Here is a 461,373-nt window from a genome sequence, read left to right as displayed (position 1 = left end):
ATGTCGATATTGGCGGCAATAGGCTGAAGCTCGTGACGGGTACCCGCACCGAGCCGGCGAAACAGACTCTTGCGCTCCAGCACCTGTTCTAGCAGAGACAGCGAAGCATCCAGCACTACCCAGTCGCCTACCGTAGGGCGCTCCTCGCCCGGTCCGTCTCGAAGTGCCGCTGACATTTCAACAAGGTGCTCGCCGGTGGCCGTGAACACCGTCAGTTTCGAGCGCTGCACAGCGGTAACCCGCCCCAGCCTGCTTTCGAGAAGGTCGATATCGGTCAGTTGCTGTGTGAAGAAGGGCACCAGACCGAGTTGGAGGAGGAGATCAGTCACGTTTCTACTGGTGTGAATAAAGGAAATGTCAGTAAAGCAAAGCCCACCGATTTAGGCTAGGAATGGATCGGAAGCGCCTATTGGTAGAGCCTTTCAAAGCCCGATACCGTGAATCCATTCATGCGACGATTGCCCACCAGAATGATAGGTACCCCCTTTCCGTTGAGTTGCCTGAAGCCTTGCTTGCCTTGTTGGCTGGTTTCAACATCGTATTCTGTATAAGGAATACCCTTACGCTCGAAATAGCGCTTGGCTTTGTCACACACACCACACCAGCTGGCCGAATACATGATTACCTGTTTTTTAGAAGGGCGCTCAATCGTGTACTTGCCCAGGCTCTCATAGGTGACGCTTTCAAATGTGTTGATCTGCAGATCCAGAGATTCGGCAGCCTGATCCTGAGGGGCCTGGTCGGAAAAGTGAACCTTGCCCTGGTCGTCTACCCAACGGTAAATGCCGGACGACCAGGCCCCTGCACAAAGGCAGACCAATAACAGTGAAAGCAATACCTTCATTGTGATTCCTTCGTGTGTTGCCTGAGGTGATGGCAGGTCATGTTATCTGCCCCGGTTCCGATATTTTCTGACATATCCGGCAATGACAGCAGAGTACCATATCAGGTTGATTGCCCCGATAACGATGGGCAGGAACCACATCTCGATAAAAGTGTTGATCTTTGCGTTACTCGGGTTCTGTATGTCGTAGATGACCTCAACCGTAGTGCCAATCTGGTCATCGCATTCCCAAAAATAACGTATTTCATCCACGGTGCCCGAGATCGTACGATCAGAACCGAGTTGGACAACGGGAACGCGGCTATATCTGGAATTCTGTCCTCCCGTACGAAAGGAGCGGCAATCCACAATTTCACCCTGTTCTGTTCCTGTATAACTCAGTGCGGCGAACGTGTCTTTTGATACCAGATACAGACCGACAGCAGGGCCGAGCAGTATCATGCTCAGGAATGCTGCGCCTATCAGATAGCCAATGATCTTCACGATGGCCCCCGGGATTTGTTACGTTAATTTTCTTATTGTGTAGATTATTTTTGAGCAGAGTTGCTTGTTAGTTGATCCTCTTGCGAAGCAATCACTCGCCAGCTTTATACCTTTGAATTTTCCACCTTGATAAAGCGATAAAAGCCACGCCGAGGGAGAGAGCCACTACCCCATGAAACTCTGACGGCTCTGCTGAAACAATTTTATAATACATGCCTGGCTCACGGCCAATAACAAGGTCAATTGCGGACTGCCAAAAACCGACGGGAAGAAGTCCGAAAAAATAGAGAACTGCATAAATAATGCATAGAAATCCCAGCCCCAAAGAAAGCCACCTCATAGTGCCGCACTTAGCCTGAGCAAACATGACGCCGCAATCACCGGACCAGTGTAGAGGAGCAATTTTTGTGGTAAAAGAGCGAAGCGATACCATAAAAATTGAGGAGCGTAACTGGGGCCGAGTGAATTGCCTTGTTAGGTGATTTACCAAAAAGACTGTAACGCCTTCCGAATTTCATGCTGATCATAAGTATATTCATCTTCTGTAAGGCACCAGATGAGGTATTCGCTCACTGCCTTCTTATGCCCCGGACTCATGCTTTCGAACTTAGAAGAGCCATACTCATCCAGGCTCGTGAGATGAAACAAAGGATCATCAACCTCTCCTTTGATACTCTCAATAATGAAAGCAGGAAGATGGAACCTCATTCCATCAGCATCAAAGAATGACAAACTGCTATGACACCTCTGAAGCTCTGCCCCCGATAACTTACTCCACTGTTCCTTTTCATCCTTTGCCCTAGCTCTCTTTTGCTCAGACACAGTTTCATAGTCATCAATCGCTTGCGCTTGCCAGAGCCCGACTCCGTTACCCAACACTACCCCAGAAAAAGCCTTTTCGATCCTTTCGATAATCTGCTCCTTGGCAAAACCATGATAGTTTTCTACTTCGTAGCAGTATCCGCAATTTAGACACACAAAATACGCTGTGGAGCCCTTAATATCGGGGCCGTAATAATCGGTATTACACTGGTGGCATTTCACTGCAATTTCCTTGATGCACCATTTTTTCACCTAACAGCGAATTAATTAGAACGTTCCGTATAACTCGGTTCTATATAACTCTGGGCGGACAATCCTGGATACGATCACAGCAATCTGCTTGATTATAAAGAGAATTGCAAAGGGTGAGGGTGTTTGGAAGAGGGTGTTCTGTTGAAAACAGAAAAGCCCGCGCAAGGCGGGCTTCTGTTGGTGAGCGTTTGCTAATCAGGCGGTTTGTGGTTTTTCGTGCATGCGGTTGGCGCGACGGAAGGTGCCCAGGTCGTTGAAGCGTACGCCGTTTTCCTTCATTACCACATGGGCGCGCTTGGCGGTCATCTGGCGGATGTAGAAGGGGTCGCGGACCACAAAGTGGTGGATGGCGTGGGTGCTGCCGAAGTTGAAGCAGAACGCCTGTACCGGCCACAGCCACCATACATTCAGTACCTGACACTGTTCGGTGATCTTGCCCGGCTCATTGTCGCCGTAGTAATGCATGTTCGATGAGATGAAGTGCAGGCAGAAGGTGCGCAGCATGTTCGGGGCGATCAGGACCACGATCAGCGGAGTGATCCAGCTCAGCTGTGCAGTGACCACTTCCGGCCAGGCGATGCTGGTGCCTGCCAGCCAGGCGGCGCCATTGATCAGGTGATAGAGCACAAAGAAGTGCCACACGGCGTGGGTCGCGATGCCCAGCGGGCTGTAGCTGACCAGGCTGATCAGGCGGAAGTTTTTCAGGTCCTGTTTGGTGATCAGGCCGCGACGGTACAGACGGGTGGGTTCGGTGAGGTACTTGCCGGCACGCAGGTACACGGACAGCATGCCATCGCCCACCATCAGCAGGCGCTTGAGGCCCCACTTTTCACCGTTGGTGATGCCGCGCTCTTCCAGATCAGTTTCCATGCCGGAATGCTTGTGATGATGGAAGTGCAGGTGGCGGCGCACCCAGGGGTTGATGACGTTGGGGCGCAGCAGGTAGATGCCGGTCATCATCAGGTTGTGCATGAACTTGTTCTTCTTGAAATACATCAAGTGAATCAGGTCATGTTCCAGTTCGTGCAACAGTGAGGTCCAGAAGGCGGTGAGGACGATCACGGCCCAGGCGGGCATGATACCTTGCAGGTAGAGCACGGCGTTGACCAGGGTGCCGGTGACAGCAAGGCTGAAAATACCAAAGCCAATGGCATTCTGGTGCTTGAGCCAGCCGTGGCGTTGCCGTATATCATCACTGATGGCGATGATTTCACGCTGAATTTTTTTATCTGTGGCGGACTTGCCGCGAGCGGGTGCTGTAGCCATGGGAAATCTCCATTTCTCGATGGAGACCACTTTAGGTGGGGCCGGGAAGGAAAACTCGGCTTTGCCCGCCAACCGTTTGACCGGGGACGCCAATGTCAGAAAAAAAACAGGCGACAGCGCTTCTCATGGGGCCGCTACTCCATTTGTTGCATGAGCGCGGCCTGGATGGGGAGGCGATCCTGCGTCGCAATGGCCTGGATCCTGCGGTTATCCGCGATCCTGAGGCCAAGCTGGATGCGGCGGTCACCACCGCCTTACTGGACGACTGCCTGCAGGAGCTGGGCGACCCGGGCATGGCCATCGAGGTGGCCCGCCACGCGGAATACAGCACGTTCGGGGCCCTCGGCCTGGCAGTGGCAGCAGGGGGCGACCTGTACAGTGTGCTTAACCGCATCACCCGCTTTCATCGCTTGATCAGCGATCTGGTGGTGACGGATCTGGTGGCCGACGATGACAGTGTGGCGTTGTGCTTCCGTTCCAATACCGACCATCAACCGCACCCTCAGGCCATTGCCTTCGTGATGGCCACCATTGTGCGGCTGCTGCGGATTCGTATTCATCGTGACCACAACCCGGTGGCGGTGTCGGTGCCGGAATGGGTGGAGGACGGCCTTCGTCAGGCCATGGCCCGCTATTTACGCTGCGAGGTGACGGTGGCGGACCACTACAGCCTGGCGTTTGACAAGGCCAATGCCCAGCAGATGCTGGCCGCCAGCGATACCCAGCTGGCCGCCATGCTGGACGCCACCCTGGCGCAACGGCTGGCAGAGGCGGAGCAGGCCTCACTGGCCAGCCGGCTGACCCTGTGGATCGAGCAACGGCTGCCGGATGGCGAGCCCGCCCAGGCCGATGCGGCGGAAGAGTGCTGCATGAGCATTCGCAGCCTGCAGCGTCGCCTCAGTGATGAGGGGCTCAGCTGGAAGCAGTTGCTGGAAGATACCCGCAAGACCCTGGTCGAACGGCACCTGCGCACCCCGGGGATGACGGTGACGCAGATGGCGTTTCTGTTGGGCTTTTCCGAGGTGAGTGCGTTCTCCCGGGCGTTCAAAAAGTGGTACGGGGTATCGCCTAGTCAGTTTCGATAAAGGCAGAAGCGGTTTTTACCACAGAGGTCACGGAGATCACTGAGGAAAAATCGGCGATGTGCCAGCATTTACGTATCCGGTGTTAATTGACGGTGATCGCGAGTGACGAGTTTCGAGTTGCGAAAGTCAAAAACAAAACCCGGCCAGAAGGAAGGTTTTGCTTTTCGAAACTCGCTTCTCGTAACTCGTCACCCGGTTATTCCTTGCCGTCATGGTTTATCTCAGTGGTCTCTGTGACCTCTGTGGTAAAAAAAGCCTTTCAAGTCCTCGCCCGCGCCACCCGCTTGTGTTGCGCCAGCAGGTGGCGCGCCAGGTCGGTGAGTTCGGCGATGCTGCCGACCACCGCATCCGGGCGGTGGGGGTGCTTGATGGTGTCCGGGAAGATCTTGTCCAGCCAGGCCTGATCCCAGCCGGCGCCATTGTAGAAAATGGAGGTGATCCCTGCTTCCTTGGCGGCGATCACGTCCGTGGTGCTGTCGCCGATGTACCAACAGTCCGGCCCCGGCTCCAGTTGCAGTGCCTCCATGGCCTTTAGCAGCATGTCCGGTGCCGGTTTGCGTTTGGCCACATCGCTGCCGCAGACCACTACGTCGAACAGATCTTCCCAGCCGATCCCGTCCACCAGTGCCAGTTCGTGTTCAAGAAAATCCCGCTTGCGGTTGGAGATCAAGCCAGTGCGAATACCAATGGAGCGGATGTGTTCCAGCTGCTCACGGATGTCGTGTTCCAGTGGGAATACCTCTTCCACATATTTCTTGTAGGCCTGATCAAAAGCCTGGTGGGCGCGTGCCTTGGCGTCCTGGTCGCTGCCAAACAGCACTTCGAAGATATCAGTACGGGAAATTTTGCGCTGCGCCACGATCTTGGGGTGCAGGCGGTGATGGTCTTTCACGTACATGAGCAGCTTGGCATCTTCAATGGTCTTGGAATCATCCGGTTCCAGCAGCTGGTCCCAGAGGTCCAGCTCCCGCAGATGCGGCAGCACGTCATCGACAGCGTGGTACATGGCATCGTGGGTATCCACCAGGGTGGCATGCCAGTCCAGCAGGATGGCTTCGGGATGGGCGCTGGGCAGTTGCAGGATGCTCATGGACACTTTTCCCCTGACGTTTTCTGTGACGAAAGTCGGATGGTCTCCCCATAGTGAATACCGCGCATGAGGGTGACGTCAAAGTCTGCTGTGAACCCGTAGTCATTATTGTGCCGTGATTTCATGTGGGCATCGTGACTATGGTTCAAAACTGTGTTCATATCAGCCATGGAACAGATGCAACACGGTAGTGCCATTGCTGCTGATTCCATGCCAGGGAGCGGCAGCCTTTAAAAGGACAACCAGGGACGAACATCATGGCTAAGACTTTTCCTTTGAAGGGCCTCGGTGCGCTTGCGCTGATGGCACCTCTTGCTTGCGTGGCCGCAGAAACCGATTCCTCCTTTTCACTTTATGGCTATGCCATGGTGGATTACGTGCAGGCGTTTGATCGCCCCAATCCTGACTGGGAAGCCACACTGCGCCCCAGTCGTATCCCCACCCATGCCAGTGACGTGGGCAGTGACGGCCAGGCGATACTGAGTGCCCGGCAGAGCCGCTTTGGTGTGGATGCCGCCACCATGGCGGGCGACAGCATGCTGACCACCAAGTTCGAATTTGATCTCTATGGTGTCGGGGCCGATGAAGGCCAGACCACCATTCGCCTGCGCCATGCCTATGGGGAGTGGAAGTCCATTCTTGCCGGGCAGACCAACAGTGTGTTCATGGATGGCGATGTGTTCCCCAACGTGATCGATTACTGGGGTCCGTCCGGCATGGCCTACCTGCGTAATCCGCAGATCCGCTGGACACCTGTGAAGGGGGATTCCACCGTTGCCGTGGCTATCGAAACCCCGGGGAGCGGGGTGGACACCACGGGCACGGCCCAGTCTGGCCATAACCCTTACCCGGATCTCACAGCGCATTTTCGCCAGGTGGGCGACTGGGGGCATTTCCAGGTAGCGGGAATTCTTCGTCAGGTGGCCTACGACACACCCGGTACCGGTGATGCCAAGCCGGAAGACAGCGAGTTTGGCTGGGGCGTCAACCTGACCACTACGGTCAATGTCATGGAGCGTGACCGTCTGATCCTGGGCGTGCTGCATGGGGAAGGGGTGTCCAACTACATGAATGATGGAGGCACGGACATGGCGCTGGATGGCGGCACCGTGGCGGACCCGGATTACCAGGTAGTACCGGTGACCGGTCTGGTGGCCTACTACGAGCATGGCTGGAGTGATGCCTACAGCACAGCCTTTGGTTACAGCTCCACAGAAATCGACAACATGGATCTGCAAGGCCCGGATGCCTTCAACAAGGGTGAGTATGCCTCCATCAACCTGCTGCATACCCCCAATGACAAGGTGATGATGGGGGTCGAGTACCTGTTCGGAAAGCGCACCGCCAATGATGGTGACAAGGGCTATGATCGCCGTGTGCAATTCAGTGTGAAGTACAACTTTTCCAGCGGAAACCTGCTGTAATCAGCGGGCTGGCTCATAGAAGAGAGGGAGCAATGACAATGCAATATTCTCGCAAGTTTTTCAGCCTGCTGTTTGCCGGCATGCTGGCCATGGCCAGCGCCAGTTGTTCAGCGGAATCCGGTGCGCCTGCAGCAGCGGGTATGGTCGATAGCAAGCTGACAGAGAAAAACATCAACGCCGAATTGAAAAAAGCCTATGACAAGTACAAGGGCCTCAAGGAGGGTGCGAACGCGGATTATATCCCGGCGCTGGACAAGGTGGATTCCAATATCTTCGGCATCGTGCTGGTGACGGTGGACGGCAAAGTGTACAGCGTGGGCGATATCACTTCCGAAGTCTCCATCCAGTCCATTTCCAAAGTGTTCACCATGGCGCTGGTGACAGAAGAAAAAGGCACTGCGCTGCTGCCTGAAAATGTAGGGGTGGATGCCACCGGCCAGGTGTTCAATTCCATCCATGCCATCGAGCAGTATCAGGGGCATGAGATGAATCCTCTGGTTAACGCCGGTGCGATCACTACCACCAGTCTGGTGGAAGGCAAGAGCTACAATGAAATCTGGAACAAGATCCTGAATTACTACGGTGAATTCGCCGGTCGTGAGTTGACAGTCCTGGAAGATATCTACAAGTCGGAAGCGGCAACTAACCAGCGCAATCAGGCCATCGCTCATCTGATGTATGCCTATGGCCATATCGAAGGTGATCCTCTGCAGGCCACGGACATTTATACCCGTCAGTGTTCCGTGGGAGTCAATGCCAAAGACCTGGCGGTGATGGCTTCCACTCTGGCGAATGCTGGCACCAACCCTGTGACAGGAAAAGATCTGGTCAAGCCTGCTGATATACCGGAAATTCTGGCAGTAATGGCAACGGCTGGTCTTTATGATGATGCCGGTAAATGGCTGTACAAGACCGGCCTGCCCGCCAAGAGTGGGGTCGGTGGTGGTATCATCGCCATTTCTCCGGGCAAGTTCGGTATCGCGGCCATCTCGCCGCCGCTGGATGCGGCGGGTAACAGTGTGCGTGCCCAAAAGGCGATTGCTGACATCTCGGCAGCGCTGGGGGGGAATCCCTATGAGGTTCAACCGTACGGTAAGTAATGACTGATCGCATCTCAGCCGGCCCGATGTTTTCCCGCAAAGGAGCAGGCACCACAATCAAGGCAGCCTTACGGGCTGCCTCTTTCGTTATCGCTGCGTTGCCGTTTTGTGCATACGGCGAGCAGACCTTTGACAGTGCCGCCAAGCCACCGGAAACCTGGACGCCACCTCAATTCGATGTGCAGCAGTGGGACTGGATCCAGTTGGACACCGGTGAGTGGGTAAAGGGGCGGTTGAAGGTACTGCATGACGAATCGGTGGAAATCGACAGTGACCACTTCGACCTGATTTCTATCGACTGGGAAGATATTGCCTATATCCGCACAGGCCGTGTCATGTCGGTGCTGCTGGAAGGGGGAGAGATTATCCTTGGCCGGTTGACTACCGAAAGCGGTAAGTTGCTGATAGGTGGCGAGCCTGTGACGTTTGAAGAAGTGGTGGGTATTGCCAGCGCGTCTCCACGGGAATTTGATCTGTGGTCTGCGGACGTGTCTGTGGGGCTGAATTATCGCAGCGGCAATGTGGAACAGAAAGATCTCAATACCAAGGTGGTTCTCAAGCGGCGTACAGTGAAAAACAGCACCCGCATGAGTTATACCGGAAACTATTCTGAATCATCATCCGAGCAGCTTGCCAATAATCATAGTGCAGAAGTGATTCACGACTACCGGGTGAGTAACCGCTGGTTTTTTCGTCCAGTTCAGGCGCAGTACTATCGGGACCCATTCCAGAACCGGGCCGCGGAATGGACCCTGGGCTTTGGTGGTGGTTACCAGATTTTTGATCGTCCAAAACTGGACTGGATCGTTGCTGCTGGCCCGGGTTACCAGCGCACCGAGTATGTGGATGTGGCGCCTGGCGAAGACCGTACGGTTGCTACCCCGGCATTTTTAATCAGCACTTTCTACGATCAGGAAATCACCGACAACATCGACTTTCTGCTTGAATACCAGGTGACGCTGACCGAATCAAAAGGCGGACGTGCCAAGCATGATTTCTACACTGCTCTGGATGTGGATCTCACCAGTCGGCTGGACCTGCGATTGGCAGGCACCTGGAAACGCATTGAAAGCCCGCAACCTGACAGCGACGGGGTGACACCGGAAAAAGATGACTTTACGGCAACACTGGGTCTTTCGCTGGAAATATAAGGCCACATCATCTCCACCATCACTGCCACCCTTGGACACCGATGTGCATACTGGCCTGCTCCCAATAGGTTGAGTAATTCTTTTATGTGATTAGCCCTTTGGCTAGCCATATGGCGTTGCTGTCCTACCCTGCAAGATAAAATTTTGAGAAAAAGCGTGATCGTTGTCTCTTTTGATAGAAGAGCCGTCAGGTGAGATTTATTCTCGAGGAAAACACCGGACGCCATATCGGGAGGCGTTGTCATGATTTCACGTTCGAAACAGGGAATGTTTCATCTTGCTGGAGTGCTGCTGCTGTCGATCAGCGGCACGGCGCTGGCTGCCATGGATTTTCAGGTGCGTATTTTACCCGTGGGAGAAGGTAATGTGGTTCCGCCCAATGCCCCCTTTCCCATCCGTTATGAAGTCACCGGCGAAAGCAGCTCCGACCATTACTACTATGTGGACGGCTCGCTGAAGAAAACCCGCAGTAACAGCAGTACCGGTTCTCAAGCCGGGGAATTCTCGGTGACTTATCCGGGTGGCTTTTCCGATGGCGATAGAAAGACCATCGGGATTTGCCTGGACCATGCCGGGGATCAGGTCTGCGATGAAATAAGCATCCGCGCTGGCCAGGTGTTGCAACTGGATCAGGCAGTGGAAATGCACACGGTGGGCGTCAACAACTATGTGCCGGCGGGGCAAACCTTCCCGATTTATTACGATGTGCTCAAGCCCACCAGTTCCAGTCATTACTATTATGTGGACGGCAGTCTGGCGGCCACCCAGAGCAAGGGCAGTAATGTTGGGAAGGAATTTTCCATTACCTACCCCTGGCCTCTGAATGTTGGCGAAACCACCCATGTGGAAATCTGTGTGGATACGGATGCGGGTCAGGCCTGTGGCGCCAAGTTGATCACTGGTGGCCCGGCACCGGCCGGTGCGGACGCGCCGGCCCCTTTCGACAGTGACGTGATGGACGATCACTTCGTGACCTATGGCAGCTGTGACCCGGTGTGCGGCTACTACGAAAATATTTTTTATGGTGACAGTTCAGTGAGCTGGCTGCCGATTGTGGGGCCGGACAGCGAACCCAATGGCCTGCGCATTGATGTCTATTACCCGACCCCGGATGGCAAGGTGCACAGCGGCAGTGAAACCAACACCCTGGTGATCTACGCCCATTCAGCAAACCACAACAAGGAAACCATGCTGGGGCCGAAAAAGGGAACGCTTGAGGCCTATCTGGGAATTGGCGGCGGCGGGGCGGGTGGTGTCACCGTGGCAGCGCTGGACTTTCGCCACCCCGCCAAGGATCTGGATGAAAATGGCTATCCGATATCAAAGGATGACATGAGTCATGCCATCCAGTTCTTCCGTTACTACGCGGATGTCTTCAAGATCAACCCGGACGACATTTTTGTCACCGGTTCGTCTCTGGGTGCCGGTGCCGGGATTCATGCCGCGGTGAAGGAAATTGCCAATCCGGATGATCCTTCGCCGGTGCGTCGCGTTTCCTCCGGTATTCGAGGTGCCTTTCTGGCCACCGGGCAAAGTTCCTTCGCGCCCCAATGGTTCCGGAGCAATTTCCTGGAAGAAGAAATCTGGCCGTATTACCAGCCCGATTTCCTTGATGATGAAGAGCGATCAATCTATGGCCATGCAGTGGCCAACGTGAACGAGAATGCCCCGATCCTGGAGCTGGGTTATGAGCAGGACTTCATCGATCACAAGGTCACTGCGGCCGAAAAGACCAACAAGGAAGTGGATACCACCCACCTGCCCAACTTCGGCCTGACCATGCAGAACCAGTACAAGCTCCATGGCATTGGGGATCGCATCATGGTACGGGAGAGCTATGGCGGATCCTTCGGCGGTGATTCCACCCGGTTTATCGAACGCAACCGGATCTCGGGGGATTGAGCTAGCTGCGAGTGACGAGAAGCGAGTTACGAGTTTCGAAATTCAAGAGAGGTGAACATTTCTCTCCAGCCGGGTTTGGCATTTCGAAACTCGAAACTCGTTACTGTGTCATTGCCTGCAGGCTGGCTCCTACAGCTAGCCTTGCGAGCTTTGTGGGAGCTTGCCTGCAAGCGATTCAGCCCAGCTGCGCGAGCACCGTCTCGGCACTGCTCTTGTCTACGCCCTTGTCATCCACGCCCAAATATTCCACCACACCATCGTTGACGATCATGGCGAAGCGTTTGCTGCGCGGGCCCATGCCGAAGCCAGTGGCATCCAGATTCAGTCCAAGTGCGGCGGTGAGCTCGGCATTGCCGTCTGCCAGCATGGTGATCTGATCCGCATTCTGGTCTTTCTGCCAGGCGTCCATCACAAAGGCATCGTTGACGGCCATGCAGGCGATGGCATCCACCTTTTCCAGCAAGGCATCGGCATTGACGACAAAGCCGGGCATGTGGGTATTGGAGCAGCCGGGAGTAAAGGCACCGGGAACGGCGAACAGTGCCACCTTTTTGCCCTTGAAAAATTCACCGGTGTTAAGGTCTTCCGGGCCGTTGGCGCCATTGGTCTTGATGGTAACGGCGGGAAAGGTATCGCCTTGGGAAATGCTCATGATGGCTCCTTGAGAATGGCATTGAAAATCCGCTTGTCGCGGGCTTCACTGTGGGTCTGATAGAAAGGAATTTCAAGTGAATCAAAGAAGGAGCGAGTAATGAGTCAGACGGTTGTGATTACCGGTGCCAACCGGGGTATCGGATTGGCCATGGCCGGCATCTGGAAGGCAAGGGGTGACCGGGTGATCGCCACCTGTCGTGAGCCATCGGCGGCGCTGGAAAGCCTCGGTGTGGAGATGATCGACGGTATTGATGTCAGTCGCGAGGACGGGGTCATCAACCTGCGCAGCGGGCTGGGTGATACGTCGGTGGATGTGCTGTTCAACAATGCCGGTATCATGCGCAACGAAACCATCGAGCACATGCACTATGACCAGATTCGCGAGCAGTTTGAGGTGAACACCCTCGGGCCGCTGCGCGTCACCCTGGGGCTGCTGGATAACCTGCATCCGGGCAGCAAGGTGGGTTTAATGACCTCTCGTATGGGGTCCATCGCTGACAACACCTCTGGCGGACGCTATGGCTACCGGATGAGCAAGGCCGCGCTGAATGCCGCCGGCAAGTCCCTGGCCCACGATCTCAAGCCGTTGGGTATTGCAGTGGCTATTCTCCATCCCGGCTGGGTTCAGACAGACATGACCGGGCATAGTGGTCACCTGACGGCGAAACAGGCGGCAACTGCATTGATTGCCAGGATGGATGGACTGTCACTGCAGAGCAGCGGCACCTTCTGGCATAGCGACGGTACCGAACTGCCCTGGTAGCCTGTTAGCGCGGGGTCAGCTGCCAGCAGTGCTGTGCCAGCGCAGTGAGGCCCCGCTCACGGAAGCCCGGTTCGTGATCCAGGATATCTGCGCCGGCCAGTTCGGTGATCACATAGTCATCGCCATAAAGGGCCTGAACATTGCCGGCATCCACCGAGAAGGGTGGGCCTGGCATCTGTGACTGGTCATAACTCAGAGTGATCAGCAGTTGTGGAGCCCGCGCGGTGAGGGTCAACAGGTGTCGAACGTATTGCTGGCGAAGGGAGTCTGGCAAGGCGATAACGGCAGCACGATCGTAAATCGCATCCACCGGCCCCAGCTGATCCTGTGTCAGGGAAAAGATATCGCCTTGAAACAGGGTGATACCGTCGTGCCGGTAGCATTTCCCGCCAGACCACTCTGAAACCTCCGGTTCAACCCCTGCCTCGGCAAAAAAAGCTGTTACTGCTTTCCCGGATAATTCTGCACCAATCACTTCGGCACCCTGTTCGCGCAGGAAATGCATGTCGAGTGTCTTGCCACACAGAGGCACAAATATTCTGCGTGCTGATAGAAATGGCGGGGTAGTCCAGTAGCGAACCAGCAGGGGGTGAACCTGATCGAGGTGAAATCCGATTTCGTTGTTGTTCCATTTATCCTGCCAGAAACCTGGTTCCATAATAATCCCTCTGCTATTGGCCGACATTATGAGCAGGGCACACTGGTACAGAGCAGTTTTGTGCCTACGTCGATTCAAGACCTTAGCAATCAATTGCTGCGCTGTTTAGCGTTTTGTTGCGTTTGTGAAAATTGCTGGTGCGTGTCCTTGAAAACAGGCGTTAACTATTTTGTCCGGGCCAACCGTAGTGTGCCATGCGCCGATCGGCAGCCCGATTCAACGTGCGCGTTTGTGTGCCGCCTTGGGAAAGAAAAATCCAGTGCATAACGGATTTATGCAGTGGTTTGCCCAGCATAAGGAGGTGCAAGATGCGTCATTTTTCAATGGTGTTGAAAACACTGTGGCTGCTACCCCTGATCACGGCGGTGGTGTTGGCCATTCCCTCAATCACACAGGCAAAAGGCCCTCCCGCAGGAAAAGGTGGCGGAGGAGGTGGCGGTAGTGTGACAACCACCTATAGCGGTGAAGCAACGGCAGTGGATATCACCCTGAATACGTTTCTTCTGGGTGAAACAAAGGTGGTGCTCAGTGATACCGGGCAACTGGATGCGTCCGGCGGCATGCTGGAAAAGGGGCTGAGTGAGTCCGTGCAAACCGGACTGGTGGATCTTGGTGTCAGTGTGCTCTCTTCATCCGTGACGGGCAGTGGTGATCTGACCCATGCCAACGCCACGGTGGTGGGGCTGGAGTTGTCAGTGATGGATGCGCTGACCATCTCTGCGTCGGTGCTGCAGGCCAATGCCAATAGCCAGTGTTTTTCCAGTGATGTGGAGACCAGCGGGGATTCGCATATCGCCCAGCTGGTGATCAATGGTCAGGACATCACCGTCACCGGTGAGCCGAACCAGACCGTTAGCATTCCCGGTGTAGCCAGCATCATCATCAACGAACAGATTGTGTCTGGCAGCAGCATCGAGGTGAATGCGCTGCATGTGTCATTGCTGGGCGATGATGAACCGCTGCTGGGTTTGATTGATCTGGGTCTGGACCAGCTGGTGTCGGCGGATGTGATCATCAGTCACACCAAGGCAGGAATCAGCTGCGGTGATACCTATGTGTGTCCGGTGAAGGATTTTGTCACCGGCGGTGGGCAGCTCGAGGTGTCCGGCGGGAGGCTTTCCTTTGGCATGGTTGGCGGTCTCAAGCCCAATGGCTTGAGCGGACATTTCAATGCAGTAGACCATCGCAGTGGCGGGCCTCACATCAAGGCTGGCAGTGTTTCGGATTATACGCTGGTGGATGAGGTCACCCGGAGTCTGGTCTATCACTGCACTGGTGCCGCAGAAAGTACCTGCACAGTGACAGTGGCGGACCGCGGCGAGCCGGGTATCAACGACAGTCTGGAGATCCATTCCGGCACCTACTTCGAAAGCGGCGTGATTGCCCGCGGTAATATTCAGCTGCACAAGCCGGGGCAGTGTGATGCCGGTAGCACGGATGGATCAGATGATGGTGGCGGAGGTAAAGGTAACGGTAAAGGGAAGAAAAAATAGTTTTTTTGAAAGGAAAAAGTGGGCGCACGGTTATTCCTGGAGGCAGGGATAACCGTGCTGCTTTATGGATCTGGTACCCAAAGCGGATTCGTATTCCCAGGCAATGCCTCTGGAATCCGCTGCGGTTGTTCTGTGCTGGTAGTGATCGCCATGCGAGCATGGGCTCCTACGGCCTGTGCGGATCTGATGAGTGACCTTGAGTCATACTGTGGGAGCGTGCTTACACGCGAAGGAACCTTATCCCGCATGCCGCAGCTGTTTGGCCGTGTCGGTTATCAGTGCGGCGAAGTCCGGTTTCACAATGATGGCAAGAATCAGCGAATAGACGCCGTTGAGCAGCGCCAGTTCGGCATCCGCCTGCATCAGGCTGAGTGCCAGAATGATCATGGCGACAAAATCCATTACCCCCAGCAGCAGGAACATGCTGGCCTGGGTGCGGGTAGCAGCCTGCTGTTGTGGGTCCTGTTGCCCGGACATTCCCTGAACAGGACGTCGCGCGATCGCCTCTGGTGACATCAGCAGGTTTCGCACCGGTCGGCCCAGTGCCAGCATCAAGCCCATCGCGCCCATGGCTCCCATCCGCAGCATGTCGACCGGGATCAGCTCGGCAGGAGCTGAATAGTTCCCCAGCCAGACCATCATGCTGATGGCAATACCCACAAGCAGTGGCGCCGACAGTACGGCAAACCATAACAGCGTCATGCGTTGGGCGGCGGTGCGAATGTGCTGGTTCATGAAGATTCCTTTTTCTTTTTTTGCGAGCAACGACAGAGCAACTTAGCAAGCGACGGGTGGATAAAAAAGTGATTTCTGTTTCTGTCATCCGGGGACATTCAGACCGGGGTTTCTTGTCTTTCCCGTGTGCAGGATACATGTTGTTTCCCTGTGAAGCCGATTGGTTCTGCCGGGTGACTTTCTGCGCCTGGCGAAAATGACAGACAGGAGACCACCATGACCGCCATGCTGCAGGAACTGCCTCTGGATCCGGCCCGACTCAATCGGGTGGGCGACCCCAACCGTCCCGGGGTAAAAAAGGCGCGGACCCTGTTCAAGTGGATGCTGGGCTCTGATCCCCAGCCCACGACCGGGCAGATGGCGGTGATTCGGGAATCCATGCTCAGTGGTGATCCGCTGGCCGATGCGGTGGTGGCCATGTATGCCTCGCTGCCGGCAGGGCAGGGCCGCAAGCTGGTGGATCAGGCGCTGGAACAGGGTATTGATGCGGTTGAGAATCCGCCGGAAGCACTGCAGGCGTTGTTTCGGCAAGTGGATCACGAACCCATCTGGCTGGACCGTGAATTGCTGAAGCTGGGTTGTGAGGTGTCTTATCGGGTGGGTATCTCCGGTGAACTGGTGCTGCGAAACATGTCTCTCATGGGCGGCTATCTGGCCGGCGCGGCGGCCAAGCCGCTGGTCTTCACCGGCCAGCTGGATCGCATGGCCAACCGGCGTCTGGTGGAGACAGGGAAGTTCTGGATGGACGTGACCACGCCGGGTGGTCTGGAGCGGAATCAGGAAGGCTTCAAGAGCGCTGTACGGGTGCGCCTGATGCATGCCCAGGTGCGCAACATGCTGCTCAAGTCAGACAACTGGGATATGCGCTGGGGCTATCCGCTCAATCAGTGGGATTCCATGGGCACAATCCTGGAATTCTCGGTGATCTTCCTCACCGGCCTGCGCTCCCTGGGCTACCTGTTCAGCCGTCGCGAGCGAGAAGCGGTGGTGCATCTGTGGCGCTATGTGGGGTATCTGATGGGCGTGGATGAACGCATCCTGCCTACCAATGAGCAAGACAGCATGCGCGCCCTTTACCAGGTGATTGCCACCATTGGTGACAGCGACGATGACACCCGTCGTCTTGGCGAGGCACTGGCCAATGCCTCGCTGCAGGATCGCGAAGGCTGGTTACAGCAAAATCTGGGCAAGCTGGAATACACCCTGCGCGCAGGCTACAGCCGCTATATCCTCGGCGATGAAGCGGCCGACAAGCTGGGGCTGCCGAAGACGATGACGAAATATTTCTGGCCGGCCCAGGCGCCTTTACGCATGGGCGCAGAGCTGATCCGCAAGGCCACCCCCGGTTCCAACCGGGTGCTGATGTGGCTGGGCGAAAAGGCGCGCAAGAGCCAGTTCTCCGAGCAGGTGAAAAAGATGAAGGCGGACACGACCTTTACGCCGGTGAAGAGGCTGTTTCGGTAATAATAGCTACGAGGTTCGCGGTGGAACCACCGCTCCTACAAAAACGGTCTGTCTAAACGCAAGAGGCCGCGCCCGGGTCACGGGCGCGGCCTCTTTCATTTCCGCGGACGCACACTTCTCTCGTGTTGTTGCGTGAGGCGTGTTGCGTGATGCTAGTCTCTAAAATTATTGAACTGCAGCGGAATTTCCAGCTTGGAGGCTTTCAGCAGAGCTATGGCTTCCTGCAGATCGTCACGCTTCTTGCCGTTCACCCGCACCGAATCGCCCTGAATGGAGGCCTGCACTTTCAGCTTGGCATCCTTGATCATCTTGACGATCTGTTTGGCGGTGGGCTGCTCGATACCCTGCTTGAAAGTCAGAGTGATAGAGAAGGTCTTGCCGCTGTGTTCGGGTTTGTCCGGGCGATCGGCTCCGCCGGCACTGATTCCTTGTTTGACTGCGGCCTTGGCAAAGATGTCTTCCAGCTGCTGTACCTGGAAGTCGGACTCGGTCTTCAGGGTAACGGTCAGCCCTTTTTGCTCGATGCTGGCCTCTACACCGCGAAAATCAAAGCGGTTGGTCAGATCGCGGTTGGCGTTTTCCACGGCGTGACGCAGGGCCACTTCATCAATTTCGGAAACAATATCAAAGGACGGCATGGCGTTGGCTTCCCTCGTCGGTTCAAAGGTGGCCAAGTATACCTGCTGTGGAGGATGGTGGGCAGGTTGCCACCGGCGTCACATTCCTGAAAATTGGTACATTTGACGCATATTAGTGAACCGGCTCCGGGTTTATGTTGCCTGTCTGCGCAGGACTGCGCAGTGAATCGACAAGCCAGGAGGCAAATATCATGTCACTCAAGGAACGACTGTCTGCAGACAGTCTGATGGAGTCCCTGCCGGTTTCCAGGGATCTACTCACCCGTTTGGGCCTGCTCGGTGCCCAGGTGTCCCGCAAGATCGCCATCGACCAGGTCAGCGTTGATAACGGCACCCTCAATAATCTCAAGGTAGAGAAGGTCAATCTGGGTAGTGCAAGCATTGGCAGCCTGACGGTGCAGAACGGTTCGGCCAGCGTCAACAATGCCAATGCGGTGCTGAATCAGGTACGCAGTATTGTGGAGCTGGAATTCCATCTTGACTGGGAAATCGACCTGGGCTGGATCGGCAGCTGGGATGGCAGCGAGAACATGGGCAGTCTCGATATCCCGGTGGACCTGGGCACCATCACGGTCCCGGATCTGGGCGATATCGACCTGCAGATTCCCAGTATTGATATCCCCGGCCTGGTGGCCGAGATGAAGCCCATTGACCAGCTGGATCTGGGCAATCTGGATATCAGCGGCGTGCGACTGGACAAGCTCAGCCTGCCCAGTGCCGGGCTGTCCATCACTGGTATGGGCGTGGGTGATCTGACGCTCAGTTCTGTCACCGTGCCCTCAGCAGACGGAGAAGCCATGCGCGTCAATCGTGCGGCGCCGACACGTCACCTCAATCTGCCCGGCGCCAGCCTGGAGAATGTGGCCATCCCGGCGATCAATATGCCGTCTGCCACCAGTGGTTCCTTTACCGCTGACGCCACCGCTTCGGACAAGTCTGTGGGCGTTGATATCGGCATCCTCAAGGTCAGCGTCCGGGTGACTCCCACCGTGCATCTGAATGTGGGCAGCATGACACTCAGCGATGCACAGCTGGCGGCGGATCTGGGCAAGGTGTCCATCAATGACATCAGCCTGCCGGTGTCCCTGGAAGGCATTACCGGTGGGGAACTGGGACTAAACAACATCAGCGTTAACAAGCTGACATTCTGAACAAGGAGAGAGAGATGTCACTGAATCACAAGGAATTTGAAAAGCGCTGGGAACAGGCGCACCGCAAGCAGCGCCCGCAGATGAAAAAGGCCTCCATTGCGCCGGTGGTTCATCTGTCGGTGATTTCTGTGCTGGATAACTACATGACCCAGCTGCACAAGGCAGTGGAAGGGCATGCCATGAGCAAGGAAGAATGCGATGAGGTCTGCAAGAAAATCAACGAGCTGAAACCGCTGGCCAAGAAGGCGGACAGCAAGGCGGCCAAGTACCTGCGGGTGTAATCCGGGAGTTTCTGAGCGCTCTTCCTGCAGGAGCGGTCGTTCGACCGCGATCCGAGCGTAAGCGAGGAAGAAAACAGTTTCGAGTTGCGAGAAGCGAGTTTCGAAAGGCAAAAACCACTGCGTGGAATGGGTTTGGTTTTTGATCTTCGAAACTCGGGACTCAAAACTCGCTTCTGGAATCCTTGCCTCGCTTGGGCTCGGATCGCGAGCAGGCTCGCTCCCACAGCAGCCACTAGTTAGTGTTTGCCGACGCAAAAAGGCCCGCCCGGTAACCCGGGCGGGCCTTTTTGCGTCAGGCGTCAGGCGTGATTCGCATGAAGCGTGCAGCGTCTCTTATCAAAACGCCAACACCATGTCAGTGGTAAATGCCCAGCCGTTTCCGCCCAGCTGGAAGGGCACGCTGCTGTAGCCCACCGGTGAATCCTTCAGATACAGCCCTTGCACATTGAAGCGGAATTCCTTGCGTTTGAACGGGAACCAGTTGAAGCCCACGCTGAGGTCATGAGGCGTACCGTACTCGCCCTGGATTTCTGAATAGGCGACGTAGGGCTGTAGCACTTTCGGGATCGCCATCATGGAAGCCTGTATCTGGTAGCCCTTGTCATCGAGTTCGTCGACGGGCAACGGGCCCGTGGCATCAAATTTATCCACCCAGCGATGGTAGTACTCGGCTTCCAGGAACCAACCACGGTATTTCAGGCCGGCGTTGGCGGCGGCCATCTGGTAAGTGGCCTGGTTGATGGCGCTGCCGTTGCCAAACGGGTCTGCCTGAAAGATCAGGGTGCCGTCGGAAAGACGGATCTGTGAATTTTCGAATGAATTGGTGCCCGGCTGGGACTGGGCATCCTCGCGGCTGTGGGTAAAGTGCACACCAATGCGGGTGGCCAGCTGTTCATGAAACTCGTAATCCCCCAGCCCTTCACCAGGGCCATATTCACCGGTGGTCGGCATCCACCACAGGGACCCGGATGCGGTGTTAAGCCCGTCATCCAGCTGATTGCCACTCACGCCCAGCTGGCTCAGGTTGTTGCCCAGCATGGCGCGGTACATCAATCCTTCGGCAATCCGCCCTTCTGCCCAGATACCGGTGGTGTAAGAGCCACGGAAGAATTCATCGGCAATGGTGCGATGGTCGTTCTTCAGCCAGTTGGGGAAAGTGTAGTTGGTGGAGCGGGTGGACGGCATGGAGCCGATGCCGGCGTAAAGCTTGAAAGCCGGATTGAAGTGATAGCTCAGATTACCCGCCACTACCACCTGGGCCGGGTCGCCCTGGCTGGTGTTGGACGTCCAGGTGTAGAACAGGTAGTTCAGCTTGGGGTCGAAGATCCAGCCCTTGAAGCTGATGTTGACCTTCTGGAACTGGAAATCGTTGCGCGGATCAATCTCGCGGGTATTGCCAAAGCTGTCGGTATAGCTGCGATCAAAATCTTTCTGATTCAGGTAGCGGGTGTAACTGAATACACCAAAGTTCACTTCACCCATATCCGAGTTGAACAGGTTGAAACCCTTGCCGGGACGATAGCCCAGGCTGGTGCCGGGGTTGTCTGCAGGCGTTTGCGGTGGGGCGGAACTTTCACCATAGAGCTGCGTCTCCAGTTGCTGAATACGCTGGTCGAATTGCTGGCTTTGTTGTTCCAGATTCTGTCGCAGGGTTTTCAGTTCCTGCAGTTGTTGTTCCACTGTCTTTGAGTCAGTTTCCGCCGCAGCGGTGGATGCAAGCGTGGCGACGCAAAGCGCGGCCGAAAGAGCGGCAAGTTTTCGCATTCCCGAATCCTTTCTGTTTTGTTTCAGCTATCGGTTTCTGCAGGGCAGACATTGGGGGCGTGATAATCCAGGTTCATCAGCTGGAAGTAGTTGGCGCCCAGTGCAATGTTATGAAAAGCCTCATCATCCAATGCCTTGAGAACCCGGCTGGTGACATCCAGCTCGGTAGCATATTGATCATCCGGTTTGTAGGCGGCAGCCACGAAGTCGGTGCCGGGAAGAATGCGAGTGGAATACTCGTTGAGGAACGGCACATAGATATCGCCCCATTGATGGTACTCGTTGTAGAGGACGTCCCAGGAGATATCCAGCATCAGATGCGGGTAGCTATCCAGCAACTCTTTCATGATTGCTGTGTGCTGTTTCGGGTTCATGTGGCTGAGTTCCTTCGACAGCCCCATGTGAGCCCAGACGATCTTGTTGTCCGGGTACGTTTCCAGCACATGCTTCATCAATGGCAGGAACTCGACAGGGTTGGCATCGTTACCGAGATCGGAATGCAGGGTAACCGGAATGCCGCGTTCCTTGAGCACGGCCATGAAGGGTGCCCATTGATCGATACTTTCCAGGGTGGCGGGTTCATGATTGTTCTTCAGCAGCGCCTGCTTCATCACATTGAGTTCGCCGCTCCAGCTGAACATCCCGGGGTATTCACGATCATAGAGCTCGATCAGCTCGACGATATTGTCCGGATGGGCCAGGTCCATGAAGGTCATGGAGAGAGTGATGTGCAGGTTGTCGCTGGGATAGGCAACGGTTTCCATGCCGTTGACGAAGTCGTTCTTGATGCTGGGCATGGCGGTGACGCCGGGGCAGTCCAGGTAATAGCTGCAGCCGGAATCCATCTCCAGAATCTGGCCAATGCCGAAGTAGTTCACGAAGCGAACACCCTGGGATTCCAGCATGGCATGCAGTTTTTCGGGTGGAATGGCGGCGCCGCCAAAGGGGCGTGGATGGAAGTGGGCATCCACCAGCGGCGTAAAGGGCTCGGCATCGCGGTCATAGCACGCCTGCTGGTCACTGGGTTGGGACAGTGAAGCCAGGGAACGAGAGTTGTCGTTGCTGCGGGCATTGCTGTCACCGCCGAGGCTGGCGCAACCGGCGATCAGGGCGCTCAGGGAGAGGGCCAGCAGAGGCGTGCGCAGCTCATGGATAACGCGGCGGAGAGAGAGAATATCCATATTCATCATGTCCTTGGAGCGTGTCACGGTGAACCGGGAGGCTGTGCCGGTCGTTGTCAGTTCGATACTAAGTGAATTGGAGTCAGTGGGCCACGAGGAGGCAGCCGAGTCCGGGGAAAAGGTCAGGGCTGAAGGCCGAAGAATCCGTTTGCGCCAGAAATATACAGTAATCGGTTAGCTGTTTCTTTTGCTCTGGCTACCGCCCGTCAGCTTGGTGTTTTTGGTCAGTTGGAAGAAACAAATCTCATGGTGCCGTTTCGACACCCATGAAACACTCTGTTTCCAATCGCAGTGGTTGCAGGCACATCAAGGAGGCAAATCATGGGTGCGGTACTCGACGACAACAAAATCAATCAGTCTCAGGACTGGGCTGCCGAGGCGGTAGCCAAGCAGCGCCGTTATTTCGAATCCGGTGCCACCCGGAGCTTTGAATTCCGTATCCAGCAGCTAAACAAGCTCAAGGACGCCCTGGTGAAGTACCAGACCGAAATTCAGGAAGCCCTGAAAGCCGATATCGGTCGTCCGGAATTCGAGGCTTACATCGAGATCAGCACTGCCTACGAAGATCTGAAGCACACCATCAAGCACCTGAAGAGCTGGATGAAGCCCAAGCGTGTGGGCACCACCCTGTGGGCGCAGCCGGGACGCAGCCGTATCGAGTCTGTTCCCCAGGGCGTGACCTTCCTGATGGGTCCGTACAACTATCCTTTCCTGCTGCTGGTTCAGCCCCTGATCGGTGCCATTGCTGCCGGTAATACGGCAGTACTCAAGCCTTCTTCTCTCAACCCCACCGTGGCCGACGTGGTGGAGAAGATGATGAAGGAATGCTTCAGCGACGAATACGTGACCACCTTCAAGGGCAGCACCGAGGTGACTAATGTGCTGCTGGAGCAGCGCTTCGATCACATCTTCTTTACCGGTAGCCCGCGCGTTGGTCGTATCGTGATGGCGGCTGCCGCCAAGCATCTGACCAAGGTGACCCTGGAGCTGGGCGGCAAGAGCCCGACCATCATCCACAAGGATGCCAACCTGAAGATCGCTGCCCGTCGTACCCTGGCTGGCAAGATGATGAACGTGGGCCAGACCTGTGTGGCGCCGGATCACTTGCATGTCCATGCAGACATCAAGGACGCCTTCGAGAAGGAGCTGGTGGCTACCCTGAAGGAGTGGTACGGCGAGAACCCGGTACAGAGCCCGGATCTGGGGCGCATGATCAATGATCGCCATTTTGATCGTGTCGCCGGTCTGATCGACAAGACCAAGGTGCTGGTGGGTGGCGAGACCGATGCCAGCCAGCGCTTCATTGCACCGACCCTGCTGAAAGACGTGAGCATGGACGATGCGGTCATGCAGGAAGAGATCTTTGGCCCGGTGCTGCCCATCGTGACCTACTCCACCATGGAAGAGCTAATCGGCAACATCAAGAAACTGCCGGAACATCCTCTGGCGCTGTACCTGTTCACCGAGAGCAAGGATGTGGAGCAGTTTGTACTGGCCAATACCCAGTTCGGTGGCGGCTGCATCAACAACACCGTGATGCACGTGGCCAACCCGAACCTGCCGTTTGGTGGTGTGGGTGAGAGTGGCATGGGTGCCTACCACGGCAAGAACTCTTTCGATGCCTTCTCGCACCAGCGCGGCATCCTCAAGGCCACCACCCTGTTCGATATCAAGATGCGCTATGCGCCGTATCTGGACAAGGTGAACATGATCAAGAAGATGATCAAGTAAGGCGCCGTCCAGGCATAAAAAAAACCCGGCAAACCGCCGGGTTTTTTTATGCCTGAACGGCAGCAGCACGCTTCACGCAACAGGTTGAAAAAACAACAAGCGGAAAGGGCGGAGCGGGTGGGACTGCCGTGATCCGCGAAGCCGCTGTAGGAGCGCCGCTTGAGGCGCGAACCGTGCGAAGCACGGAATCGGCAGCAGGGCGATCAGATGCTTCAGGTTATGGGGGGCTTCAAAAAGGTGTGTACGGGCTGACAGAATCTCCCCTCGCCAGGGCTCGGGTTCGCGCCTCAAGCGGCGCTCCTACAGCGACTTCGTAGTGGGGGAGTCAGCTTGCTGGTCCTCGCTGGGTAAAGCACCATCCTGAAAACTCATAGCTCATAGCTGGTTCATCTTTCCCACTGCGCCAGCAGCTGTTCAATTTCAGGCGTAGGTCGTGCCTGCTTCAACCACACCACCGCCTTGTCCCGCTGCCCCACACTGTCCAGTGCCACCGCATACACATACTGGTAACGGCCATTTTGCGGCAGGGTTTCAGCCGCCTTGTGCAGGTAGGGGAGGGCGCGCTGATATTGCTGCTGGCGGACTTTCAACAAGCCCATGGCAAACAACAGGTCCGGTTGCGCTGGTTGCAACGTGAGGCCCTGCTTAAGCAATTGTTCGCCCGCCTCATCGTTGCCGCGGCTGCGGTATAGGTCTGCCATGTTGACGTAGGCCGCCGTCCAGTGGGGATCCAGTTGCAGGGCTTGTTGATACGCCTGCTCCGCCCTGTCCGGGTAGCCCTGTGCCAGCATGAAGTTGCCCAGTTTCACCTGTGCACCGGGGGTGTCGGCATTGTGGGTCTGGGCCTGCTCGAATTCGTTGAAGGCCTTCATCAGCGGGCGTTGCTGCGCCGCTGGCACTTCATTCACAGGCACATCAGCCAGTGCCTCGGCAGCCGTGATGCGAACCACCCGCTGCGGATCGCTCAGCAAGGGGCTGAGCAGGGGCCAGCGTTGGTTGAGTGGCAAAGGCTGCAGTGAGGTGATGGCGGCCTGACGAATCTGTGCACTGTCATTGTTCAGTGCTCGCGCCAGTGCCTGCACGGCTTCGCCAGAGAGTTGTGGTGCCAGCAGGCGTGCGGCGGTGGCGCGGGCAATATCCGGTTGGCCGGGGTTGCCGAGCACCCCGGTGAGATCACCTACAGGCACTTCACCCTGACGGGCGGCGTGCAGAATTTCCGCAAACTGTTGGTGCCCTTGTGGCAGGTGACCGAACCATTGCTGCAGTTTTTCTGTGGCCCAACTGGCTGACTGATCTGTATGGCACTGGTTGCAGGAATTGGGGGTGCCCAGTGTCTCGCTCAGATCCGGGCGGGGAATGCGGAAGCTGTGATCGCGGCGGGCATCAACCTGCATGAAGGTCTTTGCCGGCATATGGCAGTCCACACACTGGCTGCCGCCACCGTTCTGCTCATGGAAATGATGCTCGGGCGTGTCATACACGGGCTCATGACATTGCAGGCAAAGGTTATTGCCCTCTGCTTTCAGTTCCAGGCTGTGCGGGTTGTGGCAGTCGCTGCAGGTGACGCCCTTGTCGTACATCAGGCTCTGCATAAAGGAACCATAGACAAACACCTCGTCGTCTACCTGGCCATCCGCATGATAGAGGCCTTCATCCAGGGTGGCGGGCAGGAAACTGTCCATCAGCGGTTGCCCGGTGCGGTCATCCTCGAAGGGTTGCGAGCGCCGCGAGTGGCAGGCGGCGCAGGTCTGGATTTCGGTTTCGGTGGTGAGCGGGTGGCTGCGTACCGGTTTGTTGTCGGCATCGCGCTGCCATGTCACGCCGTCTCGTTCATGGAAACGATGGGTGAGTCCAAGGTTGTCGCCGAAATGGTATTGCGCCTGTTGTTGCGGATCACTCCACAACAGATGATTGGAGCCGGGGCCATGGCAGGCTTCACAGGTGACGTCGATATCCGACCAGGTGGTGGCGTAGCTGTCGTCCACCGGGTTGTAGTTTTTTTCCAGTTGGGTGGAGTGACACTCGGCACACATGAAGTTCCAGTTCTGCGAGCGTTGGGTCCAGTGCAGGCGATGCTCATGATCTACACCCTGATCAGGGTACATCTGAAACCAGCGCTGGCCTCCTTCACTGGCGGGGCGGCTGTCCCAGGCAATGCCCAGTACCTGCAGCCGGCCGCCAGGAAATTCCACCAGATATTGTTGCAGGGGAATGGCACCAAAGGTGTAACGCAGGGTATAGGTTTGCAACGAGCCGTCAGGACCATCGGTGCGTACTTTGAAATCATCGCCATCACGGAAAAACTGACTGCGCACGCCGTCAGCAGTGAAAGAGATATCGGAAAAATCGCCCAGCACGGTGTCGCTGTTTACCGGTTGCATGGCCAGATCATGATGCGAACCCTGCCAGTCTGCCACTTCGTTCTGGTGACACTGGCCGCAATGGGCGGCGCCGGTAAAGCTGGCTTGCGGAGGATGGGGTTTGTCCGACTGAATCGTTGCAAGCGTATTCGGCGCGGTGGTGTTATCGAAAACGAAAAAATCCCGAGGCAGTACCGACACCAGGATGGCGCCTGCCAGCGCCAGCAGTGCCACCAGCAGCAGGCCCTTCTGTAGGGGCGACACCTTCATGCCGTTATCTGTTGGCTCTGGATTGGGTGAGCTGTTGGTTTGCTTCTTGTGGCGCTGCGCCTTGCGCTTGGACATGAATGAACCTGGTAATGAACGACGAATCAGAGAAGCAGTATTACAGACCCATGCGGTAAAGGGGAATCACATGCAGAGCATGCTGGCGCGTTCTGTGGGAGCGGTGGTTCCACCGCGAAAGGCGCCTCGACTTCGCGCCAGTAGTGCCTGGCGCGAAGGTTTGCGTGTTGCCTGTTGCGGCCGCAGAGCGGCTAGCGGCTATGCGACTGCTCGCTGATCATTTTGGAAATGTCCGTGACCTGCACCGACATGCTTTCCTGGGTCGGCGGGAACTCCTTGAAAGACTGCACGAACTGACCAATCTGGGCGGCGGCTGGACCAAGAATCCAGCTGCGGTTCTCGGCCCATTCATCGTAGCCACGGGAATGGATAAAGCGCTCGAAGGGGTCCTGCTTTAGATTGATAATGAAGGGTGAAGTCAGCGGAACCTGCTGGCCCCGGAACCATTCTTCCTGATCGATGAACAGCAGCTTCCAGTCGCCATAGCGCAAACCATGGAAGGTGGTCTCGGTGAAGTAGTAGAACTCCTTGCGCTTGGTCTTGCCCTGGTTCAGCAGCATGTCGCTCTGGTCGTAGCCATCCAGATGGACCTTGTACTTCTTGCCGGCGACCTTCTTGCCCTTGAGTAGTTCATCTTTCAGATCCGGTTCACCGACCCAGGACATGAACGTCGGCAGCCAGTCTTCCATGGTCATGAATTCCCCGGTGGAAACGCCGGCAGGAATATGGTCTTTCCATTTCACCAGCATCGGCACGCGGAAGCCGCCTTCCCAGCCGCCCACGCCTTTTTCGCCGTGGAACGGCTGGTTGCCGCCATCCGGCCAGGAGTTGGTCGCGGCACCGTTGTCGGTGGAGAACATGATGATGGTGTTGTCGGCCACGCCCAGCTCCTCCAGCTGATCCAGCAGGGCGCCCACATCATCGTCCATTTCCATCATGCCGTCGGCGTAAATGCCATAACCGCTTTTGCCGTCATAGTCCTTGTTGAGGTTGGTGCGGTAGTGCATGCGGGTGGTGTTGTGCCACACGAAGAACGGCTTGTCCGCTTCCACGGCGTCCTTGATGAAGCGCTGGCTCTGTTCCAGTACTTCCTGGTCCAGGTTGCGCTGACGTTCACGACCAAAGGGGCCGAGATCTTCAATCTTCTGGCTGCCATCTTCCTGAGCCCAGGAGTGGGTTACGCCGCGCAGCTGCATGTTGTATTTTTCGGGGTTCTTGGGGTAATCAACCTGTTCTGCGTATTCGCCGGCATTGAGGTGATAGAGAATGCCGAAGAATTCATCGAAGCCGTGGGCCGTTGGCAGGTGCTCGTCACGATCGCCGAGATGGTTCTTGCCGAACTGGCCAGTGGCATAGCCCTTTTCCTTGAGCAGTTCTGCCAGCGTCACGTCCTTGGCCTGCAGCCCTTGCTTGGCGCCGGGCAGGCCAACCGTGCTCAGGCCTGTGCGCATGGGATACTGGCCAGTGAGGAAGGCGGCACGTCCAGCGGTACAGGAGGCCTGGGCGTAGTGATCCATGAAGATCATGCCGTCGTTGGCGATACGATCGATGTTGGGGGTGGTGCCGCCCATCATGCCTCGATGGTAAGCGCTGATATTCCACATGCCCACGTCATCGCCCCAGATCACCAGGATGTTGGGACGTTTTTCTTCGCTGGCGCTGGTTTCTGCACAGGCCGTATTGGCAAGTGACAGCAGAAAGATGAAGGGAATAAGAAGTGTGCGGTAGTGCATGTCAGGGCTCCTTGCCCGCGCGCAGGCGGCTCCGTTTCAGGAAACGAAAAACGGGCAGAACCGCGTTCTGCCCGTTGTGGCGTAAAGATTACTGCTTGGACTTGTTGATGAACTCTTCAACCACGTTGGACATGTCGAAGCTCTTGCCGCCTTGCACCGGTGGGTACTTGGCCAGGGTCTGCAGGTGCTGTCCCATCAATTCACCCATGGGTTGCATCAACCAGGATACTTTCTGCATCAGGTGGCCATAGGAATCCGAGTTGTCATAACTCTCGAAGGGGTCCATGCGCAGGTTGAACACCAGCGGTGCGGTCCTGCCTACCAGGTTGGCGTAATAGTCTTCCTTGGTGGAGAAGTGGAATTTCCACGGGCCCATGCGCACCGCGGTGAGCTTGGACTCGTAGTAATAGAACAAATGGTTGCGCGCAGACTGTTCGGCTTCTCCTTCCCAGTAGGGCAGGTTGTTCACACCATCGATGTACTGCTTCTTCTCTTTCATCACCTTGTCGGCCACATTGTCCACGCCGGCGGCGGCGGCCAGGCTGGTGAACATGTCCATGTGGCTCTGGATGCCGTTAAGGGTTTGCCCTGCCTGGATCTGCTCAGGCCACTTGAGCATGGAAATGACGCGGACACCGCCTTCATAGGTGGTCATCTTCTCACCGCGGAACGGGGTGGTGGCACCATGGGGCCAGGAGGAGTGTTCCGGACCGTTATCGGTGGAGTACCAGATGATGGTGTTTTCATCCAGACCGTTCTCTTTCAGCCATTCCAGCACCAGGCCGATGTCATGGTCGTGTTGCATCATGCCGGAGCCGTGATAGTCCGCTTCGGATGAATATTTTTCGGCGGCGTAGCGCCACTTGTCATCAAGACGGGTGTAAAGATGCATGCGGGTGGTGTTCAGCCAGACGAAGAACGGTTTGTCGTTGTCCTTGGCCTGCTTCATGAAGTCTTCCGCCTTGGGAATCACTTCAGCAGCATCAAAGTCCTTCATCCGTTCCTGGGTGAGGGGGCCGGTGTCTTCACACTTCTGTTTGCCCATCATGCCAAAGCGCGGATCCTTGCTGCCATCTTTCTTGTCGGTGGCGTAGCAATGCAATACGCCACGGGTGCCGAACTTCTTCTCGTAACTTTCCAGGTCGCCGGAGTAGGCCTTGGCGAAGTTCTGGTAGTCGCGTTGCTCGGCTTCCTCCTGGGTATTGAGGTGGTACAGATTGCCGAAGAATTCGTCGAAGCCATGCACGGTGGGCAGATGCTCGTTGCGATCACCCAGATGGTTCTTGCCGAACTGGCCAGTGGCGTAGCCTGCGTCTTTCAGTACGGCTGCCAGGGAAGGAGATTTGGCCTGCAGGCCCAGGGCATCGCCGGGCTGGCCCACGGTGGTCATGCCGGAGCGGATCGGATATTGGCCGGTAATGAAGGCCGCACGCCCTGCAGTGCAGGAAGGCTGCGCGTAGTGATCGGTGAAGCGAATGCCTTCATTGCCGATGCTGTCGATGTTGGGCGTGGTGTAACCCATGGTGCCCATGCCGTAGGCGCTGACATTCTGCCAACCGATGTCGTCGCCCCAGATCACCAGGATGTTGGGTTGTTTGGTCTGGGTTTCAGCGCCGGATTCTTCGGCGCAGGCGGTGCTGGCTAGTGCCATCAGCATCAATGCCGGTAGCAGCAAGATCCTTTTAGCCATGGGGACTCTCCTTGTTAAGTGGGCAGCCAATTTAGTTGAGGTCCGCCAGTGTGTCAGGTTATTGAATAGTGTTCACTTCATAAGTTTCTGTTTCAGGCTTTCCCGGGTGCCCTGCACGATGGCATAGAAGGCGGGGATCATCGGGGTGCCTATCAGCAGTGCTGCCAGCATGCCCCACATCACCGTATGACCGAGTGAAAGCTGGCTGAACATGCCGGCACCGCTGGCAAAGGCCAGCGGCAGGATGCCCAGCACAAAGGACAGGGCTGTCATGCACACGGCGCGGAAGCGTAGCCGGCCGGCTTCGGCGGCGGCTTCGAGGATGCTCAGCCCTTCCTGCTCGCGCCGTTCCCGGGCAAATTCCACGATCAGGATGGCGTTCTTGGCGGCCAGGCCAATCAATAGCACAAGCCCCACCTGGGCAAACAGATCCAGTGCTCCCAGCTGGGGTATGCCTATCTGCCCCACCATCAGCAGGCCACCGATGGCGCCGGCCACGGCAATGGGCACCACCAGGATGATTGCCGCCGGAATCGACCAGCTTTCATACTGGGCCACCAGGAACAGATAGATGAACACCATGGCCAGGGCAAAGGCGATACCAATCTGGCTGCCCGCCTTGCGTTCCTGATAGCTCTGCCCGGTCCATTCCACCTGATAGCCAGCCGGCAATACTTCGGCCGCGATCCGTTCCAGCTCGTTCATGGCATCGCCACTGGAGACGCCGCCAGCGGGTTGGGCGCGCAGGATGGCCGAGCGGTAGAGGTTATAGCGGTTACTGATGTCCGCACCCAGCACCGGCTCACTGGTGAGCAGGGTGGAAAGCGGTACCATGTCGCCGTTGTTGCTGCGTGCGTAGAGCCGTTCCAGATCCTTCAGGTCCGAGCGATATTCCGGGTCAGCCTGCATCATCACCCGGAAGGTGCGCCCGAACAGGGAGAAGTCATTGATATAGCTGGAACCCAGGTGACTTTGCAGTGCCGAGAAGATATTGGTCAGCGGCACTTGCAGGGTCTTGGCCTTGTTGCGGTCGATATCGATCCGGTACATGGGCACGTTGGCGCGGAAGCTGGTGTAGGCGCTACCGATCAGCGCGGACTGGTTAGCGGCGGCGGTGAGGATTTGCATGGCGCCGGCCAGATCCGCATGGCTGCGGCCCAGGGTGTCTTCCAGTACCAGTTCCAGGCCACCCACTGCGCCCATGCCAGGTACTGAGGGCGGCGGGAAAGACTGGATCTGGGCTTCCGGTATGGCCTGGTAGGCCTGCTGGGTGACGCGGGCCGACACGGCCAGGGAAATGTCCTGGAAGTCCGGGCGTTCATCCCAGTGCTTGAGTACCACAAAGCCGGTACCGCCGTTACTCTGCACGCCACCGGTAAGCATGGAGAAGCCGGCGATCATGGTGGCGGACTCCACGGCGGGGTCGTTGCTGAGCAGGTTCTGAACCTGCTCGACCACCGCCTCGGTGCGGTTGATGGAGGCGGCATCCGGGAGCTGCACATTCACCAGCAGCAGGCCCTTGTCCTCGGCCGGCACAAAGCCGGTGGGTACGGCCCGGGCAGCGAAGAACAACCCGGCCATGATCAGCCCGTAGAGCACCAGGGTCAGGCCCCGCCGGCCCAGCAGGGCGCCGACCACACGGGAGTAACCCAGGGTGACCTTGGCAAAGCCATTATTAAAGGCGCGGTACCAGGCGGCTTCCCCCTTGTCTCGCCGTAACACCAGGCTGGCCACCGCCGGGCTCAGGCTCAGGGCACAGATGGAGGAAATCACCACCGCCACACAGATGGTCACCGAGAACTGGTTGTACATGATGCCGGTGATCCCCGGCATCAGTGCCACCGGCACGAATACCGCCAGCAAGACCAGGGTGGTGGCGATGATCGGGCCGGTGACTTCTTCCATGGTGCGGGTCACCGCATCGCGGGTGCTGATGTTCGGGTCTTCATGCAAATGCCGGTCGGTGTTTTCCACCACCAGGATGGCATCGTCCACCACGATACCGATGGCCAGAATCAGGCCGAACAGGGTGATGGTGTTGATGGACATGTCAGCCACCAGCATCACCGCCAGGGTGCCGATCAGGGAGACCGGAATCACCACCGTGGGTACCAGGGTCGGACGCCAGTCGCCGAGGAAAATAAAGGTAATCAGGATCACCAGCCCCACTGCCATCAGCAGCGAGGTGGTCACCTGGCGAATGGCCACTTCCACATAGCGGGTGGTGTCATAGCCGATGGCGTAGTCGAGGCCATCGGGGAAGGTCTTGCTCTGTTCCTTCAGTGCCAGCTTGAGGGCATCGCCGGTGGCCAGGGCATTGGCGCCGGGGGCCAGGTAGGCGGCCATCACCGTGGTGGGATGATTCTGGTAGTTGGCGGCAATGCTGTAGGAAAGCTGTCCCAGTTCGATTCGGCTCACATCGCCAAGTCGCACCATGGCACCGTTCTCGTCGGCACGCAGGATGATGTTCTCGAACTCTTTCGCGTCCTTGAGGCGGCCTTCCACCTGCAGGGCGTATTCCGTGCTCAGGGTGCCGTCAAACGGGGGCGCGCCAATCTTGCCCGCCGGTGCCTGCACGTTCTGTTCGCGCAGGGCGTTGGAAATATCTTCAGGAGTGATGCCAAGGGCGGTCATCTTGGGCGGATCCATCCACAGCCGCATGGAGTAATCCGCGGCACTGAACACGCTCACATCCGAGACCCCTTCCACCCGTTTCAGGGGGTTCTGCACGTTCAGCAGGCTGTAGTTGGCGATGAACAGCTCATCCAGTGAGCCATCCGGGGAATACAGGTTGATGGTGAAGAGAATGTCCGGGGAGCGCTTGTCGATGGTCAGGCCCTGGGCGCGCACTTCCGCGGGCAGCGAAGGTTCCGCCAGTTTTACCCGGTTCTGCACCCGTACCAGGGCCATGTCCGGGTCTTCGCCTACTTCGAAAGTGATCGACAGCGAATAGCTGCCATTATTGGAGGAGCTGGAGGACATGTATTCCATGCCTTCCACCCCGTTGACCACATCTTCGATGACCTGACCCACGGATTCTTCCATGATCGCCGCCGAGGCGCCGGGCCAGCTGGCGCTTACGGAAATCTGCGGTGGCGCCACTTCCGGGTATTCCGAGATGGGCAACAGCTTCATGGCCAGCAGGCCGGTGAAGGTAATCACCAGCCCCACTACCATGGCCAGCTTGGGTCGCTGAATAAAAACGCCACTGATCACTGTTCGGCGCTCCCGCTGTCTTCAGGGGTGGCGCTGTCCTGAGGTGCGGGCTGGCTGCCGGCATGGGGCGTGGTGGCGGGTTTGTAGTCCAGCGCCTTCACTTCACTGCCCGCGCGGACTTTCTGGATGCCGCGCAGAATCACCCGGTCGCCGACCTGAAGGCCCTCGCTGACCAGCACGTTTTCGCCGAACCGGTCGCCGGTCATCAGGTTGTTGCGCAGTACCCGGTTTTCCTTGTTCACGGTGAACACATAGGTGCCCTGCTGATCCACCTGCAGGGCGGCCTGGGGAATCATCAGACCTTGCAGGCTCTCCTTCAGGCGCACGTGGGCCTGAACAAACATCCCGGGGCGGAGCAGATCGCGGGGGTTGGGCATGGCAGCGCGTACTTCCAAGGTGCCGGTGTGACTGTCCACCCGGTTGGAGACATAAACGATATTGCCGGTATAGGGGTAATCGCTGCCGTTGGGCATCTCCAGCCCTACCTCGATTTCTGACGGCTTGGGCTGGTTCTCGCTCATGGCGGCGTCAGTGAGCAGCCTCTCGGGAATCTGGAAGACCGCCTGCATGTCATTGCCACCCACCAGGGTGGTCAGGGTGCCAAAGCCCGGGCTGACCACATCGCCCACCGAGGCGATGGAGCGGCCCACCCGGCCTGCCTGGGGGGCACTGATACGGGTGTAGGACAGATCTACCCGGGCACTTTCCAGCGCGGCACGGGCGGATTGCTCTGCCGCTTCCGCTTCCAGCTTGCGGGTCTTCAGGGTGTCGTATTCGGAATCCGAGATGTAGCCCTTGTCGATCAGCTTGCCGGCGCGGTCCAGATTGTTCCGGGCATCGGCCAGGGTGGCGCGGGCCCTTTCATGCTCAGCCTGGGCACGGGCCAGGGCAGCCTCATAGGGGGCCGGGTCGATATCAAACAGGGGTGCACCGGCTTCCACATTGTCGCCCTCGCGGAAATGTACCGCGGTGAGCTTGCCGGACACCTGGGCGGTGATGTTCACGTCGCTGCGCGAATCGATGCGCGCGGTAAAGGTGCGCTCGGGCTGGTAAGGCTGCTCGCTGGCGGTGACCACGAAGACTTCCGGAAGAGGAGCGGCAGGGGGCGGTGCATCATCGCAGGCCCCCAGAAACAGGATGGTCAGTGGCAGGCCCAGTTTGATCCAGCGCATGGCAGATTCTCTCCGTATCTTCATCGGTGTGGTTCACCGATTCCTTGTTATAGCGGGATGATTCGACACTCTAGCATGAAGCCTGTGACAGGGAACGGTGGTGAGGATGATGGCAAAGAAATTTGTAGTGGGGGATTGGTGTGAGTGGTGAAGCCGGGGAACGCGCGCTTACCGTGTTGGGTCAAGTGTGTGTACGGGATTGCGAGCTCCGCATGCACACACACTCCCTCAATGAGGCTATTGCGCAGGCGCCAATTCGGGTACCGACATGGCGTTATGGAGTTCAGTGGCCCAGGCATCTATCTCGGCGGACAGGGTGCGCGTCATGCCTTCATGAATGGCGTGATAAAAACGTTGGGCGGGTTCGCTGGCCAGGAACTGCTGGTAGCGCTGCAGGCTGTCGTTGTCCAGATTGCGGTAGGCATAAAGAAAGGCGAGTTCAACCCGCTGTTCGATTTGTTCGCGCAGCGCGGATGGATCGCTGGCCGGAGAGTGTGCCTCGGCATCATTGCCGGGAATCGCTTTGGCGACTGCCTGTGCAGAGTAAGAGTGCAGTGCCAGGGCGGTGTCTGTGGTACCGCTGAGTGCGTCGAGTTGCCGGATCGTGGCGACCCTGTCGCTGTCTGCCAGCAAGTTGCTGGCCTGTTGCTGCATCTGAAGCAGGCCTTCCTCGCTGGCGGCCTGTACTTCTTCCGCTGTGATGCGCTTGCCCAGAGCGGATTGATACCACTGGGAGATGGCGGACAGATCGGCTGCCGATAATGTCTCGGCGGTGTGCTGCTGGACACTGGCCTGGAGTCGCTTCACCAGGCTGTCGCTGTCTGCGCGAGTCAGGATTAAATCCAGATTGTCATCGGTGATTTCTCCGTGCTGGCGTATTTCTGCACGAATCATGTCTGGCCAGTGCGTTATTTGCTCGTTGAAACCGGACTGATCGAGAAGCGCTGCTGTCTCGCTTCCGGTGTCGGCCAACAGCAGGGATGGCGTGAGTAGCAGTATCAGGAAGGTGCGTACTGTCAGAGACAGCCGGGCAGACAGGGAATAAGGCATCGGTGCTCCGCGTGATCGCTTTTATTGTTTTGAGGGTTTGCACGGAACGCATTCTAGCAAGAAACCATCGGGTGTTGCTGATGGGCTGATTCGGGGCATCAGTTGAGAAAGGTCTTAAGCGAAACAGAAGCGAGACAACTGTCTCATTCCTAACTATTCGTCACATGTCAGTGATGGTACGGGTGTTCAGTGTTTCTTTTGTGTCTTCTTCTGGCGATGTCGACAAGATTGCAGACGTTGTGGGTGATTTCGCTGCATTTGGTTTGGAAGGAGAGGTCTAAAAAACAAGGGCGAATACTCTACGCAACATGGATAAGTAAGTATTTCGACTGGTTCACACTGCAGTGACCGCTCGGTCATGAAGGTTCTGCCAAAGAGGTCATTTTCGATCAATCGCTGTCTGGAGTTGGCCGCAAAGGCATCGCTAAATGCCTGTGATAGTAAGAAAAAAGTGTTGGTTTCAGAACGTGCTATCACCCTGCCCATGGTTGACCGGTTTGATCTGTCGAGGAGTCCGGATCCGGTCAATGCTTCAGCCGCTCAGGGAGGCGCAGCGTGCGGCAGATCAAGGTGGCAGTGTCGTTTTTTGCGAACAAGACCGGAAAGCGAGGACACAATGAAAATAAAACCTACAAACGCCAGTCTGGCGCCCCTCTATGGGTTGCCACTGGTCATCACCAGTGCGTTGCTGAGTCAGCCTGTCTCGGCAGTGGAGATCGGTTATAACCCGGACTGGATGATCCGCTGGGACAACACCCTCCGGCATATCGTCGGGGTGCGTACCCAGGGCGTGGATGATGATATTGCCTATGATCCGCGTTTTGATGAATCGGAGTACAAGTTCGGTGACAGTGGCGACATCGTTACCAACCGTTCCTCGTTGCTGTCCGAGTTTGATCTTTCCTACAAGGGCCACTTCGGCGCCCGGGTCAGTGGTTCGGTATGGAAGGACTTTGCCTACGATGACAAGGTGGAGGCTTCTCCGGAGCTGGCGGCACTGGGTTTCGGGACCAGCTATGACAACGACCGCTATTCCCATTACACCGAGCGTTTCTACGTGGAAGGGGCGGAACTGCTGGATGCCTTCGCCTTTGCCAACATCCCGCTGGGTGACCGCACCCTGTCCCTCAAGGTGGGGCAGCAGACCCAGTACTGGGGCATTTCCCTGTTCCAGGGCTTCCACAGTATTTCCTATTCGCAAAGCCCGTTGAATCTGGGCAAGTCCCTTGCCACGCCGGGATCGGATCTCAGTGAGCTGTTCCTGCCCCGCGAACAGGTCTACATGCAGATTCCGCTTACCCAGGATCTGACCCTGGCGGCCCAGTACTTCTATGGCTGGGACAGCAACCGCTTCCCGGAAGGCGGTACCTACCTGGGCTTTATCGATTTCATGTTCAATGGTCCGGACCAGTTTGAGCTGGCCCCCGGTTTTGCTGTGCGGCGCGGCAGAAACTTCGAGCCGGAGAACAACAACAATAACCACGGCGTCTCCCTGCGCTGGACGCCGGATTTCCTCGCCGGCACCGTGGGCGCCTACTATCGGCGCATGGATGAAACCCAGCCCTGGGCACCCATTATTACCCTCAACCCCCTCGCGCTACCTGCCCTGGTGCCGGTGTCCTACCACCAGGCCTACAACGAAGGGGTGGATCTGGCTGGCCTGAGTATCGACAAGCAGATCGGTGATCTGAGTGTGGGTGCGGAAGTGTCCTATCGTCACAACACCGCATTGAACTCAGCGGGTTTTGCGATTCCCGGCACCGACGGAAGCGAAGGCGCCATGGGTGACAGCTTCCATATGGTGATCAACGCCCTGGCCGGTCTTGAGCCGACCTTCCTGTACGACACCGGTAGTGCCGCGCTGGAAGTGGCCTGGGGCCGCCTGATGGATGTCACCGAGAACGAAGAGTTGTACCGCGGTGAAGGTTACGGCGGTTGCCCCGAGGGTGACGACAAGTGGGATGGCTGTTCCACCCGTGACGTGATCAATGTGTCCGGCAAGTTCGAACCGCAATGGCTGCAGGCGGCGCCGGGTCTGGATCTGTCCATGCCGATCAGTGCCACCTGGGGTGCCTATGGTACCGGTGCCACGCTCAGCGGCGGCTTCCAGGGCTCGGTGGTGTATTCCGCTGGTGTCTCCGCAACCTTGTACCGTAATTACTCTTTCACCCTTTCCTATGCCGGTTACGAGTATCGCCAGAAAGAGGCGGACGCCACTCCGGGTTACACCAGCAAGGGTAACGGTTACTACTTCCTGAATGACCGGGACTGGGTCTCCCTGGCCTTCGAAGCCTCGTTCTGAGCAGACACTTATCAGGAGAATAATGATGACAATGATGCAGAATTTTACCCGAAACAGTATTGCCGCCCTGGTATGTGGATCTCTGTCACTGGGTGCCGTATCCAGCCTGCAAGCGCAGGAACTGACCCCGTGGGGCGCCGTGAAAGGCGCCAACGCCGACGGCTCGATTCCCGCCTACCCGGACAAGGGGGTACCGATCCCGGAAGGCCACAAGGATGGCCGCGGTCAGTATCTTGATCCCTTTGCGGACGAGAAGCCCCTGTACTCGGTCACCGCCGAAAACATGGGCCAATACGCCGAGCATATCAGCGAAGGGGTGAAGGGGCTGCTCAAGCGCTTCCCCACCTATCGCATGGATATCTATCCGACCCACCGTACCCAGCGCTACAGCGACTGGGAGCTGGAGCAGGTGAAACTGAATACTACCCGGTCCAAGCTGGTAAATGATGGTGAAGGGGTAGAAAACAGCTATGGGCCGGTGCCGTTTCCGGAACCGAAAGATGGCTATGAGCTGATGTGGAATCACTTCAACCGTCCGGAAGCCACCACCATCCAGTTCCGTATGCCGTCCTATCTGGTGGATGCTTCTGGCCGTCGCACCCTGCTGGCGGATCTGGAACTGCAATCCAACAAGCTGACCCAGGACCAGACCCGCGACAGCCTGGATGGCGATTACAAGCAGAAAGTGCGCGCCAAGTATCTGGGCCCGCCAGCGCAATCCGGTCGTCAGGTGCTGTGGTACTACTCGCAGGATTATCAGAAAGCCGACCAGGTGTTCTACATCTACACCCCGGGTCAGCGTCGCGTGCGCATCGCCCCTGACTTCGGGTATGACACGCCGGCGTCCAGCTATGGTGGCGCCATCTTCTATGATGAAGTGTCGTTGTTCGAAGGTCGTCCTGACCGCTTCGATTTCAAGATCGCTGGCAAGAAGGAAGTGTTTGTTCCCTACAACAACAACCGCATGAACCAGGTTGGCCTGGATCCGGATGAACTGTTCGGCAAGGACCACGTCAATCCGGATTACTGGCGCTGGGAAAAGCATCGCGTCTGGGTACTGGAAGCCACCCTCAAGGAAGGGGCGCGCCATGTGTACAGCAAGCGTCGCTTCTACATCGATGAAGACACCTGGGCCATGCTGATGGTGGAAACCTATGATCACGCCGGTGAGCTGTATCGCGTGGGCATGATCAATCCGGTGTTCATGTATGACAAGCAGGCCAGCTGGACCAACTCTTTCGTCATGTATGACCTGGTGAAAAACAACTACGTGATGGCCAACTGGCTGGGCGGCAGCAAACGTAACTATCTGCGCCCCAGCGACAAACTGCTGAACCCGAACCAGTTTGTTCCGGACGCCCTGCGCGCCTCCGGCATTCGCTAGGGAGCCTCTGAACAGCTCCTTGCATGCTCAGTCTTTCAGGCTGGTTCGCCCCCTCGGCCAAGGTAAAGAGGGGCGCGCTTTTGAAGGTGTATGTCCATCCATCGAAAAAGCGCAACAACGAGTGCGGGCCAGCATGAAAGACCCGGCAGCACTCTAACGAGCATAAAGGCGCGGCCTGGAGCGCACATCTGCTGCGCCTTGCCTCTTGAAAAGGGAACCACCCTTCCCTTCGAGACAAGACACAACAGCTGCACGCTCCAGGTCACGCTGAGCCCGCAAGGAGTTACTCAGATGCTCCCTGGTAAAACAGGGCTGGCCGCAAGGCCGGCCCTTCATGTTCGACACAGGCACGGGCGGAAGGGAGCCTGCCCGTTGCCCTCCATTCCTTTCAGCCGGCATCAGCCGGCTGGTTTACCCGGGACAATAATAATGAAGCGATTACGCACCCTGGTTCATGGCGGTGCTGTACTGTTTGCCCTGACGGCAGGCACTGCTCCCGCAGCGGAATTCCAGGATCCGCTGGATACTCCGCCAATCACCTACAAGGAACCCTGGAAGAAACCCCTGTTGTCCGTGGATGCCAACGAATCCGTATTGGTAGCCGCAGGCCTGCGGGGCTTGGTCCTGCGTTCCGCAGACGCCGGCAAAAGCTGGCAACAGATCTCTATGCCGGTCAGCTCCGATCTGACCAGTGTCTTTATCCTCGATGAAAGTAATGCCTGGATTGTCGGCCACGATGGCCTGGTGTTGCACAGTGGCGATGGTGGCAACAGCTGGGATCGTCAACTGGACGGACGGTTGTCCGAGCAGCCCTTCAAGGATTTCTACCAGGAAGAAAACGGTTTTGAGCCTGAAGCCTCGGCGCGTTACCTGGATGAGATGGCGATGAATTTCCGCCAGGGCCCAAGCCTGCCATGGCTGGATGTGCATTTTGAGAATGCCGAGGAAGGTTTTGTGGTGGGTTCCTTCGGCATGATTGCGCATACCAGCGACGGTGGGAAAAGCTGGCAGCCCTGGTTGCATCGTATCGACAATCCCATGGCCATGAATCTCAATGCGCTGGCAAAGGTCGGCGATGATCTGCTCATTGCTGGCGAGCGGGGAACGCTGTTCCGCCTGGATCGTGAGCAACAACAATTCGAAAAAATTGAAACCGGTTACCGTGGCAGCTTTTTTGGTGTCACCGGGAATGCAGAACAGATTGTCGCCTATGGACTGCGCGGCAGTATCTGGAAAAGTCTCGACCAGGGCGAAAGCTGGGAAAAGGTGGAGGGAGGATTTCATGTGGGCATCACTGATGCCGTGATGACACCGGATATGCAGGTGTTCGCCAGTGCCAGCGGAAGACTGCGTGGCACCGCCGATGGCGGCGCTTCCTTTATGGACCTGCCGGCACCTCCGGTGCCTTACACCAGCCTGGTGCTGACCGGGAATGCCTTGGTCGCTGCCAGCCTTGCTGGTGTCTTGCCGATCCCGCTGCAGGTGCCTGCGCAGACTGCCCCCACCCAGATCGAGGAGTAACCGGATATGGCGACACCATCCCAGACTGATGGCATGCCGGTAGTCCGGCAGCTGGAAGATTTCGACAAGCAATCCGGCAATTTGCTGGAGCGGGTGATATTCAATAATCGCCTGCCGATTATCATTTTCTGCATTCTGCTCACTGCCTTTCTCGGCTTCAATGCCTTGAAGCTGCCGATCAATGCCAGCTTCGAAAGAATGATTCCCCACGGTCATCCCTACATCCAGAACTACCTGGAGATGAGTGATGAATTGCGCGGGTTGGGTGACTCGGTGCGGATTGCCGTGCACAGCAAGAACGGTGATATCTATGATCCCGAGTACCTGGAGCGGCTGCGTGAGATCAACGACCGCATCTTCCTGCTGGATGGCGTAGATCGTTCCTTCATGCGTTCGCTGTGGACGCCACTGGTGCGCTGGACGGAAATCAGTGAATACGGTTTCGTCGGCGGCCCGGTAATGCCGGATGACTATGACGGCTCAGCGGAGAGTCTCAAACAGTTGCGTTACAACGTGATGCGCTCCGGCATCGTCGGCTCGCTGGTGTCCGCGGATGAACGCTCGTCGCTGATTGTGGTGCCGCTGCTCAGCACCGATCCGCATACCGGCGAACCGATGGACTATGCCGCCTTTTCCCATGCCCTGGAAAAGGAAATCCGCAGTCTTGAAGACGACAGCGTCAGCATTCACATCATCGGCTTTGCCAAGCTGGTGGGTGACCTGATCGATGGGCTTGCCGAGGTGGCGCTGTTCTTCCTGATGGCAGCACTGATCACCGTGGCGATCATCTTTCTCTATACCCGTTGTGCCAAGAGCACACTGCTGGTGTTGCTGTGTTCCATGGTGGCGGTGAGCTGGCAGCTCGGCAGTATGCAGCTGTTGGGTTTTGTGGCCGATCCCTATTCCATTCTGGTGCCGTTCCTGGTGTTTGCCATCGGGGTGTCCCATGGCGTGCAGAAGATGAATGGCATCATGGAAGACATCGGCCGCGGCACCCATCGCTATGTGGCCGCCCGCTATACTTTCCGGCGTTTGTTTGCGGCAGGACTGACCGCGTTGCTGGCGGATGCAGTGGGCTTTGCGGTGTTGGCCATGATTGATATCCCGGTGATCCGCGACATGGTGATCACCCTGAGTATCGGCATCGTCATTCTGGTGTTCACCAACCTGGTGCTGTTGCCGGTGATGCTGTCTTACTCCGGGGTCAGCAAGCATGGTGCGGAGCGGGCGCTGGCCGGCAGTGCCAGCCGCCACCCGGTATTCCAGATGCTGGAGAAATTCACCGAGCGTAAGCCTGCGGCGCTGGCCATCGTATTCTTTGCCGGCCTGTTTGTGGTGGCGCTGTTAATTCGCAGCGACATCAAGATTGGCGATCTGGATGCCGGCGCGCCGGAGCTGAGAACGGAGTCCCGCTACAACAAGGACAACGCTTTCATTACCGAAAACTTCGGCCTCTCCAGTGATCTGTTTGTGATCATGATGCGCAGCAAGGATGGCGGCATGGGCAGCTACCAGACCCTGATGGAGCAGGATCGTCTGGAAGAAGCGCTGCGTGCCACGCCCGGCGTACAAACCACGGTGGCGGCGGCCAGCCTGATCCGGCGCATTACCCCGGGGTACTTCGAAGGCAATCTGAAGTGGGCCTCCATCAATCGTGATCCGGCAGTGATCAGCGATACCCTCAACCAGATCGGCGTGTCCAACCCGGAACTGGTCACCGAGGACCGCAGCAGCGGTGCGCTGATCGCCTTCCTCACCGATCACAAGGCGGACACCCTGTCCCGGGTGGTTGAGGTGACCGAGGAATTTGCGCAAACCCATAACCGCGACGAAGTGGAATTTTTGCTGGCGGCGGGCTCATCCGGTATCGATGCGGCGACTAATATCGTGGTGGAGAAAGCCAACTACTGGATGCTTTTCATGGTGTACATCGCCGTGGGGCTGCTCTGTCTGATCAACTTCCGAAGCTGGCGAGCGGTAGTCGTGGCGCTGGTGCCGTTGATCATCACTTCCATGCTCTGTGAGGCGTTGATGGTAGTGCTGGGGATCGGTATCAAGGTCGCCACCCTGCCGGTGATTGCCCTGGGTGTCGGCATTGGCGTGGACTACGCTTTGTACCTGCTCAGTATTCAGCTGGCCAATCAGCGCAATGGGGATTCCCTTGCCGTTGCCTACGGCAAGGCGTTGCGTTTCACCGGCAAGATTGTCGGGCTGATCGGTCTGACGCTGGCGGCGGGTGTCTGCACCTGGGTTTTCTCACCGATCAAGTTCCAGGCTGACATGGGCATCCTGCTCACCTTCATGTTCCTGTGGAACATGATTGGCGCCCTGATCCTGATTCCGGCGCTGTCGCGCTTCCTGCTGCACAAACCCGGGCAGCTCTAGCCCGTCCTCCTGTGTATGGGCGCCTGGCAGGCGCCCCATACTTTCAATCTCGCTCAGCGTGCCTTGCCGTTGCGATCGGTTTTTTCCGCAACAGCCACAGCAGAGCATTGCGCAAGGATTTCAGAACCGGATAGAGCACTGCCGACACTCGGGCGGAACGAAACAGCCATCCGTTGATGCGATTGAAGAGTCCCTTGCTGCTGCCCAGCAATGCCATGTGATGAATGGCATCGGCGCCGTGGTAATAGCGTCCATGAAATACCAGCACCATACCCTCATCCAGAGGCATGGCGTTGTCCTGTAAATGCGTGACCCATTGCGGCGCCTCGCGGGCGTTGATCAGATGCAACTGGTTCACCGCATCGCGAAAGCGCACAAAGCGTACATAGTTGCGGCAGGCCGGGCAGTCGCCGTCATAGATGAGATAGGTGTCAGCGGGATCAACATTCATGGCGTATCACGCGGTGTAGACGAACAGACTGAGCCACGGGAATTCATAAATGCACAGTAGCAGGAACAGGCCTAGATACCCGAGGCGTAACCAGGGAGCACTATCCGGCACCAGACAATATCCCCACACAATGATCAACCAGCCAAACCCGATAACGGGAGCAACGGCATACACCGGCACGATAAACGCCATCAGCAACAGATGTTTGGCTATTTCACCTCGCCGGGATAACGGCAGCAGAAGCACCAGGGCGATCACAATCTGGTCCAGATAGTTGATCCAGGTAATGGCCATGGCAAGGCTGTGCAGTTGGGCTGAGCTGTGCAGCGTTCCGGTGGCCTGATCGGCCAGCATCGGATCCATGGCGCGCAGATAGATTTCCCGATTCTCGGCGAACAACGCAGGGTCCATGCCGGTGAGTAATGCGGCAAGAGCGCTGAACCGACTGTCCGTCATCAGGATGAATTCAAAAAAGGAGCCGTCCAGATAATCCGCAGCCAGGGTTTTCTGGACCACGGCCATGATCATGGTGAAGAACAGCAGGTATCGTGCACTGCGACGCAGGAATTCGGTCTTGTCCAGATCCTTGCTGTCAAAAGCCAGGAACAGGGCGAACACCCAGTAGCAAAGCAGGTACTTGTGATTGTCGGCGTTGGTCCAGGTCAGCCACAGTGAAGCGGCGCTGAACAGGAAGACGATAAACCAGTAGGGGCCGGCCTGGCGCAGTGAAGGCACTACCAGCCATGCCATCACCAGCAGCTGAAAGGGGATGGCAAAATAGACATGCTGGAAGCCATGGAAAATCAGGATCCCCAGCGACAGGGCGCTGACCACGGCAAGAAACTGATGGCTGTCACGGCCGGACAGTTGATCTAGCACGGGATGGGTAGAGATGCATTGCCACAGGCTGCGAGATTCAGAAGACATCACAGCCCTCCGCCCGGGACCATCGCGCTTCACCCAGAGAGCGGCGCTCAATCTGTCGCTGGGCCACGTCGATGCGGGTTTTCCAGCTGGTCAGGCTGAGGGCGCTAACCTGCAGGGGGCGTGGATTCGCCAGGCTGTCTGAGGCAGTGCCAGCCATGGGCAGGCTGCGCAGGGACTGATCGTTGAGCGTCACCGTCCGCACGCTGCCCAGGGCGTACCAGGTCTTGGTGGCCATTTGCACACACAGGGAATGCAGATTGTCTGCGGTGGGCATGGCGGTGAAACGGGTGCCGGCGCGGCCCAGAGAATCCTGACTTGCCAGGAAGCTGCCCTGATCCGAATGGATCATCAAGGCGAGGGTGCGGGTGCCTGGCGCGTCCTGGGTGGAAAACATGCCCATGCCTCCCCCTTTCCAGCGGGACAGGTCGCTGTGCTGCACGCGATAGAAATGGTGGGCAAGAATGATCACGGTACTGATTACCAGTAGTGCCAGTGGCATCAGGCCTGGGCGCTGGCAGCAGGAAATGAGTTTCTGCATGGAGTATGTGCCGGGGGAAACAGGCTGCCCGGGTGGGCAGCCGGATCAATCAGCCTGCGTTATCCAGTTCACGCTGCAGTTCTGACACTTCTGACTCTGAGCAGCCGGCCCAGGTGCTGGTGCACTCTGCGCGGGCTTCGTCGATCAGGGCGACGTCAGACACAACGGCGGCACCGGCAAAAACAGCCAGCGCCATGGTGGCGTAAGCGAATTTCTTCATCGTGAGTTCCCTTCCAAAGGTGGTGTTAGGTGGGCATGGCTCGATGCCATTTTCTGCAAAATGAACCGGCCGCACATCACTTATATGGGGTATTTACGAATTTTATACGTCGTTTTTACTAGTTGGTTACAGTAAGAAATTCTGGTCTTGTTTGCACTTGTGCACATTGCTGGCGCATCCGCCTTGCAGATTTCCGTTTTTGTCAGACAAGAGGCCTCAGCTTGTTACGGGCTACAAAGCCGGGTTTTGGCCGCAGAACGTAGCAAAGTGCATACAAGATGTAACTTTATGTCACCCCTCTGTGAAAGTTGGTACTTTAGGCGGATTTTGTCTCGACTGTGATTGACGTCAAATTGCAGCGCATTTGATTGCACTCAATTTTTGTTAAGGGGGAAGTATGAACGGACGCGCGCTAGTCCCTTTCCTGTCGTGTTGTGCCATTGCCTACAGCATTCCGGCCGCAGCCGACGTGACCATTGAAGAAGCTGAGCCACGGCAGTATCTCAGCCCGATGTTTCACTACCTTCAGCTGGACGATAACCGTGAGATCGGCAGCAAGGGTCTGGGCGGAGGCCTGGCCTATGGTCGCGAAGTCGCAGATCAGTGGTGGTGGGAAACCGAGTTTGCCGCCTATGGACTGGATTCCGGCACTGAATTCACCACCGATTTTTATCAGGCTGCCCTGACCACCGGCCTGATGTACGCCTTTGGTGACAGAAGAGCTTTCACTCCTTTCGTGGTGGGTGCGGTGGGTGTTATCCGCAACGACGTAGTGCCGGATGACGATGATGATTACGGCCTGCATGCCAATGTGGGTCTGGGTGTTGTCACCGGTCCGATCTTTGAAAACGGCCTCAAGCTTCGCGCTGAAGGGCGTTACATGTACGACGATTACGATGGCACCAGCTTCAACAACACCGTTGGTGAGGGTGGCTTCAACGATCTGCGTTTTTCTCTCGGTCTGGAAATTCCGCTTGGCTACACCAAGGTGCGCGAAGTGGAGAAGGTGGTCGAGAAGATCGTCTACAAGACCAAGGAAGTCGAAGTCATGGTGCATGAGCCTGACAGCGATGGCGATGGCATCCCGGATAGCCGGGATGAGTGTCCGGATACGCTGAAGGGCGGTGAAGTTGATGGCAAGGGCTGTCTGTTGACCAACCAGACCATCACTTTCCACAACATTGGTTTCGAAGTGAATTCTGACAAGGTGACCGCGTCCACGCGTCCGGTGCTGGAACGTGTTGCCAAGGCACTTAATGCCCAGACCAACTTCCACATTGAAGTGGGTGGCCACACCGACAGCGACGGCTCTGCCGAGTACAACGAGCAGCTGTCCAAAGCGCGTGCCGAGGCGGTGCGTCAGTATCTGATTGATCAGGGGGTCGATGCCGATCGGCTTACCGCGCAGGGTTATGGCGAACTGGATCCCGTCGCCAGCAACGAAACTGCGTCCGGTAAGGCAATGAATCGTCGCGTCGAATTTAAGGTAATGGAGGTAAGAAAATGAAGGACCAATTCAAAATTCTGGTAGCAGCCATGTTTGCAGCAACGCTGCTGGCAGGCTGTGAAGCTGATGGGGGCAGCAGCGGCGTCGATGTGGTGGCCAATCCTAACCCGCAGAGCCGTAACGTAGACCAGGATGGCGACGGCGTAGCCGACCTGCTGGACAACTGCCCTGACATGGCCAATGCCATGCAGGAAGATGCGGATGGTGATGGCGTGGGCGACGTTTGCGACGAAGATCGTGACGGTGATGGCGTGGACAACGTCAGCGACAACTGCCCGCTGGTTGCCAATGCGGATCAGGCCGATACCGATACCGATGGCCTTGGCGATCTCTGTGACGATGACCTCGATACCGATAAGGATGGCGTGGATGACGGTATCGACAACTGCCCGTTCGAGTTCAACCCGGAGCAGGGTGATGTGGACAACGACGGCCAGGGTGATGCCTGTGATGCCGACGGTGATGGCGATGGCGTGGACAACGGCAGTGACAACTGCCCCTTCACTGCCAATGCGGACCAGGCGGATGAAGACCTGAATGGCGTGGGCGATGCCTGTGAAGGCGATGTGGACGGTGACGGCGTGGCTGATGGCGAAGACAACTGCCTGAACATGCCCAACGCGGATCAAGCCGATGCGGACCTGGATGGTCTGGGTGATGTCTGTGACGACGACCGTGATGGCGATGCCCATGACAACGACGGTGATAACTGCCCGCTGATTGCCAACGGAGACCAGGCTGACAGCAATGGTAATGGTGTGGGTGATCTGTGTGACGAGAATGGTGGCAGCACCCCGGTGGGTGATACCGATAATGACGGTCACGACGATAACGTAGACAACTGTCCGAATGTGCCCAACGGCAACCAGAAAGACAGCGATGGTGATGGCAAAGGTGACGTTTGTGACAGCGATGGTTTCACCTGTGGCGCAGGCACTGCGTTTACTCCGCTGACCAACGCCACCCACGACGCTGATGGCGATGGCCTGGGTGGCTTTGGTGAATTCGGTATCTGTCTGGCCTGTAGCGTGGACAACCCGGAGTACATCATCGACAACAACGTGGCGACCTTTGCCGAGTTGAAGATTGGTGCGGCCCTGGTGAAAGGCGGAGCTTATGTATCCGCTGATGCCAAGGACGAAAATCAGAACGTGAACGCCAGCCGTTTGGGTTTTGTGGTGTCCGATCCTGCCTCACCGCTGTTCAACATCGAAGTGCTGGGCGATTTCATCACCATCCGTTTCTATGACAATGGCAGCATGGTCAAGAAACAGGTGGTGGACGGCAGCCTGATTGATGTCGACCTGCTCGGTATCGGCGCCAACACCAGCCAGCGTTTCCTGGTGACCTCTGCACCGGAAAACTTTGACTCGGTGAGCCTGACCTATGCCGGCGCGTTCAACGTGAACAAGAGCTTCCGTGTGCACGATGTGTGCTACGAACCCAAGCCTTGATCATGCAGTAGAACGGCAATAAAAACGGGCCTCATCGAGGCCCGTTTTTTTTGGCCGCTCCGCGGCTGCAACACTCCTCACGCAAAGCCGGGAGAGACCCACTGTAGGAGCCTGCCTGCAGGCGATCCGAGCCTGAGCGAGGTAAGGATTCCAGAAACGCTGTTCGAAGAGAAGGACAGCCTAAGCAGGGAATGAGTCTCGAGTTTCGAGACGCGAGTTTCGAAGATCAACACCTAAAACCCGCCTCTGGTTGCAGGGTTTGCCTTTCGAAACTCGCGTCTCGAAACTCGAAGCTTTCCTCCCCGCTTTCAGACTATTCAAAATCCGGCATGTCCGGAGTGACCACCGGCTTGCCGGCGTCCTGCCAGGCATCGAAGCCACCCTCGATAGACTGCACATGCAGGTAGCCCATGCTCTTCATGCTGGCGGCTGCCAGGGCAGCCCGGCCACTGGTCTTGCAGTAGATCACGATGGGCTGGTCACGAATATCCAGCGCGGGGTCATTGCTGAGCTTGAATTCCAGCAGGCCGCGGGGAATGGAAACCGCGCCGGGAATATGGCCGGCGTGATACTCGTCGCCTTCGCGAACATCCAGCAGCAGAGCCGCATCGCTGATGGCGGCTTCCGCATTGTCCAGTGACACTTCCTGAATCTGTGCCTTGGCTTCCTGTACCAGATCGTGGGCAGTTTTCATGGTGTCTGCTTTCCTTGTCGGTGAAAACAAAACCAAAGCGCCACCGTTGGGTGGCGCCGGGTGTGTTGCTTCAGATTACAGGGACTTGGTGCAGAAGTAGAAATCCTTGCACTCGTAGTCACCGGATTCCACACGGTCGTTGGCGGCAGAGGCAGTCTTGGCCGGAGGGACAATGACCTTGTCGCCGGGCTGCCAGCCTTCCGGGGTGGCAATGCCGTTTTCATCGCTGGTCTGCATGGCTTTCACCAGACGCAGGAACTCGGGAATGGAGCGGCCATTGCTCATCGGGTAGTAGACCATGGCGCGCAGGATGCCGTTGGGATCGATGATAAAGGTGGCGCGCACCGCGGACGTGTCGGCAGCTCCCGGATGGATCATGCCATAGGCGTTGGCGACCTCCATCTTCAGGTCTTCGATGATGGGGAACGGGATCTCCACGCCGAAGTTCTGCTTGATATTGCGCATCCAGGCAATGTGCGAGTGGATGCTGTCGATGGACAGGCCAAGCAGGTCACAGTTGAGCTTGGCAAATTCCGGCGCGGCCTTGGCAAAGGCCATGAATTCGGTGGTGCAGACCGGGGTAAAGTCGGCGGGGTGGGAAAACAGCACCAGCCACTTGCCGCGGTAATCGGTCAGAGATTTCTCGCCGTCAGTAGTCAGTACCTGAAAATCCGGTGCGGGTTCGTTGATGCGCGGCAGGCCGCCAATTTGCTGTACGGGGGTTTCCATGGGGCTTTCTCCTTGCTGGAAGCGATCGGTGTCAGTGGGCTTGCAGGAAAAGAATAGAACGCGCACCATATGCCCACAAGTCATAAGTATATATCAATACGATATATAAATTCTATCGCTCACAGCTGCACAGAATTTACGCCGGCAGACATCGAGTGACGACCCGGCAAGATGAAAACAGGAAGAAAGGAGTAAGTGATGAAACGGACTCTGTTGACTGGACTGGCACTGGTGCTCATGGCGGGGCTGGCGGTTGCTGATGCGCAAACAGACAAGGCCGGGGCGCGCCAGGCCAGCATGGCGCTGGGAGGCGCGCTCAAGCAGGCCCTGATGTCTGCCATGAAAGAAGGTGGGCCGCTGGCCGCCATCGAGGTGTGCAACCTGTCTGCCATGCCGATTACCGATCAGGTGAGCGAGCAGAGCCAGTGGACCGTGGCCCGTACCAGCCTGAAGGTTCGTAATCCGGCCAATACGCCGGATAGCTGGGAGCGAGAACAGTTGCTGTCGTTCCAGAAGCAACTGGATGCCGGGGCCGAGCCGGGTTCGCTGGAAGTACTGCACACGGAAAGCCGTGATGGCCAGCCGGTGCAGCGCTACATGAAGGCGATCATGGTGGAAGGGCCCTGCCTGGTCTGCCATGGCAGTTCGCTTTCAGCCCCGGTGGCACAGGCGCTGGATGCCCGCTACCCGCAAGATCAGGCGCGTGGCTATCAGCCCGGTGAGCTGCGCGGTGTCTTCACTCTGGAGAGGCTCATGCCCAAGGCGCCGTAGCCCAGCCCCGAGAGGCTTGCAGCAGGCACAAAAAAAGGCGCCCTGAGGCGCCTTTCTTTGCTGGAACAGTCGCTTACAGAGCAACGATGTTCTCAGCCTGCGGACCTTTCGGGCCCTGAGTCACGGTGAACTCAACGGCTTGGCCTTCGGCCAGGGTCTTGAAGCCAGAGCCTTGGATGGCGCTGAAGTGAGCGAAAACGTCAGGGCCGTTTTCCTGCTCCAGGAAACCAAAACCTTTTGCTTCGTTGAACCACTTAACGGTGCCTTTAACAGTAGACATATCACTATCCTGAAAAATGAAGTTGTGCCCAGAGGGCGGGTGTAGCTGAAAAACGGGAACTTGGACTTCAGAACTGCAGGACGAGTGATACAACACCGAAATGTAGTACGTGATTCAAGCGCGATCTTTTAGCTAACGCGCAAGGTATAGGGATTCAGCCAGTCTGTCCATCGAAATCGTATTTATCGGATGGTCGGTTGTAGCCCGGAGACGGTATCGACCGGGTGCCGGCGAGCTGGCGCCCGGGTTAAGCTGGTGAGTATCAGTAACAAGGGACAGACTATGTCGGAAGAAAAAGACCCGCGGGTATTGTTTGCCGCCGAGCGCACCCTGCTGGCGTGGAATCGCACCAGTATTGCCATGATTGCCTTCGGTTTTCTGGTGGAGCGCTCCGGCATGTTGATGCGGCTGCTGCATTCCGGCCCACCGGACGAGGTGGCGCAGCACATTACCGTGCTGGTGGGGCTGCTGTTCATCGTGGTGGGGGCGGGGGTAGCGATCTTTGCCTCCCGCCAATATGCCCGCCTGCTGGCTACCCTGAAGCCCTCGGACTTTCCCGACGGCTATGCCGCCCACTGGGGTATCGCGGTGAATGTGGTAGTGGCGCTGCTGGGGCTGGTGCTGGCGGTGGCCTTGTTTCTGGCCCGCTAGGGCCTGTTCAGGCCGGGGCAAGCCCCTGCAGGATAATCTGAACAGGACCTCTCGACCCAAGGTGTCGTCGTGACCAATCCGAGCTGGCTCAACAGGCTTCGTCCCCACAAGCTGCCGTTCCGCCGCCGCGTTACCCGCGCGGCAGTGGCGCTGATCCAGCGCCCGGGGCTTGCCGGCGGGGAGTTGTTTTTCATCCAGCGGGCCCGGCGAGAGGGCGATCCCTGGTCCGGTGACATGGCCTTTCCCGGTGGCCGTCTGCAGCCGGGCGATCAATCGAGCCGAGATACCGCCATGCGCGAGACGCTGGAGGAAACCGGGCTGGATCTCTATCAGCAGGGCAGCTATCAAGAGCGGTTGTCCGATCTGCTCACCCGTCATCACAGCCGCTGGCGGCCCATGGTGGTGACACCCCATGTGTTCCGCTGGGAGGGGAATGATGCGCTTTCTCTCAACCATGAAGCGCGACGGGGCGTATGGATACCGCTGGATTATCTCGCTAACCCTGCCAACCAGTCCCGCTTGCCGGTCAATACCCCATTGGGCACCCTGACCTTTCCCTGTTGTCGTTATCAGGAGTACTGCATCTGGGGGCTGAGCTACAGCATGATGCGTGAATATCTCGGTGCCGCCGACAGGGCTCTGCCGTGATATGAGGGCGCTATGTCGCGTCCATGCCGGTGAGAGGCGGTGGGGAACTGCTGGTGAGGAGGTTGGCGCAGGCAGGGCCTGCGCCAGGATGCATCAGAACTTGTAAGCAGCACCAAGCTGCAGTGACTGGCTGGTGACGTCGATGTCTGCATCAACGCCAACCGCTTCATCGTCACGCACCTGGGTGGGTGACAGGGAAGCCGTGCCGAGGTCGGCGTAACGATATTCCGCACGCACCGACAGATTGCTGCCCAGTGATTTCTCGACGCCCAGTGCCAGGGCGTAGCCACTGATGTCATCATCATCGCTGAAGGTCTGTGCCGGAGATCCCGGGTTACAGATGAAGCCATCGGACGGGCAGGTGGTGGAGGTTTCGACTTCGGTCTGGGTCAAGCTCAGGGTGCTGTAGAGCATGGTGGATTCATTCAGCAGGTAGCCGCCTTTAACACCCAGCAGGTAGGACATGTTGACGTCAACATCGGTGGTGGTGCCGGTGGCGCCTGGGCCGCCCGGAATGTAGTCAAGGGTGTCGCTGGCACCGGCATCCTGAATGGCCAGTTCCGCGCCGACGATCCAGTTGCTGCTCACGGACCAGTTGTAGCTGCCGAAAACACCATAGGAAAAAGTGCTGTCGCTCAGGGACTCTTTCGGGTCGGAAAAGATTGGGAACGGAGCGGTAGGGATTTGCGGGGCGTACAGCGCCGTGGTTTCCCAATCCATGTCGACGTCGTCGTAACCCAGCGCGACACCTGCCTGGAAGCCGGTGAAAGCATCGTTGGCGAATGAGCAAACGGGAAGCGCAGCAACAAGCAAAGTAGAGCACAAAGCTACTGATTTAATTTTCATATTTAACTCGATATCCGTAAGTGAATTAAACTTTTTTGAAGGCAACACATCCTTCCTGGCCCGATGGTATAGGTGTATAGACCGGGTTACTTCACCCATTTGGGTGAACTCCGGTGTTTGTTCCTTTTTGGGATTCAGTGAGATTAATGTCGCTCGATGCCTCCATGGGGCTGCCTTGTGCTTAATAGCTGGTAACGTAATCGCGGTGCACGGTGGTTGTCAGGCCGGTACACTGCAACCTTTTTGCATAAGGTGGAGTCATGCCGTCATCACATCACACTCAAGGGCGCAGGCCACTGGCCCAGATCATTGCCCAGGCCATGCTGCGCATGACCGGCTGGAAAGCCGGCCCCTTTCCGGATATTGATCGTGCCGTGATTGCCGGTGGCCCGCACACCTCCAACTGGGATGGCGTGATTGCGCTGGTCAGTCGTTCTGCCCTGCAGAAAGACGTGAACATCATGATCAAGCACAGCCTGTTCAAGGGGCCGCTGGGTTGGTTGCTGCGCAAGCTGGGCGCCATTCCCATCGAGCGGGGCCGCGCCGGCGGTGTGGTGACCCAGACCGTAGCCCAGTTCAAGAAGCGTGAGCGGCTGCTGATTGCTGTCACCCCGGAAGGTACCCGCAGTAATGCGGAAGAATGGAAGCTGGGTTTCTACCACATTGCCAAACGTGCCAATGTGCCGATCATCCTGGCTTTGGCGGACTATGAGAAGAAGACCTTCTCCTTTCCGGTGGTGATCCACCCCTCTGACGACATGGAAGCAGACCTGCGGGAAATCTACCGCCACTTTGCCACCGTGACCCCGCGCCATCCCGACAAGCTGTCCGTGCCAGTGCAGGAATTCTACGGTCAGTAATCCTGCCAGAATAATGACTGCCGGTGCGGGCTCGCGATAAGCTGGGTGCAGTGATTCCAGGAGTGACAGATGTCTGGCTGTGACTGTAGTTTCGAAGCGAAGAACCGCGAAGAGCGCCGCATTCTCAAGATCCTGTTGCTCATCAACGGGGCCATGTTCGTGATCGAGCTGGTGGCTGGCCTGCTGGCCCAGTCCACCGGGTTGCTGGCGGATTCCCTGGACATGTTTGCCGATGCGGCCGTCTATGCCATCAGTCTCTCTGCGGTGGGGGCGGTGATGAGCCGAAAGGTGCTGGCGGCCCGGGTCAGTGGTGTGCTGCAGGTTACCCTCGGACTGGGGGTGATCATCGAAGTGGCCCGCCGCTTCTGGTTCGGCAGCGACCCGGAAGGCGTCTTGATGATTGCCATTGGCGCCCTGGCGCTGGCGGCCAATGTGACTTGCCTGGCGCTGCTGGCTCGCCATCGTGATGGCGAAGTCCATATGCGTGCCTCGTGGATCTTTTCTGCCAATGATGTGTTGGCCAATCTGGGCGTACTGGCCGCCGCCGGTCTGGTGATGGTCAGCGGCTCCCGCCTTCCGGACCTGATCATCGGGGCGCTGATTGCCACGCTGGTGATGCGCGGGGGGATCATCATCCTGCGTGAAGCACGGGAATCTGAGCGGGAAGAGGCTGGCTCAGGTGAGGCGGCAAGCTGCGACAGGGATTGATGTCGCCAACGTGAAAATTCCCTTCCGGACGGTCTCTCTCTCGAGCAGGAAATAGGGTATAAGTGGCCCCATGAAAACCCCAAAACGCCTCCAGCCCCTGGTCGATGATGGTCTTGTCGACGAAGTCCTCAGCCGCCTGATGAGCGGCAAGGAGGCGGACGTCTTTGTGGTGCGCTGTGGGGATGAGGTCCGTTGTGCCAAGGTCTACAAAGAGGCCATGCAGCGCAGCTTCAAGAAAGCCGCCCAGTATCAGGAAGGTCGCAAGGTACGCAATTCCCGCCGCGCCCGCGCCATGGAAAAGGGCTCAAAATTCGGCCGCGAACAGCAGGAAAAAGTCTGGCAAAGCGCCGAAGTGGATGCCCTGCGTCGCCTGGCCGATGCCGGCGTAAGGGTGCCGCGCACCTACGGCATGCTGGAAGGCGTGCTGCTGATGGAGCTGGTCACCGACGAAAATGGCGACGTGGCACCTCGTCTAGGTGAAGTGGTCATGGATGCGGAGCAGGCCCGCGAGGATCACCGCCTGATGATCCGCTATATCGTGCGCATGCTCTGCGCCGGCCTGATCCATGGCGACCTGTCCGAGTTCAATGTGCTGGTGGATGAAGATGGTCCCGTCATCATCGACCTGCCCCAGGCGGTGGATGCCGCCGCCAACAACAATGCCCGCGCCATGCTGGAGCGCGACGTCAACAACATGCGTCGCTACTACTCCCTGTTCGCCCCGGAACTGGCTGAGACTAATTACGCCAAGGAAATCTGGGACCTCTACGAAGGCGGCGAACTGCATCCCCATGTGGAGCTCAGTGGCGATGCCGAAGAAGATAGTCACGAAGCCGACGTGGATGATGTGCTGGCGGAGATCAAGGCGGCATTCGAGGAAGAAGAGGCGCGCAAGCGTCGCATGAGCGCCTCCGAACACACCGACTGATCCCGGCATAACATTCTCTCGTGGGAGCTTGCTTGCAAGCGAAGCTCTCTGTTTCTTCCCTTCTTTCCGCTCTGCCCATTCCTTGACAGTTTACCTGCGCAATTTCAAAAACCTGACCAGCGGTACAAACGTGCAAATAAACAGCTCAACCCTTTGTGTTTCCTGTGAATGTGGGTTGCCGACGAATGGTTAGCCGGGGGGCTCATCAGTCGAAATCCTACGCCATGTAAGAAATGGCGTACAACGGATGGTGAGGGGATTGACTAGGATTATCAGGCGAGCAAGTTCGGGTGCCAGGGAAGGGATCATGGCAGGGAAGGGGTTGTTCGCGGGGGATCGTCCGGAGAGGGACTCTCGGCACGGTTCAGAACAATCAGGATGAGTGAAAGCACAGGGAGTGCCTATGCGCCGGTTAATGTTTGTTGCAGTGGTGGGGGTGTTGTCCATGGGCGGTGCCGCCCAGGGCGAGAGTGTTGCGTTGACTAAAATCGTTGACAGCTGTGTCGCGGAAACCCTTCAGTATCAGCAAGACGGGCTGAGCGAAAAAGATGCTCGGACACTGCAGGCTCGCGTACAGCAGGAATGCAGGATTATTGTTCAGCGTGAGTGTAGCAGCGATGTGCGACCGCTCTGCCAGCATTACTCCAGTACCACGTTGGCAGGTATTGAAGTAGGGGTTGTCGAAGTCAGTGCGCGTTCAGAATTCATGGATTGATGCTGTGAATTGCCGCTGTGTCGTGAATCAAGGGGAATAAATGCTGTTGAGAATGTCTGCGGTGCTGATGGCGTGTTATGTGCTGTCAGGCTGCGCATCGTTTGTGAAGGCGTTCGGCCATGATGTGACGGACCCGGAGAAAAACCTGGTGATGATGCAGCTTTATGCCGCCAATGGCGCCAGCTTTGACTCGGCAGGATTCAGGGCGTTGGCAGGGGGAGAGGATCACTCCATGCTGAAATCCTATCCCCAGGATAATGGCTGCATGACCATGATGTCGGTGTTCGATGCGGGCCAGTATGAATTGGTCAGCCTCTACTACAACCGTATGAACCGGGGCGGAAATTTCTACAAGTTTACTCCCGGCGACCCCGAGAATGTCACCTTCCAGGTGGATTCGGGCAAAGTGGTTTACATTGGGGCGTATGAAGTAGGAGCAGGGGATAAATCCGGCACTTTCAGTTTTACGCCTACGGATCATTGTGGCGACGAAGAAAAGGCAATCACGGAATATGATGCCTATGCCATGGAGCATCCTCTATTTCGTAATACGGTATGGCCTGAGCGTTTTGAAGAAAAAGTGAAAAGTCTGCAGTCAGGGCGTTGATAGCAGGCTTCATGGTGAGTCTATTTGCTTTGGAGAGCGGAGAACGCCTGCGGCGTTCTCCGCTCTGCTGTTTGATCAGCCCTCTCGCTTCGGAGACGCAATCGTTTGGCTTCCGTTGGACTGATTGCTGTGCGCTTCCGGCCGTTGCCATTCCGGCGTCGCCCACAGATGTTTCAGTCGCAGCCACAGCGGCCCCGGCTTGCCCATATCCCGGAACAGTGCAATGAACTCATGCAGCGTCAGTGTGATTGGGTTGTAGCTGTGAATCTGGCGGGTGATGCCGTATTCCGGCGGCAGGTCCTCGCGCTCCTCCACAAAGGTGCCGAACAGGCGATCCCAGATGATCAGGGTGCCACCGAAGTTCCTGTCGATGTATTCCGGATTGCGACCGTGATGTACACGGTGATGCGAAGGCGTATTGAAAATGAACTCAATCGGCCGCGGCAGTTTCTTCACCCACTGGGTGTGAATGAACCACTGGTAGGACAGATTGATCGCCAGGGTGAAAAGACCCCAGGCAGGGTCAAAGCCCAACAGCACCGGCGGCAGGAAAAACAGGAACAGACCGCTGAACGCATACAGCGTGCTCTGGCGTCCGGCCGTGGTGAAATTCATGTGCTCGGAGGCATGGTGGACCACATGGGTGGCCCAGAACCAGCGCACCTTGTGGGCGGTCACGTGGTAGACGTAGAACAGGAAGTCCACCATCAGGAATAGCAGCAGGAAGGTCCACGGGGTGATGGCAATATCCATCAGCCGGTAGCTGTACACCCAGTCCAGAATGGCAAACACGAACAGGGCATTCACCACCACTTCCAGCAGTACATAGCTGGCCCCCAGCGTCATGCTGGCAGCGGAATCCTTCAGGTTGTAGATGCCGGTGCCACGAAACCGCCAGGCCTCCAGCACAATGGTCAGGCCGAACACCGGCATCATGGCTACCAGCAGCAGCTCCTTGATGTCGGCGTTCTGGTAGGCGTTCACCGCAAAGTCGATCAGGTTCATGGTTAGGCTCCCTCCAGTCATGGGGCGGGCGCAGAAAGCGCGTCTTCGATGACTCCATGCTAGAAAATGCCGGATAAACCGGATTGACGAATCATGCCAAGCTGTTATCCAATCATGCCATGACGATGAATTACCCCGATCCCACCGCCATTCGTGTCAACGGTTCCTATGCCCGGGTGCTGCTGGACTGGCTGGACCAGCATCAGCTCAATGCGCCGACCCTGCGTGCCGCCGTGTCACGGCTGGGGCCTGGCGAACAGGTGCCCCTGATCCAGTGGCTGGAGTTGCTGCGGCGAGCCTGGGCGGTGCACCCCGGTGATGGCCGCGGGCTGGAAATCGGCGCCTGTATCACCCCGGATCATGTGGGGGTGCTCGGCTATCTGGTGCAGGCCAGCGACAATCTGGGCCAGGCCCTGTATGCCTACCAGCGCTTCGAGTCCCTGTTCTACGGGGTGCAGATGGCGGAGGTGAAGATAAAGGCGGACCAGGCCGAGATCGGCTGGCCCCGGTTTGGTGGCCTGAGCCTGGGATTGCTGGTGGATGAAACCGCCATCTCGGCGCTGATCAGCTTCCTGCGCAAGATCGTCCCGGACGCCCCCAATCCAGCAGAAGTGACTTTCTCCTCGCCGGCACCGGACAACCCGGAAGTGTACGAGGCCTTCTTCGGCTGCCCGGTACGCTTCAATGCCCCCTATGTGTCGGTGCGCTTCCCGGCGGATTACCTCAGCATCCCCCTGCCCACCGCTAACCCGGCCCTGCGCCAGATTCTCGATCGCCAGTCTGATGCTCTTTCCAATGCCCTGCCGGGCAACGATCCCTTCGCCTTTCAGGTACAGCAGGTGTTCCTGCGATTGTTGCCGGATGCGCGGGTATCCCTGAAAGACGTGGCCAGCGAAATGGCCATCTCCGTGCGCACCCTGCAGCGCCGTCTCACACAAAGCGGCCAGACCTTCCAGGGCCTGCTGGATCGTACCCGCCAGGAACTGGCACAAAGCTACCTGCGCGACCCGTCACTATCGCTTTTCGAAATCACCATGCTGCTGGGCTTCGCCGAGCAGAGCTCGTTTAACCGGGCGTTTAAACAGTGGGTGGGGGTGTCGCCGGGGGCGTGGCGGGAAGGGCAATAACGCAGCCTGCCACCCTATAGGTTTATCTCCACTCCCGGATTCGTAGGGCGGAAATTTCCGAAAGGGAATCTCCGCCATAGCTGGTCTGTGTTTTTGTAGGAGTGGTCGTTCGACCACGAAGAGACGTTCGCCTCAGAATCGCGGTGGAACCACCGCTCCTACAGAGGGGCTTGTGCTGCGTGGGCCTGTCCGCAATCTGTTTCTGGTAAGGTAAGAGCATCGCCCCGGCACGGATTTATGCCGCGGGCTGCGGCGACTAAAGGGCAAAGGATAAAGGGAGTCCGGTGATCAGGAGAATGTATGGCTAGTGGCATCAAGGCAATGTTTGGCATGGCCCCCAAAGACGATGGCGAGGGTGGCTTCACGCCTTCCCCTGTGGCGCTGAAGCTGGCCACCAAAAGCAAGACCGATTACGACCACACCGAGTATCCGGATGCCCTTCAGGGCGGCACGGCCAAGGTGCTGATGGTCTGCACCGAAGAGCGCTACATGACCATGGCGAACGGCGTGAAGTTTTCCACCGGCAATCACCCGGTAGAAATGATGGTGCCGCTACTGCACCTGGAAAAAGCCGGCTTCCAGATTGAGGTCTGCACGCCTACCGGCGCACCGGTAAAAATAGAAAGGTGGGCGGTGCCAGAGAAAGACGACGTGGTCACGGATGCCCTGCAACGCTACCAGCCGCAATTCGAACAGCCTCAATCCCTAAAGGCCCTGGTCGCCGCAGGCCTGGAAGATCACGCCGACTACCTGGCGGTGTTCATCCCCGGTGGTCACGGCGCCATGTTGGGCCTGCCGGAGAGTGAAGACCTGCAAACCCTGATCCGCTGGGTCAACGCCAACGACAAACACATGCTCACCATCTGCCACGGCCCTGCGGCCTTGCTGGCAGAAAACCGTGGCGGCGATCCCAGGGACTTCGCCTATCACGGTTACAAGATGGCGGTGTTCCCGGACAGCCTCGACAAGCTCACCCCCAAGTTTGGCTACCTGCCCGGCCCCATGCCCTGGTACTTCGGCGACCGGCTCCGTGAGCAGGGCGTGGAAATCATCAACAAGAAAGCCAATGGCAGCTGCTGCGAAGACCGTAAGCTGATCACCGGGGACAGCCCGGATGCGGCCAATGAATTTGGCAAGCTGGCAGCAAGGGCGTTGCTGGCGGAGGTGAATGGGGCGGGGTAAGCGTTAAGGCGGGAATCGACTCCGATTCCCGCCCGGTTTTATGCTCTTGCTTCGGGAATCAGATCAGCGCAAACGCCAAATACAGCATCAGTGCCACCTGCGTCAGGAATAAGCTGGCGCGGATGAAGACCAGCGGGAAGCTGGTGCCGATTAGATGCACCAGGCTTTGGCCGATGCGCGCGGCCACAATAATCCCGGCGACGGCATTCACGGTAACGATCTGGTCGGTGGCTGCACCGATCAGCACCAGGGCGGCGAACAGCGGCAGGTTTTCCAGGCAGTTCAGGTGGGCCGCCTTGGCGCGAACCAGAAACTCGGGATCATCAACGGGCTTGCCCCGCTCCCAGTGATTGGCGGCCTTCTTGCCGGTGAGTACCAGCGGCAGCCGGTAAGTGGCGTAGCTGAGCGCCAGAATCAGCGTCCAGACGATATAAATCAGTAGTGCAGTCATGCCGGTCATGGGGTGGCCCTTTTTCGCGTAAACTGTCAGCGTGGTCAGGGGCATGTCAAGATCACGTGAAGTGGGTGAGAGTCCCCTGTTTACTTTTGATGGATAGATAATGATTAACACCAAGATATACAAGGCCGTTTACAGCCTGGCTGAGAAGCTGATGGAAGCGGATAGAAAAGGTAACAAGGCGGAATTTGATTCGCTGTATGGCCAGCTCAAGGACATCTGTACCGCTAACGAAAACACCGATAAAGATCATCCCGAACAATGGGAAACGCTTGGCGACTTTACGGAAGATTTCGATGCTGCGCTGGCGCTGTACGAAAAGGCCATGGGAAAGGCGAAGGCGATCAATGCCAAAGATCATCTTTCCTCCATCGGCTTGTCCATGGCCAGGCTGCAGACAGAGCTGGGTCAAACCCAGGCGGCGATTAGTAGTCTTGAAGCGGCAAAAGTAAGCGCGAACAAGCTTGAAGATAAAGAGCTGAAAGCCGAAATCGATACGTTGTTTGAGCGGTTGGTAGAGCGACCGTAAAGAGATCATCGTTTGGGTAAGGTGTCGTCGATGTCCACCGTCCGCCGATCATAGAAAAAGTGCGCATTAGGTTGGCAGCTTTCCGGCAGGGTGTCGTGGTGGTTTTTCCGGTACAGCCATTGCGAAACGATCTTCCAGCCCATGGCATTGGTGTTGTAGAGCACCTCACCACAGTGCTGGCAGAAGGCACGGGTCATATTGCTGGTGGGGGACTGGAATACGGTGAGTGCGTCACTGCCCTTGCTGACACTGACCTGGTCGCCGTCCCAGGCCAGCACGGAATGGTAGGGCACCTGTAGCAGGTTGCGGCAATCTTCGCAGTGGCAGTGGGCGTGCACTCTGGGGCTGCCGTTGAGGGTGATGACCACCTCACCACAGTCACAATGCACCTGATGCTGTTCTGTCATGGTGTGCTCCGTTTCTTTGTGACGATGGCGGGCCCAATGGCCCGCCTACCGGTATTCGTGTTCAGGGTTTCGCTTCCACAATAATCGCCGTCACCGGCTCGCTGCCGGTGTTGGTCACCTGGTGCGTCCAGGCCTCGTGCCACATCACATGGCCATCGGGTACGGTCACGTCCATGGCCTCGCCGCCGGGCAGGCTGATGCGCAGGGAGCCGCCTTGCTGGAAATACACGGTTTCATCGCGGTGGTCATGGAGGCGGTCGGATTCACCCGGCTCCAACACCATCTCCAGTACCAGCACCTGATCGTTCTCCAGCAGTACCCGGTACTGGTCGGGGGAGGTCACATGGGCAGGGCGGTGATCCTGCTGGCTGGCGGTGGCACAGGCGCTCAGGTTCAGGGCCATGCCCAGTAGCACAATGGCAATCGCAGAGGTCTTCATCAGGGGCACTCCTTCAGGCGGCCGGGAACTGGGTGGCGAGATGCTGCTGGAAACGCACAAAGTCGTTCTCCACCTGGGCATTCTTCATCACGTCGAAGCAGGCGAAGGTGTCCAGTGGTGTCATGCCGAAGAAGCGGAAGTTCATGTGCATGGGGAACAGCAGGTCGTCCACGCTCTTGCCCTGGAACAGATATTCCTGCGGGTCATCAAAGGCTTCTTCGGGGGCGTTGAAGGTCAGCGAGAGCATGTAGCGCTTGCCGTTCAACGTGCCGCCGGCACCGTAGTTGGCCTTGGGCGCGGCTTCAGTGCGGCCATCGCCATTACACAGCGCCCCGCCCATGCCGGCGGTGTACACCTCGTCCATGTATTTCTTGAACACCCACGGCACACCCATCCAGTTCACCGGAGTCTGCAGCAGGATCACATCGGCCCACTGGTGGTGGGCCAGTTCCTGCTCCACGTCCCAGCCCTTGTCCACCTCCACAATGCGGATCTGGTGGCCATTGGCCTGGAGCTGTTCGCTGGCCCGTTGCACCAGCGAGGCGTTGAGCCTGCCCTTGGCAAAGGGGTAGGGATGGTGGGCGTTGATAATCAGGATCTTGCTCATCAGGGTCTCCATGAAACAGTAAAGGGGCAGCGGCTGCTGGTTACCAATCTATTACAGGTATACTATTTATACCTAAAGGCGCGGATCAATTAGTATCCTTTTGGAAACCTGGTGAAAACGGCGGTGAAAAAATGAAAAGTCGCATCGAAACAGACGGTTATGGCCGAAAAAAAGTCATCGATGCCTGCATGGAGCCCTGCGCCATCGAGCGGGGGATGCGCATTATCGGCGGTAAGTGGACCGGTTCGCTGATCTACCACCTCAAGGATGGCCCGGTACGCTTCAATGATCTGAACCGCATGCTGGGTGGGGCTACCAAGAAGATGATCGACCAGCGCCTCAAGGAGCTGGAGGCCCGCGGCATGGTGCTCCGCACCGTTATCAACGACCGCCCCATTGCGGTGACCTATGAACTCACCGAGCTGGGGCGCAGTGCGCTGGATATCCTGGAGGATCTGCGGCTGTGGTCGGAGAAGTATGATATTCGGTAGGGGGGTGCGTGTCCTCTATTTCTTGTTTGAAAGAGATAGGGGATTACTTTGGGTTGCGCTACTCGCGGGTAAGCAGAATAGTGCGAGGGGCACGGGGCAAGACCTGACCCCGGTTCCGACGCCATGGCCGTTGCGGGCATGTCTTTCAGGGTCGATACAGCGCGGTACTGGTTGAGAAGCAGGCTTATCTGCTGGAGTTAGCCAGGTATATCGTCCTCAATCCAGTTCGAGCACGCATGGTCCATACGGCGGAAGAATGGCCATGGAGCAGTTATCGAGGAACCATCGGTCTTCAGACTTTGCCGGAAGGGGTGAGCACAGACTGGATTCTCGCCAGTTTCGGTGAGAGCAGAGGTGAAGCAATTCAAGCTTACAAGCAGTTTGTCCGGGAGGGTAAGGATCAGCCAAGTCCGTGGGAGGATCTGAAGAACCAAGTCTACCTTGGCAGTGATGCCTTTGTTGAGCAGATGGTTTCAAAACTGGACGGACAGGAAAGGCTATCGGAGATACCAGCGATACAAAGGCGTAGAGTGGCGAAGCCCCTGGCGGATTTCGCGGCAGTGGCTCCGGACCGCAATAGTGCGATCATAGCGGCCCATGTCAGTGGCGCGTACAACCTGAAAGAGATAGCCGATCACTTCGGACTGCACCGATCAAGCGTGAGCCGTATAGTGAGGGATGCACGATGCAAGACCTGACCCCGGTTCCTGACCCCGGTTCCGTGACCTCGGTTCCCTGACCCCTTATTCTTTAATGAAATAACCGAAGGCTTATGTATTTCTTTTTCTTTGATTGCGATTGCGATTGCCATCATGCATAGTCAATTGAACTTGGTGTATAAAAATAATACAATCCGCAACCGATTGTGCAGGTGTGCTGGCCCTAGGAGACAAAAATATGGAAGGAAAGTTGTTTGCAAAGGTAATTGCACAAGTTGTAGAAACGCAGTCTCCCCGTGAATTAAATGAAAGCGAACAAGCCAAGTTTCACCAAGAGCTTGAAGAAACGCTCGGACAACAGGTTGAAAACCTTAGATCTGAAAAACGTCGTGCGTATGAAGAATTTAAGAGCATGGCGATTTCGTAAATAATTTTTTGGCCAGCACAGTTGCTGGCCATTTTTGTTGGGGGACAAGGATTGTCTCGTCTTGAAGTCTTCTCTCTAGATTCCCATAACCTGAGGCAAAGCCTCATTGAAGTTATTGGTCCGCAGCTCGAAGATGGGCAAGGTGCTCTTTCGAGTGCTAGCTATATGCCTCTTACTAATACTATTGAGCACATTGTTGGTTTGGGTGCAAAAGTTGCGATTGTGCAACACCAAGTGCAGGATCCTGATTTCATCGCTGAGCATGAAGCTTATTACTATAAGTGGACGACTCCTGTTAAAAGGTTTTGTAAGAGAATCCATTTCTTTCGAAAAGAAATTACGGGTAATGAATCTCCGCTAAAGATCATTGACCAATTTGCAGAGGAGTCCGGGGTTTATTTAGGTTTTATTACTCTGCGTCCTATTAGGCTCTGTCCTCTCGGTGCAACTATTCTCCTTCCCAATAGTTACCCGGACCAAGACCGATTTATTATTGCGAGAGAGTCTTTCCAAGTTAATCTGACTGGAGCAAGCTTCAGTGTTTTGGGTACGCCATTCATGCAGCAAGACAATGCTGTTGGAGCATGTGCTCAAGCTTCAATTTGGATGGGACTTAGAACCTTACGAAAAAGACTTGGTCAATCAGCTTTTAGTCCGGCTCAAATTACCAACGCGGCAACGCGGTTTTTGGTCAAAGGGCGGACTCTTCCTAACCGACAAGGGTTGGTTGTAGATCAGATTACTGAAGCGCTTCGCTCGTCAGGGTATGCGCCCCACGTGATTCCCCTTCGTTCAGGAAAAGAGGTTTCCGATGGCGATGTTTTAGCAATGAAGGCACGATTATATCCTTATGTTGAATCTGGGATACCAGTGCTTTTAGGGCTGTTCCCTCCAAGCGGGGATGGGCATGCGGTTCTATTGATTGGACATGATTGGGATGCTGATCCTTCGTCGCATTACTGCTTGAACTACTTGGGCGGGATAGTCGGAAAGCCTGTTAAGCTTGTTTGTGCTTCTAGCTGGGTGAATCATTTCTACATTCACAATGATAATACGGGCCCATATGTCCCCCTTCCTGACAGAGGCAGGGAGTACGGATATTGTTTAGAAGATGCCGCGTTTGCCATCCCGTTTTTGAGAAAAGATGTTTTGATGGATGCCGATGAGGCTATTACGGCATGCTATGGGATTTTCGCCAATTGTATTGATGATTCTCTAGTTAAAAGTCTTCCTCCGTTTGTTTTCAGGGTTTATTTGCAGGAGAGATCAGAGTTTAGACGCTGTGTCCGTGAGGGTGATCTGCCTGAAGAGATTCAAGGGTACTACCGTGAGAAATGGTTGCCCAAACGTGTTTGGGTGGCTGAAATAAATGTTCTAAATGGTTACGGGTCTTTATCTCATAAGAAATCCAGGGTCGGGGAAGTGGTATTGGATCCTTATTCAGATCCGTATGATGGCCATTTCCTGTCAATAAGGCTTTCCAGTGCTGTATTTACAGGTCCAACAGGTAAAGGCGTAGGTGTTATCGTCGACAGGGATCCATTTGATGGCAAGATCAAATTTTTGCCTTTTTCAGATGCAAAGTGCACGGCGCTAATTAGGTAATGAGGCGCTCAATGCGCCTCGTCCCAATTCTCCCCAATCCCCGCATCTACAATCAACGGCACCTTCAACTCTGCCGCTGATTCCATGCGTTCCTTCACTTCTTTCACCAGATCTTCCACCTGATCTTCCGCCACTTCAAACACCAGTTCATCGTGCACCTGCATGATCATCTTGGCGTCGAAGTGGGTAGTGTCGAGCCAGTCGTGGACCTTGATCATGGCCATCTTGATGATGTCCGCGGCGGTGCCCTGCATGGGGGCGTTGATGGCGGTGCGTTCGGCGGCCTGGCGGCGTTGGCCGTTGCTGCTGCGGATTTCCGGCAGGTAGAGGCGGCGGCCGAACAGGGTTTCCACGTAGCCCTGCTCTGAAGCCTGGGCGCGGGTTTCTTCCATGTAGCGTTTTACGCCCGGGTAGCGTTCGAAGTAGAGGTCGATGTAGTCCTGGGCTTCCTTGCGCGGCAGGCCCAGTTGCTTGGCCAGGCCGAAGGCGCTCATGCCGTAGATCAGGCCGAAGTTGATGGCCTTGGCGTTGCGACGGTCGTTGTCGCTGACGTCGTCCAGGGTTTTTCCCCACACTTCGGCGGCGGTGGCGCGGTGAATATCCAGGCCTTTCTCAAACGCATCGGTAAGGCCCTTGTCATCACTCAGGTGGGCCATGATGCGCAGTTCGATCTGGGAGTAATCGCAGGCGACAATCTTCTTCCCTTTGGGGGCGAGGAAGGCCTGACGGATCTTGCGGCCTTCTTCACTGCGCACCGGAATGTTTTGCAGGTTGGGATCACTGGAGGACAGACGCCCGGTGGCGGCCACCGCCTGGTGGTAGGAGGTGTGCACCCGGCCTGTGCGCTGGTTGATCAGCTCCGGCAGTTTGTCGGTGTAGGTGTTCTTCAGCTTGGCCACGCCACGGTAATCCATGATCACCTGGGGCAGGGGGTATTCCAGGGCCAGTTCCTGCAGCACCGGTTCGGCGGTGGAGGGTGCGCCTTTCGGCGTCTTTTTGATGACCGGGATTTCCAGCTTTTCGTAGAGGATTTCGCCCAGCTGTTTGGGGCTGGCCAGGTTGAATTCCTGCCCGGCGATCTCGAAGGCTTTTTCTTGCAGTTCCGCCATGCGCTTGGCCAGGAACTGGCTCTGGTGCTTGAGCAGGGTGGCGTCCACATAGGTGCCGTTGCGCTCGATTCGGCTGAGCACCGTCACCAGCGGCAGTTCGATGTCGCGGAATACGTCTGGCAGGCGGCCTTCTTTTTCCAGTTTGGGCCACAGGGTCTGGTGCAGGCGCAGGGTCACGTCCGCGTCTTCGGCGGCGTAGCGGCTGGCTTCGTGCAGGCCCACCTGGTTGAAGGTGAGCTGCTTGGCGCCCTTGCCGGCGATCTCTTCAAAGCTGATGGTCTTGCGGCCCAGGTATTTCAGGGACAGGGAGTCCATGTCGTGGCGGGTGGCCACGGAATCCAGCACGTAGGATTCCAGCATGGTGTCGTAGGCGACGCCGCGCAGGGTGATGCCCACATCTTCGGCCAGCACGCTCATGTCGTACTTCAGGTTCTGGCCGATCTTCTTGATGTTGTCGTCTTCCAGCAGCGGCTTGAAGGCGTCCATGACCAGCTGCTTGTCGAGCTGGTCCGGGGCGCCGGGGTAGTTGTGACCGAAGGGGATGTAGGCGGCCTTGTCATCCACTGCCACGCAGAAGCCCACCAGCTCGGCGTTCATGTAGTTGAGGCTGGTGGTTTCGGTGTCGAAGGAAAATTCCCCGGCGCTTTTCAGCTTGTCGATCCACTTGTCCAGTTGTGCCTGGGTGTAGACGATGTCGTAGGCGTCGCGGCCGAAGGCGGGGGCTTCGGGTGCATCGTCATCGGCGTCCATGTCCACGTCTTTGCCGGCGTCTTCGGCCACCGGGTCCTTGCCGCCCAGCAGTTCCTTGAGCCAGCCCTTGAATTCCAGGGTGCGGTAGTACTCGGCCAGCTTTTCCGCGTCCGGGGTCTGCAGTTTCAGGTCGTCCTGGTCTTCGCTGAGTTCGCAGTCCAGCTTGATGGTGGCCAGTTTGTAGGAGAGGAAGGCCTGCTCCTTGTGGGCTTCCAGTTTCTTGCCCAGGGTCTTGGCGCCGCGGAAGCTGAGCTCGGCCACCTTGTCCAGGTTCTCGTAGATGGTTTCCAGCGAGCCCAGGCCCTGGATCAGGCCCAGGGCGGTCTTTTCGCCCACGCCGGGCACGCCGGGGATGTTGTCCACCTTGTCGCCCATGAGGGCGAGGAAGTCGATGATCAGTTCCGGACCCACACCGAACTTCTTGATCACGCCGTCGATGTCATAGAGGGCGTCGTTCATGGTGTTGATCAGGGTGACTTTGTCGTTGACCAGCTGGGCCATGTCCTTGTCGCCGGTGGAGATCAGCACCGGTTTGCCCTGCTCGCCGAAGATGCGCGCGAAGGTGCCGATCACGTCGTCCGCTTCCACGCCTTCCTCGATGATCAGCGGCAGGCCCATGGCGCGGATCAGGTCGTGCAGGGGCTGCACCTGGGCGCGCAGGTCATCGGGCATGGGCGGGCGGTTGGATTTGTATTCCTCGAACAGTTCATCGCGGAAGGTCTTGCCCTTGGCGTCGAAAATCACCGCCATGTATTCCGGCTCGTAGTCCTTCATCAGCTTGCGCAGCATGGCCGCTACCCCGCGCACCGCCCCGGTGGGTTGGCCGCTGGAGGTGGTGAGCGGCGGCAGGGCGTGAAAGGCGCGGTACAGGTAGGAGGAGCCATCGACGAGGATGATGGGTTTTTCGGCTGCGGACATGGTGTTCGGCTTCTGCTGATGAGTGAGTGGGGAGAGTGTAGCGGAAATGGCGGGATTCGGCAGGGTAGGGGTAGGGGTGGGGAGAGGAGGAGCGAGTGACGAGTTTCGAGTTGCGAAAAACAGAGAGGATATACCCTCATGAGTTGATGCTTGGTGCCGTTGTTCTTCGGTCGCCAGAGTCGCCATGCAAGCATGAGCTCCTGCAAAGGCTAGGCCTGCGCGGGATATCCCGGGTTTTCGCAACTCGAAACTCGTATCTCGCTTCTGGCCCGGCACGGTGCCCCCGTGGCATACTCGGTGCTCCTTTCTATCAATACGGATGCCATGACCGCTTCTCTGGTCCAGCCTTGTTGCATCACCCTGTCCCAGTGCCCGCGCCGGGGGCGGCGTCCGTATTTTCCTGATCCGCCGTTGTCATTGTTTTTCTAGCCTTCTCTCGTCAAGCTATCGGGCGGGTTGCCGCCTGTAATAACGAAGAATCCGCTTCCGGGAAGCGGGATTCATGACAACGGATTGATCTATGAACCTTGCCTTTGTGGTGATGCTCCCGTTTCTGGGGGCGTGCCTGCCACCGTTGGTGGAGAGGGTGTCGGCCAACCGCACCCTGATGGCGTTTGCGGCGGCGTTGATGCCGGCCACGGCGCTGGCGTTGCTGTTCAGCCCTGCCATGCGGGTGTTTGCCGGGGAGACCTTGCACAGCACCCTGCGCTGGATTCCCTCGCTGGATCTGTCGCTGGCCTTCCGCCTGGATGGCCTGGCGCTGCTGTTTACCCTGCTGGTGCTGGGCATCGGCCTGCTGGTGATTCTCTACGCCCGCTATTACCTCTCCGCCAAGGAGAAGGCCGGGCGTTTCTATGCCTATCTGCTGCTCTTCATGGGCGCCATGCTCGGGGTGGTCACCAGTGACAACCTGCTGCTGCTGGTGGTGTTCTGGGAGCTGACCAGTCTCAGTTCCTTCCTGCTGATCGGTTTCTGGGGTCACCAGACCGGGGCGCGCAAGGGCGCCCGCATGGCCATGACGGTCACCGGCATGGGTGGCCTGGCGCTGCTGGCCGGGGTGCTGCTGATCGGCCAGGTGGTCGGGACTTTTGATTTGCAGACGGTGCTGGAAAACGGCGATGTGATCCGTGCCAGCGGCTGGTATCCGGTGATCCTGTGTCTGGTGCTGCTGGGTGTGTTCACCAAGAGTGCCCAGTTCCCGTTCCATTTCTGGCTGCCCCATGCCATGGCCGCGCCCACCCCCGTGAGTGCCTACCTGCACTCGGCCACCATGGTGAAGGCGGGCGTGTTCCTGCTGGCGCGGTTGTATCCGGCCCTGGCCGGCACCGATCTGTGGTTCATGCTGGTGTCCCTGGCCGGCATGATGACGCTGCTGTGGGCGGCGTTTGTGGCCCTGTTCCAGCATGACCTGAAGGGCCTGCTGGCCTATTCCACCATCAGCCATCTGGGCCTGATTACCCTGTTGTTCGGCCTCAACAGTGAGATGGCCGCGGTGGCAGCGGTGTTCCACATCATCAACCACGCCACCTTCAAGGCGAGCCTGTTCATGGCCGCCGGCATCATCGATCATGAGACCGGCACCCGCGACATGCGCCGCATCAACGGCCTGTGGAAATACATGCCTTATACCGCAGTGCTGGCCATGGTGGCCTCGGCGGCCATGGCCGGGGTGCCGTTGTTGAATGGCTTCCTGTCCAAGGAAATGTTCTTCGCCGAGACCCTGGGCTCCCATCAGCTGGGGGCGCTGAGCTGGATCCTGCCGGTGGGCGCCACCCTGGGCGGGGTGTTCTCGGTGGCCTATTCGGCGCGCTTTATTCATGACGTGTTCTTCAATGGCGAGCCGGTGAACCTGCCCAAGTACCCGCCCCATGAGCCGCCGCGCTACATGAAGGTGCCGGTGGAAATTCTGGTGGCCCTTTGTGTGGCGGTGGGTGTGTTCCCGGCCATTACCGTGGCAGGGCTGCTGGCGGTGGCCGCGAAGGCCACCCTGGGCGGCACTCTGCCCGAGTACCACCTGGCCGTATGGCACGGCTTCAACCTGCCGCTGCTGATGAGCTTTATTGCCACCGCCGGTGGCGTGCTGATCTACACCCAGCGCCGTCGGCTGTTCGAGCTGTGGGCGCGGGTACCGCAGCTGGATGCCAAGCTGGTGTTTGAAGGGCGGGTGCAGCAGCTCAATCGCTGGGCCGCGGCGCTCACCGAGCGTTTCCAGAACGGTTCGCTGCAGAGCTATGTGGCCTGGCTGATTACCCTGGTGGCGGTGATCATGCTCACCCAGCTGGGGCGCCTGTCCGGGATTGATCTGAGTGCCTACAAGTTGCCTATGGACGGGGTGGCGATCCTGTGTACCGCCATGCTGGTGGTGGGGGCCCTGCTGACCACGCTGCTGCATCGCCATCGGATGACCTCGATCATGTCATTGAGCGTGGTGGGCCTGATGGTGTCACTGCTGTTCGTGCGCTTCTCGGCCCCGGATCTGGCATTGACCCAGCTGTCCGTGGAGGTGGTGACCATCCTGCTGCTGATGCTGGCCATGTACTTCCTGCCGGTGCGCACCCGGGTGGAGTCCTCATCGATCCGGGTGGCCCGCGATGTGCTGCTGGCGGTGATCTGTGGTGTCGGGGTGGCCTCACTGGCATTTCTGGTGATGACTGGCGAAACCAGCACCATCAGCCAGTTCTTCATGGATAACAGCAAGCCGGGCGGCGGTGGCACCAACGTGGTGAACGTGATCCTGGTGGACTTCCGTGGCTTCGATACCTTCGGCGAGATCACCGTACTGGGCGTGGCTGCCATGGGCATCTATGCCCTGCTCAAGGATCTGGAGCTGCGCTCCGCCCGTTACGATTCGCTGGGCCGGCCCTGGGCACGGGATGCCCATCCGCTGGTACTGGTGACCATCTCGCGGCCGCTGTTGCCGCTGGCGTTGTTGATTGCGGTGTATATCTTCCTGCGTGGCCACAACCTGCCCGGTGGTGGTTTCGTGGCCGGGCTGATCACCTCGGTGGCGCTGGTGCTGCAGTACGTGGCGTCCGGGGTGGCCTGGGTGCATAGCCGTATGCCGGGGGATTACCACCCGGTGGTGGCGTTAGGCATCCTGCTGGCCGGTCTCACCGGCATTGGCAGCTGGGCGTTTGATTACCCCTTCCTGACCAGCAGCTTTACTTACGTGTATTGGCCGGTGGTGGGCAAGTTCGAGCTGGCCACCGCCATGCTGTTCGATATCGGGGTGTTCCTCACGGTAGTGGGCGCGACGCTGTTGATGCTGGCCAATCTGGGCAAGCTGTCGCTGCTGGATGACAAGAGGGAGGAAGCCTGATGGAACTGCTGGTCGCAATCATTATTGGTGTGCTGGTGTCCACCGGGGTGTACCTGTGCCTGCGCGCACGGACCTTCCCGGTGGTCATGGGCCTGACCCTGCTCAGCTACGGGGTGAACGTGTTCCTGTTCGCCATGGGCGGGCTGAAAATCAACGAAGTGGCCGTGGTGGGCATGAGTGACAACCCCACCGACCCACTGCCCCAGGCGCTGGTGTTGACCGCCATCGTGATTGGTTTTGCCATGACCGCGTTCCTGGTGGTGCTGGCCCTGCGCAGTCAGGGGGAGCACTACACGGATCATGTGGATGGCAGTGATGGTGCGGATCCGGGAGGCAAGCAATGAGCCACTGGATTATCGCTCCGATCCTGATTCCGGCGCTGGCCGGGCTGTTCCAGATTCTGGAGGTGCGTGAGCGTCATCGCCTGCGCCGCTGGACCGGCATGATGGCCTGCGTCACCTTGCTGGTGGTGTCCGTGTTGCTGGTGGGCTTCGCCTGGGACGGCACCCAGATCGTCTACAAGCTGGGCAACTGGGAAGCGCCGTTTGGCATCGTGCTGGTGCTGGATCGTCTCAGCGCCACCATGGTGTTACTGACCTCGATCCTGGCCTTCCCGGCGCTGATCTATGCCAGCTGCGGAGATGACCGCAAGGGCGCCAACTTCCATGGCCTGTTCCAGTTCCAGCTGATGGGCATCAACGGTGCCTTTCTCACCGGTGACCTGTTCAACCTGTTCGTGTTCTTCGAGGTGCTGCTGATTGCCTCCTACGGGCTGGCCCTGCACGGACGTGGACCAGAGCGGGTAAAAGCCGGCCTGCACTATGTGGTGCTCAACCTGGTGGGCTCGGGGCTGTTCCTGATTGCGCTTGGCCTGATCTACGGCACCACCGGCACCCTCAACATGGCGGACTTTGCGGTGAAGGCCCAGGCGCTGACCGGTAACGACGCCACGCTGCTACGGGTAGCAGTGTTGCTGCTGTGGGTGGTGTTTGGTCTCAAGGCTGCGTTGTTCCCGCTCTACTTCTGGTTGCCGGCGGCCTACGCCGGGGCGACGGCGGGAGTGGCGGCGCTGTTCGCGATCATGACCAAGGTAGGCATCTACGCCATTCTGCGGGTGGTAACGCTGGCCTTTGCGGTTGGGCCTTTCGCCGGGCTGGGTCAGCAGGCCCTGTGGTGGCTGGCCCTGATTACCCTGGCGATGGCCTGTGCCGGGGTGCTGGGTGCCAAGCGTCTGGCCACCGCGGTGGCCTACCTGGTGGTGATGTCCGTGGGCACCCTGGTGGCAACCCTGGCCGCCGGTCAGGCGGCCGCATTGGGCCCGGCCCTGTATTACCTGATCCATTCCACCCTGATCTGTGCGGCATTGTTCCTGCTGGCGGATCTGGTCGCCCGCGGCCGCGGCGAGGTGGGCGACCGCCTGGTTGCCGGCCCGGCCATTCTGGGTGGCGGGCGTCTGTCGCTGCTGTTCTTTATTGCGGCCATTGCCGTGGTCGGCCTGCCGCCTCTGTCCGGCTTTGTCGGCAAGGTGGGTTTGCTGCGCACTGTACCGGATCCGCTCTACTGGGCATTGCTGCTGATTGCCGGTTTGTGTGGGCTGATTACCATGAGCCGTGCGGGGTCCACCCTGTTCTGGCGCACCACCGGTGAAAGTGCCGGCCTGCGCCCATCCCGTCGCCGCTTGCTGGCGGTGATCCTGTTGTTGGGCATCAGCCCGGCCATGACCATCTGGGCTGAGCCGGTGTTGCAATGGACCCAGGCAGTGGCGGATCAGTTGCTCGATCCGCAGCTTTATATTCAGGCAGTGCTGGGAGGTGCGGCATGAAAAGCGTGATGGATCGTGTCCTGCCTTTCCCCAGCCTCAGTCTGATCCTGTGGCTGGCCTGGCTGTTGCTGAACGGCTTCTCCGCCGGCCATGCCCTGTTGGGGGCGGTGCTGGCGGTGGTCTTGCCACTGACCACCAAACCGTTCTGGCCCAACGTGCCGCGTATTCGCAACCTGCCGCGCATGTTCGGCTTTGTGGTGGTGGTGCTCTACGACATCGTGGTGGCCAATATTTCCGTGGCCATCAAGGTGTTGGGGCCGCTGAAATCCCTGCGCCCGGGCTTTGTGGAGTTCCCGCTGGAACTGGATGACGACTTCGCCATTGCGCTGCTGGCCAGCACCATTTCGCTGACGCCCGGCACGGTGTCGGCGGATGTGAGCCAGGACCGCACAACCCTGCTGATCCATGCCCTGGATGTGGATGATCCTGCGGCCCTGGTGGCCGAGATCAAGCAGCGTTATGAGCGCCCGTTGAAGGAGATCTTCGAATGCTGAGCACTGCCTTGTCGATCGCCATTGGCCTGTTCGTGCTGGCCTGGTTGCTGAACCTGGGCCGGCTGATCTTCGGCCCCAGCCTGCCGGACCGGGTGTTGGCGCTGGATACCATGTACATCAACAGCATCGCGCTGATCGTGCTGTACGGTATTCAGCAGAGCAGCAAACTGTATTTCGAAGCCGCCATGCTGATCGCACTGATCGGCTTCGTCAGCACCGTGGCCGTGGCGAAGTACGTCACCCGCGGGGATATTATTGAGTAGACGCATCATGCAACACGCATCACGCAACAACGCGAGAGAGGTTATGTGTGCTGATGTGTTGGGTGTTTCGCGCTGGGCCGCTGTGCGGTGTCGGCGCGAGTGATGGGTCGGATGGATTGGCAGGCGGTGGCCGCGTTGTTGCGTGATGCGTGTTGCCTGCAAGCGAGGTGTTTATGGATTCTCTGATTGAATGGGCGGTGTCCATTTTTGTGATTATTGGCGGGGTGTTTGCGCTGGTGGGCTCCATCGGGCTGGCGCGGCTGCCGGATTTCTATACCCGCCTGCATGGTCCCACCAAGGCCACCACCCTGGGCGTGGGCGGGGCGATTCTTGGCTCGCTGATCTACTTCTCCTGGCAGGAACATGCGCTGCAGCTGCATGAGGTGCTGATCACCCTGTTCCTGTTCATCACTGCCCCGGTATCGGCGCACATGCTGGCCAAGGCCGCCATGCATCGCGACCTGAAACGCATGAAGGAAACCCGCGGCGAGCCTTGGAAGCAGTGACGCGGCACGCATCACGCTTCATGCAACACGCGGTGGGTGTTGCGGTGTGGGAGTGGTCGTTCGACCGCGATGGCGACCGTAAAGGCCAGGCTTTCGCGGTGGAACCACCGCTCCCACGGCCTTTCTGCAGGGCCGCTGTAGGAGCCTGCCTGCAGGCGATCCGAGCCTAGGCGAGGTAAGGATTCCAGAAGCGGGTTTCGAGTACCGAGTTTCGAAGATCAAAAAACCTGGGGCGGGCACCAGATTTGGGGTTTCGCCTTTCGAAACTCGCTTCTCGTGACTCGCCCCCCTGGGGTTCGGCCTGCAAGTTGGCTTATTCGCTGCACTCACCCTTCGCTCTGCGCTTCGCGCGTTACTCCGCTGCGCTACGTTCCTGCAAAGACTGCACCTGGAATCAAGCCGCTGTGGGAGCTTGCCTGCAAGCGATGGATCATCGGTCGAGGCTCAATCGCCAGCAGGCTGGCTCCTACGACAGTGTGCAACAGGGGGGGGTACTCAGTGAGCTCGGTGATCTGTGTGGTAAAGCTATCTTTTGATCACCAGAATCGCGGCGTTGAGGTGACAGTCCGGCAGGGCGGTTGGCGCGTTGTTGCGTGCAGCGTGAGGCGTGTTGCGAAGAGAATTGTAAAATGTACGAATGGCTGGAACTTCTGGAAAAACGCTGCGGTCATAAGAAGTAGCTACGGATTGGCATCCCCCGATCCCCCAGTACCCTCAGCCGGTTCGTAGCTTATTTGGACTCCCTGATCTCTTCCCCCGAGATTAGGGCGGCAAGCCTCCCTGGCAGCACAGTCGTTCCCTTCCCCCAAGATTGCTGCCAGGGATTTTTTTTGCCTGCTGACAGGGTCAGCAAGCAAAAGGCTAGTGGCGAGAGCGTCCGGTTTTTCACCAGATCATCACTCTGGCGATTATTTAAGCAAGCCTTGTGCCATTTTTCCCTGTCTGAACTAACTGCTTTCTAATCAATAAGCTAGGCCGTCTGGTTAGTGAATACGCACTGTTACCCTGCTCGAACAGGGAGCATGAGTGCCATTTCGCGCCAGTTTTGTGACGTAGATCGGCACGTTAGCAAAAAAACGTAAAAAAATACTTTGGGGGGGATGGAACTTTCCCGGAAAGAGGGCATCTTATCTACAGCGACGGGCCGGACCCCCCGATCCCCCAGTACCCTCACCGGTTCGTCGTGATATAGCCCCGGGCCTCTTCCCCCAAAGAGCCGGGGCGGCAAGCCTCCCTGGCAGCACAGTCGTTCCCTTCCCCCAAGGTTGCTGCCAGGGATTTTTTTTGCCTGGATGAAACGCCGGACGCTTGATGCCGGATGTCTGACGCGAAAACCCCAACCCTCCCCCGACTTGGCTAGAACCTGCTGTGGGAGCTTGCCTGCAAGCGATCCGAGCGACAGCGAGGTAATTAGTTTCGAGTTACGAGAGGCGAGTTTCGAAAGGCAAAACCCCCAAATCTCGTGCCTGGTTGTTGTTTTTTGATTTTCGAAACTCGGTACTCGTCACTCGCTTCTGGAATCCTTACCTCGCCCAGGCTCGGATCGCCTGCAGGCAAGCTCCCACAGAGAGAAGCAGCACGCTTCACGCAACAAGCAACACGCCAAGGCCTTGCAGGCCGGTAGTGTCTACCGACGCAAAAAGGCCCGCCCGGGTAACTGGGCGGGCCTTTTTGCATCAGGCATCAGGCATCAGGCATCAGGCATCAGGCATCAGGCATCAGGCCCTTCGGGCATCTCTGCCCCGAACCCGTCCACCTGGAACCATTCGCCCAGTTTGTTCCAGGCCTCTTCGCAGCCGGTGCCGTTGGTGGCGGAGAACAGTTGCAGGCTGAGGGGGGCGGGGTGGTTCTTGAGCTGGCCCTTGACCTTGAGCAGGGTGCTTTTGGCAGCGCCGAATTTCAGCTTGTCGGCCTTGGTCATGAGGATGTGCAGGGGCATGTTGGCCTGGGCCGACCATTCCAGCATCAGCAGGTCGAATTCCTTGAGCGGGTGGCGGATGTCCATCATCAGCACCAGCCCGATCAGGGCCTGGCGTTCGGCCAGATAGTGATCCAGGTGCTGCTGCCACTCGTTACGCTTGGTCTTGGCAACCTTGGCGTAGCCATAGCCGGGCAGGTCCACCAGGCGGCGTTGTTCATCCAGCTCGAAGAAGTTGATCAGCTGGGTGCGGCCCGGGGTCTTGGAGGTGCGCGCCAGAGTACGCTGGCTGGTGAGCCGGTTGATAGCGCTGGATTTGCCAGCATTGGAGCGGCCGGCAAAGGCCACTTCGAGGCCCTCATCCGGGGGGCACTGGTCCAGCCGCTGGGCGCTTTGCAGGAAGCTGGCCTGATGCAGCAGGGTTTCCACGGGGTGCTGAGCCATGTCGGAGAGCCTCTGTAACCTTACTATTCACATGGAATATGACGGCGCGGGTTAGTCTGGTATATAATCGCGGCCGCCGGTCCCACTGGGGGACCGCGGACGTTCTACAAGGGTTTGCCACGAAAGGCAAACGACTTCGCCAGCGGTGACGCCAGCTTAGCAGAGGTAGCGCTTATGAAGGGTATGGTTGCAGGTATTGCATTGGCTTTGGTGATGGGCTCTGCCGCCCACGCAGCAACAGTTGAGGAACGTTACAACGCGAGTTGTACTTTCTGTCATTCCAACGGTGCTGCCGGTGCGCCAAAATCCCACGATGAAGCGGCCTGGAAGCCTCGTATGGCCAAAGGCATGGACACCATGGTGAAGCATGTCCGGGAAGGATTTAATGCCATGCCGCCGAAAGGCATGTGCAACGACTGTAGCGACGACGAATACCGTGCTCTGATCGAGTACATGGCAAATAGCAAATAAGACGCTGTACAAAGGATAGGTCATGAAGTTTGTAAAACTGTTCGTGCTGATGGCGGCTGCCGCCGTCGCCACCCCTGCGCTGGCTGCCGGTGATGCAGAAGCTGGTGAAGCCAAGGCTGCTCCCTGTGCGGCTTGTCACGGTCAGGGCGGCAATGCCTCCATTCCCACCTACCCGAAACTGGCGGGCCAGGGTGAAGAGTATCTGGTCAAGCAGCTGCAGGACTTCAAGTCCGGCGCCCGTGCCAACGCCATCATGGCGGGCCAGGTGGCCAACATGAGCGAGCAGGACATGCAGGACATCGCTGCCTACTACGCCAAGCAGACAGTTGAAGCCGGTCAGGCCAACCCGGATCTGGTAGCCCAGGGCGAGCGTCTCTACCGCGGTGGCGACATGGCCAACAACGTACCGTCCTGTTCCGGTTGTCACGGTCCTGCCGGTCAGGGCATCGATGCTGCCGTGTATCCGCATCTGGCGGGCCAGAACGCCCAATATGTGGAAGATCAGCTGAAGGCGTTCCGCGCTGCCGGTCGTAACGACCTGGGCGACAACATCATCAAGCGTACCAATGATGGTTCCCCTGATGAGCCGGGCATGATGCAGACCATTGCTGCCGAAATGAGCGATACCCAGATCAAGGCGGTGGCCAGCTTCATTTCCGGGCTGTCCAAATAAGTCTGATCGGTTACGGTTTGTAGAAAAGGCAGCCTTCAGGCTGCCTTTTTTATTGGTATCATGAAAAGATACGGGCCCCAGGGAGAAAAACGCCTGACTGGCTGTCTCACCTGGTGGACACCAACAAAAAGGAGAGGATTCCATGCTTCGCATCTTTACGGCCTTGCTGCTGACCCTGGGACTGGCCACCACGGCCTGCGCTGAAGAACAACACGCCCGTTTTGCGCTGGACACCCATTACAAGATTCTGGATGTGCAAGGCACCGTAGACGACCCCAGCAAGGTGGAAGTCCGGGAATTCTTTTCCTACGGCTGTCCGCACTGTTATTCCCTTGAGCCGGCAGTGGACAACTGGCTGAAAGACAAGCCGGAACACATTGATTATGTGCGCACTCCGGTACTGTTCCTGCGTAATGCCGAGCCGCTGGCCCGTGCCTATTATGTAGAGGAAGCCCTGGGCAAGGTGGACGAAATCCACGCGCCGCTGTTTGATGCCATCCACAAGCACCGCGAGCCGCTGTTCAGTGAGCCGGCGTTGACCAACTTCTTCCGCAAGTACGGTGTGGAGCCGGAGCAGTTCACCAAGCTGTACAGCTCCTTCGGTGTGTCCACCAAGATCCGTCAGGCGGATGCCCTGAGTCGCGACTACAAGATTCCGGGTGTGCCCAACTTCGTGGTGAACGGCAAGTACCTGATCCTGCGTTCCAACCTGAAGAGCAACCAGGAATTGTTCGAGGTGATCGAATATCTCGCCAACAAGGAAAAGAACGGCGGCTGACGCATGCTGCTCGATAAAGCCCGTACCGCTTATCGTGACTGGAAGGCCCGCCCTGCGGGCTTTTCCTTTGCCCGGGAAGGGGTGAGAAAAACCCGCCAGACCCGTGAAGTGGTGTTGCCGGAAAATACCCTGAAGCTGCTCAGCTTCAATATTCAGGCCGGCATCGGGTCGCAGAAATTCGGGGATTACATTACCGGCAGCTGGAAGCATCTGGTTGCCCACCCCCGCAGCGTCGAAAATATCGAACAGATTGCCGAAGTGATCAGTCATTTCGATGTGGTCGGTCTGCAGGAGGTGGACGGCGGCAGTTTGCGCTCGCGCAACATGAACCAGCTGGTGCGACTGGCCTCACTGGGCGATTTCGCCTTCTGGCACCAGCAACTCAATCGCAACCTGGGCCGCCTTGGCCAGTTCAGCAACGGCTTTCTCAGCCGGCTGCATCCCTATGAAGTCACCGATCACCGCTTGCCTGGCCTGCCCGGCCGCGGCGCCATCGTGATCAAGTACGGTCACCCGATCCAGCCGCTGGTGGTGGTGGTGGCGCATCTCGCCCTGGGTGAAAAGATCCGCAATACCCAGCTGGCCTATCTTTACCGGTTACTGCGTGAGTACAAGTACGTGGTGATGATGGGGGATTTCAACTGCCGGCTGGAACATCTGGATGCCTCTCCGCTCTCAGAGCTGGGCCTGGGCACGGTGATGGCCGATAACCTCAACACCTACCCCAGCTGGGCACCGGATCGTCACATCGACCACATCCTGCTGTCTCCCGGGCTGACCAGCCAGCACACCCGCGTACTGGAAGACTGCAAGCTCTCCGATCACCTGCCTCTGGCCACAGAAATCATCGTCCCGGACGACGTGATCTCGGCGACCATGGAACACAGGCTGCCACTAATCAGTTAACAGTGAATAGTTAACAGTGAACAGTTGCGCGGTCGCGCATGGGTTTTTCTCGAAGATCGTGGGCCGCGCACCATGTGTATGTGCGAGTGCCGGCGCCGGAAAATACGGTGTGTTCTCCGCTATTCACTATTCACCGTTAACTGTTCACTGATCTACATGCTTGTCTTCGTCTACGGCACCCTGAAACAGGGTTACAGCAATCACATTACCTGCGCCGGGCACGGTTTGTAGGGAAGACGTTGTTGCCGCCAGACTTTCAGTTGTTTGACCTGGGGGCTTACCCTGGCGCCTGGATGCCGGGAGTTGGAGGGGCAGTTAACAGTGAATAGTTAACAGTGAACAGTTGCGTGTTCGCGCATGGGTTTTTCTCGAAGATCTTGGGCCGCGCACCAGAAGTATGTGCGAGTGCCGGCGTTTGAAAACCGGGTGTGGGTTTCGCTGTTCACTATTCACTGTTAACTGTTCACTCTCCCAGAGCGCTGGATCAAACCCCAAAACCGCCAGGAAAATGCCATGACAGTTTCATCTCGAAGCGTCAGGCTACCAACATGACCAGCAAACGCCTCCTCGTCGCAACGCTACTCCTGCTGTCCACCCACGCTCTGGCGGACTGCCCGCGCGTGCCCGGCGAGGAAGACGACCGTCGCGCCAATGCCGGGTGCCTGATCATTCAGGATGACAAGGTGCTGCTGTTGACCCATCGCTGGGGCGGCAAGCTGGGGGTGCCGGGCGGGACGCTGGAGGAGGGCGAGCTGGCGCAGTGTACGGCCTGGCGGGAGACGGCGGAGGAAACCGGGGTGGCGGTCATTGTCGGGGAGCGGCTGGCGGTCATGACCAATGGCTTCCACCTTTACCGCTGTCATCCTTCACAGATGCTGGATACGTCTCGGGCGGTGCCGCTGCCACGTTCCGCCGTGGCAGAGGTGTCCGCTATTGGCTGGTATCCGCTTGAGGCGCTGACCCGTGAACGCTGGCGCTTCTATTACCAGTTCGACAAGTTTATGGAGGTCGCCCGGCAGGCTATGCGGAGCGGGACAGCTTCAGATCCGGGCTCCGCCAGTGGCGAACGGCCGGTGAAGTGAGGATTTCCTTGGCCAGTTCGCTCTGCCGGGTGGTGCGGGTCTTGTAGAAAATGCTTTTCAGTTGGGTGCGCACGGTATGCACGGACAGCTGATAGGTATCTGCCACCTGCTGCGGGCCCAGCCCCCGGCTGATGCCGGCCGCCACCCGTGACTCGGCTTCGGACAGGCCGTAGAGCTGCATCAGGCACTCCAGATCAATGTAGACCTCGGCGCGGGGATCCTGGAAATAGATGATGGCCAGCGGTTGGCGGTTATCCGTGAATTGCTGCGCCAGCGGGTTGCCATGCAGCGGACTGACCAGACAGCGGATACCTTCGCGGGCAGAGATCGGTAGCAGGATGACGCCGCCGGAACCGAAGCCGGGATCGCTGGAAGGACGTGTCACTTCCTTCAGCAACTTCAACAGGCCGGATTGCAGGCGGGGATCCAGGAAACTGAGCTGCTGGTTGGCGAGGCTGACCTGCGACAGTTCACTCAGCAGAGCTTTAGCCTCTTGGGAAACATGGGCAATTCTGCCGTGACGATCCAGTAGCGCAAACGGCTGGGCCTGGATTTCCAGGGTCTGCTCCAGCGCCATGCGGGTATGGTCCAGAGCGCTGACCTGGGTTTGCAGTCGCAGGGCACGGCGCACATGCATCACCAGTTCATTGATGCGGTCGGTTTCTTCACGCTGGTAATGGCCCTGGCCACGGGTACGCTGAATCAGCAGTTGAACAGTCTGATGATCATCCTGCCAGACGGTGCCGCAGACACCGTGGTGAATATCCTGCAGTGAGGCCCAGTCGTTATAGAACTCGGTCTGATAGAACCGCTCCTGGGGGCAGGAAAAATCCAGGTAGGTGGAATACAGCTGGCCCGGTGCCTTATCTTTCAGCTCCGGCCGCCAGGGGCAGGTATTCACAAAGTGGGATACATAGGCCTGATGATCGGCGTCATCAATATTCTGCTTGATGCTGGATTTGACCGTCTGTGCGGCGCGATCCATGACCAGCATGCGGGCCGAGCGGGAGCCGGTCGCCTCGATCAGCTGATCGAGAAACCTGGGCCAGGCGTCAGGATTACACGGCGCATCGTATAGTGTATCGAGCAGAGACTCGTGCGCCTTCCCCCGCAATCCCTCAAGTGCAGAAGATGCCATGATGATCTTGTCGTTCCCCTAAGTGACTCTTAAGGTACCGGGTTACGGATGAAATTTGAAGCAATTCACATTTTGCCGATGGCAGTGTGAAGATGATGTTGTTGGTGTACTTGGACAAAAGGGTGGGATGACATGGCGGAAATTCAGTGGGCTCTGGCAGATGGACAGCACCTGCCTGTGACGCAGCAAGGCGATGGTGAGCAGCCTGTCGTGCTTATACACGGCTGGACCTGCCAGCGCAGACATTGGCAGGCACTGCTTGCTAACCCGCCTGAAGGTGTCACCCTGCTGGCGGTGGACCTGCCCGGACATGGCGAGGCCCGCGCGGTCAGCCCTGCTGCCTGGACGGTGGCTGCAATGGCAGACTGTCTGGCAGAGGCGCTCAAGGAGCTGGAGAACCCTGTTGTGGTGGGGCACTCCATGGGCGGTGCCGTGGCGCTGGAGCTGGCCCGGCGCAAGGTGGTGAAGGGCGTGGTGCTGGTAGATACCTTTGTCATTCCCTACGGGGATCTGGACGAAGAGTCCGCCAAAGGCATCGAGAGCGGTTTCTACGAGGACTTCCCCTCTGCCATCGACAATCTGGTGGCCAACAACGCGGGCCCGGATCTGCCCGCCGACCAGAAGGCCGCATTGGGCAAGGATATGGCGTCGGCACCCAGCGAGTGCATGTTGCCGCTGTGGTCGGATCTGCTGCGCTGGTCGCCGGATGCGGCCTTCGAGGAAATTACCTGCCCCATCCATGCCATCAATGGTGACCTGGTGGGAGATCTGGCGAAGGCGCGCTGTGCTGACCATGTGACCGAGTGGCATCAGCCGGGCACCTGGCATTTCCCGCAAATGGAACAGCCGGAGCAGTTTGCGACGTTGTTCAGCAAGGTGCTCGACTCTCTTTAACCGGTTTCAATGCCGGGCCTGTGCCCGGCTTCCTCTCTTTCCTTTGCTTTCCTTTCCTTCCTGCTGGTTGCGGTTTCACCCGGCGCCGGTCAGTCATTTCGTGACGTTCGTCTTGCCATCTTCAAGGCTGTGATTTTGATCTTGTTCTCTGCAGGCTTCATACAAAGCCTGAATCTGATCCAGTTACATTGCACCAACACGTGATACCCCAAATGGGTGATGCGACATGCATGGAGTCTTTATAGCTTAACTAGCAGTAGCCCAAAACGGGGTGATCGGAGACTTCACAAATGAAAGCAACGTTCAGAATCGCCAGTCTGGCGGTGGCGGTAGCCATTGCGGGCTGTGGCGGTGGTGGCGGCAGTAGTGGGGCGGTGGCGCCCAAGCCCGCTCCCAAAAGCACCGTGGATGGCGCGGTAACCAAGGGTCCCGTGGCGGGCGCCCAACTTTTTCTTTATCAAATGGATGCCGCCGGGAACAAAACCGGTGATGCCGTGGCGGGGCCCATTCTGACGGCAGCAGATGGTTCCTGGTCCGTGCAGATCCCGGATTCCATTCCTCGCCCATTGTTGATCGAGTCCACCGGCGGTACCTATACCGACGAAGCCACCGGCAGTACGGTCAATGCGGGCAGTCTCAATTCCTTCCTGCCCTCGGGGGCGACGACGTCAGCGGTTACGCCTCTCAGCGAATTGCTGGTGCGTACTACTCGCGATCATCTGGCGACCAATCCTGGTGCGTCCATCGAAGAAGGCATCGATGCCGGTGAAGGGGTGCTGGATGATGTGCTGGGTGTGACATTTGATCCACTGACCACGGTGCCGAGCACCACCGGTGATGATCCGGCGGCCAAGCAGTACGCCGCGGTGCTGGGGGGGCTGTCCACCCAGGCGAATACGCTGCTTGAGACTGCGGACCCCTTCGACACCGTGATCGCGTTGATTGAAGACGCCAGTGACGGCGTGGTCGATGGCCAGAAAGATGGCAACCCGATCCCCATCGGTGTGGAGGATACCCTGCCGGCGACCAGTGGCGATGATCTGGTGACTGCCATCAACGACTTCGCGTCGAGCGAACCGGAACTCAATGAGTTTACCGGTTTCACGGTCACCGCTATTGCCGGCAATAACGGCAGCGTATCGCCAACTACCGTGTCGCTGTTGTCCGGAGCCAGTGCCAATTTCGACATCACTCCGGATACCGGATACAGCATCGGTAATGTGACCGGGTGTGCCGGTACCCTGAACGGCTCGACCTTCACCACGGATGCGCTGACTGCCACCTGTGAGCTGTCGGTGTCTTTCGACATCAACACCTACACCGTCACCGCGGCCAACGTGACAGGTGGCCAGATCACCCCGGAATCTGCACAGGTCGATCACGGTGCCACTGCGCCCTTCGAGGTGGTAGTAGATACGGGCTGGGAGCTGGTCACGATTGATGGCTGTGGCGGAGCCTTGCAAGGCACAACCTACACAACAGGACCGATTACCGAAGCCTGTACCATCACCCCGAGCTATGCCATCAAGCAGTATCTGGTTGAGACCAGTGTGGTGGCCGGGCAGGGCAGCTTTGCGCCGGTGGCCGATTCGGTCAATCACGGCCAGAACTTCACCTTCACGGTAACGCCTGACTTTGGCTATCAGCTGGATTCCGTCGCCGGTGATACCTGTGAAGTGGCGGCAACGGGCAACCCGAACGAGTACACCGCCGGGCCCGTCACCAGCGCCTGTACGGTGGAAGCCAGCTTCAGTCTGCTGAGCTATACCGTGGATACCTCTGTCACCGGTGCGGGCATGGTTTCCCCGACCAGTGTGGTGGCGGAGCACGGCAGCATCCAGGCCTTCACTCTGACTGCGAATGAGGGCAACCAGATCGCCTCTGCCGCCGGGTGTGGCGGAAGCCTGGATGGCACCACTTTCACTACGGCGGCCATTACAGGTGCCTGTACCGTGTCGGTGGAGTTCGAACCGATCCAGTATCAGGTCACTACCATTGCCGATAACGGCAGCTTTGACCCCGCCAATCCCCTGGTGGATCACGGCCAGACCCAGGTATTCACTGTGACTGCGGATGAGGGCTATCTGCTGACAGGGGTGACCGGCTGCAGCGGAAGCCTGGATGGCAGCACCTACACGACGGGTATCATCACCGCGGAATGCTCAGTAACGGCGACCTTTGAGATCAAGTCCTACACCGTGACGGCCACCGTCGATGGCGCCAACGGCATGATCGGGCCGAATGAGGCAACCGTTGCCCATGGCGGCATCACCGATTTCCTGGTCACGCCGGATACGGGCTTCGTGGTCAACACCATCACTGGCTGTGGCGGAACCTTGGATGGTGATACCTACACCACCGGGCCGGTAACCGCGGACTGCGATATCAGCGTCAGCTTCGTGGAAGAAGCGGTCGGTCCGGCAGCAGCAGTCTGGAACAATTTCAACTGGGATCAAGCCAACTGGCAGTGAGGCCATTGGTTAAGCACAAAACCTATAGAGGGTAAGAGACATGAAAAAAGTAATTCTGACTGGCCTCACCGCAGTGATGATGAGCTCTGCTGCCATGGCTTCCGAAGTGGTTGAAGGTACCGATACCACCGTTTTTACGGCGGATTCTCCTGCTGTGGCCAGTGAGGTGAACGGTAATTTTGCTGCTCTGATCGCGGCAATCAATGACAACTCCCAGCGACTGGATGCGCTGGAAGCGGTCGTGGGTGATGGAACTGTTGCCGGTACCTACACTTTCATCGAGATGGCCGTGGAGTTGGCTGCCAACAGCGGTACGACGCAGCCCGAAGGCTATTCCGAGATCTCCACCTACAAGTCTACCGGCTCGTTCACTCTGGATGCACAAGGTGGCTTCTCCGGGACTATCAATGAAAACCGCTCCTCACTGGTGGACAATCTTCAAGGTGTTTGTGATGACGGAGCATTTGGCTGCCGTTTTGCTTTCGATCCGCAATTCAACATTTCGGCCCCGGCTGATGGATTGAGCGGCACCTGGAGTGATGATGGTTCCACGGTCACCCTGACCCTGGGTCCCGATGATACGGTGGTGCTGCACAAGGCCGGACCGAAACTGCTGGTGTTCAATGGTCGGGATACCGTGACAACGGAAGGTGAGCCGATTTATGACTTCACCAACCTCGTTTTCCTGATCAAACAGTAAGAATGAAAAGGCCGGCTTAGCCGGCCTTTTTTTTGCCGCTCTGCGGCTGCATCACGCAACACGCGGCACGCAAAACCGGTAAGGCTACCTGAGTACGCAAGGCGTTATTCAGAGGCTCCTTAATACCGTGTCTCGGCCATTCCAGAAAACTGTTTGGCCAGATAGGTGGCGTAGTTGTCAGTCATGCCGGCGAGAAAATCCAGCGCGCGCATGATGCATTGATAGATTCGTTCCTGTTCCGGTAACTGTTCCAGGTTTTCCGGGAAGCTGTGTCGGCCAATCAAGTCGATGATGCGTTCGTGGCGATAGTTTTTGGCGTTGTTGCGAGCGTGGGACACGGCCGCTTCGATGAGCCCGTCCAGCAGCGCGCCCATCACTTCAAAGGCACCGATTTCCAGCTCGATCTTGCGCGGATGCTCGAACACTTTCGAGCGCGCCAGTTGCTTGGCGTTTTCTACCACATCGCGTACTGCCGGTTCGCAGTGACTGATCAGATCCCCTTCCATGCGGCCTTGCAGCAGCCGCTCATGATTGGCCACAAAGGCTTCCACCCCGGCCTCGATAAAACGTTCGATAATCTTGCCGCGCAGCAGTGCGGCCTTGCGGCCATCGCGCAGGTCGGAATGAATCAGCTCGCTCACTTCTTTGGTGTCGGGCAGTGCCGGTTGTAACAGCGCATAGACTTCATCCCAGTGCAGCAGGTCCATTTCCAGGCCGTCTTCCAGATCGATGATGGCATAGCAGAAGTCATCGGCCGCCTCCATCAGGTAAGCCAGTGGATGGCGACAGAAACGCCCGGGGGAATGCTCTATCAGGCCGCTGGCGGTGGCGACTTCGCGGAAGGCGGTCGCTTCGGAGACAAAGGCACTGTACTTTCCCGGCTTGCTGCTGGCGGCGCCTGCGTCGGCGGACAGCCACGGATATTTCAGGAAAGTGGCCAGGGTGGCGTAGGTGAGGCGCATGCCATCGTCGTACTGGTGGTATTCGCTCTTGGTGAGAATACGAAAGCCCTGGGCATTGCCTTCGAAAAACGTCAGGTCACTCTGTTGCTCCGCTGACAGCATGTCGAGAAAGTGCTGGCCGCGTTCCTGAAACCAGGCACGGATGGCCCGTTCGCCAGTATGGCCGAAGGGCGGGTTGCCGATGTCATGGGCGAGGCAGGCAGACTGAACGATGTCGCCGAAGTCGGTGGGATTGACGCTGTCAGGCAGCAGGTGTTTTGACTGCAGCCGCTCGCCGGCACGGATGCCCAGGGTGCGTCCCACACAGGACACTTCCAGGGAGTGAGTAAGGCGGTTGTGGACATGATCGTTGGTGGCCAGTGGATGCACCTGGGTCTTGCGGGCCAGCCGCCGGAAGGCACCGGAAAAGATGATCTTGTCATGATCGCGCAGGAAGGCGGTGCGGCCGCTTTCGTCCTTGGCATCACGGCCGCCAAGGCGAGTCTTGTTCAATAGCTGTTGCCAGTCCATGGAGTTCCCCGCTGCACGCATCACGCACCATGCAGACAAAACTTGCATGTGGTGAGTTTGTGCCACAACCTTTCTTTGTCGCCTGTTGCGACTCTTGACTGCATGTTGCCATGCCTTTTGTTCTGATGCACAGGCGATATCCCGCTTAATCATCTGTTGTACGGGAGGAAATGATGAATCTGGACAATCCCTTGTTGATGCTGGTGACCAGTGCTTCGCAAATGGGGCAGGGTCAGCAGACCGGTCTGTGGCTGGAAGAGTTTGCCGTGCCGTATCTGGCGTTTCGTGAGCAGGGCATTCCGCTGGTGGTGGCGAGTCCCCGAGGCGGCAAGATCCCGGTGGATCCCAATTCCATCCCGGATGATGCCCAGAAAGACGCCTGGGCCGATGCCATTGCGGCGTTACAGGATACCAAAGCGCTGGAATCGGTCTGGGAGGACGCTTTTACCGGTGTGTTTGTCCCGGGTGGCCATGGTGCCATGTTCGACATGCCGGATAATCCTCTGGTGGCGGCGGTCATGGAACGGACCTGGAACCGGGGTGGGCTGCTGGCGGCGGTCTGTCATGGTCCTGCAGCGCTGGTAGGGCTGCGCAATGAAGACGGTACCCCGCTGGTGCAGAACCGCACGGTGAGCTGCTTTACCAATGAAGAAGAGCGTGAAGTCGGGCTGGATGACGTGATGCCGTTCCTGCTGGCCAGCCGTCTGGAAGAGCTGGGCGCCACTCTGAATCTGGCCGACAAGTTTGTCTCTCACGCGGTTAGCGATGGAAAGCTGGTGACGGGGCAGAATCCGCAGTCCAGCGAGGCAGTGGCGCAGGCGGTGATTACCGCGCTGTCCGAACAATCTCAGTAACCTGGCCAGTGGCCAGTAACGACATGGAGTGACAATGGGGATCTACGATTTTTCCGCCACCACCCTGAGCGGCGATGAAAAGAGCCTGGCTGAATTCAAGGGCAAGGTCATGTTGATCGTGAACACCGCCAGCAAGTGTGGTTTCACGCCGCAGTACAAGGGCCTTGAAGGGTTGTATGACGACCTCAAGGACAAGGGGCTGGAAATCCTCGGCTTCCCCTGCAACCAGTTCGGCAAGCAGGAGCCCGGTGCCGCCGATGAGATCGGCGCCTTCTGCGAGAAGAACTACGGTGTCAGCTTCACCATGTTCGACAAGATCGACGTGAATGGCGACAACGCCCACCCGCTTTACGACTTCCTGAAGAAGGAAGCGCCGGGCGTGCTGGGCAGCAAGGGCATCAAGTGGAACTTCACCAAGTTTCTGGTCAACAAGGACGGCAAGGTAGTAAAACGCTACGCCCCCACCGACAAGCCGGAAGCGATCCGCAAGGATATTGAGAAGCTCCTGAACGCTTGATGCCGGATGCCTGACGACAGGGCGGCGGCGGTTTGTCGCATGCCTCCCCCCTGTGACCCTGCTGTAGGAGCTTGCCTGCAAGCGATCCGAGCCCAAGCGAGGTGATCAGCTTCGAGTTGCGAGTAACGAGTTTCGAAAGGTAAAACAGCAAGTCTTAAGCTGAGCCAGGGCTTTGGATTTTCGAAACTCGGTACTCGTCACTCGCTTCTGGAATCCCTGCCACAAGCTACAACGCGACATGTGTGAGCGAATGCGGAAAGCTTAACGGCCGCGATTCGAGGGGTGGGCGCGGGCATGGCCTTTCAAAACCTTCATGCCTTGTCCGCGCCTTGTAGCTTGCGGCTTGAAGCTTGTAGCTGTTACGCGCTCTTGCGCTTTTCCATCATTTCAAAGATCACCATCCCGCTGAGCATGGCGGCGACGAAGACGATGGCCTTGAGGCTGCCGGTGCCGAGTGCCACCAGTGCCGGGCCAGGACAGAAGCCGGCCAGACCCCAACCCACCCCGAAGCCCAGGGCGCCGAGTATCAGACGCTTGTCCAGCTGGGTGTTGGTTGGCAGCTGGAAGCTGGCACCGAATACCGGGCCACTGCGGTGGCGGGTCAGATAGAAGCCGATGGCGGATACCGGGATGGCCCCCCCCATCACCAGCGCCAGGGACGGATCCCAGTTGCCAGCGATATCCAGGAAGGCGAGTACCTTGGCCGGGTTGGCCATGCCGGCCAGCAGCAGACCGAGACCGAAAATCAGCCCGGCAACGAAAGCAGTAATATGGCTGCGATGCATCAGGCACCTCCCAGCAGATGACGGATTACGAAAACGGTAATAAAGCCGCTGGCCATGAAGGCACCGGTGGCCACCAGTGAACGGGGGGACAGGCGCGACATGCCACACACACCATGGCCGCTGGTGCAGCCGGAGCCATAGCGGGTGCTGATACCCACTACCAGGCCTGCCACGATCAGCAGCGGGAAGTCGGCATCAATGATCATCGGCGGCAGGGTGCCTACCAGTGCCCAGGCGGTGGGGGCGATGAGCATGCCGAGGATAAAGGCAATGCGCCAGCCACGGTCCAGTGGTGCCGGACGCAGCAGGCCGCCGACGATGCCGCTGATGCCGGCAATGCGGCCATTGGCATGCAACAACCACAGGGCGGCGAGGCCGATCAGTGCGCCGCCGGCAAGGGACGCCCAAGGCGTAAAGGCATTCCAGTCGATGGTCATTCGGATGCTCCACAAAATTGTTCGTACAGGGTTTGCAGAATGGCCAGCGCACGGGGGTCGGCCACACGATAGAACATGTGCTTGCCATCCCGGCGGCCCTCAATCAGACCTTCCCGGCGCAACACGCCAATCTGCTGGGACAGGGAGGGCTGATGCAGCTCGGCCAGTTCTTCAAGCTCACTGACGCTGCGCTCCTCGCCATCGGCCAGCTGACACAGCAGCATCAGGCGGTCTGGGTGTGACAGGGCCTTGAGCATCTGGCTGGCTTCACTGGCGTTGTCGCGCAGGCTGTCAGCGTCCGGGAATACGGTTTGGGGTGTGGCTACATTATTCATAATTCAATAATGTATATTGTTGGGAGGGATCTGGCAAGGGGGGTATGCGACAGGGCGGGTGTTCCAGAGCTGCTGTAGGAGCTTGCCTGCAAGCGATCCGAGCCTGAGCGAGGTAAGGATTCCAGAAGCGAGTTTCAAAAACCAAAAGACAACAATCAAGCACGAGGTTTGGGGTTTTGCCTTTCGAAACTCGCTACTCGTCACTCGAAACTATTATCACCTCGCCAAGGCTCGGATCGCTTGCAGGCAAGCTCCTACAGCGGGGTATAGCGAGTTTTTCCGATGCAAAAAAGCATCGGGCGCTAAATTCACACCACCGGTGCCGTGAACGGCAGTACCCCGTAGTACATGGCGTAGAAGTGGCAGACGCTGCCGCCCACCACGAACAGGTGCCAGATAGCATGGTTGAAGGGGATGATGCGGTCGGCGAGATAGAACACCACCCCCACGGTGTAGGTGATACCGCCGGCCAGCACCAGCCAGAAACCGGTGTCATTGAGCTTGCTGGTCAGTTCCCCGGAGGCAAACAGGATCAGCCAGCCCATGGCCAGATAAATCCCTACCCGCAGCAGTTTGAAACGGTGCCCGTAAAGGGCCTTCAGGGCGATGCCGGTCACCGCCAGGGCCCAGATCACCGCAAACATGATCCACCCGGTCTGACCGCGCAGGTTCACCAGCAGGAAGGGGGTATAGGTACCGGCGATCAGCCCGTAGATGGCGCAGTGATCGAGCATCTTGAAGGCGGCGCGCAGTTTCGGGCTGCGGCTGCTGTGGTAAAGCGTGCTGGCGCTGTAAAGCAGGATCAGGCTGGCGCCAAAAATGCTGAAGCCGACAATTTTCCAGGGGTCACCCTGCAGGCTGGCCGCCACGATAAGCACGATGGTGCCGACGATGCTGAGCGCTGCACCAATACCGTGGGTCAGGCCGTTAAGCCATTCCTCATGGTGGGAGTAGGGCGCATCGTGGGTATCGCTGGACATGGGGATCCTCTGGTGGATTGTCAGGTCACAAAACCGGGTTGAGTGTTTCTGAATCATGCCGAGGGGAAGAAGAGACTGTAAAGCGCCAAATCGGACAACTTTACGGTTTCCTGACCTGTGTCTGCTGGTCTTGCAGGTGGATAGGAAAAGCTAATTGATCGAATAGGGCAATTCGAATTCATTGGTGAATAGGTCGGGGCTATCATTGTTTTGTCGTCGGGAGCCCACCTCCCGGCACAGAGCCCGCCACTCCCCCGGTGCCGGGTTCGTAACTTCCCCTTGGCCGACACCCATGTCGGCCTTTTTTTTGGGCCGCTCTGCGGCTGCTTCATACTTCGCAGCAACAAACCCCTTTGAGCTTGTCTGACGGGGAGATTCGGTCTGTTGAAGACAGGCCTGCCGCCGGTCATCTGCTCAGGAGCCGGTGGGCGCTTGCCATGTGCTTGCCGGAGGCGGTCCAGGGTAACGGCGGTGTTATGTCGGTAACGGCATGTCACCGGTTGGTGCCATTTGCGACCTTTCCGGTGTATGTTTGGACGAGTGTCCCGAGTAAACAAAGACATCCGCGTTATTGCGGGCGACAATGAGGCCTTTGTGGAACGTTTTCACTCGTGGTTTGCGAGTGGCGTTTCAGTATCCGGTTGCGTATTCAGTTTGGGAGAGCGAGATGCAACGTATCTGGGCAGTGCTTGGCCTGTCGTTGGCATTATGGGGCTGTGGTGATTCGCCGCAGAAAGAGGCGCCGCTGGCGCAGCCGGTGAAACTCTTCACCGTGGACAGTATGGCGGAAGGGCGCCTGCGCCATTACCCGGGCAAGGTGGTGGCTACCGAGGGGTCGGAGCTGGCGTTCCGGGTGTCCGGACAACTGGAACAATTGCCGGTGCGTGCCGGTGAAGAAGTGAAGAAGGGGCAGTTGCTGGCGGCACTGGATCCGGCCGATTTTCGCAACCAGCTGGCCGATCGCCAGGCCCAGTATGATCTGGCCAACAGCCAGTACCTGCGCAGTATCAGCCTGCATGAACGCGGGGTGATTTCCGAATCCCAGTTTGACGAGCTGAAGGCCAAGCGGAGGCAGGCCCAGGCGGCGCTCAGTCTGGCCCGGGACAACGTCAACTACACCCGCCTAAAGGCGCCTTATACCGGCACCGTGGCGCGCACCTATGTGGAAAACTACCAGTTTGTGCAGGCCAAGGAGCCGATTCTTTATCTGCAGGGCAACAAGGATATTGATATCGAGTTCGCGGTCTCGGAACGCTTCTTTACCAACCTGCGTGAAGACGGCGACGACTATCAACCGGAGCTGCGTTTCGAAGGGGCGCCGGACAGGGTGTTCAAGGCCCGCTACAAGGAGCATGAGGCCAGTGCGGATGATCGCACCCAGACCTACATCATTACCCTGACCATGCCCAACCCGGAGGGCATTTTTGTGCTGCCGGGGATGAGCGTGGATGTGGCGATCGACCTGAGCCAGATCATGCGCAAGGCCAGCTCTTTTCCGCAGGTACCCGTGGAGGCCGTGTTCAACAAGGACGATGACGAGGGGGCCTGGGTATGGCGTTTTCAGCCGGAGGACAGCACCGTCACGGCGGTGCAGGTCAGCATCGGCCAGGTGATCGGTGACGGGGTGGAAATCACCGCGGGCCTGGATGCCGGTGATCGCATTGTCAGTGCCGGGGTGCACCACCTGAAGGAAGGCCAACAGGTCCGCGAGATGGTCAAAGAGCGAGGCCTGTAAGCCATGAATATTGCGGAATACAGCATTCGCCACAAGGTGGTGAGCTGGCTGCTGACGCTGGTATTGCTGGTGGGCGGGGCGGTGAGCTTTACCCGTCTGGGGCAGCTGGAAGATCCCGAGTTCACCCTCAAGATTGCCATGGTCATCAGCCAGTACCCGGGGGCCTCGCCGCGGCAGGTGGAAGAGGAAGTGACCCTGCCGGTGGAAGAGGCGATCCAGAGCCTGCCCTATGTGAAAACTGTGACCTCCATTTCCAGCAGTGGCCTGTCCCAGGTGCAGGTGGAAATGAAGCCGGAGTACCGGGCCAGCCAGCTCAAACAGATCTGGGATGAGCTGCGCCACAAGATGACGGACTTGCAGGAGCAGTTGCCGCCGGGGGCTGGCACCATCCAGGTGATTGATGACTTCGGTGATGTCTACGGCATCCTTCTGGCCATCACCGGCGATGGTTACAGCTACGAAGACATGCAGGATTACGCGGATTTCCTGCGTCGTGAACTGGTGCTGGTTAAAGGCGTCGGCAAGGTGGTGGTGAGTGGCCAGCGTCAGGAACAGGTGCTGGTGGAAATTTCCCGCACCCGGCTGGCGTCCCTGGGCATCAGTCCGGAACGGATCTTTTCCCTGCTGCAGACCCAGAACACGGTGAACCCGGCAGGCAAGGTGCGCGTGGGTGATGAATACATCCGCATCTATCCCACCGGTGAATTTCCCACCGTGCAGGCCATGGGCAACCTGTTGATTTCCGATCCCGGTGCTGACGAGCTGGTCTACCTGCGTGACGTGGCCAGCATCGAACGCGGCTATGCGGAAATCCCGGCGCACCTTTACCGCTTCAATGGTGGGCCGGCGCTCACCCTGGGGGTGTCGTTTGCTTCCGGGGTGAATGTGGTGGATGTGGGGGCGCTGGTGGATCGGCGTCTGGATGAACTGGAATACCAGCGCCCGGTGGGCATGCAGCTGGCTACGGTCTACAACCAGCCCAACGAGGTGGACAACTCGGTCAGTGCCTTCATGCTCAACCTGGGTGAAGCCATTGCCATCGTGATTGCCGTGCTGCTGGTGTTCATGGGGGTGCGCTCCGGGGTGCTGATGGGGGGCGTGTTGCTGCTCACCATTCTCGGCACCTTCATCCTGATGAAGGTGATGGCCATCGACCTGCAGCGTATTTCCCTGGGGGCGTTGATCATCGCCCTGGGGATGCTGGTCGACAATGCCATCGTGGTGACCGAGGGCATCCTTGTCGGCATGAAGCGCGGCCTTTCCAAACTGGAAGCCGCGGCGGAGATTGTCCGTCAGACCGTGTGGCCGCTATTGGGAGCCACCGTGATTGCCATCATGGCCTTTGCGCCGATTGGCCTCTCCGATGATGCCACCGGGGAATACACCAACAGCCTGTTCTGGGTATTGCTCATCTCATTGCTGCTGAGCTGGATCACCGCCATTACTCTGGTGCCGTTCTTTGCCGACCTGTTCTTCAGCGACAAGGATGTCGGAGGCAGTGATGGTGAGGGGGATGACCCCTACAAGGGGCGTATTTTTGTGCTCTATCGAAAGATGCTGGATCGGGCCATTCATCACCGGGTGCTGACATTGTCGGCGATGGCGGTGTTGATGGTGTTGGCACTGCTGGGCTTCGGTTTCGTCAAGCAGGCCTTCTTTCCCCCGTCCAATACGCCCATGTACCTGGTGGACTACTGGCTGCCCCAGGGCAGTGATATTCGCGCTACCCGGGAATCGGTGGCTCGACTGGAAGCATCCCTGCTGGAGATGGATAGCGTGACGCAGGTGACCACCACGATTGGCCGGGGAGCGGACCGCTTCATGCTGCCCTACGCGCCGGAAAAGAGTTATCCCAGCTACGCTCAGCTGATTGTGGAAGTGGCGGATCGAGAGCAGATCAATGGGGCCCTGGCCGAGACGCGTACCCTGATTGGTGAGCAGCACCTGCAGGCGTTTGCGAAGGTGAAACGGCTGATGATCGGGCCCAGCCCGGCGGCGTCCATCGAGGCCCGCTTCAGTGGTCCTGATCCCGCAGTGTTGCGCGAATTGGGGCTCCAGGCGCAGGCGATCATGGAGGCCGACGGCGCGCTGGAAAGTATCCGTCATGACTGGCGCCAACAGGAAAAGGTGATCCGCCCCCAGTTTCAGGAAGCCCAGGCACGCCGTGCCGGCATTAGTCGTGAGGATCTCGATAACACACTGGCGCTGAATTTCAGTGGGCTGACCGTTGGCCTGTACCGGGACGGCAGCAAGCTGTTGCCGATCGTGGCTCGCCCGCCGGCGGAAGAACGTCTCAGCGCCAATAACCTTAACGATGTGCAGGTGTGGTCGCCGGTGTATGCCACCTTCATTCCCATTAGCCAGGTGGTGTCGGACTTTTCCACGGAATGGGAAAACGCGCTGATCATGCGCCGGGACCGCAAGCGGACCCTCACCGTGCAGGCGGAACCGGATGTGCTGGGTGATGAAACCGCCGACCATGTCCTGCGTCGCATCCGCCCGCAGATTGAGGCGCTGGATCTGCCGCCCGGCTATGCCCTCACTTGGGGCGGTGAATACGAGGCATCGCGGGATGCCCAGGCGGCTGTGTTCGGCAGTCTGCCATTGGGGTACCTGTTCATGTTCATCATCACCATGCTGCTGTTCGATTCCCTGCGCCAGCCGCTGGTGATCTGGGCCACGGTGCCGCTGGCCATCATCGGTGTCACCCTGGGGCTGTTGCTGTTGAATGCTCCCTTTGGCTTCATGGCGCTACTGGGCTTCCTGAGTTTGTCGGGGATGCTGGTGAAGAATGGCATCGTGCTGGTGGAACAGATCAAGCTGGAAATGGCCGAGCGGGAGCCACTGGATGCCGTTGTGCATGCGTCGGTGTCGCGGGTGCGGCCGGTCTGTATGGCGGCGATCACCACGGTACTGGGGATGGTGCCCTTGCTGTTCGATGCCTTCTTTGAATCCATGGCGGTGGTGATCATGTTTGGCCTTGGCTTCGCCACGATTCTGACGCTGGTGGTGGTGCCGGTGCTGTACACCCTGGCGTACGGGATCAAGGCGCGTCAGGGAGTGGCGGTTTAGGGGCTTTTAAAGTAGCGAGTTGCGAAGATCAAGATCATGCCAGGGATTTGCCCGCCGCCTGCACAGGCTTATCGTTCTGATTTTGTTTTTCGAAACTCGCAACTCGTACCTCGTGAAACCTCCTTCATCCGCCCCTCCCCGGTTCCTGCTCGCCTTGTAGCTTGCAGCTCGAGGCTTGTAGCTGATGCTTATGCCTCCCCTCTCTGCCACAATGTGCCCGCCTGACCCTGATTAGCCTGAAAGTCTTGAGGAGTACCGATGTTGCTGGCCATTGCCGCCGTGATTGGCGGGTTGATTCTGCTGGTGTGGAGTGCGGACAAGTTTGTGGATGGAGCCGCCGGCACCGCCGCCCATGCCGGCATGCCGCCACTGTTGATCGGTATGCTGATTGTCGGCTTCGGTACCTCCGCCCCGGAAATGGTGGTGTCGGCGCTGGCGGCGCTGGAGGGCAATCCGTCCCTGGCGCTGGGTAATGCCTATGGCTCCAACATCTCCAACATTGCCCTGATCCTGGGCGTGGTGGCGGTGATCAGCCCCATCGCGATCAATTCAGCGGTACTGCGCAAAGAGCTGCCGGTACTCACGCTGATTACACTGCTGTCCGGTTACCAGTTGCTGGATGGCCACATCTCCCGGCTGGATGCCTGGATCCTGATCGGGCTGCTGGCAGGCTTGATGGGCTGGTCAGTGTTTGCCGGCATGACAGGCAAGGGCGACGTGCTGGGCGGTGAAGTGGAAACCGAAATCGCCGAGCATCCATTGCCTCTCAAGATGGCGCTGTTCTGGCTGGTGGTGGGTCTGATCCTGTTGGTGGTCAGCTCCCGGGCGCTGGTCTGGGGGGCGGTTTTCATTGCCCAGTCCCTCGGTGTTAGTGACCTGATCATTGGCCTGACCATCGTCGCTATTGGCACCTCCCTTCCCGAGCTGGCCTCCAGCATCGCTGCGGTGCGCAAGAACGAGCACGATATCGCTTTTGGCAACGTGCTAGGCTCGAACCTGTTCAATACCCTGGGCGTGGTCGGTATTGCCGGTGCCATCAGTCCCATGGCGGTGGAGCAGGATGTGCTCTGGCGTGATTGGTCATTGATGACTGGCCTGACCCTGGTGCTGTTCGTGATGGGCTACGGCCTGTGGGGTCGCAAGGGGCAGGTAACCCGGGGCAATGGTATTGGCCTGCTGATTGTTTACGTGGCCTACATGGCTTATCTGGGCAGTACCGTGATCAAGGCAGCGGTGTGAGGGGAAGGAAAACCGTATGAATACAGGGAAGTCGGAAGTGCTGGAGCAGCGCGCCTTTTTGCTCGCCTTGATCGGTGTGAGCCTGGTCTTTGCGCTGCTGTTGCAGCCGTTCTGGGCGCCGGTGTTCTGGGCCTGCGCCATTAGTGTGATTTTCTATCCGTTTCAGAAGCGCCTGCTGGCGCGCTGGCCGGAGCGGCGCAATCTGGTTGCCCTGCTCACCCTGACCCTGTGTGTGGTGCTGGTGATCATCCCGGTGCTGTTTGTGGCTACCTCCTTCGTGACCGAAGGGGTGGGGCTGTTCCAGAAGGTGCAGAGCGGCGAGATCAACCTGGCCGACTACGTGGACAGGATCAAACATGCCTTCCCGGGCATCCAGTCCCTGGCGGAACGTTTTGATATTGATCTCGACCGGGTCAAGTCCCAGGCGGTACAGGCCTTTACCGGAGCTGGTCAGTTCCTGGCCAAGCGGGCGCTGGCGGTGGGGCAGAACACCTTCCAGTTTTTCCTCAATCTGGGCCTGATGTTGTACCTGGCATTCTTCCTGATCCGCGATGGTGACAGCATGATCGCCATGCTGATCCGCGCCCTGCCGCTGGGTGATGAGCGCGAAAAGCTGCTGTTTGCCAAGTTTGCCGAAGTCACCCGTGCCACCATCAAGGGCAACCTGCTGGTGGCGATCACCCAGGGTGCCCTGGGTGGTCTGATCTTCTGGATCCTGGATATCCCCGGCGCCATGCTGTGGGGCGTGGTGATGGCGGTGCTGTCGCTGATTCCGGCGGTAGGAGCTGGCCTGATCTGGTTGCCGGTGGCGGTTTATCTGTATGCCGTGGGTGATATGGTAGAAGCGACGGTACTGTTGCTTTACGGCATATTCATTATTGGTCTGGTAGATAATATTCTGCGGCCCATTCTGGTTGGCCGCGATACCAAGCTGCCGGATTACGTGGTGCTGTTTTCTACCCTGGGCGGCCTGGCCATGTTCGGCATCACCGGCTTTGCGCTGGGACCGTTGCTGGCGGCCCTGTTTGTGGCCTTCTGGGGCATCTTTATCCGTGAATTCAACGAGAGTGAACCCGCCGCGCTGCCTGAGCAGCCCGGCGAGGCCAGCTCCGGGAGTGACTAACCATGGTATTTCTGCGCATGGTCATGGCGGCGTCCATCGCCGGCCTGTCGGCCTTCGGTTGTGACGAAGACGAAGATCTGTTTTCTGCTGACAGCGCCCGGCTGTATTTCCATAACCAGATGACCCAGACCACTGGCGGCAGCAGCAGCGATGTCAGCGTGGACCTGTTTGTGGACAACCTGAGTTCGCCGCTGGCCAGCGATGTGGACTACACCGTGACTGGCAGTGTTGGCAGTGACAGTGTGGAGCTGGATGACGACAGCGAAAGTATTGCCTTTGATGTGCGCGGCGCCAGCTCCGGCAGCACCCTGATCAACGGGCCGGTGAACCGCACTCTGGTGGCCGGCAGCCGCTACACTGTGGTGCTGATGGGCGACACCACCCTGGGTAACCAGCGCCTTGGCACCTTCCGTTATCAGGACGTGGATGTGGCCAGTGGCCAGATCCGGGTGCGTTTTATCAATACCCTGTCCCGGCTGGCCGGTGATGAGCTTTCGGTCTCCCTGCCCGGCGGTGGCCAGCAGCTGGCTTCCAGTCTCGAGTATGGTGATGGCAGCAGCTACACCTCCCTTTCTACGGGCACTACCTTGCAGGTGGATGTGAACAACAGCACCCAGGGCGTGCTGATCGATACGGTCAGCTGCAGTGTCAGCAGCGGTCGCAGTTATGATGTGATCATTGCCTACACCCGCTTCGATAGCGCTGACGACCAGATTTCTATCTACTGCCAGCCTTATTCATAGTGACCAGCTACGAGCTACGAGTTTCAAGCTACAAGCTGCAAGGAAGGTCAAAATCTGAAACAGGGGCCTTGGTTCTGGCTCCTGTGGGAGCCTGCCTGCAGGCGAAAAGCGTCTGGCGTCCGGCGCCCATCACCCTTTCAATCGCACCTTCGGGTCCAGAGCGGGCGCCTTGAGCGGCTTGCCCTGATAGGCCGCCACATCCCCGAAACGGTCGTTGGGCCAGCGGTCCCAGTCGGCTACGGCCTGCTCCAGGCGGGACTGGTCGCGGCCGACAAAATTCCACCACAGCAGTACCGGTTGCTGCAGCGGTTCGCCGCCCAGCAGCATCACCCGGCTGCCCGGTTCCAGTGTCAGGGTCAGCTGTTCGCGGCCCTGTCCCAGATAGTAGAGCTCGCCTACATCCAGCATGCGCCCTTCCAGATTGGCGCTGCCTTCGTTGATGCACAGTCCCAGTTCAAAGCCGGCGGGAACCGGAAGAGTGAGTGTGCCACCATCAGGAGCCTCAATGTCAGCGCCTAACAGGGGAGAGAACACCTTTGCCGGTGACTGTTTGCCAGCCAGTTCGCCCACCACCAGGGTGAGGTGGATGCCGTCCTGCTTCCAACGAGGCAAGTCAGTGTGGTGGGCAAAGGCGGGGGGAATGTCTTCGTACTCGCCGGGCAGGGCAATCCAGAATTGCAGGCCATGCATGGGGCCACTGAACCCCGGCGGACTTTCCTCGGAATGACAGATGCCATGGCCGGCGGTCATCAGGTTGAGCTGGCCGGGTTTGATGACCTGCTCGTAACCCAGGCTGTCCTTGTGCAGCAGGGCGCCCTCGAATAACCAGGTCACTGTCTGCAGGCCGGTATGGGGGTGGGTGCCCACATCCACGGCATTCTCTTCGCTGAGCGAGGTGGGGCCGATGTGATCGAGGAAGCACCAGGGGCCGATCAAACGTTGATCGCGGCTGGGCAGGTGGCGAATGATCGGCAGACCACTGCCAAGAATGCTCTTGCGCGAGGCGACCGCCTTCAGACAAGACGCGCCGGCCTGGTTGGGGCATTCCACCAGTTCGCCGTTATCGTTGAGGTTGCTCATGACCTGCTCCGTGGCATGGGGGTTTACCGAGTATGCGATGGCGGGGACTGGGTGAGAAGGGGGACGCAACGTTGCGAGAAGCGAGTTTCGAGTTGCGAAGATCAAAAAACTTTCGCGTGTCCCGGTTTTGCCTTTCGAAACTCGCTTCTCGTCACTCGCAACTACTCCCGTTCGCCAGGCAGTATGGGGCCTGCTGGAAAGCGACTCGGCCTGACGGTGCGGAAAACAGAAAACGGGCCTGTGGGCCCGTTTCTTTTTTCCGGTGATTACTGCACTGAGTAGGTAAAGCTGGTGATGCTGCCTTTCTTGAGCAAGGTCTTGGCATCGTCCTCTTCGAAGCACTGGGTCTTCTGCTTGCCACTGAAGCCGCAGATGAACTCGTTCCAGTTGGGGCTGCCGGCGGTGCCGGAGTAGCTTTCCTGGCCCGCCTTGGGCACCACCGGATCCACTTTCACGTAGCCATGGGCGCCGCCGTTCTGGATCTTCAGCCAGATGGCGAAGGACGAATCCAGGCAGTCTTCCGGGGTGCCATTGGCCGCCTGCCACTTGTAGTCGCCACGCACGATCGGCTCGCCAAAAAACGCGCCTACGTCATAGGCCACGGTAATGGAGGCCAGGGTGCATTCGCCGATGGTGACGTTGCGCTGCTTGAGCGTGCCTTTACAGCTGGGGCAGTTGAGCTTGTCGCTGGCTTGCATGTTGCCACGCTGGATGCTGGCCTGGCGGGCGCTGGGCTCGCGGCGGGGCGCGCTGGCCGCGGCCGCAGGTTCATTGCGGTAGGCCACCTGTACCGGCGCGGCGGCCTGGCTGGCGCGGGCGGCTTGCAGGCGCGCACGCTCGGCCTGTTGCTGTTCACGCAGTTGCTGCTGGCGGGCCTGCTGCGCCGCCATGGCCTGTTGCTGGCGCACCAGCTCCTGCTGACGACGGCGTTGTTCCTCGTTGGCAGCCTTTTGCTGGGCTTCCAGCTGACGGCGTTGTTCCTGCTGAAGCTTGCGCTGTTGGGCTTGCTCCCGGGCCAGTTGCTGCTTGAGGCGGGCAGTTTCCTTTTCCGCTTCAATGGAGGCGCTGAACACTTCCTTGACCAGCGGATCGCGGATTTCGAAGTTGCCGCGGGCATATTGTTGCTGCATCTGCGCCAGGTTGTTGCCTTGTCCGTTCTCTACCCAGATGTCTTTTACGGTGGCGCTCATGATGTCGGCTGTGGCATAGGAGGGAATGTCCGCGGAGCTGGCCAGGCCAGCGATGGCGGCGGTGGCGAACACCTTGCCGAAGGTGTCTCCACTACTCTGTTTGGGGGCCGTGTAGTTGTTGATCCTGCCGCCATAGCTGCCCAGCACCTGAGGGGTTTTCTCGTAACCCTTGCGCATGGCGAGATCCATGGGGGTGTCGCCATCGGTATCGCGGGCGTTGGCGTTGGCGCCGTACTTGAGCAGGTTTTCCAGGACTTCGTAATTGCCTTCCTGGGCGGCCTTGTGCACCGGAGTCCATTGATAGCGGCCAGCACCCAGTTCCGGGTTGGCACCGGCGGCCATCAGCATGGTGACCACATCCGGGTGATTGCTGCCGGCGGCATAGTACAGCGCGCTGTAGCCGTCGGAAGTGGTGGCATTAATTTCCGCTTGCGCACCGATCAAGGCCAGAATCGCATCCTTCTGACCATTATCGGCAGCCGTCATCAATGAGGTGAAGCCGCCTTTTCCGCTCCTGCTGTTGAGGTCGGCGCCAGCGGCGGCAAGACGCTTGATGATCTCTGGCTGATTCTTGTAGGCCGCCTGATAAATAATGGCGAAGCCATTGGCACTGTACTGGTTGGGGTCAGCGCCGGCGGCAAGCAGTGCGTCCAGCATGGCTACATTGCCGCTCTCGGCGGGATACATCAATGCCGGGTCGAACTGGGCTGTCGCCAGCGGTGAGGGGCTGGCACCTGCTGCCAACAACAGGTTCAGGACGTCCAGGTTGTTGGCCTTGGCGGCAGCGGCCACGTTGGGAAATTCCAGTGCCCCATCGGGAGCAATGCCGCTGGCGAGCAGGGCGGCGACAAGGGCGGTATCAACCTGTGAGCTGGTGATTGCGGAATGCAGTGCGCTATCGGTGACGGTGGCACCCTGTTCCAGCAGCAGCATGACGGCATCCCGGTTGCTTTCGGATACGGCCCATTCGAGCAGCGTCTTGCTGGAATGCATATGTTGGGTAGCGTCGGCATCGGCGCCCGCGTCCAGCAGGCGGGCCGCCAGCGCACGCTGGTTGAGTTTGAGTGCGTAGAAGAGCGCAGGCGTGCCGATGTTGGTCGTCGTGGATGGGTTGGCGCCGCGCTTCAGGAGTTCATCGGCCAGTGAGGTGTTGCCTTGCGTGACCGCGTTCATCAGTACGGTGCTGCCCGCAAAGGTTCGCTCCAGATCCGCCCCATGGTCGAGCAGTAATTCCATCATGGCCTGATTCTGTTTGTTGAAGGCCACATGAATCGGGGCGACACCGGATTCATCGACCACCAGATCCGGGTTGGCGCCGGCATCCAGCAGCAGGGTGGCCAGGGCCAGGTTGTCGCTGTTGAGACTGGTGATCAGCGGCGTGAGGGTGCTCTCGCCGGCATGATCGGGGTCGGCTCCCTTGTTGAGCAGCAGGGCGGCCAGCTCACCGTTGCCGGCATCCACGGCCAGGGTCAGCGGGGTATTGTCCTTGCGGTCGGCCAGGTTCACATCGGCACCGCGCTCCAGCAACAGTGTCAGCATAGCGGCGTTTTCCGTCTCCACCGCAGTCATCAGTGCGGTGCGCTTGCTGAAGCCATTGCTGGCATTGATGTCAGCACCGTTATCCAGCAGGAAGGTAACGATATTGGTCTGATCGCCCTCCACGGCCCGGTACAGGGCGGTGGTCATCTTCAGATCCTTGCCGTGGATATTCTTGCCTTCGTTATGAAGCTGCTGAAGGGTCGCCAGATCCCCCTGGCTGGCGGCACTGACGGCTTTCATGTTGCTGCAGCCGGTGGAACCCAGCGCAAGGGCGAGGGTGCCCGCCAGCATCAGAGGCCGGAGGCGGTGGTATTGTGTTGTCATGATGTCGATCCCGAATAATCCCAGTACCGGGTGATTTTGCTTGTGTGGGGAGTTTTTGGCCTCCCCCAAATGGGGTATGCCGTTACATTAATGTTGCGGTTCCGGTGGTTTTTTGACGGAGCGAGGGGGTTGCGTGCCGCGTGTTGCATGAGGCGTGGTGCGGCCGCAGAGCGGCCAAAAAAAAGAGCGTCCGGGCACGGCTTTTGGCATACTCGCGCCTCCAATTTGTTCCTGCGGAGACCCGACCATGTTCAAGGTCAATGAATACTTCGATGCCAAGGTGGCATCCATCGCGTTCCAAACCGAAACCAAGCCGGCCACCGTGGGTGTGATGGCGCCGGGCGACTATGAGTTCGGTACCAGCGAGCACGAGACCATGACTGTGGTGAGCGGCGCCCTGATCATCAAGCTGCCGGGTGCCACCGACTGGCAGACCTTTGCCGCCGGTGAGTCCTTCGAAGTGGAAGCCAACAGCAAATTTCAGGTTAAGGTGGAAGTCGATACCGCTTACCTGTGCCTGTACGGCGAGTAAAACCACAGACATAACAAGGGGGCAGGATGCCGTTCTTTCCGGCCAGGGATGGCCAGTCATTACATGTCAGGACTATCGGGCGCGGTCAGCCCGTTCTGATGCTGCACGGCCTGGGCATGCAGGGCCGTGACTGGCTCCCCTTTGTGCTGCCCTTCGCCCGACAATTCCAGTTCTTCCTGCCCGACCTGCGCGGTGCGGGCCAATCCGGCAAGGTCCGTTTCAATCAGGCGGATGTGTTCCATAACCATATGGAAGACATGGAAGATCTGGTGCACTACTTCGGGCTACAAGACTGCTATCTGGTGGGGTATTCCCTCGGCGGGACGACCAGCCTGCACTGGCAGGCGCACGGGGACTTTTCTCCGATCAGTCGTTATCTGCATGTGGATCAGTCGCCCTGTATTCATAATGGCGATGACTGGGCCCATGGTCTTTTTGGTGCCAGGCAGGAGCACTTCTTCAGTCAGCTGCGCGATCTATTGTTGTTGCTGGATGGCGCGCCGGACCATGGCGAGGTGGCCAATCTGGCGGTAGGTTTGCGCGAAAAAGTGCTGCAGGGGTTGGTGGATATCTTTGCCCAGATTTCCGGTAACCCTCGACTGAAAACGGTCTTCGCAGCCAGCTCCCGCTGGGCGGGCATGTGGGCCAGACTGTTGCCTGTGACCAACGTGGCCGATCTGCGTGCCTATCTCAATGCCTACCTGAACGGTGCCCATGATTACCGGGACAGTGCCCGGGATTTTCCGGTGCCGGCCACGGTGCTCACCGGCGAGCTATCACCGCTCTATCCTGCCGAGGGACAGGCGCAATTCGCCCGCCTGGCCGGTGCCGAGCATGTGGTGCTGCCTCGCTCCGGTCATGTGCCACTGATGAGCCAGCCAGTGGAATTTACCCGCGCTCTGGGCCGTTTCCTGAAAGCGGCGTGAGCGGGACGCCTGTTTGTCTTTACCGTCAGGCCTCCTGCGTCGAGCGTCTGGCGGTCCGCCCAGGCTACATTCAGTCGTTATACGCCGGATAATCGACGCCTCTGCCTTTTGAAATCACCTGCCCAGTCGTTACCATCCCTGTCCTGACTGATTAGTGGGAGAGCAGGGTGGTTGCCATTCATACCTCTGCGCCGGCGTTGACCCTTCGTGCAGGCCGGGACGCCATTGCGCATTTGCGTGAGCACGGGCTGCAGCCTGAGCATGTGGATATCATCCCCGGTGCGGCTGGCGGACCGAAGGCGCTGGGCATCATCGGCCTTGATCGTGCCATATTCGGTGACTTCCTGCCCCGTGCCCCGCGCCCCCGTACCCTGATCGGTGCCTCTATCGGCAGTTGGCGCTTTGCCGCCATCACCCGGTCAGCGGATCCGGTGGCGGGTCTGCACAAGCTGGCAGAGATCTATACCCGTCAGCGTTATGACGGTAGCGAAAGCCCGGCGCAGATTTCCGACCAGTGTGCCCTGATGCTCTCCGAACTGATTGGCGACGGTGATGCCCATATTCTCGGCCATTCTGATTACCGTCTCGCCATCGTGGTGGTGCGTAGCCGGGGCCTGATGGCGCGGGAGGATAGCTGGGGGCTGGGTGCGGGCCTGGCGGCCCTGATCGGTTCCAATCTGTTCAGTCGCCAGGCCTCTGGCCTGTTCATGGAACGAGGGTTGGTCTATTCCGCAGACCATGCACTGCCGTTGCATGAGCTCAACGATTTCACCACCCACCATATCCCGCTGGACGCCAGCAACCTGCGCTCTGCCTTGCTGGCCAGTGCTGCGATTCCCATGGTGCTGGCGGGGGTCACTGATCTTGCCGGCGCGCCGCAGGGGGTATACCGCGACGGCGGCCTGCTCGATTACCATCTGGATCTGCCCTACCGCAGTGAAGGCATTGTGCTGTATCCGCACTTCACCGACCGGGTGATTCCTGGCTGGTTCGACAAGCCTCTGCGCTGGCGCAACGGAGACCCACAAAAACTCAGCCGCACCCTGCTGGTGTCCCCCTCCACCGAGTTCCTGCAGGCCCTGCCCAACGGCAAACTCCCCGACCGCCGTGATTTCAAACAATTCCTCAACGACGACACCGCCCGCGAAGCCAGCTGGCGCAAAGCCATGGCAGAGAGTGAGCGGCTGGGGGATGAGTTTCTGGAGTTGGTGGAAACGGGGAGGTGGGAAGAAAGGCTGAAGCCAGTGAACAGTTAACAGTGAATAGTGAACAGTTGCGCGATCAAAGTTGGCGCCGAATTTGAGACTGGCCGCCCGCGCCCAACCGTGAAGCGCGGCCTCAAAGATTGAAACCCCGACAACCCAATCTCGCGCGCTGTTCACTATTCACTGTTAACTGTTCACTAAACGCCTGCTAGTCTCCCCAAACCCCGACCCCAACCCCAAAGGCCTCCCGTGCAGCAAACCGACACCCGTCCCTCTAACCTGTCCCTGGCCTGGCAGCTGTGGCAGCAGACCTGGCCCATGGCATTGGGGGTGATGGCATTGCTCGGGTTTCACCTGGTGGACAGCGTCTTTGTGGCGCGGCTGGGGACGCTGCCGCTGGCGGCCCAGTCGTTCACCTTTCCGCTGGCCTTTCTCGTCATTGGTGTGCAGGTGGGGATCGGCATTGCCATTGCCGCCCTGATCTCCCGAGCGATTGGTGCGGGGCAGATTGATGATGCCAATCGCCTGGGCGCGCTGGTGCTGACCGGTGGTGGTGCCTTGCTCGGCGTATTGGTGCTGCTGCTCTGGCTGGTTCAGGGGCCGATATTTTCACTGCTGGGTGCCTCGGAGCAGGTGCAGGCAATCATTCGCCCCTATTGGGCGCTGCAGCTGCCGGCTATCTGGATGGGCGGGGTGGTCTATCTGGGCTACAGCCTGTTCCGTGCCCACGGTAATACCCGTTTTCCGGGGCTGATGATGGTGCTGACCAGTCTGCTCAACCTGATTCTCGATCCGCTGCTGATTTTTGGTATTGGCGACTGGCAGGGATTTGGTCTGCCCGGGGCGGCTTTGGCGACGCTGCTGGCGTTCGTCATCGGGGCGTTGCTGCTGGTCTGGGCCCTGCGCGGCAAGGGCTGGGTGCAACGTCACGGCATGCTGGAGCAGGTGAAGGTATCGGGGCTGCCTTTCCTGCACATCGCCGGCCCGGCCATGATCAGCCAGTTGATGCCGCCTTTGGCGGCCATGCTGGCCACTGCCCTGGTGGCGCGCAGTGGTGAACAGGCGGTGGCCGCCTGGGGTATGGCCAGCCGGCTGGAGAGTTTCACCATTGTGCTGGTGCTGGGCATGACCATGGCCCTGCCGCCCTGGCTGGGACGCTGCTACGGACGCCGGGACTGGGACACGGTGCAGCAGCTGATGAAGGTGGGGGCGATCATGGTGATCGGCTGGCAAACCTTGCTGGGTCTGATGTTGGCGGTGCTGGCGGTGCCGCTGGCCAATCTGTTGGTGGAAACCGCACCGGTGCAGGGCTACCTGGCAGTGCTGATTCGCTGTATGCCGCCCAGCTTTGGTCTGCTTGGGGTGTGCATGCTGGTGGTCTCGGCGAGCAACGCTCTGGGCTGGCCCATGCGAGCCATGCTGTTGTCCTTCCTGAGGCTGTTTCTGTGTTACCTGCCGTTATTGTGGCTTGGCTTTCAGCTGGGAGGTTTCGGTGGGCTGGCGCTGGGAGCGGCGTTCGGCAACCTGATGGCCGGGGTGATGGCCTGGATGGGGTATCAGCAGGCGCTGTCTACGGTGGAAGTGGCGTCTGCCGGGGCTGTGGATTCGTGAAGCTGGTCACAATTTGGTCGATGTGACGCCTGTCACAGAACCGAGTTCCTTTAAATACAATAAGTTAGCGGAGATACTTAAAGTTAATTATAAAGTACTAGTACAGTCTAATACTATATGCTGTTTTTGCCCCTTATGCGCGTTTTTTTCTAGACATCCCCCTCTCTCTGCCTAGACTTCACAAACAGGCACTGCGCGGAACTGCGTAATGCCACATAAAAAGTCAACTGGTTCCGGATCAAAGGTCGCGGGCCGCAGACAAAAAACAAGTGAAGTCGGCAGAGTTGGGGCGGAATATGAAAAGCGCGAAATGGATTTTGGCCATCATGATCTGGGCGGTAGCAGCCATCGCAACGGCTGATGCGCAGACCACCGAAAGCGAAACCACCGAACTGCGCGGTTACCAGTCTGAACTGGAAGCCACCTGGAAGGACGCCGAGTCCTCCACCGACGCCAGCCTCGATACCCTCATGGACGGCATCGACCGCCTGACCAGCAACATCAAGCTGGAAGACCTGGTTGCCCAGGTACAGCGGTAAGCGCTCCGCGCTCGCATCACGCGGCACGCAACACGCAAAAGACAAAAAAGAAGGGAGCCGAATGGCTCCCTTCTTGCGTTTGGGGTTCTAGCCCTTGACAGCTTCACCACAGAGGGCACAGAGCTCACCGAGTAAAAGCGGCTTTCCCCTCAGTGGTCTCTGTGCTCTCTGTGGTTAATAAGGGTTTAAAGCGCGATGGTCTGGCACCCCACCGTCGTACGCGGCGACATTGCCCTCAGTCCTGAGGGGCCTGTTCGCGTTGTTGCGTGTTGCGTGATGCGTGCAGCGTCTCTCTTTCCCACTCCGGCGGCTTCCACAGGTGTTTCAGCCGCTGCAGCAGTGGCCCGCGTTTGCTCATATCCCGGAACATGTCCACATACTCGTGGCACCAGTTCACCAGCAGGCTGTTGCTGTACACCGGGCGGGTGATGCCGTATTCCACCGGTAGTTCGTCTTTCTCCTCCACGAAGGTGCCGAACATGCGGTCCCAGATCATGAAGACGCCGGCGTAATTCTTGTCGATGTATTCAGGGTTGCGGCCGTGGTGTACCCGGTGGTGGCTGGGCGTGTTGAACACATATTCGATGGCCGGATGCAGCTTGCCCACCAGGGTGGTGTGGATGAAGAACTGGTAGACCAATGAGAAGGCATAGGCCACGCCGATCCAGACCGGGTTGAACCCGAGTAGTGCCAGGGAGGCATAGAACAACCAGCCGCCGTTGAAGATGTTGGTGGCGTTCTGGCGCATGGCGGTGGAGAAGTTCATCCGCTCCGAAGAATGATGGGTCACGTGGGCGGCCCACAGCCAGCGCACCCGGTGCGAGCTGCGATGGAACCAGTAGTAGGCGAAGTCCAGCAGCACCCACAGCAGCAGGGCGGTGAACCAGCTCAGCTCAATGTCCATCAACCGGTGGTGATAGAAAAAGGCGTAGACCGGGAAGGCCAGAATACCGGCGAACAGCAGTTCGGTGGTCTGGTAGCCGGCGCCGAGCATGAAGTTGAGCACGGACTCGCGGCCGTCCACCAGTGCCGAGTCATGGCGGATCTTGCGGTACTCCCACAGGAACAGGCCGATAAAGATAGGCGTAGCAATGACAAAAATCAGCTGGCGCTCATCCAGCGCCAGCCAGGGGGCGACGGTGTCCCACAGGGGCGCCAGCCCGCTGTTGGCCCACACATCCTTGAACCAGGTTGTTATCGACATGATGTGATCTCGCAAGTCCGCATTGAGTCCATTGTGTCTCTCGTCATTCATAAAGTATTGACGATCCATGCCTTAATTTTGACAATCAATGCCATCTGAGCCGATAAAACGGAGAACTCATGGCTTCCCCCATGCGTGTGACAGGGGCCTGGGTGCAGCTGCTCACCGACTGGCTGGACCAGGAAAACCTCCCGGCTCCGGACCTGCGCACGGTGCTGGACAGTCGCAGCCCCGGCGATGTGGTGCCGCTGTCTCTGTGGAACGAGTTGCTGACCCGGGCGGTGGCCCTGCGCCCGGATACGGTGGCCCCTGCGTTGGCTATCGGCGCCCGGGTGCAGCCCCGTCATGTGGGGGTTCTGGGCTACCTGATTCTGACCTGTCGCACCCTCGGCGAAGCCATGCTGGCCTACCAGCGCTACGAGTCTCTGTTTTACGGGCGCGAAGTTGTGAAAGTGGTCGCCGAGGGCAACAGCATGGCGCTGTGCTGGACGGCAGAGGATTCTACCGGGGTGCTGGCGGATAGCGTGGCGATCGCTGCGTTGGTGGCCTTCCTGCGCCGCCTGGTGGAGTCTCGCCTCTCTCCCGAGAGGGTCGATTTTGTCTTCGCGGCCCCGGATGACGATACCCGTAAAGCCTACGAGGTGTTCTTCGGTTGCCCGGTACATTTCGAGCAGCCGCAAACCCGGGTGGTGTCCTCCCTGACCTTGCTGGCATTGCCGCTGCCACACAGTGCGCCGCATATGCGTACCCTGCTGGATCGACAGGCGCGGGCCCTGATGCTGGCGTTGCCGGAGTCGGACAGTTTCGATCGCGCCTTGCAGCAGGCCATGGTGCGGTTGATGCCGGAGGCGGTGGTGACCCTGCCAAGGTTGGCCGGGGAGCTGCATATGTCGGTGCGGACCCTGCAGCGTCGTCTGGGAGAGCGCAAGATGACCTGGCGGGCGCTACTGGATCGTACCCGTGAGCAGCTGGCCCGGGATTACCTCTCTGATCCCTCGCTGACCCTGGGGGATATTGCCCTGTTATTGGGGTTTTCCGAGCACAGTGCCTTCAGCCGGGCCTGGCGAAAATGGACCGGCACCACCCCGGCCAGGGCCAGAAAGCAGCTGCTGGCGGCCAGCAAGGGCGGTTGAGATAAATCGGGTGCCTCGGGGATTACGGGAAGGGCTCCCTCCAGCATCAGGGATTCGGCGTGGAGCGTCTGGTGTAGAGGGGGAGCACTATGCAGGAGCCTCCAAAGAGACGTTGTTTTCCCGTCATTCCGCGATCAGCCGCTAATTTGTGATATTTTGCTTATTCCATTGAAAATCAACGCATTGCGCTTAATCATAAGGCGCTTCTATCAAAACTGTCCGGTGCTCTGAACAATCCTGTCATTGCTGACCGACCGTTCACTTGTTTACTTTGCTGCTCATCACGCCCTGTGGGGGCAGTTCTAATTCAGCAGGGGAAAGACCCAATGAAAACGCGTATTACTGAATTGCTGGGTATCCAGTATCCGATCGTCCAGGGTGGCATGCAGAACGTAGGCTATGCCGAACTGGCGTCTGCCGTTTCCAACGCTGGCGGTCTGGGTATCATCACTGGTCTGACCCAGCCGACTCCGGAAGATCTGGACAAGGAAATCAAGCGCTGCAAGGAAATGACCGACAAGCCCTTCGGCGTTAACCTGACCATCCTGCCCACCATCAAGCCGGTACCTTACGAGGAATACGCGCGGGTTATCTGTGAAAACGGTATCCCGGTGGTAGAAACCGCTGGCCGTAACCCTGAGCCGTTCATGCCCCTGTTCGAAGGTGCTGGCGTCAAGGTGATCCACAAGTGTACTTCTGTGCGTCATGCCCTGAAGGCCGAGAAAGTGGGTGTGGCTGCGGTATCCGTAGACGGCTTCGAGTGTGCCGGTCACCCGGGCGAAGACGATATCCCCAACCTGGTCCTGCTGCCGGCCGCTGCTCGCGTCCTGAAGATCCCGATGCTGGCTTCCGGTGGTGTGGGTACTGGTGCACAGATGGCTGCCTGTCTGGCCCTGGGTGCTGACGGTATCAACATGGGTACCCGTTTCCTGGCTTCCGCTGAAGCGCCGGTACACGAAAACATGAAGAAGGCCATTGCCGAAGCTTCCGAGCTCGACACCGCCCTGATCTTCCGTCCGCTGAACAACACTGCCCGTGTGTTCAAGAACGCTGTCGCCACCAAGGTGAACGAGATCGAGCGCGAGAAAGGTACGGACATGAAGTTCGAATACATCGTCGACCTGGTTGCCGGTGTGAAAGGCAAGGCGGCCCTGACCTCCGGTGAAATCGACGGCGGTATCTGGACCTCCGGTATCGTGCAGGGTCTGATCGACAGCTACCCGAGCTGTGCCGAGATCATCGACGACATCATGACCGAGTGCACCACCACCATTAATGATCGTCTGGCCGGCTTCATGAAAGGCTAAACGACACCCGTTTCAAACTCGCTCTCCCGAGTCCAGCCAGGGGTTCTTCCTCTGGCTTTTTTTTGCCCGCTTCGCGGCTGCAGCACGCTTCATGCATCACGCAACACGCAAAGATCAAAAGCGGATTTACCACAGAGTTCACAGAGCACACAGAGAATAAACCGTCTTTTACTCAGTTATTCAGAGGCTCTTTAGCTCTGTGGGAGCTTGCTTGCAAGCGAAAGGGTTGGACACAAGTTGCGAACTTCCCAGTCTCTCGCTCCCGGGTGGTGCTGTTGAAAGCTCAAAGCTAAAACCCCGGCTTGGTCACCGCCAGATAAATGATGGCGGGAATCACGATGATCACCAGTGGTGTGCTGATCTGGAAGAAACGCCAGTGCCACTGCATCAGCTTTTCATAGCGCTTCATGTCGCCCTTTAAACGCCACTGCTTCTTGCTGCCGCCCATGTGGGAAATCCAGTAATCAAAGATTTCGATGGGGCCGAATACCAGCACCACCAGGGCCAGTTTGATTATCAGCCAATGGCTGTCCGTCCCCCAACCTGCCAGCCACACCATCAGTCCACCGCTAAGCAGTACAACGGGAAAGGCAATGTGCTCGAGGGAGGCGCCCTTGTCGAACTGCTCCATGGTCCAGTTGCGACGTTCCAGGCGATGGGGGTCATCCGGGTTTCTCTGCCAGGCCAACCAGGCGGATTTCACGTACCAGCTGTAGGCCACCGCCGTGCTGAAACTCCAGATCATGACAAAAAGTAGATGAATGAATTTGATCTGTAGATACCACGGAAGCAGCAGGGCGCGAAATTCTTCCATTGTTGTTTTCCTGTTTTTTTCTTTCACGTTACGACGCGGCAACTGGCGATGACATGACAATTCCGCTAAAAACGATTGTCAGTCGCGGACAGTGCAAATCACGGGCTTAACCCTCACCCTGAACTAACGCGAAGAACAACAAGGAGAATGAGCATGGACTTGGGAAAGGGTGCGAGAATCCGGCTGGAGCCGCAAGACGAATACATGCATCCCATTGAAGCCGCGAGTAACTTCAATGAGAGCATGTATATCAATCTGTTCGATCATCAGCAGCGCTGCGGCGGCTGGTTTCGAGTGGGTAACCGGCCCAATGAACGGCATGCGGAAATGTCGTTCTGCTTCTACCTGCCTGATGGCCGTGTAGCGTTCATGTTTCGTCGTATCGAAATCGACAACAACGACGCCCTGGCGGCGGGCGGCATGCGCTTTGAAGTGATCGAACCGTTCAAGACCCTGGCGCTGAAATATGATGGCAAGGCGGTGCTGCTGGAGGACCCGCAGCAGATGGAAGATCCCAAAACCGCCTTTGCCAACAATCCCACCGTAGCCGTCACCGCTGAGTTGACCTTCACCGGCATGACACCGGTTTACGGCGGCGAGGCGGTGGACGAAAACGGCACGCCGATTGAGGAAGATCCGGAAGAATCCTTTGCCCGTGGCCATTACGAGCAGCACATGAAAGGCGAAGGGGTGGTCACCATTGATGGCACGACCTTTACCCTCAATGGTTTTGGGCTACGCGACCATTCCTGGGGGCCGCGCTACTGGCAAAATCTTTACTGGTACCGCTGGCTGCCGCTGGTGTTTCGTGAGGATTTCGCCGTGAACATGTCTATCGTGCAGATGGCCAGTGGCAAACAGCATATCTGGGGCATGGTGTACGACACCCGCAATGGCGCTCCAGCTGAGTACGACCTGATTGAAACCGGCAGTCTGTCATCCACCCTGGATGAGCGCGACCAGGCGCAGGCCCAGATGTTCTCCCTGAAAACCGTGTCTGGTCGAGAATATCGGCTCACCGGCGAAGCGCTGGCCATGATCCCTTTGCGTAACCGGCGGCAGACGGATACAGGGGAGTGGCGTCAGACCCGTATTACCGAAGCCATGACCCGGTTCCAGTGTGATGGACTCACCGGCTTCGGCATGGCGGAGTATCTGGACCAGATAGTTGACGGTGTGCCATCAGGAAGACATTGCTGATGGCGGTGACAGCAGAGCAGATCCATCGCATCCTTCCTCCGCTGCTGGAAAAGGCGCTGGGTAAACCCTGCGTCATCAAACAGTGCCGCCGCCTCACTGCAGGCGCATCCGCGGATACCTGGAAGCTTGAAGCTGATTGTGCCGGTCCCCGTCAGTGGATCCTGCGCCTGGATGCCGGCGCAGAAGATCTGGGCATGGCGCCGGGCAAACGCTGGGAGGCATTGGCGCAACAGGAAGCCGGCAGATCGGGTTGTCCGGTGGCGCAGGTTGTGGCCATTCTGAGTGGCGATGAGGGCTTGGGAGAAGGCTATGTGATGACGGCCTTGTCCGGGGAGTCCTTGCCGCCTGTGCTCCTCAAGGATCACGCCTATGAATTTGCGCGGGCACAATTCTGTCATCATGCCGCCGCCGCGCTGGCGGCCATCCATCGTGCCCCGACAGACAAACTGAAAGGGTTGCCGACCCAGGATGCCCTGCTACAGGTCGAGCAGCTCTATGCCATGCATCTGAGCTACGGCGAGCAGCTGCCGGTTTTTTCACTGGCCTACGGCTGGTTAAAAAAACATGCGCCGAAGATCACCAAACCGGTACTGGTGCATGGAGACTTCCGGTTGGGGAATTTTCTGCTGACAGAAAATACCCTGAACGGCGTCCTCGACTGGGAGCTGACCCATCTGGGGGATCCCATGGAAGACCTGGGTTGGTTGTGTGTGAATGCCTGGCGTTTCGGTCGTCGTGACAAACCGGTGGCGGGAATCGCATCGCGACGCGATTTATTTATGGCTTATGAAAAAGCCACCGGCCAGCCAGTGGATCCGGCGCGGGTTCGCTACTGGGAGCTGCTGGGCACTTTCAAGTGGGGAGTGATCTGCCAGTACCAGGCCAACAGTTATCTGAGTGGTCACGTTCCCTCTCTGGAGCGTGCGGCCATTGGCCGCCGGGTAGCAGAAACCGAATACGACATGCTGGTCTGTTTGCAGGAACAACTGGAGCTGAGCCATGCCGATTAATCGACCCACTGCTGACGAACTCACGTCTGCTATCCGCAAATACCGGAACAAGCCGGACCCGGATGCCAAAGTGGATGGCTATTACCAGAAAATCATCGCCCACCTGGATGCCTTGCTTGAGCGCGAGGCGCTGCTCGGCGAGGCCTTTGCACGCGGTGAGCGATCCCGCTGTATTTCCACCGCTGCGCTACTGGGTCTGCCGGAAAATGATCTGGAGGAAATTTGCCGTTGCTTTGCTGAAGATGATATCAGCGACATGCTGCCACTGATCATTGAGCTATGGTTGCCCCTGGCGAAGGAAAAACTGGCAATAGACAGCCCGCGGTACAGGAAATGAACGCCGGACGCTACAAGCTACAAGCTACAAGCTACAAGCTACAAGCTACAAGCTACAAGCTACAAGCTACGCTTGATTGGATAGAAAACCCCGGAAAAGTTCCCGGGGTTCTGCATTTCTACGAAGCCGCCGTAGGAGCGAGCCTGCTCGCGATCCGAGCCTAAGCGAGGTAATCAGTTTCGAGTTGCGAGAGACGAGTTTCGAAAGTCAAAATCCCAAGCTTGGTGCCGTTTCACCGGTTTTGGTTTTTCGAAACTCGTAACTCGATACTCGCTTCTGGAATCCTTGCCTTACCCCTACTTCAACTTCTCCGCGTGATACTTCAAATGCTCATCAATAAAGCTGGCGATGAAGAAGTAGGAATGGTCATAGCCCGGCTGCAGGCGCAGATTCAACGACACGTCCGCATCCTGGCAGGCCGCCTGTAGATCTTCCGGCAGTAGCTGGCCATCCGTATAGAAATTATCTGCCTCACCCTGGTCCACCAGCAGGGGCAGTTCACTGCCATACTGGCGAATCAGTTCGCAGCTGTCCCACGCTTTCCAGGCTTCACGATCTTCACCCAGATAACCACTGAAGGCTTTCTCGCCCCAGGGGCACTGGCTCGGATGAGTGATCGGTGCAAAGGCGGATACCGAGCGATAGCGGCCCGGGTTTTTCAGGGCGCAGATCAGCGCACCATGACCACCCATGGAGTGACCACTGATGGACTCCCTGCCATTCAACGGGAAGTGCTGGTTCACCAGTGCCGGCAGTTCGCTGGTGACATAGTCATACATGCGATAGTGCTGGCTCCAGGGAGACTGGGTGGCATTGACATAGAAGCCGGCTCCGGAGCCGAAGTCATAGCAGTCATGCTCGCCCGGCAATTCGCTGCCACGGGGGCTGGTATCCGGGCAGACAATCGCCATACCCAATTCCGCCGCCGTACGCTGTGCACCCGCTTTCTGCATGAAATTTTCATCGGTGCAGGTGAGGCCGGACAGCCACCACAGCAGCGGCACCTTTTGTTCTTCCGCAGCCGGCGGAAGATAGATGGCAAAGATCATCTCGCAGTTCAACACCTGGCTGCGATGCTTGTAACGCTTCAGCCAGCCACCAAAGGATTTGGTGGCGGACAACAATTCGATATCCATGGAGCTACCCTTCTACAATGCTGCTGTGGGAGCTTGCCTGCAAGCGATCCGAGCCTGGGCGAGGGGAGAGTTTCGAGTTGCGAGAAGCGAGTTTCGAAGGTCAAAAGCCGGCTCGCGCCAGGTGTTGCCTTTCGCAACTCGTAACTCGTTACTCGCCCGCCCTCGACAATAAGGATTCGCCAGCAAGCTGGCTCCTACGGTGAAGATCAGAACAAAATGACGGACCGAATGCTCTTGCCTTCGTGCATCAGATCAAACGCCTTGTTGATGTCTTCCAGACCCATGGTGTGGGTCACGAATTCATCCAGCTTGATCTCGCCCTTCATGTAGCGATCCACGTAACCCGGCAGTTCGGTGCGGCCTTTCACGCCACCGAAGGCGGAGCCTTTCCAGACCCGGCCGGTCACCAGCTGGAACGGACGGGTGGAGATTTCTTCGCCGGCACCGGCCACGCCGATGATCACGGATTCGCCCCAGCCCTTGTGACAGCACTCCAGCGCGGAACGCATCACGTTGACGTTGCCGATGCACTCGAAGGAGTAATCCACACCACCATCGGTCAGCTCCACGATCACGTCCTGAATCGGATCGCTGTACTTGGTGGGGTTGATGAAGTCGGTGGCGCCGAACTGGCGCGCCATGGTTTCCTTGCTGTCGTTCACGTCGATGGCAATGATGCGCTCGGCCTTGGCCATCACCGCGCCCTGAATCACGGAAAGGCCGATGCCGCCCAGGCCGAAGACCGCCACGGTGGAACCGGGCTCAACCTTGGCCGTGTTCAGTACCGCACCGATGCCGGTGGTGACGCCACAGCCAAGCAGACAGATTTTGTCCATGGGCGCTTCCTTGCTCACCTTGGCCAGGGAGATTTCCGGCACCACGGTGTACTCGGAGAAGGTGCTGGTGCCCATGTAGTGGTGAATCATCTTGCCATTCATGGAGAAGCGGCTGGTGCCGTCCGGCATCAGGCCCTGACCCTGGGTGGCGCGTACCGCCTGGCACAGGTTGGTCTTGCCGCTGAGGCAGAATTTACATTTGCGACATTCCGCGGTGTACAGCGGAATCACGTGGTCGCCCGGCTTCAGGCTGGTCACCCCTTCGCCCACTTCCTGGACGATGCCGGCGCCTTCGTGGCCAAGGATCGACGGGAAAATGCCCTCGGGATCCTTGCCGGACAGGGTGTAGGCATCGGTATGGCAGACGCCGGTGGCAACAATCTGTACCAGCACTTCACCGGCCTTGGGGCCGGCCACATCCACTTCTTCGATAACCAGGGGCTTGCCTGCTTCCCAGGCGACGGCGGCACGTGACTTCATGATGACTCCAGCAATAACGGATGGTGGGTGGAAAGGTCTGCCATATGGCGGAGATCGGCTGACGCCGATTTCCGCCCTACGGAAACCGCAGGCGGCGCTTTCCCGAAAATGACAGGATTCACTATACGCAGACACGAATAAGGCGATAAGGCACAATACGGCAATGGATTGTTGCTGTATGGCAATAATGAGCAGTCTTATCTCCGTGAACTCTGTGCCCTCTGTGGTTAAAACCTTGTGGTGATTTCGCATGCAGCATTGGGATCGTATCGAAGCCTTTGTGGAAGTGGTCCGCCGTGGCTCTTTTGCCGATGCTGCCCGCCATCTTGGCGTGTCCAGCTCCCATGTAAGCCGGCTGGTGGCGCGGCTGGAGACCCAGCTGGGTACCCAATTGCTCTATCGCACCACCCGGCGGTTGACCCTCACCGACGCCGGACAGGTGTACTTCGAGCATTGCGGCCAGCTGTTCGATGGCTTTCAGGAGGCGCTCACCGCCATCAGTGATTTCCAGCAGCAACCCACCGGGGTGTTGCGGCTCACCTGTGCCACCACCTTCGGTGAGCGTTTCATTGCTCCCCTGGTGAATGACTTCATGACTCAGCACCCGCAATTGTCGGTGCAGCTGGATTTCACCAACCGGCGAGTGGATATCGTGGATGAGGGCTTCGATGTGGCCATTCGCACCGGGGCCCTGCCGGACTCATCCCTGATTGCCCGTAAGCTGTGCGCGCGCCGGGAGTACATTGTCGGTTCTGCGGAATACTTTCAGCAGCATGCCCGGCCGCATACCCTGGGTGAGCTGAATCAGCACAATTGCCTGCTGGGTTCCGCGGATAACTGGCCAGTGGATGTGGATGGCCAGCACCGTCACTGCAAGGTGCAGGGCAACTGGAAGGGCAATTCCGGTATGGCGCTGCTGGATGCGGCCCGCAAGGGGCTGGGCCTGGTACAGCTGCCGGACTATTACGTGGAAGAGGATCTGGAGCGCGGCACCCTGATCTCGGTGCTGGATCAATACGCCTGTACCCATACCGCAGTCTGGGTGGTCTACCCCCGCCATCGTCACCTCTCCCCCAAGGTGCGCCAGTTCGTGGATTTCCTGGTCGACAACATGGCGCGATAAAAAGCTGTAGGAGCTTGCCTGCAAGCGATCCGAGCCCAAGCGAGGTAAGGATTCCAGAAGCGAGTTTCGAGTAACGAGTCTCGAAAAGCGAAAACATCCGATCCATAGCGGGTTTTGATCTTCGCAACTCGCAACTCGCAACTCGCAACTCGCTTCTGCCTCTGTGATTGTCTGATTGTGTTCCCCTGGAGACGTTATCTGACATAAGCGCCTGGCGATGAAGCTGCTACATTCGGGTGATTCCAAAACAAGAAACCGGAGCGCCCATGTACCCAGGACAGATTGCTGCGATAACCCCTGACAAGCCCGCTTATATCATGGCGGATTCCGGCGAAACGGTGACCTTCCGGGAGCTGGAGGAGCGTTCCAACCAGATGGCCCATCTGTTCCGCAAGCTGGGGCTGGAAACCGGGGATCATATTGCCCTGTTGATGGAAACCATCCGGCGTTTCTGACCATCGCCTGGGCAGCACAGCGGAGCGGCCTTTACTACACCGCCATCAGTCACCGGCTGCAGGCGGAGGAAATCGCCTACATCGTCAATGACTGTTCCGCGAAGTTGTTGATTACCAGCCCGGCCCAGCTGGGTAACGCCCGGCAGCTGGAAGGCCACATTCCGGCTTGCCAGCATCTGTTTGTCTGTGCTGAAAAGGACGGCGATTTTCAGTCACTGGAGGACGCCATGGCGGGGCTGCCGGTGACCCCCATCGCCGATGAATGCGAAGGGGCAGACATGCTCTATTCGTCCGGCACCACCGGCAAGCCCAAGGGCATCAAGCCGGAACTGAGCTGCGATCCTTTGGGTACTCCCAGCCCGCTGTTCAATCTGATCAGCGCCATGTACATGACCCCCGATGAAGAGATGCGCTATCTCTCCCCGGCACCGCTCTATCACGCCGCTCCGCTGCGCTACAACATGACCTTCCTGCGTACCGGCAGCACCTGCATCGTGATGGAAAAATTTGATGAGGAGCGTTACCTGCAACTGGTGGAGCAGTACCGGATTACTCACAGCCAGCTGGTGCCGACCATGTTCATTCGCATGCTCAAGCTGCCGGCGGCAACACGGGAAAAGTACGACGTCTCCAGTTTGCGTGGAGTGATCCATGCGGCCGCCCCTTGTCCGATTCCGGTGAAGGAACAAATGATCGAATGGTGGGGGCCGATCATTCATGAATACTATGCCGGTACGGAAGGCATGGGGTTTACCACCATCAGTTCGCCGGAATGGCTGACCCACAAGGGCTCCGTCGGCAAGGCCATTCTCGGCGAGGTGCGCATTGTCGATGATGAAACCGGTGAGCTGGCCCCGGTGGGGGAAACCGGCACTATCTACTTTGCCAATGGTTTGCCGTTCGAATACCACAACGATCCGGAGAAGACCCGCAAGGCCACCAACCAGCAGGGCTGGACCACCCTGGGTGATGTGGGGTACGAGGATGAGGAGGGCTACCTTTACCTCACCGATCGCAAGGCTTACATGATCATTTCTGGCGGGGTGAATATCTATCCGCAGGAAGCGGAAGATACCCTGGTCACCCATCCGAAGGTGGCCGACGTGGCAGTGTTCGGGGTCCCCAATGACGAGTTTGGTGAAGAAGTGAAAGCGGTGGTGCAGCCGGCTGACATGAGTGAGGCCGGCCCGGCCCTGGCCGAGGAACTGATCACCTACTGTCGCAGCAAGCTGTCTTCCATAAAATGCCCGCGCAGCATCGATTTCGAAGCCGAGCTACCCCGCCACCCCACCGGTAAACTCTACAAGCGCTTGCTCAAGGATCGTTACTGGCCGAAGTAAAAACTCGGACTACCCTTGGGAGGGCCAACTTGTTGGTCGAAGATTCTGGGGGCGGGATAATATAGCTACGAGCTACGAGCTACGAGCTACGAGCTACGAGCTACGAGCTACGAGCTAAAAGCTACGCTTGATGCGATAGAGAAGCCCCGAAAAGTTCTCGGGCTTCTGTATTTCTACGAAGCCGCTGTAGGAGCTTGCCTGCAAGCGATCCGAGCCTGAGCGAGGTAAGGATTCCAGAAACGGTTAATGGTGCCTCGCTAACGCTCGGATCGCTTGCAGGCAAGTTATTCGCTGCGCTCACCCTGCGGACCACCCTTCGGCTGTTACCTCCGTTGCACTCCGGTTCCCACATTTTTTATCCTGTCAGGCCTTGGTATATGAGTTCTGACAAGGAGAAGGTATGTACACAGGAAGTTGTCTTTGCGGCGGTATCGCGTTTGAGATTGCCGGCGAGCTGGAACCGATTCAGGTGTGTCATTGCCAGCAGTGCCGCAAAGCGCAGGGTACCGCGCTGGTCACCAATATCCCGGTGAAGACCGAGAAGCTGCACTGGGTGAAAGGTGAGGCCTTGCTGAAAGCCTTTGAATCCTCGCCGGGTAAGCAGCGGGTGTTTTGCAGTGAGTGTGGCTCACCGGTGTACAGCTGCCTGGACACCTTGCCCGGGGTAGTGCGTATTCGTGCAGGGTTGCTGAACGAGCCCTTGAAGACCCGGCCGGCGTTTCACTTTTTCGTGGCATCGGCGTGTAACTGGTGGCCGATCGACGATGATCTTCCCCAGTATCCGGAATGGAGACCGGTATAGGTTTGATGGATAGAACAGGGTAACGAGGTAAGCGTCGCGAGGTACGAGTTTCGAGTTGCGAAAATCAAAAGCGAATAAACCCTTCCCTGTTAACAGGGTTGGGTTTCGCTCCTCGAAACTCGAAACTCGAAACTCGAAACTCGAAACTCGAAACTCGAAACTCGAAACTCAGCCAAACTCCCCTTGCCACTCTTCATTAGAGCGACACAGCGGAGTTCGGCTTACTGGGCGTGACTGGAAGTTCAGCCTATCGCCGCCTTCAACGCCTCGATTTCATGGGCGTCACCATTACGTCCGGCGAACGCTTGCCACTGGCTGGCGGCATTGGTCTTGATCGCCTCTGCCATTCCTGCGACGGCGCTGTCCGGCAAGTGACCAAACAGCCCCAGCAATTTGCTGTCGTGGGCCTTCTCCAATGCCTGGGCCAGTGATGCTGCCTGGGCGCCGGTGAGCACTTCCAGTGCCGGAGTAAGGTGCGCCTGATCCATCAGCGGCAGCAGGTCGAGCAATTCATCCCAGCTGCCTTCTTCTGCCACAGTGCTGATCAGGCTTTCCACCACGGTGGCCTGGCGCAAGGTTTCCAGATTGACGATGTTCTGCTGGTGGGCATTGTCCATGGCGTTCACTGCCTGCAGCAGATTGGTCCACAGGCGTTGCTCGCTGGCGACCTCGATCAAGTGGCTGAGAACAGCTTCGCCCTGGTCCGCCACCATGTTGCCGAGTTGCCCGCGCAGATCCGTATTCACATGTCCATTCAGGGACAGTACCGCCGGCCACAGTTCGTGTTCGGTAGCGGCTTTTACCGTGGCGCGCTGCTGGTCTTCGCTGAGCAGTTCCAGCAGGGTGTTCAGCTTGCTCTTGTCTTCCAGGTACAGGGCGATCTTCACCATGGCTTCGCCGCTGTCCACGGTGGCAGTGATGGCGGCCAGAGCGGAAGGTTTGATCACGGCGACAAAGCGGGCCAGGGTGATGTGCTCATCCATGGCCAGCAGGGTCTGGGCTACTCGCGCAACAATCTTGTCGGGCATGGCTGCCAGCAGGTCACGTGACTGGGACGGCTCCAGATGAATGCAGAGTTTGGCCAGAAAGTCGTCCGGCAGTTTGTCAGCCAGCTTGATGGCGCGATCGGCCGGCAGTTCCGAAGCGATGCCCGCAGCCAGTACGGAACCTAGCACCGAGGTGGCCAGTTTGGCGCTGGCGCCAGTGGGTACCAGCTTGCTGATGCCGGCCAGACGCTGGTAGCTGTCCTGGTGCTGGGCATAGAAAAACGCCGATACCGTATTACGGAACGCGGCAACCTGTCCCAGATCCTGACCATCCAGGAAATCCAGGGTGTTTTCTTCACTCTCCAGCAGGCGGCTGAGCTTGAGCAGTTCGGCTTGTGTTTCGATATGCATGTGACTTTTTCCCGTTACTTGTTCCGTAACCTTGCCGGTATCAACCGAACAGCATCTTTTTGACCGGGCGGCGGAACGGCCCCGGTACCACGTTCAGCGCATTGTTCATGGCTTTTTCCACGCGGGTGTCTTTGGTGGCCACTGCCGCCAGTACGGCATCGGCAAGTTGTGAGCCTTGATCGGCGGGCAGAGACTCAATAAAGGCCAGCGCATCAGCGGGCAGGCCTTTGGCTTTCAGGGTACTGATGGAATCAGACATGGTTCCTCCTCTGTTCGGGGGCGACGCGTCGAGTCGTACTCATCGCGCGGGCACAGGGGGGTTACTATGCCAGCACTGCGGGAGTATGGAATTGCCGAAAAGACCGATCCGGGGGGCGCTCCAGAAAGCCGGCTATTTTGTCCCGGATAAACCGGGGCTGCATCACGGTTTCGGGCCAGCTGGCTTGTTGATCATTCCAGAAATGTAAAAAATCACGGTCGCATGGAAATGCGTTTGAACCGTTTACGAATCAGGAACGACAGTAAGACATCGATAACGGCTTCATGACGAGGCCGGGATATATCAACAAGGAGAAGATGATGATGTCATTCAGCAAAACACCGTTGCAGCTTGCGGTTGCCGCCGCTTCTTTGGGTTGGGCAAGTCTGGGTCTGGCTGGCGCTCCCAGCTGGAATTATGCCGAATTGAGCTATGTGGTGGATGGCAAGATGCCCTGGGTTGCCTCCGGCGAGCGGGTGTATCTGGAAGGCTTTGGCCTGGAAGGCGCGGCGGCGCTGGGGGAATACGCTTTTGTCCGCGCCGGAGTCGACAATCTGACCGGTCGCCTGGCGATCAACCCTGGCGAATATGTGGATGTGCAGGCTCAGGACTGGAGTCATTTTGGGGTTGGTGGCCATTACCCGGTGACAGTGCAGGGAATTACCACCGACTTGTGGGCTGAATTGAGTATGGATCGCGTCGGGTTCTATGGTCTGAGCGGTAATGGCTTTGGCTATGCGCTTGGTGCAAGAACGACGATAAATGATCGTTGGGAGACGGAGCTGTGGTATCGCAGTGCCAGTACCGATCTGGATATTGATAGCAATGACAGCCTGGATCTGAACCCCAAGGCCTGGGGCGTTGATGTGTTCTATCGAATGAATGATCGGGTGGCGATCAGTCTGGGCCGTTACTGGGGTGAACAGGAACTGGAGGCGGAGGGCGAATCTGAAACTGGTGACCTGATGGTAACCCAGTTGGGGTTGCGGTATCTGTTTGATGGTAATGCCGCGAGCCAGGGGCAGGATCGGGAGATACCGACGTTGAGCTATAACCAGATCGCCTTCGGATATCTGGTCAGCGGTGACGTGACTCTGGATGTCTCTAACAGTAGTGATGATTATGACAGCGAAGCAGGCTGGCTGATGAAAGGCCGGGTGTCACCGTGGAAGCATGTTTTCCTGGCGGCAGAAAACGTGGATGTCGGTTACGACCTCTCCGATGCCGGTGAGACTGACAACATGATTCTGGATAATCGCCTGTCAGTGGGTATGGGTGCCTATCTGCCCATACTGGAAGGTGATGTGGCGGCCAGCGTCTATGGCCAGATTAGTCATGACCAGATGACATTCATGGAAACCGGGCTGCGTATGGAGGGTACCGGGTACCGGCTTGGCGTCCGGGGTGGGCTGGCCATTGTTGATGCCGAGTTGTATTACCATCGGGCGCACACCACGATGAACCTGGGCACCACCGGTTATCGTCTCAAGCCAGAAGTTATCGGTGTCGAACTGGGGGTGTCGCCGTTTGATAATGGGTCGGCCATCACCCTGGGATATCAGAGTCAGATGTCAGACTTTTCGGTTGAAGGCAGTGATTCAGAGGTCGAAATCGATAGCGCAAACTGGTTCCTTGGGCTTCGTCAAAGCTTCTGATCCAGTTCTGGCCCGGCGATATGCCGGGCCTTTTGGGGGCCGCTCTGCGGCCGCAACACGCATCACCACGCAACAGGCTGAAAACCAATCCTGGTCCGCAACTGTTGTCATTCTACGATGAGCCTTTCATGGATCAGGAGAGCGTTTCCTGATCGGTGATCAGTCCTACGCTGATTGCGCCTGGTCCGATATTTACGCCACCGGTGAGCCCCATGTGGCTCACCAATAGCTCGATATCGTGTTTCTCGGCGCACAGTTTGAACGATTCAAAGCCAGGCATCTGATAGACCGCATCGGTATCGCCGGCATAACTGACGCAGACGATTGGCGCCAATAGTCCTTTCTCGATACAGGAGCAGGCGTGGCGGAACATCTTTTCCACTGCCTGATCAAAACCTCTGACCTTGGCTACAGGAAACGTCTGGTCCTGGCGTGCGCAAAGAATCGGTTTGATGTCCAGGGCTGAACCCATCAAGGCGCCGACAAACCCTACACTCTTGTCGCCTTTCTTGCGGGCGCGTTTGTGAACGTAGTAGAGGTCCGGAACTACCGCATAGCCGGTGGTCCGGGGTGTCAGGTCATTGATGCGCTGGCGCACATCGCCCACTTTCATGCCGCTGTTGATCAGGCGGACGGTTTCAGCCGCCAATACGCCCTGACCGGCAAACAGGGTCTGGCTGTCGCTGACGCGAATGCGGAAAGGGCCTTCCCGTCCTGCGGCTTCACGGTATTTCTTGTAATCCGACAGAATGCTGTGGGCAGCTTCGGAGGCATTATCGAAAATCGGACTGCGGCTTTTGGGTACCGTTTGTACCAGCGCGAAATCAAATGTGCTGGCGGCTTTTTCAAGAAACAATGTACGAATCTGTTCCACGCTGGGAGGCGCAGTTTCTGCGTCATGGTTCTTGTCGACTTCGTGGCGTGAGTAAAACTCCCTGGCCCGTTGTGGATCACGATCGTCTACATAAATGTCCTTGCCGATGCGAATGGGTACCGGCATGACCAGGATGTTATTGGCGTCAATGAAGTCCTTGGGCAGATCGCAGCCCGAATCCACTACCAGACCAATTCTCATTGTTATGGGCCCTGTAAACGAGTGAGGGGATTTTATTCACTCGAGTCTAGAACGGGCGTACTGTAAGTGGCGTCTTTTTGCGTATGGGTATGGTGTAAGAATGTTAATTGGACGCTGGAGGCCAGATGCCTGATGCCCGACGCTGAAAACCACGAAGTGGTTATCGTCAGGCATCCGGCGTCAGGCGTCTGGCTGGCTGGAATTGCGATGTGGGTAGAAAATCAAACCACGACTTTCAAATCGCGTTGGGCATGCACACTGCCGCCTACTGAATCTTTCCACCCACCTCGACAATTTTAAGGGTGTTGGTGCCACCGTGGGCGTCGGCATAGTTGCCTTTGGTGATCAGTACCCGGTCACCGGCTTTCACCTGCCCCATCTTCTCCAGAATTGCCACTGCCTGGTGGTTGACGCTTTCGCTGGGCAGGGCCGTGCTGTCGAAGGAGACCGCTTGCACGCCACGGAGGATGGCAACGCGCCGCTGGGCGGCCGGGGTCGGGGTGAAGGCAAAGATCGGCATGCCGGAGCGCATCCTGGACATCAGGCGCGGAGTATTACCGGTTTCGGTCATGGCGATGATGGCGGTCACATTGCTCAGGCGGTTGGCAGCCTGCATGGCGGCCATGGCGATCACTTCGTCAATGTTGTCGGCCTTGTCGTTGATCGGTCGATCGGTACGTCGTTCCTGCCAGGTGCGCTCGGCGCCAAGAATAATGCGATCCATGGCCTGAACGGTTTCTTTCGGGTAATCCCCCACTGCGGTTTCTGCAGAGAGCATCACCGCGTCAGTGCCATCCAGTACCGCGTTGGCCACGTCGGACACTTCTGCGCGGGTGGGCTGTGGGCTGTGGATCATGGATTCCATCATCTGGGTGGCGGTGATCACGAAGCGATTCAGTGCCCGGGCCCGGCGGATAATGTGCTTCTGTACCCCTACCAGTTCGGCATCGCCGATTTCCACGGCCAGATCGCCACGTGCCACCATGACGCCGTCGGAGGCGAGAATGATCTGGTCCAGGGTGTCGTCATCCGCCACCGCTTCGGCGCGTTCGATCTTGGCCACGATGCCGCCAGTACCGCCGGCAGCCTGAAAGTGGCGGCGGGCTTCATTGACGTCGTCCGCATCACGGGGGAAGGACAGGGCGAGGAAGTCCACCTCCATGTCAGCAGCGGTGATAATGTCGTTGAGGTCTTTCTCGGTCAGCGCCTTGGCGCTCAAGCCGCCGCCCTTGCGGTTAACGCCCTTGTGATCGGAGAGGGTGCCGCCCACCAGTACGGTGCAGATCACCTTGCTGCCCTCAATGCGCTCAACCTGCAGCTCCAGCAGGCCGTCGTTAAGCAGCAACACGTCGCCGGGTTCACAGTCATCCGGCAGGGGCGGGTAGCTGATACCCACAATCTCCTGGGTGCCAGCGCTATCGTCCAGCTCGGTATCCAGCGTAAAGGTCTGGCCGTTCTTCAACTCAATGGGGCCATCACGGAACTTGCCGATACGAATCTTCGGGCCCTGCAGATCCGCCAGAATGGCCACTGCCTGCTGGTGCTTGTCAGAAAGGCTGCGGATCTTGTCGGCGGTGCGGCGATGGTCATCGGCGCTACCGTGGGAAAAATTGAGGCGGAATACATTGACGCCGGCAGTGATCAGGGCGTCGAGCATGGTCTCGGAGGTGGAAGCGGGACCGAGGGTGGCAACAATCTTGGTGCGTCGAGTCATTCACTCTTTCCGTTTACTGTTTTATGACAGCTTAGCATGCAAATGCGATAGAAAGGTGACAGAAAGTTGAGGCGAGTCGCGAGGAGCGAGTGACGAGTTGCGAAGATCAAAACCGTAAGGACAACTCTTCCGTTTCTGTCGGGCAAGGGGGTTGCTCTTCGAAACTCGAAACTCGCCGTTCCTCCGACGCGGCTGCCAACCTCCTGCGTCAGAAGGTTGGCAGTGTTCAGCCTTTGACGTCCGGCCTCAGGCATCCAGCATCCGGCATAACATCAATGCAGCATGGCGAAGGAGCAGGTCTTGGCGTTGCTCAGACGCAGGAAATCGCCCATGCCCATCTTGATCACTTCGGTGTGGTTACCGGCATTGAAGGCAATCCAGTCCTGGGCCACCAGGGTGTCATCCACGTAGACCGGCATGTCGTACAAGTTGCCGAACGGGGGCTCGCCGCCAGGCTCGCACAGCGGGAAGCGATCCTTGAACTCCATTTCAGTGGCCAGTCGCACGTGGTTGGCGCTGAGGGCCTGGCGCAGCTTTTCCGGATCCATGTATTGATCGGCGGGCAATACCGCCATCGTAAGGGTGCCATCCACATCCACAATCACGGTTTTGGCCATATGCCGGCCTGGAATGTGACTGGACTGCGCCACCTCGGCGGCGGTGACCGCGGGTTCGTGGTTGTAGCAGTGATAGTAGATATCGTTGCTGTCAAGAAAATCGGTCAGTGCGCGCGTAGCCATGACTACCTCCTCCCGGCGGGGGTAGGCCGGGAAATCGTTGCCTTGCGCACAACGGGTAGCTGGCGCAAGGCCAGTAAGGTGAATGTACTTTCAGCCTAAGACGTGGAAGGACGGCGGGGAAATACGGTTATGTGCTAACGGAAAGTGCTGGGAAGAATAATCAGCTATGAGCTACAAGCTACAAGCTGCGCTTGATTGGCAAGGAAAACCCAAAATAGTTTCCTGGTTATTTCAGCCTTTCTACGAAGCTGCTGTAGGAGCTTGCCTGCAAGCGATCCGAGCCTAGGCGAGGTAAGGATTCCAGAAGCGCCGTTTGTGCCGACTGTATGACCAGTTATTCGCTTCGCTCGGTGAGGTGTGAACCTGCGGTGTGGTGGTCCCCACCTGGAAGACAAGGTATCTGCTTGTATTTCATCGCACCATGATACGTGTTTGTCCTCGCCGGACGGGCCCAAAGGGGTGTAACGCGACACCCCTCTGGACTCCCCCGCGCCCCGACTCCGTTCGGCCTGCTCCGCAGGCACACTCCGGTACTCAGGATCTGGCGGACGCAAAAAAGACTCGCTCCGCTCAGACAGGTTTTTTGCTCTACGCCGCCAGATCCTTCCGTTCCTCGACTCACTCTAACGGGGACGATGTCGTGCGGATGGCATTGGCGTTCTTGTATCGCGCAAACGCTGAGCGTTGCTGTCGGAATGCCAGTTATTCGCTGCGCTCACCCTTCAGGACGCACAGCGTGCGAAACTCCGCTACGCAACAATTCCGCGGGCGGGGCTTTTCAACTTTTAACTTTAAACGTTCAACTGAATGTCGCGGGCAGAGACCATGCCGCGTGGCATCGTCCCCGCCCGCGTTGTTGCGTGCTGCGTGAAGCATGCAGCGTCGCTCTTACAGCCCCAAATTATCCAGAATGCGAAGATTCGGACCGGCCTGGTTCATGGTGTAGAAATGCAGGCCCGGGGCGCCCATGGCGAGCAGGCGCTCACACAGACGGGTGACCACTTCCTCGCCAAAGGATTTCACCGCTGCATCGTCATCCTTGATGTCGTTCAGCTTGCTCTGCAGCCAGCGCGGCACGTCGGCACCGCAGTTGCCGGAAAAGCGAATCAGGTTGGCCACGTTGAGGATTGGCATGATGCCGGGGTATACCGGGGCATCGCAGCCAATCTTCTGCAGCGCATCCATGTAATAGCCGTAGGAATCTGCATTGTAGAAATACTGGGTCAGGCCGCTGTTGGCGCCGGCATCGATCTTGCGCTTGAAATGAGCGATGTCGTCTTCAAAGCTTCGCGCTTCCGGATGCATTTCCGGGTAAGCCGCCACTTCCAGTTCAAAGTGATCGCCGGTTTCTTCGCGGATCAATTTCACCAGCTGGTCCGCATACTTGATCTCGCTCTGGGCGTAGCCCATGCCAGAGGGCAGGTCGCCACGCAGGGCAACAATGCGGGTGACGCCGGCATCCCTGTAGCCGTTCACCAGCTCAAGAATTTCTTCGCGGCTCTGGCCGATGCAGCTCAGGTGCGGCGCGGTGTCGCCATGCTGCTCGCGCAGCTTGTTGACCATGTCGCGGGTATTGTCACGGGTGGAGCCGCCGGCGCCGAAGGTGCAGGAAAAAAATTCCGGATTTTTCACCAGTAATTTTTTCTGCGTCGCCAGCAGCTTGCTTTTTCCCTCGTCGGTCTTCGGCGGGAAAAATTCAAAACTGATTCGTTTCATGATGTCTCGCTTCGCGAGACGCCTGAGGCCAGACGCTCGACGCTTGACGAAAGGCTCGCAAAGCGAGCCTGAAAGCGTCCGGCATCGAGCGTCCGGCGTCTGGCGTCTTTAATATTTGTAATGCTCTGGTTTGAACGGACCGTCGACACCAACGCCGATGTAGTCAGCCTGTTCCTGGGTCAGCTTGGTGATCACGCCACCGAAACCTTCCACCATGTAGCGGGCCACTTCTTCGTCCAGGTGCTTGGGCAGAACCTCTACCTTGAGCATCTTTTCTTTCACGGTGTCGGAGTGGCTGGCATAGGCCTGATCGAACAGATACATCTGCGCCAGTACCTGGTTGGCGAAGGAGCCATCCATAATGCGGCTGGGGTGGCCAGTGGCGTTACCCAGGTTTACCAGACGGCCTTCGGACAACAGCAGCAAGAAGTCACCTTCTGCCTTGTTGCGCCATACCTTGTGAACCTGCGGCTTCACTTCTTCCCACTCCCAGGTCTTGCGCATGAAAGCAGTATCCACTTCGTTGTCGAAGTGACCGATGTTGCAGACCACGGCGCCTTTCTTGATCGCCTTGAGCATGTTGGCGTCACAGACGTTGAAGTTGCCGGTGGTGGTTACGAGAAGATCCGTGTTGCCGAGCAGCTCGGTGTTGATGGACGCTTCACTGCCATCGTTGATGCCGTTCTTGTACTGGCTCACTACCTCGAAACCGTCCATGCAGGCCTGCATGGCACAGATCGGATCCGCTTCGGTGACTTTCACGATCATGCCTTCCTGGCGCAGGGACTGGGCAGAGCCCTTGCCCACATCACCGTAACCGATGACCAGCGCTTTCTTGCCGGACAGCAGGTGATCGGTGCCGCGCTTGATGGCGTCGTTCAGGGAATGACGGCAGCCATACTTGTTGTCGTTCTTGCTCTTGGTGACGGAGTCATTCACGTTCACCGCCGGCACTTTCAGGGTGCCTTTCTTGAGCATTTCATACAGGCGGTGCACACCGGTGGTGGTTTCTTCGGTGATGCCGTGGATGTTGTCCAGCATCTGCGGGTAGGTGTCGTGGATGTAGCCGGTCAGGTCACCGCCGTCATCCAGAATCATGTTGGCTTCCCAGAGTTCGCCGTTACCGTCGCGGCAGGTCTGTTCGATACACCACATGTACTCTTCTTCGGTTTCACCTTTCCAAGCAAACACCGGGGTGCCGGCAGCGGCGATGGCGGCAGCGGCGTGATCCTGGGTGGAGAAGATGTTGCAGGAAGACCAGCGCACTTCCGCGCCCAGCGCCTGCAGGGTTTCGATCAGCACGGCGGTCTGGATGGTCATGTGGATACAGCCGATGATTTTGGCGCCTTTCAGCGGCTGCTCGGCACGATATTTTTCGCGGATGGCGATCAGTGCCGGCATTTCGGTTTCGGCGATATCAATTTCAGAACGGCCATAGTTGGCCAGGGAAATATCCGCGACTTTGTAGTCGGTAAAGGTGTCCGCTTTCGCGTTCATGGTGTTCTCCATTCGTTTTTGACGAATGGGCGCCGTTGTTCTTTGTGAACCCGCCCCGCGAGCCTCGCGGTCATGCCGCTGCAGCGCCCCTCGTGGGGTGGGTCAAAATTTTGTTGTAGGAGTGGCGCNTTGTAGTCGGTAAAGGTGTCCGCTTTCGCGTTCATGGTGTTCTCCATTCGTTTTTGACGAATGGGCGCCGTTGTTCTTTGTGAACCCGCCCCGCGAGCCTCGCGGTCATGCCGCTGCAGCGCCCCTCGTGGGGTGGGTCAAAATTTTGTTGTAGGAGTGGCGCTTGAGCCGCGAAAGCATCTCGGCAATTCGCGGCTCAAGCGCCGCTCCTACGGCAGGTCTTAAAGCGCCTTGGCCAGCTCGGCAGCCTTGTCGGTCTTCTCCCAGCTGAAGCCTTCGCGGCCAAAGTGGCCGTAGCTGGCAGTGGGGCGGTAGATCGGCTTGCGCAGATCCAGCATTTCGATGATGCCGCGCGGACGCAGATCGAAGTGCTCGCGCACCAGATTGACGATCTCGTTGTCACTCAGCTTGCCGGTACCGAAGGTATTGATGGAGATGGAAGTGGGCTCGGCCACACCGATGGCGTAGCTCACCTGGATCTCGCATTTTTCAGCCAAGCCTGCCGCCACGATGTTCTTGGCGACGTAACGACCCGCGTAAGCGGCAGAGCGGTCCACCTTGGACGGATCCTTGCCGGAGAAGGCGCCGCCACCGTGACGGGCCATGCCGCCGTAGGTGTCCACGATGATCTTGCGGCCAGTCAGGCCACAGTCGCCCATGGGGCCGCCGATCACAAAGATACCGGTGGGGTTCACGTGGTACAGGGTGTCGCTGTGCAGCCACTCTTCCGGCAATACCGGCTTGATGATTTCTTCCATTACCGCTTCGCGCAGATCGTGCAGGCCGATTTGCGGGGCATGCTGGGTAGACAGCACCACGGCGTCCACGGCTACCGGCTTGCCGTTTTCGTAACGCAGGGTCACCTGGCTCTTGGCATCCGGGCGGAGCCACGGCAGGGTGCCGTTCTTGCGCAGTTCGGCCTGGCGCTCCACCAGACGGTGGGAGTAGTACACCGGTGCCGGCATCAGGGTGTCGGTTTCGCTGGTGGCAAACCCGAACATCAGGCCCTGGTCACCCGCGCCCATTTCCTTGTTCTCGGCTTCGTCCACGCCGATGGCGATGTCGGCAGACTGTTTGCCGATGCCGTTCAGTACCGCACAGCTGGCGCCATCGAAGCCCTTGTCGGAGCTGTCGTAGCCGATATCCAGAATCACCTGGCGAACGATGTCTTCCAGTTCCACGTAGGTGCTGGTGCGCACTTCCCCGGCCACGATAGCCATACCGGTTTTCACCAGAGTTTCCACCGCCACACGGGCGTGGGGATCATCCTTGATGATCGCATCCAGAACGGCGTCCGAGATCTGGTCGGCCATTTTGTCCGGATGACCTTCGGACACGGACTCGGAAGTAAAGATGGAATATTCACTCATTTCTGGAGTGCTCCTTGGTTAACGCTACACGCTGCAGGCAACACGCCACAACGCGGATAAAGATTAAGTTTCGAGTTGCGATAAGCGAGTTCCGAAAAGCAAAACCTTGAGAGCCGGTTCTTTGAACTTCGAAACTCGCTTCTCGCAACTCGCGACGAGCCTTTTTGGAAACACGCTGCATGAATGGTGTGCTGCAGCCGGAATCCTGTTACTGGCCATTCTTTCTGAACGTTCTCACCTGCACCTGAAACCCGTTCCGCAATGCCAGAAACTGGGTCTCCTGCAATTCCAGACCGGCACGGCCGGCCCAGTTGACCAGATCGGCTTCTTCGAAACCGAGCCAGACATCGCCACAGGCCTCGTGGGCCCAGTGCTGATCGTGGGGACACAGGTCCGTGATCAGCAGGGTGCCGCCCTCATTCAGCTGCCGGGCCGCGGCGCGGATCGCGCTGGCGGGGGAGGGCAGGTGATGCAGCACCATATTCAGTACCACGGCATCCACCGTGGCCAGGGTGTTGGCAGTGGCAGGCCAGTCACCCAGTATCAGTTGCACATTTGACCGTTTGGCGACGGTCTGCCGGGCCACCGCCAACATGGCCTCGGCGTTGTCCAGGCCGACGACTTGCTGGAAGTGGCTGGCCAGCTCCGCCAGAAACTGACCGTCACCGGGGCCGATTTCCAGTGCGTTTTCGCCGTTCGGGCAGGCCCTTAGCAGCAATTCTGCTGCCTGTTCGGCGTACTGATCGTAATCCGCGATCAGTTCCTGCTGTTCGTCCAGGTGCTCTGCATGGCGGGCAAAAAAGGCCCGGCTTTGCTCGGCACGCTGGTTTTGTACCTGCTCCAGCCGCGCTGCCACCTCGCTATTCAGCTCGCTATCGTCCAGTTCGTCCAGCAGCGCGCCGTGAAGGGCACCCTCGGCGCTGTCGGCCTGGGGCAGGCGGCGGCGATAGAAGATGGAGTTGCCCTCGCGGCGCTTTTCCACCAGGCCGCCCTGGGCCAGCACCTTGAGGTGATGGCTCATGCCGGATTGCTTCATGGCCATGATGTCGCACAGCTCCAGCACCCCGAAGCTGCTCTGCCCCAGCACCTGCAATACCTGTAGCCGCAGGGGATCACCCGCGGCCTTCAGGAAGCCGGCCAGGTGATCGGTGATCTCCGCAGCGGCAGCAATAGTGGGGGCCTGTGCATTCATAAGGGCGAAGTCTAGCGCATTGAAAACCTAAATCAAAATAAATTGATATAGGTTTCGGCATTACCTCAACCCGCTACATGCATCACGCACCACGCATCACGCAAAAGCCGGGAAGTCAGGACAGCAGGGTGCTTGCGCTTGTAGCCCTTATCTCCATGAGGGACAATAGCGCCCCTTTTCAGCCACCAGTCAGTTTGGAGCCCTGCATGTCCAGTGCCCCCGCCAGCCGTGATCTCGCCAATGCCATCCGTGCCCTGAGTATGGATGCGGTCCAGAAAGCCAACTCCGGTCACCCCGGCGCCCCCATGGGGATGGCCGATATTGCCGAGGTGCTGTGGCGCGGTTTCCTGAAACATAACCCCCAGGATCCCAAATGGGCCGATCGTGACCGCTTTGTGCTGTCCAACGGCCACGGCTCCATGCTGCTGTACTCCCTGCTGCACCTGTCCGGTTACGGCGTCAGCATTGAGGACATCAAGAACTTCCGTCAGTTGGGTAGCCCCACTGCCGGTCACCCGGAATACGGCGATGCCCCTGGCATCGAGACCACCACTGGCCCGCTGGGTCAGGGTATTGCCAATGCCGTGGGCATGGCGCTGGCGGAAAAAATGCTGGCAGGCCAGTTCAACCGTGACGGCCACACCATCGTGGATCACAACACCTACTGCTTCCTGGGTGATGGCTGCATGATGGAAGGCATCTCCCACGAGGCCTGCTCCCTGGCCGGCACGCTGGGCCTGGGCAAGCTGGTGGCTTTCTATGATGACAACGGCATTTCCATCGACGGTGAAGTAGAAGGCTGGTTCACCGACGATACCGTGGAGCGTTTCCGCGCTTATGGCTGGCAGGTGATCCCCAACGTGGATGGCCACGATCCGGAAGAAATCCGTACCGCCATCGAAACCGCCAAGGCCACCCCGGACCAACCCACCCTGATCTGCTGCAAGACCATCATCGGTTTCGGCAGCCCCAACAAGCAGGGCAAGGAAGAGTGTCACGGTGCCGCGCTGGGTGATGAAGAGATTGCCCTGACCCGCAAGCAGCTGGGTTGGGAATACGGTCCGTTCGAGATTCCCGCTGACATCAAGAATGCCTGGGATGCCTGCGACGCCGGTGCCGCTGCCCAGAGCGAATGGCAGCAGCGTTTCGACGCCTATCAGGCGGCGTTCCCGGAACTGGCTGCCGAATTCCAGCGCCGTATGGCCGGCGAGCTGCCGGCAGACTTCGCCGACAAGGCCGATGCCTATATTCGCGAGTGTCAGGAAAAAGGCGAGAAAGTGGCCACCCGCAAGGCCAGCCAGAACTCCCTGGATGCCTTTGGCCCGCTGCTGCCGGAACTGGCTGGCGGTTCCGCCGACCTGGCAGGCTCCAACAACACCATCTGGAAAGGCTGCAAATCCGTTACTGCTGACGATGCCAGCGGCAACTACATCCACTACGGTGTGCGTGAGTTCGGCATGACTGCGGTCCAGAACGGCCTCTGTCTGCACGGCGGCCTGCGTCCCTATGGCGGCACCTTCCTGGTGTTCATGGAATACGCCCGTAACGCGGTGCGTATGGCGGCACTGATGCACCAGCCCAACATTCTGGTCTATACCCATGACTCTATTGGTCTGGGTGAAGATGGCCCCACCCACCAGCCCATCGAGCAGATGGCCAACCTGCGCCTGACCCCGAACATGCGTACCTGGCGTCCCTGTGACACGGTGGAATCTGCGGTGTCCTGGAAGAAAGCCATCCTGCGTCAGGAAGGCCCCTCTTCCCTGATCTTCTCCCGTCAGGGCCTGCCCTGCATGGAGCGCGGCAGCGAGCAGCTGGCCGAGATTGAGAAGGGCGGCTACACCCTGTTGCAGACCGGTGAAGGCACCCCGGACGCGATCATCATTGCCACCGGTTCCGAAGTGGAGCTGGCCGTGCAGGCGGCGCAGGCCCTGAGCGGCAAGAACATCCGTGTGGTGTCCATGCCCTGTGTGGAAGAATTCCTCGCCCAGGACGCGGCTTACCAGGAGAGCGTGCTGCCCTCCGCCGTGCGCGCCCGGGTGGCCGTGGAAGCCGCCATCGCCGACTACTGGTACCGCTTCGTCGGTCTGGACGGCAAGGTGATCGGCATGACCAGCTTCGGTGCCTCTGCTCCGGCGGGTGATCTGTTCAAGCACTTCGGTATCACTGCCGAAGCGGTACAGGAAGCGGTGGAGTCGTTGCTTTAATGAGACGCCGGACGCCGGATGCTGGACGCCTGACGAGACTGGCCGCGCCTGTTTATTGTGGCTGTGCCGTTTGGTTGGTGGTTCAGGTTTTTAGCGTCGTGCGTCTGGCGTCTGGCGTTCAGCGAGGCGCAGCCTGATGCGCATTGCCATCAACGGCTACGGCCGTATCGGTCGCTCCTTTGTCCGTGCCCTCGCCGAGCGCGAGGGCGCGGGCTGGCAGGCACCTTTCAGTCTGGTGGCGATCAACGACAAGGGCCGGCCGGAAGACCTGCTCTATCTGACCCGCTACGACACCACTCACGGGCGTCTGGCGGAGCCGGCAGAACTGATCGAGGGCATGCTGCGTATTGGTCAGCAGGCGCCGCGGCTGCTGGAGCAGCCCAAACCAGAGTTGTTGCCCTGGGGTGACATGGATGTGGATCTGGTGCTGGAATGCTCCGGGCATTTCCGTAGCCATGCCGGGGCATCACGGCATCTGGATGCCGGTGCGAAGAAAGTGATTATCGGTGCCGTGCCGTTTGACCAGGCCGATCAGGTGGTGGTCTACGGAGTGAACCATGAGACGGTGGCGGCCGACCACAGGGTAATGTCGGCGGGCTCCTGCACCACCCATTGCATTGCACCGCTGCTGGCGCGGCTGGATGCCAGCTTCGGGGTGCAGCAGGTGTTGATGAAAGAGATCCATGCCTACACCTCGGATCAGACCCTGCTGGACCATGTCCACCGGGATCCACGCCGGGGCCGGGCCGGGGCGCAGAACATCGTGCCCACCACCAGCAGTGCCATCGGTGCGGTCCAGCAGGTGCTGCCGCAGCTGGAAGGCAAGATCAGTGGTAGCTCCATCCGTGTGCCGACCCTGAATGTGGCCATGGTGGAGCTGACCCTGCGTCTGGAACAGACTCCGGACGAGAGTGGTCTGAATGAATGGTTATACCGACAGGCAAGAGAGTCCGCCGGCCTGATTGGCTACAATGACGAGCCGCTGGTGAGCGTGGATTTCAACCACCGTCCGGAATCCGCCATTGTCGACGTGACCCAGACCCGGGTGCAGGGCGACATGGTGCAGGTGGTGGCCTGGTACGACAACGAATGGGGCTATGCCAACCGCCTGCTGGACTGGGTGGCTGACTTGGCCGAAGCGTCTGATGTCTGACGCGTAAAACAAACTGTAAACCGAGAAGACAGCATCATCCTCACCGGATGGTTCCAAGCGAGGTAGCAAGACCATGAACTTCAAGCGCATGACCGACCTGGACCTGGCAGGCAAACGCGTTCTGATCCGTGAAGACCTGAACGTGCCGGTGAAAGACGGCAAGGTCACCAGCGATGCCCGTATCCGTGCCTCCCTGCCGACCATTGAGCATGCCCTCAAGGCTGGCGCCAAGGTGATGCTGATGTCTCACCTCGGGCGCCCCACCGAAGGCGAATACGCCGAAGAGTTTTCCCTGCAGCCGGTGGCAGATCATCTGGGCGGTCTGCTTGGCCGTGAGGTGCCGCTGGTGAAGGACTGGCTGGACGGCGTCGAGGTGGAAGCCGGTCAGGTGGTGCTGTGCGAGAACGTTCGCTTCAACAAGGGCGAAAAGAAAGATGATGAAGCCCTGTCACAAAAGATGGCAGCGCTGTGTGATATCTATGTGATGGATGCTTTCGGTACTGCGCACCGTGCCCAGGCGTCTACCCACGGTGTTGGCAAGTTTGCGCCGGTAGCCTGTGCCGGCCCGTTGCTGGCCAACGAGCTGGATGCCCTGGGCAAGGCGCTGAAGAGCCCGGAGAAGCCCCTGGTCGCCATCGTTGGTGGTTCCAAGGTGTCTACCAAGCTGGAAGTGCTGGAAGCGCTGTCCGACAAGGTGGATCAGCTGGTGGTGGGTGGCGGTATCGCCAACACCTTCCTGGCGGCAGCCGGTCACCCGGTGGGCAAGTCGCTGTACGAAGCCGACCTGATTGAGGCGGCCAACAAGATTGCCGCCAAGGTACACATCCCGATTCCGGTGGATGTGGTCACTGCCAGGGAATTTGCCGAGTCTGCAGAAGCGGTCACCAAGAAAGTGGATGAGGTGGCTGAGGATGACATGATCCTCGATATCGGTCCGCAGACCGCACATATCGTTGCCGCGCTGATGAAAGAAGCCAAGACCATCATCTGGAACGGCCCGGTGGGCGTATTCGAATTCGATCAGTTCGGTGAAGGCACCCGGGAAATGGCAGAAGCCATTGCCGATTCCGATGCCTTCTCCATTGCCGGCGGTGGCGACACCCTGGCCGCCGTGGACAAGTACGGCATCAGCGACAAGATCAGCTACATCTCCACCGGTGGTGGTGCCTTCCTGGAATTCGTGGAAGGCAAGGTGCTCCCGGCCGTGGCCATGCTGGAAGCGCGGGCAAAGGATTAAGTGAGACGCGGCACGCATCACGCAACACGCACCATGCCTTTGGCGTGCCAGCGTGAAGCGTGTTGCGTGTAGCAGTTTCTGACAGAGTAAAGGCGGTTGAGAAACCGCAAACGGAAAACGAATAGGGGAATCCTGAAATGGCACTTGTAAGCATGCGTCAGCTGCTGGATCACGCCGCCGAGTTTGGTTACGGCGTTCCGGCTTTCAACGTGAACAACCTGGAACAGATGCGCGCCATCATGGAAGCGGCAGACCAGACCGATTCCCCGGTGATCGTGCAGGCTTCTGCCGGCGCCCGTAAATATGCCGGCGCTCCCTTCCTGCGTCACCTGATTCTGGCTGCAGTGGAAGAGTTCCCGCACATCCCGGTGGTGATGCACCAGGATCACGGCACCAGCCCCTCCGTGTGTCAGCGTTCCATCCAGCTGGGTTTCTCCTCGGTGATGATGGATGGCTCCCTGGGTGAAGACGGCAAGACCCCCACCGACTACGAGTACAACGTGGATGTGACCCGTCGTACCGTGGAAATGGCCCACGCCTGTGGCGTATCCGTGGAAGGTGAGCTGGGTTGTCTGGGCTCCCTGGAAACCGGTGAAGCCGGTGAAGAAGACGGTATCGGTGCGGCGGGCAAGCTGACCCACGACCAGATGCTCACCGACCCGGAAGAAGCGGCGGACTTCGTGAAGAAGACCAAGGTAGATGCCCTGGCGATCGCCATCGGTACCTCCCACGGCGCCTACAAGTTCACCCGTCCGCCCACCGGTGACATCCTCGCCATCGATCAGATCAAGGCGATCCACCAGCGCATTCCGGACACCCACCTGGTCATGCACGGTTCCTCTTCCGTGCCGCAGGAATGGCTGGCCATCATCAACGAATTCGGTGGCGAGATTCCGGAAACCTACGGGGTGCCGGTGGAAGAAATCGTGGAAGGCATCAAGCACGGTGTCCGCAAGGTCAACATCGACACCGACCTGCGTCTGGCCTCCACCGGTGCCATCCGTCGTTTCCTGGCCGGCAACACCGCCGAGTTCGACCCGCGCAAATATTTGGCGGAATCCGTAACCGCCATGCGCGATATCTGTATCGCCCGTTACGAAGCCTTCGGTACCGCCGGCAACGCCAGCAAGATCAAGCCGATCAACCTGGAGACCATGTTCCAGCGTTACGAATCCGGTGATCTGGATCCGCGAGTGAAGTAAGAGACGCTGCAGGCATCACGCTTCACGCACCATGCAAGAACGCGGTTGAGGTGGTTGCCAGCGGAATGAAAAAGGCCGCGCCCGAACATCGGGCGCGGCCTTTTTTGTTGCTGAGGCAAAGCTAGGAGGAGGTTGGTTCGGAGCCGCTGTAGGAACGTAGCGAAGCGGAGTAACGCACGTAGTGCGGCCCCGAAGGGGTGAGCGAAGCGAATAACGAGCCTGCAAGCGATCCGAGCCTCGGCGAGGTAAGGATTCCAGAAGCGAGTTTCGATTACCGAGTTTCGAAAATCAAAAAAGCGCGGCCAGACACGAGGTTTGGGGTTTGGTTTTGCGAAACTCGTTACTCGCGACTCGAAACTATTACCTCGCCGAGGCTCGGTTCGCTTGCAGGCAAGCTCCCACAGCGGTTTTATCGTTGGCATCAGGCATCAGGCATCAGGCATCAGGCATCAGGCATCAGGCATCAGGCATCAGGCGTCCTGCCCCTTACCTCGTCGCCTTGATCTCCACACCTTCACCGCTCAGCACCAGCTCACCCAGATCATTCAGCACTGCGGTGTCGACCCCCTTCAGCGCATCCATGAACTGCTTTTCCAGTTCCATCAGCGGGGCCATGCAGGCCTTGCGGGTGAGGGCGCCGGTCTGGATGGTGAACTGCTCGCCATCATCGCTGTAGCTGGCCATGTAGTTGTTGCAGGCGGCCTTGCCGGCCAGTTTGCCGGCTTCCGGGAACACCATCGTCACGGTGGCGTTGCCCACCGGTTTGCTGTTCAGGGTGGCGACTTGCCAGGGCTCACCGCTGAGCTGTTCAAAGCTGGGCATGGCGGCGTCTCCGTTGCCGGTGGGCGTGTTGCAGGCAGTCAGTAGCAGGCTGCCGGCCAGTAGCGCAGAGGAAAACAGGGCTTTCATAGCGAGTCCTTTCGTGAGGATGAATGAAAAAGCGATAACGCTTTGAGTGAGATTAGCCGGGAAAGTTTCCTGCTGTCGTGTGATCCCTTGATATACGGCAAGGGAAGGGCAATCGCGTATTGACCCGCACCGATCAGTGCGGACAATGCCAGCAAGTCTCCTTACTGCCCGGGAATTCCTGATGCTAAACGCCTTCCTCGAGTTCTACACCCAGCACCAATGGGTCGCATTGCCACTGGCCATGCTGTCTGCGGTGGGCATCGGGCTGATGTGGATGGGCTGGCTGACCCTGATGATCACCGCCTTCGGCCAGAAGCTGTGGGTATGGGGATTCGCCATCCTGCTGTTGCCGGTGCCGGCATCACAGTGTTTTGCGCTCAGTCACCGGGAGCTCAACCCCTGGGCCAACAAGCTGGTGCTGTGGGGGCTGGTGCTGTCGTTGCCGATCCTGGCGCTTACCGCTTGGTGGGGGCTGCTGGCTCTGCAGCAACCCATGCCGGAGCCCCTGTTCAGTCACTGATCTTTGCAGGGGGAAGGTCAGGCTTGGCGTAGCGCCAGCGACCCAGTCGACGGGTCACATGGTAACTGTCCAGCCCGGAAAGGGTGACCGTGCCCGCCTGTTCCACATCCACATAGCCATCCTCTGCCATCACTCCGGCAGGCAGCAGCACATGTTCAATGGTGCCGATCACCATTACCGTGCCGTTCACCGCCAGATCCTGAATCTCAGCCACCTTCATGCCCAGCTTGATGCGAGCCTCCTGAACAAAGGGGGCCGGGAAGTCATGGTGGTATTCTGCGCTCAGCCCGGTGGCCTCAAACTCTGATATCTCCCGGGAATAACGGGCCGAGGTCTGGTGTGCGGCGGCAATGATCCCTTCATGGACATGATTGATGGTGTAGCAGCCGGTTTCCTGCAGGTATTCCAGGGTGTGGCGATCCACGGAATGGGGTCGGATGATCATGCCCATCAGGGCCGGATCCGCTCCCAGATGGAAGCAGGAACTGACAATGCACAGGTTCTCCTGTCCTGTGCTGCTGCGTGTGCCGACCAGGTTGGCACTCTTGAAACCGGACAGGCTGTTGATCAGGTTGACCCGGATGCGACCGGGCAGGGCGTCCAGTGTCTGACGGGTAAATTGCATGGCGTCGCTCTGTGATTCTGATGGCGGATTGGCAGGACCGGGAAGCGGGGAGCGTTCCGTGTCCTTTCAGGGATGCGGCTGGCGCCGTATTATCAGGATGTGCCGTGAGTAAACCGTGGAGGCTCCCCGCCTGACTATGGACAACCCTTTTGATCGAGAGCATATCCAGCAGCACTGGAAACCGCTGAACTGGGAAGCGTTTGACCCGCTGGACGAATCCAGCCAGAAGTACATCGCCTATTACGGGCTGAATTTTGCGGAGCGCCTGCCGAGCCTGCAGCATGGCTTTGGCTACTTCGAGGCGGCAGGCCACCAGATCTCCGTGCACGCCTGGCGACCGGAAAATCCCCGCGGCACGGTACTGGTCTGTCATGGCTATTTCGACCACGTGGGGCTGTACCGGCATGTGATTGGGCACGTGCTGGAGCTGGGTTATGCGGTGCTGGCCTATGATCTGCCGGGCCATGGTTTGAGCTCTGGTCCCCAGGCGGTGATTGAGGATTTTCTCACCTACCGCAGTGTGCTGGAGCAATGCCTGTCGTTGGCGGGCAATCACTTCCCGCATCCCTGGAATGTGATTGCGCAAAGTACCGGTGGCGCCATCGTGATGGATTATCTGACCAGCCGCGGTGAGGGAGAAGACAACCCCTTCGAGAACGTGATCCTGCTGGCGCCGCTGGTCAGGCCCTTCAAGTGGGGGACCGGGCGCTGGTTACACACGTTCATCAGCCCTTTTGCCAACAGCATCAAGCGGGTATTTTCGATCAACTCCAATGATCCGGATTTTCTCGATTTTCTGGAGAACAAGGATCCGCTGCAGTCGCGCCGGGTGTCGGCCATCTGGGTCGGTGCCCTGAAGAAATGGTTGCCGGGATTCGAGAAGGCCTCGCACATTCATGTTTCTCCCATCGTGATTCAGGGGGATCTGGATGAGACGGTGGACTGGCGCTATAACCTCAATGTGATCCGAAGCAAGTTCAATGAGCCGCGTATTCATATGCTGCCCGGGGCCAGACATCAGCTGGCCAATGAGCATTCCGATTTCCGCGAGAAGATCTTTGCCATCATTGATCAATATCTGGCCTGATGTTGAGCCGGTTCCCGATTTTACGGTTTGTTACTTGAGGTGAATCGGTGTTTGGCACAAGGTATTCAGCGAAGATTGGACCAACACATTCATGCCACCCCGGCATGAAGCAAGGAGAGAAAAGCATGGATAAGAAGATTCTGCTGGCAATGACTGCCGGTGCAGCAATGATGAGCCAGGTAGCCGTTGCTGATTTGAATGCGGGGATCAATGCAGCTGTTAATGCCGAGGCGGATGCCAAGGCGGCAGAGCAGGATGTGCGCGAAAGCCGTGACGAAGCCAAGGCCAAGGGCCAGGCCAAGAAAGAAGAAATGATGCAGAAGCGTGACGCCAAGAAGGCGGAGATGGACGCCAAGCATGAAGAGATGAAAGCCAAAGCCAAGGCCAAGAAGGAAGAAGGCAAGGCCAAGATGGACGATGCCGAAGACCGCATGGAAGACGAGCACGAAGCGGCTGAAGAGCGCATGGAAGAGCACAAGGAAGCGGCCAAGCAACGTCGTGACGAAGCCAAGGCAGCCATGGAAGCCAGCGCTGAAGCAGAAGTGAATGCCAATGTGGAAGCGGGCGAAGAAGGCGCCGCCAACGCTAATGCCAAGGCGAAAGCCAAGCCGTGGTACAACTTCTGGGATTAATTCCTGGCAAGCACAAAAAAAGGCCGCTCTTTGTAGCGGCCTTTTTTGTGGGCGCTTCGCGGCCGCAACACGCTGCATGCATCACGCAACATGCTAAAGAAAAAACCGGAGGTCTGATCCTGTAGCCTGATGCTGGTGGGCTTCACGCTCTGGTGAGCGAGATCTGGCATATTGAAATCATGGGGAATGAGTATCCAGTGATGCTCTTTTGCCCTATCAGTCGGGAGGAAATCATGAAAGCGCAATGGAAAGAGGCAGCGGGGATTGTCCTCATGTTGATACTGCCGCTGGCTCCTGCCGGAGCAGCAGAGCCAGCCTCATCGACACAGTCCCTAGATGCTGCTGCGAGGGAAGAAGCGCTGCGTGAAGATCAGCGTCTTCGCGAACAGCAGCAGATGCAGGATCAGCGCGACGCACAGCGACAACGTTTCGAGACCCGTCAGCAGGATCTGCACAACCACATCCGCCGCCGCAGCGACGACATGATCCGGGACATGAATCGAAAGCCATGACATAAGAACCACGGATCTGAAGCCGCTGTAGGAGTCTGCCTGCAGGCGATCCGAGCCTCGGCGAGGTGAAAAGGTTCGGGTTGCGAGTTACGAGTTTCGAAAGGCAAAATCAGAAGCATGGAAAGCGGTTTGGGTTTTGATCTTCGAGATGTGTTTCTGGAATCCTTACCTCGCTCAGGCTCGGATCGCGAGCAGGCAAGTTATTCGCTGCGCTCACCCTGCGGCTGTTACCTCCGTTGCACTCCGGTTCCTACAGCAGCCACTAGTTTGTGTTTTACCTACGCGAACAAAAGGCGTGTTGCATGAAGCGTGCCGCGTCGCTTCAATACTGATTCACGCTGCCGTTTTCGCCCACCAGCACCACATTGGCCGGGCGTTTGGCGAACAGGCCGTTGGTGACCACACCGACAATGTTGTTAATCTTCTCTTCCAGCTCGATGGGATTCATGATGTCCAGATTGTGGACGTCGAGAATGATGTTGCCGTTATCGGTGACAAAGCCATCGCGGTATTGCGGTTGGCCACCCAGGGCCACCAGCTTGCGGGCCACGTGGGAGCGGGCCATGGGAATCACTTCCACCGGCAGCGGGAACTTGCCCAGGCGTTTCACTTGCTTGGAACCATCCACAATACAGATGAACTGATCGGCCACCGCGGCCACGATCTTTTCCCGGGTCAACGCGCCGCCGCCGCCCTTGATCATTTCCCGGTGGGCGTTCACCTCATCGGCGCCGTCCACGTACACCGGCAGGCGATCCACGTCGTTCAGCGACACCACTTCGATACCGTGGCCCTTGAGGCGTTCGGCGGTAGCTTCAGAGCTGGCCACGGCACCCTTGATGCGGTCCTTCATGGTGGCCAGACCATCAATGAAGAAGTTGGCGGTGGAGCCGGTGCCCACACCGATGTATTCGCCTTCGGGCACAAAGCGCAGGGCGGCTTCTGCCACCTGCTTCTTCAGCGCATCCTGATCCATGAACCTGTCCTGTCATGCTGATGAGTGTGATGAGCCGGAATTATAGGCCAGCAAGGGCGTGGACTCGACCCCGGACTATCGCAATTCCCCATGCCAACCCCTAGACTATGACGCTTCCAAGACCCATCCCTGAGCAACCCGGACACCTTCATGCTGGATAAATACGTCAAACGGATACTGCAATCCCGCGTCTACGACGTGGCGGTGGAAACTCCTATTCATGCAGCGCCGTTGATTTCCAAGCGAATTGGCAACCGGGTACTGCTCAAGCGTGAAGATTTGCAGCCAGTGTTCTCGTTCAAGCTGCGCGGGGCCTATAACAAGCTCTGCCAGCTCACCCGTGAGCAGCTGGATCGTGGTGTCATCTGTGCCTCGGCGGGGAACCATGCCCAGGGCATGGCACTGGCGGCCACCTCCATGGGCGTGAAGGCCACCATCGTGATGCCGCGGACGACGCCGGACATCAAGGTCAACTCGGTGCGCAATCACGGTGGCAAGGCGGTGCTGCATGGGGACAGCTTCGATGAAGCTCTCGCCCATGCCCGCAAGCTGGAGGCCGAGGGTGGCCTGACCTTTGTGCACCCCTACGATGATCCCGACGTGATTGCCGGCCAGGGCACGGTGGGCATGGAAATCCTGCGCCAGCAGAGCCGGGATCTGGATGCCATCTTCATTCCCGTGGGCGGCGGCGGTCTGGCGGCGGGTGTGGCGGCCTATGTGAAGTACGTGCGCCCGGAGGTGAAGATCATTGCGGTGGAGCCGGAAGATGCGGCCTGTCTGAAGGCCGCCATGGACAGCAAGCGCAGGGTGACGCTCAAGGAAGTGGGCCTGTTTGCCGATGGCGTGGCGGTGAAGCAGATCGGCAAGGAAACCTACAAGATCCTCAAGGATCATGTGGACGAGGTGATCACCGCCACCACCGATGAAATCTGTGCGGCGATCAAGGATTCCTTCGAAGATACCCGCGCTATCTGCGAGCCGGCCGGTGCCCTGGCGCTGGCGGGCATGAAGAATTGGGTGGCCAAACACGGGGTGCAGGATCAGACCCTGGTGGCGATCCAGAGTGGCGCCAATGTGAATTTCGATCGTCTGCGCCATGTCTCCGAGCGTGCCGAGCTGGGGGAACAGCGCGAGGCGCTGCTGGGGGTGACGATCCCCGAGAAGCCGGGAGCTTTCCGGGCCTTCTGTCAGGCGCTGGGCCGTCGCGGCATCACCGAATTCAACTACCGCTACAGCGATGACCGGCAGGCCAATATCTTTGTGGGTATCCAGCTCAAGCCCGGCGGCAAGGCGCTACAGGCGTTGATGCAGGAGCTCACCGACAAGGGCTACCCGGTGGTGGACCTGAGCGGTAACGAGATGGCCAAGCTGCATATTCGTCACCTGGTGGGCGGACATACCTCCCGTCAGGATTTGCACGAGCGCCTGTTCCGGGTGGAGTTCCCGGAGCGTCCCGGGGCCTTGATGGCGTTCCTGCAGTCGCTGGGCGGCAAGTGGAATATCAGCCTGTTCCATTATCGCAACCACGGTGCGGCCTATGGTCGGGTACTGGTGGGCTTCCAGGTGGAGGAGGGCAAGGGCAGCCAGTTGCTGGCGGATCTGAAGAAGGTGCCCTATCCCATGGTGGAAGAGAGCGATAATCCGGCCTACCGGCTGTTCCTGAATTAATTCCGTCCTGCTATTTCGCTGGAACAAACCTTGCAGTGGGTGGTCACACACCCGCGATGGCACTGTCAGTGAGGCCTGAGCCAACTGGTTATGCATTCTGATGCATTTGTGTGATCCAGTTGACTAAGAGTTATGACGTAGTTCTGTTAAGAAGCGTCAACAGGTGCCGGTAACTGCTTGACTTTCCATGATGGAATGGTCAAATTTTGACCCGGTTGGCATTTTCTGACAGTCAATCCGATTACAGTGACTGTCCTGTTAATACTTTTTACTCAGAAACTTGATTTTAGCTGTACCACTTTGGGGAATAGAAAAATGAAGAAAAAGCCGGATGCCCTGGTGCTACTGGCAATCGTTTTCGGGCTGGGCGTGCTGGTAAGCAGCATCACCCACGGCGGCAACGAGCCGGACTACCAGCAATATGCTGACAGCGCCGGTATCGTCGTCACTCAGACCCAGCAGTAACGATCCCATCTACCGGCTGGTCCCACGGGGCCAGCGGTAGCGTGCCTTCCTCCACACACTGAAAATCATAGCCCACTGCCAGCAGTCTTGGCTGGCGCGGTCGTCGTGCCAGATCGGCGAGAGTGCGGTCGTAATACCCCCCACCCATACCCATCCGGAAACCGGCGCGGTCAAAGGCCACGGCAGGTAGCAGTATCACGTCCAGAGCCCACAGCGCACGGCCCCGCTTTGCCAGTGCCGGTTCGGCAATGCCGTACTGATTGGGGCGCATGGGGTGATGGGCCTGCCACAGGCGAAAGTGCAGAAACCCTGGCCTCAGTGGATCCAGCCACGGCAGATAGGTGTTGGCCTGGCGCAGTCGAGCGTGGCCCATGGCCGGCAACAGATCGAGCTCGCCATCGTTGGCCAGATACAGGGCAATATGGTTGGTTGGGCGGTGTTGCAGGGCCTGTACCAGGGCGGGGCCGGCTCGACGGGCCGCACGACGGCGCTGCCCGGGGGTAAGCCGGCGGCGTTTCAGGCGTATCTGCCGGCGCAGCTGCTGACGCTGTTGTCGTTCCGATGGCGAGAGTGGCTGTAGATCAGGCATCCGGCCTCTGGCGTCCAGCATCAGGCGAAGAAATAAAGGGTGCTTCCCGGTCCGCCGCTGCGGGCTTGACCCTTGAACCGTATGGTTCAAGGTGGAGGCAGCAGCTATGCCCTCAGGCTTTCCGCTCATTGGGCGGACATGCACACGGACAGAGCAATATATGCCCCCGGGTATTACGTTATCGGCTCAGGGACATGGCCCTCTGGCGCACGGGCCAGGAAACACTCGAAGCCATTATAACAGTGGTGTGGGTGGGGGACAGTCTTGACAGGGCAGAAAGGCAGTTAACAGTGAATAGTTAACAGTTAAGTTCAAAAGCGGTGCGGCGGCAGTGGGAGCGGTCGTTCGACCGCGATTCGAGCCCTGGTGAGATCGAAGATCTTGTGGGGGCTACAACGGCTGAATAAAGGCGGATAGTCCTGGGGATGATGCCTCGCTCAGGTGCGGATTCGCGATCGAGCGATCGCTCTCACAGTGAGGGTTCTTGGTATTTCTGAAGTTGGCGTGCCGCGTGATGCCTGTTGCGGCTCTGCTACAGCTTTCGGCGGGCGTCTTCGAAGGCCTGGATTTCGTCTTCCAGGCGGCTCAGCAGGGCCTGTACACGGGCTTCGCTCTCGGAATCCTGGCCGGCATTCTTGCGGGCGTTGAGCAGTTCATGGCTCATGTTCAGGGCGGTCATGATGGCGATGCGTTCCAGCCCGATCACATTGGCGTCGCGCACTTCACGCAGCTGGGTGTCCAGATAACGGGCGGCAGACAGCAGGTTGTCCTGTTCGCCTTCCGGGCAGGCGACACGGTACTCCTTGTCGAGCAGATGAATCACCAGGGAGTTTTCGTTAGACATGACCTAGGGCACCGCTATTACTGGGTTTAGGGTTGGGCAGGGAATCACGCTCAGGATTCCTGCTCCAGGGATTTCAGACGCGAAATGATCGCCTCGACCTTGTTACGGGCTACATCGTTCTTCTTCAGCAGCTGGGCGCGTTCTTCTACCAGCTTGGCTTCCCGTTCGTGGAGGGCCAGGTTTTCCTGGCGAAGCCGCGAACTGATTCGCAGCAGCTCGTCGACGCGGGTTTCCAGTTGCTTTAGTTGTTGTTCCGTCGTCATGGCAAAATGATCGTGGTTCGCCTAAGGTGTGGGCCGGTTAAGGCCCGCGTCCCCTGCACCTTACCGGGATTTGCCGATCTCGGCTCCCCCTCCCGGTTGACAGGCTTTTTCAACTATAGGTGTGGGGGTTTCAGGGGTCAACGAAATTGAATGCTGATAGCTACTTAGCGCACACTTTTCATGGCTTTCTTCAGGAAGAGGGCCATGGCTGCAAATAACGGAATATCCCATGTCCAACCAGATTGATTTCGAGGTGCTGGCCCAGTCCCTGGCCGCGGCTGGCATAGCTCATTCCCCCAGCGAGCTGCAGGGACTCACGGCCGGTTTGCTGGCCACCGGCCATGGCGGCCGTGACGAGGAGCTGCTGGGCGTGCTGGCCTCCCATGTGGATTTCGAGCAGGGCCAGCTGTTTGACCCTGCCCTGGGCGGGATGCTGGTGGCCGCCCGTGATGAGCTGGCCAGTGGTTTTGCCGGCACCGGGCTGGCACTTCACCTGTTGTTGCCGGGGGATGACGAAGATCTGGGGTTGCGGGTGGCGGCCATTGGTCAGTGGTGCGAGGGTTTTCTGGTGGGGTTCGGCACCGGCTCTGCCAATACCCACGACAAGGATCTCTCCCAGGGCATTCAGGAGGCCCTCTCTGACCTGGCAGCGATCAGCCAGGTGGAAACCCCGGACAGCGACGGGGATGAAGAGGAAGACATGTTCGAACAGGTGGCGGAACACTGCCGCATGGCCGCGCTGATGATTTACACTGAACTGGTCATGCGTCCCCAGGCCAAGTCTGAAGAGGCCGACAAGCCAACCGCACCACCGACCAAGCACTGATTACGTCAACTCCCGTATATCCAGGAGGGGTTTTGAGCATAAATCGTCAGGAATTCGCCCGTCGCCGCCAGGAGTTGATGGGCATCATGGGGCCCAACAGCATTGCCATTCTGCCTGCGGCCCCGGAGCACATCCGCAACCGTGATGTGGAGTATCCCTACCGGCAGAGCAGTGATTTCTGGTACCTGACCGGGTTTGCCGAGCCGGAAGCGGTGATGGTGCTGCTGCCCGGCCGTGAGCATGGCGAATATGTGATGTTCTGTCGTGAGCGTGATCGCACCATGGAAATCTGGAACGGCTATCGCTCCGGACCTGACGGGGTGGTCAACGATTTTGATGCCGACGACGCCTTTCCTATCGGTGACATCGATGAAATCCTTCCGGGTCTGATCGAGGGTCGAGAGCGGGTCTACTACGACCTGGGTATGGATGCGGAATTCGACCGCCGCCTGATGGGCTGGGTCAACAGCATCCGTGACCGGGTGCGCTCCGGTGCCCAGCCGCCGGGGGAGTTCGTGGCCCTGGCCCATCACCTCCACGACATGCGCCTGTTCAAGTCGGCCGCCGAAATCAAGCTGATGCGCAAGGCGGCCAGCATTTCCGCCGGTGCCCATGTGCGGGCCATGCAGGCAGTGAAACCGGGCATGATGGAATACCAGCTGGAAGCCGAATATATCCACGAATTCATGCGCCATGGCTCGCGCAGCCCGGCCTACCCGAGCATTGTCGGTGGCGGCGCCAATGGTTGCATCCTGCATTACATTGATAATCGTCAGAAACTGCAGGACGGCGATCTGGTATTGGTAGATGCCGGTTGCGAACTGGAAATGTACGCCTCGGATATCACCCGAACCTTCCCGGTCAACGGCACCTTCAGCAAGCCCCAGCAGGCCCTGTATGAGCTGGTGCTGGCCAGCCAGTACGCGGCCATCGAAGCGACGCACCCGGACAACCACTGGAATGTCCCCCACGAGCAGGTGGTCAACATCCTTACCCAGGGGTTGCTGGATCTGGGCCTGCTCAAGGGCGAGTTCAACGAACTGGTGGAAACCGAAGGCTATCGCCGCTTCTTCATGCACCGCACCGGCCATTGGCTGGGCCTGGATGTGCATGATGTGGGCGACTACCGGGTGCAGGACCAGTGGCGCCAGCTGGAGCCGGGCATGGCGCTCACCGTGGAGCCGGGTCTCTATATCGCCCCGGACGACGATACTGTGGACGAGCAATGGCGTGGTATCGGCATTCGCATCGAGGACGATGTGGTGGTCACGAAAGATGGCTGCGAGGTGCTGACGCATGAGGTGCCGAAGGATGTGGCGGAGATTGAGCGGGTGATGAAGGGCGGTTAATAGTTAACAGTTAATAGTGAATAGTTAACAGCTAACTTCAAAAGCGAAAGCCTGCTACGAAGCCGCGTCGGAGTGGCAGGGTTGCACAGCCTGTTTCGAGTAACGAGTCGCGAGTTTCGAAAAGCGGAGCTTTTAGCCTTTCGTTACTCGGTACTCGCAACTCGTAACTCGCCCTTTGGGTTCGCGCCTCGAGTGGTGCTCCTACAGTAAAAATGGACATTGGTATGACCCAACAACCTCTGGTGATTGTGGGTGGCGGGATGGCGGGGGCCATGCTGGCGTTGTTGTTGCGTCGTCATGGCGCTAGCTCTGTGGTGCTGGTGGAGAGTCATCCGTTGACGCTGCCTTCCGAGCCGCCGCTGACGCCCAGCTTTGATGCCCGCAGCACGGCGCTGTCCGCCGGCACTTTGGCGGTGCTGGATGATCTGGGGCTGGGCAATGCCATTCGTGAGCACGCAGCGGTAATTGGTACGGTGCATGTGTCGCGGCAATCCCGGCTGGGGCTGACCCGCATGTCCGCCGAGGAAGAGGGCGTCGATCAGCTGGGTGCGGTGGTGGAAAACCGCTGGCTGGGTTTCGTGTTGCTGGGTGCGCTGTTCAATGATGAGGCCATCAGCGTGCGGGCGCCGGATTCCCTGTCCGGCATTCGTCGTCTGGAAGGCGGCTATCAGGTCAGTCTGTCCAGTGGCGAGGTGCTGGAAACGCCCCTGTTGATTGCCGCCGATGGCGCCCGTTCGCAAACCCGGGAATGGCTGGGCATCAGTGCCCGGGATCATGACACCGGCCACGATGCCCTGATTGCCAACTTGTCAGTAGCGACGCCCCATGAAGGGATCGCCTACGAGCGCTTCCTCAATGATGGCCCGCTGGCCCTGCTGCCTTTGCCGGATCAGCGCTTTGCGCTGGTATGGACCGGTCCCCGTGATCAGGTGGATCAGTGGATGGCCATGGACGAGCAAGAGGCGCTGGCCCAGCTGCAGGCCCGTTGCCCGGCAGAGGCGCCGCGGTTGACCGGCATGGGTGAACGCCAGCGTTACCCGCTGGTGCTCACCGAAGCCTGTGCCCAGGTGGTGCCCCATGCAGTAGTGGTGGGCAATGCGGCGCACACCCTGCACCCGGTAGCCGGGCAGGGCTTCAATCTCACCGTGCGGGATCTGTTGGCACTGGCGCAGACCGTGGGCGGCAGTGACAACCCCGGTAGCCTTGCCACCCTTCAGACCTATGCCGAAAAGCGCGAAAAGGATCAGGCCCTGATCAGCCAGGCCTCCCGCTGGGTGCCGGAACTGTTCCGCGTCCAGCAACCGCTGTTTGCTCATAGCCGGCAGCTGGGTCTGGTGGCGCTGGATATCATGCCGGGGCTGAGGAGTGGGTTTGCGAAAAGGGCGATGGGGATTTGAAAGGCAGTTAATAGTTAACAGTGAATAGTGAATAGTGAATAGTTGAATTCAAAAGCGGAAACCTTGCTACGGAGAGGCGTCGGCGTTGCGGGGTGGAGCAACAGTTTCGAGTTACGAGAAACGAGTTTCGAAAATCTGAAAAACGGTTTTGCTTTTCGCAACTCGAAACTCGCTTCTCGTGACTTGGTTTGGCAATAGCTGAATGGCGGAGACTGCCTGAGGGCATCTGTGCGTTTTGGAAAGGATTTATGACGGGCGTTAGCGAACAGCACATCATTATTGTTGGCGGTGGGATGACCGGCGGTTTGCTGGGGGTTCTGCTGGCTCAGGCCGGGTTGCGGGTGACGGTGCTGGATGGGGCGCCGGTGCCGGTGATGCCGGAGGGGGAGGCCCAGTTGCGGGTGTCTACGCTGACGGAGGCCAGCTACTGGCTGCTGCGCAACAGTGGTGTCTGGGATTGCCTCAATCCAGAGCGGGTGCAGCCCTATAACGCCATGCAGGTCTGGGATCAGGACGGTACCGGCGAGGTGCGTTTCTCTGCTGAAGAAGCGGGTGCCGATACGCTGGGCTGGCTGCTGGAGAACGGCCATCTGACGGCGGCGCTGTATCAGCGTGCGCAATCCCTGCCGAACCTGGACTGGCGCTGCGGTACCTCGGTGGACAGTGCGCGTCGCAATGACAGTGACAGTGGCTGGCGTGTGGTATGTGGGGGTGAACGTCTGCAGGCGGATCTGCTGGTGGGCGCGGATGGCGCCCGCTCACAGGTGCGGGATTGGGCCGGGATCAGTGGCGGGGCTTCCGACAGCGGCCATCATGCGCTGGTGGCCACCATCGGCACGGCCTTGCCGCATCAGGGCTGTGCCCGTCAGGTGTTCATGGAATCCGGGCCGTTGGCATTGCTGCCCCTTTACAGTGACCCGCAGCAGGGCGAGCAGTGCCAGTGCTCCATTGTCTGGTCTGGCTGGCCCGAACGGATTCGTGAACTGCAAGAGTGTGATGCCGGGCGCTTCGCCATGGAGCTGCAGGCGGCGGTAGCCGATGTGCTCGGCGAGGTGACCCTGCTCAGCGAGCGGGCAGTGTTCCCGATCCAGCCCCGTCACGCCAGCCAGTATGTGGCGCCGGCGCTGGCCCTGGTGGGCGATGCCGCCCATGTGATTCATCCCCTGGCCGGGCAGGGGGTCAACCTGGGCTTGCTGGACGCCGCGGTGCTGGCGGAAGAAGTGAGTCGCGCGGTGGAATCCGGACTGGGCTGTGCCGACCGTCATGCGCTGGCACGTTATCAGCGCCGCCGGCGCGGTGAGAATCTGGTGATGCAGAATGCCATGCGCGGTTTTCAGCAACTGTTCGAGCAGCGGGCCCTGCCGCTGCGCTGGTTACGCAATACCGGTATGCGCATGGTCAATCAGGGCGGGCCATTGAAAGGCTTTTTCGTCAACCGGGCGCTGGGCCGCAGTGCCGATCTGCCCGGGCTGGCACAACCGCCCCGGCGGGCACGAAATTCCGGCTAGACTTCACGCAAAGACCTGCCATACTGATAGACCAATTAAGAATCATTCTTGTTTGAATTTCCCCGGACTGGAGTTAAGGGATATGCGTGTTTGCTGGAGAGTCGGTGCCATGGCGGCAACCCTGGTGGCGCTGTCAGGCCTGTGGGGCTGTTCTGAGCCTGCTTCCGAGAACGAACTGGTGGTCTACACCTCCCGCAATGATCATCTGATCAAACCGGTATTCGATGCCTATACAGAAGAAACCGGTATCACCATTCGCTATATCACTGACAATGCCTCCGCCCTGGCCGCCCGTATCAAGGCGGAGGGCGAGCGCACCCCGGCGGATCTGCTGATTACCGTGGATGCCGGCAACCTGTGGAATGCCGCAGAGATGGAGCTGCTGCAGCCGGTGGAATCGGTGGTGCTGGATGCCAATGTGCCGGACAGCTTCACCGACCCGAACAAGCAGTGGTTCGGCCTCACCAAGCGAGCCCGTACCATCGTTTACTCCACCGAGCGGGTGGACCCGGACAAGCTGTCCAGCTACGAAGCCCTGGCGCAGCCCGAATGGAAGGGGCGTCTTTGCCTGCGTACCTCCAAGAAGGTCTATAACCAGTCCCTGGTGGCCACCATGATCGAGCGTCTGGGCACCGAGCAGGCGGAAGCCGTGGTCAGTGGCTGGGTGGGTAATCTGGCCACCGATGTGTTCTCCAACGATACCGCCCTGATGGAGGCCATCGTCGCCGGTCAGTGCGATGTGGGCATAGTGAATACTTACTATTTTGGTCGCATGAAGCGTGACAACCCGCAACTGCCGCTGTCCCTGTTCTGGGCCAACCAGGAGGTAAGCGGCGTACATATCAACATTTCCGGCGGCGCGGTGACCAAATACGCGCCGCACCCGGAACAGGCCAAGGCCCTGCTGGAGTGGATGACCCAGCCGGAGGCCCAGCACCTGCTGGCAGAAATCAATCTGGAGTACCCGGTGAATCCCACGGTGGAATCTGCCGAGGAAGTGAAGTCCTGGGGCGATTTCCGTGAGGATGACCTCAACGTCAGTGTGGCCGGCGCCCTGCAGGTGGAAGCGGTGAAACTGATGGACCGGGCGGGGTATCGCTAAGCAGTGAGCCGCATGTCCGTGCCCGCTTCGGGGCTCCCCGCTTTCCGCTTGCCCGGTTTCAGTGGCGCCAGTGCAGTCGCACTGGCGTTGCTGGTTCTGGTGCCGATCCTGGTGTTGTTGAGTGCCTGGCACCAACAGCAGTGGGAAACCTGGCAGCACCTGCTGGATACGGTGCTGTGGCGGCTGGTGGGCAACACCCTGTTGCTGATGGTGGGTGTCACCATCGGGGTGCTGACGCTGGGGGTGTCGCTAGCCTGGTGTGTGGCCACGCTGGAGTTCCCCGGGCGACGCTGGCTGGAGTGGGCCCTGTTCCTGCCCATGGCCATGCCTGCCTATGTGCTGGCCTTCGTCATGGTGGACCTGCTTGATTACGCAGGGCCGGTGCAGAGCCAGCTGCGCGACTGGTGGCCGGACCTGAGCGGCTTCAGTGCCCGCCACCCGTTGTGGGTCGTAGTGACCCTCACCCTGGTGCTCTATCCCTACGTGTACATGCTGGCGCGGCTGGCCTTCCAGGCCCAGGGGCGCAGTGTGCTGGAGCAGGCACGGATTCTCGGCGACAGCCCGCTGCGCGCTTTCTTCAAGGTGGCCATGCCCATGGCGCGGCCGGGCATTGCCGCCGGGCTGGCGCTGGCGCTGATGGAAACCCTGGCGGACTTCGGTGCCGTCTCGGTATTCAATTTCGATACCTTTACCACCGCCATCTACAAGAGCTGGTATGGTCTGTTCAACCTGCAGGCCGCGGCCCAGTTGGCGTCACTGCTGCTGTTGTTCGTGCTGGTGGCGCTGACGCTGGAACGCCGTGGTCGCCGCCGCGCCCGCTACAGCGAACTGGGTGGCCGGCAAGTGATGCGGGCCCGGCCGCGGCTGGCCTGGCTGATCAGCGCCTTCGCGTTTGCGGTATTGTTCCTGGCCTTCCTGTTGCCCGTCTCCCGCCTGTTGTACTGGGTAGTCGGCACTGGCCTGCAGGGGGTAGATCTGCGCTTTGCCAATCTGGTCTGGCGCACCTTTCTGCTCGGCGCCATGGCGGCCTCTCTGGTGCTGGTGCTGGCCAGCTGGCTGGCCTGGGTAAAACGCCATCAGCCCTCGTCCATGGTCTCGGCGTCGGTGCAACTGGCCACCCTGGGTTATGCCTTGCCGGGCTCGGTGCTGGCGGTGGGCATCATGGTCAGTTTCAGTGCCGTGCAGGGCTGGTTCCATTCACTGGGCCTGTCGGTGCCCCTGGTGGGCGGTCTGCTGGCGCTGGTGCTGGCCTATGTGGTGCGCTTTCTGGCGGTGGCCTACGGCCCGGTGGAGAACGCCCTGCAGCAGGTCAAGCCGGGCCTGGTCGAAGCCGCCCGCACCCTGGGTTCCAGCGCTTCGGAGGTGGGCCGTCGGGTCTACCTGCCAATGATGCTGCCAGGCCTGCTGACGGCATTGTTGATGGTGGGCATTGATGTCATGAAAGAGATGCCCGCCACTCTGCTGCTGCGTCCCTTCGGGTGGGACACCCTGGCGGTACGCATCTACGAACTCACCGCCGAAGGCGAATGGCAGCGGGCAGCCGCGCCGTCGCTTACCCTGGTGCTGCTGGGCCTGCTGCCCGTCATCCTGCTGACCCGCAGGCGTTAGAAGGGGCGAGCTTCAAGCTGCAAGCTACAAGCTACAACGCGGGAGCGCGTGTCCGGGATTACCAGGCTGTGCCCGCGTTCATGCAGCGAAGCGTTATTCAGCATATAGCCCTGAACCGAGAAAACCGCATCCTGTGCTGGAAGCGCGGGCTCCTTGCTGCCAGAACCTGAGGCCTTGTCCGCGTTGCTGCTTGCAGCTTGTACCCCCCCCTCCTCCTATCTGCCGTGCCTTGAAATCCGCGCTGAGACCGATTTGTGTATGCCTGTGCATCTTGCCCCGGTTTTCAGGGCTGATGCTTTCTGATGTCTACAAAATAAATCCCTAATAACAATGCCTCACTGATATGCATCTGTATCGTGTCTTTATGTGTATATATGTAAATTAAAGGGTGTTTTGAGACGCAGTTGTAAGGTAATGTTTCGGTCACTTTGGTACGCTTATGCCACATTTTTTGGGCAAATCGGTGCCTATCTTTTTGGGTTAAAACAATAAGCCCGTTCGGGCAGGTCTCAGGAGAGCTTCATGACAAAAAGGAAACTGCTTCCCGCCATTCTGGCCGGGATGGGGGTAATGTCTGCACCGCTGGCCATGGCCAGCATGGGCAATATCGGCACCACCTACGGGGTGCTGCCGTCGGACGTGGCCTCGGCCCAGGCCCTGTCGTTGTTCAACGGCCAGGTCTCTGCCACCTATTACAATCCTGCCAACCTTGCCCGTGATGCCCGCGGCGCCCTGACCACCGGCCTGATGCATGCCGAGCATGAGCTGCGCGCCTCCAAAGTCCGGGGCGGTAGCTTTGCTTCGCCACGGGACGGCGATGTGCTGCAGGATGCGCCCTCCCAGCAAATGCTGCTGGGCATGAAGACGGATCTCACCAACCTGACACAGTACGAGCATCCTCTGTATCTGGGCTTCATGCTTGGGGTGGAGAAATATGGCGAAGAAATGATGGCGTTCAGTTCCGCCACAGATCGTGCTGGCCAATATATGGAGTTCGGTCGCCAGCCTCTGTTCCTGAATCTGGGCGGCGGCACGCAGATCTGGCGGGGCCTGGACATGGGGCTCTCCGCGCGGATCACCCTGCATTCCGAGGCTGAACTGGTGGCCAGCTCCACCCTGGATGGGGTGACCAGCTACGAGACGTTGAATGTCTCTGCGGTGCCATCGATTCGGCCGATCTTCGGCATGAATATGGATTTTGGTGAGAGCTTTTGTGCTGACCAGGACGAGTGTTGGATGAATGGCCTGGAGGCGGCATTCAGTTTTCGTGGTTATTCCAATTCCAGTACCAAGGTGGATTCGACCATCACCATCCCCAATACCGTGCTGGATCCGGGCATGAGCCTGGCAGTGAGCACCATCGACTCCTATCAACCCAATATCTACGCGGCGGGTCTGTCATGGCGCCGTGAGCGCTGGCGGGTCGGCGTTACCCTGGAAATGCAGCAGTGGTCAGAGCTGGAAAGTGAACTGGAGCGCGACACCATCAAGGATCAGGCTGTCAACGCGACGGGGGCAGACCGGTTGCAGTTCAAGGATATCGTCGTGCCACGCGTGGGCGGGGAATTCCATCTCAATGACACTTATATGCTGACTGCCGGGGTGGCGTTGAGTGAGTCGCCGATGTCCTCAAATGGTTCTCTTGAGGTGAACTACTTTGATAACGACAAGCTCATCGTAGGCCTGGGTCTGACGGCTGAGTACAAGACGATTCCGTTGTTGGCCTTCCCGGTGCGATTTGACCTGGCCTACCAATATCAGCAGCTGGAGTCCCGCGAGTTTGATCTTTACGACCAGCGCTCGCCGAACTACCCGCAATCCTATGAAACCGTCGAAGCCGATGGGGACGTCAGTGTTCTCAGCGGTTCCCTCACCCTCAAATTCTAGGAGGCATGACCATGAAACTGAAAGCGTTATGCCTGGCCACCTCCGCAGCTCTTCTGGGTGCGTGCGGCGGTGAAGCCGGAGACCGACCCACCTACGAGAACTGGCAGATCGGCGAGGTCTATTACAGCTACCCCTATGATGGTCAGGAAGGGGTATCGCCGAAGAGCCCTTTGATTCTGCGCTTTTCCCACGAAGTCAGCGTGGATAGCAGTCATTTCACCCTGCTCAAGTGCCCGTCCCTGGGCGAAGCCTGTGAAGACACGGGCAGCAACCATGTGGCTCTGCGGGCGCCGCAATCCGTAGGGCAAGGCAAAGGGGTGGTGATTCAGCCTTCCGGGCCACTGGACCTCACCACTCATTACCGGCTGGTACTCAGCGGCATCGATACCGGTAATGGTGAAGCACAGTTCGAAGACGGCGGGCTGGATTTTGTGACCCGCATGTCTGCCAGCGGTCCTCTTTCCGGGCAGCAAATGGCCCCGGATCTGGCGATCAGCAAGGTCATCCCCAGTGGCGACCCACTGCAGTTCATGGATTTCTCTACCATTCGCCTGCAGTTCAATCAGCAGCTGGAAACCGGCTCGCTGGTGTATGGTGATACCGAGGCGGATGCCTCGGTGGAGCTGGAAGGCCCCGAGGGTACTGTGCCGGCCGTGCTGTTGGTGAAGGGCAATGCGGTGACCATTGATCCGATTGAGGATCTGAATGCTGGCGAGCAATACACCCTGAAGCTTACTGACGCTGTGCGGGGTGTGCAGCAGGATGGACTGACTGGCGGCTACAGCCAGACCTGGACGGCACGTAACTCCATGCCAAGAGCGACTCTGGTGCAGGAAGTGGTTCAGGCCAGTGAGGAAGCGGTCAATCCCTGTAATGCCCCCGATGCCATCAGCGCCATGCTGACTGGCTCTGCGATGAACTGTGTGCCGATCCAGTCCACGTTGCTGGGCGGCAAGGATGCCACCCTGCAATCCGGTGATGTTCGGGCCGAGCTGGCGTTTCTGCCTAACTACCCGGATGTCTCACCGTTGCGCATTGCCCGTAATAGTCTTCTGACCGGCAGTAACATCCAGGTAAACGTGGGTGGGGATGTGCCTGCGGGCATCGAAACCGGCGCTATCAAGGTGACCTTCCTTTCCGATGCTTCCGGTTATCTGGTGCCCAACCCGTACAGTGACTCCCATCAGGCTCCCAAGCAGGTAAGGCTGTTCATGGATGTGGCCATGACAGCGGAAAACCCGGAAGCCAACGGCGGGCTTAGCCAGACCCTCATGCACGTAGAGCTGAACGGCATGGCACTGGTCAATGATGGCCGTATGGAGATCGATGCAGTGGGCGTAGTCGAGCCCACGGTGCTCGGCCAGGAGCAGGCCTTTGGCTTGCTCAGCTTCCATATGAAGTCCTACCGTGATCAGGAAAATGCACCGCCACTGCTGCCGGACATGACCGCGCCGGTACTGCAATCCATGGTGCCTGAAGCCAACGACAGTGGTGTGGCAGACAAGGCGCGCCCTGGTGATCCGGTGATTCTGAACTTCAGCGAGCCACTGGATCCGACCACCCTGGTGGCCGGGCAGAGTCTGGATCTGCTCAGTGGTGGTGTCTCGCAGCCTTTCGATTGGGAGCTGGATGGTGCCACCCTGATCCTGCGCCCGCAAAGCTCGCTGGCCATGGGGTCGACCTATCAGGTGCAGCTCAGCGGTACAGTCACCGACCTGGCCGGTAATCCGTTGGCGCCACTCAATCGAGAGTTCAGCCTGCCAGCGTTGGTGGGCGAGGCAGTACCCCCAATTGCCCTTACCTCCTACCCGGGTTTCCCCTGTGCCAGTGACAATGAGCACTGGGAAATCGAGGCCGGTAACCATGGTTTCTGTCGTGGTGGGAAAACCGAAGACGACCGCAACCCGGTACCGCAGCTGCCGGCAGACCGTTCCATTCGGGTTAACTTCTCCCAGGATATGGATCCGGCCTCCATCGTGTTTGAAAACAGCGAGGCCTGTGGTGTCGGCAGTTTCCGGGTGGAAAAAGTGGAATCCGATGCGCAGGGTGCGCCGATCCGTTACGACGAGGATGGCAAGCGTAAGTATCACTGTGAGTCCGGTGTCACCGGTGAGCTCACCATAGGTGCGCGCAGTCTGGTGTTCACCCCGGATCAGCCCTGGGAAGAGGGTGTCAGCTACCGTTACATACTGATGAGTGTCAACGGCACCGGCAGCCAGCAGGCGAATGACTGCAGCAGCGGTGAGGCGATCTGCTCTGTGGCGGGCAAGCGTCTGCAGACCGCGGTGCTGGAGGCGCCTGACAATGATATGGGCGGTCCTAACATGCACCTTCACTTTGTGGGTGCGGCAGCCACAGACTCGGTGTTCCAGCCCCTGCGCAATCTCCCCACCGCGGATCTCAACGGTAACGGCCAGTTTGATGATGGCGAACCGGGTTATCAGGGCAATGGGGCCGGTGTGAATACCACCGGACTGGTGGTGGATGACTACGATGGTGACGGTATCCTCTCTGATCCAGAGTTGCTCTGCGATGTGCCGGAGCGCTGTGATATTCATGTAGTGGGGGCGCTGGATACGGAAGTGTTCGGGTCGGCGGTGTACCGGGATCTGCAATCCGGTGAAACCATTATCGACCCGGAAACCGGCGAGCCCATGCGGGCTGTCAGGGTGGGGCTCTACCCGACCATGATTCAGGCGTCCTCAGTCACGCTACTGGTGAAGATCATTGGTTTGATACCCAGTGAGACGCCTACTGAAACCCAGTACATGCGCATGCGATACAGCTGTGTGGCCTGGCCTGTCGATGCGGAAAACTACTGCGGCAAGACCAATCCTGATGGCAGTTTCGTATATGACGAGATCGAGCGTCAGGGGCTGATCCCGGGCTGGATTGTGGAAACCGAATCCGGTCCGGAATTCCGCACCGATGTGGAGGTGTATCTGGATGCACCTGACATGCATATCGTGCTGGATGGTTCTCATAGCCTGCACAGTGCGCCGCTGACACTGAACCTGTCCGGCCCGGTGACTTTCCTGCCGGACGGCCGCATGGTGATCGGTCAGCTCAACAGCAATGCGGTGCCGATTGATGTGAAGCTGGGTATCGAGCTTGGCTTTATTCCGTTGGCCAACCCGGAGATCAACCTGCAGATACCGCCTAATGGCCTGCATCTCCAATACCTGGGTGAGCCCATCAAGCAATAAACCCGGTTCAGGGATAAAAACCGGCCTTCGGGCCGGTTTTTTTTGGCCGCTTAGCGGCTGCATCACGCATCACGCAACATGCATCACGTAAACCCGGGTAACCCGTACTGTGGGAGTTTGCTTGCAAACGAAGCCTTTGCTGTCCCGCCAATAACACACTGATTACACAGCTTAACAAGTCCGCCAAGTCACACACCTTTCTCAACCATTCCCAACCTTTTCGCAACGGCTGTCGCCCGGGGCTTTTGTTTTACTTATTGCATATACATAGGCAGGAACAGGTCAGCTGGTGCATACCGTTCACCCGTTCTTCGCTGTAAAAACCCCACGCTCAAGAAGAGAGTGGAAATAAGCCGAATAACAAACGCCGGAGACCCAATATGTCCGTCAAACCCTTTAGCCGACTGGGGGCCGCAGCCCTGTTCTCGACCATGCTGACCGCCCCGGCTTTTGCCGCCATGGGCAACACTGCCAGCACTTACGGCCTGCTGCCCGTGGATGTGGGTTCGGCGCAGGCGCTTTCCCTGTTTAACACCCAGGCCTCGGCCCTCTACTACAACCCGGCCTACCTGACCCAGGACCCACGCGGTGAATTAACGGCGGGCCTGCTGCACGGTGAGCACGATCTGCGTGTGATCAGCAAGGGTAACCCCAGCGGCGGTGGCGCTGCTGTGATTCGTGACGGCGACAAGGCCAATGTGGCCGATACCCAGCAGCAGGTGATTGCGCTGAAAACCGATCTGACCGACATGCTTAAAGGTGACCACCCCCTCTATTTCGCGATTATCGCCGGGGTGGAGAAATTCGGTGAAGAAATGCTGGCCTTTGAGTCCCAGAACTCCCGTGAAGGCCAGTACATGCAGTACGGTCGCCAGCCGCTGTTCCTGAACCTGGGTGGCGGCCTGGAAGTGGCCAACGGGATTACCACTGGTGCCTCTGCTCACGTTTCCCTGCGCAACGAAGCGACTCTGATTGCCAGCGCCAATCTGGCCGGTGAGACCCAGTACGAAGAATTGAATGTAAAAGCCAAGCCGGTGATTCGCCCGATCCTGTCCATGAACCTGGAGTGGGACAAGATCTTCTGTGGCAATGACGACTGCGGCATTTTCTCCGGTCTGGAAAGTGCTGTGGCCTTCCGCGGCCACACCTCCGCCCGCACGGCTGTGGAATCCAATCTGACCATTCCGGGCACCGTGGTAGATCCGGGCATCACCGTGCTGATCGATACCATCGATTCCTACCAGCCGGACATCATCAGTGCCGGCCTGCAGTACCAGCTCTTCGATAACTTCCGCGTGGCGGCCAGTGTGGAGCAGCAAAACTGGAGCGATCTGGAAGAAGAGCTGGCCAAGGACACCGTCAAGGATCAGGCCCAGGCCAAGTTCAAGGATATTCTGGTGCCGCGTATCGGTGCCGAGCTTTCCATCAATGATCACATCAAGCTGTTCGGTGGGGTGGCCTACCATGAGAGCCCGCTGGAAAGCATCCAGACCCCGGACGTGAACTACTTCGACAATGACCGTCTGATTGTGGGCGTAGGTAGTGCCCTGATCATCAAGAACCCGCCGATCCTGGCTTACCCGATGCGTCTCGATTTCGGTTACCAGTATCAGCAGCTGGAAGAGCGTGAATTCGAGCTGACCACCACCCGGCCCGGCGTGACCAACCCCTACGAGTCCGTGAACACTGAAGGCGATGTCCATGTGTTCTCCGGTTCCCTCACCCTGAAGTTCTAACGGAGGCGCGACATGAAAAAGAACAAGACAGCCCTCATCGCATCAGCCATCGCAGCGGCCTCGCTGGTCGGCTGCGGCGGTGACAGTGCCAGCGTGAGTTTCAATACGCCCACGTTCAATGCGCGCAACCTGCATTACACCTATCCGCTGGATGATCAGCAGCAGGTGGCGCCGCGCACCATTGTGGCCCTGCAATTCAGCCACACGGTTAGTGCTGCAGCGGAAAATTTCGCCTTCACCGGCCCGACCGGTGAAGATGTGCCCTTTACTCTCGAGTCTGTGGCGGGCGGCAAGGGCGTTGTGCTGACCCCGACCCATGCACTCAAGCCGGCATCTGACTACAAGGTGGTCATGAATGGTGTCACTGTGCTGGGTGAGACCACCACCTTCAAGGATGGTGCACTCAACTTCACCACCCGTGCGGCTCTGGAGGGCCCGTTGGCCGGCCAGCGCACCAGCGATACCTTTGCCGTGTCTTCCCTGTTCCCGGACGACGACCAGTTCAAGAGCATGGACTTTTCCTCCTTCCGGGTACGCACCACCCAGCCCATTGATGCCAGCAGTGCGGTCTACGGCGATACTGTCAGCCTGATGAGCAACGGCGAAGTGGTGCCGGCCCTGATGTTGGTCGGCCGCACCGCTATCACCGTGGATCCCAAGGAAGACATGGTGCCGGGCCAGACCTACGAGCTGGTCATCAATGGCGTGAAGAGCGCCTCCGGTGACACCATTACCGCTTATTCTCACTCCACGGTACCGCAGGATACGACCTCGCCGACCACCGGTGAGCGTGCCGTACTGGTGACCAATGCGCCGCCGGCAGACCCGGATCTGGGTTGTCAGGATGAGGGTGTGCGCCTGTCCGAGCTGACCGGTCAGCCGATCAACTGTGTGCCGGTGATCGGTACCCTCTTGCAGGACAAGACCGTGTCCAAGCAGTCCGGTGATGTCTATGCCGAACTGGCGTTTGCGCCGAACTTCCCGGACGTGACGCCGCTGCGGGTCAAGCGCGGTGGTGTCCTGACAGGGGATGCCCTGGAAGTCTTTATTGGTGGTGAGGTGCCGGTAGGGTTCGATTCCGGTGAAGTGACCGTGCAGATTATCTCCGATGCCACCGGTTACCTGTTCCCCAACCCCAATGCCGAAAGCGACGATGCGCCCAAGCAGCTGCGTCTGTACATGGATATTGCCACCTCCACCGCGGATGCCCGCGCCAACGGTGCCTTTACCCAGAACATCATGCATCTGGAGCTGGTGGGGACGGGGCTGATCGAAAACGGCCAGCTCAACACCGACGCCATCACCGTGGTCGAGCCGCGGGTGCTGGGTGTGGAGAACAGCTACGGCGTGCTCAGCTTCCGCATGGAGTCATACCGGGACCAGGAAAATGCCCCCCTGCAGCCGGCAGATACGGTTAACCCCTTTGTGCCGGTGACTAATGTAGGCAATGGCGTCGAATTGTCCTGGCAGCCGGGTAACGTGGCTGACCGCATGGAGCCCGGTGAGCCCATCGTGGTTCACTTCAATGAAGCTCTGGATCCGGATTCCATTGTGGCCGGCACCAGCCTGCAGTTGACCAAGGGTGGCATGGCGGAACCCTTCAGCTGGGAGCTGAGTGGTAATGCGCTGGTAATTACCCCGGACGCGCCGGTGGATTACGGTGTGCAGTATGTGGTGACGACCACCCCGGCGATTACCGACCTGGCAGGAAATCCGCTGCAGATGCTGGACACCCTGGAAGGCGACAACAGCCTTGATTTCACCCTGCCGCAATACGTGGTCAACGATCCGGATGACGTGCAGCGCGGTCCTTTCGCGGCGACCGTGTACCCCGGTTTCCCCTGTGTTACTGCGGCGGCAGACCAGGCCACTATCGACAGCGGTTTCCAGGGCGCCTGTATTTCTTCCAGCCCGGAAGCGGAACAGGTGGTGATAGATTCCATGCCGATTGTGTCGTTGCCGGCAAACCGGGCCATCAGGGTGCGCTTCTCCCAGAACATGGACGCGTCCACGATCACTCTGGGTAACACCTTCAAGGTGGAAAAAGACAATGCAGGCTCCTGGCAGGCGGTGGACGGTGAACTGACCGTGGAAGCCCGTAACGTGACCTTTACCCCGGAGCAACCCTGGGAGCAAGGCGCGCTGTATCGGTACGTGATGGCGGGTAATGGCGGCGGCACCGGCTGTGCTGGCATCTGTTCCGCCGCAGGTCTGCCGTTCCAGAGTGCCCCCCTGTTGGGTGGCGGCCTTAAGGATGGTGGTCCGGACATGGAAATCCTGTTCAAGGGTGGCCCGGTACAGTTGACCACCTTCCAGCCGCTGGCCAACCTGCCCAGCGCGGATGTGAACAACAACTTCCAGATCGACAGTGGTGAGCCGGTACTGCCGGAAACCGCGACCCTGGATCCAGCCAACACCCCGGCCAACGCCACCTTTATCAAGCCCCGTGGCGATGGTGGTGGTGGTGACTTCGTGATTTCTGCCAACACCGGCTGTGGCTACGATGACCTGGCCAACACCCAGCCGACCCAGTGTGACAGCGACAAGATCATGTATGTGACCGGTCTGCTCGACACTGAAATCATCGACTTCGTGGAAGGCAAGGGTGTACCGGTGGTGATCTATCCGACCACCGTGGCGCTCACCAACCTGGATGCCACAGTCGTAGCGGGTCTGTCGCTGGATTCCGAGAGCACCATCGGTGGCCTGCTGGGTGCTCTGGGGCTGGATGGTCTCACCGAGGCACTGGGGCTGACCAACATTGGCTTGCTGCCCATCGAGACCTCCACCGGCCCGAACATCATGCGTGTGCGCTATGAACCGGCCGATCCGGTGAATGATCCCAATGGGCCGCGTACCGTGCCGCCGGTGGGCTTCATCACCGAAACCCCGGATGGACCGGTGTTCACCATCACCTTCAACCTGCTGTTCGATGCCCCGGCCCTGAGCGTGCCTGGCCTGAGCCACAACGTGAAGAGCCTGCCCATCGACAACGTGGTGCTGCAAGGTCCGCTGGACTTCCTGCCGGATGGCCGCCTGTTCATCGGGCTGCAGAACCAGGCCGCTCTGGATGTGGATCTGGAGATCTCCCTGGGTGATCTGGGTGCCGGCACCGTGCAGCTGCAGATCCCGCCGGGTGGCATCAACCTGAGCTACCAGAGCGTGTCCATTCAGTAATCGTCAATAATCTGCGAGTTTCCTTTCGCATGACTGTCCTTGCCCCGGCTTGCCGGGGCATTTTTTTGGCCGCGCTGCGGCTGCTGCACGCTTCACGCAACATGCAACACGCGAAAGACCAAACCGGGGGGCTGTACTGGGGGCTCTTGGTTTTGTAGGAGTCCATGCTCGCATGACGATCCGAGCGCCAGCGAGTAACGAGTTTCGAGTTGCGAAAGGCATACTGTCAGTACGATCGGGTTTTGCACTTCGCAACTTGCTCCTCGTACCTCGCCACTATCTTCATCACCCGCCATCACCGATGGAGAGGCCGCTGCTGCCCGGTAGACACCCTGTTACTGGCTCCGAAGCCCCACCTGTCCATCCCGCCACCCTATTCCCACAGGCTTCTGGCGGATATAATTGCCCCTCATTTGAGCAGTGGTGAAGTTATGGGTCATCGCACAGCCTTGTACGACGCGCATGTAGCTGCGGCCGGCAAGATGGTGGATTTTGGCGGCTGGGATATGCCGATCAACTACGGTTCCCAGATCGAGGAGCACCATGCGGTGCGCCAGAAGGCTGGCGTCTTCGATGTGTCGCACATGACCGTGGTCGATGTGGCCGGTGCCGGTGCCCGTGATTTCCTGCGTCATCTGCTGGCCAACGATGTGGATCGCATCGAGCCCGGCCGTGCTCTTTACAGCGGCATGCTCAATGAGCGCGGTGGCGTGATTGATGATCTGATCGTCTACAAGCGCGATAACGATTTCCGCCTGGTGGTGAACTGTGCCACCCGGGAAACCGATCTGGACTGGATGGAAAAGCAGGCCGGCGGTTTTGCCGTGGATATCCAGGAGCGCCCCTACCTCGCCATGCTCGCGGTCCAGGGCCCAGAGGCCCGCGCCATGCTGGCCGGTCTGCTGGAGGGAAACAAGGCGGATGCCGTGAACAGCCTGAAGATTTTCGGCTTCGCCGAAGACGGCGACTGGATGATCGCCCGCACCGGCTACACCGGCGAAGACGGCGTGGAAATCATGCTGCCCAACGCCGATGCAGTGGCCCTGTGGGATCAGCTGCTGGCGGCGGGCGTGGCCCCGGCGGGCCTCGGCGCCCGCGATACCCTGCGTCTGGAAGCCGGCATGAACCTGTACGGCAACGACATGGACGAGAATATTACGCCGTGGGAAGCCAACATGGGCTGGACTCTGGTGCTGAATGACCGTGATTTTATCGGTCGACAGCCGCTGCTTAACCAGCAGCAAAACGGCCACGCCGAACTGGTTGGCCTGGTACTGGAAGGCAAGGGCGTACTGCGCGCTCACCAGAAAGTGATTTTGCCCAACGATGAAGAAGGCGAGATCACCAGCGGCACTTTTTCACCGACCCTGGGCAAGTCCATTGCCCTGGCGCGTCTGCCCGCCGGTGCCAGCGGCAAGGTGGAAGTGGAAATCCGCAACAAGCGCCAGCCGGCCCAGGTGGTAAAAGCCCCCTTCGTGCGCAACGGCCAAGCGGTTTATAAAGAGATTTAAGCAACACGCGGCACGCTTCACGCAACACGCCTGGAGCGGCCACCGTAGGAGCTTGCCTGCAAGCGATCTTTTGATTTTCAGGCAAGATCGCCTGCAGGCAGGCTCCTACAGAAAATCATTCCATATTTTTCAGCGTGCGTGCGAAAAGCATGTTGCGTGCAGTGACTCAACAAGGAGAGCCAACAATGAGCGAGATCCCCGCCGAACTGCGTTATGCCAGCAGCCACGAATGGGCCAAAAATGAAGATGGCACAGTGACCGTGGGTATCACCGCCCACGCCCAGGACGCCATGGGCGACCTGGTATATGTGGAGCTGCCGGAAGTGGGTCAGGTAGTTGCCGCGGGCGACGAAGCCGGTGTGGTGGAATCCGTAAAAGCGGCCTCCGATATCTACGCCCCGGTGTCCGGTGAAATCGTGGAAATCAACGAAGCCCTGGAAGACGAGCCCGAGCTGGTCAACAGCGCCCCCTATGAAGGTGGCTGGCTGTTCAAGATCGCCATGAGCGAAGAAACCGATCTCGACAACCTGCTCACCGCCGACCAGTACCAGGCGCAGATCGAAAGCGAATAACGGCATTACCGTTATTCGCAGCGGCAAGCTACAAGCCACAAGCTGCAAGCTAAACCCTAACCCCGGTTTTCCTTGTCGCTTGAAGCTTGCAGCTTGTAGCTAGTCTCCAGCGTGAGTGAAGCGCTGCGGACCCAAAGCCAAACCCAACCTGACCAGGTACCCCCATGCCTTACATCCCCCATACCCCCGATGACGTGCGTGCCATGCTCGACGCCATTGGCGCCGACAGCATCGAAGATCTGTTCGATGAAATTCCCGCGCACCTGAAAGCGGCCGGCAAGCTGGACGCGCTGCCCGACGGTTTGAGCGAAATGGAAGTGACGCGTTTGATGAACGAGCGCGCCGCCATGGACGCGGGCGCGGTGAGCTTCATTGGCGCCGGTGCCTACCAGCACCATATTCCGGCAGCGGTATGGGAGATTGCCACCCGCGGTGAGTTCTATACGGCCTACACCCCGTATCAGGCGGAGGCCAGTCAGGGCACCCTGCAGGTGATCTACGAATTCCAGACCCTGATGACCCGCCTTACCGGCATGGATGTGAGTAACGCCTCCGTCTACGACGGCGCCTCTGGCCTGGCCGAAGCGGTGCTGATGAGCCTGCGCGCCAATCGCAAGAGCAAGTCCCGCAAGGTACTGGTGCCCACCGCCCTGAACCCGCGCTACACCGCCGCCACCAAGGCCATCGTGGAAAACCAGGATGTGGCGCTGGAGATGGTGGGCTTCGATGCCGCCACTGGCCAGACCCCGCTGGATGCGCTCAAGCCCTATGAAGGCGAAGACTATGCCGCCCTGGTGATCAGCCAGCCCAACTTCTTCGGTTCTCTTGAAGACGTGGATGCGCTCACCGACTGGGCCCAGGCCAACGGCATGCTGGTCATCGCGGTGGTCAATCCGACTTCCCTGGCGCTACTGACGCCTCCCGGTGAGTGGGGCAGCGACGGTGCGGATATCGTAGTGGGCGAAGGTCAGCCGCTGGGCGTACCGCTGTCTTCCGGTGGTCCCTACTTCGGCTTCATGTGCTGCAAACAGAAACACGTGCGCCAGATGCCCGGCCGCATCATTGGCCGCACTGTGGACATGGAAGGCAAACAGGGTTTCACCCTGACCCTGCAGGCCCGCGAACAGCATATCCGTCGTTCCAAGGCCACCAGTAACATCTGTACCAACCAGGGCCTGGCCATGACCGCGGCCACCATCTATACCTCTCTGCTGGGACCGGATGGCCTCACCAACGTGGCGGCCCACTGCCATGCCAACACCCAGGCACTGGCGGAAAAACTCACCGCCATCGCCGGCGTGGAGCGTGCCTTTACCGCTCCCACCTTCCACGAAGTGGTACTGACGCTGCCAAAAGAAGCCGATGACGTGCTGGCCCAACTGGCCGAGAAAGATGTGCTGGGCGGTGTCAGCCTGGCGAAAGACTACAACCTGCCAAACGCCATCCTGGTCAACGCCACCGAAGTGCACAGCGAAGGCGATCTGGATTTGTTTGCAGTGGCTTTGAAGGAGGTGCTGGCATGAGCGAGACCAAACTGATTTTCCAACTGTCTCACCCGGGCCGCAGCGCCGTCTCCCAGGCGCCGAAAGCACTGGCAGAAGACAAGCTCAGTGCCATTCCCGCGCAACTGCGCCGCAAACAAAAGCCGGCCCTGCCGGAAGTGTCCGAAATGCAGGTGGTGCGTCACTATACCAACCTCTCCAGCAAGAACTTCGCCATCGACAAGCAGTTCTACCCGCTGGGCTCCTGCACCATGAAGTACAACCCCCGCGGCGCCAACCGTGCCGCCATGCTGCCGGGGTTCCTGAACCGCCACCCGCTGGCGCCGGAAAGCCACAGTCAGGGTTTCCTCAGCTGCATGTATGAGCTGCAGAACTTCCTCAAGGAAGTCACCGGCATGAAGGGGGTATCCCTCGCGCCCATGGCCGGCGCCCAGGGCGAGTTCGCCGGTGTGGCCATGATTCGCGCCTACCACGACGCCCGTGGTGACGACGAGCGTACCGAAATCCTGATCCCGGAAGCCGCCCACGGCACCAACCCGGCCACCGCTGTCATGTGTGGCTACAAGGTGCGTGAAGTGCCGGTAGGCAAGGATGGCGACGTGGATCTGGAGGCGCTGAAAGCCGCCTGCGGTCCGCAGACTGCCGGCCTGATGATGACCAACCCCAGCACCTGTGGCGTGTTCGAACGGCAGATCGAAGCCATCGCCAAGACCGTCCACGAAGCCGGGGGCCTGCTCTACTATGATGGCGCCAACCTGAACGCCATCCTCGGCAAGGTGCGTCCCGGCGACATGGGCTTCGACGTGATCCACATGAACCTGCACAAGACCTTTGCTACCCCGCACGGCGGCGGTGGTCCTGGTGCAGGCCCGGTCGGTGTGTCCGAACGTCTGCTGCCTTACCTGCCCACCCCCATGGCAGGCCAGCGTGATGACGGCAGCTATCACTGGATCGATACCGATATCCTCGGCACCAGCATCGGCCACCTCAGTGCCTTCATGGGCAACGCGGGTGTTCTGCTGCGCGCCTACTACTATGCTCGTTCCCTGGGACGTGAAGGCATGATCCGGGTGGGCGAGTTCTCCACCCTGGCAGCCAACTACCTGCTCAAGCGTCTGGAGGCCATCGGTTGCACCGCCGCCTACCCGGATCGCCGTGCCAGCCATGAATTCATCCTTACTTTCGCCAAAGAAGCGAAAGAGCTGGGTGTGACCGCCATGGATATCGCCAAGCGCCTGCTGGACTACAACCAGCACGCACCGACCACCTACTTCCCGCTGCTGGTGCCGGAGTGCTTCCTCATCGAGCCCACCGAAACCGAAAGCAAGGAAGCCCTGGACGAGTTCGTCGATGCCATGGCCGCCATCCTGGAAGAAGCACGCACCGAACCCGACATGGTCAAGGAAGCGCCCTTCACCCAGCCAGTGCGCCGCCTGGATGACGTGAAAGCTGCTCGCGAGCTGGATCTCACCTGGAGCGAATAAGCCCCTGTGGGAGCTTGCCTGCAAGCGATAAAAACCCGGCGCAAGCCGGGTTTTTTATGCCGCTTCGCAGCGTGCAACACGCTTAACGCCATGCAGCACGCAAAGATCAAAAGCGGATTTACCACAGAGGGGACAGAGTTCACTGAGGGCGGATTGCCAAGTATTGCTGTTCCTGTTGTAGGAGCCCCTCTGGAGGGGCGAACAAACCCGGGATCAAAATCCCCTTCGTTAAGCAAGCTGAATCTCCCACCTACCTACCCCCGATCGAGCGGACTGATCACTCCCAGTCCGCCCCGGTTCATCACATGCAGGTAACGCTCGGTGGTGGACACGTCACTGTGGCCCAGCAGCTCCTGAACGGTGCGGATGTCGTAGCCGCTTTCCAGTAATCGTGTCGCAAAGGAATGTCGGAAAGTGTGCGGGCCGCAGAGTTTGACGAGGCCGACTTCCTGAGCGGCTTTCTTGATATGTTTGCGAATGGTGTCAGGATGATGGTGATGGCGGCGAATGATTCCGGTTTGCGGATCTTTCGCAGGTTCGTTGGAGGGGAAAATGAACTGCCAGCCAAGCTGTGATGCTTCTCCAGAATACTTTCTGGCCAGCGCATGCGGCATCCAGGCGGGGCCGACACCATTCTGTCGATCATACTTGTAATAACTGCTGGCGAGATTTATCTGAAGCTTCAGCCGGTCATGAAGTTGATCAGAGAGAACGGTTATCCTGTCCTTGTTGCCTTTTCCTTCCCGAACAATCAATTGCCCCTGTCCAAAATCGATATCCTTGATACGGAGTCGCAGTGTCTCTGAAACCCTCAGGCCTGAGCCGTACATTAATTCAGCCATAAGTTTGAAAGGATCTGAGAGCTGATCGATAACAGCGCGTGCTTCCTCATCAGTAAATACAACAGGGGGCCGGCGATACTGGCGAGATCTGCGAAATTCCAGGGGAGGAAAGTCAATTTTAAGGAACTTTCGATAAAAGCAATTAAGGCTGTTGAGTGCGACCTTTTGTGTGGCGGGGCTGCATTGGCGTTGAGTTGCCAGGTAAGTCAGAAAGGCTTCAATCTCAGGGGTACTCATTTCTCGAGGATGCCTAAGATTGTGATAACGAATATATGTCACAACCCAGTGAACATATGTCTGTTCGGTCTGATACCGATAATGATTGGCGCGAAGCCAGGAACGAAATTGGTCAAGAAGCTTGACGGGCTTTTCAGGCACATTGACAGGGATATCTCTGGTGCGACTACTCATGCTGACCTCCATGTGTGATGTCAGATTGAGCTCACGATGAGCCGTGCTCAACGGAACGACGCCGAAATAGTTGTAAGAGATCTCTTAAAATTTGTTAAGTCATTGAAATATAGAGCCCGGGACGGCTTAATCTGAAGGGCCGAGTGCGGGAAATAACCCGCTGCTTCGAGTTTTGTCAGTTGAGAATTGTTCTTGTTTTTCCAATAACTGGCTGAGTAAATTGAGATTAAATGTATTTCATCGCTATCTTCGCGAAGAAATATGTCGAAAAAAGATATGTCGAACGATTCGACTGAATACGCTGTTATGAATTATGGGGAAGAGATGAGAGAGATCGAATATGGCTACGGCATAATGGGGTATGCGCTTCGATATGCTGGCCCCCTAGTGTTCGTGTTCATGATAGGTGTATTCCTTTTTGTGGACTACCTAATACTGGCAAACCTAGCAGAAAACGGGCTAGGCCTTGATGTCGCCTTTCTTTTTGCTACCTCTATTGTGGTGATCCCGATTTGTTTGGGGTCGGCATGGATGTGCGTAATGTATGGTCGATAACTCACGCGCTCTTATACAGTTGGCCATAATACATTCAAAGTATTTGAGAAAGGTCGAGTTCTTAGTTCAATTGATATTGGTGAGGCAGAAATACGATACAGGTGGCCATTTATCACATTCCTAATTTTTCATGATGATCTGGATGGTGGTGCGGTGGCGATTATGAACAATGCGCGTCACGAATCAATAGAGTTTTCCTCGATAAAGGAGGTCCTCCTTTCTATGGAAAACACAACCAAGGTTATATGGTGATTCATAACAAGCGGCTGCATCGGATAAATTTCCGCTGTCACCCTTTGTGCATAAGGCCGCACAAAGGTCGCCATCAAAAATTTACCCGGTGAGCCGGGCGTTAAATGGCTCTGCTTTATTTATTCCAGAGCAAGATTCCAAGTTGGTGCCACAGTCATGCTTTTGGATGCCGTTAGAAGAATATGAGGTTGTGACTCGGCTTTCCCGTTCGTTGTGGGCGGCCACATTTGAGGTTGGGGGTGTCTTCAGGGTTTGAGTCCTTGCAGGTGCCATAAATGTAGTCTGGTTCGCAGGCTCACACCTTGGTTCTTGGGTAGGCTGGTGTGTCACCACTTAACCAGGCAAGGCAAGCGGACCTTCGGCCGCTGCTCGCGGCGTTATGGCTTGAGGAGAGTATGCGCATAATTCTGCTAATGTCAGTATTAATATTGAGTGCATGTGCTCCTTATTACACGACAAAGAAGCCAGAGATAAATTTTCGTGTTACAGATGCGAATGGTCTGCCTATAAAGGATGCCACTGTTAAATTCGCAACAGTAGTTTATCCCTACGGCGATTTGCTCGAATCTGAATCACTTAAAACAGATGAAAATGGTGAATGAAAAGTAGAGAAAGACGCATACTGGCAAATGGTCGTCTTTACGTTACATGGCTCTAAAAGCTATAGCTGGAACTTCTGTGTAGAGAAGGATGGGTACTCAGCATCAGCGATGAATGATGTTTCATCATCAGGTATTGGGAAGTTAGCTGAGATAAAACTAACACAAAGCGAGGGAGTGACTTTCTGTAAAGGAGAGCACTTCCCAGCTAGATATGAAGTTAGCCATAACAAGTAGCTGCAATGGACTGTCAAACCTGTCACTCAATTTGCTACGCAAATACGTGCCAGCTTTGCCAGCCGCTGAGCTAGGCGTTATAGCGAAATTAACGTGGGGTAGGGGTTTTGAAAAATTTTCTTCTTGTGGCTGTTTTGGGTTTTGCTGCGTGGAGTTACTACACAAATAACATGGATACGGGTACAAGTGCTGTAATCCATCCGTATGCCATGGATAGGGAAGCAATGGNAGCCGAATTTTTCACAAGAAACTGCCCGAATACAAAGATGGATGGTGATAGAGACGGGATACCTTGTGAAAACGATTCCCGGTTTTGATAGCGGGTGCTATAACAAGCGGCGCCAGGCAGACCAAATTTCCGCTCCTGCGTCGCTCCAATTTTCCTGCTGCGCCGGGCGTTAGATGGAAATTCGATGAAGCTGATTACTGTTTTGATGGTTCTTGTGTCTTTGAGTGGCTGTGTTGGAGGCTACATCATTACGACTGAATCTACGGAGCAGAGGTTTGTACACCTACAGGGAAAAAATAAGTGGGTGGTAGAGGATAAAGAAAGTGCAATTGCGTATTTAGGGATGCCAGATTCAACGAGAACGACTAAAGAGGGAGGTGAGGTTTGGACCTATCGTGAAAGCTTGGCTTGGAGAGGCGCTGCGCTTGTTATGATTGTACCAATACCTTTACTCATCCCTTTAGGCTTCAACGAGTTAGAGCTCCGCTTTTCTGAATCAGGAAGATTAATAGAGGGAAAGCTGGATGGCGCCAAGGAAACTGGTTGCGCAATATTCTTTCCAATTCCCGAATGCATTCCAGATAATTTTGTATAACTATCTGTTTTCTATGCGAGATCATTAATCATCTAACAAGAAACTGCAGCGGATCAAATTTCGCTGCACTCAATTAGTCCGCTGAGTTTGGCGTTAATGCGATAAGGCAGGAGCATGGAGGGAGGTGTGAGGCTCGGGTTTCTACTTTTTTCTGCATATTTAATGTGTGGTTGTGCATTCTCTCAGAGATGGGAAGGTCATTATCCCAATGCGAATGTAGGATGGACCAATGCTGATGAGTTTGGTTTTAGTCGGCTAAACTGTTCGGGAGAGAAGATTACAGCCTTTCCTCTCTATAGGCAGAGTTTCACTTTCTTTGGCCCTGCTTTGCTGCCAGTGATCCCATTTTACTGGCCTTTTCAGAGACCCGATTTGGTATTGTCTATAGAAGCAAGAGGTCAAAAGGAGTGCCCATTGATTAGATCTGGCGATCGTGTTTATACGGCAGAGCCTGGTAATTGGCGACAGTGCAGCTATCACGTCGGCAGGATCACTGAGAGCGAACATTTCGAAGTCTCATCAGAAATTTACGAATGTGGCAACAATGATTTCAGTTATCAGAGAGAGATAGAGTGGAGAACGGATTTGCTTTGGGCCGATTTTGATTAGCTCTTCTCTCAAATTAGATGGTTAAGGCCATTAACAAGCGGCGGCAGGCAGACCAAATTTCCGCTCCTTCGTCGCTCCAATTTGCCTGCTGCGCCGGGCGTTAGGTGAAGATAGCTATGAGATTCTGGCCTATATATCTGGCACTTATCTCATCGGCCATTGGCTGTGCTGTAGCTATATGGTTCGGTGTGGTTGCTTCAGTGGGGGTGGGCGTGCGTTTTCTGGACACTCCATACGATAGTTATCCGCCTGATGTTAAAGCGTATTTAGAGGTTCTCTCTGGTGGGGTGATTTTGGCCGGTTCAATTTTCATCCTGCAGCTAGTAGCTATGGGGTTTGTATACTTGGCCTACCGTAGAGAAAAGCACCTAACAAGAAACTGCAGCGGATCAAATTTCGCTGCGCTCAATTAGTCCGCTGAGTTTGGCGTTAGAAGCAAAAGGGAATAGGCACTAATGAACTTGAAGATCAGCGAGCAATACGAAGACTTGGCGACTGAATGGCAGTATCAGATGATACTTATATTGAAGAAGGCGCTAGCGAAGTTTGGAGTCGACGAAAACCAAGCGAAAGAAATTGTAGGTGAATTCGCCTTCGATTTTTCAATGCTCCATGATCAAGGTGAAATTAAGGTCGAAGGAAATTCGTTCAATCCTCGAATCAGCTTCGATGACTTTTCAGGAAACCTTATTTTATCCGATGAGGAAAGTAATCTTCACGAGTATGCGTTTGGAAGCACCAGTGAAGCTTATGGCGAGTAAGCTTCTAACAAGTGGCGCCAGTCGGACCCAGTTTCGCTCGTGCCTCGCTACACTGGCCCGCTGCGCCGGGCGTTATGACTCGCAGGGATGAAATGGTTTTTTTAGCAAGAATAACTGCGCTACTAGCAATCAGCTTGCTTTTGATTTCCTGCGGTGATCGGGAGGATGTCCAGATTAGGGAGAATTTTTGGCGAGCCAAATTGGAGCATTTTTCGCCGGTTGGAAAAACTAAAGATGAACTGTTTGAATGGCAGAAGAGCAATAATGTTCCGCTAAGCTCATTCCCAAATGAGGAAGGCGTGATTCTGGAATCTATTGAAGGTGATGGTTTTGTTTGCGGAACCTGGAATGTTCTCCTTTCGATCGAAATGGACTCGAATGGAAGAATAGTCAATTACAGCGTAAAGAGTTCGGGGTCATGTCTGTAGCACAAAGTCATAACAAGCGGCGCCAGGCGGATCAAATTTCCGCTCGTTCCTCGCTCCAATTTGCCTTCTGCGCCAGGCGTTAAGCATCAGAGAAATATGGAAGTGAGAGGAGTGGATAAACCAATAACCGCTTATATCTTATGTTTGTATTTGGTCGGAGCGGCTATTTATAGCTTGGCAGGGCTGTCTTGGTCGGCTCCTCCTGCCTTGTTGATGATGGCGGTCATCTATCAACTCTTAAGGTTGGCGGCAGGCGCTGCATTGTTCTTCCGCTTCGGTATTGCTCCATATTTATTGGTGGTGATTCTGCTGTGGTCGGTTGTTGCAACACTCCAAGGTTACAGTGTGCATCCACTATCTCACCAATCTATATATGTAATTATTTATACGGTGGTCAGCATAGTATTCCTTGCCTCTATTGCTCTATATTCATTTCACTTAAAGAGGAAAGGTTATTTTTTGGGTGGGAAAGGTGCTTAACAAGCACCTCCAGGCCGACCTTCGGCGGCTGAGGTGGGCGTTATGTGGTGTGGATAGTGAAAAATGAAAAAGTTTCTGCGAGTCCTTAGCGGAATACTAGGCGTCTGTGGAATTGGTTTTTTTGGCCTCATGCTTTACGCCGTTGCGGTTGACCTTTCTCACTTTTCAGGTCTTTTTATAAGTGCAGTATTTCTGGCGTATGGTATTGGTGGTGAGAAAGCAATCGGGGCTGTGTTTCCAGGGTTGCTGAGGAGTAAGTGGTAGCCAGTCACACATAACAAGCCAAGGTAGTGGGACATGTTTTGTTTCGCTGCGCTCAAAACACAAATTATGCCCCTGCTTGGGGCGTTATTTTTTGGGGAGGGTGTGAATGCGAAAGCTGTTCAGCACCATTGATAGAACAGAAGCTTGGAATGCTAAATTCTTGCTGGAGTCGAATGGGGTTCCCATCTATATCGGTGGAGAACACACTGGCCCAGCCCCAGGAGTGGTGGTTTCAGATGCTTATACCGTATGGGTTTGTCTGGATGAGCAGTTCGAAGATGCTTATAGGTTTATGGAGGATGACTCGCACGAGATTTCATGCCCAATAAACGTTGATGAATTCTATAGAGCCACTGAAGAAGCGAAAAAGGAAAAAAAGCCATGGAGCTCAGATAGAATAATGCTTCCACTAATGGCTGCTGCAGCTCTTGGTTTTGTAGCATGGATTGTTAGTCGAATTTCGGAAACATAAAAAGAGCCTGCAAACCGACCTTGTAGCGCCCCCGCTTTAACGTACAGCAAGAGAGGCAAGCATGGATAAAGTGGTCCCGGTTCTTCTGGTGCTGACTGGCATCATTCATCTTTTGCCGGTTGCTGGTGTTCTGGGTGGGAAGCGTCTTGCTGCTTTATATGGTATTTCGTTGAATGACCCCAATACTGAAATTCTGATGCGTCACCGGGCCAGCTTGTTTGGGCTTCTTGGCCTGTTCCTGGTATATGCGGCGTTCCAGCCTTCGTTGCACGTCTTGGGGATCGTTGCGGGGCTTGTCAGTGTGGTGTCCTTTATCGCGATTGCGTGGTCGGTTGGTGGCTACAATCGGGCTGTTCGAAAGGTGGTTGTCGTAGATGTCATTGCCTGCATCGCTCTCGTTGCTGCGGGTGCAATTCATGTGTTCACGGCGAGCCAGTTTTAAAGTATCAAGGGATTGGTTCGCTGCGTTTTACCGGGTGCCTTTGGATACCGTTATTGCGGATGTTGGCTCCCCCCCCCTCTATACATAAGTCTCACACTTGCAGATGACATGATTCTGTCAATCAGGGTTATACTCAAAAAGTAATATCCTTATTGCCCGGGATGGCTTGGGTGTAACGCTGATTGCTGTGTGATGACGTTANTTGCCTGCATCGCTCTCGTTGCTGCGGGTGCAATTCATGTGTTCACGGCGAGCCAGTTTTAAAGTATCAAGGGATTGGTTCGCTGCGTTTTACCGGGTGCCTTTGGATACCGTTATTGCGGATGTTGGCTCCCCCCCCCCTCTATACATAAGTCTCACACTTGCAGATGACATGATTCTGTCAATCAGGGTTATACTCAAAAAGTAATATCCTTATTGCCCGGGATGGCTTGGGTGTAACGCTGATTGCTGTGTGATGACGTTATGATGCTGCGCTTGTCATGGAACGCTCTGCTGGCAGGGGGAATCCTGCTGCTTCCTTCATTTTCTTATGCTGCCCCAGATGCCGGGGCCCTTCATCAGGATCGCAGGGCGCAGCCGGGCCCTTCGCTGGAGGCGGATCCTGACGTTAATCTCGATATTGAACCCTCTTCATCTTCTGCTCAGCCTGCGGAATCACCAGGGAGTGTTTTCGTCCAGGGCTATACCGTGCATGGCAATACGTTATTGAGCCAGGCTGAACTTGAGGCGGTGCTTCAGCCTTTCAGTCAGCGCATGCTCAGTGTTGCCGAGATTCATGATGCTGCTGCTGCCTTGCAGCAACGCTATATCGATACGGGCCTGTTCGCTGCTGAAGTGGTTATTCCGCCACAAATGCTGGAAGACCCTCCGGTCGTTGCGCTTCACGTCTATGAGGGCCGGATTGCAGATAATGGGGTGTATCTGGTCAATAGCGGTGAGCGGGTAAAGGACAGTGTGATTCACCGTATTGTGGTTAAGAACCTTGCCACGGGTACGCCATTGAAGCGGGCGCCCATGGAGCGGACGATGCTGCTGATCGGGGACTTGCCGGGAGTGGAAGTGAAAGGCGCGTTACTGCCCGGGGAGGTCGCCGGGGAAGCCTTGCTTCAGCTGGAAACCACTGACGAACCGGCTATAAACGGTGACCTGTATATCGATAACTTCGGTGACTACTACACCGGGGAAATGCGTGTGGGGGGATCGCTGTATTTTAACAGCCCCACCCGTCAAGGTGATCAGCTGATTCTCGACATGGTCACCAGTGGCGAGGGGTCGCAATACCTCTATGGTGAGTACAGTTTACCGGTCGGAGGCAATGGCCTGCGTCTTGGTGCGAGCCTGGATTACCTGAATTATGAACTGGGGGAAGAGTATGAGCCCTTTGATGTCATGGGAGACGCCTATGAGGCGGCTCTCCTTGCCCGCTACCCCTTGATTCGTGCCCGTCACCATAACCTGCGTTTCAATACGGCGGTATCGAGTCTGCGCATGCATGATGAGGATAATGTGATTGGGGAAAGTGATCGTCGTGTGGACAAGTTAGCCCTTGGCCTGCACGGAGACCGGGAGTTCAATCTTTTCAGGGTGGCGGAATTCTCCTATGGCCTGGGCGTGGATGTCGGTCGTGTCGATATTCTGGGTGATGATAATTACCTGGCTTTTGATCAGGCGTCCTCGGACACGGAAGGGAATTTTGCCCGATTCAATTATCATGTTGCCTGGCTGCAACACCTTGGCGGAGCCTGGTCCAGTTTTCTGATGATCAACGGACAGGTTGCCAACGGGAATCTGGATACCTCACAAAAACTCTACCTGGGTGGCCCGTATGATGTTGCCGGGTATCCCGTGAGCGAAGCCAGCGGGGATGAAGGTACGCAGCTGCATATTGATATTCGGCGGGATTTTGCAGATGTGTTGTTTCACAGCGATACCCAGATCTCTCTCTTCTATAGCCAGGGGTGGCTCACCCTGTTTAACGATACCTGGCCTGGCTGGGAGGGCGGTAACCCCCAGATCGAGAACCGCTTCAGCCTGAAAACTGTAGGGCTGAGTTCCCACAGTACCTGGCGAAGCCGGTATCAGTTACAGCTGATTGTTGGCCGTCAACTTGGTGATAATCCTGGCAGTGACCCGCTAACGGGGGAAGATACTGACCGATCGGATTCGGATTATCGTGCCTGGGCTCAGCTGGCCTATTTTTTCTAGGAGGCGAATATCATGAAACGTTTTCTTGTCATCGCAATCCTGGGCTGGAGTGAGTGGGCGTTGGCGTCTGCGAATTGTCAGCACTCTCAATCGTGGCAGTGCCAGCAACAAAATGGCGGCAATGTCGGCGCTCAATTGAATACCAATGCCGCGGGTGGCTCGCCGACGGGAGTGTTGCCTCCCGCTGGAGGGGGAGGTACTGGCACCCAGCCAGTTTCGGTTGTTCCGGTGGGTGTTTCGGCCACGACAAACAGCGGAACCAGTGGGCCCGTTGCCCCTCACAAGTTGAAGAAAATCAAGGCGTCACGTCCGACCGCCCCTCCGTTGCCGCCGACGCCGCCACTGCGTCTTCATCCGGATGCGGTTCCCGTGCCCATGACCGTTCAGGCCCCCCCGCTTCAGCAACAGGGTGGAGGGAATGGAAATCCAACCCCCTTGGTGCCCGGGCAGACAGTGATTGTGCCGCCGCCGCAGCAGGGCACGGCAACGCCGACACTGGCGCCGACGCAGCCGACACCGAATCCGGTGCCGGGTCAGGTGGTGATTGTGCCGCCGCCGCAGCAGGGCACGGCAACGCCGACACTGGCGCCGACGCAGCCGACACCGAATCCGGTGCCGGGCCAAGTGGTGATTGTGCCGCCGCCGCAGCAGGGCACGGCAACGCCGACACTGGCGCCGACGCAGCCGACACCAAATCCGGTGCCGGGTCAGGTGGTGATTGTGCCGCCGCCGCAGCAGGGCACGGCAACGCCGACACTGGCGCCGACGCAGCCGACGCCAAATCCGGTGCCGGGTCAGGTAGTGATTGTGCCGCCGCCTCAGCAAGGCAATGCGACCCCGATGCTTGTTCCCGGCAAAGCCACGCCACCAGGGAGTAGTGGTCCGACAGGGGGGGGAACGGGGCCAGCCACGACCTCCCCGGTGCCTCAGGTGGGGCAGACAGGCGGTGGCACACCTGCTCAGGGGCTGCTCATTCTGAATAACGGCAAGCTTGATCAGAGGACTGTTGTTCACAAAGACAATGCCCGGACATTGCAGCCGAAAGTGCAAACCTTTGATCGCGATGTTCAGGCGTTGCATCTTGAGGTGGCGGGCATTCGTGTACCGGAAATGGACTACAACTTTATTGAGCGTCCAGTCGCGCCATCAGGTACTTATGTCTTTTACTTCGACTTTGCCAGTGCGGTGATTCACCAGGAGCAAATGCCGGTCTTTGATCGTATTGTGGCAACCTATAACAACCGCGGTACGCCGATTACGGTTATCGGTGAAACGGACGGCTTCGGTAGCCATGCCTACAACGATGCACTGGCAAGGCATCGCTCCGGGATCATTATTGAGGAGCTGATTCGCAGAGGGATTCCCGCCAGCCACATCAGTGAGCATTATGAGGTGCGTTGTTGCCGGCAAGATCTGCCGTTGCTGGATTCCGTAGCGAAAGCCCGAGGTGATCGTATTACCTGGGTGCATTTCGATTGACAAGGAGCAGGGCCCTGCCTGCAGGGTCCTGCTCTTCTTCTCATGCCACCTGACTATCCGGCCCCACCAGCTTCACCTTCTTCTTCGGCTTTCGGCTGAACTGGTCCACGTTGTCCAGAAAATCATTCGCCCAATATTCGATGTCGTAGTGTTGAACGGCACTGAATGCTTCGTCCAGACGGGCGCGGGCGTCGGTGGCACTCATGGAAAGCGCCAGATAGCAGGTATCTGCCAGCTCCAGTGGATTATGCGGATTAGTGAGGATGGCGCCACGCAGTTCGGCGGCGGCGCCGGTGAATTCCGATAGCACCAGTACGCCGCTGCCCTGGGTCAGGCCCTGGGTGGCCACGTATTCCTTGGCGACCAGGTTGAGGCCATCACGCAGCGGCGTGATCCACATGACATCGGCCATGGCGTAGTAGCTGACCAGTTCCTCGAAGGGGAAGGCGCGGAAAAAGAATTGCACCGGGGTCCAGCCGACCCGGGCGAACTGGCCGTTGATGCGGCCCACCGTCTGTTCGATCTGCTGCTGCAGTTCGTCATAGATACGCATTTCCTTGGCGGCCGGCACGCACACGGTGAGCAAGGTCACTTTGCCCAGCAGCTCCGGGTTATCGGTCAGCAACCGCTCATAAGCCACCAGTTTTTCCAGAATGCCCTTGGTGAAGTCGAGCCGTTCCACGGACAGGATCAGGCGGGTGCCTTTTAGCTGTTCGCGCAGTTCCTGCATGCGCGTGCGGGTTTTCTGATCATCCAGGACGGTCTTGATGCGATTGAGATCAATGCCGACCGGATGAGCGCCCAGGCCGATGTAGCGGTCGTTGACCTTGATGGTCTTGGTCATTTCATCCAGGCCCACGGCGCAGCCATAGGTAAGAAAGCGCGGTGCGCAACCCACTTTTTCGACCACTTCCAGCGGCGTGACACCGCGTGCCACATCAACAAAGTTTTCTGCCTGGCGGGGAATGTGGAATCCCACGTAATCACACTGCAGCAGGCTGCCGACAATCTCCCGGCGCCAGGGCAGGACGTTGAACACATCTGCGGACGGGAAGTAGGTGTGGTGGAAGAAGGCGATGGTTACGTCCGGGCGCAGTTCGCGCAGGTAAGCCGGTACCATCCACAGGTTATAGTCGTGAATCCAGACGGTGGCGTTCTCCGCGGCTTCTGCGGCGGTACGTTCGGCGAACATCTTGTTCACTTTCAGGAACACTTCCCAGTGCTCTTCCTTGAAGCTGGCCCGTTCCCAGAAGGTGTGCAGGGTGGGCCAGAAGGCTTCCTTGGAAAAGCGCTTGTAGAAGATGTCGATGTCGTCCTTGTTCAGGGGCACGCGGGCGGCCACCAGATTGGGGAAGCGTTCGGCGTCCACTTCGGTGTGGGTCTGGAAATCTTCCGGGTCGCCATCGTGGGCGGACCAGGCTACCCAGGAGCCGGCCTTGGCGTCATCAAAGAAGCTCAGCAGGGTCGGGATGATGCCGTTGGGAGATTTGGGACGGTGGCGTACTACCTTGCCGTCAATCACGGACTCTTCGTAGGGCAGGCGGTGATAGACGATCACCAGATCGGCCTTGCCCGGAGTGGCAATATCGCGGACTTCGGTGTCTACGCCGGCGGGGCCGAGAAAACCAAAGTAACCCAGCGCTTCCAGGATGCCGCCACAACCCGGTGATGGCGCATGCATGACGCGGGTGCTGTTCTCGGTGGCTTCCAGCAGGGCCGGTTCGGATTCACCGACACAGACCCCTTTAAAGCCATGTTCGTACATGGACAGGTCATTGAGAGTGTCACCTGCCACCAGGACTTTTTCGATATTGATATCCAGATGCTTGACCAGATTCAACAGGGTCTTGCCCTTGTTGATGCCCTTGGGCAGCACATCAAGATAGCGATCTGCAGAATAAAGCAGGTCGCAACCGAGGTCCTCGACCATGGTTTCCAGTGCGCTGTCGATTTCATCGGCATCACAAAAGTAGGAGCAGCGGCGTTCCTGTGGCACATCCTGGCGTTGCAGGGAGGCGGAGACTTGCTCGACGGCATTGCCGACAATATGTTCGCCGGGCCAGATGTTGTCGATGTGGCCCTGGATGGGTTGTACCGGTTGCAGGGTTTCACCATCCACAATGGTGCAACCCACATCGCAGATAATGTATTGCGGGGTCGGGATGGTGGGGTCAGACAGAAGCGGCAGCACGGATTCGAGGCCGCGTCCGGTGACAAAGACCAGATCGATATCCGGGTGGGCGGAGATCAGTTGATAGAGTCTGGAGCGGCTTTCTTCGTTGCCGCCCAGAAATGTACCGTCAAGATCCGTTGCTAAAAGCATCATTACCTCGCTGTGAAGTTAATATCCTCCAGTATTGCGAGTTCACAATAGCGCTGACTCAGAAGGGATAGCTTGAGAGTCAGTACGCATTGCCAATTTAGCAGCCGGATGCGGGACGATGTAGGACGTTGTAGATGGTAGCTCCGCATCAGAAGGGAACAATGTGCCGGCACCGCGGTGCTAACTGGCAATCTGTTTCCTGAAGGTAGTGGTGCATAATCTGTGCCGGGTGGTGGTTTTTTGTTCTGAAATTACCTTTTGGTAAATGGCTGAAAGGCAGATGCCGTGTGGGGTTGCGGTGGTTACAAAAAAGTGGGCATCCATAGTGTATTGGGCGGGCTGTGACGGAAATATTGCAGCGGTTTTCGGGTGATTGTGGGGCGTTTTATGGTGTTGGTGCATGCTGTTGGATCCAGGGTGCGTACCGCTGTAGGAGCTTGCCTGCAAGCGATCCGAGCCTAAGCGAGGTAAGGATTCAAGAAGCGAGTTTTGAGTGCCGAGTTCCGAAAGGAAAAAAGCAACAATCAGGTACGAGGTTTGAGGTTTTTCCTTTCGACACTCGTTTCTCGCAACTCGAAACTGATTTCCTCGCTTATGCTCGGATCGCCTTGCGAGCAAGGCTCCTACATGGGCGGGGGAGGGGCGATAGGCGGGGAGCGGAGCGGGTGAATAGGGCGCGGAGGGTGCTTTAAGCGTAATGGAATATTTTACCGAGTTGGGCCATATCGGTTTGTTTCTGGCGGCGTTTCTGGCCGCCACGGTGTTGCCGTTGAGTTCCGAGGTGGTGCTGGTGGCTCTGCTGCTCAATGGCTTGTCGCCGGCGTCGCTGGTGATCGTGGCCACGGTGGGGAACGTGCTGGGCGCGTTGGTGAACTATGCGTTGGGTTACTGGGCTGGCGTGGCGGTGATCCGGCGCTGGTTGAAGATGTCGGAAGCAGAATTTGTCTCTGCGGAAAAGCGCTTCCAGAAATACGGGGTGTGGTCGCTTTGTCTGGCCTGGGCGCCGGTGATTGGCGATCCGCTGACGGTGATGGCGGGGATTCTGCGGGTTCGGTTGTTGTGGTTTTTGTTGTTGGTGACGGCGGGGAAGTTGTTGCGGTATGTGGTGATTGCGTGGATGGCGGGGTGAGAATAGCTGTGAGCTGTGAGCTGTGAGCACAAGCTACAAGCTACAAGCTACAAGCTACAAGCTACAAGCTACAAGCTACAAGCTACGCTTGATGGGGTAGCAAACCCCGGAAAAGTTCCCGGGTTTTTCCGAAGAACAGAAGACACTTCCAGATCGTTGAGTTCGGCGCTACTAGATAACCTGTGCCTCCTGTAGGAGCCATGCTCGCATGGCGATCCGAGCCTGGGCGAGGTAAGGATTCCAGAGGCGCGTTTCGCGTAACGAGTAACGAGTAACGAGTAACGAGTCGCGAGTTTCGAAAATCAAATAGCCACAACAAGGCGCCAGGGTTGAGGTTTTGCCTTTCGAAACTCGCTTCTCGCAACTCGTAACTGATTTCCTCGCTTAGGCTCGGATCGCCTGCAGGCAGGTTATTCGCTGCGCTCACCCTCCGGGCCGCACTGCGTGCGTTACTCCGCTACGCTACGTTCCTGCGGTAATGTCGGGTTGGGGTTAATCCAGCAAGGCTCTCAGGTTTGCGATGCTGGCTTCGGCGACGGCGTCTTCCTGGGCTTCATCCTTGATGACGCCGATGCCGAGATAGTCGATATCATCCTGGGGAATTTCATCCAGGAAGCGGCTGGCGGCGGTGTCGATACGTTCGCCGTATTGTTTGCGGGTGAGGGCCTGGGTCATGGCCAGGGTTTCCCGGGCGCGGGTGATGCCTACGTACATCAGGCGGCGTTCTTCGACGATGTTGTCTTCTTCGATGCTGGTGCGATGGGGCAGTAGTTCTTCTTCCACGCCCATCATGTAGACGTGAGGAAACTCCAGCCCTTTTGAGGCATGCAAGGTCATCAGCTGGACGCGGTCGGAATCGTCGTCTTCTTCCTGCTGCTCGAGCATGTCGAGCAATACCAGTTTCTTGATGACACTTTCCAGATCGCTGGCACCGTCATCTTCCTCTTCCTGCTTTTCCAGCATGCGTTCAATGCTACGCACCAGCTGCCAGACATTTTCGATGCGCTTTTCGCCGATGCGCGGGCTGGAGGCATTCTGCATCAGCCAGCCTTCGTAATCGATATCACTGATCAGTTCGTTCACGGCCTGCAGGCTGTTCTGCCCGAAACAGAACTCGCGCTTGGCATCCAGCCACGCCTTGAACTTCTGCAGCTTCTCGGCGGACTTGGGTGCCATGACTTCGCCAAGGGCGAAGTCATCACAGACATGATAAAGGCCCTGCTCGCGCTTGATGGCCCAGGTGGCGAGCTTCTCCAGCGTGGTGGGGCCAATCTCCCTGCGTGGGGTGTTGATGATGCGCAGGAACGCATTGTCATCGTCCGGGTTCACCAGCAGGCGCAGGTAGCACATCAGATCCTTGATCTCGCTGCGTGAGAAGAAGCTGGTGCCGCCGGAGACCTTGTAGGGAATCGACAGGCTCTGCAGTTTCATTTCCAGAATACGTGACTGGAAATTACCGCGGTAAAGAATGGCGAAGTCTTTCCACTTGAGACCCTGTTGCAGGCGGCGGTGGAAGATGTCGCTGGCGATCCATTCGGTTTCCGCGTCTTCATCGCGCAGGGCGGAAAAGCGTAGCGGTTCACCGTAGCCGTAGTCGGACCACAGGCTCTTGTCGAACACGTGGGGGTTGTTGGCGATGACGGTGTTGGCGGCTTTCAGGATGCGGCCGGTAGAGCGGTAATTCTGTTCCAGCTTGACCACTTTCAGGGTGGGCCAGTCGGTTTGCAGTTGCTCGAGGTTTTCCGGGCGGGCACCACGCCAGGCATAGATGGACTGGTCGTCGTCGCCTACCACGGTGAACTTGCCTTCCGGCAGGGTGAGCATTTTGACCAGTTCGTACTGGGCGCCGTTGGTGTCCTGGTACTCATCCACCAGCAGGTACTGGATGCGGTTGCGCCACTTTTCCAGAATGCGGGGCTGCTCCTTGAACATGCGCGCCGGCATCAGGATCAGGTCGTCGAAATCCACCGCGTTGCAGACGCGCAGCATGCGGTCGTAACCGCCGTAGGCCATGGCGGCACGCAGGGTTTCGTCGGAGTCGGCGGTGCTCACCGCTTCTTCCGGCAGCACCAGGGCATTCTTCCAGTCGGAGATGCGCTTGTGGATGGCGTCCACCGCATCCAGGTCTTTCTCCGAGTCACCCTGGCGGAGGATCTCCTTGAGGATTTCCTTGCTGTCGGCGCCATCAAGAATGGAGAAGCCGCTACGCAGGCCGCAGGCCTTGAGCTCGGACTTGAGAATACGCAGGCCAAGGTTGTGGAAGGTGGACACAATCAGGCCGCGGGTCAGGTCGCGGCTGACCAGGGACTGCACCCGTTCCTTCATTTCCCGGGCGGCCTTGTTGGTGAAGGTCACCGCGGCGATGTGCCGGGCCGGCATGCCCCGCTCCTGAATCAGCCAGGCGATCTTGCGGGTGATCACGCTGGTCTTCCCGGAGCCCGCCCCGGCCAGCACTAGCAGGGGGCCATCGGCGTAGTCCACGGCTTCCTGTTGGCGGGGATTGAGTTTACTCATGGGGTACGGATCCGGGTTCGGGTATCGGGTGCAAAGGCGGGTATGATACCAGCGAAGGGGCTGCACTCCAGATACCGGGTGTCAGTTGATCAACGAATATTGTCTTTGCCATGGCCGGTTCTGGCCGGGGCGGGTCTGTACGGGTTGTCTGCATCAGCATGGTCATGCGTCTGGATTTCTTTCTTGCCCACGGCACGGGCCTGAGCCGCAAACAGGTGAAAATACTGATCGGCAAGGGCGCGGTGCGCGTGGACGGCGAGGCGCGCCCCAAGGCTAATACCAGGGTGGCTGAAGGCCAGGCGGTATGGCTCCATGATGAGCTGGTGCAATTGCCGGGCCATCGCTACCTGATGCTGCACAAGCCTGATGGGGTGGTGTGCTCGACAGAGGATGGCGAGCATCGCACCGTGGTGGACCTGATCCCCGCCGAGCTGCGCCGGGATCTGCACCCGGCCGGGCGGCTGGACCGGGATACCACCGGGTTGGTGCTGCTGACCAGCGATGGCGACTGGTCCCACCGGCTGACCTCGCCCAATCATGCCTGCGGCAAACGCTACCGGGTACAGTGTGCGGAGCCGGTCAGTGATGAGGATCTGCAGGCGCTGCGAGACGGCATTCTGTTGCGTGGCGAAGACAAGCCGACCCTGCCGGCACAGGCGGAACGGTTGAGTGAGCACGCATTGCTGCTGACGATTAGCGAAGGGCGCTACCATCAGGTGAAGCGCATGCTGGCTGCCCGGGGTAACAAGGTGGTCGGGCTGCACCGGGAGCAGATCGGTGAGATCGCCCTGGATATGGATCTGGCGCCGGGGGAGTTCCGGGTGCTGACGGAAGAAGAGATCGCCAGTATCTGAGGTGGTTTCTACGGAGCCGCTGTAGGAGCGAGCCTGCTCGCGATCCGAGCCTAAGCGAGGTAAGGATTCCAGAAACGGGTTTCGAAGATCAAAAAAAAACTGGGCCAGGCACGCGATTTGGGGTTTGGCCTTTCGAAACTCGCTTCTCGCAACTCGAAACTATTACCTCGCCAGGGCTCGGATCGCGAGCAGGCTCGCTCCCACAGCGGCTCAGTGATCAGTGTTTTGGTTGTACGCAAGGAGGCAGTCATGACGCAACGCCAATTCGGGAATGTCACCGTGGAAACCGTGCAGGGTGATATTGCCAATCAGCCGGACCTGGATGCCATCGTGAATGCGGCCAATGCGGAGTTGCGTATGGGCGGCGGGGTGGCGGGGGCGATTCATCGGGCCGCAGGGCCGGGGCTGGAACAGGAATGTATCCCGTTGGGGCCGATCAAGCCGGGTCAGGCGGTGATTTCCGGTGGCCATCACCTGCCCAATGCCCATGTGATTCATTGTCTTGGGCCGGTGTATGGGCGGGACAAGCCGGAAGAAAAGCTGCTGGCATCCTGTTATCGGGAAGCGCTGTTGCTGGCTGACCAGAACGGCATCGTCGCCATCGGTTTCCCGGCGATTTCTACCGGCATTTTCGGTTATCCCATTGAAGAAGCTGCCGACGTTACCCTGAAAACCGTGGCGGAAGTGGTGCCCGGGTTAAGCAACGTCCGCACGGTGCGTTTTGTCCTGTTCAGCGAGAGTGACAAGGCGGTTTTCGACAGGGCATTGATGGCCCTGCCGGCTGATCTGTAGGAGCTCTTTGTGCTCGTCAGGGTATGCCTGCAAGCGATCCGAGCCTCGGCGAGGTAATAGTTTCGAGTTGCGAGAAGCGAGTTTCGAAAGGCCAAACCCCAAATCGCGCGCCTGGCCCGGGTTTTTTTGATCTTCGAGACTCGTCTCTGGAATCCATACCTCGCCAAGGCTCGGATCGCTTGCAGGCAAGCTCCTACAGCGGCCACTAGCGAGTGTTTCCTGACGTAAAAAGGCCCGCCCGGTTTACCGGGCGGGCCTTTTTACGTCAGGCGTCAGGCGTCCCTATCCCAGCTGCCCTTGCAGCTCCATCACGTCCACGGTGCGTTCCGGGTTGAGCGGGTCGATCAGGGTTTTGGCGTCCTTATAGACTCGCGGGGTCTGGTAGAGCATGGCTACTGCCTTCACGTGGCTCGGGCAGACGTAGCGGTCGGGCATTTCCCGTTGCAGCCAGGCGCGCACTTTGGGGGCCTGGTCGGAGCCCATCTTCGGGAACAGGTGGTGCTCCACGTGGTGGCTGAAGTGGAAGTGCAGCGGATCGATCCAGCGCCAGGCGCGTACGCTCATTGAGTTGTCCACCGGATGGTTGTTGTCCATCTGCGGGCGCAGCATGTGGTTGGTAAGAATGTAGCTCTGGCCGATGAAGTTGAGAATCATGATCGGAATCAGCACGGTGAAGATGGCCAGCGGACCGGAGGCAATGGCCAGTACGATCCAGGCGGCGCCGCAGAGCATGGACTGGGTAATGGCCTTGCGGCGGTTGAAGCCCTTGAACTCGTCGCGACGGCGGGTCTGCATCCACAGCACCAGCTGGGCGTGGAACATGAAGGAATAGAACAGGAACAGGAAGCTGTACCAGGTGCCGCTGCCCGGGGCCGGTTTGGTGAAGTTGGCCATCTGCGGATACTTCTCGTAGCGCACCATGGTGCCGAAGGAGTCCGGATCCTTGTCGCCCAGATTGGTGTGGGCGTGGTGCGCCACGTTGTGCCAGCGGCGCCAGAATTCCGGCGGCACCATGGCGGGGCCAAAGCCCATCCAGCCGAGCACATCCTGCATGCGGCGGCTCATGCCAAGAGCGCCGTGCAGCACTTCGTGGGCCAGCAGCGCCTGGCAGGCCAGGGTGTGGCCGGCAAGCAGGCTGAGCAGCAGGTTGCCCCACCAGGGCAGATCAAAGGCCAGAATGCTGGCGATGCTACCCACGATGATGGCGGTCATGGGAATAAACCACAGGGCGCGCAGTGGGCGGGAGCGGAATGCGGAAGGCCCCAGATCCTTCTTGACGGCATCGCGGATGGCGCGGGCGTCGTCGGCGCCGAACTGGCGGCTGTAGGTTTGCGTATCAGTGTTCATGTTGTGTCCTTGGCATTTATGCCGAGTCTTGTCTGATGACGCGCATTCTGGTGAACAAGTGTGTGCTGTCGAAGTGCAGGGATGGCCACTGGTCGGTCATTTTCGGACAGGGGTGAAATATGGCGTATAATGACGTTATGAGTCGCGAACGTTTCGTACAGCTGGATCCTGGCACAGGCCGCTCCCCGGTCCCGGTCAACTATGTCCGTAATCTGGTGGAGCTGATTGGTGAGTTGGGTATTGATACCTCTCGCCTGCTGAACCGTGTCGGTCTGAGCAAGGAGGATGTTTACAACCCGGAGCCGGCGCTGCGTTTCGAGCAGTTCCGCCGGGTGATGGTGGGCGCCCGCGACATGACCGGTAATCCGGCCCTGGGGTTGAAGCTGGGCCAGCAGCTGACCCTGACCGCCCACGGCCTGCTGGGCTATGCGGCCATCAGCAGTGCCGATCTGGGCGATGCCCTGCGTCTGCTGGAACGCTATTTCCGTACCCGTACCCGCCTGTGTGTGCCGCGCATCGAGCCGGTGAGCAGCGGGGTGCGCTTCTGCCTGATCGAAAGCATGCCGCTGGGCGATATCCGCGAGACCTACCTGGAAGTGGTGGTGGCAGCGGTGGTCGGTGGTATCCGCTATCTGCTGGGTGACCGTTTTCAGGGCGCGGTGCTGGAGCTACCGTATCCGGCGCCAGAGCATGCCCATCTTTACGATGAGCTGCTGGGCATGCCGGTGGAGTTTGGTGCCGAGGTGGCGGCACTGCGTCTGCCGACCCGGCTGTTGAATGAGCCTTTCACTCTGTCTGATCCGGCCTCCCGGCAGATGGCCGCGCAGAAATGCGAGGAAGAACTGCAACGGCTGGAAGCGGATCAGGACTGGGCCAGCCGGGTGCGTGCCCGTCTGATGCAGGCGGAAGGCATGCTGCCGAGCCTGGAGCAGCTGGCCAGTAACTTCCATGTGACCTCACGGACCCTGCGCCGTTATCTCAATGCGCTGGATGTGAGTTACCGCTCACTGCTGGAAGAAGTGCGCATGACCAAGGCCATGGGCTATCTGCAGGCGAACATTACCGTACAGCAGGTAGCCAACCGTCTCGGTTATGCCGACCCGAGCAATTTCGCCCGCGCCTTCCGCAAGTGGACCGGCCACCCGCCGAGTTATTTCCAGCCGTAAGTCTCACCGCTTTTCAGCAAGAGCCCGAGCACCTGTAATGGCCGACGGTTTCTGTAGGAGAGCCAACTTGTTGGCCGAACAGGCGCCAAGCAAGTTTCAAGTTACAAGTTTCAACGCGGGGCAGCCTTTCGTTATATCCAGGTCATCGCCGCAATTCAGGCTTGATCGCGGGCATGGCCATGAATTCGGCAGCGAGCCATCACGCGCCTTGTAAATTGAAACTTGTAACTTGCCACTCAACACCTGTTCGGCCAACAAGTTGGCTCTCCTACAACCATCTGGCAATCCCCTGCCCATGCCGCTACTGTTGCCGGTCCGCATTGCTGAATAACAACAGCCCATGAGCAATCACGAACCTGTCCTGCTGGTGTCCCGGCATAACCATCCCCGTGGCAGTTGTCAGCGTGGCCGTATGCAGCGTGACCGACTGATTCACCGTGCTTCCTATGTGGTGGTGCAGGATCTGGCCGGGCGGGTGTGTGTTCAGCAGCGGGCGGCGGACAAGCATTTCTACCCCGGTGGCTGGGATCTGGCCGCCGGCGGGGTGATGCGCCCGGACGAATCCGTGGCCCAGGGGCTGAGCCGTGAACTGCATGAAGAACTTGGGTTGCGCCGCCAGTTCTCCCGCTGGCAGTGGTTCTGGTTTGCCAATCCCCATCACCGGGTGTGGGGGGCGTTGGCGTCGGTGCGAGTGTGCCCGGAGGCGGTGTCGCTGAGCGACGAAGTGGTGGCCATCGACTGGCTGCCGGCCCGGCAGGCGCTGGCCTTGCCCGGCGCCACCCCGGACACCCGCCATGCCCTGTCCTTACTGCTGGCATCAGCCTCCTGAGCGTTTTCGTCCTTGTTCAAAGGTCCTCTGCTGGGTAGGTTCTCCCCATCAAGAAGGAGAGCCTTATGACTCAGCGATTCAGTGTTGCCGGTAAGCGTATTCTGATCACCGGTGCCTCAAGCGGCTTTGGCGCCCACTTTGCCAAGGCGCTGGCCGAAGAAGGCGCGGATGTGGTGCTGGCCGCCCGCCGCGTGGAAAAACTCGAAGACACCGCCAACGCCGTGCGTGCCCTGGGCCGTGAAGCCATCGTGGTGCCCATGGACGTAAGCGATCACGCCAGCGTGGAAGCGGCCTTTGCCGACATGCCTGCCCTGGACGTGGTGGTGAACAACGCCGGTATCTCCCAGGAAGGCCCCACCGAGAACATCCCTGAAGAAGAATGGGATCGAGTGGTGGATACCAACCTGAAAGGCGTGTGGGCAGTATCCAAGTTCGCTATCCAGCAGTGGAAGCGCGACAACCGTCCCGGCAGCATCGTCAACATCGCCTCCATCCTGGGCCTGCGTGTGGGTGGCCGAGTGGCGCCGTACACCGCTTCCAAGGCCGCGGTGGTGCAGCTGACCAAATCCCTGGCGCTGGACTGTGCCCGTTACAACATTCGTTGCAACGCCATCTGCCCAGGCTACGTGGAAACCGATATCAACGCGGATTTCTTCAACAGCCCGCAGGCGGAAAAAATGCTCAAGCGCATTCCGTTCCGTCGCCTGGGGCAGATCGATGAACTGGTGGGCCCGCTGTTGCTGCTGGCCTCTGATGCCTCGTCCTACATGAGCGGTGCCATCATCGCCGTGGATGGCGCGCATCTATGCAATACCCTTTAAAAATCTGCTAACCGAATTCACCGAGGACAGATCATGGATTTTTCCCTGAGCCCGGAACTGGAAGACCTGCGTCAGCGTGTGGCGGCTTTTGTTGAAGCCGAAGTCATGCCGATGGAGAAAGACAAGGCCAACTACGACGAGCACGAAAACTTCAAGGAAAGCGTGGTCGATGCACTGCGTGAAAAGGCACGTGCACAAGGCCTGTGGGGTTTTCAGCTGCCGAAAGAGCGTGGTGGTCTGGATGTGGGTGTTGCCGGTATGGCGGTGCTCTACGAAGAAGCCGCCCGCAGCCCGTTCGGCCCGGTAGTGTTCAACTGTGCGCCGCCGGATGACGGCACTATGATCATGCTCAACAAGGTGCTCAACGACGAGCAGAAAGAGCGTTGGTTGCAACCGCTGATCGAGGGCAAGGTGCGTTCCGCCTTCGCCATGACCGAGCCTGATGGGGGCTGTGGTTCCGATCCGTCCCTGACCTACACCACCGCCACCAAAGAGGGTGACAACTGGGTTATCAACGGTCGCAAGTGGTTCATCACCGGCGCCGAAGGTGCGCAGACCTTCATCCTGATTGCCAAGACCAGCGATGATCCGCGCAAGGGCCTTACCGCTTTCCTGTTCGATGCCGACCAGCCCGGCTGGGAAATCGTCCGTCGTATCCCGATCATGGGCCCGGAAGAGCACGGTGGTCACTGTGAACTGAAGTTCGATGGCCTGGTGATTCCTGACGAAAACCGTCTGCTGAACGTGGGCGATGGTCTGAAGATTACCCAGATCCGTCTCGGTACCGCGCGTCTGACTCACTGCATGCGCTGGCTGGGTCTGGCCAAGCGTTGCATGGAAGAAGCCGCCGGTTATGTGGAAAACCGCATGAGCTTCGGTATCACCCTGGCCGAGCACGAAGGTGTGCAGTGGATGCTGGGTGACGTGGCCAAGGAAATCGAAGTGGGTCGTCTGCTGACCATGCAGGCTGCCTGGATGCTGGACCAGGGTGACTTTGCCAAGAAAGAAATTTCCATGGCGAAAATCCACGTGGCCGACACCCTGCACAAGGCAGCGGATACCGCCATCCAGCTGTGCGGTGCCCGCGGTTACTCCAAGGACACCCTGCTGGAGTGGATCTACCGCTACGCCCGTCAGGCGCGTCTGGTCGACGGCGCCAGCGAGGTGCACAAGATGGTGCTGTCCCGCTTCTACCTGAAAGAGAAGCGCGACTTCTTCAAGTGGGGAGTGTAAGTCGCTCCGCGACTGCAATACGCTTCACGCAACAGGCATCACGCTAAAAAAGCCCCGCATTCGCGGGGCTTTTTTTGTGGTTCATCGCGGATTAACAGGAATGGCTCACAGCAAAGACCGTTCTGTAGGAGCGTCGCTCGCGGCGCGATTCCGGACCAGGAATAAAAGCATTCTCTCCACTGAGATCACAGAGTCCACAGAGAAAACCCGTTGTTTTACTCTGTGCCCTCTGTGGTAAAACCGCCTTTATTCTTCGTGTGGGACGTTCAGCTTGCTGAACGAATGCAGTCTTGGATCAGGGGGTGCCGTCAGAACCTTCGTTCAGCAAGCTGAATCTCCCACCAGACAGCGATTTCACTCAGGGCGGACTGCAATGCTTGAATCGCGCCGCGAGCGACGCTCCTACGGAAAGGGGAGGCGGTTAATCGTTGCTGGCGCGCCGCAGGGTTCTGGCTGGCGTTTCGCCGAAGCGGGCGCGGTAGGCGCGGGAGAAGTTGCTGACGTGGCTGTAGCCCACTTTTTCGCTCACGTCCTTCACTGACAATTCGCCGTTTTCCAGCCAGCGGTTGGCGGCGGTCATTCTTTCGTTGCGTACATACTCGGCGCAGCTGAGGTGAAACTTCTGCCGGAATAACTGATCCAGCCGGTTTTCCGTCATGCCGGCCTGGTTGGCCAGGCGGGTGAGGGAAAGGTCATCGTGAAGGTGGCTTTCGATGTGGCGGGTGATGTCGGTCAGCGCCTGCTTCTCCCAGACAATAATGCGGTCTTCATTGAAATTGTTATCACAGAACAGCTCGATGATTTCTGCCAGAAAAAGATTGGCGATGCCTTCCAGTTTCAGCATGCGGGCAGTGCCGCGAGCATTGTGATCAAACAGGTTGCCGCCCAGTTGCCGTAAACGGCTGCTGGGGGAAAACGACTGGCCAATCTGAATCTCACCAAAATTTTCGTCGCGAAAAAGCGATAACTTTTCCGGCAGTTCACCACCAAAGCGTTCCAGCAAGGGCGCGAGTGTGGACGCCACGCCCACATGGCGTATCAGTTGCCCCTTGAACAACCGGAAGCGGCTGCCTGATGGATCCACACGCATCAGCAAGGCGGAATCGTTGCTCAGGCTGAAGGTGTTGCCATTGGGGTGACTTAATTCCGAGTGGCCCTGCAGGTGCATGGCGGAGCCGATCCAGGGCTCACTGAAACTGTTCTGTACCTGTACATGGCAGTCATCCAGGGCTTCGTATTCCATGCGGTACAGCACCATGCCGCTGGCAAATTCCAGCCGCTCCATCCGTCCGCGAATACCGGGCAGGTCAATGGCCTGGCCTCCATTCATATGGGCTACCACCAGGCGGGATGGTGTCTCGTTGTTGTCGTGATTATCCATAATGAAAATGGCCTGATGTCACCAAAAAGAATGAGTGCCCCGGAAAAATGATAAAACCCCGGAAAATGACATAAGTGAGAAGTGGTTCTCGCTCAAGCCGCTCTCTACCCTACAGCGCAGAATCAAAAAAATCATGTCGGGGTAGGTCATGTCTCTGTTCAATCGACGTCACCATGGTGGCGAGTCTCACGCTGCTCGCGCAGAAATACTGTGCGCGTTCGGGGCGGCGCTGGCGTTCCTGTTGCTGCTGCCGGGGGCAGCAAGCGCGGCGGCCGATGGTACCGATGGCAGCGGGCATGACGGTGTGACCGGTGGGCAGGGGCAGGATGGTGGTGACGGCGGGCTGTTTGATGATGGCGGCAATGGGGGTGATGGCGTCAGTCTGGTGTATACGGGAAGTGTGCCTGTTGCCGTTTCAACCAATATCAATATTGATTCGAATGACACGGATCTCACGACGCTGGTCTCGATTGATAACGGTGATCAGTTTTCTATCACCGTGGACGGCACGACCCACATTGTCACTATTTACACCGGAGAGACCCTGGAAAATTTGGCGGCAAAGATTGATCAGGTCATTGCTCCGTATGGGATGAGTGCCTCCGCTGCCAGTGGGCTGCTCGAAATTCAGGGGGCCCAGAACTTCCTGGATCTACAGATCCAGAACATCCTGGGTTCCCCCTTTTCAGATGGTGGGGTTGCCTTTGATAACTTGCCCGGGACCCTGGGCAACGCCTCACGCCCCTTCAGTCACGGCGGCGATGGTGGCAATGGCGGGGCCGGTATGTTGCTGGGCGATGTCAGCCATATCCACGCAGCGGCCACTGCTGGGGGTGACGGTGGTGCCGGCGGCAGCTCGGATTATTACTACGGCAATGGTGGTCATGGCGGCGACGGTGGCGCGGGCGTGGAGCTCACGGACGGTGCCGCCAGTGTCACGCTCGCGGGCGGGGTGGCAGGGCCAATCACCTATACCGGCGGCAATGGTGGCCAGGGGGGCGATGGCGGCGCTGAGGGTATCGGTGGTGACGGCGGTAACGGCGGCTACGGAGTGCTGGCGCTCAATGGTGGCACCCTGACCGTGGACTCCGGGGCGGTGGTCGCAGGCGGCGACGGTGGCCTGGGCGGTAGTGGCGGCACGGAGGGTAGCGATGGTATCGGCGGCTACGGCATCCACGGTGCCAATCTGGATGTGACCCTGGCCGGGACCGTGAACCCCGGCGCCAACCAGCCCACCGCCATTCTCTTTGCCAGTGGCGACAACCGCCTCACCCTGGAAAGCGGCTACAGCCTGGGCGGCAATGTGCTGGCCAATGGCAGCAATGATGTACTGGCGCTGGGTGGCGATGTTGACGGTAGCTTTGATACGAATGCTGTGGGAAGCACCTTTCAGGGTTTTGAAGGTTTTGAAAAAACCGGTGCCAGCACCTGGACGTTGACGGGCTCAGGGGCGCAGGACTGGTGGGTGCGGGAAGGCACGCTGCAGGGAAACACCTATAACCTGAAGGGCAATATTCTTAACGACGCTCATGTGTTGATTGACGGTTACTCTAGTGAGGGTACTTATGAGGGGACAATCAGCGGTAGCGGCAGCGTTACCTGGGATTTAGAGACCTCTACGCAATTGAGCAACAAACAAACCTACACCGGGCTGACGCATGTTCTCGATGGTAATCTTTTTGGGGCGGCGGATACTTTTGCCGGGGATATCCTGATTGAAGCCGGGGCGCTAATTGTTGCCAATGGTGGGGCGGCGCCGCTTCAATATGATGGGGTGATTTCGGGAAATGGGGGTTATCTCATTAACTATGCGAATGTGGTCTGGACGGGAGACCACACCGGTTTTACAGGTCAGACCAGGCTCAATCACGGTGCGACACTGACTCTGGGAACGGGAGGAAACACTGGCACCATCGTTGGGGATGTGCGTTTTGCTGGCACCTCTCCCGGCACCCTGGAAATCAATCGCGGCAATGACTATCTCTACGACGGCGTTATTTCCGGCGCGGGCAACCTGATCAAGAACGGTGCCGGCAATTATATTCTCTCTGCCGATCATTCCATGACCGGCACTGCCACGGTGAATGCCGGTGGCATGTTCGTGAACGGCGCCATGAATGGCGTGGCCTTTACCGTGAACGATGGCGGCCTGTTGGGCGGCAGTGGTTCGCTGGGCAGCACCACAGTGCTGTCCGGCGGCACCCTGGCGCCGGGCAACTCCATCGGCACCCTCAACATTAATGGTGATCTGACCTTTAACAGCGGCAGTGTGCTGGCACTGGAAGTGGACCCGGCCAGCAACAGTGGCGATGTGATCAATGTCACTGGCCAGGCTAACCTGGCCGGTTCGGTGTTGCATGTGGGCAACGATGGCGACTACCAGCCGTTCAGTGCCTACACCTTTCTCAATGCCGGCGGCGGTATCAACGGCCAGTTTGATGGCGTGACCTCCAATTATGCGTTCCTGGATCCTTCGCTGACCTACACCACGGATTCAGTGTCGCTGGAACTGCTGCGTAATGATCAGTCCTTTGCCAGCGTGGTGCTCACCGACAACCAGCGCGCTGTGGCCAACAATGTGGACGGCATGGTCAGTGCCCATGCGCTGTATCAACAGGTGGTACAGATGAGCGAGACGGAGGCAGCAGAGGCATTCCGGGTATTCAGCGGTGACAGTTTGCTGGCGGGCCTCACCGCCGGGCAGCAGTTGCAGCAACGCTTCGCCATCGGCATGCGTCAGCGTGGCCGTAATGTGGGCAGCCATTCCGGCGGTGGCATGGACGCGCGCCTGTCCCGCCAATTGCAGGCGCTGGCGGCACCGTCGGATGTTTACGCCCAGGCAGCCAATTCAACTTCGCTGGCGGCACAGGCTGCGGGCGACGCTCAGCAGCGCCAGCGCAACAGCGTCTGGGTGCAGGCCCAGTCCTCCCGGTTTGAAGAAGACCGCCAGGATGATGTCGGCAATGCGGCCTTCACCTTCCGCGGTGATCAGCTGGCGCTGGGGATGGATCGTCAGGGCGAGCAATGGTTGCTGGGGATGGCGGCAGGTAGCGCCGATGGCACCCTGGATTACGATGACCGTCAGGCGGACGGCGAGGTCTCTTCCTGGTTTGCCGGCCTCTATGGACGCTGGAGCAGCATGGGTGCCTGGTTCCTGCGTGGCGACCTGAGCTACGGCAGCAGCGATGTGTCCCAGCAGCGCATCGTGCTGGGCGCACCGGCAGAATCCGACAGCAGCGTGGATGCCCTGCGTGTGGCACTGGAATCCGGCTGGGATCTGGCCTGGGGCGAAAACGGCCTGCACCCCTATGTACAGCTGGCCATGACCCGCATCGAACGGGACAGCTTCAGCGAAACCGGCGGCGGCATCGCCGGCCTGAGCGTGGACGACAGTGAACTGAACAGCGGTGAAGCCTGGCTGGGGGCGGATCTGTCCCGGGCCTTTGTGATCGGCAATGACTGGTTGATCGCGCAGGGCGGGCTGGCGGTGGTACAGCCGTTTGGCGATACCCAGACCGAGCAGACTGCCCGCTTTGCCGGCGCCGCCCAGGGCTTCACCGTGTACGGCGCGGATGAAGATGCCACCCAGCTGGCGGCCAATGTCGGTGCGGAATGGTTCATGACTGACGACTTTTCATTATGGCTGGGATACCGCGGGCGCTTTGGTGGGGATACCGAAAGCCACGGTGGCCTGCTCAGCGCCAACCTGACCTGGTAAGGACCGACGATGACAACCATGACGATGATCAAAAGCATGGCGGTTGCCTCTCTGCTTACCCTGGCAGGCTGCGCCACGCAGAGCACGACTAACGACAACGCAGACTGGCCGGGCTATCGCACCGATGGTGATGGCAACTTGCTGAAGACCGCCGATGGCCGTTGTTGGCGCACCCCCGATTGGAGCCCGGCCATGGCGGTGCCGGAGTGCGATGTGGCGATCACCGGGGTGCCGGAACCGGAGCCCGTGGAAGCGCCGCAGCTCGCGCAAGAAAGTGCTGGGGAAGCCGCCGGGGAACCGGTGGCGTTGCCCGCGCCGCTGACCATCGAGTTTGCCTTCGATTCTGCAACTATCAGTGAGGTGCGACAGGCCGACCTGAAAAGCTGGTATCAGCAGGTGGCAGAACTGGACTCAGCCACGGTGGAGGTGAATGGTTACAGCGATCCGCTGGGGGATACCAGTTATAACCGTGCCCTGGCACAGCAGCGCGCGGAAGCGGTGGCGCAATGGTGGCTGCAGCAGGGGCAGGACATTGCCGACTTGACGGTGGTGGGGCATGGACCTGACCGCACCGTGAGCGGTGGGCGTTGTGATTCCCTGCGGGGCAGCGAGCTCAAGCAATGCCACCAGCAGGATCGGCGGGTCGTGCTGCAGGTAAATGCGTCTTTTAAGGATTGATGATAGGGGCGAGGATTGAGTTTCGAGTCACGAGAAGCGAGTTTCGAAAGGCATAACCCCTAACCTCGTGCCTGGTTGTTGTCTTCTGATTTTCGCAACTCGGTACTCGTCACTCGCTTCTGCAATTCTTGGTGTCAGGCGCGCCGTTCAAGTAGTGCCATGCGCCGGATCGTCGGGCAGTCCTGCGCGTCCTCGCCCTTCCGGGCATTGAATGGCCAACCGGTGATGCCTGTTAGACGATTTTTCCTTATCGAATGATGGTGATTTTCCCCGATCTGACCTAGGCTCGGATCTGTCCGGTAACGAGTGTACCGGCGGCTGGCTGTTGCATGGCCAGATTTCGGGTTGGGAAGGAACGTCTGTATGCCACTGCGCTGCAACTTTCCTGGATCGGGGGCGGCTTTCCATGTGGGGTGGAACAGGCCGTATTTTCACGTCGCTGTAGACTCAAATTGTCACGGTGGTGTTTCTGTCCTTATGGATGCCCCTTGTCCGATTAAACATCAAAGACAATAAAGGACGGGGATATGTCTCACGTAACAAAAGCAGGGATGGCTTCGTTGGCAGCCATCTTCGGTCTCGCTGTTGCCGGTTGTGGCGGCAGTGACGGTGATGATGGTCTGAATGGCGTGACCACCCGGGTGGTGGATCTGGCACCCGGCGCGGAATGTGCCAACGGTGGTATCGAGGTAGGACTCGGGGTGGACCTTGACGGTAACGGTACGCTATCTGATGCCGAAGTGACCCAGACCAAGGTGGTGTGTAACGGTGAAGATGGAGTGGATGGCGCGGACGGCGCTGACGGTGCGGATGGCACAGACGGTGTGGATGGCCAGGATGGTACCGATGGGGTTGATGGTACTGATGGTCAGGACGGTGCCGATGGCGCGAACTCCCTGATCAACCTGACCGCGGAACCGGCAGGGCCGAATTGTGCTGCCGGCGGTTACCGTCTGGATACCGGTCTGGATAATGGCGATGGTGGTGAAACTCCGGCGGATGGGATCCTCGGAGCTGGTGAAATCGATGCCACCAATTATGTCTGCCATGGTGTGGATGGCTTTACAGTGCTGACCAGTCTGACTCCCGCACCAGCAGCCAATTGCCCGAATGGCGGGCAGCGTCTGGATATCGGTTTGGACAATGGGGATAACCTTGGTATTCCCCGTGACGGTACCCTTCAGACCGGTGAAATTGATTCCACTGCCTATCTTTGTAACGGGGCGGACGGCCAGGACGGTACCGATGGCCTGGATGGTGCGCCAGGTGCTGACGGTAGCGACGGCACAGATGGAACGGATGGTACTAATGGTACCAACGGAAGCGATGGTGCCGATGGCCAAACCACGTTGATCAAGCAGGCCATGGCGTCTGCGGCCAATTGCCCTGATGGCGGCGTGACTATCACCTCCGGCCTAGACAATGGTGATGGCGGTGGTGTTGCCAATAACAGCGTTCTTGAAACTGGTGAAGTGGATTACACACAGCATGTGTGTAATGGCAGTTCTGGCGGTGGCAGCCAATTGGTCGATGCCAATAGCGTGGTGCTTGGTAGCGTATTGAATGCCAATCTGGAAACTGTTTCCATCCGCACCCCGAATAACTATCTGGTCACCATCAATTGGGATGGTTCATTTAATCCGGAAGATACGACGTATTCTGCGACCGGTTGTACCGGCACCGCCCATATCTATATTGATGACAAGCAGAAAACGATTCACCCCTCCGCGGCATTCTGGTCCGCCAATGAAAGCGGTTTTTTGGTGCCGAATAACCCTGGCGCGGATGCCGCAGTTGAGTCTCAGGATCTGCCGTATGAGAGCTACATGCTGGGTGGGGTTTGCACAACCGATTCAGGTACGGTCTGGATGTGGCCTGCCAGTGTGCTGAGCGCGACCACGATTGGATTACCTGCAACCATTGCGGCGCCGCTTTCCCTTCAATAATTTGACGCTAGCATGACAAAAAAGCCCCGCCCTGGCGGGGCTTTTTTTATGAAAGAGATTAGTGTCTAGAGGAGAGTTTCGAAAGGGTAAAGCCGAAGCATGGAAAGCGGATTGGGTTTTGATCTTCGAGAAGGGTTTCTGGAATCCATACCTCGCCTGGGTCGGATCGCCTGCAAACATAGGTTCATAGTCGCTGTGGGAGCTTGCCTGCAAGCGATTTGCCTTCGATAAATTCCCCATCGCTTGCAGGCAAGTTATTCGCTCCGCTCACCCCTTCGGGGCCGCACTGCGTGCGTTACTCCGCTGCGCTACGTTCCCACAGCAGTTTCATCCGTGGCGTCAGCCGTCATCCCCCCTTCTCTATATTCTGCCGATAGCTGAGTGCTTCCCGTAAATGATCCCGCTCCACCTCTTCGCTCTGCGCCAGGTCGGCGATGGTTCTGGCCACGCGGATGCTGCGGTGCAGGGCGCGGGCGGAGAGGCCAAGGCGATTCATGACGCCGGCCAGCCAGTCGCGGTGGGGGCGCAGCAGGGGCTCCAGATCATCGGGGGAGAGATCCCGGTTGAGTCGTTGCTGGCGCTGCCATTGTTGCTGCCAGGCTTCCTTTACGCGCAGGCATACTATCTCACTGCTTTCCCCTTCCTTGTCGCCCAACAGTTCATGGGCATCCACCGCGGGCACATCCAGATGCAGGTCGATGCGATCCAGTAGCGGGCCGGAGAGCTTGGACTGGTAACGTTTGGCTTTTTCGCAGCGGTAGCCGCAGCTTTTTTCCGGATCACCGAGAAAACCGCAGGGGCAGGGGTTCATGGCGGCCACCAGCTGGAAGCGGGCGGGGAAGGTGAGCTGCTGGGCGGCGCGGGCGATGCTGACTTCGCCGGTTTCCAGCGGTTCGCGCAATACCTCCAGCACGCGGCGGTCAAACTCCGGCAGCTCGTCCAGAAACAACACACCATGATGCGCCAGCGAAATTTCGCCGGGCTTGGGGTAGCTGCCACCACCGACCAAGGCAGTGGCGGAACTGGTGTGGTGCGGTGCCCGGTAAGGCCGTTGGTAAAACACCTGGCTGTCGCGGGGCTGTTTCAGGGAATGAATGGCGGCCACTTCCAGTGCCTGGCGGGTTCGCAGGGAAGGAAGCAGACCGGGTAGACGCGATGCCAGCATGCTCTTGCCGGCACCGGGCGGGCCGCACAATAACAGAGAGTGGCCGCCGGCGGCGGCGATTTCCAGAATCCGTTTGGCGGTGGCCTGGCCGCGGATTTCAGACAGACAGCCGCCCTGGAATGGCAGGTTACGCGGCGGATCGCTGCGGTGCGCGGGTAACGGACCTTGCCCGGTCAGGTGGGCGGCCACTTCACACAGTTGGCTGGCGGCCAGGGTGTCGACGCCAGTGAGGCTGGCTTCATCGGCATTGTCTTTGGCGACTACCAGGCTGCGCTGGCTGTCCTGGCAGGCGAGGGCGCAGGGCAGGATGCCGGAAACCGGATTGAGCAACCCGTTCAGGGACAGTTCGCCGGAAAACTCCAGGTGATCGGTGCTCACCTTGCCGAGCTGGTTGCTGGCGATCAGGATGCCGAGGGCAATGGCCAGGTCGAAGCGGCCGCCATCCTTGGGCAGGTCTGCCGGGGCCAGGCTGACGGTGATGCGCCGCTGGGGGAACTCGAAGCCGCTGTTGACCAGCGCCGAGCGCACCCGGTCACGGCTTTCGCGCACCGCGGTGTCGCCCATGCCGACAATGGTAAAGGCGGGCAGTCCCGGCGCCAGATGGGTCTCCACCCGCACTTCCCGGGCTTCAATACCCAGCGGTGCGCGGCTGTAAAGCAATGCGTGTGTCACGGTTCCTCGCGTGCGCTTTTCATTGTGGGCAGTGTAAGCGGGAACGAGGAGGGGCGGTGTGCGAGGTTGGCGGGGGTGGGTGTAGGAAATTGGCTTTGTTAGCTACGAGCCAACCCCGGAGCTTCTACGAAGCCGCTGTAGGAGCGAGCCTGCTCGCGATCCGAGCCCTGGCGAGGTAAGGATTCCAGAAACGCCTTTTGTGCCAACCGTAGGAGTGCCTCTCGAGGTGCGAACGTGCGTAGTACGGAATCGACCTAAGGGTGGTCAGGCATTTCCGGGCTCGACATGCTTTTAAAGAACAACCTCCCTCCGGTCGCCTCGCTGCGCCCGGTTCGTCCCCTGGACGGGGACTCCTACAGGTAGGGGTAGACTGTTGTTTCAGCCCTCGCTCTTCTCCAGCTCGGCCACCTGCTTCTCCAGTGCTTCCAGCTTTTCGCGGGTGCGCAGCAGGACCTGTTGCTGGATGTCGAATTCTTCCCGGGTGATCAGATCCATGCGGCTGACGGTTTCGGCCAGCACGCTGCGGACGTTGCGTTCCACTTCATTGCGCAGGCCGCCCAGGCCGTTGGGCAGGCGACGGCTGATGTCAGCCATGAGGCGATCAATAAGGGGCTGGTCTGGCATGGGAACTCCGCTGTGATAAAAGGGTAGTCAGGAGGTGCGTAACTTCCTTGTAATCCGGGCGAGATGGTAGCACGGTGTGTGACTTTGGGGCACGGTGCAGAGCGGGTCGTTAACGGATTGCACCAAACTGGAACTCGCCCCAAAGTGGTGCGCTATAATGGCGCGCAAGCATCGCCCCATATGGTCGGTGCAGGATGTAACCCCTTGAAATTGCATGATTTTCAAAAACTGGCATGGGTCGTGCACTTATTGGGTCAGAGCGTTCGAGCAAGCTGTGGATCGGGAACCATAACGGGGCTCGAAGTGAAACGGACGTCACCGGACGCGGTGAAAGCTGAGGAGAATGAAATGAAACTGGTTACTGCCGTAATTAAGCCGTTCAAACTGGATGACGTGCGTGAAGCACTCTCCGAGATCGGCGTGCAAGGCATCACCGTTACCGAGGTGAAAGGCTTTGGACGTCAGAAAGGTCACACCGAGCTGTACCGGGGTGCCGAGTACGTTGTTGATTTCCTGCCCAAAGTGAAAATCGAGGTGGCCATTGCCGAGTCCTCCCTGGACCAGGTGATTGAAGCCATCGCGAAAGCCGCTAATACCGGCAAGATTGGTGACGGCAAGATCTTCGTTACCACCCTTGAGCAGGCCATTCGTATCCGCACCGGCGAGACCGGCGAGGACGCGATTTAAGTTTTACCGTGTTTTGAAATCGACCCATGCCAGGGCTTGAGAAAACACGCTTCCATTTTCGGAGGGTTGCATTGTGGAAAACCAAATCTTTGAACTGCAGTACGCCATCGACACCTTTTACTTTCTGGTGTGTGGCGCATTGGTAATGTGGATGGCAGCTGGCTTTGCCATGCTGGAAGCGGGCCTTGTCCGCGCCAAGAACACTACTGAAATTCTCACCAAGAACGTGGCGCTGTTCGCCATCAGCTGCATCATGTACCTGGTGTGCGGTTACGCCATCATGTACGGCGGCGGTATCTTCCTGAGCGGGATCGGTGATTTCGATCTGGCCGGTGTACTGAGCGCTTCTGCTGAAAACGGCTTCGACGGTGATTCCGTTTACTCTGGTGCTTCTGACTTCTTCTTCCAGGTTGTGTTCGTGGCTACTGCCATGTCCATCGTATCTGGTGCGGTTGCAGAGCGTATGAAGCTGTGGGCTTTCCTGATCTTCGCCGTGGTAATGACTGGCGTGATCTACCCGCTGGAAGGTTCCTGGACCTGGGGTGGTGCTGAAGTCTTCGGCATGTACAACCTGGGCGACCTGGGCTTCTCTGACTTCGCGGGTTCCGGCATCGTTCACATGGCTGGTGCTGCTGCTGCCCTGGCTGGTGTACTGCTGCTGGGCGCTCGTAAAGGCAAGTACGGTCCGAATGGCGAAGTTCACGCTATCCCGGGTTCCAACCTGCCGCTGGCCGCTCTGGGTACCTTCATCCTGTGGATGGGCTGGTTCGGCTTCAACGGTGGTTCCGTACTGAAACTGGGTGATGCTGCCAACGCACACTCTGTGGCCATGGTATTCCTGAACACCAACACCGCTGCTGCTGGTGGTGCGGTTGCCGCCCTGATCGTAGGCCGCATCCTGTTCGGCAAGGCTGACCTGACCATGCTGCTGAACGGCGCGCTGGCTGGCCTGGTGGCCATCACTGCCGAGCCGTCTACTCCGACTGCCCTGCAGGCTACCCTGTTCGGTGCTCTGGGTGGTGTACTGGTAGTGTTCAGCATCCTGACCCTGGACAAGCTGAAGATCGACGATCCGGTTGGTGCCATCTCCGTACACGGTGTTGTAGGTCTGCTGGGTCTGCTGCTGGTACCGGTAACCAACGGTGACTCCAGCTTCTCTGGCCAGCTGATCGGTGCTGCTACCATCTTCACCTGGGTGTTCGTTGCCAGCCTGGTAGTGTGGGGCATCCTGAAAGTGGTAATGGGTATCCGCGTAAGCGAAGAGGAAGAGTACGAGGGTATGGATATCGCAGACTGCGGTATGGAAGCCTACCCCGAGTTCGTCAAGAGCTAAGCAGGATACGCATCACGCAACACGCGTCATGCAACACGAAAAACCCGGCCATCTGGCCGGGTTTTTTTGTTGTCGCTCCGCGGCTGCTGTGGGAGCTTGCTTGCAAGCGAAGGGTGGCTCGAGAGTGGGATAACCTTCGTTTGCAAGCAAACTCCCACAAAAGGTACGTCTCCCCTCGGGATGAGAGTGCCTGTGTTATCATGCGCCCTTTCCGGCCTGCCAGTGTATTTACCATGACCGAACCGACTGTTATCCGTCTTCGCAAGAATGAAGAGCGCCGCCTTAAAGCTGGGCATCTGTGGGTCTATGCCAACGAGATCGATACCCGCCAGACCCCGCTCAAGGATCTGCCGGTGGGGGCTGCCTGTATTGTCGAGGACAGCCGCGGCAAGGCGCTGGGCCGGGCCCTGCTGAGTCCGCATTCCCTGATTGCCGCGCGGCTTTACAGCCGTGACGTGAAGCAGGAGCTGTCGCGCAGCTTTTTCAAGAAGCGTATCGAGCAGGCGCTGACCCTGCGGGAGACATTGTTTGATGAACCCTGTTACCGATTGATCTTCGGTGAAGCGGATGGGCTGCCCGGGCTGGTGGTGGATCGTTTTAATGATGTGCTGGTTGTGCAAACCGGTTCCGGTGCCATGGAAGCCCATCTGGATGTGATCGTCAGTGCGCTGGATGCGGTGCTGGATCCCGCTCATATCATTGCCAAGAACGAAGCCGCTGCCCGTGAGATTGAGGGCATGGAGCGTTATACCAAAGCCCTGAAAGGTGAGCTGCTGGATGAGGTTTCGCTGCTGGAGAACGGTGCCCGCTTCAGCGCGCCGCTGGCGGAAGGCCAGAAGACAGGCTGGTTTTATGACCATCGCAGCGCCCGGCAGAAGATGGCGCCGCTGGCCAAAGGGGCGCGGGTGCTGGATGTTTTCTCTTACTGTGGTGGCTGGGGTATTCAGGCGGCACTGGCAGGTGCGGATGCCGTGACCTGCGTGGATGCATCGGAAACGGCCATCGAGTATGTGCATCGCAACGCGGAGCTGAACGGTGTGGCGGACAAGGTGGGCTCCATGCAGGGGGATGCTTTCGCTGCCATGAAGCAGTTGATCGCAGATGGTGAAAAATACGACCTGGTGGTGCTGGATCCGCCGGCTTTTGTGAAGCGAAAGAAAGACTTCAAGAATGGTCTGGCTGGCTACCACGCCATCAACGAACTGGCCATGCGTCTGGTGAAGCCGGGGGGGTACCTGATCTCGGCATCCTGCTCCATGCATATGCCGGCGGACAAGCTGCTGGATGTGATCCACTCCAGCGCCCGGCATATCGATCGCAATATCCAGGTGATTGGTTATGAGGGGCAGGGCCCGGACCATCCGGTGCATCCGGCGATTCCCGAAACTTCGTATCTGAAGAGCTGGTTCTGTCGGGTTAACTTTAGTCAATAGCTGCGAGCTACGAGCTACGCTTGATTGGATAGAGAGCCCCGGAAAAGTTCCCGGGGTTCTGCATTTCTACGGAACTGCTGTAGGAACGTTGCGTAGCTAATAACAGTCGTTCGACCGCGATCCGAGCCCAGGCGAGGTAAGGATTCCAAACGCTGTTGGATGAGGGAGAAATAAATGGAATTCACATTGCTGTTTCTGGCCTTGTTCCTGAAAGCCATGAAACTCGGTTTCCCCTTGCTGCTGTTCTTCTTTCTGTTGATTACCCTGCTCGGCCAATGGGTGGGGCGGCTGGAAAACTGGTCCCGGTTTGATGCCTTCTATTGGTCGTTTATCACCGCGCTCACCGTGGGCTATGGCGACTTCCGGCCGTCCTCTCGCAAGAGCAAGCTGCTGGCGCTGGCCACCGCCACGGTGGGCATCATGTTCAGCGGGGTATTCGTGGCGGTGACAGTGGCGGCTGCCACCGAAGCGTTCCATCGCTATATGCCTGCAGTGGCCGGCTAAAATAGTGATGGCATAACCCCAATATCTCTACCGGTTCTTCCTTTTTTAGCTCAGGATTTTCGAAACTCGAAACTCACAGCTCAAAGCTAACCCGTCACTGCCCCTGCACATTGAAGGGAAGCAGTCCGGCAATTTCTTCCTTGATCCGTTTGTCGCTGACGCCGAGATCCTTGAATTCGCCTTCTACCAGGCCATCCGCCAGTCGCTCGATCTGCAGCAGGCGGATGGTGATGTCCTGCTTCATGCTGGCGGGCAGTGACAATGCTGACAGGATGGCTTTCACCTGGCGCTGACGGCTGAGTGCCCGGGCACAGCGCACCGCATCATTCTCCACTGATAGCAGGCGCAGGCTGCGTCGGAAGATCCGGTAATTACGATGTTGTCGAATAAGGGCGTCGACGATGTTGGCCGGCGCGGCGCCTTTGCTGACCAGGGATTCCAGACCCTGTCGTTCCTGACTTTCCCAGGCCTCATAGACGGCGACAAACACGGCTGTCTTGTTGGGGTAGTGGCGGTAGAAGGTTTGCGGTGAAAAGCCGGCCCGCTGGGCAATCTTGTTGGTGTCGGTGCCCTGAAATCCCTGCTCGTTGAACTCATCCGCCGCTGCCTGCAGCAATTGTTGAGTGGTTTTTGCGGGCTGGGCCATGGTTCCTCCGCCAATGAAGGGCAATCGGGATAGTGGGAAATTCTCTGTGATGTGATATAAGTATCACATCAGGGTGATATTTATATCACAAGAGGTGGATGAGAATGAAGCGATACGCCTGTGGCGTGCCGGAAACGGCACAGTCTGTGGAATGTGACGGGGTACGGTTGGCGGTATCCCGGGAGGGCCGGGGGCCGGCGCTGGTATGTCTGCATGCGGTGGGGCACGGTGGTGGTGATTTTGCCGGTCTGGCTGCCATGCTGAGTGATCGCTACGAGGTGATCCGCATCGACTGGCCCGGGCAGGGACGTTCAGATGCGGATCACCAGCCGGCGTCGGCAGCGCGTTACGCGGAGTTGCTGGCGCATGTGCTGCGACAGTTGCAGATAGAGCGTCCGGTGATTGTCGGTAACTCCATTGGTGGCGCGGCGGCGATTATCTATGCCAGTGAGCATCCGGTGGCTGGCCTGGTACTGTGTGACGCTGGTGGGCTGGTGCCGGTGTGGCCCATGATCAAGGGGCTGACGCGTCTGTTCCGGGGCTTTTTCCGGGCAGGGGAAAGAGGCGCGAGCTGGTATCCACGGCTGTTTCGCTGGTATTACCGGTTTATGGTGCTGCCAGAGCCGGCGGCCCAGGCGCAGCGTGAGCGGATCATCGCAGCGGGCAGCGAGTGCGCGGCGGTACTGGCACAAGCGTGGGACAGTTTTGGTCGGCCAGAGGCAGACCTGAGAGCGTTGGCGGCTGGCTTGCCGATGCCGGTGTGGGTGGCATGGTCAAGGTCGGACCGGGTGATCCCGCTGTGGCTGTGCCGGCCGGCAATCTGTCGGATACCGCAAGCGCAGCTGTCCACCTTCAAGGGCGGTCACTCGGCATTTCTTGAGCAACCGGATGCGTTTCTTGGCGCATTGATTGCGTTTCTGGAGGCGTTACCGGTGGCAGAGGAAGAGGTAATGGCGGGCTGATCGTCATCGCGATCAACCCGTGGGCTCTGCCATCCGGGACGGATGGCTTACTTCAGTTTTTCCAGCATGGCGGCCATACGGGTGCGTACCGACTCAATCGCTTTATACGGGCGAACCATGACCTTGAAGTCGATGATCTTGCCATCATCGTTCCAGGTGATCATGTCGACACCGTTCACCGCAATGTCATCCAGCTCAAGGGCAAATTCCAGCACGGAATGATTGCCTTCGCTGACTTCACGCACATAGTGAAAGCTGTCGTTGGCCAGCACATGCATGGCGGCCGTCAGGTACGCCAGCGTGAGAGGTTTGCCTTCCTGCGGGGTATGCACCAGTGGTGAATGGAATACCGCGTCGTCGGCAATCAGGTCCTTGAGCAGGTCCAGGTTTTTGGTTTTTACCACCTCATGCCAGGCATTGAGTCCTTTCTTTTTCATGCTGTTCTCCCTGTAAGTGAGGAACGCGGCAATCCTGTTCCGGATTGCCGTTCATCGAAGGGTCAGTTGGCGCACAGGGCCTTTTTGGCGGCGGCATATTCGTCAGCCAGTCGCGCCACTGCATCGCCGGCACTCTGCACGGCTTCGATGGCGCCGATGCCCTGACCGCAGCCCCAGATATCTCTCCAGGCTTTCTTGTCAGAGTTACCGCCAGAGCCAAAGTTCATGGCAGAAGGATCGCTCTCCGGCAGGTTGCTCGGGTCCATGCCGGCATTGACGATGGACGGTGCCAGGTAGTTGCCGTGTACGCCGGTGAACAGGTTGCTGTAGACGATGTCCTTGGCGCTGCTGTCCACGATCATGTCCTTGTATTCCTGCACCGCATTGGCTTCTTCGGTGGCGATGAACATGGAGCCGATGTAGGCAAGATCCGCGCCCATGGCCTGGGCGGCCAGTACGGAGCGGCCGTTGGCGATGGAACCGGACAGGGCCAGCGGGCCATCGAACCATTGACGCAGTTCCTGAATCAGGGCGAAGGGTGACTGGGTGCCCGCGTGGCCGCCCGCACCGGAAGCTACGGCGATGAGGCCATCAGCGCCTTTCTCGATGGCCTTGTGGCCAAAATAGTTATCGATGATGTCGTGCATCACGATGCCGCCCCAGCCATGCACGGCGGTGTTCACTTCTTCACGGGCGCCCAGGGAGGTGATCACCAGCGGCACTTTGTATTTCTCGCACAGCTCCAGGTCTTTCTCGAGACGGTCATTGGAGCGATGCACGATCTGGTTGACGGCAAACGGCGCGGAGGGCTGGTCCGGGTTCTCGCGATCCCACTTGGCCAGTTCCTCGGTAATCTGCGACAGCCACTCATCCAGCTGGGACAGGGGGCGGGCATTCAGGGACGGGAACGAGCCGATCACACCTGCCTTGCACTGGGCGAGTACCAGCTCGGGACCGGAAATGATGAACATGGGGGAACACATGACCGGCAGGCGGAGCCGGGAGGTAATGGATGCTGGCAGGGACATGGTCGTTTCCTCGTTCTGTCTTCTGTCTGCCCGAAATCGGGCGAATCATTTACGTTATAAATTTACACTGTATATCTTAAACGTCAAGCACCCTTGATCGGCCTGTGAGCGAAACGGTCAATCGTCCAGGTGGGGCGGGAGTACCTTCATGCCGGCATACAGGGTGCGCATGATCTTTTCACGCAGGGTGTCGCCATTCATGCCGCGCAAGCCGCTGGCCAGTTCCAGTACCACGATGCCGTGCAGGGTGGCCCAGAACATGTAGCCAATCAGTTGAGCATCCCCCTCCAGCAGGCCGGCGGCAATCATCTCTTCCACGTAATTGACCATGGCCTTCTGGGCACGGGCATTGGCATCGACCAGCTCCGGGTACTGGTCCTCGTCCTGCTGGGCGAAGGAGAAGATCAGCTGGTAGGCGCTGGGGTAGGTCTTGGCGAAATGCACATAGGCATCGCCCACCGCGCGGCCCTTGCTGCGCGCATCGGGGGCATTGGCGACGGCGTTTTCCAAGGTCTCGGAGAAGCGGTGAAAGGCCTCGGCGCGGACGATGGCGAGAATTTCTTCCTTGTCCTGGAAGTAGCGGTAGGGGGTCATCGGGCTGACACCCACCTCGCTGGCGATCTGCCGCATGGTCACATTCTGCGGGCCGCGTTCGATGAACAGGCGGGTGGCTGCATCACAGACCCGGTTCCGGAATTCGGCGATTTCGGCTTCGGTTTTTGCTTTTTTGGCCACGCGCAGGCTCCGGTTGGTTATAGCGTATACAGTGTAAATCAAACCGGCGGAAGAGTGTTATGGCAAGAACGGCAATTGCGCCGAGAGCATGGGGAAGCTGGCGAGGGTGAGCCTGGCCCGATGGAGGGTGGGGAGGCGTCTTTTGGGTGCTGACACAACTCCTTGTTTTATGGGGTATACATATTTTTGTCTGGAGTTTGGGCACGAAACTTGAAAGAGGAAATGTCCAAAAACTGCCAAGGAAGTACCGTGCCTCTGCCCCCGGATTTTATGCATGCCCGTGTGGACTCAGTAAGAAACCGTCTCAACGTGCAGGTGTGCAGCCTGTATCAGGCGGATGTGGTCAGCCAGACCCTGGAAATGGTGGCCACCAGTGGCCTCAACCAGGATGTGCTGGGCGTCACCCTGTGCTATTCACAGGGGCTTACCGGCAAGGTGGCTCGCTCCCGCAGCCCGGTGGTGGCTCGGGATATCCAGAGCCACGACGACTACTTCCATATCGAGGGTTCCGATGAGGAACGCTTCCAGAGCTACCTGGGCATTCCGCTGGAATTCGACAGCGTGCTCTACGGGGTGCTGGTGGTCCAGACCGAGGCCCGCAAGACCTTCTTCCTGAAAGATATCCGCGAACTGCACAGTGCCGGCAAGGATTTGCTGGATGCACTGAAATTGAGCATGCGGCAGGCGGGGTGAAAGCAGTTGCGAGCTACAAGCTACAAGCTACAAGCTACAAGGCGCGGACTGGTGCAGTGCCGTGGTTTCAAGTTAGCAGTCCGCGACGAGACCTTAATCGCGGCGAGGAGTCTGCAGTAAAGATAATGCTTGCTCGCGTTGCAGCTTGAGGCTTGTAGCTTCTCGTCAGCTCGCCAGCCAGCTCAACGCGTCCTTCTGCTCCGCCCACTCGAATACCCTCACCTCCCCCGGAATCACTGCGCTGGCCTGGCGGATCAGGTTGGCGATCCAGTCGTGGCTGGTGACCACGGCAATCTTGTGCCAGCTGAGGGGATGACGTAACCCGACCAGAGCATCCTGCAACATGGCGCCGGCAGAGAAGGATTCGAAGCTGGGGCCCAGTTCGTAGAGGAAATTAATCTGGTTGTGATCGCTGAGCGCCTCTTCAATGGCGGGGATCAGTACACTCTTGTAATCACTGGCGGTGAGTTCGCCGTGACCACTGACTCCGACCGTGTCTTCGGGCAGGTTTTCTATACGCTCGAGCATGGTGAGTCTCCTTTCCGTGGAGAAATGATCGTTTCTGTCATGATGCCATAACTGGCGGTCTGTGCCGGAATGTATTTCCTGCTGAACCATTTGCTAATCTTGCCTTTCCCGGCCATGGAGGCCGCGGGTGTGGTTGTGGCCGGGTTCCGGCTTGCGAAAGGGATAACGTCGAGAATAACCATGAACAAGACATCACGTGCAGGGATGCACATCGTGCTGGCCATGCTGCTGTGCATGCTGGCGCCGGCGGCACTGGCCAGAACGATCTGCGTATTCAGTCTGATCGGCGCCCAGGGCGATCTGTGGGAACAGATGAAGGGCTACCAACTGGCCGCCGCTGGATGGGGAACACCGATTGAACTCAAGGTGTTCACCGATGAACGGGTGGCCGCTGAGGATCTCAAGGCCGGGTTTTGTGATGGCCTGATGATGACCGGCATTCGTGCCCGCCAGTTTGTTCCCTTTACCGGCAGTATTGATGCCATTGGCGGCCTGGATAGTTATGCCGGCCTGCAAACCCTGATTGAATTACTGGCGCACCCAAAGCTGGCGGAAAGTCAGCGTCATGGTGCCTATGAAACCGCTGGCATTCTGCCGCTGGGTGCCGCCTATCTGCATATCAATGATCGTAGTATCAATAGCGTGGAAAAGATCGCCGGCCATACCATGGCGGTATTCGATAATGACCGCGCGCAGGTGCTGATGGCTGAGCATGTCGGTATGCGCCCGGACCTGTCCGACGTCACCAATTTCTCATCGAAATTCAACAATGGCGTGGTGGATGTGATCGCCGCGCCGGCGGTGGCCTACCTTCCTCTGGAGTTGTATCGCGGGGTGGGCGCTCGCGGGGTTGTGCTGAAGATGCCGACGGCCCTGTTGACCCAACAGCTGGTGCTTCGCCATGAAAAATTTGCCGAGGATTTCATGGCCCGGTCGCGACGTTACTTTGCGGACCAGTTCGAGCCGGCCATGAAAGTGGTGCATGCCGCGGAAAAGGAAATCCTGTTCTTCTTTCCGCCACCAGACAGGGATCGCGAGCGCTATTCGCAGATGATGAATGAGTCCCGGGTGTTCCTGATCGAGTCTGGTGTGTATGACACGGCCATGATGGGCTGGATGAAAAAGGTGCGCTGCAAGGTGGCGCCGGAACGTGCCGAATGTGGTGATGGGAGGGCCTGGTAATGTTGTCGATTTTTCAACGGATGGTACTGGCGATGCTGGTGCTCGGCATCACCGTCACCAGTCATGCCAATAGTGATGATGTGGTGGATTTTCTTGTCGACTACGAGCAGGCGATTCGCGAACAGGATAACGGCAAGGTGGCAGGGATGCTGGCAGATGATGTGGCGGTACAGGTGTCCATGTTGACAGGTAATGAAGCGCCCACGGTCATTTCGCTCAGTCGCGACGAATTTCTCCAGCAGCAACGTTTGTTGTGGCGCTTCGCATCAGCGCATTCCTTCACTATCAAGAAACCGGATATACGCAAGGCGGCGGATGAGGGCTGGGAAGTGAGCTTTCAGATGCAGGAGGAGTACGCACTGTTTCAGACGTCGCTGAATCGGGAAAATTCGGTGCGTCTGCGGCTGGTCCGCCGTGGCGATGAACTGGTCATTCAGGAGATCAGAACCCGTTCCCGCGAGTGGTGAGGGCTGGGAGTGGGATAAACGCCGGGCTGTGGTTATGATGCGGTGACAGCAGGCAAGGAATTCCCGTTTCGTGACCCGAGTACTGATTGTTGATGATGAGCCGCGCATCGCGGAGCCACTGATGTTCGCGCTGGAGCGGGAGCACTTTTCGGTGGCTCATGTCGCCCTTGGGGAAGAGGCTCTGGCCAGGCTGGAGACCGACAAGGTGGATCTGGTGGTGCTGGATGTGGGGCTGCCGGATATCAATGGCTTCGAGGTGCTGAAACGGTTGCGCCAGCGTAGCGAGGTGCCGGTGCTGTTTCTCACCGCCCGTCAGGACGAGGTAGACCGTATTCTGGGGCTGGAGCTGGGTGGCGATGATTATGTCACCAAGCCCTTCAGTCCACGTGAAGTGGTGGCGCGCATCCGAGCCATCCTCAAGCGCCAGGTCCCCCGGGTTGCCGAATCCCTGTGGCAGCTGGATGAAGCCGGTGCCCGCATTCTCTGCAAGGGCCAGCCGTTGTCCCTGACCCGTTCCGAATATCGCATTCTGGCGGCCATGATTCAGCACCCCGGGCAGGTATTCAGTCGCGCCCATCTGCTGGATATCTGCGACAGCGACGAAGACAGTTTCGAGCGCAGCGTGGATACCCATATCAAGACCCTGCGCAGCAAACTGAAACCTCTGCAGACCGATACCCTGATCGCCACCCGCCGCGGCATTGGCTATTACCTGGAGACACCGTGAAGCTCGGCCAGCGTTTGCTGCTGTTCTACTTCCTGATCCTCGGCCTGCTGGGCTGGTTCGTGCTGGACATGGTGTTCAGCCAGGCCAAGCCGCTGGTTCGGCAGTCGGCAGAAGAAACCCTGGTAGATGCCGCCAACCTGCTGGCGGAAATGGTGGCAGTGGATGCGCAGAACGGCGCCATCGTGATCACGCCGCAGTTGCGTGAGGCCTTGCAGCGCTATGCAGCGCGGACCCCGGATGCGGATATCTGGGGCATGAAGAAAGGCGGCATCCATACCCATGTCTATATTACCGGGCCGGACGGGAGGGTGCTGTTTGATTCGAAGGGCCGTGACGAAGGACAGGACTTTTCCCAATGGAATGATGTCTATCTGACGTTGCAGGGAAGCTATGGCGCGCGGACCACGCGCAGTGATCCGGCGGATCCTTCCACCTCGGTGATGTATGTGGCGGCGCCGATCCGTGATGCCGGCAGCCTGATCGGGGTGATCAGTCTGGGTAAGGCGGGGCGCTCTATTGAGCCGTTCATCGAACGGGCAGAAAGACGTCTGATGCTGTATGGCAGTGGAGTGTTGTTGTTCTGTCTGGTGTTGGGTGGCTTGCTGGTGTGGTGGCTGAGTCGCCGGGTTAATCGCCTGCAAGGCTATGCCCAGGCGGTGGCTGCGGGGGAGCGTGTGTCGCCACCGGCGTTTCGTGGCCGTGATGAAATTCATGCCCTGGCCGATGCGGTGACCGCCATGCGTCGCAAGCTGGAGGATCGCTCCCGGCTGGAAGATAACGTCACCCTGCTTACCCACGAAATGAAAAGTCCTCTGGCTGCCATTCGCGGTGCTGGCGAAATTCTGGCTGACGAAATTGACGACCCTGCGCTTGAGCGTTTTACCGATAACGTGGTGCATGAAAGTCTGCGCCTCAGCGATCTGCTGGATCGTCTGTTGGCCATGGCTCAACTGGAAAAGCTGGAGAGCCTGCCGGCACAGAAGCAGGTAGTGGATGTGGCATCGCTGGCGGGGCAGTGGCAGGACAGTCGATATGCGTTGTTGCAGGAAAAAGGTGTCTCTGTCTCGGTCAGTGGTGAGGGAATCCATGCCGAACCGGACACTCTCAAGCTGGCCCTGTTCAATCTGCTGGATAATGCCCTGCGCTTCGCAGAGCCGGGCTCGGTGCTGCGTGTCGAGGTGAGCGGCAAGGGGATGCGAGTAAGCAATCAGGGGCCCCCCATTCCCGACTATGCGCTGGCCCGCGTCACCGAACGTTTCTATTCCCTGCCCGCCGCCGGGGAGGAAAAAAGCTCCGGCCTGGGGCTGGCCATGGTCCAGGAAATCGCCAACCTGCATGACGGAACGCTTAAAGTAGAAAACACCGCCGATGGCGTGGCGGTGACGCTGCATTTATAGCTGCAAGCTTCAAGCGACAAGCTGCAATGAAGTCAAAACCGAAGACAGATGGTAAGTAGGGCAGGTTGCTCCCTGTGGGAGTCTGCCTGCAGACGAATGCCGTTGATTTCACCCGTGTCATTCGCGTGCAGGCACGCTCCCACAGTAAACCCCCAGTCCTCTTCCGTTTTGCTTTTGATTTTCCTCGCAGCTCAAAGCTCGTAGCTTGCAGCTGTCTTCTCCCCACACAATCCCCACACAACCCTCCCATTCCCCCTGCATCCTTTCTCCAAACACTGAGGGAGAGGAATGATGCGAAACAGTCTGTTCTTGAAAATGCTCACCATCGCCGGGCTGATGCTGGTGCTGGTGGTGCCGTTGATGATGATCCAGGGCAAGGTGCGTGATCGCAGTAACGAAGCCTGGCGGGTGAAAAACGAAATCGCCCGGCAGGTGAGTGGCGAGCAGATGATCAGCGGGCCCTTGCTGGTGGTGCCGCGGGTACGTCGTTATCTGGCGGAAAAATCTGATTGTGAGGCGCCGAAGGATTGTCGGGTAGAGCGTCATCGGCAGGTGCTGGAGAGTGCCATTCCGGACACGCTCAGCATTGATGGGGAGCTGCAGACCAGCATGCGCTACCGCGGGATTTATGGTTCACCGGTGTATCGCAGCCTGATGCAGCTGGAGGCGGTGTTCCCGGCCAGTTGGGGGCAGGCCAAACAGCCAGAGCAGGTGGTGTCGTCGCAGGCGCCGTTACTGGTCATGCAGATCGCCGACCTGCGTGGTCTGGTGGAGCGACCGCAGATTTTCGTCAACGATGTGGCGTTGCCGCTGGTGGAAACGGAACAGTTACCGTCCAGCCTGGGTGACAGTGCGGTGGCGGTAAAACTGCCGGCCAATATTCAGGGCGCCTTTACCGTGAAGGTGCGGCTTAACCTGAATGGCACGGAGTCCCTTGCTGCGTTGCCACTGGCCAAGGAAACCCGCATGGCGTTGCGGGCCGACTGGCCCCATCCCAGCTTTGAAGGGCTGGTGCTACCAGTGGAGAGGGAAGTGGGAGCCGACGGTTTTACCAGCCAGTGGCGTACTAACAGCCTCGCTGCCGCCAGTGCCATTCATTGTGCCCAGGGCAACGGGCTGTGTGGTGAAACGAATCAGGCCCTGCGGGTGCGTCTGGTGCAGCCGGTGACCGGGTTGCTGTCCAGTGAGCGGGCATTGAAGTATTCCTTTCTGATTGTCGGGCTGACCTTCGCGGCCTTCTTCCTGTTTGAAGTGCTTCGCCGCTATCCGTTGCATGCCATGCAGTATTTGCTGGTGGGGTTGGCATTGGCCATGTTCTATCTATTGCTGGTGGCGCTCAGTGAACATATCGACTTTGTCTGGGCCTATCTGTCGGCGGCCTTGTCGTGCTGTGCATTGATTGGCGTTTATCTGATGGCGGTGATGCGCTCACCCGCCTCCGGATGGGGATTCGCCGGTAGCCTGTTGCTGGTGCAGGGGCTGATTTACGGCATCCTCATGGCGGAAGATTATGCCCTGCTGTTGGGCGCCCTGTTACTGTTCGCTGCGCTGTCGGTAGTGATGTTGGTGACGCGAAAACTGGACTGGTACGGCTTTGCCGCAGCGGGCCGCGCCAACCCGAAAGCCTCGCCTGCCACGGTGTCGGCACCATGAAACGGGCGGTGCGCATCACGGTGCATGCCCTGCTGATGGCTACCCGTGAACAGCCTCAGCAAACCAACATGCTGCTGCGTCAGGCCTTACGCCTGGCGCAGCAGGCTCTGGCCAAACAGGCGGATGATCGCGAGGCGATTCGATGTCTGGGATTGGTGTGGTGGCGACTCGGCGCCAGGCGACGGGGACGGGCGTTGGTAGACTTCAGCTACAAGCTACAAGCTACAAGCTACGCTTGATTCGATAGAAAACCCCTGAAAAGTTCCCGGGGTTTTGTGAAGAACGGAAAAGGCTTCCAGCTCGTTGAGTTCGGCGCCAGTAGATAACCTGAGCCCCCTGTAGGAGCCATGCTCGCATGGCGATCCGAGCCTAAGCGAGGTATGGATTCCAGAAACACATTTCGAGCGGAAGGTAGGCCACGTGCCGCCTCGCCCCTCAATGCATTGCCTGACGCAGCGGCGGTTCCTGTTGGTGGATGCTGAGGATCAGTTGGTCTTCCAGGGCGAAGCGCTCTTCCAGGGTCTGCATCAGGTGGCTGATACGCTGTGGTAGCTGGTCACGGTGTTCGGCGATATGAGTCGCGTTATCGAAATCGGCGTTGAAGGCCAGGGCTTCATCGGTGGAGTTATCCAGCTGGCGCAGGATGTGATGGGTCAGGGCCGGGTTCTCGCGCTGGAAGTGCCGCGCTTCGTTGACCAGTTCGCGATACACCTCGAAGTAGCCGGCGCTGATGTAGTCCATCAACAGTTCGCAAAATTGCTGCAACTGTTTGTGCTGCGGCTGTTGATTGCCAAGCCCGCGAATGCCTTGCAGGGTGCATAGCAGCACGATCAGTTGCTGGCGCTCATCCAGCCAGGCCTTGACCAGGGTTTCGATGCGTTGCCACTGTGCGATGGCGCCGGGTGAGGTGTTCGCCATGGGTTGTCCTCCTTGCGCAAATGTCTTGCCGTGTTTCCCTACGGGTTTTCGAGACTAGGATGATCGAGAGGGCCGCCGCAATGGGCAGAATGGGGCGTTATCGGGGCAGGGCCGCCGGCGCGTGAAAAAACGGCGGGTGGTCAGTGACTTGCCGCTAAAGACGGATTTTTTATAACGACATGGGTTTTTGTGCCTGCCCGGGCAAAGTGTGCCCCGGCGCACAGTTCACGACAGCAGGCCGGCGATCCAGGGCCAGATCCAGGGCAGGGCCAGAGCGGTGACCAGACCGCACAAGCCCAGCGCCAGACCACTGAAGGCGCCCGCTTTCTCGCCGTATTCAAAGGCCCGGGCGGTGCCGATGGCGTGGGCGACCAGTCCCAGTGCAAAGCCGCGGATGCGGTCATCCTTTACCTTCAACAGGCGGTATATCGGACCGGCAGCCAGGGCGCCGACGATACCGGTGATGGCCACGGCGCCGGCTACCAGGGATTCCGAGCCGCCGGTGGATTTCACCACTTCCACGGCAATCGGCGTGGTGATGGATTTCGGCGCCAGTGAGGCAATCACATCTTCGGGGGCGCCCAGCCACCAGGCCAGTCCCACGGAAATGCCGGCGGCGATAAAGGCGCCAATCAGGGTGGCGATGACAATGGGGGTGAGCACGCTGCGCACGGTGTGTAGCTGGCGATACAGCGGCCAGGCCAGGGCTACCGTGGCCGGGCCCAGCAGGAAAGCGATCAGGCTGGTCTGCTCGCGGTATTCTTCATAATCCACGCCCACCATCGGCAACACCACGATCACCGGAATGGAGGCCACCAGGAAGGGGTGGAACAAGGGCAGGCTGTTGCTCTTGCCATACACCCACAGGGCGAACTGGTAGCTGGCCAGGGTGAGCAGGATGCCGAACAGCGGCGTATGTACCAGGCCGGCCAGACCTTGCAGATCAGTGTCCATGGCCATCCTCCTTTTCCTGGTGCTTGCCGCCCATCAGCAGTTTCAGCATCAGGGTGACCAGAATCAGGCTGATGATAGTGCCGCCGACCACGGCCACCACCAGTGCCAGGGCGTTTTCCTGATAACGGTCCCACTGCAGCACGATGCCAACCCCCAACGGGAAGATCAGCAGGCTGATGTGCTTGATCAGGGTGCCTGCCGCGGTGGCGACGCGCTGTGTGAAGGGGGCGTTGAGCAGCAGGGCCATCAGTAACAGCACCATGCCCAGCACGGGGGCGGGCAGGGGCAGGCCGGTAAGGCGGATGACCACCTCACCGAGAAACTGGAAAAACAGAAGAATCAGCAGACCATCGATCATGACAGATCAGCGCGGCAGCGGACGGAACAGCTGAATCAGTGCTACCAGCAACAGGCCGGAAAATACCACCAGCGTCCAGGCCGGCAGGCTCAGCCCAAGGAAGCTCCAGTCCAGGTCGGCACATTCACCGGAGCCGGACAGCACCTGCTGGATCACGTTCTGCAGGGGAAACACATCCAGCATGTACTCCAGACCTGGGCCGCAGGCAGGGACTTCATCAGGTGGCAGGTTCTGCAGCCAGATGTGGCGGATGGATACGGCGCCACCGCCGATGGCGGCCAGGGCGGTCAGTACGGCGTAGATTCGAACGCCTACACCCTTGGGACCGTGCAGTGCGGCGACCAGTAATACCAACGCCGCGGCGATCACACCGATGCGTTGGAAGATGCACAGGGGGCATGGCTCCAGGCCGTCCACATGCTGGAGGTAAAGGGCGCCAGCCATGGCACAGAGGCAGGCCAGAAAAGCCAGCAGGTTGAGCATTCGCGGAGCAGGAATGATGGACGTCATGGTGGGCTCTTTCGTGGTTGACGCCGGAAGGGTAGGCAAAACCGCGCCGGGCGGCAACTTTGAACAGACAAAAGTCTAAAGACTGCCGGGTCAGCGACAATCTTGAGGGCGCAGCCTGCAGAATCAGGCCTGGCGGGCTGAAGTGCTGTTGTGATTGCGTTCGTTCCAGGCGTCGATGCCGGCTTCCCAGCCCTGAAACCACCACTCTGTCAGCGGGTCTTCCGGGGTATAGGGGCAACGGTTGCTGTCGCCGCCGCCCAGGCCCCACATGCAGCCCTGATTGTAGGCTTTTTCCCGTTGTTTCTTCTGGTCCGGGTTCATGGCGTATCTCCCTGCTCCTTGCCCCGAGACTAGCAGTCCGGGCGGTTTTGCATAGTAGACGATGGCGCATTTTTGTTGATAACGAGGGGGTAAAGTGCAACAACGTGTACGGTTGGTCACAGGGAGTGTGATGTGGGTTTGGTAATGTGGGCGGGTGTGGGAAAACCCCTGGGGCGAGCGCAGCGAATAACGTCTCTGGAATCCTTACCTCGCTTAGGCTCGGATCGCTTGCAGGCAAGCTCCTACAGCGGGCTCTAGCAAGTTTCTTCAGATGCCAAAAGGCCCGCCCGGTTTGTCGGGCGGGCCTTTTGGCATGAGGCATCAGGCGTGCCTTCAATCCCTGAAATAGTCTGCCAGGTAATCGCTGAAGGGCTGTTGCTCGGCCTGTTCCAGTTCGGCTTGTTCGGCGAGGCTGCTGGCGGCCAGTTGTTCCAGTTCGGCGTTGGTGTCATCGCAGCGCTGGCGGGACAGGAAGTGATCGCGGTGGGCCAGGGCCTGGTTCATGGCGAACTGGAAGAAGCTTTGTTCGCGGCCTTCCAGTTTTTCCAGAATCCGGGCGGAGGGGGTGGCATCCGGGGTGCAGATCTTTTCCTGCTGGCGAGCCAGGGCGTTGGCGTAATCATTGCCGCCATGGGCGCGATCGAACAGTTCCGCGATGGGCTGCATCTGTTCCAGTTTTTCGCTGGCCCATTGCTTCAGTGTCACTGCCTTGCCCCAGCGACACAGTTCCACATCGGTGTTGCGGCCTTCGTAGACCACTTTCTGCAAGTTGGTCTTGCTGGCGGTCAGGTCGCATTTTTCCAGCTGCGGCGATTCCATCAGCAGGCAGTAGGTGGCGAACAGATCCAGGAAACGGATTTCCTGCTGGTTGATGCCCACCGGCTCAAACGGGTTCAGATCCAGGGCGCGAATCTCGATGTACTCCACGCCCCGTTTCTGCAGCGCGGTAGTAGGGCGCTCGCCGGAGTTGATGGTGCGCTTGGGGCGAATGGATGAGTAGTACTCGTTCTCGATCTGCAGGATGTTGGCGTTGAGCTGCTGGTAGTTGCCCGCCGCATCCAGCACGCCGAATTTTTCGTAGGATGCTTCCGGTGTCTTGATGGCGTGGGTCAGCGTCTCAACGTATTCGTCGAGATTGTTATAGCTGATCGCCAGTGACGACTGGGCATTGTTCTGGTAACCCAGGTCGCTCATCCGCAGGCTGGTGGCGAAGGGTTTGTAGAGGGTGTGGTCGAAGGTGTCCAGCTGGTGCTCGCGACCGGCCAGGAAGGACTTGCACAGGGCCGGGGAGGCGCCGAACAGGTACACCAGCAGCCAGGAATAGCGCTGGAAATTGCGGGTCAGGTCGAAGTAGCGGCGCGAGATATAGGTCTGCAGCGGCGCGCTGTCCCCTTCCAGCTGCTGGTTCAGTTCCCAGAAGGCTTCAGGATAGGAAAAGTTGTAATGGATGCCGGCGATGGTCTGCATCTTGCGACCATAGCGATGCCCGAGTCCTTCCCGGTAGATGGTCTTCATGCGGCCCACATTGGAGCTGCCGTACTGGGCCACCGGTACGTCGCTGTCCTTGCTGATCATGCAGGGCATGGAGTTCACCCACAGCACTTCGTCACCGATGTGGCTGTACACGTAGCGGTGCAGCTGCTCTAGAAATGCCAGCGGTTTGTGTACCTCGGTGGTGGCCGGAGTGATGAACTCCAGCAGCGCCTCGGAGTAATCCGTAGTGATGTAGGGATGGGTCAGGGCCGAACCGAGGGCCTTGGGGTGCGGAGTCTGCGCCAGGGTGCCATCGGTGGTAATGCGCAGGCTTTCCTTTTCGATTCCGCGGCGGATGCCGGTCAGGGTCGCGGCAGCATCAGAATCGAGCAGGGCATGGATACGCTGTTGCAGATCTTTCATGGTTGGGCCCGGTCCGGGCCGCCGGTGGGTGCCGGCGGCGGGTGTGACGGTAATCCGACAATCATGGGGCAATCCTGTGGCGCTGAGAAGTCAGCGCCCAGGTGCATGGCTTAAAGGCGTTTCTTGCCTTTCTTCTGGTCTTCCTTGGCCTTGGCAAACAGGTCGGCAAAGGTGCCGCCGCCCTGTTGCGGCTGACCGCCACCGCGCTGGGGCTTGTTACCACCACCTCCACCGCGACGCTGGCCGCCACCGGGACGAGCGCCGGCAGGACGCTGGCCGGCAGCCTTTTCCTGGGGCTGGTCGTCCATGCGCATGGTCAGGCTGATGCGCTTGCGGTCCAGATCCACCTCCAGCACCTTCACCTTGACGATGTCGCCGGGCTTGACCACGGTGTGAGGATCTTCCACGAACTTGTCGGACAGCGCGGAAACGTGCACCAGACCGTCCTGGTGAACACCGATGTCCACGAAGGCGCCGAAGTTGGTCACGTTGGTCACCGTGCCTTCCAGAATCATGGAGGGCTTCAGGTCCTTGAGGGTTTCCACCCCTTCCTTGAAGACGGCGGCCTTGAATTCCGGGCGCGGATCGCGGCCGGGTTTTTCCAGTTCGCTGAGGATGTCCGTGACGGTGGGCAGGCCGAAGCTGTCGTCGATAAAGTCGGCCGCGTTGACCTTCTTCAGGAAGGGGACGTCACCGATGACTTCCTTGAGCGGGCGCTCGTGTTTGGCGGCGATCTTTTCCACCACCGGGTAGGCTTCCGGGTGCACCGAGGAGCCATCCAGCGGGTTGGCACCGTTCATGATGCGCAGGAAGCCGGCGGCCTGTTCAAAGGTCTTGTCACCCAGACGCGGTACCTGCTTGAGGTCGTCACGGCTGCCAAAGGCGCCGTTCTTTTCCCGGAAGGTGACGATGTTGCCGGCGATGGTGCTGTTGAGGCCGGCAATGCGCGACAGCAGCGGGGCGCTGGCGGTGTTCACGTCCACGCCCACGGAGTTCACACAATCTTCTACCACCGCATCCAGGGAGCGGGACAGTTTTACCTGGCTCACGTCATGCTGGTACTGGCCCACACCGATGGCTTTCGGATCGATTTTTACCAGTTCGGCCAGCGGGTCCTGCAGACGACGGGCAATGGACACGGCACCACGGAAGGATACGTCCAGCTCGGGGAATTCCCGGGCCGCCAGTTCCGAGGCGGAGTACACCGAGGCGCCGGCTTCCGAAACCATGATTTTCTGGATATTGCCCTTGCTGGCTTTCACCACCTCACCGGCCAGTTTGTCGGTCTCGCGGCTGGCGGTGCCGTTACCGATGGCGATCAGTTCCACCTTGTGCTTCATGCACAATGCCGCCAGTACAGAGAGGGACTGGTCCCACTGGTTCTTGGGCTGGTGCGGGTAGATGGTGGTGTGTTCCAGCAGCTTGCCGGTGGGATCCACCACGACCACTTTCACCCCGGTACGCAGGCCCGGATCGAGGCCCATGGTGCACTTGGGGCCGGCCGGGGAGGCCATCAGCAGGCTCTTCAGGTTGCGGGCAAATACCTGGATGGCTTCCTCTTCGCCCAGCTCGCGTACGCGGCCCAGCAGTTCGGTTTCCAGATGGGTGTTGAGCTTGATCTTCCAGGTCCAGCGCATCACTTCCTTGAGCCAGTCATCGGCGGCGCGGCCTTCGTGGTTCCAGCCGGAGACGGCGGTGACCATGCCTTCACAAGGGTGCGGGATGGCGGTTTCCAGTTCTTCCGGCAGCACCATGGAGACATGCAGGATGCCTTCGTTGCGGCCGCGGAACAGGGCCAGGGCGCGGTGGCTGGGGATGTCTTTCAGGGCTTCACTGTGATCGAAGTAGTCGCTGAACTTGGCGCCGTCCTTCTCCTTGCCATCAGCCACCTTGGCCTGGATGTGGGCCTTGTCCCACAGGTAGGTCCGCAGACGGGTGAGCAGTTCGGCGTCTTCGGCGAAACGCTCCATGAGGATCTGCTTGGCCCCGTCCAGGGCATCCTTGGCGGAGGCAATCTTGTGCTCTTCGTTCAGGTAGCCGCCGGCCAGTGCTTCCGGATCCTGGGTGGGATCATTGAGCAGGCTGTCGGCTAGTGGCTCAAGACCTGCCTCGCGGGCGATCTGGGCGCGGGTGCGACGCTTGGGCTTGTAGGGCAGGTAGAGATCTTCCAGGCGGGTCTTGGTATCGGCTGCCTTGATCGCCTTCTCCAGTTCCGGAGTGAGCTTTTCCTGTTCGGCGATGCTCTTTAGGATCGCTTCGCGGCGTTCTTCCATCTCACGCAGGTAGCGCAGTCGCTCTTCCAGATTCCGCAGTTGGGTGTCATCCAGTCCGCCGGTCACCTCTTTCCGGTAACGGGCAATAAAGGGGACAGTGGCACCTTCGTCGAGCAGGCCGACGGCGGCGTTGACTTGTTGTACCTGGCAGCCGATTTCCTCGGCGATGATCTGTTCAATACTACGCATGAGATTCCCTGATATGCACACCGGTGCTGCTCTGTTTCACCGCTGTTTAAAAACGAAAACGACCGGAATCATAGGGAATGATGCCGGTCGTTAACAGATTGACTTGTATTGGCCGCTGTGGCTTGGATTTCGGGCCGGCCAGGTATTAACCCAGCGCCTTGTTGATCATGGCCACCAGCTCGGCTTCCACCGGGGGTTTGACCACATAGCCGAAGGCGCCCTGACGTTCGCCCCACACCTTGTCGGTTTCCTGATCCTTGGTGGTGACCAGAATCACCGGGATGTTCTCGGTGCTGGGGTCCCGGGTGATCTTGCGGGTAGCCTGGAAGCCATTCAGTTCCGGCATCACCACATCCATCAAGATCAGGTCTGGTTGTTCAGCGCGCGCCTTGTCCACGCCTTCCATGCCATTGGTGGCGGTCACGACACTGTGCCCCTGGCTCTCGACAATCTTGACCAGGTTGGTGAGTTGCGTCGGGGAATCATCCACTACAAGGATTTTGGCCATCTTGCTCTCCTGAAACCAGGCCATCCTGTCGTGGTGGCCTGTCTTGTTATGGTCATGCGCTGCAATCAATCCAGCATCATATCAGCTGTTCAAGTGCAGGTAATCTGTCGAATTATGGCATGCAGTGTGACGCAAAGTGTCGCCAAAAGCAGCTGCAAGCGACAAGCTTCAAGCTGCAACGCGGGGCAGATGGGTGCCATTCGTTTGCCGCTGTGCCCGCGCTTCTGGTCTGATCAACGGCATTTTTACCACAGAGGTCACAGAGTTCACTGAGGGAAAACCTTCTTTGCTGTGCTGTGGACAACCTGGTTTTGACTCCGTTGAAGAAGCCGTTCGTGCAGCTTGTTGAACGAATCGGGGCCAGGGAAAAGCCGTCTCACCACAGAGCAGGCGGGTTTTTCTCAGTGAACTCTGTGCCCTCTGTGGTAAATCCATTCTTTACAGCGGTTGGGTATCCGCCAGGCTCTGACCTCGCCAAGGCTCGGATCGCTTGCAGGCAAGCTCCCACAGCAGCAGTTTCCAGAGCTGGCGCGCGGTTGGAAGGGGCTGTGTCGCAAAGCCCCTTCCCGCGTTGCAGCTTGAAGCTTGTAGCTTGTGTCTACCTCGTCAGGGTGCTGGCGCTGCGGCGGGTCCAGAACAGCAGGGGCAGCATGATCAGGGCGTACCATAGGGTGCTGTTGGCCAGGGCCCAGAAGGGTTGCGCCAGGGAGTTGCCGGGGTCGCCGGCCCAGGGGGCGACAACGCTCACCAGCAGGCCGCCCAGCCCGGTCAGCAGCAGCCAGCGGCGGGCACTGGCGGGGGCGCTGCGGCGGCGGCGCAACAGTTGCCACAGGAACAGGGCGCCGAGCGCGGTCATGGCCAGCCAGATCAGCCCGACGGGGATGGCGACCAACAGGTGGCCGGCCTTGCCGGCGTCAATCAGTGCGGGCAGCAGGCCGAGCAGTTTCAGTAGTAGCAGCGGGCCGAGAATTATCACCCACCACAGATGACCCGCGAGCCCCTCCGGTCCCGGTTGCTGGCGGTAGTGCTGCGGATCAAAGCGCCACAGGCTGCGGGCCAGATTGCCCCAGTTGTCCAGCGCCAGGATATGGCCCAGATGGCGGAGGCGATCGCGTTGCTCCTCGATGATCATCAGCATGGCGGGCACCACCAGCAGGATCAGGCTGGTGCCGAACAGCAGGCCAAATACCAGACTCACCGCCATGGGCTTGAGGAACTGGGCCTGCATGGAGGTCTCGAAGAGGATCGGGGTCAGACCGGCGATGGTGGTGATGGAGGTGAGCAGTACCGCGCGCAGACGCCGTACACAGGCTTCCACGATGGCCTCGTAGCGTTCCATGCCATCGGCGATCAGTTGCTTGTAGAAGCTGACCAGCACGATGGAGTCGTTGACGATGATGCCGGACAGTCCGAACAGCCCCATGGCCGAGAACATGGAGAACTTGATGCCGAAGGGGGCGGTGAACAGGTGGCCGATCACCGCCCCGGTCAGACCGAAGAAGATGGCCGTCATGATCGCCAGCGGCCAGGAATAGGAACTGAATACCCAGGCCAGCACGATGTAGATAATCGCCAGGCCCAGTAGTGCGCCGGTGGCCATGTCGCGCAGGTTGTCGGCCTGCTCCTGCAGCTTGCCTTCATAGCCCACGCCAATGCCATACAGGGCCTGCAGCTGGGGAAGGGTGCCTTCCTTGAGTGAGGCGATGATGGCGTTGGCGTTGCCCTGCTCCGGGTCAAGATCAGCGTACACGGTGACCGCCAGTTCGCCATCCACCCGGCGCAGCAGGTCCACCCCCTTGCGGGCATCGAAGACCACCACATCGCGCAGCGGCACGGCGTCGCCCATGGGGGTGATTACGGGCAACCGTTCGATGGCGCTGAAGCGGCGCCGCTCGCTGTCCGGCAGCATCACCCGCACTTCTACTTCCTCGTCCTGCTCGTTGTAGAGCTGGGCCAGGTTGCCATCAAAGGCGGAGCGCAGCTGGCCGGCCACATCATTCAGGGACAGGCCCAGGGCGCGTCCCTGGGGGGTGAGCTCGAAGGTGAGCTGTTCCTTGCCGTAGGGCAGGTCGTCATCCACATTGCTGACCCCGGCGAATTCACGCAGCTTTTCCTGCAGCGCCATGGAGGCGTCCTTGAGGGTGCTGGCGTCACTGCCGGTGAGCTTGATCTCGATGGGCTTGCCCGGTGGACCGGCTTCCGGCTGGGAGATCAGCAGCTGCTCCAGGCCGGCGGGCAGGGTCACCTTGTCACGCCACTGCTTGATCAGTTCGTCATTGCTGATGTCCCGGTCGGGGCCGATGTAGACCTCCACCATAAGGGTGCCGTACTCATCACCGTTCTTGTTCTGCGGGCCACCGGGGCTGGGGAAGCCGGAGGCGGCGCCGTGATGCATGATGCTGGTGAGCACCAGATGGCCACCCAGTTCCTCGTTGGTGACGTACAGGGTGTCTTCCAGATGATCCAGGAAGCGATCCACCTGGGCCTGGTCGGTGCCGGAGGTGAAGCGGGCAATGGCGCGAATCTGGTCGCTGTCCACCGGCGGGAAGAAGGTGAACTTGAGCCAGCCAGTGGCAACCACGGCCAGCGCCAGCACAAAGGCACAGATGGCGGACACGCTGACCAGGTGCCGGTTACGCACTGCCCAGTGCACCAGCGGGCGGAATTTTTCATCGCGAATCCGGTTGAAGCCGTCATCAATACGCTGGCGCAGGCCGCTGCTCTTGATCTGCAGACCGCGGAAGCTGTGATGCAGGTGGCCGGGCAGCACCATGAAGCATTCCAGCAGCGAGGCGAGAATCACGCAGATCATCACAAAGGGAATGTCGAAGGCGATCTTGCCCATGGCGCCACTCATCATGCCCAGTGGCAGGAAGGCGGCAATGGTGGTGGTCGATGACGCCACCACTGGCCAGAACATGCGTTTGGCGCCACCCAGGGCGGCACGGTGGGCGGACTCCCCCTGTTGCAGGTGGGTGAGGGTGTCTTCGCCCACTACGATGGCGTCATCCACGATCAGACCCAGTGCCAGAATCAGGCCGAACAGGCTGATCATGTTGATGGTGCCGCCGAAGAACCACAGCAGGCCGAGCGTGGCCATGAAGGACACCGGAATACCTACGGTGACCCACCAGGCCACCCGGGCATTGAGGAAGAAGTACAGCGTCAGAATCACCAGTACCAGACCGGAAATACCATTCCACAGCAAGGTAGAGATGCGGTCCTGTACCAGTTTCCAGGTCTGCGAATGGAAGGTCAGGGTGACGCCTTCCGGCAGGGTGGCCTGTCGTTCGGCGCCCCAGGCGAGAATACGGTCGGCCAGCTCCAGCATGTCATCGTCTTCACCGCGCATGGCCTGCAGTTCGATGGCCGGATAACCCTGCCAGGTAAGGGTGGCCTGGTCGTCCCGCGGGCGGCGTTCGATGATGGCCACATCGCCCAGGGTCAGTTGCTGGCCGTCGGCGGTGGTGATCAGCGGCAGTTCGGCAAAGGCGCGTTCGTCGCGGCGCTGACCCAGGGCACGTAACTGCTTGGCGGCATCATCGCGGCCTACGGTGCCAGCGGGGGTATCCTGGCTGAAGCTGCGAACCCGGTTGGCGATGTCGCCGAGACTCATGCGCAGATCATGGAGGGTGCCGGCCGGCACCTGGATGGCCATTTCCTCTTCCGGCATACCGGAAAATTCCACCTTGCCCACACCCAGTGCCAGCAGTTCATCTTCCAGTTGCCGGGCCAGGTGGCGTAGCTCTTCCAGGCTGCCATTCTCGGAGGTGAGCAGAATGCTGGTGACCAGGGAGAAGCGGGTGATCTTCTGGATCACCGGGCGTTCTGCATCCTGGGGCAGATTACGGATGGAATTGATGCGCTGGCGCACTTCATCCAGGGCCAGGCCCAGGTCCGAACCGGCTTCCAGTTCGATGAAGAAGGCCGCTGCCCCTTGCTGGGAGCGGGCGATCAGTTTCTTGGTATTGGGCAGGGTCTTGAGGGCCTGCTCAATGGGAATGGTGATGGAGCGCTGCACATCTTCGGGGCTGGCACCGCGCCACGGCACGGTGACGGTGACGTAGTCGAATTCAAAATTCGGGAACATCTGGGTGTTGAGGCGGGTGAGGCCGAGCAGGCCCAGCATCACCATCAATAGCATCAGCAGATTGGCCGCTACCTTGTGGCCGGTAAAGCTGGCGATCAGACCCCGTGGTTCACTCACCCTCTACCTCCGCAGTGGGAGCGGCCGGTTCGGTCCCGGTGTCGGCATTGCTGCCGGGTACCGGGCGCGGATCCACCGGCAGGCCGACGATGGCCTGGGGTAGCTGGGTGGTCATTACCCGCTCACCGCCGGACAGGGAAGGGGCCCTGAGCAGCAGCACGGACTGCTCGCCCAGCATGGATTCGCCGACGATCTCGGCGCTCACCCGCTGCAGACGGTTATCGTCATCGATCCGGTAAAGCCGGTTGAGGCCGTGCAGGGCGGTGGCCGGCAGGGCCAGCAAATGATCCAGCTTTGGCAGGGTCAGGGTAATGGTGATGGGCCGACCGAGGGCGGCAGCGGGTACCCCGTCGACAAACTCGAACAGGCCGTCGATGCCGCCCCGGGCGTCGGCGGCATCACCGGCCAGGCGTTTCAGGTTAAGGGTCAGTGTCTGCCCTTCCAGGGTGGTGCTGGCGGTCAGGTCGCCCTGTTGCAGGCCATCACGGATGGCGGGCAGGTGGCGATCCGGAATCTGTGCGCGCACTTCCAGTTCCGTGTCGGCGAACAGGCTGACCAGAGGTTCGCCGGGGCGCACCCGTTCGCCGGGTGCCACTGCTACGTTGGTTACGGTGCCGGCAAAGGGCGCCGCCACCCGGGTGCGGCCCAGGTCGATCTCGGCCTGCTTGAGCTGGGCTTCGGCACTGGCCAGCCTTGCTTCCATGCGGGCCAGTTCATTACGGAAATCGTTGACGCTGAGCTGGCGCTGGGCCAGGGACAGGTCGGCACGAGCCTTGGCTTCCTCGGCCTGATCCAGCTGGGTTTGCGAAACCAGCTTCTTGCCACGCAGGGATTCCAGCCGTTCAAGATTGTCGGCGGCCAGCCGGGCCAGTTTCTTTTCCAGCTCGAGATTCTTGCGGTCGCTGTCATAACGCAGGCGGGTGGTGTCCAGTTGTGCCTGGGCCTCGTCGCGGGCGGCCTGGGCGCGATCCCGGGCGAGAGCGGCTTCCGTGTCGTCCAGCTGGATCAGCAGGTCGCCTTCGCTGACGCGGCTGCCGGCGCGTGCCGGGGTGTCGGCCACATTGGCGGTGACCACGGCCGTGAGGCTGGCGGCGCGGGGGGACTGTACCCGGCCGAACAGCTGGATCTGTGGTGCCCGGGCGGCCGGATCGGCAAGCACGTAGCGCACCCGGTCATAATGCTCGCTGACATCCTGGGTGGGGGCCGAGGGTTTGAACACAGACAGCAGGATAATGGCCACGACGGTACCCAGAATGACTCGGGGAACCGGGGGAATCTGTTGGAGGCGCTCGCGCAAGGTCGACCCCTTATTCTGTTTATTCAAGATTAAACGCCATTCCGGCAATGGTCCGTCAAGCCAGGGGAGGTGCGCCCGGCAATGTTTTTAAACAATCTGGTCATGCCAATTTCTTGCACGTTCGCAGCATAATACGAAAATCAGACCGTGAAATTGTTCTGATTTGTCATTACTTTGCATCTGCTTGCCCTGTGCACAGATTCCCGGGAGGTCCAGTGAGCGAACAACAAGACAAGATTCTCGTCGTGGACGACGATGCGCGCCTGCGCAGCCTGTTGCAACGGTTTCTGGAAGAGGCCGGTTACACTGTCAAGGCGGTGGCGGATGCCGAACAGATGGACCGGGCACTATCCCGTGAAATCTATTCACTCATGGTACTGGATCTGATGCTACCCGGCGAAGACGGTTTGTCCATCTGTCGTCGCCTGCGTGAGGCCGAAAACAGCCTGCCGATCATCATGCTCACCGCCAAGGGAGATGATGCGGAACGCATTGAAGGGCTGGATGCCGGTGCCGATGATTACTTGCCCAAGCCGTTCAACCCCAAGGAGCTGGATGCCCGCATTCGTGCCGTGCTGCGCCGCCATGTGCGTGAGCTGCCCGGTGCGCCGAGCAAGGAAGAGGGGCAGGTGAGCTTTGGCCCCTGGACCCTGGATCTGGCCAACCGTACCCTGACCCGCGACGGTGACCCACAAAGCCTGACTACTGGTGAATTTGCCGTACTCAAGGCCCTGGTGCAGAACCCCCGCGAGCCGCTTACCCGTGACAAGCTGATGAGCCTGGCCCGTGGCCGCGAGTGGTCTGCCATGGAGCGCTCAATCGACGTGCAGGTGTCGCGCCTGCGCCGCCTGCTGGAAGATGACCCTTCCAAACCCCGCTACGTCCAGACCGTCTGGGGCGTGGGTTATGTGTTTGTACCTGATTGAGCGCTTGACGCTGGACGCCGGATGCATGACGCCTGAAGCCGGGCGTTCTTTTCCGCGTCGGGCGTCAGGCGTCCAGCCTCTGGCGACCTATCCATGAAACTCTATCCCCGTACGGCCTTTGTTCGCTCTGCCATTGTGGTAGGGCTGGTGATTGGTATCAGTCAGGCGCTGACCCTGTGGTTCTTTGCGCGCAATGCCTATTTGCCCGGGATTCGTGAGTACGCCCGGCTCACCGTGCTGCAGGCGGAACTGGCATTTACCGAAAGCGGTGATGAGGATGCCCGCCTGGCGCGCCGGCTGGCCGGTGCCACCAGTATCGAAGTGGCCAGCCCCAGCAACCTGCATCAGGGCACCATGCTGTTGTCCCAGCCGGTGGTCAGTCGCTTTCAGGAAGAGCTGGAGCAGATGTTGAATGAGCCAGTGCTGGTGCGGCTGGAGGACAACCGGCAGCCGGTATTGTGGGTCAGTGCGCCCTCCTTCCAGGGCAACTGGCTGCGAGTGCCGATGGAATTCTTCCGAGATTATGATCGTTACCTGCTGCTCGGCTGGGGGGTGACGGTGCCGCTGCTGGCGATTATCGGTGGCTTGTTGATCGCCCGTGGCCTGAACCTGCCGTTGCGGCGGCTGGCGAGGGTGGCGCTGAAGGTGGGGCGTGGGGAAGCGGTGCCGGTGCTGGATACCACCCTGGGGCCGGAAGAGATTCAGGCGGTGAACGCGGCGTTCAATCGCATGACCAGCGATCTACAGCAGGCCCAGCGCGACCGGGCATTGCTGCTGGCTGGGGTCTCCCATGACCTGCGTACCCCGCTCACCCGTCTGCGCCTGTCGGCGGAATTCATGCAGGATGAAGAGCTGGCCAAAGGCATCATCGAAGACATTGAGGACATGGATGCGATCCTTGACCAGTTCATCGCCTTTATCCGTGACGGTGCTGATGAAACGCCCGACTTCGAGAACCTCAATGGTCTGATTCAGGAAGTGGCGGGCAAGTACCCGGCGGAGCAACTGCGCTTTGAGCTGGATGACCTGCCGCGGATGATGCTCAAACGCCTCACCGTGAAACGCATGCTCGCCAACCTGATCGGCAATGCCCTCAAGTATGGCGCGTCACCGGTAGAGATCCGTACCGCGGTGCAAGACAACGTGGTGGTGCTCACCCTGCGCGATCACGGCAAGGGGGTGAAAGAAGAAGATATTCCCCTGTTGCTGCAGCCATTCTCCCGGGGGGAAAAGGCGCGCACTCTCAGTGGCAGCGGCCTGGGGCTGGCTATCGTCAAGCGCATCGTGGACATGCATCACGGTGAAATGACCCTGGCCAACCATCCCCATGGCGGGCTGCTGGTTACCGTGCGGTTCCCGGTCACCGGCCAGTTTGTGCAGCCGGAGTCGCTTTCTGCCGGGGTGAGGTAGCTTTGCGCCGGATGCTGGATGCCTGACGCCTGACGCTAAAACCGGGGTGCTGGCAGAAGTTAGTGTCAGAAGCGAGTGACGAGTTTCGAGTTGCGAACGGCAACCCCCGGGAACCTCCAGGTTTTGCCTTTCGGAACTCGCTTCTCGTGACTCGGAACTCAGGAATGTCCCTGTGGATTGGAAATGCGTTTCCGGGATCCCTGCCTCGCCTGGGCTCGGATCGCGAGCAGGCTCGTTATTCGCTCCGCTCACCCCTTCGGGGCCGCACTACGTGCGTTACTCCGCTACGCTACGTTCCTGCAGCGGCTTCGTAGAAATGCAGAAGCTCAGGAACTTTGGGGCCTTTCTAAATCAAAACGGACGCAGCTCACAGCTCGAAGCTTCTGGCTTGCAGCCAGCGGTGCAGGCGGTGTCATGTCGCCTGGCGTCGGGCATCCCGCACGTAACCGAAGGGATATTCTTTGTTGGCTTTTGTTGAGTGTGAGGCGGATCACGGTTTGTCACCGGCAAGCGGCGCATTCTCGAAACCAATGAAGGCCATTCGTGGTGCGGATTCAACCGGAAACCCGGGAAAATCGACCGCCCGGCCTGTAGCCGTAAACAAGGGATTGTGTTTACGCGCGGCGATGCATATAACAATGTCTTCAGACAATGCAACGCCTGACAAGAAAGACAAACAAGATAACGATAACGGCCTGACAACAACGTATTAGAAGCAGGCCGAGAGCAAGAACAAAAGGACTTGGGAGAGCTCATTATGACCTGTCTAGAAAGCGGGCCTGTGCCCCGTATTGCCTCACCACCCCATACAATTTTCTGCTGATTCCATCATGCAGGTTCAGTCCTTGTGGACGGTTCCATGACGTGTTGTGAATGCCGATAACCTGCTGCCCCCCAGGCACAGGTCGTTAGGCCGCACCCTTGTGCGGCCTTTTTTTTGGTCGCTCTGCGGCTGCAACACGCTACATGCATCACGCAACACGCAAAGATCCAAAGCGGATTTACCACAGAGGGCGCAGAGTTCACTGAGCGCGAATGGCGAAGTGTTGCTGTTCTTGTTTTAGGAGCCCCACTGGAGGGGCGAACAAAACCCGGGATCAAAACCCCCTTCGTTCCGCAAGTTGCCCCCCATGGCATCAATCTCACTCAGGGCGGAGTAAAGCGCTGGAGCAGCAGATTCCCGCAAACCCGCGATGAACCATTTTTTGGGGCGCTCTGAGCTTCACCTCACTTTCCCGTTGGCGGCTGCATACTCTCACTGACATTTTCGATCTTTTTATCAATCTTCTGTGGCGGTGTTTTCCGTTGTAACGGGATTGTGAACAATCAGGGAGAAGGACAATGAAAAAACTCATACCGCTGGCACTCGTGGCGCTGTGTGTGCCGGCATTTGCTGAGGAGGTCTATGATCAGGAGGGGTATTTTGGTCTCCACTACAGCATGCTGAATCAGGAAACCAGCGCAGAGGATATCGAGCCGGAAGCTTTTCAGACTCGCTTCGGGATGCATATCAATCCCTATGTGTCTCTGGAGGGGCGCCTGGGTTACGGCATAGATGATGATGATCTGGTGGTCGGGGATGCGGCAGTTCTCACCCTGGATCCAGAGTGGTTGGTTGGGGCTTACGTCAAACTGGGTCTTGATCGTCGTCAGCCGGTGGCGCCGTATGTGTTGCTGGGGCATTCGACGGCTAAGGCCGATGTGACGCTGGAAGTCACGGAAAGTGGTCTGCTGGGCAGTTCCACTAACCGGGAAACCGAGGAAGTGACCGCCAGCGACCCGTCCTATGGCGCTGGCGTGGATGTCAATCTTGGCGAGACAGCCGCGCTCTACGCGGAATGGGTGCAGCTGGATGATGATGATGACTTTGATCTCACCACCATCAATATTGGTTTTATCAGCCGCTTCTAGCGGGCATCCAGGGTGGTGATATTCGTATTGCCCTGCGGGAGTGGAGTGTGGAGAGATGCCACCTTCCCTTGATGTTTTTCCAGGCGCCGGCCAGCCAGAAAAACCAGCAGGCCGCCGACGGCCAGGGCGGCGCCCACCAGCCCGGTGGTGGACCAGACGGCGCCACTTTTGACGGTGATGCCGGCTAGCCAGGCGCCAAGCGCATTGGCCATATTGAAGGCCGCGTGGTTCATGGAGGCGGCCATGGTCTGACCGTCACCGGCCACATCCATCAGGCGGGTCTGCAGAGCCGGGCCCATGGCCATGCAGGTGCCCACCAGCGCCACGAAGACAATGCCGGCGATGACATGATCGGCGGCGAAGAAAAATCCGCCCTGCACCAGTACACACCAGCCCAGAATCAGCGGAATGGCGCGCAGCAAATTGCCATCCGCCAAACGGGCGCCGACCAGATTGCCGATGATGGTGCCGATGCCGAAGACCATCAGCACCAGAGGCCCCCATTGTTCTGCCATGCCGGCTTGCTCGGTCAAGGTGGGCATCACATAGCTGAACACGGCAAACATGCCGCCGAAACCGATGCTGGCCACCCCCAGGGTGAACAGCAGTTGCTGGTTAAGCAGGGCGGACAATTCCCGCGCGGGGCTGGCTTGCGGATCTGCAGCCTGTGCTGGCACCCACAGCCAGATCAGCAAGGCGGTGAACAGGGCAATCACGCCGACGCCAACAAAAGCAATTTCCCAGCCAAACTGGTTGCCAGCCCAGGTTGCCAGTGGCGCGCCTGCCAGAATGGCCACGGTCAGGCCGCTCATGACTCGCGCCACCGCGCGGGCCCGTTTGTGGTAGGGCACTGCCGAGGCCGCGACCAGAGCGGCCACGCCAAAGTAGGCGCCATGGGGCAGGCCGGCAAGGAAGCGCAGTACCACGAAGGTCTGGAAATCTGCGGCGAAGGCACTGGCCACATTGGCTAGCGCGAATACCAGCATCAGTGTGATTAACAGGGCGCGGCGGGGCAGCCGTGCAGACAGTGCAGAGATCACCGGGGCGCCCAATACCACGCCCAGGGCGTAGCTGCTGATGGCATAGCCCACATCGGCGGGAGACACCAGCAAGTCGCTGGCCACCCGGCTGATCAGGCCCATGATGACGAACTCGCCACTGCCGATCCCGAAGCCGCCGAGGGCCAGTGCCAGGGAAAGAAAAAATACGCGTTTGCCGGATAAAACGGTGCCGTAAGACATGGCGGCTCCAGGGCGTCATGACGAAAAAAAGGCCGGCGATTCTACATGGCGAAAAAATGACCGTCACCCCCTGTGGAGCAAGGAAATGATGAGTGGTTTCCTGGGGGCTTTTGGGGGAGAGAGCTGGCAGTTTTGGGGGCCGCTCTGCGGCTGCGGCACGCTTCACGCAACACGCGCTGCGCAAAGATCAAAAGCGGATTCAGCACAGAGATCACTGAGGAAACCGGTTGGTTTACCTCAGTGAATACTGTGTGCCCGGCGGTGAAACCTTCTTTCAGTCGGCGGGCTGCAGGGCGTCCAGCGGTACCAGCGGGATGTTGACCCGGGAGGGCATGGCCGGGGTGCTGTAGACGGTCAGGGCGCCGAGCAGGCTGGCGAGCAGGTCCGGGATCGGGCTGATGCCATGGGGCAGATCGCTGGCGCCAACGCTGATGCGCAGGCGCTCACCGGCGGCAATCACGGCACTGGTGGGAAAGACTTCCACATCTGCCTGGAAGGGTTCGAACGGGGTGATGGTCCGTTTTGACTCGGCGCTGTAGGGGTGCCAGGGCTGGATCAGTTGGTCATCCATATAGCGGGCGCGCTGCGGATCATTGGCGCTCATGGAGGCCATCTGGATGCCCTGGGTGAGCGGACGGGCGATGCCGTATTCGTCCACCGCACTGATGCGTAGGGTCACGTTGGTATCGAACGCGGTGGTGGATGCCCAGATCTGACCGGTGATGGGGCCATTGATGGCCATGGGCTCGCTGAGTGGCTCGCTGGTGTAAACCGCTTCAAGCAGGTTGACCACATTGTCCTGTTCCGCACAGGGTGGGGTGATCATGCCCAGTACGCCGGCGGTCCACTGGCTGGCACTGGCGGAGCACAGACCATTGAGTGGGGTCTGCAGCAGGCTGGTCTGGTAGCTGGCGGCGGGTGCCTGATGGGTAATGGTGCCCAACTGCGGCAGCAGGGGTTTGCCATGCAGGTAGAAAGTTTCGGCATGTGCCTGCGGATGCGGCCAGTCAGCGGCGGTGACGTAACGCTCTTCACCCTTGTAGAACTGGGTAACCGGAGGATAAGCCTCGGCGCCGGTATCGATGCCCTTGAGGTAATGATCGAACCAGGCAAGACGGATGCTGGCCAGATCCGGTACACCGTCGGCGGGCAGGCCGGAACCGAAGGAGCCTTCGATGTGGGTCCAGGGGCCGATCAACAGCTTGGCGTCGGTGTGATCCTTGAGGCCTTCATAGATCAGTGGTTCGCCACGCTGGAAAATGTCATGCAGTCCACCAACCACAAAGGTGGGGGCGCTGATCTGGTCAATCTTTTCGATGGGGGAGCGAATTCGCCAGAACTCGGTGTCGTAGACATTCTCGTCACCGATCAGGGCGCCGGCCACCACCGGCACCTGAAAATCGGTCAGGGTGCCCTGCAGATGCTGCAGCAGGGTGGTAAGGCTGTAGCCGGGATCGCTGTTGTCAAAACCCACGGGAGTCGGGATCAGGCTCAGGCCGGTGACCAGGGTGACCCAAAGGGGAATAAAGCCGGCATTTACCTGCCCGCCACCGAACACCACGTCACGGTAGGCATCGCCCATGGGAACCACCGCGAAGATCGCCTTCACTGCCGGGTCAGCAGTGGCGCCGGCCAGCAGACCGGTGATGCCCATATAAGAGGCGCCGTTCATGCCGATGGTGCCGTTGCTCCAGGGCTGGGTCTTGATGTAATCCACCAGTTCGGCGATGTCGTCGTGATCGATCTGGCTGAAGGCCTGCCAGCTGCCCTCCGATGCGCCGGTGCCACGCATGTCCACGGTGATGTAGGCATAGCCCTTTTCCACCAGTGTGGTGTCAGACAGGATCATGCCGGAATAGAACTGGTTATAGCCGGTAAAGGTAGCAATGACCGGAAACTGACCGTCAACAGCGTTACCGTTTTCATCCGCCGGCAAGGTGATGCTGGCGGCCAGTCGAATGCCGTCACGCATGGTGATCAGTTGCTGCGGAAGGGTCACGGTGCCGGGGTAGTCCGCGTCACGCTGGTAGGCCTCGGGCCAGGTGAGATTCACCGTTTTGGGGGCTTCCGGTTCCGGTGCGGGTTCGCCCACATTGGGGGTGGGCGGCTCCGGACTGGCGGGAGGTGCCGGGTTGTTCACCACCGGGCTGCTGCCGCTGCCTCCACCACAGGCGGAAAGCATTAGGGAAAGCGCCAGAGTGCCGGCGGCCAGCGCAGGCATACGATGTGCGTGTGACAGGAACATGTTCAGCCTCGTCGTTGTTATTTGTTGTCATTTCGGCGGAGGATTGGCAAGTGCGACTGAGGTTAAAGAATGTGAACATGCACCGCTGTTGGTATGCGGTGGGGCTTGGTTATCAAACCGTGAATTCTGTGACTCTGTGTAATGGCGCGAGATGGGGGCATCTGCTTAGATGTCGCCAGTGGTCTGTGGGGCTGAGAGGACGATGACAAACAACAGGATGTGGTTGATAGCATGGGCGGGGCTTGTTGCCGCCGGCGTTGTTAATGGCGAGACCCTGGTGCAACGCAACCCGACCGTGGTGCCACACGATGACGCCTACTACAAGGCGCAGGTGGGCGACACGGAGCTGATCTTTACCGAGAACAACAAGGCATTCGCCGAGCATGCGGCCGGAGTGGAGCAACATCTTCAGCCGGCTTACCAGGCCTCTTTCGGTTACCGGATGGACTCGCCGTTATATGTGGGGCTGATTTCCGATAACAATCAAATTGCCAACGGCTTTTCTACCCAGTATCCCCACAACCGTCAGATCAATTATGTGGGCGGTGCTGCAGCAGTGGATTATTTTTCCACCACCTCATGGCTGGATGTGTTGCTGTTTCACGAAACTGCGCATAACTACCAGGTCAATGCCAAGGACAACCGGGTTTCAAGCACCTTGCACAAGGTGCTGGGCAACGGCTCCCTGATGACACCGTTCTTTCCGGCTATCGTGCCCAACGCCTTTGAGTCCTCTTTCATGCTGGAAGGCAATGCGGTACTCAACGAGTCCCGTCATGGCAACGGTGGTCGTCTTTACAGTGGCCGTTTTGATGCCTTGGTGAATGCCCAGGCCAGGGCCGGTTATCTGCAGCCGGAAAGGGTCTATAACCAGACGCTGTATTTCCCCTATGGCGAGAGCAGCTATGTGCTGGGCGGGCACTATCAGTATTTTCTGGCAGAGAATTACGGGCTGGATGCGACCAACCGTTATTTCAAGATGCGCTCGCGCTACTGGTACCTGCCGTTTGTGACCAATGCACCGCTGCGTGAGGCCATTGGCAACAATTTCGACAACAGCTTTGCTGACTGGGCCCGTGAGCAGGAGCAGCAGGCGAGCCTGGCGGTCGTCAGCGAAGGTGAGCCGTTATTAACCTCCAGGCACTTCACTGCGCTGAACAGCGATGACGAGGAGATCTTCTTCCTTGCCAGCCCGGAAGATGTCCGTGCCCCTTTCCATGTGGTGCTCAACCGGCAGAGTGGAGAGGTGCAAAAACAGCGCTCCACATACCGGGCGGGCGAGCTGATTCGGCATGACGGTGAGACCTGGTCCGTTGCCAGTGCCTACAGTACGCCGTGGCGGATCTATCAGGGGCTCTACAGTGAAAGTGCCTATCTGAATGACGATACTCGCGGGCAAATCATTCAGGGCTATACCGCTGCGGGTGAGCCGGTCTATTTCGATGTGGCCAGTTCCTATGATCAGCCACAGCTGTATGTGGGTGACACCTTCTACGCCAAGGTCAACTCCGGCGTGGAAGTAAAAGGCGAGGACCTTTATTACTTCGTGCAGGATGGTGCTACTCGCACCCTGTTTCGTAACCGCACGCCGTTGTATCAGTACCAGGGTTACTACGGGGTCATAGCGGATGTGGACAGCCGGGGTCGGGTATTGTTTGTGGCCAACAGCGAGCAAGGTTCTACCCTGTATCGGGTTGCCGCCGAAGGGGGCGCCGTGAGCCGGGTGCTGGCGGAGGACGATATTGTTGGGGCCCGTTTGCTGGATGATGATCAGGTGCTGGCGGTGGCAATTCAGGCGGATCACTACGGTTACTATCTCAAGCCGTTGCAGCCGCAGCTGGCAGTTCCGGTGGAGCGGACACTGTTCTGGGATACTGCGGAAGGCGCGGCGGATAACCTGACGGTACAGACCGAGCCGCAGGCATTGAGCATGGATCGTCGTTATCACTCCTGGACCGCCATGCGTTACAGCGCCACGGATCTTTCCGTTGGCCTGTATGTGGAAGAGGATGATGAGAATACGCCACAGGACGAGACGGACTCCCATACCCTCTACAACGTCAATGTGCGTTTTGCCGACCCACTGGAGCAGAATGAATTTTCCCTGTTTGCCTATCGTGATGAAGATCTCACCAAGCTGGCCGGGGTGGGCTACAACAACAGCCAGTTTTTCCTCATCGGTGGGGTGAAACAGTACTGGGTGCAGGATGATCAGCTGGACCGTGAGGTGCCTCCGGAAAAGGCGCGGGATCATGGTCTGAGTGCCGAGCTGCGTCTTCCCATGCTGCAGTCCGGTTACTGGTATAGCGAGCTGGCAGGCACCTGGTATCAGGATTATCACCTGGATGAGCGGGAGCCGCTGGCGGGGGTCTGGCGTCTCAATCGCACCACCCGCTTTGGCAACAGTTTCCTGCCCAACAAGCACTTTGGTATTGCAGGCTATGGAGTGGATGACCGGGACGACTCCACCTGGGGCGGCACCCTGAGCCTGATGACCGATCTGCCGGCCGAGTTCTACCTGGGTGCCCGTGGTCAGTTCTCGCGCAGCGATGCGGCCATCAACCAGTTCGGGCGGCGTGGTGTGGAGCTGGACGAGCTGCAGGATTTTATTGCCAACGATCCTTCCCGCATCGTCATCCCGGCACTGGATGGAACCTACTACGCAGAACAGGCCATGTTTGGCGAAGCCAGTGTTTCCAAGGTGATCAACCTGCCCTGGTATTCCTTCAGGTCGCCTGTGTCGCTGCGCCGTGAGGCCCTGCACCTGCGCTATCGTCGATACGATCTGGATTTCGGCCCGGTGGAGCTGGAGTTGAATCAGGCCATTGTCGGGCTGGATGCGGAACTGCTGCTGTTTCACCGCGCGCCACTGCGTTTCGCCTTCGAGTACGCCTATACCGATGATGACACCATCACCAGCGAGAACAGTTTTCAGCTGGTGACGTCGGTGGGGTTTTAAGAGGCGAGTTTCGAGTAACGAGTTTCGAGTTGCGAAAATCAAAAGCGTAAAAGAAAAAACCTTGGCTTACGCTTAGCGTGGGGTTCGCTCTTCGAAACTCGAAACTCGAAACTCGAAACTCGCTTCTGATTCTTTATTCCGCCGGTTCCAGTCTCAGCAGCTTGCCGTTATTGCTGTCGGTAAGCAGGTACAGATAACCGTCCGGCCCCTGGCGTACATCGCGGATGCGTTCGTTGCGGTCTTGCAGCAGACGGACTTCGCGGGTGGGCGTGGTGCCGTCAAACGTGACCTTGTTCAGGTGGGCCAGTTTCAGGGCGCCGTTGACCACATCCCCTTGCCAGTCCGGGTAGCGATTGCTGGTGATGAAGGCCATGCCGGAAGGAGCAATCGATGGGGTCCAGTGCAACAGTGGCTGGGCATAGCCTTTCTTTTCGGTGTTGCCGATGCTTGGGCCATAGTACTCGCGGCCATAGGTAATCACCGGCCAGCCATAATTGATGCCGGGTTCGGGGGCATTGATTTCGTCGCCACCGCGGGGGCCGTGTTCGTTGAGCCAGGGCTTGCCGGTTTGCGGGTGCAACGCCAGTCCCTGGGGGTTGCGATGGCCCCAGCTCCAGATTTCGGTCGCTTTGCCTGCCTGTCCGGCCAGTGGGTTGTCGGCGGGGATGCGACCATCATCATGCAGTCGCAATACACTGCCGGCCGGGTCACTGGTGTCCTGGGCGCGGTCGCGCTGGCCACGGTCCCCGATGGTCAGGAAAAGATAGCCTTCATTATCAAACAGGATGCGGCCGCCAAAATGTTTGGCGGTATTGGTGCAGGCTTTTTCCGCCACATAGACATCACGGAACGCGTCCAGGGTGCCGTCCTTGTAGATGCCGTAGCCCACCGCGGTGGTGCCGCCGCCATCTTCGCAGGGTTTGGCGTAGCTCAGATAAAGCCGCTGGTTGCTGGCAAAGTCAGGGTGAGTCGCCATGTCCAGCAGTCCGCCCTGGCCGCTGGCGACCACGGTCGGCACACCACTGACCGGGGTGTCCTGCAGGTCGCCGTCAATCAGTCGTTGCAGGGTGCCACGGCGCTCCGTGATCAGCCATTCGCTACCGGAAACAAAGGCCAGGGCCCAGGGGTGATGCAGGCCGTCGGTGATCTCGCTGGCGGTGATGGCATCGTTGCTCTTGGGGGCCAGGGTAGCGGCATTGTCGGCACAGGCAGAAAGAGTGAGGGTGGTGAGCAGCACGGTAGTGACAGGGCGCATGACAGACTCCTGGATAGGTGTGCATGCAGAATGCCATGCGCCTGTGACAGATGAAACCGGGGGCTGAAGCGGCTTGTTGTGGGAGCGCTTGTGCCCTTTTGGGTGTGCCTGCATGCGAATTCCAGGGTCGTTTCGAGTTGTGAGTGACGAGTTTCGAACTCCAAAAACCGTTTAAGCCGTGCGCCAGGTTTTTGCCTTTCGTGACTCGAAACTCGCAACTCGCCCCTTCGCGAGCAGGCACGCTCCCACAGTAAAGAACAGAGGTAGCCTGACCTGGCTTCCCGCAGTAACGTCTCGACCTCATGCCTCAGTGAACCCTGTGCCCTCTGTGGTGAAACAGGGGGTTAATCCTGGTCAGCAAGCACCCCGATCTGGGTGAGCACGTTCTCATCCGGGAAACCGTCGGCCACCATCCCCTTGCTCTGTTGATAACGAGCCAGGGCCTTGCGGGTGCCCGGGCCAAGCAGGCCATCCTCGGCGCCCGCTTCATGGCCCAATTGATTCAGGGTCTGCTGCAGGAGGGTTACCTGTTCCCGGTTCAGACGCGGGGCGGGAACCGGTGCCACGCTTAGTTCGCCTGCGCCGGCAATGCGGTCTGCCAGCCGGCCCACGGCCAGGGCGTAGGCCACCGAGCGGTTCCAGCCCATGATCACCCGGAAGTTCTGATAGGCGAGGAAGGCCGGGCCGTTGTGGCCGGAGGGAACAATGACCGACGCCTGCATGTCGGCGGCCGGCAGGGCGCTGCCGTTGGGCATGCGAACCCCCATCTTCGACCACTCTGCCAGGCTGCGCTTCACGCCCAGGCCAGTGAGGGAATAGTCGAAGTTGGCGGGCAGGGTGATTTCCCGGCCCCAGCGTTGTTCTTTTTCCCAGCCCAGATCCCGCAGGAAGTTGGCGGCGGAGGCGAGAGCGTCGGCGCGGCTGCCCCACAGATTGCGGCGGCCGTCACCATCATGATCGATGGCATAGCGCAGGAAGATGGCGGGCATGAACTGGGTCTGGCCCATGGCGCCGGCCCAGGAGCCCTGCATGTTCTTCAGGTCCACATCACCAGCCTGGAGAATGCGCAGGGCGTTGAACAATTCGCCCTTGAAGTATTCGCCGCGGCGCCCTTCGCAGGTGAGAGTGGCGAGGGCGTCCAGGGTGGGGATGTAGCCCAGGTAGCCGCCGTAGTTGGTTTCCAGTCCCCAGAACGACACCAGATAATGCCCCGGAATCCCGTAGGTGCGGGTCAGTTCGCGCAGTAGCGGCTGCAGTTCCTGATAGCGCTCGCGGCCAGTGGCGATCCGGGTATCGCTGACCCGGCGGGTGTAGTAGTCGGCGAAGCTGCTGGTGAACTCCGGCTGGCTGCGATCCAGCTCGATCACCTTTTCATTCAGGCTGACAGCGGCCAGATTCTCTTTCACCAGCTGTTCCGGCAGCCCGGCGGCGATGGCGTCGTCTTGAAGGCCGGCGACGCACTGGCGAAACCCGTCTTCGGTGAGTTCTTCATGATTGTCCGCGGCGAGGGCGGGCTGGGCCATGAGCAGGGCGGGTAAAACGAAGGGCAGCAGGCGTACGGCGGACATGCACTCTCCAGGCAGCATGATGGTGATCAGGGTAAACGCCAAGGATACCTGCCCTTGGCGGGCGGGGCTGTAAAAACCTCAGTGAACCAGTTCTCGCCGTACGCGGATGGCCGTGCTGCGAGGGCGAACGTCCACATTGCGGTGTTCACAGAGCGCTCTTGCCATGGCGGCACCGAACAGCAGGATCATGGAGGAGTAGTAGACCCACATCAGCAGCACTACCAGAGAGCCTGCGGCCCCATAGGTGGAGGCGGTGGCGGTGTAGGTCAGGTAGAGCGCGATCAGGGCTCGTCCGATGGAGAACAGGATAGCGGTAATCAGCGCCGCCAGCAGGACATCTTTCCAGCGCAGGATAACGTCCGGCAGCACCCGGAACATGGTGGCGAAAAGCAGGGTGATCACCAGCAGGGAGGCAAGCATTTCCATGGCGACAGCAATGCTGCCATGGAAGGGTATCCAGTGGCTGGCGTAATTCATCAGTGAGTGAACGATCACATTCAGCAGCAGGGAAACCAACAGTACGAATCCCAGGGAAATGACCACGGTGAGTGACAGCAGCCGGCTTTTGATCAGTGCCAGGATGGTGTTGCGCGAGGGCCGTGGCGCCACGTCCCAGATGGTGTTCATGGAGTGCTGCATCTGGGCGAATACTGTGGTGGCGCCAATGACGATGGCGAGCAGGCTGAGGCCGCCGGCCAGCAGCCCCTGGGTGGGGGCCTGGGCCTTGCTGATCAGATTGCGGATTTCCTCGGTGGCGGCGGGGCCCACGGTGCTTTCCAGTTGGGCTAGTACCTGGGCCATGGCGGCGTCGCTGGTCATCACCAGGGAAATGACCTTCACCGCCAGTATGATCACCGGAGCCAGGGAAAACAGGGTGAAAAAGGCGAGGGAGCCGGCGTAACTGCCGGCATTGCTGTCCAGCCACAGGCGAACGGCCCGCTTGAGTACGTTGAATCCCTGATGGAAATGGTTGGTCATGCCGTGGGGTTCCGCTGAGGTTTTCGGCAGTGTGCCGTACTTTTCCGGCCCGGGAAAAGGGGGGAATGGGTGTGACTGGTATCACAATTTGCGCTGCTGCAGGGTACGAGCGGTCGCCAGGGAGGGGTGGAGTGACTTTTGTTCGGTGCACATTATTCAATATGTTTCATTTGCACATGCTGCTTTAAGGTTGTTGGCTAGGTACTTGTTATTTCTCAAAAAATAATCCTTTCATCTTATCAAAATGAGGACTAGTCGGAGGATTTGACGATCCGCCCATGGTCATATGGGCTAAAAGAATTCTGGAGGGGGCTCGCCCCGGGGTTGATATGTTTGAAGTAATCAAGGGTTTCGCACTGGCCATGATGCTGGTGCTGACGCAGCTGGCCAGCGCCGCGGACGACGTGTCCCGGGACAAGATCAAGGGCCTGGACGAGCAGGTGCAGGATATCAAACAGGATGTTCTGGCCATTTCCACCGAGCTGCTGCAGCTGGAAGAAAAGCTGATCTACCCCTCCAATACCCAGGTGTCTGTATTTGTTTCCATGGCGGCGGACCAGAATCGTCGGGTCGATTCCGTGGATATCCGTGTGGATGGTGAGGATGTGATGCATCACGTCTATACCCACAAGGAGCTGGAGGCGCTGCAGTCCGGAGGGGTGCAGCGCATCTATACCGGCAATGTGCGTGCCGGTCAGCATCAGCTGGAGGTGATTGTCTCCGGGGAAAATTTCCAGGAAACCGCCAGTCATACCTTCAACAAGGAGCAGGGGCCGCGTCTGGTAGAGATCACCCTGTTCGAATCCGGCAATACCATCAACTTCAAAGACCGCTAATTCATGGCTCTCCGTCACATTGTGCTGTTCGGGCTGTGCGCCATGGTGCCGGCCTGGGCGGAAGACACTTCCGATCAGCAATCCCGGGATCTGTTTCTGGGAGAGGCCTTCTATTACGCCCAGCAGGGGCTGTATTTCGACGCCATCTCCCGCCTGGATTCCGAGCTGGAACAGTACTACCGGGTGGATGAACAGGCTCTGGATCCTCTCCACCTTCATGCCGGTCATGCTGAATTTTCGGTAGGGGATTTCGAGCTTTCCTACCGCATGCACCGCAAGGCCGGGCGCGCCATCAAGGCGGTGCTGGAAGGCGATGTGGATCAGCAGATCAAGAATGAGGCGGCCTACCGTCTGGCGCGGATCTTCTACGAGAAGGGTGAGAAGCTGAACGCGGTACACACCATTGACCGTATCGAAGGGACGGTGCCGGAAAGCGTACGTGATGATGAGCGCTTGCTGCGTGCCCAGATCTATACTGTGAACGGCCGCTTTAGCGAGGCCATCGATATCCTGGAAAAACTGGAAAAAGTGCCAGGTTATGAAGGCTTTGCCGGCTACAACCTGGGTATTGCCCTGATTCTTTCCGGGGAAGAAAAGAAAGGCCTGAATCAGCTGGACAAGACCGGCCAGATTCAGGTGAGCAAGAAAGACGAGCCTTCCCTCGGGATTCGTGACAAGGCCAACCTGGTGCTGGGTTATCGACTGCTGGAAGCCCAGCAGCCGGAGGACGCCAAGCAGTATCTGGATCGGGTGCGCCTGGAAGGACCGTTCTCCAACAAGGCTCTGCTGGGCTCAGGCTGGTCGGATGTGGCGGCTCAGCGTTTTGATCGTGCCCTGGTGCCCTGGACCATCCTGTTCAAACGCAACCCCACCAACAAGGCGGTGCAGGAAAGTCTGCTTGGTGTGCCCTATTCCTACGCCAATCTGGAAATGCATGGCCGCGCTGCGGTGCTCTACGGCAGTGCTCTGGATGCGTTCAAGGTGGAAAAGACCCGCCTCAACGATTCCATCGAAAGTATCCGCAACGGCAGCTTCTTCAAGGCCATGGTGCGTGAAGAAATCAAGCTGGACAGCAACTGGCTGATTCGTTTGCGTGAACTGCCGGAAACCCCGGAAACCTATTACCTGATGGACCTGATGGCCTCCAATGATTTTCAGGTGCTGCTGAAGAACTATCTGGATCTGGAAGACATGCGCCGGCGCATGATCACCTGGCAGGGCAATCTGAGCGCCTACGAAGACCTGATCGAAATGCGTCGCCGTTACTACGAGCCCTTGTTGCCGGGTATCGATGCCCGCTTCCGCGAGCTGGATTCACGCATCCTGCTGCGCATGGAGCAGCGCGACAGCATCAAGTCCCGTCTTGAGCGTCTGCTGGTGGCGCCGCAGCCGGAAATGCTGATTACCGCCGATGAGCGCATTGTGTCCATGCAGCTGGATCGGTTGGAGGCGCAGTACCAGAACGATGAGTCGCCCTCCGGTGCCGAGGCGCGCCGCCGCATCAAACGGCTTCGCGGTGTGCTCAGCTGGGATGTGAATCTGGATTATCAGGATCGCATGACCGAGGCGTTTGAGCACCTTCAGGAACTGGAAGTCGATGTGAAGCGCATGGAGGGGATTTATGCCTCCTATGTGCGAACCCGGCAGGCTGCGACGCAGAGTTATGAAGGTTACAACGAGCAGATTGTCCGGGCCCGTGCCCGGATCGATCGTGCCAGCAAGACCGTGGCGCACTTGATGAATGGTGTGGGCCACATGCTGGAGAAAATGGCGATTGCGGAACTCAAGCAGCGTCGTGACCGTATTGACCAGTACCAGATTCAGGCCCGCTTCGCGATGGCGGAAAGCTATGACCGGGCCGTGAAGGCCCAGCAGGAAGCGGCACAACAGAAAATGATGCAGGCCAGAGAGGCGGCCAATGATGATGCCGCGGTGGAAATGAATGACGCGGATCAGGCAGCCGAATCTGAAGCTGATGAGGAGAACGCTGCTGACAGTGACCAGAACGTGGAGGGCGATACACAATGATGCCTTTCCGTTTTGTGGGGCTGCTGGCGGCCTCGGTGATGCTCGCGTCCTGTGCCTCGGTTTCCGAGAAGGGCACCATCGCCGAACTGCGTAATGTGAAGCTGGATCTTTCCGATGAAGTCATTGAGGGCGGCATCGAAAAGGCCATGCAGAGCTATCAGAACTTCCTGGAGGAAACGCCGGAATCGGCCATGACGCCGGAAGCCATTCGTCGTCTTGCGGATCTGAAGATCGAGCGTGAATACGGCACCTTCGAAAGCCCGGGTGTGGGGGTGACCGCGCCGGTCACCGGAAGTGCCGCTGCGACTCCCATGGATGCCCCGGAAAGCTCCGCGATTCAGGCGCCAACAACGGCCACCAGTTCTGGCATGGCCCTGACTGGCGATCAGGAATCCGAATCGGATTTCGAGAGTCGTGCCACCCAGACCGACCTGCCTGCTGCTGTGGGCGCAGTGCCGGAAGATCAGGTAGCCAACGGGCTGGAAAACCAGAGTGCGGAAGAAGCGATCGGGCTTTACAAGCAACTGCTTGAAAAGTACCCGATGTATGAACGCAATGATCAGGTGCTTTACCAGATGACCCGGGCCTATGAGGAACTGGGCCGGGTGGATGAAGCGGTCGAGGTCATGAACCGCATTGCTGCAGACTATCCGAATTCTGATTACATCGATGAAATCCAGTTCCGTCGTGGTGAGTACTACTTTACCCGCAAGAAATATCTGGATGCAGAAAACGCCTACCTGCCCATCGTCAACATGGGGCCGAGCTCCTTCTATTACGAGTTGTCCCTGTACAAACTGGGTTGGACCTTCTACAAGCAGGACATGCTGGAAGAGGGCATGAACCAGTTTGTGGCCCTGCTCGATCACAAGATCAACATCGGCTATGACTTCGAAAACCCGGATGATGATATCGAGCAGAAGCGCATCGATGACACCTTCCGCGTGATCAGTCTGAGCTTCTCCGCCATGGGCGGCCCGGATGCGGTGGTGGACTACTTCAACAAGCATGGCTCACGTAGCTATGAGGTGGATATCTACCGCAACCTGGGTGAGCACTATCTGGAGAAGCGTCGTTACGCGGACGCCGCCTCCTCCTACAAGACTTTTGTGGAACTCAATCCCTATCACAAGGTGGCGCCGCACTTTGATATGCGCGTCATCGAGATTTACAAGAAGGGTGGTTTTCCCAAGCTGGTTATCGAGGCCAACAAGGAGTTCGCCACCAGTTACGGTCTGAAGTCGAAATACTGGCAGCACTTTGAAGTCGATTCCTATCCGGATGTGCTGGCGCTTCTGAAGTCCACGCTGACAGAACTGGCGAACTATTATCACGCCATGTATCAGAACAAGGATTTCGTGAAGCAGCGCGCCGACAACTTTGTGGAAGCACAGCACTGGTACCACGAGTTCCTGGATTCCTTCCCCAAGGACGAGCAGGCGCCGGTGATGAATTACCAGCTGGCCGATCTGTTGCTGGAGAACAAGTCCTATCATGAGGCAGCGCTGGAATACGAGCGCACCGCCTATGACTATCCGGCTCACGAAAAGGCTTCCGCAGCGGGCTATGCGGCGGTGTACACCCACCGCAAGAATCTGGAAGTCACAGAGGAAGAGCAGAAGGACCCGGTCAAGCGTGATGTGATCCGCAGTTCCCTGCGTTTCTCAGAGGCTTTCCCGGAGCATGAAAAAGCGTCGCTGGTGATGAACGCGGCACTTGAAGACATCTTTGCCATGAAGGATTACGCCTTCGCGGTGACCACCGGTCGCAAGATGCTGGAGATGTTCCCGCAAGCGCCCCAGGAAGAGCGTCGTTCCGGTTGGTTGATTGTCGCGCACTCCTCTTTTGAGCTTGAGCAGTTCGCGGATGCCGAAGCGGCTTACCAGAATGTGTTGAACCTGACCGCACCGGAAGATCCGACCCGCAAGGAGCTGGTCGAGAACCTGGCGGCTTCAATCTACAAGCAGGGTGAGCAGGCCAATGAGCGTGGTGAATTCCTGGTGGCGGCCGAACACTTCCTTCGAGTAGGGCAGGCGGCACCACAATCCAAACTGCGCCCCTCTGCGGATTACGATGCGGCTACGGCGCTGATCAAGCTGGAAAACTGGGGGCGTTCAGCCACCGTTCTGACTGCCTTCCGCAACAACTATCCGGGCCACGAGTTGCAGGCTGATGTGACCAAGAAGCTGGCCCAGGTCTACAGCGAAGACGGCAAGCTGGCGCTGGCGGCGGCGGAATACGAACGCATCGAAAGCGAAAGCGATGATGAAGCCATTCGTCGTGAAGCGCTCAAGGTGGCGGCCGACCTGTATATGGAAGTGGATAACACCGACAAGGCCATCGAAGTTCGTCGCCGCTTCATCCAGTACTTCCCGGAACCGCGTGAGCCGGTAATGGAAATGCACAATGCCATCGCCGGTATTCTGGAAACCCGTGGCGATACCGACAGCTACCGCAACGAGCTGAATGCCATGGTGTATGTGTATTCCCAGACGGCCGCGGAAGCGCGTAGCGACCGTATGCGTTATCTGGCGGGGACTTCACACCTGAAGCTCACTGAGCCCATGTATGACGAGTTTGCCGAGCTCAAGCTGACACAGCCCTTCCAGGCCAGCCTGAAACGCAAGCGTGATTCCATGAAGGCGGCCAATGCAGCATTTGGCCAGTTGGTGGACTATGAAATCGGCGAAGTGACAGCGGCGGCGACTTACTACATTGCGGAAATCTACTACAACTTCAGTCGTTCCCTGTTGAACTCTGAACGTCCCAGCGGCTTGAGCGAACTGGAAATGCAGCAGTACGAATTCCTGCTGGATGAGCAGTCCTATCCGTTTGAAGAAAAGTCCATCGATATCCATGAGAAGAACGTGGGCCTGATCGATGTGGGCGTTTACAACGACTGGGTGGACAGAAGTATCGTCAAGCTTTCCAAACTGATGCCGGGTCGTTATGCCAAGTTTGAAGAAAGCAGCGGCTTTATTGCCATGGTCAACAATGTCAGCTACCAGTCCCTGGTGAGCCCGCAGTTGCCGGTGGCGGCAGTGGCGCCCGCGGCAGAGGGTATGGCTGCGCCAGCGGCGCCGGCCCCGGCGGTCGATGGCATTCAGGCGGTACCCATGGATGAGGCTGCGGACAGTAGCGCTGACGTTGAAAATGTTGAGAGCGTAGAAGGTGTTGAAAGCGCGGACGGCATGGAAAACGTAGCAGGTGAAGAGAATGGCGAGACAGTAATGGAGACCGATGGGGCTGATGTTCCTGTCTTTGCCGAGGCTGGTGAGACCGCCGTTGCTGAGTCAGCCGAAGAGTCAGCGCCGGCTGCTGTTGAAACAGAAGCGGCAGCAGAGCAGGTGGTTGAAGAAGTTGCTGAAGTTGAAGAGGCAGAAAGTGCCGAGCCGCTGGTGCAGGAAGAGGCAGAAGCTGCCGTAGTCGAAGATGAGATGATTGCCGAGGAGGTGCCGGTGTCAGAACCTGAGCCTCAGCCAGCAGATGCCGATGCGTCATTGGCTGAGCCGGCGGCGTCTGCCCCTGAGGCGGAGGCGGTCGAGGCGCCTGCAGATGGCGCTGCGGAGCAGACTCCGGTGTCAGAGGCTGCGGAAGAAAGCATGAATGAATCTGAGGCACCGGCCGAACCCGAAGAGGTGGTGACAGAAGTGGCGCCTGAGAGTGCTCGGGATGTAGCGCAAGAGGAGGGGCTGTAATGGACAGGAATCTGATGAATCGAAACTCCTGGCTTGCCCCCGCTTTAGTCGCCACCGCATTGCTGTTCAGCGGTTGTGCAACAACCACCGGCACCAGTCAGCCACAGGAAAATATTGTGCTGACTGAAGATCAGAATGCACTGTTCAACGCGGCCATGCTGCAGATGGAGCAGGAAAACTACCAGGCAGGCATCGATCAGCTGGAACAGCTGGTGGCGCAGAATAATGCCAGTGCGGTGCCTCACATCAACATGGCCATTGCCTGGAAGCGGTTGGAAAAAAACGACAAGGCAGAAGCGGCATTGCAAGCCGCCTTGCAGATCGAGCCCAACAATCCGGTGGCCAATAACGAATACGCACTGCTCCTCAGAAAAAAAGGGCAGTTTGTCGAGGCGCGGCAGACTTACGAAAGTATTCTGACAAAATATCCAGAGTTTGCACTGGCCAACAAAAATCTGGGCGTCTTGTGTGATATCTATCTTAAAGACTACCAGTGCGCCCTGGATGCCTATGAGGCATATCGCGCGGTAACACCGGATGATAAAGACGTAGAGATCTGGATTTCGGATCTGGAAATGCGGACGAACTGATAAGGAGGAGATCATGAGAAAGCTTGCTTATCTTTTCATGCTGCTAAGCGCCTTGCCTGCCTGGGTTCAGGCTGAAGAAGGCGGGCAGGAAACCAAGGAAATTTCCGGGATGTCGGTAATGGGGAATAACGATGCACCCAAATCCCTTTATATCGTGCCCTGGAAAACCTCGGAAATCGGGGTGGAAACAGATCTGACCTCCAGTTTGCTCAACGAGGACATGGTGCCGGTGGACAAGCCGGTGTTCATGCGTGAACTGGAGTTCTATCAGGTAAGTACGGAGGGGAGCGCTGAATAATTTCTGTTGGCGATGGTGTCGCAGGCAGAAGAGATTCAGGGCTTTCAGGAAATTCGCAAAACAATCAACCATCAAGGTCTGAGGAAGAGTGTGTCATGAACGTTGCAATTAAATTTTTCCAGGATGGCGGTTTCTGGATGTACCCGATCCTGATTGTGGGGATCATTGGTGGTGCTTTCGCCGTTGAGCGTTTCATCAAGCTCAAGCTTCTCGAGCGCGCCAACAAGCGTACCTGGGAAGACATCTACCCGCTGCTCAAGAAAGGTGAGTTCGACAAGGCTCGGCAGATGGTCGAGGCCAGCAACTCAGCCGTAGGTCAGCTGCTGACCATGGGTCTGGAAGTGCAGGGTACTGTGCGTCGCCGTGACGATATCGAAATCGCCATGGAAGAAGCGATGATGGAGATCACCCCGCAGCTGGAAGCACGTACGGTGTACATCTCCATGTTCGCCAACGTGGCCACCCTGCTGGGTCTGCTGGGTACCATTATCGGTCTGATTTCCGCGTTCGAGGCGGTGGCAAACGCCAACCCGGCGGAAAAGTCGGCGCTGCTGTCCAACTCCATTGCGATGGCCATGAACACCACGGCATTCGGTCTGATTGCCGCGATTCCGCTGCTGGTGTGCTTCAACATGGTGAACTCCAAGACTGCCGCCATTGTTGGCAGCCTGGAAATGATCTCCGTGAAAACCCTCAAGCTGATCAGCACCCTGTCCCGTCGTGGTTACCAGGCGACGCCGGCTTCCAATGAAGCAGACAAGCAAGAAGAAAAAACGGAAGAAGACGAGGGCGATAGCTCCGCCGAAGCCTCCAGCTGAGTGGTAAGTCATGGCACGCAAGACACATAAAAAGCAGCCGCCGGAAGCAGAACTGGACGTTACCTCGTTCATGAACCTGATGGTTGTCTTGATTCCCTTCCTGCTGGCTACCGCGGTGTTTTCCCAGGTGTCCATCCAGGAACTGAATCTGCCGTCCGGCTCGGGTGGCGCGGTTGCTGACAAACCCAAGGTCACCATCGAAGTGATGGTGCGCAAGGACGCTCTGGAAATCAGTAATGGCCGTTCGATCACTGATCGCTTTCCCAGCAAGGAAGGCGAATATGATCTGGCTGCGCTGACCGACGAGCTGCGTCGCTTGAAGGAAAAGAATCCGGAGAAGGAAGACGTGACCGTGCTTCTTGAGCCGGAGATCGAATATAACGACATGATCGCGGTGATGGATACGGTGAAAATCTACAAGCCGAAGAAAGAGAGCGACGATGCTCCTCCACCTGAAGCGGAAGTGTTGTTCCCGGATATTTCCATAGGGGATGCGCCATGAGAAACCAGCGTCGTATGCGCCGGTTGGCGCGAGTGGGTAACAAATCGGGCTCTGGTCTGAACCTGACCTCCCTGATGGATATCTTCACCATCCTGCTGCTCTATCTGCTGGTCAACCAGTCGGACACACCACTGGAGCCGCCCAAGGATGTGAAGTTGCCTGATTCCATTGTCGAGACCAAGCCGCGGGAAACCCTGGTGGTCACAGTGGATGCCAATCAGGTGATCGTGAAGGGGGAGCCTGTGATTTCCATGGCCGATGTGCTGGAAAGCAAAGGCATTATTGATCCGATTCGTGAGCGCATGGTGGAGATCCGCGAAAGTTCAATCGGCCTGGGTGCAGAGGAAGAAGAAGACAAGAGTACCGAGGTGACGATCATGGCTGATCGCAAGGTGCACTACAGCATCATGAAACGTGTGATGGCGTCATGTACGGCTGCGGGGTACACCAAGATTTCGCTTGCGGTTAATCAGAAATAATAATTTCCAGATTGGCAGATCCTGTGAATACATCATTAGCACGACGACAGCAGGACCTGATAGGGCAGGTAGAAAGCGAGCAACAGGCGCTGGCTGACCTTCAGGAAGAGCTGCGAAAAGTTGAAACCGAACTGACGGAAAAGGCGCCGCAGCGCCAGAAGTTTCAGCTGCTGGGAGTGATCTGTGAATCACTGGATCAGCTGCATGAAATGGGGGCTGCATCACTTTTCTGGGGTGAGGGGGTGTCCGAAGCGGAGCACGAGCAGAAGATTGCCCGTACCCGCGAGGTGGCCGAACAGTTCAATAGTGAGCTCAAGGTGCTTGATGAAGCACAGGGCTCGCTGCATGAAAAGCTGGATTGGCACCAGGGCAATCTTAATGAGCTCAACTTCCATCTGGCGGAAGTGACGGAAGAGCTCGAAAACTCCAAATACGATTTCGTCATCGAGCGTGATCAGAACGATGACAAGGTCTTTGTGGCGGGGCTGCTTCCCTGGTCGAAGACAGAAGAGGACGAAAAGCGTCAGCGCAAGGCGCTGCTGTTTTCCCTGGTGCTGATGTTCCTGATTGGCGGCATTCCAGCCATTTGGGAGCTGCCGCCGCCGGATCCGGACAGGGAAATCGAGATCCCCGAGCGTCTGGCCAAGCTGGTGAAAGAAAAGGCCAAGCCCAAGCCAGTGAAGAAGCCTGAGCAGAAGAAGCAGGACGAGGCGCCGAAGCCTGACGAGCCCAAGGTGGCGAAGAAGGAAGAGCCGAAGCCGGAAGAGGTCAAGAAGGCGCGCAAGACTGCCCAGACCAAGGGTGTGTTGGCCCACAGCGACATGTTTGCTGACCTGATGGATGACTCCATGACCTCCAACCTGGGGGCGGAAGCGAAGATCTCGGGCAGCAAGGCGACCGGTGCTGCTGCGGCGAATGGCGCTGCGGGTTCCCGGGCGTTGATCACGGCGTCTGCCGGTGGCAGTGGTGGTGTGGCTGCGTCCAGCGCGGTGAGTCGTGGTGGTGTTGGCAGTGGTGGCGGTAACGCCATCAGTGGCAGCGGGCTGTCCACTGGCCAGGTGCAGAGCGCCGTGGCGGCCAGCGTGAAGGAAAGTGCCCGTCCGCTCACCAAGGGCGCGGGGCCGTCCCGTACCGACGAAGAGATCCAGATTGTCTTCGACCGCTACAAGTCGGCGCTCTACCGGATCTACAACCGCGAGCTGCGTAACAATCCCAGTCTGCGCGGCAAGATGGTGCTGGAACTGGTGATCGAGCCGGATGGTTCGGTGTCCGCCTGCCGGGTGAAGTCTTCGGATCTGGACTCGCCGACCCTGGGACAGAAGATCGTCATGCGGGTGCAGATGTTCAACTTCGGCGCGAAGGAAGGTGTGCCGCAGACCAAGATCCTGTACCCCATCGACTTCCTGCCCGCGGGCTAATCGGGAGTCCGCCCCCTCTGGGCCGGATCAGGCATTCGTCTGATCCGGCTTTTTTATGCCTGCAACTCCTTGATTTCTATTGCGGGTTGCCGCCTGTCCCATGCAAAAGACTTCTTATCATTTTTTAGAGAAAAGCCGGCTAAACGGTTGTTTCCCCTGAAAAAGTGCGCGTCGTATCACGGTATTTTTACTAGTATTTTCTTAGACTTCTCGGTCCAGATGGCTTTTTTTGCCAGTCGAAAATAACACTAAAGTTTTAAGCAGGGCGTCGCGTTGAAGAAAGAGCTTTTGCTGAGACGTACGCTGAAGGATGGGGAAATGTCGCCAAATCAGCTTTTGACCATTGGTCTCAGGCAATTATTTGCAAATGGTTCAGTGAAAGCCTCTGGCGAGGTTTCAGTAGCGTCTGGTCGCGGTTGGTCCCGTCCTGTTCTGCTGCAGGCGCTGTTTGCCCTGTTTCTGCTGGCCCTGTCCAGCGGTGCCCTGGCAGCGTCTTTTAGTGTTTCTGACTTCGCGGTACCGGCCAGTGATCCGCTGGATGTGTTCAGCTGCGAGCTTGATGGTCCCGGTGCTGTTGCCACGGATGGTCGAACTTTCTCGCCAGGTGACCAGCTCTCCATCGACCGCTCCTGTGTGGTCAAGAACTTCACCTGTGATGATCCGCTGAACTCCACCCTCAACTTTGCCAGCCATACCCCCGGCACCCTGATCATTTTCGAAAACGTCTGTTACGGCGGTAACTTTGCTTGTGCCAACGTGGAAGGCTCTGCCTTTGTCTGGGCGGTAAACGGCTCCGATTTCAGCTCGGTGAAACCCGGCTGTCAGGATCTGATCATCCCGGTGGAAAAGATCGAGAAGTCCGCCACCGACCTGGCTGACAACCCGATTAGCTCTGTGAGTGTGGGGGTGCCCTTCCGTTACACCCTGGATATTCCGGTACTGTTCGATCCGGTCAGCGGCACCATTATTCCCGGTTACGGTTCCCTGAATGAGCTCGGCAACATCGTCATTACCGATGACATGACCCCGGGTACCCTGGGTGTGGACCTTGAATTGCTGGATATCACGGCATCCTGGGGACCGGCAGGGAGCCCCACAGGGACGACCATGACCCCGGGCACAGATTTCACTGTGACCAGTAGTGTGGGTAACCCCAGTACCCCGGGTGTGCTCACCTTCGAGATTCTCAATCCGGAGCCGCTGGCGGCAAATAACCAGATTCACATTGCCATTGATGTGATGCTGACGGATGACCCGCTCAACAATATCGGCAAGTCCTTCATCAATGTGGCCGAGTGGGAGTTTTCCCGACTGATTGACGGCACCCTCTATGATCCGCTTCCCGGTGAGAACGGGGTGGCCGAGCTGCTGAGTATTTCCCGCCCGGATCTGCAGGTAGAAAAAACGACTGACTCCACAGCGGTCAACTTCAGTGACATGCCGGAGTACAGCATTTTCGTCCAGAACGTGGGCGGTGCACCGGCCTGGAATATCCTGGTGGAAGACCAGATCCCGCTGGAAATGCGTGACTTTGATCCGACCACTGCGCTGACGGTCACCATGGCGGGCAATCTGCTCGATCCCTCGGATTATGATCTGACTTACACCACCAATGGGCCCAACGACGGCTTGCTGGAAATCGAATTGCTGGATTCCGCCGGTGGGCTTAATGCCAACGAAATTTTGCGCATCGACTACACCAGCCAGCTGGATCAGCCGGGTGGCAGCAATGTGCCTGCGAACGGGGTTGAACTCACCAACGTGGCTGCCGCCACGTTCTGGGCCAACGATATCAGCACCAACACCAGCCGGGTGGAATACACCGGTCCTCGCACCGACGGTACAGAGGACACAGCGGATAATCAGGATTTGGCCTTTGTAACTGCCGCGCTGACCGGTTACTACTTCGAGAAAACGGTCAGCAATGTGACCAGTGGTATCTCCCCCGCGTTTGCTGCCATCCCGGGCGATCGTCTGCGTTACCGGGTGCGCTTGTTCAACCTGGACCAGGAAATCTATAACGTCTCCATCACGGATCAGCTGGATGCGACGCGTTTTGATATCAGTTCCGCCGCGGTGGATCCGGCTACCTGTCCTGCCGGTGCAACGGTCTGTGCATTTGATGGCTCCGGCCTGTTGACCGTTTCCGGTGCCATTGATGTGGCGCCGAGTTCCGCCCAGCAGTCCATCGCTATCGAGTTCGAGGTCGACCTGCTGGATACCCTTGCCGATGGCGATGTGGCCAGTAACCAGGCACAAATGACCGCCGAGGACGATCTGGCCAATCCAGTCAGCGCATCCAGTGACGACCCCAACGTCAATGGGGTGGTCAACCAGGCAGATCCGGGCTCGCCCGCCAGTGATCCCACCAATATCACTATTTTTGCTCCGGGTGCTTTGCTGAAGGAAGGTCCGGCGGGCCTCACCGAAGCGCCCATCGGTGAAATTTTCGAATACACCTTCACGGTCCCGCAAACGCCGGTAAATGCCCCGTTGTTCGACGTGCAGGTACAGGATGCCCTGCCGACGGCACTGGTGCCGACCACCATGCTGGCCACCGCCACCGTTATTGATGGCACCGGCACGCCCACGGGTACCACCTACACCCTGACCGTCACCGATACCGGTAGCGGTTATATGCTGTCCGAGAACGTGACCGGCCTGGATCTGGGCGCCAACGAAAGGGCGCAGATCACCCTGGAAGTGCAGCTGGCCAATATCCTTGCCAACCAGGATGGTGTGAGCTTCAGCAATACGGCCACCTATTCCTACGCACGCATTAACGGTGCACCCCAGAGTGACCCGGCGGGTACAGAAAGCACCACGGCGCCGATTACCATCGTGGAGCCGGCAGTCACCGCCACCAAGTCCGCCATCAACCTGGACGGCAACACCCCGGCCCAGGGCGGAGATACCCTGCAATACACCGTTACCTTGTCCAGTAATGGCTCCTCCACCGCCTTTGATACTTCGATCTTCGATACCCTTCCGGCTGGTGTGAATTATGTGCCGGGTTCAGCTGAGATTCTGCTGAATGCAGCGACGACCCAGGTGGATCCAGATGTGACTGCCGGTGTACTCACCTGGGGGGCGTTGAATGGTGACGACAGCCTGGATATCCCGGTGGGTGAAGATCTGGTGCTCACCTATGAAGTGGTGATCAACAGTGCGGTCACCGGCGATCTGATCAACCAGGTGGATGTGCAATGGCAGTCCCAGGACGGCGCGGTTGACGGCGAGCGGAACGGTGCCGATGCGCCGGATGCGGCAGGTCTGAACAACTACTTCACTTCCGCCACCAGCACCGTGGCCTATGCGGATAACACTGCTTTCGCCAAAGCGGTCCAATCCGACACCTGGAATGATGGTGGCACCCTCAGCACGGATCTTGACGGCATCGTGCGGGTGGGCGATCAGCTCACCTATGCCCTGACTCTGAGCCTGCGAGAAGGTCTCACCGAAGCAGTGACCATTGCGGATACGCTGCCGGCCGGCCTGGAAGTGGTCAGCACCAATTACATCAATGCGGCCAATATCACCTTTACACCGACCAGCGAACCGCTGGCCGGCGATCGGGGTGCCATCAGCTGGCTGCTGGGCGATATCACCAATACCCCGGATGCCGATGACACCAACGACACCCTGGTGATCGAAGTGGTGGCGCAGGTGCTGGCCAATGATCCTGACACCTTGGCCCAGCTTGATACCCAGATCATCAATAACAGCGCCGAACTGAATTACACCGGCGCCGCTGCGCCGCTGCCTACTGGTGCGATTCCCGCCACCGTGAACCAGCCGGTGATGAGCGAGATCACCAAGGTGGATACCCTGGGTGGCCGCACCGGCTCCGGCACCAATGCTGATCCCTACCAGGTGGACCTGGCCGCAGACACCATGCAGTTCCAGCTGGAAACCTGTAACAACGGTGATGCGCCGGCCTATAACCTGACCATCAGCGACAGCCTGGCGACCCAGTTCGACGAGAACGATCTGGCCGCCGCCCCCACGGTGCAACTGGGCGCGGCCACGCTGACCGCCGGTACGGACTTTACCTACACCGCCCCCGCTGTTCGTGGTGGGGCCTTCAATATCGTGCTGGCTGATGCCCGCCCGGTGGATCCGGATGTGTGTGTCACCGTCAGCTATAACGTCGGCTTCTACACCGACGTGACCACCACCACCCCCTGGAGCAACAGCGCGACCCTGGACAACTACTGGTCCCTGCCGACCAGCAGCGGTCAGCAATACGCCGGCACCACGCCGGCAGAAGTGTGGATGGTTAACGCCAGCAATCCGCAGGTGCCGGTAAAAGTCATTACTGGTCAGGCCGATGGCGAAGTGGTGATTGGCGAGCAAGTGACTTACACCATCACTATTCCTGCCGACAATATTGTCCGTAATAACGTGGTGGTCACCGATACCCTGGCCGATGCCCTGGTTTACGATCCCGCCCTGGTGACTGTCACCGTGGGAGGCGTTGGTGCAGCCTTTACGGACAACACCGCGGGCCAGGCTGTCAGCCTGGCGATTACGAATCCGGTACCGGCGGGGCAGGACGTGGTGGTTAGCCTCTCCGCTGTGGTCGCCAATACCGTGAATACCAATGCCGGTGTCACCTTCGACAACACCGCGACCTATACCTACGACGGTCTGGCGACACCGCTGACCAGCCTGCCGGCAGGCAGCCTGTTGATCGTCGAGCCGCTGGTGGCGCTCACCAAGACAGGGGATCTTGCCAGTGTTACCGCTGGTGATGTGATTACCTACACCGTCAGCCTGACGGCTGCCGCCGATCCCAACAATTCCGACGCCTTTGATCTGGTGCTCACCGACACCCTGCCGGCGGGCCTGGAGTATGTAGCCGCGTCCGCCACCGTGGGCGGTGTTGCCACGGAGCCGAATGTCACCGGCGACCCGCAGTTGCTCACCTGGCCAGCCATGGACATGGTTGAAGGTGCCAGCGTGGATGTGGTTTATCAGGTGCTGGTGCGCGACACTGTCGCTGCCGGGGATACCCTGACCAACAACGCTGAAGCAGCCTGGACCAGCATCACCGGTGCAGATGCCAACGAGCGGGATGGTTCCGATACCGACACCGGTGGCGTGAACGATTACTACGCCACCGACAGCGCCACCGCCACCGTGCCGGATGGCACCCTGTTGAGCAAGGCGCGCACTGGCGACACGTTCAATACCGCCACTGATGACCTGCGCGTGGGTGACCGGGTGCAGTTCGAACTGCGCATCGCGCTACAGGAAGGCACCACCAATGGTCTGGTGCTCACCGATACCCTGCCCACCGGGCTGGCCTTCGAAAGCATGGTCAGCGCGGACTTCTTCGGTACGGTTGAAAGCCCGGTGGTTACCCCTGCCGCCATTCCGTCCCAGAGCGGTCAGACCCTGACCTGGACTCTGGGCAACCAGACCAACCCGGCCGACGGCAATGCTGCCAACGATTTCCTGGTGCTGGTCTATGAAGCCCGTGTCGAGAATCTGGACACCCTGAGCCAGACGCCGACCACCCAGCCGCTCACCAATGCCGCCACCCTGGATTACACTGTGGCCAGCGGGCCTGCCCCGCAGCAAACCGCGAATGCCAACGTGCAGGTGCTGCAGCCGGATCTGGCCATTACCAAGACAGCCAGCGCCGCCGGCGGTGACACCATCGTGGTGGCCGGCGAAGTGGTCACCTACACCGTCGCCATCACCAACAACGGTGATGCCCCGGCCTATGACACCGTGCTGCAGGACACCCTGCCGGATGGCATGCGCCTGGCCGGTATCACCACCGCCAGCATTGATGTGGACGGTAATGCGCGTCCGACCCTGGCGCCGACCTACAATGTGGTCACCGGGCTGGCCGAATGGGATTTCGGCAGCGAAGCGGTGGGTGTCTATGACATTCCTGTTGGCAGCACGCTGACGGTGGCCTACACCGTTGCCGTGGATCCGTCGGTACCGCCAAGCCAGACGCTCACCAACAGTGCACTGGTGACGGATTACTATTCCTTTGATGACAGCGATGTGCCGGCCAATGGTGCGCCGGCTGACCGCGAAGATTACGGCCCGACCAATACCGACATGGCCACGCTGACCACGCCGGGTCCGCTGTCCCTGCAGAAAGAAGCGTTGGCTACCCAGGCCACCATCGGTGAAGAATTTACCTACCGCATCACTGTGCCGGAAACGCCCACCGACACCGCCCTGTTTGATGTGCGTATTCTCGATAATCTGGCTGCCAGCGGCGTGGATCTGACCTTCGTCAGCGCCACCGTGGTCTCCGGCGGCGCCTGGACGCTGACCAACACCGGCACGCCCACCAACCTGATCATCGAAGATACCGGCAGCGGTATCGACATCGCGGCCAACAGCCAGGCGGTGATCGACATTACCGTGTCGGTGGACAACACCACCAATAACCAGGCGGGCGATACCGCGGTCAACACCGCGTCCTACACCTTCAATTCCATCAATGACAACGACCTGACCCAGGTCGCTGCCCCCGGTGGCGCCAACGATACCGCTGCACCAGTCACCCTGGTGGAACCGCTGCTGACCATTACCAAGACCGCGGCCAACGTCACTGCTGGCAAGGCCGCTACCGATCCGGCAGCCGGTGGTGACACCATCGAATACACCGTGACCATCCCCAATGGCGGTAATGCCACGGCCTTCGATACCACTGTTACCGATACCCTGCCCACCGGGATGGCGCTGGTGGCCAATTCCGCCACTGCGCTGATCAATGGCGCGGATCCCGGCTTCACCGCGACCCCCACCTCCACTGCGGTGGCGGGTGGTACCGAGCTGGTGTGGGGTGAAGATAATGGCGGCGACGGCAGCCTGGATATTCCGGCTGGCCAGAGCCTGGTGATGACTTATCAGGCCATCGTTACCGATGCGTCCATTCCGTCCTTGCAGAACAGTGTGCTGGCCGACTGGACCTCGCTGGATACCGGCATTGCTGGTGAACGAACTGGTGACGGCTGTCCGACCATTACCCAGCCGAACGATTACTGTACCGCCCCGGCCACTGCGACCGTGGTTACCGAAGACAACAACGCCCTGGCCAAGATCGTCTTTGCCGACAGCTGGGATGACGCGCCGCTGAGCACCGCCAATGATGGCATCCTGCGGGTGGGTGACACCGTTACCTACGAACTGGAGCTGCTGCTGCGCGAAGGTGCCACCAATGCTGTGGTGGTCTCCGATACCCTGCCGGACGGTCTGACCTTCGACAGCGTGGTGTCGATCAATGGTAATACCTCTGCGCCCTTCGCTGCAGTGGCGCCGTTCTCTCATGCGGATATCCCGGCACCCACTGTTGCCGGTCAGACGGTCACCTGGAACATCGGTGACATTGTTAACGCGGTGAACGGTGACAGCACCGACAATACCTTTGTGATCCGCTATAACGCAGTGGCAGACGTGAACAATCCGGCCACCGCCACGCCCTCCACGGTGCTGACCAACGATGCGTCCTTCTTCTACGACGGCACCACCACAATCACCGACAGTGCCGATGTGGAAGTGCGTCAGCCGGTCATTGTGTCCGTCACCAAGACCGACGATCTGGGCAACAGCTACCCGAGCAGCACTTCGCCGCTGACTGTGGATATCATCAACGACACCATGCAGTTCTCCCTGGAGGCCTGTAACGATGGTGGCTCCACGGCGCCGGCCTACAGCCTGCAGCTGGTGGATACCCTGGCACCGGAGCTGGATGAAACGTCTATCACCACTCCGGTAGTCACTATCAATGGTGCTGCCCAGACTGCCGGTGCCGGCTACACATACACCGCGCCTGCCGGCAGCGGTGGCGACATGGTGTTCGATCTGGTTACCCCGGTGAACCCGGGCCAGTGTGCGCTGGTGGAATACAGCATCGGTTTTGTGGACACCACTCCGGCCAATTCCCTGTGGAACAACAGCGTGACGGCGGCCAGCTACTGGTCGCTGCCTGCCGCCAATGGTGAACAGTATGCGGCGGTGGGTCCGGCCGAGTTCTGGATGACCAACGCCAGCACCGATCTGGTTCCGGTGAAGACGCTGGTGTCTCCGCTGAGCGAAGCCACCATTGGCGAACAGGTGGTCTACACCATCACGGTGCCGGCAGCGAATGCGGCTCGCCCGGGCGTGATCGTCACCGATACCCTGTCTGATGCCCTGGTGTACGAAGCGGCTGCTACTACGGTCACTGTAGGCGGCAATACCGTGGTACCCACCGACAACAGCGCAGGCCAGAACATCAGCCTGACCATTGGCGATGTGCCCGCCGGTCAGGAGGTAGTGGTAACCCTCACTACCCACGTAGCCAACACCGCCAATACCAATGCCGGCGATGTATTTGATAACAGCGCCAGCTATGACTACACCGGCAATGCTGCTGGCCTGCTGACCAGCTTGCCTTCTGCCTCGCTGACCATCGTCGAGCCTCTGCTGACCCTGACCAAGGCTGCCGATGTGGCCACCGCTGTAGCCGGCGATGAAATCACCTATACCGTGAGCCTGACTGCCACCTCCGGGGCCAACAACTCGGATGCCTTTGATCTGGTGGTGACGGATTCCCTGCCGGCCGGCCTGGAGTATGTGACCGGCAGCGCTACCGTGCTGGGTAATCCGCTGGAGCCCGCCGTGACCACTCCGGTCAATCCGGATGAGCAAGTGCTCACCTGGAATGTGGCTTCCATGACCGAAGGGGCAACTGGCCAGGTGGTCTACCGGGTGCTGGTGCGTGACACCGTGGCGGCTGGTGACGAGCTGATCAACAACGCCCAGGCCACCTGGACCAGCCTTGCAGGTGTGGATGCCAACGAACGGGATGGCAGCGATGGCGTGGGTGGTATCAACGATTACGTGACCACCGATACCACCACCGTCACCGTGCCGGACAACACCACCCTGGCCAAGGCCCGGGTGACCGACACCTTTGATCCTGCCGTTGACGATCTGCGAGTGGGTGACCGGGTGCAGTACGCCCTGACCATCGGCCTGCAGGAAGGCACCACCAACGACCTGGTGCTGGAAGATGTGCTGCCCACCGGCCTTGTGTATGAAGACATGGTCAGTGCCGACTTCTTCGGCACACCGGGCACAGCAACGCCGACAGTGGCAGGTCAGACCCTGACCTGGAACCTGGGTAATGTGACCAACCCGGCGGACGGGGATCCGGCCAACGACTTCCTGGTGCTCACCTATGAAGCGCGGGTGGCCAACCTGGATACCCTGAGCCAGACGCCGACCACCCAGACCCTGACCAACACGGCCGGACTGGATTACACCGTGGCCGGTGCGCCGGTATCCACGGCAGATGCGTCAGCGTCCAGCAATGTGCTGCAGCCGCTGCTGGGCATCACCAAGGCGGTGGATGTGACCAGCGGCGTGGCCGCCGGCGACACCCTGACCTACACCGTGGCCATTACCAACACCGGTGATGCCCCGGCCTATGACACGGTGCTCACCGATACCATTCCGGATGGCCTGCGAGATGCCAGTGTCACCACCAGCTCCATCACCCTGGTGAACGCGGGAACCACCCTGACCAACCTGGCTCCTGTCTTTGATCCGGGCACTGGCCTCGCCACCTGGGACTTCGACAGCGGTGTGGCCGATGCCTACACCATCCCGGCAGGCGAGACCCTGCAGGTGGTCTACACCGTCCAGGCGGATGCGGATCTGGGCGCCAGCCTGACCCTGGAAAACAGTGCCCTGGTCAGCGTGTACTACTCCTTCGATGACGAGGCGGTTCCGGCTGGTGGCGTAGATACCGAGCGTGAGGATTACGGTCCGGTTGGACCTGCTGTGGCGACGACGATCTCGCTGGGTTCCGGTGCGCTGCAGAAGAACATCACCCAGCCCACTGCGGCCATTGGTGAGCAGTTCACCTACGAGATTCTGGTGCCGGCTACCCCGGTGAACATTGCCCTGAGCAATGTGCATGTGCTGGATGATCTGACTGCCTCTGCCGCCGTGCTGGAATTCGTCAGCGCGCAGTACTCTCTGGATGCCGGTGGCAGCTGGCTGCCCATGAGTAATGTGGGCACCGCCACCGCGGTGGATCTGGTGGATCAGACTTCCGGTCTTGGTGTTGATGTTCCTGCTTCCGGCCAGATGCTGGTGGAGATCACCGTGCAGCTGGCGGATGACGCTACCAATGTGGCCGGTCTGACCTTCAACAACACCGCCACCTATAACTACGACGGCTTCACTGGCGATCCGGCGACCCTGGCCGATGTGTCCGAAGACATGACCATCGTGGCGCCGACCCTGGTGATGACAAAGGATGGCCCTGCCTCTCTGGAAGATGGCGTGCTCGGCACCTTTACCCTGAGCGTGCAGAACACCGACCTCAGCGCGACTGCCTGGGACATTACCCTCACTGACCACCTGCCGAACCTGGCCTCTGGTGGCATGTGCGATGTGGCACCTGTGATCACCGACGTGAGTGTGTTCGAGTCCGATGGCACCACCCTGGTGAATACCCTGGCAGTGGGCACCGATTACACGGTGAACTTTGCCCCCGGTGCGGGCGCTCCGGATCCCTGCGTGTTCACGCTGGTGGGTGAGAGCGCCAATGCCGCAGTGGGTCCGGAACAGATTTTGGTGGTCACCTACACTGCGGAACTGGATGCGGGTACTCCGGCTAACGTGGACCTGACCAACTTCGCCGGCGCCACCGAATGGTTCAGCGCCGATGACACTGCACCGGTCCGCGCTACCTTTACTCACACCCTGCAGGATGTGATTGAGGATGTGGCCGATCCGCAGGATTACCACACCCTGACCACCGTGCCGCCCACCATGGTCTTCGAGAAGACCGTGGCGGTGCAGGTGGATGCTGACGGTGATGGCCAGCCGAGCCCAGGTGACACCCTGCGCTACACCATCGACGTGACCAACCCCAGCAATGTGCTGCTGCAGGACTTCTCTGTGGTGGATGATCTGGGTGCACTGAATGCGGAAGCTTACTTTGTGCCGGGTTCCCTGGTGGTGGTTGATGCTGCCGGCGGCGTGGACAACTCCGACGCCAATGGTGGCACCAATGCCCAGGGTCTGCTGGACATCAGTGGCCTGAACCTGGATGCCCAGGGCACCGCGGGTGAAAGCATTCAGCTGATCTTCGATGTGACCCTGGTAGATGCCATCGACAGCGGCACCGTGGTACTCAATCAGGGCCAGCTGAACTTTGCCGGCAGCACCCTGCAGTTGTCTGATGATCCGGCTATCGGTGGCACGGAAGATCCGACCCCGATCACCATCCTCTCCGCGCCGCAGATGCAGGTGCAGAAGGTGTCTGCGGATATCACCGGCGATGCCACCGTACTCAGCCCCGGCGATACCCTGCGTTACACCCTTACCGTGGTGAACATCGGCAATGAAGATGCCATTAACACCTTCCTGCGCGATGCCATCCCGCAATTCACTACCTATGTACCGGACAGCACCACGCTGAACGGCGTCGCGGTGGCGGATCCGGCAGTGGGCATCTCTGCGCTGGAAAGCGGCATGCTGATCAATGCCCCGGGCAACACCACCCCGGGCGCCATGGATGCCGATGCGCTGGCCGGGGCTGATGCCACTGCCACCATCGTCTTCGATGTGGTGATCGACAGCGATGCGCTGCCGGGCACCCGTATCGTCAACCAGGGCTTCGTGGCCGCGGACGGTGCCGGCGGTACGCCAATCCTGGAGCAGCCTTCCGATGATCCTGCCACTGCGGTGGAAGATGATCCCACCGTGGATATTGTCGGTGCCCTGCCGCTGCTGGATGTGCAGAAGACCGTGGCCATTGCGGCTGGCGGCGATGTGAACGGCAATGGCGCTCCGGATCCCGGCGATACTCTGGAGTACACCTTCACGGTGACCAACACCGCGGATATTCCGGCCAGCAATGTGATGCTGATGGACCAGATTCCGGCGGGTACCACCTATGTCGCTGCCAGCACCACGCTGAACGGTGCTGCTCAGGCTGACATCAGTGGCGCCTCACCGCTGGTGACCGGCATGCAGATCAACTCTGCGGGCGAAGCGGCCGGTGTCATGGCAATCAACAGCAGTGCCACAGTGACCCTGCAGGTGACCATCGATGCGGCCACTGCGCCGGGCACGGTCATCGTCAACCAGGGCACCCTGAGCAGCGATCAGCTGCCGGATGAACTGTCTGACCAGGACGGTATCGATTCCAATGGCGACCAGCCCACCGAAATCACCGTGGGCGAAGCCCAGCAGGTGTCCATCACCAAGAGCGTGATTGTGGTCGGCGGTGGTGCCGCCTTGCCGGGCTCCGAACTGGAGTACACCGTGCAGGTCACCAACGAAGGTCTGGTACCCGCTACGCAGGTACTGATCACCGATGACGTTTCCCTGTTGGGACCGGATGTATCCTATGTGCTGGATTCAGCCCGCCTCAATGGTGGCGTGGCTGGTGTGAATGTGGCCGCTGATGTCATCACCGCGGATTACGGTACTGCCTACGGCGATCTGGCGCCGGGCGACAGTGCGGTGCTGCGTTTCCGCGTGCTGCTGTCCGATACCATCGCTTCCGGTACCACCATCACCAACACCGGGGTGGTCACCTGGGACAACGCCAATCAGACTGCCAACAGCAGTGTGACCACCCAGGTTGGTGCCATTCCGGGCACCGCCACCCTGAGCGGTTACCTCTGGAATGACGTGGACTTCGACAATATCTTCGATGCCACGGAAACGCCGCTGGTGGATTGGGAAGTCCAGGCATGGCAGAACAATGTCCAGCTGCGTACCGCCCTCTCTGGCAATGATGGCAGCTACAGCATTGTCGGTTTGCCGGAAACCCAACCGGGCGACACCTACGAGCTGCGCTTCGTAGCACCGGGTGCCACCGCCACGACGGCGCCGTTGGGTTACACCGATTCTGACCCGGCCTTCACCGATGGCCTGCAGGTGATTACGGATATCACCGCCGCGGCGGACAGCCTGGTGGCCAACCTGAACCTGCCGATTGATCCCAACGGTGTGGTGTACAACTCCATTACCCGTGAGGCCATCGCCGGCGCCATGCTGACCATGGTGGACAGCAGCGGCAGCGCACTGGTGGACAGCTGCTTCGACAGCACCGTCCAGCAGGGTCAGGTGACTCTGGCGTCCGGTTTCTACAAGTTCGATCTGAACTTCAACGGCGCCAACTGTCCGTCTGGTGGCGACTACCGCATCGTGGTGACGCCGCCGGCGGGTGCTTTCACTCCGGGTGAATCCACTGTGATTCCGCCGCTCACCGGTGAACAGACTGCCGCCTACGATGCTGTGGTGTGTGCGGCTGATGCCATCGGCACCACCGCCGAGTGTGAGGCGCAGGTCTCTGCTGCCGCGCCGGGCACCACCGTGGCAGCCAGCAGTCCGCTGACCGGTTATTACCTGAACCTGATGTTTGCCGGTGCGACTGCGGATGATCGCCAGATCTTCAACAACCACATTCCGCTGGATCCGGAGCTGGGTGGCGCGGTGAGCATCACCAAGACCGCGTCGGTGCTGAATGTGAGTCGCGGCGAGTTTGTGCCCTACGTGATTCGTATCAACAACAGCTTCGGCAGTGACCTGTCGGATCTGGCCATCGTCGATAGCTTCCCGGCGGGCTTCAAATACGTGAAGGATTCCGCACGGCTGAATGATCAGCCGGTGGAGCCGGACGTGGATGGTCGCAATCTGGTCTGGAATGGTCTGAACCTGACGGCCAGCGGCCAGCATACGCTCAAGCTGCTGTTTATCGTTGGTGCCGGTGTGGGTGAGGGCGAATACGTCAACCGTGCCCAGGTGTTCCAGGCACGCACCGCGCGCATCTCGCTGGCCAATGCCGATGCGGTTTCCGGTGAGGCTCAGGCCACGGTACGCGTGGTGCCGGATCCGGACTTCGACTGTACCGATGTGATCGGCAAGGTCTACGACGACGCCAACATGAATGGCTATCAGGATGACGGCGAAGCCGGCCTGCCCAATGTGCGTGCGGTGACTGCCCGTGGCCTGATCGTCACCAGTGACCAGTACGGCCGTTTCCACATCACCTGTGCGGTGGTGCCGAACGAGCTGCGCGGTTCCAACTTTATCCTGAAAGTGGACGATCGCTCGCTGCCGTCCGGTTACCGTCTGACCACCCCGAACCCGCTGGTCCGTCGTGCCACCCGAGGCAAGATGATCAAGTTCAACTTCGGTGCCGCCCTGCATCGGGTGGTGCGTCTGGATATCGCCAACCCGGTGTTCGAAAAGGACAGCACCGAGATGCGCCTGCAGTGGACCACTCGCATGCCGCTGCTGATGGAGCAGCTGGTGGAGAAGCAATCCATTCTGCGCATCGCCTACATGGCCGAAACCGAAGATGAAGGCCTGGTGGATGATCGCCTCAAGGCCATGAAGAAACGGATTGCCCGTCAGTGGGCTGAATTGGGGAATCCCTACGAGCTGGTGATAGAGACGGAAGTCTTCTGGCGAACCGGCGCGCCTCTGAAAGGAGGTAGCAAGTAATGAACAGGCTTACCGTGCTGACCAAAACAATGAAAACGCTGTCCATGCTGGCGGGGCAGACACCGGATCTTCGCACCCTGGGGCGTGCAGGCGCCCTGACCGTGCTGATGATCGGTGCGCCATTGCAGCTGCAGGCAGAAGAGCAGACCGATACGGTGGCAGAGCAGCAAACGGCTCGTCCCGAGGTCCGGGAAACTGCGCCACTGGGTGAGGCCGTAGAGCGGCAGTTGCCCCTGTATGTGGATTACCAGACATGGGTGCAGGATCCCAGCCGCTACGAGCAGAACCTGGGGGACCGCATCGAAACGGTCACTGAGGATGTGGAGAACCTGCGCACCATCAAGCTGACCGATGTGGTGCCGCCGATTCGCTACCAGTCCGGGGTATCTGAAATTCCGGCGGAGTATGTGGAGCGGCTGCGTAGCGTGCTGGACAGAATGAAGGGGCGCATGAATGTGCGTCTGCATTTCGTAGGCCATTCCGACAATGTGCCGCTGTTCGGTGCCCTGCGGGCCCGCCTGGGAGACAACACTGGACTGTCCCGTGAGCGTGCCGGTGCGGCGGCGGAATATTTCCAGGTCGCTCTGGATCTGCCACCGGAGTCCATTTCCTATGAAGGCATGGGCGAAAGCCAGCCGCTGGCGTCCAACGACACCAACGCCGGGCGTGCTGAAAACCGTCGGGTGGAAGTGGAAGTCTGGTACGACGAAGTCGAGAAAAAGACCGTCGAGAAGGAAGTGGTGGTTGAGGAGAAGCTCAACCGGGTGAAGGTCTGCCGGGTAGAAACGGTCTGTAAGCTGACCTACAAGGAAGGCCACTCCAAGCGTACCCGGGTGAAGAACCTGGTGCCGCCACTGCACTTCAACGAAGAATCCGCAGAGCTGCCAGAGTCTTTCCTGCGCCATATTTCCCAGGCGCTGGAAAACCTGGCCAACAAGCAGAACGTGACCATTCGCCTGATCGGTTACACCGACAACGCCGTTATCACCGGCCGCGATGCGCGTATCTATGGTACCCACGAAGGGCTTTCCAAGGCCCGTGCCCGTCGTGCTCTGCTGGCCCTGCAGGATGCCCTGGGACTGCCCAGCACTATGTTGGAAAGTACCGGTAAAGGCAGCGCCAATCCGATTGCTTCCAATGAAGCGGAATCCGGCCGTGCCCTGAATCGCCGGGTGGAAGTGGAATTCTGGTACGACGATATTCTCCAGTCCCTGTCCGGTGAGCCGCAGATGTGTCCGGAAGAGGCCGGTGCCGAGACCGTGACCCGTACCTATGATCCGCCCACTGGCGCCATCAAGCCGATTCTCTACAAGCAGGGTGATCCGGTGATTCCCGGCGGCTACATGGCACGCCTGGAAGGCATCCTCGCGGACGTGCAAGACAAGACCAATGTGCGCGTGCGTTTTGTCGGTTACACCAGCAATGAGCGTCTGGATCGCCGTACCGCCATGGTCTATGGCGATGATGTGGGCCTGTCCACCGCCCGTGCCCGCCGTGTCATGGAAGCCGTGAGCGAGCAGCTCAAGCTGAGCGAAGAACAGACCGAGTGGGAAGGTCGCGGTCATGTGCAGACCGATGATGTGGTCAATGCCGGTTTTGTGGAATCCGACGTCTCCCGCGTGGATGTGGAAGTGGTCTATGACGAGCTGGCGATTCTGGATGATCTGGACGGTGTTGATATCCAGCGATTGACCCGGGAAGTGGATATTGCCAATCCTTACGCGCTCAACCTGATGCGCATCAGTGTGGACGGCAAGGCGATCGACGATCCGCTGAAAAGTTCTGCCGACGTGCAGCGTTGTACCGACGTGGCACTGGAACAGGCGGACATCCAGTTCAAGTTCGACAACCTGGACATCAAGCCGCGCCTGAACGTCACCGCCTGGCCGAACACGGTCATGCGCGAAGATAACCCGGACACCGAAGGCCCGGACAACCTGGTGCAATTCCGTGCCTACAGCAACTACCCGGCCTATCTGGAAAAGGCGGAAGTGCGTCTGTTCGAGCTGGGCAAGTCGGTTCGCGATGAGCCGCTGGCGGTCATCGAGCTGCCGGTGAATGGTGATGCGGAATGGCAGGTGGAACTGGATGAGTCACTGACCTCCAATACGGATCTGCGTTACCTGCTGCGGGTTTACGACAGCGAAGGTCGCTACGATGAAACCGCACCGCAGACTCTGTGGGTGGTTAACAAGCTGACCGCGGACGATCTGGCCGACAAGAAAGACGAGTACCTGACGCCGGATGAAGAACTGAAAGTGGGCTACGGCGAGAATCGTCTGGTGCGCTCCGAGATTCCGCTGGATGGCGGCACCATCCGCGTCTACGGCAGTGAAATCCCGGAAGGCCGTGAAGTATTTGTGGCCGGTCGCAGTGTGCCCGTTGCCACCGAAGGTGAGTTTGCGGTGGAAGAGATCCTGCCGCCAGGGCTGCATACCGTGGAAGTGGCGGTGATCGATAACGAAGGTAACGGTGACCTGTTCCTGCGTGATCTGGAACTGCAGAAAAATGATTGGTTCTACGTGGGTGTGGCGGATGTGACCGCGTCCTATGGTGAAACCGATGGCCCGGCCAAGCTGGTCACCGATGATGAATACTATGACGACAAGTTCAATCTTTACGGTCGTCTGGCTTACTACACCCGCGGCAAGTTCGGTGACAACTGGCAGCTGACGTCCAGTGCCGACACCCTGGATGGCCCGGTGGATGACCTGTTCTCCGGCTTCATGGACAAGTCACCGGATGCCCTGTTCCGTCGTATTGATCCGGACTACTACTTCCCCACCTACGGTGACGACAGCACCGTGGAAGATGGCGCGCCGACCCTCGGCAAGTTCTATCTGAAAGTGCAGCGTGATGATGACTACGGTATGTGGGGTAACTTCCATACCAGTTATCTGGACACCACACTCGCGCAGGTGGACCGCAGCCTGTACGGGGGTAAGTTGCACTACGAATCCGCCGGCGTGACCAGCTTCGGTGAGCAGCGCTTCATGATCGATGGCTTCGTCGCCGATCCGGGCACCATTGCCGGCCGCGACGAGTTCCGTGGCACCGGTGGCTCGCTCTACTACCTGCGTCACCTGGATGTGCTGGAAGGCTCAGACCGGGTTCGTGTGGAAGTCCGCGACAAGGATTCCGGCATTGTGCTGGCAGTGAAAAACCTGGTGCCGGGTATCGATTACGATATCGACTATCTGCAAGGCCGGGTGATGCTCAACGAGCCCCTGTCGCCGAAGATGGCTGATGAACTGCTGGTTTCCACCGATGCTGGCAGTGGCAACGATGTGTTCCTGGTAGCCCGCTACGAGTACACCTTCAGTTTTGAAGATACCAGCGATCTGTCCCAGGGTGGCCGGATGCACTACTGGTTCGGCGACCATGTGAAACTGGGCCTGACCGGCAGCAACTCCAGCGAAGAAGGCAACAGTGATCTGGGCAGTGCCGACCTGACCTTCCGCAAGAGTGCACGGACCTGGTTGAAGACCGAGTTTGCCAGCACCGAAGGCTCCGACAATTCGACCTTCTTCTCCACCGATGGCGGCTACAACTTTGCCGGTGTCAGCAATGGCGCGCTGCCGGGTGAAGACATCACCGCTGATGCCAACCGTGTGGACGCCAGTGTCAGCTTCCGTGAAGTGTGGGACAAGGCCTGGGACGGCACCATGACCGCCTATCGTCAGGAAGTGGAAGCCGGTTATTCCGCGCCGGGCCAGATTACCGCCAAGGACACCGAGCAGGTGGGCGCCACCGTCGTCGTGCCGGTGACCGAGCGCACCGATGTGACCGTGAAGGTAGATACGGTTGAGCAGGAACAGGGTCTGGAAAGCAGTGCCGCCGAACTGAACGTGGCCCAGCAGCTCAACGAGCAGTGGCAGGTCAGTGCCGGTGTGCGTCAGGAAAAACGCGAAGACAAATCCGTGGTGGTGCCTTTGACCCAGGTGGAAGGTGACCGCACCGATGTGGTGTTGCGTGGTGACTATGATTCCCTGGATCGCTGGGCGGCCTACGGTTATGCCCAGGGCACAGCGTCCAAGGATGGTAACCAGGAAGACAATGGCCGTCTGGGTGCCGGTGGTGAATTGCGTATCACTGATCGCTGGCGCACCAATGGTGAAGTGTCCGGTGGTGATCTGGGTGTCGGTGCCCAGGCCGGTACCGAGTTCCAGGTGTCCGATCGCAGCAACCTGTACCTGAACTATGCGCTGGAGAATGAGCGCAGTGACAATGGTGTGCGTGCCCGTCGCGGCAACATGGCCACCGGTGTGCGCAGTCGTTATTCCGATACCACCAGTGTGTACCTGGAAGAGCGTTACACCCATGGTGATGTGCCCACCGGCCTGACCCATGCCACCGGTATCGATATCGCTCCCAACGACCGCTGGAACTACGGCGCGAGTCTGGACTTCGGTACCCTGCGGGATCGCCAGACCGGCGCCGAGCAGGAGCGTCAGGCCTTTGGCGCCAAGGTGGGCTACGGCCACAACGCAGTGCAGATGGCCAGCGTGTTCGAATACCGTATCGATACGCTGGAGGCGCCTGACCTGTCGGATTCCGAGCGCAAGACCTGGCTCACCAAGAACAGCCTCAAGTACCAGTTCACCCCGGACTGGCGCCTGATTGGCCGTCTCAACTACTCCGACAGCCAGAGTTCATTGGGTGACTTCTATGATGGTCGCTTCATCGAAGCCATCTTCGGCTACGGTTACCGTCCGGTGTACAACGACCGCCTCAACCTGCTGGCCAAGTACACCTACTTCTACAACCTGCCCACGGCGGATCAGGTGACCGTGAACAACACCAGCACCGAGTTCATCCAGAAGAGTCACATCCTTTCCCTGGATGCGATCTATGACCTGACCCGTCGCTGGAGCATTGGTGGCAAGTACGCCTACCGTCTCGGCCAGATCAGCCAGGACCGGGCCGATCCGGAGTTCTTCGACAGCCGTGCCAGCCTGTATGTGGCACGCATCGACTGGCACTTCATCCGCAAGTGGGATGCCACCATCGAAGGGCGTCTGCTGGATCTGCCGGACGCTGAAGACAGCAAGAGCGGTGTGCTGACTGCGATCTACCGTCACCTGAACGACAACATCAAGTTCGGTGTGGGCTATAACTTCAGCACCTTCTCTGATGATCTGACCGATCTGGATTACGATCATGAAGGGGCGTTTATCAACCTGGTGGGCAAGATTTAAAAGCAGCTGCTAGCGACGAGCTGTGAGCTACGAGGCGCGGAAGAAGTTGGGCGGTAAACGTCGCCGACTCTGCCCGCGCACCAAGCACGCCGTAGGAGCCTGCCTGCAGGCGATCTTTTGCTTGCAGGCAGGCCCAAGTACACAGAGAGACCCAACAGAAAAAGGCCGCCCCTAACCGGGGCGGCCTTTTTTGTTGGAATTCCAGTGATTCGCTGCGCTCACCCCTTCGGGGCCGCACTTCGCGCGTTCGTCCCTCAAGCGGAACTCCTTGTATCTCTCCACGAGTGTTGTGAATGCTGAATCTTTTGTGGGTGTTAAATGCTGACGCGATTTGTTTGAATTCAGGATCGTCTGAATGGATGCGGATGTTTATGAAGATTTTGGTTGTGTTGATGCTGCTGTCGGGGGTGGCAACTGCGGATGAAAGTCCCTGGGATGATAAGAAGATTACCTGCGAGGAAATGGAGGCCTTTCCAGAGCTCGTCTTTTCCTCGGGGGCTGACTTGGGTACGGGGCATGGTTCTCCGAATGAAGTTGATTATGGTTGCCCAAAGAGTCTTTCGCAGCAGTCTTTCCTGAAAACAATTTTGTCTATGGCGGGAAGTATTCGGCAGCCTTCAAAGTGGGGGTTGCCTCACTGTACAGGATCAATGGCTTATGCGCGCTGGAGATACTTTCAGTTCGATTTATCGCAGCTCGGGTACTACACGCATGAATGGCAGGAAATGCCGGAACAAAAAAAGATTCGCGAAGCAAGAGAAGGCAAGAGAGAAAGGTATTTTGAAGAGTGGAGCTATTACAGTCGCCATAATAGGGCTCTCTACCTGGCTTATCAGGCAGAGTTGAAAAGAATCAGGCCTCAGTTGGTTCAATGGTATCTGGATAACCATCCGGTTAACGCTGAAACTGCGGAGCGATATGCAGACCGGGCACTGTCATCCATATCTGAATATGGCTTTGGTCGTTACCGCCATGATTGGCAGCCAGAAGCGCAGGTTGATTACACGGCTGAGGCAATACAGGGGCAATATGACCGGTTTTTGGCGGGGTTGGATCTGGCTTCTGATGCGCAAAAGCTTAATAGCCTGCGCAGGCTGCTATTTCACTCCCCGTCTATCTCCGTTGTTGCCACTCTGGCGAATTCAATTTCCCCATCGGCCAAGAATGATAGAACAAGATCGGAGTCTCCTCTCTCGATAGTGATCAATAGCCCGGATTATTTGAAGACGCTGCTGCAGGCGGGGTTCGCCCCTGATCACCAAAATGTTTTTGGGAAAACCTCACTTTATTATGCGGTGGAGTTCGGCGAGCTTGAGAGTGCCAGGGTGTTGTTGGTGGGCGGAGCGGATGCGAACCATGCATATCAACTGGAAAAGTATGCCATCTACCGCGCGCCTTCCTATTGTGTGGGTATTAAAAAATGGCAGCGCACACCTTTGATGCATGCGGCTCAACACGCCGATATAAAAATGATAAAGCTATTGCTGGAGTATGGTGCGGATCCGATGCTTGAGGATGTGCAGGGCTCAACGGCAGTCGATTATGCCAGGGAAAATGGTAAGCCAGAAAATGAAGCCTATCTCATGGCAGAGATAAAGGGGTTAAGCCAACAGCGTTGATGAGGGTCCGTTGTGCCAACAGACAGGTCGCCTGCCGGCGGTTTTGCGCTGCGCGCGTTCGTCCCTCAAGTGGAACTCCTACAAAAATAAAAAGGTCGCCCTAATCAGGAACGACCTCTTTGTGGGAGCGCTCCATGCCCCTGACTATGCCTGCAAGCAAAAAGATCGCCTGCAGGCAGGCTCCTACTGCGAGGGGGCGCGGGATGGGCGTTGTCGATTAGTCGTGCCTGTCCCGCGCTTTTCAACTTTGAACTTTAAACTTTCAACTCGCCCTTTAATGCAGTTTCAACCGCGGCCGAACCAGCTTGTTAAAGCGCCCGGCGATCAGCAGCATCACCGTTCTCGGCCAGCCGTACAGCGCGGCCTGGTGCATGCGGTACAGGCTGATGTACATCATTCTCGCCAGCCAGCCTTCCACGAAGAAGTTGCCGCCTTTCAGGTTGCCCATCAGCATGCCCACGGAGCTGTAGTTGGACAGCGATACCAGCGAGCCGTGGTCCTTGTATTCGAACGGGCGCGGTTCGCGGTTCATCAGCAACTGTTGCAGGCTGCGGGCGGTGTGCTGGGCCATCTGCTGGGCAGACTGGGCGCGCGGCGGGATCGGGCGTTCGGCGCCTTCCGGGATCAGGAAGGCGGCGTCACCGATGATGAAGATATTCTTGTGGCCTTTGGCCTGCAGGGTCGGTTCCACTTCCACCTGGTTGATGCGGTTGGTGGTGAGGCCATCGATCTGGCCGAGCCATTCCGGACATTTCACCCCGGCGGCCCACACCAGCAGGTCGGCCTTGATGGGGTCGCCGTCTTTCGGCACGAAGGCTTCTTCAGTGGCTTCGGCGACCATGACACTGGTGCGCACCTTCACGCCCAGCGCTTCCAGGCGTTTGGTGGCGGTGGCAGAGACGCGCTCACTGAGTACCGGCAGAATCCGTGGCGCGGCTTCGATGATGTCTACCTGCAGGTGTTTGCGATCCAGCTTGTCGTGGCCGTAGAAGTTGAGCATGGACACGGCATGATGCAGTTCGGCTGCCAGTTCTACACCGGTGGCGCCGCCACCAACGATGGCGACAGAGACGGGTTTGCCTTCGTAGTTGGCATGCAGGCAGGCATTCAGGAAACGCTCACGGAAACGTTCTGCCTGGGTGCGGCTGTCCATGAACAGGCAGTTGTCGCGCACGCCGGGGGTGCCGAAGTCGTTGCTCTGGCTGCCGGTGGCCAGCACCAGGTAATCGTAGTCCAGCTTGCGCTCGGGCAGCACTTCCTTGCCGTGTTCATCGAACAACGGGGCGAGGGTGAGTTGCTGGCCCGCGGTATCCACCTGGGTGAGGGTGCCTGGCTCGAAGCGGTAGTGATTCAGCTGGGCATGGGCGCGGTAGTCCACCGCATCCAGATCCGCATCGATGGCGCCAGTAGCCACTTCGTGGAAGCGGGGCTTCCAGACATGGATGCTGGAGGAATCCACCAGGGTGACATCGGCGTTACCGACGCGACCGAGCTTGCGGCCCAGGCGGGTGACGAGAGGCAAGCCGCCGGCACCACCGCCAACGACAACAATCTTGGGTTTGCTCATTGAAGCTCCTGTCAGGTGCGCCATTTACAGGATGGCGACCGTGCTAATTCATTTGGCTTTTCTGAATTATTCTTCAAAGGCAGGCCCTTTTGGGGCGGCCGGTGCAGAGGTTGCTGCGCCGGAAATGCAAAGCTCAACCCGGGACGGTGCGTGGGTCGAACTGGAAAATCCTTATCTTCCCGATGGCGCGGGTCTGCACCATGGGCGATAAAGAAAAAGCCCGCCGGTGGCGGGCTCTTTCAGCAACTCACTCCGCTCAGGCCTTGGGGCCGGCAGCGCGAATCTCGTCGGACACATCCGCGTATTTCTCGGCGAAGTTCTTCTCGAACTGTTCGGCCAGATCGCGGGCGCGTGCTTCGTAGTTTTCCGGGTTGGCCCAGGTGTTCTTGGGCTGCAGCAGGTTGCTGTCGACGCCGGGAACCACTTTCGGCACGTCCAGGTTGATGATCTCCAGGTGCTCGGTTTCCGCTTCGTCCAGATCGCCGGACAGGATCGCAGTGACCACACCACGGGTGGTGGGGATGCTGAAGCGCTCGCCTTCACCGTAAGGACCGCCGGTCCAGCCAGTGTTGACCAGGTAAACCTTGGAACCGAATTCTTCCATGCGCTTGATCAGCAGCTCGGCGTACTCACCGGCACGACGGGGGAAGAACGGGGCGCCGAAACAGGTGGAGAAGGTGCTCTTGATGCCACCGCCAGAGCCCATTTCGGTGGAACCGACCAGCGCGGTGTAGCCACTCAGGAAGTGGTAAGCGGCCGCTTCCTTGGTCAGCTTGGAGACAGGCGGCAGTACGCCGGTCAGGTCGCAGGTCAGGAAGATGATGTGCTTGGGTTCGCCAGCGCGGTTGGCTTCGACTTTCTTGTCGATGTTTTCCAGCGGATAGGCGGCACGGGTGTTCTGGGTCAGGGACACGTCGGTGTAGTCGGCGGTGCGGGATTCGTCATTGATGATGACGTTTTCCAGTACCGCGCCGAACTTGATGGCGTCCCAGATCACCGGCTCGTTCTTCTGGCTCAGGTCGATACACTTGGCGTAGCAGCCGCCTTCGATGTTGAAGACTACGTCCTTGCCCCAGCCGTGCTCGTCGTCACCGATCAGGTAACGGGCGGGATCGGCGGACAGGGTGGTCTTGCCGGTGCCGGACAGGCCGAAGAACAGGGCCACGTCGCCGTCTTCGCCCACGTTGGCGGAGCAGTGCATCGGCAGCACGTCTTTTTCCGGCAGCAGGAAGTTCTGTACGGAGAACATGGCTTTCTTCATTTCACCGGCGTAACGCATGCCGGCGATCAGCACCTTGCGCTGGGCAAAGTTGAGGATCACGCAGCCATCGGAGTTGGTGCCGTCACGCTCCGGCTCGCACTGGAAGTGCGGGGCGTGCAGGATCTGCCATTCTTCCTTGCTGCGCGGATTGTATTTTTCCGGGCGGATGAACATGGTGTTGGCGAACAGGTTGTGCCACGCGGTCTGCGCAGTCACTTTTACCGCCAGGTAATGATCAGAGTCGGCACCCACGTGCAGGTGGGAAACGAAAGAGTCGCTTTCGGCGGTGGCGCCGGCAACGCGATCCCAGAGCGCGTCAAACTTGTCAGCCGGGAAGGGGCGGTTGATGGCACCCCAGTGGATGTGCTCGCTGGTGCTCGGCTCGTCAACGATGTAACGGTCCATGGGGGAGCGGCCGGTACGGTGACCGGTTTCCACCACCAGGGCGCCGGTGTCGGACAGGCGGCCTTCGTTACGCTGAACAGCCATTTCTACCAGCTGGGCTGGGCTGAGGTCGTTATAAACAATCGGGTCGGTCATGGTCATTCCTGGGCTAATCGCCATGGCACGGCGTGGTGTTCCGTACCGGGTTCGCATTGCGGGTAACAGTGCCGGTCTCGTGCCCGTTTTACTGCCTGCGGGCAAGACAAAGGGTGACCAGAGCACGCTCCAGTCAGCACAGGCGCGCGATTATGCCAGAAATCTGAAACAGTGGCGATTCCCCTTCGGACTGACGGGTCATGCGCCAGGGACAGTGAATAGTTAACAGTTAACAGTGAATAGTGCGCGGTTTTGGGCCGTCAGGCGCCGAAATGCCGGAGGCCGCGCCCAAGGGTGGACGCGGCCTCCGGGGGGTGGGAACCCCAAGACGGGGTTCGCGCCGCTGTTAACTGTTCACTATTAACTGTTAACTGATTTCCCTGATCATCTCCGCCAGATCCACCGCGTCGAACTTCTCCTGATGTCGACAAAAGTCGCAGGTCAGTTCCACTTCGCCGTCTTCGTCCAGCAGCGTCTGCAGTTCCTCGATTCCCAGGGAAATCAGGGCGTTACGGTTGCGTTCACGGGAGCAGGTGCAGCCGAACTTGAGGCTGTTGGTCTCCGGCAGCTGGGGCGGGGTGTCGTGGAACAGGCGGTGCAGGATGGTCTGGTCGTCCAGGTTGAGCAGCTCTTCCATGGTCAGGGTGCTGGCCAGGGCCTCCAGGTGTTCCCACATCTGACCGTTGGCGTCGGTGCCGGCGATCTGGTTGGGCAGGCGCTGCAGCAGCAGCCCGGCGGCGCGGTTATTGCCGCTGGCCAGCCACAGGCGGGTGGGCAGCTGTTCGGATTGCTGGAAGTAGGCTTCCAGGCACTGGGCCAGGGTGTCGCCTTCCAGTGGCACGATGCCCTGATATTGCTGGCCCTGTTCCGGGATGATGGTGATCACCATGTGGCCATCGCCAATCAGGGTGCGGACATCCCCTTCGCTCCAGTCCTGGCCATCGCTGTGGCGGGCCACCGCACGCAGCTCACCGTCATTGGTGCATTCGGCCAGCAGCAGGGACACCGGGCCGTGGCCCTGGGCCTGCAGGGCCAGGCGCCCCTTGAACTTCAGCGTGCTGGCGAGCAGCGCCACCGCGGCCACCGCCTCGCCAATCAGCCCCTGTACCGCAAGCGGATAGCTGTGGCCTTCCAGAATGCGGGTGATGCTGCTTTCTACCTGTACCAGCTCACCGCGAATGTCGGAATCTGGAAAGAGGAAGCGCTGCTTGTGGTCTTGCATGATGATGTCCTGGTTCGGGCCCGGATTGGCGGGCCTTTAAATGTCGTTGTCTCGCTTGAAGCGCTGGATATCGCGGCGCTCTTTCTTGCTGGGCTTGTGGTCCGGAGCTGCTGCCGCCGCCCGGGACAGCTTCCGCTGTTCGCTGCTCATTTCCCGTTTGGCGATGCTTTCCGGTGTTTCCTCATAGAGCGTCTGTGCCACCTTGGCGGGGCCGCGCTTGCTGCTCAGGTCGCGGACGATCACTTCAAAGTGCTCCGTGCCCTTGGTGATGGTTACGGTCTGGCCCGGCTGCACCGCCTTGCTGGGCTTGGTGCGGCCGCCATCGATATGGACCTTGCCGCCCTCGATGGCAGTCTTGGCCAGGGTGCGGGTCTTGAAGAAGCGGGCCGCCCACAGCCAGGAATCAATGCGTACGCTTTCCATGGTCACTCTGTTTATTGTGCCTGCTCACGGCAGCACAGAATCGAAATCATCAATGGCCACAAAGGGATCGGTGTGCTCCCGTTTGGGCAGGCTGGAGTCCGGGTGCAGGATGCTCACCGGCTGACCAATGCCATACAGTTTGGCGCTGTGCAGTACTGGCAGGGAGTCATCCACCAGCAGGGCCCGGGTGGGCTCGAAGGGCAAGTGGCGCTGCAAATGCTGCCAGAAGGCCTGCGCCTCCTTGGGGTGACCATAATCATGGCTGGACACCAGCTCATGGAAGTACTGGTCGATGCCGGTCTGGGCCACTTTCACATCCAGTGCATCACGGTGGGCGTTGGTCACCATGATGATCTGCTTGCCGGATTGCTGTAGCCGTTGCAGAAACCGCTCGGCCCCGGGTCGCACGGAGATGCGGTCACGGGCCTCGCTTTTCAAGCGGGCAATTTCCAGCCCGAGTTCATCGGTCCAGAAATCCAGGCAATACCAGTTGAGGGTGCCCTGATGGCTGCTGATCCAGTCGTGGATGATGCGATCTGCCTCGTCCTGGGGTAGCCCCAGCTGGCGGGCATAGGCTTCAGGGACGTGTCGCTGCCAGAACCAGTTGTCAAAACGCAGGTCCAGCAGGGTGCCGTCCATATCCAGTAACACGGTGTCCACAGACTGCCAGTCAATCATGCAATTCCCGGTCGTTCAGGTTAGTCTTCGCTCTTCACAAGAAGGCAATACCATTATGGATGAGAAGCCCGAGATTCTCGACACCCGACTGGTGGCCCGCAGCCGATTGTTTGGCATTGAAGAGCTGCATCTGCGCTTTTCCAACGGCGTGGAGCGCACCTATGAACGCCTGCGCACCCCGCCGATCCCGGCGGTCATGATGGTGCCCCTGCTCGATAACGATACCGTGCTGATGATCCGTGAATACGGTGCCGGCACCGACAGTTATGAGCTGACACTGCCCAAGGGTGCCTGCGAGCATGGCGAAGACTGGCGCGAATCCGCCAACCGCGAGCTCAAGGAAGAAGCCGGCCACGGTGCCCGCTCACTCACCCTGTTAAAGGAAATGACCCTGTCGCCGGGCTACATGGGGCACCGTATCAAGGTGGTGCTGGCAGAAGATCTGTACGAGGAATCCCTGCCTGGCGACGAACCTGAGCCTCTGGAAGTTGTGCCCTGGAAACTGTCCGAGCTGGATCAGTTGATCGAGCGCGAGGATGTGACGGAGGCAAGGGTGATCGCGGCGTTGTTGATGACCAAGCGGTTGCTGGAGAAAAGATAGCTGCGAGCTACGAGCTTTGAGCTGTGAGTTACAAGCTACAAGCTACAACGCGGGGATGTGCTTGTGCGGCCTGAATACTTCCGGCCCCGCGCTGTGGGCTCTGCCGTGAGACAGCTGATGTGGGAGCTTGGCTGCAAGCGATGAGACGCAAGGGAGCCTCTGAATAACTCCTTGCGTACTCAGCGTGACCTGAAGCGTGCAGCAGTTGTGTCTTGTCTCGAAGGGAAGGGTGGTTCCCTTTTCAAGAGGCAAGGCGCAGCTGATGGGCGCTTCAGGCCGCGCCTTTATGCTCGTTAGAGTGCTCCCGGGTCTTCCAGGCTGATCCACACTCGTTGTTGCACTTTCTCGACAGGCAACCAGCATGCCTTCAAAAGTGCGCCTAGATTGTGAATCAGCCTGAAAGACTGAGCATGCAAGGAGTTATTCAGAGGCTCCCAAGTTGAAAGTGGCAAGTTTCAAGACGCGGGCAAGGCTGTGCTGCTCCCCAGGCCTTGGCCACAGCCTTTTAACGGCCAGCGCGGAGTGACGGGATAACAGTTTATGAAGACCTTGCCCCGCGTTGCAGCTTGTAGCTTGCTCCTCAGAGATAAATTCGAAAAACAGGACACAAAGAAATGACTGACTTCAACACCCTGCTCAACCCCCTCGCTGACATCGCCCGTGACGCGGGCAAGGCCATTCTTGAGGTATACGAGCGGGATGATCACGGGGTGGAAACCAAGCAGGATGAGTCCCCGATCACCGAGGCAGACAAGGCGGCTCACGAGATTATCGAGGCTCGCCTCAAGGCACTGACGCCGCAAATCCCGGTGTACTCCGAAGAATCTGGCGATATTGCCTATGCGGAGCGCAAGGACTGGCCGGAGTTCTGGCTGGTGGATCCGCTGGATGGCACCAAGGAATTCATCAAGCGTAATGGCGAGTTCACTGTGAATATTGCCCTGATTCGCGGCAATGCCCCGGTGCTGGGGGTGGTGCACGTGCCGGTGACCGGCGTTACCTACCTTGGTGGTGAGGGTGTTGGTGCCTTTAAGGAAGCAGGGGGCGAGCGTCAGCCGATTCGTTGTCGTGAGCGCACCACGCCGGTGGTGATGGTGGCCAGCCGCAGTCATGGCGGTGAAGCGGTGGAAAAGCTGGAAGCCTTTATCCGGGAAGAGATCGGTGAGGTAGAGCGCGCCTCCATGGGATCGTCCCTGAAACTGTGTCTGGTGGCAGAAGGCAGTGCCGACATCTACCCCCGGCTGGCGCCCACCAGCGAGTGGGATACCGCAGCGGCTCATGCGGTGGTGACGGCTGCCGGCGGCGTGGTAACCAATACTGCCTTCGAACCGCTGCAATACAACAAGGAAAATATCCTCAACCCGTTCTTCCTGGTGCTGGGCCAGAGCGTGGATGACTGGCGTTTTATCGCGCCGGCGATTGGATAGTACGCCTGATGCTGGATGCCCGACGCCTGACGCTAAAAGCGTTATGGGGGCCTGATGGCGGAGATGGGCATTCGCCCATTTCCGCCCTACGATAATTGCCCACTTTTGAAGTTTTTTTGCTGGTTGTCTGGATCAGCATCGGAGAGCAGAGTGAGATTGAATGATGAGTGAAAAGAGAGAGATGCGTTTTGTCAGCGACGGCCAGTCCTGTCGTGGTGATCTGTATCTGCCGGATGGCGATGGCCCGTTTTTGACCGTGGTCATGGGCCATGGTTTTGGACTGACCAAGGAGTGCGGTCTGGACCCCTTCAGGGATGCTTTCCTGGCGGCGGGCTATGCGGTGTTCCTGTTCGACTACCGTCACTTCGGTGAGAGTGAGGGGGTTCCCCGTCAGGTGCTGTTGCCTAATCGCGAGGTGGCGGACTGGCAGGCGGCACTGGCCTGCGTGCGCAAGATCCCGGAAGTGGATAACCAGAAAATCGTGTTGTGGGGCACCTCCTTTGCAGGTGGGCTGGTCTCTGTGGTGGCAGGCAAGGAACCGGTGGCCGGGATTATTTCCCAGTGCCCGATGATGGACGGCCTGGCGTCTGTGCTCGGCGTGATCGGCTACGCCGGTCTGGTGCAGGGCCTGAAAATGACTGGGCTGGGGCTGCTCGATCTGGCCTCCAGCGCGGTGGGCATGGGGCCGAAACTGCTGCCCTCGGCGGGACACCCCGGTGAGTTGGCGGCCATGTCCAGTGCCGATTCCTGGGATGGCTATACTGCCTTGATGCCAGACAATGTGCCCAACGAAGTGGCGGCGCGGATTGCTCTGGTGCTGCCCTTGTTCCGCCCTGTGTCCAGTGCCAGCAAGGTGAAGTGCCCGGCGCTGATTCTGATTTGCGAAACGGATTCTGTGGCGCCGGCATCGGCGGCGGAAAAGGCGGCGGCGGCCATGGCCAATGCCACGGTGAAGCGATACCCGGTAGGCCACTTCGATGTCTATCAGGGTGAAGCCCGTGAAATCAGCTTGAAGGACCAGCTGGCCTTTCTGGCTACCCTGGCCTGAGGCCAGGGCGTACTGATCAGAACGGCATCAGGCCGCTCATGGCCGGTGTGATGTGCTCTTTGGACAGCATCACGCCAGCGGCAATCATGCCCAGATTGATGCAAGGCAGTATCAGCCCGATGGCAATCATGTTGATCGCGGCGGGGTGGCGGATACGTCCGGTCCACAGCAGCATGGCGAAAAGCAGGGCGTACAGGAAGGGTACGCTCAGCCATGGGTGCTCGCCCACAGTATGAACAAGATCAGTGAACACCTGCATATTGGATCCCCTTGTTGTTATTGCTTTGGCAGGTTATTGAAGGCCTCTCCCCCGAGAGGCCTTGGCAGTATGCATAAAGTGAATCCGGGTCAGTGTCGACGACATCACAAAATGGCAAGGTATACTTTGTGGTGACAGGGTGTTTACCTTGGTTTTATGAAACTCCTGTTATATCAATGGGTTGCGATATGAGCCTTGTTGCTTATGAGGGCGTAATGGAAGTCGTGGCTACTATCGGAGGCGCCGTTCGGATGCCAAATGGTGATGGGGCATTTCTCACCGGGGACCCGGTATGCGTGTGTTGATTCTGCTTTTGTTGCTGCCACTGACGGGACAGGCAGCAAACCGTTTTCATTATTCCCTGGAGCAGTTCGCCCTGATTGCCGGCTATGAAGATTGTGTGCGTCAGCTGGGAAAGCAGCTCAGCGAAGACCAGCGTGACGCCTTGTTGGACAAGCTGCTGCGTGAGCGGGGGTGAAGGAGCCTCTGAATAACTCCTTGCATACTCAGCGTGGCCTGGAGCGTGCAGCTGTTGTGTCTTGTCTCGATGGTCAGGGGGGTTCCCTTTTCAAGAGGCAAGGCGCAGCAGATGTGCGCTCCAGGCCGCGCCTTTATGCTCGTTAGAGTGCTCCCGGGTCTTTCATGCTGGCCCGCACTCGTTGTTGCGCTTTTTCGATGGATGGACATACACCTTCAAAAGCGCGTCTAGATTGCGAACCAGCCTGAAAGACTGAGCATGCAAGGAGTTATTCAGAGGCTCCTTACGTTACCAGCCGCGGCGGGTGGCCAATGATCGTCGGCTCTGGGCCTATGACGAATATGCCAGTGAGCAACGCCTGCTGAGCTACATGATCCCGGCCAACAAGATGGATTGTCTGGACCGCTACGGCGGGCGTTACTGAGGGGGGCAGACTCGCCCGGTCAGTTAATCCAGCTGTCGGATAATCCGCGCCGGGTTGCCGCCTACCAGGGTATTGGCGGGGACATCCCGGGTTACCACGCTGTGTGCTGCGACGATGGCGTTATCCCCGATGGTAACGCCCTTGGTGATCAGGCTGCGCATGCCAATCCAGACGTTGTCACCGATCACGATGGGGGCCGAAGCCGGGTCTCCGCGGCGCGCGTCTCGGTCCCTGACAGGCGGGTGCGAATCGTTGTCGATGATGACGGTGCCGGGCCCGAACAGACACCAGCTCTTGATGGTGACGCTTTCGCGGGCATGAATGGTGGTGCCATTCAGTTTGCTGCGCTCGCCGATGCGGATGACGGCCTCCGGGGTATGAGTGGAGAGGCTGGTGCGACTCATGTCCCCATCCGGAAAGGAGGTCAGCCCAACGTTGTTGCCCAGTTCGATACGGCCACGGTTGACCAGGTGGACGTTATTCCCCCTGATCTTGCCTTTTACGGACACGCCGTGTTGCCGAAGTTGCAGTTTTAGCGCGAATAAGCGTAATGATTTTAGTAGCTTGCGAATCATGAGCGGGATTAATTGATTACCAGCCCCCATCTTACCTGTGCTGCCGGCGGATGCCATGACTTGCGTAAGGGCTCCGGGTAACTTGTCCCGCAGGGTGGAGTTAATCCGGGTCAGTGGCGGGTCTGTAGCGGCACTTTCCTGCGTCTCTGCGGCCAATAATCGGCTCATTCTGGCCTTTCCCATGTTGGTAGAGACGGCTATTCTTGTCCTAATTCATTGTGCCATTGCTCAATGTCATTGTTTGCAGCTGTGACCAGGCAGCGTGCTGTTGGAGGTAGAGAATAATGTCCAATAACCATTTTGATGTGCTGATCATTGGCGCCGGCCTTTCCGGTATCGACGCCGCGGTGCACCTGACTCGCAAGTGCCCGAACCATACCTATGCCATTCTCGAGCGCCGTGAGCGTATTGGTGGTACCTGGGACCTGTTCAAGTACCCGGGCATTCGCTCTGATTCCGACATGTCTACCCTGGGCTACGGCTTCAAGCCCTGGAACCGCGCCAAGGTGCTGGCGGATGGGGCGTCCATTCGCGAGTACGTAGAAGAGGCAGCCAACGAGCACGGTGTTACCCGCCACATTCGTTTTGGCAAGAAGGTAGTCAAGGCGGACTGGTCCAGTGCAGACAAGCGCTGGAACGTGGAAACCACGGACGAGAAAACCGGCAAGAAAGAGTGTGTCAGCGCCAACTTCCTGTTTTCCTGTACCGGTTACTACAACTATGACCAGGGCTATCGTCCGGACTTTCCCGGCGAGGAAAACTTCAAGGGGCAGATCATTCACCCCCAGCACTGGCCGGAAGACCTGCAGTACGCCGGCAAGAAGGTGGTAGTCATCGGTTCCGGTGCCACCGCCGTGACGCTGGTGCCGGCCATGGCCGCCAAGGGGGCGGATGTGACCATGCTGCAGCGCTCTCCCACCTATGTGGCTACTGTGCCAGAAGTGGATCAGATCTCCGTGGGGCTGCGTCGCTTCCTGCCGAACACCGCGGTGTATCGCATGGCCCGTGCCCGTAACATCGGCATTCAGCGACTGGTCTTCAAGCTGGCCCAGCAACGGCCCAAGCTGGTCCGTCGCGCCCTGCTGGCTGCGGCCCGTCGTCAGCTCGGTGACGATTTCGACATGAGCCACTTCCGTCCCAGCTACAACCCCTGGGAAGAGCGTCTGTGTGCGGTGCCCAACGGTGACCTGTTCAAGAGTCTGCGTGAAGGCAAGTCCCATGTGGTCACGGATCACATCGACAAATTCACCGAAAACGGCATCCTGCTGAAATCTGGCCAACAACTGGAAGCGGACATCATCATTACCGCCACCGGCCTCAATATTCAGATGCTCGGTGGCATTCAGGGCACCGTGGATGGCAAGCCGGTGCATCCCAACGAGACCATGGTCTACAAGGGTGCCATGCTGAAAGATGTGCCCAACATGTCGATGATCTTCGGTTACACCAACTCCTCCTGGACCCTCAAGGCGGATCTGGTTTGTGAGTATGTCTGCCGCGTGCTCAATCACATGGAAAAAACCGGTGCTCAGGTGGTCGTGCCCCGCGACAAGGAAGACTGCCAGAGTGAGGAAAACTTCCTCGGCATGCAGTCCGGCTACATCCAGCGGGCCAACAACGAGCTGCCTCGCCAGGGCTCCCGTGCCCCGTGGTTGGTGGTGCAGAACTACTTCTACGATCTCCCGCGCCTGCGCTTTGGCAGCGTGGAAGATGATGTGCTGGAGTTCAGTGATTACCAGCCGGTGAAGAAGAAGGGGCTGGTGGCGTCGTTGCTCGGAGCGTAAAGGAAGCTGCAAGCCTCAAGCTACAAGCTACAAGGAAAACCAGAAAGGCCGCTCCTGGAAACGGGGGCGGCTTTTTTAATGTGGCTGCAGGTTAAGATCAGGCGTCAGGCAACACCGAAGCTTCTTTTGTAGGAGAGTTCGCAGCAGGGGGCAAACGATCAGAACGGTTTCATGTTTTCAAAAAAATCGCCAGGATCGATTGCTTCAGAAAAGGCTCAGGGTTTTCATCTTTGTAGCTTGTAGCTTGTAGCTTGTAGCCCCTAAACCATCTCCAGCTTCCGTTCGGTATAGCTGGCCAGCACATCCCCAAACACCTCCGCCAGTTCCTCAAAGGTCTGCATGGGTTCGTCTTCGCACAGGTGGCGGACCACGGTGAAGACGCCGCCGTTGATATAGAAGTAGGCCACCGTGGGAATGTTGGGCAGCTTGAGCAGTTCGGGGTGATGCATCAGGTATTGGGTAAAGAAGTCCATCAGCGCCCGGTTCACCGGTTCCTGATAGACCACCATGTCCATGGTGAACGCATGCCGTGCGCACTTAAGATAGAGCTGATTATTCTCCTCCAGAAACTCCCGAAATCTGAACAACAGCAGCTTGATGGCGCTGCGGATGTCCATTTTCACCAGTTCCGGCACCAGCGGCTTGATCATGCCCACGGTGTCTTCCACGAAACGGATGCTGGCGGCATGGATGATGGCGTCCTTGTCCTCAAAGTATTCGTACAGTGAGCCCACCCCGATTCCTGCAATTTCAGCAATTTGCCGAGCCGTAATCGCGGCCGGGCCGTGCTCGGCAATGGCGATCATGGTGGCCTGGACGATGGCGTCCACGGTGGCTTTGGAGCGTTGTTGTTTGGGTTTTCGTGCCATGGGATATCCGAATTGAAACCGAACGAGCATTCGCTTTATCTTTACATTATGCAATGTGACATTAATAGCCTTGTGTACGCAAGTGCTAATCAGCAACTCGGGAGAGATGATCATGGCTTCTATTGATCTGGACAAAATGCTGGAAAAAATCAAAAGCACCCAGTGGGCCCTGTCGGACATCGACTGGGATGCCCCCGGTGCGGAGCTGATCACGGAAGAGCAGTGGCCCAAGCTGAAAGAGTTCATGGCCGATCTGATGTGGATTGAGCATGTCGGTGCCCGTGCCTTTGCGGCGCTGGCCAAGAAGGCCCCCACGGATACCCTGCGTGAGATCTACACCTACTTCCACGCGGAGGAGCAGCGCCACGCCAATGCGGAAATGGCCCTGATGCGGCGTTGGGGCATGCTGGAAGGGGATGAGTTGCCCGAGCCCAACATCAACCTGCGCATCGTTATCGAGTGGCTGGACCGTTATGCCGACGAAATGCCGGTGTACGTTCTCGGTACCGTGGTGCCCATGCTGGAAATCGCCCTGGACGGCGCCCTGTGCACCTTCCTGCTTGATACGGTGAAGGATCCGGTCTGTCACCAGGCCTTCGAGAAGATTAACGACGATGAGTCCCGTCATCTGGGCGTGGGTTTCACCGTGATGGAGATGCAGGGCCGCAGTGCATCCTATATCAAGATGGCCCAGATGATGGCGCGGGTGATGGATCCCCGCCTGATCCTTGGGATTGCTTCTTATATGCCCCTGCTCAACAAGATGCGCGACAACGTTATTGCCATGGGCCTGCCGGAGGAAAAGCTCTACAAGGCCATGCAGAAATTCGAGCGTATCGGCGGGCGTACGGAAGAGGGGCGTCGCAACCCCTGGTTCCAGTTGATCAAGCAGCATGGTCGCTGGGTGACCAACCGCAGCAACAGGGTCTATCACGTGCCGGTGGATGCGTTGGTGAAAGTTACCGGCATGGTGCCGCGCAAGGCGTTGCCGGCGGTGCCGTCCTGGGTGAAGGAGCTGACCTACGAGCCCACCACTACTCGCTAATTACGATGTCTGTATCGCTGCCTGGCCGTGCCGGGCGGCGCGACCCTGTGCCACGAGTTTGAACGTTATGAGTACGACCCAAGATTCCCCTAAACCAACCAAACCCAAAGCCGCCCGCAAGAAAAAGGTGGCCGCACGCAAGGCCACTGCGCGCAAGGCGCCGGCCAGAAGCAAGCCGGTTGAGAAGCCGGTGTCGGTCCTGATCGTCGGGGCCGGTTTTGCCGGTCTGGGCATGGCCATTCGCCTCAAGCAGGCAGGTATCGAAGATTTCATTATTCTGGAGCGCGGTAACGCGGTGGGGGGCACCTGGCGTGACAACCAGTATCCCGGTGCCGCCTGCGATATTCCGTCCAACCTGTATTCCTATTCCTTTGCGCCAAACCCCAATTGGTCGCGCAGTTTTTCCGGCAGCGAAGAAATTCTCGACTACGTCCATCATCTGGTGGCCGAGTTTGAACTGGAAAAACACATCCGTTTCGAGCAGAACGTGGCGGAGCTGCGTTTTGATGAGAAGCAGGGGATCTGGACTGCTACCACTGACAGCAACAACACTTTTACTGGTCGTGCGGCGGTTATGGCACAGGGGCCGCTGGCCAATTGCAGCTTTCCATCCATCACTGGCATTGAGGACTACAAGGGCAAGAAAATCCACAGTGCCCGCTGGGATCATGACTATGACTTTGCCGGCAAGAATGTGGCGGTGATTGGCACTGGCGCCAGTGGCATCCAGATCATTCCCGAGCTGGTCAAGGTGGCGAAGCATGTGAAGGTGTTCCAGCGCACCCCGGGCTGGGTCATGCCGCGGCCGGATTTTGCTACTCCGGAATGGAACAAACTGCTGTTCCGTAAATTGCCAGCCAGTCAGCAGGCCATGCGAGACCTGCTTTACTGGAGCCATGAGAGCATGGCCCTGGCGGTGATCTGGAACTCACCGCTGACTCGCATTGCCGAGCGGATCGGCAAATGGCATTTGCGCCGACAGGTGAAAGACCGCTGGTTGCGCCGTCAGCTCACCCCGGATTTCACCATCGGTTGCAAGCGGGTGCTGATCTCCAATGATTATTACCCGGCACTGCAGAAAGAGAACGCCAAGCTGATTACCTGGCCCATTGCCCGCATCAGTGAAAAAGGCATTCGTACCGTGGAAGGCATTGAGCATCAGGTGGATTGCATCGTCTTCGCCACCGGCTTTGATGTGAGTAATGCCGGTACGCCGTTCCCGGTGATTGGCCGGGATGGTCGTGTCATGGGGGATGAATGGAAAGGGGGTGCCCAGGCCTACAAGAGCATCAATGTATCCGGCTACCCGAACCTGTTCCTGACCTTTGGCCCCAATTCCGGTCCGGGGCACAACTCGGCGCTGGTCTACATGGAGTCACAGCTCGAATACGCCCTGAAAGGGGTGCGCAAGATTGTTGGTGAAGACCTGAAGGTGCTGGATGTCAGGAAAGACGTGCAGCAGCGCTATAACAAGGCGATTCAGAAGCGCCTTGCCAGGACCAACTGGAATTCCGGCTGCAAGAGCTGGTACCTCACTGAAGATGGCTACAACGCCACCATGTACCCGGGTTTCGCCACCCAGTACGCGGCGCAGATGGCGGACTTCAAAGAGGACGATTACGAAACCGCCTGATGTCAATCAGCCTTGGTTTTGTCCGGTGAACGCGGGCCAGCAAAGGCCCGCGTTTTTTTATGGCCGCTCTGCGGCTGCAACAGGCTTCACTCAACATCCAACACGAAAACCAGCTGCGTACCTTGCTGCCACCAAACCGTCATTTTTCCTACGCCCTGATGCAACATACTCGACGCCATACTGTCGCGCGCCCGTACCGGACCGAATGAACAGAGACAAATTGGGGATAACCATGCGACGTATTGTGATGATGGGAGGCTGCCTGGCGATGGCGGCCGCCTTGAGCGCCTGTGGTGGCGACAAGAAAGACGAAAATGCCAATGATGATTTCAGCGTCAAGCTGAGCTGGATGGGGAATTACCAGACCGGCATTCTGGACGAATCGGCGGCCGAAATTCCTGCCTATGATGCGGCCAGTCAGCGCCTGTTTGTGGTGAACGCCGAAGCCGGTGAGCTGGACGTACTGGATCTGAGCGATCCCGCATCGCCAGCCAAAATTGGCAGCATCAACGTGTCCGGTATTGCCACCGGTGCGGAGGTGAACAGCGTGGCGGTACAGAATGGTCTGGTGGCCATTGCGGTGGAAGCCGACCCCAAGACGGATAACGGTTATGTGGCCCTCTATCAGGCCGCAGACCTGAGTCTGGTCAACAGCATCCAGGTGGGTGCCCAGCCGGACATGATTACCTTTACGCCCAATGGCGAAACGGTAATGACTGCCAACGAAGGCGAGCCCAGCGATGATTACAGCGTGGACCCGGAAGGCTCTATCAGCCTGGTGGACATCCGTGATCTGGAAAACCTGAGTGTGGCCACGGCGGATTTCTCTGCCTTCAATGCGCAGGCTGAAACACTCAAGGCGTCCGGTGTACGCATCTATGGTCCCAACGCCAGCGTGGCTCAGGACCTGGAGCCGGAATACATTGCGGTATCCGCCAACAGCCAGACTGCCTGGGTAACGTTGCAGGAGAACAACGCGCTGGCCAAGGTGGATGTGGCATCCGCTACCGTGACCGACATTCTGCCGCTGGGGGAGATCGACCGCAGCGTGGAAGGCTTCGGTATCGATGCCAGCGATGATGATGAAATTATCAACATCAAGACCTGGCCGGGCGTGGTCGGTCAGTACCAGCCGGATGCGATCCATGCCTATCAGGTGGCGGGCAAGACCCTGCTGGTCACCGCCAACGAAGGCGACGCCCGTGCCTGGGGGGAGGACAACGATCTGTACTGGGGCGAAGAAGCGGATGATGAAGTGGATCCGCCAGTGCTGTGTGAGCCGGATGCCAGTCAGGGGTTTGTCGAAGAGTTCCGCGTCAAGCATCTGGTGCATGCCAGCGGTTTCGCCCGTCGTTGTGGTGATGACCTGCCGCCGCAGCTGGCAGCGCTGGGCGAAGGGGCTTTGCTCGATCCGGTCGTGTTTGATTACTGCGGTGCCACCGCCGGCGATCCCGGCGATTGCCGCGAAGACGATGTGCTGGGTCGTCTGAACATCACCTGGACCCTGGGTTACAAGACCGATGGCAATGGTGACCCGGTGATGTACACCGAGGCGGGCGTGGAAGATGCCGCGGGTACCCACATCATGTACGACAAGCTGTACAGCTACGGTGGCCGTTCTTTCTCCATCTGGGATGAAGATGCTAACCAGATCTTCGATAGCGGTGATGCCATCGAACAGTTCCTGGCCAGCGAAGCGTGCAAGCTGGGTACTGACCGTGCCATTGCCTGTGCCGACTACTTCAACAGCGGCCACGACGAAGGCGATGCCATGGATAGCCGCAGTGATGCCAAAGGGCCGGAACCGGAAGGACTGACCATCGGCCGTATTCAGGGCGACACCTTCCTGTTCCTGGGGCTGGAGCGCATGGGCGGGATTCTGGTCTACAACATCACCGACCCCCGTGAGCCGGTATTCCAGGATTACCTGAACAGCCGCAACACCTGGGATGTGGATCCGGAAGCGGGCAATCTGGATGGCTATGGTGATCTTGGTCCGGAAGGTCTGGTCTTTATCAGCGCTGAAGATTCACCTTCCGGTGAACCGCTGCTGGTGGTCGGCCACGAAGTGAGCGGCTCCACCGCCGTTTACGAAGTGCAGGTGTCCAGAGAGTAACGCGGTGGGAATGGTTTGGTTCATACGGATCAACGGGAATGGCTCACAGCAATACCCATTCCGTAGGAGCGTCGCTCGCGGCGCGATTCCAGACCAGGATCAAAAGCGTTTTCACCACAGAGGGCGTAGCGTTCACGGAGAAAACCCCGTTTTCCTTCCTGAGCACTGCGCCTTCTTTGTTGGATCTGTATTCAACAACGGCTATCGCGCCGCGAGCGACGCTCCTACGGAAAGGAAGGGGCCGGGGCTTTTCCGGGCATCCTGCAGTGATCGGCTCAGGGCTGCCGAGGGGGTAGTGGTTCCACGGCGATGCTGTTGGCCGGTTTTCAGTCTCTGGCGTCAGACCTCAGACCATCCTTTCACGACTTGGCTTTTTGCTTTGCCTCAAAAGCCGCCATCTGCTCCGGCGTAGCCGGCGCCTGAAACTTGTCCTTCCACTCGCTGTACGGCATCCCGTACACCCACTCGCGGGCCTGCTCGTAATCCAGTTCTACATCGTGCTCAGAAGCCGCTGCAGATAACCATTTGGACAAACAGTTACGACAGAAGTCCGCCAGGATCATCAGGTCGATGTTCTGCACTTCCTTGTGTTCATCCAGATGCTGAAGCAGGCGTCGAAAGGCGGCCGCTTCCAGTTCGGTTTTGGTGGTCTTGTCGATGTCGGTCACAGGCTTCTCCATTCTGGTTTTGCCAAACATCAGCCCCGTGTGGGTTTTGGCGGGGTATGCAGCTGAGTTGAAAGTTTAAAGTCCAAAGTTTAAAAGGGCGAGGAAGGTTCTGCTGATCGAAAACGCCATGATCGCGCACCCGCGCCGTAGGAGCCTGCCTGCAGGCGATCTCTGTACTGGTGAGTGACAAACCGAGCGCAGCGAGTCGTTTGAAATTCTTGTGCGTGCGAACGTCTAATCCACAAGATCGCCTGCAGGCAGGCTCCTACGGCGGCTTGGGCGCGGGCAGAGCCAATGATGCTTGCTCCCTGACTCATCCGCGCTTTTCCACTTTAAACTTTGAACTTTCAACTGCTTGTGCGTCAGGCGCTCTGATCAATACTGCGCAGATAATCGTCGTAATTACCGCTGAAGTCACGAATCCCGTCCGGAGTGATTTCCAGAATGCGGGTGGCCAGGGAGCTGACGAATTCGCGGTCGTGGCTGACGAAGATCAGCGTGCCGGGATAGTTCTCCAGGGCCAGGTTGAGTGACTCGATGGATTCCATGTCCAGGTGGTTGGTGGGTTCGTCCAGCAACAGCACATTGGGCTTGGTCAGGGTCAGCTTGCCGAACAGCATGCGGCCCTGTTCGCCACCGGAAATCACCTTGACGGATTTCTTTACTTCGTCGTTGGAGAACAGCATGCGTCCCAGAGCGGCACGGACCGCCTGCTCGCCGTCGGCGGTCCATTGGGCCATCCAGTCGAACAGGATCATGTCCTCTTCGAAGTCATGGCTGTGATCCTGGGCAAAATAGCCGAGCTCTGCCGCTTCCGCCCATTTCACATTGCCGTTGTCCGCTTCCAGATCACCGGCCAGACAGCGCAGCAGGGTGGTCTTGCCGATGCCGTTGGGGCCAATGATGGCCACCCGTTCGCCGGCCTCGATCTGCATGTCCAGATTCTGGAACAGGGTGTGGTCCTCAAAGCCCTTGGCAAGACCTTCCACCGTGACGGCCTGACGATGCAGCTTCTTGGTCTGTTCGAAGCGGATATAGGGGCTCACCCGGCTGGAGGGCTTCACCTCTTCCAGCTGGATCTTGTCGATCTGCTTGGCGCGGCTGGTGGCCTGCTTGGCTTTGGAAGCATTGGCGGAGAAGCGGCTGACGAAGCTTTGCAGCTCGGCAATTTCCTTCTTCTTCTTGGCGTTGTCTGCGTACAGGCGCTCGCGGGCTGCGGTGGCCGCGGTCATGTACTCGTCGTAGTTGCCGGGGAACAGACGCAGTTCACCGTAATCCAGATCCGCCATGTGGGTGCAAACACTGTTCAGGAAGTGGCGGTCGTGGGAAATGATGATCATGGTGCTGGAGCGGGCCACCAGGATCTCTTCCAGCCAGCGGATCGTGTGGATATCCAGGTGGTTGGTCGGTTCATCCAGCAGCAGCACATCCGGATCAGAGAACAGTGCCTGGGCCAGCAGTACCCGCAGCTTCCAACCCGGCGCCACGGCGGTCATGGGGCCGGCATGCTGTTCTTCCGGAATGCCAAGACCGAGCAGAAGATCCCCGGCGCGGGCTTCGGCGGTGTAGCCATCCATTTCGGCGAACTGCATCTCCAGCTCGGCCACCCGCATGCCGTCCTCTTCGCTCATCTCCGCCTGGCTGTAGATGCGGTCACGCTCGGCTTTCACTTCTGCCAGTTCGGTGTGCCCCATGATCACGGTATCCAGCACCGTGTGCTCTTCGAAGGCAAACTGGTCCTGGCGCAGCTTGCCCAGACGCTCGTTGGGAGTCAGCATCACCTGGCCATTGCTGGGCTGCAGCTCGCCCCCAAGGATCTTCATGAAGGTGGACTTGCCGCAGCCGTTGGCGCCGATCAGGCCGTAGCGGTTGCCGTTGCCGAATTTTACGGAGACGTTTTCAAACAGCGGCTTGGCACCGAACTGCATGGTGATGTTGGCGGTAGAGATCAAGGGACTGTCCTGTAGCGAAGGGCGGTGCGGTGGGCGGAGGCCACCGGACGCATGAAAAGTGGCGGCATTGTACCGGTTCATGACGCAAAACGCAGTGCCGCCGGGCGTTTCGGCCGGGAATATCGACTTGCCTGCGGCCATGGGTATCATGGCGATTCTGTCTACCTGACCGGATACCGCCATGTATGAAATGACCGTGACGCCGCGCTTCTATGAAACCGATGCCTTTGGCCATGTGAACAATACGGTGGTTACCGGCTGGTTTGAAACCGGGCGGACCCCGCTGTTTGAACTGTTTGGTGCCGGTCTGGACAAGCCGGCAGACCTGCCCCTGATCCTGGCCCGGGTGGAAGTGGATTTCGTAGGGCAGATCTACTACGGCAGCGATGTGTTGATCCGCACTGGTATCGAGCGCATCGGCAACAGCTCCTTTGTGGTGGCCCAGCAGGCCTGGCAGAACGGCAAGCTGGTAGCTCGAGGCAAGGCGGTGCAAGTGTATTTCGAGCACCACAAGCAGGCGTCGTCGCCGATTCCGGAGGCTTTCCGCGCAGAGCTGGAGCGCAACCTGGGCGAGCTGCCGGAATAAAAGAAGCCGCAAGCTACAAGCCTCAAGCTGCAAGGAAAGTCAAAAGACTGGAGCTGTGAGCTATGAGCTTCGAGCTGCGAGGAAGATCAAAAGCCAGAAGCTGCTGTAGGAGCGGCGCTCTTGTGCTCGTCAGTGTATGAGCCGCGAACCGGCGACGGAGAGGGGGCGATGCTCTGGAAAGGTCGGATTTTGAATTTGGCGTCAGTCGTCAGACTTCCGACGTCAGACCCTCGTCATTCCAACAGCATCATGGCGTCTTGACGTGATCTCGCTACACTATCAGCCTGAGTTTGCCCCCCTATCAGTGAGAGAGACCCGGATGGCCTACCAGGGACAACCCAATTTCGACCACCGTCAGCCCCGCCGCATCGGTGTGCTGATTACCAACCTTGGCACCCCGGACGCGCCTGAGACAGGTGCCCTGCGTCGCTACCTGCGCGAGTTCCTGTCCGATCCGCGGGTGGTGGAAGTGCCGCGCTTTATCTGGTTCTTCATTCTGAATCTGGTGATCCTGGTAATTCGCCCGCCTCGCTCTGCCCATGCCTACAAGACGGTATGGACCGAGGAAGGTTCGCCGTTGCTGGTACACAGCGAGAACCAACTCAAGGGCATTCGCGAGCGCTTGAAGCAACAGTACGGCGATGATGTGGTGGTGAAGCTGGGCATGCGCTACGGCAACCCGTCCATCGCCAGCCAGCTGCAGGAAATGGAAGAGGAAGGCGTGCGCCAGTTGCTGGTGCTACCGCTCTATCCGCAATACTCCGGCTCCACCAATGGCTCCACCTTTGATGCGCTGGCAAAAGATTTCATGCAGCGCCGCTGGATTCCGGATCTGCGTTTCATCAGTCACTATCCGGATTACCCGCCCTACATTCAGGCCATGGCGGAGCATATTCGCACCTATCGCCAGCAGCATGGCAGCGCGGACAAGCTGATCTTCAGCTACCACGGTGTACCCAAACGTTACCTGAACAATGGTGATCCCTACTTCTGCGAATGCCACAAGACTTCACGTCTTCTGGCAGAGGCTCTGGGGCTGAGTGAAGATCAGTGGATGACCACCTTCCAGTCCCGCTTCGGCCGAGAAGAATGGCTGCAGCCCTATACCGACTTCACCATGAAGGCCCTGCCCGGTGAGGGGGTGAAATCCGTGCAACTGTTCTGCCCGGGTTTCTCCGCCGACTGCCTGGAAACCATCGAGGAAATCGATGTGGAAAACCGCGGCTATTTTGAAGAGGCGGGCGGCGAATCCTTCGCCTATATTCCGGCGCTCAATGCCGAGCCGGTACATCTGGATGCGCTCACGCAGTTGATTGAAGACAACCTGCAAGGGTGGCAGCCGGACGACAATCATCCGGATATCCTCAATGCCCGGGCCAGCCGTGCGGACAGCCTCAAGTAACCGCGTTCCCTTTTTGCCTTTATTCAGCGCCCGCTTTTGCGGGCGTTTTGCTATCAATCCCCCAAATGGGGGATGTGCAAGCCATGCCCGGTCATTAAGGTAAGAATTGAGGAACGGGGAGGAATATGGGTGCTCGGGGAAAAAGAGCTGACAGAGGTCATGGATGCGATCTACTTTGCGGCGCATCAGAAGAATGGCTGGCAGGATTGTCTTGGCCGGATCAGTGAGATCAGTGGTGGTGAGACCGCGCAGCTATTGTTGCTGAACAAGGAAAGCGGTCAGCCCATTGCGGGCTACCAGAGCCGTGTTCCGCAAGCGGCCTGTGATATTGGCTCACGGGGGGATGCGGAGTTTTCCCTGTGTGCGGTCCGCCATGAAATTGATGGCGCGCTGGTGGAGCTGATTGTACAGCGCCCGGCGGATCGGGGAGAGTTTTCCCCTGACGAAACGTCGATGATGACAACCTTGATGCCCCATATCGCCAGGGCCATGCGCCAGGAAGAGTCTTCCCGGCTACTGCATGACCGTCAGGCCGCGGTGCACCGACAGAAGCAGGGCGCGCTGCTGTTGCTGGATGGTCAGAAAAACGTGGTGTTTCTTTCTGTGGAAGCCGAGCGGCAGTTGTCACAAACCACGGCCGTGGGGCTGGATGAAGGCCGCTTGCGCCTGTCGGGACGTCGCAAGCAGGCCGAGCTGGATGCCCTGATTCAGCAATGTTTTGAGCGCAAACATACGGACATGATCAGTGTCATGGAGGACGCGCAGGAGTCCGTGCGATTGCTGGTCAGCACCGTGCAGCCACGGGATGAAAAACTGTTCCAGTCCCATGGTCTGGTCGCCGTGTTTCTGGTCGGCGATGCCACGGATGAAAGCAGCGAGGAAGAGGTGATTGGTCAATGGCTGGGGCTCACCGAGTCGGAATCCAGGATCGCCAGCCTGATTGCCCAGGGGCGCCGCCCTGCCGATATCGCCAGCGATATAGCATTATCGGTGCACACCGTGCGTCACCATATCAAGAATATATACCGCAAGACGGGAGCCCACTCCCAGTCACAATTGACCGCGCTGGTGTTGAATCTGCCGGTGTGAGTCCTGAACGCGGAAATGGATATTGTTATTGTGGGCGGTAATACGCCCGGGGGTTGATAAACAGAGGTTGCACCATGTTCACTGGCAAGGGGCTGGAATCCTTACTGGATGCCCTGTACTACGCACCGTATGACGCATCTGGCTGGCAGGAATTCCTGAACCGGATCGTCAGCCTGTCCGGCAGTCGCTCGGCGCGTATTCTGGTGATGAACAAGGATGCGGACCAGGTCTTCAATGGCGTGCAGGTGAACACGGATGCCAGCGCCTACCAGGCATTTGTCGATCACTATGTGAATCTCTGTCCGTGGCGGCCGGGGCTTTCCACCTTGCCCGCAGGCAAGTTCTATTCTTCTTTTCTGGATGGGATCTGCGACCAGAAAACCTTCTATTGTTCCGAATTCTTCAATGACTGGGCTCGCCATCTGGATATCCACCACGGTGCCAGTGGTACGGTCTGGCAGCATGATGGCCAGACCATCCAGATGTTCATGCAGCGCACCGGCGGTCAGGGACATTTCACCCGTGACGAAACCAATGCCTTCAACGCGCTGGCGCCGCATATCCGTCGGGCGCTGCGACTGGAAGCGATCATGCACCAGCGCAACCAGCAACAGGACTTCCTGGAGCAGCAGGGGCGCTTCCGGGCGCTGTTGCTGCTGAATGCCCGCGGGGAAGTGGTCTATGCCTCGGATGCTGCCAGACAGACCCTGCGTGAGGAGCCCGCCATCCGCCTGCATGCGGGCAAGCTGCGTCTGCAGGACAAGGCCGGCCAGGATAATCTGGACCGCTTGCTGAGTGCCTCATTTGATCGCGGTCATGGCCATGCGCCTGTCACCGGAGGTGTGGTGCCGATCTGGCGTTATGACCGCACGCCGTTGTTGATGCAGGTGATGCCGCTGCATCCGGACGCGGACAGCAACGTGATGCCGGTGCCGGCCCATGCTGCGATCTACCTGGTCGATGGCGAGCTGGAAACGGAAATCGATCTGGACAAGCTGGCCTCGCTGCTGGATCTGACCCCGGCGGAAGCGCGCATTGCGGCACTGATTTCCCAGGGCGAAAAACCCGCGGACATTGCGGTCAGCTGCAACGTTTCCATCCACACCGTACGCAGCCAGATCAAGAGCATCTTCATCAAAACCGAAGTCTCCAGTCAGGCCCGGCTCACCAAGCTGGTCCGGGCGCTGCCGGTGCAGCGGCAGGTGGCCCTCCCTCGCACTCCCTTCCTGCTTTCCAGCGCTGGCTGATTTGCGGTCCCGCGACCTTCCTTCCTGACAATAAGTAATGCCCCGGAAAGTTAATGGCCGCTTATCCCCAATATGGGGGATGCGACAGGAGTGTGTGTTGGCTACTTTTCTTTTGAAGGAAATGGGCTGCATAAAATTTCAGCCCATAATAAAAATTCAGTTGAGGAATGGGGATGAATACAAAGCGCATGTTTGTAAAGACTGCCATGGCAATCAGTATTGCGGCAGCTATTACGGCCTGTGGTGGCGGTGGTGGCAGCGATCCCGTTGTCAGTAGCGGTGGGGCGAGTTCGGGCATGGAAATGTCCGGAGCTGCAGTGAAGGGGCCGCTGGCCAATGCGCCTGTTGTCGCGTATCGCCTTGATGTGGCCGCGGCAGATCTGCTGGGCGAGAGTGTTGGCGAGACACGCACAAACCTGCAGGCGGCCATTGATGGGCTGACACTGAAACCGGTGGAGGCCCCCTTCGTACTGGTTATTACGGTTGATGAGGAAACTACGGACCTGTCTACCGACGATGGCAGTGCGGCCATGCAGACCCTAAAGACGATCATTACCGAGTCGCAATTAAGTGGTAATCAAGCCGTCTATGCCACGCCCATGACCACCATGGTGGTAGAGCTGCTGGCTAACAAAACACTCACCACGGAAAACTTTGCCAGCGAACTGGCTGCAGCACAGGCGCAAGTGGCCACTGCATTGGGTTTTGGCATTGATGGTGATCTGAATCTGTTTGAAACCCCGCCTCTGTATGTCGAAGGAATGGATGAGGCAGATTATTCATCGGTAGTGAAATATCGCATGGCCAATGAGGCGCTGGTGGCGGTGGCATCCAGTATCGGCGGAAAAACCAGTACTCCGGCTTCCTCGGATGCTGTTATTGCCATGCTTGCTGAAGATGTCAGTGATGGTCTGGTTGATGGTGAGGTCGGAGGTGTGGCGATTTCCGGTTTTTCCGGCACCAATGTGGTGGATGACCTGAATCAGGATTTGGGCGGTATGACCGTGCCGGGAACCGACACTCTGATCAGTGACCTGGAAACCATGCTGGAGGCTGAAACCGAGCAGACTGGAGTAGAAGTCGATCCGCCGGAAGGGCTTGATGAAACTGTGCAACCCCCGGAGCTTGAAGCCGATAGTGATCTGGATGGCTTGCTGGACAGTGCGGACAATTGTCCTTCTATCGCCAACCCGAACCAGGCAGATGAAGATGATGATGGTGCCGGGGATGTCTGCGACCAGGATATGGATAACGATGAAATTCTGGATCATGAGGATAATTGCCCGGAAGTTCCGAACTTCAATCAGGCAGATCAAGACAGCGATGGCGTCGGTGATGCTTGTGATCTTGATGCCGATAACGATGAAATTATCGACGCAGAAGATAATTGTCCGGCAATCCCGAATGCAGGCCAGCTGGATACCGACAGCGATGGGCTGGGTGATGTATGTGACAGCGATGATGATGGCGATGGTGTACCCGATAGCAACGACAATTGCCGGCTGACGGCCAACGCTAATCAGGCGGACTCAGACGGCAATGGCGTCGGTGATGCCTGCGAAGAAGATTCTGATCAGGATGGCATTATCGATGATCTGGATAATGCACCCAATCACCCCAACCCGGGTCAGGAAGACTTTGATAACGATGGCATCGGGGATGTGATAGACGATGATATTGACGGAGATGGTCTGCCCAATGCACTGGATCCGAATGATTTCGATACCGATTCCGATGATGATGGTATTGCGGATGGCATTGATCCGGAGCCGGACAATCCGACTACTACCTTGAATTTGACGATTACGGAAACCCTGGCGTCGTCCTCAGATGGTGCTCAGCGTTCCTATGCGCTGGATCCTGTGAATGATCCGACCAGCATTGCCACGATGCAATGCAAGGTTGATGGTCAGATTGGAGAGTCGGAAACCTTCAGTGAGACTTGGCGCTTGTATGCCGATGGCGGTTACTTCACCATTGATGGTGAGAGCGCTGGGTCCTATGAAAAAAGTGACCTCTCCTTGTCAGTTTCAGGGTCGGACCCCAAAGAGCAAATTTACTATGGCTGTAGCGGAGATACCTGTATTACAGAATGGGCAGAGGTCACGTTTGAATGGAATGCGACCTATCACCCAGGAGAAACACCGAAAATCACCGGATCGATCGACGTAACGGAAACCTGGACGTGGAATCTTTCCGGTGAAGAAAGTGTTTGTCATTACACACTGGATTTCACCGCTAACTAAAAGTGGCTTTGGCTATGCAATGACCCCGGGCATTCCCGGGGTCTTTTGTTTGTACTTCAGTTAATGGTGCTTGTTGTTATTGACGCTGTACCAGGAAGGCAGTCTTGGTGGCCCAGTGTCCCTTCCGGGCCACTTGTTACCCCAATGCCCTCACCAGCATGGCAATCAGCTCGGTCTGTTTGCCGAAGCCGTTCTTGGCTAGCAGACTCTTGATATGCTGGCGCGCCGTATGGACGGACACTCCTTTTTCTTCGGCAATTTCATTGGCCGACAGCCCCTGCATCAGCGCCGCTGCCACTGAGGCTTCCGCCGGAGTGCAGTGGAACAGGCTCTGCATCTTTTCCAGATCAGGTTGTTTGCTGGCCGCAAAACTGAAGACTTCAATCAGCACCCCGTTGTTGTCAGGGTTGTCTGCGATCAAGGGAACCAGACTCAGCGCAAGGCGCTCGTCCTGGTCGGTGATGAAAAGAGTGACCGGTTCCAGTTTTCCCTGATGGGAGTGCATGATGCTGGTGGTTATGGCGTCGGACAGCTGTCTTGCCAGTCTGCGGTTATTGCTGGTCAGCGCCGCCTCTGCAGAGAGGGTCAATGCGCTACTGTGATCGATAATATCCCGGGCGGCCTGGTTGGCCTGGGCCACCTTGCCCAGCGCATTGCAGACCACCAGCGCCTTGTTCACGTGATTCAACGCCAGTGCCAGGTTCTCGTTGTCATTACTGGATTGATATAGCTTCAGATGCAGGGTGACCGCGTTTTCGATGTGCGGTGCCAGCAGGTTCATCTGCAGCAGTTCGCGTTCACTGTAGGGGCCATGTTGCTGGTGGCGGTTGGCCATGAAGATGACGCGACACTGTTCGGTCTGCGTCACCAGCATACCGGCGCTGTCGATCAGGTTGCTCTGTTCTGCCCAGGCTCGGCTTTCGGTACTCAGCATGTCAAGAATGCTGCCGTCCTGCTGGCCCTTCAGAAAGGAGTCGAATTGTCGTGGTGACTGGCTCACGAAGCGGGTGATGGCTTCATCCCTTTCCGGCAGGTCGCTGTTGATATACCACTGTTCAAACCCTTCCGGGTAACCGAAGGTCCAGCCATAACACAGCCGTTGCGGGTTGCTGGTGACTCCCAGGATGCCGCCTTGCAAGGCCTTGAAGTGAGCCTGGAAGGCCCTGAAGAAGGGGGCGAACCCGGCGCTGTCATGCAGGCAACGATACAGCGTGCTGATCAGCTGGTTATAGCCGTGCAGTTCATGCTCGTTAAGCTGAAGGTCTGTGGATGGTGTTGCCTCTTCGCCACCGGCAGTGGCCGTGATGGTTGTCATGGTATCCCCTTGCTGACTGCCAGCCGTTGCCGGATTCCCCCATGAATCCAGGCGACGACCATTATGATGGGCAGCAATCCTTTCCCCATCCCCCAAACAGGGGATAGCAAATACCTTACCGGTGCACGGAAGAAGTGTGAAGTGGGTCACGATGTGCGGTGTGGCCGGGGGATGGCAGGGAGGGGGGGGGCTTGAACTGGCACGGAGCTCATTCTGCAGGCTGAATGTCCCGCCAGCGAAAATGTCACGACGCTGTGGGAGCCGATACAGCCTGCTGAACGAGGGGTTTCCTCAGTGAGCCCTGTGACCTCTGTGGTAAACCTGTTTTTTCAGGCGGTCAGATGGCGGATCAGTTCGTCAGTGAACTCGCCTGTGCTGGCGCGGCCGCCCAGATCCGGAGTGACCACTTCGCCCTTGCCGACGACCTCGCGCACGGTGTCGCGCAACAACTGTGCCTTGTCGTGCAGTTCCATGTAGTCGAGCATCATGGCCCCGGCCAGGATGATGGCGGTGGGATTGGCGATGCCCTTGCCGGCAATGTCCGGGGCGCTGCCGTGTACCGCCTCGAACAGGCCGCCGTGCTCGCCGATATTGGCACCGGGTGCTACGCCCAGGCCGCCGATCAGGCCGGCACACAGGTCAGACAGGATGTCGCCGAACAGGTTGGTGGTGACGATCACATCGAAGCGGTGCGGGTTCATGGCCAGCTGCATGGCGGTGGCATCCACGATCATTTCTTCGTGTTCCAGATCCGGGTAGTCCTCGCGTACCTTGCGGGCCACATCCAGAAACAGGCCGGAAGTGGACTTCATGATGTTGGCCTTGTGTACCACGGTGACTTTCTTGCGGCCCTGCTTCATGGCGGTTTCATAGGCAAAGCGCAACAGGCGCTCGGACTCGGTGCGGGTGATGCGGCTGCGCAGCTCGGCGGTTTCGCCATCGTCGCTGACGGTCTGGCCCAATCCGGAGTAGATGCCTTCAATGTTCTCGCGGATGGTGATGATGTCCACGTTGTCATAGCGGGATTTCACCCCGGGGATGGACAGGGCCGGGCGCACATTGGCAAACAGGTCGAAGGTCTTGCGCAGGGTCACGTTCACCGAGGTGAAGCCGCCCCCCACCGGAGTAGTGATCGGGCCTTTCAGGGCCAGACGGTTGCGTCTCAGGGTGGCCAGGGTTTCTTCCGGTACCAGCTCCTTGCCCTGGTCCAGGGCGGTCTGGCCGGCAATGGCGTATTCAAATTCCAGGCCGCAGTCGAGGGCTTTGAGAACACGCACGGTGGCATCCACAATGTCCGGGCCAATGCCATCGCCGGGGATTACGGTTACGGTGTTGTCGTTCATACTGCCTCCTGAATGGCCAATCACTGCGGATCTCGATGGGGCTTTCCATTCTGCCCGCTACATGAAGCAAAATGAATGCCACCAAGGTCGCAGCCGCCACCGTTACCCTGTTCATGGATGAATATGACTCCCGCCCGCGACATCTTAATGAACGCCTTGCTGTTGTTGCTTCCTGTGCTGACACAGGCTGAGCCGCTGGCGGCATATCTGCAAAAACCGGAACCGGATTTCGGTTGGCAGCATTATCACAGTGATGAAGGCTGGCTGGCGGATCACCATTTCCTGCTGGTCACGTCCCAGCGCTGGCTGGGAGACGATGAGGTAGACCAGCCTCTCTGGCAGCATGAGGTAACGGTATCGGTTCCCTGGTCGCCGGCGTGCCCGGGGCGAGAGCGCGATGACCGTACTGCGCTGGTGCTGATCAGCGGTGGAGAGCGGCCCGCCGATCCCCTGAGGACCTCACCGGGCAGCATGGCCACGGCACTGGCCCTGCTGTTCTGTCGTCCGGTGGTGGATATCCGCCAGGTGCCCAACCAGCCGCTGCAGTTTGCCGGTGAGGCGGTGTCGCGCAAGGAAGACCGTCTGCTGGCTCGCTCCATGACGCTGGCAGTGGATCAGCCGCCAGGGGAATGGCCGTTGCACAATGCCATGGTCAAGGCGGTGATCGCCTCTCTGGATGCGGTGCAGGCGTTCAGCCGCGAACCATCCGGCCCTGCAGCCATCGAGGATTTTGCCCTGCTGGGCTCATCCAAGCGCGGCTGGACGGCCTGGCTGGTGGCGGCCCATGATCCGCGCATCCGGGCACTGGTGCCGGTGTCCATCGACATGCTGAATCTGGGCAGACAGTTTGATCATCAATATGCCAGCTACGGTGAATATACCCCGGCCCTCAAGGCGTTCAGCGCGGAAGGGATTGATTGCCTGATTCGCAGCGAGGCGGGCAAGACCATGCTCGATCAGGTAGATCCCTGGGCCTATCGGGAGCAGCTCACGCTGCCCAAGCTGGTGATCAATGCCTCCGGTGACCCCTACTTCGTCAGTGATAGCTGGCGCTTTTATTACCCGTGGCTCGCGGGTAACAACTGGCTGCGTTATACCCCGAATACCGGACATTCCCAGGGCGATGGCATGGCGCGCCTTACCCGACTTGCCCAGGTGGCCAACTGGCTGGATCAGGTGCTGGCGGGGGAGACGCCGCCGTCGATCGATTCCCGGGTCACAGACAATGTGCTGGAAGTGCGTCCCAGTCAGTCGCCCCGTGAAATGGTGCTGTGGCAGGCCGATAACCCCGACGCGCGGGATTTCCGCCTGGCAACTTTCGGCGCCAACTGGCGCCCGGTGGCGCTGAGCCCGGATGACGACGGGGTCTACCGGGTGTCTCTGGAAGCGCCGGCTCAGGGGTATCGTGGCTGGTTTGTGGAAGCGCGTTTCGGCGGCTGGTGGGGCGTGCAACAGCAAATCTATACCAGTGGTGTACAGGTGCGGCCGCAGGTGCTGCCCTATACGCCAAGAGACTGTGCTTCACCCCGCGGCGAAGCCAATTCATGACATAATGATGAGCTGGACGCCTGAGGCCCGATGCCTGACGGAACAAACAGAAAACCGAGGTTATTCCCGGGGTTATTCTGTCCGCGGTGATGACGTCTGCTATCGGTTCTGGCTTTTGAATTTGGGCGTCAGGCATCGGGCTTCATGCATCATGCGTCATACGTAAATTGCCCTCGACCAGGGAGAAACATGTGAGTGCTGTCATTTCCGTCAAGGATCTGAACAAGATCTACGACTCCGGCTTCCAGGCCCTTAAGGGGGTGAGTCTGGATATTCAGGCTGGAGAAATCTTTGCCCTGCTGGGGCCCAACGGGGCGGGCAAGACCACGCTGATCAGCATCATCTGTGGCATCGTCAATCCCTCCAGTGGCACGGTGCTGGCGGATGGTCATGACATCATCAAGGAGTTCCGGGCCGCGCGTAGCGCCATTGGGCTTGTGCCCCAGGAGTTGTCTACCGATGCCTTTGAAACGGTATGGGGTACGGTGAGCTTCAGTCGTGGCCTGTTCGGCAAGCCGCGTAACGATGCCCATATCGAAAAGGTGCTGCGCGATCTTTCCCTGTGGGACAAGAAGGACAGCAAGATCATGATGCTGTCCGGCGGCATGAAACGCCGGGTGATGATCGCCAAGGCGCTGTCCCATGAACCCAAGATCCTGTTCCTGGATGAACCCACCGCGGGTGTGGATGTGGAGCTGCGCCGGGAGATGTGGGAGATGGTTCGCGAGCTGCGCGAGCAGGGTGTCACCATCATCCTGACCACCCACTACATCGAAGAAGCCGAAGAGATGGCAGACCGGGTGGGGATTATCAACCGCGGTGAAATCATCCTGGTGGATGAAAAGGCGCGCTTGATGGAGCAGCTGGGCCGCAAGCAACTGACCGTGCAACTGGCAGAGCCCCTGCAGAGTCTGCCTGGTTCGTTCAATTACGAATCCCTGGAGCTGGCGGCGGATGGCTGGTCTCTGATTTATACCTACGATACCAATCAGGAAAGTACCGGCATTGCCGAACTGCTGCGCAAGCTCAGTCAGGAAGGCATCGATTTCAAGGATCTGCATTCCAGCCAGAGTTCGCTGGAGGATATCTTTGTGGATCTGGTCAAGAATGGTGAGCGGGCGCGGACAGGAGCAGCATGATGAATTTCTACTCCATAAAAGCCATCTACAAGTTTGAAATGGCGCGGACCTGGCGCACCCTGATGCAGAGTATTGCCTCGCCGGTGATTTCCACTTCTCTGTATTTTGTGGTGTTTGGCTCCGCCATTGGTTCGCGTATGGTGGAGATCGATGGTGTCAGTTATGGCGCCTTTATCATCCCCGGTCTGATCATGCTGACGCTGATGACGCAGAGTATTTCCAACGCCTCTTTCGGCATTTATATGCCCACTTTTTCTGGCACCATCTACGAGGTATTGTCGGCGCCGGTGTCCTACGTGGAAATCGTGATCGGCTATGTGGGAGCGGCAGCCACCAAGTCGTCCATTCTCGGGCTGCTGATTCTGCTTACGGCCAGATTCTTTGTGGATTATGAAGTACAGCATCCTTTCATGATGCTGGCCTTCCTTTTCCTCACCGCGATCACCTTCAGTCTGTTCGGTTTTATTATTGGTGTCTGGGCGGATACCTTTGAAAAATTGCAGATCATTCCGTTGATGATTATCACCCCGTTGACCTTTCTCGGCGGCAGCTTTTACTCCATCGACATGCTGCCACCGTTCTGGCAGACCGTGACGCTGTTCAATCCGGTGGTCTATCTGATTAGCGGCTTCCGTTACAGCTTCTTCGGCACGGCGGATGTCCATGTGGGCGTCAGCATCGGTATGACCGCCCTGTTCCTGGCCATCTGCATTTCTCTGGTGGGTTGGATTTTCAAAACCGGTTACAAGCTGAAGAGTTGATACATTCATGATCGTCAGGGATCGTCCCAACGCCATTGCCATCCTGTTTGCTATCCGCGGTTCTGTGTTGCCGGAAATTCTGCCGCATATCCTGGCGGTCGCCGCCTTTTCGGTGGCGGTGACGGCAGTGAGCCGCTATCACCTGATGGAAGTCAGCTCCCTGTCGGTGATGCCGATTACCCTGCTGGGTATTGTGCTGTCTATCCTGCTCGGTTTTCGCAACAACGCGGCCTATGACCGCTGGTGGGAGGCGCGCAAGCTGTGGGGCCAGATGGTCTATGAGATACGTAGCCTGGCCCGGGCCAGTGGCAGTTTGCTGGGTGACGGTGACCCTGTCCGGCGGGCGATATTGATGAGGGTGCTGGCCTTTGCCCATGCCCTGAAGACGCAATTACGTGCCGAGGAAGAGCAGGAGAATCTGGCTTACTGGGTAGGCGCGCCGGCCCTGGCGGATGCCCGCAGAAAAAGCAATCTGGCGGATGCGTTCATTGCCCAGTCCGGCCAGCTGCTGGGTGAGCAGTATCGTCAGGGCAAGCTGGACAGCATGGGGCTGAAGATTCTGGACGAACGGTTGACCGCGCTTGGCAGCATCCAGGCCGGCTGTGAGCGGATTGCCTCCACGCCGCTGCCCTTTGCCTATACCTTGCTGGTGCACCGGACTGCCTATGTGTATTGCTACCTGTTGCCTTTTGCGCTGATCGGCGGCCTGGGGTGGGGCGCCCCGGTGCTGGTGGCGATCGTGGCCTACACCTTCTTCGGTATCGACAAGCTGTCCGAACACCTGGAAACGCCTTTCGGCCGTGACCCTAACGATCTGCCATTGGATGCGCTGTGTCGTATCCACGAGATCTCGGTGGCCGATGCCCTGGGCGAGCCCGCCCCCGAACCGCTGGCGGTCACGGATTACCAGCTGCAATAAAAAAGCTGTGAGCTTCGAGCTCCGAGGAAAGGCAAAACCGCGTGGCCTCGGCGAACTCTGTGGTTAATGTGTCTCCGGCCTTGGCATGAATACCCCATATGGGGGATGTGCGTCCTGCCGGGGCTCGTTACCGTTACCCCATTGCGGACTAAGGATCCGCCTTCATGGATAACGGAGAGGGGATAGCGATGCGCTGGTTTGTCATGCTGATGGTTGGGTTGGGGATCTCTCTGTCGGCTGCCGCCGAGGATTTCAATTATTCGGGCCACAAGGTAACGGTTAACGGAGTGCCGTCGGCGGTGTTTGGTGGCTACGACAATTACGAAGGCAAGGGCGGCGAATTTTCCCGGGATGGCAGTACCTACCAATTCGACAAAGATGGCACGGTAACCGTGAACTGGGCCGGTGGTCGCACGGTGCAGGCGGACTGGGGGCTGGTGCGCACCCAGGACGGCGAAGATTTCATGCGGATCCAATCCAGCCCTGGCAAGCCGGAGTTTGTCGGCGCCTACATCCTGGCCATGAAGATCAAGGACCAGCACCACATCTCCAAGTTCTATTTCCTGCCGGACTCCAATGAGATCTGGGAGACTTCTGCGCGTTATCAGATGATGAAAAAGCAGTAGGACGCTGGACGCCTGAGGCCGGATGCCTGACGCGAAATTCAAACCAGGCCTTTGACGAAATTGCCGTAGGAGCCTGCCTGCAGGCGATCCGAGCCTAAGCGAGGCAAGGATTCCAGAAGCGAGTTTCGAGTACCGAGTTTCGAAAACCTAAAAACGGCAGCCAGTTCCGGGGTTTGGGGGTTTTGCCCTTCGAAACTCGCTTCTCGTAACTCGGAACTTATTCCCTCGCTTAGGCTCGGATCGCTTGCAGGCAAGCTCCCACAGCAGCCACTAGTTAGTGTTTACCGACGCAAAAAGGCCCGCCCGGTAACGGGCGGGCCTTTTTGCGTCAGGCGTCAGGCGTCAGGCGTCAGGCGTCAGGCGTCAGGCGTCAGGCGTCAGGCGTCAGGCGTCAGGCGTCAGGCGTCAGGCGTCAGGCGTCAAATCACACTACTTCGAACGTCAACCCGGCCTTGTTCTGCAGGCGTTTGAGCAGGGCTTCGCCGAGCAGGCTGGCGGTGGTCCAGAAGCCGCCGGGAGCTTCCGGGGAAATGTCCTTTGCCAGGCACACGGCGGATTCGGCCAGCATCTTGGAAGTCGAGCCGTAACCCGGATCGGCATCGCCGGTGACCTTTACCTGGATCATCTTGCCACTGGCGGTATGGCCGACCAGACGCACATCAAAGAATCCCGCTTTCTGGGCTTCCGGGCTGGGGCCTTCGCCGGGCTGCGGTACCACAAACTTGTTCAATGCCCAGCGGGTGGGGGAGATAGCTGCCGCGCCGAAGAACAGGCCGGTGCCAACGCCAATTCCCAGCGCTTTCAGCCGGCCACCGATACCATCCCCGGTGAGCATGCCTTCGTTGTAGGTCATGTCCTTGCTGTAATCGTTGAGCACATTGGAGCGGTGCACGATGCGGCTGTTGATCGCGTCCATCACGAACGGTGCAGCCCAGGCCTGCAGGTCTTCCTCGTATTCCGGCATGGTGATGCTGTGCTGGCGGGCAGTGAGGCCATGATTGGGCGGACACAGCAGATAGGGATTGGCCAGTTTCTTGCGCAGCGCCGGGTCTTTTGAGGCTTCCTCGGCAATGTTCATCATGCTCGCCACGGTGCCACCGGAGACGCCGCCCTTGGCCACTTTTACGCGCATGGCCACCCGGGTGGCCGGGGCCTTGAACTGCTTCTGTGCCTGCTGCTGCAGGAAGAAGGTGCCCATGTCGGAAGGAATGGAATCAAAGCCACAGCAGTGCACGATGCGCGCGCCATTTTTCTTGGCGGTGGCTTCGTATTTTTCCAGCATGGCGGCGATCCATTGGGCTTCACCGGTGAGATCGCAGTAATCGGTGCCGCTTTCGGTGCAGGCGCGGATCATCGGCTCGCCGTACAGGGCGTAGGGACCCACGGTGGAGATCACCACCGAAGTCTGTGCACACAGCGCATCCAGACTGGCCGGATCGTTGGCGTTGGCGGTGATCAGCGGCAGTTTACTGGCGGCACTGCCCAGGGTTTCTTTGACCTGTTCCAGTTTGTCCATGGAGCGACCTGCCGCCGCCCATTTCAATTCGCCGTCTACCCCGTAGGTATCGGTGAGGTATTGGCAGAGAATCTGGCCCACAAAACTGGTGGCACCAAAAACCACCACATCAAAGGCGGGATCGCTCATGAGAACTCCTTGTGCTGAGAAGCTGAATCAATTCAGTAGAAGAGGTTAACGGACAAGGAGCGCAATGTATCTGTCTGGCTGTGAAAAAGGCGAGAGATGCCACCCCGGTGTCGCTTTCGACGGTAGCGGGGTGGTCTTCAGGTGGCAGTCTCAGGGCTGGATCTGGTACCGCTGGATTAGCTGATTTTTCTTGCCCGGGTGGAAGTTGATATTGCTGGCACGGTTGCCGGCATGCTCCAGCAGTTTGCGGTCCATGACCCGGAACCACAGGGGCGGCACATAGCTGATCAGAAACATGCCGAAGTAGCCGTTGGGCAGGGTGGGCAAGTTGTCAAAATGGCGCAGGCTCTGATAGCGGCGAGCGGGATGGGCATGGTGGTCGGAGTGACGCTGCAGGTGGAATGAGGCCCAGTTGGAGAACATGTGGTTGCTGTTCCAGCTGTGATGGGGCTGGGTGCGCTCATACCGACCATCAGGCAGTTTGTGGCGCAGCAGGCCGTAGTGCTCCACATAGTTGGCGGACGTCAGCTGCAGATAGGACCACAGGGTGACGGCGGCAATGAAGGGCACCATCTGCCAGCCAAACAGGGCAATGATGCTGCCCCATATCAACAGGCTCATCAGGGCCGGTTGAAGAATCTCATTGTGCAGCGACCACACCGGTTGGCCCTGCTTTTTCAGCCGCGCGGCTTCCAGTTCCCAGGCACGGAAGAAGGCGCCGGGGATTTCCCGCAGGGCAAAACCCCAGATGGTTTCCCCCATCCGTGAGGACGCAGGATCCTCCGGGGTGGCCACATCCCGGTGATGACCCTTGTTGTGCTCGATGGGGAAATGGCCATAGCCCAGCGGCGCCAGCACGATCTTGGCCAGCCAGCGCTCAAGCGCGGTTTTCTTGTGGCCCAGTTCGTGGCCCAGGTTGATGCCAGCGGCGCCACAGATAGTGCCGGTCAGCAGCACCATGGCCAGCCAGCCATGCAGCGGCAGTGCGTGAGTACCCACAAACCACATGCCGAACAGGTAGGCACCAATCAGGATAGGTACCAGTGCATAGGTCATGTAGCGGTAGTAGGCATCGGCTTCCAGCTGCGGCACCACTTCCTCCGGCGGGTTACTGAGGTCTTCGCCGATCAGCATGTCGAGAAGTGGAATGATCAGGTAATAAAACACCAGCGGCAGCCACAGGGTGATTGCTTCGCCGGTGGCGAAATAGAGCACCGGCCCGAGAAACACGCTGCCGGGCACCAGCAGTGAGACCATCCACAGTGGTCGTTTGCGGTCGCGATACTCCACGCCGGAAGGGCCGATAAATACGCCTGCCTTGCTCATGGGGGTTGCCTCTTGTTGTTGTCCTGATACGGATCATGCGCTCGTGTTTCCCGCGGCGGCACCGCCGTTGATGGCAAAAAATCGTCATATAGTGACAGATTAAACAGAATGTTTTAGCGTTGAGCTTCCCTTTGTCTGTGGTGATGCCCATGGAATCTCTGGCCCCTGAAAGACTGAAACCCGGTATCCATCCTGCCTACAGTCGCCTGCTGTGTGCCTGGCTGCAGGGGCGGGGGTTCAGTGAAGCAGAGATTTTCAGTGGTACCCGCCTGCAATGGTCGGAGCTGGTCAACGAGCACCGCTATCTCAGTCTGGAGCAGTTGTCCCGGCTGATCCGGCGGGCCACTGAATTGACCGGTGTGCAGGGTCAGGGCCTGGCGCTGGGTCGCTCCACCTCGGTGTCGGCCCATGGAGCCCTGGGTTATGCGGTGGTGTCCTCCGCTACCCTTGGCGACATGCTGACAGTGCTGGAACGATTTGTTGCCATTCGCATCCGCTGGGTATCACTACGCTTGAAACGAGAGTCAGGGGCTGTGCTGCTGGAAATCGAGGAAAGCGTGGATCTGGACGATTGCCGGGAGTTTATTCATGGCGCTTTGCTGGGCACCTTTGTGCAGATGGTGCAGGCGGTGATGCCGAATCAGTGTGAGCGTCTGTCGGTGGCATTGCCCTTCTCCGGCGCGGCCGTTCGTGCACACTATGAGGCCCTGCTGGAGTGTGAGCTTTCCTTCGATGCGCCATCTTTTGCCATTACAGTGCCTGAGACTCTGCTGGAGATGCCCTGCCTGACGGCGGATGCTGCGACCCATCGCAATGCCATTCGGGATTGTGAGCATCAGCTGGCCATGCTGCAGCGCGGCGGCCCCCTGAGCCAGCAAGTCAGTATCGCGTTGCTGGATCAGAGCGGCGCGTTTCCCACCCTGGAGCTCATGGCCGAGCGATTTGCCATGTCGGCACGTTCATTGATCCGCAAGCTGAAGAGCGAGGGCAGTAGTTACCAGCAATTGCTGGATGAGGTGCGCAAGGAGCAGGCGTTATGGCTGTTGCAGGAAACCGCGCTACCCATCGATCAGATCGCCGAACAGCTGGGCTATCAGGACACCTCCAATTTCAGTCGCACCTTCCGTCGCTGGTTCGGCCAGACGCCGCTGGCAATGCGAAAAGGCGACATGTCTGGAGCCTCTCCTGATTAAATGTAGCGGCTGTTCAGGCTTATGCGTCAGGCTTCAGGCATCCAGCGTCAGGCGTTAAACATCATGGCTGCTTGAGGACGAAATCCACCTTGTCGCGCACAGCGCAGTCCGGGCAGCTCCAGGTATCGGGAATCTCTATCCAGTGAGTGCCCGGCGCAAAACCCTCACTCTCATCGCCCCGGCTTTCATCGTAAATGTACCCACAATTGGGGCATTCAAACTGATGGCTTCGGTCCTGTTCCTGCTCGGCCTTGCGGGCGGCGGCCAGCGCCACCTCATCCACATCGGGTTCGGAATCGGCGCTTTGGTAGGTCACTGGCGGTGCCTGCCATTTTGCCAGCAGCGCCTCGCGTTTTTCTGGTTGCAGGTTGGCTTTGCCCAGGTCGCCCTTGAAGTGTTTGTAGACTAGCGGATCCATTTTCTTGAACCACACAAACGGCAGGTAGGCAGGAATCAGCATGGAGGCATAGCCGGAGGGTAACTGCGGGCTGTCATCGAAATGGCGCAGGGCCTGAAAGCGTCGGGTGGGATTGGCGTGATGATCCGAATGACGCTGCAGCTGATAGAGGAACAGGTTGGTGACGATGTGATTGCTGTTCCAGGAATGACGAGGCTGGCAGCGTTCATAACGGCCGCGTTCATCCTTTTGCCGCAGCAGTCCGTAATGCTCCATGTAATTGATGACTTCCAGCAGGGAGGCACCATAGAACGCTTGCAGCAGCAGGAACGGCAGCACGATCCAGCCGAACCAGGCGGTCAGCAAGACGAACAGCGCAACGGTCATCAGCCAGGCCTGCAGATTCTCGTTCCTCAGTGACCACAGCGGCTGCTCACAACGCTGCAGGCGTTGCTGTTCTATGTGCCAGGCAGATTTCAGGCTGCCGATCATGGTGCGTGGCAGAAACTGCCAGAAGCTTTCCCCCATCCGGGAAGACGCAGGGTCTTCCGGAGTGGCCACATTCTTGTGGTGGCCCTTGTTGTGTTCCACAAAGAAATGTCCGTAGGCCACGGGCGCCAGGGTGACCTTGGCCAGCCAGCGTTCCAGTTTCCCCTTCTTGTGGCCCAGTTCATGAGCCGTGTTGATGGCGATCCCGTTTACTGCGCCAACACTCAGGATGAGACCGACGATTCCCCACCAGGGGGCGCTGCCCTGGGCCACGATCCAGGCGCCGAGCACGGTAGCCAGATATTGGGTGGGGATGTAGGCATAGACAATCAGCCGGTAATAGCGGTCATCCTCCAGTTCCTGAACGGCGGATTCTGGTGGGTTGTTGGTGTCAGTGCCTATCACCCAGTCTGCGAAGGGAATCAGCACATAGACCAGAATGGGGCCGCCCCACAGCAGCACGGGCCAGTCCCATGCAAATTGGTAGATCAGCAGCAGTGATAGTGCGAGAACAGGAATGCCAGGGCTAAGCAGCCACAGGTAACGTTTGCCATCGTGCCAGGATGCGGAGTTGGCATGTGCGAAAGCCATGATTCACCTCGACAGGGTAACGCGGGGTTTTCTTTTCAACGTTAGACCTGTGGAAGCGATACGCCAAGTTGCGGTTTGTATAGGCTTGGCAAATATTGATGGTTGGGGCCGCTCTGCGGTTGCAACAAGCTGCATGCATCACGCAACACGCAACCCCGGGAACCTCCCCACTGCAGGTGCGCATGGGTCCCTTGGTGGGAGCTGTACGCGAAGCGGTTCTGGTCGAGACAGGGAAAGGCCCTGTTTTCCGCTGATACGTGAGTAACCTATTTTTTTTCCATCAGGCGGTCGCGGCCGTACAGCAGGGTTGCGCCCAGCAGGGATCCCAGCCCCGCCAGGGCCATGTCTTTCTGGGCATCCCAGATGTCCCCCTGGGTGCCGAGATAGGCCTGCCCCAGATCGCCGCCAAACAGCAGCACGGCCACCCACTCCATGATTTCATAGAGTCCGGAAATGGCCATTACCAGGCTGATCGCCACAGTGTATTGCCAGCGTCTCGTTAGGCCGGTGGCCTGTTGCAGCCATTCACAGAACGCCGGCATGAACAGTAGACCAAACAGACCATGCACCAGCCGGTCAAAGTGGTTGCGCTGCCAGCCCAGCATCTCATTCAGGGAGTGGCCAAAAAGTTGCTCTGTCCAGCGGTTATAAGGGACTTCCGCATAGGTGTAGTGTGAGCCAAGCACATGCAGCAGCATGAACAGCCAGTAGGCAGTAATGGCCAGGGTGGAGAATCGGTAGCGACGCCAGCCAAGCACGCTAACAGGAACGGCGAGTATCACCAGCACGTTTTCCAGCATCCAGTCATCGCGATACAGCGGTGCGATGGCCAGTGCCAGCCAATAGATCCAGAACAGCCCGAACAGGGTCAGGGCATAGCGGGATGAGGCTGCCTTGATATCGTTCATTCAGGCGCAGCACTTCTTGAATTTCTTGCCGCTGCCACACAGGCAGGGATCATTGCGACCGGGCTTGAGTACGGACACGGACGTCTCGCCATCCACATAAAACCAGTGCCCCTCTTCGCGGACAAAATTGGAGATTTCTTCCAGCATGGTGAAGCCGTGGGGCTCCTGACTCACGGCCTGGAAATGCACCTTGCCACGATCGCTGTCCTCGCTGGCGTTGATAATGGTAAGGCCTACCCAGTGTTCCTTGTCATCCAGCGACAGATTGTCGGGCCGAGTGCCGGGGTGCCAGCTACGCAGAAGGTAATCGGCCTTGCCCATGGCAAAGGCACTGAAGCGTGAGCGCATCAAGGCCTCCGGACTGGCTGCGGGTTGACCGTCATGCAACGGTTGGCAGCACTGGCTGTAATCCTTGCCGGACCGGCAGGGGCAGGGCATTGGGATCATGGTGTCATGTCCTGAAGGTGTTGTTCGATAGTAAAGACATGCTCATCGTGAGCGTCCATGGCGCGTAACGCCTCGGCCAGTTGCACAAGGTAATCCCGATTGCTGCCACTGGGGCCATGACTGCCGGCAATATGTCGGGCGATGTCGGCTTCATCGGCCGGGCCCAAAAAAGCCGCATTGTCTTCACTGGCAATATAGATCAACCCTTCAGCGCTATGCCCATCGGTAAAGGTCAGGGTCTGCCGGAAACGCAGATAGCCATTTTTTTCCCGGTGATCAAGATGCTCAAACACATCCGGAGTAATCTGGTAGGCCATGCCATCACAGCGGTGCCCCGGGCTCTGGATCAGTGTCACCACCCGGCCGGGTTGCTCCGGCGTACCGCGATGATCATGGGAGCCTTGCCAGAAACGCCGGGCCCAACCGGTGATGAAGGCTGGATGACGTTCCAGAAACGGGAAATCGGCCTTGTAGATCAGTGAGCCGTAACCGAACAGCCATACTGGCTGGTGCGGATCCAGCGAATGGCGGCGGCGATTCTCTTCAGACGTATCCAGCATGTCTTGATCCAGGTTCGTTTCCTTCACGGTGACAACGTTATACTGGCGCTTCTTATATTACCGCTAGTGTGGCCCGGCGCCATGATGAGCAGCAAAAAAGAGGAAGCCATGAAAGACGTGCGCGAAGAGTACCATGCCGAGGGTTTGACCGAAGCGTCGCTCCATGACGACCCGCTTGAGCAGGCGCGCCGCTGGGTGGATGAAGCCATTGAGGCGGAATTACCGCTACCCAATGCCATGACCCTGGCCACTGTCAGCGCAGAGGGGCAGCCGTCCTCCAGAGTCGTGTTGCTCAAGGGCATTGAAGGGGGCGGCTTTACTTTCTTTACCCACTACGACAGCCGCAAGGGCGAGGAAATCGCCGCCAACCCGAAGGTCTCTTTCACCATGTTCTGGCAGCCGTTCGACCGGCAGATGATCGTGATCGGTGAAGCGCACAAGGTGGATCCGGAAGAGTCAGAAAGTTATTTCGCCTCCAGGCCCTATGCCAGTCAGGTGAGTGCGGCCATTTCTCCCCAAAGCCAGCCAGCCAGCCGTGAATGGCTGGAGGAAGAAGTGGCTCGTCTGGAAAAGGAATTTCCGTCTGCCCCGGTACCGCGTCCCGAACAGTGGGGCGGTTACCGGATCATCCCCAAAGAAATCCAGTTCTGGCACGGCCGCCCGAGCCGGCTCCACGACAGGTTTCGCTATCAGCGTGGGGCTGATGGGCAATGGACGAAGGCGCGTTTGGCGCCATAGAATGAACCATGTTCATATGGTGCTGGCGGCCCCGCTCTTATAAGCTGTCGGTCGAGACGGGGACAAGGCTGTTACGTTGAACATTCTGATTGTCGACGACCATCAACTTTTTGCTGATGCTCTGACCATTACACTGAAAAGTTTTTATCCGGACGCGACGGTGACCACCTGTGAGTTTCCGCATTGGCTGCTGGATAACCGACAGCTGTTGCCGGGATTTGATCTGGTCATACTCGATCAGGCCATGCCGGAGCTGGACGGTCTTACGCTGTGGAGTCTGGTGGGGCGGTTGATGGGCGACGCCCGGGTTCTGGTCTGTTCCGGTTCTGTCGATGAAACCACCGTGCGCAAGGCTGTACAGCTAAAAGTGAATGGCTTTGTCGACAAGAGCGAGCCTGTCGAAAAGATTTTGCATGCCATCCGTGAGGTAATGGCTGGACGTTCTTTCTTCTCGGAGTCCTTCCGCATGCTGGCGGGATCGGAAGGCAAAGAGCCGCTGACGCTGACTCGGCAGCAGCTTGCCATTCTGGCCATGCTGCAGGAAGGCCATGGCAACAAGGAAATTGCCCGTCAGCTTTTTGTCAGCATCAATACCGTCAAGACCCACCTGCGTCTGTTGTACGAAAAGCTCGAGGTGGCCAATCGCACAGCCTGTATCGAGAAGGCGCGCAAGCTGAAACTTATCTAGTCTCTTGCAGTAATGCTGTGAGCTTTGCGGTCAGCGCTTCTGCTCCCACTGGCTTGAACAGCACCTCAATATCGTCTGGCAGCTGTGCCAGAAACTCGGGTGAGGTGTTGCCGGTGATCACCAGTGCGGGAATGGGCTGGTCATACATTTCGCTGACGGCATTGATCACGGTAGCGGCATTGATGTCAGGTCCGATCTGTTCATCGGTGATGATCAGGGAGGGTGCTTCGCGGGTTTGCCGCAGGGCAGCCAATGCCGGGCTCAGGCTCTGGTGAGCGGAGACCGTGGCCCCCAGACTCTCCAGCAAGCCGGCCAGGGCGTCGGTGACGCGTTTGTCATCATCAATCAGTAACACGGTCAGATTGCCAAATGGCTGATCCATGTCTTCAACGTCTGGATCAGGCTGGACAGGCGCACCTCCTGCCGCGGGCAGGGTCAGGGTAAATCGGGTTCCTCGCCCTGGTGTGGATGTCATTGCCACAGGGATATTGCACAGGCTACTGAGCCTGCTGACGATGGCCAGCCCCAGCCCCAGCCCGTTCTGGATGGCGCGATGGTCATTGTCGATCTGCATGAACTCTTCAAAGACTTCTGATTGATAGCTCTCATCAATGCCGATGCCGGTATCCGTGATGTGAAGGAGGATACTTTCACCGGTTGATTCCGTACTCAGGCAAATTTCACCCTGCCGGGTGTACTTGACGGCATTGCTGATCAGGTTGCGCACGATGCGGGCAAGCAAGACGGCATCGGCAAACACGTAATGCGGCTCAATATCTTCCATTACCAGCTTGAGACCCTTGTTGCGGATTGCTGGCAGGTTTTCATCAACCACCGGTTGCAGGGTATCCGCCAGGCTGATGATGCGCTTCTGGGGTGTCAGGCGTTGCGACTGCAATCGCGACAACAGCAACAGATGGTTGAGAAGATCGTTGCAAGAGGCAATGGCAGCATCCAGTTTCTCAACCACTTCCGGTTGAGGTGTATCACTGCTCTTCAGCATGGCGGCATACAGGGTGGCTGCCTGAAGGGGCTGGCGCAGATCATGACTGGCCGCGGCAAGAAAACGTGTCTTGCTCTGGCTGGCCTTGTTGGCCAGCTGACTTGCCTGTTCTGCCTCGATGCGCAGTGCGATGGTGCTGATCTGTGATTTGTGGATGAACATGCTGAAGATGGTCAGTGACAGCAGGTTGATCAGCGGAATAGCCTTGATGATACCCGGCGCCTCGGGGACGTGCAGAAGAATGAAGGCAAAATAAGCGAGAAATACCGGCGTGATAAAGCTGATGAAAATATCCGGATAGACCCCCATGGACACCGAGGGAATTGACGACGCGACGGTGAGAATTACCAGGCAGGTAAGGATGGTGATGGCATCGGTGTCGGGCAGAAACAGAAAAGGAAACGACGACCAGAGCAGCGCCCAGATGAGCGCCATATAAACATTGATGCGATGCCACTTTCGGGTACGGTGTGACTCGCGGTGCCTGTTCTTGTTGTAAAAGTAGACGATGAAAAACGACTGGCCAGCGATGAGCGTCAGCATGGCAAACCAGACAGCAAAAGCCATTTCCCCATAGGTATCCGGGAAAAAAAACGGCAAGCCCGCAGCGATCAGTAATGACAGCACCATGCGCGACCCCACTTCCTGCATGAACAGGTTATGGCGTTCCTGGAGAATGCGTTCGCGGTTTTCAGTAACGGCGCGGCGAAGGGTTTCCGGCATGATCAGGTTGTCAGTCGCAATAATGAAGCATGAGTCTAGCCCGTTTATTTCAGCTTGTAAGTGCTGCGGATGTGAATTCACCCATCAGGGTGAAGGTGGTGCTCCTGCCTCGATGCTCTAATGACGCCTTCTCTGGGTGAGCAATGAATCGGGGTAATTCTGATGTTGAACAAGCAAGTCGCCAAACTGGCGGGAGCCATTGGCCTGGCCACCATGATCTCTGCCTGTGGCGGAGGCGGTTCCAGCTCTGCCGTTGGCACAACGGTTAGCGATAGCGGCAACGGCTTTGTGGTGTTCGCGGCCTATGACGGCGCAGCCTTTGTGGCTCGTAGCGCCACGCCGAGGGCGGCTATTGGGGGGATGGAACTGTGGAAAACCAACGGTACCAGTGCCGGTACGGTGAAGATCACCGATGGCAACGGCTCAGGCTTTGCTGTTGCGGGTTACTACATGGCGGAAATGAACGGCAAGATCTATTACCCTGGCAAGGATGCCTCTGGTGAAGAGGAGCTCTGGGTTACCGACGGCACGGGTGAGGGGACCCAGCGGCTCAAGGATATTAATCCGGCGGGAAGTTCCTTCCCACGTGATATGGTGGCCTCGGAAGGCAAGCTGTATGTCAATATCTTCACCAGTGCCGCGGGTAGGGAGCTGCTGGTGACTGACGGCAGCGAGGCAGGGACTGAGCTGTTTGACCTGGAACCGCTGGGTGCGTCTACCAACCCCATTGCCCTGACTCCGGTGAGCGGCGGGCTTTTCTTTTATGACCAGAACGACGGCGAAGTGTATTTCACTGACGGTACCCTGGCGGGCACGAGTATCGTTGCGCAGGAAAATCAGGCCATCGCTTCTGGCAGCCTGGCGAAATTCCCGGAACTGATCATTGATGATGAGTGGATGGGCTATCAGGGCAACTTGCTGTTTACCGGGCGTTATAACGCAAGCGATGCAGAAACCCGTCTTTACGAGCTGGATCAGAATGGCAATATCAGGGAGATATCCTTTGATAATGGCGGCAGCACAGTCCGGCTGAATATCACCGAGAATGTCGTTACCAGCAACGGCAAGGTGTATTTCGTGGCGGACTCGAGTGCAGGTCTGCATATTTTCGAGTATGACGGCAGTACGGTGTCAAATCTGACTACCAGTGAGGCTAGCCGTCCCTATCACAACAAGCTGGTTGGCACGTCATTGGGTGTATTCATGTACGCGGAGATGGCCGGGCTGCCGCCGTATCTTCTGCGTGTGGATAACACGAATGGCCCGGCAGGCCTCGGTCTCGCACTGCGCGGCAGTGGAGATTATTCCTTCGCTGCTGTTGAGGACATGGTGGAGGTTAATGGTACGGTATTCTTCAGAGCCCAAACCGAGGGCACCGGAGGCAGCGATTTCGGTATCGAACTGTGGAAAACCGATGGCACCCGGCAGGGAACGGACCTGGTCAAGGATATCAATGACACCATGGCGGGCGCACACTCCTACCCTTACCCGCTGACATTCATGTACCAGATGCCGCCGACCGTGAAGCGGGGCCTGGGCAGCAAATATCTGTTCGCTGCGGATAATGGCAGTGAAGGTTTTGAGCCCTGGGTATCCGATGGTTCCAATGCTGGCACCATGCTGCTCAAGGACATCAGTGCTGGTGGTGGTGATAGCATTATCGACTAATTCAGTTAACAGTTAACAGCGGCGCGATAGCGCGTTGTTGTTACTTCCGGAAATGAGGCCGCGCCCGTGTTTTGGGCGCGGCCTTTTTGCGTTTAAAAGACAAGGGAAAAGCAAAACAAATACTTGACAGAGTATGCTGCTCGGGCAGCCTTCACTGTTCACTGTTCACTGTTCACTGTTCACTGTTCACTGTTCACTGTTCACTGTTCACTGTTCACTGTTCACTGTTCACTGTTCACTGTTCACTGTTTTCTTCTGCCAGACGGTCGCGAGCAGAGACCCGGAAAGATTGTGCCAGACGCTGAACAGGGCGCCGGGGAGGGCGGCCAGCGGGGTGAAATGCTTGATGGCCAGCGCGACGCCCAGCCCGGAATTTTGCATGCCCACTTCAATGGCAAGCGTGCGGGCTGTGATCTTGTCCAGCCGTAACAGCCGGGCGATGCCGTAACCACTCAACAGGCCAAGGCCGTTGTGCAATACCACGGCGATGATCACCAGCAGCCCTGCCTCTCCGATACGGGACGCATTCAGGGCCACGATGATACCAATCACCAGCACGATGGCAGCCACGGAGATCAGCGGGAACAACTCCCGCATGGGGGCAAGCCGGCGCTGCAGCAAGGTATTCAATGCGCAACCTGCGACTACAGGCACCACCACGATCTGAACCAGTGACATCAGCATGCCGCTGACCGGCACAGGAATGCGTTCTCCAAGATACAGCCAGGTGAGTAACGGGGTGGCGATCACGGCCACCAGGGTGGAGGCAAAGGTGATGGCCACCGACAGCGCCACATTGGCGCGGGCCAGGTAGGCGATCACATTGGACGCAGTGCCGCCCGGGCAGGCGCCCACCAGCACCAGGCCGGCCAGCACCTCCGCAGGCAGTTGCAACAGATGCCCGATCACGAAAGCGATAAGCGGCATCAGCGCATACTGCATCAACACTCCCAGCCCGATAATGCCGGGTCGTTTCAATGCCTGGCGAAAATCCTCCCAGCTCAGCGACAGTCCCATGCCGAACATGATCAGCATCAACAAGGGCACAATGGCCGGCTTGCCACCTGTCAGCCACTGCGGCTGCCACCACGCCAGCAGGGAAAACAGCAGAGCCCAGAGGGGGAAGAGTTGGGTGAGTCGGTGGATCATGAGTGTCCAATCCTTAAAGAAAGCTACAAGCCGCAAGCTACAAGGCGCGACCAGACATGGTTGGGTTTTGAAACGCCGTGCCCGCGCCCCACGTTTAAACGCGGGCACTGCATTGCACCGACCTCTGAAACAGACCGTGTTGCAGCTTGAAGCTTGAAGCTTGCTCTACAACGCCAGCGTCAGCAAAAACGGCAGTATCAAGAACGCCATCAGCGTGGAAAACACCACCATCGCCGCCACTTCTTCCGTACCGTGATTGAAGGCTCTGGCCAGCAGGTAATTAAATACCGCTACCGGCATGGTCGATTCGATCAGGGCCACTCCGCGCAACGGGCCTTGCAGATCCAGCAGCTCCACCACAAAGAGCCCCACCGCGAAACCGATCAGCAGGCGCAGCGCGGCGAAGCCGGCCCCCTTGCCCACGTGATGCACTTTCAGCTGTGAAAGGGAAACTCCCAGGGTGATCAGCATCAGAGGAATGGTCACATCGCCAATCAGGCTGACCGTATTGAAGAGCCATTCCGGCAGAGTCAGCTGGAAGCCGACCATGGCCACGGCCAGAAAGACCGACAACAGGATCGGGTGACGGAACAACGATAACGAGAAGCCCTTGCCGCTGACAATGGCCATGCCCATGGAGAAATGAAACACCGAGTAGACCATCATCCAGGCGAGAGCCAGCGCCAGGCCCTCGTCTCCGAAGGCCAGCATGCACAGAGGGATGCCCATGTTGCCGGTGTTGGGAAAAGCAAGAGAGGGCAGGAAGATGCGGAAAGGTTGGCCGCTGATGCGAATGGCCAATGCTGCCAGAGCCAGTGTCAGGAACATCACTGTCAGGGCGACACCGGCCACCTGTGTCAGCGCAGTCATATCCAGGTCGGTCTTGCCCAGCGTGGCAACGATCAGGCACGGAGTGGTGACGGTGGTTACCAATGAGGTAACCATCTGGGTGTCGAAGGGCTTGCCGGCACGCGCCCAGAAGTAGCCCAGCCCGGCACAGAACAGAACCGGGACAATGATGTTCCAGAGTGTCAGTAGCATGTGCGCCTGTCACCGTGTCAGTGAAAGGCGCAGTGTGCGAGTTGCAGACGATGCTGTCTAGCGAGGTGCCGTGTGGCGGGTCAGGAAGACCCAGGGACCGGGGACGAAGTGCTCAGGCTTGGGGATGCGAACCACGTGGCCGCTGCCGGGAGCCGTGTCGATGGCTGCGCCGGTGCGACTTTCCATTTTTCTGAGGCTGAAATGGTGATTGCCTTGCGGGCTGATCAGGCTCATGACGTCGCCCACCTGGAAACGGTTCTTCACCGAAATGGTCAGCCACTGGTCCGAACTATCGAGAATTTCTCCACAGACTTGTTCTGTACCGAGTAGAGAAGTGCCCTGTTCGTAGTTCTGGTATTCCCGCGGGGGATGCCTGCGGAAGAATCCTTCCGTATATCCGCGATTGGATAGTGCCTCCAGTTCATCCATCAGCTGCATGTCGAAGGGGCTGCCGGCCACCACATCGTCGATGGCGCGGCGATAGATCTGGGTGGTGCGCGACACGTAATAGGGGCTTTTGGTGCGGCCTTCGATTTTCAGTGAGTGCACGCCCATACGGGTCAGGGCTTCCACATGCTGAATTGCACGCAGATCCTTCGAGTTCATGATGTAGGTGCCGTGTTCATCTTCTTCAGCCGGAATGAACTGGCCCGGCTCATTGGGGGATTCGAGCAGCAGCTCCCGGTGCGGTTCTTTCCTCACCGGGATCAGGTCGCCGTTGCCATCCTGTTCATGCTCGATGGTGTCGTATTGCCAGCGGCAGGCATTGGTACAGGCCCCCTGGTTGGCATCGCGATGATTCATGTAACCGGAAAGCAGGCAGCGGCCGGAATAGGCCATGCACAGGGCGCCATGCACGAATACTTCCAGTTCCATGTCCGGCACCTGCTGGCGAATTTCTGCTACCTCTTCCAGTCCCAGTTCCCGTGACAGAATTACCCGGCTGATGCCCTGTTGCTGCCAGAATTTTACCGTCGCCCAGTTCACCGCATTGGCCTGCACGGAGAGATGAATTTCCTGTTCCGGCCAACGCTCTTTCACCAGCATGATCAGGCCGGGGTCAGACATGATCAGGGCATCGGGACGGTGCTCGATGATCGGTGCCAGGTCACGCAGGTAGCTACGTACCTTGTTGTTGTGCGGAGAGATGTTGGAAGCCAGGTAGAACTTGCCGCCATATTCATGGGCCTGCTGGATGCCCTCGGCCAGTGCTTCCACGTCCTTGAAACTGTTATTGCGCACCCGCAGGGAGTAACGGGGCTGCCCGGCATAGACCGCATTGGCACCGTAAGCAAAAGCACAGTGAAGATGGGTAAGCGTGCCAGCAGGGGCCAGCAGTTCCGGAGCGCGCAGTGATTCAGACATGATGAACGATGGAGGCTATGAGCGGCCGGCCATTCTAGCGGGCTGCCAGATTCCCTGAAGCCGGGAATGCCTGCCTGTTGATGTAGATCAATAAAACGCTGGAAGCCAGACGCCCGAGGCCGGACGACAACCCGTGGGGGAGTACCGGTTTCTGGAATGTCCGGCTTTCGATCCGATGCTGAAGTGATCGCCATGCAAGCATGGGCTCCTACAGCACGAATCGCCGAGGGAGCCCATCTGGTTTTAGCTGTTAACTATTCACTGTTAACTGTTAACTAATCACCGCCGGCTAAACAGTCAAAAACTCCTTGATCAACGTATCATCCAGCTCCCCCATCGCCCCCTCTGCCACCTTGCTGCCACGATCGAGAATGGCGAAGCGGTCGGCGCAGGCGCGGGCAAAGTGAAGCTTCTGCTCTACCAGCAGCACGGTCAGACCTTCTTCCTTGTTGAGGGTCTTGATGACGCGACCGATCATGTCGACGATGTTGGGCTGAATCCCTTCGGTGGGTTCATCCAGAATCAGCAGTTTCGGGTCCAGCGCCAGGGCACGGCCTATGGCCAGCTGTTGTTGCTGGCCGCCGGACAGGTCACCGCCGCGACGATTGCGCATTTCATGAAGCACCGGAAACAGCTCATAAATGCGGTCGGGGATTTTCTTGCTGCGATCGGGACGCGCCTGCAAACCGGTTTCAAGGTTTTCTTCCACGGTCAGCAACGGGAAGATCTCGCGTCCTTGTGGGACATAGCCGATGCCTGCACGGGCACGTTCTTCGGCGGCTTGTTTGGCAAAGTCCTCACCGGAAAATTCGATACTGCCGCTTTTCACCGGCAGCAGCCCCATGATGGTTTTCAACAGGGTAGTCTTGCCCACCCCGTTACGGCCCATCACACACAGGCACTCACCCTTGGTGAGTCCCAGGTCCACATCCCATAGGGTATGGGATTCGCCGTAGTATTGGTTGACGTTGTTCAGTTTCAACACGGTTGTTACTCCGTAAAAAGCTGCGAGCTGCGAGCTTTGAGCTAACAGGAAAACCAGGATTAATCAGTGGTTTTCTCCAAGCTCGAAGCTCATGGCTCGTAGCTGTTTTTATTCACCCAGATAAACCTCAATCACCTTCGGATCATTCTGTACCTGATCCATGGTGCCTTCGGCCAGTACGCTGCCCTGATGCAGCACGGTGACCGTGCTGGCGATGGAGCGGATGAATTCCATGTCGTGTTCGACCACCACCACGGAGTGCTTGCCAGCCAGGCTTTGCAGCAGCTGACCGGTACGTTCCACTTCCTGGCGGGTCATGCCGGCGATGGGTTCATCCACCAGTAGCAGCTGGGGCTTCTGCATCAGCACCATGCCGATTTCCAGCCATTGCTTCTGGCCATGGGAAAGCAGCCCGGCCACCTTGTCGCGGTCTTCCAGCAGGCCCACCTGGGCCAGGGTCTCCTCGATCCAGCTCTTCTGTTCGCCGCTCATGCGGGTAAACAGGGAGTGCCAGGTACCCTTGGCATCGTGCATGGCCAGTTCCAGATTCTCGAACGCGGTGTGTTCCGGAAACACGGTAGGTTTCTGGAACTTGCGACCGATGCCGGCGGTGGCGATGTCGGTTTCGCTGAGCCGGGTCAGATCCAGGGTCTGGCCGAAGAAGCAGGTGCCGCTGTCGGGGCGGGTCTTGCCGGTGATCACATCCATCATGGTGGATTTGCCGGCCCCGTTGGGGCCGATGATGCAACGCAGCTCGCCGGTCTTGATATACATGGTCAGATCGTTGAGGGCCTTGAAGCCATCGAAGCTGACGGTGATATCTTCCAGGTAGAGAATGTTCTTGCCGTCACCGGCATCCAGTTGGCCGGGCGATACGGAACGGGTGCCCTGACGCATGAAGTCGAACACCTGATCGCGACGAAACGTTTCTCGCAGACTGTCCAGGGCGCTCATGAGGGTTCTCCTTGTGCCGAGGGACGGTCATCATTGCTGTCCGATTTCATGAAGCGTTGCTTGAGTGTTGGCCAGTGTTTTTCTACCAGGCCGACGATACCCTGGGGCATGAAGACCGTCACCGCGACAAACAGGCCACCCAGCGCGAACAGCCAGGCTTCCGGCATGATGCCGGTGAACACGGTCTTGCCATAGTTCACCAGGATGGCACCGATCACCGCGCCATAAAGGGTGGCGCGTCCGCCTACGGCCACCCACACCACCAGCTCGATGGAGTTAAGCGGCGAGAACTCGCCGGGGTTGATGATGCCGACTTGTGGCACGTACAGGGCCCCGGCAATGCCGGCAAGAATGGCGCTGGCGGTGAACACCCATAGCTTGTAGTGCTCGGTGCGGTAGCCGATGAAACGGGCGCGGGATTCCGCATCGCGTACTGCCAGTACCACCCGGCCCAACTTGCTGCCTGTGATCCAGCGACACAACACAAAGGCAAATGCCAGTGAGATCGCGGTGGCCATCAGCAGTGCCACCCGGGTACCGTCAGACTGCAACGAAAAGCCAAGCAGATCCTTGAAGTCGGTGAGGCCGTTGTTGCCGCCAAAGCCCAGCTCGTTGCGGAAGAACGCCAGCATCAGCGCATAGGTAAGCGCCTGGGTAATGATCGACAGATACACCCCGGTCACCCGGGAGCGGAAAGCCAGCCAGCCAAACACGAAGGCAAGCAGGCCCGGCACCAGCAGGATCATCAGTGCGGCAAACCAGAACTGGTCGAAGCCGTGCCAGTACCAGGGCAGTTCGCTCCAGTTGAGGAACACCATGAAATCCGGCAGCTCGGCATTGCCGTAGACACCGCGGTCGCCAATCTGGCGCATCAGGTACATGCCCATGGCGTAGCCGCCGAGAGCAAAAAAGGCGCCATGCCCCAGGCTGAGGATGCCGCAGTAACCCCAGACCAGATCCAGGGCCAGAGCGAGCAGGGCATAACACAGGTATTTGCCCAGCAGGGTGACCGTGTAGGCGCTCACATGCAAAGCCGAATCCGGCGGGAAAATCTGGTTGAGCAGCGTCACCAGCAGGGTGGCACCGAACAGCACGCCCATGAAGGTCTTGGCGGTGCGATCGCTGAGTGCGCTCTTGAAAGTGGAATCTCGCATATTACTCCTCCGCTGCCCGGCCACGTTGCGGGAACAGTCCGCGGGGTTTGCGCTGAATGAACAGGATGATGAATATCAGTACCAGAATCTTGGCTAGTACCGCCCCTGCCATGGGCTCCAGCAGTTTGTTGGCAATGCCCAGACCAAAGGCCGCAGTCAGCGTACCCCACAGGTTTCCAACGCCACCGAACACCACCACCATGAACGAATCGATGATGTAGCTCTGGCCCAGGTTGGGGCCCACGTTGGTGAGCTGTGCCAGCGCCACACCGGCAATGCCGGCGATACCGGAGCCGAGCCCGAAGGTGAGGGCATTGACCCGCTCACTGCGGATGCCGAGGGCGCGTGCAGTGGTGCGATTCTGACTGACCGCGCGGACCTGCAGACCCAATCGGGTCTTCTTCAGCAGGGTCAGCAGGCCGAGGAACACGGCCAGCGCGAAGAAGATGATGTAGAGCCGGTTGTAGGTCAGTGAGAACACCGGGTTGATCTGCAGCGCGCCACTCATCCAGTCCGGAGTAATCACGGTTCGGTTGAGCGGAGAGAAAATCACCCGTACCGCCTGCTGCAGGATCAGGCTGACCCCGAAGGTGGCGAGCAGGGTTTCCAGTGGTCGGCCGTAGAGGAAACGGATGACGAAGCGTTCAATGAAGATGCCCACCACGGCGGAGACCAGGAAGGCCGCCGGCAGGGCAATCAGTAATGACCACTCATTACTGTTGGGCAACAGTTGCTGTACCACATAGGTGGTGTAGGCACCGAGCATGATCAGTTCGCCATGGGCCATGTTGATGACGCCCATCACGCCAAAGGTAATGGCGAGCCCGATGGCGGCCAGCAGCAGTACCGAGCCCAGGCTCAGGCCAAAGAAGATCGTGTCGGCGGTCTGGAAGTTTTCAATGCGCGCATCGATGCGCGCCAGCGCTTTTTCCAGTGCGACTTTTTCTGCATCGACTTCGGTGTTGCGTAGCCGGTCGTTAAGACTGTTTTTTACTTCCGGATGCAGATTTCTGGAGAGGGTGTCGATGGCATTGAGACGGGTGGTCAGGTCATCACTGCTCAGGGCGGCAATGTTCAGTGCCGTATCGATCTGTTCAATCACCCGGGCATTGTCTTCGCTTTCACGGCGCAGGCGCAGGGCGGAGAGCATGTCCGGATCATCATTGCCGATGAGTTGTTCAGCTGCCTCTGCGCGTGCATCGCTGTTGTCACTGTTGAGTGCAAACAGCGCCAGCTGGTTGTTGATCACGGTCCGCAAACGATTGTTGATCACCACCGGGCGAGCAGCACGACTGTTGACGGTGCCGATGGGTTGTTCGCTGACGGGATCAAGCAGTTGCCATTCGCCGTCGGCCTTGTGGCCCAGCGAAATGGTGTCGTTTTCCCGGTTATGAACCAGTTCGCGCTCCATCAGCGCGTTAAGCAGGGGAATGACCCGGGGGCTGTCCTGCTCGGCCAGCTGGCGGATGGCGGCTTCTTTCATGTCGAAGCTGCGTTCGGTCAGCTGGTTGAGAATATCCTGAATGGAAAGTGGCGCGGCGATCTCTTCCGCCGGCGTTTCCTCTGTCGTCTGGGGTGGCGCTGTCTCTTCCGGCAGCAGCTCTTCTGCCCAGCTCAGACTGGTCAGCATGATCAGCAGACATGCGGCCAGTATTCGGCTGAATGTGTCACCCATGACGGGCTCCTTGCAGGGCGTTAAAGGTGAAAGCCTGACGTTTGATGTCTGCGGCCAAACGCTGAAGGTGGCTTTCCTTCAGTCAGTGGCGTGAGATTGCGCCGGCGTTCACTGTGTACACGATGTTTTTATATGACAGGCACTCCGGGCATTGCCCGGAGTGCTCTGGTCGGTGGAGCCTTACTCGGCAGCAGCGCCGCCGCAGCTCTTGGTCTTGGTGTTGTAGTTGCCGCACTTGATCGGTGCGGTCCAGTCGGAGATCAGGTCTTTGGAACCCGGCAGGAAGTCAGACCAGGCATCGCCTTTCACCAGACCATCGGTTTCCCAGACTACGGCGAACTGGCCGTCGTCCTGGATTTCACCGATCAGTACCGGCTTGGACAGGTGGTGGTTTTCGTTCATTACGGCCATGCCGCCAGTCAGATTGGGCGTCTGGATGCCGATCATGGCGTCAGCCACCTTGTCGGTATCGGTGGACTTGGCTTTCTCAACGGCCTTCACCCACATGTTGAAGCCGATGTAAGTAGCCTCCATGGGATCGTTGGTAACGCGCTTCTTGTCGCCGGTGAAACCGTGCCACTGATCGATAAAGGCTTCGTTGGCATCGTTGTAGACGCTCTGGAAGTAGTTCCAGGCGGCGAGGTGACCGACCAGCGGCGCAGTGTCGATACCGGACAGTTCTTCTTCACCCACGGAGAAGGCGACTACCGGAATGTCTTCGGCGCTGATGCCCTGGTTGCCCAGTTCCTTGTAGAACGGCACGTTGGCATCACCGTTGATGGTGGATACCACGGCGGTCTTCTTGCCCTGGCTGCCGAAAGATTTGACGTCGCTGACGATGGACTGCCAGTCGGAATGACCGAACGGGGTGTAGTTGATCATGATGTCTTTTTCCGGGATACCCTTGGCTTTCAGGTAGGCTTCCAGGATCTTGTTGGTGGTACGCGGATACACATAGTCGGTACCGGCCAGCACGAAGCGCTTCACGCCCAGGTCGTTGAGCAGATAGTCCACCGCGGGGATGGCCTGCTGGTTCGGCGCGGCGCCGGTGTAGAACACATTCTTGGAAGATTCTTCACCTTCATACTGTACCGGGTAGAACAGCAGGCCATTCAGCTCTTCCACTACCGGCAGTACCGATTTACGGGAAACGGAGGTCCAGCAACCAAAGATGACGTCCACGCCTTCCTTGGTGATCAGTTCACGGGTTTTTTCCGCGAACAGCGGCCAGTTGGAAGCCGGATCCACAACCACCGGTTCCAGTTTCTTGCCCATGACGCCACCCTTCTTGTTCTGTTCCTCGATCATCATCAGAACAGTATCTTTCAGCGTGGACTCACTGATAGCCATGGTGCCGGAGAGGGAATGAAGCACCCCTACCTTGATGGTGTCGGCGGCCATGACGGCACCGCTGTAGACAATGGCGCTTGAGGCGACAACGCCGGCGGCCAGTTTTTTCATGGATTTGGAAAAGCTCATGATGTTTCCCCTTGCGTTTGAAGTTGGTTTATCCCTGTCCTGAACTTCCTGTTTCATGCTGATACAGGCAAAAATGCCGGCAGCCTTTCGGTTGCTGACCTATCCCTCCGAAGTACCTTTTGAGTTGTCGACCGCCTGCAGCTGGCTGCGGGCATTGGCCTCGTGCAGCATGTGCACGGTTATCTTGCGTACTTCGTTACGGGATTCTTCAATGTGGGCGCGCAGTAATATCTGCGCCTGCTCCACGCGACGATGCAGGATGGCTTCCAGCACCGCCTGGTGTTCGTTGTAGGTGGCTTCCAGTCGTGGTGGTTTGGTGAAATCCAGGCGACGGATGATGCGCAGACGTTCGGTCAGATCCTGATGGATGCGCGCCATTTCCTTGTTGCCCGCGGCTTCCACCAGTTGCTCATGGAAGCGTTCATCCATGGCGCTCACCGTAGGGCCATGATCCAGTCGCTCTTCTTCAGGTACACACCACAGGGCTACCAGATCGTCCAGATTGCTCAGTTCAGTGCCTTGTTCGCAGAGTTTGCGCACCGCGGCGCATTCGAGAATGGTGCGCACGTCATACAGTTCTTCGAAATACTTGAAGTCGAAAGGCTTGACCTGCCAGCCGCTGCGGTAGAGCACATCTACGTAGAACTCACGTTGCAACCGGAACAGGGCTTCCCGGACCGGGGTGCGTGAAACGCCCATGCGCTCGGCGATTTCGTTCTCACTGAAACGGTCACCCGGCATCAGGCGGAAATCGAAAATGTCCTGCTTGAGTTGCAGATAGATTCGTTCAGCCAGGTTCTCGGTTTTCTTTGCGGCTCTGCTCATTATCGTTTCCGGAAATCCGTTCAGGCCGCATGGCCGGTGTTGATCACCAGTACCGGGTCTCCGGCATTGATGATGGCGCCGGGTTTGCAATGCAGACCGGTGACTGTTCCTGAGGCGTTGGCGACGATCTCGAATTCCATTTTCATGGCTTCCACAATCACCACGGTCTGGCCTTCCTCCACATCCGCACCTTCTTCCACCAGCAGCTTCCAGACGTTACCGCTGATTTCGGCGCTGATCAGGTGGCCGTCCACTTCGCCGATGTCGACCTTGCTGCCCAACATGGCGGATTCCACGGCGGCCTCTTCGTTCTGCCAGCGCGCCACTTCTTCGTGGTAGGCAGCGTCACGTTTTTCGTTGAACGCGGTAATGCTGTCGGCGTTCTCCGCCAGGAACCGGCGGTGTTCTGCCAGGCTGAATGGCTCTTCCGTGATCTCGATGTCCAAGTGGCCATGGCGGAAGGCGTCGCGCATTTCGGTCAGCTTTTCTTCGCTAACCGGGTAATAACGGACCTGATCGAAGAACTTCAGCAACCAGGGTTCGCCGTTCTTGAATTGCCTGTTTTTCAGGTGCTTGTTCCAGATTGGCAGGGTGCGGCCGACCAGCTGGTAACCGCCGGGCGAGTCCATGCCATAGATGCACATATAGACGCCACCAATGCCGACGGTGCCCTCTGCGGTGTAGGTCCGAGCCGGGTTGTACTTGGATGTCATCAGGCGGTGGCGTGGATCCACCGGTACCGCGCAGGGGGCACCGAGATAGACATCGCCCAGGCCCATGACCAGATAGCTGGCACTGAACAGGGTGTCGCGCACCTGTTCGATGGATTCCAGGCCGTTGATGCGGCGGATGAATTCCGCATTGCTGGGCAGCCAGGGCGCGTCACTGCGGATGGTTTCCTGATAGCGTTTCACGGCATCCAGAGTGGCGCTGTCTTCAAAGGCCATGGGCAGATGCAACACCCGTGACGTGACCACCATGTCATCGACGCTGCCGATGACCTGCTCACGTTCGAGCAGTTGCTTCACCAGCATCTGTTGATCAATCACCCGGGAATCGTAGTGCACCTGCAGGCTTCGCACCCCGGGGGACAATTCCAGGATGCCGCTCACCGGGCTGGCCCTGAGGTTTTCCATCAGGGCATGCACACGCATGCGCAGGGCCAGATCAAGCACGTTGTCGCCGTACTCGATGAGGATGTATTTGTCGCCGGCCTGGCGATAGACGATGCGTGGCACATGGCCACTGGCATCCAGCTCGGCGAGCATGGTGGCGGAGGTGAAGGTCTCACTGTGATCCTGGATCTGCGGATGCAGAACCGGGATCAGGCCCAGGTTTTCGATGGAAGCATCCTGGGCTTCCTCCAGCGCTTTTGCTTCGGCGGAACTGATCGGCGAGAAGCGAATGCTGTCTCCCGGTTTGAGCTGGCCCACTTTCCAGAGTTCCGCCTTGGCGATGGTCACCGGGCAGACAAAGCCGCCCAGACTGGGCCCGTCCTTGGTCAGGATGACCGGGAAATCACCGGTAAAGTTGATCGAGCCGATGGCGTATTCATTGTCGTGAACATTGGATGGGTGCAGTCCGGCTTCGCCGCCATTGGTGCGCGTCCAGCTGGGCTTGGGGCCGACCAGACGAATACCGAGACGGTTTGAGTTGTAGTGCACTTGCCAGTCGGCGTTGAAGAATTCTTCGATGGCTTCTTCGGTAAAAAAGTCCGGCGCGCCGTGGGGGCCATACAGAACCTTGATCTGCCATTGCTGGGGGTAGTCGGGAATCAGGCTGTCTTCAACGGGATGGGGATCGGCGACAGGCGCCGGTGTCGGGCATCCGGCCAGTTGCGGCTGGCAGATGGCGAGCACATCGCCCTTGCGCAGGGTGCGGCCACCGTGGCCGCCAAACTGTCCGAGAACAAAGGTGGATTTGCTGCCCAGATAATCGGGCACATCAATGCCGTTTCGAACAGCAATGTAGGTACGGCATCCGCTATCGACCTTGCCGGTTTTCAGGGTCTGGCCTGCCTTGACGTAAAGCGGCTGCCAGAACGCTACGGGCTGGCCATCCAGTTCGGCGTCGCAGTGGGCACCACCAAGGGCGACTACGGTATCGCAATGGAATTTCAGGCTGGGGCCCACCAGTGTCGCCTCCAGGCCGGCCGCACTGTCATGGTTGCCGACAATGCGGTTGGCGATGCGGAAGGCAGAGTCATCCATGGGGCCTGAGGGCGGCACGCCGATATCCCAGTAGCCGCTGCGACCTGGATAATCCTGTACCGTGGTGTAGGTGCCGGGCTCGAGGATTTCGAATGCCGTGGGGGCGAAAGTAAAGGTTTCCAGATAGCGGGTGGATACGGTGCCGGCAATGACATTGTCGTCTTGCAGGATCTGGCGCAGGTATTCCAGATTGGTGGCAATGCCGGACAGGCGTGTGGACGCCAGGGCCTCCTGCATGTGCTTCAGGGCCTCATGGCGATCACTGCCGTGGACAATCACCTTGGCCAGCATGGGATCGTAATGGGGGCTCACCAGGGTGCCGGTATCGATCCAGCTGTCCAGGCGAATGTTGTCCGGGAAGGAGACTTCGGTGAGTTCACCGGGGCTGGGCTGAAAATCCTTGAGCGCATCTTCGGCATAGATGCGCACTTCCATGGCCGCGCCCTGACAGGCGTGGCTGGCATCCAGGGGCGGGCGTTTGCCACCGGCAAGGTCCAGCATCCATTGCACCAGATCCACATCGAATACGGCTTCGGTCACGCCGTGTTCCACCTGCAAGCGAGTGTTCACTTCAAGGAAATAAAATTCGTCGCGCTCATCGTCGTAGATATATTCCACGGTGCCGGCAGAGCGGTATTTGACGGAACGGCCGAGGCGGGCCGCACTGTCATGCAGTTTTTCACGGGTCGCCTGGAGAAGATTCGGTGCCGGGGTTTCTTCCACCACTTTCTGGTTGCGCCGTTGCAGGGAGCATTCCCGCTCACCCAGTGCCAGTACCGAACCTTCGCCATCGCCAAAGATCTGTACTTCGATGTGACGGGCCCGAGCCACAAAGCGTTCGATGAATACACCGCTGTCGGAGAAGAAACTTTCCCCCAGGCGCTTCACGGATTCAAAAGCGGCAATCAGTTCTGCTTCGTCGTTGCAGCGTGACAAGCCAATGCCACCGCCACCGGCGGTGCTCTTCAGCATCACCGGATAGCCGATGTCGCTGGCAGCCTGTTTGGCTTCTTCCAGGCTTTGCAGCAGATCGGTGCCGGGCGCCAGAGGCACGCCGGCCTTTTCAGCCAGTGCCCGGGCTTCATGCTTGAGGCCAAATTCACGAAGCTGCTTCGGGGTCGGTCCCACAAAGGCAATGCCACTGGCCTCGCAGGCTTCTGCAAATTCGGCATTTTCAGAAAGAAAGCCATAGCCGGGGATGATGGCATCGGCGCCGGTGTCTCTGGCGGCCTGGAGAATCAGATCACTTTTCAGATAGCTCTCGGCCGCGGTCTGACCGCCCAGAGCCACGGCTTCATCCGCGGCACTGACATGCAGGCTGTTGCGGTCTGTGTCGGAATATACCGCCACGGACGCTATGCCCACCTGTTTCAGGGTGCGGCAGATACGTACGGCAATCTCACCCCGGTTGGCGATCAGGACTTTCTTCAGCATGGAACAGAACTCTCCTTGTTCAACCGGGCGATGTAATTGCGCCATCCGCCCAACCCGGTGATGTCGGTGGCGTCATCGATGGCCCAGGGTTCGCAGATAAACCCTTTCACCCAGCGACCATCTACGGTCTCCAGACTGCCGATACCCAGTGGGGCGGGGATCAAACCGACAAAGCTGCCAAAGTGCGCCACCGGCATTTGCCACAGTTCAATGGGAATGCTGTCGCCTGGTCCCTTTTCATTGCGGATCAGACCCGGCTTGGGCGGCACCGTGTTGGCCAGGGCATAGAGCTGGTAGCAGGGCGCGGTATGGGTGGCTTCCAGCAGCACGGCATCGCGTTCGGTGAGCTGGCTGTTGAGCGGCATGCCGGAGAGGTGGGCGCCAACCACGGCGACAGTAATGGTGTCTGCCGTGTCATCGTTGGCGGCCTTTGCTGTCGGCAAGGCAAGCATCTGCCCGGTGGCACCGGCCTGCCAGGGCAGGTGGTGCTGCCAGCGCTGCCCGAATTCGGCCAGCGCATGGTCCTGCCAGGCGGAGCCGATCAGGGTGATGCCGCCGGGCAGGCCGTCTTCACGGAATCCGCCGGGCAAGGCAAGGGCGCACATGTCCAGCAGGTTGACGAAGTTGGTCCAGGTGCCCAGTTGGCTGTTCAGGGTGATCGGATCTTCATTGACCGCGGCGCGGGTATAGATGCCGGGGGTGGTGGGCAGCAGCAGGGCATCCACCTGTGCCATCAATTGTTCGGACTGGCGTTTTAGTGTGGCCAGCTGATACTGGGCGCGGAAACTGTCGGCGGCGGTGATGCTGGCTGCGGGCTCGAGAATGTCACGGATCACGGGCAGCAGCGCATCCGGCTGTTCCTGTAGCAATGACTCCGTCACGGTAAAACGCTCTGCGACCCAGGGCCCCTGATACAGCAGCGCGGCGGCATCCTGCAGCACCATGGTGTCCAGCGGTACCAGCTCGGCAATTTCGCTCATGGCCGCCAGGTTGCGCTCCCACAACGCCTTGGCATGGCTGTCGCCAAACCAGGGGAGATCCTTGGGGATGCCCAGCTTCGGCCGTGCTGGCAGGCCATGGCTCTGCAGGCTTGGAGCAGCACGGCAATAGTCATCATCCGTATCGAACTGGCCGATGATGTCGTAGATGCTCAGAGCATCATTCACATCCAGGGCAAACACGCTGACGCAATCCAGGGTCCGGCAAGCGGGTACCACCCCTTTGGTGCTGACTGCGCCGCGGGTGGGTTTCAGTCCAACGGTATTGGTGAAGGCAGCAGGCACCCTGCCGGAGCCGGCGGTATCGGTGCCCAGGGCAAAGGGCACCAGCCCGGAGCTGACCGCCACGGCAGAGCCGGAGCTGGAGCCGCCACTGAGGTAATCCGGGTTGAACGGGTTGGGGGCTTCGCCGTAGGGCGAACGGGTGCCCACCAGGCCAGTGGCAAACTGGTCCAGATTGGTCTTGCCGACCACGATGGCGCCAGCTTCCCGCAGCAGACGCACGACCGTGGCATCTTCTTCGGGGGTGTAAGCGAAAGCCGGACAAGCGGCGGTGGTAGGCATGCCGGCCACGTCGATGTTGTCTTTCACGGCGAACGGAATGCCATAAAGCGGCAGCGAGGGGTCGGTCAGTGCTTCGGCCTGGGCAATCAGGGAGGACTCGTCGAGCAGGTGGATCCACAGGGCACGTTCGCTGTCGTGCAATGCGGTGGCCAAATGTTTCATCGCCTGCACCGGGGAGAGGTCTCCGCTGCGGTAGGCGGCCTGCCATTGTTGGAGAGTCCAGCCGATCATTTCGTTAGCACACCTGTTTGTATACAAGTTGGTATGCGTTCTTGTGCAAATCGGGTGCCAGATCGTTATGCGTTATTTAACGTATTGTTTTTACGGAAATTGACAGGCTTTCTGTTGTCATGAAAAACAGCATTGGCGAGGCTGGATGCGCCAACCTGAGGCGGCTGCGCCGCAACGGTGCATCGCGGCCGCCGTTGCCGGGAACGGGCTGGTGCAATGCCGCTGCAACAGTAACTGGCATTGCCGAAATCGATGGTGTGGAAAGCCCGATTCTATTTCCGCTGCAGTAGACATTTCGGCATGGTGATGTGGAGATCAGGTTTCAGCAGGAGGAAGCATCGTGACGCAACGTGCGCTGGTGGTAGAAGGCGGAGCCATGCGCGGCATTTTTGCCGCCGGGGTGCTGGATGCCTTCATCGAATGTGATTATCACGATTTCGATTTCGCGGTGGGCGTCTCGGCCGGCTCCACCAACCTGATCGGTTACCTGGCCGGCAATCACGGGCGCAGCAGGCAGATCATCACCGACCATGCCTGCCGTCCCGATTTCATCAACTGGCAACGTTTCATGGCTGGTGGTCATCTCTGTGATGTGCACTGGTTATGGCATCAGTCCCTGCAGGATGTGCCACTGGCGCTGGATCAGCACTGGCAGCGGGATGTGCCCCTGTGGGTGGTGACCACCTCAGTGGAGGAAGGGGCGCCGAAATACTTTCGCGCCGACCCGGACAATCTCAACGAGATCATGACCGCATCCTGTTCGATTCCTTTTGCCTACCGGGATTTCCCTGCTGTGCAGGGGCAGGCCATGACCGATGGCGGGCTGGCAGATTCCATTCCGGTGCGCTGGGCCTATGAGCAGGGTGCCCGCGAGATCACCGTGGTGTTGTCACGGCATCAGGGCTACCGGAAGAAACCCAGTGCCCTGACGCCCCTGATCAAGCCCTGGGTAAAAGACATGCCGGGGTTGTATGAGGCCATGCTGAAGCGCGCGGAAATTTATAATGATTCGCTGGACTTCATCGCCAACCCGCCATCCGATTGCCAGCTGCGGATCATTGCTCCCCAGGAGGATTTCCCGGTCAGCCGCCTGACGACCAACCCGAGCAAGCTGGAGGCAGGGTATCAGCAGGGGCATTGGGCTGGGTTACATGCGTTGGGGGTGGAAATAAAAGAAGCTTCGAGTTTTTAGGTCAGCAAGCTACAAGCTACAAGCTGCAACACGGGCTGGTTTGGAATGTGTCTGAAAGTATTGAGGCCGCGCTCAATGGTTTGGGCGCGGCCTGATATGTTGGAATTAATCATGGCATTTATGCCGCGTTGTAGCTTGCAGCTTGAGGCTTGTAGCTCAGTCGTCCGTTTGTTCGCATTTCCACGCCCAGGCATCCAGCTCGATATGCTCCAGGCCACGGAAGTGGCTTTCCATCATGAACTCGCGGCGGTCGCTGATTACGCCCACATTGCCGCCGGCCTTTTTAATCGCCTTTTTGATTTTTTTACTGGCATTGTTGTTAATCCAGGCGTCGCTGAAAATCATTCCCTGAAAGGTGCTGCCGGTGGAGATGGAGACTTCCCCTTTCTCTTCACAGCCTTGCGGAGCCTCACGCAGAATCAGCACCTTGTCGGCCTGGGCGGAAGCGGAGAGGGCGATCAGAAAAGCAACGATGGCAAAACGCATGACGGTGTTGATCCTTATTATTTTTCGCCGCAGGCAAGTCGGGCCTTGGCCACGTTTTCCTGCAAGTGTTTGGGATTGATGGTGCCAGCAATAATACTGCCCACGCCAGCTGTGCCAAGGATCTGGTTTAGACTTTCCTGAACCGGGTCGTCAATATTGTCGGCCAGATGACCGCTGGCAAAGGCTTTCTTTATCAGGATGCCCTTGTGGTGGGCGGCGGCATGTTCGATGACCGGCACTTCCTCGTCATGCTGCAGGTTAAAGGTGACCATGGCCACGTCCGCCTGCTCCAGGGTGGCAATGCCGCCGGCGACGGTTTTGGTCGACATGCCGGTGGCGCGAATCAGCCCGGCCTTTTTTAGATCGTTGAGTGCTTCCAGGGTGCCCTGCTCGATAATGGCCATGTCATTGCCGTCAGAGTGGATCAGCACGCAATCCAGATAATCCGTGTTCAGTCGCTTGAGGCTGCGCTCTACTGACGTGCGCACATGCTCAGGGGAAAAATCAAAATGACTCTCGCCGCTGTCATTATCAAATTCCTCACCCACCTTGGTGACGATAATCCAGTCCTGGCGTTGTCTCAGCAGCTGACCAAGACGAACTTCACTATGGCCATAGGCGGGAGCGGTATCGATCAGGTTGATGTCTAGGTCACGGGCCTGGGCCAGCAGCTCGGTAACGGCCTGGTCATCGGGAATGGTAAAGCCATTCGGGTATTTCACCCCTTTATCGCGGCCAATCTTCACCGTGCCAAGGCCGAGGGCGCTGACGATCAAACCGGTGTTGCCCAACGGGCGTATGAAAGACATGAAGGCTCCTTAGCTGCAAGCTACAAGCTTCAAGCTGCAAGGCGCGGTTTCGGTCATCTGGTCTGGCAGGCCGTGCCCGCGACCGTTATAAGCAACCAGCGCGGAGCAAATAACCTGTCAGATCCAGAGAACACTGCCTCGTGTTGCAGCTTGAAGCTTGTAGCTTGCAGCTGAATATTTAAAAACAACGATGCCAGTACGGCACACCCATGGGCGCCTGTTTCAATTCCGCCGGCAGCGTCATTGGCTCGCCCGGTTGCAGGCCGTGTTCTTTCACCAGGGCCATCACCCGGTCGCCCAGATCCGGGGCCAGGGTGAGCTTGGTGGGCCAGGTGATGATCAGGTTCCTGTCGCGGCGGGCGTAGGCGTTGTCCGGTTTTACCAGACTCTGCTGTTTCGGCTCGGCGCGTACCACGTCCAGGGTGGCCAGTTGTGCCTTGCTGAAATCGAGCCAGGGAAACAGCTTGTCCAGTTCGGCGAGGCCGGCGGCCAGTTGTTCCTCGTCGCTGCGCTCCACCCCCTGTTCGGCCAGATCGCCACCCAGATACCAGACTGTCTTGCCGTCCGGACAATCGTGGGTGGTGACGGTGAGAACGGGTTTGTTGCTGGTGCCGACGCAGTGCGCGTAAAGGCGGTGGCCCAGATCGTGTTTGACCAGCAACATTTTCAGCGGGCGCAGCTGGCTGTGTTCGTCTTCCAGCAGGTGGGCCTTGTGGGCCTGCTCGAGCAAGCCCGGGTTGCCATTACCGGCAGCCAGAAGCGTCATCGCCGGTTCAATGCGCACACCGTTCACGGTGGCGCTGGCCAGCCCCTCGGCATTCCATTCCAGTGTGTCGCTGGCGGGATCGAAGGCCAGCAGCCGTTCGCGCACCGGGACACTGAGGGTGTCGATCAGGGATTCGGTGTTGATCACCAGGTCGTCCAGCTTGTAGACGTTGCCCTTGAAGGCCTTGTCGGCCAGAGCCGACGGGAAGTCTGTCCGCTTCAGTTTTTCAATGCGGCCACGCAGCATCTTGCTGGCGAAGAAGTTGGTCATCCGGGAGGCCACGGAGCCACTGGACCACATGTGTTGGGTATCGCTCAGCACCTTCAGGTTGCGCAGGTCCACCGGGTCTTCACCGGCCATGGCGGCACGCCAGCGGTCCGGCATGGCGGCAATGGATTCCGACTCGCTGGACAGCGAGCCGCTGAGGGCATACTTGAGGCCGCCGTGGATGATGCCCTGGCTGGCCAGGGTCTGGTCGCCGCCGAGGCTGGCGGTTTCCAGCAGCAGGCATTGGTAGCCGGCCGCGTTGAGGCGATTGATCAGCCACAGCCCGGCGATACCGCCACCAAAAATCAGTACATCAGGTTTCAGAGTCGGGTTGCTCATGGAACACCATCGTTGAACAGTGCGGCTATGCTAGCATAGTCGGGTCGGGCGTCAGCCGTCCGGCCCCCGACGTCCGACACAAAAGAATCTATGCGAACCTTCTACTCCGCCCTCTGGTACTTGCTGCTTCCCTTTCTGTTCCTGCGCCTGTGGCTGCGCGGCCGACAGGCGCCGGCCTATCGCCAACGCTGGACTGAGCGGATGGCCTGGGGGTATCGCCCCGGCACCCTGAAAAACAGCCTCTGGGTACATGCGGTGTCGGTGGGCGAAACCCTGGCGGCAGCGCCCCTGATCGAGCGTCTGCTTGCGGATCACCCGGGCACGCCATTGTTGGTAACCACCACCACCCCAACGGGGTCGGAACGGGTCAAGGCGCTGTTCGGTGAGCGGGTGACCCACGTCTATTGTCCCTGGGAAGTGCCGGGTGCGCTGAGTCGCTTTATGAAGGCCTTTGACCCGCAGTTGGTGGTGGTGCTGGAAACCGAGTTGTGGCCTAACCTGTGTGCCGCGGTAAAACGTCACGGCGCCAGACTCATGCTGATGAACGGGCGCCTGTCAGAGAAGAGCTACCGGGGCTACAGCAAGCTGCCACGGCTGGTGCGGCCAATGATGGCGCAATTCGATGCGCTGGCGGTACAGACGCCGGTGGAAGCAGAGCGTTATGTGGCGCTGGGCGCCTGGCCGGAACGGGTACATGCCATCGGCAGTGTGAAGTTCGACATGACCCTGGATCAGGCGCTGCGCGACAAGGCGGCCACATTGCGTACCGACATGGGAGCGCGCCCGGTGTGGATCGCGGCCAGCACCCATCCTGGTGAAGACGAACCGGTGCTGGCGGCCCATCAGCAGGTGCTGGCGAGCCAGCCTGATGCCTTGCTGGTTCTGGTGCCCCGTCATCCTGAACGCTTCAATGATGTGGCCAGCCTGATCCGCCAGCAGGGTCTGAGCGTGGCCCGGCGCAGCGCTGCGCAATCGCCCGCCGGAGTGCAGGTCTATCTGGCGGACACCATGGGCGAACTGCTGATGCTGTTCGGCGCCGCGGACCTCGCCTTCGTGGGAGGCTCACTGGTGCCGGTGGGTGGGCACAACCTGCTCGAACCCGCCGCCTGGGAGAAACCGGTGCTTACCGGCCCGCACTTGCACAACTTCACCGCCATTTCGCAACTGCTTGATGACGCCGGCGGACTGTCGGTGGTCAACAATGCTGATGAATTGGCTGCGACCCTGTTGGCGCTGTTCGGTGATGCCGAGCGTTGCCGTCAACAGGGACAGGCCGCCGCTGCGGTGGTGGAAGCGAACCGGGGGGCGCTTGAGAAAGGGCTGCTGTTAATCAGTGAACAGTTAACAGTGAATAGTTAACAGCGCGCGGGTTGGGGTGGTTGGGTGCTGCGAGGTGCCGGGCCGCGCTCATGGGGTTGGTGGGGTGTGCCTTTCGAAACTTGCTTCTCGTTACTTGCTACTCTCCATAAGCAAGAGGCCGCGCCCGGTGTCCGGGCGCGGCCTCTTTGCATTCAGTTAACTCAGGCGCTGCACGCGCACTGTTAACTATTCACTGTTAATTGTTAACTGCATTCTCCTGCATTTTTTCCTCACTCTTGCCTTCCAGGTCCGGCGCGTAGAGGTTCAGGGTCTCGGTGGGGGAGAGCCACTGGTTGACGGCGGCCAGGTCGCCTTGTTGCAGGTCGCCGGTGCTGGATTTCAGGGTCAGGGAATCGACGATGTAATCGTAACGGGCGTTGGCGTAGTCGCGTTCGGCGGCGAACAGGGCGCGCTGGGCGTTGAGCACGTCTACCACGTTACGGGTGCCCACTTCATAGCCGGACTGGGTGGCGTCCAGGGCGGAGCGGGTGGAGCGGATGGCCTGTTCGCGGGCTTTAATGCGCAGGGCATCCGCTTCTACGGTGCGGTAGGCATTGCGGGTTTGCTGTACTGCGTTACGCAGGGTCTGGTCGTACTGGTAGTCGGCAGCGTCGGCGCGCAGGTAGGCTTCCTTGCGGCGACTGTTCAGGCCGCCACCCTGGAATAGCGGCATACTCACCTCGATACCAATCTGGCGGGTGTCGGTGCTGTTCAGGCCGCTGCCAGCACCGGTCAGCGCCGGGTCATCATCCGGGTACAGGTTGGAATTCTGATACTGCGCCACCAGCTGTACTTGCGGCATCATGGTGCCGAGCTGGCGCTTGGCCGTGTTCTCGGTCAGTTCGGTGTTATAGCGGGCGGCACGGACCTGTGGGTTCTCTGCCTTGGCCTTCTCGATCCAGTCATCCATGGCGGCGGGCTGGGGGCCTTCCATGGGCAGCTCTTCCTGCAGCTCGGAGAGGGTTTCCCACTGCTGGCCGGTGAGGGTTTCCAGCTGGTCACGGGCAATTTCGTATTGCTGGCGGGCCACGATCAGGTTGACCTGGGTGAGGTCGTAGGTGGCCTGGGCTTCTTCCACATCGGTGGCGGGCACCAGCCCCACATCAAAGCGTTCCTGGGTCTGTTCCAGCTGACGGCCAATGGCTTTCTCTTCGGCCTTGGCAGACACCCAGGTGTCCCAGGCGCGCAGCACACCGAAATAGCCCTGAGCCACCCGCAGAACGAAATCCTGGCGGGCCTGCTGGAAATTCGCGTGGGCAATATCGGTGCTGTTCTTGGCTTCCTTGTAGCCGTACCAGGCATCCACGCGGAACAATGGCTGCGCCAGGGTTACGGTAGTGACTTCGCTTTCATAGCTCTCATCAAAGTTGAGATCCTTGATTTCGCGCTCGTTGTCATAGACGCCATAGCTGGCGTTCACGCTCGGGAAGAGTGCCGCACGCCCCTGCACCAGAAGCTGCTGGTCGGCGCTCCAGTTCATCCGTGCGGCCTGCCAGGTGCCGTCATAGCTCCAGGCGGCGTTGGCCACATCGACCAGATCGGCGGCATTTACGGAGCTGGCCAGGGCGGTCAGCATGAATACAAGGGTCTTGCTGGGGCTGCGCTTCATTCCGGGGCACTCTTTCCTGTCGTTGTCAGCCAATTATAGTACCGGCTGGTTTAGAAATTAATAGTGGCTTTTGCGGGCCGGTCATGCGGTTGTTTGGCCAATGGGCGCTGGCGTATAGTGTCCAGCCATTCCTGTCTGTACCTTTATTTCTGGAGGCCGACGTGCCAGACGATCAGCGCCCCATCGCGGCTACTGCCATCGATGAATCCTGTCAGCCCATTGCCGGGTCCCGAAAAATCTATGTGACCGGTTCCCGCGAGGACATCCGTGTGCCCATGCGCGAGATCCGCCAGGATCCGACACCACTGGCGGATGGAAAGTTCGAGGATAACCCGCCGGTGACGGTTTACGATACCTCGGGGCCTTATACTGATCCGGATGTGCAGATCGATGTCCGCAAAGGCTTGTCGCCAATTCGTCTGAACTGGATTCAGGATCGCAATGATACCGAGGAATTGTCCGGTCTGACCAGTGAATATGGGCGCAAGCGGGCGGCGGATGTGAAAGTGGCCGGACTTCGCTTCGAGCATGTGCGTACCCCGCTGCGTGCCAAACCGGGGCAGAATGTCTCCCAGATGCATTATGCCCGTCAGGGCATCATCACCCCGGAAATGGAATTCGTGGCGATCCGCGAAAACCAGCGCCTGCAGGAGCAGCGCGCGGCGGGCTTGCCTGCGAGCCAGCATCCCGGGCAAAGCTTTGGCGCTGCCATTCCGGCTGAGATCACCCCGGAATTCGTCCGTGACGAAGTGGCCCGCGGCCGTGCGGTGATTCCGGTGAACATCAACCACCCGGAAATCGAGCCGATGATCATCGGCCGTAACTTCCTCACCAAGATCAACGCCAATATCGGCAACTCGGCGGTGACCTCTTCCATTGAGGAAGAAGTGTCCAAGATGACCTGGGCCACCCGCTGGGGCGGCGATACCGTGATGGACCTGTCCACCGGCGACAATATTCATGAAACCCGCGAGTGGATCCTGCGCAACTCCCCGGTGCCGATCGGTACTGTGCCGATCTATCAGGCGCTGGAGAAGGTTAATGGCATCGCTGAAGACCTGACCTGGGAAATCTTCCGTGACACCCTGATCGAGCAGGCGGAGCAGGGGGTGAGCTACTTCACCATCCACGCTGGCGTACTGCTGCGTTACGTGCCCATGACCGCCAACCGGGTCACCGGTATCGTTTCCCGTGGTGGCTCGATCATGGCCAAGTGGTGTCTGGCGCATCACAAGGAGAACTTCCTCTACACCCATTTCGAGGACATCTGCGAGATCATGAAGGCCTATGATGTGACCTTCAGTCTCGGCGATGGCCTGCGTCCCGGCTCCATTGCCGACGCCAACGACGAAGCCCAGTTCAGCGAACTGCGTACCCTGGGTGAGCTCACCAAGATCGCCTGGAAGCATGATGTGCAGGTGATGATCGAAGGCCCCGGCCATGTGCCCATGCACATGATCAAGGCCAACATGGATGAGCAGCTGGAGCACTGTGGTGAAGCGCCGTTCTACACCCTGGGCCCGCTGACTATTGATGTGTCTCCCGGTTATGACCACATCTCCAGTGCCATCGGTGCGGCCATGATCGGCTGGTACGGCACGGCCATGCTCTGCTATGTGACCCCGAAGGAACATCTGGGCCTGCCCAACCGGGAGGACGTGAAAGAAGGCATCATCGCCTACAAGATCGCCGCCCACGCCGCAGATCTGGCCAAGGGGCATCCTGGTGCGCAGATTCGTGACAACGCCCTGTCCAAGGCGCGTTTCGAGTTCCGCTGGGAAGACCAGTTCAATCTGGGCCTGGATCCGGATCGTGCCCGCCAGTTCCACGATGAGACCCTGCCCAAGCAGGCTCACAAGGTGGCTCACTTCTGCTCCATGTGTGGTCCCAAGTTCTGCTCCATGAAAATCAGCCAGGAAGTGCGCGAGACCTACGGCGACGGTAACGCCCAGGTGCAGCAGGCGGATGCGGAAGCCGGCATGGAAGAAAAGTCACGGGAATTCCGCGAGCAGGGCAGTGCCCTGTATCACAAAGCCAATGACTGATATCGAGCCGCGCTTCAATCAGCAGGATGTGGAAGTCCTGGAGCGGGAAACCCCGTTCCAGGGCTTCTTCAGGGTGGATGCCCTGACCCTGCGTCACCGTCAATATGAGGGGGGCTGGGGCAAGCCGATTCGCCGTGAATTGTTTGTGCGTCCGCGGGCGGCGGCAGTCTTGCCCTATGATCCGCTGCGCGGCGAGATTCTGCTGGTGGAACAGTTTCGTGTCGGCGCGCTGGAGTGGCGGGACTCGCCCTGGTGCCTGGAGCTGATTGCGGGTCTGGCGGACAAGGAAGGCGAAAGCCCGGAAGACCTGATTCGCCGCGAGGCGGTGGAAGAGGGTGGTCTGACCCTGGGGGCCATGGAAACCGTGGCGCACTATATGCCGAGCCCGGGGGGCACCGACGAGCGACTGCACGTGTTCATCGGCCAGGCTGACCTGGAAGGTGCCGGCGGCATCTTTGGCTGCCCGGAAGAGGGCGAAGATATCCGCGCCCTGACCGTGCCGGTGGGGCAGATTCCCGAGTTGCTCACCTCTGGCAGGGTGGACAATGCCGCCAGCCTGATCGCCCTGCAGTGGTTGTTGCTGCACCGGGCAGAACTGGATGCGCGCTGGAGCAAGGCGTGAGCCGTCGCGGCCGCTATCAGGTGGACTTTCGCGCACTGATGACCCAGTGCGAGGAAAACTATGCGCGCATGATGCCGCTGATGAAGGCATTGGGCGACAGGGATAGTCTGGCGGTGGAGCTGGGCCATGAACGCCACCCCCACACTCTTAACTTGCGTGTGCTGGAGCGCTCTCCCTATACCACTACGGTGCGGCTGGAAGATCAGGAGTTGCTGGCGGTGCTGCCGGCCTCGCGTCTGACCGTGCGCCTCTACCATGATGCGCGCCTCGCCGAAGTCACCGAGGCGCGCCCCTTTCGGCGGGTCAATGCCCGTTACTCCTACCCCAATCGCAACATGCACCAGCGTGATGAGAAGGCGCAGTGGAACCGGTTTCTGGCCGAATGGCTGCGCCATGTGCATGACCACGGCCGTGATGCCGGCGCCCAGTGGCGTCAGCAGGTTTCCGGCTCTGACACGGATTGACCTGCTGAGCAACCACTAGCAGTATCATTTGTGGAGAATTGGTAACCATTTCAGGGTATGCGTCTTGGTGCCTAGAAATGTGACATCATCTTGGTTATAAGAAGAATGTATTGGTCGTAAAAGCGGCCGGAAGGCGTAACGGGGACGCCAGGGAGGGTTGGCCTCCCCCATCAATGGAATAAGAGCATGGTCACGGGAGTGGGGATTTGACGCAGCAGTTGCAGCCCCTTCGAATTGTGCAGTTGTCCGACTGCCACTTGTTTGCCGATGTCAGTGGCAAGCTGTTGGGCCTCAATACCCAGTTCAGCCTGGACAAGGTACTGGATCTGATCCGCAAGGAGCAGCCGGATCCGGACCTGATTCTGGCTACCGGGGATCTGTCCCAGGATGCTTCCTTTGAATCGTATCAGCGACTGGATGATGCCCTGAGCACCTTCCAGGTGCCGGTATATTGGCTGGAAGGCAATCACGACAAGCCGGCGCCGATGCTGGAAGCCCTGCATGCCCAGCGGGATCGCATGAGTCCCTGTGTACTTGAGCAGGGCGCCTGGACCATTGTCATGCTGGATTCCACCATTCCCGGTGAAGTGCCCGGCGAATTGTTTGATGAAGATCTGAAGTTCCTGGATGACGCCCTGCATAATGCCAGGGGCGAGCATCTGATGGTGTGTTTGCACCACCATCCAGTTCCCATGGACTGCGCCTGGCTGGATACCCAGCTGGTGGGCAGCGCCGACAAGTTTTTCGACGTAATTGACCGTCATCCCAAGGTGCGCGCCATCATCTGGGGGCATGTGCACCAGGAATATGACAGCACCCGCAATGGGGTTCGCCTGATGGCGGTGCCCAGTACCTGTGTGCAGTTCAAGCCCGGCAGTGAAGACTTCGCCGTGGACGATGCCAACCCCGGCTACCGCTGGCTGGATCTCCACCCTGACGGCCGCATCGACACCGGCGTCAGCCGGGTGGAAGGCATCACCTTTGAGGTGGACTTCTCGGTCAAGGGCTACTGAACGGCAGTTAATAGTTAATAGTTAACATGAATAGCGTCGCGTTATCGCGCTATGTGATCTGAAAGGATGGAGGCCGCGCCCAGAGGTTGGGCGCGGCCTCATGCCTTTAAAAACAATGGAAAAACCCGATAAAGCTTGACAGGGTGTGCCGGTCGGGCAGCCTTGTTCACTGTTCACTGTTCACTGTTCACTGTTCACTGTTCACTGTTCACTGTTCACTGTTCACTGTTCACTGTTCACTGTTCACTGTTCACTGTTCACTGTTCACTGTTCACTGTTGCGGATGCGATCTCATGGCGCCAGAAACTTCTCTGCTCTACATTCATGGCTTCAACAGCTCCCCCGCGTCCCACAAGGCCGGCCTGCTTCGCGAGGTGTTTGAGCAGGCCGGTTGTCCGGAGCGGTTGATTACGCCGGCGCTGCCGCCGTCACCGCGGCAGGCCATGGCAGAGCTGGATGCGGCGATTGCCTCCGCCGGACCTGTGGCCTTGCTGGGGTCTTCGCTGGGCGGTTTCTATGCCACCTGGCTGGCGGAACATCATGATCTAAAGGCGGTGGTAGTGAATCCGGCGGTTCGTCCGTGGCTACTACTGGACAAATACACAGGTATCCAGCATAACTATCACACCGGCGAGGCGTGGGAGTTTGATCCCGCCTGGATTGATGTGCTCAAGCGCTACGAAGTGCCGGCCATCAGCAAACCGGAAAACCTGCTGCTGCTGACCCAGACCGGGGATGAAACACTGAACTGGGAAGATGGCTGGGACTATTATGGCGACTGTCACCGCTATTGCGGCTTGGGTGGAAGCCATGGCTTTGATAACTTTGACGCCTTTATACCGCTGATACTGCGGTTTTGTGGCCTGGAAATACACGCTGGAGGCCAGACGCCGAACGCCTGACGTACCTGTTTGCGTCTGGCGTCGGGCATCATGCGTCCGGCGCTTTTGGGAAATTTATGACCAATAATTATACGTCCGAAAATATTGAAGTTTTGTCGGGCTTGGAGCCGGTGCGCAAGCGCCCCGGCATGTACACCGATACCACCCGCCCCAACCATCTTGCCCAGGAAGTGATCGACAACTCCGTCGATGAAGCCCTGGCCGGGCATGCCAAATCCATCAAGGTCACCCTGTTCAAGGACGGTGGCGTGGAAGTGGAGGATGATGGCCGTGGCATGCCGGTGGATATGCATCCCGTGCAGAAGAAGCCCGGTGTGGAAGTGATCCTGTCCACCCTGCATGCGGGCGGCAAGTTCTCCAACAATAACTACCAGTTCAGCGGCGGTCTGCACGGTGTGGGTGTGTCCGTGGTGAACGCGCTGTCCACCAAGCTGGAAGTGCTGGTCAAACGTGACGGCCAGCTGCATCGCATCGAGTTTGGTGACGGTGAAAAGCGCAGCGAGCTGGAAGTTATCGACACGGTGGGCAAGCGCAATACCGGTACCATCCTGCGCTTCTGGCCTGATCCGTCCTACTTTGATTCGCCGAAGATTTCCGTTTCCCGCCTCAAGCATCTGCTGCGCGCCAAGGCAGTGCTGTGTCCTGGCCTGAAAGTCATTCTGGAAAACCAGATCAACGGTGAGACCGAGACCTGGCAGTTTGAAGATGGCCTGATCGAGTACCTGCTGGAATCTGCTACCGGCTGGGAGCGGGTGCCGGAAGAGCCGTTCAACGGTGCCATGAGTGCGGAAACCGAAGCCGTGGACTGGGCCGTGATGTGGCTGCCGGAAGGTGGCGAGCTGGTTCAGGAATCCTACGTCAACCTGATTCCCACCGCCCAGGGTGGCACCCATGTGAATGGCCTGCGTTCCGGCTTGCTGGATGCCATGCGCGAATTCTGCGAATTCCGTAACCTGCTGCCGCGGGGCGTGAAGCTGACCCCGGAGGATATCTGGGATCGTGCTGCCTACGTGCTCAGCGTGAAGATGCAGGATCCGCAGTTTGCCGGCCAGACCAAGGAACGACTCAGTTCCCGCCAGACGGCCGCCTTTGTCTCCGGTGTGGTAAAAGACGCCTTCTCCCTGTGGCTGAACCAGCACACCGATGAAGCCGAGAAGCTCGCGGACCTGTGTATCAATAATGCCCAGAAGCGTCTGCGTGCGGCCAAGAAAGTCACCCGTAAAAAAGTCACCAGCGGTCCGGCCTTGCCTGGCAAGCTGGCGGACTGCACCAGCGATGATCCGGCCCAGAGTGAGATCTTCCTGGTGGAAGGGGATTCCGCCGGGGGGTCTGCCAAGCAGGCCCGCGAGCGGGTCTTCCAGGCCATCATGCCGCTGCGCGGCAAGATCATGAATACCTGGGAAGTGGACTCCAACGAGGTCTTGGGCAGCCAGGAAATTCACGACATTGCCGTGGCCCTGGGGATCGAGCCAGGCTCCGATGATTTGAGTGGTCTGCGCTATGGCAAGGTCTGCATCCTCGCCGATGCGGACTCCGACGGTCTGCACATTGCCACCCTGATTTGCGCCCTGTTCCTGCGTCACTTCCCGGCCCTGGTAAAACACGGCCACGTGTTCGTGGCCATGCCTCCCCTGTACCGCATTGATGTGGGCAAGGATGTGTACTACGCCCTCGACAAGGACGAGCGCGACGGTGTGCTGGATCGCATCAAGGCGGAAAAGAAGCGTGGCAAGGTCAATGTGACCCGCTTCAAGGGTCTGGGTGAGATGAATCCGCTGCAGCTTCGTGAAACCACCATGGCCCCGGACACCCGCCGCCTGGTGCGCCTGTCCATCAGTAGCGACGACGAGACCCATCAACTGATGGACATGCTGCTGAGCAAGAAGCGCGCCTCGGACCGCAAGACCTGGCTGGAAACCAAGGGCAATCTGGCTGAAGTGTGAGACGCCGAACGCGGGATGCCGGGCGCTAACCGTCTGGTGCGGGCGACGAGATTGAAGTTTAAAAACATACGGGAATAAACCGGGCGTTTGATGGCGCCAGCGTTTGCGGATTCACTCCGCCAAGCGTCTGGCGTCTGGCATCAGGCGTCCAGCTACGAGCTAGCGAGTACCTATGGCTGACGAATTTGAAAGTTTTCCCCTGAGGGAATACACCGAAAAAGCGTACCTGGATTATTCCATGTACGTGATTCTTGACCGGGCGTTGCCGAATATCGGTGACGGTCTCAAGCCGGTGCAGCGGCGTATTGTCTACGCCATGAGCGAGCTGGGCCTGAAGGCCACCGCCAAGTACAAGAAATCTGCCCGTACCGTGGGTGACGTGCTGGGTAAGTACCACCCTCACGGTGACTCCGCCTGTTATGAAGCCATGGTGCTGATGGCGCAGCCGTTCAGTTATCGCTATCCACTGGTGGATGGGCAGGGTAACTGGGGGAGTGCCGATGATCCCAAGTCCTTCGCCGCCATGCGTTATACCGAATCCAAGCTGGCTCCCTATGCGGAAGTGCTGCTGTCGGAACTGGGTCAGGGCACTGTGGAATGGGTGCCGAACTTTGACGGCACCATGGAAGAGCCCAAGCTGCTGCCGGCGCGCCTGCCCAATGTGCTGCTCAATGGCACCACCGGTATCGCGGTGGGCATGAGCACGGATATTCCGCCGCACAACCTGCGGGAAGTGGCCAACGCCTGTATCCATCTGCTGAAAGATCCCGGTGCCTCACTGGATGACCTGATGCAGTACATCCAGGGGCCGGATTTCCCCACCGAAGCGGAAGTGATTACCTCCCAGAACGACATCATCCGCATGTACGCGGAGGGCAAGGGCTCTCTCAAGCAGCGCGCGGTTTATGAGCGTGAGGAAGGCGATATCGTCGTCACCGCACTGCCTTACCAGGTGTCCGGGGCCAAGGTGCTGGAACAGATCGCGGATCAGATGAACAAGAAGAAGCTGCCCATGGTCAGCGATCTTCGTGATGAGTCTGATCATGAGAATCCGACGCGTCTGGTGATTACGCCCCGTTCCAACCGGGTGGATGTGGAACAGTTGATGAGTCACCTGTTCGCCACCACGGATCTGGAAAAGAATTACCGGGTCAACCTGAACATGATCGGCATTGATGGCCGGCCGCAGGTGAAGAGCCTGGATACCATTCTCAACGAATGGCTGCAGTTCCGCATGGTCACCGTGCGTCGCCGTCTTCAGCACCGTCTCGACAAGGTGCTCGATCGCCTGCATATCCTGGAAGGTCTGCTGGTCGCCTTCCTCAATATTGATGAAGTGATTCACATCATCCGTACCGAAGATGCTCCCAAGCCGGTGCTGATGGAACGCTTCGGTATTTCCGACCGTCAGGCCGAAGCCATCCTCGAATTGAAATTGCGCCACCTGGCCAAGCTCGAGGAAATGAAGATCCGTGGTGAGCAGGACGAGCTCAACGAAGAGCGCGAAAAGCTGGAAGCCACGCTGGCCTCCACCGCCAAAATGAAAAAGCTGGTGGCCAAAGAGCTGAAGGAAGACGCCGAGAAATACGGCGACGATCGTCGTTCCCCGCTGGTGGAGCGTGACGATGCCAAGGCCCTGGATGAAACCGATCTGGTCAGCGCCGATCCGGTCACCGTGGTGCTGTCCGAGAAGGGCTGGGTGCGTGCCGCCAAGGGCCACGATGTGGATGTGGTGGGCCTGAGCTACAAGGCCGGTGACAAATACAAGGCGTCCGCCAAGGGCAAATCCAATCAACCGGTGTGCTTCCTGGACAGTACCGGGCGCAGTTACTCCCTGCTTGCCCACACCCTGCCCAGTGCGCGCGGTCAGGGTGAACCCCTGTCCGGACGGGTGAGTCCACCTTCCGGGGCCAGTTTCATGGCAGCGGTCATGGGCAAGGAAAAGGATGCCTACCTGATGAGTACCGATGCCGGTTACGGTTTTGTGGTGCGCTACGGGGATCTGCTGGCCAACAAGAAGGCGGGCAAGACGGTATTGAGCGTGCCCAAGGGCGGTCGGGTACTACCTCCCCAGGCCATTGCCAGCACCGCGGAGGATCTGATTGCACTGGTTTCCAACGAAGGGCGCCTGTTGGTGTTCCCGGTGAAGGAACTGCCGGAAATGATGCGCGGCAAGGGTAACAAGATGATGTCCATTCCTTCCGCGCGAGTGCTGGCTCGTGAAGAGTTTGTCCAGGATGTACAGGTGGTTGGCCCGCAGGATGCATTGACCATCTATGCGGGCAAGCGTCACCTGACGCTCAAGCCGTCCGATCTGGAGCATTACTACGGTGAGCGGGGCCGCCGTGGCGCCAAGTTGCCGCGGGGCTTCCAGAACGTGGACAGCATGGCGGTGGAACGCAAGGAAAGTGAGTGAAGGCTGCCGGCCTGGCCGGGCCGGCAGTGATGCCGTAATACACGCCGCCAGAGGCGCGAGGGAAGGGTAATGGTCAGGGGTGTCACAACCGTCTTGTTGTTGCTGGTCAACACGCTGGTGTTGATTGGTCCGATGATGCTCGTGGCACTGCTCAAGCTGTTACCCGGCGCGGCCTGGCGGCGCTTCTGTTCGCGCCTGGTGATGTGGATCGCCGAAACCTGGGCGGAAATCTGCAAGGCCATCTTTGCACTGATGACGCCCACTCACTGGGATATTCGCGGGGTGGAGAGCCTGCGCCAGGATACTTCCTATCTGGTGGTCAGCAATCACCAGTCCTGGGTGGATATTCCCGCCCTGGTGGAAACCTTCAACCGCAAGACCCCCTACTTCAAATTCTTCCTCAAGAAAGAACTGATCTGGGTGCCCTTCCTGGGGCTGGCTTTCTGGGCGCTGGATTACCCCTTCATGAAGCGCTACAGCAAGGCGGTGCTGGACAAGCATCCCGAGCTCAAGGGCAAGGATCTGGAAATCACTCGCCGCGCCTGTGAGAAGTTCGCTGGCATACCGGTAACGGTGGTCAATTTTCTGGAGGGGACCCGTTTCACTCCCGCCAAACAGCAGGCCCAGCAATCGTCCTACAGTCATCTGCTCAAACCCAAGGCAGGCGGTGTGGCGTTCGTGATGGCGGCGCTGGGGTATAACCTGGATGCCTTGCTGGATGTGACCATCGTCTACCCGGAAGGCAAGCCGCCGGGGTTCTGGGCGCTGCTCAGCGGACGCGTGAGTCGTGTGGTGGTGGATGTGAAAACCCGGCCACTGGATCCAGCCCTGTGGCGTAGTGACTATCAAGAAGATCCGGCATTCCGGGCTGAAGTGCAGCAGTGGGTCAGTGATCTCTGGGCGGAGAAAGACCAGCGGATCACCGACCTCAAGGCGGAGCCGGGTGGATCAGAATCCCAGTGACAGGGCCACGTAGGGGCCGCCCATATCCAGATCCGTGGTCAACCGGCTGACGTTGTCCAGATTGAGATTGATCTGGCTGTAACCCACCTCCACGCCGAGCAGAAAATCCGAGCGCCATCCCACCCGCACGTTGTAATCATTCATGCTTGAGCCGTTGTACTTGATGCCATTCAGCTCGCCGCCCAGATAGGCGCCCGTGGAAGGGATGTCGAAGCGCACAGCGCCGTGGGCCATGGGCAGCATTTCATCAATATTCAGCCGGGAGTCCGCTATGATGCTGGTGAGACGGACATAGCCGTCGATCTGGCGGATGGTCAGGCCCACGTCCAGCTTCAGGCTGGTATCGATGGGCGTGTAGTAGAGCGTCCCTTCGAGCATTTCCAGCTCCAGCTCACTGTCCACCCGGGTGCTGGCCACGTAGGGCTTGTCGTTGAAGATGAAGGTGCGCTGCAGGCGGTTGCTGGCGGATTCATACAAGTCAAAGTAACGTGCGCGGACATTGGGAATCAGCGGAACCGGGTGCTCAATGCCCAGCCAGATCACGCTCTGATCGGCCTGCCCCATGCCCAGATCCTCTTCCACATCCACGTTGGCAGGGCCGGAGGAAACGGTGCCCTTGAAGTCGGTATTCCAGTTGTAGCCGCCGCCGTAGATATTCAGGCCGGGGGCAGCGTGCAGGGCGGTGCTGGCGAGCAGGGCGCTGGTGGCGATAAGAGTCCGTTTCATGATCAATCCCTGGGCAGAAGAGGTGTATGGCAGTGTAGCGCAGCTGGCGGCAAAGGGGCCAAGATGGATGTGTTTCTGTTAAACTGGCCCCTGAAATTCAGCCTTGGCTAGCAGCCCCCTCCCACGGAGTCAGACAGCCCCATGTTTCTCGACGAAATGCCAGGAAAATTCCGCTACCCGGCCGCAGAGGATGCAGAAGATGAAGCCCTGTTGGCGGATATCCAGCGCAAGGGCTGGCATCACTTTGCGGTGGCCGGTGGCGATGGTCAGCCGGGGTATACGTTCAGTGTTGGGCATTTCCTCAACCTGAACCATCCGGAACTGATCGTGGTCGGCCTGAAGGATTCGCTGGCCAGCCGTCTGCTGGACAGTGCGGCTGTGCGTATTCGCGGCTTGAACAAGCCCTATCAGCCGTATCGACTGTACAGTGATATCGCCGACGGCCTGGAAGTCATGTTCCTGCCGGTGGCGTTTCCCCATTACAAGGAATACCTGGGCTTTGCCAACTGGTTCTACCAGAGTTTGCCGGCCCCTTACCCGGCCTTGCAGATGGTATGGCCGGACCCGAAAGGCGTGTTCCCCTGGCAGCCAGGCTATGATTCCCGATTCCGGCGCGCCCAGCCCTTGCTGGGGGCGCCACCGGCCACGCCACTGACGCGCAACTGAAACAGTATTGGAACCGGTTTTCCGGGTTAACCACTGAGCGAGAGATCACCATGAGCTCCCTGCAGGAACAATTGATGAAGGCCGGCCTGGCCGACAAGAAAAAGGCGCGCAAGGCCAAGCAGCAGAAGCGTGAAGACGTGAACAAGGCCAAGCGTGGCGAGATCGAACTGGAAGATCCTGCCGAGCGGGCCCGTCGCCAGCGCGAAGAGCAGGCGCAGGCAGATCGCGAGCGCGAAGCGGCCCGCAAGGCGGAGCGTGAGAAGAAGGAAATCGCCGCCCAGATCAAGCAGATGATCGAGCAGAGCCGTATCGAGCGTAGCCAGGGTGATGTGGCCTATCAGTTTGTGCAGGACAAGAAGATCAAGAAGGCCTGGGTGACCGCCAAACAGCAGCAACAGCTGGAGCGCGGCCAGATTGCCATCGTGGCACTGGATGACAGCTTCGAGCTGGTGCCCATGGTGGTCGCCGAGAAGATCCGTCAGCGTGATGAACAGGCGATTCTGTTGCTCAACGAACGCGGCAGTCAGGAAGTGGACGAGGACGATCCCTACAAGGACTTCCCGATTCCTGATGATCTGATGTGGTAAGAGCCGCTGCATGCATCACGCAACACGCAACACGAGAAAGAATGGCTGAGTATGCTGACAGTCTCGAGCGCGAATCTGGCCGGGATAAAACCTGGTCATCATTATCCGGTAAACAGGCATTGATATGACGGCTTCTTCCTCTTTGACGCTGGGGCGTCGTTATTCGCTGGAAGTGATTCGGGCGGTGCGTAATGGCCTGTTGCTGGATGGCGGCAGTCTTGGCGATGTGCTTTTGCCCAGCCGTGAGGCCGGGGATCTGCAGCCCGGTGACAGTGTGCTGGTGACGCTCTACAACGACGGTCAGGGCAGCACCATGGCGTCGGTGAAGGCGCCCAAGGTGCAGCGTGGTGAGGTGGCCAGCCTGGGAGTGGTGTCCACCAGCAAGCTGGGCGCGTTCCTGGATTGGGGTATGCCCAAGGATTTGCTGCTGCCTTTTGCCGAGCAGACCGGGCCATTGCGTCCGGGGGGGCGTGCGCTGGTTATTGTCACGACAGACCGGGAAGGGCGCCTGTTGGCCAGCGCCAAGCTGGACCGGTTCATGAAGGACACCTGCAACGAATTCCAGCAGGGCGATGAAGTGGCCCTGATCGCCGCCCGGGAAACCGATCTGGGCTGGAAGATGGTGGTCAACAACCGCTATTGGGGCATGATCGCCCGTAAGGAATTGCGTGCCCCGCTCAAGCACGGCCAGCGGGTGACCGGTTATGTGCAGCGACTGCGCGAAGACGGCAAACTGAGCCTGTCCCTGAATGCCCCGGGGGCCGCCAAGAGTGACGCCCTCAGCGAGCAGATCCTGGCGGCGCTGGAGCAGGCCGGCGGCGAGTTGCCGCTGGGCGACAAGAGCGCGCCGGATGCCATTTTTGATACCTTCCGTTGCAGCAAGAACGCCTTCAAGCAGGCCATTGGCGGGCTCTACAAGGCCCGCAAGATCCTGATCGAAAAGGACCGCATCCGGCTGGTCTGATGCCCGCCCGCCTTCTCATTATTGACCCCTGTGCCGCCACGGAGGGCGCATGCTGTTAACCCTGTATTTGATTGGCATCACTGCCGAAGCCATGACCGGTGCGCTGGCTGCCGGGCGTCTGAAAATGGATCTGTTTGGCGTGATCATGATCGCCACGGTCACCGCATTCGGCGGTGGATCAGTGCGCGATATTCTGCTCGGCCATTACCCGCTGACCTGGATTGCCCATCCCGAATATCTTCTGTTGACCACCCTGGCGGCACTGGTAACAACCTGGATCGCGCCCTTCATGTCTCGGCTGCGTTATCTGTTTCTGGTGCTGGATGCACTTGGCCTGATGGCGTTTACGGTGATCGGTGCCAAGGTGGCCCTTGGCATGGGGTTGGGTGCGCCCATTGCGGCACTGGCAGGCCTGATTACCGGCATGTTTGGCGGCGTGATTCGCGACATGCTGTGCAACCGGGTGCCACTGGTATTCCAGAAAGAACTGTATGCAGTGGTGTCACTGGCTGCTGCGGTACTCTATCTGACGCTACTGCATTTCATGGTGCCAGACTGGTTGGCAGTGCCGATTACGGTGGGGAGTGGCTTCGCCCTGCGGCTTCTGGCGATTCGTTATGAGTGGCAGCTGCCCCGCTTTGAATACAACGTGCCAGATGAATGAATGTGCGCCTGATGCCAGACGCCGGATGCCGGACGCTTGAATGAACGCCTGAAGCAGGACGCTTGAGGCAGGACGTTAAAAAGCCAAAAGCCAAAAGCCAAAAGCCAAAAGCTCATAGCTCATAGCTCATAGCTCGAATTGCGGAATTCCTGCTACTCTTCGAGCAGCTATATTTATCGACAGGGAGTGCGTATGAATAAGTTGCAGGTAGTGATGTTGGGCTCGGTGCTGGCCATGGGGGTGAGTGGTCCGGCGCAGGCGTTTGATTTCAAGAAACTGACCGACTCTGCCAATGAGGCTGTGGATTCTGCCTCACAGCAAGCCAATGATTCCATGGATCAGGCCAGCCAGGCCATGGACAGCAGTGTGGCAGTGAGTGGTGAAGCGCAGGTGCTGGTGGACAGCCTGTCCACGGATCTGGGCGTCACACAACAGCAAGCCGCCGGAGGCGCCGGTGCCCTGCTGGCCATGGCCCAGAACAATCTTTCTGCGGATCAGTTCAGTGGCATCCTGTCCCAGGTGCCGGGTCTGGATTCCCTGCTCGGTGGCGGCGAAGGTGGCGGCCTGGCTGGCAGCATGCTGGGCAATATCTCCAGCCTGGAAGGGGTGACCAAGGTATTCAGCTCGCTGGGCCTGAGCCCGGACATGATCGCCCAGTTTGCCCCCAAAATCCTCGGCTTTCTCGGTGGTGAAGGCGTGGCCGGCACCGTGCTGGACAGCCTCAGTGGCTTGTGGGGCGTTAGCGCACCGGCAGAATGATGCCGGGGCCAGACGCTGCCGTCTGGCGCCAAAATCCAAACACAAAACCTTGCCGACGCGATCCCGGTGCAGAGGTTCCTCTGTGCCGGGGCTGCGAGGGTTGTCGCGTCAGGCATCCGGCGTCGGGCATCAGCCATCCATTAACCCGAATTGAATCCGAACGAGCGTTTGCTTTATTGTTGCCATCAGTCAATGTAATGGTTGGCGGGCAGTCCACTATGGTCTGAAGTCCGCTGATCGTGTGCCTTTCAGAGGACAGGTGAGCCGCAATGAGTAGTGCAACGATTCATCAATATGTACCGAAAACTGCCCAGGCTGCCGGCGACAGACCGGAAGTGCCGATTCGCCACATGGACTTCAAGTTCGAGGCGAAGGAGCTGGACGATACCTTTTTCCGCAACACCGAGCTGGCCAGTGCTTACTTTGAAGCCCTGTCCATCTTCCTGACCTATGGCGAAGATCTGGTCATCGACACCGCCCGCTATCACCGTCAGTTCGTCAAGGATCCGGAACTCAAGCGTCTGGTGACTGCACTGATCGGGCAGGAAGCGATCCATTCAAAGATGCATAACGAGTTCAACGACGTGCTGGCAAAGCACCGTTATCCGGTGAACTTCTACCGCTTCCTGGCGGACCGGGTATTTGAACTGGGCTTCAAGAAACTGTCCAACCGCATGCAGCTGTCGCTGATGGCCGGCATCGAGCATTTCACCGCGGTGCTGGCGGAATACATGATGAAGCACGAAGACATCTTCTATGAGTCCCAGGACGAGAAGCAGCGCGCCCTGTGGATGTGGCACATGCTGGAGGAGTCCGAGCACAAGGATATTGCCTACGATGTGTTCCAGGAGTTGTCCGGTGACTATGCCTTGCGCATGCGAGGGTTTGCGCTGGCGGCCTTCACCATCTTTTTCCTGGTACCGCTGGGCGGTTCCTTGATTCCGGTCTTCCGCAAGCCGTCCAACCTGTTGCGCCCCAGCTACTGGAAAGACGTAAGACGCAGTCTTGCGGTGCTCGCCGGCCCGAAAGAAGGCGTGTTCGGCAGCACCATCAAACACACCCTGGATTACCTGCGTCGTGACTTTCATCCCAATGATCACGACACCAGCGCCTACCTTGAGTACTACAAGGAAAAGCTGCTGCACCCGGAAACCGGGCTGCTGACCCCTTACATGACCAAAGAATTTGTCCCGGGCAAGCGCGCCTGAAACTGAGCAGGAAATCGTGATGCTGAATATTCTCAAGTTTCGTTCCAACAAGCCCAGCTATAACGGTTATGCAGTGGTGACTGGTGCCGGTAGTGGCATTGGCCGCAGCTTTGCGCTGGAACTGGCCCGTCGCAACAGCGCGGTGGTGTGTGCTGACCTGAAACTGGAAAGCGCGGAAGAAACCGTGGCGTTGATCGAAAAAGCCGGTGGCACGGCCTACGCTGTAGCCTGCGACGTGGGCAAGGCGGCCCAGGTGGAAAAACTGGCAAAGCAGTCCGAGGAGTTGCTTGGACAACCGGTCACCCTGGTGATCAACAACGCCGGTGTGGGCATCGGTGGCAAGTTTGATGAACTGAGTCTGAAAGACTGGAAATGGGTAATGGATGTGAACCTGTGGGGCGTGGTCCACGGTTGTCATTACTTTGTGCCGGGCTTCAAGAAGCAGGGTCGTGGCGCCATCATCAATGTGGCCTCTGCGGCGTCTTTTACCGCCGCCCCGGAAATGAGTGCCTACAACGTGACCAAGGCCGGAGTCCGCGCCCTGTCAGAAACGCTGTATGCAGAACTGAAGAAAGACAACATCAAGGTCAACGTGCTGTGCCCGACCCTGGTGCCCACCAACATCATCAAGGATGGCCGTATTCCGGACCGCTATTCGAAGTTGGCCGACCATGCCCTGATGAACTACGCCATGACCACCAGTGATTCGGTGGCCAAACTGACCCTGAACCGTCTCGACAAGGGCGAGCTCTATACCACCCCGCAGGTGGACGCCAAGCTGTTCTGGGTGATGAAGCGGGTATCGCCAAACCTGTATGCCGACTTCCTCGGCTTCTCCTACCGGTTTGTGAAATGAGCTTTCAGCGGACCTGAAAGTACTCAGCGGACCTGAAAGTCCCCCAGCGGCGTATGAAACGTATAGAGGTTTTTCCCCATGGCAGCAGCTAAAAAGAAAACGGCCACCGAGGCCCGCATTTACGACTCCTTTATTGTCGGGGCCGGTATTTCCGGAATTTGCGCGGCGTACAAGATGAAGAAAGCGGGCTATCACGATTTCAAGATCATCGAGAAAGCCAACCGTGTCGGCGGAACCTGGCGAGAGAATACTTACCCGGGTTGCGGCTGTGATGTGCCGTCGTCCCTGTATTCCTTTTCGTTTGCACCAAGCAGCAAATGGAGCCATCTGTTTGCTCGCCAGCCGGAAATCCTGGAATACCTGGAGGGCGTCAGCCAGGACTTTGGTATTGAAGAACTGATCGAGTTCGGCACCGAGCTGGATAATGCCGAGTGGGATGAGTCACGGCATGTCTGGGTGCTGGACACAACGGCCAACGGGAAGAAGTCACAGACCCTGGCGCGTACCGTGGTGTTTGCTACCGGCCCCATCACTGAAGCCCAGATTCCCAACCTGCCGGGACTGGAGACGTTCAAAGGTGAAATGTTCCACTCCGCCAAGTGGAATCACGACTATGACCTGACCGGCAAGCGTGTCGCGGTGATTGGTACCGGTGCTTCTGCGATCCAGTTCGTGCCGCAGATTCAGCCCAAGGTAAAAGAGCTGCATGTGTTCCAGCGCACCGCTCCCTGGGTGTTGCCGAAGCCGGACATGAATCTGGGTGGCACCAGCAAGCAGGTCATCGACAAGCTGCCGGTAATCCAGAAAACCTGGCGCAAAGCGGTGGCGCAATCCCTGAACGTGATCAACTTCGGGCTGCGTAACCCGATGGCGCTGAAGCCGGTGAGCTCTGCTGCCAAACAGTTGCTGCGCCTTCAGGTGAAAGACAAGGGCCTGCGTAAAGCCGTAACCCCGGACTTTACTCTGGGCTGCAAGCGTATCCTGTTTGCCAACAATTACTATCCCGCCCTGCAGGCGGATAACGCCAACCTGATCCCTCACGGTCTGGTGGAAGTGGATGGCAATACCGTGATCGCGGCCAACGGTGAACGTCACGAAGTGGACGTAATTATCTGGGGTACCGGTTTTGAGGTGTCCCATCCGCCCATCGGGCGCAAGGTGATCAATGCCAATGGCGAGCGGTTGTCTGACCTGTGGAAAGATACGTCACCGGAAGCCTACCTGGGCGCCACCATGAAGGATGTGCCCAATGCTTTCCTGGTGTTGGGCCCCAATGTGCTGGTCTATGATTCCTTTATCGGTCTCGCGGAAGCGCAGCTGGATTACATCATCGATGGCCTCAGGAAGATCAAGGCCAAGGGGATCAGTCGTCTCGCCATCAACCCTGGCGTGCTGCAGCGTCACAACGAAAAAGTGCAGAAGCACCTGAAGGGGACGGTGTTCAACAGCGGTGGCTGCAAGAGCTACTACCTGGACCAGAACGGCCGCAACTTCGCCGCCTGGCCCTGGTCACTGGCAGAACTGAAAAACCGCCTCAGTGTGTTCGCCCTGACAGACTACGATGTGCAGTACGGCGTCAAGGAAAAGCAGAACGCGGCATAGAAGCAGGAGCGAGCTACGAGCTACGAGCTGCAAGCTACAAGCTACAAGCTACAAGCTACAACGCGGATCTGGATCGGGCGGTAACGTTTCCCGTTTCAGCCGCGCAGACAGCCCTGCAGCTTGCCGCTGCTTTTCCGTAGGAGCCTGCCTGCAGGCGAAGCTTGTAGCTTGAGGCTTGCAGCTTGTAGCTACTCCCCCAACGCCTGCAGCAGCTTGTGACAGGCTGACGGCGTCAGGCCGCTCCAGCGTTTGAACGCCCGCCGGAAGTTGGTGCTGTCGGAAAAATTCAGTTTTCGGCAGACCTGCTCCGGCGTCATACCATCGAACTGCAACCACAGTATTGCCTGATGCAGGCGCACCTCATCCAGTAGCTGCTGGTAGTGACAGTCATGCTGGCGCAGTCGTCGTTTCAGGGTGGCCGGGCTGGTGCCAAGGGTCTCTGCCACCTCCTGGAGGGAAGGCGGTGCGGTGACCCGTTTTTGCAGATGTCGGTACAACCGTTGCCGCAGGCTGTGGGAAAACCCCAGTTGTTGCAGTTGCTGGTGGCATTGCTGTCGCGCGACGTTCCAGCCGGTGGCCGCCCCTCCCGGCCAGGGGATATCCACCAGCCCCCGTGGCAGCAGCATGGCATCCATGCAACTCTCAAAGTGCAGCGGGCCGCCAAGGTGTACCTGATACTGCTCTGGCCAGGGTGGGCAGCGATAGCTGAACTGGAATTGCCAGGGCAGCGAGCGACCGCTAAGCCACTGGGTCACGGATGTCAGTCCTGCCATGGCGCTCTCTACAAGAAATGGCCAGTGGCTGCCGGCGCCGCAGGTGTCCAGCCATTGCACGCACAGATAGTCCTGGCTGCGGGTAATCCGCATGCCGATCAGTGGACTGATCAGGGCCGTATAGTCTTCAAAGCCGAGCAGGCATTCCTGCAGGTTGCCTGCCTGGCCGAGCAGGGCGCTGATGGCGCCATAGTGTCCGGGGAAAAGGCGCTGGCCGTAACGAAACGGCAGTTCAGGATCCGGACACAGCTGGCGGGCGTTATGAATCAGCTGCAGATAATCCTGTGGGCTCAAGCGGGCTTCCCCGCGCATCAGCGTGTCGGGGAACAGGCCGGTGTGGCGGAACAGGCGATGGGTGTCGATGCCCTGGTCCTGAACCAGATCAATCAGCGCGGCCGGCATATGGTGCGCCGGAATAAAGGCGCTGTCGGGCAGGTAGCCTTTCATCCTCAGGCCGCCTGACAGGAGGACAATGAACGGGCCAGATTGAGATTGGCCCGCTCGATCAGCGACGCTTCGTCGTCATCATGGGCAATGGCGATACCGGTCTGCACCCTGATGAAGTGGCTCTCTCCCCGCCGTGTCTTGAAGGCAAAGTGGTGTGCCAATTGCTGAAGTTCACTGGCAATGCGTTCGGCTTCGCCTTGGCCGCTGCCGGGCAATACCACGGCGAAACGATCGCCGGCGTAGCGACACAGCAGATCCTGCTGGCGAAGATTCAATAACAGCAATTCGCCCAGTTCTTTCAGTAACCGGTCGCTGTCAGCGGGACCCAGCAGGCGGCGGCTGTGATCAAAACAGTGCAGATCGAGCATGATCAGCGCCACTGATTGATGGGCGTGGCCCAGTTCCAGTCGCAACTGTTCGCGCAGGTAGTGGGCGCCGGCCAGAGGGGTCAGGCTGTCGAGGCTGCGATGCTCGCGAAAGATCCGTTCCCGGCGCAACAGCTGTGCGGAGATGGCTTGTTGCTCACGATGCCAGTGATAGATGCCAATGGTCAGCATGACCATGCCCAGGGGCATGGCACCGGATTCCAGCCAGTGATCCCACATGATGCTTTCCGGGAGACGAATGAACTCATCCATCAGATCCTGCCAGTAGGCCATGAAGATGCCGCTGAGCCCGGCCACCAGCATGCGCGTTACCCGGCCACCGGGCCGACTGTTGAGGATCAGAGCGATCCACAGTAGTGACAGCATGGCTGCCCCGCCTTCACCGGCAATATCCAGCCATACCAGTTCCTGCCAGTCCTTGGGGTCGCCTGCCGCCAGGTTGGCCAGCACGATCAGATTGGCGAATACCACCAGCAACACCAGGGTGCTGCGGTGACGGTTGATCAGGTTTTTCACGTTGGTTTCTCCTGCCTGTTGGCTGCAGCTTTACCGCAGTGCTGTGTCAGTTTGATGAAGCTGGTCCCGGTTTGTGGCCGCTGTCACGAATTTCAGGAAGGGGTGCGATTGGCTCAGGAGAGGTGAAATAAAGTCGGACGTCAGAGGTCGGACGCTTTAAGTCAAAACCCGTCGAGCAATAGTGGAAGGTTCTGCTTTGGGCGTCAGACTTCCGACCTCTGACGTCCGACCATCATTTCTCCCCGGGTGCGTTTGGCTCAAAACCCGGGCAGATGCCCTTGAAAACGTACTTCTCCCGCAACCCTGTAACAGAAGTGACATGGGCTGTCCTTAGGGTGCCGGCATTGCCAAATCATCAGGGCATTGCCCGGGGGATAAGATGTCCATCAAGAAGCAGTCCATTAGCAAACCTTTCATTCCACCTGTCGCCAGGACACTGCTTGCCACTGCGGTGGCGCTGGCCTGCAGTCAGCTACATGCAGAGGAAACCGCCGAAGCCAGCAACGAGCTGGAAACGGTGCGAGTGATCGGCCAGGCGGCCAGCACCAACCGTGCGCTCACCGAGCAGCGTGAAGCCGACAATATTGAATCGACCAGTCGCGCCGATGATATCGGAGACTTCCCGGACAACAATGTGTCCGAGTCATTGCAGCGTATGCCGGGCGTATCCATCGAACGGGATCAGGGCGAGGGGCGCTTCGTGCGTGTGCGTGGTGTGGCGCCGGATCTGAACGCGGTGAACGTCAACGGTATTCAGGTGCCGGCCCCGGAAGCCGGACGTCGTGCAGTGGCGCTGGATGTGATCCCGGCGGATCTGCTCGAGTCGCTGACGGTGGTGAAAACCCTGACCCCGGACATGGACGCCAACTCTCTTGGCGGGACCGTGGAAGTGGAAACCCTGTCAGCCTTTGACCGGGATGGCCTGTTCTACTCGCTCAGTGCGGCCGCCAGCCATGACCAGCATACCGACCAGACCAGCCCCGAGCTGGCGGTGGCCGGAAGCAACCAGTTCTCCCTGGGAGACGGCAACAACAACTTCGGGGTGGCCGGTGCCATCAGCTGGGGCAAGCGCGACTTCGGTTCCGATAACGTGGAAACCGGTGGCGCCTGGGATTTCGATGACAACAATGCCCTGGAAGAATTTGAGCAACGTGACTACATGATCACCCGGGAACGACTCGGTGTGGCATTGAACTTTGACTATCTGCTCAGTGAAGACACCAGCCTGTATCTACGCACCCTGCATAGTGAATTCCGTGATGAAGAAATTCGTCAGGCCAATATCTTTGCCTTCGATGCTGCGCAGCAACCAGGCCAGACCGGTATTGCCGAGGTAGAGAAGGAGTTGAAGGATCGGGAAGAAACCCAGGATATATCGTCCTTCGTGCTGGGAGGGCAGCATTTCTCCGGCGACTGGACCACTGATTTCCGTATTGGCTACAGCACCGCCCAGGAAGATGAGCCGCGCCATGCAGACAGTACGGTGTTCGTCGGTGATTTCACCGATGCCGGTTTCACTGGCACCCGTGAGCCTTCCGCCCTGTATCCCACCGGTTTCTACGACAACAGCAATTACGAGCTGGATGAAATCGAGGTCACTGAAGGCAAGACCACGGACAAGCAGGTGGATGTGGCACTGGATTTCACTCGCGAGTTGTACTGGAACAGCAATCCTGCCTCTATCAAGTTTGGCGCCAAGGCCAGCCAGCGTGACAAGGACAGCGACGTGAATGTCTGGACCTATGAGCCGGACGGTGTGCTCAGCGATTTCGCCACGGATGTGGATTATGAGCTGGGCAATTTCGGCGCCGGTATCAATTCAGGCAGCATCGATCCTCTGATCGCCGGTGCCGGCCAGTTTGAGGACGTGGATTCCGCCATCGAGGATTTCGAAATGTCGGAAGATCGTCAGGCGGCCTACCTGATGGGAACCGTGGATATTCAGCAACTGCGCATTCTCACCGGTGTGCGTTATGAAAAGCTGGAATTTGAAGCGGATGGTTTTGGTGATGACAACGGCACTATCACCCCGAGTCACTACGGGGATGATGAAGACCACTGGCTGCCGGCATTGCATCTGCGCTACCAGCTCACCAATGACACCCTGGTGCGTACTGCCTTCACCCGCAGTGTGGTGCGCCCTACTTTCGAGCAGCTGTCTCCCGGCTTTGAAATCGATGGTGATGAAGCCAGCTTCGGTAACCCGGAACTGAAATCCCTGGAATCCAATAATCTGGATCTGGGTATCGAGCATTACATGGGTCATGCCGGTGTAGTGTCTGCCTTTGCCTTCTACAAGGACATCAAGAACTTCGCTTACCTGACTGACAAGGGGGGCTCGCCGGGCTTCGAAACCTTCAGTGATGCGGAAACCTTCGAAAACGGTAACGATGCCAGCCTTTACGGCCTGGAGCTGAACTGGTCCAAGCAGTTCAGCAGCCTGCCCGCACCGTTCAATGGTTTGTTGATGGGGGCCAACGCCACCTTTGTGGATTCCACTGCAGAAATTGATGCCTTCGATGAGGACACCGGTGTCACCGTGGCCCGGGATATTGCCCTGCCCAGTCAGTCCGATACCACCGGCAACCTGATGATCGGTTACGAAGACAAGCGTTTGAGCCTGCGCCTGGCGGCCAACTACACCGGCAAGTTCCTGCAGGAAGTGAGCGATCCGCTGGACAAGCGCTATGACATCTACACCGACGATCATGTGCAGCTGGACTTCAACGGTCACTACTTCCTGACTGAAGATCTGCAGCTCACCTTCGAAGCGATCAACATCAATGACGAGCCTTTCTACGCCTATACCGGCAAGGAAAAGTTCAACGCCCAATATGAAGAATACGGCCCCACTTTCAAGCTGGGTCTGTCCCTGAAAAATCTTTAATCAGGCCGGTCGGGGGAGCGATACCCCCGGCCTTTTTTTGTCTGAAGGAATCTGGCAATGCGAAATAACAGAATGATCCCGGCCCTGCTGGTTCTCGGCTCAATGTCCATGCTGATGGCGGGCTGTCAGAGCGAGCAGTCTGACAGTGCAGAGCAAGCGGTTGCAGCATCGGTGATGCAGTGGAAACCGGAAACGACACTGGGAAACCCGCTGGGGCTGTGGATCAGTGAGCAGGCGGTGATCAGTGTGGCAGACAATGGCCATCTGGTTGCTGATGGCAAGACCCTGCGGGCCGGCAACTTTGAAGGCCTGGCCGGGCGGGTAAATGACAGTGGCCAGGTTCAACTGGTCAGCGTGGATCGAGACAGCAACCAGGCGGTGCTGTTCAACATGAGTGGCGGCGACGTTGAGGAAGTGCAACGCATGCCGGCGCCGGATTACGAGATCAGTGGTTTCTGCCTTTATCGTGACGCCCAGTCGCTGCTGTCCGTATTTGTGCTGGATGAGCGTGGCGGCGCGGATCAGTGGCTGCTTGGTGCGGCAGATCAGGCGTTGCCGGTGCGTCATCTGGTGTTGCCGGCAGGCGCGGAAAGTTGTGCGGTGGACGACGTGAGCGGCACCCTCTATGTGGCTGAAGAATCTCTGGGGCTATGGCGTTATAACGCGGATCCGGAACAGGAGGCGCAGCGCCAGCTGCTGGATCGGCTGGCTCCCCATGGCCATATTGCTGAAAATGCCAGCGGCGTCACGGTGGTGCCCGGTGGTGTGGCGCTGATCGACAAGGAGGCCGGGGTGGTGAACCTGTATACCGCGGATGGCGCCCTGCAGCGCAGCGTGGTGGTGCCGGATCTGGAAGAACCGGAAACCCTGGTGGTAGCCAGTGATGAAGAGCGGCTGACCTTGTATGTGCTGGATGATGGCGGCGGCGGCGTAATCAGTACCACCATGGCCTGGACATTGTCCTCTGACGTGGCCGCTGCAATGCCGGTGGTGCTACCCAGTGCCCAGACTGACAGCGTGGAGCGCTTCGGTGACGCCGCCGATGATCCTGCTATCTGGATCAACCGCAAGGCACCGCAGCAAAGTCTGATTCTGGGCACTGACAAGAAGGCCGGCTTGTACGTGTATGACCTGCAAGGGCGCACTCGCCAGTTTCTGGAAGTGGGCAGGCTGAACAATGTGGATCTGCGTTACGGCTTGAGCGTTGCCGGCAGGACCTGGGATGTGGCCGTGGCCACCAACCGGGATCACAACAGTCTGCATGTGTTCCTGATTGATCCCGCCAATGGCCAGGTGCAGGAAGCCAGTCAGATCCTGACAGACATGCAGGACATCTATGGCATCTGTTTATACCAGGATGAGCAGGGCATCCATGCCTTTGCCAACGACAAGAGTGGTGTGATCGAGCAGTGGCTGTTGAGTGGCGGTGACACGGTTACCGGTGAGCGGGTGCGTACGCTGCAGGTGGCCAGCCAGCCGGAGGGCTGTGTGGCCGACGAGCAAAGTCAGCGCTTGTTTGTGGGGGAAGAGGACCGCGCCGTATGGGTGTTTGCTGCCGGTGCCGATCAGCCCGTCGAGGCCACTGAAGTCATGGCCGCCGGTGAGGTGCTGGTGGATGACATCGAAGGCCTGGCCCTTTACCAGCGCGATGGCAGAAACTGGCTGGTGGTGTCCAGTCAGGGCGACAACAGCTACGTGATCCTCGACGCCGACGCGCCGTACGAGGTAGTGGGCAAATTCCGCATCGGCATGAACGCGCAAGCGGGTATTGATGGTGCCTCGGAAACCGATGGACTGGAAGTGACTTCTGTGGATCTGGGCGGTGACTACGACCGCGGCCTGCTGGTAGTCCAGGACGGCCGCAACCGCCTCCCGGATGCGCCGCAGAACTACAAGATCGTAGCGTGGAAGGATATCGAGGCGTTGCTCGAGAAGCCTTGAGCTACGAGCTACGAGGGGCAAGCTACAAGCTTCAAGCTACAACGCGGACGGAATCTGGCGGTGATGTTGAACGCCTCAGCCGCGCCGCAAACGTGGGTCGCGGGCAGGGCATCCCTGGATTGGGAAGTCTTGCTCGCGTCTGGCAGCTCGCAGCTGCTCTTATCCGTAGGAGCCTGCCTGCAGGCGAAGCAGCGCAAGCTATAAGCTACAAGCTACAACGCGAGCCGAAATCTGGAGGTGGCTTCTCAGCCCTCAGCCGCGCCGAGAACTTGGACGCGGGCACGACCCTGCAACACCATCAGACTTTGCCCGCGCCTTGTAGCTTGCAGCTTGTAGCTGCCCCTATTCCCAGCCCGCCAATACCAGCTTGCCAATCGTGTTCCCTTCTTCCAGTCGCTTGTGGGCGGCTTTCAGGTTATCGGCATTGATCGGACCCAGGCCTTCGCTGAGGGTGGTCTGGATAGTGCCGGCATCCACCAGTTCGCTGAGCTGCTTGAGGATGTCACCTTGGCGCTGCATGTCCTGGGCGAACATGGCGCGGGTGAACATGAACTCCCAGCTGAAGCGGGCGCTTTTCGGTTTCAGTGGGTTCAGGTCCAGTGGGCCGCGGGCATCGACAATGGCGCAGATGTTGCCCAGCGGGGCGATGACCTGGCAGGCCATCTGCCAGTAATCATCCAGGTTCTGGGTAATGAAGATGCCATCCACCTGGGGCACGCCCAGCTTTTCCAGTTGTTCGGCAATGGGCTGACGATAATCCACCAGTGCATGGGCGCCCATGGCTTCACACCAGTTGGCAGAGGTTTCCCGGCCTGCGGTGGCAATCACGCGCAGGCCAAAGTGTTTTGCCGCCAGCTGGATGGCGATGGAGCCGACTCCGCCGGCCCCGCCAATCACCAGCAGGGTCTTGCCCTCGCATTCCCCGGGACGAAACCCCATCTGATCTTCCAGGGCTTCCCAGGCGGTCAACGCGGTTAGTGGTAATGCAGCGGCTTCCTGCATGCCAAGGCTGTCCGGCTTGCGGGCGACCAGGCGTTCATCCACACATTGATGCTCCGCATTGCTGCCCTGACGTTGCACCGCACCGGCATACCAGACCCGGTCGCCTTTCTGGAATGCCGTGACTTCACTGCCTACGGCTTCCACCACCCCGGCGGCATCGAAGCCCAGTACCCGGTGGCCGGGTTGCTCAAGAGGCCGCTGGCGCAATTTGGTATCAATGGGATTTACCGACACTGCCTGCACCGATACCAGCAGGTCCCGAGGGCCAGGGGAGGGGAGATCCAGCTGGATGTCTTCCAGGGCATGCACGTCATCAATGCTGCGGGGCTGATTGAATCCTATGGCTTTCATCTTCTCTCCCGATAGTTCGTTGTATCTTTGTTGCGGTGTAGAGGGTGAAGCGTTAATTGGCGCATTATGAAGGGCAGACTATGCCACAGTAAGGCTGCTGTTGCCGTGCGACTTTTGGCAACGTTGGGAGAGCAGGAGCATTCATGAAATTCGAAGAATACCGGAAGTTTGATGCCATCGGCCTCGCTGAGCTGGTCAGCAAGGGTGAAGTGAGCGCTGCAGAATTGCTGGAAGTGGCCATCAACAGAGCGGAAGCAGTAAACCCGCAACTTAATGGCCTGATCATTCCTCTTTATGACATGGCTCGTAAGCGGGCAGGGGAATCCCTTTCTGGTCCCCTGGCCGGTGTGCCGATGCTGGTGAAAGATCTGTTTCAGGAGATCGGTGGGCAGCCGGATTATCGCGGCAACAAGGCTCGCAAGACCCATGATGTCCGCGCCGATCAGGATTCTACTCTGGTGGCACGCTGGAAAGCGGCCGGTCTGGTGCCGTTCGGTCGCACCAATACGCCGGAGTTCGGCGCCAAGGGGATTACCGAGCCGGACTCTTTTGGTGCCGCCCGCAATCCCTGGAATCCCCAGCATACCCCGGGCGGTTCATCGGGCGGTTCCGCGGCCATGGTCGCCGCAGGTGTGGTCCCCATTGCTGGCGCCAATGATGGCGGAGGCAGTATCCGTATCCCGGCTGCCTGTTGTGGTTTGTTCGGGCTCAAGCCCGGCCGCGGCCGTACTCCCTGGGGTCCCACCTTCACTGAAGCCATGCATGGCATCGCGGTGAATCATGCCTTGACCCGTTCGGTGCGCGACAGCGCCTTGCTCCTGGACATCATTCAGGGCGATGAGCGTGGCAGCCTGTTTCATATCGCGCCGCCAGAGCAGCGCTATGCGGTGGCAGCAAAAAGCAATCCGGGGCGTTTGCGGATCGGCTTTTCGACGCGCTCGCCACTGGGAACCGATGTGGATGCGGAAGCGGTGAAGGCGGTGGAGAAGACCGTGGCGCTGCTGCGTGATCTTGGTCATGAAGTGGAAGAAGCCGAGCCGCAGATGGATGCCAAGCAGATGTGCATGGATTGGCTGACGGTGTGGTTTGGCCAGTGTGCCGCGTCGGTGGATGAGGTGAAGGCCCTGACCGGCTGTGGTGATGAAGGCTTCGAGCTGGACACTCTGGGTATTGCCGCTTTCGGCCGGGCCACGCCATCCAATGAGTATGTGGCCTGCCAGACCCGCTGGCAGCTTTACATGATCGCTCTGGATACCTTCCTTGAACAGTATGACTTCTGGCTGACGCCAACCCTCGCCATGCCGCCGGCCCGGATTGGTGCCATGGCAACCCCTTCTTTGCAGCAGGCAGCACTCAAGCTGGTGTTGAAGGTGGGTGCGGAAAAACTGCTGATGAAGACCGGCCTGATCGAAGACATGGCCATGGAGAACTTCAAGTACATGCCCTTCACCCAGTTCGCCAACGTCACCGGGGTGCCGGCCATGTCAGTGCCGTTGCACTGGACCGAATCCGGCCTGCCACTGGGCTCCCAGTTTGTCGGTGCCCATGGTGACGAAGGCAAGCTGCTGGCGCTGGCCTCACAGCTGGAAGAAGCGGCGCCGTGGTTTGATCGGGTGCCGATGTAGCGGATGCAGAGAAGAGGGCGTTGGGCGGTGTTGTAGGAGCGGCGCTTGAGCCGCGAAGCGCACTGGTAAATCATCGCATATCGCTTCGCGGCTCAAGCGCCGTTCCTACAGTCGTTATCGTGAAGATTTGGGCGGACGTCCGACCCGCTTTTTCCTCACACCATTGCCGCAGCTTGTGCCGCCGGTGAGCGTGCCAGATACGCCAGCGCCTGTTCCGTGTCACCTTCATGGATCGGGTGGAAGTTCGGGGATACCCAGCGGGCGGTGGCTTTCAGCAGGAAGCCGAAGGTCGGCACGTTACGGGTTTGCTTGCCCACCTTCTGCAGTTCCACCAGCACCTGGGGAAGCAGCATGCGCGCCAGACGCCGGGCGCGGGGGTCGGGATCCTGGCCGGCCAGCTGGCGGCCACCTTCTGCGATGAAATGCAGAAACAGGGGGAACACGATGGCCATCAGTGCCTGACGGCTCACATAGAACCCCAGTTCTGTCTTGCACAGGTGCTCGAACAAGTCGTAAGCCACAGTGCGGTGTTCCACCTCTTCGGCCAGGTGCCACTTGAACAGATCCACCATGGTGGCATCGCCGTTCAGCTCCCAGCTTTCGTTATCCATGGCCCACTGGCCGAGCACACCGGTGAAGTGTTCAATGGCGGCAATCAGGCCCACCCTGGTGATCAGCCACTGCTTTTTCCAGGACTCTCGTTGCAGCCATTTCACACCGAATGGCGCCTCACCGAGAAAGGTGCCAAACAGCCATTCTGCCCGCTCTGCAAAGCTTACGCTCAGGCCGTGAGCTTGCAGATAGGTCTGCGCCTGGGTGTGCTGGCGGGAGTGAATCGCTTCCTGACGGATAAAGCCCTCCACGTCCTCGCGGAGGGTGTCATCTTTCACCAGCGGCAAGGCCTGGTTGTACACCCGGCAAAACCACAATTCACCAGCGGGCAGCAGCATATGAATGCCGTTGATGATATGGGTGGAGAAGGGATCATCGCGGAGCCAGTGCAGTGGGGTGGAAGCAAAATCGAACTGCACACGACGGGCCTGAAGGGTGTGTCTGGGCTGTTGGCGTTCAGGGGCATTCATAATGGCATTCTCGTTTTTTGTCTGGCCACAGGCTGCCCAATACGCAGGGCAGCAGGAATACAATCCAAATGTATCATTGGTCAATGTAACAATAAACCCCGTTTGACCCGTCATGATTTGGGGCGTCCTTACAAACTTTACGCTACAGATTGTCATTCTCAATTGATAATGGTTATCATCTAGATGATACTGCTGCGCGTTTTCGAAGCTGTATTGTTGAGGGTGAAGTGATGAAAAAAACCATGGGGATGTCCGCACTGTTGGGGGCGACGGCGGGGCTGGTTACTGCGCCGGCATTGGCGGAAGAAGAGCAGGTGCATGAGCTGGCACAGGTCAAGGTGGTCTCGGCGGCCGGTTACGAGCAGAAGATCGTCGATGCCCCGGCCAGTATTTCGGTGATCACCGAAGAAGAACTGCACAGCCGTCCGTTTACTTCTGTGGTTGACGCGGTCCGTGACCTGGAAGGCGTGGATGTGGGGGAAACCCGCGACAAGACCGGCCAGTCCGGCATTTCCATGCGCGGCATGGGCGCAGACTACACCCTGATCCTCATTGACGGTCGCCGCCAGAATAACCACGGGGATATCTACCCGAACAATTTCGGCGGCAACCAGTTCAACCATATCCCGCCGCTGGAAGCCATCGAGCGTATCGAGGTGATTCGCGGCCCGTCCTCTACCCTGTATGGTGCTGATGCCATGGGCGGGGTGATCAACATTATCACCAAGAAGCATTACGACCAGTGGGGCGGCAGCATCAATGTGAGTCGTACCATTCAGGAGTACGACGAATACGGTGATGCCTCCACTACCGATTTTTCTGTCTCTGGTCCGCTGGGAAAACAGTTCGGTCTGGCCCTGCGTGGCAGCCTTTACGATCAGGACGCGTCCAACCCGGAATATGACCCGGTGGTGGATCCGAACGGGGTGGCACAGGAGCGCGAGCTGGGTTTCGGTGATGGTGGCAGAACCGTCGATAACGAGGACAGGTCCCTGGGTTTCACGCTGCGCTGGACCCCCACCGACAACCAGCGCATCTCGCTGGATTACGATGATTCGGTACAGACCTATGACAACTCGGACAGCCAGCTCGGCACCCATGACAGTCCCGAGCGGTTGCCCCGGGCGGGTTATGCAGAAGACCAGGAGTTCACCCGCGAGCAGGTGGCGCTGACCCATGAAGGTGAATGGGGCTTTGGTTTCAGCAATGTCTCATTGACGTATCTGGCCACCAACAATGATGGCCGCACCATGCCACTGTCTGCCGATGAGCGTTTGCAGTACGAGGATATCATCGCCAACAACGCCGACTGTGTGGCCGATGCTGGCAGCGATGCCTGCCTTGCCGCGTTGGGCTCTGCTTTCCTGCCGCGTCCGCAGCGCCAACTGGAAAGCAATGAACTGCGTCTGGATGGCAAGCTGGACCTGCCCATTAATGATCAGCACTTTGTGGTGGTCGGCACCCAGGTGCTGCGCGGCGAGCTGGAGGATGGCATTTTCGGTCTGGAGAGTGGCACCCCGGGCGAGGTATCCGAGAATAACTTCTGGGCCCTTTATGCGGAAGATAACTGGACCATCGTGGATCCGTTTACCCTGACTACCGGTGTCCGCTACGACAATCACGAGACCTTCGGTGATCAGGTCAGCCCGCGCCTGTACGGTGTCTATAACCTGAACCCGTCATGGACACTGAAAGGGGGCGTGAGCACCGGCTACAAGACGCCCAAGACCACGGATCTGTATGACGGCATCACCGGTTTTGGTGGCCAGGGCACCTATCCCTGGGTGGGGAATCCGGATCTGGAGCCGGAAACCAGTGTGAACTCTGAAATTGCTCTCTACTGGGAAAGCCCCAACCGACACAGCGCCAACGTGACGGTGTTCCAGAACGACTTCAAGGACAAGATTGTGCGTCAGGACAGCGAGCTCTGTTCAGCCACTGGCGGTCAGACGCCCTGTGTGGATCTGGGCGCCTATGAGGCCCTGGGAGGTCGACAGATCCTGACCCAGCCAGTGAATGTGGACAAGGCCGTCATCAGCGGGGTGGAAGTGGCGGGTCGCTACCAGATTTCCCCGCGTTGGTCCCTGCGTGCCAACTACACTTACATTGACAGTGAAGTGAAGAGTGGCGAAGGCAAAGGCTACCCGTTGACCGGCAGTGCCCGCCATATGTTCAACGGTACCCTGGACTGGCAGGCCACCCAAAAGTTCGGCATGTTCCTCACCGTGGAAGGCCGTCATGATCGCTTCCGTGGCTTCGGACGCGGTGGTGTTATCAATCGGGATGCGGATGGCGGTCTGTACTGGAAGAACTACGAGATTTACCACCTGGGTGCCCGTCTTGCCCTCAACGAATCGGTCAGCCTGAACGCGCGTATCAACAACCTGCTGGATGAAGACTTCACCACCTACGAGGTGGACTTCGAAGACAACGGTTCCGGTGGTTATGATGCGGTGTTCTACGATGACTACAACAACAAGGACGCGCGCCGTAATTTCTGGATCGGCCTGGAAGCGCGGTTCTGATGGGTGCGCCGGATGCCGGACGTCTGATGCCTGACGTTGCTCGGGTTGTCGTCCGGCGTCCGGCAGTTGCATGTTGCATGTTGCGTGATGCGTGGGGCGTTTCTCTCAATAACTTATCGTCGACGAGGCAGGATTGATGGCGCTCTTCAGGGAGTGCAGCTTGTCGGCGTCCACCCGGGGATGGGCTGCGGTCTGTTCCACCTGACCCGAGATGATCAGCCGGGTGCCGGGATCCAGTACCCGGCCGGCGGTGAGTTTACCGGGCAGTTCGATTTCGATCCTGCCGTCCCGGTCACGGAGCAGGTAGCGGTCATCGCCTAGTGCCTGAAGGATTTCGCCTTGCAGCTGCACCGGCGTGCCGTTGGCGGTGCTGGCGGAAATGTCCGCGCTGCTGTGCAGCATCTCGCTGTCGGCACTGGCCAGAGCTGCAAGGAGCAGCAGGGTTGTGGTTATCAGGGTTTTCATGAGTCACCGTCCTGAGTGAATCTCTTACCCTGTTAGAGCCCTTTTCTGGCAAGTTGTTCCCGGCGGCTCAGGCCCCTTGTCCTTGCGCCAATACCGGCCACCAGCCACTGATGTGCTGATCGTTCCACACGGCCAGATCGCCAAATTGCAGCAGCACGAATTCGCTCTGGTTCGGGCGGAAGAAGACCTGGTCGTCCACTCCCAATCCCGTATCCGCACTGCCGTTGTACATCATCTGATTGCTGCTGGAGCCGTAGATGCCGTTGGCCTGAATACCGGCCGGGGATTCGGGCCGGGCTTTCCAGTAGCCACCGTAGATGAAATAGGTGCGCTGGCGATTCGGGTCCCAGCGTTGCCAGGCTTCACCGAGTGGAACCGGGCCGGGCAGCGTCAGCCCGTCCATGGCCTTGATTACCGGGGCGGCAATAAACACGGCGGGTTGGAAATCCGCCAGCGCTGGCAGGTCAAAATCACCTGCCTTCACCAGGCAGGAGCCGGCGCTGAGTTCGTTGACCACGGAACTGTCGTCGTACAGGGCGATGGTGGGGCTGCCTGCGCCGTTAAAGCACAGCGATTGCGTTTGATATTGCGGCGCCTGCCGGTAAAGCCGCTGAATGAAGGCCTGGTATCTGGCTTCGGTTTTGCGGTGGCCGTCTGCAGCGCTTTCGATAAATCCGGGCAGCTTGCCCACATGGGCGTCATAGCCCATGAAACCGCTGAAGCTGAGATGGTCTGGGTGGGCGTGAATCAAGTCGAGCAGGGCATCCAGCTGTTGCGGATCACTGAGGCCGCCGCGGTGCAGGCCCACATCAATTTCCACGTTGATGCGCATGGGGCGATCAAGCTCGCGGGCCAGTGACAGGTATTGCTCCAGACGCGGCAGGCTGTCGACCAGCCACTGTAACTGCCAGACAGGGTCAAACTCATGGCTGGCACCCAGCTCCTGGTAGAATTGCCGGGCTGCCTGTATTGGCATGGGCTTGCCGAGCAGCATGTCACAGCCTGGAATAGCATCGGCCAGGGCATTCATGAAGGGCTGGTGGAACACCATCACCCGCTGGCTGCCGGTCTGCGCCATGACTTCCTGAATCAGGGGCACACTGGGCAGGGACTTGGCGACGATACGAAACGCCTTGCCCGCTGGCAGCGTCGTCATCAACGTCCGGCAGTTTGCCGCCAGCCGTTTCTGATCTACCAGCATCAAGGGCCGCCCCGGGCCGCTGTCTTTCAGGGTATCGTTGATGGCCTGGAAGTAGCTGTCATGGGCTGCGCCCCGGTTATCCGGTCGCAGCAGCCAGCCACCAGCGGCAAGGGCGCCCAGTCCGATCAGAAATCCCCGACGTTTCATTGCCAATCCCTGTTTGTAGTTGACAGTTGATAGTGGACAGTTGGCAGCGCCGCGGCATAGCGCAGTTGCCGCTCCGTGCAATGAGCCCGCGCCCACGCGTTGGGCGCGTCCTCTTCACTATAAGATCAAGACGGCATTGTTCGCGCAGCTGTCAACTGTCCACTATCAACTGCCAACTGCCTTTCCCTTACGCAAATAACTGCATCAAATGCGGATTGAGCATCCTGCCCTGCGGGTCCAGCTCCCGGCGAACCGCCTGGAAACGGTCAAAGGCGGGGTAAAGTTCCGCCAGTTCCTGACGGCCCAGATTATGCAGTTTGCCCCAGTGTGGGCGACCCCGATATTTACGCAGTATGGGCTCCACCGGCTTGAAGACCGGTTCATGATCCTGAGCGAAATACTGGTGGATGGAGAGACTGGCGCCGTCCCGTTCATGGAACATGGACAGCAGCCGGTCATCGCGGCCGACATAGCGAAACTCGATGGGGAAGAACACATTGATGTCTTCCTTGCGCAGGGTCTCGCAGATCTCTTCCAGGCAAGCCATGCCGTCATCGGCGGGCACGGTATATTCCATTTCGTTGAAGCGCACCGTGCGGCGATTGCCGTAGACGACATGGGATGGAGCGGTGAAGGTGCTGTCTTCCACAAACAGGGTCACCAGCTTCTGCAGTGAGGGAGTCAGCCAGCCGGCATGCATGGCGATCTTGCAGATGGTTTCCAGCAGATCGTTGTCGTCCGCTCTGGGGGCACTGTCATGGGGATCGTCAGTGATTTCCATGGTTTTGACGATAGCCTGCTCGCCCAGCGGAAAGGCGAAGAATTCGATGTGGCGGAAGTTGTCCTTTTCCTTCTCCACAAAATCCATGGCCTCCCGTAATGGCAGGGTCCAGGTGTGCTCCTTGAGTCGATAGGCGGGCTGATGGCGGAAGGTGATGTCGGTGACAATCCCCAGAGCGCCCACACTGCAGCAGGCGGCCAGGAAGCGATCGCCATCGTTGCGGTCCAGCTTCAGGGATTCGCCGTCAGGGAGCATCAGTGTGAGCGCTTCCACCTGTCCGGACAGGCTGGTGAGCTTTGTGCCGGTACCGTGGGTGCTGGTGGCAATGGCGCCTGCCAGGGACTGCAGGTTGATGTCCGGCTCATTGAGAAAACTGAAGCCCTGGCCATGGGCCTGGGCGCTGGCCATGGCCAGCCGGGTGCCGCCCCCCCAGGTGAACAGCTCACCTTGCTGCTGGCGCAGCCCGGCCATGGCTTCCAGGGAAATCAGGGTGTCATCGGTGGGTACCACGCCACTGAAGGAATGGCTGCCCCCAAAGGCGCGCAGGGTGCCGACACTATCGACAATGGCCTGGCGAAGTTCACTTTCCTGGCGGGGAAACAGCAGCTGATTCGGGTTGGCCTTCTGATTGCCAGACCAGTTCTGCCACGCCGCAGCGGTCTCTCCCGACTCGGCCAGCAGTTGCCCCGGGGCCAGTGCACCAACCGCGCCCGCACTACCCAGCGCCTTCAGAAAACCGCGCCGGTCGATGGAGTTCAGAAGTGCCATGAGGGTTCCTTGTTCTTGTTTGGCACCATGGTACTAAAAAGGCGATTGATAGTGAACAGTGAATAGTGAACAGTTAACAGCGGCGCGATAGCGCGCCGTTGTCATTGCGATGAAAGTTCCCGCGACGTGAATTTGGGCGCCGCCTCACACGTTTAAAAACCAGGAAAAACTTGACAGGGTATGCTGCTCGCGCAGCCTTCACTGTTCACTGTTCACTGTTCACTGTTCACTGTTCACTGTTCACTGTTCACTGTTCACTGTCGATGCCCAGACTGGCCCACATCTCATCCACCCGCTCTTTCACCGCCTTGTCCATGCTGATGGCGCGGCCCCATTCGCGGGTGGTTTCGCCGGGGAGTTTGCTGGTGGCGTCCAGGCCCATCTTGGAGCCCAGGCCGGCCACCGGGGAGGCGAAGTCGAGATAATCGATGGGGGTGTTTTCCACCATCACGGTGTCGCGGGCCGGGTCCATGCGGGTGGTGATGGCCCACATCACGTCTTTCCAGTCGCGTGCGTTCACGTCGTCGTCGCAGACGATCACGAACTTGGTGTACATGAACTGGCGCAGAAACGACCACACGCCCATCATCACGCGCTTGGCATGGCCGGGGTACTGCTTCTTCATGGTCACCACCGCCATGCGGTAGGAGCAGCCTTCCGGGGGCAGGTAGAAGTCCACGATTTCCGGGAACTGCTTGCGCAGGATCGGCACGAAGATTTCGTTCATGGCCACGCCCAGTACCGCAGGCTCGTCCGGCGGGCGGCCGGTGTAGGTGCTGTGATAGATCGGGTCGCGCCGGTGGGTGATGCGCTCCACGGTGAACACCGGGAAGCGTTCCACTTCGTTGTAGTAACCGGTGTGGTCGCCGAACGGCCCTTCGTCGGCCATTTCATCCGGGTAGATATGACCTTCAAGGACGAACTCGGCGCTGGCGGGCACCTGCAGGTCGTTACCGATGCATTTCACCAGCTCGGTCTTCGAGCCGCGCAGCAGGCCGGCAAAGGCATACTCGCTGAGGGTATCCGGCACCGGGGTGACGGCACCGAGAATGGTGGCCGGGTCGGCGCCCAGGGCAACCGATACCGGGAAGGGCTCGCCGGGATGCGCCTGCTGCCATTCCTGGAAATCCAGCGCGCCGCCACGGTGGCTCAACCAGCGCATGATCAGCTTGTTGCGGCCGATCAGCTGCTGGCGGTAGATGCCCAGATTCTGACGTTCCTTGTGGGGGCCGCGGGTAATCACCAGCGGCCAGGTCACCAGCGGGCCGGCATCGCCCGGCCAGCAGGTCTGGATCGGCAGTTTGTAAAGATCGACGTCGTCACCTTCCAGGACTTTTTCCTGGCAGGGGCCGCTACCTGATACCTTCGGCGACATGCTCAGGACCTTGCGGAACACCGGCAGCTTTTCCCAGGCGTCGCGGAAGCCTTTGGGAGGCTCCGGTTCTTTCAGAAAGGCCAGCAGCTCGCCCAGCTCGCGCAGTTCTTCCAGCGAATCACGGCCCATGCCCAGTGCCACCCGCCGCTCGGTGCCGAACAGATTGCCCAACACCGGCGTACCGAACCCCACCGGGTTTTCGAACAACAGCGCCGGCCCGCCTGCCCGCAGGGTGCGGTCACAGATCTCGGTCATCTCCAGTTTCGGGTCCACCGGCACGGTGATGCGCTTGAGTTCACCCATCTGTTCCAGCTGGGAAATGAAGTCTCGCAGGTCGCGGTATTTCATGGTGTTCCTTGTTGTTCAGTAACCGGAAGGTTGTGCGGCGAGTATAGCAGGAAGGACGCAGGACGCCTGATGCTCGACGCAAGACGCATAAAAACAAAACAAAAGCCGCGAGAAGCTTGAGGCTGAGAGAATGAAAGGGGTGTGATTATTGGCGCCGGGCGTCGGGCGTTAAAACCACAAAACCCCGCCGGAGCGGGGTTTTGCGTGTTGCATGATGCATGTTGCGTGAAGCGTCGCTTACTTCCGCTTCATGGAATCGAAGAATTCCAGGTTTGTCTTGGTCTGCTTCATGCGGTCGATGAGGAATTCCATGGCGGCGATTTCGTCCATGGGGTGCAGGACCTTGCGCAGGATCCACATCTTCTGCAGTTCGTCCTCGCTCACCAGACGCTCTTCGCGACGGGTACCGGACTTCTTGATATTCATGGCCGGGAACACTCGCTTCTCTGCCACCTTGCGGTCCAGATGCAGCTCCATGTTGCCGGTGCCCTTGAATTCCTCGTAGATCACTTCGTCCATCTTGGAGCCGGTGTCGACCAGAGCGGTGGCGAGGATGGTCAGGCTGCCGCCTTCCTCGATGTTCCGTGCGGCACCGAAGAAGCGCTTGGGCTTTTCCAGGGCGTGGGCGTCCACACCACCGGTGAGTACCTTGCCGGAGCTGGGCTGTACGGTGTTGTAGGCGCGCGCCAGACGGGTGATGGAATCCAGCAGGATCACCACGTCCTGTTTGTGCTCTACCAGGCGCTTGGCTTTCTCGATCACCATCTCGGCCACCTGAACGTGACGGGCCGGCGGCTCGTCGAAGGTGGACGCCACCACTTCACCGCGCACGGTCCGTGACATCTCGGTCACTTCTTCCGGACGCTCATCGATGAGCAGCACGATCATGTGGGTTTCGGGATTGTTGCGGGCGATGGATTGGGCGATGTTCTGCAGGAGCATGGTCTTACCGGCTTTCGGCGGGGCCACGATCAGGCCGCGTTGTCCTTTGCCGATCGGGGCCACCAGATCAATCACCCGGGTGGTGATGTCTTCGGTGGAGCCGTTACCGATCTCCATGACCAGGCGCTCGGTGGGGAAAAGGGGCGTCAGGTTTTCAAAAAGGATCTTGTTCTTGGCGTTTTCCGGCTTGTCGAAGTTGATCTCGTTGACCTTGAGCATGGCGAAGTAGCGCTCGCCATCCTTCGGGGGCCGGATCTTGCCGGCGATGGTGTCACCGGTACGCAGGTTGAAGCGACGGATCTGGCTCGGGGAGACATAGATATCGTCCGGGCCTGCCAGGTAGGAACCTTCGGCGGAACGAAGGAAGCCGAAGCCGTCCTGCAGGATCTCCAGTACGCCGTCGCCGTAGATGTCGGAGCCATTTTTGGCGGCGCGTTTGAGAATGGAAAAGATGACGTCCTGCTTGCGGGTTCTTGCCAGGTTCTCGAGGCCGAGTTCCTTGGCAATGTCCAGAAGTTCTCCAATCGGCTTCTGCTTCAGTTCAGAAAGATTCATTGGCGTATGTTTTGGTTTGAATGAATTGAGAGGATGCACCGCCTGCGGTGCTACAGTTGTTTTGATAATCCGGTTTTTTCGGAATCTGGCCCGGCAAGCCTAAAAGGGGGCCACAGGAAAATAAGGTAACCAGAGGTTCCGAAGGACTAACTAAAAGGGGGTGCTTGTAAGGAGGTTCCTTAAAGCTGTTCTGGAATCTACCACTCTGGGCAGGGGCTGTCTATAGGACCGGAGAAGTAATGCCCCGGCCGGTAGACCGGGGCGTTACAGGGTGTTTCAGGGGATTACAGGGTGCTGTCGAGGAAGGCGCTCAGCTGGCTCTTGGACAGGGCGCCAACTTTGGTCGCTTCCACGTTACCGTTCTTGAACACGCTCAGGGTGGGGATGCCACGAACACCGTACTTCTTCGGGGTTTCCGGGTTGTCGTCGATGTTGATCTTGGCGATGGTCAGGCGGCCTTCGTACTCACCAGCCAGCTGCTCCAGGATCGGCGCGACCATTTTGCAGGGGCCACACCAGGGTGCCCAGTAATCTACCAGCACCGGGCCGTCTGCATTGATGACCTGGGCTTCAAAGTCCGCGTCGGTCACATTGATAATCTCGCCGCTCATCGAATTCTCCTGATATAAAGGGGATTGGCTGACCGCAAGGGCCAGCTCACTGGGCAATAATATCAGGTTGCGGGCACTCATTTTCAAGCGAGGGAATGAATTATCGTTACTGTATTTGCCTATCGCGGTCCGCTGGCGGCACAGTAAAGCACGTTGAAATACCGGCGCTGACATCCTAACGCCATGATTTCAGGCTACTATCGGCCAATTCGCAGACAGGAGTATGCATGGAGCACGGCGAACATCTGGCCGCCATTGATCTGGGGTCCAACAGTTTTCACATGGTCGTGGCGCGGCAGGTACACGGCGAAATCCAGCTCATGGACGGGCTGTCCGAGAAGGTGCAGCTGGGCGCCGGTCTCGACAAGGACAACCGCATCGACGATGACACCCAGGCACGGGCGCTGGAATGTCTGGGGCGATTTGCCCAGCGCATTGCCGGGATACCCCGCGGCAGCGTGCGGGTGGTAGGGACCAATACCCTGCGTCAGGCGCGCAATGCCCGCCAGTTCATTGACCGTGCGGAGGAAGTGCTCGGCCACGACATCGAGATCGTGGCCGGTCGCGAGGAAGCCCGTCTAATCTATCTGGGCGTGGCCCATACCCTGGCCGATGATGCGGGTCAGCGGCTGGTGGTGGATATCGGTGGCGGTTCCACCGAACTGATCATTGGTGAGCGCTTTGAGTCCTCGGAAACCGAATCCCTGCACATGGGCTGTGTCAGTTTCGGCCGCCGCTTTTTTGGCGAGGGCAATATCACTGAGAAGGCGTTCGACAAGGCGGTCACAGCGGCGCGCCAGGAAGTGCTGTCGATTCATGCCAATTACCGCCGTATTGGCTGGCAGCAGAGTGTCGGCGCTTCCGGCACCATCAAGGCTATCAGCCTGGTGTGCGTGGAAAACGGCTGGTGTGACAGCGGCATTACCCTGGACGGGCTGAAGAAGGCCCGCAAGCGGGTACTCAAGGCGGGCAGTATCGAGAAACTGGATCTGAAAGGATTGCGGGAAGACCGCAAGGCGATTTTCCCGTCCGGGCTGGCCATTCTTTACGGCATCTTCGAGCAATTGGGAATCGAGCAGATGGAAGTGTCGTCTGGTGCCCTGAGGGAGGGGCTGTTGTACGACCTGCTCGGGCGCTTCAGCCATGAAGATGTGCGCGAGCGCAGTATCCAGTCACTGATGAATCGCCACCATGTTGAGCGAAGTCAGGCCGAGCGGGTCTGCGAAACGGCCACGGAACTGTTTCGGCAGGTAGCCGGCGACTGGCAGCTCAATGATGAAGAAATGGCCGACACCTTGCGCTGGGGTGCCCTGCTGCACGAGCTGGGTCTGGCCGTGTCCCACAGCCAGTTTCACAAGCATGGCGCCTACCTGATTACCAACTCGGACCTGCCCGGCTTTTCCCGGCAGGAACAGGAGGTGGTAGCGGTACTGGTGCGAGGCCATCGGCGCAAGATCCCCGTTTCCGCTCTGGAGGAGTTGCCCGCGGATGAACGCGAACCGTTGTTGCGTTTATGCCTGGTGCTGCGCATTGCCGCGCGCCTGCATCATGCCCGCTGCGATGAACTGATCCCGGCCATGAAGCTGAAAGTGAAAGGCAATACCCTCACTCTCACCTTCCCGTCAGGCTGGCTGGATGAGCACCCCCTGACCCTGGCGGATCTGGAGCAGGAACAGGAGTATTTTCAGGCGGCGGGATGTGAACTGACGTTGAGCTGAGCGCCTGCCAGATCAGATCACAATTTCTACGAAGCCGCTGTAGGAACGTAGCGCAGCGGAGTAACGCACGGAGTGCGGCCCCGAAGGGGTGAGCGAAGCGAATAACTTGCCTGCAGGCGATCCGAGCCTAAGCGAGGAATGCGTTCCTGGTTTTGAGAAGCGATTTTCGAAACGCAAAACCTGTTGCGAGGAACCGGGATTGGTTTTTGATCTTCGAAATTCGCTTCTGGAATCCTTACCTCGCTTAGGCTCGGATCGCGAGCAGGCTCGCTCCTACGGCGGGGTATAACGAGGGTTGTACCGACGCAAAAAGGCCCGCCCGGTTAACCGGGCGGGCCTTTTTGCGTCAGGCGTCAGGCGTCAGGCGTCAGGCGTCAGGCGTCAGGCGTCAGGCGTCAGGCGTCAGGCGTCAGGCGTCAGGCGTCAGGCGTCAGGCGTCAGGCGTCAGGCGTCAGGCGTCAGGCGTCAGGCGTTACCGCCACTACCCCAACGTATCCAGCAGACACTGCTGGGCAATGAACACCTCTTCCCCTTCCGCCGGTTCGGCGCGGCTGTAGCTGCCGTCGGTCTGCAGCAGCCAGGCGCGGCTGTTGTCGCGCAGATAGTAGTGCAGGCCTTCTTCCAGCATCTGCGCCTTGAGGGCCGGATCATTGATCGGGAAGCAGGTTTCCACCCGGTTGAACAGGTTACGATCCATCCAGTCGGCACTGGAGCAGTACAGTAGATCCTCGCCACCGTGATGGAAGTGATAGATGCGCGTGTGCTCAAGGAAGCGGCCGACAATGGAGCGTACCCGGATGGTCTCTGATACCCCGGGGATGCCGGGTTTCAGGCAACAGATACCGCGCACGATCAGATCAATCTCCACCCCGGCCTGGCTGGCCCGGTAGAGCGCCTGAATGATCTTTTCCTCGGTAAGGGAATTGAATTTGGCAATGATGCGCGCCGCACGTCCAGCCTGCGCTTCGGCGGTTTCAAATTCGATCCACTCGATCAGTGACGGATGCAGGGTAAACGGCGAATGCTTCAGCTGCTTCAGCCGCGCCGCCTTGCCCATTCCGGTGAGTTCCTGAAAGATCTTGTGCACATCCTGACCGATAGCCTTGTCCGCAGTCATCAGGCCGTAGTCGGTGTACAGCTTGGTGGTCTTGGTGTGGTAGTTACCGGTGCCCAGGTGCACATAACGTTTGATGCCTTCACCATCACGGCGCACCACCAGCAGCATCTTGGCGTGGGTCTTGTAGCCCACCACCCCGTACACCACGATGGCGCCGGCTTCCTGCAGGCGACGAGCTCCCTCGATGTTGGATTCTTCATCGAAGCGAGCGCGCAGTTCCACAATGGCGGTCACTTCCTTGCCGTTTCGTGCTGCGGTTTCCAGATGATCGAGAATTTCTGACTTGGTGCCGGTGCGATACAGGGTCTGCTTGATGGCCAGCACCTTGGGATCCCGCGCCGCCTCCGCCAGCAGGTTGATCACCGGCTGGAAAGACTGGAATGGGTGGTGCAGCAGCAGGTCTTCCTGATCGATGGCATCAAAGATCGATTCGGATTTCTTTACTGTGGGATGCACTTTCGGGGTGAACGGCGGGTAGTGCAGGCGGGGGCGGTTCACGCTGGTGAACATGCGCGCCAGGTTCACCGGCCCGTTCACTTCGTAAAGGTCGTCTTCGCCCAGCTCGAACTGTTCCAGCAGGTAGTGCATCAGGTGACGCGGACAGTTGTCGGCCACTTCCAGGCGCACTTCGTCACCGTAACGGCGAGACAGCAACTGGCCTTTCAGGGCCAGGGCCAGATCTTCCGCTTCTTCGTCCACTTCCAGATCGGCGTTGCGGGTCACCCGGAACTGGTAACAGCCGGTAGCTTTCATGCCCGGGAACAGGTCGGACACATGGGCATGAATCATGGACGACAGGAACACGAAGTTGTCATCGCCATCGCCGCTGATTTCATCGGGAATACGGATCAGGCGGGGCAGGGAGCGCGGTGCGGGCACAATGGCCAGACCGGTGGAGCGGCCAAAGGCATCCTTGCCATCCAGCGGCACGATAAAGTTCAGGCTCTTGTTCACCAGCCGCGGGAACGGATGGGAAGGATCCAGTGCAATCGGCGTCAGTACCGGGTAGACCTGTTCTCGGAAATATTTTTTCACCCATTCTGACTGGGCTTCGGTCCAGTCTTCCCGGCGGAGAAAATCCACCCCTTCTTCGCGCAGGGCAGGCAGCAGGATGTTGTTGAGAATGTGGTACTGTCGGTCTACCGCTTCATGGGTGATGCGGCTGATTTCCTTGAGCAGTTCATCCGGCAGCATGCCGTCCGGGCCGGGCTGGCCGGTGCCGGTTTCCAGCTTGTTGCGCAGGCCGGCCACGCGAATTTCGAAGAACTCATCCATGTTGCTGGAAAAGATCAGCAGAAAGTTCAGCCGCTCCATCAGCGGATGATTCTCGTCCATGGCCTGTTCCAGCACCCGCAGGTTGAACTGCAGCAGGCTCAATTCCCGGTTGAAATAATAGTCCGGGTGGTTGAGATCAATGGCGCTATGTTCGCTGGCGATATCGTTCATTGGGGCCTTCCTGACCGAGGGTGTGACGAGCTCCCTATTCGATGACATTTATATGACACGGTAATGACAGGGGGTAGCCCTGACGGGTGTTTTTTTGGCCGCTCTGCGGCTGCAACACGCTTCATGCATCACGTAACACGCAAAAATCAAACGCGGAATTACCACAGAGGCCACAGAGGTCTCTGAGCGCGAATTCCTGAGAGCTGCTGTTCTTGTTTTAGCAGCCCCACTGGAGGGGCGAACAAAACCCAGGATCAAAACCACCCTTCGTTCCGCAAGCTGCCCCCATGGCATCAATCTCACTCAGGGCGGAGTAAAGCGATGGAGCAGCAGATTCCCGCAAACCCGCGATGAACCTTTTTTCAGGCTAGTCCTCCTTGGGCCGACAGGGAAGGGGTATGGCGTGGGAGGGGTTGCTTTTGCCAGTTAAGTGTAAATACACTTAACTGGAGGTGACCCCGGCGACGTCGGGCAATTCTGCAAATTAAAGTGCATATACATCAAAGGAGGGAATGATGCGACTCTTTCAGATACTGATGGCGCTGTTCAGCCGCATACTGCCCGGGCGGGCCAGTGATCTGGCATTACAGCTGATGACAGGCCCTCGCCTGCCGCAGGCCTGGCGGGGACGAGCCGGCTTCGCGCCTGACCGTCAGGTACCGGTAGGGGAGCGTGCCCGCCTGAACATCTGGTCAGGTGGTCCGCAACGGGTGTTGCTGGTCCATGGCTGGTCAGGGCACTGGACGCAGTTCGAGACCATGATGAAGGCGCTGGGCAGAGACGACTTTTCTTTTTACGCCCTGCAGATGCCGGGGCACGGCAGTGAAGCCGATGGCGCCAGCCATGTGGGCGAGTTCATCGCCACCCTGCGCCGGGCGCTGGATGTGATTGGCGAGCCGGTGGAGGTGTTGATCGGCCATTCCATGGGGGCGGCGGCGGCGGCCTATGTGCTGTCGGAACGAGAAGATATTTCCCGGGCAGTCCTGATCGCACCGCCCACGGATTTTCGCGGGGTGGTCGGCAGGATGGCGAGCATGTTGAAGCTGGGTAAGCGGGCCAGACAACAGTTACAGGACAAGATGGCGGCCCGGGTAGGGATCAGCTACGACGCCCTGGATATCGCCCGCCGTGGCGAGCGGATCGATGCCAGGCTGTTGTTGGTGCATGATACAGATGACCGGGAAGTGCCGTTCACGGATTCACTGCGTTTGTACCGGTCGGTTCCTGCGGCCACGCTGCATCAGACCGTGGGCAAGGGGCATCGCCGGGTGTTGGCGGACAAGGAGGTGCTTGAATGGGTGGCCGGGTTTGCCCGCGAGGGCGTGTTGTCCGTGCCCACGCCGGATGCCGGGCAGATCAGAGTTCCTGCTTGACCTGGTGGCTGAAGCGGCGCAGTTCTGAAGAGATCTGTTGCCAGCTCTTCTTGCCCACCAGCGATTCGAACTGCTGTTGCGCAGCTTGCCAGCCTGCCAGCGCCTGCTGATAGCAGGCCTCCCCCGCGGGGGTGAGAGACAGGCCCAGGGCGCGCTTGTTGCCGGTGGGTTCGGATGCCACCAGACCTTTTTCGATTAGCTTGTCCACGGTGCGTTGCAAGGAGGTGCGCTCCATGCCCAGCAGCTCTGCCAGCTGGAAAATAGACTCAGGGGGGCGGGCCTTGATGGCATTGAGCACGGAGAATTGGGTGACGCGTAAGCCACTGTCGTTGAGGTGCTGGTTGTAGAGACGCGTCACTAGCCGTGACAGTACCCGCGAGTGCAGCGCCGCACATTGCAGGCCCACCTTTTCCGGAGTGAGTGCAGCAGGGGGATTGCGCGATGACATTGGCGGACTCCATATATGGTGTGTATGCATTATATATGGAGCCGGGCCAGGGGCTGCAAGTTTTGCAGGGATCAGCCCTTCAGCTTGAGGGCGGCAGCCTTGGCAAAGTAAGTGAGGATGCCATCGGCCCCGGCACGTTTGAAGGCGAGCAGGGATTCCATCATCACCTTGTCCTGGTCCAACCAGCCGTTCTGAAAGGCGGCCATGTGCATGGCGTACTCGCCACTGACCTGGTAGGCATACACCGGTACCTTGAATTCGTCTTTCACCCGGCGCACCACATCCAGGTAAGGCATGCCCGGTTTCACCATCACCATGTCGGCCCCTTCGGCCAGATCCAGGGCAATCTCATGCAGGGCTTCGTCGGAGTTGGCCGGGTCCATCTGGTAAGTGGTCTTGTCTGCCTTGCCCAGGTTGCCGGCGGAGCCCACGGCATCGCGGAACGGGCCGTAGTAGGCGCTGGCGTACTTGGCCGAGTAAGCCATGATGCGGGTGTGGATGTGGCCGTGGGCTTCCAGAGCATTGCGAATCTCGCCGATGCGGCCATCCATCATGTCTGAGGGGGCGATCACGTCGGCGCCGGCTTCGGCCTGGGACAGGGCCTGTTTGACCAGGGCATCCACGGTCACGTCATTGAGCACATAACCGTTGTCATCAATGATGCCGTCCTGACCGTGGGTGGTGAACGGGTCCAGGGCGCCGTCGGTGATGATGCCCATTTCCGGTACCGCCGCCTTGATGGCGCGTACCGCACGCTGGGCCAGCCCTTCCGGGTTCCAGGCTTCGCGCCCGTCCAGGGTTTTGACATCGGACGGGGTAACCGGGAACAGGGCCATGGCCGGCACGCCGAGCTTTGCCAGTTCCTCGGCTTCCTTGACCAGCAGATCGATACTCATGCGTTCCACGCCGGGCATGGAGGGCACCGTCTCGGTTTGGTTGCTGCCCTCCAGTACGAAGACCGGATAGATCAGGTCGTCCACCGTCAGGGTGTTTTCGCGCATCAGGCGGCGGGAAAAATCATCACGGCGCATGCGACGCATGCGGGTGGCAGGCCAGGGAGCACGAGACACAGACATTGGGTGGAGTCCTCTAGTAACATGGGTGCGCCTGATGCCGGCTCTTTTTGCAGGAGTACAGCTGACGGCGGGGTGATTCAGTCTCGAGTGACGAGTTTCGAGTTTCGAAAAGCAAACCGGACAGAAGCCAAGGCAAGGTTTTCGCAACTCGTTACTCGTTACTCGCGACTGTCCAGGATTGTCACGCCGTCAGTGCTACTCTTGCTGGGTAATGGCATCAAGCTGGTTCGCGTGAGTTTAGCAAGAGCAGTGGATAATGGAAAAACAGCCGGCCTTTCATTTGGCCTTTCTGGTAAATGACCTTGAAGAAGCGGCAGATTTTTACTGTCGGGTGATTGGTGGCCGGCGCGGGCGGGATGCGCCCAACTGGATTGATATTGATCTGCATGGCCATCAGTTGTCCCTGCACAAGGGTGAAGATCTGAACCCGATCCAGGGCTACAGCGATGTGGATGGTCATCCGGTGCCCATGCCGCACTTTGGCGTGGTGCTGGACTTTGCCACCTGGGAAACCCTGGTGGAGCGTATCTACGAGCACGACTGGCCGTTCCTGCTCAAGCCCCGCGAGCGGTTTGTGGGCCAGCCGGCCGAGCAGGGTACCTTCTTTGTCCAGGATCCCACCGGCAATGTGCTGGAGTTCAAGGGCCTGCGTGAGCTGGACCGGATCTTCGAAGTGTGAGAGCCGAAGTGTGAGAGTCGAGGTGTAGGGCATGGGCCGTTGGCGACCAAAGGGCAAACCCGCCTCCAAATACATTACTGCGGAGGGCTACAAGACCCTCAACGATGAGCTGCAGTACCTGTGGAAGGTCAAGCGCCCCGAGGTTACCCAGGCTGTGCAGGAGGCCGCAGCCCAGGGCGACCGCTCCGAGAACGCTGAATACATCTACGGGAAAAAGCAGCTGCGCGAGATAGATCGGCGGGTGCGCTTTCTCAGCAAGCGGCTGGACGACATGACCGTGGTGGACCGCTTGCCGGAAGATCAGAGCAAGGTGTTTTTTGGTGCCTGGGTGGAACTGGAAAACGAGGCTGGCGAGCTGGAAACCTATCGCCTGGTGGGGCCGGACGAAACCGATTCTGCCAGGGGCTATATCAGTATTGATGCGCCACTGGCACGGGCCTTGCTCAAGAAGCAGGTGGATGACGAAGTGGAAGTGCGAACCCCGGTGGGCGAGCGTTGTCTTTTCATCAACCGTATCTGGTACGCCGAAACCTAAACGTAGGGCGGAAATGGGCGTGAGCCCATCTCCGCCATTGCCGGCGGAGATTGCCGAGACAATTTCCACCCTGTGAACAGAGGAATATGCTTTCCATGACCGCCAATCGACGTGTCTGGTTCTTTATCCGCAAGTCCCTGCTGGGTGGCCTGACCATCCTGCTGCCGATTTCCATCATCGTGTTCTTCTTCCGCTGGATCTATCAGACGGTGACGGAGATGATTGCGCCGTTCACCTCGGTGTTCATCAGTGCCTTCGGGCTACCCAAGTTCGTGGCGGACTGGCTGGCGTTTCTGGCAGTGCTGGTGCTGTGTTTTCTGGTCGGGACCCTGGTGGCCACCCGGCTGGGCAGCTGGCTGTGGCAGCAGTGGGAAGAAAATGTCATGAGCCGGCTGCCCGGTTATGTGACGGTGCGCGAAGTGATCGCCCAGCTGATGGGCAACAGCAGCGACAGCCCGTTCAGTCGTGGTGAGGTGGCGCGGGTGTGGTTGTATGGTAGGCAGGTGGATGTTTCAGTGACCGCTCTGGTGACGTCCCGCCATGCGGACGGTCACGTTACCGTGTTCGTTCCCACGGGTCCGAACCCCACCAGTGGTTTTATTTATCACGTGGAAGAAAGCCTGGTGGAACTGCACCCGGAAATCGGCGTGGAAAGCATGATGAAAACCGTGGTCTCCTGCGGCGCCGGCACCGCCGCCCTGTTCAAGACCGACAAGCAGGAAGGCTGATTCGCCCTGCGACGAAGCCGCTGTGGGATGCATGTCGACCCGGGCGGCAGCGCGGAGTTAAAAGCGCCTCGCAAGCGAGTGGCGAGAAGCGAGTTTCGAAAGGCAAAAAAACTGGCGAGTTGAGCATGCCCAGGTTTTGATCTTCGCAACTCGCAACTCGCAACTCGCAACTCGTTCCCGATTCCCTACGCGCTCAATTTCACCGACTTCTCTTCCAGCGCATCGCGCATGAAATCCCGCATGGTTCTGAGATAACAGCCCTGATCCAGGTGCAGCATGTGGTTGCCGGGGAACCAGTGCACGTGGCAGTCATCCCAGTGCTGGCGCAGCAGGTCGGTGTGCTTGGGCGGCGCGAAGCGGTCGCCGGCGCCACCGATGATCATGCGTCCCGATTTGGGTACCTGGCAGGGCCAGGTGAGTGGCGAATGCAGGGCGGTGAGCTTGCGCAGTCCGGCCAGATCCGTGTCGTAGACCTTGTGAAACAGCGGGAATTGCAGGTTCACCGGGAACCAGCTTTTCATCAGATCCATGATCGTGACCAGCGGCACATTAGGGATGGCAAAGGCCAGATCCTTTTCCAGAGAAGACAGCAGGCCGGTGGTGTAGCCACCCAGAGAGATACCGGTGGCGCCCATGGCAGGGGTGCCGCCGTCGCGCAGGTGGCTCATGAAGATGCGCAGGTCATGGATGGCATGGGCAAAGGTTTCGTTAAGCATGGCCATGCCCTGGCTGAAGAACTGGGCACCACTGAACGGTGCCAGCGGGCCCTTGCGTCGGCCATGGAAGGGCAGGGTATAGAGCAGCACATCGAAGCCCTGCTTGTAGAACCAGGGCAGGGCCAGCCAGCGGGTGTTCAGCCAGTAGGGATCGGCCACGAAACCGTGGATCATGATCAGGGTCGGGCGGGGTTTGCCATCATGTCTCCAGTACTGGGCCCAGGCCGTGCGATTGCGGGTGTGGGCCAGATAGCGCTCACGCAGAGCCGGATTTTTCGGCTCGAAAGGTGACTGGAAACTGAGCGTGCTGGCCTGTCCATCTTCCGGCTGGAAATGGTAGCCGGATACCGGCGCATAGCGGATGGCGGGTTGCTGTTCGGGCGGTGTGAAGAACGCATGGGGATCGCCTGCGTCCAGAAACGATTCATAAAAGCGTACCCGTTGCCGCTCTTCTTTCTGTTCACGAACATTGAGGCTGGCGGGCAATGCCGCCGCCCCTGCCATACAGGCCAGCCCGGTGCGGGCTACGGTATCCAGGGTGGCGGTGTAGTCGATCCGCCAGCGGGTATCGTTATCCGCCAGAAAGTGATCGGGCAGGGCATGAAAGTAACGCGGCAGGGTTTGCCACCAGGGCTGGACCAGCTGTGGCAGATCTTCGTTACAGTAATCCGTGGGCTTGATGCGAGGCCATTCGGTCATCGCCGCCTCCTTTTGTCATTGGTGCGCATTCCGGGGCGCGCTTTTGTGTCAGTAGACGCTGCCCCCGAAATGCCTGCAATGACCGATTCTGTCTGTGGTGTTTACCCTTTTGCCGATTTTTAAGTAGTCAGCCGTGACGGCGGATAAAGGCGCTGACCTTTTTCAGGTCCTGACGCGCTTCCGGCAGCAGGGGCGTCATTACCGGCCAGACATGGAACAAGCCGCCCCGCTCCAGCCATTCCACTTCCACCCCGCTTTTCTGTGCCGCATCCCGGACGCGCTTGGCATCGGAGTAGAGCACTTCGTCGGTGCTGACCGTGATCATCAGTGGGCAGATACCGCTGTAGTCCCCCAGACAGGGAGAGGCGTAGGGGTTGCTGCGCTGTGCCGGATCCGGCACATAGATATCGATCACGGTGCGGATGATATCCGCGGAAAGCATGGCGTCGCTGGGGTCCAGTGCATCCAGAATGCTGTCTTCGGGAAAGCAGTTGCTGCCCGGAGAAAAGGTCACAGCACAACGCGGCTGCGGTAGCCCCTGGTCGCGAATGCGTAGCAGGGTCGCCAGGGTCAGGCCGCCGCCGGCGGAGTCGCCAGCGATGACGATATCCTCAGGGGCCTTGCCCAGCCCCAGCAGGTACTCGTAGGCCTCCATCACCCGATCGGTGGCCGCCGGGAACGGGTGCTCCGGAGCGAACGGGTAGGTGGCCAGGTAAACCTCGCCTTTCAGCTGCTTGGCCAGCCGCGCCGCCATGTTGTGATAGGTCTTGGTGACCCCGCCAATGTAGGCGCCGCCATGGATATAGAGCACCGTCATCTGCGGGTCGCTGACACTGAGACGATCTCCCTCGAAGCCGGGCTGGTTGACCTTGTTCAGTTTGACGCCAAAAGGCATCAGGGTCAGGGAGGGAGAATTGTTGAAGACCTTGCGCAGATGGCGCACCAGCTGTTCTTCGTCGAGACCGTAGCGCTTGATGGTCCGGCGGGTAACTGCCTTGATCAGAGTGGCCTGGATGCTCATGTGTAGTCCGTTGTGTTGTTCTGATTCGATCAGGTTGAGCCTAACCCTAACTGTACGAATCGTTGAATGGCAGGGATGATCGGGCCAGACCGTCATCGCTCAGTTCAGGAGGGGAGAATGAGAGCTGGGGCAGGAAGGGCAGGGGCACAGGTGCGCCGCCTGCCCGGTTGTTGCTATTCCCCGGCAGCCTTGGCCAGGGGGGGGTCTGAAGCGGGCTTCGCACCGCCATCACCAGTGGCGCTCATGGCGGGGATCCCGCCTGCACCGTAGTACTCATCCTTGGTGAAAACGTCGACTTCGATGGCTTGCAGGCAGGCGGCCGTCGCCTCATTGAGCAGGGCCAGTTCCGCCTCGCTGATGACGCCCTGCTTCGCTGCGTCAGCGGCCAGCTCTTCCACCTTGCCGCGGCCGAGCTTGCGCGCCTTCTGTGCGGCGCGGATCTTGTTGCGTACCGGCTCGGCTTCAGTGGTCAGGCGGAAGGCCTTGAGCAGGCGGCCCAGCCCCTGGTCACTCTCTTCAGGCATGTAGTTGCCGCCAACCAGGCGCTTGTACTGATCCCCGTAACTTTGCAGGGCCAGAGCCGCCTTGTGGCTCAGCTGGTCGTTGGGCAGTTTGGCCAGCGGGTTAAGTCCCAGACCGATGCGGCCAAGGGTTTTCAGGAGCACACCCACCGGACCATCAAAGTTTTCGTAGATGCCTTCGAAGGCTTGCTGGATCTGGGTGAGGCCGTATTCCCCGGCGTATTGCACCAGCGCCAGATCTTCGGCTTTGCGGCCTTCCGCCTCATAACGGCGCAGGGCGGAAGTGGTGATGTACAACCAGGCGACTGCATCGGCATAGCGGCCGGTGAGGTTGCCGCGCGCCTTCAGCTTGCTGCCCAGGAAGAACATGGCCAGATTGGTGAGCAGGCCAAAGCGGGTGGCCGCCCAACCGAGACGGCGATAGATGCTTTTGGTCTGGGGTGCCACGTTGGGTACTTTTACGGTAAAGAAGCCACGGGTAACGCCGCGCACGATAGTCATCACAACGCCGAGCAGGAACTGGATCATCCAGCCATTGAGGTTGTTGCGGAAGCTGGTGGTGTCGTCGTTTTCCACCGCCTGGACAACCTTGTAAGCGTAGGGGTGACAGCGGGTGGCGCCCTGGCCAAAGATCATCAGGGTGCGGGTCATGATGTTGGCCCCTTCCACCGTGACGCTCACGGGGGCGGAATTATACAGGCGGCCCATGGTGTTATTGGGGCCCTGCATGACGCCGTAGCCAGCAGTCACATCCATGGCATCGGTGCCGATCTCCCGGCCCATCTCTGTGGAGTAGGCTTTCATGACGGCGGACATCACCGGAGGCTGGATGCCGTTGTCCACGGCGGAGCAGCCGAATACTCGGGCGGCATCGAAGGCGTAGGTCATGCCTGCAGCCTTGCCAATCTTGTGCTCGACCCCTTCCATGCGGCCGACCGGAATGCCGAACTGCTGTCGCACCATGGAGTAGGCGCCGGCGATCATGGCGCCGTGGCGTACGCCACAAACGCCGGTGGCGGGCAGTGACACCATGCGGCCCCCTGCCAGCGCTTCCATGAGCATCTTCCAGCCCATGCCGGTGTATTCCACACCGCCCAGCACATTGCCCGCTGGTACGATCACGTCGCGGCCGACGATGGGGCCATTGGGAAAGTGTTCGCCGATGGGTTGATGGTGATCGCCAATGTGCAGACCTTCAGTGCCCTTGGCACCTTTCTCGATCAGGACCACAGTGATACCGGGTTCTTGCCCTTTGCCCAGCAGGTTGTCCGGATCCTGCAGGCGTACTGCCAGGGAAATCAGATTGGCCACCGGAGCCAGGGTGATGTAGCGCTTGCGGAAGTTCAGTTTGAACTTCACCTCGCCATCGTCATCCCTGAATACCACCCCTTCTGCTTTCAGGGAGGCAGCATCGGACCCGGCGGTGGGTTCGGTCAGGCCGAAGCAGGGGATGAATTCGCCCTTGGCCAGCTTGGGCAGGTAATAGCTTTTCTGCTGATCCGTGCCGTAATGGCCCAGCAGTTCGGCGGCGCCCAGGGAGTTGGGGATGACCACCATGGCGCTAAGCAGGCCGGAGTGGGAGCTGACCCGGGCCATGATGCAGGACTTGGCCTGGGTGGACATGGGCATGCCGCCGTACTCTTTGGCGATCTGCATGGCAAAGAAGCCGTTGTCAGCCATGAATGTGAAAAGCTCGTCCGGCAGCTTGCGGGTGCGGGACAGCTCGTAGCTGTCTGCCATCTTGAGCAGCTCTTCCACCGGACCATCGATGAATGCCTGTTCGTGCTCGGGCAGCTGGTCATAGTTTTCGGCGAGGATGCTTTCGAAATCCACGTTGCCGCCAAAAAACTGACCATCAATCCAGACATCGCCAGCTTCCAGCGCCTGGCGTTCGGTATCGGAAATCTGCGGGAGGATCTTGTTTTCCCGCATCCAGTTCATCAATTGCTTGTACATGCGTTGGTTCCTCTAGATGGGTGACAGCGACGTAATGCCGGCTGTCAGCGGGTTATTCGCTTTCCAGCACCATGGCGGCGCCTATACCGCCTGCGGCGCAGGCCGTGGTCAGGGCAAGGCCGCCACCGCGACGTTGCAGTTCATAAAGGGCCTGGCTGATGACCCGTGCGCCGGTGGCGCCAAACGGGTGACCGTAAGCGATGGAGCCGCCGTTAACGTTGAGCTTGCTGCGGTCCACCTCGCCCAGGGCTGCCAGGCCGGTCTGGCTGCGGACATAGTCATCGTCGGCCAGGCCGCGCAGGTTGCAGGCCACTTGTCCGGCGAAGGCTTCGTGCATGTCGATGAGCGTCAGGTCATCCAGAGACAGACCGGCGCGGGTCATGGCCATGGGAGCGGCCAGTACCGGGCCCATCAACAAATCCTCTTGCGGTGTGCGCGCGGCAAAGGCGTAGGAGCGAATGAAGCCGAGTGGGGTGTAGCCCAGGGCGGCGGCTTTCTTTTCGCTCATCATCAGTAGTGCCCCTGCGCCATCGGTGAGGGGGCTGCTGTTGCCCGCGGTGACGCTGCCGCTTTCCCGGTCAAACACCGGATTGAGCTTGCTGTAGCTGGCGCGCTCTGATTGTTTGCGGACCAGGTTGTCATCTTTCAGGTTCTGGCCATTGGGCAGTTGCACGGTCATTACCTGCTTGTCCAGCCGGCCTTCCGCCCAGGCGCGGGCCGCATTGCTGTGTGAGGCGTGGGCCAGATCGTCCTGCTCGTCACGACCCACCTGCCATTTCTTCACCATCTTCTCGGTGCTTTCGCCCATGGTCTCGCCCACCGAGTACTCGGTGATGGAAGGGGCCTGGGGAAGCAGGTCGCGTGCTTTAAGCTGTCTCAGCAGTTTGATGCGGTCTTTCACTGTTTTGGCAAAACTCACGTCACGGAGCACCGCGCTGAACTCTGCAGACAGGGGCACCCGGGCGCAGGAGGTGGAATCTGTGCCGCCGGCGATGGCGATGTCGGTGTAGCCCGCCACGATATTGTCTGCCGCGCTGGCGGTGGTCTGAAAACTGGTGGCACAGGCCCGCGTGATGGAATAGGCGTCGACGGTGTCCATCCCCAGCGCCAGAGCAATTTCCCGGGCAATGAAGGGGGCCTCGGGGATCATCACTGTCATGCCGAAGACCAGTTGCTCAATGTCCTGCTGACCCAGATTGTTGCGGGACATCAATTCCTTCACTGCCATAGCGCCCAGGTCGATGGCGTTGAGATCCCGGTAATGGGTGGCGATCCGGGCAAATGGCGTGCGTACACCGTCAACAATCGCGACGCGGCCGCCGCGTCCGGAAAGCTTCATTTTGCGAGCAGGCATTGCCGCCTCCTAAGGTGTAATTTCATTTACACTTAATGTGACATCGTGTGATGTTATGGTTTGCCGAGACTATTGAGAAGCAGGGATTCTGTCAACGGTAGTGCTTGTGTGGCGTGAAGATGGTGTAATATTGGTTACACCGTGGAGTTAATATGATGCCAAGTGCCCCATCTTCTTTTCCGTCGTCACGTCAGAACCCCGAGGTTCGTGACCGCATCGAGCGAGCGGCAGTGCAGGTGTTTGCCGACTCCGAGTTTCATCAGGTGACGCTGCAGCAGGTAGCAAAAGCGGCCCGATGCAGTTTGCAGACGCTCTATCGTTACTATGGAAATGACCAGCAAGGCAGCAAGGAGGCATTGCTGTCTGCCTGTCTGCATCATGGTCTGGAGCAATTGGCGGAGAGGATGCTGGATCATCTTGCTGGAATCGCGACATTTCGTGACCGGCTCAGCAAGGTGTTCTGGGTGGTGCTGGATTTCTTTGACCGCAACCCTGAGATGGGGCGGATGATGATCAACTCGGTCTACCCCGGGTTGTGGGGCAGCGATACCACTCCAGCCCAGCAACAGTTATCCGGGCTGTTTATCAGTGTCCTGCGGGAAGGGCAGGAGCAGGGGATCCTCAATGACAGGGTGGCGACGCCGATCCTGCTGGATTTCTTTTACGGAGTGCTGCTGAGGGTTTCCCAGATGCACCTGCTGCGTGGGCGCGAAGGACAGTTGGCGGATCAGCATGGTGTGCTGTTCGATATGCTCTGGCGGGCGATTACCATCGCGCCAGCAGAATAGGCCAATCGGCGTTGCGGGCCTTGTGGCAGGAGAGTAGCTTTTCTATGTTGCCCAACCAGACAAAAACAACAGAGGCCCGTCATGCAGTCAGGAACCGTATCCAGCAATGGGATTGAGCTCTTTTACGAGAGCCGTGGACCCGAGACCGGTGAAACCATCGTGTTTGTCATGGGACTGTCTGCCCAGATGGTGTTCTGGCCAGAGCCGCTGCTCGACAGCCTGGTGGAGCGTGGCTACCGGGTTATTCGCTTTGATAACCGGGATGTGGGCAAATCGTCGCGTATCCGTCGCCGCCTCAAGCATGGTCCGCTCACCGCCATCATGCGCGGCTATGTGGGCCTGTCCGTGGATGCACCCTATACCCTGCATGACATGGTGGATGACACCGTGGGGCTGCTTGATGCCCTGGCCATCGAGCGGGCCCATCTGGTCGGTGCTTCCATGGGGGGCATGATCAGTCAGCTGATGGCGGGCAAGCATCCTGACCGGGTGCTGTCGCTCACCTCCATCATGTCCAGCAACAACAGTCGCCTGGTGCCGCCGCCAAAACCGGCCGCCCTGAAAGCACTGGTGGCACCGCGTGCCAAGGTGGAAACGGAAGAAGAGTTTGTCGCTTTCGGTCTGGAAATGATGGGCAAGCTGGCCGGGACTCTGCCCCAGGGCACCGAAGAGTTGGCGGACATTTATCGCCAATGCTGGGCTCGAGGCATCAACCCGCTGGGGATCCGTAACCAGTTCCTGGGTATCGTCGCCACCGGCGCCCTGACCCCGTGGCTGAAGCAAATCGAGTGCCCCGCTACCGTTATCCACGGTGGCGCCGACCCGCTGATCCGCCCCGCCGGCGGCAAGGCATCGGCACGGCATATTCGTGGCGCCAAACTGGCTATCCTGCCGGGTATGGGCCACGACTTCCCGCCCTCTCTGCTGGACCGTATGGGCGAGCTGATCGCCGAAACCGCTGGCCGCGCCAATTCGGTGGCGACTCCGGCGATGGCGTGAGGAAGGCAATTAACAGTTAACAGTGAATAGCTCGCGGGAGCGGGTTGTTGATGCTGTGAATGAAGAGGCCGCGTCCGTGATTGGGTGCGGCCTTTTTTGTTATTTGATAAGCGGCGAGGGACGAGTTTCGAGTTGCGAAGATCGAAACCGGATTATGCTTTTCGAAACTCGAAACTCGAAACTCGAAACTCAGGCCCGGTCCCAAGGAAACGCGATGACCTCGTTAATCTTGCCGGTGTCTTGCTTGGCCATCAGCAGTCTTTCCACGCCCATGGCCACGCCGCTGCAGGGGGGGAGGCCGGATTTCATGGCGGCCAGCAGGTAAGGGTCGGCGTCCATGCTGGGCAGGTCGTGCTGTCCTCGCAGGGCGTTGTCCTGCTCGAAGCGGCGTTGTTGTTCTTGCGGGTCGGTGAGTTCCTGGTAGCCGTTGGCGAGCTCCAGGCCGCGATAGTAGATCTCGAAGCGTCGCGCTACTACGGCGCCATCGCGGTCGTCATGGGTCTGTGCCAGAGCGGCGGCCCAGCCGGGGAAATCGCTGACCACGGTGAGCTGGTCGGCGGGCAGGGCGGCTTCCACCCGGGTGGCCATCAGGTAATCCACAGCGGCGGTTTTATCCAGTCCAGTGGGTGCGCCGTGCTGCTCGGCATATTGCACCAGTGCCTCGTCGTCCGCCTTGAGCGGGTCCAGCCCGGTGACGTGATGGAACAGGGCGCGGAAGTGATAGTGCTGGCTGCTGGCGCCGGGGAACAACTCTGCGAACAGGGCCAGGCATTCGCCGACCAGATCCTTGAGCGCAAAGCCCGGCCGGTACCACTCCAGCATGGTGAATTCCGGGTTGTGCCGGCCCCCGGCTTCGCCATCGCGGAACGCCTTGCAGACTTGATAGATAGGCCCGCTGCCCGCGGCCAGAAGCCGCTTCATATGGTATTCCGGGGAGCTTTGCAGATAGCCGTAGCCGGGTACCGGGATGCACTGGATATGAAGGTCGCTGACGCCATGCTGTGCCAGCTGCGGGGTGTCCACTTCCAGCACATCACGCGTCGCAAAAAAAGCGCGCACTGTGCTCATCAGCTCAGCGCGCGCTTTCATGGCCTCCAGGGAGGCGGTGGGCTGCCAGTCATGCATCGGGGTGCTCTCGTCAGGCATCTGGCGTCAGGCGTTTAGCCTTTGATGCGGCCCACGTAATCGCCGGTGCGGGTGTCGACCTTGACGATCTCGCCAGTCTGTACGAACAGCGGTACACGCACCACGGCGCCGGTGGACAGGGTGGCGGGCTTGCCGCCAGTGCCTGCGGTGTCGCCCTTCAGGCCGGGATCGGTTTCCACGATTTCCAGTTCCACGAAGTTGGGTGGGGTTACCGACAGCGGCTCACCGTTATACAGGGTGATCTCGCACACGTCCTCTTCTTTCAGCCACAGCTTGGCGTCGCCCACGGCGGCGTCATCGGCAGCTTTCTGCTCGAAGGAAGTCTGGTCCATGAAGTGCCAGAATTCACCGTCGGAGTACAGGTACTGCATGGACACGTCCATCACGTCGGCGCCTTCCAGGGAGTCGCCAGACTTGAAGGTGCGTTCCCAGACCTTGCCGGATTTCAGGTTGCGCAGCTTCACACGGTTGAACGCCTGGCCCTTGCCCGGCTTCACAAATTCGTTCTCGATAATGGCGCAGGGATCGCCATCGAGCATGACTTTCAAGCCAGACTTGAATTCACTGGTAGAATAGTTGGCCATAAAATTCTCGTTCCAAAGGTTGATGTATGGCGTCACGAAGGCTGGCAATGATACCGCAGGAAAGCGCTGGTTGGGAGTTACCTGACTGGCAGCGCCAGCAGGCCGATCTGATCACTGATCCTGCCGAGCTGCTGGCGCTGCTGGATCTGGATGCCTCGGCGCTGCCCGAGATCCGGGCTGCGGCCCGGGATTTCCCGCTGCGGGTGCCGCGCCGCTATGTCGAGCTGATGGAAAAGGGGAACCCGAATGATCCGCTTCTCAGGCAGGTACTCAGCGTCCCGGCAGAGCTGGAAGCGGTGCCCGGGTATGGTGTCGACCCCTTGGAAGAAGGCGATCACACACCGGTTCCCGGGCTGCTGCACAAGTATCATGGGCGTGCCTTGCTGGTGGTGACCGGTGCCTGTGCGGTGCATTGCCGCTACTGTTTTCGTCGTCACTTCCCCTATCAAAGTCACCTGTCCGGCAAGCGCTGGGACCAGGCTCTAGCCTGGCTGGCGGAGCGCCCGGATATCCACGAAGTGATCCTGAGTGGTGGCGATCCGTTGACCCTGACCAACCGCCGCATCGGGCAGTTGCTGGAGGCGTTGGCGCAGATTCCCCATCTGCGCCGGTTGCGCATCCATTCACGCACCCCGGTGGTGATCCCGGAGCGCCTCGACGAGGAGTTGCTGGCGCTGTTGGCGCAGGATCGTTGGCGCACGGTGCTGGTGTTTCATGCCAATCACCCCCGGGAAATCAGCGCCGCTCTGACCGAACGCGGGCGGCAGTGGCAGCGGGCGGGGGTTACCCTGCTTAACCAGAGCGTGCTGCTGGCGGGGGTGAACGACCGGGTGGAGACCCTGGAGGCTCTGTCCGATCGGCTTCATGAGGCGGCCATTCTTCCCTATTACCTGCACCAGCTGGACAAGGTGGCCGGAGCCGCCCATTTCGCGGTGCCTGACCGGCAGGCGCTGGCGCTGCATCGGCAATTGCGGGGCCGTTTGCCCGGCTTTCTGGTGCCCCGCCTGTCGCGGGAGGAGCCCGGTGAGCCCTCCAAAACGGTTCTGGCTGGCTAACTCATTGATCTGTCAGTCACTTGCCGGCGTTTACACTGCTGTAACGGTGTCGTAAAGTCTTGTGACATAGCACACATAAAAACAGAAGCGAACATCACCGTGAGAGTAGATGCCGCCGAGATAAGGACTTCTTCATGGAGCATGCAGCCCAGTCGGTGCGGCTGAAATTGCCAGAACAGGATTTGCCGCATCTTACCGTTGGCTCGGATCAGCCCAAGAAGCTGCAACAATGGGTCGATGACCTTCCCGTCATGAACATGGGGGAAACGGCACGCCAGTTGTATGAATTTGTGCAGGAACTGAATCGTCTGCAGCTGGATAGCCGTCAGCGTTACCAACTGTTGGAAATCATTCGTCCTTCTATTCTCCATGTCTGCGATTCCCTGCAGAAGCACTACCTCAACCAGTCGCTGGTATTGCCGGAAAAGGCGCGTCGGGTGGCGAGTCTGGCCCAGGCCCTGCAGGGACATCTGGCCAATGGCTACAAGCTGGTGGCGGTGCGTGGCATGCGCAAGATCAAGGACAAGATCGTCCGTCGTGTCGTGGCGACCGCCATTCATCGCGCGATTACGGCCCTGGGTGACACCCTGCTGCGCTGCTATCAGCTTTATTTTTCCTGCCCGCGGCATCTCTGGCTGGAACTGCATCAACTCTATCTGTTGGCCGAAACCAATGATCTGGCCTCCCTCGTCATCCCCGAACAGGATGACAGGGAGTCCACGGTGCAGTCGGCCTATGCCCGCTGCTTGCTGTTATCCACGGCCAAGCCCAACCAGCTTCGCCAGCAGGAACTGGCTCTGGTTTACCGGGCAGCCGAGGACTGGGCGAATCTGGTGGCGATCCGTGAAGCCAGCAGCAGCGATGACCTGTTCGTATTCGACTTGCAGGCGGACCGCCCGCCGATCTATCGCACCCATGCTTCCCAGGTGAATGAGGGCTGGCGCTATATCGATTCCCTGCGTCTGGTGGAGGCCATGGCGGCCTGTCGCCGTGATCCCGAGAATCAGACGCTGTCCTTCCCCAAGGGCATGGATGACGCCCTGCTGGATCACCTTCAGCAAGTATGGGGGGCACTGACCGAGCGGGCCTTCAAGCGGGTTGAGGAAACCGGCGAAATCGAGCTTTGCTTCGGGCTGGTGGGCGTACACTACTTCCTGTCGGGCCGCACGCCGTTTGAAGCCATGGTGGAGCGGGGTACCAGAAAGCCGTCTGGCGACGGCGGCAGCAACCGCTTTCTGAACAACATCAGCGTGTCCGATCAGCACAAGCAGGACCAGGCGGATCCCTGGGCCAAGGCCTACGAGACGCTGCCGGGCGAAGCCATCAACATGGATAGCGTGGCCGGGCCTGCCCGCACCGAAATCAAGCTGCCCGAGAGCTATCATTGCCAGAAGGTCAATGCCAGTCCCGGCGGCTATTGTCTGTCCTGGCAGGGCAATACCCCCAGCCTGTTGCGCACCGGTGAATTGCTGGCGGTGCGCGACCAGACCCACGCCCAGTGGATGCTGGCGGTGATTCGCTGGGTCACCCAGCTGCCCAACCACGGGGCCAAATTTGGAGTGGAGCTGCTTGCTCCCGGTGGCCGCCCGGTGGCCGCCCGGGCGTTGCGCAAGCAGGGCACTGATAGTGACTACATGCGCGCCATTCTGCTGCCCGAGCTGGCCGCCGTTGGTCAGCCTGCCACCCTGTTGCTGCCTACAGTCGGGTTTAACGAGGGGGTCAAGGTGGAACTGGTTGAGGGTGGGGAACCCTCTCGCGTACAGTTGTTGCGTCGGGTGCAGGGGATGTCCGGATTCAGCCAGTACCCGTTCCGGGATCTGACGACACCTGAACCGGTGAAGCCGCTGTCGCCGAATGAAGATGATGACGAGCTGGATTCGATCTGGTCCAGCCTGTGATCCCCGGCTGTGAGGGCATGGCTCTTGCAGCAGCTACCGCGTTGGCGGTCTGTAAACTGATTGATATGGCTTGCCGGGGGAACCGGCAACTCTTCAGGATATGGAGTGGCACATGGCGCCCGGAGCGCATGTGTGGCTTTACTGTGCGTTTGTGATGACAGGGTCGTCAGGCACAATAGCAACCATGATTGAATTGTGAGTAGTGAATCAATGAGCTATGCCCTGGATAACTTGCGTCTGCTGATCGCCCATGACTCTCAGGATGAGGCCGAACAGCTGATGAATGCACTGCGTAACGCAGGCAGGGCGACCCGGGCTCACCTGGCGCTGGGCGAAGATGATCTGCTGCGTGCGCTGAAGAGTGGCTCCTGGGAGCTGATGCTGTGTCGCCCCAAATTTGGCGATGGCACCTTCGAAAGTGCTGTCGCGCATCTGAATCGGCTGGGCAAGGCTATCCCGGTTATTCTGCTGGAAGATGAGTTCTCCACCGCCACGGTCAAGAAAGGCATGAGCATGGGCGCCCGTGCTGTGGCACCGGCGGATGATCGTGAGTTGATCTCCATGATGGTGGACCGGCTCACGGAGTTCCTGCGCCTGCGCAAGGAGCTGCAGAATTCCGAGATCGTTCGTCACGATGCCGAGAAACGTCTTTCCCTGCTCATGGATCAGAGCCGTGATGCCATCGCCTATGTGCTTGATGGCATGCATATCCATGCCAATGACAACTATGTGGAGATGTTCGGTTACGAGGATGCCGATGATCTGGCCGGGGTGCCGATCATGGACATGGTCTCCGCTGCGGATCACGACAAGCTCAAGAACCTGCTGCGCAGCCGCGCCCAGGATGAAAGCCAGACTCAGGAGCTGGAGTGCAAGGGCGTCAACACCGATGGCAGCGAGTTCGATGCCACCTTTACCTTTTCGCCCAGTACCTACGATGGCGAAGCATGCACCCAGATCGTGATTCGCGCCTCCGGGGTGGATCAAAGCGAGATCGAAGCGCGTCTGCGCGAGATGAGTGAAAAGGATCAGGTCACCGGCCTGTTCAGCCGTCAGTGGTTCATGGATCGACTGGATGATGCAGTGGCGGCGGCGGCGCGACAAAGCCAGCTGTCCGCAGTGCTGTATCTGCGCCTGGATGATTTTGAGCAGCACAAGTCTTCCCTTGGGATTGAAGGGGCAGACGAGATACTGCGAGCCGTCGCGGACTGGCTTGCGGACAAGGCGAGCGAGGCATCTCTTGCCCGGGTGGACGGGGAAGACTTTGCCCTGTTATTGCCGGTGGAAGATACCGAAGCGGCTGGGGCATTGGCAGAGAAGCTGCGAGAGGGAATTGAAGGCCTGATGCCGGAAGTATCGGCACGTACCGTGCAGGTCACTGCCAGCGTCGGGGTCGCCTTCATTCGTGAGGATGCCCGCAATAGTCAGGATTCACTGACCACGGCCCTGAAGTGCTGTAACCAGGCCCAGCGTGCCAACGACGGCAAGGGTAATAGCGTCAAGACTCATGATCCCATGGATGATGTGGCGGCGGGCTCCAGTGAGGCCATCGCCATGCAGCTGCGCCAGGCACTGGAAAAGGGTGGTTTCAAACTCCACTACCAGCCGTTGATGAATCTGGAAGATGAGAGCGATCACCTGTTCGAGGTGTTTGTCAGCCTGCCCCAGAAAGAGGGCGATGTGCTGGAAGCCAAGGACTTCATCCCGGTAGCGGCCCAGGAAGGCATGGGCGGCAAGATTGATCGCTGGGTGGTGCTCAACGGCATGCGTGCTGCGGCCGCCCTGGGGCAGCCGGTGAAGATGCTGTTCAACATCAATGGTAGCTCACTGGCCGATGCGGGACTGGCAGACTGGATGCTCAAGGCCATGAAGGCAGCGAAGATGGAAGGGCGTAATGTCTACTTCCAGTTTTCCGAGGCGGACGCCACCAACTATCTCAAACAGGCCGCCCTGTTTGCCCAGAAAGTGCAGGCGGCCGGCTGCAAGGTCTCCATCAGCCGCTTCGGTGGCGGCCTGGATCCGTTCAAGCTGTTCGAACATATCCCGGCCAGCATGGTGAAATTCGAAGGCTCCTTCACCGAAGAACTGTCCAAGCCGGAAGGCCGTGCCCGTCTCGCTGAAATCGTCAAACAGGTCAGCGAAGGTGGCCGCACCACCGTGGTCGGCTTCGTGGAATCCGCCGCCCAGATGCAGGCCCTGTGGACTCTCGGTGGCGTCAACTACCTGCAAGGCTACTACCTGCAACCGCCGATGGATGTTTTGCAGATCCCTGAAACAGCGTAAAAGGCAGTGAACAGTTAACAGTGAATAGTTAACAGTTCGCGAATAGCGACTGTTGGTATTCAACAATGCAAGAGGCCGCGCCCCAGGATTGGAGCGCGGCCTCTTGCGTTTGGAACAAGACAGATCAAAACCGCGTCGCTGTTAACTATTCACTGTTAACTATTAACTGCTCTTGAGAAGTTCCGCCTGATCCTTGTCCCGCACGCCAATCAGATAGAGGATGCCGTCCAGGCCAAGGGTAGAGATGGCTTGTTCGGCGTTTTGTTTGACCAGGGGTTTGGCGCGGAAGGCGATGCCGAGGCCGGCTTCGCCGAGCATGGGCAGGTCGTTGGCGCCGTCGCCTACGGCGATGGTCTGTTCCAGGCTGATGCCTTCCTGGGCGGCGATTTCCTTGAGCAGGTCCGCCTTGCGCTGGCCGTTGACGATCTGCCCGACCACCCGGCCGGTGACCTTGCCGTCTTCAATTTCCAACTCGTTGGCGTGCACGTAATCAATGCCCAGCAGATCCTGCAGCCAGTGGCCAAACCAGGTGAAGCCGCCGGACAGGATAGCGGTGCGGTAGCCCAAGGCGCGCAGGGTGCTGACCAGGCGCTGGGCGCCTTCGGTGAGCTGGATGCGTTCACGCACCCGCTCCAGGGCGCCTTCGTCCAGTCCCTTGAGCAGAGCCACCCGGGCGGAGAAGCTCTCGTTGAAATCCAGCTCGCCGCGCATGGCGCGTTCGGTGATTTCTGCCACCTGTTCGCCCACCCCGGCTTCCACTGCCAGCTCGTCGATCACCTCGGAACGGATCAGGGTGGAATCCATATCGAACACTACCAGACGCCGGTTGCGGCGGAAGGCGCTGTCACGCTGGAAGGCAATGTCCATGTTCTGATCGTTGGCGATGGCCAGGAAGGCGGCGCGCATGGCTTCCGCATCGCGGGGTTCACCGCGCACGGAAATCTCGATACAGGCGCGGCTGTCCTGATCGCTGCTTTCGCCTTCCAGATGCACCCGGCCGGAGAGGCGGGTGATGCTGTCGATGTTGAGATCGTTGTCGGCCACGGTGGCGGTCACATCGGCCAGCTGGTGGGCAGTGATCTTGCGCGCCAGCAGGGTAATGATGTGGCGGTCCTTGCCCTGGCCAGCGACCCACTCTTCATAGCGGTCTTCGTCGATGGGGCGGAAGCGCACATTGATATTCAGCTTGTGGGCTTCGAACAGCACGTCCTTGAGTACCGCGGAGGAGTCCGCGTCCTGCGGAGTTTCCACCAGGATCCCCAGTGACAGGGTGTCGTGGATCACGGCCTGGCCGATATCGAGGATATTCAGGCGGTAACGGGCCAGAATCCGGGTGAAAGCGGCCGTCAGGCCGGGACGGTCATTGCCGGAAACCTGAATCAGGATGATCTCGCGCACGCAGGGGCTCCAGGAGCAGAATTCAAACGAACGGAAGCCGCAGCTCCCCGAAAACCGCGTAAGAGTAGCAGATATTGGGATGTTGAAGAACGCTGGAGACATCACGAGGCATTCCAGAGCCTCTGGCATGAATCGCTGTAGGAGCCTGCCTGCAGGCGATCCGAGCCTAAGCGAGGTAAGGATTCCAGAAACGAGTGACGAGTAACGAGTCTCGAAAACCTGAAAACCGCAATATTGCGGAGTGTTTTGATCTTCGAAACTCGGTACTCGTAACTCGCCCCTCATGCCTCGCCAAGGCTCGGATCGCTTGCAGGCAGGTTATTCGCTGCGCTCACCCTTCGGCTGCTAACTCCGTTGTACTCCGGTTCCTTCAGCGGGGTATAGAGGAGGCCTTTTTGCATCCGGCATCCGGCATGTCTACACAGTCAAGGCATCCCGGCCAACTCACGGTATACTCCGGGCCAGAGAATAAAACCAAACGGATAACTCCCTATGTCCCTGTGGGAACAATGGCGTCCATGGATTGGCCGTCAGCAGACCCTGTTGCGTGAATTGATTCTGATGCTGCTGGCCATGCTGGTGGTGGGGATCTATTTCCTTGAGCACTATTCCTCCAGCCTGGAGCAGGAGCGTGAAGTGCAGCTCAAGGCGCTGGCCGAGCAGACCGCTCGTCGCGCTGCCGAGGCGCTGGCCAGTGAGGATTCCATCAGTATCAACCTGATCGGTCGTGAAACCGTGGCGCTGGCGCCGGTGGCCGGGGTGCGCTTTCTCAACCCGGCCCAGGTGCAGGTGGGGATCACCGGGGTGAATGAATCCGACCTGTTGGTGACCGTGCCGGTGGCCCTGCCGGATGGCGAACTGGCAGGCACCCTGACGTTGCTGGGCGACAACAGCGAAGCGCCGCGACAGAACATCGAGGCCGGGTTTGTACTGGCGGTACTGTGCGTATTGCTGCTGCGGCTGGCGGTGACCCTGGTGCGCGAGCGGCTGGTGTCGCCGGCCCCGGAGCCTGCTCCGGCGCCAATGGAAGTGCCGTCGGCGCCCGTTCCTGAGTTGGTGGTAGCACCTGCGACAGCAGTATCCCCGGAACGGCCGGCGCCGCCCATCGATCCTGAGCGTGTCCAGGCCCAGTTGCGCCTGAGCATCGTCAACTTCGAGGCCATCCGCCAGCGCTACACCGAGCAGGCCGTGGACGAGGTGCTGGCGGACTATCAGCGCCTGCTGGACAAGGCGGTAGCCATTTACGGTGGCCAGGTCAGTCAGCCGATTGGTCGCCAGGCCGGCGCCGTGTTCTGTCAGCTGCCGGTGTCCCAGGCGGCTTTCGCGGCGCTTTGTTCCGGGTTGTTGTTCCTGCGGGTGGTGCGCCTGCAGGCACCGCTGCGCAAACAGCAGGGCAAGGTGCCGCTGGAATTCAAGGCGCTGATGACCACCGACAAGGATGAAGAGGAAGCCTGGTCCCTGTGTCTGGCCGGGGTGCCTGGCCGGCTGCAGGTGCCGGAATCCCAGCTGGCCAGTACAGAACTGGATGTGAAGGCGCTCTACCAGCCCGACCGTGCCCAGGTGGCCGTGGCCGGGGATCACAAGGTGCGGTTACAGCCGGTGGAGCAGCTGGCCCATCGCTACCAGACCCTGCTGCGGACTCAGGCGGAAACGCTGGTGTCGGAAGAGGAAGGCGGCTCCGGGCCGAACAGATAGCGGTTCATGGCGGCGGCGATGGCCCTGGGCAGTTCCGGTATCCCGGTGTTACCGAACAGACGGTTGAATTCCAGAATGTAGGGGTGGCCATCGACCATGGCCACATCAAAACCGGCGTGGTTGATATCCAGGTAATGGGCCAGACCGGATACCAGTGACAATGCCGTCTCCGGCACCGGCAGGTCGGTGCGTACCCGGCCTCCCTGGCTGACATTGTTGAGGAAGCCGGAGCCTTCGCGCCAGTAGCTGGCGACAATCTCGTCACCCACCACCACGATGCGCAGATCGCGGACGATAGGCAGCAGTTTCTGCACATACAACACTGCTTCCCGCTCTGCGTAGTCCAGTAACTGTTGCTTGTTCTCGATCAGGAAAACGCCCATCCCCTGGCTGGATTTCACCGATTTGCCGACAAACGGAAACGTCCACTGATCCAGTATCTGACTGATGCCATAGCGGTCAGATGAGGTGATCATGGTCTCGGGCACATGTTCCGGGCAGGCGGTTTGCAGGGCGCGGGTCATCTCCACCTTGTCATGGCCAAGATGGTAACTGCTCAGGCTGGGGAAAATACGCTTCTTGAGCACGTAATGCAGGCTGTTGATCTGCCAGTAGGCGGGGAATAGCAGCCAGTCTGCTTCAGCCAGTTCCTCGCGGTGCTGATGCATGTGCTCAGGCTTGATATAGCGGACCCCCGGGGTCCCCAGGGTGCGAAAAGGATCGAAGGTGATCAGCTTCACAGGCGCAATCTCAGAATAGGTGCGCTGTTTTAATCCACTTTGACTGAACGGTCAATCGGCGGATGACGTGATTGGCTCTTGGCAGAGGGCCAGCGGCCCGCTAGCCTTGCCCGATTACATAATTACGGGAGAGCTGTCGTGACGATGCCGACACTGGAAAGTGGCCTGATTCTGGTCAAGAACACCGAATCGGTGATGGAAATCAGCCTGAACCGTCCGGACAAACTGAATGCCCTGACGGCGGCCATGTACTGGGATCTGGTCAAGCTGCTGAAGGCGGCGGAAGAAAGTGATGATATCCGCGTGGTGCTGTTTACTGGCGAGGGCAAGTCCTTCAGTGCAGGTAATGACCTGATGGACTTTCTCAATGCCGCACCGGGAGAGCCACCGGCCGCTGCGGCCTTTATCGATGCCATCCACGAGTTCCCGAAAGTGATGGTGGGTGCGGTTCAGGGTAATGCCGTGGGTGTGGGCACCACCATGCTGCTGCACATGGATCTGGTAGTGGCCTCGGAAGACGCCAAGTTTGTGACTCCCTTCGCCGATCTGGGCGCGGTGCCGGAAGCCGGTTCTGCCAAGCTGATGCCGGCCTGGATGGGCTACCAGCGTGCCGCCCGCATGCTGCTGCTGTGCGAACCGTTCAGCGCGGCCCAGGCCCTGGAATCAGGCCTGATTGCCGAGGTGGTCAAGCGCGAAGAGCTGGAAGCCACCGCCCGCCGCTGGGCTGTCACCCTGGCCAAAAAGCCACCCCGCGCCCTGCGTGAAAGCAAACGCCTTATGCGCGAAGCCATCAACAAGCCGCTGCACGAAGTGGTCAAGGAAGATCTGGCGTTGTTCGGTGAGTTGCTGCAAGGCGACGAAGCCAAGGCCGTCATCGCGGCCATGGTGAGCAAGAGCAAAGGCTAAAAGCAGTTACAAGCTTCAAGCTGCAAGCTACAAGTCGCGGATTGGGATGTCAGGTGCTGAGGTGGTGGTGGCCGCGCTCGAACGTGGGCAACGCAAATCTTGGTCTCTGTGTTTTGTAGGGTGGAAATTGGCGTGAGCCGATTTCCGCCCTACGGTTCGCCTCCCAATTTCGGCCCTGGTGCGCGGGCAGTGCATATCCGCGTCTACCCGCCCATAACCGCGCCTTGTAGCTTGAGGCTTGCAGCTTGAAGCTAAATAACCCCCGCATCCAGCCCCGCGGCCAGATACATCCCCAGCTCCTCAACTTGTCCCTCGAAGACTTCCTGCCAGTCGCCGCGCAGTACCAGCGGATCCTGTACCCAGTTCCAGCGTAGCCCGGTGACGATGGTTTCCACACCGCGGCGGGTGCCGGTGCCGTCGTGGCCGGCGCGGATGTAGAGCGCACAGGGCAGGCCCTGTTTTTCTTCCAGCACCGGATAGTAGGTGCGATCGAAAAAATCCTTCAGCGCGCCGCTCATGTAGCCAAGGTTTTCCGTGGTGCCGAGCAGGATGGCATCGCACGCCATCACATCCTCGGGACCTGCCTCCAGCGGCGCCTTCACCGTCACGGTCACGTTCTCGATATCTTCATGCCCCGCTCCGCGGGCCGCCGCTTCGCACAGTTTCAGGGTGTTGGGGGAGGGCGCGTGGGCGACGATCAGCAGATGTTTCATGTCGGCCGGTGCTCCTTTCTGTGCCTGATACCGGGAGTATGGGTCCTCCAGCATAACCGATGAGCGGTAGGGCTGCTCTGTGAAAGGGATCCCGGATTGGGGGCTCGGGTTCTGGCAAAAAGGGGGAAGGGAAGGAAGTCGCCGGCATCGTATTCACCCGACGTGTCGGCCAATAACAATGACAAACCCATCCGGGGGAACCATGGACAAGAAATATGTTGTCAGCCTGTCGGTATTAATTCTCGCAGGTAGCGCCCTGCTGGCTGAACCGGCTCTGGCTGGCCCTGGCAGTACGTTGCTACCGGCGGCATTTGAATCATTCTGGGTCAAGCTGGCCCTGTCCGGAATGGTGGCGGTCTGCCTGTCGCTGGCGTTCATGACTGTGCTACAGCATAAAAAGTCAGAACAACGGGCCCGGCAGGATTTGCGCTACATGGCTACGTTCTTTGGCAAGTTCGAATGGCTCAGGCTTCAGGACCGTGCACTGGACTGCTTTCAGCGTTTCCATTCCGGCAGGGAAGGTGAAGACTTGTCCAGGGGGGCTGGCTGGATGACCTCCTCGTACCGCCAAAGCCGGCAGATGGCGAGCCTCGACAAACAGCAGGAGAGTGGGTTTGTACATGTCTGCAATATCAGGGCGATCAAGGCGATCCGCCCGCTGTTTTTTGAGCACCGCAATGCTTGCGGTGAACACGAGCAGTCGCTGGTCGTCATCAGCATTACCGCCAACATGCAGGATTATCTGCTGCAGCGGGACACCGGCAAGGTGGCCAGGGGCAGCCAGCGATTCCGGGAGGTGGAGAGCGTCTGGTCCTTCACCATGGAAGGGGGCGAATGGAAGGTCTCTGGCATTGATGACCACCGGGCCTCGCTGGCTTATGCGAAGCGCATGAAGGGGCTGCCTGCCATCGAGCGGACGCTGCTCCAGCCTCAGTAGCCGCAGCCATGAAACCGCCATTGGTGGCGGAATAGAGGCGTGCCGGGTCGCGAGAAGCGAGTTTCGAAATCAAACCCTGAAGACGGTATTGTTTGACGGTTTTCGACACTCGTGACTCGCGCCTCACGCATTTCACGCCTCCACATAATTCAACGGCAGCGCCGCCGTATCCACCACCCTTCGCATCACAAAGCTGGAATGCACCCCGCTGACCCCTTCGATGCGGGTGATCTGGTTGAGCAGAAAATGCTGGTAGGCGTCGATGTCCGGCACCACCACCTTCAACAGGTAATCTGCGTCCTGCCCGGTCACCAGATAGCACTGCTGCACTTCCGGGAAGCTGGCCACCTTTTCCTCGAAGTTGGCGAAGCGCTCCGGGGTGTGGCGGTCCATGCTGATCTGGATCATCACAGTCAGGTCCAGCCCCAGCTTGCGGGCGTCCAGGACGGTTTCCCGTTTGATGATGATGCCGGCCGCTTCCAGCTTCTGAACCCGCCGTGAGCAGGGGGAGGGCGACAGGCCCACCGCCTCGGCAAGCTGCTGGTTACTCAGGCCACCATTGCCCTGCAAGGCTTCCAGGATTCGCAGGTCAGTACGATCCAGTTTTGCCAGTTCGGAGCTGCTCATGGACGATTTCTCCCGGAAATGGATTTTTTACGCAATAATATTGCTCATAAAGCCGAAAACGGATGAATAAAGCAAGCACATTGCGCGGCTGGAACCGTAAAGTATCTCTCGTAGGGCGACGACGCAGACAGCCACAAGCTGGACGCCTCTCCTTGCCGCTACCAGCGCCTACCGGTGCCCTGATCGAAACCCAAGATCACATTGAACGCCAGACGCTAGACGCCAAATGCCAGACGCGTAACCCGCTCGGCTTTCTAGCGTCAGGCGTCCAGCATCGAGCGTCCAGCGAGGAACCTTCCATGAGCTTTGATCACACCAAGTACCAGCCATTTCCTGTTATCGACAAGCCCAACCGTCGTTGGCCTGGCCAGCGTATCGAGAAAGCCCCGCTGTGGGCGGCGGTGGACCTGCGCGATGGCAACCAGGCGCTGATCAAGCCCATGTCCGTGGCCCAGAAGCGTGAGTTCTTCCAGATGCTGGTGGAGTTGGGCTTCAAGGAAATCGAGGTGGGGTTCCCGTCTGCCAGCCAGATCGATTTCGACTTCTGCCGCGCCTTGATTGAAGAAGACCTGGTACCCGATGACGTACACATCCAGGTGCTCACCCAGGCCCGGGAAGACCTGATTGCCCGTACCTTCGAATCCTTGAAGGGGGCAAAGAACGCGATTGTGCATATCTACAATGCCACCTCGCCCACTTTCCGCGAGCAGGTGTTCAATGTGGACAAGGACGGCTGCAAGGCCATTGCCGTGCGCGCCGCCGAATGGGTGCGTGATTATGCCGCGCAGCAACCGGAGACCCACTGGAGCTTCCAGTATTCCCCGGAAACGTTCAGCGCCACCGAGACCGATTTCGCCATCGAAGTGATCGATGCAGTGAATGCGGTGTGGCGTCCGGATCAGGGCCAGCGGGTGATCATCAACCTGCCGGCCACCGTGGAAGTGAGCACGCCCAATGTGTTCGCCGACCAGGTGGAGCTGGTCCATGAAAACATCCAGTACCGTGATGACGTGATCATCAGTGTGCACACCCACGATGATCGTGGTTGTGGTGTGGCTGCCGCCGAGATGGCCGTGATGGCGGGGGCAGACCGTGTCGAAGGCACCTTGCTCGGCAACGGCGAACGCACCGGCAATATGGATCTGGTGACTGCCGGGATGAATCTTTACAGCCAGGGCATTGATCCACAGATCGATTTCTCGCGCATGAAGGAAATCGTCGCCCTGGTGGAAAAAATTACCGACATCCAGACCCATCCGCGTCACCCCTACGCCGGTGATCTGGTGTTCAGCGCCTTCTCCGGTAGCCACCAGGATGCGATTCGCAAATGCCTGGCTCGCTACAACGAAGGTGATGCCTGGAATGTGGCTTACCTGCCCATCGATCCGGCTGACGTTGGTCGCCGTTACGAGGAAGTGGTGCGTATCAATTCCCAGTCTGGCAAGGGCGGTGTCGCCCATGTGCTGGAGCGGGATTTTGGCATCGATCTGCCGCGCTGGTTGCAGCAGGAGCTGGCCAAAGTAGTACAACAGGATGCCGAGGAAGATGGTGGTGAAATCACCAGCGAGCGGGTACACCGTCGTTTCAACAGCGACTACCTGAATGTGCCCATGGGCTGGACGCTGCGCTCCTATGACCTGAACCGCAGTAACGATCAGGTGCAGGCGCAGATCAGCATTGGTGACGACAGCCAGACCGTGACCCTGTTGTCCGGCCGCGGTGATGGTGCCATGTCGGCGCTGGTAGAAGCGCTCAATCGACAGATCGGCAACGAGGTGAAGGTGTTGTCCTTCGATGAGTATTCGCTGGGTGACAACACTGCAGCCAATGCCATGGCCTGTGTGCGGGTGCAGGTGGGTGATGTCGAGCAAAGCGCGGTAGCGACCGCCAACGACACCACCGGTGCCGCCTTGCAGGCGATCTTGTCTGCTGTTGGGCGGGTGGATAAAGGCAGTGAACAGTTAACAGTGAATAGTTAACAGCGAACCCCCTCGCGGCGTCCTGGTTGTCTTTCTGTGGGAGCTTGCCTGCAAGCGAATTCGGTTACCCCCTTCGCTTGCAAGCAAGTTATTCGCTTCGCTCACCCCTTCGGGGCCGCACTGCGTGCGTTACTCCGCTGCGCTACGTTCCGACAGTTTTGATTTTCGAAACTCGTCTCTCGTTACTCGCTCCTCGACACTGCCTTACCCTATAAACTGCGCCAGCACCCTTCCCAGCAGATTCCTGGCATCGTCGAATCGCTGCCCATTGCCCAGCAATCGGTGCTTGTCCTCCACCCATTCCCCTTCCGCCAGATCCTCCGGACAGGCGTCGCACAACGCTGCGGCGTTGTCGGCTTCCAGTTCCAGATGAAACTGTAACGCCAGCACATGATCGCCATAGCGAAATGCCTGGTTTGCGCAGCCGCGACTTTCCAACAGGTGCACGGCGCCGTTGGGGATCGCGAAGGTGTCGCCATGCCAGTGGAGGACCGTGGCCTGGGGGGCAAACAGTTTGCCGATGCTGTCCTGGAGTCCTGCTGTGGTGGGATGAACCGGGAACCAGCCTACTTCTTTTTCCGCGTTGGCAGTCACTTCCGCACCCAGTACCCGGGCGATCAGCTGGGCACCCAGACAGACGCCAAGCACTTTCTTGCCGGCGCCGATGCAGGCCTTGATCAGCGCCTTTTCCGCGGCCATCCAGGGGAATTGGGCATCATCATCGGCCCCCATGGGGCCTCCCATCACCACCAGCACATCAAAATCGTCCAGCGCTGGCAGCGGATCTCCCTGGAACAGCAGGGAGTGGCGAATCTCCATATCCCGCTGCACAAACCACGCCTCCATGGCGCCCAGCTGCTCAAATGGGACATGGGAAAGGTAATGAATGCGCATGGAAATCCCTTCCTCAAAATGCAGCTACAAGTTTCAAGCTACAAGCTAAAACACGGATTGGTGGCGGGGTTGATTCATCGCCGTGCCCGCGCACCAATGTTTATTGTTCGCGGGCACGGCGAGTCCGATCGCAAAGGCCTTCCCCGCGTTGCAGCTTGAAGCTTGTAGCTTGCTTCTGCCTTATAGATACAGCGCCTGAAAGCTGGCCACTGCCTGGTCTTCTTCATCGAACAACGTCAGCAGCTCGCCGTCGATACGATAGCGATTGCTGTTGCTCAGGGCCTGATGGAAGGCCTGTTCGGTCTCCATGGCCGGGCAGGCCATCTTGGTGCTGGCCAGCGGCTGGAAGCGCAGTGAATCGCCTTCCTGCTGATAGCCCCCCTGGAAACTGTTGCAGCCGCCATTGCCGCGGGCCTGTTCAGCAGTGAAGGTCAGATAAGGTGTTTGGCTCCCTTCAGGCAGCGCCACCGCCTCATCGGCGAGATGGCTGAGCACCCAGCGGGTATTGGTCAGCTCGGCGGAGGGAATCTGACAATCCCGGAAACTGCCCACTGCATCCAGCGAATAGCTTTCCACTGCCACGGCGGCCTGGGTGGTGCCTTCCTGCTCACCGGGGATCTTGCGACGCACGCCGCTGACGGTGGCAATCCGTGGTTGCTGGGGGTAGGCCATGTCCTGGCGGATATCGTTCACCAGTGCCTTGCCTTGCGGGCCAGAGACCTGCAGTCGCTGATCGCTGTTGCAGAGGATGAAAACCGGGGTTTGTTGCTGCCAGATGAGCGCGCCGCGCAGGGTCTCGCTGTCACTCATCACTGGATCCAGCGGCAGGGTGATGTTCTCGAATCCCTGCTCATTGCGACTCAGGTCCGCCAGCGCTGACTGATAGAAAATGCCGCCTCCGGCGAGAATCTGGCTGCTGATCTGGTAGGGCTGATCCGCGTCAACGGCATCTGCCGGGTAGTAGAGACGGAATGGGTAGTGGCTGTCATTGCCGTTCAGGCGAATGACGCGACGCAGCACCACATCTCCGGCGGAGAACAGGGTTACCGTGAGAACCGCCTGTTGGGGCAGATCGGCCCCTTCCGGCAACTGCACCTGTCCGCCCAGGTAGCCCACTGCACTGCTGTCACGCTGGAATGTGCCGCTGAAAAGGGGAGTGCTGTCGGCGTTCAGGGTCTCCTGTTCGGAGCCGTCTTCCGGCTCAGGGGTGGCGGCACCGGGCAGCGCGCTCAGGTCCAGGGAATTGTCTTCCAGTGTGCCGGCCAGAGACTGCTGTTCGATGCTCAGTGCGTTACTGTCCAGGTAGCGGAAGGTGAACTGGTTGCCTTGCTGCTCCCAGCTGAGCCCCTGGCGCAGAGCGTCACTGGGCAGATAGAAGTCGCCATTACTCTCCAGTACCAGCACCTGCTGATCCTTTACCCACACGCCGCTTAGCGGATTGTCGCTACTGGCCTGGGTGGCCGGCGCGGAGGCGTCCGGCTCACTGTCACCACAGCCGGACAGGGCCAGGGCGGCAGAAAGAAGAATCAGGGCATACTGCTTCATTGCGGGGTTCCTTGTTCGGGCAATGCGGGGGCGTTGCTGTCGTTATTGTTGTCGCTCACGGCGGGTTCAGCCTGTGCTGCGGTGGCTGTGGCCGTCTCGGCGTCGGCCGCGTCAGGTAAGGCCTTGTCGGCTGTGCCGGAGGTGTCGGTTATCGCCAGCGGCGGTAACGGTACCTCAGTGGGGTCGGGGATGGCTACCAGACGCATCTGGCCGACAATCCATTGGGTCCGCTCGGTGACGTAGTCAGAGGGGCCGCGAAAGTCATACTCGTTGGGTCTGGGCAGAATCGCGGCCAGCCGGGCGGCCTGCTCGGGGCTTAGTTCAGCAGCGCTGACGCTGAAATAATGCTGTGCCGCGGCCTCGGCACCGTAGATCTGGTGCCCCCATTGGGCCACGTTCAGGTACAACTCGAGGATACGGCGCTTGCTCAGGCCGGTTTCCAGCATCAGTGCAATCACGGCCTCCTTGCCCTTGCGCAGATAGGAGCGATCGCCGGAAAGGTAGAGATTCTTGGCCAGTTGCTGGGTAATGGTGGAGCCTCCGGCCACCGGTTTGCCGGCTTCCAGATTGCGTTTCAGGGCATAGCGGATACCGGGCCAGTCAAAGCCGCCATGGCGAATGAACTGGGCATCCTCGGAGATCAGTACGGCCCGTTTCAGATAGTCGCTGATCTGGTCGTAATCCCGCCACTCGTAGTGCACCGTGCCCTGGGCCTGGGCCCGGGACATGTAGGCGCTGTGCTCCGGATTATGGCTCTGCAGGCGCAATACCTGGCCCAGATACCAGAGCGGATAAAGGGCCGCCAACATGGCTAGTAGCGCCAGCAGCTTGAGCAGTCGTCGTCGAAACGTCATCGTGGATTCGGAATCAGACCGAAGAACTCCATACTTTAGTGGAATAACAGGCCCCAATTGTCGGCGAAAGTTCCATTCTTGTCAGGTGATGCTGGCCGATGGGTGTACACTGACGAAAGAATGCCCGAAACAACTATAAAACCACTGGATGGTCATCATGGGGATTTCGCTGTTCGTGGCACTGGCCGCGGGAGCCTTGCTGTTATTCTTCTGGTATCGCGATACCAGGAGGGCCCCGCAGCAGCCCGATTGTGACGATGACTGCTACCGCCTTGCCATGAACCATACCGGCGTCGGTATGGCCATGCTGTCTGCCGATGGCAGCTGGCAGAAGTGCAACCCCGCCATGAGCCAGCTATGTGGTGCCCCGCCTGAAACCCTCTTCCTGCAACCGTTTACTGCCCTGTTTCACCCTGAAGACATTGCCGAACTCTCGCTGCCCGGAGAGGGCCAGGTCTGCCGCCGGGAAGTGCGTCTGCAGCGTCATGGTGGCTGGCAGTGGGTGAGACTCAACCTCACCGGTATCGAGGGCGGCAAGGGCTGCCTGTTGATGGAACTGGAATCTACCCAGGAAACCCACGATGCGCAGGCCGATCTGCTGGAAAAGCAGGGGCGTTTGGCAAGGGAATCCGAGCATTTGCGCGTCACCCTGGATGCCATTGCCGATGCGGTGCTGGCCACCGATGAGAGCGGCCTGATTACCTTCATGAACCCGGTGGCGGAATCGCTGACAGGCTGGGTGGAGCAGCAGGCGGTGGGGCGGCCTGTGGATGAGGTGTTTGAGCTGGTAGACGAAGATACCGGGGTGCGTCTGGATAGCCCGGTCAGCGCTGCTCTGGAGGGGCTTGAGGTCTGTTTTCTGCGTGAAGGTATCCGCCTGCGCAGCCTGGATGGCAACCTCTATGAAATTCAGGACTCGGCGTCACCGCTGCGGGCCGATGATGGCCGTCTGGTGGGGGCGGTGGTGGTCTTCCGTGACATCACCAGCAGCCGGGCCATGAAGAAGGCGCTGGATTTCCAGGCCACCCATGATGCACTCACCGGGCTGACTAACCGGCGCGGCTTTGAACTGGCCTTGCAGGGGGCGCTTACCGAAGAAGGGCGCGAGAGCAGTATCCTCTGCTTCATTAATCTGGATCGCTTCAAGGTGGTCAATGATACCGCCGGCCATGTGGCCGGGGATGCCCTGCTGCGTGAGTGCGCCGGGGTGATAGGCCAGCAGATCCGTGATGATGACGTGCTGGCGCGGCTGGGTGGCGACGAATTTGGCCTGCTGCTGCGCCATTGCCCGGTGGAGCGGGCCCGCCTGATCGCCGAACGTTTGATTGAAGCGCTGGATGCCATCCGCTTCGACTGGGAAGAGGCGGTCTACAACATCGGTGCCAGCATCGGGCTGGTGGAACTGGAAGATGGTGCCTCCTCGGTGGAGGAGGCCATGAGTCGTGCCGATGTGGCCTGTTACACCGCCAAGCATCGAGGACGTGGGCAGGTGGTGGTGTATACCGCTGAAGACAGCGATGCTTCACGCCGCCATCTGGAATTGCAGATGGCCGCCAGCCTGCGTGAATCCCTGGAGGCGGACCGGTTCGAGCTGTATGTGCAGGAAATCCGTGCGCTGGTGGAAGGGGATCCCGGCCACTATGAGGTGTTGCTGCGTCTGCGTGGCCGCGAAGGTGAGGTGATCAGCCCGGGGGCCTTTATCCCGGCAGCGGAACGCTACCAGATGATGCCCCATATCGACCGCTGGGTGTTGCGCCAGCTGCTGCTGGTCCGTGGTGAAGAGCTGGCTGCCATCAGTGGCCTCAATCTGGCGATCAACCTGTCGGCCACCACCCTGGATGATCCGGGTTTCCCGAACTATCTGGCCGGGTTGCTGGAAGAGACGCCACTGGCGGCCGAGCGACTGACCTTCGAAATTACCGAAACCACGGTGGTAAACCAGATGGGATCGGTGAGTGATGTTCTGATCTGGCTGCGGGAGCAGGGCTGCAAGGTGGCACTGGATGATTTCGGCAGTGGTTTCAGTTCATTCAACTACCTCAAGCACTTCAAGGTGGATTACCTCAAGATCGACGGCAGCTTCGTGCGCAACCTGCTGCGTTCCAGTGTGGATCACACCATCGTGGAATCCATCAACGAAGTGGCGCACCGCCTGAATATCCAGACGGTAGCGGAATTCGTGGAAGACATGGCCCTGATTCCCCTGCTGCGGGAAACCGGGGTGGACTACGTGCAAGGCTACGCCATCGGCCGCCCGGAACCCCTGGACACCCTGTTCAAACGCCGCCACCACCTGGCCCCCAGCGCCCACCCACCACTGCATTGAGCACGCGCATCAGCGTATCCACGAAGCCGCTGTAGGAGCGAGCCTGCTCGCGATCCGAGCCCAAGCGAGGTAAGGATTCCAGAAACGCAGGGCGATCAGGTCTCTCCGGTCTCGACACCACTTCAAACAATCACCTCGCTTCGGTCGCCTCGCTGCGCGAGGTTCGCACCTCAAGATGTGCTCCTACAGGTGTATGAACCTCGGCACTGCCCATTGTCGCACCCGTGCCCACTGTGGGAGCGGTGGTTCCACCGCGAAGGCCCCGTGGTCGCCCCCGCAGGGCATAGCAAACGACCACTCCTGCAAGGCCTTTAGGCCCCCCCCCCCAGCGCGGGGCCGCAACGCCAGACCCTCTCTCCATGCCTGTCCCCGTGTTGCAGCTTGAGGCTTGAAGCTTGTAGCCGCCCCCCATGTCAGCGCCATGAAATCGTCATTAGGCATTCCCTATCGCCACCATAAAGACTTTCAAATTTACCAATGAGTAGCTTTTTCGCATTCTAGGCGTCGCACAAGCAAACAAGCCAACCTAGGGAGTCTTAACGACATGGCACAGATCAATAGCGAGATCCAACCGTTCAACGCCACCGCATTCAAGCAGGGCGAGTTTGTAGAGATCTCTGAAGCAGACGTGAAAGGCAAGTGGGCCATCTTCTTCTTCTACCCGGCCGACTTCACTTTCGTTTGCCCCACCGAGCTGGGCGACGTGGCTGACAAGTACGAAGAGCTGCAGCAGATGGGCGTAGAAGTGTTCTCTGTGTCCACCGACACCCACTTCACCCACAAGGCATGGCACGACACTTCCGACACCATCGGCAAGATCAACTACTACATGGTGGGCGATCAGACCGGCACCATCACCAACAACTTCGGTGTGATGCGTGAAGGTCAGGGTCTGGCAGACCGCGCTACCTTCCTGATCGATCCGGATGGCGTGATCCAGGCCATGGAAATCACTGCCGAAGGTATTGGCCGTGACGCCGACGACCTGATGCGCAAAGTGAAAGCGGCCCAGTACGTTCGCAACCACCCCGGCGAAGTATGCCCGGCCAAGTGGAAAGAAGGCGAAGCCACTCTGGCTCCCTCCCTGGACCTGGTCGGCAAGATCTAAGCCCGACTCCGGTCTGCTGCTCCGGCAGGATCGCCGGGGCAGCACCCCCAAGCTTTTTTGGTCACTGATTACTTAATTCACGTTAAGGGAAGACTCATGCTCACGAATGAAATTTTGCAGGCTCTCAAGGGCTACGCCGCCAATATGCAGAAGAAAGTTACTTTCGTGCTGCAAAGCGGCTCCCATAGCAAGCGCGACGAACTGGTGAAATTCCTCTCCGACATCGCCGGTGTCAGTGACAATCTGGCGTTCGAAGAGCGCGATCTGGGCGGCACACTGCGCAGCCCGATTTCTTTCCTGCTGGAAGCTGACGGTGAAGACACCGGTATCCGTTTCTCCGGTATTCCCGCAGGCCATGAATTCAATTCCCTGGTGCTGGCCTTCCTGCACGCATCAGGTACCGACATCAAGCTGGATGACAGCCTCCAGCGCATGGTGGCCAATGTTCAGGGCGAAATGCACTTTGAAGTGTTCATCAGCCTGAGCTGCCACAACTGCCCGGACGTGGTCCAGGCGCTCAATCAGTTTGCGCTGCTGAGCCCGAACATTACCTCTGAAATGATCGACGGTGGCCTGTACCAGGATCTGGTCAACCAGCGTGACATTCAGGGTGTGCCCAGCGTTTACCTGAACGGCGAACTGTTCGCCAACGGCAAGGTGACCGCGGCTGAGCTGATCGACAAACTGATGGCCTATGAGCCCACCATCGCCCAGGCTGGCGCCGGTGAAAAACTGCCGCTGCAGGACGTCACCGTGATCGGCGGTGGCCCGGCCGGTGTGGCTGCGGCTATCTACAGCGCCCGTAAAGGTCTGAAGGTGACCCTGATCGCCGACCGTATCGGTGGCCAGGTGAAAGACACCATGGATATCGAAAACCTGATCTCCGTGAAGAAGACCACTGGCCCGGAACTGTCCGGTGCGCTGCAGGCGCACATGAATGAATACGACGTCACAGTGAAGGAACACCTCAAGGTGGCCCGCGTCGAGAAGGGCGAAATCAAGAAGGTGGTGCTGTCTTCCGGTGAAGAGATCGACACCAAGACGGTCATCGTCGCCACCGGCGCCAAGTGGCGTGAGCTCGGCGTGCCCGGCGAGAAAGAAAACGTGGGCAACGGCGTGGCCTACTGCCCGCACTGCGATGGCCCCTTCTTCAAGGGCAAGGACGTGGCGGTGATAGGTGGCGGTAACTCCGGTATCGAAGCGGCACTGGATCTGGCCGGCATCGTCAAATCCGTGACGGTGTTCGAATTCATGCCCGAACTGAAAGCCGACAAGGTGCTGGTGGACAAGGCGGAAGAGAAGGCCAACGTCACTATCCACAAGAACGTGGCCACCCGCGAGATCAAGGCCACCAATGGCAAGGTCAGCGGTATCGAGTTTGTCGATCGCGCCAGCGAAGAAGTGACGCTGCTGCCGCTGGAAGGTGTGTTCGTGCAGATCGGTCTGGTGCCCAACAGCGAGTTCCTGGGCGATGTAGTGTCCCGCACGCGCTTTGGCGAGATCGAGATCAACGAGAAGTGCCAGACCTCCGAAGAAGGCATCTACGCCTGCGGTGATGTGACCACTGTGCCCTACAAGCAGATCGTCATCAGCATGGGCGAAGGCGCCAAGGCATCACTGGCTGCGTTCGAATACCTGATGACCCAGGGCGACCGTCTCGAAGCCCTCTACAACGACGAGCAGCAGGAAGCCGCCGTCGCCTGACCCGCTGGCGCTCACCAGCCCCCAACCAGAAAGCCACCGCAAATGCGGTGGCTTTCTGGTTGGGGGCAAGCAACACGCATCATGCTTCACGCAACACGCGATAAACCAAAATCGGCTTTACCGCAGAGGCCAAAGAGATCACTGGGAAAAGCGATCTAGCCGCAAGGTTAGCGTGATGCCTGTTGCGTGAAGCGTGCAGCGTCCCCCTGTAGGAGTCCATGCTCGCATGACGATCTGCGTAGGGAACTACGAGTCACGAGTTCCGAGTTGCGAGAGGCAAAGCCCGGGATGACAACACTGCTGTCCCACAGTTTGATTTAGAGAAGTCCGAAACCCGCCAGGCTGGCAAGCCGGCGGGTTTCTCTGTTTAGGGAAACAGGATTTCACCGCCGCATTTTGACACTCGCAGATGCCTGTCTCGTGGGAGCCTGCTTGCAGGCGAATGTTGGTGCGGAAAGGACTCTTCGCTTGCAAGCAAGCTCCCACAGGAGAAGGCACCTCCACCTCCTCAGGATCTTCATGAAACTGTGGGACAGCAGTGGGGATGACAATCCTTTTTTGGATTTTGATCTTCGCAACTCGAGACTCGGAACTCGCTTCTGATGACGGTTTTCATCGCCATGCAAGCATGAGCTCCTGCAGGAGGAGCCCATGTGATACGTCCCTCGCCACTCAATCCGTCGCCAACTGACTGTTACTGGCCATCCACATGTACAGCATGTTGTTGATCATGTTGCGGCGATCTTCGAGGGGCAGATCGATATTGTGCAGGGAGGCAGGATCCTCGGCATGAATGTAGTAATTCATGAAGGCTTCGTATCGTTCATCCTTGGCGGCCTGGTCAAACACATCGATGCCTTCCATGATCCCGGCGGTCAGGGCCAGCACCACGATGGCCACCGGTGCGGCGGCGGCACTGGCCACGCCGCTGGCGCCGCCAATGGCAGCCGCCCCGCCACCAGCACTGCTGCTGGCCGTGAGCGCTGAAAACATGCCGTAAACAGCGGATCCCGCCACGATGTTGGAGCCGGCTGCGCTGGCGACGCCCGCGGTCAGACCAAAACCCGCGGCAGTGACACCGGCAAGGGAGGCGACGGTAGTGGCTGAGGCCATGGCGGTCTGCCAGGTCTGGATGGCCGGGGGCTGCTTCTTCAGATAAAGGTCACCCACCCGTACAGCCCCGGCGTCGACAAAGTCGGGGGTGCTGGGAGCACCGAGCAGGCCATCCAGATTGGAACCCACGTAATTCTGGAAGAACAAATCTCTCTCGGTTTGCGCCGCATCCTTCCACTTGAACAGGAAGCTTTCCGCGAAGTACATGAAGCGGAACTCGAAAGTGCTCCAGGCCGCGCGCTGTTCTTCGGTCATGGCCAGCGGGTTGTCCTTGTACTGCCAGTACAGCTCGATTGCGGAGTTCATCAGCGTGACGTAAAGCAGGTCAGAATCGTTGATGTAGTTGATCAGCCGTTCCTTGCGCAAGCCGTACTCATCGCTGCTGAGTGATTCAAACAGAATAAGGCCGTCTTCCAGGGATTGTTTGGAAAACGCGATGTCACTGGTCAGTGTATCCAGCTCTTGCTGGTACTGGTCTTTCAGCTCCTGCGTCTCGGCGGCATCAATATTCAGCTGCAGAATGCTGGATTCGATATCCAGCCTGGAATCAAGCAATGCCAATGCTTCATTCATGTTGGCCATCACAGCATTCTTGAATTCGACCTGCTCGAACAATGCCAGGATGTGGTCGATGACCATCAGGAAAGCCAGATCGTCCGGTTCCATGCCCAGCTTGTAGATCGAGAATTCCCGGGCGCTGGTAACGGTGATCTCCTGAGGCAGCTCCCTGAGTTCATCCAGCTTGATACTGGTCATGTAGCGAAGGTCGGCCAGGCCGGCCATGTCTGTGCCACAGAACGCGGAGTCGGGCCGTAGCGTGCAGTATTGCGCAACGGTGTCGACATGCTCCTCCACCGGTTGTCCATCGAAGAGAAGGCTGGTGCGCAGGTTCTCTTCATTATCGATATCTGACACGAACAGAATTTTTTCGAAGGTGTCACTGAAGGAATCCAGATAGACGCCGTCACTATTTTTGGGGAAATCCAGCCAGGCCGGGTCGGCCTCACTGCGCTGGGCCGGAGTCACGCCGATAATGTCCGGGTTGCGGTTCAGATCGGCAATCCGTCGCGGCATCGCGCCGATATTCTCCTGCTCGATCAACCCGAACCTGAGGAGCGGTGTCAGAATATTGGAGCTGAGGTTCACATCCCGGTTCAGTAGAGCCCAGTAGCGATCGTAATATTCGGTTTCCAGTCCCGTTTTGTTGTCGCGGCCGGTGATGCCTTTACTGCCCCGGGCGCCGGCGGGGCCCTGTACTCCTGTTGCGCCCACAGGGCCAGTAATGCCCACAGGCCCCTGCGTGGTATTCAGATAGTCGATCCGGTCTTCAATCAGCACCTGTTGCTCGGCAATTTTCCCCTCGATACAGACAATCTTGTCGGCAGCATTTTCACAGGGGTCGGTGAGAGTGGCAGCCAGTGACGGGGTAACGGCCAGGGTCATCAGTGTGGTCAGAATCACTTTTTTCATTGTGCAGCCACCTTGCCATGCATGGATACCAGCAGCGCGATGACGGCTTCCAGATCCTTCTCGATTTCCGTTACCTTGCGGTCATTCTCTGCAAGGTTGCCGCTGTCACGCTTGCCGTAGCTGCCCATGAAATCGCCGTACATTGTATCCACTTCACTACGGGTAAAATGTGCTCCCTCATCGCCTTGCGCCCCTTGCGGCCCCTTCATACCTTTGGGGCCTTGTGGCCCCTGAGGGCCTGGCGGTCCCATCGGGCCGGGGATCAGCTGAATGTTCTGGGCATCGGCCTGCAGTGATGCCAGCAGCGCCTTGGCATCGGTGACTTTCTGTTCCAGTGCCAGCAGGGTGCCGGACAGGCCGTCCAGTAACTGGGCAATGTTGTCGAGGCCGGGTTGGAGTTCGGGCAGCTGGCGACAGACTTCTGCCTGTTCCGCATTCAGGGCTTTCAATTCCTCCAGCCGGCTGTAGTTGAGCTCCGGCGTGTCGGCAATCTGCAGTTCGATACGCTTGCGCAGCGCCTCACATTCTTTCAGCAGGTTGGCGTGGCTGGCCAGTTGGGCCTGATAGTCAGAGGACAGCTGGCTGACAATAATGGAGGAGGGGCCGGATACCGCGCGGGACTCCTGCTCCAGGCTTTGCAGGCTGTTGTCGATGTCCTGTCCTAACGCCTCGGATTGGCGCTCGATCTTGTCGATCTGGTTGCTCAGTACAGAGGTGCTGGTGTCGCTGTCACTGCCGCCGCAGGCGGCCAGAGCAGCGGCAAGCAGGATCGGAGTCAATTTTTTCATTGCACGTCCCCCGCTTCCAGCGCATCCAGTTCGGCATTCAGCGCCTGGGCATTGGCCAGGGCACGTTCGATCCGGTTGACGACGTCGGTGGCATAGGGTTCGATGTCGTCGTACCACTGCTCGGACTTGCTCACTTCCAGAAACAGCTGATCGAGCCTGTTGGTCACGTAGCTGCTATCCGCGGAGGAAAGGCTGCTGCCGCCAGCGTCACCTTCCGGGCCCTGGTCACCGGTATCCCCGGTGGCGCCCTGAACGCCCTGCGGCCCCTGCGGCCCTTGAGCCCCCTGAACCAGTGCGGTCTGATCCAGCGATTCGCGCAGGGCGACCAGTTCGTGATAGGTGTTGAACAGTTCCTGATAGTGATCGTCCCCGGCGAGCACAGGCGTAGATGCCAGTGTGCTGAGCAACAATACCCCCAGGGCGCGATGCAGGCGCATGGTGACCCCCTTTCCCCAGTGTGTACTTTTGTAACTGGCATTTTAGGGGCTGGAGGGGGAGGCTATAACCCCTACTTTTTAGTGGTGGTTACTCCGGTCCACGCAGGAGCGTGTGCGAGATTGCCGCGAGATACCGAAGCTGCGGTGCAGGAGATTCTATGGTGCCAGGCAGCCAGGGCGATTGTTCCTGTAGGAGTCCATGCTTGCATGACGATCCGGCTCAGGCGTAAGCCTGGTCACCCCCCATGATATTGCGAGCGGGCTCCTACAGGGGAGGGGCATTTTTGTAGGAGCGGTGGTTCCACCGCGATTTCCGGGTTGGTGTCATGTCGCGGCCGCACCCGGAGGGCACGATCCCCAAGCCGTAGGAGCCAGCCTGCTGGCGAGATTTTGCTGGTGTAGATACCCCGGGGCGGCCAGCGGACTCGCCCCCCAAGGCGCCGCCGGCCGCAAGACGACCCTTCCCCTCGTCGGGGCTGCTGACGATTCAGTCTAAATAGACGCTGAGCAGGAGATAACCCCTACTTTTTAGTGGTAGTGGCGTCTTGTGGAGCTGACAGCCACAGCGACATGAGTTCGTGCCGGCTGCCGACATGGAAATTGCGATAGAGCGCGATGGTATAGCTATGCACTGTGCTCTGTGCCAGCCCCATGCGCTCTGCGATCTCGGCTTTGTTAAAAGGTTGCAGCAGTAAATGCACCAACTGTTGCTGGCGGGGTGAGAGGGGCCGTTCACATTGACGTGCCAGCCCGCGTTCCAGCATCAGCCAGTGTTGCAGGCGCGGGAAAGACAGAATCAGTTCCATCAGGGCGTGGTTTTCACTGTCGGAGAAGTTGCCCTCAGTCCGGTCTGCCAGCAGGTAGCTTTCTGCCCGGTTGTTCAGGTGGTAGACACCACTGAGTCGATCCCTGCCACGGCCATCATTCTGGCCAGCAGATTGCTCCAGCTGGCTGAGGCGATGGCAGCGGTGGCTACCCACATGACGGATGGCTTCAACGGTCAGCGGGGTGAGGACGCCGGCCTCCCTGATCCTGATCTGGCAGGCGTCAACGTACTGCCAGTACTCCTCCCGCCCGGTTTGCCAGTGAGCCACATCCATGACTTTCCAGCCTTCCATCCAGTCAATCACCGGGGTGTCGCGGCCATAGTCGCCGCTGAAGGTGATCAGCCAGCTGGTGCTGTCGGCATTGAGGGTACGGCGCGCCAGCTCAAGGAGTGCGGCCAGCCCCTCAGCCGTCTGCCAGGGCGTCAGGCTGTTGATGGCACTGTGCAGCTCGCGATTGCTTAGATCTTGCCAGGCGGATGTCACGGTGTGTTCCTCAATGCGCTGCGCCACCCCTTTGGCGCGAGGTCTTACATAGTGCCAGAAATAGCGCGGGAAAACGTGTGGCAAGTCCGCGGCGGGTGCCTTCACTTCTCCTGTACGGCTCCCGGGGCACCATTAGCGTATTGATCATGGAAAGGATTACCCCGTGAAGATCGGCATCATCCTCGGCGATCAGCTCAGCCTGTCGCTGCCCACCCTGGCGGCGCTTAACAAGCACCAGGACCGCCTGGTGATGGCGGAGCTGGCCGACGAAGCCACCTATGTGAAACATCACCAGCAGAAGATCGCCCTGATCTTCAGTGCCATGCGGCACTTTGCCAGTGACCTGGAACAGGCCGGCTGGCAGGTGGATTACTACGGGTTCGGTGAGCATGACTTTGCCAGCTTCAACGAATTGCTCGCGTCTGTCGCTGAGGATGCCGAGGAAGTGGTGGTGACCCACTGCGGTGAATATCGCCTGCAGCAACAGATTGATCATCACTGGGCAGATACGGCCGGTGTGCCGGTGCGGTGCCTGGATGACACACGCTTTCTTTGTGCGCCTGCGTTCTTTCAGCAATGGGCGAGCGGCAAGAAGCAGCTGCGTATGGAATTCTTCTATCGGGAAATGCGTCGCCATACCGGCCTGTTGATGGAAGGCGATGAACCGGTGGGCGGGCAATGGAATTACGACAGCAAAAATCGCCAACCCTACAAGGGCAAGACGCCCCTGCCACCTGTGCTGAGCTTCGAGCGCGATGATATTGATCAACGGGTGCTGGCCCTGGTGGCAGAACATTTTGCCGGGCACATCGGCAACCTGGATCAGTTCCAGTGGGGCACTACCTCCGCGCAGGTGCAGCAGGCGCTGGATCATTTTATTGAACATCGCCTGCCGCACTTTGGTGACTATCAGGATGCAATGGTCACAGGGGAAGACACCCTGTTTCACAGCCTCTTGTCGCCCTACATCAACCTTGGCCTGCTGGATCCCATGGTGGTCTGTCAGGCCGCCGAGCAGGCGTACTTTTCCGGCGATGCGCCGCTCAATGCCGTGGAAGGCTTTATCCGCCAGATCATTGGCTGGCGCGAATATGTGCGTGGCATCTACTGGTTGCTGATGCCGGATTACGCAAAGGAAAATCGTCTCGGCAACGATCGCCCGCTGCCGTCGTACTACTGGACCGGTGAGACAAAAATGCACTGCATGGCCGAGTGTTTCCGCAACACCATCGACCATGCCTACGCCCACCATATTCAGCGCTTGATGGTCACCGGCAACTTTGCCCTGTTGCTCGGCGTGCTGCCGGAAGCGATCTGTCAGTGGTATCTGGAAGTCTATGCCGATGCCTTCGACTGGGTGGAGCTGCCCAACACGCTCGGCATGGTCATGCATGCCGATGGCGGTTACCTGGGCAGCAAGCCCTATGCGGCATCCGGTAGCTATATCAATCGAATGTCGGATTACTGCAAGCATTGCCAGTACAACGTGAAAACCGCCAGCGAGCCGGACAGCTGCCCGTTCAACAGCCTCTACTGGCATTTCATTCATCGCCATCGCCAGCAGTTTGCCAGTAACCACCGCATGCGCATGATCTATCGCAATCTGGAGCGTATGGATTCGGGAAAGGTGGACGCCATGCTGAACCGTGCGAAAATCTTGCTGGCGGATCCGGATGCGCTATGAAACCCACCTGGAAAGGCAATAAGTCATCACTGCCGGAGAAGACCTGTCCGGTATGCGGGCGCGCATTCAGCTGGCGGAAGAAATGGGCCCGTGACTGGGACGCGGTGATCTACTGCAGCGAGCGCTGCCGACGGGAGAAGCGATCGCCATGATCACGGTGGTGTGGTTTCGTCATGACCTGCGCGTGCAGGATCAACCGCTGCTGCACCAGGCGGCGGCGCTGGGCAACCCGGTATTGCCGCTGTATGTGCTGCCGGAACACTGGACACAGCCAGGCCCGGAAGGCATCAATCGGCTGGGGCCGGCCAAGGCGGTTTTTCTGCAGGAATGCCTGGCGGACCTCGCCGCTTCACTGGATGGCCTCGGCCTGACATTGAATACGGCATTGGCCTCCCCGGCGGCATTGTTGTGTCACTGGCATCAGGGCACGCCCCTGCAAGTGGTCACCGCCGAGGCCGATGCACCGGAAGAGCAGCAGGACATCAATGCCCTGCGGACACAGGGTATTACGGTACACGAAGTGGGCACGCGGACCCTGTTATCGTCCTCGCAGTTGCCCTGGGAAGAAACCTTCCCGGCCACCTTCAGCCGCTTTCGCAAAAAAGTGGAACGCCGCGGTGGCCCGCAGATAGACGGCACGGAAGGCGATCCGCGTTTGCTGCCGGCGGCGAATCCATTGCCGCTGCCCGAGTGGGCAGGCTCAGTAGTGGCGGCGCTGGGCGCTGCGCGAGGCAACTGGCAACGGGATCCGCAACATTATTTCTCACTGTCCGGGGGCGAGCAGACTGCCCGCCAGTGGTTGCAACAGTATCTGTTTGAAGATCGCCATCTTCGCCATTACAAGACAACCCGCAATCAACTGATCGGCACGGGCTACTCCAGCCGCTTGAGTGCCGCGCTGGCCTGGGGCTGTTTGTCGGTGCGCCATGTCTGGCATGCCATTCTCGACTACGAGCAACAGTTCGGTGGCGACCAGCACAGCTACTGGCTGCGCTTTGAGTTGTTATGGCGGGAGTTCTTTCACTGGTCCCAGCGAGAATATGGCGCCGAGGTTTTTCGCTATACCGGTTTGCAGCTGTTCGACCACAGCCCGTTACCCAGGCTCCCCGGAAATGAGCTGGCCTCGCGCTACTGGCAAGCCTGGTGCGCAGCAGAAACCGGATTGCCCTTCATTGATGCCAACCTGAAAGAGCTGCTGGCCACCGGCTATCTTTCCAACCGCGGTCGACAAAATCTGGCCAGCTTTCTGGTTCATGATCTTGGTCTCGACTGGCGCCGCGGGGCGCGCTGGTTCGAGCATCATCTGGTGGACCATGACGTGGCCTCCAACTGGGGCAACTGGGCCTACATTGTCGGCGTGGGTCACGATGCCCAGGGCGGTCGCCGCTTCAGTCCCACCCGGCAATGGTGGCGACACGATCCCGAGGCGGAGTATGTCCGTCACTGGTTGCCGGTGATGAATGGCCTGTCCCGTCAGCAGATCCTCAAGCTGCATTTTGCTCACGGCAATGAGCCCGTCTGGCAAGGCTACCCTGCGGCCATCGTCTCCCTGCCCGAAAGTGATCGGGAGGTCTCGTGACGACCCAGGTGGTCTGGTTCAAGCGTGACCTGCGCATCGCTGATCACTGGCCGCTGGCAGACGCCTGCCGCAACGGCCCGGTGTTGCCGCTCTACATTATCGAACCGGAATACTGGCAGCAGCCTGACAGCAGTGCACGGCAGTGGGCCTTCATTGCCGAAAGCCTGCGGGATTTGCGTCGTCAGCTGGCCCGGCTCGGGTTGTCGCTGTGGGTGGTGGAAGGGGAGGCGGTAGAGGTCTTCGCCCGGCTGCACCAACAGTTGGGTGGGTTTAGTTTGCGAAGCCATGAAGAGTACGGCGGCAACTGGACCTACCAACGGGATCTCGCGATAAAACGCTGGTGTGATGCGCATCAGGTGGCCTGGCAGGAAACCCCGCCGTTTGGCGTCATCCGTCCCTGTGAGGATCGGGATGACTGGGCGGAGCACTGGCACGACTTCATGATGTCGCCGCAGGCCACGTTGCCCGCTACCTGCGAACCGGCGGCCCCGTCGCCGCACTGGCCGGATCTGAACCTGCCAAGAGGCAGGGGAAGAGAATCCTGTCCCGGGCGCCAGCGGGGTGGTTCGGAAACCGGGCAGACCGTGTGGCAGAGCTTTCTCGAGCAACGGGCGCGGGGTTATCGCGGCGGTATCAGTGCCCCGCAAAAGGCCGAGCACAGTGGTTCGCGTATCAGCCCCTATCTGGCCTGGGGCTGCCTTTCTCTGCGGCAGGTGGTGCAGCAACTGTGGCAGGCCCAGCAACAGGCAACCGCCGGGCCGCTGGCCAATGGACTGGCGGCATTCGAATCGCGGTTGTGGTGGCACTGTCACTTTATCCAGAAGCTGGAAGACCAGGTGGACATGGAGCACCAGAGTCTCCATCCGGCCCTGCGGGATCTGCGCAGCGAGCCCGGCAATCCCCAATGGCTGCATGCCTGGCAAGCCGGCCAGACTGGCTGGCCGCTGGTGGATGCGGCCATGCGTTATCTACATCACCACGGCTGGATCAACTTCCGCATGCGCGCCATGCTGGTGTCCATGGCTTGCTATCCATTGTGGTTGCACTGGCGTGACCCGGCGTTGCACCTGGCGCGGCTGTTCGTGGATTACGAGCCGGGTATTCATTATCCGCAGATTCAGATGCAGGCCGGAGTCACCGGCATCAACGCGCTGCGCATGTACAACCCCTCCCTGCAGGCGCAAAAACTGGATCCCGAGGGGCAATTCATTCGCCGCTGGGTGCCGGAATTGAGAGGCGTCTCGAACAGCTGGATTCACCAGCCCTGGCACATGGGCGCGCGTCAGCAGAAGGAAGGTGGTGTGCGGATCGGTGAGGATTATCCGGCACCGCTAGTGGATTTTGATGTGGCCGTCCGGCAGGCCAGGGCAAGGCTGGCAGAAGCCCGTCACCGGGCCGGCTTCCGCGAACAGAGCCGCGCGGTTAACCAGAAGCACGGCAGCCGCCGGCGCAAGTCCCGCCCCCGCAAAGCCCGCAATGATGATCAGCTGAGTCTGTTCTGACGGGAGACGCGGCACGCATCACGCTTCACGCGCGGCTCCGTAGGAGCGGTGGTTCCACCGCGATCTTTCATCTGCAAAGTCATCGTGGTCGCACCCGGAGGGCATAGCAAACGACCACTCCCACGGAAGACGCCTCATCCAGGGTCAGGCCCGTAGGGCGGTAATGGGCGAATGCCCATCACCGCCATTGCTCCATCGCTTGCAGGCATACCCTAAAGGGCACAGAGAGCTCGCACACTAAACCCCGTGCCCAAGCCGGCTGCCCGCGCGTGTTGCGTGAAGCGTGATGCATGATGCGGCCGCAGAGCGGCAAAAAAAACCGGCGCACCAGGAGGCCACGCCGGTCACAGGCAGATACCGAGCAATCAGGGGTTGGTCAGCAAGGTGTAGGCGCCGCTACCGGTCTGTGCTTGCAGGGTCCAGCGATAGGTGCCACTGGAAGGCGAGGCGTGCAGTTCCGCCAGGCCATACTGACTGGTCGTGGTAGCCACCGTAGACCAGCTGCAGGCAAACAGGAAGCAGCTGCGGCGTTGCAGCGACAGCACGAAGCTGGCATTGGCCGGGCTTTCCAGCCAGGCATTGATGCTGCCACCACTAAAGCTGAAGCCGCTGGCGGGCAGGGTCGCACTGGCACCGTTATTCAGCTCACCTTCGTAGCGGGTGCAATCCGGGCATGGGGAGCCGGTTTCACCGGCACTGATAATTTCGGTAGTGCTGCTGGTCTGGTTGGCGGTGTCGGTCACGGTCAGGCGCACGGTGTAGTCACCCGGCGACATGAAGTCATGGCTGATCTGTTCGCCGCTGGCGCTGTTGCCATCGCCCAGATCCCAGTCCCAGGCGGCCACGCCACGGTCATCACTGGAACCGCTGGCATCCAGCTGACACTGGGTGCCCTGACAATCCGCATTAAAGGCCGCCGTCGGCAGACGATCAATGTCGGACGCGTCATCCTGGGTAATCTGCAAAAGCCGATTGGGAGACTGGCTGCCGGCATTGGCAATCACACCGCTCACGCTGTCATTAATCAGCGCCTGGTTCACCGCGTCGGGTCTGGCGCTGGGATGGGCACCAAGATACAGGGCTGCTGCACCTGCTGCATGAGGGGCCGCCATGGAGGTGCCATTCAGGCGTGCGGTCTGGGTGTCAGTTTCATACCAGGCAGAGGTGATGTCGCTGCCCGGGGCAAACAGGTCGACACAGGCGCCATAGTTGGAAAACGAAGAGCGTCGGTCGGCATTGGTGGTCGCGCCTACCGTCAGCGCCTCGGCCACCCGGTTGGGCGATCCGTTACAGGCATTGGCGTTATCGTTGCCTGCGGCCACCACCATGGTGACGCCGGCGTTCACCGCGCTGCGCACGGCATTATCCAGCGCATCGGAATTGCCGCCGCCCAGCGACATATTGGCCACTGCCGGTTTGCGGTGGCTGCCTGCCACCCAGTCGATACCGGCAATCACAGCCGAGTTGGTACCGCTACCGTTACAGTCCAGTACCCGCACCGGCGCAATGCTGGCTTCCTTGGCCACACCATAGGTGCTGCCCACAGCCGTACCGGCCACATGGGTGCCGTGGCCATTACAGTCATTGGTATCGGCAGGATCCACGCTGCCACCGCCAAACAGGAAGCCGCCCGTGCTGACAAAGTTACGACCCGGCACTACTCGCCCGGCAAACTCCAGGTGGCTGTTACGCAGCCCGGTATCAATGACGTATACGGTCACATCACCGCCGGCGTTGTCCGGGTAACGGTAGTCCCCGTCCAGTGGCAGCGCAGGCTGATCCACCCGATCCAGGCCCCAGGTGGCATCATCCTGCACGGCAATGGCCGTCACCTTGCGGTCCGGCTCAATGGCCAGCACGCCAGGCAGGGCTTGCAGCAGTGATGCCTGAAGCGGATCCAGTTGCACCGCCATGCCGGTGAAGGCGTTTTCATAGGTATAAAGCACATCGCCACCGCCGACACCGGCCAGCAGAGTGGCAATGGCGGTAGGCAGGTCGACCACACCGAGTCGACCAACAATATCGGGGGCCAGCGTCACAATGTACTGATCATCAATCACTTGCCCGGCTTCAGATCCGCTCTGCGCGGTCTCTGCACCCGCCCAGGCCAGCGGCAGTCCCGCCCCGGCAATCGCCGCCGCGAACAGGGCGTTTCTTGTTGTTATCAGTGACATAGCCGATCCCCTTCAGATTTTACTTAAAGGAAATCTAAAGGGGGGGCGGGTATCTCTCTATGGGTGGGGTGTAGGGTTTTTGTAGCTTTGAAAGCGGTTCAGACACCTTCAGGCCTGTGCTGGCAAGGAAACCGGGGAAATGCGAACCCGGTCACTATGGAAAGACGTGGGGCAGACTCAGAGCAGGCTGCGCAACTGGGAGACCGTTTTCCATGCCAGCATTTGCATGCGCTGGGAATTGATAGAGGGCTTCGCCAGGCAGGCAAACACCATATCCTTCACCGGCCAGATACAGATGCATGCTTCCCGGGAACGGATAAACAGCTCCTCGCTCAGGCCCTGTTTCAAATCGATCAGCACCCGGTCGCAGGCCTTCTTCATCTCGAAGAACCAGGCATTCTGCTCGTCATAATCCAGCCCCTCGCCAAAGTGCACCACCGGCATCCCGTCATTACTGATCAGGGCGACCAGCAGGATGTCATCCGAGGAGGCTTTCAGGTCTTCCAGTGGTGGGGTGAGAGTGGAGAGCTTCATTGTTGTTATCCGTCCGTGGAGGTGTTGGTTTCAGCTTAGGGCTGGGGGTGTTCAGGGTCAAAGGGGGTAGGGTGGTCCAGGCATTTAGGCGGATTGATGGGCCGATGAAGTGTTGTTAGAAGGAGGGGGGAGGGTGAAGTAATGAGGTTTGAAATTCGCTACCTATACCGAGACGCCAGCAACTATAAGCAATATGAATCTGTCGTGGTGGAGTTGCTAGGTCTCGAAAGTGCTGAGGACGTTGAACGCATGCTGCGTGATCGGTTTGCGGATCTGCAGGTCTGGCCCGACATTTTGCATTTTCGGCCAGAGGAGTTGGGTTGGCCTACTGCCTACTTTGAGAGGCACGATTGTGGCGGGGGTGATCTAGCTCTTCATGAGCTTGAGTCTGTTTCCAAGTCAACTGAGTTAGTCACTGCGAAGTAGGCCAGTGAGCGCCTATGACAATCTCTGCATTGGCGTGCGGCCCCCGGACTGTTAGTCTCTGAAAGCTATGGGGATTCAATAAGTTAAGGGCGAGAATGGCGGATACGCTAGATTATTACAACAGCAATGCTCAGGCGTTTTTCGATGCGACGTTTTCTGTGGATATGCGGAAAATTTACGATGAGTTTTTGCCTCACCTACCCGAGGGTGGTCATATCTTAGATGCGGGTTGTGGATCCGCTCGTGATGCTCTTCATTTTCAAGGTTTAGGTTACCGTGTCTCTGCATTCGATGGCTCTGAGGCGATTGCCAAACTGGCTTCTCAAGAAACGGGGCTGGAGGTTGAGCAGCGTTTATTCTCTGATGTGAAAGAGAAGGCCGCTTATGATGGCATTTGGGCTTGTGCCAGTCTCCTTCATCTTCCCAAGCGCGATTTGCTGGGTGCTATCCAGGCCTTATGGGTAGCATTAAAGCCAGGTGGCGCTCTGTATATGAGCTTCAAATCCGGTGACGGAGAGCGAGAGGAGCTAGGCAGGCACTTTACTGATGTCAGTGAGGGCATTGCTGAAGAATGGGTTAACCAATTAGACAAGGTGGATAGTCAGCGCTTATGGCATACAGAAGATGCCCTGCCAGAAAGGGTGCATGGATGGTTAAACATCCTTTTGGTTAAAAAGGAGGAAAGGCATCAAAAGTTGATTACGGGCGGTAAGTATCAGCATTTCCTTCCTAAACTATGCCAATCCATTAGCCAGGCACATCAGATCGATTTTGCTGTGGCATTTGTGAAGAAGACAGGATTGAACCTAATTTATCCTGATTTACAGAATGCGATTAGCGCCGATGAATTGAAACGTCCTGCAAATATTCGAATTCTTACTAGTGATTATCTCGACATTACCGACCCGGAAGCCCTGCGAATCTTGCTGCTACTCAAACATCAGGGTGCTGATGTAAGGGTTTATGAGAGTAAAGGTTCAAGCTTTCATTTAAAGGCATATCTATTTGCTGGTGATGATGATCGTTCGAGACGGTGGGGGCGCGCTTTTATCGGGTCTAGCAATATTAGTGCTCAGGCATTGCAGGCTGGTATTGAGTGGAACTATCAAGTGGATTTCCCGCCTGATGAGGGATACTTAGAAGCTGCTCAGCGTTTTGAAGAGCTTTTTGAATCTTCTAAGGTGGTAGAGCTTTCGGATCAGTGGGTTGATGATTATGAGGCTCGGCGTGTGCCCCCGCCGAAGGCCATTGCACCGGGTAGTGATGAAGCGGAAGCTCCGCCAGTACCGACACCAGTTCAGAGTGAAGCATTGACTGCTCTCGATAAGACGCGAGAGGAAGGGTTTGGACGGGGGTTGGTGGTGTTGGCGACAGGGCTAGGGAAAACCTGGCTTTCTGCATTTGATGCCAAACAAATGGGTGCTCGGCGAATACTCTTCGTCGCTCATCGTGAGGAAATTTTAAAGCAAGCCGCGGAGACCTATATCCGAATTAGGCCGAAAAGCCGTGTCGGCTATTATATGGGCAGTGTCCGCAATAAGTCCGTGGATATACTCTGTGCTTCAGTACAAACGCTGGGGAAAGAGGAGCATTTGCGCGAGTTTGACCCTCGGCACTTCGACTATATCGTTGTTGATGAATTTCATCATGCGTCGGCTCCGACCTATCATCGCTTGCTTGATTACTTTGCTCCACATTTCTTGCTTGGCCTGACCGCCACCCCTGATAGAACGGACAGATCTGACATTCTGTCACTGTGCGACGATAACCTGGTTTATGAGTTTCCGTTGCTTGATGGGGTGAAGGAAAAGCACCTTGTTCCCTTTCATTACTATGGAATCTTTGATGAATCGGTGGATTACACAGAGATTCCTTGGCGGAACGGGAAGTTTGATCCTGCGCTGCTGGGAAATAAACTGGCCACACTGGCACGTGCAAGGCATGCCTTGAGAGTATGGAGGCAGCACCGTCAAACCAGGACATTAGCGTTCTGCGTTTCAAGAAAACATGCTGACTTCATGGCTGAGCAGTTTGATAAGGCTGGAATTCCAGCGGCTTCGGTTCACGGAGATTCAACAATGTCCCGCGGTGAAGCCTTGGAGCTATTGAATAATGGCGAATTGCAGGTTGTTTTCTCTGTTGATTTGTTCAACGAGGGAGTAGACCTCCCATCTATTGATACTGTTCTTCTGCTTAGACCAACCGAATCTAAGGTTTTGTTTCTTCAGCAAATTGGTAGAGGGCTGAGGAAAAGCCCAGGTAAAGAAAAGTTGGTTGTCATGGATTTTGTGGGTAACCACCATTCTTTTCTTCATAAGCCTCAAGCTTTGATGGGGGAGTCGATGACTCATCGACAGCTGGCAGACTTTGCTCGTAGAGCCGAATCTGATGAGCTAAAAATGCCTGATGGCTGTTTTGTTAACTACGATTTGAAGCTCATTGAGTTTCTTAAGCGGTTGGCTTCCTCAGGGATTGAGGATGAGTACTTGTCCCTAAAAGAGACGTTGGGGAGAAGGCCAACCCTAACCGAGTATTACCGATTTGGCGCTAGCGTATCTCGGATGAGAAAGCAGCATGGAAGCTGGTTTGATCTCGTAAGGGTGATGGAAGATCTTTCACCTGCGCAGAATGAACTATTCCAGAGCCACAAGGCACTGCTTTCAGAGGTTGAAACCACCGCCATGTCGAAGTCCTTCAAGATGATACTGCTTGAGGCCTTTATGCAAATGGATGGTTGGAGAAAGGCGCCATCGCTAGAAGCACTGTCATCAGTATCCTGGAGCGTTCTACAACGCAGGCCTCGTCTTTTCTCGGAAATATCGGATGCGGTTAGAGATGTCACTGGTGAGTCGGCGGAGTGGTTTCGATACTGGAAAAAGAATCCGATCGATCATTGGATAAATAAGAAGCCTGCTTTATTCAAGATTAGCGATGGTTGTTTTGAAAGCTGTATTCCGCTTTCCAATGGTGAATATGAAACCTTGTCGGAGATGGTTAGGGAGGTAGTGGAGTATCGATTGGCCTCCTACGAGGCCCGTTCCTCAGTGCAGCAGTTGCCGGATGCCTCAAACTCTGCGGCGCCTAATGCGAAGTTTGGTGTTGAGTTGCCTTATTTTTCGTCTCTTAAGATCGCCTGTGGTCACTTCAGAAATAGTCAGGCGGAATCGGAGGAATACCGTTCGCTGGGAGGTGGTTATGGCCGGCTGGATCCCTCTCGCCATTTCATTGCAAGAGCCTCAGGTAACTCCATGAACGGTGGTAAGAGCCCGATTCATGATGGCGACTATCTGCTTCTTGAATATGTCACACCCAACAATGCGGGCTCCATTACCGAAAAAACCTTCGCGATTGAACGTTTAGATGAAGCTGGGGATACCCAGTATCTGTTGAGAATGGTGAAGAAACGTGGGCAAGGTGATTATTACCTAAGAGCGGCTAATCCAGACTATGAAGATATAGAGGTGTCACCCGAACTTAATGATCAAATTCGTACTTTTGCTCGGCTCAAGTCGGTGGTGAGTCCCTTAGACATGGCAGTCGGGCAGAGGCTGATGAGGGAGGAGATTCCACCTCTTTTTGGTGAGGCTTATAACCCTGGAAATTGGCAGAGCGGCCATGTTTGTTTGAACGATGCTGCTGTACATGTACTCCTGGTAACCCTGAATAAGCAAGGAAAGGCTGAAGATCACAGATATGTGGACCACTGGATTGATGAAAGCACCTTCCATTGGCAGAGTCAGCGTTCTGTTGCACCTGAACATAAGAAAGGCCGAGAGATTATCAATCACAAGGAACTGGGGATCTCTGTTCATCTGTTCGTGCGAGAAAATAAGCTGGAAAATGGAAAAGCAGCCCCCTTTACCTACTACGGCACGGTTGATTACCAAAAGCATGAAGGCAGTAAGCCAATGAGTGTGGTGTTTAAGTTGGCAGCTGTTGTGGAGTGATTGGTTAGTTAAATTGATTTAACCCTGTGGGTCCGGCGGTAATAGATCGTGGAGATCGACATGAGGCCGGATCAAGGCACCAGGCACCAGGCGTCAGCAGCGCGGCACAAAAAAGGGCCACCCCATCGGGGTGGCCCTTTTTTTGGTGCTGTTTGGTGGAGCCGGCGGGAATCGAACCCGCGTCCGTCAGCAATCCATCTGCAGGTCTACATGCTTAGCCAGATCTATTGATTTAAGCCCACACAACCCGATTGGCAGGACGTGAGAGCCGAGCCCCTAAGAGTTTTAACAGCGCGATCCGGGGCGGACGTTGCTGCGAGCCTGTGTTGCGATGCTCGCCGCTCTTCCCCACAGGCAGGGTCGATTGGCGATAAGCAGGGATTAAGCTGCTAGTGCGTAAGAATCGTCGTTTGCGATTACTTTAGTGTGCCACAAATGATTTACGAGACTCGTGACCTTCTCGACATGCACCACAGAGTTCAATACCGGCGTCGAATCCAGGTCGGCCCCTGTGAACTCGTATTGTAGTAGGTGGGGTTCGCCAAGTCACTTAACAAGTGTGTCCGACGAAGAAATTTGATTTCGATCAATTATTGACCGGAAAGCGTTACCAGACTGTAAAAAGTGTTACCTGAATACACATCGTTTGTCTGACAATCTTACTGAAACGGCTTCATCTGTCATATTTAGGGCGCATTATGAAGTTGTCAGCGGGCACTGTCGAAGTGCTTCCTGATGGTGCAGGCCTGGCAACGGGTGGTCAAAAGCCACTGAGTTGAGTGGGTCTGCAAATTGTGTATCTCGCAATGACTTTACTGCGTATCCAGAGGGCAAAGGGCCCCGGGACGCCAAGCAAGGCATTGTCGTTCATTCAAAGGAGAAGGACGATGAACGCGATTATCCAATCTGTCGCACAGGTATCTGACAAGGCGCTGGCACCGTTGAAAGCCCAGCCACTGCTGTATCGTGCTCTGCAGCTGGTGTTTGCAGTGGCCGCGTATGCCGCAGGTATTTACCTGGTAGACCTGGCCACGCCGCAGGCGCGTATTCCCGTGATTCTGTTCGCGGTGTACTTCATGCCGGCTGTACTGCGTGCCTGGTTGCAGCTGTACTGGCAGTTGCGCGGTGACGTTCGGGCCGAGAAGCCCAAGCGCCACGTGGCATAAAGACGGATGAAATATCGTGGGTTGCGTGCAGGGTAAGCCTTTGCGGCTTTAACCCTGCCGCATCAGACGCTGTTTCTGACGGTTCCAGTCGCGCTCTTTCTCTGTGGCGCGCTTGTCAAACTTCTGTTTCCCCTTGGCCAGTGCGATATCGCACTTGGCGAATCCTTTCTTCCAGTACAGGCTCACCGGCACACAGGTGAAGCCGTCTTTCTGTACCCCTGAATAGATGATGCTCAGTTCGCGGCGATTGAGCAGCAGCTTGCGCGTGCGGATCGGATCCGGGGTGATGTGGGTGCTGGCCGTGTTCAGCGGTTCGATGCGGGCACCAAACAGGAACGCCTCGCCGTCCTTGAGCAGGACGTAGGCTTCGCTGAGGTTGGCTTTGCCGGCACGCATGGACTTCACTTCCCAGCCTTCCAGTACCAGGCCGGCTTCAAAGTGCTCTTCCAGATGATATTCATGACGCGCCTTGCGATTTTGCGCAATGGTGGCGGACGGTGCTTTGGCTTTTTTGTTGGCTTTTCCCATAGGGCGGCGATTATAGAGCAAGGTCAGGTGACCGGATAGCGCTTTGCGTTTGGGCTAACCGGGTAAGTAAGTGGTTGCTTCGGCCTGGGCCCTTTCATGAGGCACGGTGGCGTATCAAGAGGCGCCCTTGAGCCGGGGTGGCAAATAATAAGACAATACCGCCACGTCAAAGAAGGTATGGGTTCTATGAAGCAAGAAAACAAGCCGGTCCATGGTATGTGGGCCAACCGTTGGGTGTTTATTCTGGCGGCCACCGGTTCGGCAGTGGGGCTGGGTAACATCTGGCGGTTCCCCTACATTACCGGCGAAAACGGCGGCGGGGCCTTCGTTTTGCTGTATCTGGCCTGTATTGCCATTGTCGGGGTGCCGATCATGGCCGCCGAGGTAATGATGGGCCGCAAGGGGGGTATGAGCCCGATCAATTCCATGCGCAAGCTGGCGGCGGACAGCAAGGTGTCCCAGCGCTGGGCCGGTATCGGCCACATGGGGGTGCTGTCGGCGTTTCTGATTCTGTCTTTCTATTCGGTGGTGGCGAGCTGGGCGTTGTATTACGTCTGGGAAGCCATTGTCGGCGGTTTTCAGGGGATTACCGCAGAGCAATCCGGGGCGCGTTTCGAGGCGCTGCTGGCTGATCCCTGGCTGATGATGGGCTGCCATACCCTGTTCATGGTGCTGACCATGTTCGTGGTGGGCCGTGGGGTGAAGGGCGGCCTGGAAAAGGCGGTGGAAATTCTCATGCCGCTACTGTTCGTATTGCTGCTGGTGCTGGTGGGCTATGCCGCCACCACTCCGGGCTTCAAGCAGGGGCTGGCGTTCCTGTTCGCCTTTGATTTCTCCAAGTTGAATGGCGGGGTGGTGATTACTGCTGTGGGCCAGGCCTTCTTTACCCTGAGTTTGGGGATGGGCGCCATCATGGCCTATGGCGCTTACATGCCCCGTGAGACCTCCGGCAAGAAGGGCGGCAAGCCCAAGCCGGTGTCCATCATGTCCACGGTGATCATCATTGCTCTGCTTGATACGCTGGTGGCGCTGGGCTCCGGTGTGGCCATGTTCCCGCTGATTTTCTCCAATGGCCTGGAAGTCGGTCAGGGCCCGGGGATGATGTTCGTCACGCTGCCGCTGGCGTTTGGGCAGATGCCGGGCGGGATGATCTTCGGCACCCTGTTCTTTGTGCTGGTGGTTTCTGCTGCCTGGAGTTCCTCAATCAGCCTGGGTGAGCCGGTGGTGGCCTGGCTGGTAGAGCGCGGGTTCAGTCGTGGCAAGGCCGCGGCCGTGGTGGGTCTGGGGGCCTGGCTGCTGGGTATTGGTTCGGTGCTGTCGTTCAACCTGTGGAAGGACAAGACTTTCCTGGTAGGTACCTTCTTCGAAAATGTGGAATTCCTCTCTATTACCGTGATGCTGCCGCTGGGTGGCGTGTTGATTGCCATCTTCGCCGGCTGGGTGATGAAAGAGACCCATGCCCGCAAGGAGCTGGCCATGAAGAGTTTCCCGCTGTATCTGGTCTGGCGGGCACTGGTGCGGATCTTCTCGCCGGCGGCGGTGATTGCCCTGTTTGCCTACACCCTCTGGCAGATGGCGGTGCCGGAGGACGCGGAGGCAGCTCCTGAGCCGGCGGCTCAGGAGCAGGTTGAGGAGGCCCCGGCCGCTGAAGCGGCTGAGGCAGCTGAGGTGATCGAGGCTGTGGAGCAGGCGCAGGGCGAGGCCGATGTGCCTGCCGTGCCTGAGCCGGAAAGCGATGTGCCGGTTGTGCCGGAGGCGCAGTAATGGCGGATGCCAATATTCATGTGGAAGTGGCCTATGCGCTGCCGGAAAAGCAGCGCCTGATCGGCCTGGACGTGCCTGAGGGTACTACCATGCTGGAGGCGGCGCGGTTGTCCGGGATCGCCGAGCAGTTTGAAGGGCTGGATCTGGACAAGGCCGCCATGGGGCTGTTTGGCAAGGTGGTGGCCAATCCGGGCAAGCAGGTGTTACAGGCGGGTGAGCGGGTGGAGATTTATCGCCCGTTGAAGGCGGATCCCAAGCTCAACCGCAAGAAGCGGGCCCAGGAGAAGGCCGCCAAATCCTGAGGGAATACTGAGGAAGGTGGCGGCCGGAAAGGATGGTTATTCCGAGTCTTCCTTGTGGCGCTCGGCTTTCTGCTCCAGTTCGCGGTCGTCGCGGCCGGAGGTCTTGGCCTTGAAGTCGTCGATCACCTGACCTTCATAGCGGCTATAGCTGCCGCCATCGAAGTAGACCGCGATTTTCTGGGTGACCTTGTCGCCTTTGCCCGGGCGGTAGGTCATGGGGTAGAACCAGACGTTGGGTGTGAACGGATCAATCAGGGTAGGGGCGCCCAGCGCGAACCGTACCTGATCCGGGGTCATGCCCGGCTGGAGTTGGGACAGCATGTCTTCAGTGACAAAGTTGCCCTGGGGGATATCGATCCGATAGACCCCGGGAAAGCGCAGGCTGCTGCAGCCGCTCAGCGCCAGCAGGGCGGACAGCAGCAGCAGGGTGGTAATTCTTGGCATGGTTTTCGACTTCGCTGAGTGTTCGGGCGATAATACAGGCTTGGGAACTGATGACAAATTCCCTACTGACGGATTAGTCACTTTAGTGGACAGTCCGTTGCCCGAAGAGTTCGTGTTTTCCTCGCGGGGGGCGCGTTCACCGGACTTTTGATTTCGCCATTGACTGGCATACGGAGCATACGCATTGGATAACCAGGATCTCAGAAAGGCGGGCCTCAAAGTGACCCTGCCGCGGGTGAAAATCCTGCAACAGCTGGAAAAATCGGAAGAGCGCCATCTGAGTGCTGAAGACATCTACAAGTCGCTGATGGATGCGGGTGAAGATGTGGGCCTGGCGACCGTTTACCGGGTGCTGACCCAGTTCGAACAGGCTGGCATGGTGCTGCGCCACAACTTCGAGGGTGGCTCTGCGGTATTCGAGCTGGCCGACGAAGATCACCACGATCACATGGTGTGCATGGAAACCGGTCAGGTGGTCGAGTTCATGGACGACGTGATCGAGAAGCGCCAGCACGCCATTGCCGAAGAACACGGCTACGAAATCGTGGACCATTCCCTGGTCCTGTACGTGAAGCCGAAGAAGTAAGCTCGCTTCACGCAGCATGCTGCACGCAACACGCGGGGTCCCGGGTGTTGTGTGGGCATGTCCTCCCCCTTCTCCACCTGTTCCTCCCGGAAAAGCCTCCCCTGTAGGAGTCCATGCTTGCATGACGATAGGTGCTGGCGGGCAAAGCCCGCCATGATCGCCTTGCGAGCAAGGCTCCTACGGTGAGAGCGTTTGAGTCGATATCTGGCTGTGGGAGCTTGCCTGCTGGCGATCTTTCGCTTGAAAGCAGTCGGCTAATGGCCGCCGTTTGAACGCGGGCACGGCATCTCTGCTCGCACCCACCCTATCCGCGCAGCTATTAACTATTCACTGTTAACTATTAACTGCTTTTCAGGCTGCTTGCGCCTTGCTGAGCATCTCCCGCGCGTGGTTGCGGGTGGATTCGGTGATTTCCACGCCGCCCAGCATGCGGGCCAGTTCTTCGATGCGGGCGGCTTCGTCCAGGCCGTGGATGCGGGTGTGGGTGGTGTCGTCGCCCTGGATCTTGTGCACCTGCCAGTGCTGGTGGCCCTGGCTGGCGACTTGCGGCTGGTGGGTGATACACAGCACCTGGGCGTGGCTGCCCAGTTCGCGCAGCAGGCGGCCAACGATTTCGGCTACGCCGCCGCCCACGCCCACATCCACCTCATCGAACACCAGGCTGGGTACGGTGAGATTGCGGGCGCAGATCACCTGGATGGCCAGGCTGACCCGGGACAGTTCACCACCGGAGGCGACTTTGCCCAGTGCCTTGAGCGGCTGGCCGGGGTTGGCGGTGAACAGGAATTCCACTTCTTCCAGGCCGTCGGCGCCGGGGTTGCAGTCGGACAGTTGCGCTTCCATGACGGCGGCCTTCATGCCCAGGGCGGTGAGCTGCTTCTGTACCTGCTGGGTGAGCGTCTTGCCGGCCTTGCGGCGGGCCTTGCCGAGTTTCAGGGCGCTGTCCATGTACTGCTTTTCGGCGGCGCTTTCTGCTTCGGCGAGGGCGTGCAGATGCGCATCCACATTGCCCAGGGCTTCGGATTCGTTGAGCAGGTTGTGGTGGTGTTCCACCAGTTCTTCCGGGCGAATACGGTATTTACGTGCCAGGGTGTAGCACTGGCTCAGGCGGTCTTCCACCAGGCTGAGGCGCTCCGGATCCAGATCCAGTCGCTCCAGATAATGTCGCAGATCTTCGGCGGCGGCTTCCACCTGCAGGCGGGCGGACTCCACCGCGTCGGCCACGCTGCCCAGGCCATCGTCCTGGCGGCGGGCATCGTCCAGCCACTGGCTGACCTGGCTGAGGTGATCGTTGCAGGTGCCATCGTCCCCTTCATACAGGGCATTGAGGGATTGCTGGCAGATGCGGATCAGGCTGTCGGCGTTGGCCAGGCGTTGTTGTTCCTGTTCCAGCTCGGCCAGTTCGCCTTCCTGAAGGGCGAGGGCGTCCAGCTCTTCCAGCTGGAAGCGCAGCAGTTCTTCCCTTTCATTCTGTTCGCGGGCCTGATTCAGGGCCGTGTCATGGGCGCGACGGGCCTTCTGCCAGGCGCGCCAGTGTTCGCGCACGGTGGCAGCCAGTTCGCGGGCATCGGCATAGTTGTCCAGCAGCTGGCGGTGGGCTTCTTTCTTCAAAAGAGCCTGGTGCTCATGCTGGCTGTGGATGCTGATCAGTCGCTCGCCCAATTCGCGCACTTCCGCCAGCGGGGTGGGGGTGCCATTGATGTAGGCGCGGGAGCGGCCATCGGCGCGCACGGTGCGGCGCAGCAGGCACTGGTTGTCATCGTCCAGCTCGCGCTCGGCGAGCCATTGCTGGGCGGCGGGGTTATCGCTGACATCAAAGGTGGCGAGGACCTCGGCGCGGTCGTGACCATGGCGAACCACGGTGGAATCTGCGCGGTCCCCCAGGGTCAGACCGAGAGCGTCGATGATCACGGATTTACCCGCGCCGGTTTCCCCGCTGATGCAGGTGAGCCCGTTCTCCGGTTCCAGCTCCAGCTGGTCCACGGTGGCAAAATGACGAACGCTCAGATGTGTCAGCATAGTGTTGTCTCCGGAACGGGCGATCTCGAATTAGCTTTGGGGGGCCTCAATGACCCGGGTGCCTGCCAGCAGGTCATGCAGGCAGCGCTTGTCCTTGCGGAAGATCAGCAGCGGGTCGATGATCATCACCAGGTTGATGATCGGGATCTGGGAAAGTACATGCATTAGCAAGTAGCGCATCCCGTAGAGCTTGCCGGCGGGAACATCGTCTTTCTCCACGCCGATGATCTTCATGTTCAGCAGCCATTTACCAATGGTCTGCTGGCGATTGAACAGCAAGTAGCCCTGCACCGCGAGGAAGACCACTTCACCGATGATGAACCAGGTGAGGGTGCCGACCAGATCCAGGGTGCCGGTCTCCATCATGTTGGCCCAGGCGCCGCTGAAATAGAGCATGGGGCCGATAATAGCCAGGGAGATCAGGCCGTCGATAATGGCGCCGGCCAGCCGTTGCCAGCGTCCAGCCAGTGCAGCTGTGCTATCTGCCCCGGGGGAGGGTTGCGCGCTTGGCGTCTGATACGGGTTGGTGTAGTCCTTCATTGAAACATCCTTGTTACTGTTCATATGGGCAGTTGTGCCAATCTTAGGGGATTCGGGGCGTCAGTGTAAGCCCCCGGGAATTTTATATAATGACGGGGCCATTTTCTGGTACATATAGATAACTATGACCAAGCTGGATCTCAACGAACGCAAACAACGCCTGCTGATGACGCTGGTGGAGCGGCATATCCGCGACGGGCAGCCGGTGGGCTCGAAAACCCTGGCCACCGGCAGTGGCCTGCAGGTGAGTCCGGCCACCATCCGCAACATCATGGCGGAGCTGGAGGATCTGGGGATTCTGGCCAGCCCGCACACCTCTGCAGGGCGTATTCCCACCGAGCTGGGCTACCGCATGTATGTGGATTCCCTGCTCGCCTCCAGCGTGATGGAGCGCCCGGATCACAAGGATCTCAAGCGCGAGCTGAATCAGCTGTTGGCGCCGGAGCAGTCCCCCCAGGAGCTGATTTCCCAGGCCTCCAGAACCCTGGCGGAGCTGACCCGCATGGCCGGGCTGGTGGCGGTGCCGCGCCGCGAGGTGACCACCCTGCGGCAGGTGGAATTCCTGCCGTTGTCGGGCAAGCGGGTGCTGGTGGTGCTGGTGGTGAACCGTTCCGAGGTGCAGAACCGCATCATTCATACCGACCGGGATTACGATGAAGCAGAGCTGCGTCAGGCGGCCAACTACATCAATCACACCTATGCCGGTTGCGACCTGAACAGCATCTGCGATGGCCTGCTGGAGACCATGAATGCCGACCGGCAGCACATGGACGCGCTGATGCAGACCGCGGTGGCGGTGGCGGACAAGGCGCTGCGTACCGAGCAATCGGACTCCGATTATGTGGTGTCTGGTGAATCCAATCTGATCCAGACCGCCGAGGCGGAGAATCTCGGCCAGCTCCGTGACTTGTTCGAAGCCTTCAATCACAAGCGCGATATCCTGCATCTGCTGGAGCGATCCATGAAGGCGGACGGGGTGCAGATCTTCATCGGCCGCGAATCTGGCTTCCGTCCCTTTGAGGACTACTCCCTGATCTCGGCTCCCTACCGCGCCGACAACGGCCCCATGGGTGTCCTCGCCGTCGTCGGCCCGACAAGAATGGACTACGAGAAGGTGATCCCCACCGTGGATATCACCGCCAAGATCCTCTCGGCGGCCCTCACCCAGCTGTGATTCAGTTGACAGTTGAGAGCTAGCTGCCTGTGCCGAAGGCTCTGTGGGAGCTTGCCTGCAAGCGATTATGGCCATCAGGCTGGCTCCTGCGGCAGGAGGCGTTGTAGGAGCGGTCGTTCGACCGCGATCCATCCCGAAAGCCAGAAATCGCGGTGGAACCACCGCTCCTACAGCATGGTCTGCTACGGGCAAGGGCCGGAGGGTCATCGCTTGCAGGCAAGCTCCCACAGGAAGCGATGATAGCCGTCTGAACGCGGCCAGCGCCGTCCCAGCTCCCACCAACCCCACCCGCGCCGCTGTTAACTATTCACTATTAACTGTTAACTGCCCCCAAGCCCCCCTTGAATCCCCACCATCAGTTCCCATATCTTTGCCCGCTTTCCTGATAAAAGCCCGGATTGGGATGTGGAGTGGAAGAATGAGTGAGCAGGAAAAAGACCAGAACAACGCCGAGCCGCAGGTAGAGACGGTGGAAGAACAGCAGGCCGCGGCAGAAGCCGGGCAGGCTGAGCCGACGGCGGAAGAGAAGCTGGCTGCGCTGGAAGCCGAACTGGCGACCGTGAAGAAGGCGCTGGGCGAAGCGGATATCCGTGCCCAGGCCGAGATCCAGAATGTGCGACGCCGTGCCGAACGCGATGTGCAGCACGCCCACAAGTTTGCCCTGGAGAAGTTCGCTGGCGATCTGCTGAGCGTGGCGGACAATCTTGAGCGGGGGCTGGGTGCGCTGGATGCCGACGACGAGGCGCTGAATGGGGCCCGCGAAGGTATCGAGCTGACGCTGAAATCCCTGATGGACGTGTTCGGCAAGTACAACCTGGAGCAGATCAGCCCCAGTGATGAGCCTTTCAATCCCGAGCTGCACGAAGCCATGACCATGGTGCCGGTGCCCAACGTGGACCCGAACACCGTGATCGATGTGCTCGAGAAGGGTTACCAGCTCAATGGCCGTCTGATCCGCCCGGCACGGGTGGTGGTCAGCAAGGCGCCGTAAAGGCATTCAGGGAAATCGCGAAAAAAGCGTGAAGGGCCCTTGAATCGGTATGAAACACCGCCATATAGGTGCCAGTAGCGTTAACAAGTTCAACTGACCGAATCGCCGACAGGGGTTCGGGTGGTGTGAAGGAGAAAGAGAGATATGGGTAAGATCATCGGTATCGACCTGGGTACAACCAACAGCTGTGTGGCTGTACTCGAAGGTGACAAGGCTAAAGTCATTGAAAACAGCGAAGGCGCCCGTACTACGCCTTCCATCATCGCGTACACCGACGACAAGGAAACCCTGGTCGGTCAGGCTGCCAAGCGTCAGGCGGTGACCAACCCGGAAAACACCCTGTACGCGGTGAAGCGTCTGATCGGTCGTCGTTTTGAAGATGACGTGGTTCAGAAAGACATCAAGATGGTGCCCTACAAGATTGCCAAGGCCGACAACGGTGACGCCTGGGTAGAAGTGAAGGGCGAGAAGATGGCGCCGCCGCAGATCTCTGCGCAGGTGCTGAAGAAGATGAAGAAGACCGCGGAAGATTACCTGGGTGAGACTGTCACCGAGGCCGTTATCACCGTGCCGGCTTACTTCAACGATTCCCAGCGTCAGGCCACCAAGGATGCCGGTCGCATCGCCGGTCTGGACGTGAAGCGTATCATCAACGAGCCCACTGCTGCGGCCCTGGCCTACGGCATGGACAAGAAGGGCGGCGATCGCACCATCGCGGTCTACGATCTGGGTGGTGGTACCTTCGATATCTCCATCATCGAGATTGCCGAAGTGGACGGCGAGCACCAGTTTGAAGTGCTGGCCACCAACGGTGACACCTTCCTGGGTGGTGAAGATTTCGACCTGGCCCTGATCAACTTCCTGGCGGATCAGTTCAAGGCGGATTCCGGTATCGACCTGGGCGGCGACCCGCTGGCCATGCAGCGTCTGAAAGAAGCTGCTGAAAAAGCCAAGATCGAGCTGTCCTCCAGCGAGCAGACTGAAGTGAACCTGCCGTACATCACTGCAGACGCCACCGGTCCCAAGCACCTGGTCGTGAAAGTGACCCGTGCCAAGCTCGAGTCCCTGGTAGGTGATCTGGTAACCCGCTCCCTGGAGCCCTGCAAGACGGCGCTGAAAGATGCCGGCGTGAGCGCTTCTGACATCACCGACGTGATCCTGGTGGGTGGTCAGACCCGTATGCCGATGGTGCAGACCAAGGTATCCGAGTTCTTCGGCAAAGAGCCGCGCAAGGACGTGAACCCCGACGAAGCGGTTGCCATGGGTGCAGCGATTCAGGGTGCGGTACTGAGCGGTGACGTGAAAGACGTACTGCTGCTGGACGTGACCCCGCTGACCCTGGGTATCGAAACCATGGGTGGCGTGATGACTCCGCTGATCGAGAAGAACACCACCATCCCGACCAATGCGTCGCAGGTGTTCTCCACCGCGGACGACAACCAGACCGCGGTAACCGTGCACGTACTGCAGGGTGAGCGTAAGCAGGCCGGCCAGAATAAGTCTCTGGGTCAGTTCAACCTGGAAGACATTCCGCCGGCACCCCGTGGCATGCCGCAGATCGAAGTGACCTTCGACATCGACGCCAACGGTATCCTGCACGTGAGCGCGAAAGACAAGGCCACTGGCAAAGAGCAGTCCATCCAGATCAAGGCCTCTTCCGGTCTGTCCGATGAAGAGATCGATCAAATGGTGGCGGATGCCGAAGCTCACGCGGACGAAGACAAGAAGTTCGAAGAGCTGGTGCAGACCCGCAACCAGGCCGATCACCTGGTGCACGCGACTCGCAAGACCCTCGACGAAGCTGGCGACAAGGCCACCGACGAAGAGAAAGAGTCCATCACCAAGGCCGTGAACGAGCTGGAAGAAGCGGCCAAGGGCAGCGACAAGGACGACATCGAAGCCAAGATCAAGGCGCTGTCTGAAGTGTCTGCGCCGCTGGCCCAGAAGCTCTACGCCGAACAGGCCCAGCAGGCTGAAGGTGCCGCCGGTGCCGAAGGCGAGCAGGCCGCAGGTGACGACGTTGTTGACGCCGAGTTCGAAGAAGTCGACGACGACAAGAAGAAGTAAGTAAGCCTGACGCCTGACGCCGGATGCTGGACGTGAAACCCTTGCGGGTTTCGCGGCTGGCCTCCGGCGTTCAGCGTCTGGTTAAGCCAAAGGCTTGATTATGTCCAAACGTGATTACTATGAAGTGCTGGGGGCGGCGAAAGACGCCAGTCAGCAGGACCTGAAAAAGGCCTATCGCCGTCTGGCGATGAAATACCATCCGGACCGTAATCCGGATGACGAAGAGGCGTTGGCCAAATTCAAGGAAGCCAAGGAAGCCTACGAAGTCCTGTCCGATGAGCAGAAGCGCGCGGCCTACGACCAGTTCGGCCATGCCGGCGTAAACGGTCAGGGTCAGGGCGGCTTCGGTGGCGGTGCTGGTGCAGGCGGCTTTGGTGACATCTTCGGCGATATTTTCGGTGACATCTTCGGTGGTGGTGGCGGTGGCCGTCGTGGCCCGGCCCGCGGCGCGGACCTGCGTTACACCCTGGAGCTGACCCTGGAGCAGGCGGTACGCGGTTGCGAAGAAAAGATCCGTGTTCCCACCTGGGAAAGCTGCGAGACCTGTCATGGCTCGGGCGCCAAAGAAGGCTCTCAGCCGGTGACCTGTTCCACCTGTGGTGGCGCTGGTCAGGTGCGCATGCAGCAGGGTTTCTTTACCGTGCAGCAGGCCTGTCCTACCTGTAAGGGTGAAGGCCAGATCATCGAAGATCCCTGTGGCAGCTGTGGCGGTCAGGGCCGGGTGCAAAACACCAAGACCCTGTCGGTGAAGATCCCGGCGGGCGTGGATACCGGTGACCGCATTCGTCTGGCGGGTGAGGGTGAAGCCGGCATGCACGGCGCGCCGTCCGGTGACCTGTACGTGCAGGTGGCGGTGCGTGAGCACGACATCTTCCAGCGCGACGGCACTAACCTGTATTGCGAAGTGCCGATCAGCTTTGTGGATGCCACCCTCGGTGGTGAACTGGATGTGCCCACTCTCAGCGGCAAGGTGAAGCTGAAAGTGCCGGCGGAAACCCAGACCGGCAAGATGTTCCGTCTGCGTGGCAAGGGTGTGAAGTCCGTGCGCGGTGGTGCCACCGGTGATCTGCTCTGCAAGGTGGTAGTGGAAACTCCGGTGAAGCTGTCCGGCGAGCAGAAAGATCTGCTGCGCAAGTTTCAGGATTCCCTGGAAAACGGCGGCGACCGCCACAACCCGAAAAAGAGCAGCTGGTTCGAAGGCGTAAAACGCTTCTTTGATACCAAATAAGCTGAGCCGTTTAGCGGCATTTGAAAAACGGAGCAGGCAACACCTGCTCCGTTTTTTTTGGGGCCGCTCTGCGGCTGCAACACGCTTCACGCAACATGCGGCACGCAAAGATCAAAAGCGGATTTAGCACAGAGGGCACAGAGCTCGCTGAGGGCGGAGTAAATCGCTGGAGCAGAAGATTCCCGCAAACCCGCGATGAACCCTTTTTTATGGTTCATCGCGGATTTCCGGGAAAAGCGGCTTTGATCTTCAGGAAGAAGTAGTCGCTATCCCGGTATCCATAAGCCATTCGCTTGATGACCTTGATCTTGTTGTTTACCCCTTCCAGGACACTGGTGTTCAGTCGGTATGA

General features: G+C 58.6%; 372 protein-coding genes, 2 other RNA genes and 2 riboswitches (1 of these 376 only partly in view). Of the genes, 213 read left to right on the top strand and 161 right to left on the bottom strand.

The genetic code is table 11. From position 1 onward, the window contains the following. The 5 genes from rsgA to MWU49_RS11780 form a co-directional block, all read right to left on the bottom strand. On the bottom strand, positions 1-329 hold the 5' end (the start) of the coding sequence (gene rsgA / locus MWU49_RS11800; RefSeq protein WP_246972471.1) for a ribosome small subunit-dependent GTPase A. The gene continues 730 nt to the left of window position 1, outside the view; 329 of the gene's 1,059 nt are visible here — the first part of the coding sequence; the start codon lies at positions 327-329; its stop codon lies beyond the left edge, outside the window. 77 nt (positions 330-406) lie between these two features. After that, positions 407-844, bottom strand: a complete 438-nt coding sequence (locus MWU49_RS11795; RefSeq protein WP_246972469.1) for a glutaredoxin family protein — start codon at positions 842-844, stop codon at positions 407-409. A gap of 42 nt (positions 845-886) precedes the next feature. Then, complete coding sequence (locus tag MWU49_RS11790) at positions 887-1,327, bottom strand: DUF3592 domain-containing protein (protein ID WP_246972468.1); 441 nt, start codon at positions 1,325-1,327, stop codon at positions 887-889. A 483-nt stretch (positions 1,328-1,810) separates the two neighbouring features. Next, on the bottom strand, positions 1,811-2,371 hold the full coding sequence (locus MWU49_RS11785; RefSeq protein ID WP_246972464.1) for a DUF6714 family protein: 561 nt from the start codon (positions 2,369-2,371) through the stop codon (positions 1,811-1,813). A 225-nt stretch (positions 2,372-2,596) separates the two neighbouring features. Beyond that, entirely contained in the window at positions 2,597-3,667 is a 1,071-nt protein-coding gene (locus MWU49_RS11780; protein ID WP_246972461.1) for a fatty acid desaturase, read from the bottom strand. A 92-nt stretch (positions 3,668-3,759) separates the two neighbouring features. Between MWU49_RS11780 and MWU49_RS11775 the strand changes: the two genes are divergently transcribed. Then, positions 3,760-4,752, top strand: a complete 993-nt coding sequence (locus MWU49_RS11775; protein ID WP_246972458.1) for an AraC family transcriptional regulator — start codon at positions 3,760-3,762, stop codon at positions 4,750-4,752. 259 nt (positions 4,753-5,011) lie between these two features. On the opposite strand, the gene MWU49_RS11770 is transcribed toward MWU49_RS11775, so the two are convergent. Next, positions 5,012-5,842, bottom strand: a complete 831-nt coding sequence (locus tag MWU49_RS11770) for an HAD-IA family hydrolase (RefSeq protein ID WP_246972454.1) — start codon at positions 5,840-5,842, stop codon at positions 5,012-5,014. 257 nt (positions 5,843-6,099) lie between these two features. On the opposite strand from MWU49_RS11770, the gene MWU49_RS11765 reads away from it, so the two are divergent. From MWU49_RS11765 to MWU49_RS11750, 4 genes are all read left to right on the top strand, one after another. Continuing rightward, positions 6,100-7,266: a DcaP family trimeric outer membrane transporter gene (locus MWU49_RS11765; RefSeq protein ID WP_246972452.1), complete on the top strand. Its 1,167-nt coding sequence runs from the start codon at positions 6,100-6,102 to the stop codon at positions 7,264-7,266. A gap of 38 nt (positions 7,267-7,304) precedes the next feature. Beyond that, a complete protein-coding gene (glsA, locus tag MWU49_RS11760) occupies positions 7,305-8,366 on the top strand; it encodes a glutaminase A (protein ID WP_246972449.1) in 1,062 nt (353 codons plus the stop codon). Then, positions 8,366-9,517, top strand: a complete 1,152-nt coding sequence (locus MWU49_RS11755) for a DUF481 domain-containing protein (protein ID WP_246972447.1) — start codon at positions 8,366-8,368, stop codon at positions 9,515-9,517. The genes glsA and MWU49_RS11755 overlap by 1 nt, the downstream gene beginning before the upstream one ends. Positions 9,518-9,760: 243 nt before the next feature. Next, positions 9,761-11,419 (top strand): hypothetical protein, encoded by a 1,659-nt coding sequence (locus MWU49_RS11750; RefSeq protein WP_246972445.1) that lies wholly within the window; start codon positions 9,761-9,763, stop codon positions 11,417-11,419. Positions 11,420-11,594: 175 nt separating this feature from the next. Here MWU49_RS11750 and MWU49_RS11745 read toward each other — a convergent pair whose 3' ends face one another. Then, positions 11,595-12,071, bottom strand: coding sequence for a peroxiredoxin (locus tag MWU49_RS11745; RefSeq protein ID WP_246972443.1), 477 nt, complete (start codon positions 12,069-12,071; stop codon positions 11,595-11,597). 99 nt (positions 12,072-12,170) lie between these two features. Between MWU49_RS11745 and MWU49_RS11740 the strand changes: the two genes are divergently transcribed. Beyond that, positions 12,171-12,836, top strand: a complete 666-nt coding sequence (locus tag MWU49_RS11740; protein ID WP_246972441.1) for an SDR family oxidoreductase — start codon at positions 12,171-12,173, stop codon at positions 12,834-12,836. A gap of 4 nt (positions 12,837-12,840) precedes the next feature. Here MWU49_RS11740 and tmpT read toward each other — a convergent pair whose 3' ends face one another. Next, positions 12,841-13,494 (bottom strand): thiopurine S-methyltransferase, encoded by a 654-nt coding sequence (tmpT, locus tag MWU49_RS11735; RefSeq protein ID WP_246972439.1) that lies wholly within the window; start codon positions 13,492-13,494, stop codon positions 12,841-12,843. Between the two features lie 308 nt (positions 13,495-13,802). On the opposite strand from tmpT, the gene MWU49_RS11730 reads away from it, so the two are divergent. After that, positions 13,803-14,987, top strand: a complete 1,185-nt coding sequence (locus tag MWU49_RS11730) for a choice-of-anchor P family protein (RefSeq protein WP_246972437.1) — start codon at positions 13,803-13,805, stop codon at positions 14,985-14,987. A 237-nt stretch (positions 14,988-15,224) separates the two neighbouring features. Here the strand turns inward: MWU49_RS11730 and MWU49_RS11725 are convergent, their stop codons facing one another. After that, positions 15,225-15,722 (bottom strand): hypothetical protein, encoded by a 498-nt coding sequence (locus MWU49_RS11725; protein WP_246972434.1) that lies wholly within the window; start codon positions 15,720-15,722, stop codon positions 15,225-15,227. Positions 15,723-15,938: 216 nt separating this feature from the next. On the opposite strand from MWU49_RS11725, the gene MWU49_RS11720 reads away from it, so the two are divergent. Continuing rightward, positions 15,939-17,186, top strand: a complete 1,248-nt coding sequence (locus tag MWU49_RS11720) for an oxygenase MpaB family protein (protein WP_246972431.1) — start codon at positions 15,939-15,941, stop codon at positions 17,184-17,186. A 152-nt stretch (positions 17,187-17,338) separates the two neighbouring features. On the opposite strand, the gene MWU49_RS11715 is transcribed toward MWU49_RS11720, so the two are convergent. Next, on the bottom strand, positions 17,339-17,824 hold the full coding sequence (locus tag MWU49_RS11715) for a YajQ family cyclic di-GMP-binding protein (protein ID WP_246972923.1): 486 nt from the start codon (positions 17,822-17,824) through the stop codon (positions 17,339-17,341). A 191-nt stretch (positions 17,825-18,015) separates the two neighbouring features. On the opposite strand from MWU49_RS11715, the gene MWU49_RS11710 reads away from it, so the two are divergent. Together MWU49_RS11710 and MWU49_RS11705 are read left to right on the top strand one after the other, a co-directional pair. Further along, entirely contained in the window at positions 18,016-18,975 is a 960-nt protein-coding gene (locus MWU49_RS11710; RefSeq protein WP_246972428.1) for an activator of Hsp90 ATPase N-terminal domain-containing protein, read from the top strand. Positions 18,976-18,989: 14 nt separating this feature from the next. Then, positions 18,990-19,256, top strand: a complete 267-nt coding sequence (locus tag MWU49_RS11705) for a hypothetical protein (RefSeq protein WP_246972424.1) — start codon at positions 18,990-18,992, stop codon at positions 19,254-19,256. A gap of 336 nt (positions 19,257-19,592) precedes the next feature. On the opposite strand, the gene MWU49_RS11700 is transcribed toward MWU49_RS11705, so the two are convergent. Both MWU49_RS11700 and MWU49_RS11695 read right to left on the bottom strand, forming a co-directional pair. Continuing rightward, positions 19,593-21,020: an OprO/OprP family phosphate-selective porin gene (locus tag MWU49_RS11700; RefSeq protein WP_246972421.1), complete on the bottom strand. Its 1,428-nt coding sequence runs from the start codon at positions 21,018-21,020 to the stop codon at positions 19,593-19,595. A gap of 23 nt (positions 21,021-21,043) precedes the next feature. After that, on the bottom strand, positions 21,044-22,201 hold the full coding sequence (locus MWU49_RS11695; RefSeq protein ID WP_246972418.1) for an amidohydrolase family protein: 1,158 nt from the start codon (positions 22,199-22,201) through the stop codon (positions 21,044-21,046). Between the two features lie 321 nt (positions 22,202-22,522). On the opposite strand from MWU49_RS11695, the gene MWU49_RS11690 reads away from it, so the two are divergent. After that, complete coding sequence (locus MWU49_RS11690) at positions 22,523-23,932, top strand: aldehyde dehydrogenase (protein WP_246972415.1); 1,410 nt, start codon at positions 22,523-22,525, stop codon at positions 23,930-23,932. A 386-nt stretch (positions 23,933-24,318) separates the two neighbouring features. Here the strand turns inward: MWU49_RS11690 and MWU49_RS11685 are convergent, their stop codons facing one another. The 6 genes from MWU49_RS11685 to MWU49_RS11660 all read right to left on the bottom strand — a co-directional run bounded on the left by MWU49_RS11685 (position 24,319) and on the right by MWU49_RS11660 (position 35,498). Beyond that, entirely contained in the window at positions 24,319-26,637 is a 2,319-nt protein-coding gene (locus MWU49_RS11685; RefSeq protein ID WP_246972413.1) for a tetratricopeptide repeat protein, read from the bottom strand. A 191-nt stretch (positions 26,638-26,828) separates the two neighbouring features. Continuing rightward, a complete protein-coding gene (locus MWU49_RS11680; RefSeq protein WP_246972410.1) occupies positions 26,829-28,370 on the bottom strand; it encodes an arylsulfatase in 1,542 nt (513 codons plus the stop codon). Positions 28,371-28,458: 88 nt separating this feature from the next. Next, positions 28,459-30,060, bottom strand: a complete 1,602-nt coding sequence (locus MWU49_RS11675; RefSeq protein WP_246972408.1) for an arylsulfatase — start codon at positions 30,058-30,060, stop codon at positions 28,459-28,461. Between the two features lie 72 nt (positions 30,061-30,132). Next, on the bottom strand, positions 30,133-33,276 hold the full coding sequence (locus MWU49_RS11670; RefSeq protein WP_246972406.1) for a multidrug efflux RND transporter permease subunit: 3,144 nt from the start codon (positions 33,274-33,276) through the stop codon (positions 30,133-30,135). Next, on the bottom strand, positions 33,273-34,448 hold the full coding sequence (locus MWU49_RS11665) for an efflux RND transporter periplasmic adaptor subunit (protein ID WP_246972404.1): 1,176 nt from the start codon (positions 34,446-34,448) through the stop codon (positions 33,273-33,275). Before MWU49_RS11665 ends, MWU49_RS11670 begins: the two co-directional genes overlap by 4 nt. A 237-nt stretch (positions 34,449-34,685) precedes the next feature. Beyond that, positions 34,686-35,498, bottom strand: a complete 813-nt coding sequence (locus tag MWU49_RS11660; RefSeq protein WP_246972402.1) for a DUF2059 domain-containing protein — start codon at positions 35,496-35,498, stop codon at positions 34,686-34,688. Positions 35,499-36,114: 616 nt separating this feature from the next. Here MWU49_RS11660 and MWU49_RS11655 point away from each other — a divergent pair. The 4 genes from MWU49_RS11655 to MWU49_RS11640 all read left to right on the top strand — a co-directional run bounded on the left by MWU49_RS11655 (position 36,115) and on the right by MWU49_RS11640 (position 43,090). Next, entirely contained in the window at positions 36,115-37,800 is a 1,686-nt protein-coding gene (locus MWU49_RS11655; RefSeq protein WP_246972400.1) for a DUF1302 family protein, read from the top strand. Positions 37,801-37,822: 22 nt separating this feature from the next. Next, positions 37,823-39,184 carry a DUF1329 domain-containing protein gene (locus MWU49_RS11650; RefSeq protein ID WP_246972398.1) on the top strand — a complete coding sequence of 454 codons (1,362 nt, stop codon included), beginning with the start codon at positions 37,823-37,825 and terminating at the stop codon, positions 39,182-39,184. 429 nt (positions 39,185-39,613) lie between these two features. Continuing rightward, positions 39,614-40,705: a YCF48-related protein gene (locus tag MWU49_RS11645; protein WP_246972396.1), complete on the top strand. Its 1,092-nt coding sequence runs from the start codon at positions 39,614-39,616 to the stop codon at positions 40,703-40,705. Positions 40,706-40,711: 6 nt separating this feature from the next. Next, positions 40,712-43,090 carry an MMPL family transporter gene (locus MWU49_RS11640; protein WP_246972394.1) on the top strand — a complete coding sequence of 793 codons (2,379 nt, stop codon included), beginning with the start codon at positions 40,712-40,714 and terminating at the stop codon, positions 43,088-43,090. 43 nt (positions 43,091-43,133) lie between these two features. Here the strand turns inward: MWU49_RS11640 and MWU49_RS11635 are convergent, their stop codons facing one another. The 4 genes from MWU49_RS11635 to MWU49_RS11620 are packed head-to-tail and all read right to left on the bottom strand — an operon-like array spanning position 43,134 to position 45,226. Then, positions 43,134-43,541: a DCC1-like thiol-disulfide oxidoreductase family protein gene (locus tag MWU49_RS11635; protein WP_246972390.1), complete on the bottom strand. Its 408-nt coding sequence runs from the start codon at positions 43,539-43,541 to the stop codon at positions 43,134-43,136. A 6-nt stretch (positions 43,542-43,547) separates the two neighbouring features. Next, positions 43,548-44,468 (bottom strand): hypothetical protein, encoded by a 921-nt coding sequence (locus MWU49_RS11630; RefSeq protein ID WP_246972387.1) that lies wholly within the window; start codon positions 44,466-44,468, stop codon positions 43,548-43,550. Further along, positions 44,458-45,006, bottom strand: coding sequence for a hypothetical protein (locus MWU49_RS11625; RefSeq protein WP_246972384.1), 549 nt, complete (start codon positions 45,004-45,006; stop codon positions 44,458-44,460). The genes MWU49_RS11630 and MWU49_RS11625 overlap by 11 nt, the downstream gene beginning before the upstream one ends. Before the next feature lie 49 nt (positions 45,007-45,055). Beyond that, positions 45,056-45,226, bottom strand: coding sequence for a hypothetical protein (locus MWU49_RS11620; protein ID WP_246972382.1), 171 nt, complete (start codon positions 45,224-45,226; stop codon positions 45,056-45,058). A gap of 397 nt (positions 45,227-45,623) precedes the next feature. On the opposite strand from MWU49_RS11620, the gene MWU49_RS11615 reads away from it, so the two are divergent. Together MWU49_RS11615 and MWU49_RS11610 are read left to right on the top strand one after the other, a co-directional pair. Then, positions 45,624-46,733 (top strand): OmpA family protein, encoded by a 1,110-nt coding sequence (locus MWU49_RS11615; protein WP_246972380.1) that lies wholly within the window; start codon positions 45,624-45,626, stop codon positions 46,731-46,733. Then, entirely contained in the window at positions 46,730-48,187 is a 1,458-nt protein-coding gene (locus MWU49_RS11610) for a thrombospondin type 3 repeat-containing protein (RefSeq protein WP_246972378.1), read from the top strand. The genes MWU49_RS11615 and MWU49_RS11610 overlap by 4 nt, the downstream gene beginning before the upstream one ends. A 313-nt stretch (positions 48,188-48,500) precedes the next feature. Here the strand turns inward: MWU49_RS11610 and MWU49_RS11605 are convergent, their stop codons facing one another. Both MWU49_RS11605 and MWU49_RS11600 read right to left on the bottom strand, forming a co-directional pair. Further along, positions 48,501-48,881: a rhodanese-like domain-containing protein gene (locus MWU49_RS11605; protein ID WP_246972377.1), complete on the bottom strand. Its 381-nt coding sequence runs from the start codon at positions 48,879-48,881 to the stop codon at positions 48,501-48,503. Positions 48,882-48,956: 75 nt separating this feature from the next. Further along, positions 48,957-49,610: a peroxiredoxin gene (locus MWU49_RS11600; protein WP_246972375.1), complete on the bottom strand. Its 654-nt coding sequence runs from the start codon at positions 49,608-49,610 to the stop codon at positions 48,957-48,959. Between the two features lie 198 nt (positions 49,611-49,808). On the opposite strand from MWU49_RS11600, the gene MWU49_RS11595 reads away from it, so the two are divergent. Next, a complete protein-coding gene (locus tag MWU49_RS11595; protein ID WP_246972373.1) occupies positions 49,809-50,381 on the top strand; it encodes a DUF3365 domain-containing protein in 573 nt (190 codons plus the stop codon). 73 nt (positions 50,382-50,454) lie between these two features. On the opposite strand, the gene MWU49_RS11590 is transcribed toward MWU49_RS11595, so the two are convergent. After that, the gene (locus tag MWU49_RS11590) at positions 50,455-50,661 is read right to left on the bottom strand and encodes a cold-shock protein (RefSeq protein WP_035235160.1); all 207 of its coding nucleotides are present in this window, start codon (positions 50,659-50,661) and stop codon (positions 50,455-50,457) included. A gap of 282 nt (positions 50,662-50,943) precedes the next feature. Between MWU49_RS11590 and MWU49_RS11585 the strand changes: the two genes are divergently transcribed. Further along, on the top strand, positions 50,944-51,312 hold the full coding sequence (locus tag MWU49_RS11585) for a DUF202 domain-containing protein (protein WP_246972370.1): 369 nt from the start codon (positions 50,944-50,946) through the stop codon (positions 51,310-51,312). A gap of 69 nt (positions 51,313-51,381) precedes the next feature. Then, entirely contained in the window at positions 51,382-51,960 is a 579-nt protein-coding gene (locus MWU49_RS11580; protein WP_246972361.1) for a CoA pyrophosphatase, read from the top strand. Positions 51,961-52,053: 93 nt separating this feature from the next. Here the strand turns inward: MWU49_RS11580 and MWU49_RS11575 are convergent, their stop codons facing one another. Further along, complete coding sequence (locus tag MWU49_RS11575; protein ID WP_246972358.1) at positions 52,054-52,806, bottom strand: porin family protein; 753 nt, start codon at positions 52,804-52,806, stop codon at positions 52,054-52,056. A gap of 260 nt (positions 52,807-53,066) precedes the next feature. On the opposite strand from MWU49_RS11575, the gene MWU49_RS11570 reads away from it, so the two are divergent. The 5 genes from MWU49_RS11570 (at position 53,067) to MWU49_RS11550 (ending at position 56,624) form a co-directional block, all read left to right on the top strand. After that, positions 53,067-53,666, top strand: coding sequence for a lysophospholipid acyltransferase family protein (locus MWU49_RS11570; RefSeq protein ID WP_246972355.1), 600 nt, complete (start codon positions 53,067-53,069; stop codon positions 53,664-53,666). Positions 53,667-53,735: 69 nt separating this feature from the next. Then, positions 53,736-54,374 (top strand): cation transporter, encoded by a 639-nt coding sequence (locus MWU49_RS11565; protein ID WP_246972352.1) that lies wholly within the window; start codon positions 53,736-53,738, stop codon positions 54,372-54,374. A 70-nt stretch (positions 54,375-54,444) separates the two neighbouring features. After that, positions 54,445-55,302, top strand: coding sequence for a PA4780 family RIO1-like protein kinase (locus MWU49_RS11560; RefSeq protein WP_246972350.1), 858 nt, complete (start codon positions 54,445-54,447; stop codon positions 55,300-55,302). 403 nt (positions 55,303-55,705) lie between these two features. Continuing rightward, positions 55,706-56,017, top strand: a complete 312-nt coding sequence (locus tag MWU49_RS11555) for a hypothetical protein (protein ID WP_246972348.1) — start codon at positions 55,706-55,708, stop codon at positions 56,015-56,017. Between the two features lie 52 nt (positions 56,018-56,069). Next, the gene (locus tag MWU49_RS11550; RefSeq protein ID WP_246972346.1) at positions 56,070-56,624 is read left to right on the top strand and encodes a hypothetical protein; all 555 of its coding nucleotides are present in this window, start codon (positions 56,070-56,072) and stop codon (positions 56,622-56,624) included. 75 nt (positions 56,625-56,699) lie between these two features. Here the strand turns inward: MWU49_RS11550 and MWU49_RS11545 are convergent, their stop codons facing one another. Beyond that, a complete protein-coding gene (locus MWU49_RS11545) occupies positions 56,700-57,629 on the bottom strand; it encodes a sterol desaturase family protein (RefSeq protein WP_246972344.1) in 930 nt (309 codons plus the stop codon). Between the two features lie 83 nt (positions 57,630-57,712). Here MWU49_RS11545 and MWU49_RS11540 point away from each other — a divergent pair, with 83 nt between their 5' ends. After that, positions 57,713-58,756 (top strand): AraC family transcriptional regulator, encoded by a 1,044-nt coding sequence (locus MWU49_RS11540; protein WP_246972342.1) that lies wholly within the window; start codon positions 57,713-57,715, stop codon positions 58,754-58,756. 300 nt (positions 58,757-59,056) lie between these two features. Next, positions 59,057-59,938, top strand: coding sequence for a glyoxalase III HchA (gene hchA, locus MWU49_RS11535; RefSeq protein WP_153498737.1), 882 nt, complete (start codon positions 59,057-59,059; stop codon positions 59,936-59,938). Between the two features lie 58 nt (positions 59,939-59,996). Here the strand turns inward: hchA and MWU49_RS11530 are convergent, their stop codons facing one another. Continuing rightward, entirely contained in the window at positions 59,997-60,443 is a 447-nt protein-coding gene (locus MWU49_RS11530; RefSeq protein ID WP_235901620.1) for an MAPEG family protein, read from the bottom strand. A gap of 55 nt (positions 60,444-60,498) precedes the next feature. Between MWU49_RS11530 and MWU49_RS11525 the strand changes: the two genes are divergently transcribed. Further along, the gene (locus MWU49_RS11525; protein WP_246972340.1) at positions 60,499-60,924 is read left to right on the top strand and encodes a tetratricopeptide repeat protein; all 426 of its coding nucleotides are present in this window, start codon (positions 60,499-60,501) and stop codon (positions 60,922-60,924) included. A gap of 5 nt (positions 60,925-60,929) precedes the next feature. Here the strand turns inward: MWU49_RS11525 and MWU49_RS11520 are convergent, their stop codons facing one another. The 3 genes from MWU49_RS11520 to MWU49_RS11510 form a co-directional block, all read right to left on the bottom strand. Next, positions 60,930-61,331, bottom strand: coding sequence for a GFA family protein (locus tag MWU49_RS11520; protein ID WP_246972338.1), 402 nt, complete (start codon positions 61,329-61,331; stop codon positions 60,930-60,932). A gap of 61 nt (positions 61,332-61,392) precedes the next feature. After that, complete coding sequence (locus MWU49_RS11515) at positions 61,393-61,770, bottom strand: hypothetical protein (protein ID WP_246972336.1); 378 nt, start codon at positions 61,768-61,770, stop codon at positions 61,393-61,395. A 13-nt stretch (positions 61,771-61,783) separates the two neighbouring features. Next, positions 61,784-62,377 carry an NAD(P)H-dependent oxidoreductase gene (locus MWU49_RS11510; RefSeq protein ID WP_246972333.1) on the bottom strand — a complete coding sequence of 198 codons (594 nt, stop codon included), beginning with the start codon at positions 62,375-62,377 and terminating at the stop codon, positions 61,784-61,786. Positions 62,378-62,508: 131 nt separating this feature from the next. Here MWU49_RS11510 and MWU49_RS11505 point away from each other — a divergent pair, with 131 nt between their 5' ends. The 3 genes from MWU49_RS11505 to MWU49_RS11495 all read left to right on the top strand — a co-directional run bounded on the left by MWU49_RS11505 (position 62,509) and on the right by MWU49_RS11495 (position 65,559). After that, positions 62,509-62,868 (top strand): helix-turn-helix domain-containing protein, encoded by a 360-nt coding sequence (locus MWU49_RS11505; protein WP_246972331.1) that lies wholly within the window; start codon positions 62,509-62,511, stop codon positions 62,866-62,868. Positions 62,869-63,765: 897 nt separating this feature from the next. Continuing rightward, entirely contained in the window at positions 63,766-63,954 is a 189-nt protein-coding gene (locus MWU49_RS11500; protein ID WP_246972328.1) for a hypothetical protein, read from the top strand. 51 nt (positions 63,955-64,005) lie between these two features. Then, positions 64,006-65,559, top strand: a complete 1,554-nt coding sequence (locus tag MWU49_RS11495; RefSeq protein ID WP_246972326.1) for a hypothetical protein — start codon at positions 64,006-64,008, stop codon at positions 65,557-65,559. Between the two features lie 8 nt (positions 65,560-65,567). Here MWU49_RS11495 and polA read toward each other — a convergent pair whose 3' ends face one another. Continuing rightward, positions 65,568-68,336: a DNA polymerase I gene (polA, locus tag MWU49_RS11490; protein ID WP_246972324.1), complete on the bottom strand. Its 2,769-nt coding sequence runs from the start codon at positions 68,334-68,336 to the stop codon at positions 65,568-65,570. A gap of 520 nt (positions 68,337-68,856) precedes the next feature. On the opposite strand from polA, the gene MWU49_RS11485 reads away from it, so the two are divergent. From MWU49_RS11485 to MWU49_RS11460, 6 genes are all read left to right on the top strand, one after another. Next, positions 68,857-71,655 (top strand): monovalent cation/H+ antiporter subunit A, encoded by a 2,799-nt coding sequence (locus tag MWU49_RS11485; RefSeq protein ID WP_246972322.1) that lies wholly within the window; start codon positions 68,857-68,859, stop codon positions 71,653-71,655. After that, positions 71,655-71,999: a Na+/H+ antiporter subunit C gene (locus MWU49_RS11480; RefSeq protein ID WP_246972320.1), complete on the top strand. Its 345-nt coding sequence runs from the start codon at positions 71,655-71,657 to the stop codon at positions 71,997-71,999. Before MWU49_RS11485 ends, MWU49_RS11480 begins: the two co-directional genes overlap by 1 nt. Further along, positions 71,996-73,477, top strand: a complete 1,482-nt coding sequence (locus tag MWU49_RS11475) for a monovalent cation/H+ antiporter subunit D (protein ID WP_246972317.1) — start codon at positions 71,996-71,998, stop codon at positions 73,475-73,477. The genes MWU49_RS11480 and MWU49_RS11475 overlap by 4 nt, the downstream gene beginning before the upstream one ends. Then, the gene (locus MWU49_RS11470) at positions 73,474-73,971 is read left to right on the top strand and encodes a Na+/H+ antiporter subunit E (protein WP_246972314.1); all 498 of its coding nucleotides are present in this window, start codon (positions 73,474-73,476) and stop codon (positions 73,969-73,971) included. The genes MWU49_RS11475 and MWU49_RS11470 overlap by 4 nt, the downstream gene beginning before the upstream one ends. Further along, on the top strand, positions 73,965-74,234 hold the full coding sequence (locus tag MWU49_RS11465; RefSeq protein ID WP_246972312.1) for a K+/H+ antiporter subunit F: 270 nt from the start codon (positions 73,965-73,967) through the stop codon (positions 74,232-74,234). Before MWU49_RS11470 ends, MWU49_RS11465 begins: the two co-directional genes overlap by 7 nt. Before the next feature lie 173 nt (positions 74,235-74,407). Continuing rightward, positions 74,408-74,740, top strand: a complete 333-nt coding sequence (locus MWU49_RS11460; RefSeq protein ID WP_246972309.1) for a Na+/H+ antiporter subunit G — start codon at positions 74,408-74,410, stop codon at positions 74,738-74,740. A gap of 1,711 nt (positions 74,741-76,451) precedes the next feature. Here MWU49_RS11460 and yihA read toward each other — a convergent pair. After that, positions 76,452-77,102 (bottom strand): ribosome biogenesis GTP-binding protein YihA/YsxC, encoded by a 651-nt coding sequence (yihA, locus tag MWU49_RS11455; RefSeq protein WP_246972307.1) that lies wholly within the window; start codon positions 77,100-77,102, stop codon positions 76,452-76,454. Positions 77,103-77,276: 174 nt separating this feature from the next. Here yihA and MWU49_RS11450 point away from each other — a divergent pair, with 174 nt between their 5' ends. The 5 genes from MWU49_RS11450 (at position 77,277) to MWU49_RS11430 (ending at position 81,012) form a co-directional block, all read left to right on the top strand. Next, positions 77,277-77,573, top strand: a complete 297-nt coding sequence (locus MWU49_RS11450; RefSeq protein ID WP_246972295.1) for a c-type cytochrome — start codon at positions 77,277-77,279, stop codon at positions 77,571-77,573. A 22-nt stretch (positions 77,574-77,595) separates the two neighbouring features. Beyond that, the gene (locus MWU49_RS11445) at positions 77,596-78,246 is read left to right on the top strand and encodes a cytochrome c4 (RefSeq protein WP_246972292.1); all 651 of its coding nucleotides are present in this window, start codon (positions 77,596-77,598) and stop codon (positions 78,244-78,246) included. Positions 78,247-78,388: 142 nt separating this feature from the next. Then, positions 78,389-79,024, top strand: coding sequence for a thiol:disulfide interchange protein DsbA/DsbL (locus tag MWU49_RS11440; protein ID WP_246972288.1), 636 nt, complete (start codon positions 78,389-78,391; stop codon positions 79,022-79,024). Between the two features lie 3 nt (positions 79,025-79,027). Continuing rightward, the gene (locus MWU49_RS11435; protein ID WP_246972285.1) at positions 79,028-79,930 is read left to right on the top strand and encodes an endonuclease/exonuclease/phosphatase family protein; all 903 of its coding nucleotides are present in this window, start codon (positions 79,028-79,030) and stop codon (positions 79,928-79,930) included. 548 nt (positions 79,931-80,478) lie between these two features. Then, positions 80,479-81,012, top strand: a complete 534-nt coding sequence (locus tag MWU49_RS11430; protein WP_246972283.1) for an NUDIX hydrolase — start codon at positions 80,479-80,481, stop codon at positions 81,010-81,012. On the opposite strand, the gene MWU49_RS11425 is transcribed toward MWU49_RS11430, so the two are convergent. After that, positions 80,951-82,150, bottom strand: a complete 1,200-nt coding sequence (locus tag MWU49_RS11425; RefSeq protein ID WP_246972280.1) for a helix-turn-helix transcriptional regulator — start codon at positions 82,148-82,150, stop codon at positions 80,951-80,953. The two genes, MWU49_RS11430 and MWU49_RS11425, sit on opposite strands and share 62 nt — an antisense overlap. 132 nt (positions 82,151-82,282) lie before the next feature. Between MWU49_RS11425 and MWU49_RS11420 the strand changes: the two genes are divergently transcribed. The 3 genes from MWU49_RS11420 to MWU49_RS11410 all read left to right on the top strand — a co-directional run bounded on the left by MWU49_RS11420 (position 82,283) and on the right by MWU49_RS11410 (position 86,215). Continuing rightward, entirely contained in the window at positions 82,283-83,044 is a 762-nt protein-coding gene (locus MWU49_RS11420; RefSeq protein WP_246972277.1) for an alpha/beta hydrolase, read from the top strand. A gap of 290 nt (positions 83,045-83,334) precedes the next feature. Further along, complete coding sequence (locus MWU49_RS11415) at positions 83,335-85,515, top strand: hypothetical protein (RefSeq protein ID WP_246972274.1); 2,181 nt, start codon at positions 83,335-83,337, stop codon at positions 85,513-85,515. Positions 85,516-85,555: 40 nt separating this feature from the next. Further along, positions 85,556-86,215, top strand: coding sequence for a hypothetical protein (locus MWU49_RS11410; protein ID WP_246972272.1), 660 nt, complete (start codon positions 85,556-85,558; stop codon positions 86,213-86,215). A 119-nt stretch (positions 86,216-86,334) separates the two neighbouring features. Here MWU49_RS11410 and MWU49_RS11405 read toward each other — a convergent pair whose 3' ends face one another. Then, positions 86,335-87,687 carry a deoxyguanosinetriphosphate triphosphohydrolase gene (locus MWU49_RS11405; RefSeq protein WP_246972921.1) on the bottom strand — a complete coding sequence of 451 codons (1,353 nt, stop codon included), beginning with the start codon at positions 87,685-87,687 and terminating at the stop codon, positions 86,335-86,337. Between the two features lie 173 nt (positions 87,688-87,860). Here MWU49_RS11405 and MWU49_RS11400 point away from each other — a divergent pair, with 173 nt between their 5' ends. Both MWU49_RS11400 and MWU49_RS11395 read left to right on the top strand, forming a co-directional pair. Further along, positions 87,861-88,541 carry a type 1 glutamine amidotransferase domain-containing protein gene (locus MWU49_RS11400; RefSeq protein WP_246972270.1) on the top strand — a complete coding sequence of 227 codons (681 nt, stop codon included), beginning with the start codon at positions 87,861-87,863 and terminating at the stop codon, positions 88,539-88,541. A 34-nt stretch (positions 88,542-88,575) separates the two neighbouring features. Next, positions 88,576-89,058: a glutathione peroxidase gene (locus tag MWU49_RS11395; protein ID WP_246972267.1), complete on the top strand. Its 483-nt coding sequence runs from the start codon at positions 88,576-88,578 to the stop codon at positions 89,056-89,058. 359 nt (positions 89,059-89,417) lie between these two features. Here the strand turns inward: MWU49_RS11395 and MWU49_RS11390 are convergent, their stop codons facing one another. The 4 genes from MWU49_RS11390 to MWU49_RS11375 form a co-directional block, all read right to left on the bottom strand. Beyond that, positions 89,418-89,843: a DUF6691 family protein gene (locus tag MWU49_RS11390; protein ID WP_246972266.1), complete on the bottom strand. Its 426-nt coding sequence runs from the start codon at positions 89,841-89,843 to the stop codon at positions 89,418-89,420. Then, complete coding sequence (locus MWU49_RS11385; protein ID WP_246972264.1) at positions 89,843-90,280, bottom strand: YeeE/YedE family protein; 438 nt, start codon at positions 90,278-90,280, stop codon at positions 89,843-89,845. The genes MWU49_RS11390 and MWU49_RS11385 overlap by 1 nt, the downstream gene beginning before the upstream one ends. Further along, a complete protein-coding gene (locus MWU49_RS11380; RefSeq protein WP_246972262.1) occupies positions 90,277-90,615 on the bottom strand; it encodes a metalloregulator ArsR/SmtB family transcription factor in 339 nt (112 codons plus the stop codon). Before MWU49_RS11380 ends, MWU49_RS11385 begins: the two co-directional genes overlap by 4 nt. Positions 90,616-90,923: 308 nt before the next feature. After that, on the bottom strand, positions 90,924-91,595 hold the full coding sequence (locus MWU49_RS11375; protein ID WP_246972259.1) for a hemolysin III family protein: 672 nt from the start codon (positions 91,593-91,595) through the stop codon (positions 90,924-90,926). 667 nt (positions 91,596-92,262) lie between these two features. Between MWU49_RS11375 and MWU49_RS11370 the strand changes: the two genes are divergently transcribed. The 5 genes from MWU49_RS11370 to MWU49_RS11350 all read left to right on the top strand — a co-directional run bounded on the left by MWU49_RS11370 (position 92,263) and on the right by MWU49_RS11350 (position 99,507). Beyond that, on the top strand, positions 92,263-93,330 hold the full coding sequence (locus MWU49_RS11370) for an efflux RND transporter periplasmic adaptor subunit (RefSeq protein WP_246972257.1): 1,068 nt from the start codon (positions 92,263-92,265) through the stop codon (positions 93,328-93,330). Positions 93,331-93,333: 3 nt separating this feature from the next. Next, positions 93,334-96,402 carry an efflux RND transporter permease subunit gene (locus MWU49_RS11365; RefSeq protein WP_246972255.1) on the top strand — a complete coding sequence of 1,023 codons (3,069 nt, stop codon included), beginning with the start codon at positions 93,334-93,336 and terminating at the stop codon, positions 96,400-96,402. Between the two features lie 258 nt (positions 96,403-96,660). Continuing rightward, on the top strand, positions 96,661-97,641 hold the full coding sequence (locus tag MWU49_RS11360) for a calcium/sodium antiporter (protein WP_246972253.1): 981 nt from the start codon (positions 96,661-96,663) through the stop codon (positions 97,639-97,641). A gap of 16 nt (positions 97,642-97,657) precedes the next feature. Then, on the top strand, positions 97,658-98,764 hold the full coding sequence (locus tag MWU49_RS11355) for an AI-2E family transporter (RefSeq protein WP_246972251.1): 1,107 nt from the start codon (positions 97,658-97,660) through the stop codon (positions 98,762-98,764). Between the two features lie 2 nt (positions 98,765-98,766). Next, entirely contained in the window at positions 98,767-99,507 is a 741-nt protein-coding gene (locus tag MWU49_RS11350) for a DUF4397 domain-containing protein (RefSeq protein WP_246972249.1), read from the top strand. A gap of 129 nt (positions 99,508-99,636) precedes the next feature. Here the strand turns inward: MWU49_RS11350 and MWU49_RS11345 are convergent, their stop codons facing one another. After that, positions 99,637-100,587, bottom strand: coding sequence for a pirin family protein (locus MWU49_RS11345; protein ID WP_246972246.1), 951 nt, complete (start codon positions 100,585-100,587; stop codon positions 99,637-99,639). A 266-nt stretch (positions 100,588-100,853) separates the two neighbouring features. Beyond that, a complete protein-coding gene (locus tag MWU49_RS11340; RefSeq protein ID WP_246972235.1) occupies positions 100,854-103,640 on the bottom strand; it encodes an ankyrin repeat domain-containing protein in 2,787 nt (928 codons plus the stop codon). Positions 103,641-103,887: 247 nt separating this feature from the next. On the opposite strand from MWU49_RS11340, the gene MWU49_RS11335 reads away from it, so the two are divergent. The 5 genes from MWU49_RS11335 to MWU49_RS11315 all read left to right on the top strand — a co-directional run bounded on the left by MWU49_RS11335 (position 103,888) and on the right by MWU49_RS11315 (position 108,453). Further along, a complete protein-coding gene (locus tag MWU49_RS11335) occupies positions 103,888-104,172 on the top strand; it encodes a pyrimidine/purine nucleoside phosphorylase (protein WP_246972232.1) in 285 nt (94 codons plus the stop codon). A gap of 26 nt (positions 104,173-104,198) precedes the next feature. Continuing rightward, the gene (locus tag MWU49_RS11330; protein ID WP_246972228.1) at positions 104,199-105,098 is read left to right on the top strand and encodes an alpha/beta hydrolase; all 900 of its coding nucleotides are present in this window, start codon (positions 104,199-104,201) and stop codon (positions 105,096-105,098) included. 167 nt (positions 105,099-105,265) lie between these two features. Beyond that, positions 105,266-106,354: a patatin-like phospholipase family protein gene (locus MWU49_RS11325; RefSeq protein WP_246972225.1), complete on the top strand. Its 1,089-nt coding sequence runs from the start codon at positions 105,266-105,268 to the stop codon at positions 106,352-106,354. A gap of 267 nt (positions 106,355-106,621) precedes the next feature. Continuing rightward, positions 106,622-107,914: an MATE family efflux transporter gene (locus MWU49_RS11320; RefSeq protein WP_246972917.1), complete on the top strand. Its 1,293-nt coding sequence runs from the start codon at positions 106,622-106,624 to the stop codon at positions 107,912-107,914. A gap of 296 nt (positions 107,915-108,210) precedes the next feature. Further along, complete coding sequence (locus MWU49_RS11315) at positions 108,211-108,453, top strand: hypothetical protein (protein WP_246972223.1); 243 nt, start codon at positions 108,211-108,213, stop codon at positions 108,451-108,453. A 235-nt stretch (positions 108,454-108,688) separates the two neighbouring features. Here MWU49_RS11315 and MWU49_RS11310 read toward each other — a convergent pair whose 3' ends face one another. After that, complete coding sequence (locus tag MWU49_RS11310) at positions 108,689-109,657, bottom strand: sterol desaturase family protein (RefSeq protein WP_246972220.1); 969 nt, start codon at positions 109,655-109,657, stop codon at positions 108,689-108,691. 119 nt (positions 109,658-109,776) lie between these two features. On the opposite strand from MWU49_RS11310, the gene MWU49_RS11305 reads away from it, so the two are divergent. Both MWU49_RS11305 and MWU49_RS11300 read left to right on the top strand, forming a co-directional pair. Beyond that, positions 109,777-110,790 (top strand): AraC family transcriptional regulator, encoded by a 1,014-nt coding sequence (locus MWU49_RS11305; RefSeq protein WP_246972218.1) that lies wholly within the window; start codon positions 109,777-109,779, stop codon positions 110,788-110,790. Between the two features lie 326 nt (positions 110,791-111,116). Continuing rightward, the gene (locus MWU49_RS11300) at positions 111,117-112,097 is read left to right on the top strand and encodes a nitronate monooxygenase (protein WP_246972208.1); all 981 of its coding nucleotides are present in this window, start codon (positions 111,117-111,119) and stop codon (positions 112,095-112,097) included. A gap of 289 nt (positions 112,098-112,386) precedes the next feature. Here the strand turns inward: MWU49_RS11300 and MWU49_RS11295 are convergent, their stop codons facing one another. After that, entirely contained in the window at positions 112,387-112,911 is a 525-nt protein-coding gene (locus MWU49_RS11295; protein ID WP_246972206.1) for a hypothetical protein, read from the bottom strand. 153 nt (positions 112,912-113,064) lie between these two features. On the opposite strand from MWU49_RS11295, the gene MWU49_RS11290 reads away from it, so the two are divergent. From MWU49_RS11290 to MWU49_RS11280, 3 genes are read left to right on the top strand one after another with little or no spacing between them, the layout of a single operon-like run. Further along, entirely contained in the window at positions 113,065-114,111 is a 1,047-nt protein-coding gene (locus MWU49_RS11290; RefSeq protein ID WP_246972203.1) for a hypothetical protein, read from the top strand. Further along, the gene (locus tag MWU49_RS11285; RefSeq protein ID WP_246972201.1) at positions 114,111-115,121 is read left to right on the top strand and encodes a phosphotransferase family protein; all 1,011 of its coding nucleotides are present in this window, start codon (positions 114,111-114,113) and stop codon (positions 115,119-115,121) included. Before MWU49_RS11290 ends, MWU49_RS11285 begins: the two co-directional genes overlap by 1 nt. Next, entirely contained in the window at positions 115,111-115,458 is a 348-nt protein-coding gene (locus MWU49_RS11280) for a hypothetical protein (RefSeq protein ID WP_246972199.1), read from the top strand. Before MWU49_RS11285 ends, MWU49_RS11280 begins: the two co-directional genes overlap by 11 nt. A gap of 296 nt (positions 115,459-115,754) precedes the next feature. On the opposite strand, the gene fghA is transcribed toward MWU49_RS11280, so the two are convergent. Further along, entirely contained in the window at positions 115,755-116,594 is an 840-nt protein-coding gene (gene fghA, locus MWU49_RS11275) for an S-formylglutathione hydrolase (RefSeq protein ID WP_281502261.1), read from the bottom strand. A gap of 206 nt (positions 116,595-116,800) precedes the next feature. Beyond that, on the bottom strand, positions 116,801-117,910 hold the full coding sequence (locus MWU49_RS11270) for an S-(hydroxymethyl)glutathione dehydrogenase/class III alcohol dehydrogenase (RefSeq protein ID WP_246972188.1): 1,110 nt from the start codon (positions 117,908-117,910) through the stop codon (positions 116,801-116,803). Between the two features lie 250 nt (positions 117,911-118,160). Between MWU49_RS11270 and MWU49_RS11265 the strand changes: the two genes are divergently transcribed. From MWU49_RS11265 to MWU49_RS11250, 4 genes are all read left to right on the top strand, one after another. After that, positions 118,161-119,033, top strand: a complete 873-nt coding sequence (locus tag MWU49_RS11265; protein WP_246972185.1) for a LysR family transcriptional regulator — start codon at positions 118,161-118,163, stop codon at positions 119,031-119,033. Between the two features lie 266 nt (positions 119,034-119,299). Next, positions 119,300-119,488, top strand: coding sequence for an AMP-binding protein (locus tag MWU49_RS11260; RefSeq protein WP_246972183.1), 189 nt, complete (start codon positions 119,300-119,302; stop codon positions 119,486-119,488). Continuing rightward, the gene (locus MWU49_RS11255) at positions 119,485-120,828 is read left to right on the top strand and encodes an acyl-CoA synthetase (RefSeq protein WP_281502302.1); all 1,344 of its coding nucleotides are present in this window, start codon (positions 119,485-119,487) and stop codon (positions 120,826-120,828) included. The genes MWU49_RS11260 and MWU49_RS11255 overlap by 4 nt, the downstream gene beginning before the upstream one ends. Positions 120,829-121,228: 400 nt before the next feature. Then, positions 121,229-121,630: a GFA family protein gene (locus tag MWU49_RS11250; RefSeq protein WP_246972181.1), complete on the top strand. Its 402-nt coding sequence runs from the start codon at positions 121,229-121,231 to the stop codon at positions 121,628-121,630. Between the two features lie 242 nt (positions 121,631-121,872). Here MWU49_RS11250 and MWU49_RS11245 read toward each other — a convergent pair whose 3' ends face one another. Continuing rightward, the gene (locus MWU49_RS11245; RefSeq protein ID WP_246972179.1) at positions 121,873-123,027 is read right to left on the bottom strand and encodes a hypothetical protein; all 1,155 of its coding nucleotides are present in this window, start codon (positions 123,025-123,027) and stop codon (positions 121,873-121,875) included. Between the two features lie 40 nt (positions 123,028-123,067). Then, the gene (locus MWU49_RS11240) at positions 123,068-123,286 is read right to left on the bottom strand and encodes a hypothetical protein (protein WP_246972177.1); all 219 of its coding nucleotides are present in this window, start codon (positions 123,284-123,286) and stop codon (positions 123,068-123,070) included. A 323-nt stretch (positions 123,287-123,609) separates the two neighbouring features. Between MWU49_RS11240 and MWU49_RS11235 the strand changes: the two genes are divergently transcribed. Then, on the top strand, positions 123,610-124,941 hold the full coding sequence (locus MWU49_RS11235; protein WP_246972175.1) for a hypothetical protein: 1,332 nt from the start codon (positions 123,610-123,612) through the stop codon (positions 124,939-124,941). A 133-nt stretch (positions 124,942-125,074) separates the two neighbouring features. On the opposite strand, the gene MWU49_RS11230 is transcribed toward MWU49_RS11235, so the two are convergent. The 7 genes from MWU49_RS11230 to MWU49_RS11200 all read right to left on the bottom strand — a co-directional run bounded on the left by MWU49_RS11230 (position 125,075) and on the right by MWU49_RS11200 (position 134,374). Beyond that, positions 125,075-126,016: a DegV family protein gene (locus tag MWU49_RS11230; protein WP_246972172.1), complete on the bottom strand. Its 942-nt coding sequence runs from the start codon at positions 126,014-126,016 to the stop codon at positions 125,075-125,077. 265 nt (positions 126,017-126,281) lie between these two features. Further along, the gene (gene pyk, locus MWU49_RS11225) at positions 126,282-127,730 is read right to left on the bottom strand and encodes a pyruvate kinase (RefSeq protein ID WP_246972170.1); all 1,449 of its coding nucleotides are present in this window, start codon (positions 127,728-127,730) and stop codon (positions 126,282-126,284) included. A 272-nt stretch (positions 127,731-128,002) separates the two neighbouring features. Beyond that, on the bottom strand, positions 128,003-128,470 hold the full coding sequence (locus tag MWU49_RS11220; protein ID WP_246972168.1) for a YbaK/EbsC family protein: 468 nt from the start codon (positions 128,468-128,470) through the stop codon (positions 128,003-128,005). Between the two features lie 888 nt (positions 128,471-129,358). Then, positions 129,359-130,186: a methylenetetrahydrofolate reductase [NAD(P)H] gene (metF, locus tag MWU49_RS11215; protein ID WP_246972166.1), complete on the bottom strand. Its 828-nt coding sequence runs from the start codon at positions 130,184-130,186 to the stop codon at positions 129,359-129,361. A 108-nt stretch (positions 130,187-130,294) separates the two neighbouring features. Beyond that, positions 130,295-131,683 carry an adenosylhomocysteinase gene (ahcY, locus tag MWU49_RS11210; RefSeq protein WP_246972164.1) on the bottom strand — a complete coding sequence of 463 codons (1,389 nt, stop codon included), beginning with the start codon at positions 131,681-131,683 and terminating at the stop codon, positions 130,295-130,297. A gap of 20 nt (positions 131,684-131,703) precedes the next feature. Continuing rightward, positions 131,704-131,781: riboswitch (S-adenosyl-L-homocysteine riboswitch) on the bottom strand. A gap of 86 nt (positions 131,782-131,867) precedes the next feature. Continuing rightward, a riboswitch (S-adenosyl-L-homocysteine riboswitch) is annotated at positions 131,868-131,945 on the bottom strand. An 88-nt stretch (positions 131,946-132,033) separates the two neighbouring features. Next, complete coding sequence (gene metK, locus MWU49_RS11205) at positions 132,034-133,182, bottom strand: methionine adenosyltransferase (protein WP_246972162.1); 1,149 nt, start codon at positions 133,180-133,182, stop codon at positions 132,034-132,036. A 208-nt stretch (positions 133,183-133,390) separates the two neighbouring features. Beyond that, entirely contained in the window at positions 133,391-134,374 is a 984-nt protein-coding gene (locus tag MWU49_RS11200; RefSeq protein WP_246972160.1) for a metalloregulator ArsR/SmtB family transcription factor, read from the bottom strand. 206 nt (positions 134,375-134,580) lie between these two features. Here MWU49_RS11200 and tkt point away from each other — a divergent pair, with 206 nt between their 5' ends. The 4 genes from tkt to fba all read left to right on the top strand — a co-directional run bounded on the left by tkt (position 134,581) and on the right by fba (position 140,173). After that, on the top strand, positions 134,581-136,581 hold the full coding sequence (gene tkt, locus MWU49_RS11195; protein WP_246972157.1) for a transketolase: 2,001 nt from the start codon (positions 134,581-134,583) through the stop codon (positions 136,579-136,581). 136 nt (positions 136,582-136,717) lie between these two features. After that, positions 136,718-137,734, top strand: coding sequence for a glyceraldehyde 3-phosphate dehydrogenase NAD-binding domain-containing protein (locus MWU49_RS11190; RefSeq protein ID WP_246972155.1), 1,017 nt, complete (start codon positions 136,718-136,720; stop codon positions 137,732-137,734). 73 nt (positions 137,735-137,807) lie between these two features. Continuing rightward, positions 137,808-138,971 (top strand): phosphoglycerate kinase, encoded by a 1,164-nt coding sequence (locus tag MWU49_RS11185; protein ID WP_246972153.1) that lies wholly within the window; start codon positions 137,808-137,810, stop codon positions 138,969-138,971. A gap of 137 nt (positions 138,972-139,108) precedes the next feature. Beyond that, positions 139,109-140,173, top strand: a complete 1,065-nt coding sequence (gene fba / locus MWU49_RS11180; protein ID WP_246972151.1) for a class II fructose-bisphosphate aldolase — start codon at positions 139,109-139,111, stop codon at positions 140,171-140,173. 486 nt (positions 140,174-140,659) lie between these two features. Here fba and MWU49_RS11175 read toward each other — a convergent pair whose 3' ends face one another. Then, positions 140,660-141,082, bottom strand: coding sequence for an META domain-containing protein (locus MWU49_RS11175; RefSeq protein ID WP_246972149.1), 423 nt, complete (start codon positions 141,080-141,082; stop codon positions 140,660-140,662). 181 nt (positions 141,083-141,263) lie between these two features. Here MWU49_RS11175 and MWU49_RS11170 point away from each other — a divergent pair, with 181 nt between their 5' ends. Then, positions 141,264-141,602 (top strand): hypothetical protein, encoded by a 339-nt coding sequence (locus MWU49_RS11170; RefSeq protein ID WP_246972147.1) that lies wholly within the window; start codon positions 141,264-141,266, stop codon positions 141,600-141,602. Here the strand turns inward: MWU49_RS11170 and MWU49_RS11165 are convergent. Then, positions 141,592-142,227, bottom strand: a complete 636-nt coding sequence (locus MWU49_RS11165) for a flavin reductase (RefSeq protein ID WP_246972145.1) — start codon at positions 142,225-142,227, stop codon at positions 141,592-141,594. The two genes, MWU49_RS11170 and MWU49_RS11165, sit on opposite strands and share 11 nt — an antisense overlap. A 115-nt stretch (positions 142,228-142,342) precedes the next feature. Between MWU49_RS11165 and MWU49_RS11160 the strand changes: the two genes are divergently transcribed. The 3 genes from MWU49_RS11160 (at position 142,343) to MWU49_RS11150 (ending at position 144,458) form a co-directional block, all read left to right on the top strand. Next, entirely contained in the window at positions 142,343-143,314 is a 972-nt protein-coding gene (locus MWU49_RS11160) for an alpha/beta hydrolase (protein ID WP_246972128.1), read from the top strand. Between the two features lie 125 nt (positions 143,315-143,439). Continuing rightward, on the top strand, positions 143,440-143,946 hold the full coding sequence (locus tag MWU49_RS11155; RefSeq protein WP_246972126.1) for a hypothetical protein: 507 nt from the start codon (positions 143,440-143,442) through the stop codon (positions 143,944-143,946). 233 nt (positions 143,947-144,179) lie between these two features. Beyond that, complete coding sequence (locus tag MWU49_RS11150) at positions 144,180-144,458, top strand: hypothetical protein (protein WP_246972124.1); 279 nt, start codon at positions 144,180-144,182, stop codon at positions 144,456-144,458. A gap of 322 nt (positions 144,459-144,780) precedes the next feature. Here MWU49_RS11150 and rpiA read toward each other — a convergent pair whose 3' ends face one another. Continuing rightward, the gene (gene rpiA, locus MWU49_RS11145) at positions 144,781-145,434 is read right to left on the bottom strand and encodes a ribose-5-phosphate isomerase RpiA (RefSeq protein WP_246972122.1); all 654 of its coding nucleotides are present in this window, start codon (positions 145,432-145,434) and stop codon (positions 144,781-144,783) included. A 129-nt stretch (positions 145,435-145,563) separates the two neighbouring features. Between rpiA and ilvA the strand changes: the two genes are divergently transcribed. Together ilvA and MWU49_RS11135 are read left to right on the top strand one after the other, a co-directional pair. Further along, positions 145,564-147,102, top strand: coding sequence for a threonine ammonia-lyase, biosynthetic (gene ilvA / locus MWU49_RS11140; RefSeq protein ID WP_281502300.1), 1,539 nt, complete (start codon positions 145,564-145,566; stop codon positions 147,100-147,102). 315 nt (positions 147,103-147,417) lie between these two features. Beyond that, the gene (locus MWU49_RS11135) at positions 147,418-147,567 is read left to right on the top strand and encodes a hypothetical protein (protein ID WP_246972120.1); all 150 of its coding nucleotides are present in this window, start codon (positions 147,418-147,420) and stop codon (positions 147,565-147,567) included. Here the strand turns inward: MWU49_RS11135 and MWU49_RS11130 are convergent. From MWU49_RS11130 to MWU49_RS11115, 4 genes are all read right to left on the bottom strand, one after another. Beyond that, positions 147,548-148,156 carry a 5-formyltetrahydrofolate cyclo-ligase gene (locus tag MWU49_RS11130; RefSeq protein ID WP_246972119.1) on the bottom strand — a complete coding sequence of 203 codons (609 nt, stop codon included), beginning with the start codon at positions 148,154-148,156 and terminating at the stop codon, positions 147,548-147,550. The two genes, MWU49_RS11135 and MWU49_RS11130, sit on opposite strands and share 20 nt — an antisense overlap. A 39-nt stretch (positions 148,157-148,195) precedes the next feature. Continuing rightward, a non-coding RNA gene (gene ssrS, locus MWU49_RS11125) (6S RNA) lies at positions 148,196-148,380 on the bottom strand. Between the two features lie 308 nt (positions 148,381-148,688). Beyond that, positions 148,689-149,000 carry a cell division protein ZapA gene (locus MWU49_RS11120; protein WP_246972118.1) on the bottom strand — a complete coding sequence of 104 codons (312 nt, stop codon included), beginning with the start codon at positions 148,998-149,000 and terminating at the stop codon, positions 148,689-148,691. A gap of 50 nt (positions 149,001-149,050) precedes the next feature. Continuing rightward, positions 149,051-149,263 carry a TIGR02449 family protein gene (locus MWU49_RS11115; protein WP_035232471.1) on the bottom strand — a complete coding sequence of 71 codons (213 nt, stop codon included), beginning with the start codon at positions 149,261-149,263 and terminating at the stop codon, positions 149,051-149,053. Between the two features lie 229 nt (positions 149,264-149,492). Here MWU49_RS11115 and MWU49_RS11110 point away from each other — a divergent pair, with 229 nt between their 5' ends. The 14 genes from MWU49_RS11110 to gcvPB all read left to right on the top strand — a co-directional run bounded on the left by MWU49_RS11110 (position 149,493) and on the right by gcvPB (position 172,128). Then, entirely contained in the window at positions 149,493-150,089 is a 597-nt protein-coding gene (locus MWU49_RS11110; protein WP_246972116.1) for a UPF0149 family protein, read from the top strand. A gap of 32 nt (positions 150,090-150,121) precedes the next feature. Further along, positions 150,122-151,438, top strand: a complete 1,317-nt coding sequence (gene pepP / locus MWU49_RS11105; RefSeq protein WP_246972114.1) for a Xaa-Pro aminopeptidase — start codon at positions 150,122-150,124, stop codon at positions 151,436-151,438. Between the two features lie 224 nt (positions 151,439-151,662). Then, positions 151,663-152,835: an FAD-dependent monooxygenase gene (locus MWU49_RS11100; protein ID WP_246972112.1), complete on the top strand. Its 1,173-nt coding sequence runs from the start codon at positions 151,663-151,665 to the stop codon at positions 152,833-152,835. 248 nt (positions 152,836-153,083) lie between these two features. Then, complete coding sequence (locus MWU49_RS11095) at positions 153,084-154,343, top strand: FAD-dependent monooxygenase (RefSeq protein WP_246972110.1); 1,260 nt, start codon at positions 153,084-153,086, stop codon at positions 154,341-154,343. 109 nt (positions 154,344-154,452) lie between these two features. Then, positions 154,453-155,445 (top strand): extracellular solute-binding protein, encoded by a 993-nt coding sequence (locus MWU49_RS11090; protein ID WP_246972108.1) that lies wholly within the window; start codon positions 154,453-154,455, stop codon positions 155,443-155,445. 12 nt (positions 155,446-155,457) lie between these two features. Next, positions 155,458-157,053 (top strand): iron ABC transporter permease, encoded by a 1,596-nt coding sequence (locus tag MWU49_RS11085; protein ID WP_246972106.1) that lies wholly within the window; start codon positions 155,458-155,460, stop codon positions 157,051-157,053. Between the two features lie 522 nt (positions 157,054-157,575). After that, the gene (locus MWU49_RS11080) at positions 157,576-158,940 is read left to right on the top strand and encodes an outer membrane protein transport protein (RefSeq protein ID WP_246972105.1); all 1,365 of its coding nucleotides are present in this window, start codon (positions 157,576-157,578) and stop codon (positions 158,938-158,940) included. Positions 158,941-158,951: 11 nt separating this feature from the next. Further along, on the top strand, positions 158,952-162,146 hold the full coding sequence (locus tag MWU49_RS11075; protein ID WP_246972104.1) for an Ig-like domain-containing protein: 3,195 nt from the start codon (positions 158,952-158,954) through the stop codon (positions 162,144-162,146). A 380-nt stretch (positions 162,147-162,526) separates the two neighbouring features. Further along, complete coding sequence (locus MWU49_RS11070; protein ID WP_246972103.1) at positions 162,527-163,882, top strand: outer membrane protein transport protein; 1,356 nt, start codon at positions 162,527-162,529, stop codon at positions 163,880-163,882. Between the two features lie 12 nt (positions 163,883-163,894). Continuing rightward, positions 163,895-167,059, top strand: a complete 3,165-nt coding sequence (locus MWU49_RS11065; RefSeq protein WP_246972101.1) for an Ig-like domain-containing protein — start codon at positions 163,895-163,897, stop codon at positions 167,057-167,059. Positions 167,060-167,490: 431 nt separating this feature from the next. Then, the gene (gcvT, locus tag MWU49_RS11060) at positions 167,491-168,570 is read left to right on the top strand and encodes a glycine cleavage system aminomethyltransferase GcvT (protein ID WP_246972099.1); all 1,080 of its coding nucleotides are present in this window, start codon (positions 167,491-167,493) and stop codon (positions 168,568-168,570) included. Between the two features lie 185 nt (positions 168,571-168,755). Continuing rightward, positions 168,756-169,142 (top strand): glycine cleavage system protein GcvH, encoded by a 387-nt coding sequence (gcvH, locus tag MWU49_RS11055; protein ID WP_246972097.1) that lies wholly within the window; start codon positions 168,756-168,758, stop codon positions 169,140-169,142. A gap of 164 nt (positions 169,143-169,306) precedes the next feature. Beyond that, positions 169,307-170,665, top strand: coding sequence for an aminomethyl-transferring glycine dehydrogenase subunit GcvPA (gcvPA, locus tag MWU49_RS11050; protein WP_246972086.1), 1,359 nt, complete (start codon positions 169,307-169,309; stop codon positions 170,663-170,665). Then, positions 170,662-172,128, top strand: a complete 1,467-nt coding sequence (gcvPB, locus tag MWU49_RS11045; RefSeq protein ID WP_246972084.1) for an aminomethyl-transferring glycine dehydrogenase subunit GcvPB — start codon at positions 170,662-170,664, stop codon at positions 172,126-172,128. Before gcvPA ends, gcvPB begins: the two co-directional genes overlap by 4 nt. 254 nt (positions 172,129-172,382) lie before the next feature. On the opposite strand, the gene MWU49_RS11040 is transcribed toward gcvPB, so the two are convergent. Then, positions 172,383-173,381, bottom strand: coding sequence for an integron integrase (locus MWU49_RS11040; protein WP_246972082.1), 999 nt, complete (start codon positions 173,379-173,381; stop codon positions 172,383-172,385). 1,813 nt (positions 173,382-175,194) lie between these two features. Here MWU49_RS11040 and MWU49_RS11035 point away from each other — a divergent pair. From MWU49_RS11035 to MWU49_RS10995, 9 genes are all read left to right on the top strand, one after another. Next, complete coding sequence (locus MWU49_RS11035; protein ID WP_348646704.1) at positions 175,195-175,341, top strand: excalibur calcium-binding domain-containing protein; 147 nt, start codon at positions 175,195-175,197, stop codon at positions 175,339-175,341. A 96-nt stretch (positions 175,342-175,437) separates the two neighbouring features. Then, a complete protein-coding gene (locus MWU49_RS11030; protein ID WP_246972078.1) occupies positions 175,438-175,848 on the top strand; it encodes a hypothetical protein in 411 nt (136 codons plus the stop codon). 1,064 nt (positions 175,849-176,912) lie between these two features. Further along, entirely contained in the window at positions 176,913-177,218 is a 306-nt protein-coding gene (locus tag MWU49_RS11025; RefSeq protein ID WP_246972073.1) for a hypothetical protein, read from the top strand. 539 nt (positions 177,219-177,757) lie between these two features. After that, complete coding sequence (locus MWU49_RS11020; RefSeq protein ID WP_246972070.1) at positions 177,758-178,126, top strand: hypothetical protein; 369 nt, start codon at positions 177,758-177,760, stop codon at positions 178,124-178,126. Positions 178,127-178,189: 63 nt separating this feature from the next. Continuing rightward, on the top strand, positions 178,190-178,390 hold the full coding sequence (locus MWU49_RS11015; protein ID WP_246972066.1) for a hypothetical protein: 201 nt from the start codon (positions 178,190-178,192) through the stop codon (positions 178,388-178,390). Between the two features lie 106 nt (positions 178,391-178,496). Continuing rightward, entirely contained in the window at positions 178,497-178,862 is a 366-nt protein-coding gene (locus tag MWU49_RS11010; RefSeq protein WP_246972063.1) for a DUF2007 domain-containing protein, read from the top strand. Positions 178,863-178,923: 61 nt separating this feature from the next. Beyond that, a complete protein-coding gene (locus MWU49_RS11005) occupies positions 178,924-179,304 on the top strand; it encodes a hypothetical protein (RefSeq protein ID WP_246972060.1) in 381 nt (126 codons plus the stop codon). Between the two features lie 465 nt (positions 179,305-179,769). Next, positions 179,770-181,512 carry a ShlB/FhaC/HecB family hemolysin secretion/activation protein gene (locus tag MWU49_RS11000; RefSeq protein ID WP_348646702.1) on the top strand — a complete coding sequence of 581 codons (1,743 nt, stop codon included), beginning with the start codon at positions 179,770-179,772 and terminating at the stop codon, positions 181,510-181,512. 12 nt (positions 181,513-181,524) lie between these two features. Continuing rightward, positions 181,525-182,991: an OmpA family protein gene (locus tag MWU49_RS10995; RefSeq protein WP_246972056.1), complete on the top strand. Its 1,467-nt coding sequence runs from the start codon at positions 181,525-181,527 to the stop codon at positions 182,989-182,991. Positions 182,992-183,031: 40 nt separating this feature from the next. Here the strand turns inward: MWU49_RS10995 and ggpS are convergent, their stop codons facing one another. After that, the gene (gene ggpS / locus MWU49_RS10990; protein WP_246972054.1) at positions 183,032-185,317 is read right to left on the bottom strand and encodes a glucosylglycerol-phosphate synthase; all 2,286 of its coding nucleotides are present in this window, start codon (positions 185,315-185,317) and stop codon (positions 183,032-183,034) included. Between the two features lie 694 nt (positions 185,318-186,011). Here ggpS and MWU49_RS10985 point away from each other — a divergent pair. Next, a complete protein-coding gene (locus MWU49_RS10985) occupies positions 186,012-186,443 on the top strand; it encodes a YqaA family protein (protein WP_246972051.1) in 432 nt (143 codons plus the stop codon). Between the two features lie 492 nt (positions 186,444-186,935). On the opposite strand, the gene rep is transcribed toward MWU49_RS10985, so the two are convergent. Beyond that, the gene (rep, locus tag MWU49_RS10980) at positions 186,936-188,957 is read right to left on the bottom strand and encodes a DNA helicase Rep (protein WP_246972049.1); all 2,022 of its coding nucleotides are present in this window, start codon (positions 188,955-188,957) and stop codon (positions 186,936-186,938) included. Between the two features lie 164 nt (positions 188,958-189,121). On the opposite strand from rep, the gene MWU49_RS10975 reads away from it, so the two are divergent. Both MWU49_RS10975 and MWU49_RS10970 read left to right on the top strand, forming a co-directional pair. Next, positions 189,122-189,811, top strand: coding sequence for a pseudouridine synthase (locus tag MWU49_RS10975; RefSeq protein WP_246972047.1), 690 nt, complete (start codon positions 189,122-189,124; stop codon positions 189,809-189,811). Between the two features lie 249 nt (positions 189,812-190,060). Then, positions 190,061-190,603, top strand: coding sequence for a macro domain-containing protein (locus MWU49_RS10970; protein ID WP_246972045.1), 543 nt, complete (start codon positions 190,061-190,063; stop codon positions 190,601-190,603). Between the two features lie 282 nt (positions 190,604-190,885). Here the strand turns inward: MWU49_RS10970 and MWU49_RS10965 are convergent, their stop codons facing one another. Further along, positions 190,886-191,950, bottom strand: coding sequence for an acyl-CoA desaturase (locus MWU49_RS10965; protein ID WP_246972043.1), 1,065 nt, complete (start codon positions 191,948-191,950; stop codon positions 190,886-190,888). A 119-nt stretch (positions 191,951-192,069) separates the two neighbouring features. Here MWU49_RS10965 and MWU49_RS10960 point away from each other — a divergent pair, with 119 nt between their 5' ends. The 4 genes from MWU49_RS10960 (at position 192,070) to MWU49_RS10945 (ending at position 195,999) form a co-directional block, all read left to right on the top strand. Beyond that, on the top strand, positions 192,070-193,116 hold the full coding sequence (locus MWU49_RS10960) for an AraC family transcriptional regulator (protein ID WP_246972041.1): 1,047 nt from the start codon (positions 192,070-192,072) through the stop codon (positions 193,114-193,116). Positions 193,117-193,456: 340 nt separating this feature from the next. After that, the gene (locus MWU49_RS10955) at positions 193,457-193,945 is read left to right on the top strand and encodes an NUDIX domain-containing protein (RefSeq protein WP_246972039.1); all 489 of its coding nucleotides are present in this window, start codon (positions 193,457-193,459) and stop codon (positions 193,943-193,945) included. A gap of 65 nt (positions 193,946-194,010) precedes the next feature. Next, positions 194,011-194,766, top strand: coding sequence for an SDR family oxidoreductase (locus tag MWU49_RS10950; RefSeq protein WP_246972026.1), 756 nt, complete (start codon positions 194,011-194,013; stop codon positions 194,764-194,766). A gap of 33 nt (positions 194,767-194,799) precedes the next feature. Continuing rightward, complete coding sequence (locus MWU49_RS10945; protein ID WP_246972024.1) at positions 194,800-195,999, top strand: acyl-CoA dehydrogenase family protein; 1,200 nt, start codon at positions 194,800-194,802, stop codon at positions 195,997-195,999. Positions 196,000-196,420: 421 nt separating this feature from the next. On the opposite strand, the gene MWU49_RS10940 is transcribed toward MWU49_RS10945, so the two are convergent. Next, positions 196,421-197,380, bottom strand: a complete 960-nt coding sequence (locus MWU49_RS10940) for an AraC family transcriptional regulator (RefSeq protein WP_246972023.1) — start codon at positions 197,378-197,380, stop codon at positions 196,421-196,423. Between the two features lie 148 nt (positions 197,381-197,528). On the opposite strand from MWU49_RS10940, the gene MWU49_RS17795 reads away from it, so the two are divergent. The 3 genes from MWU49_RS17795 to MWU49_RS10920 all read left to right on the top strand — a co-directional run bounded on the left by MWU49_RS17795 (position 197,529) and on the right by MWU49_RS10920 (position 203,722). Beyond that, positions 197,529-201,098, top strand: coding sequence for an autotransporter domain-containing protein (locus tag MWU49_RS17795; RefSeq protein ID WP_281502258.1), 3,570 nt, complete (start codon positions 197,529-197,531; stop codon positions 201,096-201,098). Positions 201,099-201,107: 9 nt separating this feature from the next. Then, the gene (locus tag MWU49_RS10925; RefSeq protein ID WP_246972021.1) at positions 201,108-201,776 is read left to right on the top strand and encodes an OmpA family protein; all 669 of its coding nucleotides are present in this window, start codon (positions 201,108-201,110) and stop codon (positions 201,774-201,776) included. 527 nt (positions 201,777-202,303) lie between these two features. After that, on the top strand, positions 202,304-203,722 hold the full coding sequence (locus MWU49_RS10920) for a collagen-like protein (protein WP_246972019.1): 1,419 nt from the start codon (positions 202,304-202,306) through the stop codon (positions 203,720-203,722). A 346-nt stretch (positions 203,723-204,068) separates the two neighbouring features. Here MWU49_RS10920 and MWU49_RS10915 read toward each other — a convergent pair whose 3' ends face one another. Together MWU49_RS10915 and MWU49_RS10910 are read right to left on the bottom strand one after the other, a co-directional pair. Beyond that, positions 204,069-205,559 carry a YifB family Mg chelatase-like AAA ATPase gene (locus MWU49_RS10915; RefSeq protein WP_246972016.1) on the bottom strand — a complete coding sequence of 497 codons (1,491 nt, stop codon included), beginning with the start codon at positions 205,557-205,559 and terminating at the stop codon, positions 204,069-204,071. A 378-nt stretch (positions 205,560-205,937) separates the two neighbouring features. Next, positions 205,938-206,183, bottom strand: coding sequence for an accessory factor UbiK family protein (locus MWU49_RS10910; protein ID WP_246972013.1), 246 nt, complete (start codon positions 206,181-206,183; stop codon positions 205,938-205,940). Between the two features lie 348 nt (positions 206,184-206,531). Here MWU49_RS10910 and glnK point away from each other — a divergent pair, with 348 nt between their 5' ends. The 4 genes from glnK to MWU49_RS10890 all read left to right on the top strand — a co-directional run bounded on the left by glnK (position 206,532) and on the right by MWU49_RS10890 (position 210,140). Beyond that, on the top strand, positions 206,532-206,870 hold the full coding sequence (gene glnK / locus MWU49_RS10905) for a P-II family nitrogen regulator (RefSeq protein ID WP_062814825.1): 339 nt from the start codon (positions 206,532-206,534) through the stop codon (positions 206,868-206,870). A gap of 73 nt (positions 206,871-206,943) precedes the next feature. After that, the gene (locus tag MWU49_RS10900) at positions 206,944-208,203 is read left to right on the top strand and encodes an ammonium transporter (protein WP_246972010.1); all 1,260 of its coding nucleotides are present in this window, start codon (positions 206,944-206,946) and stop codon (positions 208,201-208,203) included. 233 nt (positions 208,204-208,436) lie between these two features. Then, positions 208,437-209,636, top strand: coding sequence for a class I SAM-dependent rRNA methyltransferase (locus MWU49_RS10895; RefSeq protein ID WP_246972007.1), 1,200 nt, complete (start codon positions 208,437-208,439; stop codon positions 209,634-209,636). Between the two features lie 174 nt (positions 209,637-209,810). Beyond that, positions 209,811-210,140, top strand: a complete 330-nt coding sequence (locus MWU49_RS10890) for a potassium channel family protein (RefSeq protein ID WP_246972004.1) — start codon at positions 209,811-209,813, stop codon at positions 210,138-210,140. 94 nt (positions 210,141-210,234) lie between these two features. Here the strand turns inward: MWU49_RS10890 and MWU49_RS10885 are convergent, their stop codons facing one another. Further along, complete coding sequence (locus MWU49_RS10885) at positions 210,235-210,786, bottom strand: TetR/AcrR family transcriptional regulator (protein WP_246972001.1); 552 nt, start codon at positions 210,784-210,786, stop codon at positions 210,235-210,237. A 104-nt stretch (positions 210,787-210,890) separates the two neighbouring features. Here MWU49_RS10885 and MWU49_RS10880 point away from each other — a divergent pair, with 104 nt between their 5' ends. Then, positions 210,891-211,748: an alpha/beta hydrolase gene (locus tag MWU49_RS10880; protein WP_246971999.1), complete on the top strand. Its 858-nt coding sequence runs from the start codon at positions 210,891-210,893 to the stop codon at positions 211,746-211,748. Positions 211,749-211,795: 47 nt separating this feature from the next. Here the strand turns inward: MWU49_RS10880 and MWU49_RS10875 are convergent, their stop codons facing one another. The 3 genes from MWU49_RS10875 to MWU49_RS10865 form a co-directional block, all read right to left on the bottom strand. Continuing rightward, a complete protein-coding gene (locus MWU49_RS10875; protein ID WP_246971997.1) occupies positions 211,796-212,185 on the bottom strand; it encodes a nuclear transport factor 2 family protein in 390 nt (129 codons plus the stop codon). Positions 212,186-212,247: 62 nt separating this feature from the next. Beyond that, on the bottom strand, positions 212,248-213,213 hold the full coding sequence (locus MWU49_RS10870) for a nitronate monooxygenase family protein (protein WP_246971995.1): 966 nt from the start codon (positions 213,211-213,213) through the stop codon (positions 212,248-212,250). Positions 213,214-213,330: 117 nt separating this feature from the next. After that, positions 213,331-213,948: a TetR/AcrR family transcriptional regulator gene (locus MWU49_RS10865; protein ID WP_246971993.1), complete on the bottom strand. Its 618-nt coding sequence runs from the start codon at positions 213,946-213,948 to the stop codon at positions 213,331-213,333. 249 nt (positions 213,949-214,197) lie between these two features. Between MWU49_RS10865 and MWU49_RS10860 the strand changes: the two genes are divergently transcribed. Further along, positions 214,198-214,641: a GAF domain-containing protein gene (locus MWU49_RS10860; protein WP_246971990.1), complete on the top strand. Its 444-nt coding sequence runs from the start codon at positions 214,198-214,200 to the stop codon at positions 214,639-214,641. A 165-nt stretch (positions 214,642-214,806) separates the two neighbouring features. Here MWU49_RS10860 and MWU49_RS10855 read toward each other — a convergent pair whose 3' ends face one another. Next, a complete protein-coding gene (locus MWU49_RS10855) occupies positions 214,807-215,169 on the bottom strand; it encodes an STAS/SEC14 domain-containing protein (RefSeq protein ID WP_246971988.1) in 363 nt (120 codons plus the stop codon). Positions 215,170-215,349: 180 nt separating this feature from the next. Here MWU49_RS10855 and MWU49_RS10850 point away from each other — a divergent pair, with 180 nt between their 5' ends. The 6 genes from MWU49_RS10850 (at position 215,350) to MWU49_RS10825 (ending at position 220,834) form a co-directional block, all read left to right on the top strand. Beyond that, on the top strand, positions 215,350-216,351 hold the full coding sequence (locus MWU49_RS10850) for a putative solute-binding protein (protein ID WP_246971986.1): 1,002 nt from the start codon (positions 215,350-215,352) through the stop codon (positions 216,349-216,351). Beyond that, positions 216,351-216,818: a hypothetical protein gene (locus tag MWU49_RS10845; RefSeq protein ID WP_246971978.1), complete on the top strand. Its 468-nt coding sequence runs from the start codon at positions 216,351-216,353 to the stop codon at positions 216,816-216,818. The genes MWU49_RS10850 and MWU49_RS10845 overlap by 1 nt, the downstream gene beginning before the upstream one ends. 70 nt (positions 216,819-216,888) lie before the next feature. Continuing rightward, entirely contained in the window at positions 216,889-217,545 is a 657-nt protein-coding gene (gene creB, locus MWU49_RS10840) for a two-component system response regulator CreB (protein WP_246971976.1), read from the top strand. Next, entirely contained in the window at positions 217,542-218,942 is a 1,401-nt protein-coding gene (creC, locus tag MWU49_RS10835) for a two-component system sensor histidine kinase CreC (RefSeq protein ID WP_246971974.1), read from the top strand. The genes creB and creC overlap by 4 nt, the downstream gene beginning before the upstream one ends. A 288-nt stretch (positions 218,943-219,230) precedes the next feature. Continuing rightward, on the top strand, positions 219,231-220,595 hold the full coding sequence (gene creD / locus MWU49_RS10830) for a cell envelope integrity protein CreD (protein WP_246971972.1): 1,365 nt from the start codon (positions 219,231-219,233) through the stop codon (positions 220,593-220,595). Next, positions 220,592-220,834 (top strand): hypothetical protein, encoded by a 243-nt coding sequence (locus MWU49_RS10825; RefSeq protein WP_246971970.1) that lies wholly within the window; start codon positions 220,592-220,594, stop codon positions 220,832-220,834. The genes creD and MWU49_RS10825 overlap by 4 nt, the downstream gene beginning before the upstream one ends. A 196-nt stretch (positions 220,835-221,030) precedes the next feature. On the opposite strand, the gene rsd is transcribed toward MWU49_RS10825, so the two are convergent. The 10 genes from rsd to MWU49_RS10775 form a co-directional block, all read right to left on the bottom strand. Then, positions 221,031-221,513: a sigma D regulator gene (gene rsd, locus MWU49_RS10820; protein ID WP_246971967.1), complete on the bottom strand. Its 483-nt coding sequence runs from the start codon at positions 221,511-221,513 to the stop codon at positions 221,031-221,033. 225 nt (positions 221,514-221,738) lie between these two features. Beyond that, positions 221,739-222,467 carry an LrgB family protein gene (locus MWU49_RS10815; RefSeq protein ID WP_246971961.1) on the bottom strand — a complete coding sequence of 243 codons (729 nt, stop codon included), beginning with the start codon at positions 222,465-222,467 and terminating at the stop codon, positions 221,739-221,741. Beyond that, positions 222,457-222,825: a CidA/LrgA family protein gene (locus MWU49_RS10810; RefSeq protein ID WP_246971959.1), complete on the bottom strand. Its 369-nt coding sequence runs from the start codon at positions 222,823-222,825 to the stop codon at positions 222,457-222,459. Before MWU49_RS10810 ends, MWU49_RS10815 begins: the two co-directional genes overlap by 11 nt. 6 nt (positions 222,826-222,831) lie before the next feature. Next, a complete protein-coding gene (locus MWU49_RS10805) occupies positions 222,832-223,335 on the bottom strand; it encodes a disulfide bond formation protein B (RefSeq protein ID WP_246971957.1) in 504 nt (167 codons plus the stop codon). Positions 223,336-223,458: 123 nt separating this feature from the next. Then, positions 223,459-223,656: a ribosome modulation factor gene (locus MWU49_RS10800; protein ID WP_246971955.1), complete on the bottom strand. Its 198-nt coding sequence runs from the start codon at positions 223,654-223,656 to the stop codon at positions 223,459-223,461. A 333-nt stretch (positions 223,657-223,989) separates the two neighbouring features. Continuing rightward, complete coding sequence (gene gshA / locus MWU49_RS10795) at positions 223,990-225,552, bottom strand: glutamate--cysteine ligase (RefSeq protein WP_246971953.1); 1,563 nt, start codon at positions 225,550-225,552, stop codon at positions 223,990-223,992. A gap of 110 nt (positions 225,553-225,662) precedes the next feature. Beyond that, complete coding sequence (locus MWU49_RS10790; RefSeq protein WP_246971950.1) at positions 225,663-228,014, bottom strand: Tex family protein; 2,352 nt, start codon at positions 228,012-228,014, stop codon at positions 225,663-225,665. A 145-nt stretch (positions 228,015-228,159) separates the two neighbouring features. Then, positions 228,160-228,522 (bottom strand): response regulator, encoded by a 363-nt coding sequence (locus MWU49_RS10785; RefSeq protein WP_035232278.1) that lies wholly within the window; start codon positions 228,520-228,522, stop codon positions 228,160-228,162. 598 nt (positions 228,523-229,120) lie between these two features. Further along, positions 229,121-232,729, bottom strand: a complete 3,609-nt coding sequence (locus tag MWU49_RS10780; protein WP_246971948.1) for an efflux RND transporter permease subunit — start codon at positions 232,727-232,729, stop codon at positions 229,121-229,123. Continuing rightward, a complete protein-coding gene (locus MWU49_RS10775) occupies positions 232,722-234,026 on the bottom strand; it encodes an HlyD family efflux transporter periplasmic adaptor subunit (protein WP_246971946.1) in 1,305 nt (434 codons plus the stop codon). The genes MWU49_RS10780 and MWU49_RS10775 overlap by 8 nt, the downstream gene beginning before the upstream one ends. 215 nt (positions 234,027-234,241) lie before the next feature. Between MWU49_RS10775 and ompR the strand changes: the two genes are divergently transcribed. From ompR to MWU49_RS10760, 3 genes are all read left to right on the top strand, one after another. Continuing rightward, a complete protein-coding gene (gene ompR / locus MWU49_RS10770; RefSeq protein ID WP_246971943.1) occupies positions 234,242-234,952 on the top strand; it encodes a two-component system response regulator OmpR in 711 nt (236 codons plus the stop codon). Between the two features lie 93 nt (positions 234,953-235,045). Continuing rightward, positions 235,046-236,362, top strand: a complete 1,317-nt coding sequence (locus tag MWU49_RS10765; protein ID WP_246971932.1) for an ATP-binding protein — start codon at positions 235,046-235,048, stop codon at positions 236,360-236,362. 1,341 nt (positions 236,363-237,703) lie between these two features. Beyond that, positions 237,704-238,273 (top strand): outer membrane beta-barrel protein, encoded by a 570-nt coding sequence (locus MWU49_RS10760; protein WP_246971929.1) that lies wholly within the window; start codon positions 237,704-237,706, stop codon positions 238,271-238,273. Here the strand turns inward: MWU49_RS10760 and MWU49_RS10755 are convergent. Next, positions 238,270-239,514, bottom strand: coding sequence for an MFS transporter (locus tag MWU49_RS10755; RefSeq protein WP_246971927.1), 1,245 nt, complete (start codon positions 239,512-239,514; stop codon positions 238,270-238,272). The genes MWU49_RS10760 and MWU49_RS10755 overlap by 4 nt on opposite strands. A gap of 274 nt (positions 239,515-239,788) precedes the next feature. Then, positions 239,789-241,759 (bottom strand): CocE/NonD family hydrolase, encoded by a 1,971-nt coding sequence (locus tag MWU49_RS10750; RefSeq protein ID WP_246971925.1) that lies wholly within the window; start codon positions 241,757-241,759, stop codon positions 239,789-239,791. Between the two features lie 202 nt (positions 241,760-241,961). Here MWU49_RS10750 and MWU49_RS10745 point away from each other — a divergent pair, with 202 nt between their 5' ends. Next, on the top strand, positions 241,962-244,718 hold the full coding sequence (locus tag MWU49_RS10745; RefSeq protein ID WP_246971923.1) for a hypothetical protein: 2,757 nt from the start codon (positions 241,962-241,964) through the stop codon (positions 244,716-244,718). Positions 244,719-244,851: 133 nt separating this feature from the next. Here the strand turns inward: MWU49_RS10745 and MWU49_RS10740 are convergent, their stop codons facing one another. From MWU49_RS10740 to MWU49_RS10730, 3 genes are all read right to left on the bottom strand, one after another. After that, positions 244,852-245,973, bottom strand: coding sequence for a PQQ-dependent sugar dehydrogenase (locus MWU49_RS10740; RefSeq protein ID WP_246971921.1), 1,122 nt, complete (start codon positions 245,971-245,973; stop codon positions 244,852-244,854). Positions 245,974-246,317: 344 nt separating this feature from the next. Continuing rightward, positions 246,318-247,541 (bottom strand): lytic murein transglycosylase, encoded by a 1,224-nt coding sequence (locus tag MWU49_RS10735; protein ID WP_246971919.1) that lies wholly within the window; start codon positions 247,539-247,541, stop codon positions 246,318-246,320. A 78-nt stretch (positions 247,542-247,619) separates the two neighbouring features. Next, positions 247,620-248,519, bottom strand: coding sequence for a YihY/virulence factor BrkB family protein (locus tag MWU49_RS10730; RefSeq protein WP_246971917.1), 900 nt, complete (start codon positions 248,517-248,519; stop codon positions 247,620-247,622). A 329-nt stretch (positions 248,520-248,848) separates the two neighbouring features. Here MWU49_RS10730 and MWU49_RS10725 point away from each other — a divergent pair, with 329 nt between their 5' ends. The 12 genes from MWU49_RS10725 (at position 248,849) to MWU49_RS10670 (ending at position 280,496) form a co-directional block, all read left to right on the top strand. Then, entirely contained in the window at positions 248,849-249,355 is a 507-nt protein-coding gene (locus MWU49_RS10725) for a hypothetical protein (protein ID WP_246971914.1), read from the top strand. A gap of 3 nt (positions 249,356-249,358) precedes the next feature. Beyond that, positions 249,359-251,383, top strand: coding sequence for a hypothetical protein (locus MWU49_RS10720; RefSeq protein WP_246971911.1), 2,025 nt, complete (start codon positions 249,359-249,361; stop codon positions 251,381-251,383). Beyond that, the gene (locus tag MWU49_RS10715; protein ID WP_246971908.1) at positions 251,380-255,081 is read left to right on the top strand and encodes a tetratricopeptide repeat protein; all 3,702 of its coding nucleotides are present in this window, start codon (positions 251,380-251,382) and stop codon (positions 255,079-255,081) included. Before MWU49_RS10720 ends, MWU49_RS10715 begins: the two co-directional genes overlap by 4 nt. Continuing rightward, on the top strand, positions 255,081-255,671 hold the full coding sequence (locus tag MWU49_RS10710) for a tetratricopeptide repeat protein (protein ID WP_246971906.1): 591 nt from the start codon (positions 255,081-255,083) through the stop codon (positions 255,669-255,671). Before MWU49_RS10715 ends, MWU49_RS10710 begins: the two co-directional genes overlap by 1 nt. A gap of 13 nt (positions 255,672-255,684) precedes the next feature. Further along, entirely contained in the window at positions 255,685-255,969 is a 285-nt protein-coding gene (locus tag MWU49_RS10705) for a hypothetical protein (protein ID WP_246971904.1), read from the top strand. A 95-nt stretch (positions 255,970-256,064) separates the two neighbouring features. Beyond that, positions 256,065-256,787, top strand: a complete 723-nt coding sequence (locus tag MWU49_RS10700) for a MotA/TolQ/ExbB proton channel family protein (RefSeq protein WP_246971902.1) — start codon at positions 256,065-256,067, stop codon at positions 256,785-256,787. A gap of 10 nt (positions 256,788-256,797) precedes the next feature. Further along, complete coding sequence (locus MWU49_RS10695; protein ID WP_246971892.1) at positions 256,798-257,289, top strand: biopolymer transporter ExbD; 492 nt, start codon at positions 256,798-256,800, stop codon at positions 257,287-257,289. Further along, positions 257,286-257,768, top strand: coding sequence for a biopolymer transporter ExbD (locus tag MWU49_RS10690; RefSeq protein WP_246971890.1), 483 nt, complete (start codon positions 257,286-257,288; stop codon positions 257,766-257,768). The genes MWU49_RS10695 and MWU49_RS10690 overlap by 4 nt, the downstream gene beginning before the upstream one ends. Positions 257,769-257,791: 23 nt before the next feature. Further along, entirely contained in the window at positions 257,792-259,186 is a 1,395-nt protein-coding gene (locus MWU49_RS17875; RefSeq protein ID WP_246971888.1) for an AgmX/PglI C-terminal domain-containing protein, read from the top strand. A gap of 318 nt (positions 259,187-259,504) precedes the next feature. Then, complete coding sequence (locus MWU49_RS10680; RefSeq protein ID WP_246971885.1) at positions 259,505-273,679, top strand: isopeptide-forming domain-containing fimbrial protein; 14,175 nt, start codon at positions 259,505-259,507, stop codon at positions 273,677-273,679. Then, a complete protein-coding gene (locus tag MWU49_RS10675; RefSeq protein WP_246971883.1) occupies positions 273,679-278,877 on the top strand; it encodes an OmpA family protein in 5,199 nt (1,732 codons plus the stop codon). Before MWU49_RS10680 ends, MWU49_RS10675 begins: the two co-directional genes overlap by 1 nt. Positions 278,878-279,170: 293 nt before the next feature. After that, positions 279,171-280,496: an ankyrin repeat domain-containing protein gene (locus tag MWU49_RS10670; protein WP_246971881.1), complete on the top strand. Its 1,326-nt coding sequence runs from the start codon at positions 279,171-279,173 to the stop codon at positions 280,494-280,496. 274 nt (positions 280,497-280,770) lie between these two features. On the opposite strand, the gene MWU49_RS10665 is transcribed toward MWU49_RS10670, so the two are convergent. The 5 genes from MWU49_RS10665 to yrfG all read right to left on the bottom strand — a co-directional run bounded on the left by MWU49_RS10665 (position 280,771) and on the right by yrfG (position 286,187). Next, positions 280,771-282,063: an NAD(P)/FAD-dependent oxidoreductase gene (locus tag MWU49_RS10665; protein ID WP_246971870.1), complete on the bottom strand. Its 1,293-nt coding sequence runs from the start codon at positions 282,061-282,063 to the stop codon at positions 280,771-280,773. Positions 282,064-282,319: 256 nt separating this feature from the next. Then, positions 282,320-283,864: a phosphoenolpyruvate carboxykinase gene (locus MWU49_RS10660; protein WP_246971859.1), complete on the bottom strand. Its 1,545-nt coding sequence runs from the start codon at positions 283,862-283,864 to the stop codon at positions 282,320-282,322. Between the two features lie 367 nt (positions 283,865-284,231). After that, positions 284,232-285,086: an Hsp33 family molecular chaperone HslO gene (hslO, locus tag MWU49_RS10655; protein WP_246971855.1), complete on the bottom strand. Its 855-nt coding sequence runs from the start codon at positions 285,084-285,086 to the stop codon at positions 284,232-284,234. A gap of 36 nt (positions 285,087-285,122) precedes the next feature. Beyond that, positions 285,123-285,509 carry a S4 domain-containing protein gene (locus MWU49_RS10650; protein ID WP_246971852.1) on the bottom strand — a complete coding sequence of 129 codons (387 nt, stop codon included), beginning with the start codon at positions 285,507-285,509 and terminating at the stop codon, positions 285,123-285,125. A gap of 24 nt (positions 285,510-285,533) precedes the next feature. Continuing rightward, entirely contained in the window at positions 285,534-286,187 is a 654-nt protein-coding gene (gene yrfG / locus MWU49_RS10645) for a GMP/IMP nucleotidase (RefSeq protein WP_246971849.1), read from the bottom strand. A 55-nt stretch (positions 286,188-286,242) separates the two neighbouring features. Here yrfG and nudE point away from each other — a divergent pair, with 55 nt between their 5' ends. The 3 genes from nudE to MWU49_RS10630 all read left to right on the top strand — a co-directional run bounded on the left by nudE (position 286,243) and on the right by MWU49_RS10630 (position 289,263). Then, positions 286,243-286,788 carry an ADP compounds hydrolase NudE gene (gene nudE / locus MWU49_RS10640; RefSeq protein ID WP_246971830.1) on the top strand — a complete coding sequence of 182 codons (546 nt, stop codon included), beginning with the start codon at positions 286,243-286,245 and terminating at the stop codon, positions 286,786-286,788. A 614-nt stretch (positions 286,789-287,402) separates the two neighbouring features. Continuing rightward, positions 287,403-288,215: a 3'(2'),5'-bisphosphate nucleotidase CysQ gene (gene cysQ, locus MWU49_RS10635; RefSeq protein WP_246971828.1), complete on the top strand. Its 813-nt coding sequence runs from the start codon at positions 287,403-287,405 to the stop codon at positions 288,213-288,215. A 160-nt stretch (positions 288,216-288,375) separates the two neighbouring features. Then, entirely contained in the window at positions 288,376-289,263 is an 888-nt protein-coding gene (locus MWU49_RS10630) for an alpha/beta hydrolase (protein ID WP_246971826.1), read from the top strand. Between the two features lie 16 nt (positions 289,264-289,279). On the opposite strand, the gene MWU49_RS10625 is transcribed toward MWU49_RS10630, so the two are convergent. Next, entirely contained in the window at positions 289,280-289,522 is a 243-nt protein-coding gene (locus MWU49_RS10625) for a hypothetical protein (RefSeq protein WP_246971824.1), read from the bottom strand. A 292-nt stretch (positions 289,523-289,814) separates the two neighbouring features. On the opposite strand from MWU49_RS10625, the gene MWU49_RS10620 reads away from it, so the two are divergent. Beyond that, positions 289,815-290,000 (top strand): hypothetical protein, encoded by a 186-nt coding sequence (locus MWU49_RS10620; protein WP_246971822.1) that lies wholly within the window; start codon positions 289,815-289,817, stop codon positions 289,998-290,000. 447 nt (positions 290,001-290,447) lie between these two features. On the opposite strand, the gene MWU49_RS10615 is transcribed toward MWU49_RS10620, so the two are convergent. Further along, entirely contained in the window at positions 290,448-291,167 is a 720-nt protein-coding gene (locus MWU49_RS10615; RefSeq protein ID WP_246971820.1) for an acyltransferase, read from the bottom strand. A gap of 116 nt (positions 291,168-291,283) precedes the next feature. Between MWU49_RS10615 and MWU49_RS10610 the strand changes: the two genes are divergently transcribed. Continuing rightward, entirely contained in the window at positions 291,284-292,783 is a 1,500-nt protein-coding gene (locus MWU49_RS10610) for an NAD(P)/FAD-dependent oxidoreductase (RefSeq protein WP_246971818.1), read from the top strand. Between the two features lie 260 nt (positions 292,784-293,043). Here MWU49_RS10610 and MWU49_RS10605 read toward each other — a convergent pair whose 3' ends face one another. Then, a complete protein-coding gene (locus tag MWU49_RS10605; protein WP_246971816.1) occupies positions 293,044-293,652 on the bottom strand; it encodes a TetR/AcrR family transcriptional regulator in 609 nt (202 codons plus the stop codon). Between the two features lie 112 nt (positions 293,653-293,764). On the opposite strand from MWU49_RS10605, the gene MWU49_RS10600 reads away from it, so the two are divergent. The 3 genes from MWU49_RS10600 (at position 293,765) to MWU49_RS10590 (ending at position 298,446) form a co-directional block, all read left to right on the top strand. Beyond that, positions 293,765-294,697, top strand: coding sequence for a ferritin-like domain-containing protein (locus tag MWU49_RS10600; protein WP_246971814.1), 933 nt, complete (start codon positions 293,765-293,767; stop codon positions 294,695-294,697). A 67-nt stretch (positions 294,698-294,764) separates the two neighbouring features. Continuing rightward, complete coding sequence (locus tag MWU49_RS10595) at positions 294,765-296,330, top strand: NAD(P)/FAD-dependent oxidoreductase (protein WP_246971812.1); 1,566 nt, start codon at positions 294,765-294,767, stop codon at positions 296,328-296,330. A 232-nt stretch (positions 296,331-296,562) separates the two neighbouring features. Beyond that, positions 296,563-298,446 (top strand): choice-of-anchor I family protein, encoded by a 1,884-nt coding sequence (locus tag MWU49_RS10590; protein ID WP_246971810.1) that lies wholly within the window; start codon positions 296,563-296,565, stop codon positions 298,444-298,446. Positions 298,447-298,805: 359 nt separating this feature from the next. Here the strand turns inward: MWU49_RS10590 and MWU49_RS10585 are convergent, their stop codons facing one another. Further along, a complete protein-coding gene (locus tag MWU49_RS10585; RefSeq protein ID WP_246971807.1) occupies positions 298,806-299,114 on the bottom strand; it encodes a DUF1244 domain-containing protein in 309 nt (102 codons plus the stop codon). Positions 299,115-299,476: 362 nt separating this feature from the next. Further along, positions 299,477-301,066: an ABC-F family ATPase gene (locus MWU49_RS10580; RefSeq protein ID WP_246971804.1), complete on the bottom strand. Its 1,590-nt coding sequence runs from the start codon at positions 301,064-301,066 to the stop codon at positions 299,477-299,479. A 181-nt stretch (positions 301,067-301,247) separates the two neighbouring features. On the opposite strand from MWU49_RS10580, the gene MWU49_RS10575 reads away from it, so the two are divergent. From MWU49_RS10575 to MWU49_RS10555, 5 genes are all read left to right on the top strand, one after another. Beyond that, the gene (locus MWU49_RS10575) at positions 301,248-301,652 is read left to right on the top strand and encodes a thioesterase family protein (RefSeq protein ID WP_246971801.1); all 405 of its coding nucleotides are present in this window, start codon (positions 301,248-301,250) and stop codon (positions 301,650-301,652) included. A 319-nt stretch (positions 301,653-301,971) separates the two neighbouring features. After that, the gene (gene hemH, locus MWU49_RS10570) at positions 301,972-303,054 is read left to right on the top strand and encodes a ferrochelatase (protein WP_246971797.1); all 1,083 of its coding nucleotides are present in this window, start codon (positions 301,972-301,974) and stop codon (positions 303,052-303,054) included. A 129-nt stretch (positions 303,055-303,183) separates the two neighbouring features. Further along, a complete protein-coding gene (locus MWU49_RS17870) occupies positions 303,184-304,143 on the top strand; it encodes a helix-turn-helix transcriptional regulator (protein ID WP_246971787.1) in 960 nt (319 codons plus the stop codon). 74 nt (positions 304,144-304,217) lie between these two features. Further along, positions 304,218-305,390, top strand: coding sequence for a helix-turn-helix transcriptional regulator (locus MWU49_RS10560; RefSeq protein WP_246971784.1), 1,173 nt, complete (start codon positions 304,218-304,220; stop codon positions 305,388-305,390). Between the two features lie 173 nt (positions 305,391-305,563). Next, the gene (locus tag MWU49_RS10555; RefSeq protein WP_246971782.1) at positions 305,564-307,636 is read left to right on the top strand and encodes a thrombospondin type 3 repeat-containing protein; all 2,073 of its coding nucleotides are present in this window, start codon (positions 305,564-305,566) and stop codon (positions 307,634-307,636) included. Positions 307,637-307,772: 136 nt separating this feature from the next. Here the strand turns inward: MWU49_RS10555 and MWU49_RS10550 are convergent, their stop codons facing one another. After that, the gene (locus tag MWU49_RS10550; RefSeq protein WP_246971779.1) at positions 307,773-308,951 is read right to left on the bottom strand and encodes a helix-turn-helix transcriptional regulator; all 1,179 of its coding nucleotides are present in this window, start codon (positions 308,949-308,951) and stop codon (positions 307,773-307,775) included. 329 nt (positions 308,952-309,280) lie between these two features. After that, the gene (locus MWU49_RS10545) at positions 309,281-310,294 is read right to left on the bottom strand and encodes an isocitrate dehydrogenase (RefSeq protein WP_246971777.1); all 1,014 of its coding nucleotides are present in this window, start codon (positions 310,292-310,294) and stop codon (positions 309,281-309,283) included. Between the two features lie 123 nt (positions 310,295-310,417). On the opposite strand from MWU49_RS10545, the gene MWU49_RS10540 reads away from it, so the two are divergent. From MWU49_RS10540 to MWU49_RS10520, 5 genes are all read left to right on the top strand, one after another. Continuing rightward, the gene (locus MWU49_RS10540; protein ID WP_246971775.1) at positions 310,418-311,842 is read left to right on the top strand and encodes a PhoPQ-activated protein PqaA family protein; all 1,425 of its coding nucleotides are present in this window, start codon (positions 310,418-310,420) and stop codon (positions 311,840-311,842) included. A gap of 191 nt (positions 311,843-312,033) precedes the next feature. Then, on the top strand, positions 312,034-312,981 hold the full coding sequence (locus MWU49_RS10535) for an ABC transporter ATP-binding protein (protein ID WP_246971773.1): 948 nt from the start codon (positions 312,034-312,036) through the stop codon (positions 312,979-312,981). Continuing rightward, positions 312,981-313,742 carry an ABC transporter permease gene (locus MWU49_RS10530; RefSeq protein WP_246972898.1) on the top strand — a complete coding sequence of 254 codons (762 nt, stop codon included), beginning with the start codon at positions 312,981-312,983 and terminating at the stop codon, positions 313,740-313,742. Before MWU49_RS10535 ends, MWU49_RS10530 begins: the two co-directional genes overlap by 1 nt. A gap of 7 nt (positions 313,743-313,749) precedes the next feature. Further along, positions 313,750-314,661, top strand: coding sequence for a bestrophin family ion channel (locus MWU49_RS10525; RefSeq protein WP_246971771.1), 912 nt, complete (start codon positions 313,750-313,752; stop codon positions 314,659-314,661). A gap of 164 nt (positions 314,662-314,825) precedes the next feature. Next, positions 314,826-315,287, top strand: coding sequence for a hypothetical protein (locus tag MWU49_RS10520; RefSeq protein ID WP_246971769.1), 462 nt, complete (start codon positions 314,826-314,828; stop codon positions 315,285-315,287). 424 nt (positions 315,288-315,711) lie between these two features. Here MWU49_RS10520 and MWU49_RS10515 read toward each other — a convergent pair whose 3' ends face one another. Together MWU49_RS10515 and MWU49_RS10510 are read right to left on the bottom strand one after the other, a co-directional pair. Next, on the bottom strand, positions 315,712-316,932 hold the full coding sequence (locus MWU49_RS10515; RefSeq protein WP_246971767.1) for a saccharopine dehydrogenase NADP-binding domain-containing protein: 1,221 nt from the start codon (positions 316,930-316,932) through the stop codon (positions 315,712-315,714). A gap of 150 nt (positions 316,933-317,082) precedes the next feature. Beyond that, a complete protein-coding gene (locus MWU49_RS10510) occupies positions 317,083-318,258 on the bottom strand; it encodes an alkane 1-monooxygenase (RefSeq protein WP_246971765.1) in 1,176 nt (391 codons plus the stop codon). A gap of 149 nt (positions 318,259-318,407) precedes the next feature. On the opposite strand from MWU49_RS10510, the gene MWU49_RS10505 reads away from it, so the two are divergent. Then, a complete protein-coding gene (locus MWU49_RS10505; RefSeq protein ID WP_246971762.1) occupies positions 318,408-319,451 on the top strand; it encodes an AraC family transcriptional regulator in 1,044 nt (347 codons plus the stop codon). Positions 319,452-319,512: 61 nt separating this feature from the next. Here the strand turns inward: MWU49_RS10505 and MWU49_RS10495 are convergent, their stop codons facing one another. The 4 genes from MWU49_RS10495 to MWU49_RS10480 all read right to left on the bottom strand — a co-directional run bounded on the left by MWU49_RS10495 (position 319,513) and on the right by MWU49_RS10480 (position 322,843). Continuing rightward, positions 319,513-320,928, bottom strand: a complete 1,416-nt coding sequence (locus tag MWU49_RS10495; protein WP_348646701.1) for a fatty acid desaturase — start codon at positions 320,926-320,928, stop codon at positions 319,513-319,515. Positions 320,929-321,194: 266 nt separating this feature from the next. Continuing rightward, the gene (locus MWU49_RS10490; protein WP_246971760.1) at positions 321,195-321,836 is read right to left on the bottom strand and encodes a DUF2238 domain-containing protein; all 642 of its coding nucleotides are present in this window, start codon (positions 321,834-321,836) and stop codon (positions 321,195-321,197) included. Then, entirely contained in the window at positions 321,837-322,283 is a 447-nt protein-coding gene (locus MWU49_RS10485; protein WP_246971758.1) for a YchJ family protein, read from the bottom strand. Beyond that, positions 322,280-322,843, bottom strand: a complete 564-nt coding sequence (locus tag MWU49_RS10480; protein ID WP_246971756.1) for a gamma-glutamylcyclotransferase — start codon at positions 322,841-322,843, stop codon at positions 322,280-322,282. The genes MWU49_RS10485 and MWU49_RS10480 overlap by 4 nt, the downstream gene beginning before the upstream one ends. Before the next feature lie 108 nt (positions 322,844-322,951). Between MWU49_RS10480 and pdxH the strand changes: the two genes are divergently transcribed. Together pdxH and MWU49_RS10470 are read left to right on the top strand one after the other, a co-directional pair. Continuing rightward, on the top strand, positions 322,952-323,581 hold the full coding sequence (pdxH, locus tag MWU49_RS10475) for a pyridoxamine 5'-phosphate oxidase (RefSeq protein ID WP_246972893.1): 630 nt from the start codon (positions 322,952-322,954) through the stop codon (positions 323,579-323,581). Between the two features lie 76 nt (positions 323,582-323,657). Then, positions 323,658-324,269, top strand: coding sequence for a response regulator transcription factor (locus MWU49_RS10470; protein WP_246971753.1), 612 nt, complete (start codon positions 323,658-323,660; stop codon positions 324,267-324,269). Here the strand turns inward: MWU49_RS10470 and MWU49_RS10465 are convergent. After that, positions 324,262-325,995 (bottom strand): ATP-binding protein, encoded by a 1,734-nt coding sequence (locus MWU49_RS10465; protein ID WP_246971751.1) that lies wholly within the window; start codon positions 325,993-325,995, stop codon positions 324,262-324,264. The genes MWU49_RS10470 and MWU49_RS10465 overlap by 8 nt on opposite strands. Before the next feature lie 162 nt (positions 325,996-326,157). Between MWU49_RS10465 and MWU49_RS10460 the strand changes: the two genes are divergently transcribed. Then, positions 326,158-327,663 (top strand): hyalin, encoded by a 1,506-nt coding sequence (locus MWU49_RS10460; RefSeq protein WP_246971749.1) that lies wholly within the window; start codon positions 326,158-326,160, stop codon positions 327,661-327,663. Between the two features lie 228 nt (positions 327,664-327,891). Here MWU49_RS10460 and MWU49_RS10455 read toward each other — a convergent pair whose 3' ends face one another. From MWU49_RS10455 to atzF, 11 genes are all read right to left on the bottom strand, one after another. Continuing rightward, complete coding sequence (locus tag MWU49_RS10455) at positions 327,892-328,812, bottom strand: bile acid:sodium symporter family protein (protein ID WP_246971747.1); 921 nt, start codon at positions 328,810-328,812, stop codon at positions 327,892-327,894. Between the two features lie 165 nt (positions 328,813-328,977). Next, positions 328,978-329,853, bottom strand: a complete 876-nt coding sequence (locus MWU49_RS10450) for an AEC family transporter (protein ID WP_246971745.1) — start codon at positions 329,851-329,853, stop codon at positions 328,978-328,980. Between the two features lie 57 nt (positions 329,854-329,910). Next, positions 329,911-331,218, bottom strand: a complete 1,308-nt coding sequence (gene yegQ / locus MWU49_RS10445; protein WP_246971743.1) for a tRNA 5-hydroxyuridine modification protein YegQ — start codon at positions 331,216-331,218, stop codon at positions 329,911-329,913. A 289-nt stretch (positions 331,219-331,507) separates the two neighbouring features. Then, positions 331,508-332,203, bottom strand: a complete 696-nt coding sequence (gene urtE, locus MWU49_RS10440; protein ID WP_246971738.1) for an urea ABC transporter ATP-binding subunit UrtE — start codon at positions 332,201-332,203, stop codon at positions 331,508-331,510. A 108-nt stretch (positions 332,204-332,311) separates the two neighbouring features. Continuing rightward, positions 332,312-333,157 carry an urea ABC transporter ATP-binding protein UrtD gene (urtD, locus tag MWU49_RS10435; protein ID WP_246971730.1) on the bottom strand — a complete coding sequence of 282 codons (846 nt, stop codon included), beginning with the start codon at positions 333,155-333,157 and terminating at the stop codon, positions 332,312-332,314. Next, the gene (gene urtC, locus MWU49_RS10430; protein WP_246971718.1) at positions 333,154-334,311 is read right to left on the bottom strand and encodes an urea ABC transporter permease subunit UrtC; all 1,158 of its coding nucleotides are present in this window, start codon (positions 334,309-334,311) and stop codon (positions 333,154-333,156) included. Before urtC ends, urtD begins: the two co-directional genes overlap by 4 nt. A 1-nt stretch (position 334,312) precedes the next feature. Then, a complete protein-coding gene (gene urtB / locus MWU49_RS10425; protein ID WP_246971715.1) occupies positions 334,313-335,986 on the bottom strand; it encodes an urea ABC transporter permease subunit UrtB in 1,674 nt (557 codons plus the stop codon). A gap of 180 nt (positions 335,987-336,166) precedes the next feature. Further along, entirely contained in the window at positions 336,167-337,465 is a 1,299-nt protein-coding gene (urtA, locus tag MWU49_RS10420; protein WP_246971712.1) for an urea ABC transporter substrate-binding protein, read from the bottom strand. A gap of 99 nt (positions 337,466-337,564) precedes the next feature. Continuing rightward, entirely contained in the window at positions 337,565-338,290 is a 726-nt protein-coding gene (locus MWU49_RS10415; RefSeq protein ID WP_246971693.1) for a GntR family transcriptional regulator, read from the bottom strand. A gap of 20 nt (positions 338,291-338,310) precedes the next feature. Then, complete coding sequence (gene uca, locus MWU49_RS10410; protein ID WP_246971690.1) at positions 338,311-341,934, bottom strand: urea carboxylase; 3,624 nt, start codon at positions 341,932-341,934, stop codon at positions 338,311-338,313. Beyond that, positions 341,928-343,727: an allophanate hydrolase gene (atzF, locus tag MWU49_RS10405; protein ID WP_246971688.1), complete on the bottom strand. Its 1,800-nt coding sequence runs from the start codon at positions 343,725-343,727 to the stop codon at positions 341,928-341,930. The genes uca and atzF overlap by 7 nt, the downstream gene beginning before the upstream one ends. A 119-nt stretch (positions 343,728-343,846) precedes the next feature. Here atzF and MWU49_RS10400 point away from each other — a divergent pair, with 119 nt between their 5' ends. Both MWU49_RS10400 and MWU49_RS10395 read left to right on the top strand, forming a co-directional pair. Next, positions 343,847-344,017, top strand: coding sequence for a hypothetical protein (locus MWU49_RS10400; RefSeq protein ID WP_246971670.1), 171 nt, complete (start codon positions 343,847-343,849; stop codon positions 344,015-344,017). A gap of 50 nt (positions 344,018-344,067) precedes the next feature. Then, the gene (locus MWU49_RS10395) at positions 344,068-344,919 is read left to right on the top strand and encodes a patatin family protein (RefSeq protein WP_246971668.1); all 852 of its coding nucleotides are present in this window, start codon (positions 344,068-344,070) and stop codon (positions 344,917-344,919) included. A gap of 156 nt (positions 344,920-345,075) precedes the next feature. Here MWU49_RS10395 and MWU49_RS10390 read toward each other — a convergent pair whose 3' ends face one another. The 3 genes from MWU49_RS10390 to MWU49_RS10380 all read right to left on the bottom strand — a co-directional run bounded on the left by MWU49_RS10390 (position 345,076) and on the right by MWU49_RS10380 (position 347,586). Then, the gene (locus MWU49_RS10390) at positions 345,076-345,405 is read right to left on the bottom strand and encodes a hypothetical protein (RefSeq protein ID WP_246971666.1); all 330 of its coding nucleotides are present in this window, start codon (positions 345,403-345,405) and stop codon (positions 345,076-345,078) included. 17 nt (positions 345,406-345,422) lie between these two features. Beyond that, positions 345,423-346,214 (bottom strand): aldo/keto reductase, encoded by a 792-nt coding sequence (locus MWU49_RS10385; RefSeq protein WP_246971664.1) that lies wholly within the window; start codon positions 346,212-346,214, stop codon positions 345,423-345,425. 178 nt (positions 346,215-346,392) lie between these two features. Further along, positions 346,393-347,586 (bottom strand): FAD-dependent oxidoreductase, encoded by a 1,194-nt coding sequence (locus tag MWU49_RS10380; protein WP_246971661.1) that lies wholly within the window; start codon positions 347,584-347,586, stop codon positions 346,393-346,395. Positions 347,587-347,676: 90 nt separating this feature from the next. Here MWU49_RS10380 and waaA point away from each other — a divergent pair, with 90 nt between their 5' ends. Next, on the top strand, positions 347,677-348,945 hold the full coding sequence (waaA, locus tag MWU49_RS10375; protein WP_246971658.1) for a lipid IV(A) 3-deoxy-D-manno-octulosonic acid transferase: 1,269 nt from the start codon (positions 347,677-347,679) through the stop codon (positions 348,943-348,945). A 196-nt stretch (positions 348,946-349,141) separates the two neighbouring features. Here waaA and MWU49_RS10370 read toward each other — a convergent pair whose 3' ends face one another. Then, entirely contained in the window at positions 349,142-350,554 is a 1,413-nt protein-coding gene (locus MWU49_RS10370; protein ID WP_246971655.1) for a TolC family outer membrane protein, read from the bottom strand. A gap of 161 nt (positions 350,555-350,715) precedes the next feature. On the opposite strand from MWU49_RS10370, the gene thiC reads away from it, so the two are divergent. From thiC to MWU49_RS10330, 8 genes are all read left to right on the top strand, one after another. Continuing rightward, complete coding sequence (gene thiC, locus MWU49_RS10365) at positions 350,716-352,599, top strand: phosphomethylpyrimidine synthase ThiC (RefSeq protein WP_246971652.1); 1,884 nt, start codon at positions 350,716-350,718, stop codon at positions 352,597-352,599. Further along, a complete protein-coding gene (locus MWU49_RS10360; protein ID WP_246971650.1) occupies positions 352,592-353,221 on the top strand; it encodes an NUDIX domain-containing protein in 630 nt (209 codons plus the stop codon). Before thiC ends, MWU49_RS10360 begins: the two co-directional genes overlap by 8 nt. Beyond that, positions 353,218-353,685 (top strand): DUF1249 domain-containing protein, encoded by a 468-nt coding sequence (locus MWU49_RS10355; protein ID WP_246971648.1) that lies wholly within the window; start codon positions 353,218-353,220, stop codon positions 353,683-353,685. The genes MWU49_RS10360 and MWU49_RS10355 overlap by 4 nt, the downstream gene beginning before the upstream one ends. A gap of 206 nt (positions 353,686-353,891) precedes the next feature. Beyond that, entirely contained in the window at positions 353,892-354,698 is an 807-nt protein-coding gene (cpdA, locus tag MWU49_RS10350) for a 3',5'-cyclic-AMP phosphodiesterase (protein WP_246971646.1), read from the top strand. 293 nt (positions 354,699-354,991) lie between these two features. Further along, positions 354,992-355,600 carry a YqiA/YcfP family alpha/beta fold hydrolase gene (locus tag MWU49_RS10345; protein WP_246971645.1) on the top strand — a complete coding sequence of 203 codons (609 nt, stop codon included), beginning with the start codon at positions 354,992-354,994 and terminating at the stop codon, positions 355,598-355,600. Positions 355,601-355,656: 56 nt separating this feature from the next. Beyond that, complete coding sequence (gene parE / locus MWU49_RS10340) at positions 355,657-357,543, top strand: DNA topoisomerase IV subunit B (RefSeq protein ID WP_246971643.1); 1,887 nt, start codon at positions 355,657-355,659, stop codon at positions 357,541-357,543. Between the two features lie 172 nt (positions 357,544-357,715). Then, positions 357,716-359,959: a DNA topoisomerase IV subunit A gene (gene parC, locus MWU49_RS10335; RefSeq protein WP_246971640.1), complete on the top strand. Its 2,244-nt coding sequence runs from the start codon at positions 357,716-357,718 to the stop codon at positions 359,957-359,959. A 69-nt stretch (positions 359,960-360,028) separates the two neighbouring features. After that, positions 360,029-360,922 carry an acyltransferase gene (locus MWU49_RS10330; RefSeq protein WP_246971630.1) on the top strand — a complete coding sequence of 298 codons (894 nt, stop codon included), beginning with the start codon at positions 360,029-360,031 and terminating at the stop codon, positions 360,920-360,922. On the opposite strand, the gene MWU49_RS10325 is transcribed toward MWU49_RS10330, so the two are convergent. Next, complete coding sequence (locus MWU49_RS10325) at positions 360,908-361,648, bottom strand: TIGR04219 family outer membrane beta-barrel protein (RefSeq protein WP_246971628.1); 741 nt, start codon at positions 361,646-361,648, stop codon at positions 360,908-360,910. The two genes, MWU49_RS10330 and MWU49_RS10325, sit on opposite strands and share 15 nt — an antisense overlap. Positions 361,649-361,789: 141 nt before the next feature. Here MWU49_RS10325 and MWU49_RS10320 point away from each other — a divergent pair, with 141 nt between their 5' ends. From MWU49_RS10320 to MWU49_RS10285, 8 genes are all read left to right on the top strand, one after another. Then, complete coding sequence (locus MWU49_RS10320) at positions 361,790-362,314, top strand: DUF4262 domain-containing protein (protein WP_246971626.1); 525 nt, start codon at positions 361,790-361,792, stop codon at positions 362,312-362,314. A gap of 50 nt (positions 362,315-362,364) precedes the next feature. Then, a complete protein-coding gene (locus MWU49_RS10315) occupies positions 362,365-362,901 on the top strand; it encodes a DUF2058 domain-containing protein (protein WP_246971623.1) in 537 nt (178 codons plus the stop codon). A 124-nt stretch (positions 362,902-363,025) separates the two neighbouring features. After that, positions 363,026-363,865 carry a S1-like domain-containing RNA-binding protein gene (locus MWU49_RS10310; protein WP_246971621.1) on the top strand — a complete coding sequence of 280 codons (840 nt, stop codon included), beginning with the start codon at positions 363,026-363,028 and terminating at the stop codon, positions 363,863-363,865. Between the two features lie 49 nt (positions 363,866-363,914). Then, positions 363,915-364,529, top strand: a complete 615-nt coding sequence (locus MWU49_RS10305; RefSeq protein WP_246971619.1) for a trimeric intracellular cation channel family protein — start codon at positions 363,915-363,917, stop codon at positions 364,527-364,529. Positions 364,530-364,721: 192 nt separating this feature from the next. Further along, positions 364,722-365,288: a DUF2780 domain-containing protein gene (locus MWU49_RS10300; protein WP_246971617.1), complete on the top strand. Its 567-nt coding sequence runs from the start codon at positions 364,722-364,724 to the stop codon at positions 365,286-365,288. Positions 365,289-365,557: 269 nt separating this feature from the next. Beyond that, positions 365,558-366,496, top strand: a complete 939-nt coding sequence (locus MWU49_RS10295) for a metal-dependent hydrolase (protein ID WP_246971615.1) — start codon at positions 365,558-365,560, stop codon at positions 366,494-366,496. 19 nt (positions 366,497-366,515) lie between these two features. Continuing rightward, positions 366,516-367,352, top strand: coding sequence for an SDR family NAD(P)-dependent oxidoreductase (locus MWU49_RS10290; protein ID WP_246971613.1), 837 nt, complete (start codon positions 366,516-366,518; stop codon positions 367,350-367,352). Positions 367,353-367,430: 78 nt separating this feature from the next. After that, complete coding sequence (locus tag MWU49_RS10285; RefSeq protein ID WP_246971611.1) at positions 367,431-368,954, top strand: NAD(P)/FAD-dependent oxidoreductase; 1,524 nt, start codon at positions 367,431-367,433, stop codon at positions 368,952-368,954. Between the two features lie 188 nt (positions 368,955-369,142). Here MWU49_RS10285 and MWU49_RS10280 read toward each other — a convergent pair whose 3' ends face one another. Beyond that, on the bottom strand, positions 369,143-370,174 hold the full coding sequence (locus tag MWU49_RS10280; RefSeq protein WP_246971608.1) for an AraC family transcriptional regulator: 1,032 nt from the start codon (positions 370,172-370,174) through the stop codon (positions 369,143-369,145). A 2-nt stretch (positions 370,175-370,176) separates the two neighbouring features. Further along, positions 370,177-371,076 carry a diguanylate cyclase gene (locus tag MWU49_RS10275; protein WP_246971598.1) on the bottom strand — a complete coding sequence of 300 codons (900 nt, stop codon included), beginning with the start codon at positions 371,074-371,076 and terminating at the stop codon, positions 370,177-370,179. Between the two features lie 379 nt (positions 371,077-371,455). On the opposite strand from MWU49_RS10275, the gene MWU49_RS10270 reads away from it, so the two are divergent. Together MWU49_RS10270 and MWU49_RS10265 are read left to right on the top strand one after the other, a co-directional pair. Next, entirely contained in the window at positions 371,456-373,963 is a 2,508-nt protein-coding gene (locus MWU49_RS10270) for a TonB-dependent receptor (RefSeq protein ID WP_246971596.1), read from the top strand. Between the two features lie 57 nt (positions 373,964-374,020). Further along, the gene (locus MWU49_RS10265) at positions 374,021-375,904 is read left to right on the top strand and encodes a phytase (RefSeq protein WP_246971593.1); all 1,884 of its coding nucleotides are present in this window, start codon (positions 374,021-374,023) and stop codon (positions 375,902-375,904) included. A gap of 342 nt (positions 375,905-376,246) precedes the next feature. Here the strand turns inward: MWU49_RS10265 and MWU49_RS10260 are convergent, their stop codons facing one another. Then, positions 376,247-377,257 carry a zinc-binding alcohol dehydrogenase family protein gene (locus tag MWU49_RS10260; RefSeq protein WP_246971591.1) on the bottom strand — a complete coding sequence of 337 codons (1,011 nt, stop codon included), beginning with the start codon at positions 377,255-377,257 and terminating at the stop codon, positions 376,247-376,249. Between the two features lie 143 nt (positions 377,258-377,400). On the opposite strand from MWU49_RS10260, the gene MWU49_RS10255 reads away from it, so the two are divergent. Continuing rightward, positions 377,401-378,882 (top strand): amidase, encoded by a 1,482-nt coding sequence (locus MWU49_RS10255; protein WP_246971589.1) that lies wholly within the window; start codon positions 377,401-377,403, stop codon positions 378,880-378,882. Positions 378,883-379,037: 155 nt separating this feature from the next. Here MWU49_RS10255 and MWU49_RS10250 read toward each other — a convergent pair whose 3' ends face one another. Continuing rightward, positions 379,038-379,964 carry a metal-dependent hydrolase gene (locus tag MWU49_RS10250; protein WP_246971586.1) on the bottom strand — a complete coding sequence of 309 codons (927 nt, stop codon included), beginning with the start codon at positions 379,962-379,964 and terminating at the stop codon, positions 379,038-379,040. Positions 379,965-380,194: 230 nt separating this feature from the next. Between MWU49_RS10250 and MWU49_RS10245 the strand changes: the two genes are divergently transcribed. Continuing rightward, positions 380,195-382,489 (top strand): TonB-dependent receptor, encoded by a 2,295-nt coding sequence (locus MWU49_RS10245; protein ID WP_246971584.1) that lies wholly within the window; start codon positions 380,195-380,197, stop codon positions 382,487-382,489. A gap of 105 nt (positions 382,490-382,594) precedes the next feature. Here the strand turns inward: MWU49_RS10245 and MWU49_RS10240 are convergent, their stop codons facing one another. The 6 genes from MWU49_RS10240 to trxA form a co-directional block, all read right to left on the bottom strand. Next, positions 382,595-382,954, bottom strand: coding sequence for a NirD/YgiW/YdeI family stress tolerance protein (locus MWU49_RS10240; protein ID WP_246971582.1), 360 nt, complete (start codon positions 382,952-382,954; stop codon positions 382,595-382,597). A 67-nt stretch (positions 382,955-383,021) separates the two neighbouring features. Continuing rightward, positions 383,022-384,302: a DSD1 family PLP-dependent enzyme gene (locus MWU49_RS10235; protein ID WP_246971580.1), complete on the bottom strand. Its 1,281-nt coding sequence runs from the start codon at positions 384,300-384,302 to the stop codon at positions 383,022-383,024. Between the two features lie 187 nt (positions 384,303-384,489). After that, positions 384,490-385,851 carry a D-arabinono-1,4-lactone oxidase gene (locus tag MWU49_RS10230; RefSeq protein WP_246971578.1) on the bottom strand — a complete coding sequence of 454 codons (1,362 nt, stop codon included), beginning with the start codon at positions 385,849-385,851 and terminating at the stop codon, positions 384,490-384,492. A gap of 247 nt (positions 385,852-386,098) precedes the next feature. Then, positions 386,099-387,574: a 4-hydroxy-3-polyprenylbenzoate decarboxylase gene (gene ubiD / locus MWU49_RS10225; protein WP_246971575.1), complete on the bottom strand. Its 1,476-nt coding sequence runs from the start codon at positions 387,572-387,574 to the stop codon at positions 386,099-386,101. A 237-nt stretch (positions 387,575-387,811) separates the two neighbouring features. Next, positions 387,812-389,071, bottom strand: a complete 1,260-nt coding sequence (rho, locus tag MWU49_RS10220) for a transcription termination factor Rho (protein ID WP_246971573.1) — start codon at positions 389,069-389,071, stop codon at positions 387,812-387,814. Between the two features lie 284 nt (positions 389,072-389,355). After that, positions 389,356-389,682, bottom strand: a complete 327-nt coding sequence (trxA, locus tag MWU49_RS10215; protein WP_035232078.1) for a thioredoxin TrxA — start codon at positions 389,680-389,682, stop codon at positions 389,356-389,358. 227 nt (positions 389,683-389,909) lie between these two features. Here trxA and ppx point away from each other — a divergent pair, with 227 nt between their 5' ends. Beyond that, positions 389,910-391,400, top strand: a complete 1,491-nt coding sequence (gene ppx / locus MWU49_RS10210) for an exopolyphosphatase (RefSeq protein WP_246971571.1) — start codon at positions 389,910-389,912, stop codon at positions 391,398-391,400. A gap of 481 nt (positions 391,401-391,881) precedes the next feature. On the opposite strand, the gene ppk1 is transcribed toward ppx, so the two are convergent. Next, positions 391,882-393,963, bottom strand: coding sequence for a polyphosphate kinase 1 (gene ppk1, locus MWU49_RS10205; protein ID WP_246971569.1), 2,082 nt, complete (start codon positions 393,961-393,963; stop codon positions 391,882-391,884). 512 nt (positions 393,964-394,475) lie between these two features. Between ppk1 and MWU49_RS10200 the strand changes: the two genes are divergently transcribed. After that, the gene (locus MWU49_RS10200) at positions 394,476-395,336 is read left to right on the top strand and encodes an alpha/beta fold hydrolase (RefSeq protein ID WP_246971567.1); all 861 of its coding nucleotides are present in this window, start codon (positions 394,476-394,478) and stop codon (positions 395,334-395,336) included. Here the strand turns inward: MWU49_RS10200 and MWU49_RS10195 are convergent. Together MWU49_RS10195 and hemB are read right to left on the bottom strand one after the other, a co-directional pair. After that, entirely contained in the window at positions 395,320-395,784 is a 465-nt protein-coding gene (locus MWU49_RS10195) for a MarR family winged helix-turn-helix transcriptional regulator (protein ID WP_246971564.1), read from the bottom strand. The two genes, MWU49_RS10200 and MWU49_RS10195, sit on opposite strands and share 17 nt — an antisense overlap. Before the next feature lie 71 nt (positions 395,785-395,855). Continuing rightward, positions 395,856-396,860, bottom strand: a complete 1,005-nt coding sequence (gene hemB / locus MWU49_RS10190) for a porphobilinogen synthase (protein WP_246971562.1) — start codon at positions 396,858-396,860, stop codon at positions 395,856-395,858. A 256-nt stretch (positions 396,861-397,116) separates the two neighbouring features. Between hemB and MWU49_RS10185 the strand changes: the two genes are divergently transcribed. From MWU49_RS10185 to MWU49_RS10175, 3 genes are all read left to right on the top strand, one after another. After that, entirely contained in the window at positions 397,117-397,539 is a 423-nt protein-coding gene (locus tag MWU49_RS10185) for a VOC family protein (RefSeq protein ID WP_246971560.1), read from the top strand. Between the two features lie 31 nt (positions 397,540-397,570). Continuing rightward, on the top strand, positions 397,571-398,074 hold the full coding sequence (gene greB / locus MWU49_RS10180; protein WP_246971557.1) for a transcription elongation factor GreB: 504 nt from the start codon (positions 397,571-397,573) through the stop codon (positions 398,072-398,074). 95 nt (positions 398,075-398,169) lie between these two features. Further along, positions 398,170-398,802, top strand: coding sequence for a DUF502 domain-containing protein (locus MWU49_RS10175; RefSeq protein WP_246971555.1), 633 nt, complete (start codon positions 398,170-398,172; stop codon positions 398,800-398,802). A 185-nt stretch (positions 398,803-398,987) separates the two neighbouring features. Here MWU49_RS10175 and MWU49_RS10170 read toward each other — a convergent pair whose 3' ends face one another. The 4 genes from MWU49_RS10170 to fadI form a co-directional block, all read right to left on the bottom strand. Continuing rightward, the gene (locus MWU49_RS10170) at positions 398,988-400,217 is read right to left on the bottom strand and encodes an alpha/beta hydrolase (RefSeq protein ID WP_246971552.1); all 1,230 of its coding nucleotides are present in this window, start codon (positions 400,215-400,217) and stop codon (positions 398,988-398,990) included. A 127-nt stretch (positions 400,218-400,344) separates the two neighbouring features. After that, positions 400,345-401,238, bottom strand: a complete 894-nt coding sequence (locus MWU49_RS10165; RefSeq protein WP_246971550.1) for an alpha/beta hydrolase — start codon at positions 401,236-401,238, stop codon at positions 400,345-400,347. A gap of 173 nt (positions 401,239-401,411) precedes the next feature. Then, complete coding sequence (locus MWU49_RS10160) at positions 401,412-403,715, bottom strand: acyl-CoA dehydrogenase (RefSeq protein ID WP_246971547.1); 2,304 nt, start codon at positions 403,713-403,715, stop codon at positions 401,412-401,414. 52 nt (positions 403,716-403,767) lie between these two features. Next, positions 403,768-405,069, bottom strand: coding sequence for an acetyl-CoA C-acyltransferase FadI (gene fadI, locus MWU49_RS10155; RefSeq protein ID WP_246971545.1), 1,302 nt, complete (start codon positions 405,067-405,069; stop codon positions 403,768-403,770). 152 nt (positions 405,070-405,221) lie between these two features. Between fadI and MWU49_RS10150 the strand changes: the two genes are divergently transcribed. Together MWU49_RS10150 and MWU49_RS10145 are read left to right on the top strand one after the other, a co-directional pair. After that, positions 405,222-405,857, top strand: a complete 636-nt coding sequence (locus MWU49_RS10150) for a TetR/AcrR family transcriptional regulator (RefSeq protein WP_246971543.1) — start codon at positions 405,222-405,224, stop codon at positions 405,855-405,857. A gap of 81 nt (positions 405,858-405,938) precedes the next feature. Continuing rightward, entirely contained in the window at positions 405,939-406,856 is a 918-nt protein-coding gene (locus MWU49_RS10145) for an alpha/beta hydrolase (RefSeq protein WP_246971541.1), read from the top strand. 189 nt (positions 406,857-407,045) lie between these two features. Here MWU49_RS10145 and epmA read toward each other — a convergent pair whose 3' ends face one another. Both epmA and efp read right to left on the bottom strand, forming a co-directional pair. Beyond that, positions 407,046-408,002, bottom strand: coding sequence for an EF-P lysine aminoacylase EpmA (gene epmA, locus MWU49_RS10140; protein WP_246971539.1), 957 nt, complete (start codon positions 408,000-408,002; stop codon positions 407,046-407,048). Positions 408,003-408,016: 14 nt separating this feature from the next. Continuing rightward, positions 408,017-408,586 (bottom strand): elongation factor P, encoded by a 570-nt coding sequence (gene efp / locus MWU49_RS10135; protein WP_246971537.1) that lies wholly within the window; start codon positions 408,584-408,586, stop codon positions 408,017-408,019. A gap of 47 nt (positions 408,587-408,633) precedes the next feature. Here efp and epmB point away from each other — a divergent pair, with 47 nt between their 5' ends. From epmB to MWU49_RS10120, 3 genes are all read left to right on the top strand, one after another. Beyond that, entirely contained in the window at positions 408,634-409,641 is a 1,008-nt protein-coding gene (gene epmB, locus MWU49_RS10130) for an EF-P beta-lysylation protein EpmB (RefSeq protein ID WP_246971534.1), read from the top strand. Positions 409,642-409,775: 134 nt separating this feature from the next. Continuing rightward, on the top strand, positions 409,776-411,539 hold the full coding sequence (locus MWU49_RS10125) for a hypothetical protein (RefSeq protein ID WP_246971531.1): 1,764 nt from the start codon (positions 409,776-409,778) through the stop codon (positions 411,537-411,539). Between the two features lie 195 nt (positions 411,540-411,734). Next, on the top strand, positions 411,735-413,822 hold the full coding sequence (locus tag MWU49_RS10120) for an EAL domain-containing protein (protein ID WP_246971529.1): 2,088 nt from the start codon (positions 411,735-411,737) through the stop codon (positions 413,820-413,822). A gap of 162 nt (positions 413,823-413,984) precedes the next feature. Here the strand turns inward: MWU49_RS10120 and serB are convergent, their stop codons facing one another. Then, positions 413,985-415,220 (bottom strand): phosphoserine phosphatase SerB, encoded by a 1,236-nt coding sequence (gene serB / locus MWU49_RS10115; RefSeq protein ID WP_246971527.1) that lies wholly within the window; start codon positions 415,218-415,220, stop codon positions 413,985-413,987. 492 nt (positions 415,221-415,712) lie between these two features. Between serB and MWU49_RS10110 the strand changes: the two genes are divergently transcribed. Further along, positions 415,713-416,915 (top strand): hypothetical protein, encoded by a 1,203-nt coding sequence (locus MWU49_RS10110; protein WP_246971525.1) that lies wholly within the window; start codon positions 415,713-415,715, stop codon positions 416,913-416,915. Here the strand turns inward: MWU49_RS10110 and MWU49_RS10105 are convergent. Further along, positions 416,861-417,655, bottom strand: a complete 795-nt coding sequence (locus MWU49_RS10105; protein ID WP_246971523.1) for a hypothetical protein — start codon at positions 417,653-417,655, stop codon at positions 416,861-416,863. The two genes, MWU49_RS10110 and MWU49_RS10105, sit on opposite strands and share 55 nt — an antisense overlap. Before the next feature lie 144 nt (positions 417,656-417,799). Between MWU49_RS10105 and MWU49_RS10100 the strand changes: the two genes are divergently transcribed. Further along, positions 417,800-418,561, top strand: coding sequence for an enoyl-CoA hydratase-related protein (locus MWU49_RS10100; protein ID WP_246972885.1), 762 nt, complete (start codon positions 417,800-417,802; stop codon positions 418,559-418,561). Between the two features lie 251 nt (positions 418,562-418,812). On the opposite strand, the gene MWU49_RS10095 is transcribed toward MWU49_RS10100, so the two are convergent. Further along, complete coding sequence (locus MWU49_RS10095; protein WP_246971521.1) at positions 418,813-419,274, bottom strand: NAD(P)H-dependent oxidoreductase; 462 nt, start codon at positions 419,272-419,274, stop codon at positions 418,813-418,815. A 202-nt stretch (positions 419,275-419,476) separates the two neighbouring features. Here MWU49_RS10095 and MWU49_RS10090 point away from each other — a divergent pair, with 202 nt between their 5' ends. Continuing rightward, positions 419,477-420,211: a hypothetical protein gene (locus MWU49_RS10090; RefSeq protein WP_246971518.1), complete on the top strand. Its 735-nt coding sequence runs from the start codon at positions 419,477-419,479 to the stop codon at positions 420,209-420,211. A 132-nt stretch (positions 420,212-420,343) separates the two neighbouring features. Here the strand turns inward: MWU49_RS10090 and MWU49_RS10085 are convergent, their stop codons facing one another. Next, positions 420,344-420,838 (bottom strand): Lrp/AsnC family transcriptional regulator, encoded by a 495-nt coding sequence (locus MWU49_RS10085; protein ID WP_246971515.1) that lies wholly within the window; start codon positions 420,836-420,838, stop codon positions 420,344-420,346. Positions 420,839-421,137: 299 nt separating this feature from the next. Between MWU49_RS10085 and MWU49_RS10080 the strand changes: the two genes are divergently transcribed. Next, positions 421,138-422,817 (top strand): 2-isopropylmalate synthase, encoded by a 1,680-nt coding sequence (locus tag MWU49_RS10080; RefSeq protein WP_246971504.1) that lies wholly within the window; start codon positions 421,138-421,140, stop codon positions 422,815-422,817. Positions 422,818-423,021: 204 nt separating this feature from the next. Here MWU49_RS10080 and MWU49_RS10075 read toward each other — a convergent pair whose 3' ends face one another. The 3 genes from MWU49_RS10075 to mtgA all read right to left on the bottom strand — a co-directional run bounded on the left by MWU49_RS10075 (position 423,022) and on the right by mtgA (position 426,110). After that, on the bottom strand, positions 423,022-423,711 hold the full coding sequence (locus tag MWU49_RS10075) for a type 1 glutamine amidotransferase (protein WP_246971501.1): 690 nt from the start codon (positions 423,709-423,711) through the stop codon (positions 423,022-423,024). A 180-nt stretch (positions 423,712-423,891) separates the two neighbouring features. Then, positions 423,892-425,256 carry an META domain-containing protein gene (locus MWU49_RS10070; RefSeq protein ID WP_246971499.1) on the bottom strand — a complete coding sequence of 455 codons (1,365 nt, stop codon included), beginning with the start codon at positions 425,254-425,256 and terminating at the stop codon, positions 423,892-423,894. Beyond that, positions 425,253-426,110 carry a monofunctional biosynthetic peptidoglycan transglycosylase gene (mtgA, locus tag MWU49_RS10065; RefSeq protein WP_246971490.1) on the bottom strand — a complete coding sequence of 286 codons (858 nt, stop codon included), beginning with the start codon at positions 426,108-426,110 and terminating at the stop codon, positions 425,253-425,255. Before mtgA ends, MWU49_RS10070 begins: the two co-directional genes overlap by 4 nt. Positions 426,111-426,267: 157 nt before the next feature. Between mtgA and MWU49_RS10060 the strand changes: the two genes are divergently transcribed. The 3 genes from MWU49_RS10060 to ahpF all read left to right on the top strand — a co-directional run bounded on the left by MWU49_RS10060 (position 426,268) and on the right by ahpF (position 431,248). Then, positions 426,268-428,436 carry an EAL domain-containing protein gene (locus MWU49_RS10060; RefSeq protein ID WP_246971488.1) on the top strand — a complete coding sequence of 723 codons (2,169 nt, stop codon included), beginning with the start codon at positions 426,268-426,270 and terminating at the stop codon, positions 428,434-428,436. Between the two features lie 544 nt (positions 428,437-428,980). Further along, positions 428,981-429,544, top strand: coding sequence for an alkyl hydroperoxide reductase subunit C (ahpC, locus tag MWU49_RS10055; RefSeq protein WP_246971486.1), 564 nt, complete (start codon positions 428,981-428,983; stop codon positions 429,542-429,544). 96 nt (positions 429,545-429,640) lie between these two features. After that, positions 429,641-431,248, top strand: coding sequence for an alkyl hydroperoxide reductase subunit F (gene ahpF / locus MWU49_RS10050; protein ID WP_246971484.1), 1,608 nt, complete (start codon positions 429,641-429,643; stop codon positions 431,246-431,248). Between the two features lie 672 nt (positions 431,249-431,920). Here ahpF and MWU49_RS10045 read toward each other — a convergent pair. The 4 genes from MWU49_RS10045 to MWU49_RS17865 all read right to left on the bottom strand — a co-directional run bounded on the left by MWU49_RS10045 (position 431,921) and on the right by MWU49_RS17865 (position 436,366). Then, on the bottom strand, positions 431,921-433,831 hold the full coding sequence (locus tag MWU49_RS10045) for a collagen-like protein (protein WP_246971481.1): 1,911 nt from the start codon (positions 433,829-433,831) through the stop codon (positions 431,921-431,923). Continuing rightward, complete coding sequence (locus MWU49_RS10040) at positions 433,828-434,619, bottom strand: hypothetical protein (protein ID WP_246971479.1); 792 nt, start codon at positions 434,617-434,619, stop codon at positions 433,828-433,830. Before MWU49_RS10040 ends, MWU49_RS10045 begins: the two co-directional genes overlap by 4 nt. Next, complete coding sequence (locus MWU49_RS10035) at positions 434,616-435,056, bottom strand: collagen-like protein (protein ID WP_246971476.1); 441 nt, start codon at positions 435,054-435,056, stop codon at positions 434,616-434,618. Before MWU49_RS10035 ends, MWU49_RS10040 begins: the two co-directional genes overlap by 4 nt. Before the next feature lie 521 nt (positions 435,057-435,577). Further along, positions 435,578-436,366 carry a LuxR C-terminal-related transcriptional regulator gene (locus MWU49_RS17865; protein WP_246971472.1) on the bottom strand — a complete coding sequence of 263 codons (789 nt, stop codon included), beginning with the start codon at positions 436,364-436,366 and terminating at the stop codon, positions 435,578-435,580. A 163-nt stretch (positions 436,367-436,529) separates the two neighbouring features. On the opposite strand from MWU49_RS17865, the gene MWU49_RS10025 reads away from it, so the two are divergent. From MWU49_RS10025 to MWU49_RS10010, 4 genes are read left to right on the top strand one after another with little or no spacing between them, the layout of a single operon-like run. Beyond that, positions 436,530-438,050, top strand: coding sequence for a cryptochrome/photolyase family protein (locus MWU49_RS10025; RefSeq protein ID WP_246971469.1), 1,521 nt, complete (start codon positions 436,530-436,532; stop codon positions 438,048-438,050). Then, positions 438,047-438,202 (top strand): DUF2256 domain-containing protein, encoded by a 156-nt coding sequence (locus tag MWU49_RS10020; protein WP_246971466.1) that lies wholly within the window; start codon positions 438,047-438,049, stop codon positions 438,200-438,202. The genes MWU49_RS10025 and MWU49_RS10020 overlap by 4 nt, the downstream gene beginning before the upstream one ends. Next, entirely contained in the window at positions 438,199-439,629 is a 1,431-nt protein-coding gene (locus tag MWU49_RS10015; protein ID WP_246971464.1) for a DASH family cryptochrome, read from the top strand. Before MWU49_RS10020 ends, MWU49_RS10015 begins: the two co-directional genes overlap by 4 nt. Continuing rightward, positions 439,626-441,131, top strand: coding sequence for a deoxyribodipyrimidine photo-lyase (locus tag MWU49_RS10010; protein ID WP_246971462.1), 1,506 nt, complete (start codon positions 439,626-439,628; stop codon positions 441,129-441,131). The genes MWU49_RS10015 and MWU49_RS10010 overlap by 4 nt, the downstream gene beginning before the upstream one ends. 365 nt (positions 441,132-441,496) lie before the next feature. On the opposite strand, the gene MWU49_RS10005 is transcribed toward MWU49_RS10010, so the two are convergent. Then, complete coding sequence (locus MWU49_RS10005) at positions 441,497-443,305, bottom strand: S8 family serine peptidase (RefSeq protein ID WP_246971460.1); 1,809 nt, start codon at positions 443,303-443,305, stop codon at positions 441,497-441,499. Positions 443,306-443,482: 177 nt separating this feature from the next. After that, a complete protein-coding gene (locus tag MWU49_RS10000; protein ID WP_035232011.1) occupies positions 443,483-443,839 on the bottom strand; it encodes a hypothetical protein in 357 nt (118 codons plus the stop codon). 521 nt (positions 443,840-444,360) lie between these two features. Here MWU49_RS10000 and MWU49_RS09995 point away from each other — a divergent pair. Beyond that, entirely contained in the window at positions 444,361-448,212 is a 3,852-nt protein-coding gene (locus MWU49_RS09995) for a DUF3427 domain-containing protein (protein WP_246971458.1), read from the top strand. Positions 448,213-448,365: 153 nt separating this feature from the next. Here the strand turns inward: MWU49_RS09995 and ssrA are convergent. Beyond that, positions 448,366-448,722: a transfer-messenger RNA gene (gene ssrA, locus MWU49_RS09990) on the bottom strand. A gap of 377 nt (positions 448,723-449,099) precedes the next feature. Here ssrA and MWU49_RS09985 point away from each other — a divergent pair. Continuing rightward, positions 449,100-449,378, top strand: coding sequence for a hypothetical protein (locus tag MWU49_RS09985; RefSeq protein ID WP_246971455.1), 279 nt, complete (start codon positions 449,100-449,102; stop codon positions 449,376-449,378). Positions 449,379-449,426: 48 nt separating this feature from the next. Here the strand turns inward: MWU49_RS09985 and smpB are convergent, their stop codons facing one another. Beyond that, complete coding sequence (gene smpB, locus MWU49_RS09980) at positions 449,427-449,906, bottom strand: SsrA-binding protein SmpB (RefSeq protein WP_246971452.1); 480 nt, start codon at positions 449,904-449,906, stop codon at positions 449,427-449,429. 186 nt (positions 449,907-450,092) lie between these two features. Between smpB and MWU49_RS09975 the strand changes: the two genes are divergently transcribed. Beyond that, a complete protein-coding gene (locus MWU49_RS09975; RefSeq protein ID WP_246971449.1) occupies positions 450,093-451,670 on the top strand; it encodes a sodium-dependent transporter in 1,578 nt (525 codons plus the stop codon). Next, on the top strand, positions 451,670-451,972 hold the full coding sequence (locus tag MWU49_RS09970) for an RnfH family protein (protein ID WP_246971446.1): 303 nt from the start codon (positions 451,670-451,672) through the stop codon (positions 451,970-451,972). Before MWU49_RS09975 ends, MWU49_RS09970 begins: the two co-directional genes overlap by 1 nt. Before the next feature lie 36 nt (positions 451,973-452,008). On the opposite strand, the gene MWU49_RS09965 is transcribed toward MWU49_RS09970, so the two are convergent. After that, entirely contained in the window at positions 452,009-452,416 is a 408-nt protein-coding gene (locus tag MWU49_RS09965; RefSeq protein WP_246971436.1) for an outer membrane protein assembly factor BamE, read from the bottom strand. Between the two features lie 184 nt (positions 452,417-452,600). Between MWU49_RS09965 and fur the strand changes: the two genes are divergently transcribed. After that, entirely contained in the window at positions 452,601-453,002 is a 402-nt protein-coding gene (gene fur, locus MWU49_RS09960; protein ID WP_035231997.1) for a ferric iron uptake transcriptional regulator, read from the top strand. 351 nt (positions 453,003-453,353) lie between these two features. Here the strand turns inward: fur and recN are convergent, their stop codons facing one another. Further along, positions 453,354-455,021, bottom strand: coding sequence for a DNA repair protein RecN (gene recN / locus MWU49_RS09955; protein ID WP_246971434.1), 1,668 nt, complete (start codon positions 455,019-455,021; stop codon positions 453,354-453,356). A 30-nt stretch (positions 455,022-455,051) separates the two neighbouring features. After that, a complete protein-coding gene (locus MWU49_RS09950) occupies positions 455,052-455,561 on the bottom strand; it encodes an RDD family protein (RefSeq protein ID WP_246971432.1) in 510 nt (169 codons plus the stop codon). Between the two features lie 124 nt (positions 455,562-455,685). Here MWU49_RS09950 and hrcA point away from each other — a divergent pair, with 124 nt between their 5' ends. The 4 genes from hrcA to dnaJ all read left to right on the top strand — a co-directional run bounded on the left by hrcA (position 455,686) and on the right by dnaJ (position 461,021). Then, positions 455,686-456,735 carry a heat-inducible transcriptional repressor HrcA gene (gene hrcA / locus MWU49_RS09945; RefSeq protein ID WP_246971430.1) on the top strand — a complete coding sequence of 350 codons (1,050 nt, stop codon included), beginning with the start codon at positions 455,686-455,688 and terminating at the stop codon, positions 456,733-456,735. A gap of 418 nt (positions 456,736-457,153) precedes the next feature. Next, positions 457,154-457,726 (top strand): nucleotide exchange factor GrpE, encoded by a 573-nt coding sequence (gene grpE / locus MWU49_RS09940; protein WP_246971429.1) that lies wholly within the window; start codon positions 457,154-457,156, stop codon positions 457,724-457,726. 144 nt (positions 457,727-457,870) lie between these two features. Next, positions 457,871-459,793 (top strand): molecular chaperone DnaK, encoded by a 1,923-nt coding sequence (gene dnaK / locus MWU49_RS09935; protein WP_246971427.1) that lies wholly within the window; start codon positions 457,871-457,873, stop codon positions 459,791-459,793. A gap of 100 nt (positions 459,794-459,893) precedes the next feature. Further along, entirely contained in the window at positions 459,894-461,021 is a 1,128-nt protein-coding gene (dnaJ, locus tag MWU49_RS09930) for a molecular chaperone DnaJ (RefSeq protein ID WP_246971423.1), read from the top strand. Between the two features lie 214 nt (positions 461,022-461,235). Here the strand turns inward: dnaJ and MWU49_RS09925 are convergent. After that, the coding region (locus tag MWU49_RS09925) for a transposase (RefSeq protein ID WP_246972880.1) at positions 461,236-461,373 on the bottom strand (138 nt) is incomplete at its 5' end.

The organism is Alcanivorax sp. S6407 (assembly GCF_023016115.1).
Taxonomy (GTDB): domain Bacteria; phylum Pseudomonadota; class Gammaproteobacteria; order Pseudomonadales; family Alcanivoracaceae; genus Alcanivorax.
The sequence above is the reverse complement of the archived record's forward strand: the minus strand, read 5'-3'. Positions and strand labels throughout refer to the sequence as shown.

What these genes read in the sequence shown, in the direction of transcription:
- MWU49_RS10880 (WP_246971999.1), top strand. Translation starts at nt 210,891, where the DNA reads ATGAAGCGATACGCCTGTGGCGTGCCGGAAACGGCACAGTCTGTGGAA.
- cysQ (WP_246971828.1), top strand. Translation starts at nt 287,403, where the DNA reads ATGACTGACTTCAACACCCTGCTCAACCCCCTCGCTGACATCGCCCGT.
- MWU49_RS11415 (WP_246972274.1), top strand. Translation starts at nt 83,335, where the DNA reads ATGAAAGCAACGTTCAGAATCGCCAGTCTGGCGGTGGCGGTAGCCATT.
- MWU49_RS11100 (WP_246972112.1), top strand. Translation starts at nt 151,663, where the DNA reads ATGACCCAACAACCTCTGGTGATTGTGGGTGGCGGGATGGCGGGGGCC.
- MWU49_RS11715 (WP_246972923.1), bottom strand. Translation starts at nt 17,824, where the DNA reads ATGCCGTCCTTTGATATTGTTTCCGAAATTGATGAAGTGGCCCTGCGT.
- tkt (WP_246972157.1), top strand. Translation starts at nt 134,581, where the DNA reads ATGTCCAGTGCCCCCGCCAGCCGTGATCTCGCCAATGCCATCCGTGCC.
- MWU49_RS11545 (WP_246972344.1), bottom strand. Translation starts at nt 57,629, where the DNA reads ATGAACCTGATCGACTTTGCGGTGAACGCCTACCAGAACGCCGACATC.
- pyk (WP_246972170.1), bottom strand. Translation starts at nt 127,730, where the DNA reads ATGACTCGACGCACCAAGATTGTTGCCACCCTCGGTCCCGCTTCCACC.
- MWU49_RS09950 (WP_246971432.1), bottom strand. Translation starts at nt 455,561, where the DNA reads ATGAAGGACTACACCAACCCGTATCAGACGCCAAGCGCGCAACCCTCC.
- MWU49_RS10320 (WP_246971626.1), top strand. Translation starts at nt 361,790, where the DNA reads ATGTTTCTCGACGAAATGCCAGGAAAATTCCGCTACCCGGCCGCAGAG.
- MWU49_RS10845 (WP_246971978.1), top strand. Translation starts at nt 216,351, where the DNA reads ATGTTGTCGATTTTTCAACGGATGGTACTGGCGATGCTGGTGCTCGGC.
- MWU49_RS10170 (WP_246971552.1), bottom strand. Translation starts at nt 400,217, where the DNA reads ATGACCGAATGGCCTCGCATCAAGCCCACGGATTACTGTAACGAAGAT.
- MWU49_RS11635 (WP_246972390.1), bottom strand. Translation starts at nt 43,541, where the DNA reads ATGAATGTTGATCCCGCTGACACCTATCTCATCTATGACGGCGACTGC.
- MWU49_RS17795 (WP_281502258.1), top strand. Translation starts at nt 197,529, where the DNA reads ATGTCTCTGTTCAATCGACGTCACCATGGTGGCGAGTCTCACGCTGCT.
- MWU49_RS11775 (WP_246972458.1), top strand. Translation starts at nt 3,760, where the DNA reads ATGTCAGAAAAAAAACAGGCGACAGCGCTTCTCATGGGGCCGCTACTC.
- MWU49_RS11605 (WP_246972377.1), bottom strand. Translation starts at nt 48,881, where the DNA reads ATGAAAACTGCCCACGATCTGGTACAGGAAGCCAAGGCACAGATTCAG.
- MWU49_RS11290 (WP_246972203.1), top strand. Translation starts at nt 113,065, where the DNA reads ATGGACTTGGGAAAGGGTGCGAGAATCCGGCTGGAGCCGCAAGACGAA.
- yihA (WP_246972307.1), bottom strand. Translation starts at nt 77,102, where the DNA reads ATGGCTCAGCACCCCGTGGAAACCCTGCTGCATCAGGCCAGCTTCCTG.
- MWU49_RS11520 (WP_246972338.1), bottom strand. Translation starts at nt 61,331, where the DNA reads ATGACAGAACAGCATCAGGTGCATTGTGACTGTGGTGAGGTGGTCATC.
- MWU49_RS11745 (WP_246972443.1), bottom strand. Translation starts at nt 12,071, where the DNA reads ATGAGCATTTCCCAAGGCGATACCTTTCCCGCCGTTACCATCAAGACC.
- MWU49_RS10450 (WP_246971745.1), bottom strand. Translation starts at nt 329,853, where the DNA reads ATGCTACTGACACTCTGGAACATCATTGTCCCGGTTCTGTTCTGTGCC.
- MWU49_RS11345 (WP_246972246.1), bottom strand. Translation starts at nt 100,587, where the DNA reads ATGAGCAACCTCAACGATAACGGCGAACTGGTGGAATGCCCCAACCAG.
- MWU49_RS11130 (WP_246972119.1), bottom strand. Translation starts at nt 148,156, where the DNA reads ATGCCTGATCTACAGCCACTCTCGCCATCGGAACGACAACAGCGTCAG.
- MWU49_RS11150 (WP_246972124.1), top strand. Translation starts at nt 144,180, where the DNA reads ATGAAAGCGCAATGGAAAGAGGCAGCGGGGATTGTCCTCATGTTGATA.
- ahpF (WP_246971484.1), top strand. Translation starts at nt 429,641, where the DNA reads ATGCTCACGAATGAAATTTTGCAGGCTCTCAAGGGCTACGCCGCCAAT.
- MWU49_RS11440 (WP_246972288.1), top strand. Translation starts at nt 78,389, where the DNA reads ATGCTTCGCATCTTTACGGCCTTGCTGCTGACCCTGGGACTGGCCACC.
- MWU49_RS11450 (WP_246972295.1), top strand. Translation starts at nt 77,277, where the DNA reads ATGAAGGGTATGGTTGCAGGTATTGCATTGGCTTTGGTGATGGGCTCT.
- MWU49_RS10005 (WP_246971460.1), bottom strand. Translation starts at nt 443,305, where the DNA reads ATGTCACTGATAACAACAAGAAACGCCCTGTTCGCGGCGGCGATTGCC.
- MWU49_RS10875 (WP_246971997.1), bottom strand. Translation starts at nt 212,185, where the DNA reads ATGAAAAAGAAAGGACTCAATGCCTGGCATGAGGTGGTAAAAACCAAA.
- hemB (WP_246971562.1), bottom strand. Translation starts at nt 396,860, where the DNA reads ATGTCTGTGTCTCGTGCTCCCTGGCCTGCCACCCGCATGCGTCGCATG.
- MWU49_RS11435 (WP_246972285.1), top strand. Translation starts at nt 79,028, where the DNA reads ATGCTGCTCGATAAAGCCCGTACCGCTTATCGTGACTGGAAGGCCCGC.
- MWU49_RS10590 (WP_246971810.1), top strand. Translation starts at nt 296,563, where the DNA reads ATGCGACGTATTGTGATGATGGGAGGCTGCCTGGCGATGGCGGCCGCC.
- MWU49_RS10625 (WP_246971824.1), bottom strand. Translation starts at nt 289,522, where the DNA reads ATGCAGGTGTTCACTGATCTTGTTCATACTGTGGGCGAGCACCCATGG.
- MWU49_RS11480 (WP_246972320.1), top strand. Translation starts at nt 71,655, where the DNA reads ATGGAACTGCTGGTCGCAATCATTATTGGTGTGCTGGTGTCCACCGGG.
- MWU49_RS11770 (WP_246972454.1), bottom strand. Translation starts at nt 5,842, where the DNA reads ATGAGCATCCTGCAACTGCCCAGCGCCCATCCCGAAGCCATCCTGCTG.
- MWU49_RS10540 (WP_246971775.1), top strand. Translation starts at nt 310,418, where the DNA reads ATGACTCCCGCCCGCGACATCTTAATGAACGCCTTGCTGTTGTTGCTT.
- MWU49_RS10690 (WP_246971890.1), top strand. Translation starts at nt 257,286, where the DNA reads ATGAGAAACCAGCGTCGTATGCGCCGGTTGGCGCGAGTGGGTAACAAA.
- MWU49_RS11425 (WP_246972280.1), bottom strand. Translation starts at nt 82,150, where the DNA reads ATGGCATCTTCTGCACTTGAGGGATTGCGGGGGAAGGCGCACGAGTCT.
- MWU49_RS10455 (WP_246971747.1), bottom strand. Translation starts at nt 328,812, where the DNA reads ATGATCCACCGACTCACCCAACTCTTCCCCCTCTGGGCTCTGCTGTTT.
- MWU49_RS10965 (WP_246972043.1), bottom strand. Translation starts at nt 191,950, where the DNA reads ATGAACACTGATACGCAAACCTACAGCCGCCAGTTCGGCGCCGACGAC.
- MWU49_RS10890 (WP_246972004.1), top strand. Translation starts at nt 209,811, where the DNA reads ATGGAATTCACATTGCTGTTTCTGGCCTTGTTCCTGAAAGCCATGAAA.
- MWU49_RS11690 (WP_246972415.1), top strand. Translation starts at nt 22,523, where the DNA reads ATGGGTGCGGTACTCGACGACAACAAAATCAATCAGTCTCAGGACTGG.
- MWU49_RS11470 (WP_246972314.1), top strand. Translation starts at nt 73,474, where the DNA reads ATGAAAAGCGTGATGGATCGTGTCCTGCCTTTCCCCAGCCTCAGTCTG.
- MWU49_RS11390 (WP_246972266.1), bottom strand. Translation starts at nt 89,843, where the DNA reads ATGCATCGCAGCCATATTACTGCTTTCGTTGCCGGGCTGATTTTCGGT.
- MWU49_RS11010 (WP_246972063.1), top strand. Translation starts at nt 178,497, where the DNA reads ATGCGAAAGCTGTTCAGCACCATTGATAGAACAGAAGCTTGGAATGCT.
- MWU49_RS09965 (WP_246971436.1), bottom strand. Translation starts at nt 452,416, where the DNA reads ATGCCAAGAATTACCACCCTGCTGCTGCTGTCCGCCCTGCTGGCGCTG.
- MWU49_RS11250 (WP_246972181.1), top strand. Translation starts at nt 121,229, where the DNA reads ATGTACACAGGAAGTTGTCTTTGCGGCGGTATCGCGTTTGAGATTGCC.
- MWU49_RS11485 (WP_246972322.1), top strand. Translation starts at nt 68,857, where the DNA reads ATGAACCTTGCCTTTGTGGTGATGCTCCCGTTTCTGGGGGCGTGCCTG.
- yegQ (WP_246971743.1), bottom strand. Translation starts at nt 331,218, where the DNA reads ATGTCTGAATCACTGCGCGCTCCGGAACTGCTGGCCCCTGCTGGCACG.
- MWU49_RS10595 (WP_246971812.1), top strand. Translation starts at nt 294,765, where the DNA reads ATGAGTACGACCCAAGATTCCCCTAAACCAACCAAACCCAAAGCCGCC.
- MWU49_RS11280 (WP_246972199.1), top strand. Translation starts at nt 115,111, where the DNA reads ATGCCGATTAATCGACCCACTGCTGACGAACTCACGTCTGCTATCCGC.
- hslO (WP_246971855.1), bottom strand. Translation starts at nt 285,086, where the DNA reads ATGCAAGACCACAAGCAGCGCTTCCTCTTTCCAGATTCCGACATTCGC.
- tmpT (WP_246972439.1), bottom strand. Translation starts at nt 13,494, where the DNA reads ATGGAACCAGGTTTCTGGCAGGATAAATGGAACAACAACGAAATCGGA.
- MWU49_RS11515 (WP_246972336.1), bottom strand. Translation starts at nt 61,770, where the DNA reads ATGAAGACCTCTGCGATTGCCATTGTGCTACTGGGCATGGCCCTGAAC.
- MWU49_RS11650 (WP_246972398.1), top strand. Translation starts at nt 37,823, where the DNA reads ATGATGACAATGATGCAGAATTTTACCCGAAACAGTATTGCCGCCCTG.
- MWU49_RS11370 (WP_246972257.1), top strand. Translation starts at nt 92,263, where the DNA reads ATGCAACGTATCTGGGCAGTGCTTGGCCTGTCGTTGGCATTATGGGGC.
- MWU49_RS10675 (WP_246971883.1), top strand. Translation starts at nt 273,679, where the DNA reads ATGAACAGGCTTACCGTGCTGACCAAAACAATGAAAACGCTGTCCATG.
- MWU49_RS11510 (WP_246972333.1), bottom strand. Translation starts at nt 62,377, where the DNA reads ATGAGCAAGATCCTGATTATCAACGCCCACCATCCCTACCCCTTTGCC.
- MWU49_RS11240 (WP_246972177.1), bottom strand. Translation starts at nt 123,286, where the DNA reads ATGTCTGATTCCATCAGTACCCTGAAAGCCAAAGGCCTGCCCGCTGAT.
- MWU49_RS10960 (WP_246972041.1), top strand. Translation starts at nt 192,070, where the DNA reads ATGGCGTATAATGACGTTATGAGTCGCGAACGTTTCGTACAGCTGGAT.
- ggpS (WP_246972054.1), bottom strand. Translation starts at nt 185,317, where the DNA reads ATGATGCTTTTAGCAACGGATCTTGACGGTACATTTCTGGGCGGCAAC.
- MWU49_RS11185 (WP_246972153.1), top strand. Translation starts at nt 137,808, where the DNA reads ATGAACTTCAAGCGCATGACCGACCTGGACCTGGCAGGCAAACGCGTT.
- ppx (WP_246971571.1), top strand. Translation starts at nt 389,910, where the DNA reads ATGGAGCACGGCGAACATCTGGCCGCCATTGATCTGGGGTCCAACAGT.
- MWU49_RS11575 (WP_246972358.1), bottom strand. Translation starts at nt 52,806, where the DNA reads ATGAAAATTAAATCAGTAGCTTTGTGCTCTACTTTGCTTGTTGCTGCG.
- MWU49_RS09975 (WP_246971449.1), top strand. Translation starts at nt 450,093, where the DNA reads ATGAAGCAAGAAAACAAGCCGGTCCATGGTATGTGGGCCAACCGTTGG.
- MWU49_RS10735 (WP_246971919.1), bottom strand. Translation starts at nt 247,541, where the DNA reads ATGTCCGCCGTACGCCTGCTGCCCTTCGTTTTACCCGCCCTGCTCATG.
- MWU49_RS10075 (WP_246971501.1), bottom strand. Translation starts at nt 423,711, where the DNA reads ATGCGCATTCATTACCTTTCCCATGTCCCATTTGAGCAGCTGGGCGCC.
- MWU49_RS11365 (WP_246972255.1), top strand. Translation starts at nt 93,334, where the DNA reads ATGAATATTGCGGAATACAGCATTCGCCACAAGGTGGTGAGCTGGCTG.
- MWU49_RS11410 (WP_246972272.1), top strand. Translation starts at nt 85,556, where the DNA reads ATGAAAAAAGTAATTCTGACTGGCCTCACCGCAGTGATGATGAGCTCT.
- MWU49_RS11005 (WP_246972060.1), top strand. Translation starts at nt 178,924, where the DNA reads ATGGATAAAGTGGTCCCGGTTCTTCTGGTGCTGACTGGCATCATTCAT.
- MWU49_RS11685 (WP_246972413.1), bottom strand. Translation starts at nt 26,637, where the DNA reads ATGTCCAAGCGCAAGGCGCAGCGCCACAAGAAGCAAACCAACAGCTCA.
- MWU49_RS11720 (WP_246972431.1), top strand. Translation starts at nt 15,939, where the DNA reads ATGACCGCCATGCTGCAGGAACTGCCTCTGGATCCGGCCCGACTCAAT.
- MWU49_RS10360 (WP_246971650.1), top strand. Translation starts at nt 352,592, where the DNA reads ATGACTGATATCGAGCCGCGCTTCAATCAGCAGGATGTGGAAGTCCTG.
- dnaK (WP_246971427.1), top strand. Translation starts at nt 457,871, where the DNA reads ATGGGTAAGATCATCGGTATCGACCTGGGTACAACCAACAGCTGTGTG.
- efp (WP_246971537.1), bottom strand. Translation starts at nt 408,586, where the DNA reads ATGGCCAACTATTCTACCAGTGAATTCAAGTCTGGCTTGAAAGTCATG.
- parC (WP_246971640.1), top strand. Translation starts at nt 357,716, where the DNA reads ATGGCTGACGAATTTGAAAGTTTTCCCCTGAGGGAATACACCGAAAAA.
- MWU49_RS11600 (WP_246972375.1), bottom strand. Translation starts at nt 49,610, where the DNA reads ATGGAAACCCCCGTACAGCAAATTGGCGGCCTGCCGCGCATCAACGAA.
- MWU49_RS11350 (WP_246972249.1), top strand. Translation starts at nt 98,767, where the DNA reads ATGGTATTTCTGCGCATGGTCATGGCGGCGTCCATCGCCGGCCTGTCG.
- MWU49_RS10385 (WP_246971664.1), bottom strand. Translation starts at nt 346,214, where the DNA reads ATGTCTTTCATACGCCCGTTGGGCAACACCGGTTTGATCGTCAGCGCC.
- MWU49_RS10785 (WP_035232278.1), bottom strand. Translation starts at nt 228,522, where the DNA reads ATGGCCAAAATCCTTGTAGTGGATGATTCCCCGACGCAACTCACCAAC.
- MWU49_RS10195 (WP_246971564.1), bottom strand. Translation starts at nt 395,784, where the DNA reads ATGTCATCGCGCAATCCCCCTGCTGCACTCACTCCGGAAAAGGTGGGC.
- MWU49_RS10940 (WP_246972023.1), bottom strand. Translation starts at nt 197,380, where the DNA reads ATGGATAATCACGACAACAACGAGACACCATCCCGCCTGGTGGTAGCC.
- mtgA (WP_246971490.1), bottom strand. Translation starts at nt 426,110, where the DNA reads ATGACGTTTCGACGACGACTGCTCAAGCTGCTGGCGCTACTAGCCATG.
- MWU49_RS10070 (WP_246971499.1), bottom strand. Translation starts at nt 425,256, where the DNA reads ATGAAGCAGTATGCCCTGATTCTTCTTTCTGCCGCCCTGGCCCTGTCC.
- MWU49_RS11725 (WP_246972434.1), bottom strand. Translation starts at nt 15,722, where the DNA reads ATGAACCAGCACATTCGCACCGCCGCCCAACGCATGACGCTGTTATGG.
- MWU49_RS10975 (WP_246972047.1), top strand. Translation starts at nt 189,122, where the DNA reads ATGCGTCTGGATTTCTTTCTTGCCCACGGCACGGGCCTGAGCCGCAAA.
- MWU49_RS11505 (WP_246972331.1), top strand. Translation starts at nt 62,509, where the DNA reads ATGAAAAGTCGCATCGAAACAGACGGTTATGGCCGAAAAAAAGTCATC.
- MWU49_RS10230 (WP_246971578.1), bottom strand. Translation starts at nt 385,851, where the DNA reads ATGGCACTTCTGAACTCCATCGACCGGCGCGGTTTTCTGAAGGCGCTG.
- MWU49_RS10285 (WP_246971611.1), top strand. Translation starts at nt 367,431, where the DNA reads ATGGCAGCAGCTAAAAAGAAAACGGCCACCGAGGCCCGCATTTACGAC.
- MWU49_RS10080 (WP_246971504.1), top strand. Translation starts at nt 421,138, where the DNA reads ATGAGCTTTGATCACACCAAGTACCAGCCATTTCCTGTTATCGACAAG.
- MWU49_RS10110 (WP_246971525.1), top strand. Translation starts at nt 415,713, where the DNA reads ATGTCCCTGTGGGAACAATGGCGTCCATGGATTGGCCGTCAGCAGACC.
- MWU49_RS10950 (WP_246972026.1), top strand. Translation starts at nt 194,011, where the DNA reads ATGACTCAGCGATTCAGTGTTGCCGGTAAGCGTATTCTGATCACCGGT.
- trxA (WP_035232078.1), bottom strand. Translation starts at nt 389,682, where the DNA reads ATGAGCGGCGAGATTATCAATGTGACCGACGCGGACTTTGAAGCCCAG.
- metK (WP_246972162.1), bottom strand. Translation starts at nt 133,182, where the DNA reads ATGAGTGAATATTCCATCTTTACTTCCGAGTCCGTGTCCGAAGGTCAT.
- dnaJ (WP_246971423.1), top strand. Translation starts at nt 459,894, where the DNA reads ATGTCCAAACGTGATTACTATGAAGTGCTGGGGGCGGCGAAAGACGCC.
- MWU49_RS10490 (WP_246971760.1), bottom strand. Translation starts at nt 321,836, where the DNA reads ATGAACGATATCAAGGCAGCCTCATCCCGCTATGCCCTGACCCTGTTC.
- MWU49_RS10095 (WP_246971521.1), bottom strand. Translation starts at nt 419,274, where the DNA reads ATGAAACATCTGCTGATCGTCGCCCACGCGCCCTCCCCCAACACCCTG.
- MWU49_RS10185 (WP_246971560.1), top strand. Translation starts at nt 397,117, where the DNA reads ATGGAAAAACAGCCGGCCTTTCATTTGGCCTTTCTGGTAAATGACCTT.
- MWU49_RS09985 (WP_246971455.1), top strand. Translation starts at nt 449,100, where the DNA reads ATGAACGCGATTATCCAATCTGTCGCACAGGTATCTGACAAGGCGCTG.
- fadI (WP_246971545.1), bottom strand. Translation starts at nt 405,069, where the DNA reads ATGCCTGCTCGCAAAATGAAGCTTTCCGGACGCGGCGGCCGCGTCGCG.
- MWU49_RS11625 (WP_246972384.1), bottom strand. Translation starts at nt 45,006, where the DNA reads ATGCAGAAACTCATTTCCTGCTGCCAGCGCCCAGGCCTGATGCCACTG.
- MWU49_RS10250 (WP_246971586.1), bottom strand. Translation starts at nt 379,964, where the DNA reads ATGAATGCCCCTGAACGCCAACAGCCCAGACACACCCTTCAGGCCCGT.
- MWU49_RS11135 (WP_246972120.1), top strand. Translation starts at nt 147,418, where the DNA reads ATGAAGAAAAAGCCGGATGCCCTGGTGCTACTGGCAATCGTTTTCGGG.
- hchA (WP_153498737.1), top strand. Translation starts at nt 59,057, where the DNA reads ATGGCTAGTGGCATCAAGGCAATGTTTGGCATGGCCCCCAAAGACGAT.
- urtB (WP_246971715.1), bottom strand. Translation starts at nt 335,986, where the DNA reads ATGGGTGACACATTCAGCCGAATACTGGCCGCATGTCTGCTGATCATG.
- MWU49_RS11555 (WP_246972348.1), top strand. Translation starts at nt 55,706, where the DNA reads ATGCGCCGGTTAATGTTTGTTGCAGTGGTGGGGGTGTTGTCCATGGGC.
- MWU49_RS11680 (WP_246972410.1), bottom strand. Translation starts at nt 28,370, where the DNA reads ATGCACTACCGCACACTTCTTATTCCCTTCATCTTTCTGCTGTCACTT.
- MWU49_RS11525 (WP_246972340.1), top strand. Translation starts at nt 60,499, where the DNA reads ATGATTAACACCAAGATATACAAGGCCGTTTACAGCCTGGCTGAGAAG.
- MWU49_RS11530 (WP_235901620.1), bottom strand. Translation starts at nt 60,443, where the DNA reads ATGCCCCTGACCACGCTGACAGTTTACGCGAAAAAGGGCCACCCCATG.
- MWU49_RS09995 (WP_246971458.1), top strand. Translation starts at nt 444,361, where the DNA reads ATGGCGGATACGCTAGATTATTACAACAGCAATGCTCAGGCGTTTTTC.
- MWU49_RS10660 (WP_246971859.1), bottom strand. Translation starts at nt 283,864, where the DNA reads ATGACCGACCCGATTGTTTATAACGACCTCAGCCCAGCCCAGCTGGTA.
- MWU49_RS10265 (WP_246971593.1), top strand. Translation starts at nt 374,021, where the DNA reads ATGCGAAATAACAGAATGATCCCGGCCCTGCTGGTTCTCGGCTCAATG.
- MWU49_RS09970 (WP_246971446.1), top strand. Translation starts at nt 451,670, where the DNA reads ATGGCGGATGCCAATATTCATGTGGAAGTGGCCTATGCGCTGCCGGAA.
- gcvH (WP_246972097.1), top strand. Translation starts at nt 168,756, where the DNA reads ATGAGCGAGATCCCCGCCGAACTGCGTTATGCCAGCAGCCACGAATGG.
- gshA (WP_246971953.1), bottom strand. Translation starts at nt 225,552, where the DNA reads ATGAAAGATCTGCAACAGCGTATCCATGCCCTGCTCGATTCTGATGCT.
- MWU49_RS10300 (WP_246971617.1), top strand. Translation starts at nt 364,722, where the DNA reads ATGAATAAGTTGCAGGTAGTGATGTTGGGCTCGGTGCTGGCCATGGGG.
- MWU49_RS11665 (WP_246972404.1), bottom strand. Translation starts at nt 34,448, where the DNA reads ATGCGCTGGATCAAACTGGGCCTGCCACTGACCATCCTGTTTCTGGGG.
- MWU49_RS10810 (WP_246971959.1), bottom strand. Translation starts at nt 222,825, where the DNA reads ATGATCGATGGTCTGCTGATTCTTCTGTTTTTCCAGTTTCTCGGTGAG.
- MWU49_RS11115 (WP_035232471.1), bottom strand. Translation starts at nt 149,263, where the DNA reads ATGACGACGGAACAACAACTAAAGCAACTGGAAACCCGCGTCGACGAG.
- MWU49_RS10235 (WP_246971580.1), bottom strand. Translation starts at nt 384,302, where the DNA reads ATGAAACGTCGGGGATTTCTGATCGGACTGGGCGCCCTTGCCGCTGGT.
- MWU49_RS10270 (WP_246971596.1), top strand. Translation starts at nt 371,456, where the DNA reads ATGTCCATCAAGAAGCAGTCCATTAGCAAACCTTTCATTCCACCTGTC.
- MWU49_RS10605 (WP_246971816.1), bottom strand. Translation starts at nt 293,652, where the DNA reads ATGGCACGAAAACCCAAACAACAACGCTCCAAAGCCACCGTGGACGCC.
- grpE (WP_246971429.1), top strand. Translation starts at nt 457,154, where the DNA reads ATGAGTGAGCAGGAAAAAGACCAGAACAACGCCGAGCCGCAGGTAGAG.
- MWU49_RS10995 (WP_246972056.1), top strand. Translation starts at nt 181,525, where the DNA reads ATGAAACGTTTTCTTGTCATCGCAATCCTGGGCTGGAGTGAGTGGGCG.
- MWU49_RS11675 (WP_246972408.1), bottom strand. Translation starts at nt 30,060, where the DNA reads ATGGCTAAAAGGATCTTGCTGCTACCGGCATTGATGCTGATGGCACTA.
- MWU49_RS11445 (WP_246972292.1), top strand. Translation starts at nt 77,596, where the DNA reads ATGAAGTTTGTAAAACTGTTCGTGCTGATGGCGGCTGCCGCCGTCGCC.
- MWU49_RS11355 (WP_246972251.1), top strand. Translation starts at nt 97,658, where the DNA reads ATGAATACAGGGAAGTCGGAAGTGCTGGAGCAGCGCGCCTTTTTGCTC.
- polA (WP_246972324.1), bottom strand. Translation starts at nt 68,336, where the DNA reads ATGTCCGCAGCCGAAAAACCCATCATCCTCGTCGATGGCTCCTCCTAC.
- MWU49_RS10505 (WP_246971762.1), top strand. Translation starts at nt 318,408, where the DNA reads ATGGAATCTCTGGCCCCTGAAAGACTGAAACCCGGTATCCATCCTGCC.
- MWU49_RS11610 (WP_246972378.1), top strand. Translation starts at nt 46,730, where the DNA reads ATGAAGGACCAATTCAAAATTCTGGTAGCAGCCATGTTTGCAGCAACG.
- MWU49_RS10175 (WP_246971555.1), top strand. Translation starts at nt 398,170, where the DNA reads ATGACCGCCAATCGACGTGTCTGGTTCTTTATCCGCAAGTCCCTGCTG.
- MWU49_RS11075 (WP_246972104.1), top strand. Translation starts at nt 158,952, where the DNA reads ATGAAACTGAAAGCGTTATGCCTGGCCACCTCCGCAGCTCTTCTGGGT.
- MWU49_RS10555 (WP_246971782.1), top strand. Translation starts at nt 305,564, where the DNA reads ATGAATACAAAGCGCATGTTTGTAAAGACTGCCATGGCAATCAGTATT.
- MWU49_RS11570 (WP_246972355.1), top strand. Translation starts at nt 53,067, where the DNA reads ATGCCGTCATCACATCACACTCAAGGGCGCAGGCCACTGGCCCAGATC.
- MWU49_RS10870 (WP_246971995.1), bottom strand. Translation starts at nt 213,213, where the DNA reads ATGTCCCTGCCAGCATCCATTACCTCCCGGCTCCGCCTGCCGGTCATG.
- MWU49_RS10740 (WP_246971921.1), bottom strand. Translation starts at nt 245,973, where the DNA reads ATGCGCCCTGTCACTACCGTGCTGCTCACCACCCTCACTCTTTCTGCC.
- MWU49_RS10755 (WP_246971927.1), bottom strand. Translation starts at nt 239,514, where the DNA reads ATGTCTTACGGCACCGTTTTATCCGGCAAACGCGTATTTTTTCTTTCC.
- MWU49_RS11235 (WP_246972175.1), top strand. Translation starts at nt 123,610, where the DNA reads ATGTCATTCAGCAAAACACCGTTGCAGCTTGCGGTTGCCGCCGCTTCT.
- MWU49_RS11340 (WP_246972235.1), bottom strand. Translation starts at nt 103,640, where the DNA reads ATGACAACACAATACCACCGCCTCCGGCCTCTGATGCTGGCGGGCACC.
- MWU49_RS11090 (WP_246972108.1), top strand. Translation starts at nt 154,453, where the DNA reads ATGGCGGCAACCCTGGTGGCGCTGTCAGGCCTGTGGGGCTGTTCTGAG.
- MWU49_RS11295 (WP_246972206.1), bottom strand. Translation starts at nt 112,911, where the DNA reads ATGGAAGAATTTCGCGCCCTGCTGCTTCCGTGGTATCTACAGATCAAA.
- gcvPB (WP_246972084.1), top strand. Translation starts at nt 170,662, where the DNA reads ATGAGCGAGACCAAACTGATTTTCCAACTGTCTCACCCGGGCCGCAGC.
- MWU49_RS10800 (WP_246971955.1), bottom strand. Translation starts at nt 223,656, where the DNA reads ATGAACCCGGACCAGAAGAAACAACGGGAAAAAGCCTACAATCAGGGC.
- MWU49_RS11405 (WP_246972921.1), bottom strand. Translation starts at nt 87,687, where the DNA reads ATGGACTGGCAACAGCTATTGAACAAGACTCGCCTTGGCGGCCGTGAT.
- MWU49_RS11645 (WP_246972396.1), top strand. Translation starts at nt 39,614, where the DNA reads ATGAAGCGATTACGCACCCTGGTTCATGGCGGTGCTGTACTGTTTGCC.
- MWU49_RS11700 (WP_246972421.1), bottom strand. Translation starts at nt 21,020, where the DNA reads ATGCGAAAACTTGCCGCTCTTTCGGCCGCGCTTTGCGTCGCCACGCTT.
- MWU49_RS10720 (WP_246971911.1), top strand. Translation starts at nt 249,359, where the DNA reads ATGGCTCTCCGTCACATTGTGCTGTTCGGGCTGTGCGCCATGGTGCCG.
- yrfG (WP_246971849.1), bottom strand. Translation starts at nt 286,187, where the DNA reads ATGATTGACTGGCAGTCTGTGGACACCGTGTTACTGGATATGGACGGC.
- MWU49_RS10160 (WP_246971547.1), bottom strand. Translation starts at nt 403,715, where the DNA reads ATGTACAAGCAATTGATGAACTGGATGCGGGAAAACAAGATCCTCCCG.
- MWU49_RS11640 (WP_246972394.1), top strand. Translation starts at nt 40,712, where the DNA reads ATGGCGACACCATCCCAGACTGATGGCATGCCGGTAGTCCGGCAGCTG.
- MWU49_RS10390 (WP_246971666.1), bottom strand. Translation starts at nt 345,405, where the DNA reads ATGCGTTTTGCCATCGTTGCTTTTCTGATCGCCCTCTCCGCTTCCGCC.
- MWU49_RS11655 (WP_246972400.1), top strand. Translation starts at nt 36,115, where the DNA reads ATGAAAATAAAACCTACAAACGCCAGTCTGGCGCCCCTCTATGGGTTG.
- smpB (WP_246971452.1), bottom strand. Translation starts at nt 449,906, where the DNA reads ATGGGAAAAGCCAACAAAAAAGCCAAAGCACCGTCCGCCACCATTGCG.
- fba (WP_246972151.1), top strand. Translation starts at nt 139,109, where the DNA reads ATGGCACTTGTAAGCATGCGTCAGCTGCTGGATCACGCCGCCGAGTTT.
- parE (WP_246971643.1), top strand. Translation starts at nt 355,657, where the DNA reads ATGACCAATAATTATACGTCCGAAAATATTGAAGTTTTGTCGGGCTTG.
- rpiA (WP_246972122.1), bottom strand. Translation starts at nt 145,434, where the DNA reads ATGGATCAGGATGCGCTGAAGAAGCAGGTGGCAGAAGCCGCCCTGCGC.
- MWU49_RS10545 (WP_246971777.1), bottom strand. Translation starts at nt 310,294, where the DNA reads ATGAACGACAACACCGTAACCGTAATCCCCGGCGATGGCATTGGCCCG.
- MWU49_RS11400 (WP_246972270.1), top strand. Translation starts at nt 87,861, where the DNA reads ATGAATCTGGACAATCCCTTGTTGATGCTGGTGACCAGTGCTTCGCAA.
- MWU49_RS11475 (WP_246972317.1), top strand. Translation starts at nt 71,996, where the DNA reads ATGAGCCACTGGATTATCGCTCCGATCCTGATTCCGGCGCTGGCCGGG.
- MWU49_RS11710 (WP_246972428.1), top strand. Translation starts at nt 18,016, where the DNA reads ATGTCACTCAAGGAACGACTGTCTGCAGACAGTCTGATGGAGTCCCTG.
- MWU49_RS10650 (WP_246971852.1), bottom strand. Translation starts at nt 285,509, where the DNA reads ATGGAAAGCGTACGCATTGATTCCTGGCTGTGGGCGGCCCGCTTCTTC.
- MWU49_RS11630 (WP_246972387.1), bottom strand. Translation starts at nt 44,468, where the DNA reads ATGTCTTCTGAATCTCGCAGCCTGTGGCAATGCATCTCTACCCATCCC.
- rep (WP_246972049.1), bottom strand. Translation starts at nt 188,957, where the DNA reads ATGAGTAAACTCAATCCCCGCCAACAGGAAGCCGTGGACTACGCCGAT.
- MWU49_RS10715 (WP_246971908.1), top strand. Translation starts at nt 251,380, where the DNA reads ATGATGCCTTTCCGTTTTGTGGGGCTGCTGGCGGCCTCGGTGATGCTC.
- MWU49_RS11615 (WP_246972380.1), top strand. Translation starts at nt 45,624, where the DNA reads ATGAACGGACGCGCGCTAGTCCCTTTCCTGTCGTGTTGTGCCATTGCC.
- MWU49_RS11395 (WP_246972267.1), top strand. Translation starts at nt 88,576, where the DNA reads ATGGGGATCTACGATTTTTCCGCCACCACCCTGAGCGGCGATGAAAAG.
- MWU49_RS11190 (WP_246972155.1), top strand. Translation starts at nt 136,718, where the DNA reads ATGCGCATTGCCATCAACGGCTACGGCCGTATCGGTCGCTCCTTTGTC.
- MWU49_RS11230 (WP_246972172.1), bottom strand. Translation starts at nt 126,016, where the DNA reads ATGAGAATTGGTCTGGTAGTGGATTCGGGCTGCGATCTGCCCAAGGAC.
- MWU49_RS11080 (WP_246972105.1), top strand. Translation starts at nt 157,576, where the DNA reads ATGACAAAAAGGAAACTGCTTCCCGCCATTCTGGCCGGGATGGGGGTA.
- MWU49_RS10815 (WP_246971961.1), bottom strand. Translation starts at nt 222,467, where the DNA reads ATGGACACTGATCTGCAAGGTCTGGCCGGCCTGGTACATACGCCGCTG.
- MWU49_RS10970 (WP_246972045.1), top strand. Translation starts at nt 190,061, where the DNA reads ATGACGCAACGCCAATTCGGGAATGTCACCGTGGAAACCGTGCAGGGT.
- MWU49_RS11750 (WP_246972445.1), top strand. Translation starts at nt 9,761, where the DNA reads ATGATTTCACGTTCGAAACAGGGAATGTTTCATCTTGCTGGAGTGCTG.
- epmA (WP_246971539.1), bottom strand. Translation starts at nt 408,002, where the DNA reads ATGCCTGACGAGAGCACCCCGATGCATGACTGGCAGCCCACCGCCTCC.
- MWU49_RS10035 (WP_246971476.1), bottom strand. Translation starts at nt 435,056, where the DNA reads ATGCGCCTGCATCGCGCCCTGGGGGTATTGTTGCTCAGCACACTGGCA.
- MWU49_RS10530 (WP_246972898.1), top strand. Translation starts at nt 312,981, where the DNA reads ATGAATTTCTACTCCATAAAAGCCATCTACAAGTTTGAAATGGCGCGG.
- MWU49_RS10765 (WP_246971932.1), top strand. Translation starts at nt 235,046, where the DNA reads ATGAAACTCTATCCCCGTACGGCCTTTGTTCGCTCTGCCATTGTGGTA.
- MWU49_RS10615 (WP_246971820.1), bottom strand. Translation starts at nt 291,167, where the DNA reads ATGAGCCGATTATTGGCCGCAGAGACGCAGGAAAGTGCCGCTACAGAC.
- MWU49_RS10040 (WP_246971479.1), bottom strand. Translation starts at nt 434,619, where the DNA reads ATGAAAAAATTGACTCCGATCCTGCTTGCCGCTGCTCTGGCCGCCTGC.
- MWU49_RS10920 (WP_246972019.1), top strand. Translation starts at nt 202,304, where the DNA reads ATGTCTCACGTAACAAAAGCAGGGATGGCTTCGTTGGCAGCCATCTTC.
- MWU49_RS11085 (WP_246972106.1), top strand. Translation starts at nt 155,458, where the DNA reads ATGTCCGTGCCCGCTTCGGGGCTCCCCGCTTTCCGCTTGCCCGGTTTC.
- MWU49_RS11015 (WP_246972066.1), top strand. Translation starts at nt 178,190, where the DNA reads ATGAAAAAGTTTCTGCGAGTCCTTAGCGGAATACTAGGCGTCTGTGGA.
- MWU49_RS10680 (WP_246971885.1), top strand. Translation starts at nt 259,505, where the DNA reads ATGTCGCCAAATCAGCTTTTGACCATTGGTCTCAGGCAATTATTTGCA.
- MWU49_RS11360 (WP_246972253.1), top strand. Translation starts at nt 96,661, where the DNA reads ATGTTGCTGGCCATTGCCGCCGTGATTGGCGGGTTGATTCTGCTGGTG.
- gcvPA (WP_246972086.1), top strand. Translation starts at nt 169,307, where the DNA reads ATGCCTTACATCCCCCATACCCCCGATGACGTGCGTGCCATGCTCGAC.
- MWU49_RS10515 (WP_246971767.1), bottom strand. Translation starts at nt 316,932, where the DNA reads ATGAGCGATCCCGCCTTTGATGTGGTGGTTTTTGGTGCCACCAGTTTT.
- MWU49_RS10945 (WP_246972024.1), top strand. Translation starts at nt 194,800, where the DNA reads ATGGATTTTTCCCTGAGCCCGGAACTGGAAGACCTGCGTCAGCGTGTG.
- MWU49_RS10150 (WP_246971543.1), top strand. Translation starts at nt 405,222, where the DNA reads ATGATGCCAAGTGCCCCATCTTCTTTTCCGTCGTCACGTCAGAACCCC.
- creD (WP_246971972.1), top strand. Translation starts at nt 219,231, where the DNA reads ATGATGCGAAACAGTCTGTTCTTGAAAATGCTCACCATCGCCGGGCTG.
- MWU49_RS11380 (WP_246972262.1), bottom strand. Translation starts at nt 90,615, where the DNA reads ATGAATAATGTAGCCACACCCCAAACCGTATTCCCGGACGCTGACAGC.
- MWU49_RS10730 (WP_246971917.1), bottom strand. Translation starts at nt 248,519, where the DNA reads ATGACCAACCATTTCCATCAGGGATTCAACGTACTCAAGCGGGCCGTT.
- MWU49_RS10695 (WP_246971892.1), top strand. Translation starts at nt 256,798, where the DNA reads ATGGCACGCAAGACACATAAAAAGCAGCCGCCGGAAGCAGAACTGGAC.
- MWU49_RS10295 (WP_246971615.1), top strand. Translation starts at nt 365,558, where the DNA reads ATGAGTAGTGCAACGATTCATCAATATGTACCGAAAACTGCCCAGGCT.
- MWU49_RS10520 (WP_246971769.1), top strand. Translation starts at nt 314,826, where the DNA reads ATGGATAACGGAGAGGGGATAGCGATGCGCTGGTTTGTCATGCTGATG.
- MWU49_RS10825 (WP_246971970.1), top strand. Translation starts at nt 220,592, where the DNA reads ATGAAACGGGCGGTGCGCATCACGGTGCATGCCCTGCTGATGGCTACC.
- MWU49_RS11430 (WP_246972283.1), top strand. Translation starts at nt 80,479, where the DNA reads ATGACCAGCAAACGCCTCCTCGTCGCAACGCTACTCCTGCTGTCCACC.
- MWU49_RS10200 (WP_246971567.1), top strand. Translation starts at nt 394,476, where the DNA reads ATGATGCGACTCTTTCAGATACTGATGGCGCTGTTCAGCCGCATACTG.
- pdxH (WP_246972893.1), top strand. Translation starts at nt 322,952, where the DNA reads ATGAAAGACGTGCGCGAAGAGTACCATGCCGAGGGTTTGACCGAAGCG.
- MWU49_RS11560 (WP_246972350.1), top strand. Translation starts at nt 54,445, where the DNA reads ATGAAAACCCCAAAACGCCTCCAGCCCCTGGTCGATGATGGTCTTGTC.
- MWU49_RS10255 (WP_246971589.1), top strand. Translation starts at nt 377,401, where the DNA reads ATGAAATTCGAAGAATACCGGAAGTTTGATGCCATCGGCCTCGCTGAG.
- waaA (WP_246971658.1), top strand. Translation starts at nt 347,677, where the DNA reads ATGCGAACCTTCTACTCCGCCCTCTGGTACTTGCTGCTTCCCTTTCTG.
- nudE (WP_246971830.1), top strand. Translation starts at nt 286,243, where the DNA reads ATGGATGAGAAGCCCGAGATTCTCGACACCCGACTGGTGGCCCGCAGC.
- MWU49_RS10045 (WP_246971481.1), bottom strand. Translation starts at nt 433,831, where the DNA reads ATGAAAAAAGTGATTCTGACCACACTGATGACCCTGGCCGTTACCCCG.
- hrcA (WP_246971430.1), top strand. Translation starts at nt 455,686, where the DNA reads ATGACCAAGCTGGATCTCAACGAACGCAAACAACGCCTGCTGATGACG.
- MWU49_RS10910 (WP_246972013.1), bottom strand. Translation starts at nt 206,183, where the DNA reads ATGCCAGACCAGCCCCTTATTGATCGCCTCATGGCTGACATCAGCCGT.
- MWU49_RS11335 (WP_246972232.1), top strand. Translation starts at nt 103,888, where the DNA reads ATGTTCAAGGTCAATGAATACTTCGATGCCAAGGTGGCATCCATCGCG.
- MWU49_RS11705 (WP_246972424.1), top strand. Translation starts at nt 18,990, where the DNA reads ATGTCACTGAATCACAAGGAATTTGAAAAGCGCTGGGAACAGGCGCAC.
- MWU49_RS10610 (WP_246971818.1), top strand. Translation starts at nt 291,284, where the DNA reads ATGTCCAATAACCATTTTGATGTGCTGATCATTGGCGCCGGCCTTTCC.
- MWU49_RS10330 (WP_246971630.1), top strand. Translation starts at nt 360,029, where the DNA reads ATGGTCAGGGGTGTCACAACCGTCTTGTTGTTGCTGGTCAACACGCTG.
- MWU49_RS11500 (WP_246972328.1), top strand. Translation starts at nt 63,766, where the DNA reads ATGGAAGGAAAGTTGTTTGCAAAGGTAATTGCACAAGTTGTAGAAACG.
- MWU49_RS10790 (WP_246971950.1), bottom strand. Translation starts at nt 228,014, where the DNA reads ATGCGTAGTATTGAACAGATCATCGCCGAGGAAATCGGCTGCCAGGTA.
- MWU49_RS10510 (WP_246971765.1), bottom strand. Translation starts at nt 318,258, where the DNA reads ATGAGCAAGGCAGGCGTATTTATCGGCCCTTCCGGCGTGGAGTATCGC.
- MWU49_RS11110 (WP_246972116.1), top strand. Translation starts at nt 149,493, where the DNA reads ATGTCCAACCAGATTGATTTCGAGGTGCTGGCCCAGTCCCTGGCCGCG.
- MWU49_RS11320 (WP_246972917.1), top strand. Translation starts at nt 106,622, where the DNA reads ATGGCATTGGGGGTGATGGCATTGCTCGGGTTTCACCTGGTGGACAGC.
- MWU49_RS10240 (WP_246971582.1), bottom strand. Translation starts at nt 382,954, where the DNA reads ATGAAAACCCTGATAACCACAACCCTGCTGCTCCTTGCAGCTCTGGCC.
- MWU49_RS11590 (WP_035235160.1), bottom strand. Translation starts at nt 50,661, where the DNA reads ATGTCTACTGTTAAAGGCACCGTTAAGTGGTTCAACGAAGCAAAAGGT.
- hemH (WP_246971797.1), top strand. Translation starts at nt 301,972, where the DNA reads ATGGCCTACCAGGGACAACCCAATTTCGACCACCGTCAGCCCCGCCGC.
- MWU49_RS11330 (WP_246972228.1), top strand. Translation starts at nt 104,199, where the DNA reads ATGCCGTTCTTTCCGGCCAGGGATGGCCAGTCATTACATGTCAGGACT.
- ahcY (WP_246972164.1), bottom strand. Translation starts at nt 131,683, where the DNA reads ATGAACGCGAAAGCGGACACCTTTACCGACTACAAAGTCGCGGATATT.
- MWU49_RS11000 (WP_348646702.1), top strand. Translation starts at nt 179,770, where the DNA reads ATGATGCTGCGCTTGTCATGGAACGCTCTGCTGGCAGGGGGAATCCTG.
- metF (WP_246972166.1), bottom strand. Translation starts at nt 130,186, where the DNA reads ATGAAACGAATCAGTTTTGAATTTTTCCCGCCGAAGACCGACGAGGGA.
- MWU49_RS10400 (WP_246971670.1), top strand. Translation starts at nt 343,847, where the DNA reads ATGAAAAACAGCATTGGCGAGGCTGGATGCGCCAACCTGAGGCGGCTG.
- recN (WP_246971434.1), bottom strand. Translation starts at nt 455,021, where the DNA reads ATGCTGACACATCTGAGCGTTCGTCATTTTGCCACCGTGGACCAGCTG.
- MWU49_RS11740 (WP_246972441.1), top strand. Translation starts at nt 12,171, where the DNA reads ATGAGTCAGACGGTTGTGATTACCGGTGCCAACCGGGGTATCGGATTG.
- urtC (WP_246971718.1), bottom strand. Translation starts at nt 334,311, where the DNA reads ATGCGAGATTCCACTTTCAAGAGCGCACTCAGCGATCGCACCGCCAAG.
- MWU49_RS11550 (WP_246972346.1), top strand. Translation starts at nt 56,070, where the DNA reads ATGTCTGCGGTGCTGATGGCGTGTTATGTGCTGTCAGGCTGCGCATCG.
- MWU49_RS11030 (WP_246972078.1), top strand. Translation starts at nt 175,438, where the DNA reads ATGAAGCTGATTACTGTTTTGATGGTTCTTGTGTCTTTGAGTGGCTGT.
- MWU49_RS10620 (WP_246971822.1), top strand. Translation starts at nt 289,815, where the DNA reads ATGCGTGTGTTGATTCTGCTTTTGTTGCTGCCACTGACGGGACAGGCA.
- MWU49_RS10125 (WP_246971531.1), top strand. Translation starts at nt 409,776, where the DNA reads ATGGAGCATGCAGCCCAGTCGGTGCGGCTGAAATTGCCAGAACAGGAT.
- MWU49_RS10885 (WP_246972001.1), bottom strand. Translation starts at nt 210,786, where the DNA reads ATGGCCCAGCCCGCAAAAACCACTCAACAATTGCTGCAGGCAGCGGCG.
- greB (WP_246971557.1), top strand. Translation starts at nt 397,571, where the DNA reads ATGGGCCGTTGGCGACCAAAGGGCAAACCCGCCTCCAAATACATTACT.
- MWU49_RS11695 (WP_246972418.1), bottom strand. Translation starts at nt 22,201, where the DNA reads ATGGATATTCTCTCTCTCCGCCGCGTTATCCATGAGCTGCGCACGCCT.
- MWU49_RS10850 (WP_246971986.1), top strand. Translation starts at nt 215,350, where the DNA reads ATGAACAAGACATCACGTGCAGGGATGCACATCGTGCTGGCCATGCTG.
- MWU49_RS10750 (WP_246971925.1), bottom strand. Translation starts at nt 241,759, where the DNA reads ATGTTCCTGTCACACGCACATCGTATGCCTGCGCTGGCCGCCGGCACT.
- MWU49_RS10705 (WP_246971904.1), top strand. Translation starts at nt 255,685, where the DNA reads ATGAGAAAGCTTGCTTATCTTTTCATGCTGCTAAGCGCCTTGCCTGCC.
- MWU49_RS10090 (WP_246971518.1), top strand. Translation starts at nt 419,477, where the DNA reads ATGGACAAGAAATATGTTGTCAGCCTGTCGGTATTAATTCTCGCAGGT.
- MWU49_RS10560 (WP_246971784.1), top strand. Translation starts at nt 304,218, where the DNA reads ATGTTCACTGGCAAGGGGCTGGAATCCTTACTGGATGCCCTGTACTAC.
- MWU49_RS10665 (WP_246971870.1), bottom strand. Translation starts at nt 282,063, where the DNA reads ATGAGCAAACCCAAGATTGTTGTCGTTGGCGGTGGTGCCGGCGGCTTG.
- MWU49_RS10895 (WP_246972007.1), top strand. Translation starts at nt 208,437, where the DNA reads ATGACCGAACCGACTGTTATCCGTCTTCGCAAGAATGAAGAGCGCCGC.
- MWU49_RS10710 (WP_246971906.1), top strand. Translation starts at nt 255,081, where the DNA reads ATGGACAGGAATCTGATGAATCGAAACTCCTGGCTTGCCCCCGCTTTA.
- MWU49_RS11175 (WP_246972149.1), bottom strand. Translation starts at nt 141,082, where the DNA reads ATGAAAGCCCTGTTTTCCTCTGCGCTACTGGCCGGCAGCCTGCTACTG.
- urtD (WP_246971730.1), bottom strand. Translation starts at nt 333,157, where the DNA reads ATGAGCGCCCTGGACAGTCTGCGAGAAACGTTTCGTCGCGATCAGGTG.
- MWU49_RS10370 (WP_246971655.1), bottom strand. Translation starts at nt 350,554, where the DNA reads ATGAAGCGCAGCCCCAGCAAGACCCTTGTATTCATGCTGACCGCCCTG.
- MWU49_RS10020 (WP_246971466.1), top strand. Translation starts at nt 438,047, where the DNA reads ATGAAACCCACCTGGAAAGGCAATAAGTCATCACTGCCGGAGAAGACC.
- MWU49_RS10280 (WP_246971608.1), bottom strand. Translation starts at nt 370,174, where the DNA reads ATGAAAGGCTACCTGCCCGACAGCGCCTTTATTCCGGCGCACCATATG.
- MWU49_RS11755 (WP_246972447.1), top strand. Translation starts at nt 8,366, where the DNA reads ATGACTGATCGCATCTCAGCCGGCCCGATGTTTTCCCGCAAAGGAGCA.
- MWU49_RS10310 (WP_246971621.1), top strand. Translation starts at nt 363,026, where the DNA reads ATGACGGCTTCTTCCTCTTTGACGCTGGGGCGTCGTTATTCGCTGGAA.
- MWU49_RS11165 (WP_246972145.1), bottom strand. Translation starts at nt 142,227, where the DNA reads ATGCAATTTACCCGTCAGACACTGGACGCCCTGCCCGGTCGCATCCGG.
- MWU49_RS11040 (WP_246972082.1), bottom strand. Translation starts at nt 173,381, where the DNA reads ATGAGTAGTCGCACCAGAGATATCCCTGTCAATGTGCCTGAAAAGCCC.
- rsd (WP_246971967.1), bottom strand. Translation starts at nt 221,513, where the DNA reads ATGGCGAACACCTCACCCGGCGCCATCGCACAGTGGCAACGCATCGAA.
- gcvT (WP_246972099.1), top strand. Translation starts at nt 167,491, where the DNA reads ATGGGTCATCGCACAGCCTTGTACGACGCGCATGTAGCTGCGGCCGGC.
- ubiD (WP_246971575.1), bottom strand. Translation starts at nt 387,574, where the DNA reads ATGAAATACCGCGACCTGCGAGACTTCATTTCCCAGCTGGAACAGATG.
- MWU49_RS10550 (WP_246971779.1), bottom strand. Translation starts at nt 308,951, where the DNA reads ATGACAACCATCACGGCCACTGCCGGTGGCGAAGAGGCAACACCATCC.
- MWU49_RS10465 (WP_246971751.1), bottom strand. Translation starts at nt 325,995, where the DNA reads ATGCCGGAAACCCTTCGCCGCGCCGTTACTGAAAACCGCGAACGCATT.
- MWU49_RS10460 (WP_246971749.1), top strand. Translation starts at nt 326,158, where the DNA reads ATGTTGAACAAGCAAGTCGCCAAACTGGCGGGAGCCATTGGCCTGGCC.
- MWU49_RS10855 (WP_246971988.1), bottom strand. Translation starts at nt 215,169, where the DNA reads ATGCTCGAGCGTATAGAAAACCTGCCCGAAGACACGGTCGGAGTCAGT.
- MWU49_RS10345 (WP_246971645.1), top strand. Translation starts at nt 354,992, where the DNA reads ATGGCGCCAGAAACTTCTCTGCTCTACATTCATGGCTTCAACAGCTCC.
- MWU49_RS10485 (WP_246971758.1), bottom strand. Translation starts at nt 322,283, where the DNA reads ATGATCCCAATGCCCTGCCCCTGCCGGTCCGGCAAGGATTACAGCCAG.
- MWU49_RS10670 (WP_246971881.1), top strand. Translation starts at nt 279,171, where the DNA reads ATGCTGAATCTTTTGTGGGTGTTAAATGCTGACGCGATTTGTTTGAAT.
- MWU49_RS10260 (WP_246971591.1), bottom strand. Translation starts at nt 377,257, where the DNA reads ATGAAAGCCATAGGATTCAATCAGCCCCGCAGCATTGATGACGTGCAT.
- MWU49_RS10305 (WP_246971619.1), top strand. Translation starts at nt 363,915, where the DNA reads ATGCTGTTAACCCTGTATTTGATTGGCATCACTGCCGAAGCCATGACC.
- MWU49_RS10015 (WP_246971464.1), top strand. Translation starts at nt 438,199, where the DNA reads ATGATCACGGTGGTGTGGTTTCGTCATGACCTGCGCGTGCAGGATCAA.
- MWU49_RS11220 (WP_246972168.1), bottom strand. Translation starts at nt 128,470, where the DNA reads ATGGCTACGCGCGCACTGACCGATTTTCTTGACAGCAACGATATCTAC.
- MWU49_RS10725 (WP_246971914.1), top strand. Translation starts at nt 248,849, where the DNA reads ATGTTTGAAGTAATCAAGGGTTTCGCACTGGCCATGATGCTGGTGCTG.
- MWU49_RS10630 (WP_246971826.1), top strand. Translation starts at nt 288,376, where the DNA reads ATGATGAGTGAAAAGAGAGAGATGCGTTTTGTCAGCGACGGCCAGTCC.
- MWU49_RS11070 (WP_246972103.1), top strand. Translation starts at nt 162,527, where the DNA reads ATGTCCGTCAAACCCTTTAGCCGACTGGGGGCCGCAGCCCTGTTCTCG.
- MWU49_RS11270 (WP_246972188.1), bottom strand. Translation starts at nt 117,910, where the DNA reads ATGAAGTCACGTGCCGCCGTCGCCTGGGAAGCAGGCAAGCCCCTGGTT.
- glnK (WP_062814825.1), top strand. Translation starts at nt 206,532, where the DNA reads ATGAAACTGGTTACTGCCGTAATTAAGCCGTTCAAACTGGATGACGTG.
- MWU49_RS11460 (WP_246972309.1), top strand. Translation starts at nt 74,408, where the DNA reads ATGGATTCTCTGATTGAATGGGCGGTGTCCATTTTTGTGATTATTGGC.
- MWU49_RS11620 (WP_246972382.1), bottom strand. Translation starts at nt 45,226, where the DNA reads ATGAAGAAATTCGCTTACGCCACCATGGCGCTGGCTGTTTTTGCCGGT.
- MWU49_RS11595 (WP_246972373.1), top strand. Translation starts at nt 49,809, where the DNA reads ATGAAACGGACTCTGTTGACTGGACTGGCACTGGTGCTCATGGCGGGG.
- MWU49_RS10165 (WP_246971550.1), bottom strand. Translation starts at nt 401,238, where the DNA reads ATGAGCATCCAGGCCACTCTGATCAAGGCAGTTACCCGCCGGACCATC.
- MWU49_RS10805 (WP_246971957.1), bottom strand. Translation starts at nt 223,335, where the DNA reads ATGACGTCCATCATTCCTGCTCCGCGAATGCTCAACCTGCTGGCTTTT.
- MWU49_RS10600 (WP_246971814.1), top strand. Translation starts at nt 293,765, where the DNA reads ATGGCTTCTATTGATCTGGACAAAATGCTGGAAAAAATCAAAAGCACC.
- MWU49_RS11095 (WP_246972110.1), top strand. Translation starts at nt 153,084, where the DNA reads ATGACGGGCGTTAGCGAACAGCACATCATTATTGTTGGCGGTGGGATG.
- MWU49_RS10955 (WP_246972039.1), top strand. Translation starts at nt 193,457, where the DNA reads ATGAGCAATCACGAACCTGTCCTGCTGGTGTCCCGGCATAACCATCCC.
- MWU49_RS10245 (WP_246971584.1), top strand. Translation starts at nt 380,195, where the DNA reads ATGAAAAAAACCATGGGGATGTCCGCACTGTTGGGGGCGACGGCGGGG.
- fghA (WP_281502261.1), bottom strand. Translation starts at nt 116,594, where the DNA reads ATGGATATCGAATTGTTGTCCGCCACCAAATCCTTTGGTGGCTGGCTG.
- MWU49_RS11730 (WP_246972437.1), top strand. Translation starts at nt 13,803, where the DNA reads ATGCGTCATTTTTCAATGGTGTTGAAAACACTGTGGCTGCTACCCCTG.
- MWU49_RS10495 (WP_348646701.1), bottom strand. Translation starts at nt 320,928, where the DNA reads ATGGCTTTCGCACATGCCAACTCCGCATCCTGGCACGATGGCAAACGT.
- MWU49_RS11780 (WP_246972461.1), bottom strand. Translation starts at nt 3,667, where the DNA reads ATGGCTACAGCACCCGCTCGCGGCAAGTCCGCCACAGATAAAAAAATT.
- MWU49_RS11285 (WP_246972201.1), top strand. Translation starts at nt 114,111, where the DNA reads ATGGCGGTGACAGCAGAGCAGATCCATCGCATCCTTCCTCCGCTGCTG.
- MWU49_RS11065 (WP_246972101.1), top strand. Translation starts at nt 163,895, where the DNA reads ATGAAAAAGAACAAGACAGCCCTCATCGCATCAGCCATCGCAGCGGCC.
- MWU49_RS11120 (WP_246972118.1), bottom strand. Translation starts at nt 149,000, where the DNA reads ATGTCTAACGAAAACTCCCTGGTGATTCATCTGCTCGACAAGGAGTAC.
- MWU49_RS11025 (WP_246972073.1), top strand. Translation starts at nt 176,913, where the DNA reads ATGAACTTGAAGATCAGCGAGCAATACGAAGACTTGGCGACTGAATGG.
- uca (WP_246971690.1), bottom strand. Translation starts at nt 341,934, where the DNA reads ATGCTGAAGAAAGTCCTGATCGCCAACCGGGGTGAGATTGCCGTACGT.
- MWU49_RS11260 (WP_246972183.1), top strand. Translation starts at nt 119,300, where the DNA reads ATGTACCCAGGACAGATTGCTGCGATAACCCCTGACAAGCCCGCTTAT.
- rho (WP_246971573.1), bottom strand. Translation starts at nt 389,071, where the DNA reads ATGAATCTTTCTGAACTGAAGCAGAAGCCGATTGGAGAACTTCTGGAC.
- MWU49_RS11465 (WP_246972312.1), top strand. Translation starts at nt 73,965, where the DNA reads ATGCTGAGCACTGCCTTGTCGATCGCCATTGGCCTGTTCGTGCTGGCC.
- MWU49_RS10060 (WP_246971488.1), top strand. Translation starts at nt 426,268, where the DNA reads ATGGGGATTTCGCTGTTCGTGGCACTGGCCGCGGGAGCCTTGCTGTTA.
- MWU49_RS11585 (WP_246972370.1), top strand. Translation starts at nt 50,944, where the DNA reads ATGTCGGAAGAAAAAGACCCGCGGGTATTGTTTGCCGCCGAGCGCACC.
- MWU49_RS10325 (WP_246971628.1), bottom strand. Translation starts at nt 361,648, where the DNA reads ATGAAACGGACTCTTATCGCCACCAGCGCCCTGCTCGCCAGCACCGCC.
- ppk1 (WP_246971569.1), bottom strand. Translation starts at nt 393,963, where the DNA reads ATGAACGATATCGCCAGCGAACATAGCGCCATTGATCTCAACCACCCG.
- MWU49_RS10290 (WP_246971613.1), top strand. Translation starts at nt 366,516, where the DNA reads ATGCTGAATATTCTCAAGTTTCGTTCCAACAAGCCCAGCTATAACGGT.
- MWU49_RS11385 (WP_246972264.1), bottom strand. Translation starts at nt 90,280, where the DNA reads ATGACCATCGACTGGAATGCCTTTACGCCTTGGGCGTCCCTTGCCGGC.
- MWU49_RS11375 (WP_246972259.1), bottom strand. Translation starts at nt 91,595, where the DNA reads ATGTCCAGCGATACCCACGATGCGCCCTACTCCCACCATGAGGAATGG.
- MWU49_RS11155 (WP_246972126.1), top strand. Translation starts at nt 143,440, where the DNA reads ATGGATAAGAAGATTCTGCTGGCAATGACTGCCGGTGCAGCAATGATG.
- MWU49_RS11420 (WP_246972277.1), top strand. Translation starts at nt 82,283, where the DNA reads ATGGCGGAAATTCAGTGGGCTCTGGCAGATGGACAGCACCTGCCTGTG.
- epmB (WP_246971534.1), top strand. Translation starts at nt 408,634, where the DNA reads ATGATACCGCAGGAAAGCGCTGGTTGGGAGTTACCTGACTGGCAGCGC.
- MWU49_RS11795 (WP_246972469.1), bottom strand. Translation starts at nt 844, where the DNA reads ATGAAGGTATTGCTTTCACTGTTATTGGTCTGCCTTTGTGCAGGGGCC.
- MWU49_RS10380 (WP_246971661.1), bottom strand. Translation starts at nt 347,586, where the DNA reads ATGAGCAACCCGACTCTGAAACCTGATGTACTGATTTTTGGTGGCGGT.
- urtA (WP_246971712.1), bottom strand. Translation starts at nt 337,465, where the DNA reads ATGAGCTTTTCCAAATCCATGAAAAAACTGGCCGCCGGCGTTGTCGCC.
- MWU49_RS10745 (WP_246971923.1), top strand. Translation starts at nt 241,962, where the DNA reads ATGACAAACAACAGGATGTGGTTGATAGCATGGGCGGGGCTTGTTGCC.
- MWU49_RS11310 (WP_246972220.1), bottom strand. Translation starts at nt 109,657, where the DNA reads ATGTCGATAACAACCTGGTTCAAGGATGTGTGGGCCAACAGCGGGCTG.
- MWU49_RS10760 (WP_246971929.1), top strand. Translation starts at nt 237,704, where the DNA reads ATGAAAAAACTCATACCGCTGGCACTCGTGGCGCTGTGTGTGCCGGCA.
- MWU49_RS10000 (WP_035232011.1), bottom strand. Translation starts at nt 443,839, where the DNA reads ATGAAGCTCTCCACTCTCACCCCACCACTGGAAGACCTGAAAGCCTCC.
- MWU49_RS11265 (WP_246972185.1), top strand. Translation starts at nt 118,161, where the DNA reads ATGCAGCATTGGGATCGTATCGAAGCCTTTGTGGAAGTGGTCCGCCGT.
- MWU49_RS10145 (WP_246971541.1), top strand. Translation starts at nt 405,939, where the DNA reads ATGCAGTCAGGAACCGTATCCAGCAATGGGATTGAGCTCTTTTACGAG.
- MWU49_RS10700 (WP_246971902.1), top strand. Translation starts at nt 256,065, where the DNA reads ATGAACGTTGCAATTAAATTTTTCCAGGATGGCGGTTTCTGGATGTAC.
- MWU49_RS11765 (WP_246972452.1), top strand. Translation starts at nt 6,100, where the DNA reads ATGGCTAAGACTTTTCCTTTGAAGGGCCTCGGTGCGCTTGCGCTGATG.
- atzF (WP_246971688.1), bottom strand. Translation starts at nt 343,727, where the DNA reads ATGATCGGCTGGACTCTCCAACAATGGCAGGCCGCCTACCGCAGCGGA.
- MWU49_RS11305 (WP_246972218.1), top strand. Translation starts at nt 109,777, where the DNA reads ATGGCTTCCCCCATGCGTGTGACAGGGGCCTGGGTGCAGCTGCTCACC.
- glsA (WP_246972449.1), top strand. Translation starts at nt 7,305, where the DNA reads ATGCAATATTCTCGCAAGTTTTTCAGCCTGCTGTTTGCCGGCATGCTG.
- MWU49_RS10985 (WP_246972051.1), top strand. Translation starts at nt 186,012, where the DNA reads ATGGAATATTTTACCGAGTTGGGCCATATCGGTTTGTTTCTGGCGGCG.
- MWU49_RS10415 (WP_246971693.1), bottom strand. Translation starts at nt 338,290, where the DNA reads ATGAGCAGAGCCGCAAAGAAAACCGAGAACCTGGCTGAACGAATCTAT.
- MWU49_RS10100 (WP_246972885.1), top strand. Translation starts at nt 417,800, where the DNA reads ATGCCGACACTGGAAAGTGGCCTGATTCTGGTCAAGAACACCGAATCG.
- MWU49_RS10480 (WP_246971756.1), bottom strand. Translation starts at nt 322,843, where the DNA reads ATGCTGGATACGTCTGAAGAGAATCGCCGCCGCCATTCGCTGGATCCG.
- MWU49_RS10575 (WP_246971801.1), top strand. Translation starts at nt 301,248, where the DNA reads ATGTATGAAATGACCGTGACGCCGCGCTTCTATGAAACCGATGCCTTT.
- MWU49_RS11245 (WP_246972179.1), bottom strand. Translation starts at nt 123,027, where the DNA reads ATGCATATCGAAACACAAGCCGAACTGCTCAAGCTCAGCCGCCTGCTG.
- MWU49_RS11660 (WP_246972402.1), bottom strand. Translation starts at nt 35,498, where the DNA reads ATGCCTTATTCCCTGTCTGCCCGGCTGTCTCTGACAGTACGCACCTTC.
- MWU49_RS11315 (WP_246972223.1), top strand. Translation starts at nt 108,211, where the DNA reads ATGAAAAGCGCGAAATGGATTTTGGCCATCATGATCTGGGCGGTAGCA.
- ahpC (WP_246971486.1), top strand. Translation starts at nt 428,981, where the DNA reads ATGGCACAGATCAATAGCGAGATCCAACCGTTCAACGCCACCGCATTC.
- MWU49_RS11170 (WP_246972147.1), top strand. Translation starts at nt 141,264, where the DNA reads ATGCTAAACGCCTTCCTCGAGTTCTACACCCAGCACCAATGGGTCGCA.
- MWU49_RS10925 (WP_246972021.1), top strand. Translation starts at nt 201,108, where the DNA reads ATGACAACCATGACGATGATCAAAAGCATGGCGGTTGCCTCTCTGCTT.
- MWU49_RS11565 (WP_246972352.1), top strand. Translation starts at nt 53,736, where the DNA reads ATGTCTGGCTGTGACTGTAGTTTCGAAGCGAAGAACCGCGAAGAGCGC.
- MWU49_RS11200 (WP_246972160.1), bottom strand. Translation starts at nt 134,374, where the DNA reads ATGAATGCACAGGCCCCCACTATTGCTGCCGCTGCGGAGATCACCGAT.
- MWU49_RS10085 (WP_246971515.1), bottom strand. Translation starts at nt 420,838, where the DNA reads ATGAGCAGCTCCGAACTGGCAAAACTGGATCGTACTGACCTGCGAATC.
- MWU49_RS10315 (WP_246971623.1), top strand. Translation starts at nt 362,365, where the DNA reads ATGAGCTCCCTGCAGGAACAATTGATGAAGGCCGGCCTGGCCGACAAG.
- MWU49_RS10525 (WP_246971771.1), top strand. Translation starts at nt 313,750, where the DNA reads ATGATCGTCAGGGATCGTCCCAACGCCATTGCCATCCTGTTTGCTATC.
- MWU49_RS11300 (WP_246972208.1), top strand. Translation starts at nt 111,117, where the DNA reads ATGAAAACGCGTATTACTGAATTGCTGGGTATCCAGTATCCGATCGTC.